A 459,908-nucleotide genomic window follows, 5' to 3' on the forward strand; every position below is an offset into this window, starting at 1 on the left:
GAGCGTGTCGTCCTAATAGACGCTGTGACATTGGCGATGACAGAAAAAAGTAGCAGACCAATGCGCAGTCAGAATGAATGTTGCTGTCGCTGGCTGACGACGTCTGTATCGGGAGAGGTATCGCTCCCTCGGCTCTGCTAGACTATGGCGCTTCCCGATTGTTCCCTAGTCGCGGCGATTTCTTTGCTGCGGCACCGTCGTTTCTTCGAGGAGTTGCCGATGTCATCCACCTCCCCAGCGCCCCGGGTCGGCGTGATCATGGGTTCCAAGTCTGACTGGCCTGTCATGGAGCACGCCGTCACCATGCTGGAGCGCTTGGGCGTGAGCTATGAAACCCAGGTCGTCTCCGCGCATCGGACGCCGGACCTGTTGTTCGACTACGCCAAGAGTGCTGCCGAGCGTGGCATCCAGGTCATCATCGCTGGTGCAGGAGGCGCGGCCCACCTGCCGGGCATGGTGGCGTCGCAGACGGCATTGCCGGTGCTGGGTGTTCCGGTTGAATCCAAGGCGTTGAAAGGGCTGGACTCGTTGCTGTCGATCGCCCAGATGCCAGGTGGCGTAGCGGTGGGTACGCTGGCGATCGGCAAGGCTGGCGCGACCAACGCGGGGCTGCTGGCGGCTCAGATCGTCGGGCTTGCCGATAGCGCGGTGCGTGATGCGGTAGAAGCCTTCCGCGCCGAGCAGACGCAGACGGTGCTGGATAACCCTGATCCCCGTCCGCCGGAAGCGCGCCAGGGCTGAGCGTGTTAGGCGCCCCAACCCTTGCACGACCGTCGTAAGAGCATAGGAGCAAGTCATGAAGATTGGTGTTCTCGGGGCCGGACAGCTTGGCCGCATGCTGGCGCTCGCCGGCTACCCGTTGGCCAACCGGTTCCGCTTTCTCGATACCACCGGGAATCCCAGTGCCGGCATCGGTGAGGTGATGATCGACACCGACCAGAAACATATTCAGAGCTTTCTCGAAGATGTCGACCTGGTCACCTATGAGTTCGAGCATCTGCCAGTCTCGCTGGTTCAGGCGATCGAGGCAGAGCGGCCGGTCTATCCGGGCAGCGAAGCGATTCGCGTGTGTCAGAACCGGGCCGAGGAAAAGGCACTGTTTGATCGCCTGGGCATTCCCACTCCCGCCTATCGGTTGGTAGACAGCGCAGAGGCGCTGGAGGCCGCCGCCAAGGAACTGGGGACTCCGGTGGTGGCCAAGTCTATCACCGAGGGCTACGACGGCAAGGGGCAGGCGGTGCTCAAGCAGCCAAGCGACGCTGCAGACGCCTGGTCGCGCATCAACCACCCGCGGCTGATCGTCGAGTCCTTTGTCGACTTTGTTCGCGAGGTATCGATCATTGCCGTGCGCGGCCGTGATGGACAGGTCGTGTTCTATCCCATGGCCGAGAACGTGCACGTCGACGGCATCCTGCGTTACTCGCTGGCGCCCATGCCCAACCTGGATGACAGTGTTCAGCATACTGCCGATGAGTACATTCGTGCGCTGCTGGACGAGCTGGACTATGTCGGCGTGCTGACGCTGGAGCTGTTTCAGTGTGCCGACGGTAGCCTGTTGGCCAACGAGATGGCGCCACGGGTCCATAACTCCGGTCATTGGACCATGGACGGTGCGGTCACCAGCCAGTTCGAGAACCATTTGCGCGCCATCCAGGGCTTGCCGCTGGGCGATACCAGCGCGCGTGCTCCCACCTGCATGGTCAACGTGATCGGTCGTGAGCCGGACCCGAGCCAGGTGCTGGCCATGCCCGATGCCCATCTGCATCGCTACGACAAGAGCGAACGAGCAGGCCGCAAGCTGGGCCACATCAATCTGGTGGCCGCCGATCATGCGACCTTGCTGGATCGTGTTCGCCAGTGCGCAGCGCTGGTACCCGATGCCCCTGAGGTGCGCTTCAGCTTCGAAGACTGAGCGTAGGTTGCGTGGCAACAAGCACAGCGGGCCCCTTCTGGGGGCCCGCTGTCGTTTGTGCTGCTTGTACTGTTTGTACTGTTGGTACTTAGCCGCTGGCGGTCAGGCGCTTGGCCGCTACCCAGGATGATGGGGCCGCTCACCCCATCAACACGGCGCTGGCCAGGCCACCGCCGACCACCAGCAGCACGAACAGGATCAATGCCAGCAGGAAGGGCTTGATGCCCAGCGCCTTGAGGCGCGATATCCGGGTATTGATGCCCAGCGCCGCCATGGCCATGGTCAGCGCGATCTGACCGCCAAGCACCAGCGCAGCATGCAGCGGAGCCGGCAGGCTGATGACACTGTTGACCCCGACCATGACGATAAAACCCAGAGCAAACCACGGAATGACCAGCTTGGCTTTCTCGACCTGACCGCCTGCCTGTCCATCCAGCGTGGCGGCGTCTGCTTCACTGGGCTGGCGTAGCCACCACTGGCCGACGATCAGCAGGAAGGGGACCAGCAGCATGACCCTGACCAGCTTGACAATGACCGCATTGGCCAGCGCATCCGGGCCGACCGCATCGCCCGCGGCGACGACCTGAGCGACTTCATGAATGGTGGCGCCGATATAGACGCCGAACAACCCTTCCTCCATGCCCAACCACGGGTACAGCAGGGGATAGGTCAGCATCGCCAGAGAACCGAACAGGACCACGGTGGCCACCGCCATCGACGCAGCGGCAGGCCTGGAGCGGATGGTAGACTCGGTGGCGAGAACTGCCGCCGCCCCGCAGATGGCACTGCCTGCGCTGGTCAGCAGGGTAGTTTCTCGGTCCATGCCGAGGACCCGGGTGCCGATCTGATAGCCGCTCACCAGTACGGCAGTAATCACCAGTGCATCGAGTAACAACACCTTGGGACCGAGTCCTACCACCTGAGCAAAGGTCAACGATAGCCCGAACAGCACGATGCCACCGCGCAGCAGCCAGCGGGTAGCAAAGGCCAGTCCCTTGTGGGAAGACTCCAGGGTACGCCCCAACGGCAGGTTGCCCACGATGATACCCAGCAGCAGGGCGAACACCAGCGGACTGATCCCCGTGTCACTGATGCCTGGCAGGCGGCTGATCACCTGGCCGGCCAGTGTGAGTAGGGCGCACAGTACCAATCCTTGCCACATGATCCTGACCTCCTTTCATTATTGTGCTGGCATCGATACTTCTGCGAGCGGCACGGGAAGGCGTGCCTCATCTGGCTACCGACGTCAGCTTTGCTCTGATGGGGCCATTCTAGGCTTGGATATATCTTTTGATTATCGTGTAATAACGAAACCGGTTATAAGTAAAACCGATATAAGAGCAGGCGGCGTTTGCGAGGCTCCTGATCACGCAGCGAGAGGTCATCATGTCCCACCCTACCCATCAGCGATCACGCTCGCGCATCACCTTGCGCCAGCTGGAAGTCTTTGTAACCGTCGCCAGACTGGGGACTGTCAGCGCCGCTGCTCGACAGCTAAGCCTTTCTCAATCGGCCACGAGCCAGGCGCTGGCCGACCTGGAGCGGCAGCTTGGCGTGGTGGTATTCGAGCGTCCCGGGCGTAGACTCAGCCTCAACGATATGGGGCATCGTCTGTTGCCCAGAGCCGAGCAGTTGCTGGATGAGCTTGATGACCTGGTCGCCGCAGCGGTAGAGCCAGGGGATGTGCTGCACGGTAGCCTGGCGATCTCTGCCAGTGCCACCATCGGGACCTACCTGCTGCCGCCCCTGGCCGGTGAGTTCGGTGAATGGCATCCCGGTGTCGATCTGCGACTGCGCCTGCGCAATACCGGCGAGGTCATTGCCGAGGTGCAGCGTTTCGATGCGGACCTGGGATTGATCGAGGGGCGTTGCCATGAACCGGGCCTGGCCAGTGAGGTGTGGTGCGAAGATCACATGGTGGTGGTCTGCGCGCCTGGGCATCCACTGGTGGAAAAGGGCCGCATCTCGGACGTGGATCTGGCCGAGCAGCCCTGGATACTGCGTGAACTGGGCTCTGGCTCCCGGGAGGTGCTCGAGGCTGCGGTGCTTCCTCGAGTGGCCAGGCTGAAAGTGCGGATGGAGCTGGGGCAGCACGAAGCCATCAAGCAGGCCGTCGCGGCCGGCTTGGGCCTTGGCTGTCTATCACGCTTGAGCGTGCGTGGGGAGCTGGAGCGGGGCGACCTGGTCGAGCTGGCCCATGACCTGCCATTGACGCGCCACTTCTCGCTGGTGTGGCATCCGGACCGCTACCGTAGCCCGGCATGGCAGGCCTTCAAGGTGTTTCTGGTGGAGCACAAGGATCGCGTCATTCACCGTCGCTGAGCCATCCCACAGCAGGATGGCACGAAGTGAGCTGAAGGTATTAAGCGCAGGCTAGCCACCACGTGGCGGTCTACAGGATCTGCGCATTGCCATTCCACAGCAGGATGGCAGCGATCACCGCGAAGTGGGCGGGATACCACGCCAGCCACATCTTTCTCGGCATGGTCACAGAGGGGGCTCGGACCAGGCGGCTGGCACCGGCAGCCAGCAGCAGGACCAGCAGCACGGTGGCTACCGTTACCGACTTCGCCATGTCAGAGGAATTCATCAGGCCGGCCACTGCCAGCAGCGGCAGGCAGCCTGCCACGGCCAGCAGCCGCGATGGGATATCGTCGTCGGCGCGATGCAACTGACCGATCGCCAGCATGAAGAAGGGAACCAGCAACAGCCCCTGGTGGCCGTACTCCACCCAGAAGCCGGCGAAGTACCATGCCAGCGCGATGCCCAGGGTCTCCAGGGCGAGACGTGGATAGCCCAGTTCGCCGCCGTCCTGGCGCCGGGTCAGTTGCTCGAGCCAGTGACCCGCCATCAGGCCAAGGGCCAGGGTAAAGCAGATGTTGAGCTGGAAGATCGCTTCACGTGGCATCAGCTGGTAGGGAAGCTGGGCGAGCAGACCGATGACCATGACTCTGCGGGCGTAGCGCAGGGGATCTCGGGTGTTGAACAGACCATGCCAGGCCACCATGCCGGCGAACAAGGGAAAGGCGATGCGACCGACACTCGAATCGATCCAGCCCATATGCCAGGCATCAGTGGCCAGGTAGCGGGCGACATGATCCAGCGTCATGGTGATCAGTGCAATCCACTGTCCCCAACCGGTCCAGGCGGAAGACGGTCGCGCCGCGAAGCCGGCGTTGGTGGCGAGGTTCATCGGACATCCCTGTTGTTCGCAATGTCAGGATAGACTGATGGACGTCCCACAAGTTCCAATACGGCACATTTTAGCCGTTGGGAGCTGCACGGCTCAGGCATCCTAGCGGCGCGCCTCGCAGCGGCTCGTCGGGGCAGGCCTTCATGCAGTGGCACCTTGGGACGTCACCGCCGGTGAAGAGCAGGATAAGATGGGGTGCGTGACGGCAGGCGCTGCGTCACAGGGACAATAACAAGACAACCCTTCAGGAGTTGCCATGAAGAATGGCTTCGGTTTCGATCTGCGCAGTATGGAAATCTTCGTCGAGACGCTGGAACGGGGCAGCCAGAGCGCCGCCGCGGAAGCGCTGGGGTTGACCCAATCCTCGGTATCCCACTGTCTGGCGACCCTGGAAGAGAGCCTTGGACTGACGCTGTTCGAGCGTCGCTCACGTCCTTTGGAGCCGACCAGCGCTGGGCGGTTTTTCTATGACCGGGCGAGACGGCTGCTGAGTGAAGCCAGGGATACGCGCCGCGAGCTGATTTCCGGCGCCTTTGGCCAACTGCATCAAATGCGGCTGGCACTGGTCGACTCGTTGGCCACCGCCGTGGGCAAGCCCTTGATCGACCTTATCCGGCGACACACCCGGGACTATACCCTTACCACGGGGCTCTCCCACATGCATGGTCACTCACTGCTGACCCGACATGTGGACGTGATCATTTCGGATGATCGCCTCGAGAATTATGACGGCCTGGAGCGCCACAGCGTGCTGGTGGAGCCTTTCGTGCTGGTCCTTCCGGCCGACTGGTCTGGCCCTGCCGACAATTTGCGCTGGCTATCGCGGCAGCTCGATCTGGTGCGCTATGTCCCGCAGTCATTGATCGGGCAGAGCATCGAGCGTCATCTGCGGCTGTCTGGCGTCGAGCTGCCGGCGCGTCTTCATCTGGACAATACCTGTGCCTTGCTCAAGGCGGTCAGCGATGGTGTCGGCTTTACCGTGACGACGCCGTTGTGCCTGTACCAGGCGGGTCTTGAGCAGCTCAGGGTGCGGATCGAGCCGCTGCCCCTATCGCCGCTTAGCCGCACGCTGACGCTGGTCGCGCGACGGGATGAGCTGGGAGGTCTGCCTGGGCAGCTGGCCCGTGACGCACGGCGTTTACTGGACGCTGGCTTTCGCCGCACCCTGTCAGCCGAGCTGCCCTGGGTAGACGCACAGATCACGACGACGTCGTGACGTTCCCCGCGGGGTGATCCATCCTGGTGCGTCGAGGTCCTCACGATGCGCCAAGCGGTGGCAATATCGAAAGCTTCGATAGTGCGGGTGTCGTTGAAGTCGATGCAACTGGCGAGGTTGGTCTGGCTGAACCAAGACTCATGAGATTCCTCTTGAGTCCGGGAGACCCCATGCCGGCAGCCATTCGTCTCTACGTTCGTTACGTCGACCGCTTCAACCGGCGCATCGGGCGTATCGTCATGTACCTCATCTTCGTGATGATAGGTGTACTGCTGTATGCCTCGCTCTCGCGCACGCTGTTTGACCGGCCGCTGCTGTGGGGCGTCGAGGTCTCGCAGTTTTTGATGGTGGCCTACTTTCTGCTGGGCGGCGCCTATTCCATGCAGCTCGATGACCACGTGCGCATGGATCTGTTCTATACCCGGCTGTCCCCTCGTGCCAAGGCCATGAGTGACGTGCTGACGATGCTGTTGCTGCTGGTGTTCCTGGGCACACTGCTGGCTGGCGGCATCTCCAGTACCAGCTATGCGATCAAGTACGGCGAGACCAATTACAGCTCCTGGGCGCCGCCACTGGCACCCATCAAGACAATCATGACCGTCGGCGTGGCCTTGATGCTGGCCCAGTGTCTTTCCACCCTGTTCAAGGATGTCGCCGTGTTGCTCGGGCGACCGCTGGAGGAGAGCGAAGGGGAGAAGGATGCCAGGGAAGGGAAGGACCGCAAGGACGGGGAGGGCGACCGATGAGCTACGAAATGATCGCCCTGACCATGTTCTCTTCCATGATGCTGCTGTTGCTGACAGGACAGCGGGTGTTCGGCGTGATTGGCTTTGTCGGCGCGGCAGCCGCCTTGGTGCTGTGGGGCGACGGCGGTATGGAGATGCCCTTCAGTGCCGCCATTCAGCTGATGAACTGGTACCCGCTGTTGACCTTGCCGCTGTTCATCTTCATGGGATACATGCTGTCGGAGTCCGGTATCGCCTCCGAGCTCTACGAGATGTTCCACGTGTGGATGGGGGGGCTGAGAGGGGGCCTGGCGGTGGGCACCATCGGTCTGATGGTGGTGGTCTCGGCGATGAATGGGCTGAGTGTGGCCGGTATGGCCATCGGCGCCACCATTGCCCTGCCGGAACTGCTGCGACGGGGCTACGACAAGGTCATGGTCACCGGCGTGATCCAGGCTGGCAGCTCGCTGGGCATATTGGTACCGCCCAGCGTGGTGCTGGTGCTCTACGGCATGATTGCGCGCCAGCCGGTCAGCCAGCTATGGCTGGCCGGGGCGATACCTGGCTTGATCCTGGCGGCCATGTTCGTGGCCTATATCGTCATCCGCTGTCGCTTGCAGCCGAGCCTGGGGCCGACCCTGCCGCCGGAAGAACGCAACCTCTCCACCGCTGACAAGTTGAAGCTGTTGCGCGCCGGCATCATGCCATTGGCCATCTTCTTTTTCATGACCGGCCTGTTCGTGATGGGAGTGACCAGCCTGGTGGAAAGCGCTGCGGTGGGGGCGCTGTCGGCCACTCTGGCTGCCCTGATCAAGGGACGCTTGAATCGCGCAGTCATCGAGACCACGGTGCGCCGCTCGCTGGGCATCACCTGCATGTTCATGTGGATCATCCTGGCGGCCTTGTGTTTTGGCGCGGTGTTCGATGGTCTCGGCGCGGTGCGTGCCATCGAGTCTGTATTCCTCGAGGCCTTTGGCCTGACCCCCTGGCAGATCCTGGTGATGATGCAGCTGTCCTACATCCTGCTTGGCATGTTTCTCGATGACACTGCCATGCTGGTGATCGTGGCGCCGCTTTACGTGCCGCTGGTCATCAGTCTTGGCTTCGACCCGATCTGGTATGGCGTGCTCTACACGATCACGGTGCAGATCGCCTACATGACCCCGCCCTTCGGCTACAACCTGTTCCTGATGCGGGCCATGGCACCGCCGGAGATCAGCCTGGGGGATATCTACAAGAGCGTGTGGCCGTTTGTCGCCATCATGTTGGCGGGCCTGGCGCTCATTACCGCCTTTCCCCAGCTCGCACTGTGGCTCCCCGAGCTGTTCCGGGATTACTGAGCCTGGGCGAAAGCAGCGACCGGACCTGCATTGCCAGGGAGTATCGCGCTCCGGCCAGCGGCGACGAAGGTGCGCCACAAGGCATGTTAGGCCGGATGCCGGATGCCGGAGCGAGCGAGCTATAGATAGCGCAACATCGACAACAAGACAGGAAACGAAAAACGGCAGGAGGCCGGGCAACACACCGACAGCTGCAATGAGTCACAGCAGTACCCGATGGCATCACCCCTGACCACAACAATCGACAGAGTAGGGAGAGATCCAATGACCAACCGTCGCGACTTCTTGAAAAAGGCCGGTGTCGCTACCGCCGCTACCGTGGGCGCAGGCACTCTGGCCGCGCCCTATGTGCATGCCCAGTCGAAGACGCCGATACGCTGGCGTCTGCAGACCTATGCGGGGCCAGCGCTGGCGGAGCATGTCATCAAGCCTTCCATTGATGCCTTCAACAAGGCCGCCAATGGCGAGATGGAAATCGAGCTGTATTTTTCCGATCAGCTGGTCCCCACCGGGGAGCTGTTCCGGGCCATGCAGAGAGGCACCATCGACGCCGTGCAGAGCGATGATGACTCGATCAATGCACCGGTGGACGTGTCGGTGTTCGGCGGCTATTTCCCGTTTGCCTCGCGTTACAGCCTGGATGTACCGACCCTGTTCAACCACTACGGTCTGAAGGAAATCTGGGAAGAGGCCTACGGCGAGATCGAGGGCGTGACCTGGCTCGGCTCGGGCAGCTGGGATCCCTGCAACTTCGTCACCCGAGAGCCCATTCGCAGCATCAAGGACCTCGAGGGCAAGCGGGTGTTTACCTTCCCCACTGCCGGGCGCTTCCTGACTCGCTTCGGGGTGGTGCCGGTGACCCTGCCCTGGGAAGACATCGAGGTCGCCATGCAGACCCGCGAGCTTGATGGCATCGCCTGGGCGGGCATCACCGAGGCTTACACCGTGGGCTGGGCGGATGTCTCCAGCTACTACCTGACCAACAACATCTCGGGCGCCTGGGCGGGGTCCTACTTTGCCAACAGCGAACGCTGGAACGAGCTCCCGGATCACCTGAAGACGCTGTTCAGGATGTGCATGGACAGCTCTCATTACTATCGTCAGCACTGGTACTGGTGGGGTGAAGCCCACTACCGCACCAAGGGTGGCAAGCTCGAACTGACCTCCATCCCGGAAGAAGAGTGGCAGACCATCGAGGATGAAGCGCTGGGGTTCTGGGATGAGATTGCGGCCCAGAGCGAGCGCAATGCCAAGGTGGTGCAGATCCTCAAGGACTACCGCCAGACCATGCAGCAGGCGGGCCCTCCCTATCGCTACAGCTGATACGGGGCAGTGCAGGCCGGTCTGCGGGCCGGCCCTTCATTCCTTCGCCCATGAGGAGGGTGATCGATGTCAGGACTCAACCCGAGGGATGTGCGCACGGCAGAGGATGCTCGGCGCGTGGTCGAAGCGCGCAACCTCAGCCACGTCAAAGTCGGCTTTCTCGACCTGGACGGGGTCATGGTCGGCAAGTACATGCAGCGTGACAAGTTCTTCGCCGCGCTGGAGGGGGGCTTCGCCTTCTGTGATGTCGTGCTGGGCTGGGACAGCAAGGACGAGCTGTACGACAACACGCGCTTTACCGGCTGGCATACCGGTTACCCCGACGCCCAGTTGAGGCTATTGCCGGAGACCTGCCGCGAGGTGCCCTTTGAGGGCGACATGCTGCTGTTCATGGCGGAATTCACCGAGCGGGCCGAGGCGATCTGTCCCCGCGGGCTGCTGCGTCGAGTGCTGGCCCGGGCCGCCGACATGGGATTCAAGGTGCATGGATCGCTCGAATATGAGTTTTTCATGTTTCAGGAGACGCCTGAGTCGGTGCGCGAGAAGGGCTTTCGTCAGCTGCGTCCCCTGACGCCCGACATGATGGGCTACTCGATGCTCAGAAGTTCGGTCCACGCCGAGCTGTATCACGAGTTGTTGGCCCTGTCGGAACGCATGGACTTCCCCATCGAGGGGCTGCACACCGAGACCGGGCCAGGAGTGCTGGAGGCGGCCATTGGCGTCGACGAAGCGCTGGCTGCCGGTGACAAGGCGGCGTTGTTCAAGACCTTCACCAAGGTCTGGGCTCAGCGGCGTGGCCTGATGGCCACCTTCATGGCCAAGTGGTCGCCGGACTATCCCGGGCAGAGTGGGCACATCCACCTGTCGATGACCCACCTGAATGACGGCCAGTCGGCCTTCTATGACGGTGAGGCCGAGTACGGCATGAGTGCCATCCAGCGTCATTTCGTCGCCGGACAGCAGCGCCTGATGCCGGAGTTTCTGGCCATGTTCGCGCCTACCGTCAATAGCTACACCCGCCTGATACCTGGTTTCTGGGCGCCGACTGACGCCACCTGGGGGGTGGAAAACCGCACGACGGCGCTGAGGGTCATTCCCGGCAGCGCCAAGTCTCAGCGGGTCGAGTATCGCCTGGGTAGCGCTGATGCCAATCCCTATCTGGCGCTTGCCGCGGCAATCGGTGCCGGCCTCTATGGGATCGAGCAGCAGCTTGAACCCGACACGGCGGTCACTGGCAACGCCTACACACTGGATCACCCGGAGCATCAGGCGCTGCCTCGAACACTGTGGGACGCAGCGCAGCGGCTCAAGGGATCTGCCCCGGCGCGGGCGCTGTTCGGTGACGACTTCGTCGAGCATTTCGCAGCCACCCGAGAATGGGAAGAGCGCGAGTTCCGACGTCACATCACCGATTGGGAGCTGGATCGCTATTTCGAAATCATTTGACGCGGATGCCCGGCATCCCGCCCATCGACTGACGAGAGAACCGCATGGCCATTCAACAGACCCTATCGCCGGTGGACGGCTCGGTGTACGTAGAACGAGAGCAGGCCGATGCCGAGCAGATCGAGCGTACCCTTGCCCTGGCGACCGATGCCCAGAAGCGCTGGCGTGACGTCAGTGTGGAACAACGCTGCCGTCTGGCCAGCGCCATGGTGGATGCCTTTATCTCCCGGCGCGATCAACACGTGGAAGAGCTTTGCTGGCAGATGGGGCGGCCCATCGCTCAAGCGGGAGGCGAAATCGGCGGTTTCGAGGAACGTGCCAGGGCCATGATCGAGATGGCGCCTGGGGCGCTGTCTCCCCTCAGGCTAGGCGACAAACCGGGGTTTACTCGCTACATCCGCCGCGAACCTCTCGGCGTGTCACTGATCGTGGCGCCCTGGAACTTTCCCTACATGACGGCCGTGAATGCGGTGATCCCGGCGCTGCTTGCCGGAAACGCGGTGATCCTCAAGCACTCGGCCCAGACCCCGCTGTGCGCAGAGCGCATGGTGGAGGCCGCCCGGGAGGCGGGCATCGAGGAGGGCGTCTTTCAGTTCCTGCACATGAGTCACGCCGACGCCGAGCAGGTGATGGGAGATCCACGCATTGCCCACGTCTCGTTTACCGGGTCGGTCGCTGGTGGGCGCACCGTGGAGCAGGCAACGGCGGGGCGTTTCATTGCGACAGCGCTGGAACTGGGGGGTAAGGATGCGGCTTACGTGCGTGGCGATGTCGATCTGGACAGCGCAGTGGATGGTGTCATGGATGGCGCCTTCTTCAACTCAGGCCAGAGCTGCTGTGGCATTGAACGCATTTATGTCGAGCGAGCCATCTTCGATGATTTCGTCGCGCGCGCCGTGGCCTGGCTGAAGCAGCTCAAGCTCGGTAATCCCACCGACCCCGTCACGACCCTGGGGCCCGTGGTCAAACCTGCTGCCGCGGATTTTGTACGTGGCCAGGTAGAAGCGGCGGTCGCTGCCGGCGCACGTGCCTGGATCGACCCTGGCGAGTACCCGCTGTCCCGGCCAGGTAGTGCCTATCTGGCGCCGCAGCTGCTGACGGACGTCGATCACTCCATGGCGGTGATGCAGGAGGAGAGTTTTGGCCCGGTGGTCGCCGTCATGCCCGTCGATAGTGACGACGAGGCCATTGCTCTGATGAACGACTCTGCCTTTGGCCTGACCGGCGCGATCTTTACCCGCGACCTGGAGGCCGGTGAGGCACTGGCGGCCCGCCTCGACGTCGGTACGGCCTTCGTCAACCGCTGCGACTATCTGGATCCCGAGCTCGCCTGGACGGGGGTCAAGCTATCAGGACGCGGTTGCTCGCTATCGCGCCTGGGCTTTGACAGCCTGACCCGGCCCAAATCCTTCCATCTCAAGCATCCCTGAGGTCACCATGAGCGATATCAGCCGCTTTACCACCAGCTGGAATTATCCGTCCTCGATCCTGACCGGCGTGGGGCGTATTCGAGACCTGCCGCAACAGTGCCATGAGCTTGGCATGCATGCGCCGCTGCTGGTGACCGACCCTGGCCTGGCGGCGCTGCCGATGGTGGCGGATGCCCTTGAACACTGTCGATCGGAAGGACTCCGGGTCGGGCTGTTCAGCGAGATCAAGGGCAATCCGACCGGTGCCAATGTCATCGCTGGCGTGGATGCCTTTCGCGAGGGGGAGCATGACGGCGTGATCGCCTTCGGCGGCGGTTCCGGGCTTGATGCCGCCAAGGCGGTGGCCCTGATGGCCAATCAACGTGACGGCCTTTCGCTGTGGTCGCTGGAGGACATCGGCGACAACTGGAAGAATGCCGATGCCAAGGCCATCGTGCCGGTGGTAGCGGTACCTACCACCGCGGGCACCGGGTCCGAAGTGGGACGTGCCTCCGTGATTACCGACGAGGCAGAGCACGTCAAACGCATCATTTTCCACCCTGGCATGGTACCGGCGCGGGTGATCCTTGATCCGACCCTGACCGTCGGACTGCCTCCTGCGGTGACCGCGGCGACCGGCATGGATGCCCTGTCCCACTGCCTGGAGGCCTGGTGCGCGCCAGGCTACCACCCCATGGCGGAAGGCATCGCGGTGGAGGGCATGCGGCGGGTACGAGACTTCTTGCCGAGGGCCTATGCCCATGGCGATGACCTGGAGGCGCGCCTTAACATGCTGGTCGCCTCCAGCATGGGGGCGACGGCCTTTCAACGAGGGCTGGGGGCAATGCACGCCTTGGCGCATCCTCTGGGAGCCCTCTATGACGCCCATCACGGCACCCTTAATGCCATCCTGATGCCCTATGTGCTCAAGGCCAACGAGCGCGCCATCGGCGAGCCCATGGTCCGCCTGTGTCGCTACCTGGATCTGCGCCAGCCCAGCACCGCCAGCGCCATCGATTGGGTGCTGGAGCTGCGCGAACGATTGGCGATTCCTCATGATCTGGCGGCTATCGGTATCGACGATTCACAGGCCGACAAGGTCGCCGAAATGGCGGTGGTGGACCCGTCTGCGGGATCCAACCCCATCGCCTTCACGGCCGAGGACTATCGTCGGGTCTTTCTGGCGGCCCTTGAGGGCAGACTCTAGCGGCCGGCCTCGCCCGATGACACAGCCCTGGCGGCTCTCTGGCAAGGTGGCCGGCCAGCGTCAAGGGAGTACTGGTGATGGAGAACATCATGCGAATCGGTCTACTGCAGTGCGATGACGTGGCACCTGAACTGATCGCCGCCCATGGCAACTATCCCGCCATGTTCGAGGCGTTGCTGGCGCCGGCGGCATACGATCTTGGCGTGACGCTAGAGTGGCAGGTCTATCGCTGCCTGGATGGCGAGATTCCAACGGATATCGAAGCGGTGGACGCCTGGCTGACCACCGGTTCCAAGTTTGGGGTCAACGACGGCCATGACTGGATCGACCGTCTTGAGGGATTCGTACGCGATCTCTATCGTGCCGAGAAGCCGCTGGTGGGCATCTGCTTTGGCCACCAGTTGATCGTCAAGGCGCTAGGCGGCGAGGTCATCAAGAGCCCCAAGGGGTGGGGGGTTGGCCTGTCCAACAATCGGGTAGTCGAACGAGAACCCTGGATGACGCCATGGCAGGAAGCGCTTGACCTGCTGGTCAGTCACCAGGACCAGGTGGAGGTGCTGCCCGAGGGCGCCTGTACGCTTGGGGGGAGTGGCTTCTGTCCCCACTACCTGATCCGAGTGGGCCGCTGCTTTCTCGGGGTCCAGGGTCACCCGGAATTTCGCCCGGACTACTCCCGTGACTTGATGAACCTGCGCCAGGGCCTGGTGGGAGACGCCCGGGTGCGCCAGGGACAGGCATCATTGTCCGGGCGCATCGACGACGCCGTGATGGCCGAGTGGATACTGCGCTTTATGCGCGAGGCGATCGCGGTCAGGTAGGAGGGCAGAGCAAGGCGAAGCGATGCGCTAGCGGGGTATAGGTAGCAGTGAGCTAGCGAGGTAGAGATAGACCCGCGGCACCAGGGCTTGTCTGAAAAGTGCCTGCGCTCGGTAATACGGCGTTAAAAAAGCGGATCAGGCGGCTCGCTTCTACCCTGTAGACTGCGTTTCCTCACCGATTTTTGCCTTGGCTAGCCATCACTTGCCGATTTTTCGGACTTCTTTGGACAAAGCCTAGCGGGACGTGACTGAATGCGAAGTGAGGGAGCGAATCGATCAACGTCTACGATACTGTTGGGGGCCGCCGATGACGCCGGTAATGCGCGATGCTCAGACGCTCTGGGCGTTTCTTCAAGGCCAGCCGGCTTGTCTGGTGCCTTCGGATATCATCATCGTCTGCGGTTCCTATGATCTGCGCGTGTGCGATCATGCCTGTGCATTGATGAGAGCGGGTACCGCTCCTCGTATGTTGATAACCGGCGCTACTGGCAACTGGACACGTCATCTGTGGGAGCGAAGCGAGGCCGATGTGTTCCTTGATCGAGCACGCTCGCTGGGGGTTGACGCGGGGCAGATCACGCTGGAAAGACGTGCAACCAATTTCGCGGAGAACATCCGCTTTTCCCGTGATCTCCTCCCCGGGGTGCGTCGTGCAACGTTTGTGACCAAGCGGAATTCTGTTTTACGCGTGAAGCATACCCTCGCTGTGCAGTGGCCAGAGTTGACAGCTGCCATCGATGCCCCTGCTACGGCCTTTCCCGATGACGTATCCAACCAGATCGGGGTGCTTGGGCTGATCGATGAGATGGTGGGTGACCTTCATCGGATGCTGCACTATCCCGAACTCGGATATCAGTCACCCTTTTTCATCCCTGAAGAAGTACTGCAGGCTTGGCACACGCTGATAGATCTAGGATTCGACCGTCATCTTTTGGATGTACCAACTTCTGCTGGGACGCCGAATTCCACAGCCTCGCTCAAGCCTGACTCCTTGGATGCTCTCAAATAGACCTGACATAAGCTCCTGTTGATATCTTCAAGGTGTGAAACGCGCCTTGAGAATCCTCAGCCCATTGCCTACCACCAGAAGGCTCGATCCCAGGTCGGCGAAGACGGCCATCCACAGGGTGGCGTTGCCGGTCAGGGCGAGGACCAGAAACACGGCCTTGATCCCCAGCGCCAGCGCAATGTTCTGCACCAGCAGTCGCCGAGTGGTGCGGGCCAGGTCGATCAGCCTCGGCAGGCTGGCCGGGTCATCGTTCATCAGTGCAATGTCGGCGGTCTCGATGGCCACGTCGCTGCCCGCTGCGCCCATGGCGATGCCTACATCGGCTCGGGCCAGCGCCGGTGCATCGTTGATGCCATCGCCGACCATGCCGGTGGTGCCGCGCTTGGCCAGGGCATCGAGGTGCTCGAGCTTGTCTTCCGGCAGCAACTCGCCGAAGGCCTCGTCGATGCCGGCTTCCAGGGCGATGGCATCGACCCGGGACTGGCTGTCGCCGCTGAGCACGCTGACCTTGACGCCTTGGCGATGCAGGCGCTTGATCGCCGCCTTGCTGCTCGGACGCAGGGCATCCCGTACCTTGAAGCTACCCAGCACGGTCGCGTCGCGGCCAAGCCAGACGACGCCGGCAGCATCATCCGTTGGTCCATGACTCAGCAATACCGTGTCGTCGACGCCCATGTCGCGGGCCAGACGGTCATTGCCGAGCCATACCCGAGCAGTCATATCGGTGTCGCTTGTCGCCTCCCTGGCCACTAGACCACGACCACTGCGCTCCTCGACCTGCTCGAGAGTGACATCGGGCTGCGCGCCCAACCCCACCACCAGAGCGCGGGACACCGGATGGTTGGAGCGCTCGGCCAAGGCCACGGCCAGGCGGTGGCAGTCCTTATCGGACGTGTCGCCGATGGCACGGGCGCTGACCAGGTGCGGCTTGCCCTCGGTCAGGGTACCGGTCTTGTCCATGGCCAGGTGGGTCAGGCGGGTGGCCTGCTCCAGAAAGGCGCCTCCCTTGATCAGAATCCCCTGGCGAGCGGCGGCGCCGAGCCCGCTGACCACGGTGACCGGGGTCGAGATGACCAGGGCGCAGGGGCAGGCAATGACCAGCAGGACCAGGGCACGATAGACGCCGTCGAGCCACGGACCGAGGCCCAGCAAAGGCCAGCCGACAGCCACGACCAGCGCCAGGACAAAGACCACCGGCGTGTAGACGGCGGCGAAGCGATCGATGGTGCGCTGGGTCGGCGCACGCCGTGACTGGGCGTCCTCTACGGCGTGAATGATGCGGGCCAGGGTGGTGTCACTGGCGTCGCGTGTCACGCGATAGTCGAGATCGCCGGATAGATTGATCGAGCCTGCGTAAACAGTGTCGCCTGGACCGCGTTCGCGAGGCAGGCTTTCGCCCGTGATAGGGGCTTCATCCAGGCTCGCTTCACCGCGCACGATCTCACCATCCAGCGCCAGGCGTTCACCGGCGAACACCCTGACCAAAGTCCCAGGCCTGACCTCTTCTGCCTTGATCTCGCGCCAACGATTTGCCTCGGCTGCGCTCTCGTCGCGCACTCTTGCCATGGGCGGCGCCAGGTCAAGCAAGCCTGAGATGGCCCGGCGGGCGCGCTCCAGCGAGCGCGCTTCCAGATGTTCCGCCAGGGTGAACAGCACAATCACCATGGCCGCCTCGGACCAGTGCCCAATCAGCATCGCGCCGGTGACGGCAACGCTCATCAGGGCATTGATATTGAGGGTGCCCTGGCGTAGCGCCAGCAAGCCTTTCTTCCAGGTGGGCAGCCCCACCATGGCGATGGCGATAATGGCCAGCAGCGCCGCCAACCAGGGCACGCCCAGGCCAAGCCAGCCGGTGACCTCTGCCCCCAGAGCCAGTGCGCCGGCGACTGCCAGGCGAGCCCAGGGCAGAGAAGCGCTATCGCGGGGGGGCTCCTGCTTGGCCTGGTCAAGGAAGCGAGCCGTCATTCCCGCCTCCTGAATACGCGACGCGACCGCCCGGCGGTCCACATTTCGGTGATGGATGGTGAGCCGACGCTGCATGGTGTCAAAGGTCAGCTGCTCGACGCCTGGCAGGCTGTTCAGTGCCTTGCGCAGGACGCGCTCTTCAGTCGGACAGCACATTTCGTCAACGATCACGTCCAGGCGCTGAGTGCCCTCCGGCGTAGCCGCAGAGGTACTGTCGGTCGGTGCATTCTCGGTCGACGCACTCTGGGTCGACGCACTCTGGGTCGACGAACAGTGCGCACTCGACGTTCCGCTCGGGTCGTTGCCGCAGGACGCTTTCGTGTGCCCGACACTGCAGCAGGATGAGGGGTCGTCTGACGGTGTCTGGCGCTCAAGATCAGCCATGCCTGGAACTCCAAAGAGGATTCTGGTATCCAAGTTGACACCCTGTAGTGACTACAGAGTCAAGCATCCGAGTGAGCCACAAGATCACCTGCCGCGAGAAGACGTCCAGCATGGGCGGCGAAGGCATGGCGCAAGCTTCGATGACATGCCAAGAGCGTCGGGGTGACATGCCAAGAACGTCGAGAGAATGGGGAGGCCGTAGATGAAGATAGGAGAACTGGCCCGTCGTAGTGGGGTGAAGGTAGAAACGCTGCGCTACTACGAGCGCGAAGGGTTGCTGCCCGAGCCCGAGCGCAGTGACGGCAACTATCGCGTGTATCGTGATGCCCACGCCGAGCGGCTGGATTTCATTCGCCACTGCCGCGCGCTGGACATGACCCTGGACGAAATCCGCGCGCTGCTGGTCTGCCAGGATCACCCCGAGCATCCCTGTGAAGATGCCGATGCGTTGATCGAGGCACACCTGGGCCATGTGGAGCAGAGAATTGCCCAGCTGTCCCGATTGAAGGCGGAGCTCGAGCGGCTCAGGCAGCGCTGCGCGGGGCATGGCACGGCGGGAGAGTGCGGCATTCTCAACGAGCTGGCGCAGCCGTTAGGGGACGTGAGTGGTGGAGGAAACGCCGGGGTTCATGTGGGCGGTGCGCATCCCCGGCGTTGAACCCCGTGAGAAACGACGACACCGCCCAGAAGGGCGGTGTCGCAGTTCGCATACCAACGGCAGGATATCGCGTGCTTAGCGTGCGATTGCCGCCTGCCTGGAGGCAACCTCAGGCCTCTTCCGTGCGCTTGGGCAGGACCCAATCCGGGCGCGGGAAGTGGCAGGTATAGCCGTTGGGAAGACGTTCCAGGTAATCCTGGTGCTCCGGCTCGGCTTCCCAGAAGTCGCCTACAGGCTCTACTTCGGTCACCACCTTGCCCGGCCACAGCCCCGAGGCATCGACATCGGCAATGGTGTTCAGCGCCTCTGCCTTCTGGTCTTCGTCCACGTAGTATATGGCTGACCGGTAGGACATGCCACGATCGTTACCCTGACGGTTGACCGTCGTCGGATCATGAATCTGGAAGAAGTACTCCAGCAGTCGACGATAGCTGATCACCGCCGGGTCAAACATGATCTCGATGCCCTCGGCATGGGTGCCATGGTGGCGATAGGTGGCGTTTTCCACGTCGCCACCGGTGTAGCCGACACGTGTACTTTCGACGCCTGGCAGCTTACGGATCAGATCCTGCATGCCCCAGAAGCAACCTCCTGCCAAAACTGCGCGTTGTAGTGCCATGTTCAGATCTCCTCCACTTGATCCAGGTACTCGCCGTAGCCTTCGGCTTCCATGTCATCGCGGTGGATGAACCTGAGCGACGCCGAGTTGATGCAATAACGCATGCCACCCTTGTCTCTAGGGCCGTCTGGAAAGACATGACCCAGGTGGCTGTCGCCATGGCTGGAGCGCACCTCGGTACGGATCATGCCATGGGACGAGTCCACCAGTTCATTGACGTAGGCAGGCGCAATGGGCTTGGTGAAACTTGGCCATCCGCAGCCGGACTCATACTTGTCCGACGACGCGAACAGGGGTTCGCCGGAGACAATGTCCACGTAGATGCCCGGTTCATGATGATGCAGATACTCGCCGGTGCCAGGGCGCTCGGTACCGCTCTCCTGGGTGACCCGGTACTGTTCACGATTGAGACGGGCAATGGCCTCGGGTGACTTGTCGTAGGTTTTCATAGGCTCTCCTCGTGGATGGGGGAGACACGGGCTTGGCACATCGATTTGTCAGCCATCGCACGCTCACTCAACGTTCGTTGCGCTGGCCGTCCAAGCTCGTGGGACAGCCTTCAGTCTGTGATCCGCCAATAATCCTTACACGACTAACGATCTGTGTCACGTCGATGCACGCATCGTCCCAGCGCCCAGACCTCGTCAATTGCCCAGGCGTCGTCAGCAAGGATCAGCAGGTCCGCATCCTGCCCTACCGCGAGGCGTCCCTTGCGAGCAAGGCCCAGGGCGTCTGCACTGTGGCTGCTGGCGAAGCCTAGTGCGTTCTCCAGCGCGATGCCGTGGTCGTTGACACATTCGCCCACTACCTCGAACAGGCTGTCGAGGCGTCCCGCCTTGAGGCCAATGAAGCGGCCATGGTCATCGAAGCGCGGCAAAGAAGCGTTGGCGTCTGACGAGAGCGTCACGCGCGAGGGCTCGACACGCGCCTTGAGCGCCCGCGCGACCGCTTCCGAGGCGGGGACTTCGCCCTCGGCGAGCAGCTCCGGGGTGGTACTGGTCGTGAGGTCGATGCGGCCGCCGTCACGGGCGAAACGCAGCCCGTCTTCGAACAGGGTCGCGGTGCGGTTGATATGGGTGGGCATGAACTGAGCGATAGGCAGTGCCGTGGTGCGTGCCACCTCGCGCAGGATCTCGAGTCCCCCTGCGGCGTCGCCGGTGTGGATGAACACAATGCCGGACTTGCCCGCCAGCATGCCCGCAGTGCGGCTATCCGATGCCAGCCGGGCCAGCTCCTGAACGGACGGTTGGGAACCGCGGTGGTCGCTGATGGCGACCTCTCCCACCCCGATGTATTCAGGAATATACAGAATGTCCTGAGCGACGGAGCCGGTCAGGGTGACCGGGGGCAGCTGGTAGGACCCGGTATAGGCGTAGCAACTCAGTCCCCCGGCGGCGAGCTCGCGCACCTTGCCGAGCAGGTTGGCCGGGGTGCGGGTCAGGGCGTCGGTCCCCAGGGCGCCGATCAGGGTGGTGACGCCGGAGCTCACGGCGTCCTCGAGACGCAGCTCCGGGGTGCGGGTGCCAAAGCCGCCCTCGCCGCCGCCGCCGGTCATATGGACCAGCGGATCCACCAGGCCAGGAATCACTCGCCGCCCCTCCAGGTCCTGGACCGAGAGACCGGGCAAGTGAATGTCCGGGCTATCCTGCGGGTCGAGTATGGCGGCGATGCGTTGGTCGGCGATCAGCAGATGCTTGAGGCCAAGCGGAGCTGGGGCATACAGCCGCGCATTCTTGAGAAGGGTCAGCATGGCGGTTCCTGCGGGTCGGTCGAGGCTGGGATGTGGCTGGCGCAACGCCAGCCAGCGTTCGGCACTCCAGGCCGGGCGGCGTTCACCGCCCGGATCTGGTAGGAGCATGGCTACAGTTTAATGTCGTAGCTGAAGTACTCGCTCATGATCTCGTCGTAGGTCCCATTGGCCTTGAGCTCTGCCAGCGCTTGATTGAAGCGCTCGGCGAGGTCGCGATCACGCTTGCGGAAGGCAACGCCGACGCCTTGTCCGAAGTAGGTGTCGGGCTCCTTGATGAAGTCGCTGATGCGCACAAAATCGCTTGCCTCGGCATCGATCTCGATCATCGCCTCGGCGATCGGGTAGTCCATGAAGGTCAGGTCAAGACGGCCGGCACGCAGGTCGGCGACCACATCGTCGGCGCTGGCATAGCGGCGTACCTCGAGCACATCGCCGTAAAGGTCGGTCACGTAGCGATCCTGCAGGGTAGCGCGCTGGACGCCAGCCGTGAGCCCTTCAAGGCTTGCCTTGTCGGAGATGTCGATGTCCCGGCCACGTGGCGTGATCCAGGCGCTCGGCGTGGTGTAGTAGGGCTCGGAGAACAGTACCTGGCGGCTGCGTTCCTCGGTGATCGCCATGGACGACATGATGGCGTCGAACTTGCGCGCCATCAGCGCCGGAATCATGCCGTCCCAGGGTTGCTCCACCCAGGTGCACTGGATCTCAAGGTGCGCGCAGACGGCATTGCCCAGGTCCACTTCAAAGCCGGTCAGAGTGCCATCTGCGGTCTTGTACTCGAACGGTTCGTAGGGCACGTCAACGGCCAGGCGCAGGGGGTCGTCGGCCAGGACGGGAGGGGTGGCAAGCATCAGAGCTGCCAGGGTGGAGGCAAACAGCATGGGAGAGCGTGGCATGGGGAAATCCTCAAATAACGGAAAAGTGTTGTGTGGTCGAGACACAAGCTCACCGCCCACAATAATAAGGCGGAAAGACACCGGGGGGATGTCGTACGGGAGATAGCCAGGCGCCGATGACGCCAGCGATTATTCGTCGAACCACTCGCTCAGGGCAAAGCCATCCAGCCAGGGCGACTGGGGCAGGCATAGTGGGCGAGACAGGGGGCGAGATAGGGGCATCGCGCCGTGGAGGAGCAAGGGCGAAGGCACGTCAGGTCAGCTCAGGTCCAGATCGGTGGTGGTTGACGCCGACCCCAGGGGGTCGACGTCATGCAGTGCCAGGGTGAGGTGACTCAGCAACGCACTGTGTATCCAGTAAAGTACAATTTATTCAGCAAAGTACGATTTATTCAGCAAAGTACGATTTATTCAGCAAAGTACTTGGCATGGATCTCGTCATAGGTGCCATTGCCCTTGAGGGTGGCCAGGGCGTCATTGAAGGCCTTGGCCAGGTCTTCGTCGCGCTGGCGGAAGGCAATGCCGAAGCCGTCACCGAAGTATTCCTTCGGTTCGGTGATCTGCTCGCCGACCACCTTGTAGTCACCGGCATCGCTGTCCAGCAGCGTGGACTTGCCCACCGGATAGTCGAGGAAGCCGATATCCACGCGACCAGAGTCCATGTCCAGGACCAGGTCGTCGGCGGTGGCGTAGCGGCTGACATCAGCGACATCGCCGTACAGGTCTGTGACGTAGTTGTCCTGCAGGGTGCCGCGCTGCACACCGATGGTCATGCCCTCGAGGGCCTCGGCATCGGGGTTGCCCATCTCCAGGTCGGCTGGGGCAAACCAGGCTGACGGCGGAGTGAAGTAGGGGTCAGAGAACAGCACCTGCTCGCGACGCTCGTCGTTGATCGTCATGGACGACATGATGGCGTCGTATTTGCGTGCCATCAGGCCAGGAATGATGCCGTCCCATCCCTGCACCACCCACTCGCACTGGATACCGACCTCGGCACACAGGGCATTGCCCAGGTCGATGTCAAAGCCGGTCAGCTCGCCGTCAGGGGTGCGGTACTCCATGGGCTCGTAGGGAACGTCGACGCCGATGCGAATATCACGAACCTCAGCCTGGGCGGTGGAGGCAAGAACCGCCGTGCCGATGAGACTCGCGGTAAAAAGGTTGCGCAGTGTCATGTGGAGTGACCCTTATTGTTGATGAGAGATGGTTGATAGGAGGGTAATGGCAGGCGTCTCGTGGACGCATGATGCCACCTTAGCGAATCACGCCCCCGTCAGGAAGGAAAAAAAGGGGGCAGTGAAACGGTAGTTCCCAACGCTCGTTTGACGATCGTCAAGGTACGCCGGAGGGACTGGCCTCCGGCGTTGGTCTCTAGCCTGAAGCCGGCTTAAGGTGCGCCAGCAAGCGCTTCTCGAGATAGCGGAACAGGTAGAGGATAGCGAAGGTCAGGCACAGGTAGATGGCCGCGACGAACAGGAAGGCATCGAAGGGCGCATAGAAACGTGCGTAGACGAAGCGAGCGGCGCCGGTCAGGTCCATGATGGTCACCACGCTGGCAATGGCGCTGGCGTGGAGCATGAAGATGACCTCGTTGCCGTAGGCCGGTAGCGCCCGACGAAAGGCGCTGGGCAGCACGATCCGACGCATCATCAGGGAGTAGCGCATGCCGTAGGCCCTGGCCGCTTCGATCTCTCCACGGGGAGTTGCCTTGATCGCGCCATGGAAGATCTCGGTGGTGTAGGCCGCCGTATTGAGGGAGAACGCCACCAGCGCCGGGAAGAACGGCTTCTCCAGCAGCACCCAGAGCCAGGTGTCCTGGATGCCCTCGACGAAGACGACGCCATAGTAGATAAGATACAGCTGCACCAGCAGCGGCGTGCCGCGGAAGACGTAGGTGTAGAAGAAGATGGGCATCTTGATCCACCGGCGCTTGGAACCGCGGCCAATGGACAGGGGGACCGCAGCAACCAGGCCAACGATCAGCGACAGGAAGACCAGTTGGACCGTTGTTGTCAGTCCTTCACCGTAGTAGGAGAGGGTGTCCAGGGTGAAGATGCTGTTGTCGGCCAGCATTGCCTCCAGTGAGGCGAGCACAGATTCCATCAGTCATGGCCTCCAAAACCGACGTCATAGCGCTTTTGCAGCTTGGCGAAGAACCACTCCGAGACGCTGGCGATCAGCAGGTAGATGATCGCGACGATAATCATGAACAGGAAGGGTTCCCGGGTGGCCTTGGACGCTTCGGCGGCCACCCGAACCATGTCCGACAGGCCGATCACCGAGACCAGTGCGGTGGTCTTGAGCAATACCATCCAGTTGTTGGAAAGGCCGGGCAGGGCGTGGCGCATCATCTGGGGAAAGCGGATGCGCCTGAACACCAGCGCATGGCTCATGCCGTAGGCGCGTCCGGCCTCGATCTGGCCGCTGTCGACGGCCAGAAAGGCGCCGCGGAAGGTTTCTCCCATATAGGCGCCGAAGATCAGACCGATGGTCAGGACGCCTGCCACGAACTCGTTGACGTTGATGAAGATATCGATGTCGAAGCGGTCATACAGCCAGTCGGTGACCATATTGATGCCAATCTGGCCGCCAAAGAACAGCAGCATCATCAGCACCAGGTCGGGGACACCGCGGATGATGGTGGTATAGAGGGTTCCCAGGCGATGGGCGACCCAGTTGCGTGACATCTTGGCGCTGGCGGTAATCAGTCCCAGCACAATCGCCAGGATCAATGACAGTACTGCCAGCTCGATGGTGACCAGCGCTCCCTCGAGAAGGCGCGGCCCGTAACCGTGAAGGTCAATCATGGGTCTCTCCTGGCCGTCTCAGCGCTTGGGTGCAAGAAACTGCTTGAGTCGCTCGGAACGGGGATTGCCCAGCACCTCATCGGGAGGACCGGCTTCTTCTACCTGCCCCTGGTGCAGGTAGATCACCTGGCTGGACACGTCCCGGGCGAAGGCCATCTCGTGGGTGACCACGATCATGGTGCGGCCCTCTTCGGCCAGGTCGCGCATGACCTTGAGCACGTCGCCGACCAGCTCCGGGTCAAGCGCTGACGTCGGCTCGTCGAACAGCATCACCTCCGGGTCCATGGCCAGGGCGCGGGCGATGGCGCCGCGCTGCTGTTGGCCTCCGGAAAGCTGGGCGGGATAGTAGTCGGCGCGCTCCGCCAGGCCAACGCGCTCAAGCAGCGCCCTGGCATGCTGGATGGCTTCCTTCCTGGGCTTCTTCAGCACATGCACGGGCGCTTCGATGACGTTTTCCAGCAGGGTCATGTGGGCCCACAGGTTGAAGCTCTGGAACACCATCGACAGTTTGGCGCGCATCTGCACCACCTGGTTCCAGTCGGCGGGTTCCCGCCCGTGCTTGGTTTCCTTGAAACGGATCTGCTCGCCATGAACGATCAGTTCGCCTTCATTGGGCTGCTCGAGCAGGTTCATGCAACGCAGGAAGGTACTCTTGCCGGAGCCGGAAGCTCCGATCAGGGTAATGACGTCACCCTTGCGGGCCTCCAGGGACAGCCCCTTGAGCACTTCGGTGTTGCCGAAGCGCTTCTTGATGTTGCGCACTTCCAGCGGAATCGGTGTATCAGCCATGGATCGGGCTCCAGAGAAAAACGGCCGTGCCTGGTAAGCCGGCCGAATGGCGCGGGCTGGCGCGAAAAAACGGGGGATTCTAACAGGCTTGGGTCGGCGCAGCAGACGAAGCGAAATACAGAAGCATTATACCTTCGTCTAATCTGGAGGGGCGGGTCATCATAATGTTATCTCCAAGTTGTTGTTATCTCGAGAATATCGGGGAGATCGCAGCGTGCAGGGTCAGTCCATGTCGAGAGCAACAGGGGCGACCAGAAGCGCTGCACGGGCGCCGAGTTCCACCTTGGCGTTGGGAAATACCACGCTTAGTGGTGTTGCGCCGATGCGCGTTTCACCGGCCTTGGCGTCGCGGGCGACGACCTCGCCCGGCGCGAACTCGGTGAAGTTCGGGGTGTTGTCGGCAAAGCACAGCGCAAAGTCCTCGCTTTCGCGAAAGACCTCCATTTCCACCGCGAAGCCCTGCAAATCCGCGATCTGCCCCTCTCGCGGAGACAGTCCGCTCAGCAAGGCCAACAGCAAATCACCCATGGCAGCAAGGGGCGCAAGATCATTGTGACCGAACGGCAGTGCCTTGCCGAGTTCCAGCGTAAACGCCTGGGCCTGATGGTAGTGCTTGCTGTAGTGGGAAAAGGTCCAGCTATGCTGATGCTGCTTCAGCGCCGCCTGAATGCCAGCACCGGCCATCCATCGCCACTGCTGTGGTTCGGTAAGCGTGTCAGCGAAGGGGGCCACCACGAAGCGCGGATAATGGCTGTCGCGAATGGCGGTATGCAGGTCGTAGTGCAAGCGTGGCAGCTGGGGGTGGTCAGCAAAGAAGGTATCTACCGCTGCCATCAGTTCACGCGCACGGTCGGCCTCATCACCGGGTTGGTCCAGGCCTTGGCGGAACAGCCGATTGAGGTTGGTCTCGACGAAGCGCGTGTTGCGTCGAATGGCTTCCAGGTTGCCCAGGATCACCAGCACAGGAGCCCCCAGCTCGATGAAGCCGGCCTCAAGGCGTGCCAGGCAGTCTCCGAGCAGCTCAATGGGGGCCGTCTCATTGCCGTGGATACCGGCTGACAGCACGCAGGCGCGTGCGTGGGGAGATACGTGGTCTGGGGTAAGGCGCAACACCCCTGGCGCTTCGATGCGGTAGTGTCCGCCGTGAATCCTGCCGTCTGACGGGAGCGAGGCGGAAGCAGCGTCGAGGCTTTTCGACAGCCAATCAGAAAGCATGTCGAGCTTCCTCTGTGGTGCTACACAACATACGGGTATGGCGAGGTAGAGCAAGCAACATGGGTAGCGTTCTTTGTTGTCGTATGCGGTGGTGGTGTGTGACGCCTACCGCTGGGCGTCGCCAACTCGGCACGCTGACGCGACGCCAGTCCGGCGAACCGGCGCCGAGGAGCGCACTGCCCTCACGGTGATCACGCCATCATGTGGATCCAGTGGCGCTGGCCCGGAGCACATTCTGACGCCAGTTCCGGTGCAGGTTCCGATGAGAGCTGAGCCAGCTTCGGCACGCTTCACGCTAGCTGCAAGGGCGGGCGTCGATCTGGTGTAAACCCGGGGTGCGAAGATGAAAGGTCGTGTAGCGTCGCCGGTGAGCACCGGTAAAGGGTGGCTGCAAGGACGTCACGGCGTAGTGATGGCGTCTCACGGCCTTGCCGCTACATTCGCCCAGGCTCGCCGCTACATTCGCCCAGGCTCGCCGATGCCTTCGCCCAGGCTCGCCGATGCCTTCGCCCAGGCTCGCCGATGCCTTCGCCCCGGCTCGCCGATTCGCTTCGGCGAGCCGGGGCTAGGCTCAGGAGGTCTAGGGTTTGTACGAAACGTCGACGAGCGAAGGTTGGACAAGGCAAAAATCGGTGAGAACGCGCAGTCTACATGGTGTAAATGAGCATTTTGACCGGGCTGGCGTACCAGCCGATTTTAACGCCGTATTACCGAGCGCAGGCACTTTTCAGGCAAGCCCTAGATTCCCCGTGCACCGGTGTACAGGGTGTAGATCGACTGACTGGCAGCCATCAGCAGGCGGTTGCGTTTCTCACCCACAAAGCAGACGTTGGCGCACACCTCTGGTAGCAGAATACGGCCGATGAGGGTGCCGTCACTGGCGAAGACGCTGACACCATCGATGCCCTCTCCTCCAGACGTACCTACCCACAGGTTGCCGTCCTCGTCGCAGCACATGCCGTCGTAGCCCTCGGTCTTGCTCTCGACCAGCCGCGTTGCTTCGCCTAGCGTTTTCTGGTCGGTGTCCAGGGTGAAGCGGGTAATGGTCGCAGGTTGGTCGGGATGGTGAGAGGGGGCCGTGTCAGTGACGTATAGGGACGTGCCGTCCGGGCCCAGAGCGATGCCGTTGGGCTTGAACAGCTCGGTAGTCAGCCGTCGAGGCTCGTCCAGGCCTTCTTCCCAATAGTAGATCGCAGTGTCCAGCTCCAGCTCACGCTTTTGCCCTTCGTAGTCGGAGTGAGCACCGTAACCCGGATCGGTAAAGATGATCGCGCCCCCCGGAAGCGTTACCAGATCATTCGGGGCATTCAGGGGTTTGCCTTCGTAGGTGCTCGCCAGCACGCTGAGGCTGCCGTCCCACTCATAGCGTACTACCCGTGCAGGGGAGTGTTCGCAGGCCACCAGCCGACCGCGATCATCGAACGCGTTGCCGTTGGAGTGCCCCACGTGGTCACGCAGCACACTGACCTGACCACTGGCCTCGTCCCAGCGCATCTGTCGCGCTCTTGGGATATCGCTGAACACCGCGTAGCGGCCGACGGCGTTCCAGGCAGGCCCTTCCAGCCACAGCCCGCCTGTCCATTCGCGCTCCAGCGGAGCGTTGAACAGCTTGTACGATGCGAATCGGTCGTCTACCACCTGCCATGCATCGACCGGGTAACGTTGGGGGGCGGGGGCCTGAGCGAACAGCGACGGTGCAAAGCTGCTGGCGCCGATGGCTGCCGTGGCAGCAAGAAATTCTCGTCTTCCAAGTGACATTGGGGAAACCTCCATGCAGTGAAAAGGCAGCCACCATGGCCGCCCCTTCAGCGTATGAGGTAATCATGCATCTGTATGTTATACATTCTGACGAGGGCTGGTGGACCTGATCGGCGGCTCACGCCCCTTGTCGATACGCGGTGCAGGCTTCGCCCTGGTCGACGTTGATCAACTCGTCAACCGGGTAGTCGAGGCGTTCGGCGCGCTCGACCAGCGATTGGTAGGTCGCCTGGTCCAGCTGAGGACTCCGCGCCAGAACCCAGAGATAGTCGCGGTCTGGTCCGGTGACCAACGACCATTGTCCTGCGTCGTCCAGCGCCAGAATGTTGTAGCTTGAGTAGAAGGGGCCGAAGAAACTCACTTTCAGGCGGCCCACATTGTCTTCCTCGAGCAGGTAGGCCTTGCCTTCTGCCACATCCACGTTGCCCTCGGCGAGGTTGACGCCGCGGTTGATCACTCGCACGCCACCGTCGTCGCGCAGCGAGTAGTCTGCGGTCACGCAGTCCAGCCCCTCTTCAAAGCTGTGATCGAAGCGAGCGATCTCGTACCAGCGCCCCAGGTAGTCATCAAGGGCAAAGTCATTGATGGGTTGGGTACCCGAAGGCAGCCCGGTGCAGCCGGCCAGCGCCAGCATGCTGAGGGGAAACAGGGGTTTCAGAGAGCGAAGACGGCGTCCGTGCGAAGACATGGTGACTCCAGAGAAACGTTCATGATGTAAAGCTAGTGTATGTCTCTGGTATCAATGTTGTCCAAGGATGGGGCGGCTTCTGCCAATCGCCACTCCGGTGCTGATACCGGCGTGGTCAGATGACCAGTGGGGAACGGAGAATCAGGGCATGGCCGTGAAGGACAGTACGACAGGGCATCAGAAAACAATAGGGAGCCTGGGGATGAAGGACACGAGGTCACGTAGTGAGGCGGTATTGGCAAGAGTTGATGAGCACTATGCTGGCAAACCCGCTGGCAAACCTGCTGGCCGCCTTGATGCCCGTTTGACCGACCGGCTGAGAGATGCCTTTCAGGCGGCAGGCTGCGATGTGGAGCGGCTGAGCCTGGACGAGATAGCGGGTATCGACCAGCTTCATCTTGGCGGCCGCGCGGCGAGTCGACGGCTGAGTCGATTGGCTCAACTGCCCGCAGGCAGCCGCGTGCTGGATATTGGCTGTGGCACCGGGGGTGCCAGTCGCCTGCTTGCCGCTGAAGGCGACTGCCAGGTGGTGGGGATTGACGTCACGTCGGAGTTTATCGATGTGGCCAGATGGCTCAGTCGTGCCACCGGGCTGTCGTCCAGGACCCGGTTCATCTGTGCCGATGCCGCCGAACTGCCGCTGCCCAGCGCAAGTGTTGACGCGGTCTGGTGTCAGCATGCGCTGCTTAACATGCCGACCCCCGATGCGGTGATCGGCGAATGGTGTCGAGTCCTTGCCGGTCAGGGCAAGCTGCTGCTGCATGAAGTGGTCAGCGGTGACAACCCCTCACCGCTGGTGCTGCCGGTGCCCTGGGCAAGTCGCCGAGAGCATAGCCAGCTCGAGTCACTGGCTCAGCTTGAGCGGCGCCTGAAAAGCGCTGGCTTTGAATGCCTGACGCTTGAGGACGTGACGGCCGATGCCCTGGCATGGCGGGGCAAGCATGCACGCCACGAACAACCGCCACAGGCTGACACGACGCAGGGGACGCCCGCCAAGACGGAGGGCAGCCGTCACAAGCTGCCCGGCGCGGCGGCCATCTTCGGCGAATCGTTTGTCGACATGGGGCGTAACCTGCTCGACAACCTTCAGCACGATCGGGTGAGGGTGGTACAGGGCGTGTGGCAGCGGGGCTGACCTGTTCGATCAGGCCTGCCCCGCCGGCCTCAGCCTTGAGCAATCCGCTCGCTGATGGCAACACCCAGTCGCTCGGTGGTGCCAGTGCCACCAAGATCCGGCGTCAGGACTGCCTTGTCGCCGTCTTCCAGTACGGCTTCGATCGCCGCGAGGATGGCGTCGCCGGCGTCCTTGTGTCCCAGGTGTTCGAGCATCATGGCTCCGGACCAGATCTGGCCGATGGGATTGGCGATGCCCTTGCCAGCGATATCCGGTGCGCTGCCGTGTACTGGCTCGAACAGGCTGGGGAAGGTGCCCTCAGGGTTGATGTTGGCAGAGGGCGCGACGCCAATGGTGCCGGTGCAGGCAGGCCCCAGGTCAGACAGGATGTCGCCGAACAGATTCGAGGCGACCACCACATCGAACCAGTCCGGGTGCATCACGAAGTTGGCGGTCAGGATGTCGATATGAAACTTGTCGACCTCGACATCGCTGTAGTGCTTGGCCATCTCGGCCACGCGACTGTCCCACCAGGGCATGGTGATGGCGATGCCGTTGGACTTGGTGGCGGACGTCAGTTTCTTGCGAGGCCGGCTCTGGGCCAGGTCAAAGGCGTACTTGAGGACTCGGTCGACGCCGTGGCGGGTCATCACGGTTTCCTGAATGACGACTTCCCGATCAGTGCCCTCGAACATGGTGCCGCCAACGCTAGAATACTCGCCCTCGGTGTTCTCGCGAACCACATAGAAGTCGATGTCCCCGGGCACGCGTCCTGCCAGAGGACTCTTGATCCCCGGTAGCAGGCGGCAGGGGCGCAGGTTGACGTACTGATCGAACTCGCGTCGAAACTTGAGCAGCGATCCCCACAGCGAGATGTGATCGGGCACTTTGTCGGGCCAGCCGATGGCACCATAGAAGATGGCATCAAAGCCGATCAGCGTCTCACGCCAGTCGTCCGGCAGCATCTTGCCGTGCTCGAGGTAATAGTCACAGCAGGCGAAGTCAAAGGTCTGGGTGTCGAGCGCAATATCGAAACGCTTGGCTGCGGCCTCCAGGGCGCGTACGCCCTCTGGCATGACTTCGGTACCGATGCCGTCTCCGGCGATGATCGCAATGCGATGGGACATGGGGCGAGCTCCTGTCAGCGTTGATGTTGATGTGTTGTTAGTGGAGAGACTGCCAGCCGAGTGGTTGTGGGTTGAACGGCCGTCTGTCGTCAGGTCGGCGGTCCTGACGTTGACCAGGTCGCCGTCGCTGAAGCCAGTGTAGCCCTTTACGTGAATGGGATAATGGGGCTTTATGGCAATTCATTGTTGAATCTTGGTGGAGAGTGGCGTGGCGTCACTGGATGATCTTGCGTTCTTTCGCCAGCTGGCGCTGGCAGGCAACTTGACGGCTACGGCGCGGGAGCTTGGGCTGTCGCTGTCGGCGGTGAGCAAACGGCTCAAGCAGATCGAGGCGCGGCTGGGGGTTGAGCTGGCCACGCGTACCACCCGCCGGTGGACCCTGACCGCCGAGGGAGAGCGGTATCTGGCCCGTGGCATGGCCCTGCTGGAAGAGTTGGCAGAGCTGGAAGAGAGCCTGGGGGAGGACCGCCGCGCACTGGCGGGGCCGATTCGCATCAATGCCACCTTTGGCTTCGGTCGCCGCCACGTGGCTCCACTGCTATCCGATTTCTGTGCCCAGCATCCCGGGATCGAGGCATCGCTTGAACTGTCGAACTTTCCTGCGCCGCTGGTGGAGGGGGTCGATCTGGGGATCCGTATCGGCGAGCCACCGGACTCGCGCCTGATCGCGCGTCGGCTGGTCATCAACCGTCGAGTGCCCTGTGCCTCACCTGACTACCTGGCCCAGCACGGACGGCCCGTCGCCGTCTCCGACCTTCAACGCCATGCCTGTCTGGTGCTTCGCGAGAACGATAGTGACTTTGCTCAGTGGCGCTTTGAAGATGCCCAGGGCAAGGAGGCATCGGTGAAGGTCGGTGGCCGCCTTGCCAGCAATGACGGGGAAGTCATCAAGCGGCTGGCGCTAGACGGCCACGGGATCATGCTGCGCTCCTGGTGGGATGTCTGTGATGACCTGGCGGCGGGAAGGCTGATCCAGCTGCTGCCGGGGTGGCAGGGAGTCAGGGCCGACTTCTTCGCGGTCTATGCCCAGCGCCGTCACGTGCCGGCTCGACTGCGGGCGCTGGTCGACTTTCTCGCGAAGGGACTGGAAGACCGCATTGCTGTCCCGGCTTGAGCGGCGGGCTGGCGCAATAGGGCGCTGGCTCAGCCCTGTCTGGCCAGCACGCGCAAGCGTGACTCCAGCATGTCGCGGTCCAGGTAGGTGCCCTGCAGGTGGCGCTCGCCGGTGCTGGGGTCGAACGCTTCGCGACCGTGGAGAACCCGGCGATTGTCAAAGGCGACCATCTGCCCTGGCTTGAGCTCAAGGGAGATTCGGTGCTCCGGGGCGTTCAGCAACGCCCAGAAATGGGCGTAGGCCTCGTACCAGGGGGCGATCAACGCCTCCGGCAGGTGGAGGGTGTCACGAATCCAGTTATTGAAGCGAATCTCGCGAATGCGCCCATCCGGCGCCACGTCTATGACCGGTTCGCGCACGCCAATATCCTGCTCGTCATCCTGAAAGCGAAAGTCGATGGGCGTTGTCGCCAGCAGGGTGAAGTGGGCGGGATGTTCGGCCCGCAATGCCTCAGCGACCTGAACGCCGTCGGCAAAGATCGAGCCGCCTCCTTCGGCATCGTTCTTGAGGCAGTAAAGCAGCTGTATGTCCGGCGGCTGGCGCCAGTTGGGCAGGTCCGTATGCAGCGCCAGGCCGATGGCCGTATAGGCTGCGTTGTTGGGGTTGGGCTTTGAGACCACGTCGAAACGTGCACCGAAGTTGGTCGCTCTGAGCGGTCCAATACGCTGCGCCAGTCGGCTGACTTCGTCCAGGGCCAGCGGGCCGTCATCCAGCAGCACCAGGCCATCGCGCAGCAGTGCGGTGAGCCACCGTTGTTCGCCCTCACCGCCGGCGACGAGGTCTGAGTGGCGTACACGCTCGGCAGCGAAACCATGGGGCCACGCCACCGTGTTGGGCAGCGGCGACGGGCTTGAATACCCTGGCCGGCGCTGATGCAGCCAGCCGCTGGCGAACCGGCTGATATGCTCATCCTGCCAGGACAGCTGCAGCTGCCCTTGTACGACCCGTGCACCAGACAGCCGTGGCGTTTCCTCAAGGGGCATCACCAGCCGCTCCCGGGTCTGCGGGTGTCGGCATCGCTCGCAGGCACAATGATCACGAAGCCAGATCAGCGGGTAGCTGCCCTCGTCACCGTTTTCCCAGGTCAGCCTGACGTGGGATTCGCTGGTGCTGACGGTGGCAAGCCATGGCCGCTCGGGGTAGGGGGCGAGTTCATGCATGTCGATCAGCGCGTCAGCGCGTAGGGAGACGTCAGTCGCTTGAGGCGGCACGGCATCGCTTTGCATGGAAGCTCTCCTGAAGCGGCATGTTGAAGGTGAGGGAGGGGAAACATGGTGGCGGCTCGAGCCCGTGTCGACAAACGACTAATATGGGGTCTTAGGCCAAGCTCTGCTTATGGCACCTTTTTGCTTGGTGCCAAGTAAACCAACCACTACGCGGATGGATACGAGATGAGCGCTCTTCCTCCTCTCCACTGGCTGCAGGCCTTCGAGGCCTCGGCGCGCACGCTGAGCTTCACCGCAGCAGGACAGGAACTGTCGGTGACTCAGGCGGCCATCAGTCAGCGCATCAGGTTGCTGGAGGACCGTCTGGGGCAAGCCCTGTTCGTACGACACCCTCGCAGCCTGTCGTTGACCCCGGCAGGCCAAGCCTGGCTGCCGAGCGTGCAGGAAGCCTTCGCGCGCCTGGAAGAGGGGACGCTTGAGGTGTTCGGTACCACCTCGGAAGGCCAGGTCACCCTGCGCACCACGCCGGCCCTGCAGCATTATTGGTTGGCGCCTCGGCTGGCGCGTTTTCACGCCACTCATCGCGATATCTCGGTCAGGGTGGTCAGTGCCATCTGGAGCGCCGACTTTGGCGCCCAGGGGGCGGATATGGAAATCCGCTACGGCCGAGGGGACTGGGGGAATGTGGAGAGCATCAGCCTGGGCAAGGAGTCGCTGATCCCCGTATGTTCATCATCGCTGGCCGAGCGTCTGGCCTCACCGGGGGATCTGGCTGGACAGACGCTGTTGCACGCTGCAGGATTCGCCTCAGGCTGGCCGGCGTGGCTGTCTCTGGTGGACCAGGCAGCGCTGTCGCGCCAATGCCATAGCCTGGTATGTGACAACCTCAGCATGGTCATCAGCCTTGCCGAGCAGGGCGTCGGAGTGGCATTGGTGCATCAGCGCCTGCTGACTGGCAGGCGCTCCCTGGTGGCCCCTTTCGCGACGGCATTGCCCGTGGATGAAGGGTTCTGGCTGTGTCGGCCAAAACGGCAGCAGGGTCAGGCCGCACACGGTCTGTGGACGTGGCTGCTGGCCGATCGGGAGGATGCCGAACGTTCTGTCATCACCCCGGCCTCCACCTGAGTCACCTGAGTGCTCGTATCCATGATGGCCAGGCGGGGCGAACCATACACGCGTAAACTTGTCCTCATAGGGTTTGTTGCCAGCGCCGTTGCCGTCGTCCACGCCACTCGAGTGACGACCGTTTCACGCAGGCGTTATACGCTTTTTTTACCTGCTTTCGGGAGCGAATAGCCACCGTGAATGTGCTGATGTTCACCAACACCTATGCACCCATTGTGGGCGGGGTGAGCGAATCCGTGCAGCGTCTCAAGTCCCAGCTCCAGGACGCCGGCCATGCTGTGCTGGTGGTGGCACCTCGGCTTGAGGGACAGCCGGACAACGAGCCAGATGTGGTCAGGGTGGCGGCGGTCCAGCAGTTCAATGGCAGTGACTTTTCCCTCCCCGTACCGATTCCCGGGCAATTGTTCGATGCTATCGAGTCCTTCGAGCCAGACATCGTGCATTCCCATCATCCTTTCCTGCTGGGGGATACCGCGGCTCGAGCAGCGGAAACGTACGGACTGCCTTTGGTGTTCACCCACCACACACTGTATGAACACTACACCCACTATGTGCCCGGGCATTCGCCCCGGATGCAGCGCTTCGCCATCGCCCTGGCGACCCAGTACACCTGGCTGTGTGACGAGGTCATCGCGCCGAGCGAGAGCATCAAGGCGCTGTTGGCGGAACGTGCCGGCAATCCGCAGACCACGGTGGTACCAAGCGGTGTCGATACCCGTCGGTTTGCCGGTGGCCAGCGTGACCGTTGGCGTAAGCACTTCGGTATCGGTGACGATGCGCTGGTGTTGGGACATCTTGGTCGCCTTGCCAAGGAGAAGAATCTGGCCTTCCTGGCCCGTGCTGTGTGCCTGGCTTTGACGGCCCGAACGGACGCCTGGTGGCTGGTGGTGGGTGACGGCAATGCGCGGCAGGTGGTCGAGAGCATCGCCCAGGAACAGGGGGTGTTGGATCGCGTCTGCTTTACCGGGTGCCTGCATGGTCAGGAGCTGATCGATGCCTACCATGGGATGGATGTGTTTGCCTTTGCTTCGTTTAGCGAGACGCAAGGCATGGTCGTCGCCGAGGCGATGGCGGCGGGCTTGCCGGTGGTGGCCCTGGACGCGCCAGGCGTGCGCGAGGTGGTGCGTGACGGTGCCAACGGCCGCCTGCTGCAGAGCGAGGACGAGAGTGCCTTTGCCGAGGCGCTGCTGGAGTGCGGTGAGCCCGAGTGCTGGCAGGACCGGCATCAGGCCGCGCTGACAACCGCAAAAGACTACGATGAGTCGCGCTGTGCCGAGCGTTGCCTGCGCGTCTATCGCCTGGCCATCGCCCATGGCGGCCCCTTTACACACGCAGACGACGGCGGCTGGGAGCGGGTGCGCAGCCGTCTTGGCGCTGAATGGCAGATGCTGTGCTACCGAGGACGAGTCCTGCGTCACGTGGTGCAAGACGAATGGCGGGAAGAGCGTCCTTCCTGGTGGCCTGGGCACCACCATGGTGAACCGAAGACACCGGCTCGCCGAGAAGAGTCGTAGGCGTACCCTGGCCTAAGACATGTCGAAGGCTTGCTGTCGTCAGTATGCCGTTGCGGTGCGTCGCTTGGCGGTTGTTCCCTCTCCCTGGCTGGTGCACGATAGTGTCATGACAATGCAGCAGGATGGCATGAATGCCTGGCGTGGAGGTGGCAGGGTGTCCAAGGCAAGCGAACCAGGGGAAATGACGTCTCTCGACGTCGACTTGACCATCGAATTGCCGGTGCGCTTCGTGCACGAGCTGTCTGCTGCCGAGTCTTTGCAGGACGTGCTGGACACGGTGGCCAGGTGGTCGCATACCGTGTTTGGCGCCAATCGGGCGTCCATCACCCTGGCCAAGTCCGAGACCGAACTGGCATTGATTGCCATGCAGGGTAACAACGCCATTCCCGTAGACGCTCCCATGCCCATCGAAGGGACGATGGTGGGGCGGGTCTATCGCACCCGTCAGGCGGAGTACGCCGCCAGCTTCGAAGGTAGCAGCGATCTGGATTGCCAGATGCTGCGTAGCAAGGGACTAAGGTGTTGTCTCGATGTGCCGATGATCAGCAGCGGTCGCTGCATGGGCACCATGAATATTGCCCATGAGACGCCTGACGCCTTCAGCGACCTCGATCGGCAGCGCCTGCAGGCCATGGCGCACTGGGTGGCGGCCAGCATTCGTATTCATCACCAGATGGAAGAAATGGCGCTGCTGTCCGGTACCGACCCCCTGACCGGGGTATGCAACAGACGGGCCTTCGCCACCCGCTTTGGTGCACTGACCAAGCGCTGGCAGTGCCATAGCGCGGCTCTGGGAATCGCGCTCATCGATCTCGATCACTTCAAGTCCATCAACGACACTTACGGCCATGACGTGGGTGACCAGGTTCTGGTCGCCGTGGCGAAAGCGCTCACGTCCAGCTTTCGCAAGTCTGACCTGATCGCGCGAATGGGAGGCGAGGAATTTTGCGTGGTCATGGCCGATGTGGACAAGCCGGCGCTGATGGTGGCGCTGGAGCGTTTCAACCAGGCGCTGGCCAGTCTCGATGTGTCGGCCGCAGGAGCGCCGATTGCGGTCACGGCCAGTATTGGCGCCCTGTTGATCGATCAGGGGCACGAGGACCTGAGCCAGCTGGTCAGCCATGCCGACAAGGCCATGTACCGTGCCAAGACCGGCGGGCGTAATCGTATTGAGTTTGTTCACCTTAAGGAAAGTGCCACCTAGGGCTTGTACGAAAAGTGCCTGCGCTTGGTGATACGGCGTTAAAAATCGGGTCAAAATGCTCATTTACACCTCGTAAACTGCGCTTTCTCACCGATTTTTGCCTTGTCTAACCTTCGCTCGTCGACTTTTCGGACAAAGCCTCGCCCGCACCTGGGGGGCGCTCACTTCACGCCCCGCACTTCAAGCCCCGCTCTCGAGACGCGCTGTTCAAGAGAGGGCTTACCGCGTTATCTCGCTCCGGGAGCGTTTGCGCCGGTCCGCCCAGCGCTTGAGCGCCATCAGCACGGCAACGCCGATGGCCAGTCCCATCACGGAGTAGATCACCTCGCTGCGGCTGTCTGCCGTTACCAGCTCACCCAGCTGGCTGCCCAGCAGGGTAACGCCGGCAAGCCCAGGGGCGATCCCGATGACGGAGCCGATCAGGTAATCCCTGAAACGCAGGTGAAAGGCACCGGCCAGCATATTGGTCAGGGTGAAGGGGGCCAATGGCAGCAGATTGACGATGGTCATGGTGCGTATGCCGCGGCCGGAAAGGTAGCGCGATACGCCGTGGAGTCGCTTGCCGCCATAGCGCAGCAGTGCGTCCCGACCGAGTTGCCGGCCGACCCACCAGGTCAGGCATGACGCGGCCAAGGTGCCAATCAGGGCATAACCAAACCCCCACCAGGGCCCGAACAGCAGGCCCGTGGCCGCTACCAGCAGGCTGAGCGGGAACATCACCAACGACAGGCCGGCGTAGACGCTGGCCACCACCACCATCGCCCATGGGCTATCGCGCCATGCCGCGGCGCCCTGGGCCAGCGTCAACAAGGTGTCGACCGTCAGCAGGTCATGCATCGCCAGCCATTGCCAGGTCAGACCGCAGGCGAGGACAAGCGTCAGCGCCAGAGTAGGGAGAAGCCAGCGACGGGTCATGACGAGCGAGCCTGTGAGTCGGATGGCGGAGCGTCAAGGGCAGCGGTGGGTAGGTGCCATTGATGCGGCTGCTGCTTGAAGTAGCGACTGAGCAGTTCGTACAGGCCGGGATAGGCCTGCGATAGGAGGTCGGGTGCGCTGAAGAAGGTCTCGCAGCAGACCGCGAAACACTCTCCAGGGTGAGTGGCCGCGTAGTCATCGATAGGCGTCGGCTCGCCGCTGGCAACACGTTCCTGAAGATCGCTCCAGACCGCGGAGAATTCGCGATGCCACTGCGCCGAGGCAATGGTCACAGGAAGCGGGGGGAAGCCGTCGACGTCCTGAGAGTTGCCCATGTCGAGCTTATGGGCGAACTCGTGGATGACCACGTTGAAGCCCTCCAGACCACCGCTCTCCAGCAGGTCGGGCAGGGCAATGACCACAGGCCCCTGATAGAACGTCTCGCCGGCACGCTCGTCCTCGTAGACGTGCATCACGCCGGCCTCGTCCATCTCTTCGACCTGGCGACGAAAGGCGTCGGGCAACACCAGTACTTCGTGCACGTTGGCGAAGGCGTCCTGGTGCTCGTGCTCGCTCCAGCCGAGCGTCAGCAGGCAGGCCTGGGCCGCCAGGGCCAGGCGTTCCTCGCTATCCAGTGCCGCAGGGTCCAGGTCCGGGTGCAGGCTCAGACGCTTGTCGTGAAGAAACCGCCAGGCGCGCTGCCCCAGGCGCTGGGCCGACGCCTCGGGCACCCGGGCCAGCAAGGGCAGCCGCGCTCGCGCGGCTGCCCAGGTGTCGGCGGGAAAGGGATGACGGGCATCGAAACGCGCCGCTCGCCATCGCCTGAGGCGGGACAACATCAGCTGTCGTCCTGATCCCTGGCGCCGGACTTCCAGGACCAGTCGCGCAGACGCAGGTCAAACAGGTCCTTGCGGCGGTCCTTGAGGTTGGTCACCGAGCCCTCGGCGCGGACCACGGTCAAACGCGACAGGTCGAGATCCGAGAACATGATCATTTCCGTGTTGGGGGTGGTCTCTGCCATGACCGCATCGTGGGGAAAGGCAAAGTCTGACGGTGAAAACACCGATGACTGGGCGTACTGGATATCCAGGTTCTCGATGGACGGCACGTTACCCACGCTGCCACAGAGAACGACATAGCACTCGTTCTCGATGGCGCGAGCCTGGGCACAATGGCGCACCCGCAGGTAGCCATTCTTGGTATCGGTCCAGAACGGTACGAACAGCATGTCCATGTCTTGATCCGCGAGCAGTCGGCCCAGCTCCGGGAATTCCACGTCGTAGCAGATCAGGATGCCGATGCGCCCGGCATCGGTCTGGAACACGCAGAGGTCGTCGCCGCCCTCAATGACCCAATCACGCCGCTCTTGCGGGGTGATGTGCAGTTTTGCCTGGCGCTCTACGCTGCCGTCACGATGGCACAGGTACGCCACATTGTAGAGGCGACCCTCGGGGCCTTCCTCGATCATCGACCCTGCGATGATGTTGATGTTGTAGGCGACCGCCATGCGCGACATTTCGGTCTTGAAGCGCTCGGTGAATCCGGCCAGGAAGCGAATGGCCGCCATCTGGTCCTGCTGTGCGGCGCGATCCTGCAGCCCCATCAGCGGGGCGTTGAACAATTCGGGAAAGACGGCAAAGTCGCTCTGGTAGTCTGACAGCGCATCGACAAAGTACTCGACCTGCTGCAGTACCGCCTCGACCGATGCAAATTCGCGCATCTGCCACTGCACCGCGCCAACCCGAACCTGGGTGGGACGACTTTCCAGCATGCGCTCGGCCGGCTCGAAGAGGATGTTGTTCCACTCGAGCAGGGTCGCATATCCCTGGGACTTCTCGTCCTCGGGCAAGTACTTGCGCAGCAGTCGCTTGACCTGGAAATCGTTGGACAGCTGAAACGACAAAATGGGGTCGTGCAGCTCCTTGCGCGATACCTTGTCGATGTACTCACTGGGAGACATCTGCTCGGCAACCCGGTGATACTCTGGGATGCGGCCCCCGGCCAGGATGGCCTTGAGGTTGAGCTGGCGACAGACTTCCTTGCGCGCTTCGTACAGGCGTCGGCCCAGGCGATAGCCGCGGTAGGCGGGGTCGATCAGTACATCGATGCCGTACATGGCATCGCCATCCTTGTCGTTCTGGATGGTCTCGCGCTTACCGATGAGATCGTCGTAGCGATGAGGGTTGGAGAACTCTTCGTAGTCCACCAGGGCGGTCAATGCAACGCCCACCAGGCGGCCATCGTCCTCGATGACGATCTGGCCGTCAGGAAATTCTGCCACCAGCTTGTCGATGGTGTTCCTGGGCCAGGCTCCGCCAATATCGTGATAGACCTTGTCCATCAGCCCCTTGAGCTGGGGATAGTCGTCGCAGGTCAGGTTGCGGAGATTCAGCTGTAGATCATCGAGGGACATGCAACGTTCCTCCGGAAATGAGTCGCTAAGGCTAACATGCCGCTTGCGGCAGGTGGAAAAGCCGGGAATAGGTGGGGATCAGCGTTGGTTGACAGGAAAACGCGGTAAAAAGGTGCTGTACAAGATCACTCACATAAGACCGTCGGGCTAGCAGCAGCGGCACAAGAGCATCGCTGGAAAAGCATCTGTACAGCAGCCACGAGCCCTGTATCAACGACCCATGTAAGCTGTTCCGCTACACAGTGGCGGTAGTGTCAGGACTTCGAAAAACAGGTGGTAACGAGTATACCTTAGGCACGTCTGTGACGTGAGCCAGCGCCTGTCCCATCGTCAGGGTGGCAGGAGACACCATACACGCAAGACAACTAAGGCAACCGATAGCCCCAGGACATAAAAAGGCCCCGCCCAATGAGGGGCGGAGCCTGACGAGTCACTTTGCGGGCAGGTGCAGCGGCGCGTGCCGCAGTGCTAGAGGTCTCAGACCTCGTTTTCCGGCTTGTTGGCTGAGTCGACGCCGCTATCCTCAACCAGCTTGCCCTCGTCGAGAGCGGACGGGTTATCGCTGTCAGAGGCCTTGTCAGAAGGCATGTGGCTGGAATCGACTCCACCATCCTTGACGATTTCGCCACCGGGGATGGCGCCATCGGCATGGTCGGCCATGGACGGGTCGTTGGCCGAATCGACTCCGCTGTTGTCCGGCGTGACCTCCTCCTGCTGCATATCACCCTGGGCGTGCGCATGGTCGTCGCCGTGGTGGTCTGCCAGTGCGGCGCCGGAGGCGAGTCCAAGCAGTCCAGCAAGGGCCAGGCGCTTGAGCAACGTGGTTGAGAAAGTGTTCATTGCAGTACCTCCAGATGTTCACTGGTCATGGTCTGTACAGGGTCAGTCGATGCCTGTGCGCTGGCTCATCAGTGAGAGCGCATACGTCTCAGTTCAGGGCAAAGAAGGTCGCTGTGGGTGGGGGCTAACAACCAAGAAACGTTAGCCGGACGAGGGCGTGGGAGGCGTGAACCCTTCCTTGGGCTCGGGTGGCATCCTTTTCACTGTCCGGCGCGAGCCGATCCTTGTGCTCAATGTGGGCATCCAAGCCCATCAGTTCCGTCCTGGAACTGTCGGCAGCCTTCCTGGCAGCCGTGGTGATCTAGCCTGGGCCCTTCCATGGGCCCGTCAATCTTCCGTGTCGCTGTCGGGCGTGAGCGAATCCGTCTGCTCGTCGTGGAGCTTCCTGCTCCTGCGGTTCCATCCTGGAACCACTGGCGGCCTTCCTGGCGCCGCGGTGATCTAGCCTGGGCCCTTCCTTGGGCCCGTCAATCTTCCGTGTCGCTGTCGGGCGTGAGCGAATCCGTCTGCTCGTCGCAGAGCTTCCTGCTCCTGCGGTTCCGTCCTGGAACCACTGGCGGCCTTCCTGGCCGCCGACCCGCGGCATATCCGTGCCGCTAGTGCCGTCCTTTGGCAGGGCGCGTTTATTCGGTTTCGTTGGCAGAGTCGACGCCGCTGTCTTCTGCCAGGTCTCCGGTCGGTTGGGTCTGATTCATGCCGTCGTCAGCACCTTCGGTGCTATTGGCAGAGTCGACGCCACCGTCCTCGACAATCGGCTCATCAGTGTTCATGGCATCGCTGCCATGCTGGCCGCTTGTATCGTGCTGCTCCGTGACGTTGTTGGAAGAGTCGACGCCACTTTCCTGTGCATCGCTTTCCTCGTGATGGTTTGCCAGGGCCATGCTGGAAAACAACGCCATGGCGCTCATCAGTGCTGCTGCCTTGACGATATGTTTCATGGTGAACCTCTCGTCGCTGGTGGGTGCAGTGGACCGCCGGCGTCCTGTGCTCAGCGGTTGTACTAAAGCTATACAACCTGATCTAAAAATGCAAATAAGCCTGATAACTAAGTCTAAGTATTGTTCACTGTTATGGCGACAACGGCGGGCATGTCCCCTAGGCAACAGGGCTTTTGAGGCCGATGGGGCGACGCAAGGTCTGCGCCAGGAGAACCCCGGAAAGCACTAGCGAGCCACCGCTAAGGTGGTGCCACGAAAGAGTTTCACTAAGGAAGGACATGGCGATAAGGGCGCTGAATAGCGGCATCAGGTTGATGAATATGCTGGCTCTGCTGGCGCCAATTTGTCGAATGGCCAGCATCCACAGGTAGGTGGTGACGATGGACGCAGGGATGCCTGCGTACAGGATCAGTCCTATATTTTTTGAATCAATGGGGGTCATGGGTCCCATCAGATAAAAAGGCAACAGCGCGATCACCGCGAACAGCGCCTGGCCGTAGAGCATGACCCAGGGGGAGATGGGGAGCGGCCAACGCTTGAGCATGACGCCATACAGCGCGTAGCAGATAGCGGCCACCACCATCAGGGCATCGCCTGGAGCGACCTCCAGCGCTGCCAGGGTAGCGAGTCGGCCTTGGCTCAAGAGCCAGAGCACCCCGATCAATGCCAGCAGGCCGCCGATGCATCCACCCCAGGTAGGCGCCTCTCGCAGCACCAGCGCACTGAGCAGAATGGTCAGCAGCGGCACCATGGCGGCTAGAATGCCCATGTTGGTGGCACTGGTGGTGGCCGCTGCCACGTAGGCAAGGCCCTGCCAGAGTGCCATGCCAAGCAGACCGAGCAGCGCGAGCCTTGGCCAATGCTGGATGACCTGCCGTCGCTCTGACCACAGACGTGGCCAGACAAAGGGGGTCATCACGAGTACGGCCAGCACCCAGCGTAGAAAGGCGATGCTGCTGGGAGAGATGGTGCCTACAGTCAGCTGGTTGATGGTCATGTTGCCGGACCAGATCAGCACGGCACCCAGCGGCGCGAGAAAGGGCAGAAGTGGCATGGGACCTTCCGTGTCAGCACTTCGGTGAGTCACAAGCACCACCGCCGCCAGAAGCGGCGGCGGTGGTGGATCCAGCTGTCGGGGACGGCGTGTTACGCGATGGCAGCGGCGCCAGCCTTGGCCACCTGGATGTCCTGATCGGGCTTGACCCCGGAGATGCCCACGGCGCCTGCCACCTGGCCATCGATCATGACGGGGACACCGCCTGACATCAGGCCCTGCATGGGCGCCGACAGGAAGGCATTGCGGCCACCGTTGATCATGTCCTCGAAAATCTGGGTGTCCTTGCGGCCGATGGCGGCGGAGCGTGCCTTGGCCATGGCAACGTCAGCGCTGAAGGGCGCTGCGCCATCGAGGCGGCGTAGGCCCAGCGGATAACCGCCGTCGTCGCTGACCACGATGGTGACGGCGAAGCCGTTGGCGTCGGCTTCCTGTTGAGCGGCATCAAGAATGGCATTGACCTGAGACTGGTCGAGGTAAGACTTGGTCGGCATGGTGGCTCCTGTTGTTACAGTTAGTTCAAAATGTGGAAAATATTTTCGTTTTCAGTCTAGGCGCTCTGGGACTGTCTGACCAGCGCCTTGTCGACGATCTCGATCCAGTGGCTCTCGCGCTAGCCCAGCGCCTCATCGACGATCTCGACCCAGTGGCGCACCGGGGTGCGGTTGGTGGAGGCAAGATGGGTCTGGCACCCAATGTTCGCCGTGACGACCACATCCGGCTTGCCTTCCTCCAGCGCGTCCATCTTGTTGTCGCGCAACTGGCGCGACAGTTCGGGCTGGGTGATCGAGTAGGTCCCGGCGGAGCCGCAGCAAAGGTGGCCATCTCGCACCGGTGTCAGGGTGAAGCCCATCCTGGTCAGTACCGTTTCCACCGCGCCGTTGAGCTTCTGGGCATGCTGCAGGGTGCAGGGGCAATGGAAGGCCAGGCGCTGGTCGGCGCGCACGTCGAGAGTGGTCAGGTCTTCCTGTCCCAGCACCTCGACCAGGTCCTTGGCGGCCTCGCTGACCCGACGTGCCTTCTCGGCATAGTCAGGGTCGTCGGCGAGCACTTCGACATATTCCTTGACGAAGGCGCCGCAGCCGCTGGCGGTCTGGATGATGGCCTCGCAACCGGCGTCAAGGTGAGGCAGCCAGGCGTCGATATTGCGTCTGGCTCGCTCGCGTCCGGCTTCCTGGGCGTTCAGGTGAAAGTCGATGGCGCCGCAGCAGCCTGCCTCCGGTGCCGGGGTCAGCGCGATGCCTAGCCGGTCCAGCACGCGGGCAGTTGCGGCATTGGTATTGGGGGACAGGCCCGGCTGAACGCAGCCTTCCAGGATCAGCATCTGCCGCTCATGTCGCCGGATGGGGCGGACGCCTGCATCGACCGGACGAGGCGGCATCTTGCTCTTGAGCGCGCCCGGGACCAGTGGCTTGAAGGTCTGGCCCAGCGACAGCAGCGCCTTGAAGCGAGCAGGCTCGACCAATGCCTTGCGCAGACCGAAGCGCAACGCCTTGTCGGCGGTGGAGCGCGGCACCCGGCGTTCGATCTCGGCGCGGCCGATATCCAGAAGCTTGTGGTACTCGACGCCTGACGGACAGGTCGTCTCGCAGTTGCGGCAGGTCAGGCAACGGTCCAGGTGAAGCCGCGTCTCTTCGGTGATGCGCTGGTCGTCAGCTGGGCTCTCGAGCATCTCCTTCATCAGGTAGATACGCCCGCGAGGGCCATCGCGCTCATCGCCGAGCAATTGGTAGGTGGGGCAGGTCGCGTTGCAGAAGCCGCAGTGTACGCAGCTTCTCAGTACCCTGTCCGCCTCACGCAGGTGAGGCTTCTCGAGATCTTGTTCGGTGAAATGCGTCTGCATGTTGTTATCCGCTAGTCGTGGTCAAGGCTTGCAGCGTCACTGCAGTCTTGCGGTGAAACGGGCCGCCTGTGGCAATCGCTTGGCGCGCCAGGGGCGCATTACCAGTCCGGATACAGCCGACGCGGATTGAAGATGGCGTCGGGATCGAGTTGGCGCTTTACCTGCTCGTGGTACTTGGCGACCACTGGGGAGAGCGGGGTAAAGGGCTCGGCAGCGCCCGGCGTGAAACAGCTGGCATGCCCTCCGGCGCGCTGGACAACGGCGCGTAGTTCATGGGCATCGACCGCGCCTTTCAGCCAGCGTTGGTTGCCGCCCCAGTCGAGCAGCAGGGTATCCGGGGCAACCCCGTCGAGCGTGAGCATGGCGCTGTTGGTCGGCAGACTGATCCGCCATAGCGGCGCGTCCGAGGCCGTAAAAAAGGGCAGTGACAGCTCCTTGAGTTCGCTCCAGAAGCCTGGCTCCAGCGTGTCGCCACCGATCATGCTGGCGGTCGCCTTCACCGAACTCTCACCGCCCTCCAGGCGCACGTGCAGGGCACCAGCGTGCCAGGCGGCTGCACTCAGCGGCAGTGGCTTGCGGCCCCACTCTGCCAGGCGCTGCAGCGCATCTTGCTGGCTCATCTCAAGACGCAGGCTGGCGCTGGCGGTGGCCTTCGGCAGCACCTTGAGCGTCACTTCGGTAATCAGCCCCAACGTGCCCTGGGCGCCGACCATCAGGCGTGACAGGTCGTAGCCGGCCACGTTCTTCATGACTTCACCGCCGAAGCGCTGCTCACGCCCCTGGTGGTCGAGCACCCGCAGGCCCAGCACAAAATCGCGCACCGAGCCTGCCCAGGGACGGCGTGGGCCGGACAGCCCGGTGGCGATGGTGCCACCCACGGTGGCGTTGCTGCCGAAGTGAGGTGGCTCGAAGGGCAGCATCTGGCCCTGGTCGGCAAGTGCATCTTCCAGTTCGGCGATCGGGGTGCCGGCGCGCACCGAGACAATCAGTTCGACCGGATCGTAGCTGGTGATGCCACGGTGTTCGCGGGTGGATACCGGCGTACCTTCCACGGGGCGGCCATAGAAGGACTTGGTGCCGCCACCTTCGATACGGATGGGGTGAGCGCTGCTGGCCGCTGCAACGGCCTCGGACAGGGCGGGAAGGCCGTCGGCAGCAGAACAGAAAACATCGTTGTTGGACATGCGGGTACCTGCATTCCGGCAAAAGAAAAACAAACATCCGTGCAGTCGCGCTATACGGCGATGACCGGTTCACGAGAACCGAGGCAACTCTGGATGCGGCAGCATGGCTAGAACCGAGGCAGCTCTGGATGCGGTAGCATGGCTAGAACCTGGGCAGCTGTGGATGCGGTAGCTCGTTGTTGTGCACGTGCATCGCTCTGAACCTTGATCGGGCACAGCGGGCCAGCGCCGTGACGGTCGTGTAGCTGTCATGGCTAGAACCTGGGCAGCTCTGGATGCGGCAGCTCGTTATTGTGCACGTGCATCGCTCCGAACTCGGCACAACGCGCCAGGGTCGGGATGTTCTTGCCAGGGTTGAGCAGACCGTCGGGGTCGAAGGCTGCCTTGACCGCATGGAAGGTAGAGATTTCCAGGCTGTCGAACTGGGCGCACATCTGGTTGATCTTCTCGCGGCCTACCCCATGCTCGCCGGTGATCGATCCGCCCGCTTCCACGCATAGCTCAAGAATCTTGCCGCCCAGTGCCTCGGCGGTGGCCAGCTCTCCTTCACGATTGGCGTCGAACAGAATCAGCGGATGCATATTGCCGTCGCCGGCATGAAACACGTTGGCCACCTTCAGGCCATATTGCTGCGACAGGTCGCTGATGCCCTTGAGCACTCGCGGAAGCTCACGCCTGGGGATGGTGCCATCCATGCAGTAGTAGTCCGGCGACATGCGCCCGACGGCGGGAAACGCGTTCTTGCGACCTGCCCAGAACTTGGCTCGCTCGGTTTCGTCGCGGGCCAGCTGGACATCACTGGCACCCGCCTTGGCGAGAACACCGCGCACGGTCTCGATATCGTCGTCGACGTCGGCCTCGACGCCGTCGAGCTCGCATAGCAGGATCGCCTCGGCATCCACCGGGTAGCCGGCTCGGATGAAGTCCTCGGCGGCGCGTATGGCCAGGTTGTCCATCATCTCTAGGCCGCCAGGAATGATGCCGGCAGCGATGATATCGCCCACGGCGGCACCCGCCTTTTCGACGTCGTCGAAACTCGCCATCAGCACCTTGGCGGTTTCGGGTTTTGGCAGCAGCTTGACCGTGATTTCGGTGACCACGCCGAGCATGCCCTCGGAGCCCATCATCAGCGCCAGCAGGTCGAAGCCTGGGCTGTCGAGCGCCTCGGAACCGATCGTCATGCGCTCGCCTTCGATGGTCATCACCTCGAGCTTCAGCACATTGTGTACCGTGAGGCCGTACTTGAGGCAGTGCACGCCGCCCGCGTTCTCGGCGACATTGCCGCCAATGGAGCAGGCAATCTGGGAGGAGGGGTCCGGCGCGTAGTAAAGCCCAAAGGGCGAGGCCGCTTCCGAGATGGCCAGGTTGCGCACCCCCGGTTGCACACGCGCGACGCGAGCGTCGGCATCGATGTCGAGGATGCGGTTGAAGCGTGACATGACCAGCAGCACCCCTTGCTCCAGCGGCAGGGCGCCGCCGGACAGGCCTGTGCCTGCTCCCCGGGTCACCACCGGTACGCCGAGCGCGCGGCATTGCTTGAGCAGGGCCTCGACCTGGTCCAGGCGCTCGGGCAGGGCCACCAGCATGGGCAGGACGCGGTAAGCCGAAAGGCCGTCACATTCGAAGGGGCGCAGGTCTTCCTCACGGTGCAACAGGGTAAGATCAGGGGCAACGCGAGAAAGCTCCGCCAGGACTTCCTGCCTGTCGCGGCGCGGCAGGGCGCCGTCCAGGCGTTCGTCGTAGAGGATGTTCATGATGCTTGTTCGCCTCAGCTAGCACGGTCGTGCGTACTTGATGGTTATTGTCTGCACTACAATCTGCGTGCTATCGGTCCTGCTGTCCACCAGTTGGTTTGCTGGTCTGACCAGTTGTTGTAGCGCTGGCGCTTCTCTTCCGTCCATGATCAGATCGGCAAATGACTGACCGGCGGACGACACATGTGACAGAGGTGAGGGGCTACGCGGATATGTGGGACCGGGACGAGCGACTCGCGCCGAGCAACACCTCAGCGGCGATCGCCGCAAAACTTGAGACGCTGATTCTGGATGGTGTCTTTCGGCCAGGGCAGTTGTTGCCCTCTGAACGCCGCCTGTGCGAGCGGCTGGGGGTTGGGCGCTCGTCGTTGCGCGAGGCGCTGGGCACGCTGCGCAGCAAGGGCGTGATCGTGACCCGGCAGGGAAGGGGGTCCGAGGTCGCCCCGCTGGTGGAAGCCCCCCATGCCAGCCCCTTGATGCACCTGTTTCGCGAGCACCCCAGAACCCTGTATGACCTGCTTGAAGTGCGCGCCTTGCTGGAAGGGGAGTCGGCCAGTCTGGCCGCAAGTCGCGGGACCGCCTCGGACAGGGTGTTGATCACCCGGCGCTACCGGGAGATGGCGGACTACGTGAGCGGGACACAGGACATTGAAGTCGAGCGTCTGGCGCGCCTCGATCACGCCTTCCATCTGGCGATCTGTCAGGCGTCGCACAACCCAGTGCTGGCGCACACGCTGCAAAGCCTGACCGACCTGCTGCTGAGTTCAGTGTTTGCCTCGGTGAAGCACCTCTATCATCGGCCGGATGCACGAGACATGATCAATCGCCAGCACGCCCGTCTGCACCGGGCGGTGGTGGAAGGCAAGCCGCAGCTGGCGCGCCGAGTGGCGCTGGAGCATCTGTCTACCATCGGTGACATGCTGCGGGAGATCGAGGCAGAGGATCAGCGCCTGGAGCGCTCGGCCATGCGGCTGGAAGAGTGGTAAGGGAAACGCTGCATAAACTACTGCGCTCGACATCTCGGCTGCTGGCGGTGCTCAAGATCCTCATTTAACCGCATGCAAAGGAAACACTGCATAAATGCCTACGCCGCCGATTCGCTGCGTTACGCGCTGCTCGAACTCCTCACCTATACCCCATAGGCTCCGGGTTCTGCGCTGCGGGCGCCTGGCGCCTCATGCCGCTCGGCTGATTTATTCAGCGCTTCCTAAACTCCGGTCTTTGCGCTCCGGCAGCTACCGACCTGTCATCGCTCGAAACATTTATTCAGCGTTTCCTAAGTGCCGAGACGACGGCAGACACCTTTCCACGCCGTCCCGGAACCCCTATTCTTCGTCGATGATGCCGCTGACGGTTGCCACTTCCAGCTTGTGGCCCAGGTGGGCCCTGAGGATGTCGCCCAGGCGCTTGCCATCCCGTGCATCGATGGCTTCCAGCATGGCCTCGTGGTCGGCGACTGCCTTGGCCCAGTTGGCTTGTCCCATTTCGACGCTATAACGAATGCGTTTTACCCGCTGGCTCAAGTTGTTGTACATCTCGATAAGCACATCATTGTTCGATGCGGCCAGGATGCGCTCATGAATCTGCTGGTTGACCTCGAAGTAGGGGGCTAGCTCCCCGTTGCGGTAGTGATTCAACATGCGTTGATGCAGCGCGCGAATCTGCTCGACATCCTCATCACTGAGATGTTGGCAGGCCAGTTCGCCGGACAGTCCTTCAAGGGCACCCATGACGTCGTAGGTGTTCTTGACCCCCTGGCGAGTCAGCCTGACGACTCGTGAACCGCGATTGGGCAGGTTCTCGACCAACCCCTCCGACGTCAACACCTTGAGCGCTTCGCGCAGCGGGGTGCGTGATACGCCAAAACTCTCGCACAGCTCCTTTTCGGCAATCTTCTCGCCGGGAAGCAGACTGCCTTGCTCGATCAGGTCGCGTACCCGGTCGGCGACTTCCAGGTAGAGGCTGCGCGGCTGAATCTTTTCCATGTCTCGAGTCCCTGGATCAAAAGGTCGGTGAAGGGTGTCAGCAGGCGATAGCCGGTGGCGTGTGCTGGATGTCATGCAGGATACCGCAGTTGACGGCCACCGTTTTCGGTATTATGAATTCATTATTCAAAGAAAGCGAGTGCGACAGGTGCTGGCAGAGGTTCCATACAACACATGATGTGATGGAGGGATGATGGCTGGGAACGTATTTCTTGCACAGGTTCAGATTCCACGGCAGTTGGCGCGAGGCATTCTTGATGCAGCATTCGAACATGCCCGACAACAGCAAATGCCTCCGCTGACGGCGGTGGTGCTGGATGGCGGCGGCCAGCTGGTGGTCGGTGAGCGTGAAGACGGCTGTAGTCCGCTACGCTGGGCGGTGGCCAATGGCAAGGCCTATGCCGCCCTCGGGGTCGGCGTAGCCAGCGGTGTCACCGGAGAGCGTAACGCTCAACGGCCTGCCTTTCTCGCGTCCGTGGCGGATGCGGCACAGGGGCGCTTCGTGCCCGTGGCTGGCGGCGTACTGATACTCGATGAAGATCAGCGCATTGTCGGTGCCGTGGGCGTCAGCGGTGCATCGTCCGCTGAGGATCAGGCGGCGGCGATAGCGGGGATTCGCGCGCAAGGCTGGCTGGCAGGCCTGCAACCAGGAGACGACTCGGCATCCTGAGCGGGCTCGTCCCGGACAACCTGTCACAGTGGAATCACGGTGAAAGAGCCGCCTTCTGTGGAAGAAGCGCGCCCCTTTCCCGTGTTCCCGTCGATTCTTGGGTTCATCTTCCTTTTCTCTCTGTATCTGTCTTTTTTCCTGTTCCCCACTCTGCTTTTTGCTTCCCGTCTTATCCGCTTGTCTTTTTATCCGCTTGTCTTTTTCTCCACTTGTCTGCCGGCCTCTTCGGCTTGTCTCTTCGGCATCTTCCGCTTGGCGGCCGGCGCCATGGCACCCTTGGTCTAGCCTAAGAAATCTTTAAGTAATTGATATTAATTCTATTTTTCTTGATAAAGCCGAGTTAGGCAAAGACAAAAGTATAATACCTAATTTTGAATTATGTATCCATTCTTCCAGTGGTCCATCGAGAGTTTGCCCCGACTACGCCGGTTGAAGCAGGCGTGACAGGAGCACGCCAGCTCCCGATGCGCCATCCTCCAGGGCGTTATCCCGCGCCCTCCGCCAGACCATGCAGGACAACAACAATTCGGAGTGAGGGTTATGAAACTGCTGAAGACCGTACTGGCCGCTTCCGTGCTGGCGCTAGGCGTCGGCACCGCTCAGGCCGACGAAGTGCAGATCAAGTTTGGCCATGTGGGTGGGCCAGGTTCGCTGTTCGAGAAGACCGCCAACGAATTTGCCCGCCTGGCCAACGAGCGGCTGGAAGGCGAGGCCGAGGTGGTCACCTACGGCTCCAGCCAGCTGGGTTCCGACGAGCAGATGCTCAACAAGTTGAAGCTCGGCACCATCGATCTGTCGCTGCCGTCCTCGATCATGAGCAGCGTGGCGCCGGAATTCTCGCTGTTCGAGATGCCCTACCTGATCGAGGATCGGGAGCACCTCGCCCGCGTCCGCGACGAGGTGCTGCGTGATGTGCTCTACCCCGTGGCCGAAGACAAGCGCTACCGCATCATCGGCATCTGGGAGAACGGCTTCCGTCAGATCACCAACAACGTCCGCCCGATCGTGGTCCCCGAGGATCTCGATGGCATCAAGCTGCGTACCCCTAACGGTGTGTGGCGGGTCGAGATGTTCAAGAGCTACGGCGCATCGCCGGCGCCCATGGCGCTGTCCGAGGCCTTCGTTGCGCTGCAGACCGGCGCCATGGATGGTCAGGAAAACCCGCTGGTACAGATCTATTCCCAGCGCTTCCAAGAGGTTCAGGACTACCTGTCGCTGTCCAATCACGTCTATTCCCCGGCCTATGTGCTGGCCGGTGCCAGCTGGACCCGCCTGCCCGAGCATGTCCGTGAAGTGCTGATCGAGACCGCCGAAGAGGTCGAGGCCTTCGCACTGGAGCAGGGCGCCGCGCTGGACGAAAGCCTGGTCAGCACCATGGAAGAAGAAGGGATGGAGGTGAACGAGGTCGACACCGACGCCTTCGTCGAGGGCTCTCGTGGTATCTACGAGAAGTTCGCCGCCGAGGTGGAAGGGGGTGAGGAACTGTTGTCGCGGGTGGAAGCACTGCGCGAATAACGCCTGTCCACTGCGGCCTTGCCACCCTAGGTGAGGCCGCATCCACCTTCGGAGGGATGCTCTGTGCTTACCACCATTTCCGCGGCCTACCAGAAGCTTCTGGAGGTCATCGTCTTTCTCAATGTGCTGGCGCTGACCCTGGTGGTGACCATCGGGTTCGCGTCACGTCTGTTGGGCTCTCCTTTCAGCTGGTACGACGAGGTCGCCTCCATCGGACTGGCCTGGCTGACCTACTACGGCGCCGCCCTGGCCGCCCTCAAGGGCGCCCACATCGCCTGTCCCAGTGTGATCAACATGGTATCGCCATCCATTCGCCTGCCTATCGCGCTGCTCGCCGAGGCGATCACCATTGGCTTCTTCGTGCTGCTCGGCGTCACCGGTTTTCAGGTGGTACAGATCCTCGAGGGGTCCACGCTGGTGAGCCTGCCCAGCATCTCGGTGCAGTTTACCCAGTCGGTGATCCCGATCGGTGCCGCCATGTTCATTCTCGCCCAGCTGCTCAGGCTCCCCGACGTTATCCGGGCGGCCAAGGGAGCTGGCTTCGTCGATCACGAGCTCGAAGAGGCCGGTGTGCTGGCCGATGACGTGCGCAGCGATGATCCACCCGCCATGTCTGAAGGTCAGATGCCGAGGAGAACCCCATGATCATCGCGTCCATGTTCTTCGGCCTGATCGGGCTGATACTGATCAACGTGCCGGTGGCCATCGCCCTCGGTCTTGTCGGCGCCCTGGCCACCGTGGCCAGCTATGGCACCCTGGCCTTGCCCAACGTCGGCATGGTGATGTTCGACGGTGCCACCAAATTTCCGCTGATCGCGATTCCGCTGTTCATCCTGGCCGGCGCCATCATGAACGCCTCCAGCATCTCGCGCCGGTTGATCGATCTGGCGTCTGCCATGGTCGGCTTCATCAAGGGCGGTCTCGCCATGGTGACCATCGGCGCCTCGATCTTCTTTGCCGAGATCTCGGGCTCTGCCGTCGCCGGGGTCTCGGCGATCGGCTCGATCCTGATTCCGGCCATGCGCAAGAAGGGCTACTCCAAGGAGTTCGCCGCGGCCATCTCGTCCTCGGCGGCGAGTCTGGCGATCATCCTGCCGCCCTCGATCCCGATGATTCTCTACGCGGTCATGTCCGGCGAGTCGGTGGTCAAGATGTTTGTCGCCGGTATCTTCCCGGGCCTGCTCGGCGCCCTGGGGCTGGCGGCCATGTGCTACTACCTGGCGCGTCGTCACAACCTGCCGGCGGAGCAGAACTTCCAGGCATCGCGGCTGTGGAAGGCCTTCAAGGGCGCCATCTGGGCGCTGCTGATTCCGGTGATCATCCTCGGCGGAATCTTCGGCGGCATCGTCACCGCGACAGAAGGTGCCGCGCTGGCGGTGGTGGTGGCGATCTTCATCAGTGCGGTGATCTATCGCGAGTTCAGCCTCAAGATCTTCTACAAAGCCTGCCTCGACGCCGGTGTCCAGACGGCGGTGGTGATGCTGCTGGTGGCATCCTCGGCGGTGGTCGGTCTGTATCTCACCGAGACCCAGATTCCTCAGCAGCTGGCCAATTCCATCGCCGAGATGACCGACAACAAGTACGTGGTACTGGCGCTGCTGAACGTCATCTTCCTGGTGCTGGGGATCTTCCTGCACTCGGCGGCGGCGATCATCCTGGTGGTGCCCATCGTGCTGCCGCTGGTCACCGCGGTGGGCATCGACCCGCTGCACTTCGGCCTGATCGTGACGCTGAACCTGGCCATCGGCCAGCAGACGCCTCCGGTAGCCAGCGTGCTGATCGCTTCCTGCTCCATCGCCAAGGCCGATATCTGGGCGACTACCCGCACCAACCTGTGGTTCCTGGCGGTGCTGTTCGTGATCCTGCTGATCAACACCTACGTGCCCGCCGTGGCCCTGGCGCTGGTCAACCTGATCTACGGCGTGTGATCGCGACCACCTAAAGGAGAACAATGACATGAGCGACAACGATCAAGGCCAGGTGCACTACCACAGTGAAGACGGCGTCGCCTGGCTGACCTTCGATCGCACCGCCAGTCGCAACGCCATGACCTGGCAGATGTACGACCAGCTCGAGGCTCACTGCGAGACCATCGAGAACGACCCGGAGCTGGTCGCGGTGGTGATGCGCGGCGCCGGCGGCGAAGCCTTTGTCGCCGGCACCGATATCAAGCAGTTCGCCACCTTCGACAAGGGTGAGGATGCCATCGCCTACGAGCGTCGCATCGACCGAGTGGTCGGGCGGGTGGAGCACCTGCCGCTGCCGACGCTGGCGCTGCTGGAAGGCTTCTGTGTCGGCGGTGGCGCCGCCATCGCCCTGGCCTGTGATTTCCGCCTGGCCACGCCAACGCTCAAGTTCGGCATTCCCATCGCCAGGACCCTGGGCAACTGCCTGTCGATCACCAACGTCTCGCGGCTGGTCGAGCACGCCGGTATCGCCCGGGCCAAGCAGGTCCTGATGGCGGGTGAGCTGGTACGCGCCGAGGAGGCTCTGGCCCTGGGACTGGTAGGCGAGGTCGTCGACGCCGAGGCCATCGAGACGACGGTGGTCGAGCGCGCGCAGGCGTTCAAGGAGCGCGCTCCCTTGACCGTGCGGGCGGCCAAGGAGGTGATCCAGCGGGTGATCGAGGCGCGCCGCCCGGCCTTCGACGCCAGCGACGACTGGATCGCTACCTGCTACACCAGCCGCGACTTCAAGGCCGCGGTCGACAAGTTCGTCAACAAGACACCCTTCCGCTGGCAGGGTCACTAAGGCCCTGAGGCAAGGAGACTCACTATGCTGCCACTCGATGGGATCAAGGTACTCGACGTCTCGCAGATCATGGCCGGCCCCTACTGCACCATGGTGCTGGGTGACATGGGCGCCGAGGTGATCAAGGTCGAGAAGGCCAACGGCGGCGACGACAGCCGCCAGATGGGCCCCTACGTCGAGGACGAATCGACCTGTTTCGCTCAGATCAACCGCAACAAGAAGAGCATTTCGCTCAACCTGAAAGAAGAAAAGGGCCGCGAGGTGTTCTATCGCCTCGCCAAGGAAGCCGACGTGGTGGTCGAGAACTACCGACCCGGCGTCACCCAGTCCCTGAAGATCGACTACGACAGCCTCAAGGCGATCAACCCGGGACTGATCTACTGCTCGATCTCGGGCTATGGCCAGACCGGCCCGTCGCGTCACAAGGGCGGCTTCGACCTGGTGGCCCAGGGCATGAGCGGGCTGATGTCGATGACCGGGGAGCCAGGTCGACGTCCGCTCAAGACCGGGGTCGCCGTCTACGATATCGGCGCCGGGTTGACCGCCATCTACTCGATCCTGGCGGCCTATATCCACCGTCAGCGCAGTGGTGAAGGCCAGCACCTGGACATCGCCATTGCCGAGTGTGGCCTGCCCTGGTTCACCTGGGAGGCGGGCGCCTACTTCTCCGAGGGCCGAGTGCCGCAGGCAACCGGCTGGCGGCACCGGGTGTCGGCGCCTTATCAAGCCATGCGCGTTCGCGATGGTTACATGATGCTCGGCTGCGCCAACCAGCGGACCTGGGAGCGTTTCTGCGAAGACGTCATCGGGCGCCCCGAGCTGATGGTCGACGAGCGCTTCGCGACCAACCTCGATCGCGGCGCCAACGTCGAGACACTGGAAGCCATCCTCGAGGACATTCTCGGGCAACAGGATCGCGCCTACTGGCTCGAACGCTGTGACGCCGCCGGGGTGCCGGCCGGGCCGATCAACGACTTCGACCAGGCCATGCACGACGAACACTACCTGGCCCGCGAGATGGTGCTGGAAGTCGATCATCCCACCATGGGGCGAATGAAGACCCTGGGCTTTCCCAGCAAGTTCTCGGCGACCCCGTTGGCGATTCGCCAGCCGGCGCCGCTGTTTGCCCAGCACACCGATGAGGTGCTGGGGGAGATCGGGCTGGCAGCAGACGAGATCGACGCGCTGCGCCAGCAAGGCGCCGTGCGCTGACACCGACACCTCCGCGATCGGCCGCTAGTGTCTGGCATGTCGCCGAATCGGTGGGGCGGTGTCGCCATAAAAATTGCATTCATTATTACAAGTTATTCCAAGAGGGGCGCGCTTGCTCTTGGTGCCCTCACAGCTATCCAGGTGTCGCCCAGTGCGACGCCTGGCCAGGAGGCCTTACATGCTGAATCTCGACTTTCATCCCAGCGGACGTCACTTCCTCCAGATTCCCGGCCCCTCGCCGGTACCGGATCGCATCCTGCGTGCCATGAGTCTGCCGACCATCGACCATCGTGGTCCCGAATTTGGTGCGCTGGGGCGCGAATTGCTGGGCAAGGTCGGCAAGATCTTCAAGACCGATGGCCCGGTAGTGATCTACCCGGCGTCAGGCACCGGGGCCTGGGAGGCGGCTCTGGCCAACACGCTGTCTCCAGGAGACCCGGTGCTGATGTTCGAGACCGGGCACTTTGCCTCGCTGTGGCAGCGCCTGGCGCGTCGCCTGGGGCTGGAGCCTGAGTTTATCGGTATGCCTGGCGCTGAAGGCTGGCGCCATGGTGTCGATGCCAACATGATCGAGGCACGCCTCAAAGAGGACACCGAGCACCGGCTCAAGGCGGTCTGTGTGGTACACAACGAGACCTCTACCGGTGTGACCAGTGATATCGCCGCGGTGCGCCGGGCGATCGATGCCGCCGGCCACCCGGCGCTATTGCTGGTCGATACCATCTCGGGGCTTGCCAGCGCCGACTATCGCCACGATGAGTGGGGGGTCGACGTCACGATCTCCGGCTCCCAGAAGGGACTGATGCTGCCGCCGGGCATCAGCTTCAACGCCATCTCCGACAAGGCCCTGGCCGCCAGTCGCGAATCGCGGCTGCCCAAGAGCTTCTGGGCCTGGGACGAGATCCTTGAAGCCAACCAGGGCGGCTACTGGCCCTATACCCCCAATACCAATCTGCTCTACGGCCTCAACGAGGCCATCGACATGCTGCTGGACGAGGGGCTGGATAACGTTCTGGCCCGTCATCAGCGCTGGGCAGCGGGGGTGCGTGCGGCGGTGAACGCCTGGGGACTCGAGATTCAGTGCCAGGACCCCGAGGTCTACTCGCCGGTGCTGACCGGCGTGGTGATGCCGGAGGGCGTCGACGCCGATGCCGTGCGCAAGCTGATCTATGAGCGCTTCGATCTGTCGCTCGGCACCGGGCTTGGCAAGGCCAAGGGACGCATGTTCCGAATCGGCCATCTGGGTGACTGCAATGACCTGACGCTGATGGCGACCCTGGCCGGCTGCGAGATGGGGCTGAAGCTCTCCGGGGTGAGCCTCGCCGGCAGCGGCGTCGAGGCCGCCATGGCGTACTTCTCCGAGAACCCGGCGCCACACGTGGCCCGCCTGGCTCGCGATTGAACCACCATCCGCCCGCCGGCGTGCGTTGACGCCGGCGGTCCAGCCAGGTTGCTGAGGAGAGGGTAATGAATTCGTTGACGTCTACTGTCACGCCCCGAAACGCTCGCATCCAGCCTCTGCCGAGCTTTGCCGAGCGCCTTGCGCGTGAGTTGAAGGGGGAGGTGCTGTTCGACGCCGCCAGTCGCGGTCGTTATTCCACTGACGCCTCGATCTATCAGATCACCCCGGTAGGCGTGGTCATCCCGCGTCATCAGGATGATCTCGCGCTGACCCTCGACATTGCGCGGGATGAGGGGATTCCGGTGCTGGCCCGGGGCGGGGGGACCAGTCAGTGTGGCCAGACCGTGGGCGAGGCGCTGGTGGTCGACGTCAGCCGTCACCTCAACGGTGTGGTGTCCTTCGACAAGGAGGCCCGCACCGTCGTGGTGGAGCCGGGAATGGTGCTTGATCATCTCAACGCCTGGCTCAAGCCCCATGGCCTGTGGTTTCCGGTCGATGTATCGACCAGCGCCCAGTGCACGCTGGGCGGCATGGCGGGCAACAACTCTTGCGGCTCGCGCTCGATTCATTACGGCAACATGGTGCACAACGTGCAGGCGATGGATGTGCTGCTGGCCGATGGCGAAGAAGCACACTTCGGGCGAGTTGACGAGCTTGTCGCCGGCTCTCGGGCGGCGATGCTGGCAGAGCGCGTCGAGATGATTGCGCGGCGTGAGCGTGAGCGTATTCGCGAGCATTTCCCCAAGGTGCTCAGGCGGGTGGCGGGCTACAACCTGGACCTGTTCGACTGCCAGAACCCGCTGCCGTACGAGGCTGATGGACACGCCAATCTGGCGCACCTGCTGGTGGGCTCCGAGGGCACCCTGGGGGTGACGCGACGGCTGACCCTGAAGCTGTCACCATTGCCCCAGCACAAGGTGCTGGGCGTGGTGAACTTCCCCACCTTCTATCAGGCCATGGACCTGACCCAGCACATCGTGACCCTGTCACCGACGGCGGTGGAGCTGGTGGACCACACCATGATCTCGCTGTCGCTGGAAAACCCGGCATTTCGCCCTGTCATTGAAAAAGCCCTGATCGGCAAGCCAGAAGCCGTGTTGCTGGTGGAGTTTGCCGGTGAGGACCGGGAGCAACTGCTGAAGAACCTGGCCCGGCTGAATGAGCTGATGGCCGACCTGGGACTGCCGGACTGTGTGGTCGACATGCCGGAGCCCAGCGCCCAGAAGGCACTGTGGGACGTGCGCAAGGCCGGGCTGAACATCATGATGAGCATGAAGGGCGACGGCAAGCCGGTGTCCTTTATCGAGGACTGCGCGGTGCCACTTGAGCATCTGGCGGAGTACACCGACAAGCTCACCGAGGTGTTCCATCGCCATGGCACCGAGGGCACCTGGTATGCCCATGCCAGTGTCGGTGCGCTGCATGTCCGTCCCATTCTCGACATGCGTCGTGACGGGGCCGAGAAGATGCGGGCCATCGCCGAGGAGGCATCGGCCCTGGTCAAGGCCTACAAGGGGGCCTACTCCGGGGAACACGGCGACGGCATCTGTCGCGGCGAATGGGTGGCCTGGCAGTTTGGCGAGACACTCAACGACGCCTTTCGTGAGGTCAAGGGACTGTTCGATCCGTCGAACCTGCTTAACCCCGGCAAGATCGTCGATACCCCGAAGATGGACGACTCTCGTCTGTTCCGGTTTCCCCCGGACTACCAGCGCATCGAGGTGACGCCGGTACTCGACTGGTCTCCGTGGAACGTTGAACGGGACCCCATGAACGGCGAGCAGACGGCACCCGGCACTGGAAGCGACCGCACGGGAGGGCTCGCCAGTGCGGTAGAGATGTGCAACAACAACGGCCATTGCCGCAAGTTTGACGCTGGCACCATGTGTCCCAGCTATCGCATCACTCGAGATGAAAAACACCTGACCCGCGGGCGTGCCAATACCCTGCGCCTGGTGCTGTCCGGCCAGCTCGGTCGCGACGGCCTGGCCAGCGATGAGGTCAAGGAAGCGCTCGACCTGTGTGTCTCGTGCAAGGGCTGCAAGCGCGACTGTCCTACCGGTGTCGACATGGCCAGGATCAAGATAGAGGCACGTGCCGCCCGGGTGGCGCAGCACGGGATCGGCCTACGCGAGCGGTTGATCGGTGACCTGCCCAGACGAGCGCCCATGCTGAAGCGCCTGGCTCCACTGGTGGCAGCCATCGAGCAGGTGTCGTGGGTTGCCAACCCGCTCAAGCGTGCTCTTGGCCTGGCGCAGGAGCGTGCCCTGCCCAGAGTGACGTCGAACTACCTGGACGACATGGTCGGACACACGGCGGACATGGCGGCGGGTGAGGGTGCCACGAGCGGCGAAGTGGTGCTGTTTGTGGATACCTTCAACAACTACATGGAAGCCGACAATGCGGTGGCGGCTCATCGGGTGCTGCAAGCGGCGGGCTATCAGGTGACGCTGGCCAGGGGGCCTGATCGCCGACCGCTGTGCTGTGGTCGGACCTATCTCGCCAGTGGCCAGGTGGAGCGCGCCAAGCAGGAAGCCCGGCGAACCCTGGAGGCGCTGGCGCCTTACGTCGAACAAGGCGTCGCCATCGTCGGGCTCGAGCCATCGTGTCTGCTCACGCTACGGGACGAGTTCCTGGGATTTGGCTTTGGTGAAGCGGCCAAGCGTCTGGCAGCCTCCAGCTATCTATTCGAGGAGTTTCTGGTGCGGGAGCAGGATGCCGGGCGCCTGAATCTGGCACTGGGGCCGTTGGCCACGCCGCGTGCGCTGCTGCATGGACACTGTCATCAGAAAGCCTTTGGTGCACTGACGCCGGTGCAGACGGTGCTGTCATGGATTCCCGGCCTTGAGGTCAACACCATCCAGTCGTCGTGCTGTGGCATGGCCGGCAGCTTTGGCTACGAACGCGAGCATTTCGACGCCTCCATGCAGATGGCGGAGCTATCGCTGCTGCCCGCCGTGCGAGAGGACGAGGAGGCGTTGATCGTGGCTGACGGTACCAGCTGTCGCCACCAGATTCGCGATGGCGCCGCACGGGAGGCTTGCCACGTGGCCGTGGTGCTGGCCGAGGCACTGAGATGACGCAGCGCGTGGCGGTGATGACAGTGCTCACAGCGCAGCCGGGCTGGCATACTCGAGCACACGAGCAGCCAATGCGGGGATAACGCCATGATCGATCTACGTAGTGATACCGTGACGCAGCCCACCGATGCCATGCGCGATGCCATGGCGATTGCGCCGGTGGGTGATGATGTGTGGGGGGATGACCCTAGCGTCACTGCCTTCGAGTCGGAGGTGGCCGATCGCGCCGGCTTTGCGGCTGCGGCGTTCTTCCCCTCTGGCACCCAGAGCAACCTCACCGCGATGTTGGTGCACTGCGGGCGAGGAGACGAAGTCATCGCCGGGCAGGCTTCGCACATTTACCGCGATGAGGGGGGCGGTGCCGCCGTCCTGGGAGGCATTCAGCCGCAGCCGCTGGCCCAGCAGCCTGATGGTCGTATCGCTCTGGATGACATTGCGGCGGCCATCAAGGGCGATGATATCCATCACGCGCGCACGCGCTTGATTGCCCTGGAAAATACCTTTCAAGGCCGAGTCTTGCCCCAGGACTATGTGGCGGCCGTCACCGGGCTTGCGGCGGACAGAGGTCTTGCTTGTCACCTCGATGGTGCTCGGCTGTTCAATGCCAGCGTTGCCACCGGGAAGTCGTTGGCGGAGCTGTGTTCAGGTTTTGACTCGGTATCCCTGTGCTTTTCGAAGGGCCTTGGCGCTCCGGTAGGGTCACTGCTGCTGGGAGGCGAGCGCTTCATTGACTCGGCTCGGCGTTGGCGCAAGACGCTTGGCGGCGGCATGCGTCAGTCGGGCCTGCTCGCCGCCGCCTGTCGCCATGCCCTGCATCACCATGTGGAGCGGCTGGCTGACGACCATCGCCACGCGCGCCAACTGGCGGAGTGGTTGGCGGCGGTCCCCGGTATCGGCGTTTTCGGACAAGCGACCAACATGGTGTTCATGGATGTGCCGGCCCCCCATTGCGCGGCGCTGGAAGGATATCTGGCCGAGCGAGGCATTCTTGTCGCCGTCAGGCCCCGCACGCGTCTGGTCACGCACCTCGGGATCTCTGAGTCGGACGTGCGCCGTGTGGCGACAGAAATCTCCGGCTACTTTGCCTCGCTCGCCCAGGAGTCGACAACGGAGTAGGCAGAGTTTGGAAACAGCGTCCACTATATAGTCAGGGTGGACGCTCATCGCCACCCATCCACAAGGACAACGACGTCAGGAGCGGGCCATGGCCATCTATCGTCTGGGTAACCATTCCCCTCATATCCATCGCAGCGTGTTCGTCGCCGAAAGTGCCGAGGTCATCGGCCAGGTCAAGCTGCACGAAGACGCCAGCGTGTGGTATCAGGCCGTATTGAGGGGCGATACCGAATCACTCGAGATTCAACAGGGCAGCAATATTCAGGATGGTGCCGTGCTGCATGCGGATCCCGGCTATCCGCTGGTCGTGGGACCAGGCGTGACGGTGGGGCATCAGGCCATGTTGCATGGCTGCACCGTGGGAGAGGGGACGCTGATCGGCATCCAGGCGGTGGTGCTCAATGGCGCGGTGATCGGCAAGAATTGCCTGATCGGTGCGGGTGCCCTGGTCAAGGAAGGCGCCGAAATTCCCGACAACAGTCTGGTTGTAGGTGCACCGGCGAGAGTCATCCGTGAGCTCAATGACAAGGTGATTGCTGCACTGAAGGACAATGCCCAGGGCTATGTCGAGAAAGCCAGGCTGCATCGCACGCGGCTAGCCAGGATTGGCTAGCGCTTGCAGCCAGCGCCTGGACGGCGCCTCCTCAGGCCAGGTTGGCCGAGGAGGCGCCCCTTGGAGACAAACTGTCTGGCCGTGTACCTCCAGGGCAAGTGCCTGCTGCTTTCAGCACGGGCGAAAGCGTGCTGGCCAGCTTCCCGCTGTTTCGCTCAGGAGCGTCGCCTGGCGGGCCGATGGGAGCGCCGGGCCCTTGGTGGTACGGGGATCTTGGTGCGGACCAGCGCGGCATCGGTAGGGCGTGCTGCCTGGGTGATAATGATGGCAGCAATCACGGTGATCAGGGCGAACAGAAAGTAGGACATGATAAGTCTCCTTGTCAGCGTGGTGGACTCGCTGGACGGTTTCGCCCCATCGGCGAGAGTGTCCTGAGTCGTCCCTTGATGCGAGGCTGCGGCGCGGTCTCGCCTTTCTTTATTGGTCGTCATTCCCGGCGACCTTAGTGAAAGCCTTCCTCTATTATCTGTGCGGTGCTATAGAACTGGCACGGCGCTAACTACCTGCCTTGATGTCACTCTAGGTGGCCCTGAGCCTGATCGCCATATCAGCACAGTAGTATTCAAATTGTGCTGAGAGGGGCGCCTGGCTTGGCGCTATGGAGGCATCGCCTCGGGCGATAGGTAGGCAGTGGCGAGCCACCTTGCAGGCCTTCGAGGGTTCGCGGTAGCCCTTGAACGCCTGTGTAACGTCTGTTTTGACCCTTGAGATGAGTCGCCTGGCAGGGCAACCAAAAAGGGCGCCACCGGTGGTGACGCCCTCGTTGCGCGACGTGTAGAGCGTGACGGGATTACCCGGCAAGTCCCATCAATGGGTCACTGATCCCGACCACTTGCATGGCCACGAGTCCGATCAGACCTGCCGCGAGTACATAGTAGATCGTCGGCAGAATGGTCTTGCGAATCGTGATGCCTTCACGGCCCAGCAAGCCCACCGTTGCAGAGGCTGCGACCACGTTGTGGATGGCGATCATGTTACCGGCAGCGGCACCCACAGCCTGCAGCGCGACCATAAGCGCAGTGGAGACACCGAGCTGTTGGGCCACGTTGAACTGGAAGTCGGCCAGCATCAGGTTGGAGACGGTATTGGAGCCGGCAATAAAGGCGCCAAGGGCACCGACGGCCGGTGCGAACAGCGGATAGATGCCGCCCACACCATCAGCCACGGCGGTGGCCATGGCGACGGGCATGGAGGCCAGGTCCGCGCCGTTGACGCCTGAGTTGATAAGAATACGCACCATCGGAATGGTGAATACCAGCACGAAACCTGCTCCCAGCAAGGTGCGGGTGGATTCCCCGAAGGCCGCCTTGAGCTGGCTGCCGTTCATACGATGCAGCAGGGCGGTCAACAGGACCACCATCAACAGGATGCCCCCCGGCAGGTACAGCGGCTGCAGGCTGCCGGAGATGCCAGCTTCGCCCAGAATATCGCTGAAGCCGACGCTGATGGAGGTCAGGGCCTGCTTGAACGGATCTACCGTGCGCGACAGTACCAGCAGCACTGCCAGCAGTACGTAAGGTAGCCAGCCCATGAAGGTGCTCATCGGCGCGCGGCCCACGACATCATCGGCCTTGATGCTGAGCTTGCCGATCCAGTGCTTGGGCCAGCTGTCCGCGTCGGGAAAGTCCCAGCTCTCCTTGGGCATCAGGAAGCCGCGACGGGCGGCAGGCACGACGATGGCCAGGCCTACCATGGCGCCGATCATCGAAGGAAACTCAGGTCCCAGGAAGACACCCGCCAGCGCGTAGGGCACGACGAAGGCAATGCCGGCGAAGATGGCAAAAGGCGCAATGGCCAGGCCCTCCTTCCACGAACGGTTGGCACCGAAGAAGCGCACCATCACGCTGACCATGAACAGTGGCATCACAATGCCCACTACCGCGTGGACCAGCGCCACTTCACCGGCGATCAAACGGAAGTACTCCAGCCAGGTGGCACCGCCATCCTCGAGTGTGGAAGTGATGCCTGCCTTGTCCAGGCCACCGGCCACGCCCACCACGATCGGGGTGCCGACAGCACCGAAGGACACCGGTGTGGACTGGATCATCATGCCGACGACGACCGCGGCAAGTGCCGGGAAGCCCAGGGCGACCATCAGTGGGGCGGCGACCGCTGCTGGAGTGCCAAAACCCGAGGCACCTTCGATAAAGCAGCCAAACAGCCAGGCCACGATGATGGCCTGGACCCTGCGGTCAGGGCTGATGCCGGAAAAACCGTTGCGGATGGCAGCAATGCCACCCGAGTGCTTCAGCGTATTGAGCAACAAGATGGCGCCAAAGATGATCCACAGGATCGCTACGGTCAGGATCAACCCCTGCAGGGTGGAAGCCATGACCCGGGTAAAGGTCATGTCCCAGGCCAGCAGAGCGATCAATGCGGTGACCACAAAGACGATAGGCATGGCGATCTTGGCAGCCATGCGCAGTCCAATCAGCAGAATGCCTGCCAGGACGAGCGGTATGAAGGCGATCAACGCTAGGGAGGTATCGGTCATGGTGTTGGGGTCTCTTGTCGTGTCCTTGTTTGTAATTGCCGTTGTATGACGTGCCGGTCGCATCTCGACCTAAGGTTCGGACAAGGCGGCACGATAAGCTGACTCACGACGTTGATCTAGCTCTGGGATATTGGTCAGACCAAAATGAGAATGCTGAGTTGTTTTTGGATTTACCGAGTTAAGCATTTATTTACAGTAGTTTAGGGGCTTCAGCTCAGCCTGTTCCCGCTGTCGAACGGGCAAGATTGTTAGACTAATGGACAGCAAAATGTCGATATTCCTGCATCGCAAGCGTTGGCGACGGTGGTGGGGGATGGCACTATCAGCGGACACTTTGTTGAAATGGGGTATTTGGCATGGCACTGGTGATGTATGACCTGTGTGGCATCGATGAGGCGCTGCGCTTCTCTCCGTTTTGCTGGCGGGCCAAGCTTGCGGTAGCGCATAAGGGCCTTGAGCTGGAGACGCGCCCCTGGTGTTTCACCGAGAAGGAGGCGCTTGAGTTCTCCCATCACGACAAGGTGCCTGTGATGGTGGACGGCGATAACGTCATCACCGACAGCTTCGAGATCATGCAGTACCTTGATCGTGCCTACCCTGAGGCACCTTCCTTGTTGGGCGACTCGATGGGCCAGGCGCGAGCACGCTTTTTCAAGCATTACAGCGAACGGTCCCTGCAGCTGCCGATTCTGCGCACCATCGTGATGGATCTGATAAATGCGATTCACCCCAAGGATCGCGACTATTTTCGCAGTACCCGGGAAAAGCGCCTGGGCATGACGCTTGAGCAGTTCCATTCGCCGGCGAAGGGCTTGAGCCAGCTGGATTCCGCCCTGGAACCACTGCGGGGCCAGCTCTCTGGCAGCGATTTTGTGGATGGCGATGCTCCGGCTGGCGCCGACTACCTGCTCTTTGCGAATTTCATGTGGGCCCGCACTGTCTCGACTGCGGACCTGGTCTCCAATGCGGATCCGGTTTATGCCTGGCTGGAACGCATGCTAGACGTCAACGATGGCATGGGACGCAAGGCCGTGCGTATCACTGATATCGAGGGCGCATATCGGCCCTGAGCTCTGATGTGAAGAGCTCTGATGTGAAGAGCTCTGATGTAAAACGCGGCGGACGTAGACCTTGATACGTCTGCTGTTCGCCGCCTATCCCTAGGACCTCACGGTTTCGTTTGTACCGGTTCAGGCTCTTTTTCCCTGCCGTTTTCCCTTCCACTGTGCAAGCCTGTCTTACTCTTCTGTTTTCTTGTGTCTTTTGTTCTGTCTCGGGTGTTTCTCCACCCCCGTAGCTTCACCGCTTTTCATCGCGATAGTAACGGAGCACGCGATGTCGTCTTTTCTTACAAAGTGTACGAATACGAGCCGCCAGCCCTCGGATAACGGATTGTCACCGGTGCGTCACTTTCCTCTTGCTATGGTCAGATGAGGCTGGCACTCGATGTGATGGTGAGTGCCGCTGCCATAGCTGACCGCCTCGGCCCCGAAGGGGGGCGGCTCCCGCGTATATGTCTTATATGATGTTGCGGCGCAGCATGGGGCGTTCTAGTCTTCATGTGGCGAGACTAAATTGTGCTCGTTTGAAGACGCGATATATCACAGGCAGCACTTGTCTGGCTGGGCGGACGCAAGCGTGAGTCATGAGTCGCCCTGACCGATGTTCTGGCGTGCTGGCTGACTTCCTAGGGAGACACCGAAATGAGCAACAACAAGGCCATGCCGTCCATTGACAAGATGATTCCCTCCATGGACACGCTATTCACCCCCTGGCGCGAAAGCAGCCTGCTGACACTGGAGTATTCACAGAAAATGCTCGATGTGCGCTTCAAGGCCATCGACTCGGCGGTCAAGGCCGGCATCGCTCAGGCGCGTACCTGGTGTGAGGTCAATGATGCAGAGAGTCTTCGCAACGCCAGTCAGGCACAGCAGGAAACGCTGTCAGCCATTGGTGAGACCTTGAGAGTGGAAGGCGAAGAGCTGTTTACGCTGAGCAAGGAATATCAGGAAAAGTGCCAGACGGTCGCCCGCCAGGCTCTGGATGTACCCAAGGACGAGTCTTGAATAGTCGTGACAAGGCATCGGATACCGCCAGCTGCGCAGCGCTGATCGCCCCATCGGATCCGATCAAGCCCGGAGCGCTGATCAGAATGAGCGGCGTGAAGATGGCCTGGTCGGCAATGCGCTGACGACGCAGTCGCCTCCCGAGACAGCGTGCTGCCGCTTGACAGGGCACAGGACGACAGACGGCCCGTCGTAAGGACGACGGGCCGTTTTCTGTCTTGCTCCCCTGGCTGCAGACAGAGCGAATCTGCCCAGCTATGTTGCGGGCTATGTTGCGGGCCATTTTTCCGGGCCGAGCCATGTGCTGTACGCAGGCCTGAATCGCAGGTCTGAATCGCAGGTCTGAATCAATAGAGGGCCGTATCGCCAGGCGGTGCCGGTACGGCCGCTTTTACGCCTATTGAGCTCGTGCCTCCAACCGAAAGCGAGCGATACGGTTGATTTGAATGACGGCCTCGTGGCGCTCCTGCTCGGCGCTGTTGTCCAGTCGCTGCTCAAAGGCTGCCAGGATGGTATGACGATTGCCGCCCTTGACCGCCATGATGAAGGGAAAGCCAAAGCGTGCCTTGTAGGCATCATTGAGGCGGGTAAATCGGGCGAGTTCTTCTGGGGTGCACTGGTCCAGGCCTGCTCCCGCTTGTTCGCGGGTGGAATCGTCTGTCAGCTCGCCCGCGGCGGCAGCCTTGCCCGCCAGGTCGGGGTGAGCGCGAATGACCTGCAATTGTTCCTCGGGTGATGCCTCCAGCAGCACCTCGCCCATGAGGTGGGCTAGCTGCGCCGGGTCATCGTGCTTGGTGGCGAGCCCCCGAGCAAAGGCGCGTTCCGCCACCCAAGGTGAGTGCTCGAAGACGTCTCCGTAAGTATCGACAAAACGCTGTTGGTCCATCTGGCTGGGACGTTCGCTGAGGGTGGGCATTCGCTGGCTCCTGTGATCTGAGGATAGCGGGGTGGTTCGTCGGCTCGGCTACCGGTGATGGGCGGCTGAAGACGAGGCGGCGATCTCGCTGCGACTTCGCTCTTTCAAACTGTATACAAAAAATTGTTTGAAATGTACTCTACATTCGATCAATGATGTTTACCATGATATCGGTCTCTTCGTCTTGCCGGTTGATGTCCTGGCCTGCGCTTGCTTGATCGGTGCGACCAATGTGACTGACCACCTGATGACGGTTCACCTAAAGACTGACCACCATAAGTGAGGATCATGATGGGACGCCTGACGACGCATGTACTGGACACAGCGCTTGGCCGCCCTGGCCAAGGAATTCGTATCGAGCTCTTCCGCCTTGAAGGAGACCGTCGCGTACATTTGGGCGATGTGATCACCAACGACGACGGACGTTGTGATCATCCGATTCTAGAGGGCAGTGACCTCATCGAAGGGGAATACGAGCTGGTATTCCACGCAGGCGACTATCTGCGCGCTCAAGGCATCGAGGCTCGCGAGCCTCGTTTCCTCGATCGTATTCCGTTGCGTTTCGGGATTGCCGATGCCGCTGAGCACTACCATGTACCGTTGCTGCTCTCGCCCTACAGCTACTCCACCTATCGGGGCAGCTGAGAACGCACTGCAGACATGCTCGCCGGGGCGAATGGCTGCGTTGCGCGCCGCTTGAACACCTCATTGGAATAGAGGTTTCGGGGGCCGAGCTGCTGGCGCCGAGCGCATTGTTTTGCTCGGTTGATGTATGCAGCGCTTCGCCCAGGGGCCGCGACGTGTCTGCACTCGGGCAGCCCTCTGCTTTCCAATAATAAACAGCCGGGATTAGGACTATGTCATCTTATCTGTTGGACGTGAGCAACTTCATGCTGCGCTGGCTCCATGTCATTGCCGCCGTTGCCTGGATCGGTGAGTCCATCTATTTCGTTATGCTCGACAACTCGTTGAAGACCCCCAAGGCGGAGGAAGATCGCAGCAAGGGCGTGTTTGGCGAGATGTGGGCCGTCCACGGTGGCGGTTTCTACCACAACCAGAAGTATGCGACGGCTCCGGCGAAATTGCCGGATGATCTCCACTGGTCATTCTGGAAGGCGTACACGACGTGGCTGTCAGGCTTTGCCCTGTTTGTCATCCTGTATATGGCGAATCCCGGCTTCTATCTGGTCAACCCCAATAGCCCATGGCAGTGGGCGGCCAACATGACGGGGTGGCAGGCCAATATCGTGGCACTGCTGTTCCTGCTGGGTGGCTGGGTGGTCTACAACGAGATGTGCAAGCGTGTCAGCCCCAATATGGAGCGGGATGGTCTCTTGAGTGTGGGGGTGGCCATCATGATGGTGGTCGTGGCCTACCTTAGCGTGCATATCTTTGCGGGGCGCGCGGCATTTCTGCTGACCGGTGCCGTCATGGCGACGGCCATGTCTGCCAACGTCTTCTTCTGGATCATCCCTGGCCAGCGCCGCATGGTCAAAGCGATGAAGGCCGGTGAGGCACCGAACCCGCTGGACGGCAAGCGCGGCAAGCAGCGCTCGGTCCACAACACCTACTTTACGTTGCCGGTGGTGCTGTTGATGATCAGCAACCACTATTCCTTTGCCTACAGCAACGACTGGGCCTGGGTGATCATGGCTCTGCTGATCTTTGGCGGGGCATTGATTCGTCAGTATTTTGTGTTGATGCATAGTGGTCAGCACAAGCCTGGCTATCCGATCCTTGGCGTGGCGCTGATCCTGCTGGCCTTCGCAGTGGGAAGTCCGTGGCTGGCAAGTGGCTCGGTAGCCTCCTCTTCCTCCTCCGACAGCTCAGTGGTGGCGTCAAGCGACGGAGGGGCGACGCCTCTGGCACGAGTCCATGCGGTCATGGAGGAGCGCTGCGCCAGTTGTCACGCGGCCCAACCTTCTCATCCCGGGTTCTCCGCTCCTCCCTTGGGTGTCGCACTGGACACTGAGACTCAGACCCAACAACACAAGGCACAGATTCAACAAGTGGTCGCCAGTGGCTACATGCCACTCGGGAATCTGACGCAAATGACCGACGACGAACGTACCTTGATCGCCAACTGGGGAGAGTGACACCGTGCGGGGCAAGCGTGGAGAGCAAGCGGGTGGTGATGGTTCTTGTTGATGGCGTATGTCGTATACAATAACGACATACTGACTCTGAGGGCTATGCTGATGAATCAGCGCGTAAAAGCGTCGCCATCTGCCACGTCGGCGCCGCGCCAGGGCAAGAACGGTGATGGCGCCGAGCGACATGAAGCGATTCATCGGTCCATCAGTGATGCCATCATCGAGCACCGGCTGAAGCCGGGAGCCCGCCTGCGCGAGGATGCCCTGTCGGACGTGTTCGGTGTCAGCCGAACCGGCATCCGCAAGATCCTCCAACGTCTTGCGCTGGAGGAGCTGGTGACCCTGACGCCACGTCGCGGCGCCAGCGTGACGCGTCCTACCGCTGACGAGGCCAAGGACGTGTTCGATGCGCGCCAGATGGTGGAGTGCGGGCTGATGCCCGACATTGCCAGAAGGATCACCAGCGCTGATATCGACACGCTGCGTGAGATGGCGCGACGTGAACGCGATGCACTGCGCACTGGGCAGCAAAGCGTGGCCATCAGGCTGTCGGCGGATTTTCATACCTATCTGGCCAGGCTGTCCGGCAATCGGACACTGGCCGACTTCGTTGAGCGTCTGTGTTCTCGCAGTTCCCTGATTCTGGCGGTGTACGGTAACACCGGTCACCTGGGCTGTGAGTCCCATGACCACCAGGACCTCATCAATTTCCTGGCCGAGGGCAAGGCTGAGCGCGCCGCAGCATTTATGGGCCGGCACCTGAAGGCCATCGAAGCGTCCCTGTCCATCGTCGAGGAAGAGAACGAAGCGCCCAACCTGTTCGAGATCTTCTCCCGCTGACACCGCCAAGCGACGCCCCAACATAGCGCCACAACGCCCCAAAAAAGCCCCGAATCATCAGCAGATGGTTCGGGGCTTTTCGTTGGTAGTGCGGGATCGAACTCTGTAGCGCGCCAACGCATCGCCTCGCGCTGGGCCTGCAACCTATTGTGTCCTGCAGCCTATCGTGGCCCGCTGGGAAAGGCCGACAGGTTTAGCCGAACAGGGTACGCAGCGTCACGAAGGCGATGGCGCTGATCAGGCCTGCTGCCGGTAGCGTGATGACCCAGGCCAGGCCGATGGGTTTCATCAGTTGCCAGTTGGTCTGATGGTTGACCAGGCCAATGCCCAGCACCGCGCCGATCAGGATGTGTGTACTGGACACCGGCAGGCCCATGATGGAAGCCAGCATCACGACGCCTGCCGCCGCCAGCTCTGCCGCAAACCCGGATGCCGGATGCATGGCGGTCAGATTGTGTCCGACGGTCTGGATCACCTCCTTGCCGATAAACCAGAGACCGACGATAAGGGCGACCCCGAAGGTGATCATGGCGATCGGAGGGATGGTCGCTTCGGCGCCAATGGCGCCAGTACGCAGTACGTCAAGGATGGCGGCGAAGGGGCCGATGGCATTGGCGATATCGTTGGAGCCATGGCTGAAGGCAAACCCCGCCGCGGTAAAGACCTGCATCCAGCTGAACATCAGGAAGGTCGAGCGGGACAGCGAGGTGCCCTTGAGCGTCTTGGCAAAGATAAACGTGGCCATCCATACCACGGCACCGATCATGCCCATGATCAGGTAGTTGTTAAGCGTCGTCAGTCCCAGGTCGAGATGCTTGAAGCCCTTGAACAGCAGCATGGCCGAGATGATCATGGCTCCGCCGGCGGCGACCAGGGGCACCCAGTTCTGCAGGGCACGATGGGCATCGATATCCTCGCGCTGGCGCTCGATCCGCTTGAGCTCCTTGAAGTAGTCTGACTCGAATTCGGCACGCTCATCATCCTGGTAGTCCTGGTCATGGTAGACCTGAACGTCCCGGGTCATGGCATGGGTATAGGAAATCTTCTGGATCTCTGACAGGCGCTCGAAGGCCTCCTTATGGCGACGATCATTCTCGTATTTCTCGCGCTTGATCGCCTTCAGACGCTGCTCCGCCTCATCGTTGTAGTTGAGGATGTGTTTCCTGATCATGCTGAACAGCGCATATGACATCAGTCCCCCCAGCACCGGTGACAGCACCCAGGAGATAGCGATCTGCCAGATCTTGCCCCACTGCACCAGGCCAAGGCTGTCGACCCCTGGGGTCATGGTTCCGAGCACGATGGACGAGCCCACAATGGCACCGATGATCGAATGGGTGGTGGAGACCGGATAGCCTTTCTTGCTGGCAAACAGTAGCCACAGGGCGGCGGCTACCAGTGCCGACATCATGATGAAGACGAAGTCCATCGGCGCGACCGTCATGCCCGACAGATCGACGATGCCCTTGCGGATCGTATCGGTGACCTCTCCGCCTGCGATGACCGCACCGCTGACCTCGAACACCGCCGCCACCAGCAAGGCCTGCTTGATCGACAAGGTTCCTGCGCCGACGCTGGTGCCGAAGGAATTGGCCACATCATTGCCGCCGATATTGAAGGCCATGAACACCCCGAACAGGGTGGCCAGGGTGAATACCAGCGGAAAGTGGCCCTGGGTGTAGCCGAAGCCCCAGAACAGAAAGTATCCGACGGTAGCGAAGAGAAGTACCGCAAAGGCCAGGCTCAGCCCTGATGGGCGAAGCACCATAGGAACCGATAGCGAGGGGGAAGGGGTGGTCATTGTGCATCCTCTGAGGTGGGCATGCCTTGCTCGTGGGACGGCAGGGCGTGAGGATGACAATGGGCAGAGGCGATGACAGCGAGATGTCATCTTGGCTGCGTTGTGTGCTTTGTCGTGCAGGCTGGGGAAGGGGTTGGTCGTGCGGGTAGAGATAGTAGGCAAGAGCTTACGTCTTTGGGGAGGAGGAAGTACGTGCACAGCAGGCCCTCCCCGGGCCAGGCCGGGAAGGGCATGGTGTCATCGTCTTGGTCGCCTAGTGAGCCGGTTGCGGGACCCGGTACTGGTGCATCAGGGCAAAATACAGCACGCCCCCGAGGGCGGCGCCCATCATCCAGCCAAAACCTGCAAGTCCTTGCAGGGCAGGAACGATCACCGTCGCCAGAGAAAACACCGCGGCTAAGGCGAAGGCGGCCACGGCCCGCAGGTTCCAGCCGTTGGTGTAGGTATAGGCATCGCCCTGCTTGGCGGAAAACAGTGCCTGCACATCGAGCTTGCCGCCTTTGATCAGATAGAAGTCGACAACGATGATGCCGTAGAAGGGCGCGACGATGGCGCCTAGCGCGTTGACGAAGCCCGGCACGCCAATTTGGCTGATGACCGAGACCCACAGTGCGCCGACAAAAAAGGCGACGCAGGCAGTGATCAGGCCGCCGACCTTGAAGCTGATATGCCGCGGGAATAGGTTCGCCAGGTCATAGGCAGGGGGGATGAAATTGGCCACCAGGTTGATGCCGACGGTAGCGGCGAAAAACGTGACGGCGGCCAGCAGTGTCAGGGGCAAGGCATCGACACGATCGACGATATCGGTGGGGTTGGTCAGCGCCTCGCCGAACAGTACCAGGGTGCCGGCGGTGATGATCAGCGCGATGAAGGAAAAGAAGGCCACGTTCAAGGGCAGGCCCAGCAGGTTGCCCAGCTTCATCTGGCGCTCGCTTTGTACGAAGCGGGTGAAATCCCCGAAGTTGATCACGACGGCGGCAAAGTAGGCGACCATGGTCCCGACCACGGCAGCAAAGGCAGATAGGCCTCCGCTATCCTCGCCGCTGGTCGAGAAGATGCTCCCGACGGCAGGCAGCAGCTCGCTGCCGGCTTGCCACCAGACAATCAGCATCAGCACGACCATGACCACGTAGACCAGCGGGCCTGCCCAGTTCAGGAAGTGCTTGATGCGCTCGATGCCGGACCAGAAGATGGCGATCTGGAACAGCCACACCAGCACAAACGACAGCCAGGCGACGGGTGACAGGCCAAGCACGCCTTCCCCTCCATCCGTGCCGATAAGGGCGGTAATCATCAGCGTGACGGCGGTGGAGGCAAAGTAGGTCTGCACGCCATACCAGAAAATACCGACGATGGCGCGCAGCAGAGCCGGCAGGTTGGAACCTCTAACCCCGAGGCTGGCGCGGACCATGACCGGGAAGGGGATGCCGTAGCGAACGCTCGGGGCACCGGTCAGGTTGACCAGAAACATCACGATCAAGCCGGCCAGCATGATCGCTGCCATCACCGCCCAGCCGCTGAGGTTGTAGGACAGAAACAACGAGGCTGCCAGGGTGTAGCCAAACAGGCTTTGAATATCGTTGGACCAGACATTGAAGATTTCGAAGGCTCCCCAGCTGCGCCGTGAGTGGGGGAGCGGGGCCAGGTCGTGGTTGTAGAGGCTCGGGTCGACCCTCGTGGTATCGAGGGTCAGGTCGGAATCGGCCATGGGGATCACTCTTGTTGTTGGATAGCGTCAGGCGGATGTCATGATGCGTTGCTGTCAGCCGGAAAAGGCAAGGCGAGGTCAGTCACCTCGCCGTTGCAGTACGCTTACTGGTTGAAGCGCTGGCAACCTTGCCAGTAGCGCATCAACAGCAGATAGGTGAGGCCCGCGGGAATCAGACTGGCGTACCAGGAAATGGTGGAGAAGCTGAAGGCCGCCACGACGCCTACGGCGGTGGCAATGAAGGCCGCCAGATTGACGCCACGGTAGGGGCCATTCGGATCGTAGAGCTTGTCCAGGTCCAGGGTACGCCGGCGAATCAGGTAGTAGTCCACCACCAGTACGGCAAAGATGGGGCCGAGAAAGGCGGAATAGGTCTGCACAAACACCTGCAGGCCAGCAGCTGACTCATCCTTGACCAACTCCCAGGGAAAGGTGGCGAACGCCAATAGACCAACGACGACCGAGGCCTTGCGGTAACTCAGCTTGAAAGTGTCCATCAGCACGTAGGTTGGCGGTACCACATTGTTGAGGACATTGGTGGTCACCTGAGCGAAGGCGATGAACAGCAGGGTGGTCATCAGCAGAGGGGTGTTGTCGACGGCGTTGGCAAACACGCGTATCGGATCGGCTACGCCGGTCGCCTCGGACACCATGAAGCCAATCAGACCCATGAACAGCGTGCAGGGCAGTATCGACATGGCGTAGAGGGTGGTCAGCAGGCCGGGACCCGAGCCTTCGACGTGCTCTCGTGAGTAGTCACTGACGTTGAGCATCATGGTCGAGTAGATGCCCAGAAACAGCATGGTAGCCCCCCAGAAGGGCAGGCCCCATGAGCCCTCCATGGTGACCAGGTTGGCTGACAGCGTGTCACCGTAACGGGCCACGGTGCTGTAGAACATGTACACCAGCGACGCCAGGATGAAGGCGCTGCCCACGTTCTCAAGCCACTTGATGCCCTGAAAGCCCAGCACCGAGAGGCCAATCTGCACAAACTGGAAAGCAATGAAGAACACGATCAGGTTGTCATAGCCGAACAGGGTGGCAGACACCAGATTCAGTGCGCCGGCCCCAATCCAGCTCTGGAAGCCGTACCAGACAATCGCCGGAACGGCTCGCACCAAGCCGGGTAAGCGGGTGCCCTGAAAGCCGAAGGCGCTGCGCGCCTGGACCATGAAGGGAATGCCGTACTTGTATCCAGCGGCACCGTTCAGGGCAAGGGCGATACCGATGATAAAGCAGCCGATGGCAATCGCTACCGTGGCCTGGATCAGGTTGAGCGTGCCGACGACACTGGAACCCATGGTAAAGGTACCAATGGAGACACAGCCTCCGAACCAGGCCAGCAGGTAGGAGGTGCGCCCCATGATGCGGGTTTTCTGAGGCGCAAGAGACTCATCGCCGAGGCTTTTGGTGGCGGCCGGGGCGATGCCCTGGGGGGCGTCCGGCCGAGAGGTGGAAGTGGTCATCGAGGACCTCGCTTATTGTGGATTATTATTGACCGCAGGCAGGGCCCGGAGCGGTAAGGACCTGGCGGGAAGCAGGTGGCTGGTGCCTATGCTATTCCTGAGCAAATGTGAGATGTGACAGGTGCTGATAATGGCCGACGAAGGGCTTGGGACGGGGGAACGCCAGGTCTCCGGTCTTGCTGGTAGCAAGCCCCAGCCCGACCAATGCCTCGGCCAGCTTGACCGCTGACGTCACCCCTTCAACCACCGGCAGGCCGACCTCTCGGCTGATGGTGTCGGTTAGATCTGCCATGCCGCCGCAGCCGAGAACGATGGCGCCGATGCCATCCTCCTGCTTGGCGCGGCGCCCTTCTTCGATAATCTTGGCCAGGGCGCGATCGCCGTCCTGTTCAAGATCCAGCACCGGGATATCGGCCGCACGGACACGCCGACACTGGTGGCGGAAGCCGTACTGGTCCAGCAGATGTTCGGCGATGATCACCGTGCGTGGCAGGGTGGTGACCACCGAGAAGCGAGTGCTGATCAGGCTTGCCATATGAAAGGCCGCTTCTGCGATGCCGATGACTGGCGCCCGAGTCGCTTCGCGAGCGGCCAGCAGCCCAGGATCTCCGAAGCACGCCACCACGTAGGCATCGACCTGGGTCTCACGATCCATTCTCAGGACCTCTTCGACAACCCCGACAGCGCTGATGGCCTCGTCAAAGTGACCTTCAATGGACACAGGCCCACTGGCGGGCTGCGAGGCGGTCACGCGAGTCGCGGGGCCGGCGATGTCCGTTGCGGCGAGACGGATGGTCTCTGTCATCGCATCAGTCGTATTGGGGTTGATCAGGTGTACGTGCATGCTCGCTACCTTCTTGAACGAATCGATATCTCTTTGTACACAAAATAGTGCTACATCGAATACGTATCAAGTCGAAAGATGCCAGGCAATGCTTGGTTTTAAATTGCGTTAAAAAACAATGGTTAAGAGATTTTTTATTGTACAGTCACCGATTGCTTCCCGTCGTTTCAGCATATTGACGACGATCTTTGTTAGTATGTGAGGACGATGCCGTTAGTAAAGTGTATACAATTGATAGCGCCGCCTGGTCGAGGGCCGCTGGACGCAGCGTTCACACGGGGCGGCAATCTCAGGTCGCGTCGGCTGGCCCGTCGGTTCAAGCACTTAGGACAATGCCTGAGAGCGGTGCTGGAGGGCGGCTTGAAGTATGGGTCTGAAGACCGGGATGGAAGACCCGACTGGAGCCGCGTTGTTGACGAAGCGCGAGTCCGATCTTCGACGATAGAGTGGTTGCTCGTGGCTTGAGTACAGTCTATCTTTCTTTTGTATACATAATGAGGCGTGGCCGGGAGTGCCGGGCGGCAGTGCGCCATATCGGTGACATGACGCCCCCGTGTGTTAAGCGCTAGGTCTAAGCGCTAGGTCTAAGCGTCAGGTCTGCGCGCCAGGTCGAAACACTGTGTCGAAGCGCCTTGCCCCTGGCCCTATGTCCGCTGGACCGATCAGCCCGAGCAAGCGCTGGATGCGCCCACTGGCTTTCAGGAGAAGACATCATGACAACAACCGCCTATCCCAGGGATCTTGTCGGCTATGGCCGCACGCCGCCCCATGCCAACTGGCCAGGCAGGGCGAAGATTGCCGTCCAGTTTGTGCTCAATTACGAAGAGGGTGGGGAGAACTGCGTACTGCACGGTGATGCGGGATCCGAGCAGTTCCTGTCTGAGATCATTGGTGCCGACAGCTACCCAGACCGTCACTTGAGCATGGAGTCGATCTACGAATATGGCTCCCGGGCAGGTGTGTGGCGGGTTCTGAGAGAGTTCGAGCGCCGCGGCATGCCGCTGACGGTGTTCGGGGTCGCCATGGCGCTTGAGCGTCATCCTGAGCTGGCGTTGGCCTTCAAGGAACTGGGCCATGAGATTGCCTGTCACGGCTACCGCTGGATTCATTATCAGCAGGTGTCCGAGAAGGTGGAGCGGGAGCATATGCGCAAGGCCATCGAGATCTTCGAGCGGCTTTACGGCGAACGCCCGCTAGGCTGGTACACCGGGCGTGATAGCCCCAACACTCGTCGCTTGGTGCTGGACGAAGGTGGCTTTCTGTACGACAGCGACTATTACGGTGATGATCTGCCTTTCTGGACCTGTGAAGCGGACAGCCAGGGCCAGCAGCACCCCCATCTCGTGGTGCCCTATACTCTGGACAGCAATGATATGCGCTTTGCGGCGCCGCAAGGCTTCAACACCGCTGACCACTTTTTCACCTACCTGCGTGACGCCTTTGATGTCCTCTATGCCGAGGGTGATGAGTCACCCAAGATGCTGTCGGTCGGTCTGCACTGCCGCTTGATCGGTCGCCCCGGGCGGTTCCGCGCGTTGCAGCGCTTCCTTGACCATATCGAGGCGCATGATCGGGTGTGGGTGACGCGCCGAGTGGACATCGCCCGCCACTGGGCTGAGCATTTTCCGGCGCCTTCCCCCGCGCCGATTGGCTGAAGACGTCGGATAGCGTCATGCTGCACGGGCGTTGAAGCCCGCCACGAGACCCAGGAATTCCCATGCTAGAACTGATTGCGCGGCCGCTGACGGCCGAGGCCTTTGCCCCCTTTGGCGATGTCATCGATGCACGCACGTCATCGTCTTTTCCGATCAATGCCGGGCGCACCCAGCGTCATCATGACCTGGTCGCGATCGAGACGCTGGGTGATAACGCCCGGCCCATGATCAGCCTGTTTGTCAGCCAGCCGATCGAGCTGCCGCTGACGCTGAGCTTTCTCGAGCGTCATCCGCTGGGCAGCCAGGCCTTCATGCCGCTGCACGAAGAGCGTTTCATCATTGTCGTTGCTCCCCCAGGGGATGCCATTGAACCTGACCAGGTGCGCGCTTTCGTGACCGACGGTCGCCAGGGTGTGAACTATCGTGCAGGTACCTGGCATGCCATCCAGTCGGTGCTGGACCGGGAAGGGGAGTTTCTGGTCGTGGATCGCGGCGGGGACGGCGACAACTGCGACGAGTTCCCCCTCGACCTGCGCGTGACACTGGACTGACAAGGAAACCAAGATGAGTGACTCTCGTCCCACACGACACTACTACGCGCCTCATGGCGGCCATCCCGGGCAGAAGGTCATGACCACTGACCGAGCGATGTTTACCGAGGCCTTTGCGGTCATCCCCAAGGGGGTGTATCGCGACATCGTGACCAGCAAGCTGCCGCACTGGAACAACACTCGCCTGTGGGTGCTCTCACGCCCCTTGTCTGGCTTTGCTGAGACGTTTTCTCAGTACATCATGGAGGTCGGGCCAGGCGGGGGCAGTGAGCGCCCCGAGTCCAATCCCCAGGCCGAAGGCGTGCTGTTCGTGGTGGAAGGCCAGCTTGAATTGACCCTCGCTGGCCAGCGGCACGTGATGACGCCTGGAGGCTATGCGTTTATCCCCCCCGGTAGTGATTGGCAGCTGCACAACTCCAGCACGGAAGCGGTGCGGTTTCACTGGATTCGAAAGGCCTATGAGGCGGTTGACGGTATCGATCTGCCGGAGCCGATCGTGACCAACGAGAACGATATCGCGCCGACGGTCATGCCTGACTGCAACGAGGTCTGGGCGACCACGCGCTTCGTTGATCCCGAGGACATGCGCCACGATATGCATGTGACGGTGGTGACCTTCCAGCCCGGAGGCGTGATCCCCTTCGATGAGACCCACGTCATGGAACACGGTCTCTACGTGCTGGAGGGCAAGGCGGTCTACCATCTCAATCAGCAGTGGGTCGAAGTGGAAGCCGGTGACTACATGTGGCTGAGGGCGTTCTGCCCACAGGCCTGTTATGCCGGCGGGCCTGGTCCCTTCCGCTATCTGCTGTACAAGGACGTCAATCGCCACATGAAGCTGCCTGTGCTGTCCTGAGGTCTGGTCCACGGATCTTCGTTGTCGGGTCCTGGTGTTGCCGCGAAGGCTAGCTTGTCGGACCTTCGCGGTGACGCTCCTCCCGCAGTAATGCCTCCATGGCGGCGGCTTCCATCGGTCGGTACAGCAGAAACCCCTGCACCAGCGGGACACCTAATGTCGCCAGAAAGGCCTGCTTGCGCTGATCGTCCACGCCTTCGCAGATGACCTGGAGGCGGAGGGTCTGGCACAGCTGGTAAATGGACGCCACGATGCTGGCCTGGCGCGGATGATGGATGTGCTCGATCAGGGTCTTGTCCAGTTTGACGAAATCGACCGTCAGTTGACTCAGATAGTTGAACGATGAGTAACCGCTGCCGAAGTCGTCCAGGGCGAACTGCACGTCCATGGATTGAAACAGGTGGATATCGGACAGTGTCTGCGGCAGGTCCGTCAGTAGCGACTGCTCCGTGATTTCGATACCCAGGGCATTGACGGGGACCTCGTTGAGCGCCGTATAGAAGCAGCGCCGGACGTTGTCGCTGGTAAAGAACAGCGGCGTCACATTGATGAACAGCCGCTTGTTGACCCCTTGTTCGTGCCATCGCAGCGCATGCTGGCAGGCTTCGCGAATCACCCAGCACTCTATGCCCTCCATCACGCCGGGATGATGGCGTAGCACGTCGAGAAACAGCGGGGCGTGGAGTCTTCCCTGGGCATCACGGTAACGCAATAGCGCCTCGACATGACGGATGCGGGACGTTGAGGCGTCAACGACAGGTTGAAAGACCAGCTCCAGTTCTCCCTCGCTCAGCCACTTCAAGGTGCGGTCGGCCTGCTTGACGCGGCTCCAACGGCTGACATTTTCTTCCATCAGCACGATATCCAGCGCGTCGTCGCCGAAGGCAGAGTCACTGGCCTTGCGCGAGGGAAAGACGGGATAGTCATCCTGACTTGAGTGCTCTCGATACACGTAGCGTCGCCATGCCACCGTATAGATGGCGACGCCACAGCCGATGCAGGTCAGTTGCAAGAGAATGGACGGCAGGTACAAGCCATCGAAGGCCAGGTAGCTGGAGATCAGGTAAGGCACCGCCCAGTGGACGCTATTGGGGTGTGGCTCCACCCAGCCTGTTGCCATGGCGGTGTAAGCGATGACGGCATTGACAGTGGGCACGGCGATGAACGCCCACGCCATGCGCAGGTTGAACACCAGGGGGATGCCGAACACCAGCGTCTCGCTGATGTTGAACAGGGTCAGCGGCGCCGATATTCGCGCCAGCGCCTTGTACTCCCGGCGTGAACTGACCACCAGCATGACCAGCATGAGGCAGAACACCGAGCCTGCCCCGCCCGGGGTGGCGTACAAGGTGAAGAACTCTGGAGACGGCAGGCCGAGCAGCGCGCTCTTGTGATGCAGGTACTCATAGACGCCGAGCATGGTGGCATAGCCATGGATCGCAAACAGCGATAGCACCTGCAGGAACATCACGAACAGGATGACCTCGACCCCATAGGGAATGCGGTCGACGAGTGCAGCATGAATGCCAGGGGCGAAGCGGTCGGAGAGGGTGACGAAGGCAAGGCGTAGAAGGATCGCCAGTAGTACGCACAGCACACCTGGCAACACATAGCGCAGGTTGAAGGTGATCAGTTGACTCATGACGACCTTGCCTGCGCTCGAGTCACTGCCGTCCCGGCCAAATAGCTTGAACATTACGTGCGTCAACAGCAGGGTCGGATAGATGGCGATGGTCGCGCCCAGACTGCGGCTTTGTGGACCGGCCTCGGTACCCAGTTGGTCCCAACCGCAAAGGATCCAGAACACCGGCAGGGAGACCAGCATGACGGCTGGGGCGCGTACCCGATGATGACTGTTGAGCGACCAGCTCAGGGACAGCAGGATGACCTCGGGAAACAGCTCTCCCAGATAGCGCGCCAGATGGCTGATGTAATAGGCCATCCCGGAATCGATACCGGCAAAATGGAAGAGGTTGGCCGCGACGGTCAGCGCGGCCATGACAATCACATAAGGCAGTATCGACAGGTAGGCATTGCGAATCGCCAGCAGCGTCCGGTGGGCTGCCAGGCTGGAAAAACGCTCATCAAGGTCGCGGAGGTCGGGCATCGTCCGGGCAACTGCCTCCGTGGGTCATGCCGCGATGCATTGGCCCAGACCGCCAGCGACGGTGAGCAGCGCGTCTGGTCTGGACCGCAGCGGCGTGATGGCTCGGGCAGGCCAGCGTCTGTCCCAGAGGGTCCCTGATGTTCCGTCAGCGGCCGGAGTAGCCTGCATAGTTTCTGTCAGTATAGCGACGTCAGCTCTACACATATGTGCCGTTGCGAGCAGGCTCCGGTTGCAATTGCACACTGCTCTATGCGTTCCGTGTTCTCCCTCTTCTCCTTCTCCTTCTCCTTCTTCTTCTTCTCCCTCCGTGAGGGTCATGAATGCCGTGATAACGTGATGTTTCTGTCCCGTCTCGCCACTCCCCTCTACGGTTTTGTGCGTTCCTGCACGATTTATGGAAAATAATTCCAAATACATTTGCAGCGATGGAGTCGGCCTGCTAAACATAATGGAAAGAAATTCCATAATAATAGAATTGTCCTTTATTGCGTCGCAACAATGTATACAATTTGATGCCTGGAGGTGTTCCATGACTCGCATGACCGCTGCGGATGCTGCTGTTCACGTATTGCTCAAGGAAGGAATTGACGTCGCTTTTGGTCTTCCTGGTGCGGCCATCAACCCGTTTTACGCCGCGATGCGGCGGGTGGGCGGCATCGATCATGTGCTGGCACGGCATGTGGAAGGTGCCTCGCATATGGCAGAGGGCTACACGCGGGCCCAGCCAGGCAATATCGGCGTCTGCATCGGCACGTCGGGCCCTGCGGGCACGGACATGATCACCGGGTTGTATTCGGCGTCTGCCGACTCGATCCCCATTCTTTGCATCACGGGACAGGCACCTGTCGCCAAGCTGCATAAAGAGGATTTTCAGGCGGTAGATATCCAGGCCATTGCCGGTCCCGTCACCAAGTGGGCTGTCACGGTTCGGGAAGCGGCCCAGGTACCGCGGGCGTTCCAGCAGGCATTCCAGTTGATGCGTTCGTCACGCCCAGGGCCGGTCCTGATCGATCTGCCGATCGATGTGCAGCTCACCGAGATCGAATTTGATCCTGACACCTATGAACCCCTGCCGGCCTACAAGCCGACGGCCAGTCGTGTCCAGTGTGAAAAGGCGCTGGAGATGCTCAATGCTGCCGAGCGCCCCCTGTTGGTGGCCGGGGGAGGTGTCATCAATTCTGATGCCGCTAGCGAGCTGCAGACCTTGGCCGAATTGCTGGGTATTCCGGTCATTCCGACCCTGATGGGGTGGGGAGTGCTGCCAGACGATCATCCCTTGATGGCGGGCATGGTGGGGCTGCAAACCTCCCACCGTTATGGCAATGCGACCCTGCTCGAGTCGGACTTTGTCATGGGGGTCGGCAATCGCTGGGCCAACCGGCATACCGGTAATCTCGAGACCTACACCGAGGGACGAACCTTCGTCCATATCGACATCGAGCCCACTCAGATTGGCCGTATCTTTGGCCCTGACTACGGCATCGTGTCCGACGCCAAGGCGGCCCTCGTGACCATGATCGAGATTGCCCGGGACTGGGCCAAGGAAGGCCGTCTGAAGGAACGCAGCAGCTGGGTGGCGGCCTGTCAGCAGCGCAAGCAGACCATGCTGCGCAAGACCCATTTCGATGATGTGCCGGTCAAGCCCCAGCGGGTCTACGAGGAAATGAACAAGGTGTTCGGGCGTGACACGCGGTACGTCACTACCATCGGACTGTCGCAGATTGCTGGCGCCCAATTCTTGCACGTCTACAAGCCTCGTCACTGGATCAACTGCGGTCAGGCAGGTCCGTTGGGCTGGACGATCCCAGCAGCCTTGGGCGTATGCCGGGCAGATCCTGACGCCGAGGTGGTCGCGCTGTCCGGTGACTATGACTTCCAGTTCATGATCGAGGAGTTGGCAGTAGGTGCCCAGTTCCACCTGCCCTATGTGCATGTTCTGGTGAACAACGCCTATCTCGGATTGATTCGCCAGGCTCAGCGCGGCTTTGACATGGACTACTGCGTCCAGCTGTCGTTCGAGAACATCAACTGCGAAGAGATCAACGGCTACGGCGTCGACCACGTGACCGTGGTGGAAGGGCTGGGCTGCAAGGCGCTGCGGGTCACCACGCCTGACGAGATCGGGCCAGCCCTGGAGCGCGCCCGCCAACTGGCCCGAGAGCACCGCGTGCCGGTCGTTGTCGAGATCATCCTTGAGCGCGTCACGAATATCGCGATGGGCACAGATATTGCCGGCATCAATGAGTTCGAAGCCTTGGCCGAGAACCTCGAGGATGCGCCAAGCTCGATCGCTGCCTTGACGTGACACGCCTTCACTTGACCGGAAACCACGTGTCGACGCCGCGTCACGCCAGTTGTTGGCTGGGCGCGGGTCACAAAAGAACATCTTGACGTCCAAGAGGAGCACCACATGGCCAAGTTTGCCGCCAACCTGAGCATGCTGTTTACCGAGTTGCCTTTCCTCGATCGATTTGAGGCAGCCGCGAAGGCGGGTTTTCAAGGGGTCGAGTACCTCTTCCCCTATGACTACTCCGCCGCGGAGATCAAGCAGCGACTGCAGGCCCATGGCCTGGTCCAGGTGCTGCATAACCTACCGGCCGGCGACTGGGAGGCGGGGGAGCGCGGGATTGCCTGTCATCCGGAGCGCATCGAGGAGTTTCGCGCCGGCGTCGACACCGCGATTGAGTACGCGACGGCCCTGGGCTGCCGCCAGGTCAACTGCCTGGCGGGCATCGTGCCAGAGGGCGTCAGTCAGGCGCAGGCACAGCGGACTCTGGTCGACAATCTGCGTTATGCCGCGGGCAGGCTCGAGACAGCCGGCATTCTGCTGCTGGCCGAGCCTATCAATACTCGCGATATTCCAGGCTTCTTCCTGCATCACACGGAGCAGGCGCTGGCGCTGTTCGACGAAGTCGCCAGCGACAACCTGAAGCTGCAGTACGACATCTACCACATGCAAATCATGGAAGGGGACCTGGCACCGACCATGGAGCGTCACCTGTCGCGTATTGCCCACGTGCAGCTGGCGGACAATCCGGGGCGCCACGAGCCGGGCACAGGAGAAATCCACTATCCCTTCCTGTTCCAGCACCTTGATCGCATCGGCTATCGCGGCTGGATCGGATGCGAGTACAAGCCAGCCACGACGACCCAGGAGGGGCTTGGCTGGCTCGATAGCGTCAGAGCCCAGTAGGGCGTCGCGTGAGTCAGCACAGCATTGCGACATGCAGCATCGACGTTGCCGGATGTCGCGATCGCCACAGAGTTACAAGGCACCATGAGGAGCATAACAATGAGCAAGATCGGTTTTATCGGGTTGGGGATCATGGGACGCCCCATGGCAGGGCACCTGCTGGACGCGGGACACGAACTGACCACGGTCAAGCGGAGCACGCTTGATGCCGCCTTGGCCGAGAAGGGCATGCAGGAGCTCGACAGTCCTGACGCCGTGGCCCAGGTCAGTGACGTCATCATCACCATGGTGCCCGATACCCCGGACGTCGAGGAGGTGCTGTTCGGGGAGCAGGGCGTGGTACACGGGCTCAAGCCAGGCACGCTGGTCATCGACATGAGTTCGATTGCCCCTCTGGCCACCCAGGAATTTGCCCGCAGGATTCATGAGGCCGGCGGCGAGTACGTCGATGCCCCGGTGTCCGGGGGCGAGGGAGGTGCCATCAATGCCGCCCTGACCATCATGGTGGGGGCGACCCAGGAAGGCTTCGAGAGAGCCCTGCCGCTACTTGAGATTATGGGCAAGACCATTACGCGGATTGGCGGCCACGGAGCTGGGCAGACCTGCAAGGTCGCCAACCAGATCGTGGTGGCACTGACGATCGAGGCGGTGTCCGAAGGGCTGTTGTTCGCCTCCAAGGCAGGTGCCGACGTCAGCAAGGTGCGGGAAGCACTGCTGGGCGGATTGGCGCAATCGAAGATTCTCGACGTGCATGGGCAGCGGATGATCGACCGGACATTTGACCCCGGTTTCCGCATCCGCTTGCATCAGAAAGATCTGAACCTGGCCTTGGAAGGAGCCAGAGGCCTCAACCTGGCCCTGCCAGGAACCGCCAATGCCGCCCAGCTGTTTCAATCCTGTGCTGCGCTGGGCGGATCGGAGTGGGACCATGCTGGCATCGTGCGTGCCCTGGAGGCATTGGCGAGTCACGACATTGGCCAATAGCGTCAGCCGAGGCCGTGGTATCACGGCTGACGCTTGGAAATGACAGGGGCGTGACTGCTCCCTGCCAAGCAGGTGATGGCGTTGTCGATACGTCCTGGGGCAGCGCCACGCTGACTCAAGACGTTGCCGGGGAAGCACCTGGACATCTCTACAGCATCCATGGACCTCCTGGAGAGTTCTACCGCATTCCTGGCAAGTCGTGCACCGCTATTGCCTGCTGGGTCGCGTCTGCGACCCTTGCTCGCCGACGGGGTCCCCCTCCATTGTGTGCCTGTCGGTGGGCCTTTTTGGTGCTCCTGAGTGCCTATTCAGAGGGGCTTGCCGGATCGCTTCACTCCAGGCAGCCTGAGGATGCCAGAGCTGAACGTGTGAGGCCTGGCTGTATAGAGGAGCCACCGGTGCCTGGCTGTATAGAGGAGCCACCGATGCCTGGCTGTATAGAGGAGCCACCGAGGCCTGGCTATACAGAGGAGCCACCGAGGCCTGGCGGTATAGAATCGCCCTACAGAAGAGCCCTCGGTGAATGGCTGGGCCCCCTTCGTGATTTGAGACTCTCGCGCAGAGCTAGTTAGACTGTCGTGAACACACCTTCTGACCGGGCATGCACATGGATTGTCTGCCGGTGGTCGGTTGTTTATCTGTAGTTAAATTACAGGATGGTGCCTTTGCCAGAGGGAATAGCCCAGACGCGGAGCCGTTGCACTACCCTTTCGATCTAGCCGTCGTCAGTATTTGTTGATTTTCAACAAAGGGTTGGCGAGATGGAGTGGCCTATCAGCGGCGGTAGTCGCTTTGACATATTCCTTGTAGTAAAATTACAGAACTCGGTCGCGCGTCACGTTCTGTGATGATCCGCCCGACCTGCTTGCGTCATTTTCGAACCCGTCGAGGACAGCATGAGCCAATTCCCGCATACCCCCGTACGTCGTACCAAGATCGTTGCCACCCTCGGGCCCGCCAGTGATCGTGAGGGGGTCCTGGAAGAGATGCTGCGAGCGGGGGTCGACGTGGTTCGCCTCAACTTTTCCCATGGCAGCGCCGACGATCACCGCCGTCGACTGACGGAAGTCAGAGCGATTGCCGACAAGCTTGGGCGCAGTGTCGCGGCACTGGGCGATCTGCAGGGGCCCAAGATTCGCATCGCCCGTTTCGCCGATGGTGCCGTCACCCTGGAAGAGGGTGCGAGCTTCGTGATCGATGTGGCGCTGGATGCTCAGTCCGGCGACGCTGCCCGGGTTGGCTGCGATTACAAGGAGCTGGCTGAGGACGTTGCTTCGGGTGATCGCCTGCTACTGGACGATGGCCGCGTCGTGCTGGATGTTCAGCGTGTCGAGGGTAGCCAGATCCACACCCAGGTTGTCGTGGGCGGCAAGTTGTCCAACAACAAGGGAATCAACAAGCAGGGCGGCGGGCTGTCGGCGCCGGCGCTTACTGACAAGGACAAGCAGGACCTCAAGACGGCCATCGATATCGGCGTGGATTACCTGGCCGTGTCGTTCCCACGGACCGCAGAGGACATGCTCGAGGCGCGTCGCCTGTTGGGTGACGCCGGCGCCGAGATCGGGCTGGTCGCCAAGCTTGAGCGTGCCGAGGCGGTGGCGAATGACGAGACCCTGGACGGCATTATCGAGGCCAGCGAGGCGGTCATGGTGGCCCGTGGTGACCTTGGAGTGGAAATCGGTGACGAAAAGCTGATCGGCACCCAGAAGCGCATCATCAAGCATGCGCGTAGCCATAACCGCGCCGTGATCACTGCGACACAGATGATGGAGTCGATGATCGAGTCGCCGTTGCCGACGCGCGCAGAGGTCTTCGACGTGGCCAACGCGGTGCTGGATGCCACCGATGCGGTCATGCTCTCCGCCGAAACGGCGGCAGGGGACTATCCGGTCGAGACGATCGAGGCCATGCACCGTGTCTGTCTTGGTGCTGAACGTGAGCGCATCGCTCAGGAATCCGGCCACCGCATCCATGAAGGCTTCGAGCGGATCGATGAAACCATCGCCCTGTCTGCCATGTATGCGGCCAACCACTTGTCCGGTGTGGCGGCGATTGCCTGCATGACGTCCACCGGCTACACGCCGTTGATCGCCTCGCGCATTCGTTCAGGTCTGCCCATCGTCGGTCTGGCGCACAACCCGATCGCCCAGCGTCGTATGGCGCTGTATCGCGGCGTCATTTCACTGCCCTTCGATACCAGTGACATGACCGCAGCGGAGCTCAATGATCGAGCCCTCGAGCGGCTGGTCAAGCATGGCGTGGCGGCTCCTGGCGACCACGTCATCCTGACCCGCGGCGACCACATGAATGCTCATGGTGGCACCAACACCCTCAAGATTCTCGACGTCAACGAGGGGCATGTCAGCAGCTGATGGCCGCTTGCTAGGTAATACTCGAGATCATTGTCGAGTCAGGATGGCGCCCGGTCCGTATGGACCGGGCGCTGTCGTCTGATCTGCCTCTTCCGGTGTATACATGACATGCCTCTTCTGTGGTGCAATAGGGGAAAACATGAGAAGGTCAAGCTTTCCGCGATAATGGGTAGGCAGCAATGAGCAACGCCTGGCAGCAAGAGGTGATGGCCGAGATCAAGTCCGGTGGACGGATCAGTGATGGCGATATCGTGCGCCAGGTGCGCCGAGCGGTGTTGACCCAACGGCTGCCTCCGGGGACCCGCCTGCCTGAGGTGACATTGGGCGACGTATTTGGTGTCAGTCGTTCGGTGGTGCGCAAGGCGTTGACGCGGTTGGCCTCAGAACACGTGGTAGATCAGCGCCCCAACCAAGTGGCCCGAGTCAGAGCGCCGGATGTGGATGAAACGCGTCAGACCTTTGCGGCGCGCCGATTGGTCGAGGGTGAGGTGGCTGCGCTGACCGCCGGCACACTGGAGGCTCCGGCGCTGGTCCAGCTTGAGGACCGTATCGACCGGGAGCGGGAGGCGTTTCTTGCCAGTGACGAACCGACGCGGATCGAACATTCCTTGGCGATTCATCACCTGCTGGCGGAGCATTCTCCCAATCGGGTGCTGGGGGCGATGCTGACAGATCTGATCCTACGGACATCGATCGTCATTGCCCTGTACAAGCGGCAGGGCGTCGGCAGCTGCTACCTGGAGGGCGATCACACGCGGCTGCTGAGCCATCTGCGTGAGGGCGATGGCGAGGCCTGCCGCCGCGATGTCGAGCTCCACCTGGATAGCCTTCAGTCGTTGCTGGATCTTGGCCCGAGAGACAGCCGCATCGATCTCAGGTCGATACTTGCCGGGGATGCCTGAGTCATCGCTTGACCCTACTGCCACGTGAGTCTTCTGCACCATGCGCGCTATCCTGACCGCCTTGTCCTTGCTGCTCTGCGCCTTCGCCCCTCCTGCGCTGGCGGAGCGGGTCAATGTCGCTGCGGCGTCATCTCTGCAATTCGTCATGCCGCGACTGGTGGAGAGATTTGCCGAGAGGGCGGATGCCGATCCCGCAGAGTCTGTGCAGGTCGTGGTGACCTACGGCGCCTCCGGGAATCTCAAGCGCCAGATCGAGCAGGGGGCTCCCTTCTCACTATTTCTTTCGGCTGACGAACGCCGGGCGCTGGAGCTGGAGCAGTCTGGGTTCGCCGAGCAGCCAGGCCAGGTGTATGCCCATGGGCGTCTGGTCTGGCTGCAGCGCGCCGATCACCCGCTGCCGTCTGAACAGGCGCCGTTGGCGGGGGTGCGCCAGGCCATCGAGGCGCGCCAACGCGGTGACGCTGTACGGCGTATTGCGATGGCCAATCCGCGCCATGCTCCCTACGGCATGGCTGCACAGCAGGTACTCACTCGCGAGGGGTTGTGGGACGCCAGCGAGCCGCTGCGACTGATGGGAGAAAACGTCGCCCAGGCCGCCCAGTTCGCGCTCTCGGCGGAGGCTCAAGGAGGCTTCGCCGCCTACTCTCTGGTCAAGGCGCCGGCACTGGCCAAGCGTGCCAGTTGGCGCTTGATACCCGCCTCCTGGCACGCTCCCATCGTGCAGCGCATGGTGCTGCTCAAGGAGGCGGGGCCGGGTGCTACCGCGTTCTATCAGTTCCTGCAAAGTGCTGAGGCCATCTCCGTGCTTGAAGCCGAGGGGTTCGGCTCTCCGGCTGATGGCAGGTGATGGCCCATGGATGCACCGGCGCTGATCGTTTCCCTCAAGTTGGCCGTGCTGACCAGTGCGGGGCTGTTGCTTCCAGCGCTCTGGCTGGGGCGGCGCCTGGCGCAGAGCCGCACTCGCTGGAAAGTACTGCCAGAGTCACTGGTCGCGTTGCCGCTGGTCATGCCTCCCACCGTGATGGGGTTCTATCTCATGCTGGCCTTCAGTGCTGATGCTCCCCTGGGCGGCGTTTGGCAGAGATTGACCGGGACCAGCTTGAACTTCTCCTTCAGCGGTATTCTGCTAGCCTCGCTGATCGTCAATATTCCGTTTGCCGTGCAGCCCATCCAGCGCGCCTTCGAAGCGTTACCGGATCATCTGAGAGAGGCCGCCTGGTGCAGCGGTCTATCGCCATGGCGTACCTTCCTGTCTATCGAGCTGCCGCTGGTGATGCCGGGGGTGGTGTCGGCCCTGGCGCTGACCTTTGCACATACTCTCGGTGAATTCGGGGTCATCCTGATGGTGGGAGGGGCGATCGACGGGGAAACGCGTACCTTGGCTATTTCTATCTACGACCATGTGCAGGCCTTCGATGAGTCCGCCGCAGGCTGGATGTCCGCGCTGCTGTTGGCGATCTCGTTCATTACCATCGCAGTGGTCTATGGGCTGTCTGCGCGTCATCGCTGGCAGGCTGAGCGATGACGTTGGCTGAGCGTCCGGCGGGCCAGCAAGGGGAAGGGCTGGTGGTCAAGCTGTCCCAGCCCGGACCGATTCCGCTGGATGCCGAATTCCACTGCCGGCCGGGCGAGCTACTGGCCCTGGTAGGTCCCTCGGGCAGCGGCAAATCGACCCTGCTCAGAGCCATCGCCGGACTCTACGCTCCCGCCCGTGGCTGGGTCAGCTGCGGGCTGGAGACATGGTACGACGCTGATCAAGGCCATGACTGGTCGCCCCAGCAACGGCGAGTGGGGATGGTGTTTCAGGACTATGCCCTGTTTCCTCACCTTGATGCAGCGGACAACATTGCCACCGCCATGGGGCACCTGCCACGCAGCGAGCGCCGACGTCGAGCCGCTGACTGGCTGGAAAGGGTCAATCTCGAGGGGTTGGAGCGGCGTTTGCCGCGGCAGCTGTCCGGCGGCCAACGCCAGCGTGTGGCGCTGGCCAGGGCCTTGGCTCGGGAGCCCAAGGTGCTGCTGCTCGATGAGCCGTTTTCGGCGGTCGATCAGGTCACTCGTCGGCGCTTGCAGCGCGAGCTGGTGCAACTGCGCGAGCGGCTCAGCATTCCTATCGTGCTGGTCACCCATGATCTCAATGAAGCCAGCGCGCTGGCGGATCGCCTGTGTGTCCTCCACGCGGGACGCTCCTTGCAGCAGGGGGCGCCTGAAGCACTGTTTCGGCGGCCAGCCAGCCCAGCCGTAGCCAGGCTGCTCGATCGCCCCAATGTGTTTTCGGGGCGCGTGGTGGCGACCTCCCAAGGGCTCAGGCTCAGCTGGGGTGAGTGGTGTCTTGAAGTGGCTCAGGGGCTGGACGCCTATCCGGTGGGCAGTCACCTGACCTGGTATCTGCCGGCGTCTGATATTGTGCTGCAACGAAGTGATCGGCCCTCCCGTGGCATTCGCGAAAACCTGGTGACAGCCCGGGTCGACGAGCTGCTGGTGTTGGGAGGGCAGAGCTCGGTCACCCTCAGGGTCCCTCATGAACCGCAGCCATTGCGCTTCGACATCGCGACCCATGCGGCGCGCCGCAATGGTCTGGTGAAGGGCGGCTGGGTCAGGGTGTCGCTGCTTGCCGCTGGTATCCATGTCATGCAAGCAGATATGCTGCCATCCTCACGTGATGACGATAGCCCTTGATTGGAGGCCTGCATGACTCTTTCCCGCCGTCGTTTCCTGGCGTCGCTGGCGTTGACGCCGGTGGCCCTGTCCTCCACTGGGTTGCTGTCACAGGCTCTTGCCAATGCGCCAGGTCTGGAGACGGTGACCCTGGTGATCCATGGGGCCCAGGGCCCGACCCGATTCACGGTAGAAGTGGCTGACGACGCAAAGGAGCGCAATCAGGGCTTGATGGGCAGGGAGCAGCTGGCAGACGATGCCGGCATGCTGTTCCTCTACCAGAGCCCCCAGGGCGTGCACAACGGCTTCTGGATGTATCAAACCTTGCTGCCGTTGGATATTGCCTTCATTGGTGCCGATGGCCGAATTCAGGAAGTGCGTCGCATGGACCCCTGCGAGGGAAGCGCCTCTGGTTGCCCGACCACGCGTCCCGCCGAGCGATATCATGCGGCGCTGGAAGTTCGGGCCGGCACCTTTGACGCCTTGGGCGTTGGCCCCGGCGACTGCGTCAGCTGGCCGGGGAGTGAGGGAACCTGCCAGGGCTAGGTGGTTGACGTGCTGCTGTCCGCCCGGCGGCGCGGTGTGAAGCGGATGACGATCAGGGCGACCCCGGCCACGACCATACCGCCGCCGCCGAGCTTGAAGGGGTCGACGCTGTCGTCCAGCAGCAGGATGCCCAGCACCACCGCCAGCACCGGTACCAGCAAGGTCAGTGGCACCACGCGGTTGACGGCGTGACGTCTGACCAGCCCAAACCAGATGCCGTATGCCAGGATGGATGACATCAACGCGGTGTAGAGCACCGCCCCCCATCCCTTGACCCCGGCGTCCAGCATCGCCTGCAGGTGATGGTCCTCGAACCACCAGGAGGCCAAGGCCAGCTGGGGAGTGGCAAACAGGGCAATCCAGCCAGCCATCGCCATGGGCGACACCGAAGGCCCCAGCTTGATCAGCAGCTGCGAGACGGCCCAGCCCAGTGCGCTGAGTAACAGCAACGCTGTTGGCAGCGGCGCGGGCAGGCTGGGGCCGCCCGCCAATACCGCAATCCCGCCGAAGGACAGCAGCAGACCCACCAGACGTTTGATGCCCAGGCGTTCTTTCAGGAAGATCACGGCCAGTAGCGTGGCGAAGGGCGTGCCCATCTGTACCAGCAGGGCGCCGGTACCGGCTTCCGCTTGGGACAGGCCAATGATCAGCAGGGCAAAGTTCATTACCCCGAAGGTGACGGACAGTAGTAGCAGGAAGGGCAATTGGTGTCGTGACACCGGATGAAAGGGCACCAGCAGGGCGGCGACCAGTGCCAGTCTCAGGGTGGTCAGCAGCAGAGGAGGCATGTCCGTGACTCCAAGCTTGATGACGATGATGTTCAACGCCCAGATGACGATGACGCAGAGCCCGAGAAGAAGGTCACGTAGAGGCACTGGAAATCCTTGTTGGCAAAGCCAGCAGGATAGCAGAGCCCCCCGTCCGGCCGAAGGGGGCGATGACGGGGGAAGCCCAGCAGATGCCTAGAAGGTCCAGCGTACCAGTGCCTGCGGCAGGGATTCGTCGGTGTCCTTCAGGCCGAACTTGTTGTGCCAGTATTGGTATTCGAGACCCAGGCCGACATGCTCGGTGGCGTGCCAGACCAGCTGGGGCTGTGCCAGCACCTGGGACTCCAGGTCGCCTTCCTTGGAGGTGACGTCCATGAACCCTTCGAAGCTGAAGTTCTCGTGCCACAGCTGAAATGGTCGGTTCCAGGCTAGCGTCAGCTGCTCCGAGCTGCCGTCGGCCTTGTCGCTGTCATCGTCGCGGTACATGGCCTGTACCTTGAAGAAGCGAAAGCCCGGCACGTCGAGATCCACGCCAAGCCCCACCATATGAGTGGTCTTGCGGGTGGCGGAGTTGCGATCCAGGTCGATCTGGCCGTTCAGGTAAACGTTGCTCACGGGGCCGAAGGACAGATCCTGTCCGAGCACCTTGCCGATGTTTCCCCTCACGTTGAATTCCGCATGGGTGCTGCCGTAGTCCTGTTCTTCCTCGGTGCCCCGGTCGTAGTTGGTGAAGTCGGCGAAGAAGAAGCTGTCGGCATAGGTCCAGCCGCTCGCATTGGCGATCGTCAGGATACCGTGGCGGCGGTTGTCGATACCGAAGCCGGCATCGGCCTGGTCCTCATAGTCCCAGCCATAGAGGGCTTCGACCTTGGTCGTGCTATAGAGAGCGGCCTGGGCCGGAAGGCTCAGCGCGGTTGCCGTCAAGGCGGCAAGGCAATAGGGCAGCTGTCGCATGAGAGTCCTCGTTGTCATTGTGGTTGTCGTCATGCATCTAATGGAAAATATTTCCGTAAACACCTAGATCAGCTTTTCCGATGGCCAGCGACAGGTCAATGAGTTTGTATACATTTTTGGCAGGAAGATGTGTGCATGTTCGAGGTGGGTGAAGGAGGTGGCTGCCTCTCCGTTTCCGCTCATGCCGGTGCGAGACCGAAGGCTTTCCTCTTGTGGTGGATTATGGTTTGCAGGCATATTGAACAGCGGTCAGGACCCATGTTGTTCGCCTATCTCCATAATCGACTCCCAGTCGGCCGAGCTGTCGCGTCTCCGCGCTTGCCGCGTGCCGCCAAGGGAGCATCAACGCAAGGACACGTCATGTCTTCTCTGTTTGGCCTTCGAGCGCCCGCTCGTTGTTCCCTCACCTTGGTTGGCGCCGCTCTGGTGCTTGGTAGTCTGGGTGTCTCGGCGGATGCCGAGGCGCGTGAGCTCAAGGTCTCCACGGTGCTATCCGATGCCTTTCCCTGGGGCCAGGCGGCGCAGAAATGGGCCGACCTGGTGGAGGAACGATCCGATGGCGAGCTGACGCTGCGGGTCTTCCCCAACTCCCAGCTGGTCAGCGGTGACCAGACCCGTGAGTTTTCTGCCATGCGCTCCGGCCTGATCGATCTGGCCGTTGGCTCGACCATCAACTGGTCGCCCCAGGTGCCTGAACTCAACCTGTTCTCGTTGCCGTTTCTGATGCCGGATGAGCAAGCGGTCGATGCCGTGACCACCGGAGAGGCAGGCGAGCTGGTGTTTCAGGCGATCGAGTCCCGTGGTGTGGTGCCCCTGGCATGGGGGGAGAATGGCTTTCGTCAGCTGTCCAACTCTCGCGGTGTCATTGACGAACCGGGTGATCTCGAAGGCTTGAAGATCCGCGTGGTCGGATCGCCGCTGTTCCAGGACACCTTTACTGCCCTGGGCGCCAACCCGACGCAGATGAGCTGGGCGGACGCCAAGCCTGCCCTGACCACGGGGGCGGTAGACGGTCAGGAGAACCCGCTGTCGGTGTTTGATGTGGCGCGTATCGACCAGGTGGGGCAAGAGCATGTGACGCTGTGGAATTACATGAATGATCCGCTGATCTTTGCTGCCAACCAGCAAGTCTGGGGCACCCTGTCGGATGACGAAAAAGCGCTGCTGAGGGACACCGCGGTGGAGGCTGGAGCCTGGGAAGTGGCGATGACCCGGGAGCAGGAGAGCGAGCGTCTGGCGGCCATTCAGGAGCGTGGTGTCACCGTCACCGACCTGACCGACGACCAGCATCAGGCCTTCGTCACCGCGACGGAAAGCGTCTACGACAAGTGGGTGCCGAGGATTGGGGAGGACCTGGTGGACGCTGCCCGCAGCGCCATCGAGTCTCGCTGAAGCCTCCTCCGCTGTCCCTTGTTGCGCCGCTGGTGTGACAGGTGGACTGCCATGCCGGCCTATCCTGCGGGAGGGCCGGCGTTGTCCTCACCCCCGACCGACGTACCGTTCCAATGAAACGTCCTGATGCTCGACTCGAGCGTATCCTCGCTACCCTGGCGATCCTGATCATTGGCGTGATCAGCCTGGTCAACGTGGTAGTGCGCTACATCACGGGAGGCTCCTTTGCGTTTACCGAGGAGTTTTCTGTCTTCTTGCTGGTGATTCTGACCTTTGCCGGCGCATCCGTGGCGTTGCGACGCCATCGCCATATTCGTATCGGGCTGCTGGAGCGCAAGCTGCCAGCAGCAGGTCAACGCGTGCTGATCCTGTTCCAGGGATGCTGCGGAGTGGTCGTGCTCGGCATGATCACCTGGTTCAGCGGAGTGATGACCTGGCAGGAGTACCAGTGGCAGTCCCTGTCTCCTGGGCTTGGTTTGCCGCAGTGGTGGTACCTGATATGGCTGCCGCTATTGTCTGCCCTGATGCTGCTGCGCCAGGTTCAAGCCTGCGTCGAGCGCCTGCGAGGGGAGAGCCGCGATGACACCTGATCTTTGGATGCTGGCGGCCTTTCTGCTGCTGCTGGTGGCCGGGGTGCCGGTGGCGTTCTCGCTGGGCCTGTCTGGCGCCGTAGGCATTATCACGGGGCTATCCCCGGCGATGCTGGCGACCCTGGGCACCAATACCTACAACAGCGTGGCAAAGTATCCGCTGATTGCGATTCCGCTGTTTATCCTGACCGGCCTCATCTTCGAGCGCGCCGGTGTCGCGGCTCGGCTGGTGCGCTTCGCGCAGGCCCTGGTGGGTCCACGACACGGTGGGCTGGCGGTGGTTGCGGTGGTGGTGTGCATGATCATGGGAGGCATGAGCGGCTCCGGTCCGGCGGATGCTGCCGCTGTGGCCATGGTGATGCTGCCCAGCATGACCCGAGCAGGCTATCCACGACCGTTTTCGGCGACCTTGATTGCGTCATCCGCCTCCACCGCCATTCTGATTCCACCTTCGGTGGCCTTGATTCTCTACTCCATTGTGGTGCCTGGGGTGGACCTTCGAGCGCTGTTTGCGGCGGGACTGTTTCCTGGCGTGCTGGCTGGCGCCTCGTTGCTGATACCGGCGCTGTGGCTGTCGCGCCACTATGGCTGGGAAGACCCCCGCGACGTCGAGCGCCCGCCGATCGGCAAGAGCTTTCGGGAGGCGCTGCCCGCGCTGTTCGCGCCGGTCATCATTCTAGGAGGGCTGCGCAGTGGGCTGTTTACCCCCACCGAGGCTGCGGTGGTCGCCGTCGCCTATGGTGTCATCGTCGGCCTGGTGGTGACCCGCGAGCTGTCCCTGAAGGACCTCTGGGGGCTGATGGGTGAGGCTGCCATCGTGTCCGGCGTGGTCATGCTGATCATCGCGCTGGCGGGTATCTTCGCCTGGTCAGGCACCATGCTGGGAACCTTCCGCCACCTTGCCGAATGGGTCATCGGTCTGTCTGACAACGGTGCCTTGCTGCTGGTACTGATCATGCTTGCTGTGCTGGCGGCGGGCATGTTGCTGGATGCCATTTCGATCTATCTGATCATGATGCCGATCCTGATTCCGGTGATGCAGCACTTTGGCTGGAACCCTGTCTGGTTCGGCATTCTGCTGGCCATGAATATTGCCATCGGCCAGTTCACGCCACCCGTGGCGGTCAATTTGATGGTGACCACTGAGGTCGCCAAGGTACGACTCGAACAGACCGTCGGCTGGGCGCTGATCTTTGTCGCGGCCATGGCATCGGCATTGGCGTTGGTGGCGATTTTCCCTGAGATCGCCCTGTGGTTGCCCAGGATCCTGGGGTACAACGTCTAGCACAACGTCTAGCGCAGGGGGAGCGGCAGCCAGCAGCGCCCGAGGACGGTACCGGCTGTCGTTGCCGCTCAAGGGTGATCGGTCAGAGTCTCGAGCCAACGCTGGTGGAGGTCGCGGGTGGTGTCGTCGAACAGCACGAAGCGCACCAGTTCGATGCTGTCGTAGCGGGCCAGTTCGCTGAGCACGGTAGTGATGGCAATCTCTGCGGCTTCCTCGACCGGATAGCCAAAGATGCCGGTGGACAGGGCGGGAAACGCCAGGCGGCGGATACCCTGCTCACTGGCCAGCGCAAGTGACTGTCGATAGCAGCTGGCCAGCAGTTCGGCACTCGGTTCGTCGTGGCCGTAGACGGGGCCCAGGCAATGAATGACCCAGGGCGCAGGCAGGTTGAAGCCGGGGGTTATCACAGCCTGGCCCGGGGCGATGGGGGCCAAGGGCCTGCCTGCCTTGGCCAGTTCCGGTCCCGCCGCTCGGTGCAGCGCTCCTGCGACGCCGCCGCCGCTCTCCAGTTGAGCATTGGCGGCGTTCACGACTGCGTCGACGTCTGACTGCTGTGATATATCGCCGGTCACGCATTCCATCAACGGGTGAGACATGGGGCCTCCTTGGCGTGGCTAGGGGGTGAGAGGGGGGGGGGGAAGGGTGGCGAAGGGATTGAGAAAGGCCTCACGCAAGAGTGGCGGCTAGGGCCTTCTAGGGCAAGGGGTGGACGGGCAGGCGGTCGATATCGTCGCGGCGGTCGCGGGCCAGCGGTAGGCGCGTACGTGCCTCCATCAGCTGTTGGCGATCCAGCTCCCAGCAGACGATGCCTTCCTGGTGGCTCAGTGGTCGGGCTGGGATATCGGTCGTCAATAGGGGCGGACACAGAGTGGAGTGCCCCCAGTCGTCCCCCGCACGATTGAGGCTCAGCCAATAGCATTGATGCTCCATGGCACGGGTCGTGATGAAGCTATGCCAGCTGGCGAAGGAAAAGTCGCGAGTAAAGGCCACTGGATGGAGCATCAGATCCACCCCCTGCTGGCGGTAACGGGCCGCCAGCTCGCCGAAGCGCAGGTCGTAGCAGATCATGATACCGACCCTCCATCCCGCTACATCGAACGTGACCAGGCGGTCTCCTGGTGCAAAATGGCCCGCCTCGGCACTCGCGCCGAATTGCGCGCAATGTAACTTGTCATAGACAGCGCTGATCTCGCCGTCTGGTCCTACCACCACCTGGCTGATGTGTCGTCTCAAGCCTGCGGGAGTATCCGCTGCGCGGCGGGCGAGACCAAAGGCGATGACGCAGCCGAGCTCGGAGGCCAGGTCTCGATGCAGCTGCACCACCGGCCCCTTGAGATCGTCGTCCAGTTGGTCGAGGTGATCAAAGGCGGCATCGCTGTATTCCTGCGACGACAGTTCCGGCAGTACGATGAGATCTGGTTGATGGTGACGGGCCGCCTGGCGCAGGTCTTGCGCGAGCCGTGTCAGGTAGCCGAGCTGTTCGCTGCGGGTCCGGGTGATGGGGATCGCGGTCTGACAGGCCAGTAGTCGCATCGGATTCTCGTGTCAGGAAATGTCCAAGAGTACCTGCCGTACAGGCGTGACGACAGTCATGGGTGTGGCACCTTTGTCCGCAGCGACTATGCTCACGATGAGTGCTGGTGTCTGCAAGGACGCTGATGCAAGGTGGCAGGGCAGCCGCGGCGGCTTTGCTGGATGGCCTGTCACAGGCTGATGGTCGGGTAAGGAGGAAAGGTCGTCGTAAAATTAACGCCCACTAAACGTTAGCGGTAGCTAAACTCTCGTTTTACAATGGATATGCCTGGACCCTTCAGGTGAATTTCCCGCTAAAGTAGTGACGATTGGACGCTTTGCCGGCCCAGGAGGGGCAGGGTAGAGTTCCATGCTGTCAACGTCGACAATACCAAAAGAGGTGTGACCATGAAGCGCCATGCTTTCTCCGCCGCTGCTCTGTCCAGCGCCATTCTGGGAACTGCCATGTTCGCGTCCCCGGCCATGGCCCAGGATCAGGAACAGTTCATCACCATCGGCACCGGTGGTCAGACCGGCGTGTATTACGTCGTTGGGCAGTCCGTCTGCCGCTTCGTCAACCGTAATAGCGACGAGACGAACATTCGCTGTAACGCGCCCTCTACTGGGGGTTCTGTGGCCAACGTCAATGGCATTCGCAGCGGCGAGTTGACCATGGGTGTGGCGCAGTCTGATGTGCAGTATCAGGCCTACAACGGCACTGGCAACTTCGAAGGTGACGCCTACGAAGATCTGCGCGCCGTCTTCAAGGTGCATGGTGAGCCGCTGACGATCCTGGCCCGTGCTGATTCCGGCATCGAGAGCCTGGATGACCTGGCTGGCAAGCGCGTCAACATCGGTAATCCGGGTTCCGGTCAGCGCAACACCATGGAAGTGGTGATGGACGCCAAGGGCTGGACCGAAGACACCTTCTCCCTGGCTTCCCAGCTGGACGCGGCCGAAATGGCCTCTGCCCTGGCGGACAACAACATCGATGCCATGGCCTATGTGGTCGGCCACCCCAATGGCTCCATCCAGGAAGCCACCACCACGGTCGACGCGCGCCTGGTGCCCCTTAACGATGACGCCATCAAGGGACTGGTCGAGGAATATCCCTACTATTCCATGTCCACCATCCCGGGCGGCCTGTACAAGGGCAACGACGAGGACGTCGAAACCTTCGGTGTCGCGGCCACCTTCGTGACCAGCGCTGAAGCCGACGACGAACTGGTCTACCAGACCGTCAAGGCAGTGTTCGACAACTTCGACCGCTTCAAGCGCCTGCACCCGGCCTTCGAAACGCTGGATCCGAAGGACATGGTCTCCAATGGCCTGTCTGCCCCGCTGCACGAAGGTGCCGCTCGCTACTATCGTGAGCAGGGCTGGATCGAGTAACGGATTACCGTTACACGGATATCCGATGCATTTCTGCGCGGTCAGCCAGTGGGCGGCCGCGCAGTGCGTTGTGGACCGGCGACGAGATGAGCCAGTCACTGTCTCGTCAGCATCTGCAACGCGCCCGTTCATTCGGGCCTCAGGGGATGGTGGCCGCGGCCAACCATCATCACGATTCCTCTCCCAAGGCAGGGCACGCTTATGACTGAGGACAACAAAAGATCCACGGCGGCAGAAGTGGATCTTGAGGACATGGTCGCCTCCAGCGACTCAGGCTCGCGCAATCCGGCGGGTGGACCAGGCAAACTGCTGGTGGGGGTTGCCGCAGCGTGGTCGCTGTTTCAGCTATGGATAGCCTCGCCGCTGCCGTTCATGGCGGGCATTGGCGTCTTCAATGCCACCGAAGCGCGCTCCATACACCTGGCCTTTGCGCTGTTCCTGGCATTCATGGCGTATCCCGCCACCAAGCGCTCGCCGCGCGATCGTATTCCTTTGCAGGATTGGGTGCTGGGCATTCTTGCCGCCTGTGCCGGCGCGTACATGTTTGTGTTCTACGAGCAGCTTGCCCAGCGTCCTGGTGCACCGATTCTGCAGGACGTCATCGTCGGTGTGGCCGGTCTGGTGCTGTTGCTGGAGGCGACTCGGCGCGCGCTCGGGCCGCCACTAATGATCATTGCCTCGATCTTTATCATTTATTCACTGGCAGGCCCGTGGATGCCCGGCATTCTGGCGCATCGCGGTGTCAGTCTGTATGGCTTGGTCAATCATCAGTGGCTAACCACCCAAGGCGTGTTTGGTATCGCCCTGGGGGTGTCGACCAGCTTCGTCTTCCTATTTGTGCTCTTTGGCGCCTTGCTGGACAAGGCTGGCGCGGGTAACTATTTCATCAAGGTCGCCTTTTCTCTGCTGGGCCACTACAAGGGCGGGCCGGCCAAGGCTGCCGTGGTGGCTTCGGGCATGACGGGGCTGATTTCCGGCTCTTCCATTGCCAACACGGTGACTACCGGCACGTTCACCATTCCGATGATGAAGCGTGTGGGCTTTTCCTCCGAGAAGGCGGGCGCGGTGGAGGTCTCCTCCTCGGTCAACGGCCAGATCATGCCGCCGGTCATGGGGGCGGCCGCCTTTCTGATGGTGGAATACGTCGGTATTTCCTACGTGGAGGTGATCAAGCACGCCTTCCTGCCGGCGCTGATTTCCTATATTGCCTTGATCTACATCGTTCACCTCGAGGCGCTCAAGGCCAATATGCAGGGCCTGGAAAGCTCCAACCCGCCGAAGCCTCTGGTGCGCAAGGTGATCGGGTTCCTCGGTGGCCTGCTGCTGATGATGGTGGTGGCGCTGGGCGTCTACTACGGTCTTGGCTGGCTGAAACCGGTGCTGGGCGATGCCACTCCCTGGGTCGTTGCGGTGGCGCTGGCCGTGGTCTATGTGGCCCTGCTCAAGCTCGCAGCGGGATATCCTGAGCTGGAGCTGGATGACCCCAACGAGCCTATCTACACCTTGCCGCAGACGCGCCCGACGGTCATGGTGGGTCTGCAGTATCTGCTGCCGGTCATCGTCCTGATCTGGTGCTTGATGGTGGAGCGTCTTTCGCCTGGGCTGTCGGCTTTCTGGGCCACGGTCTTCATGGTCTTCATCATGCTGACCCAGCGTCCGATCATGCACGCCTTCCGTGGCCGCGGCGATTTTGCCAAGGACCTGCGTGAAGGCGGCATGGACCTGTGGAACGGCCTGGTCACCGGCGCCCGCAACATGATCGGTATCGGTATTGCCACGGCGACGGCCGGCATCATTGTCGGTGCCGTGTCTCAGACCGGGGTGGGGCTGGTGCTCGCGGACGTGGTGGAAATCCTTTCCATGGGCAACCTGATGCTGATCCTGTTCTTCACTGCCGTGCTCAGCTTGATTCTGGGGATGGGGCTGCCGACGACCGCCAACTACATCGTGGTGTCGGCGCTGCTGGCACCGGTGATCGTGCAGCTAGGGGAACAGAACGGGTTGCTGGTGCCGTTGATCGCCGTGCACCTGTTTGTGTTCTATTTCGGCATCATGGCGGACGTCACTCCGCCGGTGGGGCTGGCTTCCTTCGCTGCCGCGGCGGTCTCGGGAGGCGACCCCATTCGTACCGGGTTCCAGGCGTTCTACTACAGCCTGAGAACGGCCGCACTGCCGTTCTTGTTCATCTTCAACACGGATCTGCTGTTGATTGATGTAGCGCCCTTGCAGGGGGTATTGGTGTTTGTGGTGGCGACGATCGCCATGTTGATCTTTGCCGCGGCCACCCAAGGCTACATGCTGACAAGAAACCGCTGGTACGAGAGCATCCTGTTGCTGCTGGTGGCATTCAGCCTGTTCCGCCCGGGCTTCTGGATGGACATGATCCATGACCCGTACCGCAGTATTGCTCCGTCTGAATTTGTCGAGACTTACGGCAAGGTGGACGAAAACAGTACCCTGCGTATCCAGGTCAAGGGCGAAGATGCCTTCGGTGATCCTCTGACCACCTACATGACTCTGCCCGTTGTCGAGGGTGAGAGCGGAGAAGAGCGGCTGCTCAACCTCGGCCTTGAGCTATACATCGACGATGGGCGTGCCATGGTCGACATGGTGACCTACGGCAGTCAGGCATCGGATCTCGGCTTCGACTTCGATCAGGAGATCGTCGATATTCAGGCGCCGGTGGATCGCTGGCCGAAGGAGTTGATCTGGTTCCCGGCGCTGCTGCTGTTCGCCTTTGTGGTATTGGCGCAGCGCCGTCGTCGCTCGCATGATTCCACCGAGGCTACGGTCTGAGGAGGCCTGACATGTATCAGAAACTGTTGTTGCCGGTCGATCTCAACGAGCCCTCTTCCTGGGAGCGCGCCTTGCCGGTGGCGCTGTCCTTGTGTCGGAACTTTGAGGCCAGCCTGCACCTGGTGACGGTCCTGCCGGACTATCGCATGCCGCTGGTGGGCTCCTATTTTCCCAAGGATTTTGCCAAGAAGGCGCGGGAAGCGTTGCAGAAGGCTCAGAAGGAGTTCATCGACCAGCACGTGCCTGATGACGTCCAGTCTCAGGCCATCATCGTCGATGGGTCCCCATGGGAGGCCATCATCAAGGTCGGCAAGAAGATCGATGCCGACCTGATCGTGATGGCGTCCCATACCAAGCGCAAGTTCTCTGACTACGTGATAGGCCCCAATGCGGAGCATGTGGTGCACCACAGCAAGTGTTCGGTGATGATCGTTCGCTGAGACGCCGGCAGGTCCAGGTGATAGACCGCTATCCGCAGCCCCCTCCTTGTGAGGGGGCTTTTTATTGCACTCTTCCTTGATGTGAGCTCTGCGGTTCGGCCTCGAAGACGAGCGAGTGAGTGCCGTCGCAGGCACGTGGCTTTTTCGTAAGCTTGCGTAGGTTCAAGGCGAAGCCCCGGCCCATCAACTACAGTCAAGTGAGAGTCGACCGGCGCCTAGGAGCGCGAAATACCCCTTTGTCAGGCGCTAAGACTCCCATGACGGTTGTGCAACAACCGATGGAATCACTGGTGGCATAACGGGCAGATAGTACAAGCCCTTAGCCGTTGGTAGAGGGGGTGAAGATGATGAGTGCAGCAGCTTCACGGCGGGACAAGCTGGCAAGCGGCGCCAGGGTCAAGATCTCCATCAAGAATGTCGGTATGGGACGGCCAAGAGCATGGCTGGCTTCCGGCTTCGAGGACTTCAGGGCGGCAACGGCCGTCAGCCTGTCTTACGGCATGTTCTGGGTAGGGCTCAGTATCGCCGTCACGGCGGGCGCGTTGACCATGGGCCTGTGGCACTGGCTGTTGCCACTGGTGGCCGGATTCATGTTTATCGGCCCGCTGGTGGCGGTGGGGTCCTACGGGACCAGTCGCGCCCTGGAAGAGGGCCGATCACCGACGTTGGGGGATGCATTTGGCGCCTGGCGCGGTCATGGCGGCCAGCTGGCGATGATGGGCGTGATGATGATGATCTTCTTCCTCGCCTGGATTCGCCTGGCCACCTTGCTGTTCGCGCTGTTCTTCGGTCTGCAGTCTCCTGATCCGGCAACCGTCTATGCCTCCTTGCTGACTACTCCTGAAGGGTTCGGCATGCTGGCCGTGGGGTTGGCGGTGGGTTGTGTACTGGCTTTTGGAGCCTTCTCGATCAGTGTGGTTGCGATTCCGACGCTGATGGATCAGGGCCTGACGTTCATGGAAGGCATCGAGGCCAGCATCCGCTCGGTGGCCAGAAATTTCCGCCCGATGCTGCTGTGGGCGGCTATCCTGACCGGCTGTGTGTTGATCGGGATGGCGACCTTCTATATCGGGCTGGCCTTGATCTTGCCGGTGCTGGGGCACGCCAGCTGGCACGCCTACGAGGATCTCGTGGTGTGCGAAATGGTAGACGAGTCCGACGCCTGAGCCTGACGGCAGGCGCCGGCGCAGGGATCAGCGCCCGCATCTGGCGCCTGGGTCTGGTGCCTGGGTCTGGTGCCTGGGTCTGGCGTCTGAGAGTGATTCGCAGCGGCGAAGGGGCTTGTTTCCTGTTCAGGGCCCAGTTTTCTTGAATCAGCAAAGGCGGGGGCCGCTTGCTGGACTGACCTTTTGTACGCGATGACGTACTCTACACCTGCGTAACGTGTCAGGAGAGGTCATGCGGGTGCCAGGGTGTTTTCGCCAAGTGGTCGTGCTGTTGGGAATGTTGCTGGTAGCGGGTGTGGGGCACGCCCACTCCTTGCCTGCTCCAGAGGGGCCAGTACTGCTGAAGATGTCAGGCGACATCGATAATGCCAATGTGGGAAATCAGCTGTGGCTGGATCGTCAGATGCTCGAGCAACTTGAAGGGCGGGAGCTTACGACCGATACCCCCTGGCACCGTCAGGCGAGTCGTTTCAAGGGCCCGCTTCTGCGCAGTGTCCTCGAATTGGCGGGCGTCAGGGCTGGGCACATTCGGGTGCATGCCTTGAACGGGTTTGTGGCGGATATTCCGGTGTCCGATGCCCAGCGCTACGACGTGATACTGGCGATGTCCCAGGACGATAACGTCATGTCGGTGCGAAATTTTGGCCCGTTGTTTGTGCTCTATCCCTTCGATGACCACCCTGAGTTGCACAACGAAACCATCCAATTTCGCTCGGTGTGGCAAGTGGATGCGATCGAGGTGCCTTAAGGCCCATGCGCTGTGGTGACAAGCCTCGGGCGGGTACGTCGAACGCCAGGCAATGAGGAGTCGGTGGTGCAAAGTGTGGTGGGAGGTGGTTTGCAGACCTGCAAGGAGGCAGTGCCGCGCGTGCACGTCGTTGAGGTAACCGCAGTCAGAGCAGCAGCCAGCAGAGGCATCGTCGGCTCGTGTCGTCATTCGCTGCGGCGTAGGCGTGTGCGCCCGTGGCGGGAGGAGGGCGTCTTGGGCGTCCGCGTTGCATGAGGCGTTATCCGCTTCGGCTTGTCTTCAGCGCCGTGGCCGCGCTGGCCTTTTTTGCCGCCGCCATGGTGGTGATCGGGCTGGTTGCGTGGCGCCAGGACAATCTGGCCCACCGGGTGATGGAAGACGTGACCTGGCACAGTTACAGGCTGGACCGGGACACCGTACAGCTTCGCAACCTTCTGCTGTTTGGCGAACATGGAGCGCATGGGGTCGCCGATTTCAGGCTGGAGTTTGATCTGCTCTACAGCCGTTTAAACCTGTTTCAGCATAGCGATATCAGTGAGTTGTTGGAGCAAGCGCCAGCGGCACGCCGTCAGTTGTCCTTGATCACTGACCTGATGAAAGACCTGGACGCAGAAGTGAGTGTGCTGTCAGCACTGGACAGCGATACCGTGGCCCTCCTCGATCAGCGACTGGTCCGCCTGAGTACGGAGACCGAGCGCTTGATCATGGCCGTCAACGGCTACCTGGCCGAGGTCAATACCGGGGAGCGTCAGCGGCTCCAGTGGTTGTATGTGCTGTTGCTGGTGATGATTCTGGGCATGACCCTGGCAGGGGGCGTCATGCTTACTGTGCTGCTCAAGGAAGCGCGGGACAACGAGGCGTCTCGCAAGGCCTTGGAGACCTTGAGCGGTGAGCTGGAGATCAGTGCACGGCGGGCCCAGTCTGCCAGCCAGGCCAAGTCGGATTTTCTGGCCACCGTCAGTCATGAGATACGCACCCCGCTCAACGGCGTCATCGGCATGAGTGAGCTGTTAAGCGACCTTGATCTGCCTGAACGCGCCGATCACTACTCTCGCACGATCCATTCCAGTGCCCGTCAGTTGATGGGCATGATCGATGACATTCTGGACTTTTCCAAGATCGAAGCCGGCCGCATGGAAGTGGACGTGCAGCCGGTGCAGCTGGACCGGCTGGTGGAAGAAACCCTCGATCTTTTCCGTCCCAAGGCCCTGACCAAACGGCTGAAATTACTGAGCCACATGGATGACACCTTGCCGCCGTGGATTGAAGGCGATCCCGGGCGGCTGCGCCAAGTGGTGCTGAATCTGCTGGCCAATGCGATCAAGTTTACCGAACGCGGCATGGTGCGTCTTTCCGTGACGCGGCTGGACGATGAGCGGATCCAGTTTGATGTGGTCGATACCGGTCAGGGTGTGGATGCCTCGCTGCTGCCCCAGCTGTTCGAGCCGTTCAGGCAAGGTGACGCGTCGGTGGCACGGCGTTACGGGGGGACAGGGCTGGGGCTTGCCATCTCCAAACGGCTGGTGGAGTCGATGGGCGGAGAGATCGGCGTCGATAGTCGCTGGGGCAAGGGCAGCCGATTCTGGTTCAGCTTACCTCTGGTGGCCTGTGAGCAGGACGAGCGTGCCATGCCGGCGGCCCCCACCGGGCGCCCGCGGGTGGCCCCGAAGCAGCTGGCCGAAGCGGATCTGCTGGTGGTCGAAGATAACCTGGTCAACCAGGAGGTGGCCATGGCGATGCTCGAACGCCTGGGTTGCGCCGCGACCCTGGCGGCCAGTGGCAAGGAAGCGCTGGCACTGTGCGGCGAGCGTCGCTTCGATCTGATTCTGATGGATATTCAGATGCCGGACCTTGATGGTCGAGAAGTGACGCGGCGCTTGCGTAGCTTTGCCGACTGGCGGCGGGACGTACCGGTCGTGGCCATGACCGCAGGTGGAGCCAGCCATGATGAGGCAGACTGCCTGGCTGCCGGTATGAATGACTACCTTAACAAGCCGCTGCTGATGGGCACCTTGCTCAGCGTTCTCAAGCGCTATCTGCAAGGAGAGGGGCATGCTGTCGAGGGAGCGAGCGCGGCGACCTCGCTGATCAACGTCAAGACACTGGATGCGTTGGACGAGGGCCTGGGCGGCGAGCGCAGAAACGCCTTGGTCAAGCTGTTCGGGCGTCAGGCGCGAGCCCGGCTGCCGGATATCGAGCGGGCCTATCGCGAGGGCGAAGATGAACCCTTGGCGCGACTTGCCCACCAGCTTCGCGGCGAAGCCGCGGGAGTCGGAGCCCAGGCCGTGGCGGAAGCCGCCCAAGCCCTGGAATTCTGGGTCAGGGAAGGGCGACCCACGGAAGCGCGGGGTGTGATCGACAGCTTGCCCGATCTGCTGGAGCGAACCCTGGAGGCCTACGCTCGGAGCCAGTACCGCTTCCCGTTGGCATGACATTGGCTCCGGCATGGCCCTGGCTCTGACATGGCATTGGCTAGGGCGCGAGCGACAGTGGCGTTACGCCCCAAGGGCAAGTCATCCTTGAGGAGTGATCCGCGTATCGCGCAATGACCTGGACGCTGTCAAGAGCGGTAACTGGTGGGCAACGGCCGCCGCCAGCGCGGATGGCGCGGTACGACGGTGCGCTGGGGATTATAGCGTCCATTGACCGCTTCCAACGCCAGATCCAGGGCCTTGTGGGCGATGGTCTGGTGATCCTGGACGGCGGAGTTGACCGCCAGCGGCAAAAAGTCCAGCAGCCGGTTGTCACCGAAGCTGGCCATGGCCAGGCGAGAGGGAAGCCCTCCGCGGGCGATCAACTCGTCCAGCGCACCCTCCAGCAGAATGTATGAGGCGGTAACCAGCGCATCCGGCAGCCCGTTGGCATCCATGTACTCGCCAAGCATTCTGGCGCCTTCCTCCCGGGCATACTGATGGCCGCTGGCCAGCGTGCACTCCAGCTCGCGCCCTTCGATGCCGCGATGGAAGCCGGCGCGACGCTCGGCGGTGATCGACAGGTGGGGCACCGCGTCCAACCACAGAATGCGTTTTACCGAGGACGTCATCAACGACCGCGTCAGCTGTTCCGCTGCATTGGCGTCATCACTGACGACGCTGGCGAACTGGTCAGCCGACAGTCCTCGGTCAATGGCGATGACGGGTAGGCCCTCTGCCATCATGTCGGCGTAGAAGATTTCCGGCTGCTCCAGACAGCTTGCGACGATAAGTGCCTCGCAGCGCTGAGCCCGAAGCGCCAGGGCCAGGTCCTTCTCACTGTCCGGCTGGTCGTCGGAGCCCACAATCAGCAGCTGGTAGCCCGCGGCCCTGGCACCTCGTTCCAGATGCTTGGCGAGCCTGGCATAGCTGGAGTTCTCCAGGTCAGGAATGATCAAGCCAAGAATGCGGCTGGTCCCTCTGCGCAAGGCGGCGGCCTGGGCGTCAACACGATAGCCATGCTCGCGGACCACGGCCATGACGCGATCCACCGTGTCCTGACGAATGCGACGCTCCTTGGCCTTGCCATTCACGATGTAGCTGGCGGTGGTGCGAGAGACGCCTGCCAAGCGAGCGATTTCGGCCAGGGTCATGCGGTTTACTCCCTCTTGTGGATGCCACGGTATCGGCGTAGGTGTTGCCGGGAAGACGGCGGCGCCGGTTCATGCCTGCGCTGTCACGTACCTGCGCGAGATGCGCGCAGGGGTAGTCTACCTGTTGGCGGTCGCGGTGCCCCCTGCCAAAGTCTTAACAAACCCGACTTGCCTTATGCGCTGAATCGTACCAGCATTGTGCCATGGTGAGGTGACACGATTCAGCTTTGGGTTCGGCTAAGGAATCAGCTACAGGGTCAGCCACAGGTTCAGCTTTGTGGCAGATCAAACGCCAGACCTGGTCGAGCAGGGGCAAGGCTCGCTGGCCCAGCAACGCCATGGTCCCGGCGATCCCGCTTGTCTCGTATCACCCTAGTGACTGTTCATTACCGGTGGGGCCCGCAGGTGCCTCGCCCAGGAGAACTTCAGATGCTGACGCTGAATGCCGACGACGTCTTGCTGGACTGTCGTGCCGAGAGCTGGCGCCACGCCCTGGATACGGCCTTCGACGCGCTGAAGGCGGCCGATCTGGTAGAAGATGGCTATCGCCAGGGACTGCACGACAGGGAAGCCCAGTCGTCTACCTGGTTAGGCAACGGGATTGCGATTCCCCATGGAACTCCCGCCAGTCGCGAGGCTGTGCGGCAGACAGGGGTACAGGTATTGCAGTTTCCCGAGGGGGTCGAGTGGCACGATGGCCAGCGGGTGCACGTGCTGGTGACGATCGCTGCCCAGAGCGACGAGCACCTCGATATTCTGCGTAGCCTGACCCATGTGCTGGACCAAGAGGGAGTGTCGCAGCAGCTGGCGGCGGCGACCACCGCCGCTGAGGTGGTGGCACTGCTTGGACGCAAGGTGGTGGGCGCCCGGCTCGACGCAAAGACATTGGTGCTCAACCAGGCCGGGCAGGACATGTTTGACCTGCTGCTGGCGGGTGCGCAGCGACTCAGGCATCTCGGCCTGGTCGATGGCCGCTTTGTCGGGGACGTGCTTGAGCAAGCGCCTGCTGCCCTCGGCCATGGTCTGTGGCTGTATGCCAGCGACACCGGGGTGGCGGAGCCAGGCATGGCTGTGGTTACCCCTGCCGCGGCCATCGAGCATCAGGGTGGCCGGATCAAGGCCGTGCTGTGCCTTGCGGCCCAGGGGGAGGCGGGTCGGCCACTGGCAGACGCGGTCCTGTCCTTGGTCGACGCCCTGGCGTCGACCCCGGCACCTGAGTTGGACGAGGGTGATGCCGATGCCTGGCTGAGCCTGCTGGCTGGCGAAGGCGGTGGCGTGGCTAGCCGGCGGGTGCAGCTGCTCAACGCTCATGGGCTGCATGCGCGCCCCGCCAAGGTGCTGGTGCAGAAGGCCCGTGAAGCGGGGGTGGCAGTGCAAATACGCCTGGCCGACGGAGGTGGCCAGCCGGTCTCGGCGGCGTCCTTGACCAAGGTGATTGGCCTGGGTGCGCGTCGCGGCCAGGAACTCGTGCTGTCATCGCGAGGCGATGGCGCTGAAATGGCCCTGGAGCAGCTGGCCGAGGCCATCACGGACGGTCTTGGCGAGCACGTTACGCCGCTGACTGCCACCGCGACAGCGACACCCGCGGCGACGGCGGCAGACACGTTGGACAGCGAAGTCCCGACAGTGCCCCAGGAGGATGAACCTGTCACCGCGGTTGCCGCCTCTCCGGGGCTGGCAGTGGCGCCGCTGTACGTGCTGAAGACACCGCGCTTCGACTATCCCGAGCATGCCTCCGACCCTGCCGCGGAAAAGGCCCGTCTGGCCGATGCCATTCAGCAGGGTGCCGATCAGCTCGAGGCATTGATTCGCAGTACCGCAGGCGGCGAGGTCGCGGCAATCCTCTCGATGCACCAGGAAATGCTGGATGATCCCGAACTGGCCGAGGCCTCGCGTGAGGGAATCGATGAAGGGTTATCCGCTGAGGCGGCCTGGTGGCAAGCGATCGACGTGGCCGCGCGGGCCCAGGAGCAGCTGGCAGATCGGTTGCTGGCCGAACGTGCCGCGGATCTGCGCGATGTTGGGCGGCGCGTGCTGGGCATTCTGTGTCAGATCGAATTACCGCAACCGCCGGATGAACCTTACCTGCTGGTCACCGATGATATCGGCCCGTCAGATGTGGCTCGCCTGGACACCCAGCGGGTGAGGGGCATCGTCACGGCACGTGGTGGTGCGACGGCGCATAGCGCCATCCTGGCAAGAGCGCTGGGGATACCCGCCGTGGTGGGGGCTGGCGCTGGCGTGCTGCAGCTGACCAGCGGCACCGACATGCTGTTGGATGGCGACGAGGGCTGGGTCGTGGCGGCCCCGACGGCCGAGCGCCGCGAGCGCTTCGCGTCGCGCATGGAAGAGCTCGAGGCGCTCAAGGAAAAGGCGTGGGAGGCCCGTTTCAGTGAGGCGCGCACAGGCGATGGCCAGCGTATCGAGGTGATGGCCAATCTGGGTAATACCGCCCACGCACATGACGCCGTCTCCCGCGGCGCGGAAGGCGTCGGGCTGCTGCGTACCGAGTTTCTGTTCATGGCCCACGCCTCGCTGCCCGATGTGGCCACCCAGGAGCGCGAGTATCGTGAAGCGATGGACGCCCTGGACGGTCGTCCGCTGGTCGCGCGCACGCTGGACGTGGGCGGTGACAAACCCCTGTCCTATTGGCCGCTGCCCCAGGAAGATAATCCCTTCCTGGGACTTCGCGGCATTCGTCTGGCCCTCAAGCGTCCCCAGGTCTTGCGCGATCAATTTACCGCGTTGATCAAGGCCGCCGCAGGCCGTCCGCTGCGCATCATGCTGCCGATGGTCAAGGATGTGGCGGAGTTTCGCGCTGCCCGCGCCATCTTTGATGAGGTGCTGGAGACGCTGGGGGTGAGTCATGACGGGGAATCGCTCCAGCTGGGCGTCATGATCGAGGTTCCCTCATGCGCCTTGCTGGCGCCGAGCCTGGCCCCAGAGGTCGATTTCTTTTCGATCGGGACCAATGACCTGACCCAGTACACCCTGGCGATCGACCGGGGCCACCCGGAGCTGTCTGCTGACTCCGATGGCCTGCACCCGTCGGTATTGAGGCTGATTCGAATGACCGTGCAAGCCGCTCATGACCATGGCAAGTGGGTCGGTGTATGCGGCGAGCTGGCCAGTGACCGCCAGGCGATCCCGGTGCTCGCAGGCCTGGGCATTGACGAGCTGTCGGTCAGCGCGCGCCAGGTACCCATGGTCAAGGCCAGACTGGCGAGTGTGACGATGGACAAGGCGCGCGAGCTCGCCGCCCTGTCTCTGGCACAGCCCACCGCCAGTGACGTGCGCCGCGCGCTGGAGGCCCAGCAATGAGCCGGAACCAGGACGAGGCCCACAAGGCCCCGGTGCTGACGATCTCGGCCAATCCCGCGCTGGATCTATCGGTAGGGCTGGCGCAGCTGGTGCCGGGCGCCCTGCATCGCGCTGAATCGGTGGAACTGACCGCGGCGGGCAAGGGCGTCAACATGGCGCGAGTGCTGGCCGCGCTGGGCCATCCGGTGTGTGTGACCGGCTTCCTTGGCAAGGACAACGACGCCGCCTTTGTCGACGCCTTTGCCGACATGGGGGTCGAAGACGCCTTCGTGCGGCTGCCAGGGGCTACCCGTATCAATACCAAGCTGACCGAGCAGGATGGTCGCGTCAGTGACATCAATGCGCCGGGGCTGGCGCTCGAGGAAGAGCATTGGCAACGCTTGCTCGACACCCTGGATCAGCGCCTGAGCCAGCCTCAGCTGCGGCCTGCGGCGGTCATGATTGGAGGGAGTCTGCCTCCGGGAATTGCCCCCCAGGCCCTGGGTGAGTTGATCTCTCGGGTCAAGGCCGCCGGGATCCCGGTGTGGGCAGATACCAGCGGTGAAGCTCTGCGAGTCGCGGTCAAGGCCGGCGCCGATGCGGTCAAGCCGAATGTGGAAGAGCTGGCTGATTGGGCCGGGCGTGCGCTGCCCGGTGATGACGCCATCCACCAGGCGACCTTGGAGTTGTTCGCTGCCGGCGTCGGCGATGTGGTGGTCTCGGCCGGGGCTTCTGGAGTGACCTGGTTGGGTCAGCAGGGGCTGTGGCAGTCGCTTCCCCCTGCCGTCAAGGTCAGCAACACCGTATGTGCCGGAGACACCCTGTTCGCCGGACTGCTCCATGGGGTGCTGTGCGAGTGGTCTGCCGAGCAGGCGTTGAGATTCGCCACGGCGCTATCCGCCGAAGCGGTGCGCCATACCGGTGTCGGATGTAGCGACGCCGGCGACTTTTCCGATCTTCTTTCCGACACCAGGGTGCGACGCCGCAATGACGTCGAAGCCCGGGGAGTAATGGCATGAATGTGATTGTGCTGACGAACTGCCCGAGTGGCAGCGTCACGAGCTATCTGGCGGCTCAGCGCCTGGAGCCTGCAGCCAAGGCTAAGGGCTGGCAGGTATCCGTAGAGATGCATTCGAACCTGGCCAAGGTCGAGGCGCTGTCCAACGACACCCTGGCCGCGGCTGAACTGGTCATCGCCGTCGGCGAGCCGCTGGCAGGGGCGCATCGTTTCAGCGGCAAGCGGCTGTATCGCGGCCAGCTGGCCGACGCGCTGGGCGATCCTGATGCCTTTCTCGACAAGGCGGCGCGTGATGCGCAGGTTTTTACACCGCTCAATGACGGCGCCGAGGGGCAGTCAGCGGGCGCTGTCGCGGAGCCGGGAATCAGTGCGCGTATTGTGGCGGTGACCGCTTGTCCCACTGGGGTGGCGCACACCTTCATGGCGGCCGAGGCACTGGCGGAGGCGGGGCGTGCCTCGGGTCATCAGATTCGCGTCGAGACTCAAGGGTCGGTGGGTGCTCAGGACCAGCTGACGTCTGAGGAGATCGCTAGCGCCGATGTGGTCATTCTGGCCTGTGATATCGAAGTGGACCCCAGCCGTTTTGCTGGCAAGCGGATCTATCGCACCTCCACCGGCAACGCCCTGAAGAAGTCTCGTCAGACGATCGAGGCTGCCTTGCAGGAGGCGAGCCTTGAAAGTGGTGGCGAGCAGGCCAAGGCCGAGTCCGCCAAGAGTTTCAAGGAAAAGGGGGTCTACAAGCACCTGTTGACCGGTGTGTCCTTCATGCTGCCCATGGTAGTGGCCGGCGGTCTGCTGATTGCATTGTCCTTTGTCTTCGGGATCGAGGCGTTCAAGGAAGAGGGCACACTACCGGCTGCGCTGATGGAGATAGGTGGTGGCACCGCCTTTGCCCTGATGGTGCCGGTGCTGGCCGGCTACATCGCCTATTCCATCGCCGATCGACCCGGCATTGCACCCGGCATGATTGGCGGCATGTTGGCCTCGAACATTGGCGCGGGGTTTATTGGCGGCATCCTTGCCGGCTTTCTGGCCGGCTACGTGGCCAAGGCGGTGACGCGCTACGTCAGGCTGCCCTCCAGCGTCGAGTCGCTCAAGCCGATCCTGATTATCCCGCTGGTCGCGAGCCTGGTAACGGGGCTGGTGATGATCTACGTGGTCGGCGAGCCGGTGGCACAGCTGCTGACAGCCCTGACCTCGTTTTTGGAAAGCATGGGATCCACCAACGCGGTGCTGCTGGGAATCCTGCTCGGCGCGATGATGTGCTTTGACCTTGGCGGACCGGTCAACAAGGCGGCGTATACCTTCGGCGTGGGTCTACTGGCCTCGGAAACCTATGCCCCCATGGCGGCCATCATGGCGGCTGGCATGGTGCCTGCGATTGGCATGGGGATTGCCACTTTTGTGGCCGGGCGAAAGTTCGCAGATGCGGAACGTGAAGCGGGCAAGGCATCCTTTGTGCTGGGCATGTGCTTTATCAGTGAAGGCGCCATTCCCTTTGCGGCCAAGGATCCGCTGCGAGTGATTCCGGTCAGCATGCTGGGTGGAGCCATCACCGGGGCCATCTCCATGCTGGTGGGGGCCAAGTTGATGGCACCTCATGGCGGCGTCTTCGTGCTGCTGATCCCTAACGCCATCACGCCGGTGCTGTGGTACCTGCTGGCCATCGTCGCCGGATCGCTGGTGACAGGCCTTGGTTATGCGGCGATCAAACGCAGTGAGGTGTCTGCCATGCCCGTCGGCGAAAGCAGCTGATGGAAAGGTGACACGCTGCACAGGTGTGGTGCATTGATGTGACCCGAAGGGTCCTGTCGGTGCGATGGTCAGGCTCGGCCCCTTAGTGGGTCGGGCCTTTTTTCTGTAAAAGTGATTTTTTTCGAGAAGATAAACTGTCATTTGACGAAGGTGCCAAGAGAAAGATGACGCCCACCGGCGCTGTGTCATAATGGCTTGGATTTTGCTTGATAAAGCATGTACCGACGTTGCCGCTGCCGCTGACTACCCTAGCCGCCGCGGCGTGGGCCTTACCGGGCCCGTAGTAACCCCTACCCTGGGTATCTGGAGGCGTTCGGCGCTGATCGCGCGGCGACTCCGGTTGATGAGGAGATCCCATGTCAAGCAAACCTGTCACATTGATGGTGGCACGCCGCGTCGCACGAGGCCGCTACCACGACTTTACCGTCTGGCTCGACGAAGGCCGTGAACTTGCCGCGGATTTTCCCGGTTACCTTGGTTCCGGCATCCTGGCACCGCCTCCCGGGGACGACGAGTACCAGATCATCTTTCGCTTTCAGGACTCCGACACCCTGGCCCGCTGGGAGCATTCGGCCTCTCGCCGCGCTTGGCTTGAGCGTGGTGCCGGGCTGTTTGATGCTCCGCTAGAACGCCGCGCGGTGGGACTGGACAGCTGGTTTTCGTCGCCTGGACCGAGAGTCCCCCCGCGCTGGAAGCAGGCCATCGCCATCTGGCTGGCGTTTTTTCCCGTGTCGCTGATGTTCCAGTGGGGGTTGGGGGATGCGCTGGCGACACTGCCGATGGTGCCTCGTGTGCTGGCCAGCACATTGATGCTGACGCCGGTCATGGTGTTCCTCTTCATCCCCCTTTCCACGCGCCTGTTGGCGCCTTGGCTGCAGGCCCCCACGCGGCGCCTGGCGCGGTTCAAGCTACGTCGAAGCTGAGCCAGCCGAGTTCACACCAGAGCATTGAGTCGTGACCCTGGCGGCACCTACACTCAAGGGAGCGCGGCGTGACACGCCGTGCGCCCCTGTGGGCAGGAGCCGAGGACCTTCAATGGCGGATAGGGATAGTGGTCTGGATAGCGGTCTGAACAGCGGTCTGGACAGTGAGACGGATCGTGGGACGGATAGCGGGATATCCGCCCCGGTCGCGCGCGACCACGAGGCGCTTGGCCTGAGCGTCGCATGTAGTCGCGATCCCCGGCCTGGGGTTGCGGCGCAGGAGTTGAAGCAAGGACTCGATCACCCCGATCTTGGGTTCGTGCTGTTCTTCGTCAGTGCCGAATACCCGCTGGACGAGCTGGCCGAGGCGATCGACGCCAGGTTTGGTGAACTGCCGGTGGCCGGGTGTACCAGCGCAGGGGAGATTACGCCAACAGGCTATGCCCGCGGCTCCATCGTGGCCATCGGCTTTGATCGTCGGCACTATGGCGTCGCCACGACCCTGATCGAGGAGCTGGACGACGTCACATTGCCGGACGCGCAGCGTCGGGTCGAGGCGCTCTTGAGCAGCGCGCGACGACGCCTGCCGGGAGAGGCGTTTGCGCTGACACTGCTCGATGGTCTGTCGGCCAGTGAAGAGCAGGTGCTGGCGACGCTCGACGCCGCACTTGGCGGTATTCCGAGCTTTGGCGGTTCAGCGGGCGATGACAATCACCTGGCCCATACCCATGTGTTTACGGCAGGGCGCTTTCACAGTGGTGCTGCGGTGGTCGTGCTGATCACCACCCACCACCCCTTCGAGGTGTTTTCGTCCCACCATCTCAAGGCCCGCAGGGAGAAGCTGGTGGTGACCCGTGCCGACGCCGAGGGGCGGCGCGTGCTGGAGCTCAATGCGCTGCCCGCTGTCGATGAGTACGCGCGGTGGGTGGGAGTGCCAGCCAGCCAGCTCGATGAAGGGGTGTTCGCCCGCTTCCCGCTGGCGGTCAAGCTGGGGGATGCCTACTACGTGCGCTCCATCCAGCGTGCCAATGCCGACGGCAGTCTCAGCTTCTACTGTGCGGTGGAAACCGGCATCGTGCTGACCGCGATGGCTGCCGAGCCCATTCTCACCGCGCTGGAGCACACCCTGGGCGGACTGCGGCAGCGGCTAGGCAGCCCGCAGTTGATCATCGGCTGCGACTGCTTTCTACGCCGCCTCGAGATAGAAGCCCTCGATCAGGTGGCAGAGGCCTCCCGCCAGCTGTCCGGGGCATCGGTGCTCGGCTTCAACACCTATGGCGAACAGCACCATGGCATGCACGTCAATCAGACCTTCACGGGGGTGGCGATTGGATCTGGCCGGTGAGCGACAGCCGAGTACCTTGACGACGGCGCTGGAACACGAGCTGGAGGAAGAGAACCGGCGACTGCGCAAGATCTGTCAGGCGTTGATGGAACGCGTCGAGTCGGCGGGCATGGGGTCGGCGCCCTATGGCGCCTTCGAACACGCCGTATTGCTGGCGGAGCAGGTGCGCGAACGTACCGAGACGCTGCACCGCACCCTCGATGAGCTGGCAGAGGCCAATGCGCGGCTGGAGGAGGCGCGGCGCGAGGCGGAAGCGGCCAATGCCTCCAAGACACGTTTTCTCGCGGCGGTCAGCCACGATCTGCTGCAACCCTTGAACGCAGCAAGACTGTTTGCCAGCGCTCTGGAAGAGCAGCAGCTAGGCCATGAGCCCGGTCGCCTGGTCCACCGCATCGATCGCTCCCTGGCGGATGTGGAGTTGCTGCTGGGGACGCTGGTGGATATCTCGCGGCTCGATGCGGGCGTGCTGACGCCGGATATCGCTCCCTTTTCAGTGGCGCAGCTGCTGGACGTGCTGGCGGAAGAATGCCGCCAGATGGCGGGGGCGCGGGGGCTGGCGTTGCGCTACGTCGCCAGCAGCGCCTGGATCGCCTCGGACCTGGCCCTGCTGGCCCGCGTCATCCGTAACCTGATGTCCAATGCGGTGCGCTATACCGAGTCCGGACGCGTGTTGCTGGGCTGTCGGCGTCGGCAGATCGGTGGAGCGGCCTGTCTCGAGATTGTGGTCGGCGATACCGGACCAGGCATCGATGCAGCACGCCAGCAGGACATCTTCCTCGAGTTTCGGCGTGGTGATGCCGACGCCAAGGCGCAGGAGCGCGGCCTCGGTCTTGGACTTGCGATCGTCGAGCGCATCGCGCGCTTGCTGGATCATCCCATTCGGCTGGTCAGCCGGCCCGGGCATGGCGCCTTGTTCTCGGTCACGGTTCCCCTTGTCGAGTCGGTGCCGACGCCGCTGGAGACGCCCGACAGACAGCGCCTGCCCGGGGAAGAGGTGCTGGCGGGCAGCCTGGTCTGGGTACTGGACAACGACCGCGCCATTCTCGACGGGATGCGGGCGCTGCTGGGCGGATGGGGCTGCGAGTCGCGGCTGGCGCTTGAAGTCAGCGAACTTGAGCAAAGCCTGGACAGTGCAGAGGCTGCGCCTGATACCCCTGCGGGACCCAGGGTGGTGATGATCGATTATCACCTGGCCGATGACGAGGAAGATGGGCTCTCCCTGGCCCAGCGTCTTGCCGCCAGCGGGCGCGGTATCGTCCCGATTCTGATCACGGCCAACCACGACGCCGCCATCAAGCGCCGCTGTCGCGAGCAGGGCATCACCTGCCTGTTGAAGCCGGTGAAACCGCTACGGCTACGCCAGGCATTGGTGCATCTCTTGAGTTGAGGCGAGCGTGGGAGCCACTGGAAGGTTCGTGTCGCGACGGTAGGGAGGGGGTGTGTCGGTAGCACTTTATTTGGTTGAGTGAAGTGACGCAGCTGACTTGGCGCACGGTGTGCTGCCCTTCCCTACGTCTTCTTCCGGACCCTGGTCACGGCTGTCTGAAAACCTGGCTGCGTCGTAGTCGGCGCCTTAGCGGGTCCTTCGGTTTGCCAGGCAGGTCAAGAGGGTAGACTCGTCGGCGGCCAGGATGGCCTGCACTCGACTACTGACCCCGAGCTTCTTGAGAATGGCTGAAACGTGGGTCTTGACGGTGGTCTCGGCGATCTCGAGCTCCCGTGCGATGACCTTGTTGGAGGCTCCGCGAATGACCAGTGAGAGCACCTCTAGCTGCTTTATCGTCAGCTGGTTCAACACGTCCACGGGAGTGGCCGTGCTCTGCGCGGGGGCGGGAGAGGGCCTGACGGCAGACAGCTCAGCTGGCCGACGCATGATATCCGCAGGCAGATAGATCTGCCCGTCAAGAATCTGCTTGATCGCCGCCAGCAGGTCCGGGCGAGGCGTGGATTTGGGCAGGTATCCAACCGCGCCTAGATCCAGCGCCCCCAGTACCGTGGCTCGGTCACTCTCGGCCGATAGCACGGCCACTGCCACGCCAGGGAACGCACGCCTGAGGGTATCGAGGCCATCGAGCCCCGAGGCATCGGGCAGGTTCAGGTCCAACAGCACCAGGTCGACATTGTCATCGGCATCCAACCCCTGGGCCAGAGCGGCGAAACAGTCCGCCTCGCGCAGCGAGGCACCGGGTAGTCCTGCCTGGATCACCGCGGTGATGGCGTCGCGAAACAGAGGGTGATCGTCAGCCACCATCAGGCTGTACATGTCGGGCTCTCCGCGTTCTTCACGATGAGCCTCCTACCGAAGGAGGAGGCACTCTCCTGCCAGGGCAGTATGTCGCATGCCGGGTCCGTGACCAAGACTGGAATGGCGTACAACGACAACATCCTGACAAAGGAGACACGCCATGATCTATCAAAACCCCGGACAGCCCGGCGCCGTCGTCAGCTTCGACGAGCAATACGGCAACTACATCGGCGGTGAATTCGTCGCTCCGGTGAAGGGGCAGTACTTCGACAATGTCAGTCCGGTCAACGGCCAGGTGTTCTGCCAGATCCCACGCTCAACGGCGGAGGACATCGACAAGGCGCTGGATGCCGCCCATGCCGCAGCGCCGGCCTGGGGGCGCACCTCTGCTACGGAGCGCTCGAACATCCTGCTCAAGATAGCGGATCGCATCGAGGCCAACCTGGAAGCCTTGGCGGTGGCAGAGTGCTGGGACAACGGCAAGGCGGTTCGCGAAACCCTGAACGCCGACATCCCCCTGGCAGTCGACCATTTTCGTTACTTCGCCGGCTGCATTCGCGCTCAGGAAGGCACTGCTGCCGATATCGACGCACACACCGTGGCCTACCACTTCCATGAGCCGCTAGGGGTGGTCGGCCAGATCATCCCCTGGAACTTTCCACTACTGATGGCCACCTGGAAACTGGCCCCGGCGCTGGCGGCAGGCAACTGCGTAGTGCTCAAGCCGGCAGAGCAGACCCCCGCTTCCATTCTGAAGCTGATGGAAATCATTGGGGATCTGTTGCCTGCCGGGGTGGTCAATGTGGTCAATGGCTTTGGTGCCGAAGCCGGTGAGGCCCTGGCGACCAGCAAGCGGATCGCCAAGATTGCCTTTACCGGGTCGACACCGGTGGGGTCGCATATTCTCAAGTGCGCCGCCGACAACATCATCCCCTCGACGGTGGAACTGGGTGGCAAGTCGCCCAACATCTATTTTGCCGACATCATGAATGCCGAGCCGGAATTCATCGACAAGGCGGCCGAGGGCCTGGTGCTGGCGTTCTTCAACCAGGGTGAGGTGTGTACCTGTCCGTCGCGGGCGCTGATTCAGGAAAGCATGTATGAACCCTTCATGGCCAAGGTGATGGAGCGGGTCGCCACGATCAAACGTGGCAACCCGCTGGACACCGATGTTCAGGTGGGTGCCCAGGCCTCCAAGGAGCAGTTCGACAAGATCATGTCGTATATGGACATCGCCCGTGAGGAGGGAGCCGAGTTTCTGACCGGGGGCAACCAGGCCAAGGTCGATCCGGCCCTGGATACCGGGTACTACATCGAGCCGACGCTGCTCAAGGGCAACAACCAGATGAGGGTGTTCCAGGAAGAGATCTTCGGCCCGGTGGTGGCTGTGACCACCTTCAAGGACGAGGAAGAAGCCCTGGCCATCGCCAACGATACCGAGTTTGGCCTTGGTGCTGGCGTGTGGAGCCGTGACATCAACGTGGCCTTCCGCATGGGTCGCGGGATTCAGGCCGGCCGTGTGTGGACCAACTGCTATCACCAATATCCCGCCCACGCCGCCTTCGGCGGCTACAAGAAATCCGGTGTCGGTCGCGAGACCCACAAGATGGTGCTCGAGCATTACCAGCAGACCAAGAACCTGCTGGTGAGCTACGACACGAATCCGCTGGGTTTTTTCTGATCCAATGACACTTGGCCAGTGGCAGCGCCGCTGGCCAAGTGGAGAGTCCGAGTGATCGCGCCGAACCTGGCGCATGTTACCGGCGCCTGTTGGGCGCCCATTGCCTGGTCGTCAATGTCGTGTGCGTGGTGATGAGTGTGGTGTATCGCGGGTCCTCGACATGGGCGTACCAAGGTCTTCTCATGCCTGAAACAAGGCAAGGAGTCATGCCATGCAACGCACTATGGAAGCCGCCGTCGTTCGTCAGTTTGGTCAACCCCTGAGCATCGAGGAAGTCGAGGTACCGCGTCCTGCCAGAGGCGAGGTGCTGGTCAAGATTGCGGCATCGGGTGTGTGTCACACCGACTTGCACGCGGCTCACGGCGACTGGCCGGTCAAGCCCAATCCTCCCTTCATTCCTGGCCATGAAGGTGTCGGCCAGGTGGCGGCGGTCGGCGAAGGGGTCACCCATATCAAGGAGGGTGATCGCGTCGGTATTCCCTGGCTGTACACCGCTTGTGGGCACTGCGAACACTGCCTGGGGGGATGGGAAACGCTGTGCGAGTCGCAGCAGAACACCGGGTATTCGGTAAACGGCGGGTTCGCCGAGTACGCGATCGCCGATGCTGGCTTCGTCGGTCATCTGCCGGACAGTGTGGGCTTTGTCGAGATCGCTCCCGTGCTGTGTGCCGGGGTGACGGTGTACAAGGGGCTGAAGATGACCGATACCCGCCCGGGGCAATGGGTGGTGGTGTCAGGGATTGGCGGACTGGGCCATATGGCGGTGCAGTATGCCAAGGCCATGGGGCTGAATGTGGCAGCCGTTGATGTCGCGGATGACAAGTTGGAGCTGGCCAAGAAGCTGGGTGCCACGGTGACCGTCAACGCCCTCAAGGAAGACCCTGTGGCAGCGCTCAAGCGCGATATCGGCGGTGCCCACGGAGCCTTGGTCACGGCGGTGTCGCCTAAGGCCTTCGAACAGGCCCAGGGCATGGTTCGGCGCGGCGGTACCATTGCCTTGAACGGCCTGCCGCCAGGGGACTTCCCGCTGCCGATCTTCGATACCGTGCTTAACGGCATCACCGTGCGTGGTTCCATCGTCGGCACCCGTCAGGACCTGCAGGAAGCACTGGATTTCGCCGGCGAAGGCAAGGTCAAGGCCACCGTTTCCACCGATCGCCTGGCCAATATCAACGACATCTTCGGGCGTATGCTGGATGGCAAGATCGAGGGGAGGGTGGTGCTCGATATGCAGGGCTGACGATCCCTTCCTTTACAGAAGGGTGGTCCCGTAAGGGAAAGCGGTGGAGCCCAGGTATCCAAGGCCCAGGTGCTTGCGTTCTGCCGCTCAGTCGCGGTGAAACACGTCGAGGTTCAACGTTTGGCTCTGGCCCAGCCAGATGACCCCCTGAGTGTGGTCAAACAGGTCATCGCCGGTACCCAGGTGCACAAAAATGTCCATGTCGCCCCGGTGGATGGCGAGCCAGGGCACAATGGCACCGAAGTCTTCAGCGGCGAAGGAGAGCTGGCAGCTCCAGCGTGGGTGTGGGCCCACCGGTTGTTGATGAAAGCGCCCGACCTGCACGGCAAAGCGTGCCTGGCAGGCGTCTGCCAACGTCTGCGCCTGGGCAAGCCCGGAAGCATCGTCGTAGTAGAGGTGGGCATGGTAGTAGCGAATCTGATCGACATCGGGCATCGGTAAGCTCCTTGGTAGTCCTTGTAGCATCGCGCCAATGGAGGGATGGAGCAACGGTGGTGGGCTGGCTTGCAGCTTCACGACCGGGCCAGCACCACTTTTCGCCAGTCTCAGTCCTGGCCAGCCCCACAGCACTCTCACTGCACCACTTTTATCAACGCACAAGAAAGCGGCGGCCCCTGGGGCCGCCGCAGTTGATGCTGATGTTGCAGGGTTATCTGAACGCCAAGGTGTTCAGGGATCTTGAGTCGCCCCTTCCGGTGGCTCGCCGATGAAGCCCGGCATGGCCGGTGTCGGCGTGCCCTGGCGGGCAATGGCCAGGAACTGCAGATGACGCTCGTATTCGCCGAGCACGTCGTCGATGACCTGGCCGCGGGTGTAGCCGTTGAGGTTCTGCCCCAGGCCGCCTTCCGCCAGATGGACGTCCAGACGCAGGTAGTAGTCGTCATCGGCGGGCAGGAAGCTCGGCGTACGCATGCGGTGTGGTCTGACCTGATAGACGAAGCTCTGCATCTCATCGAAGTCCACCTGCAGGGTCAGGCGCGGCAACGGCTCGCCGTCGATCTGCTCCTCACTCAGGGTGGCGGTCTGGCCACGGCGCTCGAGCTCTTCCACAAACTGGGCGAGGCCGGGACGCAAGGCGTGCTTGATGGTGGACTCCGCGCCGGCGCGATTGGAGGTGTCCAGCGCGCGATCCAGGCGCTCCTTCCAGTTGCCTCCTTCACCGCTGGCCGCTACCAGCTTGCGCGCGTCGGCCTTTTCCTTCTCCGTGCGCAGCGCACGAGTCAGCCCGACCATGATCGCAAACATCACCAGCGAGAAGGGTAGGGCTGTGATCACTACCGCACTTTGCAGAGCGTCCAGACCACCGGCCATCAGCAGGGCAATGGTAATCAGACCAATGATGGCAGACCAGAAGATGCGCAGGCGAATCGGTGCATCATGGTTCACGTCACGCAGGATCGAGGTGAAGTTGGCCAGGACCAGAGCCCCGGAGTCAGCGGAGGTCACGAAGAACACCACACCCAGCAGCGTCACCACCGAGGCGGTAATGCTGATATAGGGATACTGCTCCAGGAAGGTATAGATGGTGGTCTGCGGCGTGGCCAGAGCCTGCTCGCCCAGCACCGTCAGACCGTCATTGGCGACCATGTCGATCCCGGAGTTACCGAAGATGGACATCCACGCCATCATGAAGCCCAGTGGAATCAGCAGGGCACCCATGGCGAACTGGCGAATGGTGCGCCCACGCGAGATACGAGCGAGGAACAGGCCAACAAAGGGCGTCCAGGCAATCCACCAGCCCCAGAAGAAGATGGTCCACCAGCCCTTCCACTGCTGTGCGTCGCTGCCGGCGAACGCATAGGTGTCGAAACTCTTGCCGACAAAGCCACCCAGATAGTCCCCGACGTTAAGCACCAGGGCATTCAGCAGATGAAGCGTATCGCCCTGGAACAACACGAACAGCAGCAGGGCAGCAGCCAGCAGCATGTTGAACTCGGACAGGCGACGGATGCCTTTCTCTACACCGGTCACCACGGAGATGGTCGCCAGTATGACCACCAGTACGATCAGCACGACTTGCGTCGAAAGGCTCTCAGGCACGCCGAACATGAACGTCAGGCCGTAATTGAGCTGGATGACGCCGATGCCCAGGCTGGTGGCGATACCGAACACCGTGGAAATGACCGCGGTGATGTCCACGGCATTGCCGATCGGGCCGTAGATGCGCTTGCCCAGCAGCGGATAGAGCGCGCTCCGGATGGCCAGCGGTAGGCGGTGACGATAGCTGAAGTAGGCCAGAGCCATGCCCATCAGGACGTACATGCCCCACCCGGTCAGGCCCCAGTGCAGGAAGGTCTGGGGGACGGCCTGGCGCAGCGCAGCGGCACTTTCCGGTGCCATGTCCGGAGGGGTCAGGTAGTGCGACAGCGGCTCTGCCACGCAGAAGAACAGCAGGTCGATGCCAATGCCTGCAGCGAACAGCATGGACGCCCAGGAGAGTAGCGAGAACTCTGGGCGGGAGTGATCCGGGCCTAGCCGAATGTTGCCGACGCGGGACAGGCTGATCACCAGCACGAATACCAGATAGGCCACGGCGGCCAGCATGTAGTACCAGCCAAAGGTATCGTTGACCCAGGCGAGCCCTGCATCGAACAAGGCGCCTGCCTGCTCGGTCAAGGTCATGGTGAAGATGAGAAAGACCACGATGCCTGCCACGGCGCCATGAAAGACGACGGGGTTGAGACGATCGCGGGAGGCGTTTTCATGTTGTGACATGCACGTGCTCCCTAGAGGATGAAATGAGACTGAGCCGATCCGGCAACTTGCTGACCGAGGCCCTGCTGTGCCGGTCTCCGTAGCGCCGTCCTGGCATCTCCCAGCGGGCATTCCTTGCTGCTACGCCATTTCGTTAATTGGATGAGCAATTAACGAAATGGTGGTGACGGAGTGTCGCGATCAATGCCGTCTGGCCGAAGGCTCATTGTGCTGCTGCCGATAGGGCAGGTCGCCAGCACAGCGAGTGTTCGCGAGACAGCAAGCGCGACCCCAGCGGCGGCTCTTGGATGGGGTCGCTGACGATCCTATCCAGCCGTTGGAGGCTTACATTTTATTGATTGAACGTTCAATAAAATACAGAGTCCCGATGCATCTTTCAAGGTCGTCACCAAAAGACCGTGGAGAAAGCGTTGGGCATGGTGCGCAGGAACCGGGTCAGAGAACGGGGACGAAGGGTGGGGCCAAGGAGCGGGGCCGACGAACGGGGCCAGAGAACGGGACTAAGTAGCGGGGCCAAGGAATGGGAAAGAAAAACGAAGACGAGAAGCGCGGCCGAGAAATCCACGCCACGAGGGGGCGATACCCATGAAAAAGCCCCATACCGGGCGGCATGGGGCTTACGACGGGCTGCCGGAAAGCGATTCCGGCGCCTAGGGAAACACGGCATCGATGATGACGCTCAAGAGGCTACGGTGACTGCAGCGATACGATCCTGGTGACCGTCAGTCATTCCGAGGCCGCCTGCTGCGGTAGCGTCATCAGCTGCAACAGGCTGCCAGTGTTTCCTTGTGGGCGGGGATCAGGCCTCGGGAGCGTGGCGCTTGCCATGCTCGTGAGGATGACGCTCGCCGTGGCCGCGAGGACCTTGATCATGGCCCGGCATCAGGGCGTGCTTGAGCTCTCGCATCTGCTGCTCGTCGAGGATGTTGGCCATCTGGTCCCTGGAGGACGTCATCAGCTCGCGCCATGCATCGTGTCGCTGTTCGTCACTCTCGAAGTCCTGGGCCTTGAGAGCCTCGGCACCTTCCTTGAAGGACTCACGGGCAGCATTAAAGGCCTCGCGGTCTTCAGCGGACAGCTCCCACTTGTCGACCAGCGCATTGACGCGCTCTTCGCGCAGTTCATGACGGGCGCGCTCCAGCGCGGCCATGCCATCTTCCCCGAGGATCTCCTGGCGCTGTTCGCGGAAATCGGCGTTCAGTTCCTCGATGGCCTCGTGATGCTCGATACCTGCCTGCTTGAGTGCTTCGCGGGTGTCGGCGTCGATGCCGGCACGCTCATACAGCTCCGCGCGCATATCAGGGCCAGCGTGACGCGGTCCTTCGTGGCGATCCGGAGCCGCGCTAGCGCTCATCGCGATCGGCAGCAGGGCAGCGGAGATGGCGGCAGACAGCAGGGCCTTGCGAGCAAACGTGGTTTTCATGTGTGACTCCTTCAGCGTTGATGACCCTTTACCAAGGGTGATGTTGTCCGGGCGATGCCCTTGTTGACGTGATTCATCTTGGCGGGGTGTCGTGCAACTGACATGCAGCCAATGTGCAGAGAAGCGGCAAGCGCAGCCGACGTTATGCAACACGCTGTTCCAGTCAGAGCCTCCGTGGCAGGCGGAAGGCTCCAAGGCGGTGGACGTGGCTGGTGGTGAGAAGAGGCGGGTGGCGAGACAGGGAACAAGACTGGGTCAGGAGGCTGGCGGGACAGTGGGTGAAATTTTCTTCAATACCCGCACCAGCAGAAGCCTCAGGCTGAGGCTTTCCCCTGGGTGTGGAGTACGACATGACGTTTTCTGCTGATGAACTGTTGGCGATATTGGGATTTGCCTTGGTGGCGTCGCTTTCGCCGGGTCCCGTGAACCTGCTGATACTGACCGCCGGGATCGGCCACGGTGGCGCCCGAGCGATGCGCCTTGCGGTAGGCTCATGTGCTGGCTTCACGCTCTTGCTAGGCGTATTGGCGGCCGGACTTGGCAGCGTCTGGCAGGCGCTGCCGGTATTGCAGTGTGTGTTGAAGGCGGCGGGTGGAGGGTTCGTGGCGTGGCTGTCCTGGAAACTGCTGCAGGACCGCGGCGACTGGGGAGCAGAGGCCCATGGCACAGCGCCAGGGTTGATGACGGCGGCACTGATGCAGTGGCTCAATCCCAAGGCGTGGATCGCCTCCATGGCGGGGCTCGGGATCTTTACTGCGGGGCGAGGAGGGCTAGATATGGCCGTGTTTACCCTGACGTGGGGGACGGTCTGCTTTGCCAGTGCCTGCGTATGGGCATGGTGCGGGTCGCATGCGGGGCAGTGGCTGGCCGATGCGGGACGTCGCCAGCTGCTGCAGCGCGGCTTGGCGGTGACGCTGATGTGCAGTGGCGTATTGATGCTTCTGCCTTGAACGGGGTGGCCCCTCTATCATCCGCGGACGTTGCTCGCCCTTGGCCATCAACACGCCCAGAGCCGCCCCGAGGGCGGCAACAATCCGGCGGGAGATAAGCCGACTATGCGTGGCGGGGGAGGGAACCCTCGGCGTAGTGCCCCGGTGTGGTCGCCAGCAGTTTCTTGAAGGTTCGCTGCAGATGCGCCTGGTCGGCGAAGCCGCAATCGCTGGCGACTTGCGCAATCGGCTGGCCCTGGCGCAGCCGATCGCGAGCTTCGCGCACTCGCAGATCGATCAGGGCCGCATGGGGCGTGGTGGCATAGTGGCGCCGAAAGCCTGCGATCAGGCTGGTGGTGCGACAGCCCGCCTCCTGGCACAGGTCGGCGAGGCTCAGGTCATGTTGCCAGTCATCGTTCAGACGCTGCCAGGCACGGGCCAGGGCGTCGGGCGGAGCATTGCGCAGAGGCTCGGCTCGTGCCATCTGCTTGGCCAGCTCAGCCACCAGCAAGGCCAAGGCGGCGTCCCGCTCCAACCGGTCGGCATCGGCGGAGGCAAGGGTGTCAGTCAGGACCATGATGGAGCGGTGCAGCACGGGATCGCGACTGATCTGCCGAATCAGAGGCGGCAGGTCGTCCGTCGTTACATCCAACTGGACGGCCAGCCAGGCGCTGTCGAGATAGACCATATCGTAGCCCCAGTCAGCGTCGCTCAGGGCATTGCAGGCATGCATGGCGCCGGGCTCTATCATCACCACGTCGCCTTGGGTGACTTCAAGGGAGCGGTGGCGATGGCGGAACTGGGAGTGTCCTTGAACGATGGCACCCAGTGACAGGGTGTCATGGCTGTGGGCGGCGTGACTGAGGCGATGCCCCCCTCTCACCCGCCTGGCCTCGAGCTGTGGCAGGTCAGGGGCGCGCAGATAGCGGGACAGGGTGGCCGGAATAGTGCGCATGACGGATCTCGCTGACGGGCTCTCTATCAATAAGGGCTCTGTAGTTAACAAGGACGTCTCGTTGATGAGCCGCAAGGGAGAGCAACGATAGCTACTGTTATCCATCTTCCCGCGGCAGGCAAGTGCCGTGGAGCCTGAGCTGGGTCAAGGGATGCACCCTGAGCACAGCTTGGCCGCCAGGGGCGGGGAAAAGGCTGACGGCGATCAACGAGCATCGCCACTCAGATGGATAAGGTGACTTACCTTTTTTGCTGAAACGATCCATTGGCTGACAAGGCCGTCGGACACGACGCTGCGTGGCAAGAGCAGTGGGTCGATTTCCTCTGACAAGTGAGATCACCATGACGGACACTGCCACGTCCCGGGCGCAATCGCCCGAGGCGCTCAGCTATCGTGAGCTGCATCGGGATGCCAGCGAGTTTGCCAGCCGCTCCGACTATCTGGAGCACGAACTCAAGATCATGCGTCCCAGGCGCTTCAGCCTTAACTTGATCGGACGTGACTTCAATTTCGAGATCGAGGATCTGGTGCCGGCGATCGCAGGCACCATCGGTATCATCGCGATGTACTCGGCGGTGATGATGTCCTGGGCGGATGGGCTGTCGGCCGCCTGGCCAGGTGTCCAGCTGGGCAAGGATTTCGCCATCGCCGTGTCACGGCTCGAGATGCTGCTCCCGGTGCTGCTGTTCTGCGTGCTGGGTTCGGGGATCTTCAATCCCCGTGCCAACCTGGCCGGCAACCATGGACCGATGATTCCGCTGATCGGCAGCATGGCGTTGGCCGGGGCGCATCCCCTGGCGCTGGCGCTTTGGATCGGCGCCTTTGGTCTGGGGCTGTCGTGGATCAAGGGCGGGTCGCGGCTGGTCAACCTGACGTCTCAAGGGACCGCTGGGGGGCTGCTGATCTTCCTCGGATTTTCCGGGGCCATCGGCCAGATCAGCAATCTTAAATCTTGGGGCCTGGGCCTCTCCGGCGACATGGGGTACGTCGCTCTGATCGTGCTGGCGGTGAACATTGTGCTGTATGCGGTGCTGGCTCGCCTGGGCAAGCGCTGGCTGGCCATTCCTGCCTGTGCGGTCACTGGACTGCTGGTGGCGCTCGCCCTGGGCGCAGGTGGTGACCTTGAGTTGACCACCGAAGTAGGCCTTCCGCCCTTGAGCCCAAGCTACTGGTGGGGCAGCACCGAACAAGGCTGGATGATGGGGCTGCCCAATGTGCAGCACTTTATCGCCTCACTGCCGTTTGCCATTCTGGCGGTGGCCATGTGGTCCCCCGACTTTCTCGGCCATCGCATCTTTCAGGAGATGAACTATCCCAAGGGGGCCGACAGGGTGCTGATGGACGTCGATGACACCATGACCATGTGCTCCATCCGCCAGGTGGTCGGCACTGCCCTTGGAGGAGGCAATATCACCTCTTCCTGGGGCACTTACATGATCCCGGCAGCGATTGCCAAACGACCGATTCCGGCGGGGGCGATCCTGCTGGGCCTGCTGACCATCACCATTGCCATTCTAGGGTTCCCCATGGACATCGCGGTGTGGCCACCGGTCATGTGCGTGGCGCTGTTGGTGGGGGTGTTCCTGCCGATGCTCGAGGCCGGCGTACAGATGATCAAGGAAGGGAAGGACGCCCAGGCGGCCGGGGTATGCCTGTTTGCCGCTGCGGTGACCAACCCTGTTCTTGCCTGGGCTGCGACCATGCTGCTCGACAATAATGGCTGGATCGGTGACCGCGAGCGTTCCGGGCGGCTGTCGCTGGCGGATCGGCTGGTCATTCCCGCCGCGGTGCTCGGTATCTGTCTGTTCGCCATGCTGGCGGTGGGCATGTTCGAGGGACAGTACGGGATTCCCGCGCTGTTCTAGATCGAGCGCACGTGCCAGACGCAAGAGGCCGCCCTTGGGCGGCCTCTTGCGTTGTCGGCGGGTGATCGCTGTCACTCTTCCGGCTGGTACTTGTAGCCGACGCCGTAGACCGAGCGGATGATTTCTCGTTCTGGCCAGATGTCCGCGATCTTCTTGCGTAGCTTCTTGATGTGGCTGTCCACCGTGCGCTCCGAGACGATGCGATGGTCGCGGTACATGTGATCCATCAGCTGCTCGCGGGCAAAGATGCGGCCCGGCGAATGCATCATGACCTTGAGCAGCTGGAACTCCACCGCGGTGAGGCCGAGATCCTGGCCGTTGGCCAGGGCGCGCCAGCCGCTCTCATCCAGGATAAGGTCGTGATTGGCCTGGCTGTCAGTGTGCCGGGCTTGGCTGCGACGCAGCACGGCCTTGACCCTGGCCACCACCTCTCGTGGGCTGAAGGGCTTGCAGATATAGTCATCGGCACCCAGCTCCAGCCCCAGCAGTCGGTCGACTTCCTCGACGCGGGCGGTGAGCATGACCACGGCAATATCGGGCCAGCGCTGGCGGATCTCGCGACACAGGGTCAGGCCATCGGTGCCCGGCAGCATCAGGTCCAGCAGTACCAGGCTGGGGCGTGACTCGACCTCGCTCAGGTAGCCCACGACCTGATCGCCGTGGTCAATGTGGTGGGTGGCATAGCCACTGCCCTGCAGATAGTCCGCCACCAGGCGTGCAATCTTGGGCTCGTCCTCGACGATCAGGATCGTGTCGGTGGCGGCGTCGTTATCAGTCATTCGGTGTCCTCGTGCTGCTGCAGGTGGTCGGGCAGGGCCGGAAAACGCAAGGTCCAGCATAACCCTCCGAGAGCGGAAGGAGAGGGAGTCATCTCGGCGTCGTGGGCCCGTGCCAGGGCGGTGGCGATGGACAGGCCAAGGCCACTGCCTCCGCTGGCGCGGTTGCGGGAGCCTTCAACGCGGTATAGCCGCTCGGTCAGGCGGGGCAGCTCGCTGGCCGGGACGCCAGGGGCGCTATCTTCCCAGCGCAGCAGCCAGTCGTCGGCGTCGCGTTCGAGTCGGACCCTGAGCTGCCCAGGAGCCTGAGTATAGGCGCAAGTGTTGTCGATCAGGTTATTCCAAAGCTGGCGCAGGCGCTGGATGTCACCACGAATCCAGGCCGGCTGCTGGATATCATGCTCCAGGCTGATGCCGTGGTCACTCAGCCAGCCCTCCGCCTCATCCAGGCGAGAGGACAGCTGCTCGCCCAGATCCAGCGGGGCTAGCTGCACTTCGAGCGCACCAGCGTCACTCTGTGACAGCAGGCGCAGGTCGGCGACCAGTCGTTCCAGCTGGCCCACTTCCTGGGACAGTGAGTGCAGATTGTCCTGATCGAGGGCGCGAATGCCGTCCTGCATCGCCTCGATCTCCCCACGCAGCACCGCCAGGGGCGTGCGCAGCTCGTGGGCAATGTCCGATACCCAGCGGCTTCTTGCCTCACGACTGGCCTCCAGGGTTTCTGCCAGCACGTTGAAGTCATGTGACAGGCTCGACAGCTCATCGCGGCCCCGCTCGGGCAGGCGAATGCTGTAGTCGCCTTCGGTCAGGCGCCGGGTGGCCAGCGCCATGCCACGGGCGCGGCGTCCCATCCACCACGACAGCGCGGCTGCCAGCAGCAGCGACGTCAGCGCCAGTGCGATCACGATGATCGTCAGGTTGCGCTGCTGCTGGGCCAGAAACAGTCGATCCATGCGGGCCATCAGCTGTTCTGGAGGCCGATACCCCAGGGTCCCGACCTGGCGCCCGGCACTCATGACCGGCAGCCAGCGAAGCTCTGCCGCCATGTCATCCTTGTCCGGTGGCAGGCCGATGACCGGCAGTCCGTTCTCGTCGTGCAGTACGAAATCCCGTGGATCCCCCAGGTCTCCTTCAATCGACAGCGGTGGCAGGTTGTCGCCGGGCCATAGCTGTCGCCGCACCAGATGATGCCAGGCCCGCGGTGACTGGCGTAGCCATTGCCAGTTCTGTCGCCGCGCCCAGGCTTCGCCCAGCCCCTCCGCCAGGGTTTCGGCACGCCGGGTCTGGGAACGATCCAGGTATTCGATGAAGCCCTGATCGAGACTACGAGAAATGGCCACGAAGACCAGGCCAGCAATGGCCACGTTGACGACCAGAATAATGGCGAAAAGCTTCAGTCCCAGGCGTGAGAAGGCTGGGCGAAACAGACGTTTCGCGGACATGCGCGAGTTCCTTGACCGTGATGACAGTGGTTCCTGCACAGCATGCCATTGCTCGGCATGAAAAGGCGTCATTAACGGTGAAACCTTTGTGCAGCTTGCCGCCGGCGGTGGTTCAGGGGCAGGTATCGCCCAGCACCAACTGGGTGGAAAGGCGCTGGTGCTGAGCGGGCTCCAGGCCGAGTACCATGCGTGCTGCGACGCGTCCTTTCTCGATGCTGTTCTGACGTACTGTAGTCAGCCGAGGTGCGCGGTACTGTCCCTCTTCGATGCCGTCAAAGCCCGTCAGGCGCAGGTCCTGCGGCACCCGGATGCCGCGTTGCTCGGCCAGGGTTAGCGCGGTCAGGGCAATTCGGTCTGACATGCACAAGAGCAGATCGGGACGCTGTTCGGCGGGAAGGTCAAGAATCTCCGCGATCACGGGGGCACATACAGCGTGAACGTTTTCATCGATGTTCCACACCGGCACGTCGTCAGGGGCTATGCCTTGCTCGGACAGCGCGCGCTGGAAGCCATCCAGTCTGGCCCGGGTGATGGTGTGGTCGGCGCTTAAATAGTCCTGTTCCTGGCTGACCCGACCAGTATGGGGCTCCACGGTCAGACGCAGACTCACAATGGCCGCGCGTTGGGGCGCGTGGGTCAGAGCGTGGCGCGCAATGGCGTAGCACGCCTGTTCATTGTCGACGTGCACGGTAGGTCGAGCGTCGATATGGAAATCGACGCCAACCAGAGGTCGTTGGGCGGGAAGTTCGTTGATCAGGCGGTCACCGGGCATCAATCCGTAGACGATAAAGCCGTCGGCCATGCTGGCGGAACCCGGGTGGCACAGCGCGTCGGCCTGGCGCGGTGAGCCCGCCTGACGCCCCGACAGCAGCAACAAGGTGTGGCCGTGGGCGTCGAGGACCTCGGTGACACCGCTGAGCAGCTCGCTGGAGACGGCGTCATTGAGGCTATAGGTAAGGGTTTCTGCCAGTACCACCGCGACGATGCGTGACTGCCCGGTGCGCAAGCTGCGCGCCCGGGCATCCGGGCCGGGGTATCCCAGGCGGCGTGCCTCGGCCAGGATATGTTCGCGCAGCGCGCGCGACAGCTGATCGGGACGGTTGAAGGCATTGGACACCGTGGCCGTCGAGACCTTGAGGCGCTGGGCCAGATCCTTCAGCGTGATAGGGCGATCGGACGTGCTCACGGTGGGATGTCCTCCGATGCAGTCGCCAGCAGGGCTGCGATGGATGATGTCGTGCCGACAGTAAGCCTGGTCCGCTGCCAGGCGCTGACGCTTGAAGCTACAGTGACACCAGAAAGAGAATCAGCGGTGGTGACAGTAGCGACAGCAGAAAGCCACTGACCACCGCAATGGGCACGCAGCGAACGCCACCGTGCTGCTGAATGACCGGCAGGGTGAAGTCCATCGAGGTGGCGCCGCCGTAGCCGATGGCCAATGGCGCATAGCGGCGCATGACCAGAGGAATCAGTACGAAGGCCAGCAGCTCTCGCGTCAAGTCGTTGAAGAAGGCGACGCCCCCGAGCGCGGGGCCTAGGTGCTCACCGATCAGAATGCCCGACAGCGAGTACCAGCCAAATCCCGAGGCCATGGCCAGCCCCTCGTTCCACTCAAGGTCGAGCAGCGGGGCCGCCGCCAGCCCACCCAGCAGCGAGCTCGTTGCCAGCGTCAAGGCGATGTAGAGACCATGTCGGTTCAACAGGATCTGCTTGAGTGGCATGCCGGAATTGCGCAGCTGGCAGCCGATCAACGCCAGCAGCAGGTACAGCACCCACTCGGCGAGGTGCTCCGCCAGCTGGAAAGGGGTCGACCCCCAGCGGCCGACCAGCAGCAGGCCGAGGACCAGGCCTGCAACGACCACCCCGACCAGCGCCAGTGAGCCAGCCATGGCGGCCAGTTTGCTGGTGGGTGCACCTTCAACGACCTGCCTTTCCCCCAGATCCAGGCGCAGTCGCCGCGACAGCCACCATAGGGCTGCCAGATTGAACAGCGAAATCACGCTGAACAGCGTCAGCGCTTGGCCGCCCATGCGCGACAGCTGGTTGCCGAGATCTGGCAAACCCGCAAGGCTGATGCCCATCAGCAGCAGGATGAGATAGATGGAGGCGCTGACGCCTCGATTGATCCAGCCAAGCACCGCAGCGCTGCGAACGGGGATCAGGTAGCCCAGTACCAGGGGCAGCAGAACGATCAACAGACCGCTAAACATGAAAGTGCATCCTTGCTTGATAGAGTGCTCGTCGGCGCTTCCCAGAGCGCAGGGAGAAAAGGAGATGGTCGGCCGGTATAAGGGGTGGCTGGATCGCTCCCATGGGTGATCCACTCGCAGCACGAAGCGCCCGGGTGATAGCCGCGGGCGCAGGTAGAGCGCTGGGACATGTCCCTCGCTACCCGCAGTGCCAACATAAAGCGCACTACTCTATGCAAATTTGGTCGGCCGGGAAAGGCGACCAAAGCGGCAGAGCGTCGTCGGTGCAAGAGAGGGGGAAGCGCCGCTGAGCGGTGGTCCGCGACCTCGGTTGGGATGGGGGGTGGGTCACGGGAGGGTGAGTGAGGTGAGTGCCAGCTCGCTGACCTGCTCGCCCCGCTTGGTATAGGTCACGCCGAGCAACAGGCCAGCAAGCTCAGGATGAAAGGTCACCACCATGTGTCGGTCGTCTTTGTCAGGGTCTGCCAGTCGAACCCTGGGCGCGTCGATAGAGCGTCCCTGCACTTCCATCCTGCGTGACGCCATGGGGGTGGCAATCAGTCGTTCCTGTTCGCCCTTGTGGTCGAGGTAGCGAAGCTCACAGGAGGGCGAGCAGCCATGCTGCTGTACCTGGCGAGACAGCTGAATCAACGCTGTCTGCCGATCAGGGGTCTGCCGCAGCTGCGGTGCATTGAGCTGGTAGCGCTTGCCGATACCTAGCAGCTTGTAGCCGCTGGCGTAACCAATGGCTTGAAGCTGTGCCCCCTGGCTCAGGAATCTCGCGCTTTCCTGACCTTCTGCAACGGCGACGCGAGCGCGCATATCACTGAGCCAATGTTCGCCCTCTGGCTGCAGACGGTGATGGACGGTGGCATCCGGCCAGCCGTCCACCGACAGGTGATAGCGAGCGTCGAAGGCCGATAGCGTCGCGGCCTGTGCCGTGACAGGCATGATCAGCAGCCACAGCAGACTGGCGCCGAGCGCCTGGCGGCAGTGGGTGACAAGTCGGCGATAGTGGAGAATAGAGGCCATGGTGTTATCCGTGCTGGCAAGTCGGGTCGCTTACTGTGGGAGGCCGATTCCGCGACAAGGTTCCGCGACGCTGGCGATGACGCGGATCAGTGGTTACGCTGCATGACAGCATGGTCAGCGTGAGGCGGGTCTGAAAAGTGCCTGCGCTCGTCGACTTTTCGGTCAATGCCTCGACCCTGCGCCGTTTCCAACGACCAAGGAGTCTGCCTTATGGCACGTTTGTTGCTGCTCGCGGGAGATTTTGTCGAAGATTATGAAATCATGGTGCCGTTCCAGGCCTTGCAGGCCATGGGGCACCGTGTCGATGCGGTCTGTCCTGACAAGAAGGAAGGCGATACGGTCAAGACGGCCATCCATGACTTCGAAGGTGACCAGACCTATACCGAAAAGCCGGGGCATCTGTTCGCGCTGAACGAGACCTTTGCCGACATCACTGTAGCAGACTACAACGGTTTGGTGATCCCAGGCGGCAGGGCGCCGGAGTATCTGCGCCTGGACGAGCGGGTACTGGAGGTAGTGCGCCACTTCGTCGACAGTGAAAAACCGGTTGCAGCCGTCTGCCATGGTGCCCAACTGTTGGCCGCCGCGGTGTCATTGTCGGGTCACCGCATCTCCGCGTACCCGGCCTGTGCGCCGGAAGTGCGCCTGGCCGGAGGAGAATTTGTCGACCTCGAGGTGACCGATGCGATCACCTGTGGCAAGTTCGTGACCGCGCCAGCCTGGCCGGCGCATCCGGAGTGGTTGCGCCAGTTCAACGCGCTGCTGTAGAACGCGCTGCTGTAGACAGCAGCGGGCGGTGGCGAGCCCCATGCTGGGGAGGAGACTCACGTGCGGGTGTCGTCGCCAATCGATTGCCGCAGGGCAAACGCCGCAAGTAAGCGTCGCAGTGAAACCCTGAAGGGTAACGATGAGGTACATCGAGGAAGCGTATCCCTATAGTGGTCGGTTCGGTGCCTCATTGTGCTGCTGGCGAGGCCATGAAGTGGGTGTTTGCTCGACGCCAAGGCCCCGTTATTCGGGCCTTGGTGGTCAGTCTGTCGGTTATCGACGGAGTCACAAGTGATGGGGTTGACGTGAGTAGACGACTGGTCTAGTGTGCGATGTATGACGACTAAAGCTCCCACCAGAGACCTGTTGATTCAGGTCGGCATGACCACCTTTGCCGAGCACGGCTATACGGCCACGGGCATCAATGCGGTGCTCAAGGCGGCAGGCGTGCCGAAGGGGTCCTTCTATCACTACTTCGCCAGCAAGGAGGCGTTCGGCCTTGCGGTCGTTGAGTCTTTCGCGGAAGAGTACGACAAGCGCTTCCAGGACTTGCTGGTGCATTCTTCTGACGAGCCCTTTGCGCGGCTGCACCGTTATTTCGCTGAAGCGCGTCAAGGCATGGCGGAATGCGGTCACTTGCGCGGCTGTCTGATTGGCACCCTGGGACAGGAGATGTCGTCCCAAAGTGACTGCTTGCGAGACGCCCTTGACGGCATTTTCAAGCGCTGGGAAAGCTACTTTGCCAGCTGCCTGAAAGAAGGGCAGCAAGCAGGCACGATTCGCAGCGATATCTCCGCAGAGGCGATGGCATCGTTCATCCTGGCGGGCTGGCAGGGTGCCATGCTCAGGGCCAAGATGATGAGGACCTGCTCGCCCATGTCGGAGTTTGAGGACACGTTGCTGGCGTGTATCAAGGCCTGAGCCGCAAGAGTAGGACCGCGTGAACCGCTTCGGCAGCATCGCGGCGACACTGCGGCAAGACGGAACAAGCGCCTGCACGAATGAGCCGCTGCATTGGGCACAGCCCTGACGCCTCGCAGATAGCGCTTAGGCCTCGGGTTTCGCGCTCTTCGGGCTTCGCGACAAGTGCGTCCGGCGACTCATTCCGCTCGTTGGACGTGTGCAGCGCTCCTGGTGCTTTTTTTTGAACGCAATCACTAATAGACTGGTCTAAAAATTTGTACAGCATGGTTGAAAATCTATTCAATAGTTGTACATTAAGTGTATTGATAGAGAGCGTCACTGGTGAGTCCCTTCCGGGATAGGCGTCAGGTTTCGACGTCAGGGCTAGTTTCCATTGCCAGCAACCAGGACGGGTCTCCAGTGCTGGCGGCCAGCGCTACTCACCTAGGCTGTCTAGCGGTGGCGTGATGGCATTGGCAGGACAGCCAACGGAATCTCTCGTCATGTGAAAACGTTGCACCAGCAACAACGGCGACCTTTTTCATTTTCTTGCCAGATCGTCACGCCAAGACGATGACCACTGATCAGGAGGCTTTGTATGAGCGCTGAACAGGATCCGCTTTTTACCCCCCAGGCACTGGGTGATATTGAACTGCCGCATCGTGTCTTGATGTCTCCGCTCACGCGCTCGCGTTCCGCGCAGCCAGGGGATATCCCTCAGCAGATGAATGTGGACTACTACCGTCAGCGCGCGGGTGCCGCTCTGATCCTGAGTGAGGCGACGCAGATTTCACCCCAGGGAAAGGGCTATGCGTTCACCCCTGGCATTCACAGCCAGGAGCAGATCGCAGGCTGGCGCAAGGTCACCGATGCGGTGCATGAGGCCGGCGGCCGTATCCATGCCCAACTGTGGCATGTCGGACGGATTTCCCATCCCGAGCTACAGCCCGGCAAGGCTGACCCGGTCGCCCCGTCGGCGATCAAGCCGGAGGGGGCCAAGACGTTTATCAGCGCTGAATCAGGCATGGTCGACGTGCCGACCCCCCGTGCGCTGGACGTTGACGAGCTGCCCGGTATCGTCGAGCAGTATCGCCAGGCCGCCATCAATGCGCGTGAGGCGGGCTTCGACGGTGTTCAGGTCCACGCTGCCAACGGTTATTTGCTCGATCAGTTTCTCAAGTCGGACAGCAACGCACGCACTGACGCCTATGGTGGCAGTGTCGAGAACCGCCTGCGCCTGCCGCTGGAAGTCGTGCGCGCCGTGGTCGACGTATGGGGCAAGGGGCGTGTCGGCGTGCGCATCAGCCCGACGGGCAGCTTCAATGACGTGCACGACCAGAAGCCTGAAGAGACCTTTCCTGCCTTCGCTGCGGCACTGGATGACGTCGGCATTGCCTACCTGGAGGTGGTCGAGGATTCCTTCCAGGGCAATCATGAGAACGGCCGTCCCGAAGCCATCATCAGCGCCATCCGTGACAGCTTCAGCGGCGTGTACATTGCCAACGGTGCCTACACCGCCAGCGAAGCGCGCGAGCGTATTGCCGCCGGCAAGACGGACCTGGTGACCTTCGGCCGCCCGTTCATCGCGAACCCGGACTTGCCTGAACGCTTCCGCCGCCATGCGCCCCTCAATGAGCCGGACTACGACACCTTCTACGGTGGCGATGAAACGGGCTACACCGACTATCCGTTTCTCGACGAACAGTGATGAAGACGGCCCCCCCGGAGAGCCGAGTCCCGCACCCCGCGGGGGTGCGGTGGCGCTTAGACACGACACCGTTAATGACACTCTTAACGGCACGCTAGATGACATTCTCAACGACAGTCTCAATGACGCATTCGGTGACGCTCTGAGGCCTTCGCGGAGCGACCCCAGACGGGCGTGCTTCGTGCATGACATGGGGCGACGGGTGTTGTTACCGAGCGTCGATGTCTTCACGGATCGATAATGGAGATCAGCATGGATATCAAGAACGTAAGTACCGACGGCATCCAGGACAAGGTTGTCATTATCACCGGTGCCAGCAGCGGTCTGGGCGAGGCGACAGCCAAGCGTCTGGCCAAGGGTGGCGCCAGGCTCGTGCTGGGGGCTCGCCGCGACGACCGCCTCAAGCGCCTGTGCGAGGAGATCAAGGCCGAAGGTGGGCAAGCCGTCTACCGGGTGACCGACGTGACCGATCGTGAGCAGGTAGAGGCCCTGGCACAGCTGGCGCGTGACGAGTTCGGGCGGATCGATGTGCTGGTCAACAATGCTGGCCTGATGCCGCTGTCGCCGCTGGACAAGCTCAAGGTAGACGAGTGGGACCAGATGGTGGACGTCAACATCAAGGGCGTGCTCTACGGCATTGCCGCCGTTCTACCCACCATGCGTGAACAGCACGAGGGCCACGTCATCAACCTGTCCTCCGTGGCGGGCCATGTGGTATTCCCGGCCGCTGCGGTCTACTGCGCGACCAAGTTCGCGGTCAAGGCGTTGACCGAAGGGCTGCGTCAGGAGTCCGGTGGCGAGATCCGGGCCACCAACATCTCCCCTGGGGCCATTGACACTGAATTGACCCAATCGATCAGCGATGATGATACGGCCAAGGGGGTCAATGAGCTTTACACCCTGGCCATCGACGCTGACGCGGTGGCTCGCGCGATTGCCTTTGCGGTGGAGCAGCCGGCCGACGTGGACGTCAATGAGCTGGTGCTGCGCCCGACCCGTCAGGAGCTGTAAGCTAGGCGGGAACATCGGCACTGAGTCAGCTGTCGGGTCATGTTGCGGCGAGGAGGGTGGCGCCGTTGCCACCCGACTCGATTTGCCGACGAACATGACGACAGCGGATCCCGGTCTGAGCGGGATGATGCCCACATCACGTGAAGGAACATCATGAGCAACGACACACAGTACCAGCCGCCGAAAGTATGGAAGTGGGAAGGCGAAAGTGGCGGTCAATTTGCCAGCATCAACCGGCCGATCGCCGGACCGACCCACGACAAGGAGCTACCGGTCGGAAAACACCCGCTGCAGCTCTACTCCCTGGCGACGCCCAATGGCGTGAAGGTCAATATCATGCTGGAGGAGTTGTTGGCGCTGGGCCATGACCAGGCGGAATACGATGCCTGGTTGATCCGCATCGGCGATGGCGACCAGTTCTCCAGCGGTTTCGTGGAGATCAACCCGAACTCGAAGATCCCGGCATTGGTGGACCACAGCACTCAGCCAGCGACGCGGGTGTTTGAGTCGGGGTCAATCCTGGTGTATCTGGCGGAGAAATTTGGCGCCTTTCTGCCCACTGACCACAAGTCCCGGACCGAGGCCATGAACTGGCTGTTCTGGCAGATGGGGTCCGCGCCATATCTGGGCGGAGGCTTCGGGCATTTCTACGCCTACGCGCCTGAGAAGTACGAGTATCCGATCAATCGCTTCACCATGGAAACCAAGCGCCAGCTGGATGTGCTGGATCGCCACCTGGCCGACCATGAATTCCTGGCGGGTGACAGCTACAGCATCGCCGACATGGCGACGTTTGCCTGGTACGGCCAGCTGGTCCTGGGCCGGCTGTACGATGCCGCCGAGTTTCTGTCGGTGCACGAGTACACCCACGTGCTGCGCTGGGCCAAGGCCATCGATGCCCGCCCCGCCGTCAAGCGTGGGCGCATGGTCAATCGCACCTTCGGCGAGCCTGCCGAGCAGCTGCACGAACGGCACGATGCCAGTGACTTCGACACGCGCACCCAGGACAAGATCGGCGGTGACAGCTGAGCAGGGACGTGATGCAAGATCGTTGATCAACGACAGCAGAAGGGCACCTCCATGAGGTGCCCTTTTTTTGCTGGTTCGCAAGGGTGTGTCAGCGATTCCAGGCCACGATGAGCGCTGCTATCAATAGCCTGCTTCGGGGTCCACGGTCTCGATCTCCTTGCCCTGGCTAAGCGCCTCGATGCTTGCGGCGACCTGGTCGAGGGCCTCGTTGAGCGGGGTAGGGCCAGCCATGTGAGGCGTCACCAGAACCCTCGGGTGGTGCCACAGCGGGCTGGAGGACGGCAAGGGTTCCACCGGGAAGGCGTCGAGCAGCGCCCCGCGCAGACGACCCTCCTGATCGTCATCGGCCGGGCCCAATGCCTGCAGTAGCGCTGCCTCGTCAATCAAGGTGCCGCGACCGGGGTTGATCAGGCTGGCACCCTGGGGCAGTAGCGCCAGGCTGCGCTGGTTGATGATGTGGTGAGTCGCAGGGGTATCTGGCAGAAGCAGCACCAGGGTGCGTGAGCGTTGCAGCGCCTGCTCCAGTCCAGCGTCTCCGTGCAGGCACTCGATATCTTCCAGCGACTTGGGCGATCGACTCCAGCCAAGCACCGGGTAGCCGTCGGCGGCGATGGTGGCGGCGACCTTGGCGCCGATGGCCCCCAATCCCAGTACGCCGACCGTCCACTCCTGCTTGTCGATGACGGCGTGTTCTCGCCACTGGGCCTGCTGCTGCTGGCGCTGATAGCGATCGAAATCCCGTTGGAAATGCAGCAGGCCATAGCGGGTGTAGTCGGCAATCAACTCGCCCATGCCCGCATCGCGCAGCTTGACGATCGGGACATCTCGGGGCAGGGCCGGGTTATTCAGCAAGGCATCGACCCCAGCCCCCAGGTTGATGATGCCCTTGAGGCCGGAGCACTCCCGCATCAGCGTCTCATCCGGTTTCCAGGCGGCCAGGTAGTCGGCCTCGGCGCGCTGCTGTCGATCCGTGTCTTGGCTCTTCCAGATGGTCGCGCCGGGTAGCCGTTCGCTCAATGCGCGCTGCCACTGGTCTGCCTGGTCGGTATGTACGATAACTTTCATGGACAGTCCTCTGCGGGCGGTAGGTCGGGTCTAGTAGACAATCTGCATCATGGGTGGCGGGGCGTCATCCAGCAGCTGCGCCAGGCGCCTGAGGCCTTCCTCCAGGCGCTCGATATCCGGCTCGGCGCCAAGGCTCAGACGCACCCGTCGCGGGGCCGGAGTCTGCTCTACCATGAAGGGCGTGGCCGTGGTGATCGCCACGCCTTCCTGTTCGGCCAGTTGCTGCAGTTCCTCCGCGCGCCAGCTTCCCGGTAGCGATAGCCACACATGCAGGCTGGTGGGGCGAGAGGCGCGGCCATGCTCCGCCAGCAGGCGGGCGGCCAAGCGCTGGCGTTCGGCCAGCAGATCCCGTTGATGAGCCGCCATCTGATCCACGCTGCCGTCCTCCAGCCAAGCATTGGCCACTTCAAAGCACAGTGGCGTGGCCATCCAGGAGGTCGCGCGCAGGCGTGGCAGCGTATGGTGAAGCTGGCTGCGCGGTACGGTCAGATATCCTGCGCGCAGTCCCGGCATGGTGGCCTTGGTCAGGCTGGTGACATGAAACCCTTGGGTGGGGATGCGCGCGCTGACCGGGGCCAGGGGTTGGGGCTCAAGCAACGCGTGAACGTCATCTTCGATCAGCCAGACCCCATGCCGCTCGAGGATCGCGGCAATGTCGTCCCGACGGGCCTCGCCCTGAGTCGCTCCGGTAGGGTTGAGCTGGCTTGATGTCAGGCACACGGCGCGAGGCTTGAAGCGGCGACAGGCGGCATCCAGTGCCTCCGGCACCATGCCCTGACCATCGATGGCGACGCCTCTCAGCTGGAAGCCAAGTGTTCGCGACAGGGCGATCAGTCCATGGTCGGTGAGGGCTTCGGTCAGCACCAGATCACCGTGTTGCACCACGCTGGAAATGGCCAGCATGATGCCGTGAGCGCCACCGTTGGTGAGGATGCGGTCGTCCGGCTCGCCAGGCATCCCCAGCCGCTCGTTCAGCCACCAGCTGGCCAGCTCGCGTTGATGAGGGAGTCCAGCAATCGGGCGGCACGCGGCAAACACGTCAGGATGCGCCGTGTCAGCCAGTTCCCGCAGGCTGTCACGAAAGCGCTGATGATGGGCGGGAGGACACACCGGATGAGCAATCGACAGGTCAATCAATGCCTGTTCCGAGCGGGGCTCACCTGCGCGCAGATAGGCGGACTCGCGATTGTCGTCCAGCGCATTGATCCAGGTGCCGCTGCCGACCCTGGCCTGGACCAGGCCCATTTTTTCGGCCTGTGCATAGGCGCGAGATACCGTTTGTACGCTGACGCCAATGTGCTCTGCCAATCTTCGGTGGGGCGGCAAGCGAGTGCCCGGCATAAGCTCACCAGAGCGTATGCCTCGGGACAGCGCCCGAGCAATGGCCAGGTACTTTGGCTGGCCGTCGTCGGGAAGCCCATCGATCAGGGCAGCGAGTTGGCCGAGTAGATCAATTGTCATGATGCAATAAAGCCTTTGACCGGGAGCTTATACGTAGTGCTAGTATCAGCAAGACGGCATTGATCAGTCATTGTCATGACGCTTCATGACGATTGTCATGACAATTCTTTCCTCCGCACGCTACAGGGGAAGCAATGCCGCATCAAGCAGACATTGAACGAAAGCGGCGAGGCCCCAGGCCCATCTTCGGCAGCGGTTGACGCCGGTTCGTTCAAGGCATCTGCAAGGGCGCGCCGGGCCTCTAGTTGCCCGGTTTTCGGTGATGACATTGTTTGGCGAGTGGTTTCATGATTCAGGTATCCCTGCCGTTCACTCGTGAGGAATACGCTCAGCGCCTGCAGAAGGTGCGTGCCGAGATGGCGATGCGAGGCATCGATGTGCTGATCGTCAGCGACCCGTCCAACATGGCCTGGCTGACGGGCTACGATGGCTGGTCCTTTTACGTACATCAGTGCGTCTTGCTGGGGCTCGAGGGCGAGCCCGTGTGGTACGGCCGGCGTCAGGACAGCAACGGTGCGCTGCGCACCTGCTGGATGGATCCGGACAACATCACCTATTACCCCGACTATTACGTCCAGAACCCCGACATGCACCCCATGGAGTATCTGGCGCAGTCGATCATGCCTGACCGGGCATGGTGTGAAGGGGTGGTCGGCATGGAGATGGACAATTACTACTTCTCCGCCAAGGCCTATCAGAGTCTGGTCAAGGAACTGCCCCACGCGCGTTTTCAGGATGCCAATGCACTGGTCAACTGGTGCCGAGCGATCAAGTCTCCGCGTGAGATCGAGTACATGCGGGTGGCGGCGCGTATCGTCGAGGGCATGCACTCGCGCATCCTCGAGATGATCGAGCCGGGGCTGGCCAAGTCCAAGCTGGTGTCGGAAATCTATCGTGTCGGCATTGAAGGCTGGACCGACAGCACCGGTCAGGTCTATGGCGGTGACTATCCGGCCATCGTCCCGCTGCTGCCGACGGGCAGTGATGCCGCGGCACCGCACCTGACCTGGGACGACACTCCCTTCCGCGAGGGGGAAGGCACCTTTTTCGAGATTGCCGGCTGCTACAAGCGCTACCACTGCCCGCTGTCGCGCACGGTGTTTCTGGGCAAGCCGCCCAAGGAGTTCGTGCGCGGTGAGTCGGCCTTGCTGGAAGGTATCGAAAACGGTCTTGCGGTGGCCAAGCCGGGCAATCGTACCGCCGATATTGCTCTGGCGCTCGGCGCGGCGATGGACAAGTACGGCTTTGACCGGGGGGGCGCCCGCTGCGGATACCCCATCGGTATCAGCTATCCCCCGGACTGGGGCGAGCGTACCATGAGCCTGCGCCCGTCTGACGACACCATCCTCGAACCGGGCATGACCTTCCACTTCATGCCGGGCATGTGGATGGATGACTGGGGGCTTGAGATTACCGAAAGCATCCTGATCACCGAAAACGGGGCCGAGCCCCTGGCCGACTTCCCGCGTCAGCTATTCGTCAAGTAGGCGTTTCCCCTGGCCGCTGCGGCGCTGCTGTCCCGTTGCCATGACAGGACCACAGCGCCGGATGCGATCTCACCATAATCCGGTGCCCATGACGGCATCGACATGCTTTCCGCAGATTCTGTTCTGGAGTTCCCATGAGCAAGCGCAAGAGCCCGATTTCCGCGACCGTCGATTTCGACGCCCAGGGCGTTCAGCACGGTTTTCTCAAACTGCCGATTTCCAACGACGAGTCGGCCTGGGGAGCGGTGATGATTCCGGTGACGGTGGTGGCCAATGGCGAGGGTCCCACGGCGCTGTTGACCGGTGGCAACCATGGTGATGAGTACGAGGGCATTACGGCGCTGCAGAAACTCTCGGTATCGCTCAAGCCGGAAGAGGTGCAGGGGAGGGTGATCATCGTACCGATGATGAACACGCCAGCAGCCCAGGTAGGACGACGCACCTCACCGATGGATGGCGGGAACCTCAATCGCAGCTTTCCGGGAGACCCCGACGGCAGCGTCACGGAAAAGATCGCCGACTATTTCACTCGCGAAATGGTGCCGATGGCCGATATCGTGCTGGACCTGCATTCTGGCGGCCGCACCCTCGATATCATTCCGTTTGGTGCATCCCATGTGCTCGACAACCCCGAGCAGCAGCGTCAGGCGCTGGAAGGCGCCAAGGCCTTTGGCGCTCCTTACGCCATGATGATGTTCGAACTCGATGCAGCGGCCCTGTTCGATACGGTGGTGGAAAGTCAGGGCAAGGTCTTCATCGCGACCGAGCTGGGTGGCGGTGGCACCTCGACCCCCGAGAGCCTCGCCATCACCGAGCGCGGCATCGACAATATCTTGATTCACTTCGGCTTGAAGCAGGGTGAGGTAGCGATGCCCGAGACCCAGGTCTATCTCGATATGCCGGATGCCAGCTGCTACGTGCAGAGTGAACACACCGGGCTACTCGAACTGACCCACGCCCTCGGCGACAGCGTTCAACGCGGTGATGTGATTGCAAGGGTGTATGACATGACGCGCAGCGGTGCCAAGCCCATCGAGTATCGGGCCGAACGCGATGGCATCCTGGCGGCCCGTCGCTTTCCGGCACAGGTCAACATGGGGGACACCATTGCGGTGATCGCGGAAGTGGTGGAATCCCTGGGCGAGTCATGAAACTTGACCGTTACGATCTCAAGATACTGTCCATCCTGTCCCAGGACGGGCGCATCACCAAGTCGCGGCTGGCCGAAGCCATCAACCTCTCGGTCAGCCCCTGCTGGGAGCGGGTGAGGCGTCTGGAGAAGGCCGGCGTCATCGAAGGCTATTGCGCCAGAATCAATGCCGCCGCATTGGTTCGGCGCACCCCCGTATGGGTGCAGATCGAGCTCAAGGCCCATAACGCCGAGAGCTTCCAGCGGTTCGAGGCCTTGGTTCATGCGACCGACGAGGTGACGGAATGTGTGGCCGTCGGTGGAGGGGTCGACTACTTGATCAAGGTCGAGACCGAGACCATCGACGCCTATCAGCGATTGATCGATGACTGGCTGACGTCGGACATCGGGATCGAGCGCTATTTCACCTACATCGTGACCAAGCAGGTCAAGGCGCCGCGCCAGGGGGTCGATATCGATGCCCTGAACAGCAGCGCTACTTGAGGCTCGAGCCGGGCCTCGTCAGGGGCCTGCCTGGGTCATCGGTTTGCACAAACCTGCATGGCAGAAAAAACCTCGATGTAGCGAGTCGGGACAAAAAAAATGCCATCTTCCAGCGGCGGCTTCAAAAAGTCCGTCCCTGGTATCTCCCTTACCATGACGTCATTGCGTGGCGCCTGCCATGGCATTGATACAGGTGTTCCGTCCCCCTGATGAGACGACGGAACCGACTAGGGAGGTAGCGTCATGAAGCTCAGCGATCCGCGTCTGTTTCGTCAGTATGCCTACATCGGTGGCAAGTGGACCCACGGTGATGAAGGCCGCGAAGAAGCGGTGATCAACCCCGCCAATGGTGAGGTGATCGGTCATATCCCGCTGCTCGAGCCGGCCCAGATCCGTCGTAGTGTGGACGTGGCCGACGAGGCCTTCGCCCAGTGGCGAGCCCTGCGCGCCGACGAGCGCTGTGAACGTCTGCTGGCGTGGTACGACTTGCTGCAGCAGCATCGCGAAGATCTGGCGACGATCATGACGCTCGAGCAGGGCAAGCCGCTGCCCGATGCGCGTGGAGAAGTGGAGTACGGGGCAAGCTTCGTGCGCTGGTTCGCCGAGGAGGGCAAGCGAACCTACGGCGAGACGATTCCCAGCCACATTCCCAACGCGGCGCTGGGGACGATCAAGGAGCCGGTCGGCATTGCGCTGCTGATCACGCCATGGAATTTTCCGCTGGCGATGATCACCCGCAAGGCAGCAGCAGCCATGGCGGCGGGGTGCCCGGTGATCGTCAAGCCGGCCAACGAGACGCCGTTCTCTGCGTTGGCCCTGGCGGAGCTGGCCGAGCGTGCCGGAATCCCGGCGGGCATCTTCAATGTGGTGCTGGGGGATGCCGCCCAGGTGTCATCGCTGCTGTGCGCCGAGGACCGGGTCAAGGCGGTGTCCTTCACCGGCTCCACCCGTGTGGGGCGGCTGTTGCTGGAGCAATCCGCGCCGACGGTCAAGCGGGTGTCGATGGAGCTCGGCGGTAACGCGCCCTTCATCGTGGGCCCGGACATGGACCCCAAGGAAGCGGCCCTGGCCGCCGTGGCGGCCAAGTTCCAGACCGCGGGGCAGGACTGCCTGGCGGCCAACCGGATCCTGGTTCACGAGTCGATCCACGACGCCTTCGTGGCGCACTTTAGCGAGCGTATGGCCGCCTTGACCGTGGGCGACGGGATGCTCAGCGAAGTGGACCTGGGGCCGCTGATTCACCGCCGGGCGGTGGAAAACGCCCGTGCCACCGTGGACGACGCCGTCTCCCGCGGTGCCACCCTGGTCGCCGGGGATCAGACGGATGCTCCGGGAGAGAACTTCTTCATGCCGGTGCTGCTCACAGGCGTGACCCAGGACATGAAAGTATGGCGTCAGGAGTGTTTTGCTCCGGTGGCGGGCGTGACGGCTTACCGCGATGACGATGAGGTGATCGCTCTGGCCAATGACACCGAGTACGGCCTGGCCGCCTATGTCTACACCCATGACATCAGGCGGATCTGGAAACTGCTGCGCGCCCTGGAGTTCGGCATGGTGTCGGTGAACTCGGTCAAGATGACCGGTCCTCCCGTGCCGTTTGGGGGCGTCAAGCAGTCGGGCCTGGGACGCGAAGGTGGCGCCACCGGTATCGATGAATATCTGGAAACCAAGTACTACTGCCTCGGCGCACTGGGCTCGGTCTCTGGCAGCTAGATGACAGCCTGCGGTGATGGACGACATGACCGCGGCAGGACGGTCGGCCCTTAGCAGGTACGGGCCGACATTGATGACGAAACCGCTGATCCGTTCTCTCGGCGAGAGCGTGAAGCGCTACGGGCAAGAAACAAGGAAACCACATGAGCACCCATCAGGACCTGATCGATCGCGACCGCAAGGTCACCTTTCACGCCTCGACGCACCTGCGTGACTTCGCCCATGGCGACGCGCCTGGCCGCGTCATCACCGGCGGCAAGGGCATTCACATCGTCGACAAGGACGGCCGCGAATTCATCGACGGTTTTGCCGGGCTCTACTGCGTCAACATCGGCTATGGCCGCACCGAAGTCGCCGAGGCCATTTACCAGCAGGCGCTGGAGATGTCCTACTATCACACCTACGTTGGTCACTCCAATGAGCCTCAGATCGCCCTGTCCGAGCAGATTCTGAAGCTGGCGGGTCCCGGCATGTCCAAGGTCTACTATGGCCTGGGCGGCAGCGATGCCAACGAGACCCAGCTGAAGCTGGTGCGCTACTACAACAACGTTCTGGGCCGCCCGCAGAAGAAGAAGGTCATCTCGCGCCAGCGTGGCTATCACGGCTCCGGCCTGGCCACCGGCTCGCTGACCGGTCTGAAGGCGTTCCATGATCAGTTCGACCTGCCCATGGCCGGAGTGCTGCACACCGAGGCACCCCATTACTACCAGCGCAGTGCCGAGCAGGCCGGCATGAGCGAGCGCGAGTTCTCCGCCTATTGTGCCGAGAAGCTCGAGGAGATGATTCTGGCGGAAGGTCCCGACACCGTGGCGGCCTTCATTGGTGAGCCGGTGCTCGGCACCGGCGGCATCGTGCCTCCGCCCGAAGGATACTGGGACGCCATCCAGGCGGTGCTGGCGAAGTACGACATCCTGCTGATCGCCGATGAAGTGGTCTGTGGCTTTGGCCGTATCGGCGCCGATTTCGGCAGCCACGCCTATGGCATCAAGCCCGACCTGATCACCATCGCCAAGGGCCTGACCAGTGCCTATCAGCCCTTGTCCGGAGTGATCGTGGGGGATCGCGTGTGGCAAGTGCTTGAGCAAGGTACCAGCGAGCTGGGCCCGATCGGTCACGGTTGGACCTATTCCGGCCACGCTCTGGGGTGTGCTGCAGCTCTGGCCAACCTGGCGATCATCGAGCGTGAGAACCTGACCGGCAACGCGCGTGATACCGGCGCCTACCTGCAGAGCCGCATGCAGGCGGTGTTCGGCGATCATCCCATCGTCGGTGAGGCCCGTGGGGTGGGCATGCTGGCGGCACTGGAATTTGCCGTGGATCCTGAATCCCGCCAGGCCTTCGACGCGAGCCACAAGGTGGGCCCACGGATCGCCGCCGCGGCGCTCGAGGAGAACCTGATTGCTCGTGCCATGCCGCAGGGTGACATCCTCGGGTTTGCGCCGCCGCTGACCACTACCCGCGCCGAGGTCGATGAAATTGTCGCCCGTGCCGAGCGTGCCGTGAACAAGGTCACCGATCAGCTGGTCAAGGAAGGCGTTCTGCAGACCGCCTGACGTCAGCGCTGATCTGCGGTGTGTGACATGGGGTCGTCTCCTTGAGGGAGGCGGCCCCTGTCGGTTTTTACGCGGCGGCGGGGGCGCTGGAGGACGGTCGCCTTCGTCGCGCGCCATAAAAGGAGACAGCCATGCAAGCCTCCACGTGCTCTGCCCATGGCGTGAGCCTGGACGAGATCTTCAAGGCCCGACACCGGATTGCCGGCCAGGTGACACGTACACCGCTGGTGTTGTCGCGACCGCTGTCCGAACGCTTTGACGCTGAGGTGTATCTCAAGCTCGAAACCTTGCAGCCCACCGGCGCGTTCAAGCTGCGCGGTGCCACCAACATGATCGCCGCGCTGCTGGAGCGAGATGGACGCGATGCCCTGGCACGTGGCGTGACCACTGCCTCCACCGGCAACCATGGGCGTGCGGTCGCCTATGCGGCGTCGCGTCTCGGGGTACCCGCCGTGATCTGCCTGTCGCGATTGGTGCCGGCTAACAAGGTCGCCGCTATCGAGGCCCTGGGCGCCCAGGTTCGACAGGTGGGAGCCAGCCAGGATGAGGCCTTCATGGAGGTGGCGCGCTTGGTGGAGCAAGAGGGCATGACGCTGATCCCTCCCTTTGATGCCCCCCTTATCGCGGCGGGTCAGGGCACCATCGGGATCGAGCTGCTGGAAGACCTGCCCGAGCTTGACCGAGTGATCGTGGGGCTGTCCGGTGGAGGACTGCTGGGAGGCATTGGGGCCGCTATCAAGGGCGTGCGTCCTGCTGCCAGCGTCAGCGGTGTCAGCCTGGCCGAGGGGGCCGCCATGCATGCCAGCCTCACGGCGGGCTATCCGGTAGAGGTGGACGAGGTCGAGAGCCTGGGAGACTCCCTGGGTGGCGGTATCGGCTTGGACAATCGCTGCACCTTCGAGCTGGTCAAACAGGTGATGGACGACCATTGCCAAGTGTCGGAGCGCGCTATCGCCCAGGCCATGGTGGACCTGCTCGAGCACGACAAGATCCTGGTCGAAGGGGCCGCCGCTGTCGGTTTGGCGGCCATGGCGCAGGGCCATCTGGACGTTCGCGGAGAGCGCGTTGTGCTGGTACTTTCCGGCAATGGCGTTTCGCTGGATACCCTTGACCAGGCGCGCCGGTGTGCGGCCGATGGCCCTCGCGGCTGAGGCGCGCACTTGAGGCGCGCACTTGAGGCGCGCACTTGAGGCCCGCACTTGAGACCAAGGCTGGATCCAGCGTCCGCCTCAGGACTTTCTTCACAGGGCACCGACAGGTGACAGGTGTCCTATCCATGACAAGGAGCCATGCATGCAGCTCTTCAACCGCGAACAGATTCGTCAGGCTGTCGCTATCGACCATCACGCCCTGACAGCCGTCGAAGAGGGCTTCGCCGCGCTGGGGCGAGGCGAGGTGGTGCAGCCGCCGATCCTGTCCATGGCCATTGAGGAGGCCAATGGCGAGGTGGACGTCAAGACCGCCCATATTCGTGGTCACGACCGCTTTGCGATCAAGGTCAGCCCGGGGTTCTTCGACAACCCCAAGATAGGCCTGCCGAGCCTGAATGGTCTGATGATGGTGTTCTCGGCCCGCACCGGTCTGGTCGATGCGGTGCTGTTCGATGAGGGCTATCTGACGATGGTGCGCACCGCCTTGGCGGGCGCCATCGCTGCCAAGTACCTGTCCCGTGACTCCAGTCGCCGGGTCACCGTGTTGGGAGCCGGGGAGCAGGCCATCCGGCAGGTCGAGGCACTGCGGCTGGTACGTGACATCGAGATCGTCGATGTATGGTCTCGGCGTGGGTCGGCTGCCGAGGAGTACGCCGAGACCATGCGTGGGGCGGGGCTTACCGTGAACGTCCATGGCAGTGTGCGTGAGGCCTGCGCGATGGCCGACATCATCGTCACTACCACGCCTTCCCAGGCACCGATTCTGGAGGCCGCCGACCTGCCCGAAGGGGTGCATGTGACCGCCATGGGGTCGGACAGTTCGGATAAGCGGGAGTTGGCCGAAAGCGTACTGACGCGTGCCGACGCCTTTGTCTGTGACACCCGCGCCCAGAGCGAGTCCAACGGCGAGCTGAAGGCGTTTCATGGACGTGAGGTGCCGTTCAAGGTGCATGAACTGGGCCAGGTCATTGCGCGTGGGGATCGTCTGCGCCTGTCCGATGCCACCATTACCGTGTGTGACCTCACCGGGACGGGCGTGCAGGATACGGCCATTGCCGCCCATGCCCTGAATCGGCTGGGCTAGCGGCTCATCGCCAGAACGTCAGGGCGGTGATGGCCAAGTTTGCCAATAACAGGCCGAATCAGGACGATTCCAGACGCTGGGGGAGGCTGCGCTGCCAATCGTTTTTGCTGAAACGAGATTTTTTGCGGAGGATAGAGGGGTCTTGAGTGTCTGGAGCTGTCATGCCCTCTCTACCTGCGCCTCTACGTCATCGGCGTAGATGGATCGTCATCCTGGCGCGACTTGGCTATACCGCCAAGGGCGTTGTCTATCTGCTGATCGGAATCCTGGCCGCGCTGGGGGCGGTGGGACTGGGCGGTGACAATGTCGGCACCAAGGAAGCCCTGGCTCATCTGGCGCGGCAACCGTTTGGCTCGCTGATGCTGGCGGCACTGGTGGCGGGTCTCTATGCCTATGCCGCCTGGCGTGGCTTGCAGGGACTGTTCGATGTGGAGAATCGTGGCCGTAGTCTGAAGGCCCTGGGCACACGGGCGGCGCTGGTGATCAGCGGACTCATCTACGCCAGTCTAGGCTGGTACGGGCTTGAGCTGCTGGATGATCCTCACGAGACCACGGGAGGGGCCGAGGAGCGAACAGCGATGCTGATGTCCCACCCTGGCGGTCTCTGGCTGGTAGCCGCACTGGGCCTGATCTTTATCGGTGTTGGCGTGCGCCAGTCTTGGCGTGCGTTGACCGCCAGCTACCTGGAGCGCTGGCGACGACAGGACATGAGCAAGCGCCAGAAAGACCTCGCGTCAGGGCTCAGCCGCTGGGGCCTGGCCGCTCGCGGCGTGGTTTTCGCACTGATCGGAGGCTTTCTGCTGGCTGCTGCCTGGCAGGCCGACCCAGGCCAGGCCGAGGGGCTGGGTGGGGCCTTGGATGCTCTGGCCGCCCAGCCCTTTGGCCCATGGTGGTTGGCCGCGGTGGCAGGAGGACTGCTCAATTACGGCACCTACTGTGTGATCAATGCTCGCTTCCGACAGGTGAAGGTGGACTGATGCGCCCGGTGCCGGCGCATCACCTGCCGCGCTTGGCACGGATCGTCAGCGCCACCCCGGCGATGGCGATGACCATGCCGGCCAGGGATAGCGCCGGCAGGCCTTCATCGAAGAGCCACCAGGCCTCGACCGCGGTCACCGGCGGAACCAGGTAGAACAGGCTGGCGACCCGGGAAGCTTCTCCGCGCTTGATCAGCAGCATCAACAGCAGAATGGCCGCGATCGACAGCACCAGCACCAGCCAGCCAAGGGTCAGGACAAAGGTCAGTGTCCACTCGACCTCGCGGCTTTCCAGCAGCAGGCAACCCCCACCGAGCAGCGCCAGCGCGCCCAGATATTGCACCACGCTGCCCCCGAGCAGAGGCATGCCGGTGCAAAAGCGCTTCTGGTACAGCGTTCCCAGCGCGATACCCAGCAGCGCGACCAGCGTACAGGCCAGCGCAGGCCAGCCGAACCCGTCGAAGGACAGGGCCGACAGGTCCATCTTGCCGCCCAGCACCAGGCTGACGCCTGCCAGCCCCATCACGAGCCCCAGCCATTGCACCGGTGTGAGCCTCTCGCCAAGCAATGGGCCCGCCAGTGCCGCCGTCAGCAGCGGCTGCAGGCCCACCAGTAAAGAGGCTAGCCCCGCCGGCATACCCAGACTGATGGCATAGAACACGCCGCCTAGATAGGCCCCATGGACGAGGCACCCCGATACGGCGACGTGCCCCCACAGACGCAGCCCCCGTGGCCATGCCGATCGAGTGAGCAACACAATCGGCACCAGCAGCGCCAGGGTGGCGATGAAGCGGATGGTTAGAAAGGTGAAGGGCTCGGCGTAGGGCAGGCCGAATTTGGCACCGATGAAGCCGGTACTCCACAGCAGTACGAAGACCAACGGCATGGCTGCTGTCAGTCCGCCAGGCAGCGTCTTCGTGCTGCTCATGGGTGCGTCTCGGAGCACACGTCAGGCGCTGTGGTGGCGGCGACGGTGGCCGCGACGGTGGCGAATTCAGTGGCGCATGAAGTGGTGGATGCAGTGGTCAGTAAGGGCAGCAATACCGGCGACTGCCGAGAAGACAGGATCCGTTCCATGGAGAGGCTCCTTTGCGATAAGCCAGGGCCCAGAGGTGCGAGCCGTGAAAGCAGAGCCCATGATGCCTGAAAAGACGGCCGGGCTGGAGCTGCCGATGTCCCGTCGCTGTCGTGCTTTGGTCGTAGGTCGAGACGTCGCCAGATGATTGGTCAGACCATGATTTGGGTTGTTTTTACGGGTTTTTTTGCCTCTATGGGCACTGGTCAGACCAATCGGAGAAGGCACTTGCGTTGAAACACTGCGTTGGCCGTATTAGTGCTTTTCGCTAGCTTTTTTTCGACGACAGCCGTCCCGCGACAGGTGTGTGCTCTAGTGAATCAGGGCTCCGTTCCATCAGGGCTTTAGGAGCAAAGCGGTGAGCCGGCATATGGCTGCGCAGCAGCTCGAGCCGCACATCACCCAAGCTCTGATGCCGCATCGCTGGGGAAATACCTGCAGTCAGGTGGCGGATGTCTGCGCATGGACGCGTGCAGGGCCTGGGTCCCATCCGGGAACGCCTGCGGTAGTCAATGCTGACGCCATGGATCGACAACAACAACGCACCTGGCACCGCCGACCCTCGGCGTGCCGATCCACCTGGAGTTTTGCCATGTCTCCGATCGACAAGTCCCGGCAAGATCAGCCTGGCATGTCTACGACACCTCTCGATACCCATGCGGCCGCTGCCAGTCCTGTGACGCCGGATCGCCGCCGCTTCCTCAAGGCTGCGGCGGTGGGCTCTGCCGCTGCGGTGGCGGCTCCCTGGGTCGGCAATGTGCAGGCTCAGCAGGGCATTCGCATCCGCATGCAATCGTCCTGGCAGCCAGGGACGACCGGCTATCGCATCTTCGAACAATGGGCTAACGGTGTGGCCGAGGCCACCAGTGGTGAAGTGACGATCGAGCCCTTTCCTGCCGGCGCCGTCGCCGGCGCCTTCGAGGTAGCCGATGCGGTTCGCAATGGGGTGCTCGATGGACAGAACTGGTTCACCGTCTACTGGCCAGGAAAGATGCCGGCTGGGGTGTTTCTGACGGCCTACCCCATGGGCCTGTCCGTGCCTCACCAGTGGGACATGATGTTCGGCGCCTACGGCGGCTTCGGTATTGCCAAGGATCTTTACCGCAAACAGGGTCAGGAACTGCTGGGCTACGTGCACCACGACCTCAACCTGATTCACTCCAAGGTGCCGTTGAGAAGCTTCGACGACTTCGCTGGGGTCAAGATCCGCATGCCCGGTGGCATCGTCGCCGAAACCTTCGCCAAGATCGGCGCCCGTACCACGCTGCTGCCTGGCTCAGAGGTCTATCCTGCCCTCGAGAAGGGGACGATTGATGCGGCGGATTACACCGGTGCGGCGGTCAACTTCGAGCTGGGCTTCTGGCAGGTGACCGACTACATCATCATGGGCCCGCCTTCGACGCCCTGTCTGCACCAGGCGGTCGACCTCATGGACATCGCGGTCAACCGCCGCGTCTACGAGCGCATGTCCGATCAGACCAAGGACCTGATGCACGACCTGGTCGCTGCCTACTCCCGCGAGCACTACGCCGCCATCCAGAAGGCCAACGCCGAGGCCTGGCCGAAGTATCGCGAGAAGGGTGTCGAGATCATCCACCTGTCAGAAGAGGATGCCGACCGCTTCCGCGATGCCGCGATCCCGCTGTGGTTCGAATGGGCCAACAAGGATCCGGATGCGGCGAAGCTGTTCCGCGCCCACCTCAACACCATGCTCGACCCGGCGGTGGCCCTGATCACCGAAGAAGACATCAAGGATTTCGAGCTCAACGCTTGAGGACAATCGCGACGCTGGGGCGCCAGCGTCGCGAGTACCTTTGAATGACTGACGTGCCGCCCGGGACTGCCCGATCGGCTTCGATGAATGGTCCGTGGTCGCCTGCAGTAAGCCGGCGGCCTGCGGAGGAGCGTCAATGAATCTTCAGATCGATTTCGTTCTGCCTCACTGGCTGTACTGGTCGGTGTTGGCGGGGTTGCCGCTGGTCGTGATGCTGTTGGTGGACAGAAGTTTTCGCCGCGGCGGTCAGGTCAGCGGCAGTGATACGGCCGAGACGCCTGTGTCGTCGGAGCAGGCTGACTATGTGCCGCCGGGAAATGCGCTGACGGCGGGTATCGACCGCATCTCGGGGTTCGCCGGTCGCTATGTGGCTTACTGGTCGCTGATCGCCCCCTTTGTCTTCACCTACGAAGTGCTGATGCGCTATGCCTTCAACTCGCCGACCAACTGGGCGCATGAGTCGATGACCCTGATGTTCGGCATGCAATACCTGCTGGCGGGCGCCTTCGCCCTGCGTGAAGGTGGGCATGTACGAGTCGATATCCTCTACCAGCGGGCGGCGCCGCTCAACAAGGCAGCGCTGGACCTGGTCACCTCGATTTTCTTCTTTATCTTCACCCTGGCGCTACTGACCACCGGGTGGCGCTTCTTCTCACAGTCGGTCAGTGATGTCTGGTGGTTTGGAGACAGTTACGCCAATGAGGTGTCCTTCACCGAATGGGCCGTACAGTATTATCCGGTCAAGTTCATGCTGTTCCTGGGGGCATTGCTGTTGCTGCTGCAGGGCATCGCGCAGCTGATTCGCGATATGCAGTCCTACGCCCATCACCGCCAGAGCCACGCCGGTAGCCGGACCTTTGCTGCCGTACTGGTGGGGCTGGCTCTGCTGCTGGGTGCCTACACGCTGTATGAAGTGGTCAACATCGCTCTGACCGACTATGAAAGCCTGGCGATGAGCCTGGAGAATGCCCTGGCCACCGTCGGCATCGGCGAGCTGACGTTACTGATGTTCGGCACCTTGATGGTGGTCCTGGTGGCCGGGTTGCCGCTGGCCTTCGTCACCGGTGGGCTCGGTGTCGTCTTCCTGTATCTGGTGGGCGATCAGCACATGCTGAACCTGATGCCATCGCGGATCTTCCCGATGATGACCAATTACCAGCTGTCGGCCATCCCGCTGTTTATCTTCATGGCGGCGGTACTGGAGAAAGCGGGCATCATCGAAGAGCTGTTCGATGTGGTCTACAAGTGGATGGGGGGCCTCAAGGCCGGGCTGGCCATCGCCACCATCATTGCCTCCACCTTGCTGGCCGCCATGGTCGGTGTGATAGGCGCCGCCGTTGTGACGATGGGGCTGATCGCCTTGCCGGCGATGCTCAAGCGCAACTATCAGCCCGAGATAGCGCTGGGCTCGATCATGGCCGGCGGCACCCTGGGCATTCTGATCCCTCCCTCGATCCTGGCGATCATCTACGGCGTCATCGCCCAGCAGTCCGTAGGCGAGCTCTATCTCGGCTCGCTGATTCCTGGTCTCCTGCTGGCGGGCATGTACGCCTTCTATTGCTGGATGCGGGGTACCTTGAACATCAAGGTGGCACCGCCGATGCCGGTGGAAGATCGCGTGTCCAGCGCCGAGAAGCTGAGGCTGTTGCGCAATATGCTGGCGCCCATCGCGCTGGTGATGTTGGTACTCGGGATCATCTTCACCGGCGTCGCCACGCCGGTGGAAGCGGCCGGTATCGGAACCTTCGGTGCCTTGCTGGTGGCGGCACTGCATAAGCGCCTGACCTGGCCCAATCTGCACGCCGCCTGCATGACGACTTTGGTGGCCACGGCGATGGTGATGTGGATCATCTTCGGCGCCAGCATCTTTGTTGGCTTCTACATCCTGCAGGGGGGCCAGACCTTCGTGCAGGACCTGATCGCCGGCGCTGGGCTCGGTCCTTACGCGGTACTGGCGTTGATGATGGTGTTGCTGGTGGCGCTGGGCATGTTCCTGGATTGGGTCGGTATCCTGCTGTTGGCGGTGCCAATCTTCGTGCCGCTGATCAAGGGGCTCGACTTTACCGGGGTGCTGGGGCTGCCTGGCGTAGATCCCGCCGATGTGTCGCTGTGGTTCGGGGTCATCTATCTGGTCAACATGCAGATGTCATTTCTGAGTCCTCCCTTTGGCTATGCGCTGTTCTACATCAAGGGCGTGTGTCCTCCCCATATCACCATGGGGCAGATTTTCCGCTCATCCTTCCCGTTCCTGGCTCTGCAGGCCTTGGGGCTGTTGCTGGTCATCCTGTTCCCGGCGCTGGTGACCTGGCTACCCAACCTGGCTTACGGATAGCGCCGGCTAGGCCAACGCTTCTCCCCTGTCGCCGGAGCATCCGGTGGCAGGGGAGACAGTGCTTGGCTTGCTAGCCGCAGGCGCGAGTGTCGGCACATCCGCGCCGGCACGGCTGAGTCGCTGCCCCCACCACGTAGTGACAGAAACCGCGAGAAGTGTCCGCTATTCTGCACTTCACCTGACGCACCGTTGGCGTACCATGGGGTCAGCTCTTCACGCTGATGTCGCTCGCTGGAGACAGCTGGCTTGCATTCCGTAACACGATCGTGGGGAACCGATGCGAACGTGTGTCGTCACAATGGGCGAGCGATTGACGAATTCTCAATGACCTCCTGGAGGACTTCATGCAACGATTCACTGCCCTGATTACTGCCGCACTGCTCTCCGCCGGTCTGATGAGCGCCACGGCCCACGCTCAAGACGCCAGCGCACAGGCATCGTCCAGCGCCGACGTGGAAGCAGCAGTACAGGCACAGAACTTCTCTGACGCCGAACTGCAGAAGTTTGCCGATGCGTCCAAGGAGATCGCCACGATTTCTCAGGATTACACCCAGCGCCTGCAAGAGGCCGAGGACCAGCAGGCCCAGCAGGATGTGCGCACCGAGGCCAACCAGAAGATGGTCGAGGCCGTACAGCAAAGCGGGCTCGAGGTGGAGAAGTTCAATGCCATCGGCCAGGCCATTCAGCAGAATCCTGACATGATGAAGCGCGTTCAGGAGATGGCGCAGTCCTGATAGGTGACTGTCCATAGAGACGCCCCCTCCGGCTTTCCGCCGGAGGGGGCGTCTTCGTTTTGGGGGCAGCCTTACGTCAGTGGCTGACCTGGAGGGCCAGCTTTCTTGCTCTGGCGCTGATGGTGAATGACGCAATCATTCCCAGGACGCTGACCAAGGCCAGGGTGAGGAAGATATTGTGGTAGCCAAGCGCCTTGTCCAGATCTAGCCAGTGGCCGAAAAGCGTCGCTGAGAACAGGTCGGGAGAGAACCCAATCACCGAAGCAATGCCTGCAGCGGTAGCCATCAGAGATGCCGGGATCTTGGTTTCACTGGCGATGGAGAACACGATGCCGTAGAGCGACAAGCTGAAGATGCCTGGCAGCAGGGAATAGAGGCTGACCATGGTCGAACTGGCATTTTCTGGCATGTAGATCACGCCGGTGTAGAGCAGGGCAAGGATCGCGAAAAGTACCACGAACCAGCGGCTGGTCGACTTGAACACCTTGTCGGCGATAAGACCACTGACGGGAGCGAGTATATAGAATACGTAGGTTCTGAAGATGGTAAGAATGCCAGACTGCTCAGGAGAGACCCCATAGATGTCGGTCAGATAAGGCGTAAAGTAGACGTTGCTGGAGAAAATCATGAAGGCGGCAAAGATAATGACCGAGAAGATCCAGAGCACTGGGCTCTTGAGCAGGACCACGATCTGCGAGCTATCAAAGTTATTGGTAACAAGGTTGCGGGACGCCTCGCGATCCTCCTTGATGAGGAACCAGACGACGGCTGCTGCAATCGTGGTACTGATGCCGTAAATCATGACAACGTAGAAGAATTGCTGCGACATGTCGTCCGAGAAGCCTAGTACCCACACAGCAATGCCATTGATGGCCGCGCCGAAGAGTCCGTTGCCCATGTAGTAAAGTCCATACATGAACCCTTGTTCTTTTTCTCCCCCGATCAGGCGAATCGTTTTCATGAGGGCACCCCAGAAAACAAACACGGTAGAGAACGATAGCAGGAACCAGATGGCCAGACTGATGCCATAGCCCATGTTGAAGGCGTAGATGAAGGTCAGTATTGACGTCGAGAGTAGCGATAAAATAATACAGCGCTTGGTGGAGCTCTTATCTGCCAGAATACCCCCAGGGATCATCAGCAGGGTGGTGCCCACCGTATAGATAGTGGTCAGTAGGCCAATTTGCTGATTGCTGATATCCATCGCCGCAATCTGGTAATCGTAGAATACATACCTGATGTAGGGAATGAGATAGATGGTCGCCCCGGCCGATGATAGCGCCAGTATCTGTAGATACTTAAATAGCCTTGAGTTCATGGGTATTCTCTGCAGATGGATTTACTTGAGGAGAGAAGAAGCATAATCGACAAGAAACGCCACGCCGTTGATCAGGCCGGCTTCTTGCATATCGAATTTCGAATGGTGTAGCGGATACTGTCCCTCACCTTTTCCGATGCCGATGAAGCCAAAGCACCCCGGAACTTTCTGGAGATATTCCGAGAAGTCTTCACCCGCCATGGAGGGCGCGACTGAGACAAGTGCGGACGCTCCAAGTGTATTGATGACGGACTGCTGTGCCAGCGATGAAAAGTGTTCGTCATTCTCGACGAATGGTGCTCCATAGAGGTATTCAATCTCGTAGGTTGCGCCGAACGATGAGGTAACACCCTGCACGATGGTTTCAATACGCTGCTTTATGGTGTCTCTCGTGTCATTGGAGAAGTAGCGACATGTGCCCTTGAGGTGGACGGTATCGGGAATAGCGTTGTGAGCGACTCCGCCATTGACCGCGCACACGCTGACCACGGTGGGAAGGAAGGGATCAACCTGTCTGCTGCAGATACTCTGAAGGCTGGTAATGACATGCGCTGAAATCAATACAGGGTCGATGGTCTGGTGAGGCATGGATCCATGGCCGCTGCTTCCTACGATTGTGATATCGAAGAAGTCGGCTTCTGCCATGCGCGGACCGCTATCGACAGAGATGGTGCCGACGGGAATATCTGGCCACACATGTAGTCCAGCAATGGCAGTCATATCTTCAAAAAAATCGCTTCTTTCGGCCACGATCTTCTGAGCGGCGCCCTCAAGCTCTTCATCAGGCTGGAAGATAAGTTTGGCTGTTCCTTTGAACGTGTCTCTGTTCTCCGACAGGAACTTGGCAGCAGTCAGTAGCATGGCGATATGGCCGTCGTGGCCGCATGCATGCATCACCCCTTGGTTTTTTGAGGAAAATGAGACGCCAGAGGCTTCCGTGACTGGCAGTGCATCAATGTCTGCACGAAGGCCAAGAACGACATCCCCAGGTTGACCTTCAATGGTTGCCAGTATTCCAGTACCACACACCTCCTTTTCATAGGAGATGTTTAATTTGTCGAGCTCATGACAAATACGCTCTGCCGTTTTAAATTCCTGCTGGCTCAGTTCTGGGTTTTCGTGGAAATGCTGACGTAGATCAATGGTGTATCTGGCGTTCTCTTTCGCAAACTCTAAAGGTGTCATGCTGATGCCTTCTGGATAGGAATTTAACTTCCGCTTATACGCGATGCGTTTTTTCGCGGAGCTGCTAGAGGTGTTGTCGATTAATATTTTTTAATAGCGCGTTCTTGTTTGCAATAAAAATGCATGGCGGTTTCGGATGAAAAATTGACATTCCTCTATGGAAAAGGCATTTGCTTCTGTTTCTACACGAACTGCTTGTATATGAGATGATTCACCATAATGACCTTTTTACGTATTTCGGCTTTTCACTTGTTTTTTTAAGGACTGCCTGAGGAAAGCGCTCGCTGTACCAGACGAGGTAACGCTTTAGACTTACGAATTGTCCTGGGTAGATAAAAGCGGTGTTAGGAGCTGCAGTAAGAGCTGTGCTGGGAACTATGTCAGGTTCTTGATGTCGAGCCGCTTGCATGTGCTGCAAGTGAGAACTCTGCTCGTGTCACGCCCTGAGTTATTCATGTCAGTGCGGTGAAGAAAACACGCTGTGATCGAAACACTTGATAGGCATCCGTCATGCTTCACGCTGCCTGCGCTATATCCGCCATACTCGCCATACTCTGGCCAGTGTGCAGCGCACGCTGGTATTGCGGTGGGCTCGGGGTAGAGACGTTCCATGACAGGGGTCTGGCCATTCCGTGAAGTCCTGACATGATGAAGCGCGTTCAGGAGATGGCACCGACCTGGTCGGTTGCCCATGGGGATCACGCCAGGCGAACTGGGTGAACGCTCCCCGCTGACTATCCGGGTCAGCGGGTCTTTTGTGTGAGATGCTGTTGTGACCAGCCTCTTAGCACCCAGTGAGAGGACTGCACGCCTCTCCGGTCCAGTCGCACTATCGTGATGAATCCGCTGACGGGGCAGGAGGGCGTCGAGATCGTCGTGATCGAGCCCTTCGCCCTGGACCCACGGCTGCATCCTCCCGCCGAGTGAGCAAACGCTTTACAGCCATTGCCATGGCCCGCATCCTTTCTGCATGAGAGCGCCGAGCATGTAGCGCGCCTGTACCGGCACCGCGCGGAGGACACCATGGAAGCGGAACTGTTGGAAATCAGCCAGCACATGGGGCGCTTCCCGCCCTTTGATGGCCTCACGGATGAGCTGCTGGATGAGGTGGCGAGCCAGGTACAGGTCAGCTATTTCAAGGCGGGCTCGACGATTCTCGAGCTCGATGCGGTGCACGAGGAGTTCTGCTACATCCGCAGTGGCGCGGTGGAGGTCTCGCGCCGCAACGGTGAGCTTTACAACCTGCTTGGCGAGGGCGATATCTTTGGCCATTTCAGCCTGTTGCGCCACAGCAGAGTTCGCTTTCCCGCCAAGGCGCTGGAAGACAGTCTGATCTACTTCATTCCCGAGGCCATGTTCCATCGGCTGTGCGAGGCCGATGAAGCCTTCTCTGACTTTGTCGAGGTGGATCGCCCCCGGCTCGAGACGGCGGTCGAAAGCCAGCGCAAGAACAACGACATGATGGTGACGCGGATCCGCAAGCTGCTGACCCGCTATCCCGTGATGGTGGAGGCCCGTGCAACGGTGCAACACGCGGCCCGCCAGATCAGCGATTTCCAGGCGTCCGCCGTGCTGGTGCTGGACAAGCCCGGGGACAATCCCCGCTATACCTTCAAGGACAGCGAGGGCACCTACTGGCAAGTGACCGGGATCCTCACCGACAGCGATTTTCGTACCAAGGTGGTCGCCGAGGGGCTGTCACCGGATACCCCGGTAGGGGAGGTGGCGGGTCGTCGGCTGATCGCGATACAGTCCGATGAGTCGGTGCAGGAAGCGATGCTGTGCATGTTGCGTAACAACATCCATCATCTGCCGGTCATGCATCGGCGCTCACCGGTGGGCATCGTGCATCTGTCCGATATCATTCGCTACGAGACCCAGAGCAGCCTATATCTGGTGAGCAATATCTTTCACCAGCCATCGGTGGAGAGTCTGGCCAAGCTGGCCCCCGACGTGCAGGCAGCGTTCGTGCGGATGGTGCATGATGGCGCCGACTCGCAGATGGTGGGCAAGGCGCTGTCGACCATCGGTCGCAGCTTTACCCGGCGCCTTTTGGAAATGGCGGAAGAGGAGTTGGGGCCGCCACCGGTTCCTTACTGCTTCATGGCGCTGGGTTCCATGGCGCGCAACGAGCAGAGCATTGTCACCGACCAGGATAACGCCCTGGTTCTCTCCGACGACTTCGACCCGGCGCTACATGACGAGTACTTCGCCACCATGGCCAAACGCGTCAGTGATGGCCTTGCCGCCTGCGGGTACACCTACTGCAAGGGCGACGTGATGGCCACCAATCCCAAGTGGCGTCAGCCCTTGGCGGTATGGAAGCGCTATTTCACGCAGTGGATCGAGCAGCCCTCGCCGGAGGGGCTGTTGCACAGCTCCATCTTCTTCGACCTGGATACCGTGCATGGCGACAACCCGCTGGTGGAAGCCTTGCAGGACCTGGTGGCTACCAAGGCATCACAGCACAAGCGCTTCCTGGCCGCCATGGCGCGCAATGCCCTCAACCGTACGCCGCCACTTGGCTTCTTTCGGACGTTTGTGATGGAGAAGGACGGCAAGCACAACAACTCGATCAACTTGAAGCGCCGGGGCACCGCTCCCATGGTCGATCTGATTCGTATCCATGCCCTGGCCTGTGGGTCCCGTGCCCAGAACAGCTTCGATCGACTCGATGACATCGACCGCACTCAGCTGCTGGCGCCTGGCGTCAGTGACCGGCTGCGCTACGCGCTGGAGTTTCTGTCGATGTCGCGGATTCGCCATCAGGTCATCGATCTCGAGCATGAGCAGCAGCCGGATAACAACATCGAGCCCGAAAACGTGTCCAGCGAAGAGCGCCATCACCTGAAGGATGCCTTCCAGGCGCTCAGCAATGCCCAGAAGTTTCTCAAGTTTCGCTACCCGATGACGCACAGGTAGGCGGCCATGCCACTCCTTCGACCCAAGACACGCTCGGCCCCTGACTGGCACGACTACCTGGTGGCCCGGCGCCAGCAGAGTCGTCAGCGTGCCCTGGTGGACTTCTTTGCTGGTGCGGATCTGTCCCCGATCCTGCCCGTGCAGGAGGCCCCGCTGATGGCCCTGGATCTGGAAACCACTGGGCTGGACCCCAAGCGAGACGAGATCGTGTCGATTGGCCTGGTACCGTTCTCACTGTCACGGATTCGTCTGTCGGAGCGACGCTACTGGGTGGTCAGGCCGCACCGCACGCTCAAGGCCGAATCGGTCACCTTCCATCACATCACCCACGCCGATATCCAGGGAGCACCGCGCATCGAAGAGGTGCTCGAGGAGGTCTTCGAGGCGATGGCCGGGCACCTGCTGGTGGTGCACTATCGCCACATCGAAAGGGCCTTTCTGCAGGCTGCCGTGCAGGCTAAGTGGCAGGAGACTCTGAGTTTTCCGGTCATCGACACCATGTCCCTGGAGGCGAGAATCCATCGGCAATCACTGATGGCGCGCTTTCGACGCTGGATGGGGCGGCCGCCGGCCTCCATCCGCCTGCATGACAGCCGGGTGCGCTATGGCCTGCCTCACTACCACGGACATCATGCCTTGACCGATGCCATCGCCACGGCCGAGCTGCTGCAGGCCCAGGTCGCCGGCAACTACGCTCCGGAAACGCCCATCGGAATGCTCTGGAGCTGAGCCTTGCTCCTCCTGCCAGATAGCAGCGGAGGGTTAGCCTCAGTCTCGCTGGCTGAGCGTTCGTCCGGTGCCAGCTTCAGCAGGCGATAGGTTTTTCCTCGATAGGGTTGATAGAGGACGGCGGTGGCATTCTCGGGTAGCGGCAGTTGGTCATCACTGGTGACGACGAGACCGTCTGGATGGGCTGCCCACCAGCGATCCACCTCGTCATCGGCCAGTTCGATCAATGGCCGTTCCAGCCGGCCAAGATACTGGAACTGGTCCGCGTAGCGCCCGGCATAGGCAAGGGGGGCATCGCTGGTCTCGAGCTGATGGAGCCGCAGGGCCAGCGGCGAAAGATCATATCGCTGCGTCAGCAGTGGACTGGTGCTGACCAGCAGGCAGGTCAGGGTGACCGGCCACACCAGCAGGGCCAGGCGCGAAGAGCGTTGAGGAGCAGCGATCATGGCCAGCAGCAGGGGAACCAGCGCTAGCGCGCGATAGCCATTGTGAACAGGCGCAACGCCTCCCAGTGTCTGCAAAAGCTCCGGCATGACCAGCAGCAGCGGGACTGCCAGCCATGGCATCTGTCGTAGCCATCTGCCGTGGCTTGCCAGCAGTGGCTGACCCTTGTTAGGCAAGCCCAGGCTGATCCACAGCGCAGCGAAGGGCAGTGTCGGGATCAGGTAGTGCGCCTGCTTGCCGCTGATCAGGCTCAGTACAAGGACCGCTGGCAGCACGCCGAGCAGAGCCAGGCGGGCCAGTCGGGACGTCAGTCGGGGACGCCACCACAACGATGTCATCGACCAGGGAAACAGCGCCAGCGGGATTAGCGGCAGGTACCAGTACCAGGGGCGGGCGTGGGCAAAGGAATGACTGACCCTGCCGGCAAACTGGCCCCACAGGATGTCATGGGCATAGTCGGCTCCACCGGCCTGTGCCGCGGGCAAGGCCCAGGCCAGGCCCATGGCCAGGCCGATTGTCCCAGCGCCACAGAGTGCCATCGCGCTGGCGCCAAGTGAGCGCGGCGACCACCAGCCCATTCCCAGCGCCAGCGGCAGCCAATACAGCAGTATCACCGGCCCCTTGGCCAGCAATCCGAGTCCCAGCCCCACGCCGCTCATCACTACCCAACCTGTCCCCCCGTATCGCGCTAGGCCGACCAGGCCGAGCACTGCCAGCAGCAGGCAGGTAGTCAGCAGAATGTCGAACATCGATAGCGGCAAAAAGACCGACCAGAGCGTCATGCCCAGCAGTAGCCCGGGAGCCCAGCGCGCCTGTGCGACGCTTTGCGGGAATCCGACGCGAACAATGGCCGCCAGCAGGGGATAGCTCAGCAGACCTACCAAGGGCACCGCAAGGCGCCCGACCGGGTCGTCGGTGCCGAAGATCGCCCAGGCCAGATGAATGACCCAGAACAGCAGGGGCGGCTTGTGGGCATAGGGCTCGCCATTGAGCTGGGGTACCAGCCAAAGGTGGCGCTGCCACATTTCCCAGGCAACACCCAGATAGCGGGTCTCGTCGATGGGCATCAACGGGGTAGACGCCACGCGCACGATGATCAGCAACGCTGCCGCCAGCATCACCGTGGTCAATGGTGTCAAATGGGGCAGGGGTAGCTTGGACAGGGAGTGCTTAGACAGGGATCGCTTAAGCAACGTCAGCTTGGACATGACAGGGCTCCATCAACGGATGCCCGTCACCCTAGACGACAAACCTTAGCAGAGGCTTATCCGGCAGGAGGGTGCTGCTTTTCAGGCGGCCATAACGACCATCGGCGGCCACAAGGCCGCCGACGGTAGATGATGCGAAGCTGTCAGGCCGAATCAGACGGCCTTGGGCTCGCTCATCAGGCCCTTGATGATGGCGTAACTGGCCACCAGCAGCACCAGCGTGAACGGCAGACCGGTCGACACGGCTGCCGCCTGCAGCGCTGTCAGGCCACCACCCAGCAGCAGGGCAATGGCAATGGCGCCTTCGATCAGTGCCCAGAACACGCGCTGCGGCTTGGGGGCATCGACCTTGCCACCTGCGGTGATCGAGTCAATGACCAGAGAGCCGGAGTCGGACGAGGTCACGAAGAACACGATGACCAGCACGATGCCGATGAACGACGTGATCGACGCCAGCGGCAGCTCGCCCAACATGGCGAACAGCTTCAGCTCCAGTGCGGCATCCTGCACACCCTGGAAGCCATCGGTGATGTACTGCTCGATGGCGGTGCCGCCGAACGACGTCATCCACAGCACCGAGACCAGGGTCGGTACCAGCAGCACGGCCGTCAGGAACTCGCGCACGGTGCGGCCACGGCTGACACGGGCGATGAACATGCCGACGAACGGTGACCAGGAGATCCACCAGGCCCAGTAGAAGGCAGTCCAGCCCTGCACGAAGTTGGCGTCTTCACGGCCGAAGGGGTTGGACAGTGCTGGCAGTTCAGCCAGGTAGTGCCCCAGGTTGGAGAAGAAGCCGGTGGCAATCGCCAGGGTCGGGCCAACGATGATCACGAAGGCCAGCAGCAGGAACGCCAGCACCATGTTGACCTGGGACAGACGCTGTACGCCCTTGTCGACGCCCAGCATGATGGAGCAGAGCGCCACGCCAGTGATCGCGACAATCAGCAGCACCATGGTGGTGTCGGTGTTCGGTGTGCCAAACAGCTCGTTGAGGCCGGCGGCTGCCTGGGAGGCACCGAGACCCAGCGAGGTCGCCAGACCGAACAAGGTGGCGAACACCGCCAGGATGTCGATCAGGTGTCCAGGCCAGCCCCACACGCGTTCACCCAGAATCGGGTAGAACACGGAGCGCATGGTCAGCGGCAGGCCCTTGTTGAACGAAAAGATGGCCAGGGACAGGCCGACAATGGCGTAGGCTGCCCAGGGGTGGAGCCCCCAGTGGAAGATGGTAGCGGCCATGCCCAGGTTGACGGCGGCCTGTTCATCGCCAGCGGCGCCGCCAAGAGGCGCCCAGTCAGTGCGAATACCGTTGTCACCGACGGTCGTGCCACCCAGCGCCGTCGAGAAGTGCGACATCGGCTCGGACACGCCGTAGAACATCAGGCCGATGCCCATGCCGGCGGCGAACAGCATGGCGAACCAGCCCATGTAACTGTAGTCAGGTGTCGCGTGAGCACCACCGATACGGACCTTGCCCAGAGGGGTGAAGATCAGCCCCAGCGACAGCAGCACGAAGACGTTGCCGCCCAGCAGGAAGACCCACGACAGGTTGCTGGTCAGCCAACCGCGGATGCCGTTGAAGAACGGCTCGGCGCTGGTCTGGAAGGCCAGGGTCAGGATAACGAACACCAGAATCAGCAGCGATGAGACGGAGAAGACCTTGCCGTGCAGGTCGACGTCCACGCCGAAGGATTTGGTGACGATATTGTCCTGACCGATGACGTAATCGGTATCGATCAGATTGGCGGGCCCGTCCGGGGCCGGTACCCCCTCGCTGCCGGTATCGGCGCTCGAGGGCTTGTGGTTAGGGTCTGTTTCCACGTGCGATCTCCCTTGCGTTTGAAGATGAGGTGCAAAGTGTTGCTGCCGTCAAGCCATGCTGCTGTCACTCGTTGCTCGTTTGTTGTGCCAGTCTGTTGGCCGTGCCTGCCTGAAGTGTGGCCTGTCTGAAGGCGCTTGCCAGCGGCATCTTCAACGGCAGGGGCCGAGGACGCGCTGCCAATGCTGCCACAAGCATGTCACATTCCGCGGCTGTAGAGCGTTCCCGCGACGACAGCGTGGAGGACATCAACGACAGCAGGGGCGCCCTGGGGCACCCCTGAAAACGGCCGCGTCGGAGTGACGCAACACGGTAAAGTGGGCTCAGGCTTCGCCCAGCCACTCCTTGACGACGTCCGGATGGTTCTCGACCCACTGCTTGGCATTTTCATAGGGGTCGGCGTCGTCTTCCTGATTCATCAGCATGACTTCGCCCATCATTTCCGGGGTCCACTCGAAGTTTTCGAGAATCGAGTAGGCCTCCGGCATGTCGTCCTCGAGCCCCTGGCGAACGATGGTGTGAATCTGCTCGGCACCGCCGTAGACGCCCTGCGGGTCGTCGAGATACTTGAGATCCCAGCGAGCGAACATCCAGTGCGGTGTCCAGGAGGTCACCACGATGGGCTCGCCGCGGTCGATGGCACTGCCCAGTGCCGCCGTCATCGTGGCGCCGCTGCCAGTGCGCAGGTCCAGATCGAGATCATAGGCATCGACCACTTCCTCGGTCAGGCGCATCAGGCCCGCGCCGGGATCGATACCAATGATCTCGCCATTGAATTCGTCAGCGTGGTCGTTCAGCTCGTCAATGGAGCTGATATCCGCGTCCGCCGGGACCACCAGGCCGAGCTTGGTGCCGTCGAGGTTGACCCCAGCATCGACCAGTTGGTCCTTGAGGCGAGCGTAGTAGTCCTCATGGGTGGTCGGCAGCCAGCCGGCCAGCAGTGCATCAGCGTCGCCGCTGGCGACGGACTGCCACATGGCGGCGGCGGACAGGGCGGACGTTTCGACCTCGTAGCCGGCCTGTTCCAGTACGGCACGAACCACGTTGGTAGAGGCGACAGTGGAGGACCACTCCACGTAGGCCAGGTGCACGGAGCCCTTGTCCTGAGCGTTCACGCCAGTGGCGACGGCGCTGACGGCTAGCGCCAGGCCGAGGGTACGGGTTGCCTTCAGTGACATGCTGTGACTCTCCTTGCGATGAGTGAAACAGGTTCCATCAGCCGTGTTTCCAAGCTGTTAAAGCCTGAAGCAGGCGGTGGCATCTTGCAAATGGATGGGGCGCGCGGGCGTCAACGGCCGTGCCCCATCCGTCGCTGCCAGCCCTTACTGCTTGCGTTCCTTGCGCAGTGACTGGGTCAGACGGTCGAGCAACATCGCCAGAATGACCACGGCGATGCCAGCCTCGAAGCCGTCACCCGGGCGCAGGCGCTGGATCGCGCGCCAGACTTCGCTACCCAGACCGTCGGCGCCGATCATGGCCGCAATGACGACCATGGACAGGGCCAGCATGATGGTCTGGTTGATGCCGGCCATCACGGTCGGCAGGGACAGCGGCAGCTGAACCTTGAACAGCTTCTGGCCTCGGGTGGCGCCATAGGCGTCCGCGGCTTCGATCAGCTCCACCGGCACCTGGCGGATACCCAGAGTGGTGAAACGGATCGCCGGGGGCATCGAGAAGATGACAGTGGCAAAGATCGCGGACACCGAGCCGATGCCGAAGAAGGGGATAGCCGGAATCAGGTAGACGAAGGCCGGCATCGTCTGCATGAAGTCCAGAATCGGCATGATCGCTCGGTACAGCCTGTCCGATAGCGCTGCGGCGATGCCCACGGGTAGTGCGATGATCACGGCGACCAGGGTGGCGATCACCACCAGCGTCAGGGTCTCGATCATCGGATCCCAGAGGCCCAGGTCCCAGATGAGTCCCAGGCCAATCACCGCACCGATGGCAAGTCGCGGGCTGGCCAGTTTCCAGCACAGGCCGGCGATGATCACCAGCAGAGCCCAGTCGGGAAGCCACATCAGTGCATCGTTGAGACCATCAATACCGGTCTGGGTGAATCGCGAGATGCCGCGGGTGACACCAGAATACTCTGTAGTCAGCCAGTTCAGCCCAGTCTCGATCCAGTCTCCGAGGGGAATGCGAGGAATCTCGATCGCCATTATTGATCTCCTGCCTGTGCCAGTTCATCCAGTACCGCGCCCTTGACGACGACGCCCAGCAGGCGTCGTTCGTCGTCGATCACGGCGATCGGGAAGCTCTTCTCGTTGAACAGGGCGAAGAGATTATGCAACGGCTCGTCGGGGCCCACCGTGCGGAAGTCCTGCGTGAGTACACCATCGAGACGATCCTGACCGGCTTGAATGGCCGTATTGGCAGCGTCTGCCTCGACCAGCCCCATCAGCTTGCGGTCTCGGCTGGTGACGTAGATCGAGTCCATGGCATTTTCTTTCATCTTGCGCAGCGCCGTACGCGGACCGTCATCTTCTCGCGCGGTGGCACGCACCGGACGCATGGCGCTGGATGCCGTCAATACCCGCGACATGTCGACGCCTTCAATAAAGCGTTCCACGTAGTCGTCGGCGGGCTTGGTCAGGATTTCCTCGGGCGTGCCGATCTGCACCACTTCACCGTCCTTGAGCAGCACGATGCGATCACCGATGTTCAGCGCCTCATCCAGGTCATGGGTGATGAACACGGTGGTCTTCTTCATGCGGTGCTGAAGCTCCAGCAACTCCTGCTGCATGTCCTTGCGAATCAACGGATCCAGCGCCGAGAAGGCCTCGTCCATCAGCAGCACGCTGGCGTCGTTGGCCAGTGCCCTGGCCAGGCCCACCCGCTGCTGCATACCCCCGGACAGCTGATTGGGATAGGCATCCTCCCAGCCCTTGAGGCCAACCTGGGAGAGGGCGTCGCGGGCCGTCTTGGCTCGGGTATCCGCGTCGATGCCGCGAATCTCGAGGCCGAATTCGGCGTTTTGCTGCACCGTGCGATGGGGAAACAGAGCAAAGTTCTGAAACACCATTGAAAAGTGCCTGCGACGGCATTCCAGCAGCGCCTTGTCGGACAGCTGGGGAATATCTTCGCCATCGATGACGATCTCGCCTTCGGTCGGCTCGATCAGCCGGTTCAGACAGCGAATCAAGGTGGACTTGCCGGACCCGGACAGGCCCATGATGACCAGCAGCTCACCTTCATGGACGTCGAAGTCGATGTTCGACAGGCCCAGCGTCTGGCCGGTTTTCTCGAGGATGTCGGGACGCTTGAGTCCCTCGTCGCGAAGCTTGAGCGCCTTCTTTGGCTGGTCGCCGAAGACCTTGCTCAGCCCGCGAACCTTGATCTTGACGGATCGGTTATCGCTCATGGGTACGGGATGCCTTTTCAGGTGACGTGTTGGCTCCCAGGCGCTCGAACGATGAAGGTCGACGTCATGCGGTCGTTGGCGTCGGCGTTCGTCGTCCAATGCTGGAAGCTAGGCCTCGGGGCTGCGGCTTTCCCTGCCGCAGCCACGCTGGGTGAAAGCATGCCATCTTTCACCGTTGAGGCGCAGAAAAGTGCAATACCCTAAAGGTCTTTGAAAGATCATTCAAATTAAGCATGGGGGCGAGGAGTGCTTGAAAGCAATCTCGCGCAGGGCAAGGGGTTGTGCATGAGAGCCATCGCCACCCATGCCGTTTAGGCATGGGAGCGAGGAAGTTTTGTGGCTTTTCGCGACGGGCTGTGGGCCTTGTGGCAGGGGGCCTCAGCGAGCCCGTGAGAGTCGGATCAGGCGCCCCGGGTTGGCGTCGGTCAACAGGTAGACGGCCCCTTCGGGACCCACCCTGACGTCGCGTATTCGTCCCACTTCGCCGTCGAGAATGACCTCTCTTTCGATCAACTGATCGGCGTCGAAACGCAGTCTCACCAGGCGTTCGCTGCGAAGGCCTCCGGCCAGCAGGTCACCTTGCCAGTCCGCAAACTCATTGCCGCTCACCACGGCCAGGCCCGAAGGCGCGAAGCGCCCTTCGAACACGTGCAGCGGGTCGCGCTTGCCCGGTGCGCTGTCCACGCCCAGTGGCAGGTTGGTGGCGTAGTCGCGGCCACGGGTGACGTCCGGCCAGCCATAGTTCTCGCCAGGCTGGATGAGGTTGAGCTCATCACCGCCACGAGGACCATGTTCGGTGGCCCACAGGCGACCATCGGCGGCCAGGGCCAGCCCCTGGGGGTTGCGATGACCGAGAGAGTAGAGTTCCGCTGCCGCGCCCTCGATAGCAGGGTTGTCAGTGGCTGGTGCGCCCTCCGCCGTCATGCGCAACAGGCTGCCGGCATGGTCTCGCGCATCTTGTGCCCGCTCGCCATCGCCACGGTCGCCGATGCTCAGCCATAGCAGACCCTGGTGATCGAACAGCAGCCTGCCCCCGTAGTGACGTCCAGGTCGAGAAAATCGGTTCTGCACGAATACCGGCTCGACGCGGCCGAGCCTTTCACCGTCCCACCACACGCGAGACACAGCGGTGGCATCGCCCTCGGCGTCTTGATCCTGGGAGTCGCCACTCAGGGCGGGACGCGCCCAGGCAAAGTAGAGCCAGTCGTGGACGCCGTCGCCATAGTCCGGGTGCAGGGCCAGGTCGAAGAGTCCGCCTTGTCCCTGGGTCGACACCTCGGGAAGCCCGGTCAACGTGTCGACCTGGCCGTCGTCGATCAGGGCGAGCGAGCCGTGCTGCTCGCCGACCAGCAGGCGTCCATCCGGCAGGAACGTCAGCGACCAGGGGGTATCCAGCGCGTCCGTGATCACTTCCAGTGCCACCGGATGGTAGAGCCCGGGCACTTCGGTCGGCGGCGGTTCCGCCCAGACGGATGGGGCCGTTGCGGTCAATGACAGAGTCAGGATAAGGCGGCGGATCATGCAGTCTCCCGTTGATCAAGATGCCTGGCTCCGACAGCACCGCTGCCTCGACAGACGCTACAACAGCAATGCCAGCAGTGCCGGCAGATAGATCAAGGATAGCAGGGTGGAGCAGAACACCAGGCTGGCCACGTAGGCGGGTTCGCGTTGGGACTTCTGGGCAAACAGGTAGTTGAACACTGCTACCGGCATGCTCATCTGCACGACCAGAATGGCAAGGGCGGTGGGGGGCAGCGATAGCCAGGTACCCACACCCCAGGCCACCCCGGCCGCCATCGGAATCCGCAGCAGGCTGAACCAGACCCCTGAACGCAGGCTTCTGACCTGAATACTGGCCAGGGATACCCCCAGGGTGATCAGCATCAATGGCACGGTGAAGCCAGAGATAAGGTCAACGCTGTTCTGCAGCCACAGCGGCAGCTGGGTGTCCGTGAACAGCAAGGCCATCGAGATCAGGATGGCGTAGACGGTTGGGGTCTTGATCAATGACTTGAAGGGATTGCCACGGCTGGCCAGCATCGTGCCCAGGGTGAATTGGAACAGCGAGACCGTGACCATCACGGTGATGCCGAAGGCAAAGCCTGCCTGGCCAAAGGCGTAGAGCACGACCGGCAACCCCATGTTGCCGGTATTTGGGTACATGGTGGGCGCCAGCAGCACGCGCCAGTCCCGACGCAGGATGACGGCCAGCAGGAAGGTCAGGGCGGCCATGGCGCACAGCACCAGCGCGGCCGCCAGCATCGTTCGGCCAAAGCTCGACGCATCGATGTCGGCGCCGGCCAGAGAGGCGATGACCAGCGACGGGGTGCCGATGTTGAACACCAGCTTGGTCACGAAGGCCACCGGGTAGTCGAAGCCGCGTCGAATCCAGAAGAACCCGAGGCCTGCTCCGGTGATGACCGGGGCCATTACCGCAAAGAGTTCGGCAAACATGGAAGCGCAATCTCCTGGAGGTTGGGGAGGTCAGCGCTCACGCGCCAGGCGCGAGCGCTCGGCCTGGCGTTCAAGCGACATGGTCAGTCTTTCGATCAAGCCCGCGGTCAGGCGTTGTTCCACGGGATCATTGCCGTGCTGTTCCAGTGCCTCGAGCAGCTGCTCGCCGGTAGCACGCATATGTTCGGGTGGCTCGCCCCGGGCACTGGCGCCGTAGTCGTCTGCCAAGGCTGCGGCAAAGCGGTCGAGCGCCTGTCGTATCGGGGTTGCCTGTTCGCCGAGGCGGCGCCTCAGGTGCAGGCTGGCGTAGCCCAGGTCCAGGCCGACCAGCCCCAGCGATAGCAGATAGCGCCGCTGTTCCGGGAGCGCATCATCATGCCGGGCGAGACTCAGCAGGCGGTCGGCCATGGTACCACCAAAGCGCGTTTCTGCCTGGTGAGGCGGTCTTTGCCACAGGCGATGCAGGTCGCTGACCGTTGCTTTCACCAGGCGGCGCTTGCGCACCGCCACGGGGAGGCCCGGCAACAGGCGAAACGCCGTGACCACGGTGGAGAGGCCGATCACCAGTGCAATGGCGCGGTTGAGAAAGCCATCGAAGGTGAGATCCATGCCATTGCCGGGCATCGTCAACAGGATGTTGCCGATGGTGAAGGCCAGGCAGTACCCCATCAGCCGCGGATTGGCGGCACCGAGCAGCCCGACGAACAGCGGAGGCATGAAGACCAGCGCCAGGGTCACGATGTCGTTGGCCTGGGCCAGCAGCACGTGTCCGAACAGGAAGGCACTCGGTATGGCCGCCAGCATGCCCTTGAGGAAGGTCGCGGCGACCATGGCAGGGTTGTCGCGAGTGGCGAAGAACGCTGAGAACAGGGTGCCGACCAGCATCGCGACCTGGCCATTGTCCCAGGCGGTGTAGCGCCAGAAGGTCGCCAGCAGGGCGAACACCAGTCCTGCCCGCAGGCCATTCAGGGCTGCTGCCAGGTGGTCCCTGTGCCACGCCAGGGCGGGTGCCTTCAGTCGGCGTTTGCCAGGGGTATGAATGGCCTCACGCGCATCGAGGATGACCAGCGCATGGCCCAGGGCTTCGCGCATGCCCATGTTGAGACGTAGCTGTAGCAGGTCCTCGGCGCCGTCACGGCCCCCGATCGTAGCCGGATCGAGATGCTCACCAGCAGGTCCGGAAGGGGGGCTGGAAGTGACGCCAGACGTGCTGTCAGACGTGTTGAGAGACGTGCCATCAACAGCGCCGCGACAAGGACCGCCTTTGTCGATGCCGCGCTCGACGCACTTGAGGGCGCGGTGGCGAAGTTGCAGCAGGCGCTCACGGGCCTGGCTCACCCCTTGCCCCTCGGCGCTAAGACGCAGGCCTTCCGCCATGTCCCGGGCCAGCTGGCGGGTCTCGGTGGGCAGGCGATCGCCGTGGTAGCGCAGCAGCTGCTGCAGGGCATGCAGGATGGCCAGCAGGCGTGAGGTGCGACGTGTCAGCACATGGCTGGCGCGAATACGACCACTGCCCTCCGGGCCTTCATAACGTGCCGCCTGACTGTCGGTCTCAAGCTGGGTCAGCGGGGTCAGGGTGGCGGTCAGGGTGGACTGCAAGGCGCCGATGTCATCGCTGTTGTTGAGGCGCAGGGCACCATGGAGAAAAGCATGATTGACCACCTGGTCAGCCAGGTCGGCCAGATGGTCGCGTACCTGGATCGGCCACAACAGGGCACTGACCAGGGTGGCGCAAATGGCGCCCAGGGCCAGTTCCGACAGGCGTGCAACGGCAATCGCGAACAGCCCCCCGGGGGCACTGGCGGTGATGATCACGATCAACATGGCGGTGACTGCCGCCATGATGCAGCCGTAGGACGCGTTGTTGCGGGTCAACGAGGCGGCGTAGGCACACACGGAAATCCACAGCGTCAGACACACCAGGGCTGGTGTGGGGGCCTGAACAAAGGCAGCCATGATGGCGATGCCGACGACACAGCCGATGAGGGTGCCGCTGAGCTGACTGATACCTTTTTCAAGGACCATGCCGCTCATGGGGCGAATCTGCAGAAAGGCGGCGGAGATCAGTGCCCAGTAGGGGCGGTCGAGGTCGCACCAGAGCGCGATATATAGAGCCAGCAACATGGCCAGCGTCGCCTTGATGGCAAACTTGACCGCGCTGGCCGGCGGCGTCAGATAGGCGTGCCACCACACAGAGAAGGGCATTAGCGCGACTCTTGCTGGACGCGTACCGTAGCGGTCATGCCTGCGCTCAGTTCAAGCCCTTCGGGTAGCTCATCCAGGGCAATACGCACGGGAATGCGTTGTGCCAGGCGTACCCAGCTGAAGGTCGGCTCGACCTGGGGCAGCAGCTGGTTGTTGGGCGCCGTGTTGTCGTCGGCAATCCCGCGACCGATGCTCTCGACGTGGCCAGCCAGCTCGATATCTCCGCTCATCAGAATCACCGTGGCGGGATCCCCGACCGCAAACGCTGGGCGTTTGGTCTCTTCGAAGTAGGCGGTCACGTAGTAGGACCCTTCTACCACCAGGGCCATGACAGCGGTTCCACGGGTGACGTAGTTGCCTTGGGCAAGCTGCAGGTTCAGCACATGCCCTGCCGCCGGGGCGGTGACGTCGGTGCGCTCCAGATCGAGACGCGCGCTTGCCAGGTCGCTGCGGGCCTGGTCCAGGGTGGCGGCGGCCACATCCCGGTTGCGATTGGCGCTCTCCTGGTTTTCGGCACTGATGGCCTGGCGGCTCAGTTGCGCACGACGAGATGCTTCATGCTCACGCAGCGCCAGTTCCGCCTCGCGCTGGGCGACGATGGCAGAGGCCTTGTCGAAGGCCGCTTGATAGCGCGCCTGGTCGATACGAAAGAGGGTCTGTCCGGCGTCCACGCGAACGTTGTCGTCCACGGCCAGCTCGGTGACACGGCCGGAGACATCGGGGGCAATGGTGATGATCTCGGCGCCGATACGGGCGTCCCGTGTCCAGGGCGTATAAAGGTAGTAATGCCAGAGCCATAGTCCGCAGGCGATGGCGACGGCGACCACGATCAAGGTGATCAGCGCACGTAGCGACTTGCGCATTCAGGTGGCTCCAGGGGTAAGGGCACCGAGCCAGGCGAAGGCAGCGGTGCAGATGACGAACAATGAGGTATCCAGCCACGCCTCGTGCCAGTAGCGGGAGCTGCCCAGCCAGCTATGCAGCAGCCAGCGCAGTGTCGCGGCCATGAGCAGGCCGAGGATCGCGTAGACCAGCAGGGGACTGAAGTAGATGCCGCCCAGGGCGACTTCCTTGAGCGCCATGGAATGTCTCCTGGGCAAACCAAGTGCCGGATGCGTTACGTGAATCGAGTAAGCCAGAGCGAGTAAGCCAGAGAAAGGTTAGCAAACAACGGACGTTGACGGCAGCCCTGCCGTCCCATGTCGCGTCTTTGCGCCTGACGTTGGTAGTGAGGTACAGGCTGTTGATGTGGAGGAGGAGCTGACCTGCGGGAGGTGGCCTATGGGGAGCAAGCTCGCAACGGCAGAGGCCTTGGATCAGCCAGCGGCTTGACGCCGCGCAAGTGGCTCCTGGCGCTGGCCGACCCAGTCGGTAGGCACCGCATCACGCAGGTGATCCAGCAGGGCAGTGACCTTGCGCGGCTGATGACCGAAGCCATATAGCAGTGTCACCGGCAGGGGTGTCAGCGACCAGTGATCAAGGCAGCGCACCAGTTCCCCAGGGTGGTGACGCTCCCGGGCTTCAACCATCCACACCGGCAACACGCCAATGCCCCGGCCGCGCGCAATGGCATCTACATGCAGCATGGACTGATCGACCCGAAAACGAGAGGCCGGAGGCTGAAAATGCACCTGACCGCCCTGGCGGTGAGTCAGGGTGATGCCGTTCTGGCTTTCCCCCATCAGGTCAATCCAGGCGTGGTGGGCCAGGGCGTCCGGGGATTCAGGCTCGCCGTGGTGGGCGAGGTAGTCGGGATGGGCATAGATGCCACGCTCCAGAGCGCCAAGGCGCTCCTGGCGCAGGTTGCCGTCCTCTACCTGGCCAAGCCAGACGCATACACCCTGGAAGTCGGGGTCCCTGGCAGCCACTTCCCCCGTGCTCAGGGTCAGACGCACGGCGGGATGTTTCTCGAGAAAGGTCTCCATCACACCACCCAGCCAGCTACGGGTAAGGGTGCGGTGTGCCTCGACATGGAGCTCGCCACTGACGTCTTCGCGCAGGCTGTCGAGGGTGCGCTGTCCCTGATCGGCCAGCTTCAGTATCTCGCGACTGATGACGTAGTAGCGCTGTCCTGCTTCTGTGGGCAACAGCTGATTGGCCTGTCGCTTGAGCAATGGCTGGCCTAGACGTGCCTCCAGCTGACTGATCCGCCGGCTCAGGGTCGACTTGGCCAGGCCCAGCTGAATCGCACTCTGGGTCAGGCTTCCGGTCTCCATGACACGGTTGAAGGCTAGCAGTTCGTCGAGGTCAGGCATCACATCACGCAGGCGTGCTGAAGAAGAGGAAGAGGCCTTGCAGTATGCCATGCGCTGACGCGGATGAAAATCATTCTCTAGGGCTGCGGCGCAGCGTCGCCGAGGCAAGAACGGGGCCCTCGCGTGTCTCTCTCGACGTTCGAGCCACAGATCCCGATTGCGGGTGGCCTGTTGCGAAGGGTGCAACGCGGTGTTTTGCAGCAATTATGAAACTTTGATGGAAGAATCTAAATGATAAATATTCACATTCATAAAGGCTTCGTCTTTAGACCCACGACCCAGCGGGCCGAAGCCAGAGCAAGAGCCACCAGGTGGATTGCCACCTCACTCGGAGCAAAAAACGATGTTGTCTCACCCCCTGCCGCGTCATCCTCTGTCGATCAGCATTCGCCGCCTTGCCGTCGGGCTGGCGGGAGCCTCTGTGTGCACGGCCTTGCCGGTGTTGGCCGCTGATGATGTTGCCCTGGATGACGTGGTGGTGACAGCCGCCGGCTTCGATCAAAGCGTGGCCGATGCGCCGGCCTCGATCAGCGTGGTGACCCGGGAAGACCTGGAAAAACGCTATTACCAGGACGTGACCGATGCGCTGCGCGACGTTCCGGGGGTCATCGTGACCGGCGGTGGCGGTGGCGATAATGGCTATGACATCAGCATGCGCGGCATGCCCGCCAAGTACACCCTGTTGCTGATCGACGGCCGTCGTGTCAGCACCCGCGAGACCCGTCCCAATGGCAGCGCCGGCTTCGAGCAGGATTGGCTGCCGCCGCTGCAGGCGATCGAGCGTATCGAGGTGGTGCGTGGTCCGATGGCGACCCTTTACGGTTCCGACGCCATCGGCGGTGTCATCAACGTGATCACCCGCAAGGTGGCCGATGAATGGCACGGCAACCTGCAGCTGGACACCATCCTGCAGCAGGACAGCGATTCTGGCGACAGCCGGCAAGCCAACTTCTATGCCTCTGGGCCGCTGTCCGAGGGACTGCTCGGGCTGACGGTTTACGGGCGCGCCACCCAGCGGGATGAAGACAACATCATCAATGGCTACGAAGACAAGCAGGTCCAGAGCTTGACCGCGAGGCTGTCGCTGACGCCCTCCGACAATCATGATCTGGCGCTCGAGGCCAGCCGTACCGAGCAGGATCGCGAAGCCTTGCTCGGTAACAGCGTCGACCCGGACGGCTGCCGTGGTGGCTGTGAAGACAGCTTTGACGAGTTCACCCAGGAATACGTGGCCTTGACCCATACCGGTCGCTTCTCCTTCGGTACCACAGAGACCTACGTCCAGCGCGAAGAAGCCCGCAACAAGACTCGCGAGATGGAGATCACCAACACCAACGCCAAGTCGAGCCTGGTCATGCCGCTGGGCGCGCATATTGTCACCGTCGGCGCCAGCTTCGAAGAGGAAGAGCTGGACGACCAGACCTCGAATCAGATTTCCGATCTGACCAACGTGCGCAACAGTCAGTGGGCCCTGTTTGCCGAAGACGAGTGGATGCTCCTCGACGACTGGTCGCTGACCGGCGGGGTGCGTATGGATCACGACGAGAACTACGGCTCTGAAGTCAGCCCCCGCTTGTACAGCGTCTGGCACATGACCTCCGACTGGACGCTGAAGGGCGGTGTCTCCACCGGCTACCGGGCACCGGATCTGCGCGAGATCACCCCTGGCTGGGGGCAGGTCAGCCGCGGCGGCAACATCTACGGCAACCCGGATCTCGAGCCGGAAACGTCGGTCAACAAGGAACTGGGGCTTCTGTACAACAATGCCAGCGGTCTGTCTGCCAGCGCCACCGTGTTCCACAACGACTTTGACGACAAGATCACTCGGATCGCCTGTCCGGTAGATATCTGTACGGATGGCCCCAACCAGTTCGGCAGCAACCCGACCTACCGAGTCAATGTCGATGAAGCCGAAACGCAGGGCGTCGAGCTGTCGCTGTCGACCCCCATCGGCCAGTCGTTGGAGCTGTCCGCCAGCTACACCTACACCGACTCTGAACAGAAGAGCGGCGAGTACGAAGGCGAGCCTCTGACCCAGCTGCCCGAGCATGAATTCTCCGCCAACCTCGACTGGGAGGTGAGCGACCGTCTGTCCCAGTGGACACGCGTGACCTATCGCGGCGACGAAAGTCAGCCCACCACCGGACCGTCGCAGAGTGCCATCGTGGCGCCGGACTACACCTTCGTCGACACCGGCATCGGCTATCAGCTGACCGACGCCGCTCGCGTCAACGTCGGCATCTACAACCTCTTTGATGAAGACATCGACTACGACGAGTACGGCTACGTCGAAGATGGGCGCCGCGTCTGGCTCGGCTTGAACGTCGACTTCTAAGGAAGAGCGTCAGCGTCCCGCTCTGTCGAACGCACCGTTCCGATATGAGCGAGGAGGTTGGGCAAGCAACTGCAACTGAGATTGATTACTATATCGTTCCACATCGCCCCTCCTCGGCATGTCACCGAGGAGAGGCGTGCGACAAGGAATAGAGAAGATGCGAGCAATGTCCCGTAAAACATCCGCAGGGGTGGTGGCAGCGATCGGCCTGGCCGCTCTTGCCCTGTTGGCGCCTGTCAGTGCCAGTGCCCAGCAAGATAGTCGTGTGCTCGAGACCGCCAACGGCAAGGTCACGGTCAACGGGCAGCCGACGCGTGTCGTCACGCTATACGAAGGGGCGTTGGACGCTTCTCTGGCTGCCGGGGTAACGCCGCTGGGCGCGGTGGCGACGCGTGCTGCCGAGGATGTGGCGGACTATCTGCGCGATGACGTTCCCGATATTCAGATCGTCGGTACCTCCGGTGAGGTCAATGTCGAGGCGGTGGTCGGGCTCAAGCCTGACCTGATTCTGGCCTCCTCGCGTCTGTCTGACGAGACTTACGCGCTGCTATCCCAGCTGGCGCCGACGATCGTGCCCACTACCCAGGGCTTCGATGCCAATGCCTGGAAGGATGAGGCCCGCCTGTTTGGCGCCGCACTGGGGCATCAGGACCAGGTGGACGCAGCCATTGATGCAGTGGAAACCCGCGCCGCCTCATTGGCTGATCAGGTCGCCGAGCGCAGCGCGGGTGACAGCGCTTTCCTGATCCGCTGGATGCCCCAGGGGCCGCTGGTGATGTCGACTCGGCTGTTTTCCACCGGCTTGCTCGAGGCCGCTGGCCTGGACGTTCAGGACGATGGACTGGTGCCTGACAACCGTCCGCATAGCGACCCGCTGAGCCTCGAGTCGCTGTCGCGTGTCGACGGTGACTGGCTGTTCCTTGCCACGCTCGACGAGAAGGGACAGGAAGCGCTGGCCCAGGCGCGCCAGAGCGATGCGTTTGCCCGGCTGTCGGTGGTCGAGAACGATCGCGTCGTGGCGGTGAACGGTCAGCTGTGGACCAGTGCCAATGGTCCCATCGCCGCCCAGGCTGTGCTCGATGACATCGAGCGGGCACTGGAGGTCACTGCCGCACCGTGACGTCACTTCGACATGTTCCAGGAGGGCCATTGGTGGCCCTCTTTGTGTTGCTTGGGCTCGCCGTCATGGCGAGCCTTGCCGTGGGTGCGGGTGAGCTCGGTGTGGTCGACTCTCTGCAAGTGCTGATGGGGCAGGGGGGGGAAGAGGCGTCCTTCGTTGTCTGGCAGCTGCGACTGCCGCGCACCCTGGTGGGCCTGGTAGTGGGCATTGCCCTCGGCGTGTCTGGCACCCTGCTGCAGTCCATGACCCGCAATCCGCTGGCTGAACCTGGCCTGCTCGGCGTCAGCGCGGGGGCCGCCTTTGCCGTGGCGCTGATGTTGCTGGCGGGAGGCAGCCTGCTTCAGCTGCGCATCGGTGTGGCGCAACTGGGGGCGCTGGCCGGTTGCCTGTGCGTGCTGGGCGTCAGTCGCATCCGTGGCTTGGGCAGTGATCCGATTCGTCTGGTGCTGGCGGGGGCGGCATTCTCGGGCCTGCTGGGGGCCCTGACGTCGCTTATTCTGCTGACCGACCGCCGCGCCGCTGACGAGATTCGCTTCTGGGTGGTCGGCAGCCTGTCAGGACGTCAGCTGGAGGACTTGCTGGCGGTGCTTCCGAGCATGGCGATCGCGGGACTGGCACTGATCGTGGTAGTGCGACCGATGGCCAGTCTGGCCCTGGGCGAGCGCGCCAGCGCTGGGCTTGGGCATCACCCCGGCAGGCTGCGTCTGATGGCGGTGCTGATCGTCGCGGTACTGGTGGGCGGAGCCACCGCCGTGGCCGGCCCCATAGCGTTCGTGGGGCTGGTGGTTCCCTTTGTCGCCCGCGCCATCGCCGGGCCTGAGCTGCGTCGCACGCTATGGCTGTGCCTGCCGCTGGGACCGCTGCTGGTGTTGACCGCCGATGTCGTCTCCAGACGGCTGGTGGCACCCTCTGAAATGCCGCTGGGAGTACTGACCGCCCTGTGCGGGGCACCGGTACTGATCAGCGTTGTGCGCGCCCGTCGCCTGCCGAGTCTGTAATGATGTCGATGCCTTCTTGTTCCTCACATAGCCCTTCGCATAGCCCCTCGCATAGCCCTTCGCATAGCCCCTCACATAGCCCCTCAAATAGCCCCGCCACGCTCCCGGAGAGCGCCGAACATCGCGGCCCGCTGCCACAGGGCATGTGGCTATGGCGTTATCGCGGGATCAGCCTGCTGCTCGACCGGCGCCATTGGTCAGGGGTGCTGTTACTGTTGGCTGCGCTAGGACTGGCGAGCCTTGCCTACCTGTGTCTCGGCGAGCAGCACCTGCCTCCACAGACCCTGTGGGACGTCATGCTCAACCAGGCCGGGCCCCTTGATACCTTCGTGGTCGAGCAGCTTCGCCTTCCTCGCCTGCTGGCGGCGCTGTCCACTGGCCTGGCCTTTGGGCTTGCCGGCTGCCTGATGCAGACCTTGGCGCGCAATCGGCTGGCGACGCCGGGCATCATTGGCATCGATAACGGCGCCACCGCCTTTGCGGTGGCCTCGGTACTGGGCATGGGGCTCAGCCTGGCGCCTTCCGCCATGGCGCTGGCCGGGGCGGCGACTGCCGCTGTGCTGACCTTCGGCCTGGCCGCGGGAGGGGGCGCCCGTGGCTATCGCTTTATCGTGGCTGGGATAGGGGTCGGTGCCATCTTTGGGGCAGTGACCCAATTGATGCTGTCGCGGGCGGCCATCGATGTGGCCAATGCGGCCTACCCCTGGACCGTAGGCACGCTGAACGCGCGACCTGCCGGCGCCGTGCAGGTGTTGGGTGTTGGGCTGCTCGTGCTGGTGCCGCTGGCGCTGTGGCTGTCGCGGTCACTGGCATTGATGCGCTTTTCCGATGCCGTGGCCACCGGCCTGGGGGCACCGCTCAAGCGACGTCGGGCCCAGGTGCTGGTGGTCTCGGTGGCGCTGACTGCCTTGGCCGTATCAGTGGCAGGGCCGGTGGGCATGGTGGGGCTGCTGGGCCCTGAAGTCGCGCGCCATCTCTGCGGCAACCGTCAGGTACCGCTGCTCGGGGCGGGGCTCGCCGGGGCCATGGTCATGGTGGTGGCCGATCTGGTGGGACGGCTGTTGCTGTCTCCGCTTGAGCTGCCCGTGGGTATCGTCACCGCGGTGGTCGGTGGCCCCTGGCTGATCTGGATTCTGGTGCGCCGCTGATGGAGCTTCGGTTGAGCGGTTGCCCATGGTTGGGCGCACGTCTAGAGCCTATTTAGAAAATTTAGATAGTTGAGAGAGTCTTGATGTCACTCCCATCATCGTCATCGCAACAGCCTAGGCCGATGGCCCCTGAGCCCGCCCCCTACGTGGTGGAAGATCTGGTGCTCAGCCATGGCCGCCTGCGCGTCATCGACGGCTTGAACCTGACCATTCCTCAAGGCCAGCTCACGGCCATCGTGGGGCCCAATGGCTGCGGCAAGTCGACGCTGCTGGCGGGACTTTCACGGCTGCACACGCCGACACAGGGCAAGGTCTGGCTGCAAGGCCAGGAGCTCAAGCGCCTGAGTGCAAGAGACCTGGCGCGCCGCATTGCCTTGCTGCCCCAGGAGGCCTCCGCCCCCGAGGGGCTTAGCGTCAATGATCTGATCCGCTTCGGTCGCCAGCCTCACCAGTCCTGGTATCGCCAGTGGAGTGAGGAAGATCAGGCCGTGGTCGCCCAGGCCATCGCCAGCGCGGGACTACAGACGCTTGCCGAGCGTGGTCTGGAGACGCTCTCCGGAGGACAGCGCCAACGAGCGTGGATTGCCATGACCATCGCCCAGCAGACGCCCATTATTCTGCTGGACGAGCCGACGTCGGCGCTGGATCTTGGCCACCAGCTGGAGGTCTTCGAGCTATTGCATCGGCTGGTGCTCAAGGGTCGCACCATTATCATGGTGGTGCACGACCTGACCAGCGCATGCCGTTATGCCGACCACCTGGTGGCGATGCGGGACGGTAAGCTGGTCGCGGAGGGAAAGCCGCAGGAGGTGGTGACACCGGCCCTGGTCAGGCAGCTCTATGACGTTGACTGTTCACTGGTGGAAGATCCGCTGACGGGCAAGCCGCTGCTGGCAGGCTTGAGGCGGTCCGAGCAGGGCTGACGCGATGCTGAGCCCAGGGGCGTTAGACCTATCCAGGGATGTTAGACCTATCTAGGGACGTTAGACATATAGTGCGGGCCTAAAACGCAACACACCCGGTCGATGACCGGGTGTGTGATGGCGTCAGAGGATATTAGCCTGTGACGTTCAAGCTACCCCATTAATTGGCGGCATCTTGTGCAGCGTCTTCGGCATTGTCGCCAGCGTTTTCGATGGCATTACCGGCGCTGGTCAAGGCGTTGGCAGTGGCGGACTTGGTGGTCTGCCAGGCACTCTGAGCGCCTTCCTTGGTGTCCATCCAAGCCTGTTGCACGTTGGTCTTGGTCTGATTCCACCAGGTGTTGGTGTACTCAGGCTGTGCGGAGATTTCATCCTGAGTGATGTTCAGGTGAACGGAGTATTCGATGTTGTCCAGGCTGTCGCCGTTGGTGGTCTGAACGGTAAAGTCGCCGGTCTCGACCACGTACTGGTTTTCGCCCAGGTCGAGCAGGTCGCCTGCTTCCACCACGATGGCGCGGATTTTCATGTCATTGTCGAGCAGGATGTCCTCGACTTCGCCCACCTCGTCCTGGCTTGAGCCTTTGGCAAAGACATCGGCATCGAGCAGCTCTTCAGCGGAGTAGAGGCCTTGCGGCTCGCTGTGTGCGGCCTGATTCGCGCCCTCGTTGTGATGATCGGCAAGGGCGGTGGTGCCCACGGCCATGGAGCCGGCGAAGACAGTGCTTGCGATAGCGGTAGTCAGCAGATTCTTGCGGATCATTCCTTTTCTCCTTCTGGCGAGTGGTTCTTGCGATCCTCTCGGTTGCGGCGTGTTCCAGTGCAGCAACCTGTCTTGCTTGCAGCGACGCAAGGATGCTCATCGCGACGCTGTGATATCTATTGTGGAGGTTATGTACAAGATTTCAAGGGCGCGTTGTGAAAGAAATATGTAAGCCCGTGTTGCTGCTTCATGACAGGTTCAGGGAAGCGTATAGCCCGACACCATGGGGAAAAGGCACGGCGGTTGAGCCGCGCGTAACGCTGCGAATCGGCGGCGCAGGCATTTGTGCAGTGTTTCCCTTGCGTCGACGGTTCGCTCTGGGACAATGCACGCCCTGGTGTGGCAAGCCAGCCATGACAAGCCTGTCGTCACAAGCCAACCGTGACACGCCGACAACCATGGATCTGGTCACACGTTGCCAAAGATGCTGCGCCCAGTGGTGGTCTGTGAGCGTGGAGAAGTCCTGCGGCGTAGAGCAGCATTCAGCGAGCTAAATTCCCCCTGAGAGGCGTGAGTCATTGGAACTATTAAGTGTCGTCTACCGCTACTATCGTTGGCCCTTTGTCGGGGTGATGCTGCTGAGCCTCGTCAGCGCGGCCCTGGGGATTGGAGCGATCGCCTTCATCAACCGCCGCCTGATCGAAGTGTCGGGAGACGTCGGCAGTATTCTGCCCCAGTTCCTGGGCATTGTGGTGGCGCTGCTGGCCGTGACGCTGGCTTCACAACTGGCGCTGACCACGCTGGGACATCACTTCGTCTATGGGCTTCGCTCGCGTCTGGTCAAGCAGATTCTGGACACCGATATCGAGCGCCTGGAACGTCTAGGCAGTGCCGAATTGTTGGCCAGCCTGTCCAGCGATGTGCGCAATATCACGATCGCTTTCGTGCGTCTTCCCGAGCTGGTTCAAGGCATTGTATTGACGCTAGGCTCAGCGCTTTATCTCGGCTGGTTGTCGCCAGGGCTGTTGATCGTGACCAGCCTTTGGGTCGGGGCGACCATGGCAGCCGGAGCCTGGTTGGTCAGGCGCGTGTATCGCCACCTGTCCCAGGTGCGCGAGACCGAGGACGCGCTGTACCGCGACTATCAGGCGGTGATCGATGGTCGCAAGGAGCTGGCGCTCAATCGTGACCGAGCCCAGGCACTCTTTGAAGACACCTACGACCGCGATGCCCGGCGCTATCGCCATCACATCATCCGCGCCGATACCTATCACCTGAGCGCTGTCAATGTGTCCAACATCATGATGTTGGGCGCCATCGGTGTGGTGTTCTATCTGGCCAACGGGCTGGGCTGGGCGTCTACCGAAGTCGCGGCCACCTTTTCGCTGACCCTGTTGTTCCTGCGCACTCCCCTGATCTCTGCGGTGGGCGCCTTGCCCACGCTGCTGAGCGCTCAGGTTGCCTTCGATAAGATTCGTGGGCTGGATCTGGCTGAGCCCCGTCAGGAATTTGGCAGTCGAGCGGCGGTGAGCGGAGCATGGCAAGAGCTACGGCTGGAGGGCGTCAGCTTCCGCTATTCATCGTCGCATACCTCTGCAGGGGACTCTGGTGGATTCGTGGTCGGCCCCCTCGATCTATCGCTTAAGCGAGGTGAGCTGGTGTTTTTGATCGGTGGCAACGGCAGCGGCAAATCCACGCTGGCAAAGCTGTTGACCGGACTGTATCGCCCTCACGAGGGCAGCATGACGCTCGATGGCAAGGTGTTGAATGACAGCGATCGAGAAGGGTTTCGCCAGCGCTTTTCCGCGGTGTATACCGACTTTCATCAGTTCGACACCCTGGTCGGACCCGACGGGGCCTCGCCTGACCCGGTACTGATGGAACGCTGGCTCGATGTGCTCAAGATGCGGGACAAACTGCACTTCGATGGGCAAAGGGTGACCAATCCAGAACTGTCTCAGGGACAGCGCAAACGCCTTGCACTGCTGATGGCGGTGGCGGAGGAGCGCGACATTCTGCTACTCGACGAGTGGGCGGCGGATCAGGATCCGCAGTTCCGGCGTGTGTTCTATCAAGAGTTGCTACCCAAGCTGCGGAGCATGGGCAAGACGGTTTTCGCCATCAGCCATGACGATCACTATTTTCAGCACGCTGATCGACTGCTGGAAATGCGCGCCGGACAGTTGATCGAACTCACCGGGGAAAATCGCGAGGCCGCCAGTCGGGATGCCGTGGGACGGCTTGAACGCCAGTGATGTATCGTTGATTCCTCGTGTACGCAAAATTGCGAGACGTAATGAAAACAATTAACATGTAGATGTTGTTTTCTTAGGCAGGAGTCCCATTGGCGTTCCTGCCTGGTCGTTCGCTCTGACGCTGCCTCCGAGGTTCTCCATGCTCCCCCAGCACCAGTCACTATCCCGTCACCCGCTTGCACGGGCGGTTCACTATGCCACCGTGCCCCTGATCGTCGGGTGGGTTCCGATGGCCTCGCTGGCGATGGCGCAGGAGGAAGCGGTCACCGAGGTCTCCAGTGACACCATGGTCGTGACGACGTCTACCCTGAAGGTCGATACGCCGGTGCTGGAGACACCTAGGTCAACCTCCCAGGTCTCCCGAGAAGAGCTCGATAACCGCCAGGTCAACAAGTACGACGAAGTGCTGCGTTACCGCAGCGGCGTGGTATCGCAGCCGTTCGGCCAGGACAACAAGGCAGATTGGTTCTATATTCGCGGCTTCAACGGTGAAGATTCGCTCTATCAGGATGGCCTGCGTCAGTTCCGCGAGGGTGGCTACTTCTGGTGGAGCACCGAGACCTTTGGTCTGGAAAGCGTTGAGTTGCTCAAGGGGCCTGCCTCTATCCTTTACGGAGAGGCGCCTCCCGGAGGGGTCATCAATGCCATCAGCAAACGCCCGACGGAAGACCCGCAGGGGCTTATCGAGCTGCAGTACGGTAGCGATAACCACGAGCAGGTCGGCGTCGACGTCTCCGGCCCTGTGGCCGGCCGCGACGATGTTCGCTATCGCATGGTGGGACTGTTCCGCGAGAACGATGCGCAGATCGACCACGCGGACAACCAGCGCGTCTATCTGGCGCCGAGTCTGGCGGTGGATTTGTCCGACGATACCAGCATTACCTTCCTGGCAAGCTACCTGAAGGACCACGGGACGCCCACCAACGGCTTCAAGCTGCCTTACGGCACCGTCGACAGCACGCCTTTCGGTCGGCTCGATCCCGAAGACAACCTCGGGGAGCCGGGCTACGAGCGTCAGGAGCATGAGCAGTGGGCGCTGGGCTACGAGCTGTCCCATCGTCTGAATGACACCTGGGACATCGAGCAGAACTTCCGTTACAGCCATCTGGACCTGCTGGAGCGCGACGTCTATGTGTCTTATCTGCTGGATGATCGCAATGCCCAACGTGGCCTGACCTATCGCGATGGTGACTTCGATGCGGTCACGGTAGACACCCGTGCTATCGGCCGCTGGTACAGCGATCGTACCGAGAACACCCTGTTGCTTGGCGTCGACTATCAAGACCTGGATATCGACTACGACAACTACGATGACTTCGCCTTCGGATTGCCCTTCGATATCTTTGATCCCGAGTACGGTAACTTCACACCGTCATCGCGGACAGGTAGCGACCATGATGAGGGCAAGGAGCAGCTTGGCTTCTACGCTCAGAACCAGCTGCGTCTGGACGACCGCTGGATATTCCTTGCCGGCCTGCGCCATGACAGCGTGGATGTGACCAATCGCATCAACGGTGAAGATAATGGCGGTGGTACCGAGGATGAGACGAGCTTCTCCGGCGGTATCATGTACCTCGGCGACTACGGTATCTCGCCATATCTGAGCTACAGCGAGTCCTTCTCACCGCAGATCGGCACCGATCCGGACGGCCGCGCCTACCGACCCAGCGATGGCGAACAGTGGGAGCTGGGGGTGAAGTATGCACCTGACTGGCTGGATGGTTATGTCACCGCGGCAGTATTCGACCTCAAGGAAAGCGATACCCTCTACACCAGCGGTGAGTCGGCCAATCGCCAGGGGGGAGAGCGGGAGTCCCAGGGCTTCGAGATCGAGGGGGTGGGCTACGTGACCGATGACCTCAAGGTCACCGCCGCGTACACCTATACCGATGTACGGGTAGACTTGAGTCGCGAAGAGCAAGATCTGCGCGCGGGTCTGATTCCGCGCAATCAGGCGTCGCTGTGGCTGGACTATGCAGTGCCAGGAGCCCTGCATGGACTTAACCTGGGCGGTGGCGTGCGCTATGTGGGCGAGACCAAGGACAATCCTCGTTACTCGGATACTCAGGTGGACTCCTACACCTTGTGGGACGCCAAGGTCAGCTATGACATCACTCCGCAGTGGACCGCCCAGGTCAACGTCAACAACCTGACCGACGAAGAGTACGTGTCCGGTTGTGACTACTGGTGCTACTACGGTGAAGAGCGCAGCGTGGTAGGCAGCATCAAGTACCGTTTCTGACCACGGCACGTAGTCTAAGTGAGAACGCCCGACCAGGCTCTGCCGGTCGGGCGTTTGTGTGTCTGCCGGGAGGACGTCATGGCTAAGCTGCCTTGGCGTCTCAAGAACAACGCTGTGAAGGTATCGGCGCCTTGTTGACCCCTGCCTGGGCCAGTCGCTCGCCGTCTGCGACCTCGCTAAAGCGGTCCAGCAAGAGCTTCAGCTTGGGGGTAATCCAGCGCTCGCAGAAGGGCCGTGACGGATCGCTGTAGAAGTAGTCGTGATAGGCCAGCTTGGAATCGCGAAAGGCGGCCAGAGGCAGCACCTGGGTCACCAGGGGGGAATCGAAGTCATCCTGCAGCTGGGTCAGCACCTGGCGGGCCAGCTGGGCGTGAACCTGGTTCTGGACATAGACCGCTGAGCGGTAGCGCTGGCGCAGGGCATGGCCAGAGGTGGCGTGGTGGGTGTGCAGGTGAATCTCGATCAGCACGTCCATGGGTAGCCGCGAGGGGTCGTAGTCCACCACCACCGCTTCATGAAAGTCACTGTCAGGGGGCTCGGCGGCGACCCAGCCCTGGTGAACGGCGTCGACGCCCTTGAGCGACTGATAGACCGCTTCCAGGCACCAATAGCAACTGCCTCCCAGGGCCAAGCGTGCTTTGCAGGGCGCAAGCAGGGGCAAGCTGTTGCAGGGCTGGTCTGGCATGTCGGGCACCCCGAGAGGAAGTGTCGGCTTGGTCGACCATCATGCCCGAGCCTTACAGTCTCTTCAGCCCCCACATGAAGTAGCTGCCGCCAAGAATCGAGGCCACCAGACCGGCAGGTATCTCCTGGGGGAACAGCAGCTGTCGCCCGACCCAGTCGGCCAGCACCATCAACAGGGCGCCGATCAGCGCCGCACCGGCCAGATGCAGGCGAGCGCGAGAGAACCCCATCAGCCGCGCCATATGAGGAGCCAGCAGGCCGACGAAGGACAGTGGCCCGACGATCAGCGTGGCCGCGGCAGTCAGCACCGCCACAGTTGCCAACAATCCCAGGCGAGCATTCTCCACATGGATGCCAAGGGCCTTGGAGGTGGCGCTTCCCAGCGGCAGGATATCCAGCCAGCGGGCCAGTAGCTGGGCAGCCAGGGCGACGGCCGCACCGGCCATCAGCACCACCAGCGCCGAGGTCGGGTCGACATAGTAGGTCGAGCCAGACAGCCAGGCCATGACCTGTTGCCCGCGGGGGTCGCCTCCCACCATGATGATGGAGCGCACCGCGTCGAACAGCGCCGTGATGGCCACGCCGCTGAGCAGCAGGCGCTCGGGCTGGAAGCCGCTGGCGCGGTTGAGTGCAACCAGCAGCGCCAGTGTCACCAGCGCCCCCAGGGTGCCGGTTCCCAGCAGCAGCAAGTGGCTGGGTCCGGGCACCACAAAGATGGTGATAATCAGCGCGATGGCTGTGCCACCACTGATGCCCAGCAGTTCGGGGCTTGCCATCGGGTTGGCGGTGACGCGCTGGATCAGGGTACCGGCGATGGCCAGCAGGGCGCCGCTGCCAGCGGCCGCCATGATCCGTGGCCAGCGCCAGTCGAGTACCTGGACCTCTGTGCTCAGTGACCAGCCCGTGCTGGTTTGCCCGGCGAGTATGCCGACCAGCATGGCGATCACCAGTGCCGCTGCGAGTCCTGCCAGCAGCGGGACAGGCGTCGAGGTTCGCAGCACCAGGGGAGCCGATGCCGGTGGTGGCCGACGGGGCGTCAGCTTGAGCCGGGGGATCAGCCACAACAGCAGAGGAGCACCCAGCATCGCCGTGGTAGCCCCTGTGGGAAGCAGTGTCGGCAGTGCGTCGATGCCGCCTTGCAGCACCAGGTCGGTGACGGTCAGCAGCAGCGCGCCAAACAGCATCGACCAGCCCACCCGCGCCGGCAGCCGTCGGGCACCGGCCATACGTGCGATGTTGGGGGCCGCCAGACCGATAAAACCGATGATGCCGACAGTAGCCACCACGCAGCCTGTCAGGAAGACCGCCAGGCCGAGGCCGCCCAGGCGCAGCCACTTGAGTGACACGCCGAGGCTCTTGGCGCTGGCATCATCGAGTTCGAGCAGTGCCAGCGGGCGAATCAGCCAGATGGCCAGGGCGCCAGCGACCAGCACGCGAGGCAGCAGGTAGAACACCCCGTCCCAGCCATTCTGGGCCAATGATCCTGCACCCCATACCAGCACCCCCTTGAGCGCCTCCTGGTTAAACAGCAGTAGCACGATGGCCAGGGCGCCGAAGTACAGATTCACTACCAGACCACCGAGCACCACCACGCCAGGCGACAGGCCGCGCCGCCAGCCCAGCGCAAATACCAGGCCCATGGCCAGGGCACCGCCGGACAGGGCGACCCACTCCCGTCCAAGGGCGAGCAGGCCCGGCGCGACCAGGGTGGCGATCATCAGGGCCAGGTTGGCCCCGCTGGCGACGCCCAGGGTGGTGGGTGCTGCCAGGGGGTTGCGTAGCACCTGCTGCATCAACACCCCAGCCAAGCCCAGGGCTGCGCCGGCGGTCAAGGCAATGGTCAGTCGCGGCCACCAGCTGTAGTGCAGTACCAGTGACGAGGGGGTGGTCACGTCAAGCGAGGACAGTGCGGCCAGGGCAGAGCTTGCGCCACCCAGGCCTTCAAGGGACTGCCACGCCGCCAGCAGGCAAAGGACGACTAGCACCGCGGCGGTTGCACTCAGTCGGTGTGATCGCCAGCAGCGGGTGTCAACGGCCTGCATGAAGGGTCTCGCTATCACGGGAGGAGGGGAGGAGCATCGTCGTTTCGCGCTGGGCGGAGCGCGTCGTTGGCGTGGTGGCTGCGGGGCTGTCTGCACCCAGAGCCTCACCCAGCTTGCTGGCGAAGCGGTTGGCAGAAGGCAAGGCACCAAAGCTCCACACCGGTGGCAAGGTCACGACGTCGTTTCGTTTGACGCTGCCCAGATGGCGCCATAGCCCGCTGTCGGCCAGCGCCTCGCGTACTCCCGCAACATAAGGTTCGACCACCACGATCCGCGCCTGGGGGTAGTTGGCCAGCTGTTCGATGCCGATCAAGCTGAAGCCCCAGACATTGGTGGTGCCGGTCCAGGCGTTGGTCAGGCCCATCCGCTCGATCACGGCCTGATACAGGCTGTGGTCACCAAACAGGCGCACGTGACGCTCATCCATGAACTGGATCAGCAGCAGCGGGCGCGTGTCCTCGGGCAGGCGATCGGCAATCTGCGCGATATGCGCCTCGCTGCTGGCAATAAGGCGCTCCGCCTCCACCTGGCGGCCGACCAGTTCGCCCAGTTCGCGGGTCAGGGTCAGTGCTTCGTTCCAGAAGTCACCGTCCCCGCTGTACATCGAGAATTGCTTCACCTCGGCAATGGCCGACAGTCGCGGTGCCAGATTCGCAAACATGGGAGAGATGACGATCGCGTCCGGGTTCAGGTCGGCCAGCAATTCCAGGTTGGGCTGGGTGCGCAGGCCAATATCGACACTCTGCGCGGGTGCCTCGAGCCCCACCCAGCTTTCATAGTCATCGGTCTGGGCCAGTGCCATGGGCGGTGCCTCTAGGGCGACCAGCGTTTCTGCCAGGGTCCAGTCGAGGCTCGCGATGCGTGGTGAGGCCAGGCAACTGGCGGACAGTGACAACACGCCCAGCGCCAGTGCTGTCAGCCAGCATGAACGCAAGGGTCGCGGCAATCGTCGAAAAAGCGGGCGGGCTGGCAGTGGAAGCCGACGGAGCATCATTGCACCAGGGCCACGGCGTGCTCGCCACTGGGGTGGGGCATGACCTGCATCGGGATGCCGTAGATATCCTCAAGGACGTCTCCGGTCATCAGTGTCTCCGGGCTTCCCTCGGCGATGACCTGGCCGCTGTGCAGGGCCACCAGGCGGTCACAGAAGCGTGAGGCCATATTGATGTCGTGAAGCACGATTACCACGCCCAGGTCGAGCTCACGGCTGAGCTTCTTCACCAGGGTCATCACCTCCACCTGGTGAGCGATATCCAGGGCTGCCAATGGCTCATCGAGCAGCAGCAGACGGCTGCCCTGGGCCAGCAGCATGGCGAGCCACACGCGAGTACGCTCGCCCCCGGACAGGGTGTCCACCAGGCGCTCGGCAAAGGCCTCGGTGTGGGTCAGTGCCATGGCCCTGCTGACGTGTTCCTGGTCGTCTCGGCGCGAACGCCCAAGCAGTCCCTTCCAGGGGTAGCGGCCAAAGGCGATAAGCTCGCGGCAGGTCAGGTTTTCGGCCCCAGGCAGGTGCTGGGGGAGGTAGGCCACCTCCCTGGCGAAGGCACGGCGCCCCCAGCTTTCAAGGGGCTGGCCGTTGAACAGGATGCGTCCTGCGCTGACCGGTTGCTGCTGCGCCATCAGCTTGAGCAGGGTGGACTTGCCCGAGCCATTGTGGCCGATCAAGCCATGCACGCGGCCCGCGTCGAAGGTTAGGCTGGTGGGGGCCAGCAGCGTCTTGCCCGGAATCGTGAAAGAGGCGGACTGAAGGTCGAACATGAACAAGGGCTCCGCTGGGTCGTCCGGGCGATCGGAAATACACTCTTAATGGATAGGAATGGTTATCAATTTGTTTGCTGTTGTCAATCCGATGTGTCATCAGGGAACATCGGGCAGTCGCCGTTGGCTAACCCTTGTAGAAGAGGCGTAAAAGATGCCACCCTGTGGCCTACGGCATCGGGCCTTGCCGAGGTGAGCCAAGGTCGCTGAAGCGACGCCGCTGGACGAGAACTTTTCCAGCGCTGCAGGCGCTAGCGAGACCGTCGCGACTTGCCTATAGTATGAGGCCCACGATGACGCAAGCTGGTGAGTGGGATAGGATTATCCCCCTGAATCAGCCCAACTTTACAAGGAAGGAGGTATCACCATGGCACATACTCTGCCGGAACTGCCCTACGCCTACGACGCACTGGAACCCTCCATCGATGCGCAGACCATGGAGATCCACCATTCTCGTCACCACAACACCTACGTCACCAACCTGAATGGTGCGCTGGAAGGTACTGGTCTTGAAGACCTGCCGGTGGACGAGCTGGTTGCCAACCTTGAGCGTCTGCCCGAAGACAAGCGCCAGCCGGTCATCAACAACGGCGGTGGTCATGCCAACCACTCCCTGTTCTGGACGGTGATGTCCCCGAACGGCGGTGGCAACCCGAAAGGCAAGGTGGCTGACGCCATCGAAAAGGAACTTGGCGGCTTTGATGCCTTCAAGGATGCCTTTACCAAGGCCGCTCTGGGCCGTTTCGGTTCTGGTTGGGCGTGGCTGTCCGTGACTCCGGACGGTGCCCTGGTGGTGGAAAACACCCTCAACCAGGACAGCCCGCTGATGCACGGCAACACCCCGGTACTGGGTCTGGACGTGTGGGAGCACGCCTACTACCTGAAGTATCAGAACAAGCGTCCTGACTACATCGCCGCCTTCTTCAACGTGGTGGATTGGGACGAAGTCGAGCGTCGTTACCAGGCAGCCACTGCCTGATCGACACCGGCATGACGTCATCACGACGTCGTCCGACCTGTTAGCAGGTCACGCGCCGCGGCCCCAGGGCCGCGGCGTTTTGCTGTGCAGTTGCTGTGTAGTTGCCGCGTATTGCTGGTGTCGGCGGCCGGGTCTCGCCCTGCGCCAGCGTGTTCATGTTGCACGTCATCAACGGCTTCGCATTCTCAGCACCCGTGTCTTCGCCCCGTGCCGAGGACGCGAAGCGCTGGCGCCGATGTAAGCCGCAAGGAGCCACCACTGTGTCCACTTCCTCCAGCCTGCAGGCCTTGGGTCGCCTGTTGCGCTATGCCCGAGGCTATCGTCGGCGAATCGTCGCCGCGACCCTGTGCTCGATTATCAACAAGTTGTTTGATATCGCGCCCGAGATTCTGATCGGTGTCGCCATCGACGTCGTGGTCAATCAGGAGCAGAGCTTCGTCGCCCGGTTGGGCTTCGTCTCGGCGTCGTCCCAGATCATTGTGCTGGGGGTGCTGACCTTCTTTATCTGGGCGGGAGAATCGCTGTTCGAGTATCTGTTTCAGATCCTCTGGCGCAATCTCGCCCAGCGCCTGCAGGCGGACCTGCGACAGGACGCCTACGAACACGTGCAGCGCCTGGACATGGGCTTCTTCGAATCGCGTTCATCCGGCGAGCTGGTGGCCACCATGAACGATGATGTCAACCAGCTCGAACGCTTCCTGGATGGCGGAGCCAACTCGCTGATCCAGGTTGGGGTGACCGTCGTAGCGGTGGGGGCCGTGTTCTTCGTGCTGTCCCCGTTGATTGCGCTGCTGGCGTTTACCCCGGTGCCATTGATCCTGTGGGGGGCCTTCGTGTTTCAGCGCAAGGCGGGCCCCTTGTATGCCGACGTGCGCGAAAAGGTGAGCGTGCTCTCCAGTCGGCTGTCGAACAATATTCAGGGCATGGCCACCATCAAGAGCTTTACCGCCGAGGCCCGCGAGGCCGAGCGGCTGAAGGCCGACAGTGAAGCCTATGTGGACGCCAACAGTCGTGCCATTCGCATCAGCTCGGCCTTTATTCCGGTGATTCGCATGGCGATCCTGACCGGCTTCCTGGCGACCTTCATCGTCGGCGGCATGCAGGCGCTTTCCGGCGAACTGAACGTGGGAGCCTACGGTGTATTGGTGTTCCTGACCCAGCGCCTGTTGTGGCCGCTGACAGGGTTGGCCCAGGTCATCGACCTGTTCGAGCGGGCCATGGCCAGCACGCGTCGTATCCTTGATCTGATTGCTACACCCATTCGTGTGCGCGATGACGGTCAGACCACGTTGCCGACCCCGGTCAGGGGGGAGGTGCGGTTCGACAAAGTAAGCTTTCACTACGCCGAGAGCCACGCGGGTATCGATGATGTGGATCTGATGGTGCCCGCCGGACGCACCCTGGCGCTGGTTGGCCCCACGGGTTCCGGCAAGTCCACCCTGATCAAGCTGCTGCTGCGCTTTCACGATCCAGACCAGGGGCAGGTCGTCCTGGATGGCATCCCGGTAACGGAGCTTCGCCAGAATGCACTGCGCGATGCCATCGGACTCGTCAGTCAGGACGTCTACCTGTTCGAGGGCAGCGTGCGAGACAACATCGCCTACGCACGACCCGAGGCAAGTCTCGACGAGGTCGTCCGTGCTGCACGCACTGCCGAGGCCTGGGAGTTTATCGAACGCCTGCCCGACGGCCTCGATACCCGCGTCGGTGAACGCGGCGTACGGCTGTCAGGTGGCCAGCGTCAGCGCCTGTCCCTGGCCAGGGCGCTGCTCAAGGACCCGCCAGTGCTGGTGCTGGATGAAGCCACCAGTGCAGTGGACAACGAGACCGAGGCCGCCATCCAGCGCTCGCTGGCGCGGATTGGCAGCGAGCGCACCGTGATCATGATCGCCCACCGCCTGTCCACCATCGTTCACGCCGACGACATCGTGGTGATGGAGCTTGGGCGAGTGGTCGAGCGCGGGACCCACCAGCAGCTGATCGAACGCGGCGGACGCTACTCCGCCCAGTGGCAGGTACAGACCGGTGAGGCCGCCCAGTCGGCTCAGGTCATCTAGGCTGTCCGCTGGCGCCATCAGCTCCACGCCAGCGCCAGCCTCAGTGTCAGCGGCAGTAGCCGTGCCTGTAGCAGAAGCCGTGCCTGCGGCAGAGAAAAGGCCCATCGCGCTTGGCGGCAAAAGTCGCCAAGCGGGCCCGGGGCGTCTAGGGTGAGTAAGTCACTACACACTTTGCTGCGCCGGGACGGCAGGGTGTAGTGACGGAGCCTGATGACCAGGCCAGCTCCCGGTACAGCAGCGAGCACATCGCGCTCGCGGGAGGAACTGCCATGGGCATATCGGCCAAGCAGCGTCCTAAGGCCGCTCAATCAGAGCCGCTCGAGACACAATGCCCTGAGACGGAATGCCCTGAGACGGAATGCCCTGAGACAGGCAGACAGGATACGGCCAGCCATGATACGGGCGCGCTCGATACGGGTCGCCACGACAGCAAGCGCTGCGATGCGAATCGCCTCAATGCTGGCGGCCTCGACGTATCGGAACACCGGGTGTCAGAGGGTGTGGCGCGAGAACGCTCGAGTGCATCGGCCTTGGCGGATGAGCAAGGACCTACTCAGCCAAGCCGAGAGCCGTCGAGGTCCGACGACAGTCGCGGCGTCGATCCTTGCGGTGACCGGGTGGATCAGTTGCTGGATGACATGGCGGCGTTGCTGGACTTTGCGCTGGAAGCGGAAGGCGTGCCGCTGGATGTGGATCTTTCCGCGTATTATCGGGCGCGCCAGCAGCAGAGGCAGAACGTGCCGTTAAGTGGCGCCGACATCGACGGTCTGGTCGCCTGTTACCGTGAGCTGTCGCGCCGCTACCCGGGCATCTCCCCACGCACCTTGGCGGCGACACGTCCCAGCCGGGAAAGCGGCAGACTTCGCGATAGCCGCACCGGGCGCTACCTGATGCGGCTGTGGCAGTGCACCGCGGCGGTGGTGATGCTGGCCATCATCTCCAATGTGATGATGTCAGCGATCGGCGCGGAGGCAGGCATGACGGTTGGCGCTGGTGCGCAGGCCACTCTCCTCGGATTTCTCTACGAAGGTCTGCGTCACACCGAGGCGTTTCTGTATGGAGCGCTCGGGGCCTTTGCCTTTGTGCTGCGGGTCACCGCCAGCCGACTCTACAGCCGTACCTTCGACCCGGCGCGTATTGGCGAGCACGTCAATCGCATCGTGCTCGGCACCCTGTCGGGAGGGGCGATCGTGCTGTTCGTTTCTCAGATTCCCAGCGACAAGGACGCAGAGGTCGCGCTCAGCGGCGCCGCCCTCGGATTTCTCGCCGGCTACAGTATCGACTTTCTGTTCGGCACGCTGGACCGAATGATTCGCGCCTTGCTGTCCGATGGCAGCACCGACAGTGCCAATCGTGCTGCAAGGGCAAGGCGTGACGCCGATGTGGTGGAAACCCTGGATGAGTTGATGAGCCAGCAGACCGACGCCGAGACCCGGCGCCGGCTTGAAGGCATCATCGAGACGCTGAGACAGCGCCAGCGAGTCTGAAAACGGCGGCTATCCGCTCATCGCCTGGGGCAGGTAGGTAGCGATGCCGGGGAACAGGCTCATGATCACGATGGCCACGATCATCAGCAGGAAGAACGGCACCGTGGCACGGGTGATCGACATGATGTCGCGGCCGGTGAGTCCCTGGATCACAAACAGGTTGAACCCTACCGGCGGGGTGATCTGTGACATCTCGACGACGATAACCAGGTAGATGCCGAACCAGATCAGGTCGAAGCCGGCCACCTCGATCACCGGCATGATGATCGAGGTCACCAGCAGGATCAGCGAGATACCGTCGAGGAAGCAACCCAGCACCAGCAGGAACAGGGTCAGGACCACCAGTAACCAGGCCGGTGACAGGCCCATGGCGCCGATCTTCTCGGCCAGGTCCATCGGCAGCTGGGTAAAGCTCATGGCGGATGCCAGGAAGGAGGCCCCGGCAATGATGAAGGCGATCATGCAGGAGGTCCGCACCGCGGCAAACAGCGCCTCCTTGAAGATGGCGGCGTTGAAGTGGCCGTTGGCCCTGGCGATCAGCATGGACAGTACGACGCCGGACGCAGCGGCCTCGGTGGGTGAGGCAAGCCCGCCGTAGATGCTGCCAAGAATACCGCCGATCAGTGCCAGCAACGGTAGCAGCTGCAGGCTGCCGGCGAGCTTCTGGCGCAGCGGTATTGCGCTGTCACGACGACCCACCGCGCCCCGCCGATTGCCTACCAGCAGTGACCAGCCGATGACATAGGCCATGAACAGCCCCAGCAACAGTAGACCGGGTCCGACGCCTGCGATGAACAGTCGCGAGATCGACTGCTCGGTGACGACGCCATAGACGATCATCATGATCGATGGCGGAATCAACAGGCCCAGGGTCGAGGCGCTGGCCAGTGTGCCGATGGCCAGATCGTCGTCATATCCTCGGCTCTTGAGCTCAGGCAGGGTCATCTTGCCGACGGTGGCGCAGGTCGCCGCAGAAGAACCGCACACTGCCGCGAATAGCCCACTGCCGATGATGTTGGAGTGCAGCAGGCGTCCAGGAAGTCGGCCGAGCCAGGGCGACAGCGCCTGGAACATGTTATTGGCAAGCCCCGAACGGAACAGGATTTCGCCCATCCACACGAACATCGGCAGGGCGGTCAGGTCCCAACCGTAGCTCGCGCCCCAGAAGTCGGACGCCAGGATAGGTCCGGGCGCCAGGGGAAAGAACAGCGTCAGCACGATAAAACCGGTGCCAAGCAGGGCGTAGGCGATCCATACGCCGCTGCCCAGCAGCAGTGCCAGGGCCAGCAGGGTAACCAGACTGATGATCAGCATAGCGACGGGCTCTCCACGCAGGGGTAGCAAGGGGGCCGTGCGACAGGGCAGGGGATGTCAGTCATGGCCAGCCTCATCATCCGGGGCCTGGAAGCGTTGTGGTGCCTGCAGCGCCTGGCGTGCGGTATCGATCAAGGCCTCGGCCAGAGCGAGGCTCATCATGACCATGCCGATCAATAGCACCAGCTGTGGAATCCACAGGGGGATGGCCAGCAGCCCCGACGAGACGTCGTCGTATTCCAGGCTCTCCTGCATCAGCTGCCACAGCGACACGCACAACAGCGCATTGAGCGCCGAGGCGATCAGCAGACAGGCAAGTTCGGTAAAGGCCCGCACCGCCGCAGGAAGACGCTGAATCACCAGCGACATGCGGATATGGGCATGATGGGTGAAGGTGTAGGCCATGCCGAGGAAGGTCGCGCCCACCAGCAGGAAGGAGGCCAGCTCCGATACCCCGGTGATTTCGAGGCCCAGGCGCGAGCTGCCGGCCATGACCAGTACGGCGTCCAATAGACGAAACAGTACCTGCAGGGTGATCAGCGTGCAGATGGCGACCATCGAGGCGGCCGCTCCCCATCCGCCCAGGCGGTAGATGGGCATCAGGCGAAATGTCATGAGTATGCTCCCACCGGAGGGCGGACAGGATCAATCAGCGCGGATGGCCTCCAGCGATCGGCAATCCGCGCTGCCTTGGCTCACTCGATGTTGCTGCGGTATTCCTCGATCAGCGCCTTGGCGCGATCATCCGCGCGGCTCTCCCAGTCCTTAAAGAGGGCGTCACCGGCCTCGGCGAGCGCGGCAGCGATCGCCTCATTGGGCTCGGAAATCGTGATGCCATTCTCCTCAAGGGCCTGGGCGCTGCCTTCCATGTCGGCCTTGCTGGCTTCCCAGCCACGCTGTTCGGCCTGGGCGGCGGCCTCCAGCAGTGCGTCCTGAGAGGCCTGGTCGAGACGGTCGAAGGCCTTCTGATTGACGAAGATGATGTTCTTCGGGATCCACAGGTTGGCATCGGTGAAGTGGGACACGTAGTCCCACGCGGCCATGGACTCACCGGTCGACACCGAGGTGATCATGGCGTCGACGCGTCCCGTGGAGAAGGCCGTCGGAATATCCGACTCCTCGGTTTCGGTGGGTAGGCCGCCGAGATTCTCGGTCAGGCGCTGGGTATTGATGTTGGGAGCACGCACCCTGAGCCCTTCAAACTGGGCTGGATCGTCGAGCGCGATGTCGGTGTAGATGCCTTGGGAGGGCCAGGGCACCGCGTACAGCGGTTTCATGCCCTGTTCAGCGAACAATTCTTCAATGACGGGCTTGCTTGCCTGCCACAGCGCCCATGCCTCGTCGTAGCTGCCGGCGAGGCCCGGCAGGGTGTCGAGTTCAAAGACGGGGGATTCGTTGGACAGGATCGACAAGAAGATCTCGCCGGCCTGGACGGTGCCACGCCTGACCGATGGCTTGATCTCGCCATGGCTGATCAGCGAGCCACCCGAGTGCACGGTGATATCCAGCTCACCATCGGTGGCCTCGCGGACATCGTCAGCGAACTGTTTGGTGTTGACGGTGTGAAAGCTGGCGTCGCCATAGGGCGTGGCCAGGTTCCAATCGGCGGCCTGGGCGGCGGATGCCAGGCCCGTCAGTGAGGCAACGGCAACCGCCAGACGAAGAGAGCGGAGACAGGGCATGATGGCGAACCTTGTTGTTGTTGAGTGTGTTGTTGAGTGTGTTGTTGAGTGTGTTGTTGAGTGTGTTGTTGAGTTTGTCGTCGAGTGAGTCGTTGAGTCTGTTGTCGAACCTACCGATGAGGCGATGCTTGCGTCAGCGTCAGTGAAGGCGGCGTTGAAGATCAACCGACACCACTGACGCAGCCCGGCCCGGTGGTCAGGCCTTCTTGAACAGCTGGCTGTCGCGATCCTTGAATGCCTTGAATTCTAGCGCGTTGCCGGAAGGGTCCTTGAAGAACATGGTCGCCTGCTCGCCCGGCTCGCCCTTGAAGCGAATATAGGGTTCGATCTCGAACTCCACGCCGTGGGACTTGAGCTTGTCGGCCAGGGCTTCCCAGGCTGGCATCTCGAGGACCACGCCGAAGTGCGGTACCGGCACCCCATGACCATCCACCGGATTCTTGTGGGCAGCGCTGGCGGCATCCTTGAGCGCTGGATTCAGATGGCAGACGAACTGATGGCCGTAGAGGTCGAAGTCGACCCAGGACTCGGAGCTGCGGCCTTCGGGGCAGCCGAGAAAATTACCGTAGAATTCGCGGGCTTCGTCGATATCGCGGACCTGGATGGCCAGATGGAAAGGATCACTGACAGCCATGGGGAGTCTCCGGTTGGATGGGGCGTTATTGACAGGGTAGTGTCAGTGATTCTTGGCCGGGTGAGCTGCTGTCGTCAATCTTGACGCTGAATTTGTTGCTGCGCAGTGATGACGCGAGTCTCGGGGCGATGCCGGTACGCTGCCCGGCGGCTTGATCGAGAATTCAGACAGCGACATCATTCAATGACACTTCATCGACAACAATAAGGTGGCCCTATGCCGATCCCCCTCCTCAACTGCGATGTCGGCGAGAGTTTCGGCGCCTGGAAGATAGGCCGCGATACCGACGTGATGGCGTATATCGACTGCGCCAATATTGCCTGCGGCTTCCATGCGGGCGATCCCGACGTGATGCGTCGCACCGTCGGCCTGGCGGTGGCCAACAACGTGGCCATCGGTGCGCACCCCGGCTACCCGGACCTGGTAGGGTTTGGACGGCGCAGCCTGGCGGTATCGCCGTCCGAAGCGGAGAACCTGTTGCTGTATCAGATCGGCGCGCTGGATGGTGTGTGTCGAGCGGAAGGCTCTCGAGTCCGCTATATCAAGCCCCATGGTGCCCTGTACAACGATATGGCGGTGAACAGCCCGGCGGGCCAGGACCTGCTGCGCGCGACCATGCGCGCCGTGCGTGCCTACGATGCCAGCCTGCCGCTGCTGGTGATGTCCACCGCCGATACCGATGACGTCCGGGCGTTGGCGGCGGAGGAGGGCGTTTCCCTGTGGTTCGAAGTGTTCGCCGATCGAGCCTACGACCAGCAGGGGCGGCTGGTGTCTCGGCGTGAACCGGGAGCGGTGCATCATGATGAGTCGACCATCGTCGCCCAGGCGGTCACGCTGGCCAAGGGGGAGCCTCTGGCGGCCCGAGACGGGACCCCGCTGCAACTGCCTGCGGATACGCTGTGCGTGCACGGTGACAACGAAAGCTCCGTGGCCGCCGTCCGGGCCATTCGTGAGGCCTTCGACCGACTGGAGGAGGCATGACGCCACGCCCACGACTGGAGACAGTCGCCTTCGATAGCCTGATCGTCAGGCTGTTTGATGCCATCGACGAAGCGCATATGCCCTGGGTGCTGGCGGCCACCAACGCGATTCGCCAGCGCCTTGGCGACGCTGCCCTGGAGGTGGTGCCGTCCTACACCACGGTACTGGTCCAGATCGATATCCAGCGACTGTCGTTGGCGGAGGCCCGGACACGCCTCATGGCGGCACTTGATGGACTGTCACCCCAGGCGGCGGAACAAGGCACCCTGCATGAGATTCCTGTCTGGTACGACCCCTCCGTCGGTCCTGAGCTAACGCTGATGGCGCGCCGCTCCGGGATGACGGTCGAGGAGGTCGTCCGCCGTCACTGTGCGCGTGACTACAGCGTGTTCGCGCTGGGCTTTGCGCCTGGCTACGGCTTTATGGGGCTGGTCGAGGACGCTCTGGCGACGCCGCGGTTGAAGACCCCGCGCCAGAAGGTGGCCGCGGGCAGCGTGGGTATCGCGGATCGCCAGACGGCGGTTTACCCGGCTCCTTCTCCCGGTGGCTGGAACCTGATCGGGCGAACCGCGGTGAAGCTGTTTGATCGCGAGCGCGAGGGCTACACCCTGTTCAAGCCCGGTGATCGCGTGCGCTTTGTGGCCATCGACCGCGCTACCTTCGAGGCGCAGGGCGGCGACACCACCCCCCAACCCCCGGCCGAGGAGAGCGGCGCATGAGTCTCAAGGTGGAACGTGCGGGACCCATGGCACTGGTGGTCGATGGTGGACGTGGTGGGGTGCGTCATCTTGGCGTGACCCAGGGCGGCGCCATGGACTGGGTGGCGCTGGGATGGGCCAACTGGCTGCTCGGCAATGCTCCGGACGCCGCTGGTCTCGAAGTCATGGTGGGGGGGCTTGAGCTGGTCGCCGAGGCCGATATCTGCGTGGCGCTGGCGGGGGCGGATCTCGCTGCGCGACGTGACGGCGAGGCCATCGCTCCCGGTCAGGCACTGACGCTGAAGCAAGGACAGCGACTGGTCTTCGAGCGTCCCAGCAAGGGCCTGCGCGCCTATCTGGCTCTCCCGGGGGGCGTGGCCGGAGAAGCGGTGATGGGGAGTCTTTCGAGCACCGTGCGGGAGGGCCTGGGCGGTCTGGATGGCCTGGGACGTCCCCTGGTGGCGGGTGACCGCGTGGAGGCGAAAGCGCCACACCAGCGTGTGAACTCGCGAGAGCTGGCCCCAAGCGCGGCAACGCTGACTGCCTCATCGGAGCCGCTCGAGCTGGCGCTGGTAACGGGCGCTCAGCTCGCAAGCTTCGACGGACACAGCCTTTACCGTGCCTTCAACCAGGACTGGACCATCGATCAGCGTGCCGACCGCATGGGCATTCGCCTGACCGGGGCGCGCCTTGAAGGCCGCATGAAGGGCATGGTGTCGGAGGGTATTCCGCTGGGTGCAGTGCAGGTGCCCCCCGACGGCCAGCCGATCATCCTGATGAACGATCGTCAGACCATCGGCGGCTACCCGCGTCTGGGTGCGCTGACGCCGCTTGCCTGTGCACGCCTGGCCCAGTGCCTGCCCGGGACACGGGTCCGCTTCAAGCCGGTGTCTCCCGAACAGGCACAGCGGGACCATCTGCAGTGCCTGCATGCATGGCGTACTGAGTGATCGCCGTCAGACTCAGAACTGATAGCTCACGGTAGCACTGACGCTGCGTTCGGCACCGAAGTAGCAGAACTCGAGGGAGTTGCAGGAGGCGACGTAGTCTTCGTCCAGCAGGTTGTTGACGTTGAGTCGAGCGCTCACGCCCTCAAGTCCGACGCGGCTGAAGTCGTAGCCAAGGGTGGCATCGACCAGGGTGTAGTCCGGAACCGACTTGGTGTTGGCGCGATCTGCCTGGATATCGGCGTGGTAACGCACCCCCAGGCCGGTGTTCAGGCCGGCCAAAGGTCCGCGGGCGACATCGTAGTAGCCCCACACCGAAGCGATATGCTTGGGTGAGTAGATGGCGTCGTTGCCCTCTTCACCGGGGACATCGCTCTCCTCGTAGGTAATGTCGGTGTAGGCGTAGCTCGCCTGCATGCTCAACTCGTCGGTGAATTGGGTGCGGGCTTCAAGCTCAATGCCTTGGGACTCGATCTCACCAATGGCGCGGTAAGGATCCGTGGGCTGCTCCTTGGTCGCCACGTTGTCTTGAGTGATGTGGAACAGGGCGATGGAGTATTGGTCCTGGGTGCCCAGCGGCTGATATTTCAGGCCGGTTTCCACCTGCTCGCCTTCCATGGGCTCAAGCAGATCTCCTGATGCATCGACGAAGCTGGTCGGAGTGAACGCCGTGGAGTAGCTGACGTAGGGCGAGACTCCGTTATCGAAGGCGTAAAGAAGGCCGGCCCGTCCACTGAACTGAGTTTCATCCAGTTCGGAGCTGTCACCGCTATCGCGATTGGTATTCTCGATGTCGACCCAGTCGTAACGGCCACCCAGGGTCAGATGCCAGCGGTCCCAGCTGATCTGGTCCTGCAGATAGACGCCGGTCTGCTCGAGCTCGTGGGTCTCGCGGGTGGTCACCGCGATGTCGCCGACGGGGCCTGCACCGTAGCTGGGGTTGAAGGCATTGATCTGCGGGAAGGCGCCACTGGACCAGGTCACCTCGTTTTCCCGTGTCTGATAGTCGACCCCCGTCAGCACGCGGTGGTTGAGCCCGCCGGTGGTGAAGCTGGCCTCGAGCTGGTTGTCTACCGTCCAGGCTTCCAGGTCCTCATCGGCGCCTGAATAGTAGCGATAGAGCTCAGTGTCGTTGGCCCAGCCATAGGCATAGACCTGGTCCATGGTGACATCCGACTCCAGGTACCTGAGCTTCTGGCGAGCGATAAGCCCGTTGCCGAAGCGATGCTCCAGCTCATAGCCGAAGAGGTTCTGGTCACGCTCGAAGTTGTCGTAGTCGTCTTCGCCTTCGAAGAAGGTGTTGTCGATGTGCTGGCCGGCGTGGCTGGTAACGGTGCCCTCGTAGGGCAAGCCCGCGTGATAGCCGCCTTCGGGTTCACGAGACAGGTAGGCGTTGAGGTTCAGGGTGGTCGCGTCGGTGATGTCCCAGGTCAGTGACGGTGCGATGGCATAGCTTTCTTCCTCCACCGGGTCGAACTGGGTATCGGCGGCGCGGGCGACGCCGGTCAGGCGGAAGGCGGCGCGCTGTCCTTCGTCGACGCTACCGGTGATATCGAAGGCCGCACGGCGCTGGTCGTTGTTGCCAAAGCCGACCTGGACCTCTCCGGTGGGGGTATCGGTGAAGGTCGGCCGCTTGCTGGTCAAGGCCACCAGGCCACCGGGGGAGGCTCGACCGTAGAGCACCGAGGCCGGGCCCTTGACCACCTCGACACTTTCCAGCATCCACGGGTCAATCTTCAGTGAGCTGTAGCTGTTGCTGTCGCCCATCAGTTTCAGGCCGTCGAGGAAGGTATTGCTCACGCTGCCGTCAGAGAAGCCGCGCAGAACGATGTAGTCGTAGCGGTTGGATGCACCGATCTGATTGGTATAGACCCCTGGGGTGTAATCCAGAGCCCGCTGCACGGACTGGGCACCGCGTCGCTCGATGTCCTCGGCGCTGACGCTGGAGGTGGCCTGCGGGGTCTCCAGAAACGGCGTGTCGGTCTTGGTGGCGGCTTCACCGGTGACCGTCATGGTGCTGAGTTCTGCGCTGTCGGCCGCGCTGTTGTCGGCGGCTTGTGCCAGGGCGTTAGCAGAGAGCATCAGCGACGACAGGCCAAGCATCGCCAGCGATGCACGAGAGATGGCGGTCGCAAGTGGCGTCGACGCCCATTGGCGGCGCAGGCGCGGGGAGGTCAGTGTGTTCATGGAAGGGCTTACCGTATGAGTCGAGCCAGGAGATGGCGTTGGAAGCGTGTTTTTCGGTAATGCGAATTATTCCATTTTAATGGCGCCATCTTCCTATGCGTATCGCCAAGATCCTTATGCGCGGTGACAGGCTGTTGAACGATTGCCGTGCCAAGCTGGTGGGAGTGCTGCGGCTATGCGTGAGCCACCGCCTAGCCGATATCCCTGGGAGATACCCCGAAGCGACGGCGGAAGGCGGTGGAAAAATTGGAAGCATGGCCGTAGCCGCTGTCGAAGGCGGCCTGCTGTACGCTGGCGCCACGAGACAGCAGCTCATAGGCCAGCATCAGGCGGCGTTCGCGCAGGTAGTCGAAGACCGAGACACCGAACAGGCGCTGGAACTTTGCGCGTAGACCGGATTGGCTCATGGAGGCGAGCTCGGCGAGTTGCTCGAGGCTGTAAGGGTGAGCAGGGGCATCGTGCAGGGTCTGGCGTACCCGCTCCAGGCGCTGGCGTTCTGCTAGCTGCAGACCGCTTTGGTGCGCTCCGGGATGACGCAGGCCATGGGCCAGCAGCTGCAGTCCGATCGCCTCCAGCAGCAGCTGTCGCTGTCCTGCCGAGGGTTGCGGCGTGACCGCCTGCTCAAGCATCGGTGCCAGATAGCCGGGCAGCGGCCAGACATGCAGGTGAGGGCGCGGCGAGTCGAGAAGCTCGGTGATCTCAGGACGTTGGCTGAGTGCGTGGATGGCCGCTTCGTCGAGGGACAGGTTCAGCGTGCGCAGGCGCTGGCCGGCGTCCTGGTGCACACGCAGGGCCACCTGGTCGGCGAGCCTGGCGCTGAGCGCGCTGCCGGCGGAGAGGCGCTGGCGACGCCCGCCCTGATCTACCTGAATGGCGCCCTCCAGGACGACGCAGACGAACAGGGGGGAGGCCATGGTGGAGCAAGAGTCATACGGCGTCAGCACCTCGACGTCGGAAAACGTCAGATGCCAGCCAGGGCGTACCTGCTCCTCGATCACACGCCCCCTGAGCACGGCCAGGTCGCGGGCCACCTGGGGCGAGCGCATGCCGGCGAAGCGATAGTCGATGCCGTGGCGTTGTGCAAAGCCAAGAAAGTCACCGGCGCGAATGAGGCGTGGCTGGATGCCTTCGGCAGGCGCGCCGACGAGAGGGCGGGATCGGGCTGGGGGCATGGTCAGCCGGCGGCAACGCGAGACGTGGCTTTGCGCAAGGAGGGCCGACGCGCCTGGCGCTCGCCTTCGTCCTTGGCCGCAGGGAAGGACTGCACCACGCTGGAGGTGTCGCCAGATTGGCGCTGGTTCTGGTTCTGGTTCTGGCACTTGGCCGCGGCTCGGGCTGCCAGGGCATTGTCATCCAGCGGGCAGGTGCCGCAGTAGGCCAGGTCATCCAGGCGGTAGCGTAGACAGCATACGCGGCGAATGCGCTGCGTCTCGCCTTGATCGTCCTGGAGGTAGCGAACCGGCATGAACAGAGGGTTGCGCCGGCCATCGGGATACACCCGGTGATCGAGCAGCCGCAGCGCTTGCTCGGCGGCGTCGGGTGAGCCCATGGGGTGTGTGTGAGCCCCACGGGCAAAGTAGTCGAAGTAGCCGCCGAAGTTGCTCCAGAACACCTTGGGCGAGGCGCCGGAAACGCAACCCAGCATGTCGATCAAAGGAGCAATATGGCCTTGCAGCAAGCGCTCGAAGCGCTCGAAAGCATCCAGTGATGGCAGCGGGGTGCCCTCATGCCGTAAGGCAATACCGTGGGTGCAGCCTGATGCGTTGAGATAGATCCCCATTTCGTCCAGTGCCACCGGCAGGTCCCGCTCCAGCAGCAGGTTGGACGCCAGCGTGTGGGCGGCAAGCTGGCTGAAGTGCCATTTCGACCACAGTGAGGCAACGGCCTTGAGATCCTCTCCCTTGAACTGCGTGGTGTAGCGCTCGATCAGCTCGTCCAGCACGCCAGGCTCGAGCAGTGTCTCTGCTGGCATGGCGTCGTCGGGCAAGGTCGCTGCCACAGTAGGCACCGTGAGGTGTTCCAGGGGACCGCAATACAGACGGGAAAGCGCTGATGTCATGGGGCGTCCTGCAGGCCGGAGGCTTGAGGTCGAAAAGACCAACGGCGACTACAGTAGATTAAATGCGAATTGTTATCAAGGGCAGTGATTCTCGTTAGGCTTTGTCCGAAACGTCGACGAGCGAAGGTTAGACAAGGCAAAAATCGGTGAGAAAGCGCAGTTTACGTGGTGTAAATGAGCATTTTGAGGCGATTTTTAACGCCGTATCACCGAGCGCAGGCACTTTTCGTAAAAGCCCTAGCTGGCATCACCTTGATGGCTCGCCACACCTGGCTTGCGCTCGGCCCTTCTGCCAGATCCGAGCACATGTCCACACGATCAAGGGTCATCGAGCGACATAGCACTTGCGCATGGCCCTCATGGACGACGCCTTCATGGTCAGTCGATCTCCAATGCCAGTGAATGCTGACGCTATCGGCATCGGCGGTGGTTCCAGCGTCGGCGCCAGCCACGTCCTCGACCAGTGTCAGCTGCACGCCACCGGCGGCGCTGGTGGCGTCGTGCTCATCGAGCCAGCCGAGCAGGGCGACCTCGGCACACTGCTGTACCGGTGTCAGCGCGGACGCGCCACGGTAGCCGGGTAGATAGCGCCTGCCCTGAGCTTCGGCCTGCAGCATGGGTAGCGCGTGCTCGGGATCGATACGGCCGTACTTGCGCACCGGAGACAGCACGATGATGCTGGCGGCGAAGCGGCAGCCACCCAGGTGGCTGCTTTCCCACACGTCAAACGGCAAGCGCTGCTGCTCGACCGCGTGCGCCAGGGCCTTGTAACTGCGAAAGCCATAGCGTGCGCAGCACTTGTCCTTCTTGCCATGGGTACAGCACAGCACCACATCGTCGCGTTGTGGGAGCGATGGCCAGGCGGACAGGTCGGAACCCGAGGCCAGTGCGTCGGCGAACGCCAGCAGGGCATCGAGATCCAGACGCAGGCGCTGGCGCTCTGGCATCAGCATGACCTCGTGGAGGCCGTCTGGCTGGTCGCGCCGGTGAATCAGATTGACCCGGCGACCGCTTGCGGCCAACCCATCCAGGCTGTCTTTCAGGCGCTGTGGCATGTCGCTGGCGTGGCGCAGGTTGCGCTGCCATTTGGCCCGGGGCCAGCTGATCAGCAGGTTGCGCTCGGCGTGGGCGCCGCTACCGGGCAAGGGATCGTCCAGCTGGCGGCTGAGGTCGGTGCAGAAGGTCTTGTTGATCACGGCGGTATTGATGGTGGTGTGGCTGGCGCTGTTCATATCGGCACGGGAATTGCTGTCACGATACTGGTTTTCACGAGGCGGGATTTCACGGTGCGTGGGGCACCGGCCGCGTGCAGGCGGCGGCTTGGTCGCGGTCTTCCAGCAGTGGGCTGCCGGCCCTGTCCGAGCGTCGCTTGAGCGGCACGCACAGCGGCCTGCCGCTGGCCGGGTCGTGAATCACCTGGGCGTCCAGGTCGAAGACCTGCTTGAGGTTGGCGCGGGTAAACACCTCAGCCGGCGTGCCGCTGGTGATGATGCGGCCGTCCCGCAACATTACCAGTTCGTCGGCGTAGGCGGCCGCCAGGTTCAAGTCGTGGAGCACCAGCAGCAGGGTGCGACCCTGGTCGTGGGCAAGGCCGGTCAAGAGCTCGAGCAGATCGACCTGAACCTTGAGGTCGAGAAACGTCGTGGGCTCATCGAGCAGAATCAAATCGGTCTGCTGGGCCAGGACCATGGCGATCCAGCAGCGCTGGCGCTGACCTCCGGAGAGGGCGTCCACGTGACGATCGGCGAACTCGGTCACGTGGGTGTAGGCCATGGCTTCGGCGATGACCTCGGCGTCACGACGAGCGTCACGCTGCCACAGTCTCTGGTGCGGGAAGCGCCCCATGGCCACCAGTTGGCGCACGCTGAGGCCTTCCGGGGCGGTCGGTCCCTGGGGCAGCAACCCCAGCCGTTTGGCCACCTCACGGGTCGACTGATGGTGGATCGCCTGGCCATCCAGCAGCACTTGTCCCGACTGCGGGCTAAGCGTTCTCGCCAATGTCTTGAGCAGCGTCGACTTGCCACTGCCGTTGGGCCCAAGCAATACCGTCAACTTGCCCGGTGCGATGGTGATGTCGACGCCATCCAGCACCACCCGGTCTTCGTATCCCACTGTCAGGGCTGTCCCCTGAAGTCGATGTGACGCTGCCTGGCGAGGGGCCGGGCGCGAAGGCTTTGGCGGAAAAGAGGGGGACGACGACATGGGGCGCGTCTCTGCTGAGGGCGAAATGGCTGTCGACGGTATGACAAAACATTCTCATTTTCAATCTGGAGAAACAGCTTGCAGCACTGTTCGTGCGCTTTTGACTAGTCGTTTAAGCACAAAATCTTGTGAGGTTATGACGAACGGTTCGTTCGAACATCATGGACAGCGCAAATTTGATTAATTAGGATAATCGTTCTCATTTAGAGATGCGGTAGTAACAACGACGCAGCACGATATCAGATGAGAGGCGTGCAGCAGGACCTCCGCTTGCGGAGACCCATTGGGAACAGGGAAGGCTTGACCGTCATGTCGGCCGATGTCGTCTCTCGCGCTGGAGTCACCGCCTCCGCCACGGGCGAAGGGGGCGACAGGCCTGAATCAGTCGCTGCGCAGATCATTCGAACGATAGCTCCACAAGGAATAACGCACGACATGAATCGTCATGCTCTATGGCCCACCGTCTCACTACTGAGCCTCGCCATTGCTCAGCACGCCGCGGCGCAGACCAGCGCTTCCTCGTCTTCCTCCGATGCAGCCCGTGCAGATCAAGGGCCGACCATGGTGGTGACCGCCTCGCGGACCAATACCACCAAGGAAGACTCGCCCCAGACGGTGCGCATCATCACCGAGGAAGAGATCGCTCAGCAGCTCGATGTGACCACGGACTCGTCGCAGATCCTGAGCAACCTGCTGCCGTCCTACTCCCCCAACCGCCAGAAAATGACCGGCAGTGGCGAGACCCTGAGGGGCCGCACGCCGCTGTTTCTGATCGACGGTATTCCCCAGTCGAACCCGCTGCGTCCCACCGGCCGTGAATCGCACACCATCGACTTTTCCCAGGTCGAGCAGATCGAGGTCATTCAAGGGGCCAACGCGACCAACGGTGTGGGGGCTGCTGGCGGGGTGATCAACATCATCACCAAGCGACCGGAGCCGGGTAGCTTCAACCAGCACTTCAGCGCGCAGCTGACCACGCCCACCAGTGAACTGGACGGCGACACTCTGAGCTACAAGACCGACTACGGCTTCAGCGGCAATGAGGGTGCCGTGGACTATGTGTTTGGCCTCAGCTATGAGGACCAGGGGCTCTATCTGGATGGCAAGGGCGATCCTGTCGGGGTCGATAACACCCAGGGCGATCTGATGGATTCGCGCAGCTATGACCTGCTGGGCAAGCTGGCCTACTGGATCGACGACAACCAGCGCGTGCAGTTCACCCTGAACCACTACGACATCGAAGGCCACAACGACTACGTCAGCGTGACCGGCGACCGCGATGCGGGCATCCCGACCACCTCCGAGCGTGGCACGCCCGAGGGCGATGCGCCCTACAACGAGGTGTGGACGACGGGCCTGAGCTATGACAACTACGACCTGGCTGGCATGCAGCTGAGCGCCCAGGCGTACTATCAGGATTACGAGGCACTGTTCGGAGCCACCGATTCCGGTACCTTCCAGGACCCGTCGCTGGCGCCGGTGGGCACCTACTACGACCAGAGCTCTGCCAAGACCGAGAAGTTCGGTACCAAGGTCTCGCTGACCAAGGACGACCTGTGGGATGACCGACTGAAGCTGACCGGTGGCTTCGATACCCTGTTCGACGAGACCGAACAGTACCTGTACGGCAGCGGCCGCACCTACGTGCCGCCCACCGACTACACCGACCTGTCACCGTTCCTCCAGGCCGAGTTCGCCCCTGTCGACTCCCTGCTGCTGTCCGCCGGCGTGCGCTACGAGTACGCTGAGCTGGATATCGATGACTACCAGACGGTATGGGCCAACAACGGTGTGGACGTGGAAGGCGGCAACCCCGACTTCGATGAAACGCTCTACAACGTGGGCGCCGTATGGAAGCCGGTACAGGGTGTAAGCCTGTTCACCAACTACTCAGAAGGCTTCTCCATTCCCGATGTGGGACGAGCGCTGCGAGGGATCGATACGCCGGGACAATCGGTCGACAGCATCGACAACCTGCGCCCCATCGTCACTGAAAACATCGAGACCGGTGTGCGCTACGAGAACGATCGGCTGGCGGCTGAGTTGAGCTACTACGAGTCGACGTCCGACTTCGGCAGTCGTCTGACCGAGCAGGACGGTGTCTTCATCATGAACCGTCAGGAAACCCAGATCACCGGCATCGAGGCCTCGGTGGACTATGCCTTTACCGAGCGCCACTCCGGTCGCCTGGCCTACTCCCATATGACGGGGCTGTACGACAGCGACAACGATGGTGATCTCGACGCCGAGCTGTCCGGCCTGGATGTGTCGCCGGACCGTCTGGTCGGCAGCTGGTCCGCCAACTGGACCGACAAGCTGTCCACCTTCCTTCAGGCCAACTACGCCTTCGACGAGTCCTACGATGAAGAAGAGCGTGAGTTCGATGGCTACCTGCTGGTCGATGCCGCGGTGGGCTATCGCCTGCCGACCGGCAAGATCAACGTCGGTGTTTCCAACCTGCTCGACGAGGACTACATCACCTACTACTCCCAGAGTGCGCTGGTCAACGACGACCGCTACTTTGCTGGCCGTGGTCGCACCCTGACCCTGGGCTATAGCGTGGAGTTCTAGGCGCGAACGTTCTGGAGCGCTTGATCAAGGCCCGCCGTCAGGACGGCGGCGGGCCACTTGAGCGGCCCTGGCCAATAGCTCGCTGACGCAGCACAGCACACCTTCACCACGGTCATCACGACCATCTTCCGATCAATCGTCATAACAACCGCTACAGCAACACCATCACAACAACGCAACAACAACACCCCTTCGCCTAGTGACTAGCCAGGAAAGCGCGACTTTCTCAGGCCTGCGGTCGTGCGCCGTAGCCAGAGAGGGCAACAAAGGATGGAATCCTTGCGGAGGTTGCATATGCAATTCCCCTTACAGACTCGCACCCCTGGCGAGATTGCTCGGCATGCCTCGCAGCATGCCCTGCTCAACGGCATCATCAAGGAAGTGGGTATTCCCCAGGACTTGCTGAGCCACCACTGGCCTGCCCATCGGCAGGGCCTGCCCCACACCGATAAAGGATGGCCGCTGCAGATTGCGTGGTCACCGACGCTGAGCTTGTTTGTGCTGGTCGACCGGCATTCGGCGTTGGGCGTTCATGCCTATGTATCGGAGCTGTACCTGCGGCGTCCTACGGACCCGCGTTGGCGCCCGGCGCAGACGGCTGAGCTGGTAGCGGCATTGCTGGAGGACGGGCCCTGGCGTGACGCCTTCCCCAATCCGGAATTCCGCGACCAGGTTCTGCTGAGTCAGCGCGTGATGGAAGATATCCTGTCACGCGCCGACCAATCTGATCGTCGCAGCGAGCGTCCTGAGCGGCACCCCCTTGGCGACTATGCGTCCAGCGAACAGGGGCTATGGTTCGGACATCCCAACCACCCGACCCCCAAGGCGCGGCAATGGCCTGAGGATCTTCCCGATGCCGGCGTTGCCTGTTCGCCGGAGTCGGGTATCGCAACACGTTTGCACCAGTTCTCGTTCCCGGCAGAGGGCCTGCGCATCAACAGCAATGGCCCGTCGCCGCAGGAGCTGCTGCAGCAGGCCGCGGATCAGGCAGCCGACAGCGCCGACGACCGCGTGGTACTGGCCATGCACCCGATCCAGGCCGAGCTGTTCCGCCGCTCGCCCCAGGTCGCCCCCTATCTGGCCGACGGGCGGATTCGCGATCTTGGCGCCAGCGGCTTCGAGGCGGTGCCCACGGCGTCCATGCGCACCTGGTACCTGGAGGATCACCCCTGGTTCATCAAGGGCTCGTTGAACGTGCGCATCACCAACTGCGTGCGCAAGAACGCCTGGTACGAACTGGCCAGCACGCTGGTGATCGACCGCATCATGGCGCAACTGGTTGAGGCGGGGGATCCGGCGCTTAAGCGACTGGAGGTCGCCCGCGAGCCCGCCACGCTGCACTGGACGCCGAGCGACGGTGACGCCGATGGCCAGGATCCCGAGGTGCGGCGCTGGTTCTGTGAACAGACCGGCATCATCCTGCGCGACAACTTCTGCCGTCGCTTTGGTGCCGAGCGCTGCCTGTTGTCCGCCACGGTGTTTGCCCGGGATACCCAACTGACGCCGATGGTGCTCGATCTGGTCGGGCGCAGCTATGGCGTCGGTCCCGCGGACAGCAGCGACGACCAGCGACTCGACTGGTTCCGTGCCTACTTGAAGACCCTGGTGGAGCCGGTGCTCGCGCTGTACTTCCGGCACGGCATCGTGGTCGAGCCCCATCTGCAGAATTGTGTGCTGGTGCATCAGCAAGGACGCCCGCAGCGGATGCTGCTGCGCGACTTCGAAGGCACCAAGTTGACCGCTGACCTGGGCGTGGACTGGCTGGCCGGCGAGACGCTGGATCCCCGTGTCCGCCAGTCGATGGTCTACAGCCGCGAGAAAGGCTGGAATCGCATCGCCTACTGCCTGCTGCTGAATCATCTGGCGGAGGCCATCCTGGCATTGAGCTGGCAGCGTCCTGCCCTTGCCGATGACCTGTGGGACGCCACCGCCGACGAGCTGGCGCGAGTAAGGGACCGCTTGAGCGAGATGTCACAGGCATCTCCCGGGAGGGCTACCCCTGAGCTTGATGCGCTGCTTGCCGGTGACGCGCTGCCATGCAAGACCAACCTCAAGCTCAGGCTGATGGCCCAGGCGGATCGGCATGCAGAATACGTGCGCTTGCCGAGCCCCTGGCGCGCGGTGTCGAGCCCGCGCCGGGAGGTGGCCCATGGTTGATGTCACCCTGAACCGCCCGTTGGCTGACGCTGTGCCGAGGGGCGACGCCCCTGATACGCCAGTGGTGGCGGAGCGTTCTGCAGCAGTAGCCGCTGGTTCCGCTCACGCCATCCCCGAGGCGGTGCGCCAGGCCATATTGGCCCATCAGGCAGACGCCCAGGACCCGGTCGCGGCCTTCTTCTACGACCTGGAGGCACTGGCAGAGCGGGCGCGCTGGATGATGTCGACGTTGCCCAAGGGCGTCGAGCTGTTCTATGCCATCAAGGCCAACAGCGAGGCTCCGATGCTCAAGACCCTGGCGCCGCTGGTCGATGGTTTCGAGCTGTCCTCCGGCGGTGAGATAGCGCGGATGCGCCAGGCGACCCAGGCGTTGCCCTGGGTGCTGTCTGGCCCCGGCAAGCTGGATAGCGAGATGCAGCGCGCCATGGACGAGGGTATCGAGGCCTTCCATGTGGAAAGTCTCGGTGAAATTGCGCGTCTTGAGCGCCTGGCGGCAGCGCGAGGTGAGCCGCAGTGCGTGCTGCTGCGTATCAATCCGAGTCTGCCCGAGTCGCTGTCCAGTCGCTTGCGTATGGCGGGCACCGCCACACCGTTCGGCATCGACGAGGCGGAACTCGGCGCGGCGGTCGCGGCGGTGGAGGCAGCGTCCCACCTCAGGCTGGTAGGCTTTCACGTGCACGCCATGTCCCACCAGCGCAGCGTGCACAAGCACAGGACACTGCTCGATAGCTATCTGGATCGCTGGCCGCGTTGGCGAGCACTGGCCGAACATCCGGCGTCGGTCACCCAGCTCAATGTGGGGGGCGGCATCGGCGTTGACTACCAAGCGCCATCTGCCCCGGGCGAGCAGTTCGACTGGCCGGCGCTGTGCGCTCATCTGGGACAGCGCCTTGAGCACATGGACGATGCGCCACGCCTGCGCTTCGAGATCGGACGCTTCGTCTCAGCCTTCTGCGGCTATTACGTCATGGAAGTGATCGACACCAAGTCGAGCCACGGCGAGAACTTCGTGATCTGCCGTGGCGGCACCCACCAATTTCGCCTTCCCGCCGCCCAGGGCCATGACCACCCGGTGGTTGCGCTGTGCCGATCACCGGCCGAGGGCCGCTCTGGCGCGCAGGCAGATGCCAAGCTCGCTGCCACAAAGCGCTGGAGCGTGGTCGGCCAGCTGTGCACGCCCAAGGATGTACTGACACGCGCCGCCTGGCTCAACGACCCGGCGCCAGGGGATCTGCTGGTGCTGCCCCTGGCCGGGGCCTATGGCTACAACATTTCCCACGCCGACTTTCTGTGTCATCCAAGGCCCGAGCAGTGCTTTATCAGCGCGCCCGGCCGCGTGGCTATCTATTGACGTCGAGGAATCCCATGACATCACTTTCCCCCGCGGCAGCCGCCACGCGGCCCTTTGCCGTGGCTGCCGACTGGCAGCATCGCCAACGCATCGAACGCCGCGTCATTGGCCAGCTGCTGCAGACATTGCTGTACGAGGACGTGCTCGAACCCATCAGCGAAACCCGCCTGGAGGCTTCGTCGGCGTCCCCCGACGCCGCCGACAGATCGCTGTTCCGGTTGAGGGTGGGGCCGGGTCGCTACCGGGTCGAAGGGTTTCGCTGCCACAGCTTTGCGCTGGTGCGCCTGGATCATTCGAGCCTGGTGAAGGAAGCCGCAGATGGCGATGTATCGCCGACCCTGTTCGAGGTGCTGGATGACCTCGACCATGCCCTTGGTGGCGATGGAAAACTCGGTGCGGGCTTTATTCGTGAGCTGACCGAAACCCTGATCAAGGACCTGCAGTCGTCCACCGTCGCAAGCCCGGGTAACGGGGTTGACCCGCGCCAGCTGGATGCCGATGCCCTGGAGCAGGCCTTCACCGATGCCCACAGCTATCACCCCAGCTACAAGTCACGCCTGGGGTTCAGCCTCGACGACAACCGCCGCTATGGCCCGGAGTTCGGCCAGGACCTTCGCGTGCTGTGGCTTGGCGTACCGCGGCGGCTGGCCCATCAAGGGGCTTCCTGCGGCTATCGGGTAGCGGCCATGGTCGAGGCCGAGGCGGGCGCCGAGGTCGAATCGGCGCTGTCTCGCTGGCTGCAGCAGCAGGGGTTGACGCGCGATAAGGTGGTACTGATGCCGGTCCATCCCTGGCAGTGGGACAACGTGCTGGTCGCGGCGCTGTACCCGGAACTTGCCCGCGGCGAGATCGCTCTGCTGGGGGAAGGCCAGCTAAGCTACCGGCCCCAGCAGTCGATCCGCACCTTGTCGCCGGTGGGGAACGCCGAGCGCGATGCGCCGCGCCCCTACCTCAAGCTGGCGCTGGGTATCACCAATACGTCCAGCACCCGCATCCTGGCCCGTCACACCATCACCAATGGGCCCATCATCACCGCTTGGCTCAAGACCCTGGTGGACAGCCATCCGACGGCCAAGGCATCGGGCATGGTCATCCTTGGTGAGGTGGCGGGCGTTGCCCTGGACGAGCGCGCCTTCCCCGGACTGCGCCATGACCAGGTATATGGCCAGGTAGGCGCGCTGTGGCGAGAGCACATCGACGAGTTCCTGGCGCCCGGAGAGCAGGCGGTGCCCTTCAATGGGCTCAGTCAGTTCACTCGCCAGCCCGACGGCGAACCCGATGCACCGTTCATCGCCGACTGGATCGAGCGCCACGGCCGCGACGCCTGGACGCGTCAGCTGGTGATGGTGGCGACCTTGCCGATCATCCACCTGCTGTTTGCCGAAGGTGTCGGGCTTGAGTCCCACGGGCAGAACATCGTGGTGATTCACCGCGATGGCTGGCCGGTGAGAATCGCGCTCAAGGACTTCCACGATGGCGTGCGCTACAGCGAGGCCGCCCTGGCCCGCCCGGAGCTGGCCCCCAGGCTGGAGCCACTGCCCGTGGCTCATGCCGCTCGCAACCGCAACTCCTTCATCGTCACCGATGACCTGGATGCGGTGCGGGATTACTCCTGTGACGCCTTCTTCTTCATTGCCCTGGCCGAGATGGCGATCTTCCTGAAGCGTCACTTTGGCCTGGAGGAGAAGACCTTCTGGGCGATGGTCGCCGACGTCATCGTGGCCTATCAAGAAGCCCACCCGGAGCATGCCGAGCGCTACCGCAGCTTCGACGTCTTCGTCCCCGAATGGGAAGTGGAAGCGCTTACCCGCCGGCGGCTGTTTGGCGATGACATTCCCCAGGTCAAGCGCGTGCCCAATCCCCTGGCTGAGCACGCACCGGGCGGTGCAACGCCGCGCCAGCACCTGGGCGGGGAGCCGATGCCATGCTGAGAACCAATCAACTCAAGCTCGCCCTGGCGCAAAGGCGCGAGGTGTTTGGCGTGCTGGCGTCGCTGCCTACGGCGGCGTCGATCGAGCTGATCGCCGAGGCTGGCTTTGACTTCGTGGTGATCGACTGCGAACACGTGCTGATCAACCCGGAAACCATCGAGCACATGATTCGCACCGCAGAAAGCTACGCGCTGACGCCGCTGGTGCGGGTCGCCGATGACGATCCCAAGACCCTGCTGCGCCTGCTGGATGGCGGCGCCCAGGGCATCGTGTTGCCCAGTGTCGAAGATCCCGAGCGCCTGGGAATGGCGGCCCAGGCGTGCCGCTATGCCCCCCAGGGCACCCGCAGCCTTAATGCAGGGCGTCCCGGCGCCTTCGGCAAGCACTCCCTGGCCGAATACGTGCACAAGGCCAACGACGAGATTCTGGTGGTGGCGATGATCGAGAGTCGCACCGGCGTGGAGAGCATCGACGCGCTGTGTGCGGTCCCTGGGGTGGACCTGATCCTCGAGGGCGCCGCCGACCTGTCGCAATCTCTGGGTGTCACCTGGCAGACCGCTCATCCCGAGGTGACCGATGCCCTGGCCAGGGTGCAGCGCAGCGCCGCCGAGCACGGCATCCCTTACGCCGCCTTCCTGCGTCATGCCGGTGCCAAGGCCGAGTGGCGCGAACGCGGCGTGCATACCTTCATGCTGGGCGATGAACGCGGTATTGCCTTTCGCGCCCTCAGCCAGGCATTGCAGGAGGCCGCGTCATGACCCGGCCATCCCCAGACGCTGAAGGCCTGGCGTCATCACCCACCCCCGATCGCCCAACTATCCAACAGGAGGCCCCAAGTATGGCGTCCATTGACGGTTCCTCATCCTTTCGCGGCACTGATGTGCCTGTCACTGATTCGGCTGGCGCGGGTTCGTTTGTCGAAACATATGGCGCCGGCGAGCAGATTCTGGCGTTTCTCGTAGACGGCCTGCTGGTCGAGGAGCTGCTGGACAGCGCCAAGCTGCGTGAAGACGACGATGCTGCGCGGCGTCAGGCCACCGCCTGGTTTGGCGCGGCAGCGGTGCAGGGCCAGACCCGTCTGTGGGACTGGCAGATACCCCAGGGCGAGCGCCTGGTCATGCTGCTGGAGCCAGGCATTGTCCAGGCCTGGCAGAAGGTGCCGGCGACCCCTGTGCTGGTCGTGCCGGACGCTGATGCCAGCGCCATCGAGCTGGATGCACCAGCGCTGATGCGCCTTTTATGCCAGGCGAAGGGGGAGCCGGAGCAAGCGCCAGAGACAGGCCCAGCCGAGGCCGACCAGCCCCACAGCGGCTTGACCAAGGGCCAGCAGGTGTTTCTGCGTGCGCTGGAGGACAGCCTGTGGCAAGCCGAGGCGTCGATGCATCACGGCGTGCGCACCGATGACCTTGAGGCGCTGGATACCCACGCCCACTTTGTGCGGATGGAGCAATGGGCATCGCTGCTGGATCGCCCCTACCATCCGACGGCCAAGGCCAAGCAGGGCATGAGTGCCGATGAGTACCAGGCCTACATGGCGGAGTTCGCTCGTCCGGTGGGGCTCGTCTGGGTCGCCGTGGCGCGCCATCGGCTATGCACCGGCGCCGGTCTTGAGGCGGCAGACGGCGGTGACGTGGACAGCGTGCCCGCCGACTGGGTGCTGGCCCATGATGAGCGCCAGGCGCTTCAGGATGAGCTTAGAAGCAAGGGTATCGACCAGACCCACGTGGCCTTGCCGGTGCATCCATGGCAGCACGAGCATGCGCTGCCGACGTGGCTAGCCACGGACCTTCAGGAGGGGCATTGCGTGACCCTCAAGACGGTTACCGGGGGCTGGTGGCCGACGTCATCACTGCGCTCGCTGCTGTCCACCCGCTGCTCCGAGCACAGCCTGAAGCTGCCTATGGCCATTCATTCCCTGGGCGCATCGCGCTACCTGCCCGCCGTGAAGATGATCAATGGTGATCTCAGCGCCAGGCTGCTGGCCCAGGCCAGGCAGCGTGACCCGGTGCTGGCGAGTGCCCTGCACCTGTGTGACGAGGGCAAGTGGTGGGCCTACATGCCCGAAGATGCCAGCCTGTTTGACGAAGCCCCGCGTCATCTCAGCGCCATGGTGCGCAGCTATCCGCGGGAGCTGCTGACCCAGCGTGATGTGCAGCTGGTGCCCATGGCGACCCTGGGGACGCCACTGCCGAGCGAGAACATGGCAAGCGCCCACCACCTGTTCAGCGACTGGATGGACCAGCGAGGCATGGAACATGGGGCCGAAAGCGCCAGAGCTCTGTTTGGCGAGCTGTGTTCGCGCTTTTTCGAGATCAACCTGCGTATGCTGAGGCTCGGGATGCTGGCGGAGGTCCATGGTCAGAATGCCGTGCTGGTATTGCGTGATGGCCAGGTCGAAGGGCTGCTGCTCAGGGACCATGACTCGCTGCGCATCCACGTCGGTCAGCTCGAGTGTCACGGCATGCAGGACCCGTGCTACCGGATCAAGAAGGGACACGCCAATACTCTCTACCACGATAGTCAGGAGGCCCTGGTGTTCTGGCTTCAGACCCTGGCCATCCAGGTGAACCTGCGCGCCATCATCGACACCGTGGCGGGGCATTTCGGCCTGTCGAGTCGGGCCCTGTGGCAGGATCTCTGCGCGGTGCTGGACGGCGTGCTCGACGTCGTTCCCTTCGAAGACGGTGAGCGTCGTCGATTGAAGGCGGTGCTGTTCGAGCGCGAAAGCTGGCCCTACAAGCGCCTGATCGCACCGATCATCGAGCGCGCCGGCGGCCCCGGCAGCATGCCCTTCGGTGTCAGCGAGACCGTCAACCCGCTACGGGCCTACCAGGGGGAGCCGACGCATCAGACAGCCGAGGCCAACGCCAGTGTCGAACAGGGTGTCAGTACCGCTGCCAACGCCGACCGCCAGAGGACGCTGCAGCAAGCCTGATCTAGCGTAAGAAAGTACGCGGCGGCATCGGTGAATACCGATGCCGCCGTTTTTTGTGCGCAAGACAGGGACTATGGCAGGGGCTATGACAGGGACAGGGGCTGTGACAGGGGATATTCAGCGCAGCCAGTCGGGGTGCTCGCGCAACATCGCCTCGCGGCGGCTGGCTTCTTCGGCTTGCTTGGCCAGGGCGCGCTCCGCCAGTGCGTCGGCGCGATGGGGCGGCAGCACGAACAGGCCGTCGTCATCGCCGAGAATCAGGTCGCCGGGTTCGATGGTGACGCCGTCAATGGCGACGGTGGTGTTGATCTCACCCTCCAACGACAGCGAGCGGGTGGTCAGCGGGCTGGTCCCCCTGGCGTAGACCGGCAGCGATAGGCGGGAGAGGGCGTCCCAGTCGGTAATGGCGCCATTGGTGACGACCCCGGCAAGTCCCTTCTTGAGCGCCGCATAGGCGCGAAACTCCCCCCAGCAGGCGCGCTGGTGGTCGCTGCCCACGTCGATCACCAGCACGTCGCCGGGCTCTGCCTGGATCAATGCTTCGCGGATGATGCTGCCATCGATATGCGGGATCTTGACCGTCAGCGCCGTGCCTAACAGGCGAATGGGACGTTGAATCGGCTGCAGCGACGCGATAGCGCCGAGGTCGCTGAAGTGGCCCAGGGTGGAGGTCGACAGGCTGCCCAGGCGTTCGATCTGTTCGTCACTGAAGCGCTGCTGTCGCGGCGCGATGTAAAACATGCTGGTATCCTTATTGAAAGACGAGGCTGTTTGAACAAGACGGTATCAGCAAGACACCAGTGCTGACGTGATTACGCCTCGACCCGGCAGTCCCGCTGGGCTTGATCAGCACTTCAAGCAGCACCTCAGGCTACTGCCGGTGGCGATAGAGCAGATAGACGAAGAACGGGGCGCCGACGGCAGAAACGAAGATACCGGCCGGCAGGTCCTTGGGCAGAAAGGCCACCCGTCCCAGCAGGTCGGCATGCAGCACGATCAGGGCGCCACACAGCGCGGCCGTTGGTACCAGGCGCGCCAGGCTGCGTCCTACCAGGCGAGCCGCCAGGTGTGGGGCGACCAGCCCGACAAAGCTGAGTCCGCCGACGAAGGCGACCGCGGCACCGGCCAGGGCCACGCTCAGCGCCAGCAGGATCAGGCGGCTCTGTTGCACGTTGACCCCAAGCCCCAGGGCGACGCTGTCACCCAGCGCCAGGGCATCCATATGTCGAGCCAACGCGAGACTGGCCGGTAGGGCGATCAACAGCCACGGCAGCAGCGACAGCACGTCCTGCCATTGGGCGGCGTACAGGCTGCCGGTCAGCCAGACGTAGGCGTGCAGCGCCGAGGCATCGTCGCTGATCACAATCAACAGCGTAGTGGCAGCGCCCATGGCCGCTGAAAGGCCAATGCCCACTAAGACGACGCGAGAAGGTTCAAGCCCCGCTCGCCAGGCCAGGGACACCACCAGCAGGGTGGCCAACACGGCCCCTGCGAGTGCCGCCAGCGGCAGCAGGTTGATGCTCAGCGAACCGAGAAGGCCTGCCAGGAAGATCACGGCCGCCAGCGCTGCGCCGCTGGTTATGCCGATCACGTCCGGTGAGGCCAAGGGGTTTCTGACGATGCCTTGGAGGATCGCGCCGGCGCAGGCCAGCGCGGCGCCCGCCAGCACCGCCAGCAGGATGCGTGGCAGCCGAAGCTCCCAGATGATAAAGCCGACGTCGCTGTCTGCCGGTGCCACCAGGGCGCCGAGCACCTTGGGCGGCGACGTGGGGAAACTGCCCAGGGACAACGACAGCCCCATGCTGGCGAGCAGCGCCAGCCCGAGCAGGGTGACCACCCACAGGAAGCGATATCGCGCTGTGCGCTCCCGCGGCGAAGAGCAGCCCGGTGAGGTCAGGGAGCTGCTGCTGTTGACGCTGGCGTTCGCGCGATGATTGGCGGCGGGTGTCGACAAGGTGTTGCGTCCCTGGGTCATGTCGCCACCTGCCGTCTGCGCGCCAGATAGATGAAGAAGGGCGTGCCGAGCAGTGCCGTCATCACCCCGACCGGCACCTCCTGGGGCGGCATCAGAAACCGCGAGGCGATATCGGCGGCCAGCAGCAGGGTCGCACCCAGCACGCCACAGGCGGGCAACAGCCAGCGATGGTCGATGCCAATCAGACCGCGAGCCATGTGCGGCACGATCAGTCCGACGAAGCCGATCATGCCGGCCAGGGCAACGGAGCTTCCCGCCAGCAGGATCACGCAGAGGCCGAGCAGCAGTTTTAGCGTACCTACGCGCATGCCGAGGCCGGTGACCATCTCGTCGCCCAGCAACAGCGCATTGGCATGACGTGATAGCGTCGCGGTGATGGCCAGCGCCAAAATAAACAGGGGCAACAGGGGCACCACCAGATCGAGCTCGCGACCCGAAACGGATCCCGCCAACCAGTACAGCACGCTCTCGAAGCTCTGCTGGTCGAGGATTAGCAGGCCCTGGCTGAAGGACAGAAACATGGCGCTGACGGCCACCCCAGCCAGCACCACCCGCAGCGGAGACAGTTCACCGCGACGTCCTCGGCTGAGCGCCAGCACCAGCAAGGCGGCTACCAGCGCCCCCAGCAGCGCCGCCCAGACATACTGACCGGGGGCATGCAGCGGCAGCAGCGATACCGCCACGACCACGAAGAACATGGCGCCGGCATTGATGCCGAGGATGCCAGGCGAGGCCAACGGGTTGCGGGTCATGGTCTGCATCAGCACCCCGGCGATGGCCAGGCTTGAACCGGTCAGGGTCGCAATGACGGCCCGTGGCAGACGCTCGGAGACGATGATGATGTGGTCGATTCGGCCTCCGTCGTAAGCGCTCAGCGCCTGCCAGACATCGCTCAGGGTGATGTCGGTGGTGCCCAGCGTCACGCTCGCGGCGAAGGCCGCAAGCCACAACAGGATGCCGAGCACGAGTCCTGCCGAACGGGTGGTGGTGCGGTCAAGCATCAAGAATCCTGCTGGTCGTCAGTAGCGCGAGTGGAGCTGTGGGTTTTGGCAGCGGTTCTGGCGTCGGACGCGAAGGCCAGCTGGCAGTCTGCGGTGCCGACGGGCGCCTGTTGGGGCATGCGAGCCGCCAGCGGCGTCGAGTCAGCGGCCAGCGGCAGTGAGCGGGATGCGGAAGCGGCGGACTCAGATGATGCAAGCTGGGGAAAATAGTGACGGTACAGGTCATCGAGCATGGCGTTGGCCGCCAGAATACCGCCACCCATGATCCAGTTGACCGTATTGACCTCATACACCCGTCCCGCCTGTGCTGCCTTCAGGCGCTGCCACAGGGGATGCGCGGTCCAGTGACGGTAGGTGGCCAGGATGGCCGGGTCGTCTTCCAGCAGCACGAAGATGACATCGGCATCCAGCGTCGGGATGTTCTCTTCGCTGGTCAGCTTGATGCCCCAGCCCTGGTCGCTGGCCGCATCGGGCTGCTCGAAGCCGATCTTGCCGAGAATGCTGCCGGCAAAGCCGGTGGAGTACAGGCGCAGGTGATCACTCTTGAAGCGGACCACGGCCGCCTTCTGCGGCCAATCATCGCCCAGGTGGTGCGCCAGCCGCTGACGCAGGTCGGCGATGCGGGCATTCCAGCAGGTCATCAGCTCGCGGGCCTGGGCCTCGCGGCCGGTGGCTTGTGCTACCTCGTCAAGGGATGACCTGAAGTCATAGACGTTGGCCGCGAAGCGGGTTGGGGCGATACGTTCCAGCAGCGGGCGAACCCGCTCGTGGCGAAAACGCGTGCCAATAATGACGTCAGGGTCGAGCCAGGCGATCTTCTCGAGATTGGGCTGGGTTTCCAGGCCCACATGCTCCACCCCATTCAGCGCCGATCGCAGATAGCGGTAGGTGGGCTTCTCCATCCAGGCGTCGACCACTCCAATCGGCGTCAGGCCCAGTGCCACGGCACTGTCGGTGGCGCCCTGGTAGAGCGTGACCAGACGCGGAGAGGTGGCTGGAGGTGGCGCCGTGTCCCCGCGCGCCGTTTCAGCAAACAGCAGCATGCCGGCCAGCAGTGCGATGGCGGCAAACAGCAGAGCGCCCGACAGCAACGCCAGCAGCTTTAGCAGCTCGCGCAGCGCCGAAGGCGCTGAGCGGGGGCGCAAGGGCCTTGGGGGCGATGGCGCTGGCGGGTGCGATGATGGGCGTAACGTGGGAGAGGGCATCATGGGGCGGATCCGTCACGTAAGCATGTGGGCAGTGTGATGGCGTGTTGCCCGGCCCAGTCGCCAGGCCAGCGGCAGGCACAGCAGGGCGATCAGGGCGAGCGCGGTGAAGGCTTCACTCAGGGCCTGGGCACTGGCGCCAACACTGGCGTCACTGCCGGCGAGCTGGTCGACTCGGGCATCGTAGTAAAGCGACAGCGCCACCAGCCCCAACGATGCGACCAGGCGTCGGGCCATATTGTTCATGGCGGAGGCTTGGGGCATCTCGGCGTCAGGTAGCGCGCGTACGCCGACAGTCGTGGCAGGCAGGTAGCCGCAGGCAAGGCCGATTCCGCGAAGTCCCATCCAGGCCCCGACCAGCCACACCGACGCAGCCGGTGACATCAGGGCGAGTCCCATCAGGCTGATCGCGGTCACGCCGAGCCCCACCAGCAGACACCATTGGGGCGGGTAGCGGTCGATCATGCGGCCGGCCTGGGGCGAGCACAGTGAGGCGGTAAGGGCGGTGGCCAGAAACACCAGTCCGGTGACGAAAGGACTGGCACCTAGCACCTGCTGCATCCACAGTGGCGTCAGCAGGACGCAGCCAAACAGAATGATCGATTGCAGGCAGGCCAGCACCACGCTCAAGCGGTAGGCCGAGTGGCGAAATAACGACAGTGCCAGCAAAGGTGCCGTGGTACGTTGCTCCACCAGGACAAAGGCCACCAGGCAGGCGATTCCCGCGGTCAGCGGCACCGCCACACCAATGGACAGCAGGTTTTCAAGGGTCTCGACCCGTCCTAGTGCAGCAAGCACCGCGCCCATGCCCAAGGTGATCAGCATGAAGCCCGGCAAGTCGAAGCGGCGCTGACGATTGGGCGCTTCACGCCGCAGGCAGCGCCAGCCCAAAGCCAGGCCGAGCAGTGCAAAGGGAAGGTTCATCAGAAACAACGCACGCCAGTGGGTCAGCTCCAGCAAGAGACCGCCCACCGTGGGACCGATGGCAGGCGCAATCATGACGGCAAAGCCCCATATACCGCTGATTCGGCCTCGCTGCTCCGGCGGGTAGGCGGCAAAGATCAACGCCAGGGACAGCGGGATCATCAGGCCGGCAGCGGTGCCCTGAAGGGCGCGCGCCATGATGATGCCCGACAGGCTGTCGGCCATGGCACCGAGCAGGGACCCCGCCAGAAATCCCGACAGCCCTAGCAAGTAGATCGTGCGGCGGCCGAAGCGGTCGGCCAGGTAGCCGGTGAGGGGCATGCTCATGGCCATGCTGATCATGAACAGCGTGATGACCCAGTTCACCTGGCTGGCGCTGGCCTCGAAGGTCACCATCAGCTCTGCCACCGCGAGGTTGAGCGCACTGTTGTTGAGGCTCACGGTAAAGGTGCCCAGCAGCACGCTGGCCAGTACCCAGGTGCCTCCTGGCGTGACCTCGGCGGTATCGTCGTCAGTGGCCCGCGGCGGTGACGCGTCATTACCCAGGGCATCCTGGTTCTCGTCAGCTGTGCCAGCGCGAGAGGACAGCGCGGTGGGCGAGCGAGAAGAAGACGGTGCCGAGGGGCGAAGCGTGGACATGAAGCGTCTCACCGTAGTGATAAAGCGTGAGCATCGAGGGGCGATGATCATGCCATGTCGCAAAGGCAAATGCAATTCATTATCAAATAAGGCGTTGCCGTCAGCAACCGGGGGCGCCGCACGCTGTTGGGCAAACAAAGGCGCCAGACCCAAAGGCCTGGCGCAGCTGACAGCAGCGGATCTGGATGGGTGTCAGGACACAGCCCGATGGTAGGTCTTAGAAATCCATCGTCCAACCCAGGGTAAAGGTGCGTCCCCGACCCTGGTAGTCATACAGGTACTCTGGACCATAGTAGGGAGAGTAGAACATCGCGGCGCGCTGACCCCAGACCGTGGAGTATTCTTCGTCGAGAAGGTTTTCGATGCCAAGGGTCAGGCGGCCGATGTCGATGTCCTGAGCCAGGGCCAGGTCCACCGTGGTATAGCCGTCGATTTGACGGTCGTTGTCATCTTCGAGGTTGTGGGCATGGTTGGCCTGCAGGCGCGCGCTGCGACCCGCGGCCATATCGTTCCATCCAACGAAGGCCGTCGCTGATGACAGCGAGGCGTAGCGGGCGTCACGCTTGTTCCACTGTCCGTCGTCGTCTTCCTGTTCCGAGCGGACCAGGTGCAGGGTGCCGCCGACTTCGAAGCCCCCGTCCAGGTAGCGAGTGACAGCAGCCTCAAGACCGTAGTCACGCTTGTTTTCCTCAACCACGCTGACGGACAGGTCTTCGGCGTTTTCCACCGCCTTGTCAGACCACGCATAGTAAAGCGCTGCCTGGGTGCTCCAGTCGGCGTTGTTGAAGCGCCATCCCAGCTCTACCTGATCCGTCTTGATGGCATCCAGCGGGTTGTCGTCGACGCTGACGTCGGCGCTCTTGCCGTAATACTTGGCAGGATCGGGCAGCTCGAAGCCTTGACTGAACTGAATCCAGTTCTGGTGACCATTGCCATAGTCGTACAGCGCGCTGGCATTGAGTAGCGTCGCGTCGTAGTCATTCTCGCCGCCGGGGATGCCATTGAAGTCGTCGACCTCGACATCCATGTGCTGCTGACGAATCCCCGCAGACAGGGTCAGCCCCTCGGTTACCCGCCAATCCCCCTGGGCGAAGCCTGCATAGCCATCCACTTCATAGCTGGGGTAGCGGGGGACCACGTCACTGCGCTGCTGAGTCAGCCCGCCACTGGCGTTGGACGCAGCGATATCAAAGAGCATCTGGTTGGCGTCGAAGGACTCCCGGTCCATGTCGACCCCATAGGTCAGTGACACGCTGTCGCTCAGGTCGGCGTCAAATAACGCCTTGATGCCGCCAAGGTCGGTGTTCTGCTTGGAGGTACGAAACTCGATGCCCTCAGATGTCGCGTAGGGGAAGGCGTTGAAGCTGGCTTCCTCCTCCCGATAGAAGGCCTGCAGGTAGAAGTCCTGGCCCAGCAGGTCAGCGTGATGATACTGCAGGTTGACCATGCGACGGTCGGTCGCCGGGTCCCGGTCCGATGAGTAGCCGTCACGGATCTCGGCACCGTCCAGGTTGCCCAGGGTCAGGTTGGGGAAATACAGGCCGCGATCCCCTTCATAGGCGGAGCGGTAGAGCTGAGCCCCTAGCGTCAGTGTCTGTTGTGGCGCCAGCCTGACATCGACGCTGCCCATGATGTCGATGGAGCGGTTGTCCTGCAGGTCGGTCTGGGCGATATCCGGGAAGATCTCGTCACCGCGACCGTCGTAGAAACGGCCGTTGTCCTGATACGCCACCGCCAGACGACCTTGAATCTGCTCGTTGCCGCCGCTGATGTCCTGGGCGAGACGAAAATCGGCATCGTCGCTGTCATTGAAGCCGCTGGTCACGCTGGTGGCGGTGGAAAAGTGGCGCCCGGGACCTTCCCCCTTCTTGGTGACGATGTTGATGATGCCGCCGGTGGCACCTCCGCCATACAGGCTGCTGGCGCCGGACAGCACCTCCACGCGCTCTATGTTGAAGGGGTCAATCGCATCGAACTGGCGCGAGAGACCACGAGAGCTGTTCAGCGAGACCCCGTCGATCAGCACCTGAACGCTACGGCCACGCATGTTTTGGCCGTAGTTGGTGCGCCCCTGAGGGGCCAGGTCCAGACCGGGCACCAGACGACCAAGGGCCGTTTTCAGATCCGCGCCAGTGGCGATCTGGGTGTTCAGCTGTTGCTGGTCAACGACCCAGACGGCACCGGGAATCTCACTGATCGATTTGGGCGTCCGCGAGCCGACCACCACCATGGTGTCGGCGGTAACCTCTGCTTGCGTAGTGGTCGCGGCAACGGAAGTGTCGTTTTGTGCCAGGGCCGTAGCAGGTGTTGCCAGGGTCAGCAGCAGCGCTGCGTAGCCGGAGCGGCAGGGCGTTCGCGGTGATGCTGAGTCGCAGGCGAGGGGGAAGCGAATGGCGTGGGAAAGAGGATGTCTGGGGTGCATGAAAGGATCGCTGAATAAGAAACACCGCCGCCATTAGGCGTGTCGGCGAAACAACGCGTGAAAGCCTCTTCGGGCTTCATCGCAACCGGCCAGCAGGCATCGAAGGGGCAGCTGTCGCTGCTGGCGCAAGCAATATAACGAATTGTGGAAATAATGCGAAGCGTTCGTATTAAAGCTTGTGGTTTGTGCAAGCCAAACTCCCCCCCCTCGCCGACCAGAGGCACAAGGCGTAGGCTGGATGCCTCTACTACACGACGATCAGGAGGCTTGATGACACGGGTAAAGATCCTCAAGCAGGGCACGATCCACTGCTTTCCTCCCGGGCTGCGTGACGACCAGGGCGAGCTGGTCAACGCCGAGATTTCTGCGGTGGCCTAAGATGGCGAGCGACTGCTGATGGCCAGCGACAAGCCGATCCCCGGTCACGAGCGTTCCGCCGCCTTCAGCCTGCCGTTGACCGCCGATGGTCCCGACGACAACCGCATCGACTACCTGACCCAGCAGACCATCAAGGAAGCGGTGAAATATGAAGACTTCGCCCTGACCACCGATGGGCGCCACATGATCGCCACCACCGGCTTCGATCGCATCGACGACGAGACTCACGATCTCAACGCCTATAACCACCTGCTGATCTGGCCCCTTCACGAGCCTGACCGGGTCCAGGTGGTGGACCCCGACCCCCGCGACGGCGTGGAAGGCTCGCTCGAGTTTCGGCGCAAGATGGACGCAGCCGTAGGCGAGCCCTACTACAAGATCGAGGGTCTGGCCGCGATCCCCGGCGAGCGTGGCGATGGCCTGCTGTTGTTCGGCATCCGCGAGCAGGGCAAGGCCCACGATGACTTCGACTACGTGCGCCGGGTCATCGGTGCCCATTACATCATCAACGACGACGACAACCTGGAGTTCGTCGATGCCCTGCATGACGTCTTCAGCTTCGACCCCGGCGAGTACGACGGCGTGGACCACGTTTGTGGCCTGTCTAGCCTTGAGTACGATCCCTACCACGGCCAGCTCTACCTGCTGACCAGCTTCGAGACCGAAGAGGGCGACGACGAGGTCATCGGCGGCTATCTGTGGGTGATGTCGCTGCACGACTTCCGCCAGGGCAGGACACCCACCCTGGTGCGCGACGAGAACGACAGGGTGCTCGAGTTCGAACACAAGGCCGAAGGCCTCGCCGTACTTGACCGCGAACGTCTGTTCGTCGCCTACGACAACGACCGCAACTACGACCTGCACAGTGTCAGCGAACGCGACGAACGCCGCTGCTGCGAAGCTCCCTACACCATCCTCGGGCTGGTGCAGTAGATGCGAAGCCATCCAGGCACCGCACAGCGCCAAATCGCACAGAAGCAGAGCGGGACATTGAGGCGACGGCCGGAGAGCCCTGGAGAGCGTCACTCAGCGATAGAGGGCGAAGAGCAATACCGCGTGAGTAGAGGTGTGGGAAAAAGGCGCGGGAAGAAAGGGCGCGGGGAATCGGTGAAAGGAGAAGGGCGCCGCGGGTACCCCAGCGGTACATCCAGTCGCCAAACCGGTTCTTGAGGCGCCCGATCGATGATGCGACCAGGGCTGTGATGTGAGGAAGGGCACAGCCGAAACGCCTCGAAGACCGCCATACTGACCAGTGGCAAGCGTCCACCTGAAACCCGCTGGCCTACGGCCGCCGCATTCGCTATCATACGTCCGCGCTGATAAGGGCCTATAGCTCAGTTGGTTAGAGCAGGGGACTCATAATCCCTTGGTCGTAGGTTCAAGTCCTACTGGGCCCACCATTAAAATCAGCGACTTACGATTTCTCTCTGGTGAGTCCCATGGTCCAAGGGTACAGTTTCGGTACAGTGCCGATCCTTCAGCCCCCTGGAGACTTTCATGGCCACCATCGTCAAGACTCCCGCTGGTAGTTGGAAAGCCGTCATCCGCAAGACCGGCTGGCCCACCACCGCCAAGACCTTCCGCACCAAGCGTGACGCCCAAGATTGGGCACGCCGTACAGAAGACGAAATGGTGCGTGGCGTCTTTATTCAGCGCAGCGCATCTGAGCGCATGACCCTCGAGGCGGCACTCAAGCGCTACCTCGCTGACGTTACCCCTACGAAGAAGCCCAGCACCCAAAAGAGCGAACGCCACAAGGCCAACACGCTGATTGAGCATCTGGGCAAGTATTCCCTTGCGGCCCTGACGCCGGAGCTGATTGCCAACTTCCGTGATACCCGCCTGAACAGCATTGGTCATCGGGGCCAGCCCATCAGCGCCAATACCGTGCGCCTGGAGCTTGCCCTGCTCGGCCATCTCTACACCGTAGCCATCCAGGAATGGGGCCTGGGCTTGACCTACAACCCCGTCCAGAACATCCGCAAGCCTAGCCCTGGAGAAGGGCGCGACCGGCGCTTGAGCGCAGACGAGGAGAAGCGCCTGTTTGCCGTGCTACGGCAGCACAGCAACCCCATGCTGGCCTGGATCGCCAGAATCGCCCTGGAGACGGGCATGCGCTCGTCGGAGATCCTGACCCTCACTCGCTTTCAGGTCGACGTGAAGCGCCGCGTGGTGCGCCTCACCGACACCAAGAACAACGAAGCCCGCCTGGTGCCGCTGACCCAGGCCGCCACCGAGGTATTCAAGCAAGCGCTGAACAACCCAGTGCGCCCGCTTGAATGTGACCTGGTGTTCTTCGGTGAACCTGGTCGAGACGGCAAGCGCGGCCCCTACGCCTACACCAAGCTCTGGAACCAGGCGAAGAAGCAGGCGGGGCTCGATAACTTCCGCTTTCATGACCTACGCCATGAGGCCGTCAGTCGATTGGTAGAGGCCGGACTATCCGACCAGGAGGTCGCCGCGATCAGCGGCCATAAATCCATGCAGATGCTGAGACGGTATACGCATTTGCGGGCAGAAGATCTTGTCTCGAAGCTGGACCGAATACAAAACTACTAGCTAAACTATCTTGGGTGTAAAGCTGAGGTAGTAATAGTAAAGTTATTACTATTACTACCGCTGAATAGCCAATCTCCCTTCAACTCCTGCCCAAAGCTAGTCCATGTTATGCCAGCGATGTGTGGCGGGTATGCTTTATATCATATTCTGTATAATATTTCGTATCGTATTTTGTATTGTATTAAGTGCTCGATACGAAATAAGCGCCTGGGCATGCCGTAAGGGAAAGCCGGGGGCGCCTGAAAGAGTTAGCCTGTGACGCTGGTCTGAGTCTTTAGGCGAAGGTGATAAAAAATATTGTGTGTTTTTGTTAATCTGCATGATGTTGAAATAATTTATCTTTTTTATTATCTGTGTAAGTCAGATGGTCAAAGTTATATATACTGATGATCAAAGTATATTATATTGATTTCCCTAGAAAGCCGGCATGGTTGAGCTTTGTCTTAAATTGGCTAGCATAGGTTTCGTCAACGTTCGATTGATGGGTGCTAACCATGACTGTAGATGACTATCTTGTCGGGCGATTCGGCCTTCTAATGAGCATAACTGACCTGGCGGACCTGCTTGGTCGTTCGCCCGATGGTGTGCGGGTTTCTCTTTATTCAGATACTGAGGTCTCTCGAAAGCTGAAGCCAACGATGGTGAAGGTGGGGCGCCGTGTCTATTTCCGGACGCTCCAAGTAAAAGACGCCCTGAATTTGGAGCCTTCTGAATATGGCGCGTATTAATCCTTCGGTAGTGCAGGAGATTCTGGGGAGGGTGATTGGCTATTATACTGCCTTCACACTCCTTCCTGGTGTTTCTGTCCCTGGTGCAGTTTTTCTCAGTCAAGCCTTTTACTGGAGCCGTAATTCAACGACGAAAGCACGTAATGGATGGTTCTATAAAAATCAGCGAGGCGAAGATAGCTGGGAATCAGAAACGGGATTGACACCGAAACAGCAGGCCAATGCTAGAAAATCATTAGTAGAAATTGGCGTTCTTGAGGAAGAGAGAAGAGACGTTCCTGCAAAGATTTGGTATCGAGTGAACTGTGAGCGCCTGCTTGAGCTCTTGACGGACCAACTCGACGATGGATCTTCTGGAAGTGGTTGTAATTCCAAGTTTTTCCCTTTGGTCGATTCTACTATCCCTTCTGGCCAATCTGGCGATCAGGATGGTCAAACCTTGATTCGACCAAAGGGCAAATCTATTACAGAGAATACAACACAGAGTACATCAAGAAATAAAAGCGAGGCGGCCAAGGCCAAGGGTTATCTTGGGTCCGAATCAAAATTAACGCGGGCCGAGATGGCTGAGTTGCTAGGCCAGCAAAGAGCAGACCTCATAGCGAGAAATTACGGCAGCAATAAGGTAGGAGCCCCAGCAGTAGAAGAAATGCGCAGAACCCTTCGCACGTAGGATTCGAGCGGCGCGGAACGGGGGTGATGGCCCCGACCACGCCTAACCACGACTGCCTGCATAGGAGGCATCCATGGCTAACAAGCAGGGTATCACACCCGCCTTAACCGACAGTGGCCTGTCGCGGCTGTACCGGTCACACGCGGTCGAACAGCATGCCATCCAGAGCGAGATTCGAGCTCTGGTGATCATCGCCGGCTACGCAAGCGATTTTCTGACCGAGGAGTTGGAAATCCTTCCCGAAGACTTCTTCACCTGCGTCGAGGAGATGAAAGAGGTGATGGAGTCAATCGACCTGAAAAGCCTGGATTTTGAACAACGGTCGCTCACGCTCCAGAGAACAAAGCGGCGTCTGGAGGCTAAGGCGACCCGCCAGAATCGTCAAAAGGAGGTTTGATCATGAGCAACAAAATTTCGTGCGCACGAAAAATGGCCGGTGTCGCCCTCGCGGCCACCATCGGACTATCGCAGCCAGCCATGGCAGGCGGGATTCCCGTTATCGACGTGTCGAGCCTGACCCAGCAGATTTTGCAGGTTCAGCACATGCTTAACCAACTCGAGCAACTGAAAAGCCAGCTCGAAACGGCCAACAAGGAGTTGGACAGCATGAGCGGTGTTCGTGGCCTGGGCAGCGTCATCGACTCGGCCTATGACACTGCCGTGAACGTCGATCCTAACCAGGTGCTGAGTGACGCCGGTATCAGGGGTGCGAGCGAACACGGCCTGTCCGGTGACGTGGCGGACCTGTACGACAGCGGCAACCTGAACACGGCGACCTGGCTTGGCCAGTCCCAAAAGTCCCTGGAACAGGCCCAGGAGCGTTTTAGCGAGCTGACCGGCTTGGTGGCTGAGGTCAACAACAGCCCGGACCAGAAAGACATTCTGGACCTCCAGGCCCGTATCGGTGCCGAACAAGTCATGCTGCAAAACGAGATGGCCAAGCTGTCCATGCTCCGTTCGCAGGCCGAGGCCAACCAGGCGCTTCACGCTCAGCAGGTTCAGCAGATGCGTGTCGCTTCATCCGGGGAACCGTTCGAACTTGATTGGTAAGGAGGCCTTATGGATGTCAGGAAAATTTCGTGCGCACGAAATATTGTCATTGTGGTTCTGGTCAGCGTTGCGCAGTCCGGGTGCTTTGATGACACCCCTGATACTGGCCCGGTGCAGACCGTGGACTGGTACAAAGCGCATGACAATGAGCGCAAGGTGACCCTGGAGACATGCGGCAACAACCCTGGCGAACTCCAGGAGACGCCGAATTGCATCAATGCACTCCAGGCAGAACGGGCACTGTCTAGCGGTGAGCCCTTCGAACTTGACCTGTCTAGCCTTAAGAGCGAGGAGGACTCATGAACCTGTTTGAAGGCATGTTCTCCGTCGTTGATCAGGCATTGGACCAGTACATCATCAATACGGCTACTGACCTCATCGCTTACATCACTCCGATGTTTACCAGCATGTTGATCGTCTGGATTGCCATTTGGGGCTATTTGATGATGTTTGGCAAGGTCAGTGAGCCCTTGCAGGAGGGCGTTTTTCGCATCCTTCGCATCGGCTTCATCATGACGCTGGGGCTGACGGTCGGTACCTATATGGACGTCGTGGTGAACGTACTGGCTCACGGCCTGGAAAAGGTAGCAGCAGTCATCACGGGGTCCAATGGAGGCGCAGCGGCCATTTTGGATAGCCTGTTCTCCCGCGTTCTCGCCGTAGCTGATCAGGCCTGGGATAAAGCGGGAGTCATGAGTGGTGATTTCGGCATGTATTTAGTGGCAATTCTGATCATGGTGTTTGGTGGTGGTGTTGCCATCGTAGTGGCGTTCCTCTTACTAGCCAGCAAGGTCGCTACCACAGTGCTGCTGGCAATTGGTCCGCTCTTCATCATCGGCCTGCTTTTTAACGCTACCCAACGCTTTTTCGAGAGCTGGCTGGGCATGGTGATCAATTTCGGCATGCTGCTGCTTTTGGGCTCAGCCATTGGACGAATGGTCATCGATGTCAGCGAAGCGTTCATGAACATCGTGGAATCCTCGGCAGGCAGCATGGCCAGTATGACCACAAGTGCCTATCTGATTGCTTTTTTTGCCCTTGGCATCCTCGTGCTGAAGCAGGTGCCGGCCATTGCTTCTGCACTGGGCGGTGGTGTGGCATTGGCAACTCAGGGCGCTCTGGGCTCTGCTATGTCCGCGATGCGTCCCTCAGCAATCCGCCGTCAGTATCGCGGCGTTCAACGTGATGCACGCTTAGCAGGCAGTGCGGCAACCTCTCCTTACCGTGGCGCCAAGTCTGCCTATCGTGCCTACCAGAAGCGTTTCGGTGCTGGCAACACGATGACAGGAGGCTAAGTCATAAATACCAATATCAAGTGGTTAGATACCTGGCGCGCCCGTGTGGCGCGGGTAAAGCGTGGGGTGGGGCTGGTCATCTCGGGCCTGTTACTGGTGGTGGGTATCCTGTTGTCTGTTGCGTTGCTTCCTGAACTGCCTGGTTTGGTCAGCGTCGCTCTTGCTGGCGATGGCGAGGCTGCTCGTACCCTGTTTGTCTGTGTGGCCGGTATTTCCGTGTGTGTTCTCCAGTGGCTATGGCGCGCAACGATATATCCCGAGCTTCGGCGTGATCCACCTCAGAAGGAGACCTCATGAGCTACCGACGCTTGACACCCGAAGAGATCGAGGACCTGCGAGCTGAGATGCGCGCCTCTGGGCAGTGGATTAAAGCTGAGCTGGCCAAGCGTCGCCGGGAGCATGGAGAGACGGATGCGGTTGAGACAAGTGCCTCCCCTATTACTAATGGCGAAGCCTCCCGATCAGCCCCTGGCGACGAGCAGGTTTGAGACAGGTCCATGCGTATTACTAATGGCGAAGCCTAACGCATATCCCTGTGGTTGCTAGCCTCGCCCGAGGAGCCACCATTTTTCTTACGTACGAAAAGAAAGTCTGGGTTTAGGGCTAGGGCAGGATTCGCGGGTTGGTACCACAACGTACCACTGGCTGTGGGAGCCATAGTGGGAAGTCGGCAAAATTTCGTGCGTACGAAAAATCCACGTGACTGTGGCCTAGGGCATGATTCGCGAAGTGCCGGCACATGGTACCGCCGTCCTGAGTTGATCGCGCCGCAGAGGGTTTTCCCGGAATCAAACTTTCTTACGTACGAAAAGTGTGGGTGGTTTTGAGGCTAGAGCAGGATTCGCGAAGTGCTAGCAAAACGTACCAAGGGCCAGTAGTAGCCATCGTGGCAAGTTGGAGAAATTTCTTACGTACGAAAAGTGAGGGTGATTTTGGGGCTAGGGCAGGATTCGCGAAGTGTCAGCCGTTGCCGGCAGCGTGCTGGCATTTGGTACCACACTCGATGGGAAGTACATGATGAAAGAGGACGAGATGACAGAAGCAGCAGTGGTCAAAACCAGGCTGACATCAGCCGAGAAGGAAGCTTGGCAACGCCTTTGTGAGGCATCTGGCCGTTCGGAGTCAGATGTGCTGCGGGAGATGATTCAACGCGTTTGTGGCGAGAGCATCGCCGAAGAGGGGCGAGATATGATGCGAGGCCCCAAGTCCTGCAAGTTATCGGTTCGGCTGACTCGGCAGGAGCAGGAGTTGATCACAGAGCGTGCCGCCTATGAGGGGTTCCCGAATCGCACTCGTTGGGCTTCGGCTCTGATTCGGGCGACGCTGCTACGTCAGCCGGTCATGAACGAAGAAGAGCGCTCGGCCTTGATCCAAGCATCTTTCGCACTGACCGACGTCATTGAAAACGCTGGCGGTACCCAGCTGGGTTTGCCTCGCATGCGGATTAAGGATCAGGGCCAGGGAGAAATCAGCATCAAGGAGCTACAAGACAGAGTGCGGGAGGTTAATGAGCGCGTAATGGCACTGGTCTCCAGTGGGCGCAAGCGTTGGAACCTGGTGTGAGCATAGGAGAATGGAAATGCCGAGATATAGCTTCAAGGTCGATCGGTGCCCTCCGGAGGAAGGCTATGGCTGGGTCCTGAGGTACTTTGAGGATGATTGGGAGATTCCAGGATACGAGGTGTTTTCTGCACCTCACGATGTTGGATGGATGAAGAGGGTCGAGTACGAGAACGCCAAGTTTGCCGGAGAGCTATGGGTCGAAGAGATGATCGCGGCATATGGCGGGGATTCAGGAGGTCGTCCAGAAAGCGAGTCGGATAGTACGCAGTTGAGTTTCAAACTCGATGAATGGTAAGTGCCGCGCCAGGACCGCAGCCTGCCTCGACCAGGATAGCTCCCCATGTCCGCCGTGGCTGGCACATGAGCTTCAGGTGATGTTATAGCAGTCAGTAGCGTGCATAATTATACGGTGCATGCATATTGAAATATCTATAACTAATTGTTTATAAAAAGGAAATGTGTGGGGAATGCTGGTCTACAACGCCACCAAGCAGCAGTTCATCGACGATGTACGAGCCAACGTCATCACCGACGCCATCGAGAACGAGGTGGCACGCAGACTGAACCGCAACTCGCCGCGCAGTGAGGTGACGTCGTGGGAGAACTCCCTGCGTTTCATGATGAGCGTTCTGCTCGACGAGGGCATTCCGGCATCGGCGGGAGTGGCCATCGAGTACAACATTCCGCTGACCAATCGCCGTGTGGACTTCATCCTGACCGGCAAGAACCACCAGCGGGACGATGCAGCGGTCATCGTGGAACTGAAGCAGTGGCAGTCCGTCGAGGTGACGAAGAAGGATGCCATCGTGCGCACCCAGCTGGGCGGCGGTGTACGCGAGACTAACCATCCGTCGTATCAGGCGTGGTCCTATGGCGCGCTGATCGAGGACTACAACGAGACGGTACGCTCCGAGTCGATCCGCCTGGTGCCTTGTGCCTACCTGCACAACATGAAGCAGGGGAACGCCATCAATGATCCCTTCTACGAGCACCACACGCGCCGTGCCCCGGTCTTCATCTCGCAGGATGCCTTGAAGCTCTCGGAATTTCTCAGCCAGCACATCAAGTACGGCGACAGCAACGACATCATGTATCGCATCGAGCACGGTGTGATCAAGCCGAGCAAGAACCTGGCGGATGCGCTGGCGTCGATGATGCAGGGCAACGCCGAGTTCCTGATGATCGACGAGCAGAAGCTGGTCTATGAAACCGCCATCGATCTTGCGCATCGCGCGGCCAGCGGCAACAAGCAGTGCCTGATCGTCAAGGGCGGGCCGGGCACCGGCAAGTCGGTGGTGGCCATCAACCTGCTGGTGGAGCTGACGAAGCGCGAGATGATGACGCAGTACGTCTCACGCAACTCGGCCCCGCGTGAGGTCTTCAAGAAGAAGCTGACCGGCACGCGAAAGAAGACCCACATCGACAACCTGTTCAAGGGCTCGGGCAGCTACGTCAGCGCCGAGCCGGATACCTTTCATGCGTTGATCGTCGATGAGGCGCACCGCCTGAACGAGAAGTCCGGCATGTACCAGAACCTGGGCGAGAGCCAGATCAAGGAGGTGATCGCCGCGTCACGCTTCTCGATCTTCTTCATCGATGAAGCGCAGCGCGTGACGCTGAAGGACGTCGGTACGGTCGAGGAGATCCGGCGGCGGGCAGCCGAGGGCGGCGCCGATGTCCACGAACTTGAGCTGGCGTCGCAGTTTCGCTGCAACGGCTCGGATGGCTATCTGGCATGGCTCGATCATGCCCTTCAGATTCGCACCACGGCCAACACTGACCTGGAAGATATCGACTACGACTTTCAGGTGTTCGATGACCCGAGTGCCCTGCGTCAGGCGATTCTTGAGAAGAACCGCAAGGCTAACAAGGCACGGATGGTGGCGGGCTACTGCTGGCCCTGGGCGAGCAAGAAGGACAAGCACGCCATGGACATCGTGTTTCCCGAAAATGGCTTCGCCGCCCAGTGGAACCTCGATGACGACGGCATGCTGTGGGCGATCGCCGATGGATCAGCAGAGCAGGTCGGCTGCATCCACACCTGCCAGGGGCTCGAGTTCGACTATGTCGGCGTCATCATCGGCGACGACTTCGTGATTCGTGACGGCCGCGTGGTGACAGACGCGGCCAAGCGGGCAGGGCAGGACCGCTCGGTGCATGGCTACAAGAAACTGCTCAAGGAGCAGCCCGAGCATGCCCGTGCCCTGGCGGACCAGATCATCAAGAACACCTATCGCACCTTGATGACGCGGGGGCAGAAGGGCTGTTACGTCTATGCCACGGACTCCGAGACCCGCGAGTACTTCGCGGTCTTTGCTCGTTCACAGGCAGCCACCGAGCATACCGATCTGGCTGAAGAGGCCGAGACGCTGGATGGCTTGCACCTTCCCATCGTGACGCGTGATGAGGCCGCACCGTTCGAGCGCCATGTGCCCGTGTACGACCTGCGCATCGCCGCCGGCGAGTTCAGCGAGATGCAGATCGCCGACGCCGAGCACTGGGTCGAGCTACCGGACTTCATGCGCGCGAGCCCCGACCTGTTCGTCAGCCGGGTGGTGGGGGAGTCGATGAATCGGCGCATCCCCAACGGCGCCTGGTGCCTGTTCCGTGCCAACCCCGGTGGCACACGGCAAGGCAAGGTCGTCGTGGTGCAGCATCGCGCCATCGAGGACCCCGACCACGGCGGCAGCTTCACGATCAAGCTGTACCAGAGCGAGAAGGTCGAGGAGTACGGCGAGTTCGTGAACCAGCGCATCGTGCTCAAGCCCCAGACCAACGCCTTCGGCTACAAGGACATCGTGCTCGAGGACGAGCTCGAGGACCTGAAGGTCATCGGCGAATTCCTCTCCGTGCTGTGAGCGAGTGGGCGGCCGGATCGCCGCCTATGCTAATGCTGGCTGGATAGCGAGCGGCAGAGCAGGCATGCTCACCGCTATCCGATACCGCAGAACCAGGTGAGCCCTAGATGTCAGACCCGTTCAAGCAGCTCCGCGACGCCATGGACCAGTTCGCCACCGAGCGCGACTGGGACCAGTTCCATTCGCCCAAGAACCTGGCCATGGCGCTGACGGTGGAGGCAGCTGAACTACAGGAGTGCTTCCAGTGGCTGACCGAGGCGCAGTCCAGGGAGCTGGATGAGCAGCAACTGGCCGCCGTGCGCGATGAAATTGCCGATGTTCAGCTCTACCTGATCCGGCTGGCGGGTAAGCTGGACGTGGATATTGAAGCGGCATGCCGGGCGAAGATAGAGAAGAATGCGGAGAAATATCCCGCCGACCAAGTGAAGGGAAGTGCGAAAAAATACACGCACTATCAGGATTGACGTGATGCGTGGCCGCTTTGTCCCCAGCAGCGGCCTTCTCAGCCTGGCTTCAGCCCTCACGCTTCCTCCCACTAAATTTGGGCTCAAACAGGGCTGGAGACCCAGCTTAGGTTTAAATTCTGTGCTAAAAGCGGCCTTTAATGGCGATTTTGGGCTTGAAGATAAACCAGTGTGGTTTATTCTTCACTCTGAAGACGGAATTTAAGGCCGCTTTTTTACGTGAAAATAAACCAGCTGCTGCACAAGATCCCGTATGGCGCCGTGGTGACGACCGCCTGGCTGGCGTCACACGGCGTCACCTCGGATCAGGCGCGTAAGCTGGCCAGCAGTGGCTGGCTGCAACGCGTGGGGCACGGCGCCTACTGCCAAGCGGGGGAGCCTCTTACCTGGGAGAGCGCTGTTTTCGCCCTGCAGACGAGCGACGGCTCGGGGATGCCACCATTTTGGCCGGGTGGCCAGACGGCCCTGGCACTGCATGGCTTTGCCCACTATCTGCCCATGGGGGAGAGCACGACGCACCTGTATGGCAAGGAGGCCGCTCGGCTGCCCCGGTGGTTGAATGATGCCGAGTGGGCAGGGCGGATGGTGCTCCACTCTGAAAAGGGCCTGCCAGCGCAGCTTCCCGGCAGCTTTACGGACTACGCGCCGGATGGCAGAGCCTTCAGCTTGCAGGTATCGACCCCAGAGCGAGCCGTCCTGGAGTGGATCGCCGTTACGTCAAATGAGTTGCTGTTCAGCAGTGAGCTGGTCGACACCTTCGGCGGGCTTAACACGCTGCGTCCGCGACGGTTGCAGGCATTGCTGGAGGGATGCCGTTCGGTGAGAACCAAGCGTGCCTTCCTGGTGCTGGCTCGCCACGCCGGGCATGCCTGGTACGCTCGCCTGGAACCACGTCGACTGGACCTCGGCAAAGGCAAGCGGCAGCTCTGCCAGGGCGGCAAGCTGGATAGGGAATACCACGTGACGGTGCCGGAGACGTTCCTGCATGCCGATTGAAGCTCGCTACCACGAACAGGTCAGGCTGTTGGTCTCGCTGCTGCCTTTCCTCAATGACGAGCCGTGCTTCGCCCTGAAGGGCGGTACGGCCATCAACCTCTTCGTGCAGCCATTACCCCGCCTATCGGTCGATATCGACCTAGCCTACTTGCCGCTGGAGCCCCGTGACGAGGCACTGCGACGCTGTCGCGAGGCGCTGCAGCGATTGGCTGAGACCTTCAGTGCCCGACTGCCAGGCGTGCGGGCCGAGCTTCAGGATAATCGCCGAGATGAGCTGAGGATTCTGGTGCGCCGAGGGCGTAGCCAGGTAAAGGTAGAGGTATCGCCGGTACTGCGCGGCACCCTGCACCCGCCTCAGGAGCGCGATATCGTTGATGCCGTGGAGGACGAGTACGGCTTTGCTGCGGTGCAGGTGGTGTCGCTGCCGGACCTGTATGGCGGCAAGATCTGCGCCGCGCTGGACCGCCAGCACCCCCGGGACCTTTTCGATGTAAAGCTGCTGCTGAACCAGGGCGGCCTGGATCGAAGCGTATTCGAAGGCTTCCTGGTCTATCTGCTGGGGCATCCCAGGCCCTTGAACGAGGTGATCAACCCACGGCTGAAACCGTTGGACGACGTCTACCGACAGGAGTTTGTCGGGATGGCCAGGATTGATCTTCCTTTGCAGGAGCTGGAGAGCGTCCGTGATGAGCTGCTGTCGCGGCTGGGGCAGCTGATGACGGATGAAGATGTTCGTTTTCTGCTGGCCTTCAAGCAGGGGGCTCCTGACTGGGCGCTGCTTCCGCTGCCGGGCGTTGATCGGCTGCCTGCCGTGCGCTGGAAGCTCTCCAATATCCAGAAGATGAAGCCCGACAAGCACCGTCAGTCTCTGGCGCTCTTAGAGCAGGCCTTGGGCAGGCTTCGCGAATAATGAATGATACTCCAGAGCTGCTCCGTCCTAAGTAGGCTTCTCCTCCTAACCCTAAAGCGCTAGGCTGTTACGAATAATTACGCCAGGCGCAGGGGATGACATGGCGAACAGCAGGGAAGCTCCGTTTCAGTGGGACACCACCAAGGCCATGCCTGTCGGAGGCTGGGGGTACGTCAGCTGGCTGGAATTGCCCCACTATCGCCTCATCAAGCGTGAGGAGAAACGCCTGCTCCTGGATGTGGCTGGGGAGGACTACGGCCTTATCCCGGTCAGCTATGTCCGCTATGGAAAGCTCCAAGATCTCGAGAAGCAGCGCCTAGCCGAGATCATCGACCGGCTCAACGACCTCTACGGCGCCGAGGTCAGCGACGACAAGCTGCACTTCGCCAGTGGCATCGTCGACCGCATTGAGCGTGACGCAGCGGTGATGGCCCAGGTGCGCAACCATAGCGGAGACCAAGTAATGCACGGCCTTTTCCCGAAGAAGGTCACCGACGCCATGCTTGACGCCCTCAGCGACCACGAGAAGATAAGGATGCCGCTGCTGGAGGATGAAGAGACTGGCAGGCAGTTTGCTTTGGTGATACGGAAGCTGCTGGCGGGGAGGTCGAGCAATGACTCGCGTGCTGTGTAGCAAGCTACGGAAGAGGCCTATTATGGCTGATAACGACCTAGAACGAATAGTCCGAAGAAGGCCGCATGTGCGTTCAAGAGTGTTATGTAGCAAGCGCGGTTATTGGTGTTATGTTGCCGAGCTATACTTAATGACGAGTAATTTCAATAGGTTAATGGCCTATCACCATGCTCAATAACATTATTGAACGCGCGTGCGCGTTCAAGCCAATAAACGAGCGCGCTGTCTAATACCTGTTAGCTTTGAGAATACGAGAGGAAAAGGATGGCTTATAATGATCGAAGACTTTCAAGCTGATTTAAAAGTTTTAAATAGCCTCCAAGTCTATAGGAAATATGTTCTTGGCGGCGAATGTCACTTACTAGACAATCATGATTTATTTGAGTTGCGAGAGGTAATCTGTGAGCAGTTTCAAATAGAGTTTAATGATGTGCTAATGGTTGGCTCGGGTAAGTTAGGATTTAGCATAAAGCCTTCAAGAAGATTTGGTTTTTTCAATGATGACTCTGACATTGATATCGCTATTGTCTCAACCTCATTGTTTGAGCGTATATGGCAAGAAGCCTACCTCTACAAAAAGAGTGGTGCAGATTGGCCGTCATCGGGAAGGTTTTTCAAGTATCTTGCTGATGGCTGGATAAGACCTGATAAGCTACCGCCAAGTAATTACTTTAATTTTTCTGACGAATGGTGGACCTTTTTCAATGAGTTGACTAGCAGCAATCGATTTGGCCCCTATAAAATCCGCGGCGGCCTCTATCATTCTCATTTTTTCTTGCAAGAATACCAAACTATTTGTATTGATCAGTGCATTCAGGAGGCTTTTTAATGGACACCTCAGCATCAAATAGGCGCCTTCGAGTGCTGTTGACAGCAATCGGAAACAAGACTCTTATTCCACAACCTGATTTTCAGAGACGCTTAGTTTGGACAAATAAAGATAAGATTGAATTCATAAAAACAGTACTTGAAGGTTACCCATTTCCAGAAATATATATCGCTGCTGGAAAAGTGGACCCAAAAACCGGGGACGGCGCAGAAGTTCTAGTTGATGGGCAGCAAAGAATAACAACTCTCTACCAGTACTTTAAAGGTTCTCCCGACATAAAGCTTGGTAAAAATTTGCCCGCGTATGTTGACCTTGACGAAGACAAGCAAATAGATTTTTTGGAGTATAAAGTAGTTGTTCGAGACATGGGGAACATGCCCATGGACGATATTAAAGAGGTCTTTAAGAGAATTAACTCAACGAGCTATGGCCTCAATGCTATGGAGTTACACAACTCGCGCTACGGTGGTGAGTTCAAGAAATTCGCTGAAGAGGTTTCTCAAAGTAAGATATTTGAAGATAACCGCGTATTTACATCTACCGATATAAAGCGAATGAATGATGTAAGATACTGTCTAGGTCTTATAGTAACGATTATGAGCACGTATTTTAACAGAGATAAAGAGCTAGAAAATTACCTAGAAAAATACAACGAAGAGTTTCCCGAGCGGGACAAGCTAGATAGAGAAATATCTGAGGTTTTCTCGTTTATCGACAGGTTAAATTTCAATAGCAGCTCTAGAGCCTTCAAGAAGGCTGATTTCTTTACGCTTTTTGTTGAGCTTCATAGGGCATTGATCAAAAACTCACTTGCTGTTGACGCTGGAACATTGAGAGGAATGTTAGATGGCTTTTATGCACGTGTAGATCGGGTTCCATCCGGCGACTCTGGGGATGACAGGGAAGCTCAGGAATATTACAGCGCAGCCTTACAGGCAAGTAACGATAGGAGTAGCAGAATCACACGTGGTGAGTCTATCTACGCTTTGGTTCAGAATTCAGCAAGCTAACCAATGAATTAAGCCGACCGTTTTGCGCTGGCGCTCAAAACGGCGGCTTATTCAGGGCGTTAGGCGTCATGAAACTTAGGAGTATGCGATAGTGAATACCTGTATGGCGGTTACTTGCGAGACTTGTGAACACGACATTGACTGTCGCATCGGGTACTCGAACAGGCGCATACAGCCTTTAGCGTTTTCGTGCCCGCATTGCGATTCTCAGCTTGGAATCACTCTCGATATCTCGCACGCGCCGCAGTCCGAGTTTGAATTTGATGGCTGTAAGCCTGCCGAGACTCAACCCGCTGGGCCATTCGAGGGATGCAATCCGTTTTTGGACCTACATCTTGATTTTCCAGTACGTTCAGGCGAGTACGAGATAGGTAAAACGCCATTTTTCATGGCAATGGATGATTTGAGAGTGGCTACAGGTGTAGATGGTGGAAAAGCACACGCAATGCTACAGTTTCACAACTTTCACCTCAATGCACTCAATGAAATGGCGGAGAAATCAGGCGAAATAAAGAGGTTAATCAATCTTTACCATGGCAAGAACAAGCAGCTGTTTCAGAAACGAGCGGCGGCCTTTCTAGAAAGGCCTGTGGAAAAATCGCTGCTCCCTCAGGACGTCAATGCGAGGCTTTATTGTGTTATTGCAAAGGTATTTTCTCCGTTCACTGTGTTTGCCCACAGTAGGGAGATCTCAGAGGAGATGCCAAAGCTGATGCAGGCCATGGATCAAGAAAAACTGAGCGAATTTATAGCTGATCTCGACTCATCCAGATTTCTGAGCGAACTCCAGCGGGACTGTCTCAAAATTTACCCCAGGATTTTTGACGCTGAGTTGCCGTTGAGGCCAGCACTATTTCTTGACCTTACTGGCAACACCGAAGCCGAAAAGACAGCAACCCGTGTTTCATCTCAGGATTTTTCGGGTCTTAAAGACTTGTACAAGGATGTGGTTGAAATACTGAGCCGACAACTTGTGCTGGTGGCCGGCATCAACAATCTACTGCACAGAGCTGATGCAAATAGCTTTAAATCAATAGATGGGGGCACACTCAGTAATCTGAAGAAATACTCCGCAAAGGCGCTATCAGAAAAATTTAAGTACCTAGATGACTGCTGGTTCAAGGTAGATATGGATGCCTACAACCTAGATATGCGAAATGCGATTGCCCACAACAATGTCAATTACAGCGGGGTGGATCAGGTCATCACCTACACCCCAAGCGGAGGACACCTTGAGCCAGGCTCGGATAAAACCATGACATTTCTCGAGTTCATGCGCCTGCTGCTTGTCGCTTTTCGTGAGATGCATAGCCTCCATCATGTGATAAAAAGTTTCTTTTATTACAAATACTTGATACATGATAGAAGAGCTTCGAAATGACGCCTAACAAATCGCTGCAGGTGACGTTTGACCCGCTGCGCATTTTTGCTATCGCAAAACAGGCATCGCCTCAAGCGCACCTGAGCTCGGGCGTTAGGAGGGTATATGGATCGATTGAGAGAGCAATACCAAGAAAGGATTAACAGTGTCCTTCTTGATGGCTTTGAGAAAGAGTTATTGGACTCTGCCTTTGTTAACCTCTTGGCACCAAACCCACTTAGATTAAACAACTTTGCCTATGCTCTGCGCGAACTGACAAGGCATGTTTTGCACCGATTAGCGCCAGATAATGAGCTTCAGCAATGCCAGTGGTTTGCGCCGGATAGAACATCATCTACCGGGATTACTCGAAAACATCGCATTAAATTTGCGATTCAAGGTGGTCTTTCTGATTTCTATGTATCGAAAAAACTTTACATTGATGATATAGATAAGGTTTCAAGCGAATTGATAGCTATCATCAATCGTCTAAGTGGATTTACACACATAGAAGAAGCAACATTTAAAAGCTCAATGGAAGAGACAGAAAGAACCGCAGTTGAATGCCTTTCAGCAACTCTTGACTTTGTTAACAAGATTGATGAGCTGAGAACAGAAGTTGCGGATAAGCTCTTCGATGATATCGATGGCGTTCTGATTGACAGAATAAACAGCGAATCGGTTGTTGAGTTAATGGAAATATCGACTCACCAGTACATTGAGGAAATAACAGCGGAAAAAATTTATGTTTTTAAAATAGGCGTAAACTCTCTGGAAATGCGTGTCGAGGGGAGTATTGGCGCGACCTTAATGTATGGGTCAGCATCCGATCGGCGTAAAGGAGATGGGGCTGAAATTCCAGCTTCGTTTCCCGTATGCAGTGAAATGGAGGTTTTATTCACACAACCATTGGGCAGTTCTATTAACCTTAATAGATTCAGCGTAGATATTTCAAGTTGGTATGAGTAAGTCTCCTAACAAGGCCAGGCACGGCGACGGCTTTTTCGTTGCGACTTCGCCTCCATTACAAAGCCGCGCATGTTGGCGGCGTTAGGGCATGAAGCTACTATGATCTACGAATCGTCTTATTGGAAGGAACCATTGCTTAAAACTGCCACATGGCCGCGAAGGGTTCGTCTTGGCAAAAATGTACGCGAATCAACACTTATAAAGGTGGAGAAAGAGCTTTTCAAAGGGTTCTATTCAGTCCGGAAGCTACTCGAAACGGTAAAAGTCTCAGATAGCACGAAGAAGGAAAAATTCGAACTCATTTGGCATCCGAATAAAAAGCCAGTTGATTGGCTTAATCACCACGTTGTTGAAGATCACTACGACTTAGAAAAGTCCAGCCAAGAATCCAAGGGTATTGGTTTTGTATGCAATCTTTTCATCCATAGCTATGTATTCACACTAGTTGGAGAAAACAAGATTGAAGGGGGGGTTGTGGCATCGGATAAAACGAAAAATCAAAAGGTTTACTACGTGCCCATCGAGGTGATTTCGTCTGTATTTCGTCTCGTAGGCAGAGATTACCCATCCAGAGTAGAGTTCACTCGGAACGCAGAAACTGGGGAGTTTGAGGCCAAAGCATGGTGAATGCCCTAACAATTTGTTCCGTCGGTCCCCATACTCCGCTGAACGTGGGTGTCACATGAGGCCTCTCCGAAAGTCCGCTTCTGGCCGAAAGCAGTCAGCATTCCTTTGAGAGAAGAAGACTTGCGCCCTCATCGGCATTCTATTCGAGATAGGGGAGGTCCCCCAACGGTACACAACCGGTACGCACATCAGCTTCCTGTGCTATCCTTAAACTTCGCTAAGCTACTGATTCCAAAGAACTGTACCTTTCGCCAGATTTCGGTCACTTTCCTTTGTTTGTCAGTAACTTGTTGTTTTAAAAGCGAACTCATAATCCCTTGGTCGTAGGTTCAAGTCCTACTGGGCCCACCATTCAAATCAGCGTCCTAGCCGAATCGGCTAAGTCCTTCCGAGAAGTTGGTGTCCGTAACGGCGTCCGTTGTGTCATCCCTGGCACCCCGCCTAAAGCCGACACGCTATCTTCAGCCAGGTAGATCCTCTGGCAGTAGTTGGAAAGCCGTCATCCGCAAGACTGGGTGGCCTACCACTGCCCGCACTTTGCATTCGTTTTCGCGCCCGACGAGACGCTCAGGACTGGGCACCCGCACCGAAGACGAAATGGTGCGTGATATCTTTGCGTCGCACATCCAGCACAGCGCCTCTGAGAGTATAACGCTCGAAGCAGGCCTCAAGAGCTACCTCCAAACGTTAGCCCCCACAAGAAGCCTTTAGCTCTAGTGAAAAGCCCAGAAGTGCATCGCCCGGTCTACTCGACTTATTTTAGAGAAGGTGGCCACTGGCGAGCTGTGTGTACCACACTCAGTACACGCACCTGCATCCTCACAATGTCGTAGACCAATAGGTAGCTGGGGTGAACAACCAGCTCTCGGGATCCCGGAACACGGCCAGGTCATCCACTGTCAGGCTGGTCCACCAGCTGTGCCGCCTTCCCTGAAATAGTTCATCCAACGTCAAGGCTGCCAGCGGGTTCTGAGGTTCTATGTAGTCGTAAATGTCGTCACGATCCTGGATCGCCTCTGGCGTCCAGACCAGCTCCATCATTTAGACTTCGCCAGACGAGCACGGGTAGCTGCACGGCGGGCAGCAAACTTGGCTTCAACATCGGAGGCAGGTATCAGGTTGCCAGCGTCTGCCGATGCCCGTGATTGCTCCACCTTGGCAATCAGCCAGGCATCATAATCCTGCGCTTCCTGCTGCTGCGCTACATAGTTGCGCATAAAGTCGCGTAGAAGCTGTGCCCCGGTACGATCGTGAGCCTTGGCCGCATTGGCAAACTCTGCTTTCAGGTTTTCGTCGACCCGAAAGGTGAAGGTAGCATCGCTCATGACACCATTCTCATGTGTTACGCGGTAACTACAGGGTAGCACAAGTAGTATGCTATCCATCCACGCGCATCCGCCATGAGCAGAGAGTCTGGCATGACTTCGATCACGATCCGCAACTTGGATGAGCAGTTGAAGGTTTAGCTTCGCATACAGGCGGCGAGGCATGGCCATTCCATGGAAGAGGAGATCCGCATCATTCTACGTAGTGCCTTGAACCAGCCTCAGGCAAAGGGGCTGGGGACTCGCATACGTGAGCGATTCGCAGACGCGGGAGGCATCGAACTGGAAGTGCCGCCTGGGTCTGAGCCGCGTGATCCGGGCTTCAGCGCATGATTTTTCTCGATATCAACGTGCTATTCGAGCTGATGCGGCCTGTGCCAAACGCACGGGTTGTCGAATGGCTTGACAGGCAGGATGCTATTTCCGTGACAATTTCCGCTATTACAGTCGCCGAAATTCTCTATGGCATCGAGCGCCTGCCCGACGGTAGGCGAAAACGTGATGATGGGGCACGCTCGGCGGTATATCGTAGCGCAGGATCTTTATGTTTCCGCGTCGTAGTCTTCACCATAATTAAGGTGACCGCTCTGTTTTGGATGGAAAGAATAACTGTAATATTGTGTGTCGCTTGCAAGTTAAGCATCTGATATTGTTGCATTAAAGTTCGAATCGCCTGGTTCTTATCCTTACATTCCTCTCCATGAACTGGCTGGTCTAGGACAAGATCAGAACTCTCGACTACGCTGTTTTAGCAATCGCTATTCATAAGCTTTTCGTGCCTATAGGTTCGGAGTGCCACTAGTCTTGCTAAAGCAGCGAAGGGAAAAATGTCTTGGACGTTGAAGCTACTGCTCGGTTCTACTCTCATGACGATGGCTATTTCACCCGCCACCGCTCAAGAAATGGGGCAAGTACCAGCGCCCCAAACTTCTGCAGATGTCCCAATACCAGTGAATGGAGCGCCGCTTAGCCCTGAGTACGCCGCAGCAATAGGGCGGACCGCTTATCTATGGGCCTGGCCTCTTGTCAACATGCATAACCGGCAGGCGTTGTTCGCAACGGCTCCTCATCCTGGACTTTTAGGAGGCGTGTTACCGGTCGCCCCTTTGAACCAGGTGAGCATGCTGTCCGACTACCTTCGTCCGGAACAACGCTTTGTCACCTCGCCAAATCAGGATGTGGTGTATGGAGCGGGCTTCCTTGCTCTCGATGAGGATGCCGTGGTCGTGCAAGTACCGGACTTTGGAGACCGGTTCTGGGTCTATCAGGTTGTGGACCAGCGATCTGACTCGTTTGCAGAGTTGGGTCTCCAGTATGGCACCGAGGCGGGGCACTATCTGCTGGTGGGGCCAGAGTGGGATGGGGAGATACCTGAGGGGATCAACGCGGTCTATCGGTCACAAACCAACCTAGGCGCTGTCTTCCCTCGTATCTTCATGGATGATACTGAGGAAGACCGTCAAGCCATCCAGCCCCTGATTGATCAAGTGATGGCCTATCCGTTGTCTCAATATACCGGTGAGCAGCAGACGACGGACTGGTCTGAGTCTCCCACGATCCCGAACCCGAATGAGGGCGGTGACGGAGAGACACAATGGGTAGACCCAACATCGTTTTTCGAGGTCTTGCCAGAAGTGCTGGCCGAGACACCACCCCTACCTGGTGAAGAGGCTATCTACGCAGCAGTGAATCAATTGCTCGATGCTGCGGCAAGAGACCAAGACGTAATGCTGGCGTTGACTCAGGCCGCTGAAGAGACCGAGGCGAGTCTCATCGACCATCTTTTTGAATTTCGAAATAATGGTGTTGACGCTGGTAATGGATGGCGAACCCAGTTGAATGCGGCCCGTTTTGGTTACGACTACTTCCAGCGTACTGCCACCGCCAAAGGCAACATGTTCTCTAATGTACCGAGTGAGACGATGTACTTCGGGGCGGATTTCGACAGTTCCGGCGAGCGACTTGATGGCACCCATGAATATACCGTTACGTTTCAGGGCGACGAACTGCCTCCCGTTGACGGTTTTTGGTCGTTGACGCTCTATAATGAGCAACATTTTTTCTATCCAAATGAGCTGAATCGTTATTCACTAGGGACAAAAAACCAATCGCTGGTGATGGGAGATGACGGCAGTCTGACGATTTATGTGCAGTCCGAGAACCCAGGACCACAGCGTGAGGCAAATTGGCTGCCTTCTCCAGATAAGGAATTTTCATTGTATATACGCGCCTATTGGCCCGAGGACGCTATCGTAAATGGTGACTGGGTTCCGCCTTCAATAGAAAGAAACGATTAGGGAAGATATAAAAGGGAGTTTTCTGAACATGAAGAATTGCTGCTTGATACTGTTGTCATCCTCGGTGCTCGTGCTAAGTTCTTCTGCCGTGGCTGATATTGCCGAGGGATTTGACGTTACGACACCGTCGAACTTTGGTGTTTCTGACTATGTTTATAAAATTTCAGAGAGTGACTTTAACTTTAAGCGAAGCCTAGCAAAAGCACCGATAAACGAATGGGCCTATCAAAGTGATCTTAGTCGAGTAGATACCCAGCAAGTGATTCGTGAAAACCAGGACGGTATCTACGCCAGCGCTGTAGTGGATATCAGTGAAGGCGCGACGTTTAGCGTCCCGGACGGGAGTCACTACCAAATTATTCAAGTGATCGACATGCAAAATTATGTCGCTGGAGTGGCGTATGCAGGAGATAGCATCACGATCACGCCAGACGATGTCACTTATGGCGAGCACGTGTATCTGAATATGCGCGTTCCCATTCTGAGTGATGAAGAAGGGGGGATAGAAGAAACTTTGCGCTTACAGAAACTGGCTACTATCGAAGCCAACTCCGCGCAAGCATATGAGTCGCCTGAGTTTGTTCTTCCTCTGGAAAAAACTGAGGAAATACGAGCAGCGTTGATCCAAGATGTAAAAGATGGTGCGCTAACTCATACTAAGTCCGTTAATGGCACGCCGTACACCTCACGCCCACAAGACCACTTGTATGGAACCGCCTATGGATGGGGCGGGTTAGGTTTACCTGACGCAGCATACTGGCCCTTCACGAACAAGAGCGAGATTATCGATGGAGAAATACAGCCATCGAAAGCCACTTTCACTCCTCCAGACATCCAGGAAGAACGTGGTGGCTTCTGGTCTGTGACGATATACGATGAGGAGGGCTGGCTGGCGAAAGACATCTCTGCGATATCCAACACCCAGGCTGAGCCGAATGAAGACGGAACCTACACGATTAACTTCAATCGTCCTGGCGCGAAGAACAACCTGGAGACATCGACTCCCTTTTCGGCCTTGTTTCGCTTCTACCTTCCAGACTCAAGAGCGTCTGCTGTTGAATATATCGACGAACATGCAGGTGAGCTAGTCATAGAGTAAGGGGTGGCTATCAGTTGACAGCACTTTTTTAAAGCGTTGAGGTGTCTGTAGGGATGCCTCTCGTTTTCCACCGATGTTGACGAGAGGATATGTATGTATAAGGTTGCGAGTGTTATCACAATGGTCTGTCTGTTGATTTCGTCCGAAGCATACTCCCAAACCGGCGAACAAGACCTCTCGCAAGCGGCTAGTGATCCTACCGCATCGCTTTCTGCCTATCTTTTACAGAATTTTTATACAGCTAGTTACCATGGGGCAGGAGGTGTTGATGGAAATAAGGTTCAGTTCCGAATAGCCAAGCCATACACATTGGGCGATACGTCTAATATCTTTAGGCTGACGTTGCCTTATGTCACTGATAATCCTGCAAATGAGACGGGTCTTCTAGACGCTACCGTTTTTAATTTAACGACGTTCAATCGGCATTGGGGGCGCTTTGGTGTAGGAGCTGTCGCTCTTCTGCCTACCGGAAGTGATGAACTCACGACAGACCGTTGGGCACTGGGGCCTGCAGTCGGTTTTGTCGCCCAATCTCACTGGGGCATATGGGGTCTGTTTAATCAGAACTTGGTAGATATAGATGGTGATGCCTCTCGTGACTCGATAAATTTATCAGTCGTCCAGCCCATAGTGAATGTCTCACTTGTCGATAACTGGTCGGTGGGTACTTCCGATATGTCGGTGACCTACGATTGGGATAGCGGTAAGTTTGTTAGCCTTCCGCTTGGCGTTCAAGTGAACAAGCTAATACATGTGGGGGGAGCCCCCGTTCAGCTTGGGCTTAGCTACGAATACAATTTTTATGATGAAGGCATCAGCCCAGAATCGGTTATAGGATTGACAGGTAAATTACTGGTTCCATGATGTCGTCATCTCGCCTGTCTGGCTGGGTTTGGTCATTGAGACCCCCACAACTCACGCTTGCTCGCTGGATAGTCGTCCAGAGGGCATAGTCCTGTGGATGCGGTATCCTGATTTTTGATTTTTTTAGAGTGCCTGAAACGAAACAACGTGTACCACCTCCACCGCTGTGTCTCTATTGTTAGCTTTGCTCAATGATTGTCCATACATAATTGGCGGAACTAAACGCTACGTCCGCTGGGGATGCTGGCTATACACGGAGTCATCGTGGCATCTTGATGGATAGGCGAATAATGAATGCCTTTGTCCTCGTTCAAGTCCTTCTGGCCTCGCCACTCAGATCAGCAACTTGTGATTTTTCCTTAATGTGCGCCAGCGTTCAATCGGGTCGCTTGGGTTCCCCCCATGCAGTGGATGCGTCGACGCTATGAATGGATCCATCAACCAGGTCAAGCTCTCGGTAGGTAGAGCCAGTCGCTGTCTTCTCGCTCCGCGCTGTCGTCGCTGGGAAGGGGGCTCGCAGAGGGAGCGCCGTGGCGTTCCTGGCCAGCGCTGCTCTGAAGGTGCCGAAGTGCGGCAGCACCACTTTTCTTTGACGTAGGCTAAACGAGAGCACATGACTAATGTCCGTGCAGCCATGTGCGCAAAATGCCGTTAACATGATTGTTAGTGCACAGGATGTGAGATTGGTAGCTCGTGGCAGTATCGCCGTACTGCGGTAGGGGAGAAGATCATGCACTTCGGGGAAGCCGGTAGAGCCGACGATATGCTGTGTCGAGTGACACACCAGCCTCTGCTGCTGCTTGATGGTAAAGGGCGGGTCTGTCGTGGCAGTGAGGGCGCGTGGAGGCTATTCGGCGTCTGCGAGTCGGACGTTATCGGACGGCAGTTCAGTGAAATCCTGCCGCGTAGCGAGCCCGTTTCCCAGCCTGACGGCGATGCATTGCTGGAAGAGGCCAGGCTCAGCCTCAAGGCCGTGAGCGATTACCGCTCTCGACGCCACAGTGATGGCCGGTTGCTTTGGCTGGACATGCACATCGAATTCCTGTCCGCAGAAGATGGTGTCTCCACTGGTTTCGTGGTCACCATGACGGATGTCAGTGAGCATCACCTCGCCGAGGAGCAGCTTCACGACAGCTTGCGTATGCTCCACGATGCCGAGCAGGCGGCAGGATTGGGTCATTGGCGACTGGACCTCTTGTCCGAGGCGATTACTTGGTCTCCGGGGGTCTACCATATTCACGGTTTTGATCCAGATCAGCAGGTCGAGCTGGAGGAGGCGCTCGATTCCTATATTGCCGAGGACAGGCCTCATATCGAGCAGCTGATCGCAGATGCCATCGCGAGACGCCAAGGGTTTGCCTTTCGCGCTACCCTGCGCCGACCAGATAACACCCTGCGTATGGTCGACGTGAAGGGCAGCGTCGAAGCTGACGACGAGGGGCGCGCCCTTGCTCTATTCGGGGTTATCCATGATCGTACCGCCGAAAATCTGGCCACTCGTCGGCTGATCGATGCGCGTGATGAAGCGGCCAGGGCGGCGGAGGCCAATATGATGCTGCTGGCCACCATGAGTCATGAGATCCGTACTCCTCTGAGTGGCATCATCGGCATGATTGACGCCCAGCTGTCGGATGATGGCAATGAGGACCGGGAAGTGTCGCTGCGTGCCATGCAAGCTGCTTCGCGCAGCCTGATGGTCTCACTCAACGATGTGCTCGATCACGCTAGGATGACGAGTGGTCGATTCGAACTCGATAGCACGGTGTTCGATATGGCCGAGGTGCTGCACGCCACAGCCGATCTGTTCCAGGCCAGCGCCAAAGATAAGCAGCTGTTGCTGGAGCGTGAGGTTCACGGCGCTCTGGGTGTCATCGGTGATCCCGCAAGGCTGCAGCAGATCGTCTCGAACTTTCTCAGTAATGCGATCAAGTTCACCTCAAGTGGTTCAGTCCGGCTGTCGCTCAAGGAGGAGGCCGATGACCGATTGCTGATTGAGGTGAGTGACACAGGGATAGGCATTGCTCCCTCGGTTCAAGAGACTCTGTTTACTCCGTTTCAGCAGGCCGATCGTTCCATCTCGGGTCGCTTTGGGGGTACTGGATTAGGCTTGTCTATCTGCCGCCTGCTGGCTGAAGCCATGGGCGGTACGGTGGGAGTGGAGAGCCAGGTAGGGGTTGGCAGTCGCTTCTGGTTGCGCGTAACACTGGAAAGGACAGATCTGCCCCTGGTCGCACAACCCGATCTGTCACGTGCGGAGGTGCTGCCACGCGTCGCGGGACGATCCCCGCATGTGCTGGTGGTGGATGACACTCAGACCAACCGTCTGGTGGCTGAAGGGTGCTTGAGGGCCATCGGCGCAACCACTGAGGAGGCGAGCAATGGTCTCGAGGCTCTTCAGAAGTTGTGTGCGACGACCTTCGATGCGGTGTTGATGGATAGCGCCATGCCGCTCGTTGACGGTGGCACCTGTCTTCGGCTGATGCGCCGACTGCCACATCCCTTCGCGCATGTACCGGTGTTGGGGTATAGCGCCGGATGTGAAGAAGGAGAGGTTGGTGTTCTCCCGGCAGTCGACGGGGTACTGGGCAAGCCACTCGAGCGCGAGCGCCTGCTGAATCTGCTGGCTCCGTTGCTCGAGTGTTGGGCGGGGGATCACGGCGTTGCTGATGTAAGGCTTACGTTTGATGCGGCGGCGGCCTTCAGCCGGTGTCTGGACGCGCTGGGCCAAGCGTTGGTCGAGGAAGACAGAGAACAGTCGCAGCAAGCCCTCGCAGAGCTGGCTCAGCTGTCGCAGTCGTCTCAACAAGTGGCGCTGCAGCAGTGGGTAGCGTTCATTGAACACTGCCTGCAAGAGCTCGATGCTCCTCTGGTGCAGGTGTTGATGCCTTCCATCGAGCAGCTTCTGGTGCGCCTTCAAGAGGCAAATCGCGGCTTGAGTGGAGAGGTTAGCGCATGACCGGTTGCCCTTCAGACGCTGAGACAATCAGACGACTTGAGCGCCGTTTGCGGCGCTCTGAGGCGGCGCGGGAAGAGGCCGAGGCAATACTCGAACGTCGCAGCCGCGAGCTTCTCCAGGCCAACGAGCAGCTGATGCTGCGCGAAAGCGAGCTGCAGCGTCGCCTGGATCGAGATAGCCAGTTCCTGCTGCGCGCACAGCGTACGGCTCGCATTGCCAGCTTTCACCGAGATCGTGGCCGTCGCCTCGCGACCTCGCCAGAATTTCACCACCTGCTGGGGCTAGCTCCCGGGATCAAGCCCGACGAGCAGACGCTTATCAGCCATATTCATCCTCTGGATCGCGACCGGGTTAGACGTCAGGAAGCCGAATTTCATGGGTCGGCCGAACCTGGCATTGAGCATGGATATGAATTTCGCATCCTGCGCCATGGAGAGACGCGCTGGATGCGTTGGAACATCATTCGTGAAGATGATGAACATGGGCGCTTCAAGTCACTGCTTGGCACGGTGCAGGACATTACCGAGCAGCGCGCATCGGATCGACGGGCTCGCGCCTTGGCGCTGATTGCTGACCGTCGGGTTCGTCAGCTGGTGCGCCTGAGCAAAGAGCTTCAGGCAAGTCGGCAGGCCGTGGAGGAGGCGTTCTACGCCAAGGCCGACTTCCTGGCGGCTATGAGTCACGATATCCGTACGCCGCTCAACGGGCTTTTAGGCATGATCGATCTGCTGTCGTTGGGCGAGCTGAACGAGGCTCAGGCCGAGCGCCTTGGCATGGCCCGAGAGGCCGCTCATCAGCTGCAACGTCATATCGAGCAGATCGTCGACATGGCTCACGCGGATGACGGTGGGCCCGTGGCATCGGCCCAGCCGGTCGAGCTGCGGCGTTATTTCGACACGCTCCTCCAGTTCTGGCGCTACGGTCATGAGCGTATTGGTCGGCGCCTGCGGCTTGAGCTTGATGGGTCGGTTCCGGAAGTGCTGACGACCGACCCGACCCGCCTGCGCCAACTGATGGACGCTTTTATCGAGCGACTCGGTGAGGGTGAGGCACCAATCAGCCTGCGCGTCACGGTCCAAGGCGACTGCCTCTGCATCGACATCGTCAGCACCGCTACAGGGCAGGTGCTACGCGAACGCAGGGATCGCCGCCGAGCGCTGCTCCAGCGCTGGGCTGCCGCTATCGAGGCAGACATCACGCCCTGCCAGGCTGAGGGTGTGTCAGGGTTCACGCTGCGTCTTCCTCTACGCCAGGAGGTATCTGACGCCCACTACTGTGTGCCAGCGGCTGAGCAGCAACTTCCTGACAGGGTGTTCAATGAGGAGAACAGACCGCGCTTACTGGTAGTGGATGACATCGAGACAAACCGGGTCGTGCTGTGCCAGATGTTGGAGGTGATTGGCTGTGACAGTGATATCGCGTGTGATGGCCGCGAAGCCGTTGACAAGGCGCTCAGCGAGCGCTTCGATGGCGTGCTGATGGATATCCTGATGCCGCGGATGTCGGGTCTCGAGGCTGTTGCCGAACTGAGGCGGCAGCCGGCAGTTGCCGCCTTGCCCGTCGTCGCGATCACCGCACACACCAATCGAGAAGAGCTCGGCGAACTGACGCGCCAGGGATTTTCCGCGGCCCTGGCCAAGCCGGTGAATCGCCAGCAGCTGGCCGCGATTCTGCTGGAGTTGCTGGACGGCGAGCGCAGGCGAGCCGAAGAACACTCCCCGGCTGTCACTGGCTCCTCAGTGACCAGCCTATCGCCGCCTGGCGTCGAAGCCATGCCATCCTCAGCCCCGGCCGTGAACGAGGAACATTTTCGGGCGATCTTCGCGTCACTTTCCCCGGCGCGGCGGCAGATGTTACTTCAGGCGGCGGTCGACGATATTGAGCGCCTCGTGGCGGAGGTGGTGTCGGCTCATCGTCGTGGCGAGCGAGAGCCGCTTCAGCGCGCGGCCCATAGCCTCAAGGGGGTCGCTGGAAATTTCGGCGCTTTCCCTTTGATGGCAACGGTCAACGCGCTTCGCCATGCTGAGGATGAGCGGACCGACGACTTGTTGAAGACCCTCCAGCAGCAGAGCACGGACGCTGTCACCAGCGCCCGCGAACTGTTTCAGTCCCTGTCGACGTAAGCGTCAGTAGGCGCCGCGACTCGTCAATACCGCCGGAATCGTGCGCAGCATCAGCGCCAGATCGTGAAAGAGAGATTTTCGGCCCAGATACTCGATGTCCATGGTCACTTGGCGTTCGAAGGGGATGTCGGCGCGTCCCGATACCTGCCACGTGCAAGTGATGCCCGGCTTGCCCGCCAGACGCTGCCAGCTACTGCCAGCATACGTCACTACCTCGTCGGGCAGTGCGGGGCGGGGGCCGACGAGAGACATGTCGCCGCGCAGTACGTTGACCAGTTGCGGCAGTTCATCCAGCGACGTCTTGCGCAGCCATGCGCCGATTCGCGTGATACGTGGGTCGCGTTTCATCTTGAAACATACGCCATCTCGCTCGCTCTTGGTCAGTAACTCAGCACGGCGGGCCTCGGCGTCCAGCACCATGGACCGGAATTTTAGCATCGTGAACGGTTTGCCTTGGGCGCCGATGCGCTGTTGCGTAAACAGAGCCGGGCCACCATCTTCGCCACGGATAGCCATAGCGATCAGGGCCAATAGGGGCGAGAGCAGTAGCAGGGCGCTGCCGGAGATAGCGATGTCCAGCACGCGCTTGCCGGCAGCATGGGCGACGTGGGTAGGACGGTGCGCCGCGAGTCCTTGGCTGATGGCGTGGGCTATGAAGGCGACGTTGCCGAGGAGGTAGCGCCTTGCGAGTCGTCGCGGCTCTTGTGCCAGCCGCCAGGTCCACTCGCAGCCCAGGCGGCGAAACAGGGCGGGAGCGCGAGAGACGTTGCCCGCGAAGTAGTCGAACAGACCACCGACGCCTAGCGCCACGGGAACAGCGAGGGTCGCGCGATGCTTGGCGATCCACTGCTCTTGAAGAGGCACACCGAAGCCGACGAACAGCAAGGCGGGTCGGGCTGAGTTGATCTGGTCTAGGACGCGCGAGGTCTCTGAGGCGCCGAAGTACCCGTGCTGGGTGCCTGCGATGATCAACCCGGGATGGCGCCGCTGCATTTCCTCGGCAGCGCGGCGGGCGGTTCCGGGACGGCCTCCCAGGAGGTAGATGGGAAGCCCGTGTTTTGCAGCCTGTTCGCACAGCAGCGGGAAGAGGTCCGTGCCATTGAGATTATCGCCGAGGGTGGCACCTGTCAGCCGGGAAGCCATGCGTATACCCGCCCCATCGGGGAGCAACAGATCGGACTGCTGCAGGTGAGCGCGGTACTGGGCGTCGGCTCGGGCGACGTTGACACAGTGGGCGTTGACGAAGTTGACGATGGCGCGACTCGGTTGGGTGGCGAGCGCGATGATGCGAGACACCACCTGAGCGCGAGTAGCGTTCACCAATGGCAGCCCGAAGAGAGTAGTAGTGGCAAGGGCCTCCGGTGTGGGGCAGGCAAAGTCATCAACTCCAGTGTGAGCCGTACGGATATCGAGATGGCGGATGGTGTCGGTCAGAAGGCTCATGATGGGCTCCAGCGCGTCGTGGTGTGGAATGCCTAATCCATGTCAAGAACCGTGCCAATTTTTTTATCCCCTTATTATCAGATATTTATAATTTTTCTTGTGTTCTCGATTGAAGGGTTTTTGCAATTTGCAACAAAGAATGCGATGTCACGTCGCAATACGCGACCTTCGCAGAGATGCCATCCGGCAAGTTGCTGTGGTTTTTTATTAACGTATTGATTAAAGAGAAAAAGGAGAGGTTGGCCCGAAAATTGATAGGTAGGTTAGGCCCCTGACTCCCTGGAGAGAACCATGAACCTTGCTCACCTGATATCTCGCTGGCGCCGTGCCGATGTAGGGCAGCTGTTGAGAGGACTCGCCGCTTTCGGCGGCGCCGAGGTGGCAACGCGGCTTATCCGTATCCTCAGCGTTGTGGTCATCGCGCGGCAGGTATCGCCAACCATCATGGGCGTAGCGGCTTTGGCGCTTAGTCTGTTCGAGGTGGTGCGGGTGCTGGCCAACGCCGGTATTGGTCAGCGCATCATCGCTGAGTCCGAAGACCAACTGGCGGCGACCTGTAACACCGCCCATCGCCTCTTCTGGTTCTGGTGTTGTGGGGTGAGCCTTATTCAGCTGGCATTGGCGGCCTTACTACACTTCCTCGGTATGGGAGAGATTGCCGCGATGCTGGCCGTGCTCTCCGGGGTCTATCTTTTCATGCCAGCCGGACTGGTCCAGGTGTTCCTGCTGATGCGGGGCGGCTGCTTTGGCATCATCGCGCGGATCACCGCCACTCAAGCCATCGCCGATCAGCTGCTGACGCTAATCTTTGTGCTGCTGTGGCCCAGCGCCTGGGCCATTGTCCTGCCGAAGCTCGTCACTGCTCCACTGTGGCTGCTGCTGGTGCGCAGGGCCAAGGCCTGGCGACCTGCGCCGGTGGCGGGGTTGACGCCGTGGCAATCGTTTCTCGGTTTCGCCGCTGGCGTGCTCATTTCCGAGCTAGTGAATGTTGCTCGCACGCAGCTGGACAAGCTGCTGGTCGGAGCCCTGTTCGGTGTGCAGGCGCTGGGTATCTACTACTTTGCATTTAACGCTGGGCTTGGCATAACCACATCCTTTATCACGGCCCTGGGGCAAGTGCTGTTCCCCTACATCAGCGCGGCAACGTCCGCCTCGAGCCGCGCCTGCCGATGCCGCCAGGGACTTTGGCTTGGGCTGGGGGCTTTCCTTCCCGTGCTGGTGCTACAGGTAGGCCTTGCGCCCTGGTATGTGCCGCTGGTCTTTGGGGAACAGTGGCGAGGAGCAGCCCCCCTGGTGTCAGTGCTGGCGCTGGGGGCGGTGCCGATGATCTTCGCCGCTGTGGCCAGCGCCTGGCTCCGTGCTCACAACCGTCCCGCTGTCGAGGCGCTGCTTAACAGCATCGCGACGGCTGCGGCGCTGGGAGGGTTGACGCTGTTTGCGGGACTCGGGCTCATGGCTGCGGCGTGGGCCTACGTTGCCGGCTTGGCGCTGGCGCTGATACCCGCATCGATCCATCTCCTTTCGGGTCGTGAGGGCATCGCGACCCTGGCTGATTTCCAGAGGGTATCCGCATGAAAACGCCAAGGTTTTCCGTGATCATTCCTGTTTTTAATGGGGGGGAGGCAATAGAGGCCACCTTGGTCAGCGTAGTGAATCAGAGCGAGACAGACTTTGAGGTGTGGCTAGTCAACGACGGCTCGACAGATGACACCCTCGAAAGACTCACTCGCTGGCAGCGGAGCGACGCGCGGATACAGGTTATCCATCAGCCCAACGGCGGTGTGGCCCGCGCCCGCAATGTCGGTGCCGCGCACGCCCGTGGCGAGTTGATCGCCTTTCTTGATGCGGATGATCTGTGGGCGCCCGATAAGCTTGAGGCGCACGCAGCCTTCCATCAAACGCATAGCGGAGCTGATATCAGCTATGCCCGAATCGCTTTCCTGCATCCGGATGACCACTGCCTGGACGCCGCCCAGACCCATTCGACGATTCCGGCCGGAGCGCTAGCGCTTGAGCAGGCGTTGGGAGAAAACCCGGTCTGCACCACGTCCAATCTGGTCGTCACCCGCGCCTTCTGGAATACGTGCGGGGGCTTTCGCGAGGGCATGCAGCACGCCGAGGATCAGGAATGGATCGCGCGCGCAGTGGCCGGTGGTGCGCGCGCATCGGGACTGGAGCGTGTGCTGGTGGGGTATCGGCTTTCCATAGATGGGCTATCGGCAGATCTTCCTGCCATGTATGCCGGCTGGCAGCAATTGAGCCGCGAGTACGCAGAGAGCTTTGACGTAGCGGGGGCTCGGGCGCTTTACTGCCGCTATCTTGCGCGCCGCGCACTGCGCGCAGGAGGCTCCTCCGCCCAGGCTTTACACTTCGCGCTTGAGGGGCTCAAGAGTTCTCCTGGAGCTTTCCTGAAAGATCGACGGCGGGGCGCTTTGACCGTAATGGGAGCGCTGGTCAGCCCAGTGCTTCCCAGGGCGGCGCGCATGCGTTTGTTCGCCTAGCTCGTGACCTCTTCAGGTCTGGACGCGGACGACCGTTGCACTTTGCAAAGACGTGACTCGGCTGATTGCAGTTTGCATTGCATTGTGCTGAAAACCCAGGCAATTAGCGGTCATGGTCAATCTTAAGATATTGATTTTAATATTAAAGTAAAGTTGGCACAGTTTTTGGAATAAAGAAGGAGAATCTCCCAGTTTTTCCCTTTTCAGGAGCCTTCCCATGAGCCATCCCATCTTCTCCGTAGTGATGCCGGTCTATCAGGTTGAAGCCTTCGTCGGTGAGGCCATCTCTTCCGTACTGGAACAAACCTTTGGTGATTTTGAGCTCATCATTGTCGACGACGGAGGAAGCGATGGCAGCATGGATATCTGCCGCGGTTTCAGCGATGAGCGGATCCGTATCGTCACCCAGAAGAACCGTGGGCTTGCGGGTGCACGCAACACGGGCATCGCTGCCTCCCGTGGTGACTTCATCGCCCTGCTGGACTCAGACGATCGCTGGCATCCCGCCAAGCTCGCGTTGCACTTTATCCATCTCAGAGCCAGTAGCGATGTCGACGTCAGTTACGCTGGCTCGCGATTGATCGATGCGGCGGGATGCTTCCTGGGAGTTGAGCAAAAGCCGCGCCTGACCGCGGTCAAGCCTCACCATGTGTTGATGAGAAATCCTGTGGGCAACGGCTCGGCGGCGGTGATTCGGCGCTCAGCGCTGGAGCGCGTTGCGTTCCCGCATCCCAGCGAGCCTGAGCGTACCTGCTGGTTCGACGAGAGTTTCCGGCAGTCCGAGGATATCGAACTATGGCTGCGGATGAGCGCTGGCGCAGGGTGCACATTCGAGGGTATCGAGGGATGTCTGACCGACTACCGCATTCTTGGTGGAGGTCTGTCGGCCAACATGGTGCGCCAGTTCGAAAGCTGGGAGCGGGCCATCGACAAGGCGCGCGTCTATGCGCCAGCCCTGTTGTCACGTTACGGCCGTCGCGCCAGAGCCTACCAGCTGCGTTATCTGGCACGCCGCGCCGTGCAGCTGGGCGATGGCGGCTTCGCCGTATCGTTGATCGGCCAGGCCTTCGCCGCCAGTCCCTCGATTTTGCTGCGGGAGCCGCGCAAGACGCTGGAAACCACTCTTGGGTCTTTGGCAGCGCGCTGGCTGCCGCGCCGCGCCTTCAAGGCGCTGGCGGCGCGGCGCCTGGGTGCGGGAGCGGTCGCATGAAGCCGCTCAGGGTGATACACCTGCTGGATGATGTCGCCCCAGGTGGGGTCATGCAGGCGCTGGCGATCTACGATCATCCGGGACTCACCGATCTACAGACATCGCGAGTTGTTCAGGTCATGCCTGACCGGCCCTGGGCACCGCGACTTGAGGCTGACGTCATTCTGACCCACTTTCCGCCGCGCTGGCGCGCTCTGCCGTTTCTCGCTGTGCTGCGAGCCCGCAACCCCCAAGCGCGTTTGATCCACGTCGAACACAGCTATACAGGGGCCTGGGAGGCACATTGTGTGCCACATCGTCGGCGCTTTCGAACCATGTTGCGACAGGCCTATCGGCTGTTCGACGATGTGGTAGCGGTCTCCCACGGACAGCGAGAGTGGCTGGAGCAGGCGGTGGGCATCTCGCGTCATCGTCTCAGGGTGATCTCCCCCTGGAGCGATGTACCTGACCTGGCGACCATCGCACCGTCGGATGGGGCTTGTCGTCGGCCTCTGGTGGTAGGAGCTTACGGGCGTTTTGCCGAGCAAAAAGGCTTCGATCGGTTGATCGAAGCCTTTCGCGAGCTTGATCCACAGCGCTACACGCTGCGGTTGGGTGGCTTTGGTCCCCAGGAAGCTGCGCTGAGGGCTGCAGCGGCGGATTTGCCCCACGTTTGCTTTGTCGGCGCAGTATCAGATCGTGCGGCCTTCCTCGCCCAGTGCGACGTCATCGCAGTGCCGTCGCGGTGGGAGGCCTTCGGGCTGGTGGCTACCGAAGCACGCCAGGCCGCGCGGGCCCTGCTGGTGGCTAATGTGGATGGCCTCCCCGAACAGCTTGGCGAGGCGGGAGTGCGGGTAGACTTTTCCTCTCCATACGGGCTAAGGGATAGCCTGGCTGCATTGGATGAAGGGTCCTTGACGGAGCTGGGCAAGAAGGCTCGCGCCTCGGTTGTCGGGCTAACCGAGGCACGTCTAGAGGCATGGCGCCACCTGTTGAGCGGTGATGCTCGATGACACGACGTCAGGACACCGGTGTTGAATCTGCCTGGGCGGTAGCGGCGAGTTGGCGTTTGCGGGAGGCGGCGCGGGCGGCAGTGCCGACCAGCAGCAAGGCCGGCCAGTAGAGGTAACTCAGGATTTCGAGGTTTTCGCCGAAGCTGTAGAGCGTCAACAGTAGTAGCATCGATAGGGCGACACGACCAATGGGGTGAGTCAGCGAGAGTCGCGCCGCCATCCAAAGGCTTGCCAGCAAGGGAAGGAGGAGAGTGAACAGGCCGGTGATGCCCTTGACAAAAAGCAGGCCGAACCAACTGTGGTGGCTGCCAATAGGCATGTACTCGACGAGATGTGGGCCATTTTCCACTACGCCGTGACCGAACCAGGGCGCCTCGTTGCGCCAACGGTCAACCGCGATTCTTCCCAATGCAGCGCGCACCCGACTCGAGTCGGCCCGCGCACCCACGAAACGGGCAATTGCCTGATCCAGCAACATTTGCAGCTGCGGTGCGAACAGCCCCAGGCCAAGCACTGCAGGGGCGGCGGTAAACCAGGTCCAAGGCCTGCGCAGCTGGCTGATGCCGAAGGCCAGCGGCCAGACAATGGCAAGCGCGACCAATGCCAGCCGAGACTGACAGAGCAGCGCCATCATCAACCCTGCTCCGACCCCTGTCATTTTCCATCCCAGATGCTTGTCTTCCATGGCACAGAGAATGTGTACCACCGCGACCATGCCTGCAGCCGGGGCCCAGGGGGCGAAGAACTGCCAGCGCGGCACACCGGTGCCAGGCTCCAGAGTGTAGAGGATCACGGCGAAGTACTCAGGGCCCGAGCCGCCCACGATCTTCAGCGGCGACACGTACAGCAGGCCCGGCAGACCGATGAATGGCGCCACGAAAAATAGCGGGAGCAGAATGAGGGTCTGTAGTCCTAGCCGACACACTGCTCGGTAGATGATCTCTGGGCGGATGGCGAGTACCGCGCCGGCAAAGGGAAACAGGGCGATCAATGCCCAGCCCTTGGCCCAGCCGATGGAAGACTTGATCGTCTTGCCAAGCCCCAGCCCGTTGAGCACATGGCCGATGACCAGGATCAGCAGCATGGCGAGCATGCCAATCAGCCACAGGACGATGGCAGGATGCAACGGCGGGGGACGTTGGTGCTGGGGTAAGGCGGGCCCGAGATAGAGGGTGATAGCGGCCATCAACCCCAGGATCCAGGCCAGAGCGGGCCCGGCGATGTAAAGACCGCCGAGTGCCCAGAGCAACCAGGTGCTCTGGATGGCTACCGAGATCAGCTTTTCGGCAGCATTAGCTGGATAAGGGGTTGGCGAAGCCATAGCAGGAGGAAGCCCATGATGACAAGGATCGAGGCTACCACCGCGCCGGCCACGGCCAGCAGGGTGGATGGCGAGGAGGGAGACCGCGGCAGTGAGGGATACTCGAAGGTTTGCACCAGAGGATAGGAGGCGAAGGGATCTGCCTTGTTGGTGTCCAGGCGCGCCAATGCGGATGAGAAGACGGCCTCGGCAACACGCAGTTCGCGCAGCAGGTCCGTCAGATCTGCGGCCTGTTCGACCAGAGTATCGGTTTCGTTGCTCTGTTGAGAGATCTGCTCCCGGACCTCTGCAAGAGCTGCCTGGGCGCCTGCACCGTTGCCCGCTGTGCGCATTAGCTCGTCGAGCAGCCGCTCGCGGCCGTCGCTCACCGAGAGGTCGGCGAAGCCGAGCAGGATCTCCGCCGACAGCGGAGTCAGGGCCGTTCCACGCTGCACCAGCGACTGGCGCAAGGTTTGGCGCTGGGCACTCAGTTCGGTCAGCGTCAGGTGCTGCTCGCCCAGGGTGGCGCGAGCTTGGGTCCAGTCGGCCAGCACGCTGGCATAGCGTTGCAGCAATGACTGGAACAGCGGATCAGCGCGCAGCAGCTGGGCGCTGCGGGCGTCGTCAAGAGTAATATCGAGCATCTCGCCGAGCCTGTAGGCCTGGGCCTCACTGCGCCTTACTGCTTGGCGAAACTCGCGCTCACTGCCCTGCAGATCGTCGACCACGCTCAGGCGCTGATGGAACTGGTCCAGAGTCGCAAGCCCGGTCGTGCCCTGAAACTCGAGGACCCGGCGTTGAGCCTGCTTGAGTTTCTGCTCCAGCTCATCCAGTCGCGCCAGATCGGCGGCCTCTCGCTTTTCGGCCTCGTCTTGACGCAAGCGCTCTAGTCCGGACAGAAAGGCGAGCCTGAGGGCTTCCAGGCGAGCCTGTGCCTGCTCTGGACTGGCCCCGCGCATTGACACCATGATCAGGTTGGTCTGATCGACCAGCTTCACGGTCGGATCGGGCAGAATCTCATCATCCAGACCGGCCGCACCCTGGCGCAGGATCAGGTCTGCGCCTAACAGACGCTTATAGTTCTGTGTCGGGCTCAGAGAGGGGCTCGAGAAGGCCGAGGTGGTCTGCGACGTTGCCTGGCCGATGGATTCGAGATTGATGGAACCACCCGCACCGGAGCCAGGCAGAACCAGCGTCATGGAGCTTTTGTAGCTGACGGGCGCGAGTATGAGGTAAAGCGCTACCAGACCCCAGATGACCACCAAGCAGGGTAGCAGAGAGCAGGTATAGCGCCGATATCGGCCAGCGGAGGGCAGACCATCCCGCACCAGGTACCAGAAGCGCTGCAGCCGACGAGGCTGTGTCGAGGTATCTACGCTCATTGTGCTAGATCATCAATGAGGATGGCCGTCGCAGCGGAGCCAAGTGCTTCGCCGAACAAGGTGATGGCGTCGCGAGCGTTCATGGCTCGACTGTCGTAGCAGGCAACGGCGTCATTGGGCATAAGGTAAGGGTTGATTCTGTCGCGCTGGGCATTTTCCAGCATCGCCTCGATATCGCGTTGAATCACGACGCTGCGACCGTTCAAGGGGTTCTCGGAAATCAGCACGGCCTGACGATGCGCGTTCATCGCTGAGCCTCCCACACAGTTGGCAGAAGCGAGCCCCTGCAGCAGTCGCGTCCCGTAAGGTAGGCTGCTGGCCTCTTTGCCGATAGCGGAACTGGCATTATTGGCAGCGGGTCGAGATAGGTTTGACAGGTAGACACGTATGCCGGGGGGCGTAAGGGGGCTCGGGCGCACCAGTCGCTCATCGAAGCACTTCGTACTTGGCACGATAACGTTGTCGCCCTGAGAGAGCCGAAAGTCTCCCTGCCGCGTTCCGTCGAGCAGTCCACTGAGGTCAAGTTCGGTCCAGCGCTGGCCTCGCACCACTTGGATACGCGTCAGGTCGGCATCGGGCCGCACGCCACCGGCGGCGCGAATGGCAGCTGCTAAGCTTCGCTCTCTGTTGGCATCGCCGCTGGCGGGGCCTTCACGCTGGCCGACCAGCGTTTCCCTCTCGCGCTCGCCAATGCGCACCGTACCAGCCTGGAAGACAGCGCCGCTGACCGGTACCGAGATGCCGGCGCTTTCTAACAGCGACACGTCGACGACCCTGGGCAGCGGGCGAACCAGTCCCGCCGTTACCAGCCTGTCTCCCAGTGCCGTCTCGACCTGGCGGAGGGCCTTACCTTGGGTGTCCAGTGGTGCGAGGCCTGGAAGCGTAAGCTGGAAGTAGTCATCAATCACGTAAACCTGTGACAGGTGACCGTCATCGCCCACCACTTGAATACGCAGTCTATCCCCGGGACCAAGCTGGTCCCGTTCCTGGCGAAGTTCAGCGGCCGAAACGTAGTTAATTGCCGGCTCTGCCAGGGTAGCGCTGTCGGGCACGCACTGTTGCTGTGACGCCTCAAGCTCCGCCTGCTGAGGCATCCAGCGAGCCTCTGCTTGGTTGTCAGGGGTCGGCGCCGAGGTACAGCCGGTGAGGACAAGACCGAGGATGATCGTGCCGAGGATCGCTCTAGCTTGGCAGACGCTATTGTCCATGAGCTTTCTCCCTCCATTAGAAGAATACTGTAGTAGATTGAATACAAGATTCGGGCCAAGAGTGAAGAAGTTTCTCCTCTTGTGTAGTTATCGACGCAGTGAAAGCGCGGTGGATGGAGAGGGGCGGTGGCATGGTCTGCAGAGTGACAGGAACATGAAGCGCCAAGTGGGTCTGTTCGCTGTGCCATTGCATTTTGCAATAAAGCTCGTTGCAGAATGCATTCTTTTCGTTGCAGTTTGCGATAACTGAAGGCGATATTCCGGCATGGAGGGGTAATATGGCCTGGCATCTTTCTTGCTTAGTTAATGACATGTATCACGTCACCGGAGACAAGCGGGGCGTCGAGTGCCGCAGAGGCGCGGTGTGTACTCCAGTTTTTCCCGGTCGGTTTACCTGTTAAGCGAGCGACTGCCATGAAAGGAATGATCTTTGTCGAGCTGATGAACTTTATGGATGAGAGCTTCGGTCCAGACTTCACCGAGCGCGTCGTAGAGCAGGCCGACTTGCCCAATGAAGCTGCCTTCACAACAGTGGGCAACTATCCAAGCGAATACGCAGGAGCCCTCGTTGGCGCAGCCTCCACCCTCGCTGATGCAGACGCCGCCGGCATCTGTGAGGCGTTTGGACGTTACCTGTTCCAACGCTTCGAGGTGCGCTTCCCGCACCTGCTTAATCGTTACGCCTCTGCTCGGGAATTGCTTGATCACGTTCAAAGCCATATCCATGAGGAGGTAAAGGTCATTTATCCAGGCGCGACGCCTCCATCGGTCACAACCCATGAGTGCGAGGATGGATTTATCGTGGCGTATCGCTCCCACCGCGCCTTCGCACACATCGCCTTCGGCCTGGTTCAGCAGTGTATTGTTTTCTATAGTGAGAACAGTCGCGTGGAGTGGTGTGCTGACAACGTGTTGAATCAGGCTCGCTTCATCATTCGTCCAGGGACAGGCAGCGATGCGATATGAGTGAAGGTACGTATGTGCTGATCATCGAGGATACTGTGTCGCTGGCGCTGACGTTTGCGGGGCAGCTTGAAGCAGCAGGATGCACGGTGGAAATGGCCGACTCAGGGGCCGAGGCACGTCAGCAGCTGACGCGATCGCATCGGCCTTTCGACGTTATTCTGTTGGATCTTAACTTGCCAGATGGGGATGGATTGGAGCTGCTGGAATCGACGCCGCAGATGGCGCGAGACTCCAGTGTTGTTGTAATCACTGCTGATGGTTCCATCAGTCGCGCGATTCAGGCCATGCGCTCAGGCGCCTATGATTTCCTGGTGAAACCGGTGGCACCGGAGCGTCTTACCACAACGGTGGTTCGCGCAGGCCAGCACCGAATGCTTGAGCGTGAAGTTCAGGTGGCTCGGCGGATCAAGAAGCGTGATCGCTTCCAGGGCTTTGTTGGCGGCTCCGATGCCATGCAGGTGGTGTATCGCGCCATTGAAAACGTGGCGAACTCCAAGGCCACGGTATTCGTCACCGGGGAAAGTGGCACCGGCAAGGAAGTAACGGCGGAGGCGATCCATGCCATCAGCCAGCGCAGCAAAGGCCACTTTGTGGCGATCAATTGCGGTGCCATTCCTGAAAACTTGCTTGAGTCAGAGCTCTTCGGCCATGTGAAGGGAGCCTTTACCGGAGCCCTGGACAACCGCGTAGGGGCGGCCAAGGAAGCTGATGGCGGCACGCTGTTTCTCGACGAAATTTGCGAAATGGAGCTGAAGCTTCAGGTCAAGCTATTGCGCTTCCTGCAGACGGGCATGATCCAGCGGGTTGGGAGTAGCCGTCCCGAGGCAGTCAACGTGCGAGTCATTTGTGCCACCAACCGCGACCCCATCGCTGAGGTGCAGGCCGGCCGCTTTCGTGAAGATCTGTTCTATCGGTTATCCGTGTTGCCGATCGAGCTGCCACCCCTGCGCGAGCGTGGCGATGACGTCGTGCTGTTGGCACAGGTGTTTCTTGATCGTTTTGCCGCCGAGGAGGGCAAGACGTTTGATCCTCTGGAGGCTGCCGCCATTCGACGACTCCAGCGCTACGGCTGGCCTGGCAACGTGCGGGAGCTGCAGAACATGATGCGGCGTGCAGTGGTCATGAGTTCTGGGCCGGACCTCTCGCTGGCACCACTGTTGCCTCAGGAAGTCAGCTCTGCTCCTCAGGCCTCCCCCCCTAGTTCGGTTGGGTATGGCGCCGCGCAGGCTGCCGAACCTCCTTCCCCAGGCGCGAAGCCCGTTGACGTCGAGGCCTCCTTCGATGGCATGACTCTGGCCCAGATCGAACGGCTGGTGATCGAGCGGGCGATTTCGCTAAACCACGGTAGCGTGCCCGGCGCTGCACGCGCCTTGGCTGTCAGTCCTTCCACCCTGTATCGCAAGCTTGAACGCTGGTCGAGCGAGGCGACCGTGGATGGTTGAGTGGCGCGGGCAGTAAACCTTCGGCGCAGACGGGGGGAGTGATGCATGACGACGGAGCATAGCAGCAAGGCCAGAGTGCTGGTGGTGGGAGGAGCCGGCTACATCGGCTCGCACATGGTCAAACGGCTGAGGCGTTCGGGGTACGCTGTCACCGTGCTCGACAATCTCTCCAGAGGCCATCGCGATGCCGTGATGGACGCCGAACTGATGGTTGGAGACCTCGGCGACAGTGCGCTCCTCGACCGTCTTCTTGCATCGCAGGCCTTTGATGTTGTGATGCACTTTGCAGCGTTGATCGAGGTTGGTGAGTCTGTGCGCGATCCCGCCGCCTTCTACCACAACAACGTTATGAAGAGCCTAGTACTATTGGATGCCATGGTCAGGCACGACATTTCGCGCCTCGTCTTTTCCTCGACCGCCGCAGTCTATGGTGTGCCCGGAGAGGGAGATCTCGACGAGAGTCGTGACTGCAACCCGATCAACCCCTATGGCAATACCAAGCACCTCGTCGAAAGGGCACTCGAGGATTATCGGCTTGCCTATGGCATGCAGTCCATCTGTCTGCGCTACTTCAATGCTGCCGGCGCGGATCCCGAGGGTGTGTTGGGGGAGAGGCACGATCCGGAGACTCACCTGATTCCTCTGGTACTCCAGGCAGCCTCGGGGAGACGCTCGCAGATCCAGGTATTCGGCGACGACTATCCGACCGCTGACGGGTCCTGCATACGCGATTTTGTGCACGTAGAAGACCTCTGTCGTGCCCATGAGTTGGCCCTGGAGCGTCTGCTTGCGGGAGGGAGCAGTGAGACCTTCAATCTTGGCTGTGGTGTTGGCTACAGCGTATTCGAGCTGATTCGGACCGCAGAGGAGGTCAGTGGTCGCAAGATCGAGACATCGATCTGCCCCAGGCGCCCTGGCGATCCAGCCCGGCTGGTGGCCAGTATCTGCAAGGCCCAGGAAGTGCTCGGCTGGGCACCGACCTATGACTTGCGTGACATCCTGACCCACGCGTGGCGGTTCGAGAACCGCCACTTTCTGGGGCACCCGCCATAATCCCGCTGGACGGAAGAAGAGGAAATAGACACCAGGATGATGCACTAAAGGCCTGGTCGGCAGCGCGATCGTAAGACGTCGTTTTCGATGACGTGGCTTTCTTTTGCCATCCGCCCCGGTGAAAAAGGGGAAGCTCATACCCTTACCGGTGAGCCTTGACGAAGGTGTCACAGCCATAGCCCTGAACACGAACGGTCACCTCGGTCTTGAAACCGGGTGGCCGTTCGCGTTTTCTGCAGCGCTTTATGGTTGCTGGTTCAGCGCTCGGAGATCATTGCTCAACGATGTCGAAATCGCCATTGGTACGCACGTAGAGCAGTGTCTCGCCGTCGGCACTGGTGGCGATGTCATGGGTGATCTCGCCCTGTGAACCGAAGTAGCTGCCGGTCGTCAGGTGCTGGCTGTCGTTCTTGCCTTCGGTCTCGTGGGTCAGGCCGCCCTTGATGACCACGGCGCGGAATTCGTCGGCGTGGCTTGTGATCTCAACCGAGACATCGGCTGGCAGTTTCACCAGACGGCCACTCATCTGTCCGGCGTCCGGGTTGCCCCACAGGAAAGCGGTCTTCGGGCCTTGTATGGCGTCGTCGCTGCCCGGAAGGCTGATCCAGCGAATGTCATTGGCATCCAACCATACCAGGTTGTTTTCGGCGACATTCAGCGGCTCTTCATCGTTGGGGAAGGCCTCGGACTCTGGCTGTACCAGATAGGGCCCTTCATCGATCTCGATGTAGGCCATGTTGACCTCGTCACGGGCCGCGGTGATATGAGACTCCCCCGCCGGCTGGATCCAGAACGAGCCTGCGGGCAGCCACTGCTCGTCGGCGTTCTTGTCATCGTTGTGAACCTCGCCCTGGATGACCACACCACGATAGGTGATGTTGTGGATGTGAGGCGGTGAGGAGAAACCTTCATTGAACTTCACCAGGAAGCCGGAAGCGCCATCCTTGGTGCGGTCACCCCACAGGTCACCTGCGGCCGGGCTCTGGTCACCGCGCAGCGGATTGAGATAGCCCCAGTCGATATCGGATTGCTGGACGACTTCGCTGGTTGGCGTGAGCGAGGACTGGCCATCGGCGTGGGCGGTGATGCTGGTAACGGCGATCGAGAGGCCAAGTAGAGCAAGGGAGAAAGGACGTTTCATGATGGCTGCCTGTCTGTCTGAGCGTTGAAAGGAAAGGCGCATCGCCGATGCGCTGGCAATCGACGCGGTGAATTTTGGAAGGCACAGGCGGCGTGATAAAGCGGCAAAGGGGGGAAACACTATTCGTCAGAACAGGACAATCTGGCGCTGATGCTGGGCGTGGTGCTGTGGATCGACGCTAGGGTGAAGCCACGACATGCGTCGTTTCTTCTACCTAGAGTCGATGAGAATTCCTCGATAGGCCACGGCGGTGCGCCATCAACACCGTCTGGCATTGCGGGTGAAAGCTGGCCTGGGGCAGTTCCCCTACCTGTGGCTATTGGCTATTAGCGATGTGGCGAGATGGGGGAAGCCTTCGTCTCGACTATTGAATTTCCAGCGGATTAAGCGTCAGCGCGTGCTTTCTCACGACTTCCAGCATGGCGGTGGCAGCGGCGGACTGTAACGAGCGCGCCGGTGTGATGATTCCCAGCGTGCGTGGAACGGTGGGGTGGGTCAGTGGGCGCCACTCGAGCCCCTCAGACGAGATTTGTTTAAAGCTGAGGGAGGGTAGGGCGGCGACGCCTTGTCCGGCTGCGACCATGCGTCCTGCTGTGCCGATCTGACTGACTTCGCACATGACGTCCATCTCCGCATCGAGGTGTTGCAACACCTCGTCGATGGCCTGCCGGGTGCTCGAAAGCCGGCTAAGGGCGATGACCGGATAGGCGATCAACTCCTCCCACTTCACCTCGTCCTGGTTCAGCAGGGGATGTCCATGGGGGCAGACCGCAACGAAGTGGTCGTCCACCAGCGATTCGAAATGTATGGCCTCCGCCCCGCTGGGCTTCACCGAAAAGCCGATATCCGCTCGCTGGTCCCTGACGAGTTCATCCACCTGGTTGGCCAGGACATCATGGACGTTGATGGCGATGTTTGGGTACTGCCGCCGGTAGTCCGCCAAGACGGCAGGGAGGAAGCCGGCCGCGAGGGTCGGAAGGGCGGCTAGCGTCACCTTGCCGCGTTCCTTGTTGAAGAGTTCGCCGATATCTCCCAGGGCTTCGTCCCAGTCACTGATCAGGCGCCTTGCGGTAGGCAGAAAATAGCGACCTTCCGGGGTCAGCTGGATCCCCCTGGGCGAGCGGTTGAAGAGCATGCCCCCGACCGACTCCTCAAGCTTGCGGATGGCAATGCTCAAGGCCGGTTGAGAGAGGTGCAGGCGTTCGGAGGCCTCTATGAAACTGCCGTGTTCTGCGACGGCCACAAATGCCTTCAACTGACGGATGGATGGTTGCATAAAAAAAGTAAAAGTCTCGTTCGGTTAAATATATTAGACAAATACCGGCATTCTTTCCAAGGTGTGGAGGTCGCAAGACACTCGTCTACTGGACGCCAATAATAGATAACACCAGAGAGAGCTACGCCATGTCCTCATACAAGACGCCGCTGCTGGCTGCCATCCTCAGTGCCGGCCTGATGTCCGCTGCTGCCCAGGCAGAAGATCAGCTGCTTATCGGCTCCACCTCTACCTCCTCCAGCCAGTACGGCTATTTCGTGGCCGTCGGCCAGATCATCAACCAGAAAGTCGAAGGGGTTCGCGCATCGGTCGTCGAAACGGGAGCCACCGTCGACAATCTCCGCCGGATTCTTCGCGGCCAGCTCGATATGGGGCTTGTCACCACCAATGTGGGCTATCACGCCTACTCGGGCGAAGGTGAGTTTGCTGATCGGCCGGTAGATAACCGTCTGCTGTGGGTGTATTCAGCAGCCCCGCAGAATGTGGTCATGCGCGAGGACGCCGGGGTGTCGTCGTTGACCGACCTGAACGGGGTGGGGCTCAACCCAGGCATTACCGGGTCGGCTACCGAGGCGACAACACTGGCCGTCATGGAGACCTTGGGCATCTCACCCGACTACGTGCGAGGCTCCACCACCGACGTCGTGGCCGGTGTGAAGGACAACCGCATTGCCGGTTACGTCAAGTCCGGGGTTGGCAACAAGCTCGACGGATCCTCCATGGACGTCGCCACCTTTACGCCGATTCAGGTGTTGTCACTGGACGAGGATCAGGCGAACACCCTGCGGGAGCAGATGCCTGACATCTCCGTGGTAGATATTCCAGAGGGCGCGGCCGAAGGTATGCCTGCCTACACCACCTGGAGCTTCGGCCTCGCCATGCATTCGTCGCCGGACCTGGATGAGCAGATGGCGTATGACATCGTCAAGGCGGTCATGGAGAACCCAGATCCGCAGGTGAGCGCATTGGCCAACCTGGCGAATGTGGACATCGCCGAACTCACGTTGGAAAGCGGCACGGTTCCCTTCCATCCAGGCGCCGCTCGCTATTTCGAAGAGCAGGGCTACGAGATTCCTGACCACCTGCAGCCGGTGGAATAATCTCAGGAGCCCGGTCCCATGCGTAATAAAAGCTTGATGTTGGTCGCCCTGGTTCTCGGTGGCTTCATTTTCTACACCTCGGCAACAGGGCCATTCGATAGCCTGGTACATCGAAGCGTTTTTCTTGCGCTGGTGATTGGACTGGGCCTTCTCAGCTTCCCTCTGGGCGCAGGCAAGTCATGGCGTCCAGTAGGGATCATCGTTGATGTCATGCTTGCCATTGGTGCCATCACTTCCTGTCTCTACGTCACGGTAAAGGCAGACGAGATCCTGTCGACGCTGCCCTGGGCGACCACCCAGGACAAGCTCATGGCAGCGACGCTGGTGCTCACCATCCTGGAAGTCGCACGGCGTGCCATCGGCTGGATTTTTCCCATGCTGGTAGCGCTTGGCATTGCCTATGCGCTGTTCGGCAATCTGCTGTCTGGCCCATTGAGTCATCGAGGTTTCGACACCGCTTTTGTGACCGAAACGCTTTTCCTTGGTGACTTGGGAGTCTGGGGCATGCTGCTTGGTGTCGCGGCGACCACGATCGCTGCGTTCGTCTTGTTCGGATCATTGCTGCTGCATACGGGAGGGGGCCAGACCTTCATTGATCTGTCGATGCGCATCGGAGGCCGAAGCCAAGGCGGAGCAGCCAAGATTGCCACGGTCGCGTCGAGCCTGTTTGCCATGGTGAGTGGTAGTGCAGTGGCCAATGTCGCGACCACAGGCAACTTCACGATTCCGATGATGAAGCGCTTGAAGTATCCCGCCGCTTTCGCCGGAGGCGTCGAGTCGGTGGCCTCGACGGGTGGTCAAATTGCACCGCCCATTCTGGGAGCCGCCGCATTCATCATGGCCGAGATCCTGGGCGTAAGCTACGTCACTATCGCTCTGGCGGCGCTGCTGCCTGCCGCTCTCTTCTATGTGGCAGTGTTTTTTACCATTCACGTGGTGGCGGTGCGGCGTGCGCTGCCGTTGGTGCCCGAGGCCGACTTGCCACGCTGGCCGGATGTACTGCAGTTCAGACGAATTGTGCCCATTCTGGCGGCCTTGGGCGGCCTGTTTGGTGGCGTACTGACGGGCTACTCCATCCAGTACTCCGCATTTCTGGGCATAGCGTCGCTACTGCTGTGCTATGTGACCTTCGGCATGCTGGACCGCACACCCCCCGCGCAGATGATGCGGATGCTCATGACTGGGCTCGAAGACGCTGGCAAGGGCATGGTCATCATCGGTGTCCTGCTGGCAGGGGCTCAGATCCTCGTCGCCATGCTCAACATGACCGGTATCGGAGTGACGCTATCCACCCTGGTGGTGAGCGTGGCCGGCGAGCAGCTTTTCCTCGTGGCGCTGATCGTTGCCGTTATCTGTCTCATCATGGGGATGGGTATTCCCACCACCGCGGCGTATGTCCTGGTGGCCGCTGTTCTGGCGCCGGCCTTGACGCGTATGGGCGTTGAGCCGCTGGTCGCCCATCTCTTTGTCTTCTATTTTGCGACGATCTCGGTGATTACCCCGCCGGTGTGTATCGCGGTTTTCGTCGCGGCAGGCATCGCTCAGGCGGGATGGTTGAATGTGGCCGGTCATGCCGTACGCCTTGGCGCCGCCACCTACATTATTCCCTTCCTGATTCTGGCCTACCCCGCATTGATTGGCATGGGCGGTGCGTGGGAAATCACCACCGCAGCCCTGCGAGCCCTGGCGTTTGTCCTGGCCTTCGCCGGAGCCTTGGGTGGAGCCCGATTGACAGGGCGTCGCTGGCTGGATGCCGCCATTCTCCTCATCGTCGGCATTCTAGCGGTCTTGCCGGGCCTGGCTCCGGGCTTGGTTGGCGTCATCGGGCTGTTTGCCCTGTATGGCTGGGCTTGGAATGTGGCACGTCGTAACCAGCTGCAGGGAGCATCATGATGAACGATTCCGAGTCTGTGATAACGCGCATTGCGATAGTGGGATGCGGCACGATTGGCATCTGTTGGGCCGCCTATTTCCTTTCGCGTGGGTTAGAGGTCAGTGCGTATGACCCGGACGCTTCTGCAAGAGCCGCTTTTGCAGATCTTGTGGCTGCCGACATGGAAATACTGGGGTGCGCTCCACGTGAGCCCAAGGTATGTGGCGTTATAGCTGAGGCCGTCGAGCAAGCGGACCTGGTGGTGGAGAATGCGCCGGAGTCGGCAGAGATGAAGCGTAGGCTGCTGGCGGACATTCAACGGCTGGCCCCCCCGTCGGCGTTGATCGTCAGCAGCACGTCGTCGATGCAGCACTCCGATATTGCCTTGGATGCACCGGAACCGTCGCGAATCGCGATTGCTCATCCCTTCAACCCTCCCCATCTGGTGCCGCTTGTCGAGCTCTACGGGACGGATGCAGAGGTTGTCGACAGGCTCGCCACCTTTTACCGAGGCATCGGCAAGCAGCCCGTGGTGATGAAGAAGGAAATGGTGGGGCACATCGCTAACCGTCTGACGTCTGCGGTGTGGCGCGAGGCGCTATACCTGCTGCAGGAAGGGGTCGCCAGTGTCGAAGACATCGACCGGGCGGTGACCGCGGGCCCGGGAATGCGCTGGGCGATACAGGGCCCTTTTCTGACATATCACCTGGGGGGGGGAAAGGGTGGGATCAAGCACTACTTAGAGCACCTGGGCCCGAGTCAGCAATATCGCTGGGCCAGTCTTGGCTCCCCGACGGTGGATGAGGCGCTCAAGAGTCGTGTCGTCGCTGGTGTCGAACAGGCGGCTTGCGGTCAGTCACTGAGCGAACTTTCTGCTCAGCGTGATGCCCAGTTGGTGGCGCTGCAGCAAGCCATCGAGGCTGCACCTCAGTCTGCACAACCGCCCGCACACCAGCCCGCAGATCAGCCCGCGGAGGTGAAGTCATGACATCACCTTGCTTGTTGATGGTCGCCCCCAACGGCGCTCGACGTACCCGGGTCGATCACCCGCAAATCCCGCTGACGCCAGAGGCGCTGGCCGCCGATGCGCTTGCCTGCCGTGATGCGGGGGCGGCCATGGTGCACTTGCACGTGCGTGAACCTGATGGCCGTCATCTATTGGATGTGGCTGCCTATCGAGACGCGCTGGGCATGATCCGTGCAGCTGTCGGCGATGACATGGTGCTGCAAGTCACCAGCGAGGCGGGTGGGCGTTATGAACCACAGGCCCAGAGGAAACTGCTGGAAGAGCTTCGTCCTGAATCCGTCTCGGTAGCCGTACGCGAGCTGTTTGGCGACCCTCAGGAGGTCGCAGCGAGTGGCGCCGTTTGCCGTAACCTTCAGGCCGAGGGGGGCAGTGTGCAATACATCCTCTACTCCGTTGAGGACCTGCTCCACTTCAACCAGCTTCGCGATACTGGGGTCTTGCCATCCGGCAAGAGCTTTCTGCTATTTGTCCTGGGACGTTATGAGACACCGCCGGTGGCGGATCCGGCTCGCCTGCCCGAATTCCTGAAAGCCCTGACACCGGGTGATAGGTGGGCCGTCTGCGCCTTTGGGCCGACGGAAGCCGAGTGCATGGGGTTGGCAGCAGCGCACGGTGGGCATGCCCGTGTGGGTTTCGAGAACAACCTCTGGCGCCCCGATGGCACGCTGGTGAAAGACAATGCGGAGTTGGTGCGCTTGACGCGCGAGCGGATTGAAGCCAGCGGCCGCAGCATCATGAAGCCTCGTCAGGTGAGAGAATTCCTTGGTTTGCCCTTGGTGAGATACGGGAGGCTCGCATGACCGTTGTCGTAGGCTGTGGGGCGGGTTTCTCGGGTGACCGTACCGACGCGGCGGGGCCACTGGTGGAAGCTCTGCTGCACTATGATGCGCCGCGTGCCCTGATGTTCGAAACGCTGGGAGAGCGAACCCTGGCGGCCGCTCAGTTGGCGCGTCTGCAAGACCCCAGCAGAGGGGTAGAGCCTTTGCTGGAGGCATTTCTTGCCCCCGTGCTGGGTGATTGTTTGCGCAATGCCATCACCGTGCTGGGAAACTTCGGTGCGGCAAACCCGGAAGCCGCAGGTGACCAAGTGGCAGCGATGGCGCAACGGGCTGGCGTCAAGGATGCCCGCATCGCGGTGATTCAGGGGGATGACGTTCGCCAGCAGATTCACTCGCTTGACTGGCAGCCGTGGGAGGGCGAGCACCGCGAGCTGCCAGACAGCAACGACGTGGTGGCGGCCAATGTGTACCTGGGGGCGGATGCTTTGGTCGAGGCACTGGCGCAGGAGGCACAGGTGGTGGTCACTGGACGTGTTGCCGATCCCGCCTTGGCCCTGGCCCCTCTGCGCTACCACCACGGATGGGCGCGTGATGACTGGGACCGGATCGCCGCCGGGACCTTGGCGGGCCACCTGATTGAGTGTGGTGCACAGGTGACAGGAGGGTACTTTGCCGATCCCGGGGTCAAGGATGTTCAAGGCATGCACTGCCTGGGATATCCCATCGTCGAGGTAGAACGTGATGGCAGTCTGATAGTGACGAAACCTCCAGGTACCGGAGGCTTAGTGACGGAGCAGACGGTCAAGGAGCAGCTTCTTTACGAAATTCATGATCCCGCCGGCTATGTGACACCGGATGTGGTGGTGGACTTGACGGGCGTTGAGGTGCGGCAAGTGGGCCGTGATCGGGTATCGGTCAAAGGGGTGCGAGGGCATCCAGCCCCGGATAGGCTCAAGACGACCGTCAGCTTTCTGGATGGTTATCAAGGGGAAGCGGAAATTTCCTATGCCGGGCCTAACGCAATGGCTCGAGCAAAGCTCGCCCAGGATACGTTGCAGCGGCGGTTGGCAACGCGCTGCCCCGCTGACATGAGGACTCGCTTCGATGTCATTGGTATTTCCAGCGTGTTCGACGGTGATGCGGCAGTGTGGCGAGACAGTCCAGGAAGCTCCTCCGAGGATATTCGGCTGCGTCTGGCGGTGGAGCATAAACAACGTGCGGCGGTTGAGCTCGCGACACAGGAGTTGCTGGCGCTGTATTGCTGCGGCCCCGCTGCAGGTGGCGGTGTGCGTCGACACCTGAACCGCCGGCTCAAGACGGCCTCGTACCTGGTTCGCCGCCAAGATGTCACACCCAGCGTCAGCATCCGCAATGGGAGTTGAGGATATGTCTAGTGAACGACGGTCTCTTTATCACTTTGCCCATGCTCGCGCTGGCGATAAGGGCGACCGACTGAACCTGGCCGTTTTCGTCTACAAGGACGAGCACTACCGCTGGCTACTGGATCAGGTAACGGAGGAGGGGGTGTATCAGCTCTTCGCTCATCGTGGTGTCACCGGGGTGAAACGCTATCCCATGCCAAACCTTGCCGGGATCAATCTTGTCCTGGAAGACGTCCTTCAAGGCGGCGTAAATGGCTCGCTCAACCTGGATGGCCACGGTAAGACACTCTCTTCCCTGCTGCTTTCGATGACGGTCGAGAGCCCCGTTTCGCGATAGATGGGACGGTTTGGCGACAAGGTTGTTACGGCCACCTTCAGAGGGTACGTAGAGGACGTGCCCGAGATCCGCTGAGTGGGCAGCCAGGTGCAGGCGACGGTGCGGCTTGCGAAGGGAGGGCGGGGCGAAAGGTGTTGCTCCCTGTCGCATCGTCTAGTGCTGCTGTGCTTTACAGCGGAGAAGACGTCAGGCGGATGATCACTCCGCCTGACGTGATTCGAATAGCTCCGTCAGTGCTTGATCATGACATGTCTGACACAGGTGTAGTCTTCAAGACCGTACATCGACATATCCTTGCCATATCCAGATAGCTTCTGGCCGCCGTGCGGCATTTCGCTGACCAGCATGAAGTGCGTATTCACCCAAGTGCAGCCGTATTGCAGCCGGCTCGAGAGGCGATGGGCGCGCCCGATGTCCTGGGTCCATACAGAAGAGGCGAGGCCATAGTCGGAATCATTGGCCCAGGCTAGCACCTGCTCTTCTTCTTCGAACGGGGTCACGGAGACCACTGGGCCGAATACTTCGCGCTGTACAATTTCGTCGTCTTGGCGTGCACCCGCGATAATGGTTGGGGCGAAGAAATTGCCAGATCGGTCGAGGGCCGTCCCGCCGCTGACCACTTCAATATGCGGCACGGCTGCAGCTCGCTCTACAAAACCTTGTACGCGCTTCAGGTGGTCTGCAGTGATCAGGGGGCCCATTTCGACGTCTTCTTCATCCTGGGAACCGACCTTGATCTGGCCCACCGCGTCTTTCAAGCGGGACACAAAGTCTTCATAGACGTTTCGTTGGACATATAGGCGGCAGGCGGCGGTACAGTCCTGGCCAGCATTATAGAAGGCGAAGTTGCGGATGCCTTCCACTGCATCATCAAGGTCAGCGTCGTCAAAGATCAGTACCGGCGCTTTGCCCCCTAGCTCCATATGCATGCGCTTCACGCTGTCTGCAGTAGACGAAACGATAGCACTGCCCGTACCTACTGAGCCGGTCAGAGATACCATGCGTACCTTAGGATGACCTGTCAGGGGTTCGCCGACCGTGTTGCCTCGTCCATGGACCACATTGACGACCCCTGGTGGAAAGATGTCGGCCATGGCACTGGCGAGTGCCAGGCTCGTCAAAGGAGTGTGCTCGGACGGCTTGAGTACTACGGTATTACCCGCAGCAAGGGCCGGAGCAAGCTTCCATGACGCCATCATCAGCGGATAGTTCCAAGGTGCGATGGATGCCACTACTCCCAGTGGGTCTCTGCGGATCATGGAGGTATGCCCCTCCATGTACTCACCTGCAGCAGACGCACTCATGCACCTTACCGCGCCGGCGAAGAAACGAAAGACATCAGAGGCACCTGGAATCTCGTCTTCAAGAGCCTGCCGATAAGGCTTTCCGCAGTTGTCTGACTCCAATCGGGCTAGCATTTCTTGGTGAGAATCAATCCAGTCAGCCAGTGCCAGCAGCTTGGTAGCGCGAAATGCTGGTGTCGTCAGCGACCAGCTGGTGAATGCTGCATCAGCAGCTGTTACGGCTTCCTCAACCTGCTCAGCAGTTGCCTCATTAAGCGTGCACAGGACTTCATGATTGGTAGGATCAAGAACGTCCAGAGGAGCGCCTTTACCTTGACATAAAGTGCCGTTGATCAATAGCGAGTAATCCATGGAATATCCTTACGCGAGAGTGGTATCAAGGCGTTGACCAAGCAAGCGGCTAAGCCCTTCGATCTCTTTGCCATTGAGTTTAACGAAGTAGTGCATGGGCGGGACGAGCGTCCAAATAAAGCAACCTGGTAGTGTGACTAAATGCACGGTTGCACTGGAGTCAGAGACTCCCCGCCGGTAAGTTGCCATTTCAATATCAATCAGCGATGACAGCGTTGACAGCTGGGGATGCTGAGCAAGCCAGTCACTGGCAGCCTGCTCACCAGACCATTGCGTTCCCTTTCTCCAGTACGCTTCACCGAGAGGCGCCTCAAGGTTGTCAATCTTCAGGGTGATGCCTAGCTTGTAGATTCTAGAAAAGAAACGGCGCTTCTCGACGTAGCGCAAGATCATATCGCCACCATCGAAGCTTCCCGATCGGCTCATAGGGCCGATACGTTCGCTGCAACCTAGTTGCTTGGCCATGAGTTCGAACGCCATGTTTGCGCGCGTTTCGATGTTGGAGAAGAGTCTCATCGAGCGGAAGCCTCAGTCACTGGAGCGCTGTCTTCGGGACTGGTGGTATTGTGTTGGGCGTATAGTGATCCCAAAGGCGTCGGTGTGAACAATGGAATCTTCTTGAACTTTAACCAAGCCACTGCGTAGACAATGATAATGGTCATGAAGCCCCCTGCGATCGCGTAGATCTGGGCTTTCATCGCTCCTTCGGGATGAATGGTAACGATCATGTAGATACAGGCCGCGATACCCACTATTTGGGGAATCGGAAAGAAGGGGGTCGAGAAGGGCCGATGTACATTGGGATACCGCTTACGCAGGATCATGACGTTGATCTGGGCAATAACGTAGGAGAGCAGCCATGTCACGCAGGACGCCAAAATCATGGTAGCGATAAGGTCCATGCTGATGCTCAGCATGAAGGGGATGCACAGTAGAAGAAATACGCTAAAAATGCCTACCCAAGGAGTACGGAAGCGGGGGTGGACATAGGTGAAAGCTCGAGGCAGTAAGCCCTCTCTGGCAAGGCCGTAGAGCATGCGAGGTACAGCAGCCATGTGCGAGTTGATGGAGCTGGCACTGGCGAGCACCGTAATCATGACCATAAAGATCTTTCCAGCCTGCCCGAACAGCGCCCCGGCCCCATCTACCTGAGGAGCAGTAGAAGATTCGAGCACGTCGAGGGGAACGTAACGTGCGATAGCTTGGCCGAACAACATATCAGCGACAAAGATGGTCAGAAGGCCAAACAACATGGCCTTGGGAATCGTCTTTTCCGGCTCTTTGACTTCTTCCGCCATGGGAGCGACGTACTCGATGCCAACGAATAGCCAGATACCGAGTGCTAATGACTGAAGTACGACTTCCCACCCTTTAGGGTTGAACGGAACCTGAGTGGGATCTGTGTGAGTACCCCATTCCATCAAACCCAGTACACCCATGACTGATGTACCTATGATCATGGAGCCGGTTGTGAATACCTGGACGGAGCCGAATACCCCGACTCCCACCAGGTTCACGGCAAGGAAGAGCACCAGGAGAACGACCGCGACGAACGTAGCACTGATGCCAGGGACCAAGCTTTGTGCCGCGAGCCCTGCAGTGATCGACTCCATGGCTCCGGCAGCCGACACCAGTACAATGTAGCCGCCAAGAACGCTGACAATTGCCATGAAAGGGCCCATGGCTACCATCGTATAGTCGCCGATCATCCCCGCTCCGGGCATGAAAGATGAAAGCTCAGAGTAGGAAAAAGATACAAGGATACTCACGATCATCGCGATAAAGGCACTGACGATAAACGCTGGGCCCACCAGGCCCATGCTATAACCAAGTGTCACCATGGTGGTGCCAGCCACGACCAGCCCCGTACAGGTGGAGAAAGCTCTCCAGAAGCCGAGAGTTCTTACAAGTTCGTTGCTCATTTTTGTCGTTCCACTGTGATGGATATTATAAGGAAGGGCTCGTTGTTTTATTGAAACACTGCATTCAGGAGCTCAAGATGTGACGCCCGCGTCAAATAGTGATGTTGGAATCTTGGTGGTCAATATCTGAGCGGACGCCAACGATTTTTCGTAGCGGTAGACGAGAGATAGCGTGTTTTCGTGTACGTTTAATTGATCAGTAGTAAAGCGTCCTAGTAGTTATATGCCTGGCGGATGATGTCTAAGTAACTGTCGACCGTCATTTCTTTGGCATTACTAGCGTCTGAGATATTCTGTTTTGATTTTTCAGCAATGCTATGAAAGTCCGCTTCCTGGACGCCGGCTACTTCAGAGAATTTCGGGATGCCGAGCCGTTGGCTCATGTTGAAAAGCACGTCGACGGCAGCCCTGGCGGCATCTGCTTCGCCGAGTTGCGGGTCTACCCCCAGGGCAAAGGCTACTTGAGAATGCCGTTCCAGATCCGCGTCACAGTTATGTCTGAAGACAAAGGGCAGGAAAATGGAGTTCGCAACTCCGTGAGGAGTGTCGTACATGCCTCCGATGGCTTCTGAAATGCAGTGCACGCTGGCGATGTCTGCATTGCCAAAAGCCATACCTGCGATCAGGCTGGCGACCATCATTTGCTCGCGCGCGCCATGGTTATCGCGTTCTTCTACCGCAGGGAGAAGGTTTGAACTGATCAGGCGAATGGCGTGCAGCGCTAGAGCGTCACTGATGGGGTTAGCCATCTTTCCGGTGTAGGCTTCTATCGCATGTGTTAACGCGTCCATTCCCGTAGCTGCCGCGATTGCCGGAGGTAGTTGGGCAGTGACCTCCGTATCGAGTAGTGCTAACTCAGGAGCTAGCCTGACGTCTAGCAGGCTCATTTTATACTGTCGTGCAGAATCGGTGATCACCGAGAAAAAGGTGACTTCGCTCCCCGTACCCGCTGTAGTCGGAATAGCCACTAGAGGAAGAGGGTCGGTGACAAGGGTATTCTCGCCTTCATAGTCCTCGATAACTCCTTCATGAGTCATCAAGACCGCGATGGCCTTGGCGGCGTCAATAGCGCTGCCACCCCCTACCGCCACAAGGCCTTCGATATCTGCACCCCGATACTCGTTTGCTATGCGATTACAATCATCGCTGCGAGGATTGGGCTTAACCTCAGTCGTTACCTTAAAGCTGATTCCCGCATGTTCAAGGCTTGCATAAATAGGAGAGAGAAGCCCTGCGGCTTCGATGCCCGGATCAGTGACAATCAGGATGCGTGTCAACTGAATTTCCTGAAGGTGTTGACCTACCTGTGAGCGCAGGCCCGGTTCCATCACGATTTTAGTGGGTAGCACAAAGGGAAAGTTCATGGTGTCTCCAGAGCTGTTATTATACGAGGGGCATGGACGGGCATTTGCATGCCATGAAGTTGTCAGTCAAGTGGGGAATGTCTAGCCATGATGTGCCTTACCACGCTGTAGTCTTGGAGCGAATCACTCGAAAGCTCCTTTCCATAGCCGGATCGCTTCAGTCCGCCGTGAGGCATTTCGGTAGCTAGCATGAAATGGGTATTGATCCACGTGCAGCCGTATTCGAGTCGGCTGGCAAGATGCATTGCCTTATCCATGTTTGTGGTCCAGACGGAGGAGGCAAGTCCATATTCGGTATCGTTCGACCAATCCAGGGCCTGAGATATTTCATCAAAGCGTGTGACTGTTACGACCGGGCCAAAGACTTCACGCTGTACAATTTCATCCGACTGAAGACAGCCAGCAAGCAATGTTGGCTGGTAAAAGAAACCGCTCCCGGAAGGAATTGCCGCGCCCGTAATGCGTTCCACGTGGGGTTCTGTCAATGCCCGTTCGACGAAGCTGGCGACGCGATCACGCTGGCGTAGGCTGATCAAGGGGCCCATATCGTTGTCTTGATCGTTGCGCTGGGCAAATCGGAGCCGTGAGACGGCGTCGCCCAGCCGCTCTACCAGGCGGTCATGAATACCTGATTGGACGTAGATGCGGCACGCTGCAGTGCAGTCCTGCCCGGCATTGTAGTAGCCGTGTCGGGTGATGCCTTCGACCACGAGGTCCAGGTCAGCATCATCGCAGACGATGACGGGAGCTTTGCCACCAAGCTCAAGGTGGGTGCGCTTGAGTGAATTGACCGCCTCTTTCAACACCTTTTGGCCCGTGACGATGTCTCCGGTGAGGGAAATCATCCGAATATCGGAGTGTCGGGCTAGCAGGCTGCCTACGTTTTCACCACCACCACAGACGATATTGAGACACCCCGCGGGGAGTATGCCTTCTAGATGGGTGGCCAGTTCAAGAATCGAGAGTGGCGTGTGCTCAGATGGCTTGAACACTAGGGTATTACCCGCTGCAAGCGCAGGAGCGATCTTCCACGCCGCCATCATCAGTGGATAGTTCCATGGGGCGATGGATGCGACGACACCAAGTGGTGCTCGCTGAACCATGCTGGTATAGCCGGGAACGTACTCAGCACTGAGTTGCCCATATTGACAGCGGACGGCCCCTGCGAAGAAACGAAAGACGTCGATGGCTGCGTTCAGGTCGTCGTTCAGTGCCTGATGCAGAGGCTTGCCGCAGTTCAGTGATTCTATTTGGGCCAGGGAAGAGGCCCTTTCCTGAATCAAGCTGGCAATATCGAGTAGAGCTGTCGAGCGCTGCTGTGGCGTCGTGCGTGACCAAGTTGCCTGGGCGCGACCTGCAGCGGCGATGGCCTGCTCGACTTGTTCCATGCTGGCTTCCCGGACCTCAGCGATCACCTTCCCAGACGTGGGATCATGGATGCTTTCAGCTCGGCCCTCACCTTCGACGAGACAGCCATCGATAAGGAGCTTTGTAGTGAACGAAGGGCATGGGACTGAGGTCATGAGATTCTCGCTTGCAAGGATGGGAGCCGAGTCCAGCGACGCGCTCTTTTGCGCAGTTCGGCAAGACTAAGCGGGAAGCAAAGTATCGACAATTTCTTATTTTCGAGGGTAGGTATCGATTTTTCTGTGGGCTCGAGGATCAAGAAGGACTTGAGGAAGTTACCGGTGCACTCAGCGTCTGGTGTCACCGTGACCGCCGCGAACGACGGACAGGAAGGCATCAACGAGGGCTGGACGCTGTGATCCCCTGCGCCAGGTAAGGCCAACGTCCAGGGTGTCGTTCAAGTCATGCAGTGAACGTGCCTCGATGATGTCGCCCTCAAGCGACCAGGGACGGTATGTCATATCGGGCTGTATCGATAGTCCAAGGCCGGCAGCGACCAGGCTACGTACTGCCTCGGTAGAGCTGGTTCGCATGGTGATGTTCGGGGGCGTGCTAAGGCGTTGCCAGAAGGCACGGGCGCTATGCTCCATTTCATCCACGTTCAATTGAATTAGCGCCTCTGCCGCGACGTCAGCGAGAGAGATGCTGTCATGCTCTAGAAGAGGGTGTCTTGCGGGTAGCCAGAGACGGTAAGGAGAATGCACCAGTACTTCGGTTTGCAGTGCCTGGCGATTGGACAGGTTGGAGAGTATCAGCACACCGACGTCAATTTCCCCGCTGACAAGCAGGTGTTCAACGTAATGCCGCTCGTCTTCGACCACGGTGATCTCGACGCGCGGGTAGGCCAGCTGAAAGCGCGTTAACAGGTCGGCCAGGAAGTACCCGGCGACGAGACTCGTCACGCCGATGACCAGTTGGCCGGACTCTTGATGCGTCGCTTCCTGTAGATTCCTCTTGGCATTTTCTACAGTGCTCTGAATCAGATGCGACTGGCGCAGGAACTGATGACCTTGATGGGTTAGCGTCATGCCCTTCGCGCTGCGGGAAAATAGCGACACTTCGAGCTCTTCCTCGAGCTGCTGGATGGCCAGCGTCAGAGTCGATTGAGAGACGAATACTGCCTGGGCTGCCGCTGAGATGGATCCCAGTTCAGCGATGGCGATGAAGTAGCGTATTTGCTTTAGGGTCATGGTCTAGTATTTAAAAAAACGATGGCGTGCTTAGGGTATAGGGTTTTTCTGCTTGGTGTCAGATCACGGACCGCTGAAACGTTGCAGAGCATGACGTCCTGGACCCAACAAGCTGTCTCGTTCATGGAGGAGGAGAGCCCACAGCAGGAAGGCGAGTGGGCTGGTAGTCAGGATTTTGGTCCAGATGCCGTTCGCCGTTTGGCTGCGCGAGCGATCTTGGCTAATAGAGCTCAACCTCCATCAGGAGATGCGAATGGGTCCTTTGGGTAGCGAGGCCAGCGCTTCGTTGAGACGGTACCCACCGAGTCGATCCGTTTGGTGCCCTGTGCCTATCTGTAACGATGTAAGGGGCTGGAGAGCAACTTAGAGGCCGAACGTTCTCTCGAGGGGTCAAGCTCGGGCTTGCCGACGCTACCCCGGTTTACAAGCGCATCCCTCTGTAGCGGACGATTTTCCTTGACAGTTAGGTAGCCATTCTTCGAGCCATGTCCCATGTCCTAGGACGCGGGACAGTGGAGGGTGGTGGCACTATGAAAAGTCAAGATATTGGTCTGCTTTTGAAGCTGGTGGCCTTGAGACGTAAGGATGGCCGCGGCCCCGATACTCACGCTGGCAAGGGAGAGAAGGCGCTTCCAGACGACTGGAGGGACTGGGCACTCGATGACTTTGTCGGAGTACGCGAGAGCTTGCCTGGACTCGAGGACGACCTGTTGCAGGCACGCTACAGCGTGCGGGCCTTAGCCGAGGAAACCGGCATCAGCAAAAGTCAGGTTAGCCTTGCCCTTCATAGGTGTCTGGAGGTAGGTCTGATTCGCAAGGATCACCGAACCGGCGTGCCGCGCGCTAACGTCCGGGCTCTGTTCAACTTCATCATGCATGGTGTGCGCTACGTATTCCCGGCTAAGCCAGGTGAAATTACCCGTGGGATTGCGACGACCTTTGCCGCGCTAGTGCTGGAAGGCCAGTTATATAGCTCAGGTGAGCTGCCGATGGTATGGCCAGACGCCCGAGGCAAAAGCAAAGGTCAGGCCGTGGACCCGCTGTTCAAGAGCGCGCCCTACGCTGTGCGTTGCGATCGCGAGTTGTATGCCATGTTGGCTCTGGTCGATGCCACTCGACTTGGTCATCCCCGTGAGAGCAAGGTCGCTGTGAAACGGCTGGCAGAGTATCTTGAGTAAGCGATGAGCTTGTTCGACGATCTGTGAGCCATGCTGCGCCACGTTTCGCCAGATAGCCAAGGCCCTTAGGGATGAACCACGCGATCAGGTAGCTTTCGTAGGGGGCTGTACGACCGGACTACTAGTTACCGATGCCTTAACTCGAGAGCAGGCCTGCGCACCGCTATCCGATACCGCAGAACCAGGTGAGCCCTAGATGTCAGAGCCGTTCAAGCAGCTCCGTGAAGCCATGGACCAGTTCGCCACCGAGCGCGACTGGGACCAGTTCCACTCGCCCAAGAACCTGGCCATGGCGCTGACGGTAGAGGCGGCTGAGCTACAGGAGTGCTTCCAGTGGCTGACCGAGGCGCAGTCCCGGGAGCTGGACGAGCAGCAACTGGCCGCAGTGCGTGACGAAATTGCCGATGTGCAGCTCTATCTGATCCGGCTGGCGGGCAAGTTGAACGTGGATATCGAAACGGCATGCCGGGCGAAGATGGAGAAGAATGCGGAGAAATACCCCGCTGACCAGGTGAAGGGAAGTGCGAAAAAGTACACGCACTATCAGGATTGACGTGATGTGTCTTCGCCTGTTGGTGCTGTTTGACCGCTGAGCACGACGCTGGCCCGAATTCCCCGCCACCTGGCCGTCAGGTGGCGGGGCTTTTGCATCATGCCTTTCGTCATGAGCGGGCTGGTGTTACCTGTGATAGCTCAGGCGCTGCGATTGTCGCGCTTGAGAAGATTGTCGGCTAGGTAGAGCACCGTGAAGACTAGCCCTAGAGCGGCCGCGGTTCCGAAGACATTGCGGCCATCGCCCGGAACAAGTTCCAGGAAGGACGTCAGGAACTGTCCCAGGAAGATCGCCATCGTCAGGTAGGAGAGATTGCGACCGCGAACCGAGGGATGGCTGCGTTCCACCGTCATATGATTGAGCAGCGGGATGGAGAAACCGAAGCCCAAGCCGGCTAGCAAGGCCCCGACATTCATCAGGGGCATGCTCTCGGCCTGCTGGAAGATGAACAGGCTGGCGGTATAAAGCAGAAAGGCCAGCACCAGAGTCGGCATTTCGCCCAGCGCACGCGACACCTTCGGCATCAGCATTGCGGCCACCACCGCGACCAGTGAGATTGCCGCCAGGAAGATACCGGTGGCTGCCTCATCCAGCCCGAGAAGATTCAAGCGCATGGGCAGCATGACGATGGCCGTGAAGAATAGCGTCATCGAGATGGCTGCTGCCAGGTAGGTGCCATGAAGCGAGGATGATGGCGCGGCGGCCTGATTCTGCCCGGGCTCTGCCTCAGGGGCGGATGGGGACTGTCTCGGCACCATTATCCACAGCATGGCCAGTAGCCCCCAGGCCAGCAGGTAGAGTAGGAATGGCATCTGCCAGGCGATACCCGCCAGTACGCCACTGACGAGCAAGAAGATCACCCCACCAAGCTCGATGGACATGCCCTGCTGGGCGATCATCGCCAGACGGGCATGACCGTGATACCACTCTGAGATCAGGGTGGTGCCGCCTGCCATCACCACCGCCGTCACGCCACCCAACAGGATGCGATCGGCAAACACGGCGACGGTGCCCTCCAGCAGCGCCCCGCCCGCTCCCAGCAGCCCATACAGCAGCAGACCACCCACAAGCGAGGGATAGGCACCGATGCGATCTATCATGCGCCCGGCAATCGGCGCGAACATCACGGCACCCAACGATGGCAAGGTGATCAGCCAGCTGGCATGACTTTCCACCTGCAGGGCAGAGGCGATGTTCAGAAGCCCGGGGGCTACTACGGTTCCGACCATGATGGTCAGGCAGGCAATGGCCAGCAGTGTGAAACGGCCACCGGCAGAGAGAGTTGGCGAGGACTCGCGTCCACCCTGCGCGACGAGTCCAGTGGTTGATGTCGTCATATAGGCTCCACTCGTGTTCAGGGCTTCCGTATCAGCGGATGCGCGGCATCGGCCTACCCAAGTAAGAGGCAATGAGGGACGCGAAAGGCAACAGCTGATGGAGGAAGGCTTAGCAGGCCCTCAGATTAACGAGTACAGACTTATAGTAGAAATGACGATAGTCGATATGACTTATACTATCTGAGCATCAGTAATCCTCGAGGGCAGTCATGGAACTCCGCGCTCTGAAAACCTTCGTCTCGGTGGCGACGCACAGAAGCTTCTCGGCCGCTGCACGTGAGCTGCATACCGTGCAGCCCGCTATCAGCCGCCAGATAGCCGACCTCGAAGCCGAGTTGAACGTGAGTCTGCTGTGGCGCAATACCCGGGAAGTGCGTGTCACGGCGCCGGGAGAGGCATTGCTGGAGGAGGCGCAGCGCATGCTGGCATTGGAGGCGCAGGCACGCAAGCGCGTGGCGATGGCAGCCAGCGGCCAGACCGGCACGCTGCGTATCGGCTATATGAGCTCGGCCTGCGCGAGCTTCGTGCCCGGGTTGATGCGCGATTTCGCCGCCACCCACCCAGAGGTGAGTCTGACCTTGAATGAGAAGAGCGCTCAGCAGCAGCTGGATGCATTCGGACGTGACGAGATTGACATCGGACTGTCGCGTCCGCTCCCCGTCGAGCACCGAAACGCCTTGGCTGCCCTGCCTGTCTACGAGGATCGTCTGATGGTGGTTGTTCCGGAGGGGCATCGTCTGGCGCACCGCAAGAGGCTCGCCCTCAGCGAGCTGGAGCAGGAAGACTTCGTGCTATTTCAGCGCAAGCATGCGACCGGGTTGTTCGACCAGATCATCAGTGCCTGCGGCGATGCAGGCTTCTCGCCGCGTATCCAGCGCCAGCCAGCCTTGATGCAGACACTGCTCAGTGAGGTCGCGGCTGGGGTGGGAATCGCCATCGCGCCCGGCTGCATTCGACGATTGCAATGTGATGGCTGCCGGTTTATCCCATTGCGCCCGGCACTCGGGGCAGTGCCGCTGGAGTTGCACTATCCGACGACACCGGGACGACCGGTGATCGACGCCTTCGTCGCACTGGTCGAAGAGCGCCTCCCCGCCATCCGGCAGCAGATGGCGTGAGGCTCAAGCGGGGGCAAGGACGGGCTGGCCGTTGGTATAAACCTCAGGCCACGGAGGCCCATGGCTACTGAAAGTGGCAGCCGCTTAGCTCGCCGTTAGTGTCTCGGACTAGGCGCCGCATGGCAGGGCCTTCCTGATGCCGCTTGAAGCTCTTTACATGTTTAAGAGGCTTCCTGCCAAGTACCACAATCACATAAGGTGAACGAACAGGCTTGTCGACGCCTGCCAGCAGCGAGTAGACGCTTGTATCTTGAAGCACTTTTCTGAAGTGTTTAAGCGCTAGCCTATGACGCATCATTACTCCAAGCGCAGGGTATAACGCGACGACCAGCAGGGGAGCTCAGTTCCAGTGTGACATCATCAAGGCCTTGTTTACCGGCGACTGGGAGTACCTCAGTTGGCTGGATAGCTTCGCTATCGTCTCAACAGGCTTCAGGAGGAGTGCCTGCTTTCCGCATGCCGAATACGCTTAATCGGGTGATTACCTGCTATCAGGGGTAACGGGGCCGAAATCTCACTTTTCCGGTGGTCCGGGTCCTTGGAGAAAGATTACCTTTGCCTGAGACTCGCAAAGCCCCCTCTTGCGAACTCCATCGTTCAAGTGGCCGGTCCCAAGCTACAAGGGATGAGAAGGTAGGCGCCGGGCTGTGCCTCGCAAGCCCAACCAGGCATTGATGAAGAGGGTCAACAGAATCAATGAGCCGCCGAGCAGGGTCGCCTGTGGTGGCTGCTCATCCAGCCAGTACCAGACCCACAGCGTGCCAAAGACTGCTTCAATCAAATAGAACAGTGCCACTTCCGCCGATGGCAGGTGGCGGGTTGCGTTGTTGATCAGTGCGGTGGCCAATGGCATCTGCAATAACCCCATCAGCGCCAATACGCCGTAGCTTTGAGTTGTCAGGGCAAATGGGGTTGCCATCGGCCAGGCAGTCAGTGCCGATAGGCCGCCGCCTATGGCGATAAGGGGGAGTCTGTCGAGCTTCGGGTGACGGCGCAGCAGGGTGAGGTTGCCCCCGACAGCCGCCGCCGCGATCACCGCATACATATCTCCCAGCAGTCCTTCGCTGGAAAGCGACCCCGCGAAAACGATCAGCATGCCGGCCATGGCCGCCAAAATCGCTAACCAGGTCCGCATGGCAACCGCCTCACGCAGAAAGTAACGCGTGAAGATGGCAGCAAACAGCGGGGCGGCACTCAGTATGACGACAACATTGGCGACCTTGGTGTTCATGACGGCGAGGACAAACAGACTGGACGTGATCGCCAGCGTGATGGCGGAGCACAGGGCCGCGGCGGGATTCTCTTTCAGTGTTGCCAGCCGTCGGCCGCTTAGGCACAGCAAGCCGAGCGAGAGTGCCATCAAGGCGCCTCTCCAGAAAATGATGTTCCATCCATCCGTCGCCGCCAGGCGGACCAGCAGACTGTCGAAGCTTAGAACGGTGACGCCTGCCGCAGCCATGGCAAGGCCGCGTCCGTGGCCATGTATAGGGAAGAACATTCAGTGGGCTCCTGCTGGGGTGTGCGTTGGTCCTGGGGTCAGTCTGGGGTGATGGCGACGATGTCACAACGTCCCAGGCAGGATACGAGCCCTGCGCCTGGCGAGCTGTTCTCTTTACGACAGCATGGTTGTTGTCTTTTCCCCAAGGGCAGCCGCGATCAGCCAGTCCCTGAACAGGGGCGGGGCGCTAGCAAGCGGGCGACTGCGGTCGCGCACGATGTACTCAGCAAGGCTGGTGTTGTCGCTATACTTGCCATCACGCACAAGCTGGCCGCTGGCAATGGCGTTAGCGGCCATGAAATGCCGCGCCCCTCCCGTCGAGCTGAGCGGGCTATAGGGCAGGCCATGCGGCGGGCGTCCGCGTAGCCACCCGGAGAACACAATGAGCGAACAACGCCCCAAGCCCGAGGCCGGTGGCACTGCGCTGGAAGGCCATGCCGTTGAGCAGATTCCCGCTAAGACACTCCGCCCCCGCGAGCCTGCGGTGCGCTGGCTAACGCCTGATGAGCTAGCCGACTTACGTCGTGATATGGCCGAGTCGTCGGCCTGGATGCGCGCTGAACTCAAGCGTCGTAGGGCGCGTAGGCAAGACCAGTAGCACGTTACGGGGTTGGAGCTTGCTCCTGTCGTTCCGGCTGACGAGTGGTTGTGATTCAGATGAGACCACGGTGGAGGCGCTGTCGTGGTCTAGTGGGTGCCGTGGTGTGGTCGGTTGCTGAAGTGGTCCAGGGGCAGGCAGTGACAGGTGCTCTTCGTCTTTTCCCCAGTTGCCTTCTAGGGCTTGTCTGAAAGGTGCCTGCGCTCGGTAATACGGCGTTAAAAATCGTCTGGTACGCCAGCCCGGTCAAAATGCTCATTTACACCACGTAAACTGCGCTTTCTCACCGATTTTTTCCTTGTCTAACCTTCGCTCGTCGACTTTTCGGACAGAGCCGAGTCACCCGCGTTCTTTCATCGCCAGTGGCGAGTAGATCTGCTGCTGCTTTTCATCATTGTCTACGTCGTTTCCTCCAGTAACCACCGGGCGAACAGCTGCGTTGGGCGATGGGTCAGGCGCTGCCGGCGGATGGCAACGTAGTAGGCGCCACACACCATCGCTGTGCGGGAGGCCTGTACCAATTGGCCCTTGGATAGCTCGGCTTCGACAAAGTAGGCGGGAAGTACTGTCGCGCCGAGGCCATGTTCGGCGGCATCGAGCAAGAACCGGAAGTGCTCGAAGTGCTGGCCTGGAATCGACTTTATGGCCTCGCCATCGAGCCCGGCGCCTTGTAGCCAAAGGTATGTGGAAGATAGCTGAGGGGTGGGAGCATAGCTGCCGTGGTGCAACACCGGGTAGCGCAGCAGGTCTCTGGGGTCGTCTATCGGGCCATACCGCTCGAACAGGGCCGGGGTGCATACGACCACCAGCTCGCCTTGAATCAGGAAGTGGCTCTCGAACTCTGGCCATTGTCCGTCCCCGTAGAGAATACCCACGTCAAAGTCTTCGCTACCGTCGTAGAGGTGGCGAAGATCATTCATGATGTCGGTAGTCACCTCAGGGTGCTTAAGCTTGAAGTCCCCGAGTCTGGGCAGTAGCCAGCGAGAGGTAAAGGAAGGCTCCGCGCCGACGGTGACCAGGTCAGACGTTCCACTGCTGAGCGAGCGTGTCACGCCGTCGATCTGGTGCAATGCTTTCGATACCACGCTCAGGTACTGCTGGCCACTGTCTGTCAGGCTCAAGCGCTGCTTCTCCCGGTGAAACAGCGCGCAGCCAAGCTCGCGTTCCAACTTCTTGATCTGCTTGCTGACAGCGCTCAGGGTCAGGTTGAGCTCTTCCGCCGCCTTGGTGATGCTGAGATGACGGGCCGTCGTCTCGAAGCAACTGAGCGAGATCATGGTGGGCAGCTGACGACTCATCGGCGCGGTCCTGAAGGGTCATTCCGTTTTGGAATGATCTATGGAAAATAGATCGATATCACGTATCTGACAAGTTCCTTACTCTACCCGAGTCGGCCCGAATTGGGGCTCGTCCAACGGTAGAACAGGAACAAGACATGGGACATCAGGACACGCGCGCGGCGCTGCGAACCGATCTGGCGGCGGCCTATCGACTTTTGGATTACTACGGCTGGAGTGATCAGATCTTTACCCATCTGTCAGTTCGGGTTCCAGGTGACGAGCCGACATTTCTGATCAATGCCTATGGTCTGTTACCTGAAGAGGTAAGCGCATCCAACCTGGTGGAGATCGATGCTTACGGTAATAAAGTTGGAGAGGTGGATAGTGAGGTCAATCCCGCCGGGTTCACCATACATAGCGCTATCCATCTCCACCGGCATGATGCAGCATGCGTGATGCATACCCATACCATGGCCGGAATGGCCGTGTCGGCGTTGGAAGAGGGCCTGCTGCCGATCAATCAGACGAATATGGCCTTTTATCAGCGCTTGGGATACTACGACTACGAAGGCATTCCGTTGGACCTGTCCGTTCGGCAGCGCATCGTCGAAGCGCTTGGCAGTCACCAGGCGATGATCTTGCGAAATCATGGCCTTCTTACCGTGGGTCGCAGTATTCCCGAGGCCTTTTTCTACATGTATTACCTGAACCAGGCCTGCGAAATCCAGCTCGAGGCGATGAAAAGCGGTCGTCCGCTGGTCCTGCCCTCGCATGATGCCTGTGAGTTTACCGCCCGACAGTTCGAGCACCCCGACTATCATCAGGAAGGTGTTGACCTGGTCTGGAAGGCGCTGCGGCGCAAGCTGGACCGCATGGATCCGAGCTACCGGCAATAGTCCCTGGCGAACCGCGGCACGTCGTTCCGGACGACAGTGCCAGACAGGCCGTACCGGGACGTTGGCCTGATACCACAATGGAATCCTGAAGCTGGATAACTATAACAAGGTGGCACCCATGCAACATAAATCCGAATCATCGGCCGTGACCGATGAGACAACGCATCGCTCCCATCGCTATAGCGCTGCGCAACTTGCCAAGTTCCTGCTGCCCACTCTTCTTGGCGTGCTGTTGTTCCTTACTCCCATCAGCGTCGATGGCCGCCTGACGGTATTGATTGCTTTCGTTATCGACTATATCAATGACGTGATAAAGCCATTGATGGTGCCGGTAACCGTTGCCGTTGCGGTCATTCCCAGCGCACTGACGGTGCTGGTCACGTTCAGCTCGCTAAAGGAGCATCCCAATCGCTTCGTGCAGCTGCTGAATCCTGGAGTCGGATGGACGCTTATCAGGGTGGTAGGAGCCACACTGATGCTGATGACCTACTTCCAGTGGGGGCCAGAGTGGGTATGGCATCGCAACACCGGGGGCGTACTGCTTTACGACGTCGGGCCCGTGGTACTGGCCATCTATTTCCTGTCGGCCTTGCTGCTGCCGCTGCTGACCGATTATGGGCTGATGGAGTTCGTCGGTAGCCTTCTGTCTAGGGTTTTCGTCAAGCTGTTCGGGCTGCCGGGGCGTGCCGCTATCGATAGTCTTGCCTCCTGGCTGTCAGCGTCCGCTGTGGGCATTATCCTGACCACGCAGCAGTACCGACAGGGCTTCTATACCAGTCGAGAAGCCTGTGTCATCTCGACCAATTTTTCGATCGTATCGATCGCTTACTCATACCTGTTGCTGAGTTTGATCGGAATGCAGCATGTATTTCTACCGTGGTATGCCGCCGTCGCTTTCACCGGCATTGTGTGCGCCATCATCGTGCCAAAGTTACCGCCGTTGCGGGGTAAGCCCGATGCGTACCATCCCGTTGTGGGTCAGCAACTGGTGATGGACAAGCAGGCAGGGGAAGGGCTGTTTGCGATGGGGCTGCGTCGAGCAGTAGAACGTGCGGACTCGGCTGCGCCACCGTTGGAACTGTTCAAGCGCAGTGTGCATGTCAGTCTCGATGTGGCGATCTCCGTATATCCCACGATGATGATCATTGGCTGTACCGGATTGGCGTTGATCGAGTTCACCCAGTTCTTCCACGTGCTGTCACTGCCTCTGGTGCCATTTCTCGAACTGCTGCAGCTGCCAGAAGCTGACAAGGCCGCTCCTGCGCTGCTTGCCGGCATTGTGGATAGCATCATGCCGCCGTTGCTCGGCGCCGGTATTGAAAGTGAGGTTACCCGGTTCGTGCTGGCAGGTGTCGCGGTCAACCAGATCATCTTCTTCACCGAGGCCGCGATCGTCCTGATTCGAGCAGGGATTGGTTTGAAGCTGAGGGATCTCATCGTGATTTATCTGCTCCGCGTACTGATCTCCTTGCCGATACTGTCTCTCCTGGGCCACCTGATCCTGGGATAAATCTGCCAACGCCTGCGGCTAGCCTGTGTCATGTCACTGCGCTAGTCGCTGGAGGCATCTTCCGGTTTGAAAGGGCTACATCATGGACGTTTCTCGTCATTATCTGTCTTCCAATACCCGTCCTTCTGCAGCAACTGCCGAGCTGGTCTTGACCAATGGCCGGTTCTACACGGTGGATGACGCGACGCCCTGGGCTGATGCTGTAGCGATCTCCCAGGGGCGCTTCATCGCCGTCGGCAGTGCCGACCAGGTTGCCGCCCATATCGGTGAGCATACTCGTGTGGTGGATCTAGGTGGTCGCTTTGTCATGCCTGGCCTGTACGACATGCACACCCATCCTGACCTGGCGCTGGCACCTGGCTACGCAGGATACCTGGATGTCGGACTCGAGGACCCGACGCCAGAGCAGGTTAGCCAGGCGATCTTGAGTTACGCCGACCAACATCCGGGGGATGGCTGGATCTATGGCGCCTATTTTGTGCGGTATACCTTCAAGCAGGCGGGCATCGTTCCGGATCGAGCCTGGCTCGACAGTATCGTGTCGGATCGCCCGGTGGCCATTCTCGACCGCTCCTGGGGATGTATGTTGGTCAACTCGATGGCGCTGGAACTAGCCGCTATCGATGTCAACACTCCGGACCCTCGCCATGGTTACATCGAACGTGACGGTATCACTGGGGAGCCCACGGGCATCCTGGTCGATGGTGCCTACGCGATGATTCATGCCGCCATGCCGCCCACTCCGGCGCATGCCCTGCAGCGAGCCTATCGTGAGGGCGTGCAGTTCCAAAGCGGACGTGGGGTGGTCGGCACCAAGTTTGTTCATGTGTGCGAACACCGTCTCGATGCGTTGCGCACCATCGACCAGCAAGGACAGCTGACAGTGAGGGTCGAGGCGGCGATCAGCTGGCAGGATGACATCTTCCCCGTGAAGCGCCGCTGGGAGCTGATAGCAGGGGAGCGGCACTTCTATCGCAGTGCTCGGCTTAATGCCAACGCTGTCAAATTTCACTTTGACGGGACGCATGAGTCGCGGTCGTCGTACTTGTCGACCCCCTGGGCCGAGGGCAGCGCCTGGCGCGGTCACCTCAACCTGACGCCTGAGCATATCAACGACATGGTCGCGGATATGGATCGCAAGGGCATTCGCGTGATTGCGCATTGCACCGGCGATGGCGCTTCTGATCTGTTTCTTGATGCGGTGGCCGAGGCTCGGCGTCGGAACGGTGGCCAGGGCATGCGCCATCAGTGTGCCCACAGCACCACCTTGCTGGATGCCAACTTGCAGCGCTTCAGCGAACTGGATGTCATTGCCGAGTTTTCCCCGGTGGGGTGGTTCCCCTCTTCGTTTGCCTATGCTCGTGCTGTGTTTGGCGAGGAGCGCATGCAGCGTGCCTACAACTTCAAGGGCGTGTTGGATGCCGGCGGCGTGGCGGTCATGGGCACCGACTGGCCGGTATCGAGTCTGGACCCCTGGATCGGCTTCGAGGCAATGGTGACCCGAGAGAATCCCTGGGAGGAGACGGACGCGAGCTTCTATGGCGAGCCGATCAGCCTGGAGCAGGCTATTCGCGTAATGACCATCAATGGCGCCTGGGCGATGGGGATCGAGCACCAAGCCGGCTCGATCTCGGTCGGCAAGTCGGCTGACTTGATCGTGCTGGACCGCAACCTCTTCGAGGTTGCCCCACGAGGCAATATTCACGCTACCCAGGTAGACCTCACCATGCTGGAAGGTGAGTTTGTCTGGGACGCACAGGGAGAGTTTTCCGGCACGGTGCGCGAAGCCGTATGGCAGCGCGATATTCCTGAATTTTGAACCGCCCAGTCTGAAGGGATGAGTCCGCATGAAGCATCAGCATTTCCCCCCTGTTCCGGTCACCATCGTGTCGGGCTTTCTGGGCGCCGGCAAGACGACCTTGCTCAACAAGATTCTCAACAGTGACATTGGGTTGAGGATGGCGGTGATGGTCAACGACTTCGGTGAGATCAATATCGACCGTGACTTGATCGTCAGTGAGACGCAGACCATGGTCAGCCTTGCCAATGGCTGTATCTGCTGCACCGTAGAGAGCGACTTGATGGAGCAGGTGTCCCGCTTGCTGGCTCTCAGGGAGCAGCGTCCGGAGTACATCCTTATTGAGGCCAGCGGCGTCTCCAACCCTAGCAAGATAGCCGGGACATTGCGTTATCCACAGTTTCAGGACCAACTGGTGATCGACAGTGTCCTCACGGTGATAGACGCAGAGCAGTTTGATCAGCTCGAGGGCGAGCTGGCGGCCCTGGCGATGGAGCAGCTCGATATTGCCGACATCGTGGTACTCAACAAGTGTGACCTGGCGAGCCCTGCGCAGGTGAGGGCGATGAAGCAGCGCTGGCTATATCCCGGAGTGCGACTGCTGGAAGCGCGCTTTGGTGAAGTGCCGCTGGAGCTGGTGCTGGGCGTTGGGGCCTTCGATCCTGTGCGCCTGGAGTCCTCGCATGAGTGCGGTGCGCACTGCACGCACGCAGATCACGCTCACCAGTTTGAAAGCTGGAGCTGGAGCAGTGATCGGCCGCTGTCATTGGCGGCGCTGCGGAGGGTGCTCGAATCGCTGCCGTCGAGTGTCTATCGCGCCAAGGGTATCTGTTGCCTGGCAGAGCTGCCGGATCGCCGTGCAGTGCTGCATCTGGTGGGCAGTCGCAGTGAGCTTGAGCCCGGTGCTCCCTGGGCGGAAGACCAGCCCATGTCGCGCGTTGTGGTCATCGGTGAGCGCGGACAGCTGAGCCTTCCTCAGCTGGAAGCGGCCTTCGAGGGATGCGTGGCGTAAGCGCCTGTTAGGCCAGCTCGCTGGCTGATAGTTGAAGCGCCTCCCCCGGCAGCAACAGGTCGTCGCCAGGGGAGGCCTCCGGTGGGTCAGCTATCAGATCTTATGCCTTCAGGCTGTCGAGCAACAGCTCGGCGACGCCCTCAGAGGACATCGGGTTCTGGCCGGTGATGATCAACCCGTCCTGAATCGCGAAGGCGGTGAAGTCGGCCTTCTTTTCGTACAGACCACCTTGCTGCTGCAGGCTGTCTTCCACCAGAAACGGCACGATCTCGGTGAGGCCTACGGCGGCTTCTTCGCCATTGGTGAAGCCGGTGACGCGCACGCCATCGACGAAGGGGGTGCCGTCTGACTTCTTCGCCTTCAGCAGCACCGCAGGGGCGTGGCAGACCGCACTGACGGGCTTGCCAGCGGCGTGGAACTGCTCGATCAGGCGAATGGAGTCTGCATCATTGGTCAGGTCCCACAGCGGGCCATGGCCGCCCGGGTAGAAGATGGCATCGAAATCATCGACCTTCATCTCGGCCAGCACCGCGGTGTTGGCCAGGTCACGCTGGGCTTGCGCGTCCTGGTCGAAGCGGCGAGTGGCGTCTGTCTGGAAGTCTTCGCCTTCACTGGCCGGGTCGAGCGGTGGCTGACCACCCTTGGGAGACGCCAGCGTGACCTCGACACCGGCGTCTTTCAGCACGTAGTAGGGGGCGGCCAGCTCTTCGAGCCAGAAGCCTGTCTTCTTGCCAGTGTCTCCAAGGGTATCGTGGGATGTGACAACAACCAGTACTTTGCTCATGGGGCTCTCCTTGATCGTGCGGAATCATCCGCAGGACGTGATGATGGGGTTGACGCCTAGACGTCGTTTAGCGCGTTGGCATCAGGTGCACTTCACGGATATTGGCTCGCGGCGCTGCATGGATGGCGTACAGCACGGCGTCGGCAACATCCTGCGGGTACAGCTTGTCCGGCTTGGGCTGGTCAAAGAAGGGCGTGTTGACCATGCCTGGGGTAATCGTGGTGCAACGGCCCTGCCACTCGGCCATTTCCAGCGCAAGGTTCTGGCCAAAGCCGTAGGCGAACCACTTGCTTGAGCTGTAGATCGACCCCGCATGGGTGTCACGCCCCGCCACCGAGCTGGTGAGGATGAAATGCCCCTGACGCGCTCTCAGGTGAGGCAGAGTGGTGTGGGCGGTCCACAGCAGTGCGTTGATGTTGATATCGATGACGCGCTTCCACTCTTCCGGGTCTCCCTGCTCCGTACCCGCTTGGCTGATGCCGGTGCCAGCGTTGGCAAAGGCAACGTCCAGGTGGCCGTAGTGGGCCACCGCACGCGCCACGACGTCAGCCATCTGATCGTAGTCGGTGGCATCGGCGGCAATCGCCAGCACCTTGTCGTGACCCAGTTCCTCGGCCAGGGCAGCAAGTCGCTCTTCGCGGCGCGCCGTGACGACCACCTTGTGGCCAGCTTCCACCAGCGTGCGCGCCGTGGCCTCGCCAATGCCGCTGGATGCACCGGTAATCAGTACGATCTTTTCGCTGGCGGTGTCTGTCATCTGTCCACCTGTCATGATGGGCTCCTGTGAGTCGAGTGCTGAGTTCACGTGTGGTGTCACGGTAACGTCTGCTCGGCCATCGTCATAATCGATAGTGCGGATAGCTGCTATTATCGAGACAAATAGTTGGTGGAACGCCGCCACGTCAGACGCTGCTGTGGGTGCCCTGGATGAAACTCAACTACGACCTCAACCTGCTGCGGACCTTCCATGCGTTGTACCTGGAGCAGAACGTCACCCGTGCGGGAGAACGTCTACATCTCAGCCAGCCGTCGGTAAGCGCTGCCTTGGGACGCCTGCGGGAGCTGTTCAATGATCCGCTGTTCATACGTGATCGCCAGCGCATGCGTCCGACAGAGAAGGCGGACCACCTCTTTCCCGTCATCGAGGCAGCGTTGACCGATCTGGATGGCCTGATTACCAGCGAGCGGGACTTTTCTCCCGCCACCGAGCAGCGCCATTTCGAGATCGCGGCCAACGACTATTTCGAGGTGTTGATTCTGCCCGCGCTGGCCGGGGTCCTGCGCGAACAGGCGCCAGGCATCACCTTGCAGGTGCGTCGCCTGTCACAGGACATGAGCGAGGCTGGGGTCATGAGCGGCACGACCGATCTGGCGTTTGGGCGCCAGGTCGATCCTCCCGATAACCTGGTCGTGCGCGAGGTCATCCGCGAAGGGATCGAGTGTCTGGTCGGAAATGGGCACCCGCTGCTGGAGCGGCTGGAAGGAAGTGGGCAGATGGCCAAGGACGATTTCGAGCGCTATGCCCATGTCCTGGTGCAGCCCCATACGCGTTTGAAAAGCGGTATCTTCAAGCAGCTCGAAGGCCAGGGCTTGAGGCGTGAGGTGGCGTTGGCCGTGACCTACTTCATGGCGGTGCCTGCGCTATTGGAGCGGTCTTCGCTGATCGCCAGCCTGCCCACGGGGCTTTGCCAGCATTTCCAGCGACAGTTTGCGGTGACCCCGGTGGCGCCGCCGGTGGCCTTTGACGCCTTTCCCTTTCATCTCAGCTGGCATCGCCGCTATCAGAAGGACCCGGCACACCGCTGGCTGCGCGAACAGATCATCGCGTGCTGTCGCAGGCTGCCTGATCAGGGCGAGCTGACGTAAATGCGTATGCATCAGCCCGGCTTTCCATCCTTCGCGCTAGCGCCTCACGCCAGCTGGCGATACTGGCCCTTGAAGTACAGCAGGGGGCCGCTTGGGGAAGCCTCGCCCTGGTTGAGTCGGAGCGCCTTTACCTCGCCAATCACGATAAGGTGATCCCCGGCGACGTGCTCTGCGTGAATGTCGCAATCGAGCCAGTGCAGGGTATCCGGAATCAACGGGTTGCCTAGCGGTGATGCTTGCCACTCGATACCTTGCCACTTGTCGGCCCCCTGGCGGGCAAACTGATTCGAGATCGGCGCCTGTTCAGCGGACAGCATGTTGACCGCGAAGCGGCCGGCCTGGCGGATCTTGGGATAGCTGTAAGAGGTCGATTTGACGCTGAAGGAGACCAGCGGCGGATCCATCGATACGCTGTAAAAGGACTGGCAGGTGAAACCGATTGGCTCACCCTCAGCAAGAGAAGAGATCACGGTGATTCCGGACGCATAGTGCCCAAGGGCCTCGCGGAAGCGGGCCGGCTCGATCACAGCCCTCGGCATATGAACTTGGCCGGTCCTTGCCATAGCGGGTGAGCCAGAAACAGCGGGTGAGCCAGAAACAGCGGATGAGCCAGCGACGGCGGGTGTAGCGGGGTCTGAAACAACGCCTGAAACAACGTCAGAAGATGGGGCAGGGAACGACATGGTGACTCCGGAAACGTCAGACGGCATGGACGCCGCGAGGCGATCACGGCGGCCATGGGAAAGAACGGAGGGTGCGCGCCTGGTTTAGCGTGTCAGCTCCTGGCGGACAATCGCTGCCCCCTGACTGAGGGCATCCATCTTGGCCCTGGCGACCTGGCGGGACAGCGGCGCCATGCCGCAGTTGGTGCAGGGGTAGAGCTTGTCGGCGTCGACGAACTGAAGTGCCTTGCGCAGGGTGTTGGCCACCTCTTCCGGGGTCTCGATGGTATTGGTCGCAACGTCGATGGCACCGACCATGACCTTCTTGCCACGAATCAGCTCGATCAGCTCCATCGGAACCCGCGAGTTGTGGCATTCCAGAGAGACAATATCGATGTTGGACTGCCTGAGCTTGGGGAAGACCTCTTCGTACTGGCGCCACTCGGAGCCCAGACTGCTCTTCCAGTCAGTGTTGGCCTTGATGCCGTAGCCGTAGCAGATGTGAACGGCCGTCTCGCACTTCAGGCCCTCGATCGCTCTTTCCAGTGTGGCGATGCCCCAGTCATTCACTTCATCGAAGAAGACATTGAAGGCCGGTTCATCGAACTGAATGATATCGACCCCGGCAGCCTCCAGTTCCTTGGCTTCCTGATTCAGAATCTTGGCAAATTCCCAGGCCAGTTTTTCCCGGCTCTTGTAGTGACCATCGTAGAGGGTATCGATCATGGTCATGGGGCCGGGCAGTGCCCACTTGATGGGTTGATCGGTCTGGGCCCGCAGGAAGGCGGCATCGTCCACGAAGACGGGCTTCTGGCGGGAGACGTCTCCGATGACAGAGGGCACGCTGGCGTCGTAGCGATCGCGGATGCGCACGGTCTCGCGCTGTTCGAAGTCGACGCCATTGAGGTGTTCAATGAAGGTCGTGACGAAATGCTGGCGAGACTGTTCACCATCGCTGACGATATCGATGCCGGCATGGCGCTGTTCGTGCAGGGCCAGGCGCAGCGCGTCCTGCTTGCCTTCCACCAGCTCGGCTTCCTGAAGTTTCCAGGGGGACCACAGCACTTCAGGTTGTGCGAGCCAGGAGGGTTTTGGAAGGCTGCCGGCCGTCGATGTCGGGAGCAGTGTTGTCATGATGGATAGCCTTGTCAGAAGTGAATCAGTGAGCGTAATTGGCGGACCATTGTTCAAGAATCGCGCGGTAGGGTTTGATGAAGCACTCTTCAACAAACTTCCCTTGCTCGGTCGCGAGCTGGCTGCGTTCTTCTCTGTCGTAGACGATCTGGGTCAATGAATAGTCCTGCTGCTGCAGGCTCGGCTGGTAGGACTTCCCAGCAGCTGAGTTGGCGTTGTAGATCTCCGGGCGATAGATCTTCTGGAACGTATCCATGGTGCTGATCGTGCTGATGAGCTCCAGGTTGGTGTAGTCGCCCAGCAGGTCGCCCATGAAGTAGAACGCCAACGGTGCGACGCTGCCCGGGGGCATGAAGTAGCGAACCTTCATGCCCATCTTGTTGAAGTACGCATCCGTCAGCGAATGCTCCTCCTGCAGATACTCGACACCCAGCACGGGATGATGATTTTCCGTGCGGTGATAGGTCTTGGTGCTCGACACGCTGATGCAGATGACGGGGGGCTTGTTGAAATGCTCCCTGTAGGTGTCCGAGTTCACGAAGGCCTTGAACAGGTTGCCGTGCAAGACACCGAAGTCATCGGGAACGCTGAAGGTGTCCTGCCCCTTGTTGTGTTCCTTCAGCACCAGGCTGAAGTCGTAGTCCCGGACATAGGACGAGAAGTTGTTGCCCGCGATCCCTTCGATGCGCTCGTTGGTGTGCGTATCGATGATGCGGGTCTTGAGGATTTCAATCAGCGGCAGGGCACCGTCACGGGTGGACGCATCCACGGCCATTTCTACCGAAATGATCTCCAGTTCCAGCCTGTAACGGTCACCCTTGGGGTTGTCCCAGTCAGCCAAGGCATTAAAGCGGTTGTCGATCATGCGCAGGGTGTTGCGCAGGTTGTCCTCGCGCTTTTCCCCTCTGGCCAGGTTGGCAAAGTTGGTGGTGATACGAGTGCTGTCCGACGGTTGGTAGTGTTCGTCGAAACGAAGGCTCTTAACGGTGAATGCAAAGTCGTTGTTCATCGTGGGTGCCATCCTGGTTCCTGAGAGGTGAATCCAAGGCGTCTGGAGATCCAGTCGTCCTTCGACGGTGCCTTTCGGGTCAAACGGTTGATCTCGTCAAGGTGTGCTAGCTCACCGGTAGCTTGCGCGCTGGTCGTGACGAGCTGGTCGTGACGAGCTGACCGTGACGAAATAGTGATGACGATTATCAAGACACTTCTAAGATGAGGCAAACTGAAGTTTCTCATTGTTAACTTCAAATTTATTCATGCAGGGGGGGGCGATACAGCAGCGTGCAGGAACGTCTTTGCATTCGATAAAACCGAATGGTCTATCAGATTTATGTCGCTTTTTTTCGATATTATTGTTGGTTTAATCTTTCTTCAACGCGACAGAGACGCTGATCGCGACACCCACTACACGGTCATGAAGAGAGACACACCATGAAACTCAAGCCCGCACTGTTCACTCTGCTTTTCGCCACTGCCCCTGTCACAGCAGCCCTCACTGCTCCTGCAATCGCTCAGGCAGGTCAGGCTTCTGCCCTCACCGCGAGATTGCATGAGCCGCTCTCCTCTCAGGCGCAGCCGCTTAGCGGTACTGCCATCGAGGCGAATGCCACTAAGGTCAGCATGGAAGGTAGCACTGCCATGGCGCAGGCCCGAGCTAACCTGCAGGCACGCCACCTGCGCCACACCTCGGCGACTGCAGACAGCAATGGGCTGCAGCTGAGCCTTGACGCGACCAAGTAATCCGGAAAGGCGTCGGCCTGGAGGCTTGCGCAAGATCGACCGAGTGCTTCCCTCGGTCGTGACAATACGAACACCGTCAGTGCCACATCCATCCGCTGACTCACCGAGAGTGGAATCGCCGGGATCGCGTTCGACTCTCTATGGCAACCGCCCGGACCCCCGTGCTGTGGCAACCGCACGAACACTCTTGGAGATATCATGAACACATCAGTCGTTAGCCGCGTCATTAGCAGTTCAGACAGCCTGGCCCCCCTGGCCCTGCGTGTGCCCGCCGGCATCATTTTCATGGCACATGGTGCCCAGAAGCTCTTTGGTTGGTTTGGCGGCTATGGTCTGGAAGGCACAGGACAGTGGATGGCCTCCATCGGACTTGAGCCGGGGTACTTGATGGCGCTGGCGGCTGGCAGCGCAGAGTTCTTTGGCGGTCTGGCGCTGTTGATAGGGCTGCTGGTGCGCCCGGCAGCGGTGGTGCTCGCGTTCACCATGCTGATGGCGATCTTCAGCGTCCACGCTGCAAACGGACTGTTCATGAGCAATAACGGCTATGAATTCGCCCTGTCGTTGTTGGCGATTGCTACCTCTCTCGCGATCAGCGGCGGTGGACGAGCCTCACTGGATGCGGTCATGGCTCGTAAGGTGTCCTGATTACCGTTGTCCGACTTTTCGACGCCCCATACCCGACCTATCCACGACTTGATCATGACCTTGATGCGTCGCCACGCGTGATCCTTTTGCGGCGGCTGCGCTTCACCAGGTGCTGCCTGTAGGAGGCAATATGAGACTTCGACATGCCCATGAACGCGGACGTGCTAACCACGGCTGGTTACGCTCTCACCATACTTTTTCGTTTGCCAGCTACGTGGATCCACGACACATGGGGTTCAGATCGCTGCGAGTCATCAACGAAGATCGTGTGACCGGTGGTGCAGGGTTTGGCACCCATCCCCACGAGGACATGGAAATTATTTCATACGTGCTGTCGGGGACGATGGCGCACCAGGACAGCATGGATAATGGCTCTACCATGCGGCCTGGAGACGTGCAGCGGATGTCGGCAGGCACGGGAGTGTTGCATAGCGAATTCAACGCTTCACCCAGTGAAGAGCTGCACTTCCTGCAGATCTGGATAGAACCTCGAGAGCGAGGCATCGCTCCCAGCTATGAGCAGCGCTCGTTCCCGCCGGAGGATAGACAGGGCCGCTGGCGCCTGGTGGTCTCACCGCAGGGGCTGGACGATTCCGTCAGCGTGAATCAGGACGTCAACCTGTATGCGGGGCTGTTCGATGCGGGCGAAAGCGCCGAGACGCCGGCAACACGCCACGCATGGCTGCATGTGGCCAAGGGCGAGGTTGCGGTCAACGGGCAGCTTATGTCCGCAGGCGATGCGGCGGCGTTTGAACCGGGAGAAGAGGTCAGGGTCGTCGGCATCGCGGCGGCTGAGGTGCTGCTGTTTGACCTTGCCTGACCTGACCTGACCTGACCTGACCTGGCCAGACCTGGCCTTGGACGGCCACCACCCTGCATGCCGTGGCTAGAGACCCAGGCCGACGTCGTCGCTCGCGACGTCAGCCTGGGGCGCGCCGACATCACCGTGCGGCTCAAGACCGCTTCAGACAAGCTGCGAGGAATGGTGGCCAGTGATCTTCCATTCTCCTGCGATTTCTTCAAAGGTGAACAGGAAGCGCGCGGGAATGGTGGCCATATCACCCTTTATGAGATAGCTGAAGACGTAGTGGCCACCGATGACGACGGTGCCCAACTTGCGACTGACACGGCGAGAGAATTCGCCGAGCTCGCAGCTAAGGTCTTCGTTGGCGAGAAAGGCATCGAAGTAGGCCTGCCTGGCAAGTCGGTCTTCTCTCACGTCGTTGGCGACAGTCGGCACAAGAATGGCGTCTTCGGCGTAAAGCGCCAGCAGGGTCTCCTTCTCTCCACGACTGACGGCAATCGCCCATCGCTCCAGCGTTCGGGTGGCAGCGTCAAGGCAGAACTGCGCGTCCCGTTCAGTCAATGGCGGGGAGGTCGGGTGGGGCATGGTGAATGGCTCTCCATAACAGTGTGGGAATGAACAGACGCCGCCGACAGGGCGGGTGTCGGCGACGTCAGGGCAGGGGAGTGGCTCGTTTGACGCTCACTCCTCGAGCCCTAGCCCTAGCCCTTGGTGCAGCCGGTCATGCCGTCTGCCAGTCGCTGCAGCAGCTGTGAATAGAGACCGGGCCCCAGGTCCAGGTCGACACCGAGGGGGTCCATCACGATGGAGGTGTTGACCTCTGTTCCCTCGAACACGCTGTCAATCAGGGCAGGGTTGAACTGGGGTTCGCGGAAGACGCATTGGATGTTGTCGTCGCTGACACGGGTCTGGATCTCGCGAATTCGCGCCGGGCTCGGGTCTGATGCATCGCCAAGGGCGATGGCCCCGGAGGCAGGGACAGCGAAGCGGTTCTCGAAGTACTGGTAGGCGTCGTGGAACACGATGAAGCGAACCCCTCGTGCGTCATCCAGTTGGTTATCCAGCCGCTGAATCAGCTCGTCCAGGTCAGCCTGGCCGTTCGCTGCGTTCTGGCGATACGTAGCGGCGTGCTCTGGGTCCAGTTCTGCCAGGGTGGTCGCAATCGTATCGAGCCATGCCTTGGCATTGACAGGATCAAGCCAGCCATGGGGGTCCATGCCGTCGTGTGCATGGCCATGTTCGTGATCATGATCGGTATGCTGGTCGTGATCGTGATCGGCATGGTCATGATCGTGGTCGGCATGGTCGTGATCGTGGTCGTGGTCGGCATGGTCGTGATCGTGATCGCCATGTTCGTCGTGCTCGCCATGGTCATGATCGCCATGTTCGTGACCATCGTGATCGTGATCTTCGTGATCTTCGTGATCTTCGTGATCTTCGTGATCTTCGTGATCTTCGTGATCTTCGTGATCGCCATGATCATGGGCTTCAAAGGTAGCGCCTTGGCGATATGCCAGTGTCACCGTGCCGGGAGCTTCCATCAGCTCCACTTCGCGAGCGCCATCCGCCAGGGAAGTCCTGGCTCGCTCAAGCCACGGCGTCAGGCTGTCACTGACCCAGAACACGGCGTCGGCGCTGGCCAGTGCCTGCGCTTCGGAAGGGCGCATGGAATAGCCGTGGGGCGACGCACCGGGCTGGATGACCAGCTCTGGCGATCCCAACTCTCCCATGACCTGGGCCACCAGCGCATGCACCGGTGGGATATCCACCGCCACGTTGGGCACGTCAGCGACGGCAATGGCCGGTGTCAGCAGCCATGGCAAGCAGAGCGGACGCAGTAGCGGTTTTTTCATCGTGTTCTCCCGGAAGGTATCGACGTGGACAGCTGACGTGGTGACGCCACGCTTGTGGAATAAAACGTTATATTATAACATTAACTGCCTGGTCAATGAGAGCCCCGTAAACCTGAGCCTCGTCAATAGCGCCCGCCCTGGTTCGGGGTCGCGTGTACGGGGCCAGCGACAGCTCATCCTTCTCCCACGACGGCGCGTCCCAGTCTCGTGACAGCACGTCCGTGCGAGTGGCCAGAAGAGCCGTCATGCCGCGCGCCGCGCACGGTGGCTGTGAATATCATGTCTCTGCGCGTGAGCGGCGCAGCAATAGCCAGTTGGAGAGCCTCCATGCCCTTGCTGTCCATCGACAATTTGTCTGTCGCCCTAGGGGGCCATAGCGTGTTGGAGGGCATCGACCTGAGTGTCGATCGCGGCGAAATCGTGACCCTGGTGGGCCCTAATGGCTCCGGAAAGTCGACTCTGTTGCGCGCCATCATCGGTGCAGTAAGGCCATCGCGGGGGCGTGTGACCCGGGAAGCTGGGCTGGTCATCGGTTATGTACCACAGCGGTTGGCCATCGACCCGACGCTGCCGTTGACCGTGTTTCGCTTTCTTAATCTGCCGCGCCGGCATTCGCGTCAGGCGCTGGCTCAGGCGCTGGTGCAGGCGGGAGTGCCGGAGCTCGGGCAACAGCAGGTCGCGGACCTGTCAGGAGGCCAGTTTCAGCGAATCTTGCTGGCGCGAGCCCTGCTGGAAAAGCCTGACCTGCTGTTGCTTGATGAAGCGACTCGAGGCCTCGACCACCGCGGCACCGCGGACTTTTATCGGCAGATCGCCAAGGTTCGCAGCGAGCTTGGATGTGCGGTAATGATGGTCAGCCATGAACTGCATGTGGTCATGCGGGCGTCGGACAGAGTGGTGTGTCTCAATGGCCACGTGTGCTGCCAGGGCACCCCTGAACGCGTGCTCGCATCACCGGTTTACCGCCAGCTGTTTGGCCCTGACACCAGTGATGCGCTGGCGTTTTATCGGCATTCGCATCCACAGCCGTCGTCTTCCCAGTGCCTGGCCCCAGAGGACGCGGGGGCCGAGGCGCCGCCGACCACTCCAGCGAAGGCGGCAAACGACAGGCTGATGGAGGCGTCTCGCTGATGTTTGACGATTTTCTTGTGCGAGCTGTGTTGGCCGGTCTGGGAGTCGCCCTGGCGGCTGCACCGCTCGGGTGCTTTGTTGTCTGGCGACGGATGGCGTATTTCGGCGACGCGACGGCGCATGCTGCGATTCTTGGGGTGGCTCTGTCGTTGCTGCTGTCCACCTCCATGTTGGCGGGCGTACTGGCCGTTTCGCTGCTGATGGCGGTGGTGGTCTCTCAGCTGAGTGGACGGGGCTATGCCATGGACACTCTGCTCGGCGTCATGGCGCATTCGGCGTTGGCCTTTGGGCTGGTCGCGGTGTCCTTTGTGTCGGGTGTACGCATCGACCTGATGGCGTATCTGTTCGGCGATATCCTTGCGGTGGGCAAGAGCGACCTGATGATCATCGCCGCTGGCGCGATTCTGGTGGTTAGCCTGGTGGGATGGCGCTGGTCGGCGCTGTTGACCGCCACGCTGGATGAAGACCTCGCCAGGGCCAGTGGTATCGACCCGCGGCGGGAGCAGCTGGTGCTGACGCTGTCGCTGGCGGTGGTGGTCGCGGTGGCACTGAAGGTGGTGGGAGTGCTGCTGATTGCGGCGCTGCTGATCATTCCGGCTGCGGCCGCGCGCCCGCTGTGTCGTACCCCGGAAGCCATGGCGCTGGTGGCGGCGAGCATTGGCGCCTGTTCGACCACTGGCGGGCTCCAGGCCGCCTATTGGCTGGATACGCCGACAGGGCCCACCATTGTCAGTCTTGCTGCGCTTATATTCGTTGTGACCAGCGTGGTGGGGCGTGTTTGCTATTCCCGGTCTAGGGCCGTGGGTCCCGAGTGACGACGGCTTTCAGACGACGGCTCTCACACTGCAGCGCACGCTTGGTGGTTGACCAAGCGTGCGCTGCTGCATGTGCGCTGGGTGCTTAAACGTCGTTGCCCAGGGTCTTGAGTTGCTCGGGGCTCAAGGCCAGGTCGTCATTGCGGTTGACGCCGATGCCCTGGTCGATGATGGTGCGCGCGATCTCCTGAGCTTCTTCGAGGGAATGCATCAGGTAGGTGCCGCACTGGTGCTCGTTGAGCTCAGGAATATCTTCCATGCGCTTCACGTTGAGCACGTCGTTCATGGCCGCCTGCCAGGCGTCGGCGACGGCTTGCTCGCTGGGGCTGCCCAGCAGGCTCATGTAGAAACCGGTGCGGCAGCCCATCGGCGAAATATCGATGATCTCGACGCTGTCGCCGTTCAGGTGCTGGCGCATGAAGCCGGCAAACAGGTGCTCCAGGGTATGAATGCCCTTTTCCCCCATCATGCTCTCGTTCGGCCGGTTGAAGCGCAGGTCGAACACCGTGATGGTGTCACCCGAAGGCGAGCGCATGGTCTTGGCCACGCGTACTGCCGGGGCATTCATGATGGTGTGGTCAACGGTAAAGCTGTCGAGAAGTGGCATGTTGGCTCCTGCAGATATAACGCAAGGGCACGACGTCGCGCGTCGCGCCCATTGCAAGCATGATGCTCAGGCCTCCTGGGGGAGCGTGGCGCAAGCCAGGCGCTCGAGGCGCAGTGCCTGTTCGCGGCGCTGAGCGTTGTGGTCGGGAGCCTGACATTGTTCTTCGAGCAGGGCAATGGCTTCTTGCACCGGCATGCTGCCAAGGTCGCTGCCGTCACGCAGGCGCACCGTGACCTTGCCCTCGGCGGCTTCGCGATTGCCGACAATCAGCAGGTACGGGATCCGGCTCAAGGTCTGCTCCCGGATCTTGTAGCCGATCTTCTCGTTGCGCACGTCGGCATTCGCCCGTATCCCTGCTCCCTTCAAGGCATCTGCCAGCAGCTCAGCGTAGTCCCGCTGGGCCTCGGTAATCGACATGACCACGGCCTGCTGTGGCATCAGCCAGGCGGGAAGCTTGCCCGCGTGATGTTCGATCAGGATGCCGATGAAGCGCTCGAGCGAGCCAAACAGGGCTCGATGGAGCATGACGGGCCGCTGTCGTTGGCCCTGCTCATCCACGTAGTCGATGCCAAATCGCTCGGGCAGGTTCATGTCGACCTGCAGGGTTCCGCACTGCCAGTCGCGGCCGATGGCATCGCGCAGCACGAACTCCAGCTTGGGTCCGTAGAAGGCTCCTTCGCCCGGGTTGAGGGTGTAGTCCAGCGCCATGGCGTCGAGGGCTGTCGTCAATGCTTGTTCAAGGCGATCCCAGACAGCATCGCTGCCCATGCGGTTGTCGGGGCGGGTCGACAGCTTGATGTGGACGTCATCGAAGCCGAACTCCCGATAGATATCCAGCACCAGCGCGACCACCTGCTGACACTCCTCGTTTATCTGCTCCGGCGTGCAGTAAATGTGGGCGTCGTCCTGGGTGAAGTGGCGCACCCGCAGCAGGCCATGCAAGGCACCGGATGGCTCGTACCGGTGTACCTTGCCGAATTCACCCATGCGAATGGGCAGGTCACGGTAGCTCTTCAGTCCGTGGCGATAGAGCAGCACGCTGCCGGGGCAGTTCATCGGCTTCAGCGCAAGATCCCGTCCGTCCTCGGTCTGGGTGGTGAACATGTGGTCCTGATAGTTCTGCCAGTGCCCGGAGGTTTCCCACAGACTGCGGTCCATCATGTCGGGTGTGTTGACCTCGACATAGCCGCTACTGGCCTGGCGGCGACGCATGTAGGCGATCAATGTCTGCAGCACCTGCCATCCGCCTGGGTGCCAGAACACCGCACCGGGCGCTTCTTCCTGGAAGTGGAAAAGCCCGAGCTGGCGTCCCAGGCGCCGATGATCACGACGCTCGGCTTCCTCAAGACGCTGGACATAGGCCTTGAGTGCCTTGCGGTCCGCCCAGGCGGTGCCGTAAATCCGCTGTAGTTGGGCGTTGCGAGCGTCACCGCGCCAGTAGGCACCCGACAGCTTGGTCAGCGCGAAGTGCTTGAGAAACCGGGTATTGGGAACATGGGGGCCACGGCACATGTCCACGTATTCCTGGTGGAAGTAGAGGCCCAGGGTGGCTTCCTGCGGCATCTCCTCGATTAGGTGAAGCTTGTAGCTTTCGCCGCGCTCGCGAAAGATCTCTATGGCCTGGTCGCGGGGCAGGCGGCGCTTGATGACGTCGTAGTTCTGCGCGATCAGTGACGTCATGCGTTCAGCGATGGCTTGCAGGTCATCAGGGGTGAAGGGCCGTTCGTGGGCGATGTCATAGTAGAAGCCGTCTTCGATGACTGGCCCGATCACCATCTGGGCGTCTGGGTAGAGCTGTTTGACCGCGTGCCCCAGCAGGTGCGCGCAGGAGTGGCGCAGGATATCGAGCCCTTCGGGATCGCTGGGGGTGATCACCTGGACCCGGGCATCCCGGTCGATGGGGTCGCAGGCATCCACCAGCACGTCGTTGACGCGCCCGGCCAGGGTTTGCCGAGCAAGCCCCGGACCGATAGCGGCGGCGATATCTGCGACTGTAGTAGGCGAAGGCAGTGTGAGCTCGCGCTCATCCGGCAGTGTGATGGTGACGTGCGGGGCGGCCGCGGGGGCGCTGTCATTCATGTCGGTTCTCACGATGAAACGTCGTGGCGGTAGAGAAACCCGGGTTCAGATCGCGCCAGCGCGGTGACCCAGGAGGAGGCTGAGAAGGCATGGGGGCGGCCTGTGGGTGGCCTGTGGGTGGCATAGGACTGGCCCCAGAGGACATCACGCTTGCTCTCGCCAATTCCACTGGCTACGAGCCACGGCGTCATGGGCATGCAGGCTTTCTGCGTGCACCACCTTCAGGTAAAAACCGTCGATACCGGGCTGGTCCCGCAGGACCTGGTGCACGCGACGAGCGGCGTCTTCGCAGAACATCAGGTTCTGTCCGTTAGCGAGGGCAAAGGCCTGCTCGTCAACCCGTTTGACGGCGGTCTGCAGGGCAGTGCCGAGGGCCTTTTCCACCCGATCGACGATGGTCTCCAGCGGCAGTTCCGTAAGCTCTGTCGACAGGCGCAGCGACAGGTGCGCCTGACTGCGCTGGCTATGGGGGGTGGCCAGGATGCCTTGCTCACTGCCGAGCCAGGCGTGTACCGCCTCTCGGGTGACGGGGGTATCGGTGAAGTCTTCATCGAACGCCTGCTGAATCAACTGGCGTGCCAGCGCCGCCGAGCAGGGACAGGTCGATGAATAGCCGATGCTGACGTCGAGCACGGCGCTGACCTGGCCACTTGCGCTACGTCGCATGCGCAGCGCGAAGGGATAGGTCTTCCACCCTGACAGCGGGCTGATCAAGGCGGGGCGTCGCAGCAAGGCCTCGCCCTCCAGGTCCAGATAGGCCTGCTGCGAGAGCTGTTGGTGGCTGTCCAGAAAGTTGTTGAGGACGTCGTTGACGCGGGGCAACGTCAGCGGCACGTCCTCAAGCTCAGCCAGTGCAAGGTACAGGCGTGACATGTGGATGCCGCGAACCGCGGGATCATCAAGGCTGACACCGGCCGATGCGCGGCCCGCAATGGTCTTGCCGGCGACCTGCAGTGGCAGGGCGATGCCCTCCATGCCGACCCAGTCCAGGGGAACTGAGTGAGTTGCAGGGGCGGCGGCGATATCTTCCAGAGGGTGCGATGTCATAGAAAACTCAATGTGTGACTAGGTGGCGTGGGCCATGGCCTCGTGCATCTGCGGGTGGTGCAGCTGGGCTAGCTATCGAAGTAGGTGAACAGCTGCGTCACCGTATCGGCGGCCACACCACTGGTGATGAATACAAAGCGAGAAACGCCGTCTGGACAGGCGTCTGGCGGCAACGGGACGGGAGGGTGAAAGATATGCTGGACGCCATGCAGCGCCAGCGGCTGGTCTCGGTTGGCCACGTTAACGATGGCCTTGATCCGCAGCATTCTGTCGCCCAGCAGGCTCAGTAGAAGGTCCAGCCAGTCCTCTAGTACTTCGGCGGCAATCGGCGTCTCGACAGTGAAGCAGAACGAGCGAATCTGCTCGCCGTGGCGGCTCACGGGAGCGTCGTTGGAGACGCTGAGCATGGGCGTCGGCGCGCCGCAGGCGCCAGTCCCGATAGAGACGCTGGCGCCAGTCCCGACAGAGACGCTGGAGAACGAGCTGACCTGTAGATAGGCGCCGGCCCCGAGCCAGCCCTGAACCTGCGGCGCATCCTTGGCCGACGCTGGCAGGCGCCGGGCGGTGAGGCGTGCAGCATCGATTTCGCCATTCAGGACCTCGATCTGCTCGGCGGCAGGGTTGATCTCGGCCAGCTGCCTCGAGAGATCGTTCAGGCGTATCCCACCCACCAGATCGGTCTTGGTCAGCAGCAGGCAGTCAGCGACCGCAGCCTGGCGCTGTGACTCGCCATGGGCATGAAGGGTAGAGAGACCATTGGCCGCATCGACCAGGCAAACAACGCCGTCTAGACGGAAGCGCTGGGCCAGCCAGTGATCGGTCATCAAGGTCTGGAGAATCGGCGCAGGATCGGCAAGCCCGGTAGTCTCGATGATCATTCGGGACACCGGGCGCGCCTCGCTTTGGTTCAGCTGCTCCACGGCTTGCTGCACGCTGCGACTGAGGTCGCCGCGAATCGTGCAACACAGACAGCCACTGCTCATTTCGACGACGGTGTGCTCATCGCCCTCTGCCACCAGCCGGTGATCCAGGCCTATGTCACCGAACTCGTTGATCACCACCAGCGCATCGCTCATGGCCGGCTGGCGCACCAGATGATTGAGCAGTGTCGTCTTGCCGCTGCCAAGAAAGCCGGTCAGCACGGTCACCGGGATAGGTTCGGCATTCTGCATGGTTTACTTCCAGGCGGGGAAGGGGTCGGGCAGCGTTGCCCAGGCGTCCTTGCCCTCCAGCAGCAATGACTCGCTGATCAGGCAGTCATCCAGCGCTTGGCGGATACGCGCTTCGTCGAGGTTCTGGCCGATGAAGACCAGCTCCTGTCGCATGTCGCCGAAGGGCTCTTCCCAGCGTTCCATGATGGAGGCGCGATAGTCGGGGTCTTCGGGCCAGTTGATCTCAGGGATCGCCTTCCAGAACATGCCGGCAAAGCCGTAGTGGGCGATACCCCCAGCCTGGCTCCACTGGCCGGCAAAGGTCGGCCGCGTGGCCAGCCAGAAGAACCCCTTGGAGCGCAATAGCTTGCCGCCAAACCAGTTGCTGTGCAGCAGCTCGAAGAAGCGCTGTGGATGGAAAGGACGTCGTGCGTGGTAGGCAAAGCTGGAGATGCCGTATTCCTCGGTCTCTGGCACGTGCTCACCGCGCAGTTCCTTGAGCCATCCCGGCGCTTGCTGGGCCCGCTCGAAGCTGAAGCGCCCGGTATCCAGCACCTTGTCCAGGGATACCTTGCCATGGGCGATGGGCAGCAATTCGGCCTCGGGGTTGAGGGCGCGCAGCACGCTCGTCAGCTCTTCAAGTTCGGCCTGGCTAAGAAGGTCAGTCTTGCTGATCAGCAGCACATCGCAGAATTCGATCTGGTCGACCAGCAGGTCGGCCACATTGCGCTCGTCGTCTTCTCCCAGGCTTTCCCCGGCCTCTGCCAGGGATTGGGCCTCGCGATACTGGCTGAGGAAGTTGGCGCCATCGACCACGGTCACCAGAGTATCCAGGCGGGCGACGTCGGACAGGCTACGACCTTGCTCGTCGGCGAAGGTGAACGTTTCAGCGACGGGAAGTGGTTCGGAAATGCCGGTGGACTCGATCACCAGCGTGTCGAAGCGCCCTTCCTCGGCCAGTCGTCGTACTTCGATCAGCAGATCCTCGCGCAGCGTGCAGCAGATGCAGCCGTTGCTCATCTCGACCAGCTGTTCTTCGGCCCGGTTGAGAGTGACCTCGCCTGCCTGGTCTGGTGCACCCCTGACCAGGGCCGCGTCGATGTTGACCTCACTCATGTCATTGACGATGACCGCCACTCGGCGTCCTTCGCGATTGGCCAGGATATGGTTGAGCAGGGTGGTCTTGCCGGCGCCGAGAAAGCCGGACAGAACGGTCACCGGAAGGGGGGCGGCTGAGGGGGTCATGCGCTTTCTCCTCGCATCTTGCGATAGTGGTGTTCCCGTTGCTCCTGGCGTTCCTTGGCCTCAAGGGTCAGCTTGGCGGTAGGGCGCAGCAGCAGCCTGGGAATGCCGATGGGTTCGCCGGTTTCGATGCAGTAGCCGTAGTCTCCGGCATCGATCCGACGAATGGCTGAGTCGATATTGGCGATCAGGCGGGTTTCGCGATCGGCCTGACGCAGCTGCAGCCTCAGCTCCTCTTCAAAGGCGGCTTGGTCAAGTTCGTCGCTATCCCGCTCGTGGGACGCCATATTGGTCCGTATTTCCCTCAGGTGGGTCTCGATCTGGGCCCTCTCCGACAGCAGCCGCTGGCGGAAAAATGCGAGCTGCTCTTCATTCATGTAGTCGTCGTCCGACATGGCCAGAAGACGGGTCTCTTCAGGAGACGACATCGCGGTGTTCTCCAGCGATAGGGGTGAATCACGGTGTGTTGGCAGCACGCGTTGGCTTGGCTTGCGTCGTGATCACTGGCTGATCATCCGTACCGACCGCCAGGCGTTGGCGCCACGGTGTGGATTCGAGCTACCACAGCTCGTCGCGCCCAAGCTGTGGGTGCAAAGTTATAACATAACAAAAAGAGGTTGCGAAGCAGGGCCGAGACGGTCGAAGTACACATGGGGGGACAAAGTCGAATAGCGCGATGCTTAGTGTGGTGTTTAGCGCGAGATAGAGGAGAGGGGGAGGCGAGAGGGAAGCGAGAGGGAAGCGAGAGGGAGGCGAGCCCCCGCTACACCAGGCACCCTGGGAGGTTAAAAGGACTCGCTATGGAGGCGAGCGGCGGGGACGCCGTAGCTGATGAAATCATCGGTCAAGTTCGCTACGAAAGCAGAGGGGCCGCACACAAGATAGTGTATTTCGGGATGACCAGCGGTCTCGAGCACGGCAGCGGCGCTGAGGCGTCCAGCAACGTGGAAGTCATGTCCGAGGCGATCTTCCGGGGCCGGCTGACTGTAGAAGATGCGCTGGTGTAAGTGGGCATGACGAGCCACCAGTTCGTTGACTTCCTGGCGCAGGGGATGTTGATCGCCTCGGCGAGCTCCGTGAAGGTACCAGGCGGGGCGTCCTTGTCTGGCCGCCGCGTGAAGCATGGCGACCATAGGGGTGAGACCAATACCCGCACTGATCAATGCCACCGGTGTCTCTTTGCCAGGCAACACGAAGTCTCCGGAGGGCCTGCCTGCCTTGATGATTGCTCCTTCGCCAAGAACGTCGTGCAGGTAGCGTGATACCAGGCCGTAGGCCTCGCGCTTGATACTGAGACGGTAGTGTTGGCTATCGGCAGGATCACCTGACAGCGAGTAGCTACGCGAGGTGGTGCCAAGCTGTCCTGGAATCTGCATGTCCACGTTGAGGTGCTGGCCTGCGGTGGCCGGTTCTAGGGGATGTGCGTCGACAGGTGCGAGGTAGAAGGAGGTGACGTCCTTGCTCTCGCGTACCTTGCGCTTGATCGTGAGGTCTCGTCTGTATTGAAGATCTCGCTGCCAGCGAAGTGACAGCACATGGCGGCGTTCCAGTATGCGTTCGATAGTGACGTGTATAAATCGCCTGGCTTGTGGGTCGGAGGACGCCCCCGGGCTCCAGTCGATTCGTGCGGTGCCACTGATGTGCAGCAGGCTGCCTTGGTTGAAGTCCACGAAGACCAGACCCACCCGTGGATCCTTGAGCAGATTGCCGATGGTGTTGAAGAAGTTGTTACCCGCATAGTCCGGAATGACCAGCTCTTGCTCGCTCTCTACCTTGACGAAGCCCGGCGCGCCCCCACGATGCGAAGCGTCGAAGCCGTTGTGACGTGCTTCGGAGTGATCGTGATGGCCAGACCCCATAAACATCGTGTCGGCGCGTTCAATCCAGTGAATGTGGTCGCGTGTCAGCTGGCTGAAGCGCTTGAGCGTGCCCGGCGCGTCGGCTTGGGTACGCGATAGTGTGCGCTGTTGAATGTACTGGGGGCAGTTGCCAAAGGACTGCTGAACGTCGATGACGTAGCCATCGGAGGACCGTGAAATTCGCCCGTTGAAGCGATTCCTGCGTCGGCTGGCGAGATCGATGCCCAGCACTCCCACGTCACCGCCTGAGAATAAGCGCTCGGCTAGCGGATCACTCGGCTCTGGCTCGGTACGGAGGCTCAGCTGATAGGGCGTGGGAGAGTGCAGAAATCCGTCGGCCCCCTCCAGCACAGTGACCCAGGTACGACCGTTCAGGTCGCTACCTGCCATGACCAGAAAGGGCAGAGCAGTGTGGAAATCTCGATGCTGGTCGGGCAGAAAGTCTCGAATAAAACCGCCTGCCCAACTGGCAACGTCGCCGACACCCGCACGATGCTGGGCCTCGCGTTCGCCCTGATGGAAGGGAGTGGTGGGCACTTGCGTCATGGATATCCTCGCAGGATCTTGGAGGGGAACTGATTGATGGAACTGTATTTAGGGTCGTCGATGAGCTCTGAAATATGACGGTTAGGCCGGGCGCAGCTCTGGGGCCACAACCGGTGACGATGCCATGGCCACGAAGCCAGGAAGTGCGCGCACGCGCTGCAGCCACGTATGCACGCTCGGATAAGGCCTCAAGTCGACGCCGCCTTCTGGGGCATGGGCGATATAGCTGAAGAGCGCTACGTCTGCGAGCGTCGGTCGCCCAGTGGCGAGCCATGCTCGAGTGGATAGGTGAGTGTCCAGGATACCTAGCAGGTCGTGAGCCTTTTCTACTGCTGCCGAGTGATCCAGCGGGACATCGAATACCTTGACGAGGCGAGCGGCGCAGGGGCCTGCAAACAGGTTGTCGGCAGCAATGGTCAGCCAACGCTGCACTTCGGCCGCGTCCTTGGGTGAGGCGGGAAGCCAGTCGCTGTCCGCTGCATAGTTCTTGACCAGATAAACGAGAATGGCGTTGCTGTCCGAGAGTGTATAGCCGTTGTCGTCGATGGCCGGGACGAGACCGAAGGGGCTGATCGCCAGGAATTCGGGTGCTTTGTGCGCGCGATTGGCCATATCAAGATCGACTGTCCGATAGGGCAACCCGAGCAAAGAGAGCATTAGCTCTACCCGGTGGCAGTGACCAGACTTTGGCGTGCGGTATAGGGTGATGGGGTGCGACATGATGGGTGCCTGCTGTGGAAGTGTGAGCTTAAGCCTCGGTAATGACGAGCATTGGACGGCCACTGTGGCGGGCCTCACTGCTTGATGAGCTTATCTCTCTTCGTTTAATGAATTAATATGGAAAAAAAGAAAGGCATTGTTTTATGAAATGGAGGTAGTCTGCGAATGGATCGGCTGCAAAGCCTAAAGGTCTTCATTGCGGTGGCAGAAGCCGAGAGCTTCGCGGAAGCCGCTCGCCGACTTGGCATGAGTGCGCCCTCGGTGACGCGAGGGGTGAATGCCCTTGAGGCTCGTCTAGGTACGCGGTTACTGATCCGCACCACCCGTCGAGTGCGATTGACAGAAGTAGGTCGCGCCTATCTGGAGGATGCCCGTCACGTGCTGGCGCAGCTGCAGGCCGCTGACGATGCCGCTTCCGGCGCGGCCATTCGTCCGCTCGGCGAGTTGCGACTCACCTGTCCCAATGAGTTCGGCCGGCGATATATGACGCCCATGCTGGTGGACTTTCTCGACGCCTATCCGGATGTGTCAGTGGATGTCGTGATGCTCGACCGAGTGGTCAACATGGTGGAAGAGGGCTTTGATGTGGCACTACGTATCGGTCCTCTTCCGTCATCAGAACTGGTCGCAGTCAGGGTGGGGGACGTGCGACGAGTGATCTGTGCAGCACCTGATTATCTAGAGCGCTGGGGCGAGCCTCAAAAGCCTCAAGAGCTAAAGGATCATCGCATTGCCGCGGTCTCTGCCTTGAGTCCAATCGTCGAATGGCGCTTTGGACGTGACGAAAAGGACACCGTGAGGATAAGTCCTCGGCTACGTCTGAGTAGCGTGGCTGCGGGGATCGAGGCAGCGTGTCACGGCTGGGGGCTGACGCGTGTGCTGTCGTATCAGATCGCGGATGAGCTGGCTTCGGGCCGTCTGCGCGTGGTGCTGCAGGATCACGAGCCCGCTCCTTGGCCGATTCATCTGGTGCATGTCGAGGGCCGGCGTGCGCCAGCGAAGGTGCGTAGCTTTGTGGATTTTGCCCGCGATCGCCTGCGTGCTCGTTTGGCAGACATGCTGGAGTGAGCGGGGCCGCAGCCGCCCTGCGGATAGTCTGACGATTGCAGCCCATTGCAATGAGACTGGCATGCGGGCTTCTGGTGTCGTCACCGATGAGTTACCGGGCCAGCCAAAGCCCAATGATCACTGCGATGGCGACGGTGAGGAAGAAAATGCGGTTGCGCTGACGCGTATCACGACGGGGCTTGGAGGACACGTGAAATACCTGGCTGATGAAAGCGAATGACGAGGCGTCAGAAGCGCCGGTGGTTGCCATGAGACAGGTGCAAAGAGGACGAGACTCCACGGAGGCGACCGAAGGCCTACGTCCCACTGCCGGCAAGCCACTTGAGCACGGCGCTGACTCGCCATAGGGTAAACTCGTTAGCCTGCTGACGCTACCGGCGGCCGGATTGCCGCTGCCCCTATGATGATGAGCGAAGGACAATGACCGAGTCACACCGCCCGACCTTGCTGTTTGCCCACGCCAACGGGTTTCCCGGGGGCAGCTATCGCAGTCTGTTGGCTCCACTGAAGGAGCGTTTTGACATCCAGCCACTGGACCGGCTGGGGCATCATCCTGACTTTCCTGTCGGTCACAACTGGCTGGCCTTGCGCGACGAATATCTGGACAGTACGCGTGATCTGCCGGGCCCCTTTATCGGCGTGGGGCATTCCATGGGCGGCGTCATCACCGCCATGGCAGCGCGCCAGGCTCCTGAGCGGTTCCAGGCAGTGGTGATGCTCGACCCGCCGCTGATGCTGGGGTTGGACGCAATGGCCATGCGCCTCAGCAAATGGCTGGGCATGGTGGATCGGGTGACCCCGGCGGGCAAGAGCAAAGGGCGGCGCGCGCGCTGGGAAAGCCGCGATGCCATGCGTGCCCAACTGCGGCGCAAGGGGCTGTTTCGGGCCTTTACGCCGGAAGCCCTGGACGACTATATCGAGGCAGGCACGACGGTATTGGAAGACGGTAGTGCCGTACTGAGCTATGACCCGGATATCGAGGTCGAGATATTTCGTCACCTTCCTCACCACCTGGATCGTCTGCCCCGCGAGGTGTCGGTGCCTATCGGAGTGTTGGCGGGAGCGTCGTCGGATCTGCTGACGCCGTCGCGCTGCAGGCGGCTGAGCCGCCGCGGTATCGTGCTGGAGACGGTGCCGGGGACGCATATGTTCCCCATGGAGCAGCCGGATGCGACGCGAGAGGCCTTGCTGTCCATGATCGATCGCCTGCTGGCACCAGAGGGGGCGCGTAAATGACCCGGATTCCGACGACGGCAACCGCCATGACCCCGACAGGCGCTGCTCTGGGCTTGGCTGAAAGGCGCCTGGCTGAAGGGCGTTTGGCTGCGCTGGTCTGGGGGGAAGAGGGGGCGCCTACCTGGCTGGCGCTGCACGGGTGGCTCGACAACGCGGCCAGCTTCAGTCGTCTCGCGCCGCTGCTGGCACGTCGCCTTGGCATACGCATCGTGGCCATCGATATGGCGGGCCACGGGTTGTCACGGCCACTGGCCGGGAATCTCGATTACGCCATCTGGGACTACTGCCATGACCTGCTGGACGCCATGGACGATCTGGGGCTGGAGCGCGCACCGCTGCTGGCGCATTCGCTGGGGGCTGGGGTCGCCTGTCTGCTGGCCGCTGCGTTGCCCGAGCGGGTCGAACGCCTGGTATTGATCGACGGCCTGGGAGCTCTCACGACCGCACCGCAAGAGACGGCCCAGCAACTCGGACGGTCGCTCAAGGCGCACCGTCGCCGGCGGTCCCGCTCCCCCCGCTATGCGGATCTCGACAGCGCGGTGGAGGCACGCGTCGTTGGTGGTGCGACGCCCGTGGATGCCGAGACGGTTCGTGACATTGTGGCACGCAATCTGGCACCAGGGGACGATGGGCAGCTGCAGCTGCGCACTGATCCACGCTTGCTGCGACCCTCTCCCGTCAGGCTGACCGACGAGCAGGTCGCCCACCTGCTCGATGCTATCGCCTGCGAGGTACTGCTGATCGAGGGACGCGACGGTATCCTCGGCGACAGCCCCCGCGGCATTGCGGCGCGGGCACGGGTTCGCCAGCTGACACGGCACGTGCTTGAGGGCGGGCATCATCTGCATGCTTCGCCCAGCCATGTGCAGGCGGTGGCAGACACCATCGTCAACGCCTTGACTGGCGGCCCGGGGGCGCCTGCCGCTTCAGCCTAGCTGGCCCAGTAGCCCTGCAGCCCAACAAGCTCCGGCATGGGCATGGCGTGGGACGTCAGGCGCTCGTACCAGATGCCGGCCTCGAAGCGGCTACGCCGTGATCAGCGGTGTAAGTGTTTCCACGCAGGGGTGGACTAACCTGATAGACAGGTTCGAGGCAGCCGTATTCGCCAGAGCCTGTCAGATCATCGTGCGTCGGCAGGACGGTCATTGCCCAGCCCTCGACCTTGCCGTGGACTCGGGGACGACCCGCCGACATCAAGCGGCAGGAGGGCCACGCCATGACGACCTATCGCCACGACTGTCCGCCGGGCTTGCCCGGCAAGCGCATCGCTCTGACCTTGGGCAGCGGCGGAGCCAGAGGCTACGCCCACATCGGTGTTCTGCAGGAGCTGGCCGCGCGCGAGTACGAGATCGTCGCTATCTCGGGATGTTCCATGGGCGCTCTGATCGGCGGCATCTATGCCGCGGGCAAGCTGGAGGACTATCGGCAGTGGGTGGAGGAGCTGGGCTCGTTCGGGGTGCTGCGACTGCTCGACATGTCGTTCACTTCCATGGGCGCCATGCAGGGCAAGAAGGTCATGAGCAAGATCGAGTCCTTCATCGGTGATGTGGCCATTGAAGATCTGCCGATACCGTTCACTGCGGTGGCCACCGACCTGGTGCGCCAGCGCGAGGTATGGTTTCAGCGCGGTTCGTTGCTGAAGGCTATCCGCGCCTCCATTGCCATCCCGGGGGTGTTTACCCCGGTGGAGGACGGGCCACGCCTGCTGGTGGATGGCGGTCTGCTGAATCCCTTGCCGATCATTTCCAATGTCTCGGTACACGCGGACCTGGTCATGGCCGTCAACGTCACGGCCAACAGTCCCCAGCTGGTCACCCTGGAAGAACTGTTGCCGACCCATTGTCCCAGCTGTGACGAGTCACGCGGTGGGTCGGCGTCCCCTGCGTCTTCCCCCTCGAAGGACGAACGACGCAAGGGGGATCGAAGACACGAGGCGAAAGGGACGCCGCTGGTACGTCGGCTGCTGGACAGCGCCAATACCGAGGCCGAGGCGGATCGCGCCGAGCGGGGCACGGCGGCGCTGGGTCCCAAGGACTGGGGACGCCTGGCCACCATCCTCACCTCATTCGATATCACCCAGGCGGCCCTGGCGCGCTACAAGGAAGCGGGATACCCGCCCGATATTCTGGTGGAGGTGCCCAAGACGGTGTGTGGGTCGTTTGAGTTCCACCGGGCCAGAGACCTGATTCGGCTGGGACGTCACCTGACCTGCCAGGCGCTGGATCGTATCGAGACCTGTGGCCTGGTGGAGCATGCCGAGGTGCGTCGCTAAGCGCATCACTGGCGATTACGTTGCGGCGGATCGCCAGCGCAGGCAGTGATGCGGTGTGCCCCTAAGGAAGCGCTGCAGAAATGTAGCGAGCGATGGCAGGTCGGCTACTGCCGGAACGGAAAGTCCGGAGTTTACGAGCGGTTAAATGAGGATCTTGAGTACCGCCAGCCGTCGAGATGTCGAGCGCAGCAATTTATGCGGCGTTTTCCTACGGCGTGTGGCCACGTCTTCGCAGGAGCACGTACACCGCGCCGGTGCCGCCCTCGGCATCGGTGGCGGAGCAGAACGCCAGCACGCTTGGCCACTCCCTGAGCCAGGCATTGACGTGGCTCTTGATCACCGGGTAATCCGCGGTGGCGCCCCAGGCCTTGCCATGGACGACAATCACGCAGCGATGGCCGCTGGCGACGGAATCGCGCAGAAAGCTCTCAAGTTCAGCCCGGGCTTCTTCCAGGCTGTAGCCGTGCAGGTCGAGCCCACCCTCCCACTGGATCAATCCGCGCTTCAGCTGGCTGCGCGTCCGGTAGGGCAGGTCAGGCAATGCGAAATCGAGATACTCGGAAGGACGTACCGGCTCTACCCGACCGTCGGAGGTGCGCCCCGTCGCCACGTCATCCCCGGCACTGACCGCGGCCGCGCGTCTCGCGGCCGCGGCCTGGTCCCGCTGTGGATGCGATGTGGTGCGCGGCTTGCCGGTATCAGCGCGATTGTACCGGATGCGACGGACTCCCGCCTGTTCCAGGGCCTGGCGAAACGCGTTGATGTCGTCGTCGGGCGGTGGCTGGCGGTGGCTCATCGGGGCCTCGAGTGCGTGAATGGGGCGGTCAGTATACCGCGCTCGTCGTGGCAGTGAACCGCTGGCGCGGATACAATGCCGGACAGTCCATTTCGCTACGCCGATTGCCTGTTGCAGCGCGTGCTGCAAGGCCGGATAGCCCCATCGCGAACCCGCTCGACAGGATTCCCCCTTGGCTGATTCTTCTTCTGCCCCCTCATCCACGCGCCTTCCTGCCCAAGGGCGCGACGCTTCCTCCACGCTGGTGCTCGCCGACGGCGAACTTGCCGATGGTCTGATCACCCTGCGCGACTGCCTGCGCTGGGCCACCAGCGAGTTTCATCTGGCCGGATTGACCTACAGCCACGGTACCGATAGCGCCTGGGATGAGGCGGTAGCGCTGGTGCTGGGCGCGCTGCATCTACCCTGGGACGTTGATCCCAGCGTGCAGGAGGCCCGCTTGCTGCCGATGGAGCGCGAGCGCATCGTCGCATTGGTCCGCGCGCGTATTACCGATCGCCGGCCGCTGCCCTATCTGCTGGGCGAGGCATTTTTCGCCGGGCTGACCTTTGCCGTGGATGAACGCGTGCTGATTCCGCGCTCGCCCATCGCTGAACTGATCGAGAGCGGCTACCAGGCGTGGTTCCCGGAAGAGCCGCCGCGACGCATTCTGGACCTGTGTACCGGCTCTGGCTGCATCGGTATCGCCAGTGCCGAATATCTGCCCACTGCAGAGGTCGATCTGTCGGATATCAGCCAGGATGCCTTGGCCGTGGCGCGGGCGAACATCAATCGCCATGATGTAGGGCGTCGGGTGCGCGCGGTGCAAAGCGATGTCTTCGATGGCCTGGAGGGGCAGCGCTACGACCTGATCGTATCGAATCCGCCCTATGTGGATCTGCGGGACCTGACCACCATGCCTGAAGAGTTTCGCCATGAACCTGCGCTGGCACTGGGTGCCGGCAGCGACGGCCTGGATATCGTCCGGCGCATCCTGCGCGAGGCGAGAGCACACCTGACGGACCAGGGCGTGCTGATTGTCGAGGTGGGCAATTCTGACCATCACCTTGAAGCGGCCTTCCCCGAGGTGCCGTTCCTGTGGCTCGACTTCGAGCGCGGCGGTCAGGGCGTGTTTGCCTTGACGGCCGATGAACTCGACGCCCATGCGGCGTCCTTTGCCTGAGTTCGCCTAACACTTTCGCGATACACACAGAGGAGCGCCCATGTCCGGCAATACCTTCGGCAAACTGTTTACCGTCACCACCTTCGGCGAGAGCCACGGGATCGCGCTGGGCGCCATCGTCGATGGTTGTCCTCCTGGCATCGAGCTGAGTGAAGCCGACCTGCAGGCGGACCTCGACCGCCGGCGTCCCGGCACGTCCCGTCATACCACCCAGCGGCGCGAGCCGGACCAGGTCAAGATCCTGTCCGGCGTGTTCGAGGGAAAGACCACCGGCACATCGATCGGTCTGTTGATCGAGAATACCGATCAGCGCTCGAAGGACTACTCCAAGATCAAGGACCAGTTCCGGCCCGCCCACGCGGACTACACCTATCACCACAAGTACGGCGTGCGCGACTATCGCGGTGGCGGTCGCTCCAGCGCCCGCGAGACCGCGATGCGCGTCGCTGCTGGCGCGATTGCCAAGAAGTACCTGGCCAGTCAGGGCATTGTGGTGAGGGGCTACATGAGTCAGCTGGGTGAGCTGGCCATCGAATTTCGCGACTGGGCCTCGGTAAACGACAATCCGTTCTTCTGCCCTGACCCGGAGCGCGTGCCGGAGCTCGAGGCCTACATGGACCAGCTGCGTCGTGATCAGGACTCGGTCGGTGCCAAGATCACCGTGACCGCGGAAGGCCTGCCGCCTGGCTTGGGCGAGCCGGTGTTCGACCGTCTCGACGCTGACCTGGCCCACGGCTTGATGAGCATCAATGCGGTGAAGGGCGTAGAAATCGGTGATGGCTTTGCCAGCGTGTCACAGCGTGGCAGTGAGCATCGCGACGAGATGACCCCCGAAGGCTTCCTGTCCAATCATGCGGGCGGTGTGCTGGGGGGGATTTCCAGTGGTCAGACCTTGATCGCTCATCTCGCGCTCAAGCCGACCTCGAGCATCACCATTCCAGGACGCTCCATCGATGTGGACGGCAATCCGGTAGAGGTGGTGACCAAGGGACGTCATGACCCCTGCGTCGGCATTCGTGCGACGCCGATTGCCGAAGCGATGATGGCGTTGACGCTGGTGGACCACCTGTTGCGCCATCGCGCACAGAATAGCGAGGTTTCCGTCAGCACCCCACGGTTACGCTGAATCGCGGAGCGTGACAGGACTGCTACACTCAAGATGGCGTGAAAGGAAGATGACGAAGCAAGGCATCTTTTGCTTATTGCGTCTTGTGCTTGCTGCGCAGGGTGGCGCTGGTCAGGACAGTCGCCGTCGATATCGCTGATGTGATATTCCCCTAGCGCTGACGCAACGTCGACATATCGACCAGGGAGTAAGAGGCCAGCATGAAAATCAACGTCGAGTTCGATCTGACGCCAGAAGAATTCCGTCAGGCACTGGGGCTTCCCAATATCGAGGCCTTCCAGCAGGACCTGCTTGATCGCATTCAGCGGCAGATGGAATCCGGTGTCGAGGGCTATGACCCCATGAGTCTGATGCAGCCCTTTCTGCAGCAGCCTGCTCTGCAACAGGGCTTGTCCCAGGGTCTGGCGAGCTTTGGCAACTATCAGAAAATGATGATGGATATGCTGACTCAGGCGGCTCAGAGTGCGCGCAGTACATCGAGCTCCTCGGGCGAGTCGGAGCAGGAGTCGGGATCGGCGTCGCGGTCCAGCAGCACCGCTCGGTCGAGCAGTGCGTCTCGTCGGACAGGCAGTGCCAGCGCCAGGTCCGGCAGCAAGGACAAGGGCTGACGGCTTGGCCATGGCAACAGGCGCGGCGATGCCGGTGACGAGTGTCCCATGCATATTCGCGCAGCTCGAGGGGATGTCATGGCGCTGTCATCCTGTGTGTGCCAGACTGACCTTTGTTGCGTTGCAACAATGATGCTGATGGCGCACGCCAGGAGCAACGTCAGGCTGGTCCGCAGTTGCCGTGCAGAGCCATGGCGGTCGCCTGGAACGACAGGCGTCATGTGACTCCAAAGGGGCGCAATGCCCCCATGAGGAGTCCGCATGAAGAGCCTGCATGAAGAACATCCGGTGCGCTGACGCGACGGCGTCATTGCCATGAAATGCTGAATGAACAGGCTGTTTGGACAGGGTTCATCGACAGGACTTCCAGGAGGTTTGGTCATGCAAGACAAGATGTTCGACAACTTCAGCGAGCAGACTCGTCAGTTCTTCGAGCCGATGCGCAAGCTCAATTCCCTGATGCTGGACAACATGGAAAAGATGTCCCAGTACCAGATGGAATCGATGAAGCGCTATAGCCAGATGGGCACCGAGCGCATGCGTGATGCCACCGAGATCAACGATGCCGAGGGGCTGCGCGACTTCTCCACCCGTCAGGCCGAGATGCTCAACGAGCTGTCGGCGCAGATGCTGGAAGATGCCCGCGCCATGAGCCAGCTCAGCCTTGAGTTCAAGACAGAACTGGAGACGTTGTTCGCCGAGTCCGGCCAGCAGCTTGCCGAACAGGCCACCCAGGCACGGGACCAGGCGACGGCTGCCGTGGAAAAGGCCACCCAGCAGGTGACCGAAGCGGCTGAAAAGACCGCCCAGCAAGCGTCGCAGGCAGCCTCCAGTGCTACTGCATCTACCAAGTCGACAGGCACCGCCAGGGCGACCTCGAGTCGCAAGCGCACGTCCTGACCGCGGTGTCACCCTGGCGGTCGGTCAAGCGACAGCCAGCAAAGGGCAGGGGTCCTGTGGGCCCTTGCCCTTACGCATCAAACAACCATGACAAGATGAGGGTGGATACCGCGATGCCGGCCGGCGAACGGTGAGCCATCCTGTGTGCGGGGCAGTGGAGAGGAGGTCGCCATGGTGGCAGGTGAGCAGGTAATGGACAACCCTGAAGAGTGGGGCAGCCAGTTGTCAGTGCTGAGCGCAGAGTACCAGGCACTGATGGAGGACTTTCTTTCACGCATGGTACCGAGTGATGCAGCCGACTCGGTGATGGAAGATATTCGCAACAGCTTCCAGGCAGGTGCGGAATCGCTGATGCGTAACCCCACCTTGCTGTGGGAGACCCAGACGAAGTTGATGCAGGATCAGCTGGCGCTGTGGCAGCAAGCCATGTCTGCCGCCAGCGGCGGCGCCCTGGAGCCCTTGGTGTCTCCCTCGCGGGGGGATCGCCGGTTCAAGGATGAGGCCTGGACCAGCGACCCGGCCTACAACGCCATCATGCAGCAGTATCTGCTGTTCTCCAGCACCGTGGAGAACCTGGTGGATCGGCTGGACGACCTGACCCCTGGCGAGAAGCGCAATCTGTCGTTCTACGCTCGCCAGATGGTCAATGCCATGTCACCGACCAACTTCGTCTCGACCAACCCGGAGGTCATGCGCAAGACCCTGGAAACCCGCGGTCAGAATCTGGTGGATGGTCTGGCGCGACTGCGCGAAGACCTGGCCAACTCTGCCGAAGGTCTGAACGTGACCATGACCGATCGCAGTGCCTTTGAGGTCGGCCGCAACATCGCGGTGTCCGAAGGCGCCGTGGTCATGGAAAACGAGCTGATCCAGCTGATTCAGTATGCGCCCACCACGGAAAAGGTGTTCAAGACACCGCTGCTGATCGTTCCTCCCTGGATCAACAAGTATTACGTGCTGGACCTGCGCCCGGAAAACTCGCTGGTCAAGTGGCTGGTGGACCAAGGGCATACCGTCTTCCTGATTTCCTGGCGCAACCCAGGCCCCGAGCAGCGCGACCTGACCTGGGCGGACTACATGCAGCTGGGGCCCATCGCGGCGCTGGATGGCATCGAGCAGGCTACCGGAGAGAAGTCGGCCAATTTCCTCTCCTACTGCATTGGCGGCACCCTGACCGCGTCGACCATGGCGTACCTGACCAGCACCCGGCGCGGGCGCAAGGCCAAGTCGGTCACCTACATGGCGACGCTGCAGGACTTTCGTGATCCTGGGGAAATCGGCGTGTTCCTCAGCGAGCCGGTGCTGCAAGGGATTGAAGCCAAGCTCGAGCAGGACGGTTATCTTGATGGCCGGGTGATGGCGTATTCCTTCAACCTGCTGCGCGAGAATGACCTGTTCTGGTCGTTCTACGTCAACAACTACCTCAAGGGCGAGGACCCTGCCGCCTTTGATCTGCTGTACTGGAACACGGACGGTACCAATCTTCCGGCGGGCACTCACGGCTGGTATCTGCGCCACCTGTACCAGGAAAACCTGCTGGTTGAGCCGGGCGGGATCGAGCTGGACGACGTCAAGATTGATCTGCGCAAGGTATCGACCCCCAGCTACTTCGTCGCCACCCGTGAAGACCACATCGCCAAGTGGAACAGCAGCTACTACGGGGCCTTGCTGCCCAAGGGGCCCGTCACCTTCGTACTTGGTGGCTCCGGGCATATTGCCGGGATCGTCAACCCGCCCCACAAGAACAAGTACGGTTACTGGACCAATAGCGAACTGCCCGACAACCATGACGACTGGCTGGCTGGCGCCGAGGCCCACGAAGGATCCTGGTGGCCGCATTGGCAGCAGTGGATGTTGGACGGTGGCTATGTGGATGCAGACAAGATGGTCGAGGCCCGTCAGCCCGGAGGGGGAGAGCTGGCCTTGCTGGAGCCTGCGCCAGGACGTTTCGTGAAGATCTCGATTCCGGAGGTACTGGGCGAGTCTCCTGAAGACGATCCGTCCTCCTGAGACGCGCTCTGACGAGGGCTGTCACGACAACGCCGCAAGGGCCTTGGCCCTTGCGGCGTTTTGCTTGCGGGTGCTCTGTCTGCCGGTCTGTGGTAGCGATTGGCGCTTGCTGGGGCGATAGGCCTTTAGCGGCTGATGCCAGGTCAGCTGCGCATTACCCTTTCGTCAGGCGGTGCGGCGGCGCCAGCCGAACCCGATCAGCAGCAGCAGGGCGGCCAGGGCCCAGGTGGGCCAGCTGCCGGTGCGCGTGAAAGGCGTCAGGCCTTGCATCGGTTGCACCTCGCCATCCAGCCTGGCGGTGGTGAATTGGGGCAGCTGGTCGAGGATCTCGCCCTGGTCGTCGATGATCGCCGTAATCCCGTTGCTGGTGGCGCGGATCACGTAGCGGCCATTCTCCAGGGCTCGCAGGCGGGCCATCTCCAGATGCTGGTGCGGGCCGATGGAGTTGCCAAACCAGCTATCGTTGGACACGGTCAGCAGCAGTTCGGCGTGGCGAGCTCGCTGGGCCACCAGGTCGGCATAGATGATTTCGTAGCAGATCGCGTTGCCGATGGTATGCCCCGCGGCCACCATCGGGTCCTGCTGATCGGGACCCGGTGTCATGGCCGGCATCGGCAGGTCGAAGAAGGCGATGGCGCCGCGCAGCACGCTTTCCAACGGCAGATATTCACCGAAGGGCACAAGATGCGCCTTGCGATAGCCGCCGCTGGCGTTGCCGTAGGCGGATACGGCGTTGTAGAAGCGGCCGTCTTCATCCCGCTGCAGGATGCCCGTCAGCAGTGCCGTTTCGGGTGCCAGGGCAGCCTGTGCGCGGGCCATGATGGGTTCTGCCTGGTCTTCGAACATCGGCAGGGCAGCCTCCGGCCAGATGACGATATCCGGCTCGGCGGGACGGCTGGCCTCCAGTTCTCCCGTCATGCCGAGATAGGTGTTGACGGCTTGACGCTGACCTTCAGGCAGCCACTTGATCTCCTGGGGCAGGTTACCCTGCAACAGGCTGACCTTGAGCGGCTCGCCAGCAGGTGTCGTCCAGTGGCTTGGCAGGACGACGGCCACGGCCCAGATCAGGACCAGTGGCAGTGCTGCCAGATAACGCCTTTGCAGCAGCTCTACCAACAGGGCACCACTGGCGGCAACGGCTAACGACAGCAGATAGACGCCGCCCAGGGGAGCCAGCGTCGACAGCGGCGAGTCGACCTGGGTGCTGCCCAGCAGCAGCCAGGGAAAGCCGGTGAATAGCCAGGTGCGAATCCACTCCATCAGCACCCAGAAGCCGATAAAGCCCGCAAGCCCCGCGACGACGGTAGGGCGTGCTGGCATCAGGCGCCGGAACAGGCCCAGAGGTATGGCGACGAACAGGGCCATGCTGGCAACGAACAGCGCGGTCAGAAAGAAGGCCAGTGGAGCGCTGGTGTAGCCATAGTCGTGGATGGACACATAGACCCAGGAGGCGCCGCTGCCAAATAGCCCCAGGCCATAGCTCCAGCCGCGCAGCAGCGCCTGACGCGGCGACATGAGGTAAAGGCCGGCGTAGACCAGCGCGGGGGAAAGGAGGGCCAGCCACCACCAACCAAAGGGGGCAGCCGCCAGGGTGGTCAGGCCACCGGCAAGCAGGGCAGCAAGGTAACCGAGTCGGCCACCGAACAGTCGCTCGAGCATGGAACGTCCATCCTTGGGTCACGAGAGATAGGGGAGGGGCGATGCCCCTTGCGGGGCATCGGGGATCATTCGCTTTCGGCGTTGGCGGGCTCGACTTCCAGCAAGCGAATGCGTCGGTTATCGGCGTTGAGCACGGTGAAGCGCCAACCGCCGATCTGGGTATGTTCACCGCGAGCCGGAAGGTGGCCGAAGCGTTGCATGACCAGGCCGCCAAGGGTGTCGAATTCATCATCGGAAAAGCGGGTATCGAAGCGCTCGTTGAAGTCTTCGATGGGGGTCAGGGCTCTGACGGCGTAGCGATCTTCACCCAGCTGACGAATGTCCTCTTCCTCGTCGGTATCGTGTTCGTCTTCGATGTCGCCGACGATTTCCTCGAGGATGTCCTCGATGGTGACGATACCCGCGGTGCCGCCGTATTCATCCACCACGATGGCCATGTGATTGTGGGTATCGCGGAATTCCTTGAGCAGGCTGTTGAGGCGCTTCGACTCCGGGACGAACATGGCCGGACGCAGCACTTCTTCAAGCTGAAAGGGGCGTTCCTCGCTGTTGTTCTGCAGCAGGGGCAGCAGATCCTTGACCAGCAGGATGCCCTTGACCTCATCGAGGTTCTCGCCGATGACCGGATAGCGCGAGTGGCCGGTTTCCAGAATGATGGGCAGGTAGTCTTCCAGCGGTTGTTCGAGCTCAAGCGCAGTGACCTGAGAGCGCGGAATCAGCACCTCCCTGACCTGCTGATCGCTGATGTTCAGGGCGCCCTCGATGATCGTCATGGCGTCCTGTTCCAGCCGTAGACGGCTGCCTGCCTGGCGCAGGAATTCACGGAGTTCTTCCCGCGAACTGGGCTCGTCGCTGTCGTTGGACAGCGCGCTGAAGAGTTTGTCGAACCAGGACTTGTTGGCCTGGCTACTCGATCGGTCTTCGCTCATGCGTCGGCTCTCTCGTCCTCGCTATCGGGATCTGGAGATGGGGCCGGCGGGGCGTAGGGATCAGAAATACCCAGGCCGGCAAGGATACTGCGCTCGAGGTTTTCCATGACCTCGGCTTCATCGTCCTCGATATGGTCGTGGCCGAGCAAATGCAAGGTGCCATGGACGACCATATGAGCGTAGTGATCGATCAGCCGCTTGTCCTGCTCCATCGCTTCGCGCTCGACCACCGGGTGACAGACCACCAGGTCTCCCAGTAGCGGCAGGTCGAGGCCGGGTGGGGCCTCGAAAGGAAAGGACAGAACGTTGGTCGGGGCATCCTTGCCACGATAGTCACGATTGAGGGCCTGGCTTTCGTCGCTATCGACCAGGCGTATCGTCAGTTCGGCATCTTCACGGCCGGGAAAGTGTTCCAGCACGGCATCGACCCAGCGTTGAAGCTGGGCCGAGTCGGGCAGCGCTTCGGCGTGGCTGGCGATCTGACGATCGACGCAGGCGCTCATCAGTGGGCGTCTCCGTTGCTGCCATTGCTGAACTGGAGGCGATCGGCACGTTCCTGGCGGCGTTCTTCGGCGCGGGCCTCGCGGCGTGCGCGTTCCTCGGCTTCCTGGTTGGCCTCGAACAGGTCATAGGCCTCGATGATGCGCTGGACCATCGGGTGGCGGACCACATCCTTGGCGGCGAAGTGTGTCACGCCAATGCCGGCGGTGTCCTTCAGCACGTCGAGCACCTGAATCAGGCCTGAGCTCTGCCCGCGCGGCAGGTCGACCTGGGTCACGTCACCGGTGATCACCGCGGTCGAGCCAAAGCCGATACGGGTGAGGAACATCTTCATCTGTTCGCGAGTGGTGTTCTGGCTCTCGTCGAGGATGATGAAGGCGTTGTTGAGGGTTCGTCCACGCATGTAGGCCAGCGGGGCGATCTCGATCACCTGGCGCTCGATCAGCTTGGCAACCTGCTCAAAGCCGATCATTTCATACAGGGCGTCGTACAGCGGACGCAGGTAAGGATCGATCTTCTGGGCCAGGTCGCCAGGCAGGAAGCCGAGTTTCTCGCCGGCTTCCACGGCTGGGCGTACCAGCAGGATGCGGCGCACCTGCTGCTGATTGAGGGCCTCTACCGCGGCCGCCACGGCAAGATACGTCTTGCCGGTGCCCGCCGGGCCGATGCCGAAGTTGATGTCGTGCTGGCGGATGCTGGTGACGTAGCCCTGCTGGTTCAAGCCGCGAGGCTTGATCAGCGTACGCGGCGTACGGATCAGCACTTCGCCGTCGCCGATATCTTCTTCGGTCTCTTCCTCAAGGGCTTCGATACCGGATTCCTGCAGGAACAGGTGAACGCTGTCAGGGGTCAGTTCGGTAGACGCGGTCTCGCGATAGAGATGCTCCACCAGGTTGGAGGCTGCCTTGACCCGGGGGCCGGGACCCGCCAGCTGGAACATGTTGCCGCGGTTGCGCAGGGTGACGCCGAGCCGGCTTTCGATCAGCTTCAGGTGCTCGTCGCGCTGGCCGCACAGATTGGCGAGACGGCGCGGCTCGTTGGGTTCAAGGTTGAGCGTGATGATGCGATTGGCCTGGGTCGATGGCTGGCTCAAGGCGAGAAAAATCCGTGGTTGATGACTAGAGGGTGTAAACAGTTCCGTCAGCTTACTGCCCCGGCGTAGGCCAGGGCAATGATCCGAGGCGGTGTCGATGCGTGTTGGACAGCCACCTCGGGTCGGCTGTGTATCAGTAGCGCTCGCCAGAGGCGAGTTCGCCGCGCAGTGAATTGGGCAGCGCTTCGGTGATTTCCACGTCGACAAAGTAGCCAATCAACTCGGTCGGATTGGCCGCGCGGAAGTTGACGACACGGTTGTTCTCGGTGCGGCCGGACAGCTGTCCCGGGTCACGCGGCGAGAAACCGGATACCAGCACGCGCTGGGTAGTGCCTACCATGCGACGACTGATCTGCATGGCCTGCTGGTTGATACGCTCCTGCAGGATGGCCAGGCGCTGCTTCTTGACCTCTTCAGGTGTGTCGTCCTCCAGCGCCGCTGCCGGGGTACCCGGACGTGCGGAATAGACAAAGCTGAATGAGACGTCGAAGCCGATCCGGTGAATCAGGTCCATGGTGGCTTCGAAGTCTTCTTCGGTTTCACCGGGGAAGCCGATGATGAAGTCGGAGGAGAAGCTGATGTCGGGACGCAGCGCGCGAATGCGCTCCATCTTGTCGACGTACTCCTCGACCGTGTGACCGCGCTTCATGGCCGCCAACACACGGTCGGAGCCTGCTTGCACCGGCAGGTGCAGGTGGCTGACCAGTTCCGGGATGTCGGCGTATGCCTCGATCAGGCTGTCACTGAATTCCACCGGGTGGGAGGTGGTGAAGCGGATGCGGTCGATGCCATCCACTGCCGCCACGCAGGCAATCAGCTCGGCCAGGTCAATCTCGTCGCCATCGTCGTTGATACCACGGTAGGCATTGACGTTCTGCCCCAGCAGGTTGATTTCGCGAACGCCCTGGTCGGCCAGGTGGAAGACCTCATCCATGACGGCCTCGAAGGGCCGCGAGACCTCTTCGCCGCGGGTGTAGGGCACCACGCAGAAGGTGCAGTACTTGGAGCATCCCTCCATCACCGAGACGAAGGCACTGGCACCATCGGAGCTTGGCTTGGGCAGGTGATCGAACTTCTCGATCTCGGGGAAGGTGACGTCCACCACCGAGATCTGGTTGGAGCGGCTGGCATCCAGCATGCCCGGCACGCGGTGCAGGGTCTGTGGACCAAACACCATATCCACGTGGGGAGCACGCTTGCGGATGGCATCGCCTTCCTGGCTCGCCACACAGCCGCCGACGCCGATGACCAGGTCGGGGTTCGACTGCTTGAGCTTTTTCCAGCGGCCGAGCTGGTGGAAGACCTTTTCCTGGGCCTTCTCGCGAATCGAGCAGGTGTTGAGCAGGATCACGTCTGCGTCTTGCTCGTTGTCGGTCAGCTCCATCTGATGAGATTCGCCGAGCAGGTCCGCCATGCGGGCGGAGTCATACTCGTTCATCTGGCAGCCGTGGGTCTTGATGAAGAGCTTCTTCGTCATAACGGTGGTCGGGCTCCCGGCCCGAAGTGCATCAGGCAGGCCTGGTTACGTGAATGTGGGTAATCGGGCGCGAGACTGGCGGCCGAACGGCCGTGGCGCATGGGGGCATATTATACGCACCGACCGGGGATGGGGCCAGTGGGCCCCTGTCTGCCGGCACGGCTTGGGCCGCGCTGTGGCAGGGGCTGCTCACGGGAGGCGAGAGCCCTGCGATGTGGTAGTCTTGCCTGCGAGCCAGACAGGCGGGTGATTATTTTGTGACCGTTTTGAGTCAAACCCAGGCGACGCGCCCCGGGCGCGGCGATGTCCAGCGGTTTTCCCGACAGTTGTCCACAGCTGTTGTGGAACGTTTTTCACCTCGTCGCGGTCCTGTGTCGAGTTGCCAAGAAAGCCCTTGAGAGCCTCCTTGGCAAGCATGGCACGCGCCGGCACGCCGGCCGCGCCGCACAGCGAGCGACCCTATTCTCATTGCGCGCTGTTGAGCTGGCAGGATGCCAGTGCAGCGCCACAAGCGTCGTAACCGAGCCCAGATTAGTCAGGAAAGACGGCATGAAAACGCAATTTCTCAAGACAGTGACCCTTGGCCTTGCGCTCGCCAGCAGTGCCTTGCCGGTGATGGCCCAGGACGATGGCAATGCCAGGTGGGTCACGGATGAACTGACCACCTATGTGCGCAGCGGCCCTACCGATGGCTACCGCATCGTTGGCACGCTGACGGCGGGCCAACCAGTCAGTCTGCTCGACACCTCCGGTGACTATTCACAGGTGCGCAGCTCCAGTGGCGATGTGGTGTGGGTGCCCAGCAGCGAGCTGCAGGAAACGCCCAGTGCCAGCGACCAGCTGCCTCAACTCGAATCGCGAGTGGAAGAGCTGACAGCGGAGCTCGACGGCATCAATGAAAGCTGGGAAGAGCGCACCAGTACCATGACAGAGACGCTTAAGGTGCGTGAGCAGCGCATAACCGAGCTTGAGACGCGCAATCACGAGCTGGAGAGCTCCTTTGACGAGATCAGCGAGGTCAATCGGGATCTGGAAGCGCGTCTGGAGACCCGCAAGGAAGACCTGCTGATGCGCTACTTCATGTACGGTGGCGGTGTCGCCGGTGCTGGCCTGATCGTCGGTTTGATCGTTCCGCACCTGCCCCGTCGTCGCCGCAAGCGCGATCGTTGGTTCTAAGCGAGACCGCCTATGCAACAACACTGGCTGAAGCGCTGGGAGGAAGGCCGGATCGGCTTTCATCGCGATAGCGTGCACCCGGCGCTGGTACGGCACTGGCCGCTTCTCGGCGCGACACCGGGTACCAAGGTACTGGTGCCGCTGTGCGGAAAGAGCCTCGACATGCGCTGGTTAGCCGAGCATCAGCACCCGGTGCTGGGCATCGAGCTGGCCGAAGCCGCCCTGGCCCAGTTTGTGGAGGAAGGACCGGGTGAGGTGTCGCGCTATCAGCAGGACGGATTTTCCATCCAGCGCCAGGGCAGCATCGAGCTCTGGTGCGGCGATTTCTTCCACTTTCACATCGCCCAGGCGGCGGAGATTGGTGCCTTCTACGACCGGGCCGCCCTGATCGCCTTACCCGAGGCGACGCGTCAGCGCTACGCCTTCCACCTGGCGCAGTTGATTCCGCCTGGAGCACGAGGGTTGCTGGTCAGCCTGCGACGAGATGGCGAGGACGGGCCGCCCTACAACGTCAGCGATGAGGAGATTCGTCGCCTGTTCGACCCGAATTTCATCGTCACCCACCTGGAAGATGGTGAGCGTGAGGATAACGGGTTTCAGGAGTCGGTGTGGGCGCTGGTGCGGCGGGGGCCTGTCACCGACGAGCCAGCGCAGCATCGGTAGGTCGTTACGCTAGCGCACAACGAAGGCGCTTGCCGGCCACTGGACCGGCAAGCCTGGACCGGTAACCGGCAATGACAGGAGGGCTTAGCGAGCCAGCAGCTGGCCCAGTTGGGGGTCGGCGAAGGCGCGATTGAGTCCGTCGGACAGCAGGTCCGTGACCATGCGCTGATTAGTCGCCTTGTCAGGTTTTACCGCGTAGCTCTGCACGCGTCGTGAGGTGTAGGTGCCGGTGTAGGTTTGACCATCGTTGGTGGCCACCGCTTCGATCACGCTCTCCAGGCGAGCTTCGTCTACCAGTGGCTGGCTCTGGCCGCGCTGGTAGCTGAGCTGCTTCAGCGTCAGGGTCAGGGTGGGACGTCCCGGGGCCGGTTCAGCGGTAGGGGCGAAGCCCATGTCGCGCACGGCGCGCTCCGCCTCGGCTTGCAGCCGCGGCACGATCTCATGGGGGCTGACGGTGATGGTCGCCGTCGAGCTGGCGCTGCCGGTTCGCGTGCCGAGCACGTCGGAAGGACGGTCATCGGCGGCAATTACGGTGACTGCCTGGCCAGAGCCGGACGCGGGAACGGCCACGCTGCGCTGGGGATCAGGCTGAAGCTGGTGGGGGCTGGAGCAGGCGGCGAGGGCAAGCAGCATGGCCATGCCAGCTGCGCCCTTCAACAGGCGACGAAGCATAGGGGTGAACTCCTTGTCATGGTATCTGAAAGTCGCAAAAACGCGTCGGCCGGTCACGCCGCTGCAGCAGCAGCGTGTGTCCGGGCTGCGCGATGATACGCCTATCAGAAGGGCAAGCGCAGGGAAAAGTTCCTTTAAGGCGCCTGATGGCGTCAGGCGCTAACCTGCTGCGGGCGCACCTGGGTGCCAGGGGCCTCCTGGGCGTCGGGATAGTGATGCCAGCGTCTGGGCAGGGCGTGCACGCGCATGCCGCGCTTGAGGGACAGGCGCTCGGCGTCCTGGTGGCTTAGTGTGGCCATCCACGGCTCGCTCATCCAATCGGCACTGAGCTCTACACGGACTTCTGCACCCACCGGCACTATCGACATCACGCTGGCAGGCAGGTGGGCATCCGCCTGTGCCTGCAGGGCCACCTGAACCTCGTGGGGGCGCAGCAGCAATTCCTGGCGTCCGTCCTCGAGGTCGACCGCCAGGCGGGCATCACCGCAGGTCAGCACGCCGTCCTGGACGACTCCCTCCAGATGATTGACGTCGCCGAGGAATTCGAACACGAAACGATTGCGGGGCGCCCGATAGAGCGTATCCGGCGTGTCGACCTGCTCGATACGCCCATTGCTCATCACCACCACGCGGTCGGACAACTCCAGCGCTTCTTCCTGGTCATGGGTCACGAAGACGCTGGTAAAGCCGAGCTCATCGTGCAGGTGCCTCAGCCAGCGGCGCAACTCCTGACGAACTTTGGCATCCAGCGCACCGAAGGGTTCGTCCAGCAGCAGGACTTCCGGCTTGAGCGCCAGGGCGCGAGCCAGAGAGACACGCTGCTGCTGGCCACCGGACAGCTGCGCGGGAAACCGCTCTGCCAGGTGCGACAGCTGGACCATCTCCAGCAGCTGCATCACCCGGGAGCGAATCTCGGCACTGGAGGGGCGCTCGGCGCGGGGCAGAACGGTCAGGCCGAAGGCGACGTTGTCGAAAACGCTCATGTGGCGGAACAGCGCGTAGTGCTGGAACACGAAGCCGATGCGGCGATCGCGCACATGGACCTGGGTGACATCGCGCTCGCCGAACAGGATGCGGCAGTCTCGATGGTCATCGGGGGTCTCGAGGCCGGCAATGATCCGAAGCAACGTGGTCTTGCCGGAGCCAGACGGGCCGAGCAGGCCGATCAGCTCACCGCTGCGGATCTCCAGGTCGATAGGAGACAGCGCCTGGGAGCGTCCAAAGTGCTTCTGGATGTGGCGCAGATGAATGCTCATGTCAGGGCCTCCCGGCGCGTGGCGCGCCATTCAAGCATGGCCTTGGCGGCCAGGGTGAGAAGGGCAATCAGGGCTAGCAGGGCGGCGCTGGCGAAGGCGCCTACCGTGTTGTAATCCTGGTACAACAGCTCTACGTGAAGCGGCAGGGTGTTGGTTTCACCGCGGATGGCGCCAGACACCACCGATACCGCACCGAATTCACCGACCGCCCTGGCATTGGTCAGAATCACGCCGTAGAGCAACGCCCAGCGAATGTTGGGCAGGGTCACCCGGCGGAACAGGGTGAAGCCTCTCGCGCCCAGTGTGACGGCGGCTTCTTCCTCACGGGAACCCTGTGCCTGCATCAGCGGAATCAGCTCCCTCGCGACGAAGGGGCAGGTGACAAAGATGGTGACCATCAGGATGCCAGGCCAGGCAAACATCAGCTGAATGTCGTGGGCATCCAGCCACCCGCCGATCCAGCCGTTGCGACCGTACAGTAGCAAGTAGACCAGGCCAGCCACCACGGGGGAAATGGCAAAGGGAATGTCGATCAGTGTCTGCAGCAGGCGGCGTCCCGGGAAGGCAAACCGGGTGACCAGCCACGCCAGCATCACCCCGAAGACGAGGTTGATCGGAATCGTCAGCAGGGTGACGAACAGCGTCAGGCCGATCGCTGCCAGGGTGTACTGGTCTGTCAGGTTGGCGATGAAGGGACCGACCCCCTCGGCCAGTGCCTGGGCAAAGATGGCGACCAGGGGCAGCAGCAGGAACAGTGCCGACAGGCCCACGGCCACCGCAATGAGGCTACGTCTGAGCCATGGCGCATCACCGATACGTTGCATCAGCCACGTCCTCCATGCAGGCGGCGGATAAAGCGGCCTTGCCACAGGTTGATCGCCAGCAGCAGCAGCAGCGAGGTCAGCAGCACCACGGAGGCAATCGCGGAGGCACCGACGTAGTCATATTCCTGCAGCTTGACGAAGATCATCAGTGAGGTGATTTCCGTCTCGTAAGGCATGTTGCCGGCGATAAAGATAACGGCGCCGAATTCGCCGAGCGAGCGCACAAAGGCAAGGCCGGTACCGGTCACCAGGGCGGGCCACAGGTGCGGCAGGATCACCCGACGAAAGGCGACGCCATCTCTTGCTCCCAGGCTCATGGCGGCCTCGTCGATTTCGCTGGGCAGATCCTCGAGCACTGGCTGCACGGTCCGCACCACGAAGGGGATACTGGTAAACGCCATGGCCAGGGCGATGCCGACCCAGGTGTAGGACACCTGCCAGCCCAGCAGCTCCAGCAGCTGGCCCATCCAGCCCTTGGAGGAGTAGAGCGTCGCCAGGGTGATGCCGGCCACTGCGGTGGGCAGGGCAAAGGGCAGGTCCATCAGCGCGTCCAACAGACGCTTGCCGGGGAAGTCATAGCGCACCAGCACCCAGGCCATGAGCAGGCCAAAGACGGCATTGATCAGTGCCGCGACGAGGGCGCCGCCGATGGTGGTGACGTAGCTGGCCACGACCCGTGGTTCGGTGATGATGAACCAGTATTCGGAAAGGGACAGCCCCTTCAACTGGCCCACCAGGCCGGTCAAAGGCAGCAGCAGCACCAGTGAGACAAAGGTCAGGCTGATGCCCAATGACAGGCCGAAGCCCGGCAGCACATGGCGCCGGGCTTTGCGGGCTAAGGGCAGGGAAATGGCCTTCAGCATGGGGGCAATGGTTAACCTTGACGTTTAACGGCGCTGCAGCTGGTCCAGCTCGCCGCCGCTCTTGAAGTGGGTGTCCATGGCACTGTCCCAGCCGCCAAACACGTCCTTGACCTCGAACAGCTCGGTGGCAGGGAAACGGTCTGCGAACTCTTCCTTCACCGCCTCGTCATGCACGCGGTAGTTGAAGCCAGCCAGCTGGCGCTGGGCCTCCTCGGTGTAGAGGTATTCCAGGTAGGCACGGGCCAGATCCAGGTTGCCGTTGCGCTCGGCGTTCTCCTCGACCACGGCCACCGGGAATTCTGCCAGGATGCTGACAGGCGGGACGATCACGTCGTATTCGTCGCTGCCGTATTCGTCACGGATATTGTTGACCTCAGACTCGAAGCTGATCAGCACGTCACCAATGCCGCGCTCGATAAAGCTGGTGGTCGCGCCGCGGCCGCCGGTATCAAAGACCTTGACGTTGCCGAGGAAGTCGCTCATGAACTGGCGAACCTGCTCTTCGTCACCGTCGAAGTTACGTTCGGCCGAACCCCAGGCAGCCAGATAGGTGTAGCGGCCGTTGCCGGAGGTTTTGGGGTTGGGGAACACCAGCTCGACGCCCTCGGCTGCCAGATCTTCCCAGGTCTCGATGCCCTTGGGGTTGCCCTTGCGGACCAGGAAGGCGGTGGTCGAGTAGTAGGGGGATGCGTTGTTGGGCAGCTGGCTCTGCCAGTCTTCCGCGACCAGGCCTGCATCCGCCAGGACCTGAACGTCGGTGACCTGGTTGTAGGTCACGACATCGGCCTTGAGACCCTGCAGGATGGCACGTGCCTGAGCGGATGAGCCGCCGTGGGACTGCTTGATCGTCAGGGTGTCGTCGTGCTCGGCCTGCCAGTGTTCCTGGAAGGCTGGGTTGATGGCGGCAAACAGCTCGCGCGCGATGTCATAGGAAGAGTTGAGCAGCTCCTTGTCCTCGGCCATTACCGGCGAGGCCATGGTGCCACCAAGGCCTGTAGCCAGGGCGAGGGACAGGGCGGTACGGCGAAGGATCGGGGACAGCTTCATGTCAGGCTTCCTTGACGTCAGAGAATGTCGCGAGTCCTTCGAGAGCCGTTCGATAATGCTTGGCGAGGACTGCGAGAGGATGCGCGAGGGTTGCGCCAGTGCCGTGCCCGGGGATGCAAGAGCGTTGCAGGAACTCCGGGAACGATACGCAGGCTAAACCTAAATTTTGGTAATGACAATCCTTCTGCTTAAAACGTTTGGCTATATAAGGCGATAAGATGTGAATAGGTTGCAAGCCATGACGGCGCTGTTGCGGCGAAGGATGTCATTGGTTAACGCTGCCCTGCCACGGCCCAGCTGCTAGAATGCGATTTTCGTCAGGTGGCGGCACCCTTGACCGCTGTGCGGCGCCGCTCGCTTTTTGTCTCTTGCCAGCAGGGATGTCATGAACGATTTTCTGATTGCGCCTTCCATTCTGTCCGCCGATTTCGCCCGGCTGGGGGAGGAGGTGGACAATGTGCTTGCCTCCGGCGCCGATATTGTCCATTTCGATGTCATGGACAATCACTATGTGCCCAATCTGACCATTGGCCCCATGGTCTGTGAGGCCCTGCGCAAGCATGGCGTCACTGCCCCGATCGATGCACACCTGATGGTCAAGCCGGTGGATCGCCTGATTGGCGACTTTATCGACGCCGGTGCCACCTACATCACCTTCCACCCGGAAGCCTCGGAGCACATCGATCGGTCGCTGCAGCTGATACGTGACGGTGGTTGCAAGGCTGGCCTGGTGTTCAACCCGGCGACGCCGTTGTCCTACCTCGACTATGTGATGGACAAGGTCGACATGGTGCTGTTGATGAGCGTCAACCCCGGCTTCGGCGGTCAGTCCTTCATTCCCGCGACACTCGACAAGCTGCGCCAGGCGCGTCAGCGGATTGATGCCAGTGGTCGTAACATTCGCCTGGAGGTCGATGGCGGCGTCAAGGTCGACAATATTGCCGAGATCGCCCGCGCCGGTGCCGATACCTTTGTGGCTGGCTCGGCGATCTTTGGTGCCCAGCGTAGCGACGACCCGCACGGCTACGACAGTGTCCTCGCCGATTTCCGGGCACAGCTGGCCGGTGCGCGTTGAGCGCTGAAGCGGACTATTCTGGCTCAGGGTGGGCTGGCTCTGACGGGGCTGACCCTGACGGGACTGACCCAGCCCAGCTCGACCCGACGCAGCGTGACTCGAGCGGGGACGAAGCAGGCAACCAGGCCGGCCTGCCGCAGACGTCCGCACGCTGGTACCTGTACGTGGTGGAGACGGCCGCTGGTGCCCTTTACACCGGCATCACCACGGATGTCCCCAGGCGACTGGAGCAACATCGCAGCGGCAAGGGAGCCAAGGCGCTGCGAGGCAAGGGCCCCCTGACCCTTCGCCATCACGAGGTGGTGGGTTCGCGCAGTGAGGCGAGCCGCCTGGAAGCTGCTGTAAAGCGCATGACGGTGCGCAGCAAACGACAGTGGCTGACGGCCCGGCGGGACAGCGGTTTGCCCGTCCTGCCGGCGGAACAGGCCCAGCAGCCACCCCCATAACGAAGAAAATGCCAAGCAAGGAGAGGGATATGGACGTTCTGGATAAGCTCAATGTGGATGCTCTGGTGGCATTTGCCTCCACCACAGGGCTGCAATTTCTGATCAACCTGGTCGCCGCTGCGGCGATCTTTATCATTGGCCGTTGGGTGGCCAAGGCGGTACACCGCGTTGTTATCAAGGGTATGGAGCGGGCGAACGTCGAGCCGCTGCTGATCAAGTTCCTTGGCAACATCCTGTACGCCTTGCTGCTGATCTTTGTGGTGCTGGCAGCGATCAGCCGCATTGGTATTCAGACGGCGTCACTGATTGCGGTCATCGGTGCAGCAGGCCTGGCGGTCGGCCTGGCATTGCAGGGGTCATTGGCCAACTTCGCCGCGGGTGTGATGGTGATCATCTTCCGTCCCTACCGCATCGGTGACTATGTGGAGGCAGGCGGCGTCAGCGGCACGGTGGAAGATGTGCAGATCATCAGCACCGAGCTCAGCACCCCTGACAATCGCAAGATCATCGTCCCCAATGGCCAGATGATGAGTGGTGCCGTGGTCAACTACTCGGCCCATGCCACACGTCGTGTAGACCTGGCGGTGGGTGTCGGCTACGACGACAATATCGATACCGTTCGCCGTGTGCTGGAAAGCGTGGTGGCCGACGATCCTCGCGTGTTGAGTGAGCCCAAGCCCAATATCCGCATGAATGCGATGGGGGACTCCTCCATTACCTGGATTGTGCGTCCCTGGGTCCAGGCTTCCGATTACTGGAGCGTCTACTGGGAAATGACCGAGGAGATCAAGCGCCGCTTTGATCGCGAGGGCATCAGTATTCCGTTCCCCCAGCGCGATGTGCATCTCTATCATCACGCCAAGGAAGAGAGCCAGGCCAACGGCTAAACTCGCCGCTTATTGACCTGTTGCCACGAAAAAGGCTGCCTTCCCAGGCAGCCTTTTTTTTGGAGTGCGCCAGGCATGGTGCCTGGCGCACCAAGGCCCAGGATCAGTGCAGCTTGAGGCGTGGTTTCAAGAACCGGTTGAGGCCATCGACTACCACCATCATGGCGGTTTTGATGGAGCCATGAATGGTGCGCTGGTGCATCCGGTACAGCGACGCATAGAAGAAACGTGCCAGGTTGCCTTCGATAAACAGGCTGCGAGCGGAAGCGGCCCGCATGAGGCTGCCGATGGCATCGAAGTGTGCCAGGGAGATCAGCGACCCTCTGTCACGGAACACGAATTCCTTCAGTGGCTTGTCGTCGATCACGGCGCACAGGTTCTTGTACAGGACGCTGGCTTGCTGGTGGGCGGCCTGAGCCCGTGGCGGTACCACCTTGCCGTCTGGCTGGGGACAGCTGGCACAGTCACCGAAGGCGAAGATGTGCGGGTCATCAATGCTCTGCATGGTCGCGGCCACCTTGATGCGATGGTTGCGCTCTGTCTGCAGGCCCAGTTCCGAAAGAAAGGCGGGTGCCTTGATGCCGGCGGCCCATACGCCGAGGTCGATGTCGATGCGCTCATCATCCGAGGTGGTGATCGCATGTTCCTCGACCTTGGTCACGCGGGTATCCACATGGACCTTGACGCCCAGTTTTTCCAGCTCCTTGTGCACGGCCTGACTGATGCGGTCCGGCAGGGCCGGCAGGATCTTGGGTGCCGCCTCGATCACATGTACCCGCAGATGCTCACGGCCGAGCTCGGTGAATCCGTAGCTCTTGAGCATGCGTGATGCATCATGCAGCTCAGCGGCGAGCTCGACCCCGGTGGCCCCGGCACCGATGATACCGACGGTGATACAGGGCGGTTCATCGTTGGTCATCCGGGTGCTGTAACGCATGAAGGTATTGAGCAGTGCCTGACGGAAGCCTTCTGCCTGGGCCGGGCTGTCGAGAAAATGGCAATGGTCGGCGACGCCCTCGGTACCGAAGTCATTGCTGACGCTGCCAACGGCCATGACCATGTAGTCATAGGACAGGCGCCTGGCAGGCAGGATCTCGTGTCCATCGTCGTCAATGATGGCTGCCAGGGTCAGGGTTCTGGTGTCTCGGTCGAGATCGCACAATGTACCGCGCTGGAAACGGTAGCCGTTGCTGGCGGAATGGGCCTGGTAGGAAATCTCGTCCTGGCCGGAGTCGAGCACGCCGGTGGCGACCTCGTGCAGCAGAGGCTTCCAGATGTGCGTGGAATTGCGGTCCACCAGCACCACGTCCGCCTTGCCTTTCTTGCCCAGGCGTCTGCCCAGGCGGGTGACGAGTTCCAGGCCGCCGGCGCCACCGCCGACAACAACAATGGTGGGTTTGCTCATTGCAGAGCTCCATAAAGGGGAGGGGAGCGCCATCATAGGCAGATAAGTGCTTGGCTGACCACGGTGGTTGCGCCAGAATGTGCGCCTCGCATGTACATTCCGTTTTCTGCATAGTGAAGGGGATCGTGCAGGGGACGGTGCAGGGTATAGAGCAGGGGATAGTGCAGGGACATGGTGAACGACGGTTGGAAAATGCCTGTGGGCGAGGCCCTGGATGGGTCACAGTTGGTGGCCTTTGACCTGGATGGCACTCTTATCGACTCAGTGCCTGACCTGGCCGCGGCGGTCGATGCCGCGTTGCTCGACGTGGACCTGCCCGTGGCGGGTGAGGCGCGCGTGAGAGACTGGGTGGGCAATGGGTCATGGTCGCTGCTGGAGCGTGCGCTGACAGATGCCTTGGGCGAGGCCCCCAGTGAGGTGTTGTGCAAGACCGCCCACGAGCGCTTCCTCGAGCACTATCACCGGCACCCCTGCGTGCATACCCGCCTCTATCCGGGGGTCGAGACCGCCTTGTCTCAGCTGTTTCGCCGAGGCTTGATCCTGTGCCTCGTCACCAACAAGCCCGAAGCGTTCATTGGTCCCATTCTCGAGCACCTGTCGATCGACGGCTACTTCACGGTGTGCCTGGGAGGCGACACTCTCCCTCGTAAGAAGCCGGACCCCATGCCGCTCAGGCACCTGTGCCAGCAATTCGACGTCAGTCCTTCGCAGTGTGTGATGGTGGGCGATTCACGCCATGACATTCAGGCCGGCAAGGCCGCTGGGTATCGCACCATTGCGGTGCCCTATGGCTATAATCACGGCGAACCTGTCAGCCTCAGCGAGCCCGATCTGATAGTTGAATCGCTTGACCAACTCGTTTAGGGTTTTTCGGCATGACGCTATGTCATGGCGTTATGCCGATAGGCTCTGGCTATAGCCAGGACGACCTTGCCGAGGCAGAGTCGTGTTGCCTTTTCACCCCCTGACTTGCTGCGATGGATTGCCCATGGCCCAGCCTTTTTCTTCCTTGATGACCCACCCGCACTGCTCGATGTCGGCGACACCGGCGCGTTGCGGTTGGCGATGGTGACGCTGGACCCTCTGTCACCCACTTTTTCATTGAGGACCTGGGCATGATGACCCCCGAGCGTTTTGCTGAGCTGGCCGACGCTGGCTACAACCGTATTCCCGTTACCCGTGAGCTGATGGCCGATCTGGACACGCCGTTGTCCACCTACCTGAAACTGGCCGATCAGCCTTGGACCTTCCTGCTCGAATCCGTCACTGGCGGCGAAAAGTGGGGGCGTTACTCGATCATTGGCCTGCCCTGTCGTGAGCGCATCGAAGTGCGCGGTCATCTGGTCAAGCACATCGTCGATGGTGAAGCGTCCGGGCTCACCGAGGCCGAAGATCCGCTAGCCTGGATCGAAGAGTTCCAGAGCCGCTTCAAGGTGCCGGTGCTGGATGACCAGCCGATCTTTGACGGTGGTCTGGTGGGCTATTTCGGCTACGACACCATCCGTTACATCGAACCCCGCCTCGCCGGCGTCGAGAAGGATGATCCCATCGGGGTGCCGGATATTCTGCTGATGGTGTGCGATGAGCTGGTCGTGTTCGACAACCTTTATGGGCGCTTGACCCTGTGGACCCACGCTGACCCGGCGACGCCTTCCGCCTATAGCGCCGCGCTGTCACGACTGGAAGCGCTAGAGGAGTCACTGCGCAGCCCGCTGGCGCTGCCTTCCCGGCTTCCCGGCCAGGCTCGACCGCAGGTCGAGGAGGGGCACTTTACCTCTGGGTTCACGGAAGAAGGGTTCAAGGCCGCCGTGGAGAAGATCAAGGACTATGTGCTGGCCGGAGACGTGATGCAGTGCGTGCCGTCCCAGCGTATGTCCATCGACTTCGAGGCAGAGCCGCTGGATCTGTATCGTGCCCTCAGAAGCCTGAATCCGTCGCCCTACATGTTCTTCTTCAATCTTGATGATCACCATGTGGTGGGCGCCTCGCCGGAGATCCTGACGCGGCTGGAAGATGGCATGGTGACCGTGCGCCCGATCGCCGGGACCCGTGTGCGCGGCAAGACCGAGGCCGAGGACAAGGCGCTGGAAGAGGACCTGCTGGCAGACCCCAAGGAAGTCGCCGAGCATCTGATGCTGATCGACCTGGGGCGCAATGACGTGGGCCGCATCTCCGAGACCGGTAGCGTCGAAGTGACCGACCAGATGGCCATCGAGCGTTACTCGCACGTCATGCACATCGTCTCCAACGTGACCGGCAAGTTGAAGCCTGGCTACAGTGCCATGGATGTCCTGCGTGCCACCTTCCCAGCGGGTACCTTGTCCGGCGCGCCGAAGATTCGTGCCATGGAGATCATCGACGAGGTCGAGCCGGTGAAGCGCGGCGTCTACTCCGGAGCTGTGGGCTACCTGTCCTGGCACGGCAACATGGATACCGCCATCGCCATTCGCACGGCCGTGATCAAGGATGGCCAGCTGCACGTGCAGTGCGGCGCAGGCGTGGTGGCGGACTCGGTCCCCCAGTCGGAGTGGGACGAGACGCTGAACAAGGGCCGTGCCCTGTTCCGCGCCGTCGCCATGGCCGAGCAGGGTCTCGACAAGCCGGGTGGGCGCAGCCGCTGAAGGCAGGCGGCAGACGCGCCAGGCTTGACAGTCCTGAGGTCGACACACACTATAAGCCCATGATGAATATGAATCCGACAACATCCCGTGATCGCCAGCAGTGGTGGCGCCCCTTCAACTGAAGAGGGCGGAAGACCCCGTGCCAGCCAACGGGATGTCGTGACAGCAGAAGTGCCGCCCATGAGGCGGCATTTTTGTGTGGTTCGTCTCGATGGGTGAAGCCAAATTTTGATTCTGGAGCCAACATGATCTTGATGCTCGATAACTACGATAGCTTCACCTACAACATCGTACAGTACCTGGGGGAGCTGGGAGCCGAGGTGGTGACGCGGCGTAATGACACCATCAGCCTGGATGAGATCGAGGCCATGGCACCGAGTCATATTGTGGTGTCGCCGGGACCCTGTACCCCCAACGAGGCGGGTATCTCGCTGGACCTGATTCGCCACTTCGCCGGCAAGCTTCCGCTGCTGGGTGTCTGCCTGGGACATCAGGCCATTGGCCAGGTGTTCGGTGGCAAGGTGGTGCGAGCGCCCCAGGTCATGCATGGCAAGACCTCTGACATTCGCCACTCTGGCCAGGGCGTGTTCAAGGGACTGGATGACCCCCTGTCGGTCACGCGCTATCACTCCCTGGTGGTCGAGAGAGAAAGCTTGCCCGAGTGCCTGGAAGTGACCGCCTGGACCGATGCGGACGACGTGACGCCAGGCTTGATCATGGGCTTGCGTCACAAGGAGCTGCCCATCGAAGGCGTCCAGTTCCACCCGGAGTCGATTCTGTCCCGACAAGGCCACGAAATGCTGGCCAACTTCCTTGAGCGCCACTGAACCGATCAGGAGACTAGCATGCAGATGACCAATGCCATCGCGGCGGTGATGCGCCGGGAAAATCTTGGCCGCGAGCAGGCTTACGCAGTGATGAATACCATCATGACCGGCGAAGCGACCGACGCTCAGGTCGCCGCCTTTCTGATGGGCATGGCCATGAAAGGGGAGACCGCTGAAGAGATCACTGGCTGCGCCCAGGTGATGCGCGATCTGATGACCCCGGTCCGGTTGTCCTGCGAAAACGTGGTTGACATCGTCGGTACCGGCGGGGATGGGGCAAACCTGTTCAACGTCTCCACCGCGTCCAGTTTTGTGGCGGCCGCTGCCGGGGCCCATGTGGCCAAACACGGCAATCGCGGCGTGTCCTCGTCCTCCGGCAGCGCAGACCTGTTTCAGGTGGCGGGCATTGGCCTTGATCTGGATGCTGAGCAAGTGGGCCGCTGTATCGAGGAAGTGGGTGTTGGCTTCATGTTCGCGCCGAACCACCACCCGGCCATGCGTCATGCGATCGGCCCGCGTCGTGAGATGGGGGTGCGCACGCTGTTCAACATCCTGGGTCCGCTGACCAATCCGGCGGGGGCGCCCAATCAGTTGTTGGGGGTGTACCATCCGGATCTGCTCGAGCTGATGGTCGAAGTACTGAGGAAGCTGGGCAGCCACCACGTTCTGGTGGCCCATGCCGAGGATGGACTGGATGAAATCTCTCTGGCCGCGCCGACCCGGATTGCCGAGCTCAAGGATGGTGAGATTCATCGCTACACCCTGACTCCAGAAGACGTGGGCATCGAACGACAGTCCCTCGATTCGCTGAAGGTCAGTAGCGCCGAGGACAGCCTGCGCCTGGTGGAAAAGGCGCTGACCGGTGAAGGGCCCGCTGCCGATATTGTCGCGCTCAATGCCGGTGCTGCCTTGTACGCCGCCGACGTGGCGGACTCCCTAAAGGAAGGGGTGCTGATGGCCCAGGATGCCCAAGGGACGCGGCTGGCGCTGGAAAAAATGAAGGAGCTGGCGCACTTCACGCGAGTCTTCGCGCAGTGACCGCGACGGCTTGGACGTCAGTGACGACTGTTTTGACGCCGTAATGGCATGCCCGCAGGGGCCGCAAGGAGAATCACAACATGGCCAATGCCACCCCGACGATCCTCGAGAAGATTCTCGAGCGCAAGGATGAAGAAGTTGCCAGCAGGCGCCAACAGGTGAGTGAGCAGGCGCTGCTCGAGCGGGCTCGCGAGCAGGATGCGCCGCGGGGCTTCGTGCGCGCGCTGGCGGAGCGCATCCGTGAAGGCGATCCCGCGGTGATTGCCGAGATCAAGAAGGCATCGCCATCGAAGGGACTGATCCGCGAGGACTTTCGTCCCGCCGAGATTGCCGAGCAGTACGCTCGTGGAGGCGCTGCATGTCTCTCCGTGCTGACCGATGCAGACTTCTTCCAGGGACACGAGGACTACCTGGTGGCGGCCAGGGCTGCTTGCGACCTGCCGGTGATCCGCAAGGATTTCATTGTGCATGGCTATCAGGTCAGCGAGGCCAGGGCCATCGGAGCCGACTGTATCCTGCTGATCGTTGCTGCGCTGGACGACGTGAAGATGCAGGACCTTCACCAGCAGGCCGGTGAGCTGGGCATGGACGTGCTGGTGGAAGTCCATGATGCCCATGAACTCGAGCGGGCACTGGCACTTAACCTGGCGTTAGTGGGGATCAACAACCGCGACCTGCACACCTTCAACACGCGGCTCGAGACGACCCTGGACCTGCTGCCGCGGATTCCGCCGAATGTCACCGTCATCACCGAGTCGGGGATTCACGATCGCCATGACGTGCTGCGCATGCGTGAGCATGACGTCAACGGCTTCCTCGTGGGCGAGGCCTTCATGCGTGAGGAGGAGCCTGGGGAGGCACTGAGGCGGCTATTCTTCTGACGCTCGTCCGAGCGCACTAGACTTTGTCCGCTGGGGTGTTTGCCCCACCAACAGGTGTCCCGCATGTCTTCCCATATGACTTGGGCCGGTCGTTTGACCGGCCCAAGACGTTTTCAGGCGAGAGACGGCTTAGGGCGGAAGGTGGCCTCATGCAAGAGGCGGCTGGCTCAGGTGATGTCGCCACCGGGCATGACCAGCCGGATGACATGATCGCCCTTGCGCGGGCTGAGCGGTGCATCCGCACTGGCAATCCTCGGTCGCCCCGACGAGCCGATGCAGATGAGAGGCGCTGTACGGGTGCCGGGTGCGCCGATGGGGGGCGCCGCCTTCTCGCCCGAAGGCCTCAGCACCTGGCGATGGCGTGGGGTTTCCGTCAGTTTCTCGACCTCGAAGCGGGCGCCTCGCTCGACCAGGCTGGATAGCTGGGCAAAGGTCATCTCCCTGCCGAACAGGTAGGGCACGTGTTCAATGGCAGTGGCATGCTGCCGTCTGGCCTGGCGGCCCAGGTTGACCGCCAGGCGAAACACCTGGCCCTGGCCGAGCAGGTGCTCGAAGTGCAGTGCCGCCAGGTCGTTGAGCTCGCGGTAGGGAGACAGCGGCACGAGGTAGCCGATGCCGGTCAGCTCCATGTGCTGGGAGGCGTGTTCCGACAGCGGGTCACCGTAATAGGCGGACAGCTTTTCGGCGCGCGCCGCTTGCACGGCATCCCAGCTTGAATCGGTCAGCAGTACCCCAAGGCCTGCCTGGCGCAGGCAGTGTGCCATCTGGCGGGCCACCGGGTTGGCGCCAATGATCAGTACGCCATGGGCGGAAGGGCGGCGCACCTTGAGCCAGTCTCCCACCGGTCGAGCGAGCAGGCTCTGTGACACCACTGTTGCGATGATGACCAGAAAGGTCACCGGCACCAGCCGATCGGCGCCGGGCACTCCGATCTCTTCGAGACGCAGGGCGAATAGCGATGCCACGGCGGCGGCGACGATACCGCGAGGAGCAATGAACGCCAGCAAGCCTTTCTCGCGCCAGTCCAGGCCACTGCCAATAGTGCATAACCATACCGCCAACGGACGGACCAGCAGCAGCAACACCGCCAGGAAGGCCCAGGCAGGCCATCCCAGCAATGCCAGCTGCTCCACGGTCAGGCGCGCTGCCAACAGGATGAACAGGCCAGAGATCAGCAGTACTGACAGCGTTTCCTTGAACTCGATGATCGGCCGTGTCGGCACCCCGCGCATGTTGGCAAGCCAGGCCCCCATCACGGTAACGGTCAGCAGCCCCGATTCATGGAACAGGGCGTTGGATACCGTGAAGAGCCCCAGCATGGTCATCAGAGTGCCAAAGCTGTGCAGGCGCTGTGGCAGCAAGTGCTGGCGCAGCACCTGGCCCCACAGGTAGCCGCCGGCCACACCGAGCCCGAAACCGACCAGCGCCGTCTGGGCGAACAGCGCCAAGGTATGCGGTAGCGCCTGGGTGCCGGAACCCAGTGCCACGAATTCATACACCAGTACGGCACCGATGGCGCCCACCGGGTCGATCAGAATACCTTCCCAGCGCAGGATCTGGGTCAGGTGTTCACGGGCCCGCAGCGTCTGCAGTAGCGGCAGGATGACCGTCGGTCCCGTCACGACCAGCAGCGCACCAAGCAGACTCGCCATCTCCCAGCTCAGCTGCAACAGCCAGTGTGCCGCCAATGCACCGCACACCGCAGTGATCAGGGCGCCCCAGGTCACCAGTCGTCGCACCGTGCGGCCATGGCCGCCGAGCTCGCGAAAGTTCAGGGTCAGGCTGCCTTCGAACAGGATCACCGCCACCGCCAGCGACACCAGCGGAAACAGCAGGTCGCCGAACAGCGCGTCGGGGTCCAGCAGGCCCGTGACAGGGCCGGCGGCGATGCCTGCAATCAACAGGGTCAGGATGGCGGGAACCTTGAGACGCCAGGCCAGCCACTGTGACCCCAGTGCCAGCAGGCCCACGCTGGCCAAGGTGAGTCCGGCATGCTCCATGATCGGTTGACTCCGAAAAGAGAAAAGCCGCGCAGACTAGCGGCGCGGCGTCCATCATGCAATGCATTCGCCTTATAGACGTCAACGATGGTCTGACTGTTGCTCGATGGGAGCCACCGCATCTCGCTGCCGCGGGTTCTCTCTGCTCCCGGGGCAGCGCCTCAGCTGGCGCGGCGCAGGGCCTCCAGCAGAGCCTGCAGCGGGTGGGGCAACTGCAGGTCCGAGAAACGCTTGGTCTGGCTGCGGCAGGAATAGCCGGTGGCCAGCAGTCGCCCCTGGGCGCCATGTTGCTGCACGACGGGCTCCCACGACTGAGCATAGATGGTGCGTGACGTCGCCAGGTTGCGGGCTTCATGCCCGTAGGTGCCGGACATGCCACAGCAGCCGGATGCCAGCGGTGCCAGGTCCAGCCCGAAGCGCTCGAACAGCTGTTGCCAGGCCTTGGGGCTGCCGGGCGCCTGGGTCTTCTCGGTGCAGTGCGACAGCAGCTGGAAGGGCGCCTCCTGGCTCAGGTCCAGTCCGCTGGGGACCAGGCCATTGCCTAGGCTGAGCAACCATTCCTGCAGCATCAGCACCTCCGGAACCGCGTCCGCCCCCAGTGTCTTCACGTACTCCTGTCGGTAAGTCAGGGTCATGGCGGGGTCGATGCCGACCAGGGCGACGCCACTGCTGGCCAGCGCCCTGAGTTCCCGAGCACGGCGTCGGGCGGTGCGCTCGAAGGCCCCCAGGAAACCCTGCACATTGAGCGGCTTGCCGTTGGGCTTGAAGGGCGCCACGAAGACGCGGATATCCAGTCGTGACAGTAGCTCCACCACATCGGCGACCAGCCTGGCTTCGAAGTGGCTGGTAAAGGCGTCCTGTACCAGGATCACACTGCGTGCCTTCTGGCGCTCGCTCAGCCGGCCAAGGGTCAACGGCGTAGCCTGTGGCACGCCCCAGGCCTTGAGCTGCTTGCCAAGGCGTGCTTGCGACAGGCGCGGACTGTCGACCATGCCCAAGCCATCACGCAGCAGCCGATCCACCAATCGATGGTTCAGCGCGGCGTTATAGGCGGGCGCCAAGGGAGCCAGTGCCGGCAGCATGAACTCCAGTCCGCCGATCAGGTAGTCCCGTAGCGGACGCAGATAGCGACCGTGATAGACCTCGAGAAACTGCGAACGGAAGGCGGGGACATTGACCTTGACCGGACATTGGCCAGCGCAGGACTTGCAGGCCAGGCAGCCGGCCATGGCGTCGTAGACCTGGTGGGAGAAATCGTCCTTGCCGCGCAGACTGTTGCGCGCCCGTCCGGGCAGGTGCTTGAGCCATCCCAGCAGCGTTTCTTCTCTCTTGCGTTGCGCTTCCTCGACCACATCGATGCCGGCCTGGCCCTGCAGGCGCAGCCACTCGCGCATCAGGCTGGCTCGCCCCTTGGGGGAGTGCACCCGGTCCCGCGTGGCTTTCCAGGACGGGCACATGGCGTCATTAGGGTCATAGTTGTAGCAGGCGCCGTTGCCGTTGCAGTAGACCGCATCTGCGTGGGCCTGCCAGACCCGCTCATCGATCTGGCGATCGAAGTCCCCACGCATGGGCACCTTGTCAATCGCCAGCAGGCCCGGATCGGTGGCCGTCACCGTGGTGTCGCTGCTGGAGTCGTCGACGCGGTCAGCCCCGAGGGGCGTGGCAATCTTGCCGGGGTTGAGCTGGTTGTGGGGATCGAAGGCACCCTTCAGTCGGCGCAGGCTGGGGTACAGCTCACCGAAAAAGGCCGGCGCATACTCCGAGCGAACCCCCTTGCCGTGCTCGCCCCACAGCAGGCCATGATAGCGCTGGGTGAGGGCGGCCACCTCGTCGGAGATCTCCCGGATCATGGCCTGCTGCTGCGGGTCTTTCATGTCCAGGGCCGGACGCACATGCAGCACGCCGGCATCGACATGGCCAAACATGCCGTAGTCGAGACCCCGGGCGTCGAGCAAGGCACGGAATTCGGCAATGTAGTCGGCCAGGTGCTCTGGCGGAACGGCGGTATCCTCGACAAAGGGCAGGGGCCGTTTCTCGCCCTGCACGTTGCCCAGCAGACCCACGGAGCGCTTGCGCATGGCATAGACGCGACCAATCGCCTCGCGCCCCTCTGCACGGGTGTAGCCCAGCCTTGTGACGCTGGTATCGCTGTCCAGAGCCTGGCAGAACTCGGCGACCCTGGCGCTCAGGCGATCCGGGTCGTCGTCGTTGAACTCCACCAGATTGATGCCTTCGATGGTCATGCCCGCTTCCACCGGGAAGAACTCGGCAACCGCGTCCCAGACGAAGTCTTCCATGGCCAGGCTCAGTACCTTGTCGTCCACCGTCTCGATCGACGTGGGACGCAGCGCCTGCTGCGAGTCCGGTGAAGCGCCACCGGCCATCAGCGCCTTGGCATCGGCCAAGGCATCCATGAAGCTTGGGTAGCGGATGTTCACCAGCACCGCATGGCGAGGAATCGGCAGCACGTTGAGCACCGCTTCATTGGTCAGCGCCAAGGAGCCTTCTGCGCCGCACAGCACGCTATTCAGGTTCAGTCGACCGTCGTCGCTGCGCAGGTGAGCCAGGTCATAGCCCGTCAGGCAACGGTTGAGCGGTGGAAAGATGGCGTCAATCTGAGCGCGCTGGTGATCGATGATCTCCCGAGCCACCCGGTAAGCACGCCCCCTGGCGGTCTGTTCCTGGCACAGTGCGGCCAGTTCGCTCTCGTCCACGGGTCCCGTGACCAGCCGCTCCCCACCGATCAGGATGCTGTCCAGTTCGAGTACGTGATCGCGGGTCTTGCCGTAGGTGCAGCTGCCCTGGCCACTGGCATCGGTGGCGATCATGCCGCCGATGGTCGCCCGATTGGAGGTGGATAGCTCAGGGGCAAAGAACAGACCGTGGGGCCTCAGGGCAGCATTCAGCTGATCCTTGACCACACCTGCCTGAACCCGCACGCGGCGGTTTTCCACGTCGATCTCGAGAATCTGGTTCATGTGGCGGGAGACATCCACCACCAGGCCGTCGCTCAAGGATTGTCCATTGGTGCCGGTACCGCCCCCACGCGGCGTCAGCGTCACCTGGCGGAATTCATCGCGCCCGGCCAGTCGGCCCAGCAGCACCAGATCGTCGGCGTGGCGTGGAAAGACCGCGGCCTGGGGCAGGCGCTGGTAAAGGGAATTGTCAGTGGCCAGCACCGTCCGACTGGCATAGTCGGGAGCCATCTCGCCCTCAAAGCCTTCGTTCTTCAATGTCGTGAGGAAGGTGACATAGTGCTGGTCAAGGTCGGTCGCGGTGTCAACAAGAGGCAGGGAAGCGATCATGGTCTCGGTCGAAGCTGGCCCCGCATTGGCGAGTTGTAGCGCTCGCGACAGGGCGGAAGAATGAGGTGTGCCTACTTTACCGCGACTTTGGCTGCGATACATCCTGAACCCGGCTGTCCCTCGTGTCCGGTAACGCCAGCATCTGCCAGGCCGGTGGTGTCAGCCCGGGCCAATGGCGTCGCCTGCGGGATTTGCCTACAATGACTGGCCTGCGCGGAGGGCGCCCGAGCCGAATGCCTCGACCTGTGGTGAGTCATGGCTCGTTGGCGATGCAGTATGTCGGCCCACGGCGCCTCCGCACCAGACTGATACGTCATCTCCATTTCCTACATAGCCGACGGACCCGATTCCATGCTCGATCCGAAACTGCTGCGCGGCGACCTCGACACGGTCGCGACACGACTGGCCACCCGCGGATATACCCTCGACAGTTCAGCGCTGTCATCGCTGGAGGCCCGGCGCCGTGAGCTGCAGGCCGAGACCGAGCGCCTGCAGAACGAGCGTAATACACGCTCGAAGGCTATCGGCAAGGCCAAGGCGGCGGGAGAAGATATTCAACCGCTGCTTGATGAGGTGAGTGATCTGGGCGAGCGCCTGGACGCGGCAAAACATGCTCTGGGCGGCGTCCAGGGGGAGTGGGACGATATCGTGGCGGGCATCCCCAATCTGCCCCACGACAGCGTGCCCGCGGGCAAGGACGAAAGTGACAATGTCGAGGTGTCCCGCTGGGGAACCCCGGCTGAGTACGCCTTCGAGGTGCAGGATCACGTCGACCTGGGCGCCAAGAAGGGCGACCTGGACTTCGAGGTGGCCGCCAAGCTCACGGGCGCTCGCTTTGCCGTCATGCGAGGCCCCATCGCTCGGCTGCACCGTGCCCTGACCCAGTTCATGCTCGACAAGCAGACGCTGGAGCACGGCTATGAAGAGTGCTACGTGCCCTATATGGTCAACCGCGATTCGCTGTACGGTACCGGCCAGTTGCCGAAATTCGGCGAGGACCTGTTCAAGCTCGATGACGAGCGTGAGTTCCACCTTATCCCCACCGCCGAAGTGCCGCTGACCAATCTGCTGCGCAATGAAATCGTCGATGCCAAGTCGCTGCCGCTGAAGCTGACGGCGCATACACCGTGCTTCCGCAGCGAGGCGGGCTCTCATGGTCGCGATACTCGCGGCATGATTCGTCAGCACCAGTTCGACAAGGTCGAAATGGTTCAGCTAGTGGATCCTGCGACCAGTTATGACGCCCTGGAAGAGATGCGCGGCCACGCCGAGGCCATCCTGCAAGCGCTGGAATTGCCGTACCGTGTGGTGACTCTGTGCACCGGCGATATGGGCTTCTCCGCGGCCAAGACCTACGACCTTGAAGTCTGGCTGCCCAGCCAGGCCACCTATCGTGAAATTTCCTCGGTATCCAACTGTGAGGATTTCCAGGCACGACGCCTGCAGGCTCGTTTCCGTGCCCAGGGGGAAAAGAAGCCCCAGCTTTTGCATACCCTGAACGGCTCAGGCCTGGCCGTGGGCCGCTGCCTGATTGCCGTGATGGAAAATCATCAGAATGAAGACGGCTCGATCACCGTGCCCGAGGTGCTCAGGCCGTATATGGGTGGCGTCGAGCGCATCAACATCTAGAAAGCCCGGCAGCAGCGGTGATTCCAGCGCGGCAACAAAGCCCCCGGTAGGGACCCTACCGGGGGCTTTGTCGTGTTGAGCGCAGGTGGTCCAGCCGCCGCTTGCCGTCAAGCCATGTGGCTGGCGGCCTGGTCGCTGTCCTCAGGGACTGGACGCGGTTGCCGCCTGACCGTCCGGGTGATCGGCCGACGGGCTTTCCTGTCCTGCCAAGGCCCAGCGCACCTGGACGCCAGCGTCGATGGTAATGTTGCCGGGGCTGTAGTCTGCCGCACCGCCGCTTTCCGCCATGTCGGCGCGCATGGCCATCATGCGTGGCTGGAACACCGGGGCGTTGGTCTCGCTGACCTGAACCACGTCACCCAAGGTAACGCCCAGGGTATCGGCCATCAGTTCGGCCTTGGCACGAGCACGCTCCAGCGCCTGAGTTAGTGCCTGATCGCTGGCAGCATCGCGATCGGCGAGGTCGTAGCTGACCCCATCCAGAGCGTTGACGCCTGCAGACGTCAGCGCGTCAAGCAGGGTGGGCAGGCTGTCCAGGTCGCTGATGGAAAGACGGATCGGTCGTTCGAGGCGGGTGCGTACCATGGGGGTCGGGTTGTCGCCATTCTGGCTCGCGCGATGCAGCATTTCCTGCTGCACACGCAGCGATCCGGCGTTGATGGCATCACGCTCAAGCCCGGCGTCCTCCAGCGCGGCGATCAGCTCAGCGGCCCTGGACTCCAGCTTGGAGCGGGCCTGACCGAGGGCCTCTGCGTGATCGCCACTGTCTTTCTCCTGGGCAATAGCGGGGGTCAGCTCCCATAGCCGTGCGCTCAAGGTCGCCTTGTCGGGAGCCACCTGGAGCTCTGACTGCGCCTGAATATCCAGGTAGCGCTGCGGCGCCGGTTCGCTGGCCAGCAGGGGACCGCTGGCAAGTGCCAGGCCAAGCCCGAGCCCCAGCAGGGCGGCAGGGGAAAAGCGGCGGCGGGGATGGGTCAGTGCCATGATGTGCTCCTTGGGTGTTCCCTTTCCTATGGTCTTGTGTGCCGGGTGGCAGCTATCCGAGAGACAGCCTTGGTGCGACGGTTGTGGCTCGACCCGCACGGTGAGACTGGCCTTCCGCCGGCCCCGGCGATTCAGTCCTTCGACGTCGCCAATGGCGATGCGTTCCTGGCCTGGCAAGAACGTCCATGATAGTTGCATGGTTGCAGTCGCGTTCAATGACGGCATGGCCGAGGGCGATGGACATGGGCCTCCCGCTCAGAGCCCAAGGCCTTGAGTTTACGTACCTGGGCCCAAGGGCCCGGGCCTGCAACGTATTGTGGTAGCGGTCATGTTACTTTGTGCTGAAATGATTGGCAGGGCAGTATGTCGTGCGAGCCGGATGCGGCCTGGACGGGAGTGTGGCCGAGGACGTCATTGTCTCGGTGGCGTGTAGGCCCGTCAGCAAGCCCACGGCATGCGTTGAGTCGCTGCCACCCCAGTCAAGGACGACCTGACCTACCTGACAGAGGAGTACAGGTGCATGGAAGACGATGTCAATGCGCAGGAAGAGCGCAGACTTCCCCTCAACTTGACCCTGGCGCTGGCGGCGCTGGTGGTCATTGTCGCGGGGATGCGGGCCGGCTCCGATCTGCTGGTGCCGGTGTTGCTGTCGCTGTTCATTGCCGTGGTGTGTACCGCTCCGGTGCAATGGCTGCACGAGCGTGGCCTGGGACTGCGCTCCTCGGTGTGGCTGACGCTGGTGGTCATCGGGGGCATGCTCAGTCTGCTGGCGCTGTTGCTGGTCAATACGGTCAGCACCTTCTCCGAAGCGCTGCCCGGCATTGAAGAGAAGCTCTACGAATATTATCTGCGCCTGCTGGATGGTCTGGCGAGCATGGGGCTGGCCATCGATACCCAGCGTCTGGCGGGTTTTCTTGATACCGAGCAGCTGGGCGAGTGGATCCCTGCGCTGCTCAGCCAGTTGGGCAACCTGATGATGCAGAGCATGGTGGTAGCCTTGCTCGTGGTATTCATGCTGTTCGAAACCCTGAATTTCCGGGACAAGGTGTCGCGGGCGCTGGCGAATCCCGCGCCTAGTCTCGAGCGGTTCAACGAGTTCAGCCACACGCTCAAGCGATATCTGGCCGTCAAGACGGTGATCAGCCTGATTACCGGTGCTCTGGTGTGGATCGCCTGCCAGATCGTGGGAGTAGACTTCCCGCTGCTGTGGGCGGTGCTGGCCTTTGCGCTCAATTACATCCCTAACATTGGCTCCGCTATCGCTGCGATCCCCCCTGTGTTGCTGGTACTGGTCTCCCCGGAGGGTGGCCTGGGAGATGCCTTGCTGCTGAGCCTGGCCTACCTGTCGATCAACTTCGTGATGGGCAACCTGATCGAGCCGCGGGTCATGGGGCGCGCCCTGGGCTTGTCTACCTTCGTCGCGTTTCTGTCGCTGGTCGTGTGGGGCTGGATCTTCGGCGTCACCGGCATGTTGCTGTCGGTGGTGCTGACCATGACGCTGAAGATTGCCCTGGACAGTCATCCCCAGACGCGCTGGATCGCACACTTGCTCGGCCCGGCCAAGGGTGGGCCGGTGGAAGACGCCAGCCGACCGCTGGCAGAGCGCGTGCGGATGGCCAAGCTGCACCGCCAGGCCATGCGCAAGGGAGTGCGAGGACTGATGTCCCGGGAGCCGTCCTCGAAGGACCAGGCTCGCTCCAACGATCGCTGAGCCGTCAGGCAGGACCTGCGAGCGCCGAGACGCCTGGGTCCTGCCTGCGCGGGCAGGTCACGGCGCCTTGTCGGGCGGGGGAAAGGTGACCTCCATTCCACGGGCATCGAGCTGGCGAATGTCGTCCGGGCTTCCGTCCTCGGCCAGCGTGATCAGGCCGATGCCTGGCCCATTCCATAGCCGCTCGCCTGCCTTGGCGTGGTCAGGGTCGCGCGGTTCGACGGCCATTGGACGGCGCTGGGTAAACCAGTTGAGGGGCGAGCGTGGGGAATACAGCCAGCGGTTGAGCCGATCGAAGGTATCCAGCAGGGTGTCGGGAAAGCAGTTCTTGATCCCGCTGGAGGTCACCTGCCAGATCTTGGGCCCCTGGCGACGATGGCGAATCCGAATGTCATAGACAAAGGAGTAGTGCACGTCGCCGGAGAGAATGACGTAGTGCCCCGGGGTTCGGGAGTGGCGAAAGATGTTGAGCATGACGCTGGCGGCGCCGCGATGGGCCATCCAGTTTTCCGCGTCCACCATCAGGGGTTTACCCGCCAGGGTGAAGAGCTTCTGGATCGCTTCGATCAGCTTGACGCCGAACATCGGGGCCGGTGACACAATGACCACCGAGGGGGCATCGATCAGTTCCTGTTGAAACTCTGACAGTGCCTCCCAGTCCATCAAGCCCGACGGACGGTGGGGCTTGCGCCCATTGCGCCAGCGGCGCGTGCGGGTATCCAGGACCACCAGGCGGGGCGTCCCCTCGACCTGAAACTCCCAGCCCTCGAAGCGGAAGAGTCGCTCAAGGCAGGCATCCTGATCGGCAGCCGACAGCCAGCCCTGGCGCTGGCGCGCGTCCTCGAGCAAGGCCTGGGCGTCGTCCAGGGGAGTCTTGAGGCGATCCGGATCGTTGCCCCAGCCCTGGCACAGCAGGTAGGCCATCAAGGCATTGCCGATGATTCGCTTGGAGAAAGGATGCCCATAGGCCGTTTGCTCCCACTGGGCGGTCAGATTCCAGTCATCGGTGACGTCGTGATCGTCGAAGATCATCAGGCTGGGCAGATGCGCCATGACCCTGGCCGCGGCGGGCAGCGTCTCGACAAAGTCATCAATGACACGGGCCTGTTCCTGGTAGCGTTCGCGATGCTCGTCATCGAGTTCGGGGCAGGTCAGCTCGATGATGCGCCAGGGAGTCGGGGACCACACCAGCAGGTACATGGCCATCATTTCGGCGAAGGTCATCAAGTGATTGGCGGCGCTGGCCGAGGTGAACACCGGCTTGCGCACGCCGCCGAAGAAGCGATCCTTGAGGTCATCGGTGCTCTTGACGTTCGGCAACAGCTCTTCCCTGCGGTAGTAGCTGGCAGCGCTTGCGTAGAGCGCCGGGCTATCGTCGATCACCGCGCCTTCGAGCACTTCATCGAATAACCCCAGGCGCTTGATGAGTGCGTGGATGGCCACCAGCATCGGGCCAGCGACGTCATCCGCGTAGACCTGATCCCCGGTCATCAGTAGCCAGGCGGGCATCGCCTCGGGGTGGTCAAGCTGCCCGGCCAGCCAGCTGTCCAGGTGCGCCAGACCATCGGGGCCATCGTAGTGGGGGCGGCGACAGGAGCCATGCAGCAGCCGTCGATGACTGGAGGCCAGGACGAAGCGGGGGGCGGACTGGCCGTCGTGGCAGAGGTGAGGGGCCCATCTTGCAGCACCTTGTCCAAGGCTGTCCGGGGCATTCTGCTCCACGACCTGAAGGTCATAGGCGATCAGAGTGTCCTGCGGAAGCGGGGCATCCACGGCGGCGTCGATGAGATACAGCCAGGCATGGCGCCCCAGGGGAATCTTGCGGTAGTCGTCGTCGCCGAGCACTCGGCGGTGAGGCGCTTCATCCTGCGGCGTAAGCTCCAGCTTCAGCGTCAGCTCGCGACTGGTGACCAGCCATGCTCGGAATCTCTCGCGCGTCAGGCGTCGCAGGATGGGCCCGGCAAGGATAGCGGGCAGGTCATGGTCTGACGTTCCAGTGTCGTTCATGGCGATCCTGTCGATGTCGTCGTGCTGGCAACAGCATGATGAGGTTCAGATACTGCAAAGAATATCATCGCTGCTCGGCACTGAAACCCGGCTCACGCCTCCTGTGGCTGCGGTGGTCGTGGTGGTGGTGGTGGCAGCAATAATGATCGTCGGTGCTAGTGACCACCGGACGGGTGCAGGCCGAGGCCTAAGAGTGGACATGATGTGCTGAAAGGGGGTCCGCCACCGGGTGAACAAGGCATCAATGCCGGCGCGAATGCCGGCGCGGACGAGTCGCTGCCCTTTAGCGCCTAGCCATGCTCGGGGGATGTGTCGGCACTTGCCTGCGCTGTGAAGCCTCTCTGCTGCCATGCATCATCAGCGTCGCGAGCAGGCTCAACAGCGTGAGTGCTGCGACAGTAGATAAAGGAAGGGCCGCCGCGGTATCCGTGTGAGGGAGTGGGCCTGGTGCGACGAGCGGCGGGGAGCCTACAGGCCTTTCGCGTCATGAAAGGCCCGTAGGGCATCAAAGCAGCTTGGTTTGCCTGAGACTTTGCAGCGCGTCAGGTGCATCGAAGCTACTGGCGTTCGCCAGGTCCCAGAACTCACGGTACAGCGGGTGGTCCTTGGCGCCCCCACGCAGCAGCTCGCCTGGCGCCAGGCTATCTATCAGGCTGATGTAAGGCAGAGCCTTGCCGTTATCCAGGCGGCGGATGATATGTTCCGGGCCCAGCTCGTCGGGGTGGTACAGGCCTGCGGCTTCCAGCATTTCACACAGAGCGAACTTGGTGTTGGCATGGAAGTTCTTGACTCGCACGGCCTTATCATCCACATCCAGGCGGCTGCCACGGGCCTTGTCCTGGGTAGCGATACCGCTGGGGCACTGGTCGTTGTGACAGCTCTGGGCCTGGATACAGCCGAGCGAGAACATGAAGCCCCGGGCCATGTTGACCCAGTCTGCGCCTAGCGCGAGGGTGCGTGCGATGTCGAAGGCGCTGATCAGCTTGCCGCTGGCGGCGATACGGATGTCGTCGCGCAGGCCTGCGCCCACCAGGGTATTGTGAACCAGGATCAGGGCGTCGTTGAGGGGCATACCCAGGCGATTGATGAACTCCAGCGGGGCCGCGCCGGTACCTCCCTGTCCTCCGTCGACGACGATGTAGTCGGGATGATCGCCACATTCCAGCATGGCCTTGACGATGGCAAACCATTCCCAGGGATGTCCCAGCGCCAGTTTGATGCCCACCGGTTTGTCACCGGACAGCTCCCGCAGCTGCTGAATGAAATGAATCATCTCGCAAGGGGTAGAGAACGCCGAGTGGCGAGAGGGGGAGAGGACGTCCTGGCCTTCCGGGACACCGCGGGTGGAGGCGATTTCGGCGGTGACCTTGGCGCCGGGAAGAATGCCGCCGTGGCCGGGCTTGGCCCCTTGGGACAGCTTGATCTCGATCATCTTCACTTCGTCGCGGCGAGCGTTGTGGCGAAACTTCTCGGGATCGAACCCGCCATCTTCCCTGCGGCAGCCGAAATAGCCGGAACCGATCTGCCAGACCAGATCGCCACCACGCAAGTGATAGGGCGAGATGGCTCCTTCGCCGGTGGTGTGATAGAAGCCGCCTTCTTTCGCGCCCTCATTGAGGGCGCTGATGGCGTTGGGTGACAGAGCGCCAAAGCTCATGGCGGAAATGTTGATCACGCTGGCCCGGTAGGGGTGGGCGCGCTGCTCTCCGACCACAATGCGAAAGTCGTGATCGGTGATGTCCACGGGTGACAGTGACGGGCCCATCCATTCATATCCCGGGGCACTCATGTCTCTCAGTGAACCGAAGGGTTTCTTGTCGCTGGTGCTCTTGGCACGGCGATAGACCAGCGAGCGCTGTTCCCGCGAGAAGGGCGCCTCGTCGGTGTCGGACTCAATGAAGTACTGGCGAAACTCAGGACCGATGGACTCCAGAAAGTAGCGGATGTGGGCAAGAATAGGGTAGTTGCGGCTGACGGTGCGACGTCGCTGCACGATATCGTAGATGCCCAGTGCGGTGAGGGCACCGAACGCCAGCACGCCGGCCAGCCACCAGGCCGAGGACGTTCCGACGCCGATCACGCTGACGATGAGGCCTGCAATGGCGAGGTAGAACGCGCCGAAGCGAGTCGGAGCGTGGCGTGACAGTAAAGAGGCCATGAAGAGCTCCCTGCAGCTCAGGTCGAAGGAAAACGCTGCCAACCATGCAAGCATATAACCCTGCTTGGGCATAGTATGCCGGGCCCGCCGTGACGACTTGGCACACTGCATGACGCAGCGGGAGCGGGAAGGGCTGGACGGGTTAGGTAAATTGAGCCGGCACCGTCATCTTCTCGTCATCCAGGGCAAATAGTGTTTGACCTTGGCGCCAAGACGGCGCATGCTGCTGGCAGTTGGTTAGCAAGTTGAACGTCTCAGAGGTCATCGAAGCATCCTAGCGTCGATTGCCCGGGGAAAGGTTTCTTGTTTTACCCACTGCAACTCGGGTATCTCCCGGTCAATAAACACGCTAGTCGAGGATTCGATCATGGCAACTGGTACAGTCAAGTGGTTCAACGACACTAAGGGCTACGGCTTCATTTCTCCGGACGACAACGGTGACGACCTGTTCGCTCACTTCTCCGAGATTCAGGCTGACGGCTTCAAGTCCCTGCAGGACGGCCAGAAGGTCTCCTTCGAGGTGACTCAGGGCAAGAAAGGCCTCCAGGCCTCCAACATCAAGGTCATCGACTAAGTCGATCCCTTGATGGCCGCGTAAGCGGCAGCGTCCTTCGAGGGCGCGACGATAAAGGCTCGCTTCGGCGGGCCTTTTGCGTTTTTGTGCCTTTAAAAGCCTTCTGGTTGTCAGCCTCTTCTCAGAGTGATGATATTGCCGGCGAGCTATTCTGCTGCTGCGGCTGATAGACACGAAAGTGTGTAGGGATGGGGAGCTGTCCTGGAGAGATGTGCACAAGAAGTCTATATATGCCTGAAAGTGATAAAAAAATAATACATTGTAACTATTTAGCATAAGTTAAAGCAGGCACAATGAGCGCTGTCTCACCAGCAAGGCCACCCCATGTCTCTGGATGCCTGGATCGCTCTCTCTGTTGCTTGCGCTGTCTTTCCGTTGATGGCGCTCACCCGCGCCGGGCCAGACATGGTCATGATGGGCGCGTTGGTGGTGCTGCTCAGCCTCGGTGTCATCGATGCCCAGCAGGCGCTGAGCGGATTTTCCAGCAGCGGCCTGTTTACCGTGGCTTTCATGTACGTGCTGGTGGCCAGCTTGCGCGATACCGGGGGTATCGACCTGATCATTCGGCATGTGCTGGGGCGGCCGAAGGGCGTGCGTCATGCCATGGCGCGGCTGATCTGGCCGGTCACGGCGGTCAGCGGTGTGCTCAACAATACCCCGGTGGTGGCCACCTTCATTCCTGCCGTGATCAGCTGGAGCCGTCGTTTCTCCATCGCTCCTCAGTATCTGCTGATGCCCTTGAGCTTCGCGTCCATCCTCGGCGGCACCGTGACCTTGATGGGGACCAGTACCAATCTGGTGGTGCATTCGCTGATGCTGGAGCGCTTTCCGAACCTGCACCTGGGACTGTTCGAGATCGCCCTGGTGGGCGTGCCGATGGCGCTGGCCGGTGTGGGCTATCTGCTGTGGGCGGGGCCGCGCATGCTGTCTGGCCATCCCGGTAGCGAAGCCGCTTTTGCCAACCTGCGTGAGTTCACCATCGAGATGGAGGTAGACCCGCAGGGGCCGTTGGTTGACCGCACGGTAGAAGACGCCGGGCTGCGCCACCTGGCCGGTCTCTTTCTGGTCGAGATCGAGCGCGGTGGCAACGTGGTCAGCGTGGTGGGGCCTGGGGAGACCCTGAAAGGCGGCGACCACCTGGTCTTCGCCGGGACCACCGATGGTGCGGTGGAATTGCAGCAGATTCGTGGCCTGCGCCCCTCTCGGCTGGGTGAGTCCCACCTCGAGAAGGAATTTCGAGAGCGTCGCCTGGTCGAGGCGGTGGTCTCCGATCAGTGTCAGTTCATCGGCCAGAAAATTCGGGACGGACACTTCAGGACGCTGTACGGCGCTGCCGTGCTGGCGGTCTGCCGCAATGGGCGCCGGGTGGTGGGAAGCCTCGGCCAGATTCGCTTGCAGCCCTCGGATGTGCTGCTGCTTGAGGCTCGTCCTGCCTTCGTGGAGCGTCATCGCCAGTCCCAGGACTTTCTGTTGATCAGTCAGGTCAATGGTCAGGCGCGCCCCGCCTTCGACCGCGCTCTGCGCGCCTGGGGCATATTGGCGGCGGTGGTGCTGGTGGCCACCACGGGCCTGATGAGCATGATGAATGCGGCCATGCTGGGGGCTGCCGCGGCACTCTTGAGCGGCTGCGTCAGTGTGCGCAGCGCCCGCCGAGGCATGGACACCCAGGTACTGTTGACCATCGCTGCCTCGTTTGGCCTGGGGGCTGCACTGCACACCTCCGGCGCCGCCGATGCGGTGGCGGCCGGGCTACTGGAGCTGGTGGGCAATAGTCCCTGGGCCCTGTTAGTAGGCACCTACGTGGTGGTGGCCTTGTTGACCTCGCTGGTGACCAACAATGCCGCCGCCGTGATCACTTTCCCCATCGCCATGGCCGGTGCAGACAGCCTTGGCGTCAGCCCGTTGCCGTATGTAGTGGTGGTCATGTTTGCGGCCTCAGCGAGCTTCCTGACCCCTATTGGCTACCAGACCAACCTGATGGTCATGGGGCCTGGCGGCTACCGCTTGCGGGACTATCTGCGCCTGGGGGGGCCTCTCAACCTGCTGACCGCTGCCGTGGTGCTAGGACTTACCCCGCTGTTCTGGCCGTTCTAGCTGCCCAGAGCTGTCCGGTTTAGTAGCCCAGAGCTGTCCGGTTTAGTAGCCCAGAGCTGTCCGGTTTAGTAGCCCAGTGCTGTCCGGTTTAGTGGCCCAGTGCTGTCCGTTCTAGCCGCCGTTGTCGCAGGAAGGGGCGGCAGTGGTGGCAGTGGCAGCAGTGGCGGCAGAGGAAGAAACAGGCCCTTGGGCGGTGCGCCCTGCGACCCACGTCTCGTTATGCTCGCTGCTGTTGCCAAGCTTGAGGCTCGTTCCTGAGCGTATAGTGCGCTAGGGTAGCGACGTATTCCCTGAAAGCTGCGTGCGTTGCCACCTACCTGCGCTGCACTTAGAGCTGAAACACAGATAGAGACCCGCCCATGAGCAATAACGACCAGTTGGTCATCGAACCGCGTGGCGATGCACCCGCTGACGCCTGCATGATCATTCTCCATGGCCTTGGCGCCGACGGTCGGGATTTCGAGCCCGTCGTGCCGATGCTGCCCAGGCCTGACTATGCCCAGGTCCGCTTCATCCTGCCCCACGCGCCCCGTCTACCGGTGACCATCAATGGTGGCATGGTCATGCCTGCCTGGTACGACATTCTCGAGATGAGCCTGGATCGCCGCGTCGATGAGATGCAGCTGCGTCTTTCGGCCGAGCGTATCAAGGGCGTGATTCAATCCCAGATTGATGCCGGCATCGATAGTCGACGTATCCTGTTGGCTGGCTTCTCCCAGGGTGGGGCAGTGGCCTATGAAGCAGCGCTAAGCTTTGATCAGCCGCTGGGAGGGCTGCTGGCCATGTCGACCTACTTTGCCACGGCGAACTCGATCGAGCTGAATGACGCCAACCGCGACCTGCGTGTCGAGGTGCATCACGGCAGTATGGATCCTGTGGTACCTGAATCATTGGGCCGGGCAGCCTTCGCACGGTTGGAAGAGCTGGGCTATCACACGGTGTATCGGCAGTACCCCATGGCCCATGCGGTGTGTCCCCAGCAGATCGGCCATATCGGCGAGTGGATGAGTGAGCTGCTCAGCCGCTGAGGCCCGTTCCTGCGGCGGCCCATCGACGGGTAATGAGATTTTTCATCCAGCACAGGTAAGACGGTTCTTCTAAGCTTTTTCTTACAAAATTTTAAGAAATTGACTATGGGAACATGGGTATGTCATTGCTGGCATTCTTCCGACGTCGATGGTCCGCCGGAGTGCTTGAGCCGCCAACGGGCGCGGCTTTCAGCACTGAGCTCGACGCCTTGCTGGGGCAGGCACCGTCGATGGCGCTAAGCCTAGGCGCTGATGGTCTGGTCGTCTGGGCTAATAGCAGCCAGTGTCAGCAATTGGGCCTGTCGCTGGAGGCGCTGGTCGGGCAATCGCTGTCCCAGGTGTTTTGTCCCGAGGCTGCGAAAATACTGGAAACGGCCCTGGACCACTGCCGCGCCAGCGGATCGGGCTGGCAGGGAGTCGTTATCTGCAGCAAGGGGCCGCAACTGCGTCACCTCAGTAGCACCTTGCATCCCGTTCGCCGGGAGCCAGCCTGCTGGCTGTTGATGTCCCAGGATATCACCTTGCTGCAGCGCCAGGCCGCCTCGGCAGAACGCCTGAGTGAATCCATCGAGAGCAGCGTAGCACGGCTTCCGGGGGTCGTCTTTCGCCTGCATCAATCGCCCGCAGGCCAGCTATCGTTCGGTTATCTAGGACCCGGTTTCGAGGCGCAGACCGGCCTGTCACGGGCCCAGGCGCTGGAAGACGCCGAGGTGGTGCTGTCGCGCCTGGCCGAGGAAACGCGGGAGCAGCTGACGTTGGTACTGGCCCAGTCGCTGGTCAGCCTGACGCCGTGGCATCTGGATGTGAGGCTTGCGCGGCAGGGCGATGACAGTGGCGAAAGCGAGCGCTGGTTCGAGGCAAGAGGCACTCCACAGCGGTTCGAGGATGGTGCGGTGGTCTGGGATGGGCTGCTGCTGGATGTCACCAAACGCAAGCAAGCGGAAAGGCGCATTGCCAAGCTGGTGAGTACCGACGTGCTGACCGGGGTGATGAACCGCAGGGCGTTCTTTGAAGCGGGTGCGGGGGCCTTGGCCCGGCTTCGGCGACGCCAGGAGCCCGCCGTGCTGGCCATGCTCGACCTGGATCATTTCAAGGCACTCAATGACGCCTTTGGCCACTCCGCGGGGGATATGGTGCTCAAGGCATTTGCTGATACCTGTCGCCTGAGCCTGCGCCCCTATGACGTGCTGGCGCGGATTGGCGGTGAAGAATTCGTGGTGCTGCTGGCCGATGTAGTGGCCGAGGATGCCTGGGATATTCTAGAGCGTCTGCGGCGTAACGTTGAGACCACCACCTTGAAGGTGGACCATCGTGCCCTCAAGGTAACAGTGAGCATGGGGGCCATCAGTGTCGGCAAGGAAGAAAGTCTCGACATGGCGATGCGCCGAGTGGACGCAGCGCTCTACGAGGCGAAGCGAGCTGGGCGCAATCGTCTCAGTGGCCTCCTGCAACGTTTCGATGAAGTCAACGGTGGGTCGCAGCAGGCCCGTGAGTATTCCAGCATTCACAAGGAGTTGAAGATGGCGTTGAGCGAAGATCTGCGAATCCCGAAGGCCTGTCCTAACTGTGGCAGTCATAACATGCGCGTGCCCGCTACCAAGAACCCTGATGAGAAGGTGCACTGTGCCTCCTGCCAGAGCTACGTGTGCCTGTACTCTGAAGCGGCGGAAATGATCGAGAAGACGCCCAAGAGTGAAGAGGAAGCCTTGATCGAGAAGGCGATGAACCGCGACAAGTAAGCCGGGCGTGGGGCGGGTCGCCGCTTCGCTGCCGTTCAGCATGTAGACAGCGCCCCCGCCTTTGCAGGCGGGGGCGCTGGTGGTTCAGGGTGCCGCTAGGGGCGGGTCACTGTCGCACGACAGTGTTCGACAGAGCACGACAGAGCACGACAGAGCACTACAGCAGCTCCTCGCCGGCGAGGGCCAGGCGGGAGCGTTCCACGCTCTTCAAGGTCACGTGTCCAGCGTGGGGCCAGTTCTTGAAGTTCTGAACGACGGCAGCCATGCCGCAGGTGTTGGCGGTCAGGTAGGGGGTGTCGATCTGACCGACGTTACCCAGGCAGACGATCTTGGTGTTGCGCCCGGCACGGGTGATCAAGCTCTTGAGCTGTTTTGGGGTGAAGTTCTGCGCCTCGTCGATGATCAGGAAGGTGTCGTTGAGCGTACGACCGCGCATGAAGCCCGGCGCACGAATCTGCACCCGAGACGCCAGCAGCTGGCGCGTGGCATCCTGGTTCCAGGTTGAACTGCCGTCGTGCTCGTCTCGCAGCAGGTTGTCCATGTTGTCGTGGAAGGCGCCCATCCAGGGTGACATCTTCTCCTCTTCTGTCCCTGGCAAAAAACCGATGTCCTCGCTCATGGAAATGGGGGCACGGGTAAACACCACGCGCTCGAAGCGTTTGCTGTCCAGGGTCTGTTGAAAGGCTGCCGCCAGGGTCATGAAGGTCTTGCCGGTGCCCGCGCTGCCGGCCACCGTGACCAGATCGATGGCATCGTCCATCAACAGGTTAAGGGTAAAGTTCTGACGGCTGTCGTGGGCATGGACGCCCCAGACGCTGGCGCCGTGACGGTAGTTGGTCAATAGCTCCAGGGTGGCCTGGTGCGGGGCCAGTTCGCGCACGATGGCTTCGAAGCTGGCTTCGCTGTCAGCGTCGGAGACCAACATGCCAAGGTGCCAGTGGGCGGGGATCTCTCCGCTCAGGCGATAGATCACCTTGTCCTGTTCACGCTCCACCTTGACGTCCAGAGCCATGGCGTCCCACAGGTCATGACCGGCATCCGGGTAGACAGACACGCCATCGGTCATGGCGTCGGAGTCGTCAAAGGCACGGTCGGTCAGGTAGTCCTCGACGGGCACGCCCAGGGCGGCAGCCTTCACCCGCAGGTTGATGTCCTTGGTGACGAGAACGACCGATGCATCGGGTCGCTCCTGACGTAGTCGGCAGGTTTCTCCCAGCAGCCGGTTGTCAGGACTGTCCTCCAGGTTGTCAGGCAGGGTCAGGTCGGAGTAGCACAGCAGCCGGAGTCGGCCTTCAGGGCCGCTGACGCGGGTAATCGGAATGCCCTGGCGAATCTGGTCGATATCGACATTGGCGGTGAGGTCAGAGAGGGTCCGGCTGACTTGCCGGGCGGTGCGAGCAATTTCTCGGATGCCGTTCTTGTGCTTGTCGAGCTCCTCGAGCACGGTCATGGGGATAACCACTTCGTGCTCTTCGAACTGGTAGAGGGCGCTGGGGTCGTGGATCAGTACGTTGGTGTCCAGCACGTACAGTCGGGTGGCCTTCTTGTCGATGCGTACCATCGGCGCAGCTCTCCTGATGATCACCTTGGGCGTCAACATGACGCCTCGATGTCGACACTCTCAGCGCAACGTGTCAGAGATGTGACAGAGGCCGAGGTGTCGGCTTGCTCGCGTGGGGGTCCTCCTGTGGTGGCTGGGGCGACAGCCGCTCGCTGACGGCGTCGCTGTAAGGTCGTTGAGAAGGGCGGCAAAGACGGTCCTGCTCATTCTTTTGACCGTGATGTTCTCAACTGGTGCCTTCGACCTAAGCATGGACGATGACAGAAATGCTGCAAGGGCGAACAGTTTCAACGCTTGATGACGTTTTGCTGGCGGCGGCCCCGGCGATCCTTGCCGGAGCCCGCCAGACAGCCTGGCCAGCCCAGAGGCTCAAGACTCAGGTGGCGATCATGACCCTGTCCTGGTCGAAGGCCACCGGCCAGGTGCGCAGTTGGATACCGGGATCTTCCAGGCATTGGCCGTCGGCCAGTCGGTAGTGCTGCTTGTAAAGCGGGGAGGCCACCATCGGCTCCCCCTGATGGTCGCCCAGCAGACCGCGAGCGATCACATTGGCTTGGGCGACAGGGTCGTGGTGGTCGATGGCAAAGAGCTCCGTAGGTTGGCCCGGCAAATAGAACAGCGCGACCTGGTGGGCGCCGTCACTGCCGTCGCACCAGGCAGCAACGCCGGAGTACGCCACCAGATCGCTGCGCTGGCACAGCACGGTCCAGTGAGCCCCGTGCGCGGAGGGAGAGAGTGAAGCGTTCGGACAAGAAAGCGTCATGGTGGGTCCTCGGTATCCTGGATGGCGGGGTGGATCATGCCGGGCGCAGCTGACCGCGCTCCTGGGTGACAATGATGTCGGGGTCGGCGCGCTGATCGTTGACATAGCTGCGAAAGCGCTTGAGCTTGTCCGGGTCGGAGAGGGCGCCAGCCCATTCGCACTGATAGCTGTCGATGACCTGTTGCATCTGGCGCTCCAGCTCTGCACCGAGGCCGAGGCTGTCGTCCAGGATCACTGCCTTGAGATAATCGAGCCCGCCTTCCAGCTGCTCCCGCCATACCGAGGTGCGCTGCAGTCGATCGGCGGTCCGCACGTAGAACATCAACAAGCGGTCGATGGTCTGGATCAAGGTCTGGTCGTCCAGGTCAGTGGCGAACAGCTCTGCGTGGCGTGGACGCATGCCGCCATTGCCGCAGACATACAGGTTCCAGCCGTGCTCGGTGGCGATGACGCCGATATCCTTGCTCTGTGCTTCGGCGCATTCCCGTGTGCAGCCCGACACCGCGAACTTGAGCTTGTGCGGGGAGCGCAGGCCCTTGTAGCGGTGCTCGAGCCGCAGTGCCATGCCGACGCTGTCCTGAACCCCATAGCGACACCAGGTGCTGCCGACGCAGGATTTCACGGTACGCAGCGACTTGCCGTAGGCGTGTCCGGTCTCGAAACCGGCCGCGATCAGCTCGCTCCAGATGGCGGGAAGGTCCTCCAGGCGAGCCCCGAACAGGTCGATGCGCTGACCGCCGGTGATCTTGGTGTAGAGACCGTATGTCTTGCCCACCTGGCCCAGCACGATCAGCTTGTCGGGAGTGATCTCGCCCCCGGCAATCCGCGGGACCACGGAGAAGGTGCCGTTCTTCTGCATGTTGGCCATGAAGGTATCATTGGTATCCTGCAGGGGGATGTGCGCTGCGTCGGTAATCGGCTCGTTGAAACAGGAGGCCAGGATCGAGGCTACCGCCGGCTTGCAGATGTCGCACCCCAGACCCGGCGATCCATCCGGGCGCGGCGTACCATGCCGTGACATCAACTCACTGAAGGTCTTGATGCCTTCCACCCGGACGATGTCGAAGAGCTGCTGGCGGGTGTGGGCAAAGTGCTCGCACAGCGAGGTATCGACGTCCATGCCGCGAGCTGACAGCTCATGATCAAAGACGCTTTTCAGCAGGGCAGCGCAGCCTCCGCAGCCGGTGCTGGCCTTGGTGGCATCCTTGACCGCTGACAGGTCCTCGCACCCCGCATCCACGGCTGCACTGATCGCTCCCTTGGTGACGTTGTGGCAGGAGCAGATGGTCGCCTCCTGGGGCAATGCATCGGGCCCCAGTGCCGGCGCAGCCTCGTTGGATGGCAGGATAAGTGCGGCCGGGTCCACGGGCAGGTCAAGGCCGTTGGCGTAGTACTGCATCAGGGTGTCATAGGGGCCGTTGTCACCGACCAGCATGGCCCCCAGCAAGCGCTTGCCATCGGCGGACACGACCAGCTTGCGATAGATCTGCTGCAGCTGGTCAAAATAGCGGTACTGCTTGGCGCTGGGGTGACGGTTGCCATGGGCGTCGCCGATGGCGCCCACATCGACGCCCATCAGCTTCAGCTTGGTGCTCATGTCGGCGCCAGTGAAGGTCAGTTCGCCGCCGCTCAAGGTGTCTGCAGCCGCCTTGGCCATCTGATAGCCCGGAGCGACCAGGCCGAAGATGCTGTTGTGGTACAGGGCCACCTCACCCACTGCGAGAATCGCTGCATCGCTGGTGACGCAGTGATCGTCGATGACCACTCCGCCCCTCTCGCCGATCTCAAGTCCACACTCCCGGGCCAGTTCATCCCGGGGACGAATGCCCGCGGAGAACACGATCAGGTCGGTCTCCAGCACCTTGTCATCCTGGAACACCATGCGCAGGCGGCTGGCCTCGCCAGGCACGATCTCGCGGGTGGCGCGTTCGGTCAGCACCTGAACCCCGAGACCCTCGATCTTTTCTCGCAACAGCTCGCCGCCCTGATCATCGACCTGCATGGGCATCAGGCGGGGGGCGAATTCCACCACCGCCGTATCCAGGTCGAGTCCATGCAGAGCGTTGGCCGCTTCCAGCCCGAGCAAGCCCCCTCCGACCACCACGCCAGTGGTCGCGGTGCTGGCGGCATGGCGTATCGCGTCCAGGTCGTCCAGGGTGCGATAGACCAGACAGCCATCCCGGTCATTGCCCGCAATGGGCGGCACGAAAGGGGTCGAGCCCGTTGCCAGCACGAGCCGGTCATAGGCGTGTGTACCCTGCGGGGTGCGGACCTGCCGAGAGTCGCGATCGATAGCGGTGATGGCTTCGTCGAGGCGCAGCTCGATGCCGTGTTCGTGGTAGTAGTCCGCGGTCGACAAGGCCAGCGAGTCGGCGTCTTGACCGGTGAAGTAGTCGGACAGATGGACACGGTCATAGGCCAGGTGGCGCTCTTCGCCGAATACCGTGATGCGGTAGTGATGGTGCTGGCCGCGTTCGACCAGCTGTTCGATGAGGTGATGGCCGACCATGCCGTTGCCCACCACGATCAGGGTGGGGCGGGTGTCACGGGTGGCGGAGTCTGAACGTGTGGTCATCAGGCGGCATCCTGGTGGTGTGAAGAGTCGGAGTGAGGCGCTGCGTGGGCGCTGAGCAGAGCGTCGGTGTCGGCCTGGCCGAGCAGCAGGGAATGACGCACGCGGTCCAGACACGTACCTTGTTCGGCCAGTGAAAATAGCCATGGGCCCATGCGCGTGTCGCCGTACAGCACGGCGCCCTCGAGCTTTCCATCGCGCAGCAGCAGGCGACGATATTCGCCGGTATCGTGATAGCTCAGCACTTCGTGGCCGCTGTCTGGCTCGGTAGGACCGAAGGCATACAGGTCGACGCCCGACACCTTCAGCTTGGTGGCGCAGGGCTTGTCGCTGTAGGCATTTGCGGCCTCGCCGCTGAGACGGGCGGCGAGTATCTCGACCTGGCGCCAGATGGGCTCTACCAGGCCGTAGGTGCTGTCACCGAACTGGCAGCATTCACCCACCGCCGAAATGCGTGGATCGGATGTGGCCAGGCCGTCATCCACATGGATGGCCCGATCGCAGTGAAGGCCCGCCGCTTGGCCGAGGTCGATGTTTGGCGTAATGCCTGCCGCAATCACGACGCAATCGGCCTCCAGTGCCGTTGGCTGTCCGCTGAGGCGCACGCCACTGACTTTGCCCCCGTGATCGCCGATGATGGCGTCGAGACGAGCCTCAGTGTGCAGCGTGATGCCGCGCTGACCGAGTTCGGTGGCCAGCATGCTGGCGGCGACAGCGTCCAGCTGGCGGTTCATGACCCGCGATGAGCGCTGCACAACGCTAACCTGCATGCCTCGCCCGGCAAGCCCTGCCGCTGCCTCAAGGCCAAGCAGACCGCCGCCCACGACCACGGCGGTGCCGCCGGCTTCAGCGATGGCCGCCAGCCGGGCAGCATCGTCCAGGTCACGGAAGCCATGCACGCCTTCAAGGTCGATGCCGGGAATCTCGGGCATGGCACTGCGCGAGCCCGTGGCCAGCACCAGCTGGTCATAGCACAGTACTTCACCATCATCGCACTCGACGCGCTGGCGTCGACGGTCGATGTTTACCACCCGGGTGCCAAGGCGCTGGCCGACGATCGGAAAAGGGTGGTCATCAAGCGACAGGGCCATGCTTTCGCGCTCGATGTCTCCGGCAAGCCAGCTGGACAGCAGTATGCGGTTGTAGGCGGGGTGGGGCTCGGCGCCGATGAGGGTGATATGGCTCGGTGCCCCGGAACGTCCCTTGAGGCGTGATACCAGCCGATGCGCGGCCATGCCGTTGCCGATGATCACGAGGTGACCTGTCGTGGGGCTTGCCTCAGTCGAAGGTGATACGGTGCTCGGGTGTGCGGTATCCGCTTGCGTCTCGCTGGACATGGTAAAGGCTCCAAAAACGCCAAAGACGTCTCTCACTCCCCCAGCATTGGGGGGTGAAGAGACGTCTTTGTCTGAGTCGATGCGATCGCCGTTGATCGCGGCCGGCCAGGGCCGGTGTCATGTCAGTGAGTATCCAAGTTTCGTGCCGGGATACGCGGTTCTTCTTTTTTTACAACGTCTTGCTAAAAGATGAGGGTGCGTGGTGCAACACCACGACGGAGAGTACTACGGGGTGATGGCACTTGGTTGGTGCAACGCCTCGTCGTGATGCACGCTGCTGTAGCAGGTCTCCAGCGTGACGTCATCCAGCTCCCTCCCTCTGGCCATGAGCAGCGGTTGGAGCCGCTCGGCCATGCCGTAAAAGTCGCTGGGCTGAGGGCGCAGGCCTTCACTCAGCAGAGGATAGCCGGGAGCGCAGCCCACGGGCAGTTCGTCGAGATGAGCGACCGCCTCATCCAGGTAGGGGGGCAGTGAAAGCCATTCCAGCGCCTGGCGGCGGGCGCCTGCCGCGCTGTCCAGCCAACTGGCGGCGGCCCGCAGCGCACGGATGAGGGCGGCCAGCGTGTGGGGGTAGCGACGCGCCCAGGACGCGGTGACGCCCAGCACCTTCTCGGGATGGCCCGGCATCATGTCCGCGCCGCTGGCGATGACCTTGCCGACCTGTCGAAATTCAGCCTGGCTTCCCCAGGGCTCGCCCACACAGAACCCATCGATTTCGCCCTCGCGCAAGGCGTCCACCATTCGGGGAGGCGGCAGCGCGACCAGCTCCACCTCGCTGTCGCTGTCGATAGCGCCGAGGGAGAGCCATTCACGGAGCAACAGGTGCTGGCAGGAGTAGGGGTAGACCATGGCCAGCCGAGGCTTGGCCAGACCCCGGGTCAGGCAGTCGCGCAGGGCCAAGGCGGAGCCTTGCGGGCGGGGCAGGTCGCTGCGCACATCCAGCGCATTGGCCAGCCGCTGGGACAGCACCAGGGTATTGCCCTGGCGGCCCAGTACCATCGCGGCCAGCGTTTCGCAGGGCGCCCGTGACAGACCCAGGCTCATGGCCAGTGGCATGGGCGCCAGCATGTGGGCACCATCGAGGAGTCCGGCAGCGACCTTGTCGCGCAGTGTCGACCAGGCGTTCTCTCGTGACAGGCTGACATCGAGGCCCTGCGCGCTGAAAAAGCCGCCTTCCCTGGCGATGATCAGCAGTGCCGCGTCCAGCAGCGGGACGAAGCCAAGGGTCAATCCTGCGAGCTCTGGTGCGCTGGTCGATGCCTGAGTGGCCTTCCCTATGCTCATGATCCCTGCTCCAGTGGTTTGAGAATATCGATGACGTTCTGGGCGACCTGGGCGATGCGCTGGCCGCGGTCCATGGCCAGCTTGCGCAGCATCCGGTAGGCCTGTTCTTCATCGCAGCTCTGGTGCTTCATCAACAGGCCCTTGGCCTGTTCGATGCGCTTGCGGTCGGCCAGCTGATTGCGAGCCTTGTCGAGGTCTCTGCGCATGCCCTGAAAGGCCTCGAAGCGGGCGATGGCAACCTCGATCACGGCCTTGACCCGGTTGGCGGCCAGGCCGTCGACGACGTAGGCGCTGACCCCCGCCTTGACCGCTGCCTTGAGGGATTGCGGATCATGCTGATCGGCAAAGAAGACCACGGGCCTGGGATTTTCCCGTTGCAGCAGGGCCATGCTCTCCAGGGTGTCCCGGTCGGGGGATTCCATGTCGATAATGACCACATCGGGCTGATGCTGGCGCACCATGTCATTCAGGCTTGCCGGGCTGCTAAGCCGGCAGACGACCCGATGGCCATCGTTGGCCAGGGCCTCTTCGACCATGGCCGCGCGCACGATCTCATCGTCGACCAGCAGCACACTCAAGGTGTCAGGTTCAGGCATCGGCATAGAAGGCATGGCTCTTGTCGGGCGCTTGGTAAAGGTAACGGTGTGGGTGGATGCACTGTGTGGTGGCAACTTGCCTCTGGTGTCAGCTGACAGCTCAGGGCGGCGTCTAGGCTTCGCTGGCGGCAATATGTGTTCCACCTGGCTAACTATCTTTTTTAATCAGAGTGATAGCGATGCACGGCTACGGTGCACCGAGGGTTGAAGGGATGGGCGGGCAGGCAAGGGGCGCGAATTGCACCGGATGGGTGCGAAACAACGCTTCGCGGTGAACGTCGTGGTGCATGACCGCCTCGTTCAGCCGCAGGCAATGCCCTGGCGGGCCCAGAGCGTGAGCCTTCACGCAACAGCCAGGCGGTCGCCCTCGGGCGGAGCGGAAAGCCGGTGTCACCGGGCGCACCTGCCCTGGCTGCCGGCAACCTGGAAGGGGGTTCCTGCCAAGATGGCACGAGGTTTGCTTCTGTAGTGGAAAGCGCAGACATCGGACAGCGGCAGGTCTGCGCGCAACGGAAATCCAATGTGGGGTTTCCTCGGCAAAGACGCCCATTCAGCTCCTGGCCATGCCAGACGCTGAGTGGGCGTTTTGCGTGATGGCTCACAGGAGAAGGGGATGACCCAGACAGATCATGACGGCGTGCCAGCCCAGCCAATCCTCGACCATGGCGATGGCAAACAGGCAGGCACGCTGACCACCTGTCCCTACTGCGGTGTTGGCTGCGGTGTCGCGCTGAGTGCCAAAGGGGGGAGCGCCGTGGTCGAAGGCGATACCTCTCACCCCGCCAACTTCGGGCGTCTGTGCGTCAAGGGAACCGCGCTGGCAGAGACATTGGGCCATCACGGCCGCCTGATGATGCCGCGGGTCGATGGTCACGAGACCCGTTGGGAGCAGGCGTTGGATACGCTCGCCGAGCGCCTGCTCAAGATACGCGAAGCCGCGGGGCCAGGTGCCATCGCTGGCTATCTGTCGGGACAGCTGTTGACCGAGGACTATTACGTCGCCAACAAGTTGTTCAAGGGGTTCATCGGTACCCCGCACCTGGATACCAACTCGCGTCTGTGCATGGCCTCTGCTGTCGCCTCCTACAAGCGGACCTTTGGTGCCGATGCGGTGCCCTGCAATTACGAGGATCTCGAGGAGGCGGAGTTGGTCGTGCTGGTGGGATCCAACCTGGCCTGGAACCACCCGGTGCTCTACCAGCGGCTGCGGCTGGCCAAGTCGCGTAATCCCCTGTTGAGGGTGGTGGTCATCGACCCACGCGTCACTGACAGCTGCGAGATCGCCGATCTTTACCTGGGACTTCGCCCAGGCTCGGATGCGGCGCTGTTCAACGGGCTGCTTGCGTGGATGGCGCGCCATCAGCGACTGGACAGGGTGTACCTGCAGCGTCATACGGATGGCAGTGACGAGGCGCTGGAAGCGGCCTTGGTCGATGCTCCCGATATCGATGCGGTCGCGGCGGCGTGCGACCTGGACCCTGAGCGCCTGGAAACCTTCTACTACTGGTTTGCCACTCAGCTGCATGTGGTGACCCTCTACTCCCAGGGGGTCAACCAGTCGACCAGCGGTACCGACAAGTGCCAGGCCATCCTCAACTGCCACCTGGCCGGCGGCAAGATTGGGCTGCCCGGGGCGGGACCGTTCTCGATCACTGGGCAGCCCAACGCCATGGGCGGGCGTGAGGTCGGTGGCCTGGCCAACCAATTGGCGGCACACATGGATTACCACGCGCCGGGCGCGAGGGAGAGGGTGGCACGCTTCTGGTCGACTCAGACGGTGACCGCCACGCTGCCCGAAGGTCCAGGCTACAAGGCGATCGAGCTGTTCGAGGCGCTGGAGCGGGGAGAGATTCAAGCGCTATGGATTATCGCCACCAATCCTCTGGTCAGCCTTCCCAATAGTGATCGTGTTCGCGCCGCCATCGCCCGCTGTCCGCTGGTGATCGTGTCCGAGTGCATGGAGGATACCGAGCTGGTGGCGCTGGCGGACATCGTTCTTCCGGCCAGCGGCTGGTCCGAGAAGGACGGCACCGTGACCAACTCCGAGCGGCGCATTTCACGTCAGCGTGGTCTTCTTCCGCCGCCCGGAGAGGCGCGCCATGACTGGTGGATCCTGTGTCAGGTGGCCGCCCGCCTGGGTCTGGGGGAGGCCTTCGCCTACACCCATCCGGCCGAGATATTTGACGAACATGCGCGACTGTCAGGTCTCGACAACGACGGTCAGCGCGCTTTCGATATCTCGGGCCTGGCGGGACTTACCCGGCAGCAGTACGACGCCTTGGCACCCATTCAATGGCCGGTCACCCGCTCCGCTCCGCGGGGCACACCGCGGCTGTTCGAGGATGGTCGCTTCTTCACCGAGACCGGCCGAGCGCGGCTCTGGCCGGTCTATGCCAAGGCGCCACAGCAGACCACCAGCCCGCAGTTCCCGCTGCGCTTGAACAGCGGCCGAGTGCGTGATCAGTGGCACACCATGACTCGCACCGCCCGAGCCAGCCGGCTGATGAACCATCGTGCCGAGCCCTTCGTCGAGGTGCATCGTGACGACGCTGCAGCACTGGGCCTGGTCGATCAGGCACTGGCGTCGATCCGTTCACCCACTGGGGAAATGCGGGCTCGTGTGCGGGTCGCTCCTGGCCAACGCCGTGGTGAGGTGTTCGTGCCGATTCACTGGACCCGGCGCTTCAGCCACTCGCCGCAGGCTGGCGCGCTGTTCGGCGGGGTTACCGATCCGCTCTCCGGGCAGCCGGAAACCAAGCATGGTGCGGTGATGGTTTCTCCTCTGGTGCATAGCTGGGAAGCCACGCTAGTGCTCGGTGACGATGCCTTGAGCACTATGAGCGATTCACCGCGAGACGCGATGGCCAGCCTGGTCAAGGGCACCGAGTACTGGACGCGAGTACCGATGGCGGCTGGCGAGCGCTGGCAGTTGGCGGGGGATCTGCAGAGTGCCAGCCGCGACTGGCTGGCCTGGGCCCGCCAGCACCTTCCCGGTGAGGTGGGCCCGGTGCTGCAGGATCCGTCAGGCTGCCGCTGGCGCCTGGCCGGCTTCGATCAGGGGCGGTTGTGCTGGTGGCTGATGGTGGGACCGATGACCGAGCTGCCCGGGTTGGGCTGGTTGTCGCAGCGCCTGACGGAAGCGGCGAAGGGCGAGGTGATGGCCCAGCAGGATCGTCGCCGCGTGCTGGCGGGTTGCGATGATGGTGCCGCCGATCAGGGACCTATTGTGTGCAGCTGTCACCAGGTGGGCCGCACCCCGATTCAACGCGCGATACGTGCCGGAGACGATTCGGTGGAGGCGCTGGGGGCGAGGTTGGCGTGTGGCACCCAGTGTGGCAGTTGTCTGCCGGAATTGAAGAGCCTTGTAGAAGAGGAGAAGAGCCGTGGCGCCATCAAGCCCCCGCAGCCAGTATCTGCATGCTGAGAACCCGTCCCCTGGGGCATCGAGCGTCAAGGCGTCCGCCGCTGGTACGTGGCGCAACAGCCCTGTCTGGTCGCGATGGATGGGGCTAGCCGTGCCACTGTTGAAACGCCTCGGTGGAAGCCGTCGCAGGCTTCGGCGCAGCGGTCGATCTGCGATGTTCGATACACTGGCACGAGCGCTGTCGCTGCTGTTGGCGCGGCTGGCGACGCTCTGTCAGCGTGGCGCCGATCGCCTCGACAGGTCCGTGCCCATAGCGGCCACTGGCCCACGTCAGGGGCAGGTGTCGCTGGTGGGGGCGGGCAGTGGAGCTGGCGAGTTACTGACGCTGCTGGCGCTGGAGCGACTCAAGCACGCTGATGCCGTCGTCTACGACCGGCTGGTGGGGCCTGGCGTTCTGGCGATGATTCCGGCCGGAGTGGAGCGGCACTATGTCGGCAAGGCCCGCGGGCATCATAGCCTCGACCAGGCCAGCATCGGGCAGATGCTGGTCATGCTCGCGCGCCAGGGCAAGCGTGTAGTGCGACTGAAGGGAGGCGATCCCGGTATCTTCGGGCGTCTGGGAGAAGAGCTGGATGCGCTGGAGGCAGCAGGGGTGCCCTGGGATATTGTCCCTGGCATTTCGGCGGCGGCCAGTGCCGCTGCCGCCATGGGAATTCCCCTGACTGAGCGGGGCCATGCCCAGAGTCTTCGTCTGGTGACCGCCCAGCAGTGTCGCGAGGGCGGCGAGCCGGACTGGAGATCACTGGCGCGCCAGGATGAGACGCTGGTGTTCTACATGGGCCTGAACAAGCTCACTGCGATCTGTCGAGGCCTCATCACAGCAGGGCTCCCACGAGACTGGCCGGTGATGCTGGTGGCCAACGCCAGCCTGCCCGAGATGGCGTCAGTGGTGGGTACGTTGGCGGATATCGACAGCCGTCTGGCAGCCAGCCCGCTGCCGTCTCCGTGTCTGATCATCGTCGGCAGTGTGGTCAGCCGGGCCAAGCTGAAAGAGGCGCTGGTGGCAGAGCCTGCTATCACTGAGTCCGCCATCTCGGATCACCTGTAGCCGCCGCCGGACGCCGTCCTCTTTGCACAATCCTGGGGGATGGCGCCGCTTACTGTCAGCTGCGCCAGGTCGTTTCTGCGTGAGAGCCATGTGGGATGAGATGTCGGCATCACTTTGGTGCCAGGACGACCGTGGCGTGGCCGTTGGCGGTACCTGGCTCGACGTCACCGGTTTTCACATAGCGTGCCAGAAAATCGAGCATCAGAACCTCACCGCTGACCGCCTTCAGGTTGGTGTCGATCCAGCGGTAGGCGCTGTAGGCACTGCCCTCCGGCGTGATCGGCAGAGGCGCAAGGCTGCCGCTGTGCAGCAGTTGTATACCGACGCCCTTGGCATTCTGTGCACCGCTGTCCAAAGCGAGAATGCCCGCATCTCCGCTCGGATCGTACTCATGAATGTCGCCCAGCACCGCCCATTCGATATCACTGTCAGTGTGGCACCAGGCTGAGACGTGTACTGGTGTGTCAGGCACGTTTTGCGGGGGCTGCCCGAGTTCAGTGAAGCGGTTGGTACCGACCTTGCCGAGCGAGACAGTCACATTGCTGAATCCGTGGCAGGGATTCATGCGCACCTTGAGGGGTTGGGCGAAGGTCAGGCCAGTGAGACTGAACAGGTCAGCATTGTGGGCAGGCGGGGTGCTGAGGTCATTCATCAGGGAAAGCAGACTGTATCCCTCCCAGGCCGCATGGGTGAGGGTGACACCATTGACGCCAGGGTCGCCCGCCAGCTTGTAGAGGGTGACCTTGACGTAGAACGGCGGCATTTGACGCCAGTTGACCGCAAACTCGGCGTCTGGACACACGCTGGTCATCGGGGGATATCCCGCTGCGAGCCCAGTGCCGGCCTTGGCGTCTGTGCAGGGAATGCCATGCACGGGCTCGTCGAAGGGAAACAGGTTGAAGGCTGGATTGGTGTTGGTCCACTTGAAGGGCAGTGCCTTGCCTTCCACCATCAACTCTGTGGTGTAACCGACGCTGCCGCTTCCGCCCCCGCCGTAGGGATTGCCGGTGCCGCTATCGGTCATGACGTACATGCCTTCATCTGCTGCATCCGAGGTGATGCCAGGAATCGGCCAGTACCCCGTCGTCGCGGAGTAGTGCTGCCACAACAGCCAATACTTCACGGTATCTGGTGCGTACAGACAGCGAGCGACCCAGCCGCCGTTGATGGCATACAGTTGAGACGCGGGCAGTATGCCCACCCCGATGGGGGTGCCAATGGCCGTCGTGCTGTCCACCACGATCTCCGACCCGAAGTCGATCGGCAGGGGCCGGTTGTCCCATGGAGGGATGATTTCGAAGCAGTGCGCGCTTGCCCCGGGTGAAAAGAGGGCGGACGAGAGAGCCAGCAGCAGGCAGAGTCCTGGAAGCCAGCGACGGCAGAAAGGCAGGTAGCGGTGTTGAGGTGCCATCATCTCACGAGTTCCTGAGTCGGGTTGGGTGGGTGGGGCATACACTCCACTTCGACGATAGGGATGTCCGCGCTGCCCTTCGCAGGCATCACCCAGTCGGGCTTGGCCCAGCAGCGCTGGCCCTGGCCAAGCTCGACGGCCAGCACGCTTAGCGGAGCAAGGTCGCGTACCAGCAGCATGCCGCCAGCGCCGACTTGTCCAAGAGCTCGCCCGCCTGCCGTACTGACCTGGGCTCCGAGTGGTACGCCACGCCCTTGCTGCTGCAATACCACGACCACCGGCTGCCCGGACTGGGTGGCAAACTCGATAGGCACCATGGCGCCCGCATAGGGGGCAACACGAACGTTGGTACGCTGAAACTCCACCGCGGTAGAAGCACCGCGAGGGTCGAGTTGAACGTCGTTGATGCGATAGGGCGACAGGAACGGCACCAAGGCCTCTCCGTCGCTATCCAGCGTAAGATTGGCGGCGTTGGTCACCCGTGCTCCGGCTCCGCCCTCGGCTCGCACCAGGCCCACGGTGTCGCCGGTGCTTTGGCCAAAGGTGATGCCATGGCGGTGCATCAGTACTGCGCCGTTGGCCCCAAACGACATCTGTTCGTAGTCATCACTGTGGGAGCCCGACAAGGTGTATTGTCCCACCGACGTGTTGGTGGACAGGTTGGCGCCGTAGGAGCGCTGATCGTAGCCGTTCCCCGTGGACTGGCTAGCGTGTATTCCGTAGGCCACGGATCTCTCGGCGCCCAGATTGCCGGATACATTCAGGTGGTGAGTATCGTTGCTTGCCGAGTCATGGCTGGACGACACCGTCATGCGAGGGGCAAAGGCGTTGTTGGATAGCGGCAGAGAAACGGAGACCAGCGCCCTGTTCTCGCTGTCGCGATCGTCGTTTTCGGTGCGCGATAGGCTCAAATTGACGCTTAGCCTGCCAAAGGTGCGTGTCAGGCCGAGTTGATAGGTCGACTCCGATCCGTCTCGATGCCAGTAGTCCGCCACGGACCCCGTAAATGACAGGCGGGAGCGCTCACCCAGTGGCTGGCTGATATTGAACTGCAGTCGGTTTCGCTGGCTGGCGTCGCTGTGGTAAACGCGCTCGTCGTACTGGTCATGTCCGTAGGTGGTCGGGGCGTCTTTCAGATAGGCGGCGTCGCTCAAGGACAGGTAGCCGGAGCTGGAGTAGCGATAGGCAGCCAGGTTGATATCGGTATCGCTGGTGATCAGGTGCCGACTGTAGGAGGCCTGCAGGCTCCAGCCATGGCGATCCTCATCGCGCAGGCGGGCATCCGAGTACTGGGCATCGACCCCCACGGCGCCGAAGCGGGTATTGAAGGCCGCGCCAATCAGCGGCGACCAGTAGTCCTCGCTGGCTTGCAGTCCGGTGTAGCCGGTCAGGGCATTGTTCAACCCACGTCGATAGCCAACCTCTGCCAGCAGTGGAGCATCATCGATACCGTCGCTATTGAGCTGCCCTGCGGCCAGATAGAGCCTGGAGTGTCCGGGCCGCAGCAGTCCCGGCAGTGCTGCGTAGGGCACGCTGTAGCGCTCTATGCTGCCGTCTGCCTCGGTCACTTGAACGTCGAGGTCGCCTCCGTACCCGGTCGGGTAGAGGTCGTCGATGACGAAAGGACCAGGGGGAACGCTGGTTTCGAGCAGGCGCTTGCCTTGTTGAGTGATGGTGACCTTGGCCTGAGTGCGCGCTGTTCCTGTGACCACAGGCGCGTAACCGCGCTGGCTATCGGGCAGCATACGGGGCTCACTGGTCAGGGTGACGCCCAGTACCGGGACAGAATCGAATAGCTCGCCCCGGGTGTTGACCTCGCCAAGACGCAGCAGGCGTTGCTGGTCGGCCAGCGGACGCTGCACATAGTGGTGCAGACTGTCCCAGTCGACATGGCCCTGGTCATCCCGGGTGGCATTGAAGTCGCTGCGGTACTGCCATAGCCCTAGATTGGCAGCAATCGAGGCGCCCAGAAAGGTACTGTCGAAGTGCTCCCCATCAATGCTGGATCGATAGCTGTTGAAATGGTAGTTGGTCAACACAGCGGCCTCGCCGACGGCCCAGTGCTCTGCATCTACCTGGCCCCGAGGTCGTTGCTGGATCAAGGCCTGGGGCACGCTGAGTCGAGCGCTGAGGGAGCCGCGATCCAGCGTCAGGGTGATGCCAGACGCGACGGAGGCGGCGTCGATGTAGCAATCATCCAATGGCGTCGATAGGCAGCGCTGCTCGAGGGCTCGGCCAATCTCTCTATTCAGCGGGACTTGTTGCCAGCTCGACAAAGGCAGGCTAAGCGGTTGTTGCCCGTCTTGACTTTCCTCTATGCGCAACAGGTGGCGACCCAGCGATTGCTGGTTAACGCTCAGCTCAACCGAGTAGTCTCCCGGTACCATATAGTTGGCCTGGGAAAAGCGGCTGATGTCCAGGCTGGCATCTTCCAGAAATACCGGGTTGAACTGCACCTGGTCGGCGAAGGCGAGGCAGGGCAAGACCCACAATCCCAGTGCCACGCAGGTAAGAGGTCGTGCCCGCCGTTGCCGGTGAGGACCGCGGCAGTGTGCTGCCTTGATGGGCATCCGCTGAATCAGATGTGACCAAGGCGGCAGGAGTCGTGTTGTCATGGAACACACGCCTGATCAGTGTTATTCGAGCTCCGCCTGACGAATCACCACGGCGCCATAGTCATTGACAGCCTGGTACCACAGCGATGTGTGGTGAGCGTCAGCAGCGGTCATTGGCCAGCTGGCCTGGCTGTGAGGGGCGATCATGTCCAGCGATATATCCGTCGTCGCTGGATCCTGTTGCCAGGATGCCGATAGCAGAGAGACGTGCACGTCGCTGGGATTGGTGCATTCCAGCAAGGTCTGGCCGTCACGTTTCAGGATCCGCCACTGGAGTCCTGCAATCGCTGCTGTCGCACTGACCTCCAGGTCGGCGGGACGATAGAACAGCTTCAGGCGCGTCAGGATGCCGAGCTGCAGCAGATTGCTGGGTTGCTCGGACATTGGCGGAACTTCCTTGATGTTGAGCCAGTAGAGCGATTCCTCCTGGGTCTGGGTCACCGGACGAATGCGCAGAATGCGCAGTGTCTGGCTTTGGCCAGGATCGAGGCGAAAGACGGAGGGGGTGACCAGGAAGGGCGAATCGGCGTCTCTGGCGGGGCGCGACCCAGCCACCTCGTCCGTCCATGCCTGGACCAGCACCGGCACGCTGTCCTTGTTGTCCAGGCGAATGGTCTGCTCGTGCAGGTCTTCGCTGTAGACCACGCGGGTACCGTTGATGGAGACGCTGGCCAGGGCCTGCGTAGCGGTCGACAGTGCCACCAGGCAAAGTACGGCCAGGCAGAGTAGACCGCTTGGTGCAGATCGCCAGGACCTCAACACGCCCATGGCGTTCATTGATAGATGATCTCGATAGCACCAGTGGCCTTCACCGTGCCTGCGGTAACGGCAGCAGCCGTGGATTGGTACCAGGCGGTGAGCGGAATGACTGTCGTGCCTGTGCCTGCGACGATATCGACAGGTGGCGTGCTGTCATTGTTGGCGGCTTTGACCCAGGCATCGTTGGCGTCATAGACGGCAATCCCCACGTTCTTGGCCGTGCTGGTGGCATCCAGCAGGAACAGGCCGGTGGTGGGATCAACCTGGCTGTCATCTCCGGTAAAGCGTACGGAGACTTTTTGTGCGCCGGTCGTGCCTGCCGTGCAGGTCAGCGCCAGTTGAAACGCCTTCTGGCCCGCCCGTGTGCCGGCGGCGCCAAAGGCTCCGGTAGAAATCTTTGGCAGGGTGACCGAGGTATCGGCGGTAGGAATGGTGCAATTGGCAGCGACGATTTCGCCATTGAAGGTAATGGTGCCATCGGCTGCCTGGGCGTTGAGCCCCGTGACCAGCAGGGCGGCCAGGCTGATGGGAGCGACGAGCGACAGGCGGGTAGACATGAGAGATCTCCTGAGAGGGAAGGAGCGCATGATGTACCTCGTTAGAGAGGGATCAGTGCGTTCAGAAGTCGTACATGTCAAAGAATATTAACTACAGGTAAATTAGTGTTGAGCTAAGTCAATTTTTGGTATTTTCTTTATCTTTGGTTTCTCAAATGTGTGAATTTGTTAAGTTTGTCCTAAGACCTTAAGTAACTTTCAATGATGTAGGTGTGGATTGGAGCTAGAGAGAGGGATATAGAGGCGTTCTTTTAGGACTTTCGCTATTCTGTGCCGATCAACACAGGACACACGGATTCCATCATGCGCGCGTGGCTTCACTCGTTCAGGGCAGGTCTGATCTTGGCTTCGGCCATCACATTGACGGCGTGCAGTGGCCTTCCGCCATTGGAGGGGCGAAGCGAGACACGCTATCTGCCCACTGATGACGCACGACATACGGCACTAGGGGAAATGGTGTCCCCGTATGTTGACGCTCATCCCGGCAAGAGTGGCATCCATCCGTTGCGCAATGCGCACGACGCCTTCGCCGCTCGCCTGTTGCTGGCGGAGTCGGCGGAGCGGACGCTGGACGTGCAGTACTACATCTGGCACGACGACATCACCGGCTCCATGCTGTATCAGGCATTGCTGGATGCGGCGAATCGCGGTGTGCGTGTCCGACTACTGCTGGATGACACCAATACGGCGGGCCTGGACGACAAGCTGGCGGCTCTGGACGCCCACCCCAGCATCGAAGTGCGGCTGTTCAATCCCTTTGTGGTGCGCTCGCCACGCCTGGTTGGCTACGTGACCGACTTTTCACGGGCCAACCGCCGCATGCACAACAAGTCGCTGACCGTAGACAACCAGGCCACAATCATCGGTGGGCGCAATATCGGTGACGAGTATTTTGGCGCGGGTGACAACGTGATGTTCGCCGATCTCGATGTGGTCGCTATTGGCCCGGTGGTAGAGCAGGTGTCTGCTGACTTCGATCGCTACTGGGCCAGCCAGTCATCCTATCCGGCGAGTCGTGTCATCGATTCGGTGGGGCGTGAAGGGCTGGCGCAGCTCGAGCAGTCGCTGGCCGTCGCCATGGGCTCAGACGATTCCAAGGAGTACCGGGAGCTGCTGGATGACAGCCAGTTCATGTCGTCGATTCGGGAGGGCAGCCTTGAGCTTGTGTGGGCCAATGCCTTGATGGTCAGCGATGACCCGGCCAAAGGGCTTGGGCTGGCAGATGACGAGGACCTGCTGACAGGGCGCATTCGCGGGTTGCTCGGGCCACCTCGCGACACCGTGCACCTGGTGTCACCTTATTTCGTGCCGGTAGAGAAAGGCACTCAGATGTTCGCCGACCTTGAAGCCCGTGGGGTAGAGGTCACCATCCTGACCAATGCGCTGGAGGCCACTGATGTGGCAGCAGTGCACGCGGGATACGCCAAGCGTCGTCGTGAACTGCTGGAAGCCGGCGTCAGCTTGTTTGAGCTGAAGCGTGCTCCCGATGCGCCAGGGCGCAGCGACGCGGCAGGCCCCTTTGGCAGCTCCGGCGCTAGCCTGCACGCCAAGACCTTCGCGGTAGATGGGAATCGTCTTTTCGTCGGTTCCTTCAATTTCGATCCGCGATCCGCCAGGCTCAACACCGAGCTGGGCTTTATCATCGAGAGTCCCGAGCTCGCCCAGGAGATGGAGCGCGTGTTCAACACTGACGTGCTGGACAACGCCTATGAAGTGAAGCTGGACGAGGACGGCAGCATGTACTGGCTCGAGCGCACCCCGGAAGGGGTGGTGCGTTACGAGGGCGAGCCGAATGTCGGGGTGTTGCGGCGTGCGGCAGTGTCGCTGATCTCGATCTTGCCGGTGGAGTGGATGTTGTAACGGCACTGTGGGTGGATGGCGTTTGACCGGCAACAACGGCCAGCACCCTGCTGGCCGTTTGCGTGAAGGGACCCCGCGGTGGGGGTGTCCTTCAGTCATCGCCGCCGAAGGCGTCAAATACCTCCTGGCCGGTCATGTCCTGAGTCTGGTTGCCAAAGTGGTACCAGGCTGGCTTCTGGTCGATGAAGATCTGGTGGTCGAAGTGCCAGTCCTGTCCCTGATCGATCAGCCCTGCCGGAATTTCGTAGTGCTGACCGTCTTTCAAACGGTAGAAGAGGTGGGTGCCGCAATGCCGACAGAAGGCGCGCTCGGCCCACTCCGAGGAGGCAAAGACGGTGATGGCGTCTTCTCCCTCCAGCTCGATGGGGCCGGCTGGCTCCACGGCGAACAACGGACCACCGCCCCAGACTCTGCACATCCGGCAGTGGCAGGCAGCCACCTGGTAGGAGGCCAGTGGCACCGTGAGCGTCACGGTACCGCACAGGCAGCTGCCACTGACGCGGTGGGATGGCGTTGATGCGGTATTCATGTCACGTGCTCCTGCAGGCGGGATGCCTCAAGCCTAGCAGAAGCACGTGGTGGGGCACGTCTGGACCGACGTCGGAATGCGGACGCCTACCGGCCATGAGAGCTGGCCTGCAAGCGCAGGCACTTTTCGTACAAGCCCTAGAGTGAGGCCAGCACGGTATCGGCGCTCGACGCCTCAATCACGCCGCGCTCGGTATCCACGCCCAAATACTGCACCACGCCGTCGTCGACGATCATGGCGTAGCGCAGGCTGCGCACGCCCATTCCGGCGCCGCTGGCGTCCTTGTCCATGCCGATGGCTCGGGTGAAGTCCGCATTGCCGTCGGCAAGCATCGTCAGCGCCTGGGCATTTTGATCCTGCTGCCAGGCGCCCATGACGAAGGCGTCGTTCACCGACAGGCAGGCAACGGCGTCCACCTTCTCCAGCAGCTTGTCGGCATTGACCACGAAGCCAGGCATATGGGTGTTGGAGCACCCGGGCGTGAAGGCCCCAGGAACGGCGAACAGAACCACCTTGCGTCCGTCAAACACGTCGCGGGTAGAGATGGCTTCCGGCCCCTTGGCGCCGTTGGTGTAGAGCGTCACATCTGGCAGGCGATCGCCGATGGCAATGGTCATGAAAGTACCTCAGGTCAGGGAAGTAAAAGGGGGATGCAGGGACCGTCAATCAGCGTCCGTGATGTCGTCCTGCAAAGGTGGGGTGGGACGCACGAGAATCTCGTTGACGTCCACGTGGCGCGGCTGGGAGATCGCGTACATCACGGCGTTGGCCACATCGCGGTCTTCCAGCGCGTACTCCGGCGGTTCGTCGAAAAATGGGGTGTCGACCATGCCGGGTTCTATCAGCGTCACGCGTATACCGCTGCCGCGAAGCTCCTCGCGCAGGTTGTAACCGATGCCTGAAACGGCCCACTTGGTCGCCCCGTACATGGAGCCAGGAAGTGTGGTTCTGCCTGCCGCAGAGCCGGTAAGGAGCAGGTGGCCCCGGCTGCGCCGCAGGGCAGGGAGGCAAGACTGTATGGTCAGCCCAAGCCCGTACACGTTAGTCATCAGCATGGCCTTCCACGTTTCCGGGTCTGCCGAGCTGAAGCCGCCAGGTGAGCCACCTCGGCCCGCGTTGGCAAATACCGCATCGATGCGGCCAAAGCGCTCAAGCGCTTCCTCGACCATCATCTTCTGGGCCTCGGGATCGGTCACGTCCATGCCAACGGTCAATACATTTTCGGGGCCCAGCTCCTGAGCAAGGGCCGTCAGGCTTTCCTGGGAGCGGGCTGCAAGGACCAGATGGTAGCCTTCCCTCGATGCCGCTCGTGCGGTGGCAGCGCCGATGCCGCTGGACGCTCCGGTGATCAGCAACACTCCTTCTCGCATCGCATCCTCCTGGTGGCTCGGCTCCAATCGCGTCGGTGCTCGTTTCAGCATGCGTGGCTCCGGCGCATGTTGCAAACCTCTGGGCACAGGGGACGTCTTTCAAGGGCAAGCGCAAGGACCAGGAGACACAGTAAAAGCCCGGCGCAAGGCCGGGCGGTCATGCAGTGACGTTGGCCGCGCCTCCAGGCAGGCGGGCCGGGACGACTCAGCGTAACGACAATGCGCTACCACGCTCGCCCTGGGCAGCGTCCTCGTAGGCTGCCGCTTCCTCGGCCTCCACTTCAGGGCTGAACCTGACCAGCAGGGCGCACAGGGCGGCCAGGATCACTGCGGCGCCCAGGTAAAACAGGCCCTGCTGATAGCTGATCGTCTCGGAGCGAAACAGGAATCCCGCGGCCACGGCGCCCGCATTACCACCGGCACCGACGATCCCCGCCACTGCGCCAAGAGCACGCCGATTGATGAAAGGCACCACGCCGAAGGTGGCACCCTCGGCCATCTGCACGAACAGGCTGAACACCAGCATCATGCCGATGGCCAGTGCCAGCACGTGCATCTGGGAGAAGAACATCAGCGCCACACCCTCGCACAGCAGCGCGATGAAAAGCCAGCGAACGCGGCCCTTGAGGCCAGCGTTACGCGCAAACAGATCCGAGAAGATACCGCCCATGGTACGTGCGAACAGGTTCATCAAGCCGAACAGACCGGCGATCATGCCGGCGGTGGCCAGCGTCAGGTCGAAGTTATCGAAGAAGTAGATGGCGGCGATGTTGTTGATGGTCAGCTCCACGCCGAAGCAGGCCGCGTAGACGACGAACAGTGCCCATACGCGAATGTCTCGAGCGGCGGCGCCGAAGGTGCTGGCCATGCTGCCTTCTCCCGACGCTTCCTCCAGTTCACCGCGGGCACGCAGCTCCTTGAAATTGCCGTCGGGGGCATCCTGGGTAAAGCGGTAGTAGCAGAGTCCAGCGATAAACATCACTACCCCGGGAACGACCATGGCCAATCGCCAGCCCAGGGTCTCGCTGACCCCCAGCATCAACAGCCCAGAGAAGATCAGCGGCATCAGGATCTGGGTGGTGCCGCCCCCCAGGTTGCCCCATCCGGCAGAGGTGGCATTGGCGGTGCCGACCACGTTGGGAGCGAACATCACCGACGTGTGGTACTGGGTGATGACAAAGGAGGCGCCGATGGCGCCAATGGCCAGTCGTGCCAGCAGAAAGGATTCAAAGCTGTCGGCGAAACCAATGCTCATCACTGGCAGGGCGCCAAGGCATAGCAGCCAGGTGTAGGCCAGCCTAGGGCCAATGCGATCACACAGAACGCCAATGGCCAGCCGGACAATGACCGTGATGGCGACCGAGGCAATGATCGTATTGCCTATCTGGGTCTTGGTCAGGCCGAGGTCGTCTCTGACCACCGCCATCAGCGGGGCGATACCAAACCAGCCGAAAAAGCAGAGGTGGAACGCGAACCAGGAAAAGTGGAAGGCTCGCATTTGCGGAGTCGAGAAGGAAAACAGGCGGATCCTGTTGGCCTTGTGGCGCAGATTCATGGAACAGTCCTCCAGGGTGGACGAACACGCGAACTTGTTTGGCCTTCGCCATTGAAGGTCGGGTCCGACGCACTCGTACCCCGAGGGGTCTGGTCCACGTCCGGCACACACTGGTTGATGCGAAGCAAGTGAAATGCCGGTGAAGGATAAGCGCAGCCTAATCAGTCGTTTGTGATTTTTTGCGCTGCTGGCGTGCAGGGGGTGGCGACCCGCGGTGCATCGATGCGGTGCATCATTAGCCGCCATGCATGGTCGGAGTGCGCCTTGCAGGTGCCCCCAGCGGGATGCTGTGCGCCTTGAACCGAGCCTTTACCGCACTCGCCATGACGTAGATGTTGCTCGGCGAGATGCCATGGTCGCTGTTGGCTGCAGTCGAGTAGAGGAGGTAGAGGAAGTAGATCAGGGGGAAGAAGGAAAAGGGGAAAAGGAGTCTAGGGAATGGAGAGCTGAAGAGGCATAGCGCTTCAGATCGAGGTGGATGTCACGTGGGATACGTGGGTCTGTGCGCCATCAAGAGCTACGGCACGGAGGCTCCGTGCCGTTAGCATCCTCGGCAGGCGTCATCAGCGCGACAGCGCAGCGACTTGCTGATCTTGACGTGGGCAGCGCAGGTAGGCGGAGCTGTTCAGCCAACGCTGGTCCGGATAGTAGGTGAACAGATACTGGTTGTCGCGAATACTGTTGATCAACGGCACGGCGACCTCGTTGCGGACTGCCGGGCAGCCGTGGCTGCGACCGATTCGACCGGTTCGTTCAATGAATTCCTGGCTGACGTAGTCGGCACCGTGCATGACGATTGCGCGGTCGTAGGCGTTGTCGTTGACCCCCGGCTCCAGTCCTTCCAGGCGCAGCGAATAGCCATTGCTGCCGACATAGCTGTTCATGGTGCGAAACAGTCCGATGCTCGACTGATAGCTTTCGGGAATGTTCGAAAACATGCTGGCCACGGCGTCGCCAGAGTTCTTGCCGTGGCTCACCCATTCGCGAAAGATCAGGCGGGGCTGCTTCAGGTCGAAGACCCATAGCCGGCGTTCGGTGGACGGCAGCGAGAAATCGATCACGGCCAGGCGCTCTGCATCAGGATCAGCGCAGTTGATGGCGCGAGCGGCGAGACTTAGAACCCCCGGGTTGGCCTTGGGTGCCAGGCGCGCCAGGGTCTGCTCGAGGGAGTTGTGGTTCCAGTGGTCCTCCCGGGTGGCGTCGCGAATAAAATCCTGAGCGCTGGCAGGAGCCGCAAAAATGGCGCACAGGGTCAATACTAGAGCATGGGTGAGACGTGTCTTCATGCGATGGTAGGGGGCTGAACAATGGGTCGACATGCTCATCAAGGCTCCGAGGACATACAGTGGCGTCGGTGGTGATCGTAGCTCGCTGTTCTGCTGCAGGCGTCGTGACAGGAGCCAAGAGACAAAGGCTGCGGTGGCCGGCCATGGCCTCGGTGCATTGCGCTATCTCAAGGCGACACGCCATCGCTGTCGCAGCGTCGCAAGGTGTCATGACGTAAGGTCGTGTAAGCGGTACGCTTAACTTTATGACGATACGCTGTCGTCGTGACACATGCTGTAAAACAGGTCGGGTCGGTGGAATACCGTACCGACGACTCTATTATGACAATACCGCCCGGGATGGCCAGTATTGACGTCAAGTTGCAGGGAGTTCAGGTCATGTTTAACCCGAATGTGGTACGGCGGCTAATGCCAGGGAAGGGCATTGCCGCAGCACTTTGTTACGCCATGCTGGTGTCTCCGGCGTGGGCGGCAGTAGACGGTGATGATGGCACCGGCGAGACGGGTCCTGCCGCGACGGGACTTTCGTCGGCATCCTCCACGGCGGAAGGGGGAAGCGTCGAGGAAGCGTTGCAAGATGTCGGCGGCGTAGTGCCTGGCCCACTTGCGGGCCGCCTGATCGGCGCATCCGAGATGGCCCAGCGCTTCTATGGACTGCGTGGCCAGCGCGCTGTGTGGACGGATATGGAGCGGGTAGATGCCCTGGTCGCGGCGCTGGAAGACCTGGATGACGATGGCCTGACGCCGCAGGATTATGCGCCGGCGGCATTGTTGAGCCAGGCTCAGTCCAGTGATCTGTCGACTCCGGGGGCTTTTGAGGTCAAGGCAACCGAGACGCTGCTGGCAGCCATGGCGCACCTGCAGCGAGGCAAGGTCGATCCGCTGAGGATCGATAACGACTGGGAAGTGGACGTCGATCCCCCTGCCTTTGACCTGGTGAGGCTTTCCCGTGAGCTGGACCGTGGCGATGTTGCTGCCGCCCTCGAGATGGCACGCCCTCCGTTCGAGCCCTATCGCCAGCTGCGCTCGGCTCTGGCGCGCTACCGCAACATCGAGCGCTTGGGAGGCTGGCCGCTCTTGCCTGTACGGGAAACGCCGCTGCGTCCGGGAGACCGGGACGCCGATGTGGCGCTGTTGAGGCAGCGCCTGGCGATGATCGGTGAACTGGAAGTGATGGCGGCAGATACTGCCCACTACCCGCAGCTTGATCTGCAAGCGCCCGAGGCGGAAGTCTACGACGAGCCCCTGGCCGCAGCGGTGCGTCGCTTCCAGCGGCGTCATCTGTTGACCGATGACGGGGTGGTCGGACCGAATACCCAGGCCGCGCTCAACATGACCGTGGGCACCCGCATTGACCAGATTCGCGCCAACCTGGAACGGGCACGCTGGCTGCTGCATGGCTTGCCTGAGTCCTTCGTGCTGGTGGATATCGCTGGGTATCGGCTGAGTTACTTTCGTCCCGATGGCAACGTCTGGCGATCTCGCATCGTCGTGGGTCAGCCCTACCGTCGGACGCCGACCCTGCGCTCCGAGATCACTCACCTGACCCTCAATCCGACCTGGACAGTGCCTCCCACCATCTATCGTGAGGATATCCTGCCCAAGGTGCGGCGCGACCCAGGTTATCTGGCGAGCCGGGACATGGTGGCCCTGTCTTCCTCCGGCCAGCGTCTTGATCCCTATTCCGTGAACTGGTCGAGCCCCGGTGGAGTGATGCTGCGCCAGGGAGCTGGACCACGCAATCCGTTGGGTCGGGTGGTGATTCGCTTCCCCAATGACCATCTGGTCTACCTTCACGACACCCCTTCACGGGGGCTGTTCAACCGTACCCAGCGGGCCTTGAGCTCCGGCTGTATTCGGGTGGAAGGGGTGGCTGAGCTCGCCCAGCTGTTGTTTGATGACTCCAATACGTCGGCTAGCGTCAGCCGCCTGATCGGCGATGGCAAGACCCGCAATGTGTCGTTACAGCGACGTATTCCCGTGGTGCTCAATTACTGGACCGTGCAGCCGGAGGCCGATGGCCACCTGGCCTTCAGGCCCGATATCTATAACCGTGATCGTGCAGTGGTCACGGCACTCGATGCTCCGGTGGTGCTGTAGCGGCCCTGCGCACACATCGTCTGTTGCCGGCCCCTTGGGCGTGTTTCCACGTTTCTCGGGGCTCGGCAAAAGGTGTATTGCAGTGACTTGTTAGACGGGTAATGATCTGGGTTCACCCGTCGACGAGTCCTGTTTCATGTCTTTCCCACGTCTGCCCGCCTCCAGCCTGTGGTTGATTGTCAGCGGCTGTGTCTTGCTGATGATGTCCTTTGGGCTGCGCTCGAGTTTTGGACTCTTCGTCTCGCCGATCACCGAGGCCAACGGTTGGGGCCGAGATACCCTGGGGTTGGCCCTGGCGATTCAGAATCTTGCCTGGGGTGTCATCGCGGTGCTGGCCGGCGGGCTGGCCGACCGTTTTGGCAACGTCAAGGTGCTGATCGGCGGCAGTGTGTTGTATGCCGCGGGCATGTGGATGACCGCAGGCGTATCCGAGGTGTGGGCGCTGCACACGGGGACCGGGCTGCTGGTAGGCGCAGGAGTGGCAGGCACTGCCTTCGGTATCGTGCTGCCTGCCTTGGCAAGAGCGGTGGCTCCCCATCAGCGTCAGCTGGTGCTGGGCGTCGGTACCGCAGCAGGGTCCATGGGACAGTTCTTGCTGGTACCGGTGGCCCAGCAGTTGATCGGTGCCTTTGGCTGGGCTGGGGCGCTGCATGTCATGGCGCTGATGGCCCTGGCCATGGCGGTGCTGGCCATGCCTCTGGCCTCGTCCCGGGCCACGTCCGCCGCCGCCCAGGTCAGCCCAGAGCTTGCCGAGCGTGACTTCCGCGCCACCCTGGGGCTGGCGCGGGGCCATCTTTCCTACTGGTTGCTGACCATCGGCTTCTTTGTCTGCGGCTACCATGTTGCCTTTATTACGGTACACATGCCGGCGTTCCTGACCGATGCAGGCTTCGCACCTGAGGTGGCTGCCTGGTCCATTGGCCTGATTGGCCTTTGCAATGTGGTGGGATCGCTGGCCTCGGGCATGTTGTCGGGCAGGTTCACCATGCGCGGCGTGCTGATCGCCATCTACGCAGGTCGAGCGGTGGCAATCACGGCGTTTATGCTGCTGCCGCTCAGCTTGGGGTCGGTGTGGGTGTTCAGCTGCGTCATGGGACTGTTGTGGCTGGCCACGGTGCCTCCCACCACGGGCCTGGTGGCGACCATGTTCGGTACCCGATATATGGCTACCTTGTATGGAGTGGTCTTTCTCGGTCATCAGGTCGGCAGCTTCTCGGGAGTATGGCTGGGCGGGTGGCTGTACGAGACGACCGGAAGCTATGCAGGCTTGTGGTGGAGTGGTGTGGCCATGAGCCTTGTCGCCATGGCGTTGCACTGGCCCATTCGCGAGAGCGCCGCCCAGCCGCGTGCGGCAACCGCCATCTGAGTGTAGCTGCTGAATGTAGCTGCGTAGCAGGGGCCGAATCCGGCCGGGCAAGGAGAGGGAAGGAGAGGCCAGTGCCCGAGTGCCGTTGTCGTTATCAGAGAATTCGTGAAGACTGATATACCGCAGGGGGTCGGCGGTGCAGTATAACGTTGACGATGCAGTGGAGATGAGGCGACGTCCTCGATCTTCGACGCTGCCATCTGCCACACCTTGATCTGTACACCTCACCTTGAATAACAACGAGGCAATATCATGCAGCGATGGATAGCACTGGCGGCCTTGGGCCTGGCAAGTACTGGAGTGATGGCGCAGGACAATGACAAGCTGTACCTGTTCAACTGGACGGAGTACATGGATCCGGCCCTGATCGAGGCCTTTGAGCAGGAGTTCGAGGTCGAGGTCGTGCAGAACTACTTCACCTCCAATGCCGAGATGTTCTCCAAGCTGGCCGCCGGCGGTGACGCCCAGTATGACGTGGTGGTGCCGACCGACTATTACGTGACGCGACTGATCGATGCGGGACTGGTGCGGGAGTTGGATGACGAGCGCATCCAGGGACGTGAGCACTTGATGGAGGCCTTCCGTCACCCCTCCTATGACCCCGACGAGCGCTACAGTGTGCCCTACCTGTGGGGCGTCACAGGGATCGTCTATGACACTCGAGTGTTCGAGGAGCTGCCGACGTCCTGGAGCGTGCTGTTCGACCCGGCGGTCAACCCGGATCAGCCTTTCGCCCTGCTGGGCGGCGATCCTCAGGTGTCGTTGGGCATGGTCTGTGCCTACCAGGGTGCCGGTTTTGACTGTACCGGCAAGGAGGCCTGGATCGACGCCGCCAAGCTCGCCGGTCAGACCCTTGAGCGTGACAACTTCACGGGCTTTGTCGATAGCACGGCGGCAGTGGAGCAGGTCGCTCGCGGCGTCAGCGCCATTGCGGTGACCTACAGTGGGGATGTGGATTACCGCAAGGCGGACTCCCCCGAGATCTACGGCGACCTGGCCTTCTTCGCACCGGAAGAAGGCGCCCAGCTTGGCGTGGATACCTTCGTGGTACCCGCACGAGCCCCACATCCCGAGCTTGCCGAGGACTTCATCAGTTTTATGATGCGTCCGGAAAACGCCGCCAAGGCAGCCAACTACGCGTACTACAGGACGCCAAATGAAGCCGCGCTGCCGATGGTGGATGAAGCGCTGCGCGAGGTGTCCCAGTTGGATGCGACGGCCAGCGACCACCTCGTGACCACTCCCTTGATCGAAGGCGAGGCACTGACGATGCTGCAACAGCTATGGACCGAGGTGCGCTCGCGCTGAGGTATTTCTGAGGAGCTGCCTGCAAGCGCCTGTGCTCGTCGATTGCTCGGTTCGGACATGGAGGAGGCTAGCGCCCAGGACGTCTGGGGGGCCGCCTCCTGTACAGCCATCTTGCTACTGCCTGGCCTTGATGCCCTCGTGGCAGCCCTGGCACACAGTTCCGGCAAAAGTCGCGAGGGCGACGGCAGCTGCCTCTCCGTTATCTTTCCACCAGAGCCAGCTTGGCACTCAAGGCAACGAAGGTCCCCGCGAACAACCGCCTAAAGGCGGTCATTACTCCAGGACGCTGCTCGACATGGTGTCTGATCCAGGCGGCCCCCAGCCCGTAGGCTGAAAAGACCATGAGGGTCATCAGCATGAAGATGCCTCCGAGGCCGAGCATCTGTTCGAACACCCTCTCTCCAGCGGTGATGAACTGCGGCAGAAAGGCCAGTAAGAAGACCGACAGTTTGGGGTTGAGGACATTGATCACGGCACCGATGATACCGATTCTGACAAGCGATAGCTGGCGCGGGGACTGGCCGGAGAGTTCCAGGGCACCCCCCTGTTTCAACAGGCAAAGGGCCATGTAGAGCAGGTAGATCACCCCGAGGATCTTGAGCACGGAAAAGGCCAGGGCGCTGGTATGCAGGATGGCGGCAACGCCGGTGATAGCAGCAACCAGGGATGGCACAATGCCGAGTGTGCAGCCAAGCGCTGCGGCCAGGCTAGCCTTCTCACCCCGCTCGAGACCGGTCGCCAGGGTATAGATGACCCCTGTGCCGGGGACAAGCACTACGACAAGACTGGTAAGCAGGAAGTCGATCGACATCCAGACGCTCCTTCATCCGGTGGGCGTTGACGGCAAGCAGGCGGCCAGGCGACCCTTTCAAGGTAGTCTGGCCGCTCGCTTTTTTCTGGAAGTTTCCGCGCAAGGGGCTCGCTCCAGGTTGCTGTCAGCCCTTCAACTGGTTGCCCACGGGCAGGGTCCTGATGCGCTTGCCGCTGGCGGCGAAGATGGCGTTGGTCAACGCCGGAGCCACCGGGGGGAGGCCTGGCTCGCCCACTCCGCCCATGGGCGCATCGGGGTTGTCCACCAGATGTACTCGAACGTCCCGCGGCGCGTTGGACTGGCGCGGCAGCAGATACTGGTGGAAGTTGTCCTGCTCGATGCGCCCGTCCCTGGCGCTGATCTCGTTGAGCAGGCCAATGCCTATCCCCATGACCACCGAACCCTCCATCTGGGCGCGGATACGCTCCGGGTTGACCCTGGGGCCACAGTCGAAGGCCACGTCGGCCTGATGAATGATGACGCTGCCCTGTTCGCTGACCTCCACCTCCAGCACGATGGCCGTGTAGGAGCAGAAACTGTGGTGCACCGCTAGGCCCTGGCCGCGTCCCTCGGGCAGTGACTTGCCCCAATCGGCTTCCTCTGTCACTCGTTCAATGACCCCACGCAGGCGTCCCACGTCGATGGTGTAGCGTTCCGGGTCCTCTCCATAGTTCCAGCTGGCGCCGACCGACATGGGATCGATCTGGCGTGCCGGGCCCAGCAACTCCAGCAGGTAGTCGCGATGGTCACGACCCGCACTGGCGGCCAGTTCAGCGACGAAACTCTGGATGGCGAAGGCGTGGGGCAGATTGACCACCGAGCGGAACCAGCCGATGCGCTTGTGGGCCGGCGCTTCACCGTTTTCCAGTGACAGGTGGGGGATGTCGAAGGGCAGCGGGGTCAAGCCCATGCCGAGCTCGTAGGTCGCCTTGTACTTGGGGTCTTCCTTGAAGATCGACATGATGGTTGGCGCCAGCGTGCGATGGCGCCAGCCCTGAACCTTGCCGTCGGCGTCCAATCCGGCCTCAAGCCGGTCGATGGACAGGGCGTGGAAGTAGGTATGGTGCAGATCGTCCTCGCGGGTCCACTGGAGCTGCACCGGGCGGCCGTCGAGGGCGCGGCTCAGGTGGGCGGCCTCGACCACGAAGTCTGGCTTTGCCTTGCGTCCAAAACCGCCGCCCAGAAGCGTCTGATGCACACTGACGTTGGCGCCGTCGATGCCGAGCTGCCTGGCCACTTCGTCCCTGGCGCTCTGGGGATCCTGTACCGGAGCCCAGGTGTCGACCGCTCCATCGACGACCCGGGCGATGGCCACCGGTGGCTCCATGGTGGCGTGGGCCAGGTGTGGCATGAAGTAGGTGGCAGTGTGGCTCGACTCGGCGTCGGTCAGCGCCGTCTCGATATCACCGCTGGCCCTGAGCACCTTGCCGGGGGAGTCGGCTCGTTCCTCGAGCATCTCGCGATAGCGATCGGTACCGTAGCCGGCGTTAGCCTCGACGCCGTCGGTGTCCCACTCGATCTTGAGCGCCTTGCGTCCTTCGATGGCGGCCCAGGTGTTGCTGGCAATGACGCCGACCCCGCCCAGGGGATGGAAGGCCGATGGCTGTGACGTACCGTCGAGGGTGACGGTCTTGATCACACCCGGGATCTCCAGGGTGGCGCTGTCGTCGACGCTGGCGACCCTGGCGCCCAGCACGGCGGGCCGGGCGATCACCGCATAGGCCATGTCGGGCAGCCGGACATCGCCGCCGTAGATGGCCTTGCCGGTCACGATGTCTTCTCCGTCAACAGCGGGGGCGCGCTCGAGCTGGTCAGGGTCGCCATCGTGGCTCGGCCCCATCGACTTGCCTATCCATCGCCACTCGCTGGCAGGCTTGAGGGTGAGGCTATCCCGCGCGGGAATGTCCAGCTCGCGGGCGGCGGCGGCCAGCTCGCCGAAGCCAAGTTCGCGACCGCTGGGCCTGTGGATCACGACATGGACGCCTGCTCGGCACTCGTCCGGGGGAACGTCCCAGCGTGCTGCCGCGGCCTGTTCGAGCATGGTGCGTGCCGCTGCTGCAGCCCGGCGCATGGGGTCGAACCAATGGCGCATGCTCCGCGAGCCGTCGGTGTCCTGGTTGCCAAATCGCTCGGAGTCCCCCGGGGCCTGCAAGGCCTTGACCCGGCGCCAGTCGGCGCCCAGCTCGTCGGCGGCCACCATCACCAGGCTGGTGCGGATGCCCTGTCCCATTTCGGCGCGGTGGTTGGTCACGCTGACACTGCCATCGTCATCGATCTGGATAAACACATTGGGGTTGTCGACCCAGCCGTAGGGCATCGCGGCGGCGCCGTACTGCTGCTCGTCGGCGGACAGGGCAAGGTCCCAGCGAGCCGCCAGTACCAGGGCGGTGCCTGCCGACAGCCCTTGCAGAAAGCGGCGGCGCGAGACGTTGGCCAGTAGCAGGGTCGCGGTGGTCTGGTTCATGCCTGCCCCCTCTCGTTGCGAGACGCCTTGGCTGCTTGTTGAGGGGAGCCGCTGTCGGCGGCCCGGTGAATGGCCGTGCGAATGCGGTTATAGGTACCGCAACGACAGATATTGCCGCCCATGGCGCTGATGATCTCGTCGTCTGAGGGGCTGGCGTTGTCCTTGAGCAGCGCGGTGGCGCTCATGATCTGGCCTGCCTGACAATAGCCGCACTGGGCGACGCCTGCGTCCAGCCATGCCTTCTGTACCTCGCGACCGACCGGATCGGTGGCCATGGCTTCGATGGTGGTGACCTGCTTGTCCACCGCAGCAGACAACGGGGTGACGCAGGAGCGCACCGCCACCCCATCCAGGTGTACGGTGCAGGCGCCGCACAGGCCCATGCCGCAGCCGAACCTGGTGCCGGTCAGTGCGACCACATCGCGCAGCGCCCACAGCAAAGGCATCTGTTCAGGAAGATCCAGCGAGTGTTGCTCGTCATTGATGGTCAGGGTAATCACGGTCTTCTCCTCGGCGTCTTGTTATGGCGTCTTGTAATGGCGCCTCTTTAAGGCGTCACGGAGGGGATCAGACAACGCCTCCAGAGGAACAGGATAGGCAAGATTCCGCTGATGTTTTGTGCCACTTTCGCTCAAAAGAAGGGCGCAATGACCGCCGTGTTCAGGAAAGTTCGACGAGCCTGGGCGCGGAGGGGCCATGAAGATGGCAAGGCGAGCGCGCGACGGGGTCAGAGCAAGGCGGGGAAAAGCATGCGCTCAGCGGCGGACGTAGCGGGACGGGGTGATCGAGCGGGGAAGGTGGCCCGGCACATCACCCTGACACCAGAGTGATGTGCCGTGTCGATCGATTGGCCCCATAGATCGGGGCGGGCAATCAGTTCTGGTCGACGCGGTCCTTGGCGGCGCTGAAGCCCATCAGCGACACGTTCAGATCCTGGCGCTGTCCACGCGGGTTGACGATGCTGACGGTCGCCGAGTTACCGGCCTTGAGCTGGTTAAGCAGCTGCGGCTGGAGAGGAATATCGGCGCGGCAGCCCTGCGGCACGCAGACCTGATACGGCATGCCAACGGGCTGGTTGGAGTCGACCTGGAGCTGCAGACCGGGGGCCAGACGCACGCCCAGGGGCACCAGGAAGGTCATGGCGGAGCTATCCAGCTGCGCAGGGTTACCCACAACAACGCGCAGGACGGGCTCCCCGTCGGCGCCATCGACCAGCTGGGTCATGGAGCAGGCGCCGTCAGCACGGTTGACCGGGCAATTGACTTCCCAGGACTGAAACGTCTCGGTGTTGACGGCGGGTCCGGCGTTACCGGTGCTCTGGGCCGCGGCCAGGGGAGACAGGGCCATCAGGCTGAGGGCACCGGCGGTACGCAGTCCGGACGCGAGGCGATTGAACATAGAAGGCAGGCTCCTTTCCAAATCCATTGGCAAACAAAGGGTCGGGGCATAGTTCAACACGGAATGCCCCCCGTTGGCGACTGCTGCGAGGGGGCAGCGTGATGAAAAACAGGGAGGTGCGCCGAATAAAGGACAATGTGTTGGAAACGACAGCGAGGTTTGGCCGGGTGCCACCGCACCTGCTGGACATGGGCAGCGTCGGTTCAGGGCTGTAACGGTGCCAAGGCCTCGTATTCAGCGTCCAGCTCGATACCAAAGTGTTGGCTCAAGGCGGACAGGTAGTCCTCGCCAGCCGCCACGGTGGATTCGTGAAGGATGCCGTGTCGATGTTCTCGCAGGTTGAAGTTCGACAGGGTGACCAAGCCCTCCTGGGTGACAAGGGACGCCATCCGTGAGGTGGTGAAATGCAGTCCCGGCCAGGTCGAGGTGAAGTGATTGGCGATCTGAATATCGCCGGCGCAGACGGTCGACAGGTCGCTACTGTAGAGGTCCACCCACTGGCCATCGAGCTGTGACTGCAGCATCACTCCAAACTGGGGGTCCTCAAGCAGGCGCAGAGACTGGTCACCGTGCTGTTGGGTCAGGCCAGGCTCCAGGCGGATGGGCGCTCTGGGGGTGTTGGCGCCAAAGCCGGTATCCACCAGCCATTGCTGCTTGCCCAGCGAGACCAGGGCCAACTGGTGGCTGCGCCCTGTCGGAGTCCCTGACAGGTGGACTCGCGCCAGTATCGCTCGGGCGCGGAAACCGCAGGCGTGAAGTGCCATCAGCAGCAGGCCGTTGAGCTCGAAGCAGTAACCTCCCCGTGGCTGATGCACCAGCTTGCGGACGATGGCGTCCGCGCTGACGTCGACGCCACGGCCCAGGCAGATATCGAAGTTTTCAAAGGGCAGGTGGGTCACCTGGGCACGCTGGATGTCGGCCAGGAAGTCTTCCGTGGGGGAAGCGCTGGCTGCCAGTCCCACTCGGTCGAGGTACTGATCCAGTGGAAACTGGCCGGGGTTCATGTGCTATCCGTCATGGTTGAGGGTAGTGCCTCAGCCTAGCGCTCCCCGAGACGCCTTGCTATGTGATGTCTTGTGCTGCTTCGGGCGTTCGCCAGGGGGCGTCTGCTGCGTTGGACGCTATGTACCCGTGGACAAATGTCACCGTGGCCTTCTGTCAATCCTCTTGATGTTATAACATCGCGAAAATTTTTGGCCTGCAAACACGAAGAGGACGCATTCATGCTGCGGAGTTCACGATCGAAGGAGGGGCGAATGCCTGTTCTCAAGATGCTGGCTGGTGCCGGAAAGGCCTCAGGCTTGCTCGCTGCCAGCCTGTCTGCGGCTGCGCTGAGCACGGCGCAAGCGGCCGATGGCCGGGTGGATGTAGTAGCCCCCTGGGAAGTGGGCAGCATCGAGCCGACCCAGTCGGGCCACATCTTTGGCCGCATGGAGGTGGGCGAGACGCTGGTTGATGTTGCCCTTGACGGTGAGTTGATCGCTGGCCTTGCCACCGACTGGCAGGTCGATGACAGCGGCCTCGAGTGGCGCTTCCGTCTGCGCCAGGGGGTGGAGTTTCATGATGGCAGTCCCATGACGCCGGAGACCGTGGCCCAGTCCCTTGAGCGCACTCTCGGTGAGCCGGGGGTGCTGTCTCAGGCGAGCATCAGCCAGGTGGCTGTCGACGAAGACGAGCTGGTATTGACGTTGGATGCCCCTTACGGCGCGCTACCTGCCCTGCTGAGTCATTACTCCACCCAGATTCTTGCGCCATCTGCCTATGACCAGGACGGGCGGGTGGTGGCCTACGTGGCCACTGGCCCCTACCAGGTAGCGACCGTCGAGACACCACAGCGCCTGACCACGACTCGCTTTGACGCGTACTGGGGAGAACCACCGAGCATCGCCGAAGCCAGCTATCTGGCGGCGCCACGAGGTGAAACACGCTCGCTGATGGCACAGTCGGGCGACGCGGATATCGTGCTGACCCTGGATGCTGCCAGTCAGGCGAGGCTGAGCCGTGCGCCCAACGTCGAGGTCATGGCGGTGCCGATTCCTCGCACCGTTTTGTTGAAGCTCAACGCTGCGCGTCCTGGCCTGGATTCCCCGCAGGTGCGGCGGGCCGTCAGCATGGCGATCCAGCGTGAGGGCATTGCTCGGGGCATTCTGCGCAGTGACGATGCCATGGCCAATCAGATGATGCCGCCGGGCGTGGCGGGCTGGCATCTGGACGGACTTGCCCCCTTGACGCAGGACCTGGACGAGGCGCGACGGCTGCTGGCGGAGGATGGCTGGACACCAGGTCAGGATGGCGTTCTGACCCGAGACGGCGAGAGGCTGGCGCTGACGCTGACGACCTTCTCCGATCGCCCGGAGCTGCCCTTGATCGCTACGGCGCTGCAGGCTCAGCTCGCAGAGGTGGGGATCGAGGTGACCGTGGATGTCGCCAATTCCAGCGAGATTCCTTCCCGCCACCATGACGGCAGTCTCGACATGGGGCTGATGGCACGCAACTTCGGTCTGGTGCCCGATCCCTTGCCCATCATGCTCCAGGACTACAGTTCAGGCCAAGTCGGTGGAGACTGGGGGGCGATGAATTGGTCCAGTCGTACCCTCGACGAGCTGCTCGGCGAGATGCAGGCGGCCACCGATGGCGCTACCCGGGAAGCGCTTGCCGGTCAGGCGGCTGAGGTACTGCATCGGGAGCTGCCAGTGATTCCGATCGCCTGGTACGTGCAGACCGCCGCCGTCAACGCAGCTCTTGAAGGGTTCGAGCTGGATCCGTTTGATCGTAGCTATCGCATCAGCGAGTTGGAGTGGGCGCAGTGATAGTGAGTAAACCGCTTGACCTGCCTGCCGTGTCGCTGGGCCCGGTCTCGATCTTCGCCGAACCGACACGCTTCGCCGATCCAATACGCTTCGCTGGGCCACTGCGGGGAGGTGCTTGATGGGCAGAGCGATTCTCTCGCTGCTGGGACAGCGACTGGTACAAGCAGGGCTGGTGGCCTGGGTCGTAGGGAGCCTGACGTACCTGTTGACGCGGGCCCTGCCTGGCGACATGAGTTTTCGGATTGCCGCAGGGCGCTACGGCTATGAGCAGGTCAACGCCGAGGCCGCGGCGGCCGTTCAGCAGGAGCTGGGGCTTGATCAGTCACCGCTGGCGGCCTATCTCCAGTGGCTCATGGATCTTGCCTCCTTCGATCTTGGCCGCTCTCTGGTCAGCGGTGAAACGGTTGTGCAGGAGCTGTCTCACCAGCTTGGCCACTCCCTGTCCCTAGCCCTGACGGCGGTGGTCATGGCGTTGGTGCTGGGCCTGCCGCTGGGGCTGGCCAGCGGGTTGCGCCCCGGGCGCTGGCTCGATCGAGTCAGCCTGGCGCTGGCGCTTGGCCTGCGCTCGCTGCCACCCTTTGTCGTCGGCATTGCACTGGTGGTGCTGTTCTCGTTGACCCTGCACTGGTTGCCCGCTGCTGGCCACGGCAGCCTTAGCCACCTGTGGCTGCCGTCGTTGGCGCTGGGGCTTGGTCTCGCCGCGGTCTCGAGTCGGGTGGCGCGCAACGCGATGGCCGATGTCGCTGGCTCCGACTACTACGCGTTTTCACGACTGAAGGGACTCACCGGGTGGCAGACCCTGCGCCGGCATGGCCTGCGCAATCTGAGTGTCCCTGTGGTGGCGTTTCTCGGCGTGCAACTGGTGTATTTGATCGAAGGCGTGGTGGTGATCGAGTCACTGTTTGCCTGGCCTGGCATCGGTCATGCGCTGGTCCATGCTGTGGTCGCTCGCGATGTGCCGATGATTCAAGGTACCGCTCTGGTGCTGGGCCTGGGCTTTGTGCTGCTCAACACGCTGGTGGATATCGCCACCTTGTTGCTGGACCCGAGGAGGCGGCTGGCATGAAGACATTGACGAGACAAGGTCCCATGACTCCGTTGCTGGCGCTCCGCCGTCGTTTGCCGGCGTCGCGGATGCTGGGGTTGTGCCTGCTGGTCGGGCTGATGCTGTTCGGTTGGGGCGTCCCGCTGCTGGGTGGTGCTGATCCCTATGCTCAGGATTTGATGCACACTCTCGACGCCCCGGGAGCTCTGCATCCGCTGGGTACGGATCACCTTGGGCGAAGTTTGCTGGCACGCACGGCCGAGGCGGTTCGCCTGTCGCTGGGCCTGGCGTTTCTGAGCGTGGCCAGCGCGGTCACGATCGGGCTGGTGCTTGGCGTGGCCGCCGGCTGGCGCCAAGGGTGGAGCGATCGTCTGCTCGGCGCCCTGGCCGACTGTGTGCTGGCCTTGCCTGGCCTGCTGCTGGTGCTGATGCTGGCGGCCATTGCTCCTGGCAGCTTCTGGACCCTTTACCTGGGGATCTCACTGGTGCTGTGGGTCGAGGTGTTTCGCCTGGTGCGCAGCGTGACCCAGGGCCTGATGGCCTCGCCGCAGGTGCAGGCCTCACGGCTGCTCGGGTTCGGCCGGGTGTATCTGTTCCGCCGTCACCTGTGGCCTGCACTGCGGCCTCAGGTCATGACTCTGGCTGCCTTTGGTGCGGCCACCGCGATCCTGGCGGTGTCGTCTCTGGGGTTTGTCAGCATCGGGCTGCGGCCACCCACGGCGGAGCTGGGGCTGATGATGACCGAGCTCTTTCCGTACTACCAGGAAGCGCCCTGGGCCCTGGCTCAGCCGGTACTGGCGCTGTTCCTGATGGTGCTGGGATTCATTCTGCTGGCAGGGGAGGAGCCGAAATGAGCACCATGATGACGGTCAAGGAGCTGTGCGTCACCACCGCTGGGGATGCCCCGGAAGTGTTGCTCGAGCCGATCTCGTTTGCGCTGAAGGCCGGCGAGCCATTGACCTTGATCGGCCAGACCGGTTCAGGCAAGAGCCTGCTGGCCCAGGCTGTGATGGGTAACCTGCCGGGCAGTCTCGAGGTGTCGGGAGAGGTGTGGGTGGATCAGCAGGATGTCCTGAGCCTGCCACTGTCCGAGCGGCGTCGCTGGTGGGGGCGTCGGCTGGCCATGCTGCCCCAGGAGCCCTGGAGTGCGCTGGATCCGATCATGGCGATTGGCGAGCAGATCGGTGAAGGCCATCGGCTCGTCGGCGGACTTACGACCGTCGAGGCCGAGCAGGCCACGCGTCGAGATCTTGCCCATCTGGGGCTTGAGGACAGCTACGCGCGGCTGCCGATGCAGATGTCGGGAGGCATGGCCCAGCGTGCCGCCTTCGCTGCGGCGAGAACCGGTAACGCCCCGATCGTGATCGCCGATGAGCCGACTAAGGGCCTGGATCGCGGCCGTCGTGACGAGGTGGTGGCGTTGTTGCGGGAGGCGTTGGGCAGCCATGGGGCGCTGCTGACCATTACCCACGATTTCGAGGTGGCGCGTCAGCTCGGGGGCAAGGTCATGATCCTGCGCAAGGGGCGCTGCCTGGAGCAAGGAGATGCCGATAGCGTGCTGAGCCAACCCACCAGCGGCTATGGCCGCGAGTTGATGGAGGCGCAGCCGGAACGCTGGCCGGAAGCGACAGCCGCGCCAACCGACCCGCAGCGCAAGCAGGCTGCCATCGAGCGCTCAGCTCCAACGCTCTCGTGCACGCCGCCGCAGGGGGCCGTCCTCAGTGCCAGTGCCCTGGGCAAGTCGAGAGGGGGGCGCGTGCTGTTCAAGGACCTGAATCTGGCGTTTCGCCGAGGCGACATCGTCGGAGTGAGCGGCCCCAGCGGCAGCGGCAAGAGCAGCCTGGGGGATGTGCTGCTGGGGCTGGTGGCACCGGATGAGGGCGAGCTTTGGCGTGATCCCTCGGTGCAACCGAGCCGTTTTCTCAAGCTGTACCAGGATCCTCCTGCAGCCTTTGCACCGTTCTGGACAATGGGCACGCTGATCGACGACGTGTGCCGATTGCACCGCCTCGACAGCGCAAGAATTGCTCCGATGCTTGAACGACTGGGGCTGGCGCCGGCGTTGCTCGATCGCCGGCCAGGGGAAATGTCGGGAGGAGAGCTCCAGCGTTTTTCCATCCTGCGTGCCCTGTTGCTGGATCCCGTCTTCCTGTTTGCCGACGAGCCGACGTCGCGTCTTGACCCGGTGACCCAGCGCGAGACGGTGGCGCTGTTGGTCGAGCTGGCCAAGGAGCGTGATTGCGCCCTGCTGCTGGTCAGCCACGACGAGGCCCTGGTGACCAAGAGCTGTGACCGTATCGTCAGTCTTGAGCCGGCTGTCACGTCCAGGGCGGTCTGACTGTCACACCCGGCCGCACGCCCGAAGGCCTTCCGGATGGAGGCTTTCGGGCAGCCTGGCTCATGCTTGTCCCGCACCTTTTTCCCTCGGCCTTCTTGGCTCTCAGACCTCTCGGTCCTCTCGGTCCTCTCGGTGCCTTGATCTCCACACTCCTATCCCCAGCGTGAAAGCGCCACCGTCATATCGACGGTACGCACAACGTTCATGGGATTGACATCTTTGTCTCGTATATATGAAATTTCATATATGAGGAGGCGCCTCCATGTCATTGTCATCTACGTCAGGTAAGCAGCGTGTGCTGTTTCTTTGCCACCAGAATTCTGCTCGGTCGTTAATGGGTGAGGCATTGCTGCGGCATCTTGCCGGTGAACATTTCGAGGCGTTCAGCGCCGGAACCGAGCCTGACGAGCCACACCGCAAGGCAATGGAAGCGTTGAGAGAGCAAGGCATTGCGACCGAGGGGTTGGCGAGCCAGTCGCTCAGCAGTTTTGCAGGTCAGCACTTCGATACTGTCATCGTATTGTGCGACAAGGCACAGGAAAGCTGTCGAGACTGGCAGGGCAGCCGGGATGAGCACCTGTATTGGGATATCCGTGATCCCAGGGCTATCGAGCGTGACAATGCCTACGCGCAGGCGCTGCAGGAGATACGAGTGCGCTTGATGCTCTGGCTGCAGCTCAAGGAGCGTGATCGTTCTGGCCAAGCAGCCCACCGCTGAGGCTAGCAGGAAGCCTTGGAATACGCAGGCGCCGGAAATGACGGACCGCCGTCAGGTCTGTCGAGTCTTCCAAAATCCGCTCTGTAGCAACGTTTAGCAGCGGTACTTTTTAACGCTTCACAAGATAGCGAGTCTCTTATGACTTTACGTATTGGTATCAATGGCTTCGGCCGTATTGGCCGGCTGGTAGTGCGCAGCCTGTGGCCGCGAATTGTCAGCGGCGAGGTGACCCTGGTGAGGGTCAATGACCCGGGTGGGGATGCGGAGACCTTTGCCCATCTACTGGAATTTGACTCGGTACATGGACATTTCTCGCCGGGCACGGGGGTCCTGGGGCAGGAAGACGAATTGCGCCTCGATGGACGCCCGGTGGCCTTCAGCCGCGCGCCGACACCCCAGCAAGCCGACTGGTCCGGTTGCGAGGTGGTGGTAGAGTGCTCGGGCAAACACAAGACGCGGGATACGCTCGACGCCTATCTCGCCCAGGGCGTCGCGCGGGTGGTCGTCAGTGCGCCGGTCAAGGAGCAGGGCGTTCTCAACGTTGTCATGGGCGTCAATGATCACCTGTACCAGGCGGACAGTCATCGCATTGTGACGGCGGCAAGCTGCACCACCAATTGCCTGGCGCCAGTAGTCAAGGTGGTGCTCGAGCGATTTGGCATTCGCCATGGCAGCATGACCACCGTGCATGACATTACCAATACCCAGACGATTCTGGACGCTCCTCATAAGGATCTGCGCCGAGCGCGTGCCTGCGGCATGAGCCTGATCCCCACCACGACGGGCTCGGCCAAGGCCATCACCGCGATCTTTCCCGAGCTGGAAGGAAAGCTCAATGGGCACGCCATTCGCGTGCCGCTGGCCAATGCCTCGCTGACGGACATGGTGTTTGAGCTGGAGCGAGAGGTGACCGTCGAGGAGGTCAACGGCGCACTCAGGGAAGCGGCCGAGGGGCAGCTGAAAGGCATCCTGGGGTATGAAGAGAAGCCTCTGGTGTCCATCGACTATCGCACCGACCCGCGCAGCTCGATCATTGATGCGCTGTCGACCATGGTGGTCAACGGCACCCAGCTGAAGCTCTACGCCTGGTACGACAACGAGTGGGGATACGCCAACCGCACCGCGGAGCTTGCCTTGAAGGTGGGACGTGGCTGATTCGCTGCTGTCTCGGCTGAGAGCGCTGCCGTTCGAGGTTCGCCAGTATCTGCTGATCACCGGCAACTACTGGGCCTTTACCGTGACCGACGGCGCCTTGCGCATGCTGGTGGTGCTGCACTTTCACCAGCTCGGATATTCGCCCCTGGAAGTCGCCCTGCTGTTCTTGTTTTACGAGGCCTTCGGCGTGGTGACCAATCTGGTGGGGGGCTGGCTGGGCGCTCGCCTTGGGCTCAATCGCACCATGAATATTGGTCTGGGGCTCCAGATCGTGGCGTTGGCCATGTTGATGGTGCCTTCAAGCGCCTTGACCGTTGCCTGGGTGATGGCGGCTCAGGCTCTGTCAGGCATCGCCAAGGACCTCAACAAGATGAGTGCCAAGAGTGCGGTCAAGGTGCTGGTGCCGGCAGGCCAGGGGGGCAGCGACTCCGCCCTGTATCGCTGGGTGGCGCTGCTGACCGGGTCCAAGAACGCGTTGAAGGGGGCAGGCTTCTTCCTGGGTGGAGTGCTGTTGACGCTCATCGGTTTTCGCGGCGCGGTGATCACCATGGCAGTGATGCTGCTTGCCGTGCTGGGGCTGTCGCTGCTCAGGCTAAAGGCCGACCTGGGGCGCTCGACGCGCAAGCCAAAGTTCACCGAGATGTTCTCTGCTTCCCGCGCCATCAACGTGCTGTCGGCGGCGCGTCTCTGTCTGTTTGCCGCTCGTGATGTGTGGTTCGTGGTCGCCTTGCCAGTGTTTTTGTACGATCAGCATGGCTGGAGTCACTGGACCGTAGGGGGCTTGCTGGCCATCTGGGTGATGGGTTATGGCGGGGTGCAGACCCAGGCACCCCGGTTGACGAGGATGGTGGCCCTTGGGCAGCGCTGGACAACGGTGCTGTGGGCCCTGGTGCTGGCAGCTTTGACGGTTGTGCTGGCGCTGCTGCCGCTGGCCCAGGTGGGTTGGCTGGTCGCTGGATTGCTGCTGTTCGGTGTGTTGTTCGCCATCAACTCAAGTTGGCACAGTTATCTCATCGTGCATTACGCCCGGGCCGACGGCGCCTCCTTGGACGTGGGCTTCTACTACATGGCTAACGCCATGGGCCGTCTGTTGGGTACGCTGTTGTCGGGCTGGCTGTACCAGGTGCAGGGGCTTTCGGCCTGCCTGTGGGTAGCGGCGGCACTGGTACTGGCCAGCGCCTTGATGGCCTTGGCGCTGCCTGACAGAGGCAACACGGCAGGCGTGGCCGCGGCATGATCGGGCGTGGTCGGGCGCGCTTCAGGGGCAAAGCGTAGCTCCTGGAGTAAGCGTAGCTCCTGGAGCGAGCGTAGCGCTTGAATCAAACTGCGCTCTCGGAGCAAGCGTAGCCCCATGGCAGCGATGGGCACGGCACATCGCTGACCGTCATGCACTTATCACCCACATCAGCGCCTGAAAGGAGCGTGTTCTGGACCGCATTAGCCATCAGGAGAAAGGATGACGCCGCTTGACCCCCTTAGCCTCTACAAATGTCTGGCGGAGGAAACCCGTCTGTCGGTGATGTTGCTGCTGCTTGCTGAGGGCGAGCTGTGTGTCTGCGAAATGACCACCGTCCTTCAGCTCTCCCAGCCCAAGGTGTCCCGGCACCTGGCCGAATTGCGTCGCTGTGGGTTGCTGGCCGATCGTCGCGAAGGGCAGTGGGTTTACTATCGGTTGATCGATGACCTGCCCAAGTGGGCCATGACCTGCCTGAGGGCCGGGTATGAAGGGCGGCAGCCAGCGATGAACGCCCTCGGGGCGAGGCTGGCGTCCATGGGAGACAGGCCCCAGCGGCGCGACAGCTGGTGTTGATGGGGGGTGGTGAGAGGTGATGACGGTGGATGACAGCGGATGTCAATGCAGGATGACGGGGCCATGTGGACGACCGGAGATGCGAGCTAGCCGTCAGGTATGACAGAAAAGACGTCATTGACTGACTCCTTTGTCAGCGTCCGTGCCTACACTGTGTAGTGGACCTGGCATGTTAATTTTCACGCTAATCAATTAACATGCCGCCCACTTACACGATTCAGCGCAAGGACCTTGGATCATGATCATTGTTTCCCTCATCTTCGCCTTGGTGGGGCTATCGCTCCTGGGGGGCGGCGCCTGGCTGATCACCCTGGGCGGAAGCTGGTATTACGCTCTCTCAGGTGCCGTCCTGCTGGCGGTTGGCGTCATGCTGCGTCGCCGTAGAGTACAGGCTCAGCTGTTGTTTGCCGGTCTGCTGGTGGCGACTGCCGTGTGGGCGCTGTGGGAGTCGGGCTATGACTGGTGGCCCCTCGCGACGCGCATGGGCCTGCTGATGCTGCTGGCCATTCCGCTGCTGTGGCCCTCTCGTGCCGGCAAGCGTGTTGGTACGGCGGTGCTGCTGCCGGTATGGGCCATTCTGGGTGTCGGCCTTCTGGGCAGCATCGCGGTGGATGCTCACCGCATCGACGGCCGTCTCAATGAAGACGAGGTCGTGCAGTCTCCTGACCTGGGCGACTCTCCCGAGGCCAGCTGGCATGCCTACGGGCGTAACAATCTTGGTCAGCGTTATTCGCCGCTGAACCAGATCACTCCCGAGAACGTGGGAGATCTGGAGCTGGCCTGGCAATATCAGACGGGAGACCTCAAGGGCCCTGACGATGTTGGAGAGACCACCTACGAAGCCACGCCGCTGAAGATTGGCAATGGCCTTTTCCTGTGCACGCCTCATAACTGGCTGGTAGCACTCGATGCCGATAGCGGTGAGAAGCTGTGGCAGTACGACGCCAAGGTTCCGGCGGAAAGTTCGCGTCAACACCAGACCTGTCGTGGCGTTTCCTATCTGCCGCCAGCCAGCGGAGATGAAGACGCTCTGGATGTGGCGGTGATGGACGCTCCTTCCGAGTCCCTTGAGCCAATTCAGTGCGACGCTCAACTGTTCATGCCGACCTCTGATGCTCGCCTGCTGGCGGTGGATCCGGCGACCGGTGCACTGTGCGAGAACTTCGCCGATAACGGTGAGCTGGACCTGATGCACAATATGCCGTTCAAGCAGTCTGGCTTCTATTACTCCACCTCGCCCCCCGTAGTGGCCAATGGCTTGGTGGTGGTCGCCGGCGCGGTCAACGACAACTATGCGGTTAACTCACCTTCCGGTGTCATCCGTGCCTACGATGCCAGGACCGGTGAACTGCGTTGGAACTGGGATTCCGGTAATCCACAGGAGACCGCGCCGATCGCCGAAGATGAGACCTACGCCACCAGCTCGCCCAACAGCTGGTCGGTGGCCAGTGCCGATGAAGAGCTGGGCCTGATCTACTTCCCTATGGGTAACCGCACGCCCGATCAGCTGGGCCAGTTCCGCAGCGAGGCGGAAGAGACCTACGCCACCTCCGTGGTGGCACTGCGTCTCGACAGCGGTGAGGTCGAGTGGGTGCAGCAGTTCGTCCACCACGATCTGTGGGATATGGACACGCCGGCTCAGCCGAGCCTGGTCGATCTGGACACCGACGAGGGCATGCAACCGGCCCTGGTGGTACCGACCAAGCAAGGTGATGTGTATGTATTGAACCGTGCTACGGGCGAACCGATCTTCCCGATCACCGAAGAGCCGGCCCCTCAGGGCACCATCGAGGGTGACTTTGCGGCCCCGACCCAGCCCAAGTCGGCGCTCAACTTCCGTCCGCCGACGCTGCGCGAGGCAGACATGTGGGGCGGTACACTGGTCGACCAGATGATCTGTCGCATCCAGTTCCGTTCGCTGCGCTATGAAGGGCAGTACACGCCTCCGTCAGAGCAGGGCACCATCGTGTTCCCCGGTAACTTCGGTGTCTTCAACTGGGGCAGCGTCGCGGTGGATCCGAAGCGTCAGGTCATGTTCGGCATGCCGCTGTATCTCGCCTTCACCAGCACCCTGGTGCCGAAGGAAGGTGCCGACCTTGGCGAGACCAACCAGGGCGAGCAAGGCCTTAATGAAAACGCCGGAGCGGACTACGCGGTAGAAATGAAGCCGTTCCTGTCGCCGCTGGGTGTACCTTGTCAGCAGCCTCCCTGGGGCTATGTGGCGGGCACCGACCTGCGCACCGGCGAGGTGGCCTGGCAGCACAAGAATGGCACCATCGAGGATATGACCGCGTTGCCGCTGCCCTTCAAGATGGGGGTTCCTGGCATCGGTGGCCCGGTGATCACCGATGGCGGCGTGGCGTTTCTGGCGGCGGCCGTGGATGACTACTTCCGCGCTTACGATCTGACGACGGGAGAGCAGCTGTGGGAGTCGCGTCTGCCGGCCGGTGGCCAGGCCACGCCGATGACCTATCTCAATAGCAAGGGTGAGCAGATGGTCGTGTTGGTCGCAGGTGGCCACGGCTCCATCGGTACTACCATCGGTGACTATGTGATGGCCTACAAGCTGCCCGAGTGAAGAGAGCCTGGGCGAGCGCTGTAGCGCGCTCGTATCGCTCGCAGTGTCGCGAAAGCCCCCGTCGGTCTGCCGGCGGGGGCTTTCGCGTAAAGGGTGCCGTGCCGCTCTCTGGTGGGATGTCGAACGAGCGGTCGCAGGGTGCGAGGTGCTTGGTCTAGGTGCCAGGTGTCAGGTGCTAGGTCTAGGTCTAGGTCTAGGTCTAGGTGCGGCAAAATAGCCAATTCCGCCTGGCTGGATTGATTCTCATAATGTGAATCTTTGGGCCATCACGGCCCATCGCGAGGCTGTCTTGGCCGGGTCTGCCATTCACTGAGGAATCCCGATGTCTTCCATTGCCCTGTACGTAGCGATCTATCTCGCCGTTCTGCTGTCGATCTATCAGGTGTATTACATCTACTATGAACAGCACTTCGCCGACTTCGAGAAGCGTCCGGGGTTGGATGAGGAGGGGCTGGCGGAGTTATCGGGGCTGGCTCGTCAGGTAAGGGAAGGCGGGGACCGCACGGCATTCGAGGCGGCGGTGCGCTCGCGCCTGGGTGATCGACTCGACCCCCGGGTCGTGCTCGCTGCCTTTGCTCGGGAAGGAGAACCGGTCAATGCGGCGCAGTTGCTGCGGCGGCGTCGGCAGATTGTGACCAATGGCAGTATCATGGTGCGCCACCTTGCCCGCTGGAAGACAACGCCCCCTGCGCGGGATATTCGCGGGCTGATGATCCTGGTGATTACCGTGCTGTGCCTGTCAGTGCTGGCACTTGGGGGACTGGCGATCTACACCGTGGGTTACCAGCTGGCATCACCCACTCTGGCCTGGGCCAACGAGCCGGCGGTGCTGCTGGCGCTGATCGTCGGGCTGATCGTCGCGACTCACCTGGTCTACAAGCTCGATGTCTACCTGCACGATCTCTACCAGATCGGTCGCTTGAACTTGCACTTCCAGTAAGCGACATGCGCTGGCTGGCCCCCGCGGGCCAGCAGCGTCAGACTCACGGATCACCCGTCTTCCAGTACCACCAAGCCGTAAGTACCGAGGGTCGGCAGTCCGCCTGAGCTTTCACGCAGGGACAGGCTGCCATTTTCGGCAACGTCGAAAGCCAGCACCTCTCCGGTATTGCCCACCAGTTGGTAGAGTGAGTCTCCGGCAGGATTCAATGCCATGTCGGAGAAGAACAGGAGCTCGCCATCCTCCTTCTCGGTTCGCCCCAGCGCTTTCTCAGCCCTCTCTCAAAACCTCTCAACAACCTCTCAGTTCTCCTTCAGCTCCAGGTCCGGCACGTCGTGCTTGAACATGCGGGTCAGGTAAAGCAGGTAGGCAAAGCCCACCGCCACCCAGGTCAAGCCCACCTGGAAGGTATGCCCTGAAAGGCTCGACCATAGCCAGATGGTCAACAGGAAGCCGACGCTGGGCATCACGCCATAGCGCAGCAGGTTCCTGGGCTGCAGCAGATGTTCGTCCACCAGGTAGTGCTTGATCACCGACAGGTTGACGAAGGAGAACGCCACCAGCGCACCGAAGCTGATCATGGTGGCGGCGAGTTCAAGGCTGATGACCAGCGCCATCATCGAGATTCCACCCACGATCAGGGTAGAGCCCAGCGGCGTACCGTAGCGCTGGCTGACCTTGCCAAATACCTTGGGCAGCACCTTGTCTCGTCCCATGGCGAACAGGATGCGCGAGACGCTGGCCTGGGCCGCCATGGCCGAGGCAAAGCAGCCAGCGACATAGGCGGCGGTGAAGAAGGTCACCAGGAAGCTGCCGCCGGCGCGGCGCATCACGTCGACGGCGGCCGAGTCGACACTGCCGAAGCTCTGGTAGTCCGGGAAAACCAGGTGGCCCACATAGGAGGCGAGGATGAACAGGCCGCCACCGATCAGCGTGCACAGCATGATGGCGCGCGGAATATCGCGCTTGGGCTCACGAGTTTCTTCACACAGTGTCGATACCGCATCGAAGCCGAGGAAGGACAGGCACAGGATGGCAGCGCCGCCAATCACGCTGGCCCACTGGAGGCTTTCGCTGTGGAAGGGGGCCAGCAGCGAGGGGGGCTCGCCGCTGCCGATCACCTTCAGCGATATGGCGATGAAGGTCGCCAGAAACACGAACTGGAAGGCGATGATGATCAGGTTCATCTTGGCCACCAGCTTGATGCCGAGGATATTCAGTGCTGTGACAGCCACGATGGCGCCCAGCACCCAGACATGCTGGTCGACCGCCGGGAAGTATTCCTTCATGTAGATGCCGATGACCAGGTAATTGATCATCGGCAGGAAGATGTAGTCGAGCAGCAGTGCCCAGCCGACCATGAAGCCGACGCGTCCGCCGAAGGAGCGGCGCGTGTAGGTATAGGCAGAGCCAGCGGTAGGATAGTGCTCGACCATCTTGCCGTAGCTATAGGCGGTGAAGAACATGGCTGCCAGGGTGACGATATAGGCCATGGGGACATGGCCCGCGGTCATGTCGGTGACCACGCCGTAGGTCGTAAAGACCGTCAGCGGGACCATGTAGGCCAGGCCGAAGAAGACCAGGGCGGGCAGGCCAAGAATGCGCTTGAGCCCACTGTCCTGGCCGTCATGGGCTTCGGGAAGGCTGGAGGAGCGTTGCTGTGTCATAAGCCGGATCCTGTTGTCATTGCTGTTGTGGGGGCTTGGGCTTCTACGTGTGTTGTTGCTTGGGAGTGTGATCGTGACGGTGTCGATGTTCCGGAGTAGTGGCGCAGCAGGCCGAGTCGCCGGTCCTGGCCGCACACTCGCAGTGCCGTTGGCCGGGGTCATTTGGGACTAGAGCGCATAGAACCAGAGCGATTGAGGTCGGCGCGGTTTGGCGCGTAGGTGAGGGCATCCTTGGGTGTTCTGGCGACACCGGTCCGTGTGGAGGCTGGCGTTGTCAGTGGCAACCGACTGACGGTGCATGTCACTGTTTTGTCATCATTCACATAGTATGCAGAATGCTTTGTGAGGCGCCGCCGGAGGCGCGCGAAAGTCGTTAGCGTTGCGCCCCGGCGTACAGGACAGGGTTGAATGTCCTCCGCGTCCTCTTTCCCGAAGGCTTCCTTACGTCTCTGCCTTGGGCTGTCGCGCTATGCGGCATCGAAGCCTTTCAGCACGTTCACCGCGTTGATGCCAATTTCCTCCACGGCATAGCCGCCTTCCATGACGAACAGGGTCGGCAGGCCCAGGCGCTTGATTCGCGCGCCGATCTCCAGGTAATCCTCGCTTTTGAGGGTGAAGGAGCTGATCGGGTCGTTTTCGAAGGTGTCCACGCCAAGGGCGATGATCAAAAGCTCCGGGGAAAAGTGGCGTACCTTGCCGGTGGCATCCTCCAGCGCCTGCAGCCAGCTGGGGAAGTCGGTGCCGCTAGGCAGCGGGTAATTGACGTTGAAGCCGCTGCCTTCGCCGCGCCCCGTTTCGTTGGCAAAGCCGAGGAAATAGGGGAACTCGTCCATGGGATCCCCATGCAGCGACAGCGTCAGCACGTCGCTGCGCTCATAGAAGATGTCCTGCGTGCCGTTGCCATGGTGAAAGTCGATATCGAGAATGGCCACGCGCTCACATCCGCGATGGCGAGCCTGCTGCGCGGCAACCGCCACGTTATTGATAAAGCAGTAGCCACCGTACTGGTCGCGGGCGGCATGGTGACCGGGAGGACGACACAGCGCGAAGGCTGGCTCGCCGTGGGCAAGCACATGGTCCAGTGCGGTCAGGGCAATGTCCTTGCTCAGCAGTGCCGCTTCGAAGGTCTCCGCGGTCAACGAGGTCTCGCCGGCCAGCGCATAGTAGCCCAGGCGCCCTTCGATATGGCGAGGAATGGGGCCGCCTGGCATTCGCCGAGTGGGCCATATGTTGGGGATGGCTTCTCCTTCGTAGCCGGCCGCCTGCCAATCGCGCCAGGCGACTTCCAGGAAGTCGATGTATCCCTTGTCATGAATGGCCAGTACCGGCTCGAGCCCATGGCTGTCTGGCGGCCTGATCTCGCCCAGCTGTTCGGCCCTGGCCCGGTCGATGATGTAGTCCACTCGTTCAGGACACTCAAAGGGGGCAACGAGCTGCCCGGCAAACAGCTCCGTCCTGGTACGACGGTGGCGAGTAGCGTCACTGTGGATGATCAGCATGGGGTTCTCCTGTCGGAACTACTCGATCAACGAGGCAAAGGTATCGTTGAGTCGAGCGAGAGCGGGGCTTACCAAGGGGAGATGGCGCTGTCTGGCCAGCAGTGCCTCCTCGGCGGCGTAGGTCAGAGTCATGCCTTTGGCGCCGAGCCAGCGCAGCGGCTCTGGCTCCCAGCGCTTGAGCAGCGAGGTTAATGCGCCGTCACAGACCCAAGGTGCCCTGGTACGTGGCGTATCCAGCTTGAGTATCCGCTCCGCCAGCGAGCGGGCCATCAGGTGGCTGGCGGCCACGCCTTCACCGGCATAGCCCCCCAGGGTGGCGATGCCCTCGCGACGATCCATGATGGCGTGGGGGCGAAAACTGCGCGAGAGGCCGAGGGTTCCCCCCCAGCCGTGGCTGATGGTCACCTCGCCAAGATCAGGAAACAGCGACTGCAGCAGTGCCTTGCGCATGGCAATGTCAGCGCTGCTGATGGCGGTCTGATGGCGTGGCAGTGCCTTGTAGGGATAGTGCCCCCGGGCGCCGAAGATCAGTCGGCCGTCGCGGCTGCGGTGACCGTAGTTGATCAGGCGGCTGGCGTCGGCGAAGGTGGGGCGATCATGCAGTCCGATGGCCTCCCACTGGGGCGCGCTGAGCGGCTCGGTGGCGATCACCAGGCTGGACACCGGCACCAGGTGGGGACGCAGCTGTGGCAGCGTGTTGTAGCCTTCGGTGGCCACTACCGTCATCGCCGCGGTCACGCTGCCGCGGGATGTGGTCACACGGCCACCGTCAATCTGGTCCACCAGGCTGTGCTCGTGCAGCGCCACGCCCATGTCGGTCAGGCGTTGTGCCAGCCCACGCAGCAGCTTGCCGGGGTGAAGACTGGCGACCTGGCGGTGAAAGAGGGCGCCAAAGGGCCGCTGGAAGCGCGCCTTGGTCTCGAGTTCCTCCGCCGTCAGCCACTGACAGTCCTCGGCCCGATGGCCGAGTGCCAGCATGTGCTCGCGGTAGTCCCGTTGCAGCGCCTCCTGAGCGGGGTAACGGGCAGCCACATAGAGCGCGCCGCCCTTGTGGAAGTCGGCATCTATACCTTCCTGGGTGAGGGTCGCGCCGATGGCATCGACATTGTCGGCCAGCAGGTCGCACAGCGCCTGTCTCTGCTCGGTGGAGTGTCCCGTCAGATGGCGTCCCAGTCCGGCCAGGCTGCCGATGGCCCAGCCGCCATTGCGGCCCGAGGCTCCGTGCCCCACATGGCGCGCTTCCAGCACGCGAATATCCATGTCCGGGGACAGCGTCTTGAGGTAGTAAGCCGTCCATAGCCCGCTGAAGCCTCCCCCGATGATCACCACGTCGGCCTTGGCATGGGTCTCGAGCGGTGGGTGATGTGGCGCCCCCTCAAGAGCGCCGGACCAGAAGCTGGTGGGAGATGATGTCGTCACATGAACCCCAGTGCCAGATAGAGAAGGCCGGCCAGCATGCCCGCCAGTGCGGCGTAGGGCAACTGGGTGAAGGCATGCTGAAAGGGCGTGCAGCCACTCGCCTGAGCGGTCAGTACCGTGGCATCCGAGTAGAAGCAGGCGTGGCTGCCGAAGGTACTGGCTGACAGGGTGGCCCCGATCACCAGCGTCATGTCAGCGCCGAGGTTATGCCCGAGCGTCGTGACGATGGGCAGGATGATGACGAACACCCCCCAGTTGGAGCCCGTGGCAAACGACACGAAACCCATCAGCGCAAAGATGACAAAGGGCAGAATCTGGGCATTGATCAGTGGCTCGACCGTGGTGATGATGTATTCATTCAAGCCAAGCGTGGTGTTGACGTCATTGAACATGAAGGCGGCCACCAGCACCGCCAGGGCATCCAGCATCGACTTGAAGCCCTCCAGGATATTGTCGAAGGTTTCTCCCGGTGACAGCTTCTTGAGGCCGATGAAGGCGACAATCATGCCGGCCAGGGTGACGAAGATGCCCATCAGGAAGTCGAGGTCGAAGTACCAGGTAAAGAATGCCAGGGAAGCCATCGGCAGCAGGAACATCCAGATGCTGCTGCGAGTCTGGTGCTTGGCCTCCAGGTGCCCGATCTCGTCATCGATATGCTCAGCCCCAGGCGGCACGCACAGGCCCTCATTCTGGGCGCGCAGCTCGGCTTTCTTCATCGGGCCAAACAGGGGAATCTTGCCATAGGCGACCAGCGGCACCATGGCCACGGCGATCCATGGGTAGAACATGAAGGGAATCGCTTGGATGTACTCCCACACGCCCTGTCCGTCCGGGGCCAGGCCGTTCTTCTCGATCAACGCACCAAAGAATACCGCCCAGGTCGAGATGGGGATCAGCACGCTGACCGGGGCGGCGGTGGAGTCGATGACATAGGCCAGCATTTCGCGAGATGTCTTGAAGCGGTCCGTCACCTGACGCATTGAGGTACCGACGGCCAGGGAGTTGAGGTAGTCGTCAACGAACAGCACGATACCCATGAACCAGCAGCCCAGCAGCGCCCTCGGCTTGTTGGTGATGAAACGCAGCAGGCTATGGGCGAAGGAGCGGGAGGCCCCGGACTTCAGCAGCAGCGCGATGATCGACCCCATCAGGCCGCACACCGCGATGACCCAGGCCACGTCCTCGTCGGTAAGTACCGTCAACAGGCTGTCTGCCAGGGTGGATAGTGCACCGGTCGGCTGAATCAGCAGAGCGCCGACGAAGGCGCCTGCCACCAGCGGTTCCAGGGCCCGCCGACTCCATAGCGCGAGCAGCAGAACAACGACGGTGGGCAGCAGGACTAGCCAGCCGTCAGCGGGAAACAGATCTTGCATGGGGAGCCTCCTGGGCATTCATTGTTGTTGGTTCAGGAGCGTGGCGTCATGGCATCGTTGTTTTGTGGGGTAGGTCTTAGGTCTTAGCGAAGTCTCTCGCGGAGCTGGTAGTACCACATGCCGGCCGCCAGCAGGCCATTGCCGATACGCTCGCTGACCGGAATACGCCAGTGGCGCATATTGGCAAACAGATCGAATTCTTCGAGCTGGCCGCTGACCGCTGCTGCCATGATGTTGCCGACGATGTGCGAGGTGGCGATGCCGTGGCCAGAGTAGCCTTGGGCATAGAACACATTGGGAGACAGTCTTCCCAGCTGGGGAATGCGGTTGATGACGATGCCGGCCTGGCCTTGCCACTGGTAGTCGAGTGCTACCCCGGCGAGCTGCGGGAAGGTGTGTTCGAGGCGCGGCCGTAACTCTGCCCCGATGTCCTGGCTTGCCTTGCCGGAATAGTTGGCACCGCCGCCGAACAGTAGACGGCCGTCGGCGGTCAGGCGGTAATAGTCGAGCACAAAGCGGGTGTCATAGACGGCCAGGTCCTGAGGATTGATGGCCTGGCGCTGTTCGGCGCTAAGCGGCGCCGTTGTGACGATGCCCAGCGACGCGGGAAACAGCTTGCCCTTGAGCGCTTTGCGCTCGAGGCGGTGGTAGGCATTGCCGGCGAGCACCACGCTGGCGGCATGGACACGTCCGCGATCGGTGATCACGCAAGGGGTATCGCCGTGCACAATGTCGGTCACCTGGGAGCCCTCGAACAGCAGCCCACCCAGGGATTCGATGGCCCGCGCCTCGCCCAGGCACAGGTTGAGAGGATGCAGGTGCATGTTGTAGTCGTTGCGCACGGCGCCGTGATAGAGCGTCGTACCAACGAGCTGACGTGTCTGCTGTGCATCCAGCAGCGACAGGTGCTGGGCAATGTCGTGGCCCTGTGAAGCGTCCACGTCACGCTTCAGCTCGTCCAGATGGCTTGGCTGATAGGCCGCATGCAGGTGGCCGAATTTAAGGTCGCAATCAATGCTATAGCGTTCGACGCGTTGGCGCAGGATGCGATGACCGCGCCAGCGTAGATCCCACACGAAGTTTTCGGCCTGCTCACGCCCAAGGGGGCCGCTGAGTTGCTTGAGCATGGCGTCCTGGCCGGAGAGACTGCCAGTGACCTGGCCGCCGTTGCGACCGGTGGCGCCCCAGCCGATCTTGTTGGCTTCGATCACTGCCACCCGGTAGCCGCGCTCCGCCAGTTCCAATGCCGTGTTGATGCCGGTAAAGCCGCCGCCGATGATCGCTACATCAACGCTATGCTCCCCCTCCACGACAGGGTAGTGGGTTTCCTGATGGAGGGTTGCCGAGTAGTAGGATGCGCAGCGCGGTTGTGCCATGGGGCCTCCGGGGACGTCACGGTGTCATTGTTAGTGTGATCACATGGTGTGATCACACTAGCAGCAAGCTCCACAGCGCACAAGCAAGAGGCGTGTGCATCACGCCTTCCTTCTCCTCTGTTGCTACTGGCTAATGACGCTTCGCCAGATCTCTGCGCGGCCTAACGTTGGTGGTGGCTCGTCCTCCTGGGCCAAGCGGTGGTAGGCGGGCGCGCTCGGTTAGGCTAGGCTGGACGACGATAGCTGTGCGGCCGCCACTTCGCCGCCATCACGACCGAGGAGCGCCATGAATCAGGCTCGGCCTGCAACACCGACAACGGCAGACATCGTTACTGGGCCCAGCCCTGTGGGCGCGTCGGCGCCTGCATTTCAGCCGGACACGGCCTCGATGCGCATCCATCAGGATTTGCGTCGTCGACTGTGCGAGGGGGAGTTCGGTCCCGGCGATGTCCTGTCGATACGTGGGGTTGCGGCCTGCTATGACACCAGTGCCATGCCCGCCCGTGAGGCCGTGCGCTGGTTGGTCAGCGAAGGTGCGCTGCAATTCGTCGACAGTCGCAAGATCATCGTTCCCTACCTCAGTCGTGAGCGCTTTGTTGAAGTGCTGTTCGCTCGCCGCAGTCTTGAGAGCGAGCTTGCCCGCCAGGCGTTTCCGTCTATCGAGAGCTGCCACATGGAGGCGCTGGAAGCGCTGGATGACAGCATCAATCGCGCCATTGAGGCGGGTGATCTGCGGCGCTACATGCGGGGTAACCACGCCTTTCACTTCTTGATCTATCGGCTCAGTGGATCTGCGGTGCTGCTGCCGTTGGTCGAGCAGCTATGGCAGCAGTACGGACCGAGCATGGGCTTCATCTGTACCCGCTGGGGCGGCTCGGGTATCGCCGATGACCACCATCGCGAGATGACGCAGGCCCTGCGCGAGGGTGATAGCGAGGCATTCTGCCAGGCGCTGACGGCGGATATCGAGCAAGGCATGCAGCTGCTGGATGATGATGCGTTCAGCCAGCCCCCACCGTCCGTGGGCTTGAGCGGATAGAACGACACGGGACGCTGGCGCCAGGCAGGACGCCATGTGCCCGTCCCGCGCCGGCGGCGCGGCAACTCCCAATGACCCGCAGCAGGGGAGCAAGACCATGTTCAGTGATGTTCAGGGGCCCTACGTCAGTGAGCCCCAGATGTTGCCAGGCTTTGGCGAGAAGAGCGGCATTTTCAAGGTATTGGCGGCCAGTCCCCAGTGGCTTGGACGGTCTGGTCTGACAGACGATAGCCAGGCCAACCAGGTGGATCATGGTGGAGAGGATCGCGCGCTTTGCCACTACGCCGCCGATCACCACCAGCACTGGTGCGAGCGATTTCCCGCGGCCCGTGAGATGTTCCGGCCAGGGGTGCTTGGTGAAAACATCTCAAGCCAAGGCGCCGACGAGAGACAGGTCAGAATTGGCGATGTCTATCGCATCGGGGAAGCCCTGGTTCAGGTGTCACAGCCGCGCCAACCATGTGCCAAGGTGGATGCTCGCACCGGTCAGCCTGGCTTGGCACGAGCGTTCATGCGGGATGCCCGTATGGGATGGCTGTATCGAGTGCTGGAAGAAGGCTGGGTGCCGGCCCAGCCAAAGATCCATGTGGTCGAGCGGGGACCGCAGGCGTGGACAGTGGCGTCCTGCTGGCGCGTGCTGGAAGACCGTCGAGCGGCGCTGGAGGTGATGGCTGAACTACGTCAGGTAGAGGCGCTGGCACAGCACTGGAAAGATCAGCTGACGCGGCGAATGGATTACTGGCGCGGGCGTGGCTAGGGCCATTGCGGCTAGGGTCATTGCTGTCGTGACGAGCGATGCCTGTTGATGCATGGCACGTCGCTAGGGTTGGTGCGGCGATGTTCGATACGTCCCAACGACAAGGCCCTGCCTAGGAGGCAGGGCCTTGTCGTATTCAGAGCATTTCCTTAACTGTCGTTGTCGCTCAGCTCTTCTGCCAGGGCGACCTCCGAGCCTGGCTTGGCGGTCTCGAGGGCTGCCAGGGTGGGGCCGGTTTCCTGCTGGAAGGCGGCCAGGGCCTGCCCGGACAGGCTCTGGTTCTCCGGCAGCGCCACGCGCATGGCGTCAACCTGGTTGTTGCTGACCATCACTTCATAGTGCAGGTGAGGGCCGGTGCTGCGTCCGGTGTTGCCGGACAGCGCAATGCGCTCGCCCATGGTGACGCGCTGGCCGGTGCTGACCAGCGGGCGCGACAGGTGCAGGTAGCGCGTCTTGTAGCCATTGTCGTGACGAATCACGATGTAGCGACCAGCGGCGGGGTGGTTACCGACCTTTTCGACGCGACCATTGGCGGGAGCTTCGACGCTGGTGCCGATCGGCATCGCGAAGTCGGTGCCCTTGTGCGGGCTGATGCGCCCTGTCACCGGGTGGTGGCGACGCAGGTTGAAGTTGGAGCTGATGCGATAGCTGCCCGAGAAGGGGTAGCGATTGAAGGCCGGATCGAGGCTCTGGCCCTCAGGCGTATAGAAATTGTTGTCTTCGGGGTTGCGCACCAGGGTCAGATCCATGCGCTCGCCGGAGTAGGAAACCGCCAGGACGCGGGGGTCGAGGCGCTGCCCATCGATGATGTCGGATTCCACCAGCACCCTGAAGCCATCCCCACGACGCGTGTCGCGGCGAAAGTCGAGCTTCTTCTCGAGTACCCGTGCCATTTCGGCGACTTCGGCGCGGCTGAGGCCGGCGGCTTCGGCAGAGCGTGCAAAGCTGCCGCTGACGGTGCCCGCGTAGAGGCGCTGGGAGGACTCTCCCGCGCGCTCGATCGTGGCAACGTCAAACCCTTCAGCCTCGCGCTCAATCAGGTAGCCGTCGCGCACGTTCTTCATGATGCGCAGAGCCTGCAGGCGACCATCTTCATCGAGCTGGTATTCAAAGGTATTGCCAACCCGCCAGCGGGTCAGGACATTCTGGTCGGGCAGGTCTTCCAGCAGCGCCATGACCTCGCTGTAGCCCAGGCCCAGCGTCTTTTCAGCCATTTCTGCAAAGGTATCGCCCTGGCGCACGCGGTAGGTCTGCCAGGTCGGCACGAAGGGTTCGTTGGCCGCGATTTCCTCTTCCAGCACGATCGGGCCTTCATCGAACAGCTCCAGCTCGTCTTCGCTCACGTCTTCGTAAGAGGTGGCGTCGCTGGCGACATCGAGTGACTGCTGTTCCAGCATCCCGCTGGCGACGGTGCCCAGCACCACCGCGATATGCAGTGAGCCTTCGTCGAGCTTGAAGGCCGGTGCCTGCTCGGGGCCTTCCAAAGCAACTGGCGCCGCGGTTGATGAAGCTGCGGCGCCAGAGAGCGAGCGGGTGGACTGTAAGGACAGCGGCGGTAGCCCCGACGATGAACGCATGGCGTTTTCAAACTTGACGTCAGCGTGGGCAGTATCGACGAAGTCGATGTCGACGATTTCTGTCGCCTTGAGCTGTGAAATCGGGATGTGCTGGCTGGTGGCGTCGAGTGCGAGGTCGATGGCTTCGGCGACAGGTGTTCGCTCGAAGTCCAGAGACGGCAGCCCTGGGGTGGCGCTGCTGTCGAGGGGAACCAGGACAGACTCCAGCGACTGGTTGTCGCGCTGGACATCTTCGTAGGTGGTGACGATCTTGTGGGCGCCCAGCACTGTGACCATGGTGGCAACGGGTAAAAGCAGCAGCTTGTGCGTGCGGGGCAGCGAATGAAGGATTCGCATCATGGGTAAAAGGCCATAAAAAAAGTGATGAAGGTAAATATATATAGGCTATCGCACCATACCCCATGGAAGGCGGTATCGCTAGACTGTATGGCCATACAGGAAGGGCGCTTAGGCTGGGACTTACTGTGCCCAGAAGCGCTTATAGGAGGAAAAGCAGCGGCCGCATTTTTCTCGAACGCTGTTTATTAACTGCTGTCTATTGGACCCTTGCTACAGAAACTTTGCAACCCCCCGTAAAGTCGTAGTTCTTTATGCCGTGCCGGGCGTGATGGTCTTCTTCATACCTCAAGCCATCAAAACGGCGGAGAAGAGCGCTTGATGGTACCAGCCGTTGCCATACTGGCGGCCAATGTCGGGTGTCCAAAGTTGACTGAGTTGCAGGAGGGTTTCGCTGGCGACCGAGAAAGCGAATGTTGGTGATCCATGTCAAAAAGTCATGGCGGCTGGCATGCTTTGTACCAACGACGAAACATAAGGTGCCAGGATGTCCCGTGTGACGCTTGCTCAATGGCAGATGCTCGCCGCCGTTGTTGACCACGGCGGTTTTGCGCGCGCAGCTGACGCCATTCACAAGAGCCCATCAACGCTGAACCACGCCGTACACAAACTGGAAGAACAGCTCGGTGTGAAGGTGCTCGAACCGGTGGGGAGGCAAGTCAGACTGACCGAGGAGGGCGCGCTGCTGCTACGCCGCGCCCGGCAGCTGCTGGAGGGATCGGATGCCTTGGCCGACATAGCAGCGCGACTGCGGGAGGGACTCGAAGCGGAAGTGGTCCTGAGCATCGATCAGATCTATCCCCCAGAGGCACTGGCGCGCGCCATGGAGGCGTTTTCCGACGCCTTTCCTCAGGTCAGGCTGCAGTTGCATGAGTCGGTGCTCAACGGCGGCGTCGAGATGTTGCAGGATGGACGTGCCGATCTGCTGGTCTCTGGCCTGCCTGCACCCGGCTACCTGGGGGAGCCGCTGGTCAGCGTGCCGTTCATCGCGGTGGCCCACCCCGACCATCCCTTGCATGGGCTGGACAGGTTGCTGGACCTGCGCGATCTGGAACATCACCGTCAGGTGGTCGTGCGGGACTCCTCCCAGCGGGCCGCGCGAGATTCGGGCTGGCTCAAGGCCGAGCAGCGGTGGACCGTGAGTCACATCGCCACGTCTCTGGAGATGCTCGAACACGGCCTGGGCTTCGCCTGGTTGCCCGAGACTCGTATTCGCCGGCAGTTGGATAGCGGCAGGCTAAAGGCCCTGCCGCTGCAGGCGGGGGGCGTGCGAGATGTTCCCATTCAGCTGTTCCATCGAGATGCGGATCGTGCAGGACCTGCCACCAGAGCCATGGCAGAGCATCTACGGCGGGCGGTTCGCCGCTGTGATGGGGCCTCCGATACGCACGGTCATTCGAAAAAATCGGACGATTCGCCGTAAAAGCTGCGCTTGTCGTCGACGCAGTGCGTCGTAAGCTGCTGCCATGTGACACCATATCGAGGAGAGATGGCGATGGGCTTGCTGGTCAATGGCGTGTGGCGGGATCAGTGGTATGACACCGACAGCACCGGGGGCGAGTTTGTGCGGGAGTCGGCCAAGTTGCGGGACTGGGTGACCGCCGATGGTAGCCAGGGTCCACAGGGCGTCACGGGGGTACCGGCTGAGTCGGATCGATACCACCTGTACGTTTCGCTGGCCTGTCCTTGGGCGCACCGTACCTTGATCATGCGACAACTCAAGGGGTTGAGGTCACTCATTGGTGTGTCGTTCACCAGCCCGCTGATGCTCGAGAATGGCTGGAGCTACAACGAGGCGGAGGGATCCAGCGGTGACTCGGTCAATGGCGTGAGCTTTCACCATCAGCTTTACACCCTGACCGACCCACACTACACCGGTCGAGTGACCGTGCCTGCATTGTGGGACAAGCAGCAGGGCAGAATCATCAACAATGAGTCGGCAGAGCTGGTGCGGATGTTCAACGGCGCCTTTGATGCGCTGACCGGCAACCGCAACGATCTCTATCCCGAGTTCTTGCGCGACACCATCGACGAGATCAACGCCGACGTCTATGAAAACGTCAACAATGGCGTCTACAAGGCGGGATTTGCCACCGATCAAGCGGTCTACGAACGCCAGGTCTCGGCACTGTTTGCCTGCCTGGACCGGCTGGAATCACGCTTGGCCAATCATCGCTACCTGGCGGGCGCCTGGTTGACCGAGGCCGATATTCGCCTGTTTACCACCCTGGTTCGGTTTGACGCGGTCTACCATGGCCACTTCAAATGCAATCTCTATCGCATCGAGGACTATCCGAACCTGAGTCACTACCTGCGTGAGCTCTACCAGTGGCCGGGCATCGCCGACACGGTCAACATGGAGCACATTCAGCGCCACTACTATATGAGCCACGTCACCATCAATCCCAATCGCATCGTGCCGAAGGGACCGGCCCTGACGCTGGATCGCCAGCATGACAGGGCACGGCTAAAGGGCGAAGGTATCTACCAGCGCGGATAGTCCTGCTCAAGCGCCGCCTGCTAGGGCCTGGCGTGACGTGCCAGCCAGCGGTCCAGCGCGTTGGCGAATTCGCGCCGGTCGGTGTCCGAGTAACCTTTGGGGCCTCCGGTGTGCTCGCCACTGGCGCGCAGGGTTTCCATGAAGTCCCGCATCTGGACCCTTGCCTTGATGTTATTGCGATCCAGCGTCTCACCACGGTTGGTCATGACCATGGCGCCCTTGTCGAGCGCCTCCAGGGCCAGGGGAAGATCCGCCGTGATCAACAGATCGCCTGGCGCAATGCGGCTGACAATTTCGTTGTCGGCCGCATCGAAGCCGTGGCTGACCGCCATGGCCTTGACCCACTTGGAGGGCGGTAGCGGGATCTGGTGGTTGGCCACGAACCAGGCCTGGGTAGCCGTGCGTTCGGCCGCGCGCACGATGATGTCGCGAGCGACTCTGGGGCAGGCGTCGGCGTCGACCCATAGGTGGGGCATCGATGTCTCCGAAACGGGGAATTGGGTGAATGGCTCACAAAAGATGTGGCAAGAACCATTCGCCGATGGTAGCATGCGCGCTCCTCGCATGTGTTGACCCCACCATCATGACGCAGCGACCTCCGATATCCACGGATATCGCGAGCACACAGATGCTGCAACGCGCCAAGCGCGTTCGAATTGTGAAGATGGAGCACTCGACGTCGATTCCGACGGCCGCGGTGCAAACGGTCGCCACGATGGTTCTTGAACGGACGACGTGTCCGTTGCTTGAGCCGATGCCAGGTGCGACCGGCGTCCCAGACTCCGAATGCTGACAACTGACATGTTGACCTTGCTCTGCGTTGCGTAGAGCGACGTCGTTCTGTTCGCCCCGAAATTGGGCGTGTCAGGGACGCCAACCACGTTTTTTTGCCGGTAACCCCGGCCTACCAAGGTGTGATTCATGACCTCGACGACTGTCGCTTCACCGTCTTTCGGTGATCTGGCCCTGCTGCCTGCCGTTCTCTCCGCCATCGAGACCCTGGGCTATGAGACTCCCTCGCCCATTCAGGCGCAGACCATTCCAGCCCTGCTGGAAGGCCGCGACATGCTGGGCCAGGCCCAGACCGGCACCGGCAAGACCGCTGCCTTCGCTCTTCCCTTGCTCTCGCGCCTCGAGATGGATCGTCGTGAGCCTCAGGTACTGGTACTGGCGCCAACCCGCGAGCTGGCCCAGCAGGTAGCGGTATCGTTCAGCAAGTACGGCCAGAACCTGAAGGGACTGGAAGTGGCAACGCTGTGTGGCGGTCAGGAATATCGCGAGCAGCTCAGCGCATTGCGCCGTGGTGCTCAGGTCGTCGTCGGCACGCCTGGCCGTGTGATTGACCACCTGGACCGTGGCAGCCTCAAGCTGTCTGGTCTCAGCGCCCTGGTGCTGGACGAAGCCGACGAAATGCTGCGCATGGGCTTCATCGACGACGTCAAGCGTGTCGTTGCCGACACCCCTGAAGATGCCCAGCGCGTGTTCTTCTCGGCGACCCTGCCCAACGAGATCGAGCGCATCGTCAACCGCTACCTGGTGGATCCGGTCAAGGTCACCATCGAAGCGCGTACCACCACCGCGGAAAGCATCGAGCAGCGCCTGGTGCGTGTCGATGGCGGCGCCAAGCTGGAAGCACTGTCGCGTATCCTCGAGGTCGAGCCGGTCGACGCCGCTATTGTGTTTGTGCGTACCCGTGCCGCCTGTACCACTCTGATGGAGCAGCTGTCTGCCCGTGGCGTCAACGTGGCCAGCCTGTCCGGCGACCTCGATCAGAGCCTGCGCGAGCGCACCATCACGCGCCTCAAGCGTGCCAAGGTCGACGTGCTGATCGCCACCGACGTGGCCGCGCGTGGTCTCGACGTGCCGCGTATCACCCACGTCATCAACTACGATCTGCCCCAGGATGCCGAAGCCTACACGCACCGTATCGGTCGTACTGGCCGTGCGGGTCGTGACGGTGTCGCCATCACCTTTGCCGGCTTCCGTGAAGGCCGCAAGGTGGGCTGGCTGGAGCAGGCCACCGGCCAGAAGATGCTGGCCATGGAGCTGCCCGACGAGGCCGCTATCCGCGCCCATCGTGACAACGTCTTCCACCAGCGCGTGATTGCCGCCGTCACCAAGGGTGCCGAAGAGCAGCGTGCGCTGGTCGAGCGTCTGGTCGAGGAAGGCTATGACCCGATCGATCTGGCTTGTGCCTTCTCGGCTCTGGCCCGTGCTGATGAGGCTCCGATCGGTCGCCTGCAGGCTCCGCGCAAGGAGCGCAATGATCGCGCCCCACGCGATGGCAAGCCGCCGCGTCGCCGCGAGAGCCGCGGACCCAGCGAAGGCATGACCCGCTACCGCGTGTCCGTCGGTCACAAGGACGGCGTCAAGCCGGGTCAGCTGGTCGGAGCCCTGGCCAACGAAGGCGGTATCGAAGGTGCCCGCATCGGTCGCATCGATATTCGCAACGGCTTCTCCACGGTTGAGCTGCCCAACGGCCTGCCGGCCAGCATCCTGGCCAAGATGGCGCGTGCTCGCGTCGCCGGTCGCCCGCTGGAAATCAGTGAAGATCGCGGTGGTGATCGTGGTGGAGACCGTAATGGAGACCGTACTGGAGAGCGCAGCGGTGACCGCGCCCCGCGTCGTCGTCGCGATGACGATGCGCCGGTACGCCGTCAGTCCCGCGCCTGAGCACCTGCGGCCACCGCCAGGTGGCCGCAGGTAGCGGTCGCAACGTCAGTGCTCGGCTGATGCCGCAGCGACAGCCATCTGACGCGATCTAGACAGAAGTCATGTCGACAACGCAAGAAGGCCGGTGGATATCCACCGGCCTTCTTGCGTTCGCAGACGATGTTGTCGCAGTGCATTCGGCTCGCGACCCTGGCAGGGCCCACGGGGCGACGGCTGGGGGTCACATCGGCGGCTAGTCGCTGATCACCATCTTCAGCGCAAAGGCGTCCAGCAGGCTGCTGGCCTCTGGTGTATCGCGCAGCCCCTGGTGCAAGGCGTCAGGATCTTCCCCCTGGTCGGCGAGCACCTCTCGTTGGTGGGCCAGGTAAGCGGCGGTCACGGCGGGGGTGAACTCCGGGTGAAATTGCACGCTGTACTGGCGCGGACCATGACGCAGGGCTTGATAGGGGTCGTGGTCGTTGGCGGCCAGTATCATGGACTGCGGCGGCCGCGTCAGGGCGCTCTGAGCATGGGTCAGCTGGGCGTTGAAACGCTCGGGCAGGCTGGCGAACAGCGGATCCTTGCGTCCCTCGTCGGTCAGCGTCAGCAGCCGGGTGCCGCATTCACGACCAGACGGGTGATAGCCGGCCACGCCGCCAAAGGCATCTGCCATCAGCTGATGGCCGTAGCAGACCCCGAACAGCGGCAGGTTCGCCTGCCAAGCACTACGTAGCCAGGGTTTGAGCGCCTCGCTCCAAGGTGCCTGGTCGGAGACCATGGCGTGGGACCCGGTCACGATGACGCCGTCCTGGTCAGAGACCGCCGGCAGCGAGGCGTGGCGCACGTCGATGACCTCGATGATGCCGCCCTGTTGGCGAAAGCCTTGCAGGCGAGCGATGAACAGATCCTCGAAATCACCGTGGTGCTGAACCACGTCACTAAAGCTGTCCCCGGTCTTGAAGATGGCAAGACGAGCCGGCCCAAGGCGCGTTGTCTGGCTCATGGCTGGCGCTTCCTCAGGCGTTGGCCGAGAGCGCTCATGAAGTCGCTGCCGGCATCCAGCTGGGGGCGTTCAATGTACTCGTCCGGCTGATGGGCCTGGCTGATGCTGCCGGGGCCGCAAATGACGGTGGGCAGTCCGGCCAGCTGAAATTGACCGGCCTCGGTGGCGTAGGCCACGGCGGCGCCGTCAGGGCTGTCGCCCAGTAGTTCGCGGCATAGGGTCAGGGCCTCGCGATTGTCGCGGTCGGCCAGGGCAGGCACGGTGGTATTGAGGCGCTCGGTGGTGATGGACGCCTCGGGAGCGCGTGCCTGCATGGCGCTCTCCAGGGTGCGGGCGGTGGCCTCGACACGGGCCAGCAGTTCCTCCGCGTCGTCGGTGGGCAGGTGGCGTATTTCCCACTCGAAGGTGCAGCGGCGGGCCATGATGTTGATGGCGGTACCACCCTCAATCTTGCCGACGTGCAGGCTGGAGTGGATCACGCTGAACGCTTCATCCACACGTCCTTCTTCCTTCAGCTCTGCCATCACGTCTTCGATGCGCGTGACCAGACGAGCGGCCACGTGAATGGCCGAGACGCCTTGATACACCTGGCTGGAGTGAGCCTCGCGGCCGATCACGGTCGTGCGGAAGTTGGTGGCTCCCTTGTGTGCCACCACCGGTGACATCAGCGTCGGCTCACCCACCACGACCGCAGCGGGGCGGGGGTGTTCGGCCATCAGTCTTTCGATCATGCGCGGGGCGCCAACGCAGCCGACTTCTTCGTCGTAGGACAGGGCCAGCCAGATCGGCACCTCAAGTTCGAGCTGGCTCCAGCGCGGTACTTCGGCCAATGCGCAGGCAATGAAGGCCTTCATGTCGCAGGTGCCGCGACCATACAGGCGCTCGCTGTTGGCGCCTTCACCCGCGGTCAGGGTGAAGGGGTCGGTAGACCAGGGCTGGCCGGTGACCGGCACCACGTCGGTATGGCCCGACAGCACGACCCCACCTGGGACGGCTGGACCGATGCGTGCCAGCAGGTTGGCGCGGGAGCCGTCGTCGCTTGAGACCCGCCAGTGCTCCACCCCGTGCTGGTCGAGCCATTGCTCGACGAAGGTGATCAGTTCGAGGTTGGACTGTCGAGACACGGTGGCAAAGCCGACCAGGGTCTTGAGCAGGTCGTAAGCGGTCATGGGGGCTCCAAGGGCGGGTGTGGTGAAGGCGCCAATGTATCATGGGCGGTGTGCTGGCCCCAGCATGCGGACGCCTTCCTGTCGTGGTGGATGTCTCGGCTCCCGGCAGCATAGGGAGCTAGTCAGTGAGCACAACGCGACTTTCCCCATTGCCGCCAGGCATCACCTGGATCTGCACGGGAATGCGTTCATGCATCTCCTGGACGTGGGAGATGACACCCACTCGACGGCCCTGAGCCTGCAGCCCATCGAGGGCGTCCATGGCCAGGGCCAGGGACTGTGGGTCGAGGCTGCCGAAGCCTTCATCGATGAACAGTGACTCGATGGCAAGCTCCCCCGAGGCCAGGGAAGCCAGCCCAAGAGCCATGGCCAGCGAGACCAGGAAGGTTTCCCCACCGGACAGCGAGTGCACCGAGCGTCGCTCGTCCGCCACGTCGCGATCGATGACCAGCAGCCCCAGCGGGCTGCCTCCTCGCACCAGTCGGTAGCGACGGCTGAGGCCGGCCAGGTGTGCGTTGGCCTCGTCGATCAGACGCTCCAGGTTCCAGGCCTGGGCGATGCGGCGAAAGGTCTTGCCGTCGGCGGCGCCGATCAGCTCGCTGATCCGGCCCCAGCGGTGGAGTTCGGTGCGGGCGGCCTCGAGCGCTTCCAGTCCATCGCGCTGACGCTGGCGGCGGCGATCATCGTCATGCAGGCGGTGCAGGGCGGCGTCCCGGGTCTGCTGGGCGTTGGCGACTCGCGGCTGGCATTCGTGTTGACGGGACGCCAGATCCTCGCGGCGTTGCGCCAGGCGGTGCTCGGTGTCGGTGTCGAGCAGGGTGTCCGGATCCTGGTCAGGCAGATGACGCTGGCGCCAGCCGCGCCAAGCTCGGCGTCGCTCCTCAAGGCTGGTGCGGGCGGTCTGCAGCGCATCGCGCGCGCTGTCGATCCGGCGGCGCAGCCCTTCGATGTCGGCGTCGCTGCGCTCGAGGAGTTGCGCCAGCCGCTCGTCGTTCAGCTCCGGCTGCTGGCTACGCCAGCTGGCGAGGTGCTGATCCAGTGCCGCCTTGTCATCCTCGATCTGGCGAAGGGTGTGGCGCTGATGGGTGAGCTGCTGATTGAGGCTGATGACCTTGCGTTGCCGCTCCTCCACCGCCTGGCGAGCCTGCTCGTAGTGTTCGCGGCTTCGCTGGACGTGTGCCTCGAGGCGTTGCTGCCAGGCGTCGACGCTGGTGTCATCGCCCAATAGGGTCGACAGCTCCGCCTGATGGCGCTCAACCGCCTGACTGAGTGTTGGGCGACGTTCATCGAGTCGCTGGATCTCTTCGGCAACGTCGGCCATCCGCGCTGCCACTGTCCTGAGGTCGGTTTCTGTTCTGGCGATGGTCTCCGCCAGGGGGGCCAGCGTGCGCTCGGCCTGTTCAACAGCCGCAAGACGTGTCTTGGCTGCTTGATGACGCTGCTGCTGGCGCTGGGTTTGCTGCGTCAGCCAGTCCTCCACGTCCTTGGCGGAGTGCTGCAGTGCGTGCAGGCTCGCGTCGAACAGCGGGTGGGCCTCAAGCTGGGTCGATGCCTGGTCGCCATGCGGGGCCAGCTCCGCCAGTTGGGTCTCCAGTTGTGACACCCGCTCGTCGAGGGTCCGGTAGCTTCCGAGCAGCGTATCGCGTCGCTGGCGACAGTCGCTCAGCTGCTCTTCCGATGCCGCCAGCTGGCGATTCTCCTCGGCGATGGTGGCTTCGAGCTGGGCGCCCTCGGCACTGGCCGGGGGGGAGTCACGCCATGGATGTTGAAGACTGCCACAGACCGGGCAGGGATGATCCGGCGCCAGGGTGGCGCGCAGTGCATCCACTCTGTCGCTGCGTACGGCACGCAGCCTTTCGATGCTGCGGCTGAGCGACTCGTGAGCCTGGGTGGCGGCATCCAGGTCTTGCCGTGCGGCCTTGCCCTCTTCCAGCAATTGGTCGCGCTGTCGTCTGGCCTGCTCATGTTCGGCAGTCACTTGGCGCTGCTGATCATCGAGTTGCTTGGCCCTTTGCCAGCGTTGGCGCAGCTCTCCGAGATCCAGCAGGCGTTGCCCCGCATCCTCAAGGCTCTGCTGGGCCTCGGTTCTGGCGTCGGCCACCCGTTGGTCGGGGCCCAGGTAGTGCGCCAGGGTTTCGGTGGCGCTGTCCCGTTGCTGGCGCTGCTGCTGCAGCGCGCTGTCGGCTGCCTCACGTTGCTGACGAAGCTCGGCGTGCTGTTGACGACGACGCCTCAGCTCCTGCTCGAGGGCCTCATGCTCTCGCTGGTGGCCGTGAAGTTCGCTGGCAATCTGGTGCGCCTGCTGGATGCGAGGACGCGCTGCGTCGCGCTCCCGTTCGGCAGTGGACAGCGAAGTCTGGGCGGCCGTCTGCTGTTGTTCGTGCTGCTGCTGATCGTCGAGGGTGGTCGCCAGGCTGTGCTCGAGCTGTTCGAGGGTGTGGCGGGCATCGGGCAGCTGCCGAGCCAGCTGGTGTTGACGCTGGAACTGGCTGCGCTGCGGGGCCAGACGCTCGAGCCACTCAAGCTCGCGGCGCTGTGCATCCAGCTCAGCCCAGGACTGCTCTGCCTGGTCCAGGGCCTGGCGGGCTTCAGCGTGGCGTTCTCGATACTGGACGTCTTCGGTCAACCAGCTGGCTTCCTGCTCGAGCTGGCGCAGTGCCTGCAGCTGCTCGGCGAGCGCGGCTTCGGCCGAGCTCAACTCGGCCTCCATGGCCTGGCGCTGATCGCTGTCGCTGGGAGTGTCCTCATCCAGCAGCGCTTGCTGCCGCGCCACGGCGTCCCGCGCTTCCTTGGCACGCTGGTAGGCCGCCATCGAGATCAGCGAGTATTCAGCGGTGTCGGTCAGCTTTTCCAGCAGGTCCGAGCGGGCGTTGTCATCGGCCTTGAGGAAGGCCGCAAACTCGCTCTGGGCCAGCAGCACCGCACGAGTGAACTGATCAAAGTTCAGCCCGAGCCGGTCTGGCAGCAACTCTGCAAACTCGCGCTTCTGGGCGGTCAAAAGACGCTCGTCCTCCAGGTCCTGCAGCGACTGCTCGACGGCCTGGAGCTTGCCGGTGGCCTTGTCCCGGGCGCGGCGGACGGCCCAGCGAGCCCGGTAGCGGCGACCGTCGCGGCCAATGAAATCGACTTCGGCGTAGCCGCTGGCGGCACCGCGGCGCAGCAGGCTGCGAGGGTCCGAGGTCAGAATGCGTGAGCCGTCCTGGTCATCCAGGTGGGAGTCTCGGCTCGGCGCACCGCGCAGGCGTGGCGTATTGCCGAACAAGGCCAGGCACAGTGCATCCAGCAGGGTGCTCTTGCCGGAGCCGGTCGGGCCGGTGATGGCGAACAGGCCGGCCTCGGCCAGCGGGGGCTGGCTGAAATCCAGCTCTAGCGGGCCCGGCAGTGAGGCCAGCTGGGCGAGTCGCAGGGCAAGAATCTTCACGTTGATGCTCCTTGGCGGCTGGCGCTTTCGGACGCATCGTCATCCTGAACCTGCTGACATAGTCCGTCGAAGTCCGCCAGGACGTCCTGCTCCGGCTCTTCTCCCCAGGCCTCGCGCCAGGTGCGCGTGAACAGCTCCCGTGGCCCGATGTCCTCCAGTCGCTCGCCGCGTTGGGGGGCTTGCTCGGCGCTGCTGGGCAGCTCGCGCTTGAGACGCAGCAGGCGCACGGCCTTGGTCGCCAGTGCCTGCTCGACGCGCGAGCGTAGCTCCGGCATCGGCGCCTCGAGACGCACAGTGATCTCCAGCCAGTCCCAGCGCTCGGTGGGACCGGACCCTTGGCGCTCGGGCAGATCGTCGATGGTCTGCAACAGCTCATCCAGGGGCGCCGGTCCAAGCCGTCGCATGGTCACGGCGCGTGGCACGGCCAGGGGCTCGACCTTGGCAAGCGTGCCGTTGTCCAGGCTCAGCAAGAGCACCTGGTGGGGGTAGTCGACCTCACTGAAGTCCAGTGGCAGCGGGCTGCCGCTGTAGCGTATGCGCTCCTCGCTCACACGCTGGGCGCGGTGAAGATGGCCGAGAGCAACGTAGTCGATATCATCGGGAAACAGCGATGCAGACAAGGACTCCTCTCCGCCGATCACGATAGGCCTCTCGCTAGCCTCCGAGACGGCGGCGCCGCGCAGGTGGGCGTGACTCATGGCGATCAGCGCCTGACCGTCGGTGCGCTTGCGGCGGGCCGCCTCGATCAGCTCACGGTGAACCCGCTCGACGCTGCTGACGTAGTCATCGTGGCGATCGCTGTGGTGGTCGCTGGTGCGTCGGCGACCGGTGATTTCCGCCGGCCTGAGGAAGGGCAGGGCGAGGCACCAGGCGCCCACCTCGCCACGGGCATCGGTCAACGGCACCAGCAAGCGCTCGCTATCAATGTGGCCGTCGTCGATGAACTCGACCCGTCCCAGCGCGTAGGTCCGCAGGTGGCGCATCAACGGCGCTGGCAGCTCGATACGGCTACCGCTGTCATGATTGCCGGCGATCAGCACCAGGGTGAGCGCTGGGCAACGCTGATGAAGTTCGACGATGAAGTCGTACAGCATCTCCTGGGCACGCAATGAGGGGTTGACGACATCGAAGACATCGCCGGCCACCAGCAGGGCATCGGCAGCGTGATCCTCGGCGACCTGAATCAGCCAGTCGAGGAAGGCCTTGTGTTCTTCGTGGCGCTCCTGGCCGTGGAAGCTCTGGCCTAGATGCCAGTCCGCAGTGTGGATGATGCGCATCCGTCCTCCCTGATGGATCGTTGGGCCGACCAGTCCCGCGGCTTGTCGTTGCCCGTGGCGGAGGCATAGTCTACCGCGAGCAGGTGGCGACATCAGCCACCCATGGTCATCGACAAGGAGGCGCTATGACCAAGCTGCATTGCGCGCCCCGCCCGGCGCTGCACGACTGGGCACTGGCACCGAGGGAAGCCATCGCGCTGCAACGTTCGTTGGCCCAGCGGCTCGAGCATGAGGACCGGATCGCTGACGTCGAGCATATTGCCGGCGTCGACATTGGCTTCGAAGAGGGGCAAACGACGACCCGCGCCGCGGTGGTCGTGCTGGCCTGGCCATCGCTTGAGGTGGTCGAGCAGGTCGTCGCCAGGGAGCCGACGCGCATGCCTTACATTCCGGGGCTATTGTCCTTCCGCGAGATTCCGGCAGCGCTGGCGGCCTTCGACAAGGTACAGCATCGTGTCGACCTGGTGATGGTGGATGGACACGGTATCGCCCATCCGAGGCGCTTGGGCGTTGCCGCTCACCTCGGTCTGTGGCTGGACCTGCCGACACTGGGGGTGGCGAAGAAGCGCCTGACAGGACGTCATGGTGATGTGCCCGAGGCTCGAGGTGAGTCCTGTGACCTGCTTGACGGGGACGAGCGCATCGGTGTCGTGCTACGCTCTCGCGCCGGCGTCAAGCCGGTGTTCGTATCCCCTGGGCATCGGCTGACGGTAGATACCGCCGCTGCCTGGGCGGTGGCCTGCCTTGGCCGCTACAAGCTTCCTGAGCCGACCCGGCTAGCCGACAGGCTAGCGTCAAGGCGCTGAACCGGCCTTGCTACTGAACCTGCGAGAACCGCCCATGTCCGACACTGCTCTGTCACCAAGCCTTGCCGCTACCGCGACCTGGGTCGAGGAATTCGTGGTCCGACTGAACGTCTGCCCGTTCGCCGGTCGCGAGCTCGCGCGGGACACCATTCGCTATGTCGAGGTGGACGGGCGCGCCCTCGAGCCGGCGCTGATGGCCCTGATGGACGCCTGCCACCAGCTGGAGGTGGCGCCAGAGGTGGAGACCAGCCTGCTGGTGTTCAGCCACGGGCTTGCCGACTTCGATGACTACCTGGACGCCCTGGCCATGGCCGAGGCGCTGCTGGTCGATCAGGGCTACGAAGGGGTCTTCCAGCTGGCGAGCTTTCACCCGGACTACGTGTTTGACGGGGTCGAGGACGATGACCCGGCCAACTTCACCAATCGCTCGCCGTGGCCGGTGTGGCACCTGCTGCGAGAAGAGGGGCTGGAGCGGGCGCTGGCCCACTATCCCGACCCCGAGGCGATTCCTGAGCGCAATATCGAAAAGCTCAGGGAGGTCGGCAGCGCGGCGCTGGCGCGTCAGCTTGAGGAGCTGCGCCAGCGCTTCTGCTGAGCCATATACATTAGGAAAGTGCTGAGTAAATGTAGCGAGCGATGGCAGGTCGGCTACTGCCGGAACGGAGAGACCGGAGTTTACGTGTGGGTAAATGAGGATCTTGAGTACCGCCAGCAAGCCGAAATGTCGAGCGCAGCCATTTATGCAGTGCTTTCCTAGACGATATCCAGGGGTACGCGTGTGCTCGGCGCCGGATACAGCTCGTCCAGGCGCGCAAGCGTCGCCTCATCCAGCGTTACCTCCAGTGCCTTCGCATTGTCATCGACGTGGTCAGGAGTGGCGGCCTTGGGAATGGCGATGACGTCGCGACTGCCGTCGATGGGGCGAATGGCCCAGGCCAGCAGCAACTGAGCGGGACTCAGTTGATGCTCTGCCGCCAGGGCCTGGAGCTCGGGGTCCCGCAGTGGATCTGGCCCGACGCCACCGGCCTGCGCCAGAGGACAGTAGGCCATCAGCGGGATGCGATGCTGTCGCTGCCATGGCCGCAAGGCCACCTCGATGCCGCGGGAAGCCAGGTGGTAGAGCACCTGATTGACCGCGCAATGGCTGCTACCGGGGACGCTCGACAGCGCCTGCATGTCCTCCACATCAAAGTTCGAGACGCCAAAGTGGCGGATCTTGCCGGCGTTTGTCAGGCGCTCGAAGGCCTCCAGGGTCTCTTCCAGTGGAACGTTGCCGGGCCAGTGCAGCAGGTACAGGTCCAGGTAGTCTGTGTTCAAACGCTTGAGGCTTGCTTCGCAGGCAGCGATGGCGCCGCTGCTGCTGGCATTCCATGGATACACCTTGGACACCACATAGGCCTGGTCGCGCCGCCCTGCCAGGGCCTCGCCCACGACGCTTTCGGCCTCACCGTCGGCATACATCTCGGCGGTGTCGATCAGTCTCAGACCGCGTTCGAGCCCTCGCTGCAGGGCGGCGATTTCACGTGATCGCGGTGCGCGCCCTTCACCCATGAACCAGGTTCCTTGGCCAATCGCGGGGAGGGTGTCGGCATCATGGGGGCCGAGGGAAACGGTAGCGAGACTCATGAGAAAGCGGACTCCTTGTGGCTTTCGTGGACACTCAACAGGACTATCGTAGCCGAGTCCGCCGTCGCCAACGCAACAGGGGGCACAAGGCTGGACACTGCTTGATGGAAGATGCACTGTGGTGACATCAGTCTTGGTGGCGTGCCACGAAGACTGCCCGCTGACGCCGCCGCTGGTTCACATTGTTGCCAAGGGGTGTTCAGCGTGCGCCAAAGGGAAAGGCGCAGAGGTGATCGTCGAACTCGATCGAAGTCTCAGTCTGTCAATGGAAAGGAGTCGATATGAGCATTACCAATACCGCATCAGCGCAGTGGAAAGGCAATCTCAAGCAAGGCAAGGGCGTAGTATCGACCAACAGCGATGCGCTCAACGACGTGCCTTATGACTTCAAGCAGCGTTTTGAAGGTCAGGCCGGTACCAATCCAGAGGAATTGATCGGTGCCGCCCATGCCAGCTGCTACTCCATGGCCCTGTCGATGATTCTGGAGGGGTCCAGCCTGGAAGCTGACAGCATTGACACCAACGCTGATGTCACCCTGGAAGAAGTGGACGGCGGTTTTGCAGTGACCAAGGTGCATCTGACCGTGCGTGCCAGCATTCCTGGTGCCGAGGAAAGCGTGTTCAATGAGGCCGCCGAGAAAGCCAAGGCGGGCTGCCCGATCTCGAAGCTGCTGAACGCCGAGATCAGCCTCGATGCCAAACTGGTGTGATCGTCAGGGAGCGTCATCGCCTGGGCGATGACGCTCCCTGCCGGCTAGCTGGATAGAGCTTGCCGCATCAGTAAAAGCCTGCCGCTGGCAGGCTTTTTTGTGCACTGGCGTTGCCTCTAGTGTGACGTTCATGACGCAGGCCATGGCCAGACGCCATGAGTGACTACAGCGGATGTTCGGCCGCTGCCGCGCGTTGACCGGCATTCCGACTGGCCTTGGCGGGCGGGCGACGTTCGCAATGAGGCTTGCATGAGGCTTTCACCAAGGCCTTGATCAGCCGCTGCTGGGGGCGGTTGAACACCAGAAACTCCGGGTGCCATTGCACCCCAAGCAGGAAGTCATGGTCCCGCGATTCGATTCCCTGGACCAGGCCATCCCGGTCCCTGGCGACGATGTCGATGCCGCGCCCTGCCTGCTCGACGGCCTGGTGATGAAGGCTGTTGATGCGGCACCAGCTGACCCTCAGCAATTGGTGCAGGCGACTGCCCTCGACGATGTCCACGGTCTTGCGCGGCAGCACGGTGCGACGGCGCTTCAACCCTTCGTGGGTGGTGTAGATATCGCTGTCCAGGGTCCCGCCGAGGTGAACGTTGATCAACTGGGAGCCACGGCAGATGCCCAGTACTGGCGTGTTCCGCGGAATTTCCCGGGCCAGCAGTTCCAGTTCGAGCTCGTCTCGCTGGGGATCGACGCGCACGTCGAGCTGCATCTCTCCTCCGTAGAGATGTGCCTGGATGTCATCACCACCGCCCACGATCAGCCCATCCAGATGCTCTGGCCTGGGCCGTGACGGAGACAGTCGCAGTGGCCGGCCGCCATGCCGCCAGACCGCGAACCAGTCGAACCACCAGGCCAGCAGGCTCTTGTGGTCGGAGGTGGATATGCCGATCAGTGGACGCTCAGCCATCCTTGGCATCTCCTGTCAGCGTGTTCTTTACCTTTTGCCATAACGAGCGGTCGAGGTGACGGGCCCGGTACTCCGCCATACGCTCACTCAAGGTGTCCGGTGCGCAGGCGAGACGCTCGACTTCCAGCCATCGATTCCACTCGGTGACGGCTCCCCAGTCTGGCTCGGAGAGTTGTGCGTTGGGCAGGCGGTAGTGAAAGGTCGGGCGCGGCTGGACGAGCTCCTTGCGAAACAGCTCGTGGGGGTGTTCTGGCCGCAGGTGCGCAAACAGCGGCAGCATGTCCAGATCACGATTGCGGGTCGGGTTGTCGGCCAGGTAGTCATCGATCAAGGTGTCGATGTCGGGAGCGTAGTCCGGGTCGAACAGTTTGAGGCAGTAGCGCTTGTGAAAGGGATTGGCGTGGGGCAGCACCTCGCGGGTGATGTCGACCCGAATCTGTTCCCTGAGCCAGTTGGCCGAGAGCAGATAGGCACGCAGATAGCGCAGGATATCTGCCGCCTCGAGACTCGGCAGTTCAGGGTTGAGGTGCAGTCCGAAGCCGTAGAGCAAGCTGGCCTCGGTGCCCTTTGCGCCATGTTGACGCAGGGCGTCGAACAGGGCGTCGAGGGTGTCCAGCTCGTCCCATGGCACCGGGGGGCAGACGATTTCCGTCGGCACCACACCGGTCACCATATCGCCCAGCAGCTCCCGCGACCGGCGATCGATATCACGGCGCATGCGCTCCCAGTCATCCTGCTGGGCGGACTCCTGGGCGGCGTCAGGATGCACGTAGTGTGAATCAAGCTCGATCTTGAAGTCGCCCCAGCGGGTGTCGCAGACCTTCATGCGATGTGCACTCTGGACGTCGATGCGTCCTTCGAACAGCGACTGGACCAGCTTCGTCGTGGCCATGGCGTCCAGGCCAGCGAATTCGATTTCGACCCCCACCTTGCGGGTTGCTCCGTCCGAGGTGGTGGGCTCGGGTGGCGCTTGGGCTTTCATGTCGGCATCCTATTGAGGCATCAACGGTGCATTTCTTCGCAGACTACCACAGGCGGTCAAGGTTCATCCGCGAAGGCATCGATTCGTACGTGGCGAGGAGCACGAATGGTTCGGTTCAGGCAAAAGAGGTGGTACGTGTTTCAAGGGGTTAGCTTCCTCGCGCTTCTATTACTCTGTTTTGTGCCTATTCAGGCGTCGGCGCAAGGTGTCGGACTGACGGCCTTGGCCGGCAATAGCGGTAATGGTGGTGCCGCCCAGGAAGCCTCTCCCGAGGAGCTGCAGCGCTCTCTCGATACCTTGATCCAGACGCTGGAGAGCGATCAGAGCCGCCAGCAGCTGGTCGACAGCCTGCGCTCCTTGCGGCAGGCAGGTCAGGCAGAGGTAGAGGCGCAGGGCAACTCGCAGGGGCTGTTGGGAGCGCTGGCCGATACCTTCAATGAGCTGGGGGAAGAGGCCGAAAGCGCCAGGTCGCCCATGGTCCAGTGGCGCGCCAAGTTCTTCGAGGGCTGGCAGGATATCGACGGCCTGGTCAGTGGCACCGAGCACAGTGACCTGGCGCGCTTTGCGGTCGAGTTCAGTGTGTTGATGGCCACCTGGGGGGGCATCGTCATCATCCTGGTGGCGTTGGGTCGGTTGGTCGGTCGTCGTCGCGGGTGGCCCATGGACCTCCCACGAGACCCCAAGGCGTGGCTGCTGGCAGCGCACTTTCTGCGACGCATGTTGCCCTGGGCGCTGGGGTTCCTGTCGATTCTGGGGGTGCTGCAGCTCGTCCCGGAAAGTGCGGCAGCCACGGGCGTATCGGTGGTGGCCTATGCGGCCCTGTGTGGGCGCATTCTATCGGTGGTGGTAGAAATTGTGGTGTCGGTGTTTACCAGCGGCCATCGCTATCCTGCGGTGCGCCTGCTGCAGCAGCACGCGCTGCGTCCGCTGTTTGTGATTGGCGCCCTGATCGCCCTGGGTGATGCCTTCAAGTCTGAACGCCTGGTGGAGTTGCTGGGCTTCGATCTGGCATCGTTGGCCTCGGTGCTGGCCAACATTCTGGCCACCGCATTGACCTTCCGCTTCATCGTGCGTTTCAAGCGCCCGATCAAGCACCTTATTCGCAACCGCAGTTACAGCATTCGCAAGGACTGCAACAGCCACACCGAGGTGACGCGGGTCATCGGTCGACTGTGGCATATCCCGGCCTTGCTGCTTGTCGGCGCGTCGCTGGTAGCGATTTTCGTGACCGTGGGAGACGTGGGAACGGCGCTGGCGCGATCGATCATCAACGCCGCCTTGCTGGTACTGACGCTGGTGGTGACGGCGCTGCTGCGACGGCAGAACGAACGACACGACCACTCCCGCGGACGCCACCGCCACCACAGTGAGTACCGGCGCCGGCTGGAACGTTTTGCCTATACCCTGGGACACGTGTTGGCCTGGCTGGTGTTTGCCGAGCTGTCGCTGCAGGTCTGGGGCGGCTCCCTGGTGGGCATCGGTCGCGAGGGGGTGGCCAGCGTGCGCATCGGTCAGGCCATCCTGGCGATTGCCTTCACCGTATTGCTGGCCTGGCTGGCGTGGATATTCGCCGATACTGCGATTCAGCGGTCGCTGATGTCATCGGCACGGTCGCGAGGACGTCGGGTCAACCAGGCGAGGGCTCAGACCATTACGCCGATGATTCGCAATGTCGTCTTCGCGACGATCGTGGTAATTGCCTCCATCGTTGGACTGGCCAACCTGGGGGTCAACGTCACACCGCTGCTGGCGGGTGCCGGGGTCATCGGCCTGGCGCTGGGTTTTGGTGCCCAGACCCTGGTCCAGGATCTGATTACCGGCATCTTCATTCTGGTGGAGGACTCCCTGGCGGTAGACGACTTTGTTCGCATCAATGGTCATATGGGCACGGTGGAGGGGCTGACCCTGCGCACCGTTCGTCTGCGCGATCTAGACGGTATTGTTCATATCCTCACCTTCTCGAAGATCGAGTCGATCCATAACATGTCACGCCAGTTTGGCGTGGCGTTGATGAAGATCCGCATTCCCTTCGACATGAAGATCGACGATGCCACTACCATGATGCAGGAAACGGCGCGGGACCTGCGTCAGGATCCGATCATGCGTCACCACATCTGGTCACCTCTGGAAATGCAGGGTATCGACCGCTTTGAGGATGGCTGTGCGATCCTGCGGATGCGTTTTCGGACCTCCCCGGAGATGCAGTGGGATGTGGCGCGTGCTTTCAACATGCTGCTGAAGCGTCGCATGGAGCAGGTAGGCATCGAGCTTGGTGCGCCACGCATCAGCGTCAGCATGGAAGGTCGCGGGGGCGGTCGTCTGGATGGTTCTACCCGAGAGGGCGAGGCGGACTATCAAGGCGCTACCTCAGGCACCCAGAGTGATGCCAGCGGTCGACGTCCGGGCCAAGCCGGAGTGGCCGATCCGCAGCATCAGACCAGTGCCACGGGAGCGTCGCCGGACCCCGCGTAAGACCTGGGCTAGACGACAAGGGGGGCGAAGGGCAATAGCCCTCGCCCCTTTTTGGTGTGTTGCACTCGACATGGCTGTGTTCACTTCTTGGGAAGCACTGCATGAATGCCTGCGCCGACGACTCGCTGGGTTTCCCAGTGTGCCGGGGCGTGCATCCCCATCCAGGGGCGTAAAGTGGCTGTCAGGATGCGTCAGTCGGTGACACTAAGGTAACAAGTCGGGCGGCGGCAAGGTCCAGCAACAGGGACGCGGCGTCGCCTGCACCACTTGATACTGATGGCTTCCTGACCGGTTGACGAGACGTCGCCACACGGGGAGGTCGTCCGGTGATAACAGTGTGCCTAGCGCACCACCAGAGGGATAAGACATGACGATTGCCAAGGATCTCGCGCTCTACCACTTTGCCCATTGCCCGTTTTGCGCCTTTGTACGGCGTGAACTCGACAAGCTTGGCGTCCAGGTTGATATCCGAGATGCGGGGGCGGATCCCGCTCATCGCAAGGCGCTGAAGGAAGGCGGCGGCAAGGTTCAGGTGCCGTGCCTGCTGATCACCGGTGATGATGGCAGCGAAACCTGGCTTTACGAGTCCATGGACATCGTGGCGTATCTGAAAAAGCGCTTCGGCAAGGAGAAGGTGGCGTAATTTAGGTGTGGTTTAGGTGTGGTTTAGGTGTGGTGTAGGTGTGGCTCAGGCGTAGCGTGGGTGGCGTGCAGGTCGACCGCCCAGTGCGCCCCTGGAAACTACGATGGTGTTACCGGATTGGGCAGAAAACTGCATTGCAGGAGAGATGAAGCTCAAGACAGGTGAAGTTCAAGAGACGTGAAGTGCAAGAGAGGTGAAGCTACTGCATCAAGCCTGACGTGACTTTCAGCAAGCTAGTGATTGGGGCCACCTGGAGTGGCCCTTTTTTTGGTCTGGATATCCGTTCGAGTGGCTGATGCAGAGCCCAATGGCGGCGGTTGTCAGCTCCCGTAAGCGGAGCCCTTGCCGAGATTTTCCGGGCCGAAGGAGTCGGGCAGCAGCTCATCCATGGTATAGCGCTTGAGCAGCTGACCATCGGCATCCACCACGCGAATGACAGTCTGGGGAGAAGCAAATTCCCGCAGCCGCTGGCGGCAGTCGCCGCAGGGCGTACACAGGTGTGACCCAGGTCCAATGACATAGACCTCTTGCAGTCGCGTTTCGCCTGCGGAAATCATGGCGGCAATAGCGGATGCTTCGGCGCAGAGTCCCTTGTAGTGGGCCACTTCGACGTTGGCGCCGACATAGCGGTTGCCGGCTTGAGTGATCAGCAGGGCACCCACCGGATGGTCGGAATACGGGACGTAGGCGCGTCCCCGCACTTCGATAAGTGCCGCGACAATGTCGGTGGGGACGGCGGCTTCTGGGGCGTGATCCGTCATGAGTGTGTCTCCTGAGGGGCGTGGCGGCGATCGTCCTCGAGCACGGCGTCCAGGGCAATGCGCATCATGTCATCGAAGCTGGTGGCCCGCTCGTCGCTGGACAGGCTGTCACCATTGACGATGTGATCGGAAACGGTGCAGATCGTCATGGCTCGGGCGCCGAATTCGGCGGCGACGCCGTAAAGACCGGCGGCTTCCATCTCGACACCGACGATGCCGAAGTTACGCAGGCAGTCGATCAGCGCCGGATCGGGGTGGTAGAACAGATCCGCTGAAAAGATGTTACCGACCTTCACTGGTACCCCGTGACGTGCGGCCGTGTCGACCGCAGCACGAGTCAGCTCGAAGTCCGCAATGGCGGCAAAGTCCAGCCCGCGAAAGCGCGAGCGGTTGACGCCGGAGTCGGTACTGCCGCCCAGGCCAATGATCAGGTCCCTGACCTTGACGTCATCGCGAACGGCTCCGCAGGAGCCGACCCTGATCAGGCGTTTGGCACCGAACTCGGTGATCAGCTCCTTGGCATAGATCGATACCGACGGGATGCCCATGCCGTGGCCCATGACAGAGATGTCGCGGCCCTGGTAGCGTCCGGTGTAGCCGTACATGTTGCGCACATCGTTGACCAGGCGGATGTCTTCCAGATAGGTCTCGGCGATGTAGCGTGCGCGCAGCGGGTCGCCAGGCATCAATACGGTGTCGGCGAAATCACCGGGTTCGGCCTTGATATGGGGAGTAGCCATCAGGATTCCTTGTACTGTCGAAGCGGCGTCGCCAGCGGGATGACGCCCGCTGGTGCGGAGTCGAGCTGGCGGCGCGGATCAGCTGGACCGCGGCGCTAGCGGTTTGGCAAAAAGCTGTCACCGTCGTCCATGGGAGCCAGACCAAAATGGTCGGCCAGGCTTTGACCAATGTCGGCAAAGCTGTGACGACGACCCAGCGAACCCGACCTCAGGCCCGCGCCGCGGCTCAGCACCGGGATGTACTCGCGAGTGTGATCCGTGCCATGCCAGCTCGGGTCGCAGCCATGGTCGGCAGTGATCACCAGCAGGTCATCCTCCGTCAGTCGGGAGAGCAGCTCCGGCAACTGACGGTCGAAGGCTTCCAGGGCAGCAGCATAGCCGGATACGTCGCGGCGGTGGCCATAGACCATGTCGAAGTCGACGAAGTTGGTCATGATCAGCCGTCGATCGTCGGCGCTGGTGGGCTCATCCATGGCCGCCAGGGTGGCGGCCATCAAGGCGTCATGTCCCGAGGCCTTGACCAGACGGCTGATGCCACAGTGGGCGTAGATGTCGGCGATCTTGCCGATGGCGACGACCTCCCCGCCGCTGTCGTGCAGCTTTGACAACACGGTGGGAGAGGGGGGCTCGACGCTGTAGTCGCGGCGATTGCCGGTGCGCTGGAAACTGGCTGCATCCTGGCCGACGAAAGGCCGCGCGATCACCCGGCCGATGTTGTACGGCTCGAGGAGACGCCTCGCCGTTTCACACAGCTCAAGCAAGCGCTCCAGGCCAAAGTGATGCTCGTGGGCGGCAATCTGAAACACGCTGTCGGCGGAGGTGTAGACGATGGGTTTGCCGCTCTCGCAGTGTTGCTCCCCCAGCCGGGCAATGATCTCGGTGCCTGACGCGTGACAGTTGCCGAGTATACCGGGAAGGCCGGCCTCGCTGATCAAGGCGTCAAGCAAGTCCTCGGGGAAGCTGTTGCTGTGGTCGGGAAAGTAACCCCAGTCGAAGCGCACCGGTACTCCCGCAATTTCCCAGTGGCCGGAGGGAGTGTCCTTGCCGGAGGAGACCTCTGCGGCGTGGGCGTAGGCACCATCGACGTCTCCCAACGTGATCTCCTCGGCAACCTCGCCGGTGGCTTCCTGATGCGCATGGAACAGCCCCAGACGAGCCAGGTGGGGAAGCATGAGCGGGCCAGTGCGCCCCCTGTCGTCGGCCTCGCCTCTGGCGCAAGCCCTGGCGATGTGGCCCAGGGTGTCGGCGCCTGCGTCGCCAAAACGATCGGCGTCGGGCGCCGCACCGATACCGAAGGAATCCATTACCAGCACGATAGCGCGTGTCATCGGATGTCTCCTGCCAGGGAAGGGTCGGGCAAGGTGTCATGGACCAGTGGCAACGCGGGGGCCTGGTCGGCGACGGTGAAGGCGTCACGCAGCTGCGCGGCCACCCGCTGTGCATCATCATCACTGGCGGCGTAGATTCTGGCCACCGGGCGATGATGATCGACGGCCTGGCCGATGCCGGCGATCTGGTCAATACCGACGCGATGGTCGATGGCATCGCCTGCTCGGCGACGGCCACCCCCCAGCGCAACGACGGCCATGCCAATCGCCTTGACGTCCTGGGCGCTGACCACGCCCGGTTGCTGGGCAAAGACGTCACGCACCACGGGGGCACCAACAAGATGCGCTGGCGCCTGCGAGAGCAGGTCTGATGGGCCGCCGAGGCCCGCCACCATGCGCTCGAAGCGCTCAGCCACCTGACCGTTGGCCAGACAGGCATCCAAGCGTGCCGCGGCCGTTTCCCGGTCCTTGGCGATGCCGCCCACCAACAGGGTTTCTACCGCCAGCCTGCGCGTCAGCTGAAGCAGGCGCGAGTCGCGACGTTCGCCACGCAGGATCGCCAGGCATTCGTGCACTTCGATGGCGTTGCCTGCGCTCTCGGCGAGGGTCTGATTCATGTCGGTCAGCAGCGCGGTGGTCGGCGTCCCTGCCTGGCGAGCGACGTCCGCGATGGTACTGGCGAGTTGCCGGGTGTGTGCATCGCTCTCCAGAAAGGCCCCGTTGCCGATCTTGACGTCCATGACCAGGCCGTCAAGGTTCTCGGCGAGCTTCTTGCCGAGGATCGAGGCGACGATCAGCGGCAGCGAAGAGACGGTGGCGGTCACGTCGCGCACGGCATACAGGCGCTTGTCGGCGGGCGCCAGGTCTCCACTCTGGCCGACGATGACGACCCCAACGTCCTTCAGCAGGCGCTCGAAGGTCGCTCGCTCAGGCGTGACGTTGTAGCCGCCAATGGCCTCCAGCTTGTCCAGGGTGCCGCCGGTGTGGCCCAGACCTCGGCCGGAGATCATCGGCACGTGGGCGCCACAGGCGGCCAGCCAGGGCCCGAGAATCAGCGACACGGGATCCCCGACGCCGCCAGTGGAGTGCTTGTCGAGTACCGGGCCCGGAAGGTCCAGGCTGCGGTAATCGAGACGACTCCCCGAGTCACGGGTCGCTTCGGTGAGGGCAACGGTTTCGTCCAGTGACATGCCGTTGAGGTAGGTCGCCATGGCGAAGGCGCCAATCTGCTCGTTGCCGGCGCTGTCGTCAGCGATCGCCGTCACGAAGTGCCGGATCGCCTCCCGCGACAGGGTCTGTCCATCTCGCTTGGCCGCGATGATGTCTTGTAGCAGCATCAGTAGCCCCCAGCCTGGCCTCCGTCATCGACGCCAACCCCGGCGGTCATCATCAGGTTGTCGAGCAGGCCTGATGCGCCGAAGCGGAAGGTCTGCGGGGTCGCCCAACCCGGGCCCATGATGTCCGCGGCGAGGTCCAGGTAGACGGCGGCGTCTTCTACGGTGCGCACACCGCCAGCGGCCTTGAAGCCTACCGGGCGGTCGGCGCTACGGATCGCCTCAAGCATGACCTTGGCAGCTTCAGGCGTAGCGTTCACGGTGAC

The 459,908-nt window shown here is 61.7% G+C and carries 387 protein-coding genes and 1 tRNA gene (1 of these 388 cut by a window edge); 211 read left to right on the top strand and 177 right to left on the bottom strand.

The genetic code is table 11. From position 1 onward, the window contains the following. The first annotated feature begins 219 nt into the window (after positions 1 to 219). Positions 220 to 741 (top strand): 5-(carboxyamino)imidazole ribonucleotide mutase, encoded by a 522-nt coding sequence (gene purE / locus KUV41_RS06640; protein ID WP_206939969.1) that lies wholly within the window; start codon positions 220 to 222, stop codon positions 739 to 741. A gap of 55 nt (positions 742 to 796) precedes the next feature. Beyond that, positions 797 to 1,912, top strand: coding sequence for a 5-(carboxyamino)imidazole ribonucleotide synthase (locus tag KUV41_RS06645; protein ID WP_206939967.1), 1,116 nt, complete (start codon positions 797 to 799; stop codon positions 1,910 to 1,912). Between the two features lie 139 nt (positions 1,913 to 2,051). On the opposite strand, the gene KUV41_RS06650 is transcribed toward KUV41_RS06645, so the two are convergent. Further along, positions 2,052 to 3,074, bottom strand: a complete 1,023-nt coding sequence (locus KUV41_RS06650; RefSeq protein WP_206939965.1) for a YeiH family protein — start codon at positions 3,072 to 3,074, stop codon at positions 2,052 to 2,054. Positions 3,075 to 3,298: 224 nt separating this feature from the next. On the opposite strand from KUV41_RS06650, the gene KUV41_RS06655 reads away from it, so the two are divergent. Continuing rightward, positions 3,299 to 4,234 carry a LysR substrate-binding domain-containing protein gene (locus tag KUV41_RS06655; protein ID WP_206939963.1) on the top strand — a complete coding sequence of 312 codons (936 nt, stop codon included), beginning with the start codon at positions 3,299 to 3,301 and terminating at the stop codon, positions 4,232 to 4,234. A 70-nt stretch (positions 4,235 to 4,304) separates the two neighbouring features. Here the strand turns inward: KUV41_RS06655 and KUV41_RS06660 are convergent, their stop codons facing one another. Further along, positions 4,305 to 5,105: a TraX family protein gene (locus tag KUV41_RS06660; protein WP_222485086.1), complete on the bottom strand. Its 801-nt coding sequence runs from the start codon at positions 5,103 to 5,105 to the stop codon at positions 4,305 to 4,307. A 256-nt stretch (positions 5,106 to 5,361) separates the two neighbouring features. On the opposite strand from KUV41_RS06660, the gene KUV41_RS06665 reads away from it, so the two are divergent. The 9 genes from KUV41_RS06665 to KUV41_RS06705 all read left to right on the top strand — a co-directional run bounded on the left by KUV41_RS06665 (position 5,362) and on the right by KUV41_RS06705 (position 15,598). Beyond that, positions 5,362 to 6,321: a LysR family transcriptional regulator gene (locus KUV41_RS06665; protein WP_222485101.1), complete on the top strand. Its 960-nt coding sequence runs from the start codon at positions 5,362 to 5,364 to the stop codon at positions 6,319 to 6,321. A gap of 170 nt (positions 6,322 to 6,491) precedes the next feature. Continuing rightward, positions 6,492 to 7,067 carry a TRAP transporter small permease subunit gene (locus tag KUV41_RS06670; RefSeq protein ID WP_222237156.1) on the top strand — a complete coding sequence of 192 codons (576 nt, stop codon included), beginning with the start codon at positions 6,492 to 6,494 and terminating at the stop codon, positions 7,065 to 7,067. Then, positions 7,064 to 8,386 carry a TRAP transporter large permease subunit gene (locus KUV41_RS06675; RefSeq protein WP_206939955.1) on the top strand — a complete coding sequence of 441 codons (1,323 nt, stop codon included), beginning with the start codon at positions 7,064 to 7,066 and terminating at the stop codon, positions 8,384 to 8,386. Before KUV41_RS06670 ends, KUV41_RS06675 begins: the two co-directional genes overlap by 4 nt. Before the next feature lie 264 nt (positions 8,387 to 8,650). Beyond that, positions 8,651 to 9,709, top strand: coding sequence for a twin-arginine translocation signal domain-containing protein (locus tag KUV41_RS06680; RefSeq protein WP_206939953.1), 1,059 nt, complete (start codon positions 8,651 to 8,653; stop codon positions 9,707 to 9,709). A gap of 66 nt (positions 9,710 to 9,775) precedes the next feature. After that, a complete protein-coding gene (locus tag KUV41_RS06685) occupies positions 9,776 to 11,155 on the top strand; it encodes a glutamine synthetase family protein (protein ID WP_222485103.1) in 1,380 nt (459 codons plus the stop codon). A gap of 44 nt (positions 11,156 to 11,199) precedes the next feature. Continuing rightward, positions 11,200 to 12,585, top strand: a complete 1,386-nt coding sequence (locus KUV41_RS06690; RefSeq protein ID WP_222485105.1) for an aldehyde dehydrogenase family protein — start codon at positions 11,200 to 11,202, stop codon at positions 12,583 to 12,585. A 7-nt stretch (positions 12,586 to 12,592) separates the two neighbouring features. Continuing rightward, positions 12,593 to 13,771, top strand: a complete 1,179-nt coding sequence (locus tag KUV41_RS06695; RefSeq protein WP_222485107.1) for an iron-containing alcohol dehydrogenase — start codon at positions 12,593 to 12,595, stop codon at positions 13,769 to 13,771. Positions 13,772 to 13,860: 89 nt separating this feature from the next. Then, a complete protein-coding gene (locus tag KUV41_RS06700; protein ID WP_222485109.1) occupies positions 13,861 to 14,589 on the top strand; it encodes a glutamine amidotransferase-related protein in 729 nt (242 codons plus the stop codon). 319 nt (positions 14,590 to 14,908) lie between these two features. Then, positions 14,909 to 15,598, top strand: coding sequence for a YdcF family protein (locus KUV41_RS06705; RefSeq protein ID WP_222485118.1), 690 nt, complete (start codon positions 14,909 to 14,911; stop codon positions 15,596 to 15,598). Between the two features lie 27 nt (positions 15,599 to 15,625). Here the strand turns inward: KUV41_RS06705 and KUV41_RS06710 are convergent, their stop codons facing one another. Continuing rightward, positions 15,626 to 17,947, bottom strand: coding sequence for a heavy metal translocating P-type ATPase (locus tag KUV41_RS06710; RefSeq protein ID WP_222485134.1), 2,322 nt, complete (start codon positions 17,945 to 17,947; stop codon positions 15,626 to 15,628). A gap of 202 nt (positions 17,948 to 18,149) precedes the next feature. Here KUV41_RS06710 and cadR point away from each other — a divergent pair, with 202 nt between their 5' ends. Beyond that, complete coding sequence (gene cadR / locus KUV41_RS06715; protein WP_222485149.1) at positions 18,150 to 18,605, top strand: Cd(II)/Pb(II)-responsive transcriptional regulator; 456 nt, start codon at positions 18,150 to 18,152, stop codon at positions 18,603 to 18,605. Between the two features lie 109 nt (positions 18,606 to 18,714). On the opposite strand, the gene msrA is transcribed toward cadR, so the two are convergent. From msrA to KUV41_RS06770, 11 genes are all read right to left on the bottom strand, one after another. Next, the gene (gene msrA, locus KUV41_RS06720; RefSeq protein WP_206939938.1) at positions 18,715 to 19,224 is read right to left on the bottom strand and encodes a peptide-methionine (S)-S-oxide reductase MsrA; all 510 of its coding nucleotides are present in this window, start codon (positions 19,222 to 19,224) and stop codon (positions 18,715 to 18,717) included. A 2-nt stretch (positions 19,225 to 19,226) separates the two neighbouring features. Continuing rightward, entirely contained in the window at positions 19,227 to 19,673 is a 447-nt protein-coding gene (msrB, locus tag KUV41_RS06725) for a peptide-methionine (R)-S-oxide reductase MsrB (protein ID WP_206939936.1), read from the bottom strand. Between the two features lie 143 nt (positions 19,674 to 19,816). Next, on the bottom strand, positions 19,817 to 20,974 hold the full coding sequence (gene iadA / locus KUV41_RS06730) for a beta-aspartyl-peptidase (RefSeq protein ID WP_222485158.1): 1,158 nt from the start codon (positions 20,972 to 20,974) through the stop codon (positions 19,817 to 19,819). A 110-nt stretch (positions 20,975 to 21,084) separates the two neighbouring features. Beyond that, positions 21,085 to 21,867 (bottom strand): transporter substrate-binding domain-containing protein, encoded by a 783-nt coding sequence (locus KUV41_RS06735; protein ID WP_409995786.1) that lies wholly within the window; start codon positions 21,865 to 21,867, stop codon positions 21,085 to 21,087. Positions 21,868 to 22,274: 407 nt separating this feature from the next. Further along, positions 22,275 to 23,042 carry a transporter substrate-binding domain-containing protein gene (locus KUV41_RS06740; protein ID WP_374107035.1) on the bottom strand — a complete coding sequence of 256 codons (768 nt, stop codon included), beginning with the start codon at positions 23,040 to 23,042 and terminating at the stop codon, positions 22,275 to 22,277. Between the two features lie 196 nt (positions 23,043 to 23,238). After that, positions 23,239 to 23,970, bottom strand: coding sequence for an ABC transporter permease (locus tag KUV41_RS06745; RefSeq protein WP_206939931.1), 732 nt, complete (start codon positions 23,968 to 23,970; stop codon positions 23,239 to 23,241). Further along, positions 23,970 to 24,674 (bottom strand): ABC transporter permease, encoded by a 705-nt coding sequence (locus tag KUV41_RS06750; RefSeq protein ID WP_206939930.1) that lies wholly within the window; start codon positions 24,672 to 24,674, stop codon positions 23,970 to 23,972. The genes KUV41_RS06745 and KUV41_RS06750 overlap by 1 nt, the downstream gene beginning before the upstream one ends. An 18-nt stretch (positions 24,675 to 24,692) precedes the next feature. Then, positions 24,693 to 25,463 (bottom strand): ABC transporter ATP-binding protein, encoded by a 771-nt coding sequence (locus KUV41_RS06755; RefSeq protein WP_206939928.1) that lies wholly within the window; start codon positions 25,461 to 25,463, stop codon positions 24,693 to 24,695. A gap of 222 nt (positions 25,464 to 25,685) precedes the next feature. Then, entirely contained in the window at positions 25,686 to 26,678 is a 993-nt protein-coding gene (locus tag KUV41_RS06760; RefSeq protein WP_222485160.1) for a succinylglutamate desuccinylase, read from the bottom strand. 738 nt (positions 26,679 to 27,416) lie between these two features. Beyond that, entirely contained in the window at positions 27,417 to 28,436 is a 1,020-nt protein-coding gene (locus KUV41_RS06765; RefSeq protein ID WP_222483488.1) for an SMP-30/gluconolactonase/LRE family protein, read from the bottom strand. Positions 28,437 to 28,554: 118 nt separating this feature from the next. After that, entirely contained in the window at positions 28,555 to 29,124 is a 570-nt protein-coding gene (locus tag KUV41_RS06770) for a lipocalin family protein (RefSeq protein ID WP_222485162.1), read from the bottom strand. Positions 29,125 to 29,326: 202 nt separating this feature from the next. Between KUV41_RS06770 and KUV41_RS06775 the strand changes: the two genes are divergently transcribed. Beyond that, positions 29,327 to 30,259 (top strand): class I SAM-dependent methyltransferase, encoded by a 933-nt coding sequence (locus tag KUV41_RS06775; RefSeq protein WP_222485164.1) that lies wholly within the window; start codon positions 29,327 to 29,329, stop codon positions 30,257 to 30,259. Positions 30,260 to 30,288: 29 nt separating this feature from the next. Here the strand turns inward: KUV41_RS06775 and KUV41_RS06780 are convergent, their stop codons facing one another. Next, on the bottom strand, positions 30,289 to 31,365 hold the full coding sequence (locus KUV41_RS06780) for a tartrate dehydrogenase (RefSeq protein ID WP_222485166.1): 1,077 nt from the start codon (positions 31,363 to 31,365) through the stop codon (positions 30,289 to 30,291). Positions 31,366 to 31,573: 208 nt separating this feature from the next. Here KUV41_RS06780 and KUV41_RS06785 point away from each other — a divergent pair, with 208 nt between their 5' ends. Next, positions 31,574 to 32,479, top strand: coding sequence for a LysR family transcriptional regulator (locus KUV41_RS06785; protein WP_222485168.1), 906 nt, complete (start codon positions 31,574 to 31,576; stop codon positions 32,477 to 32,479). Between the two features lie 29 nt (positions 32,480 to 32,508). On the opposite strand, the gene KUV41_RS06790 is transcribed toward KUV41_RS06785, so the two are convergent. Next, complete coding sequence (locus tag KUV41_RS06790; protein WP_222485171.1) at positions 32,509 to 33,705, bottom strand: TauD/TfdA family dioxygenase; 1,197 nt, start codon at positions 33,703 to 33,705, stop codon at positions 32,509 to 32,511. Between the two features lie 165 nt (positions 33,706 to 33,870). Here KUV41_RS06790 and KUV41_RS06795 point away from each other — a divergent pair, with 165 nt between their 5' ends. The 3 genes from KUV41_RS06795 (at position 33,871) to KUV41_RS06805 (ending at position 37,488) form a co-directional block, all read left to right on the top strand. Then, the gene (locus tag KUV41_RS06795) at positions 33,871 to 34,770 is read left to right on the top strand and encodes a LysR substrate-binding domain-containing protein (RefSeq protein WP_222485173.1); all 900 of its coding nucleotides are present in this window, start codon (positions 33,871 to 33,873) and stop codon (positions 34,768 to 34,770) included. A gap of 176 nt (positions 34,771 to 34,946) precedes the next feature. Next, the gene (locus KUV41_RS06800; protein ID WP_222237170.1) at positions 34,947 to 36,284 is read left to right on the top strand and encodes a glycosyltransferase; all 1,338 of its coding nucleotides are present in this window, start codon (positions 34,947 to 34,949) and stop codon (positions 36,282 to 36,284) included. A 106-nt stretch (positions 36,285 to 36,390) separates the two neighbouring features. Continuing rightward, entirely contained in the window at positions 36,391 to 37,488 is a 1,098-nt protein-coding gene (locus tag KUV41_RS06805; protein WP_206939910.1) for a sensor domain-containing diguanylate cyclase, read from the top strand. A gap of 219 nt (positions 37,489 to 37,707) precedes the next feature. On the opposite strand, the gene KUV41_RS06810 is transcribed toward KUV41_RS06805, so the two are convergent. From KUV41_RS06810 to glcD, 10 genes are all read right to left on the bottom strand, one after another. Beyond that, positions 37,708 to 38,403, bottom strand: a complete 696-nt coding sequence (locus KUV41_RS06810; protein ID WP_222485174.1) for a TVP38/TMEM64 family protein — start codon at positions 38,401 to 38,403, stop codon at positions 37,708 to 37,710. Continuing rightward, entirely contained in the window at positions 38,400 to 39,242 is an 843-nt protein-coding gene (locus KUV41_RS06815; protein ID WP_222485176.1) for a zinc-dependent peptidase, read from the bottom strand. Before KUV41_RS06815 ends, KUV41_RS06810 begins: the two co-directional genes overlap by 4 nt. After that, positions 39,242 to 40,816 (bottom strand): bifunctional GNAT family N-acetyltransferase/carbon-nitrogen hydrolase family protein, encoded by a 1,575-nt coding sequence (locus KUV41_RS06820; protein WP_206939905.1) that lies wholly within the window; start codon positions 40,814 to 40,816, stop codon positions 39,242 to 39,244. The genes KUV41_RS06815 and KUV41_RS06820 overlap by 1 nt, the downstream gene beginning before the upstream one ends. Before the next feature lie 477 nt (positions 40,817 to 41,293). Further along, positions 41,294 to 41,656, bottom strand: a complete 363-nt coding sequence (locus KUV41_RS06825) for a hypothetical protein (RefSeq protein WP_206939904.1) — start codon at positions 41,654 to 41,656, stop codon at positions 41,294 to 41,296. 623 nt (positions 41,657 to 42,279) lie between these two features. After that, entirely contained in the window at positions 42,280 to 42,594 is a 315-nt protein-coding gene (locus KUV41_RS06830) for a hypothetical protein (RefSeq protein ID WP_222485178.1), read from the bottom strand. A 157-nt stretch (positions 42,595 to 42,751) separates the two neighbouring features. After that, positions 42,752 to 43,648, bottom strand: a complete 897-nt coding sequence (locus KUV41_RS06835) for a DMT family transporter (protein WP_222485180.1) — start codon at positions 43,646 to 43,648, stop codon at positions 42,752 to 42,754. 92 nt (positions 43,649 to 43,740) lie between these two features. Continuing rightward, the gene (locus tag KUV41_RS06840; RefSeq protein WP_222485182.1) at positions 43,741 to 44,142 is read right to left on the bottom strand and encodes a heme-binding protein; all 402 of its coding nucleotides are present in this window, start codon (positions 44,140 to 44,142) and stop codon (positions 43,741 to 43,743) included. Positions 44,143 to 44,261: 119 nt separating this feature from the next. Continuing rightward, positions 44,262 to 45,491, bottom strand: a complete 1,230-nt coding sequence (glcF, locus tag KUV41_RS06845) for a glycolate oxidase subunit GlcF (protein ID WP_222485184.1) — start codon at positions 45,489 to 45,491, stop codon at positions 44,262 to 44,264. 98 nt (positions 45,492 to 45,589) lie between these two features. Continuing rightward, entirely contained in the window at positions 45,590 to 46,675 is a 1,086-nt protein-coding gene (glcE, locus tag KUV41_RS06850) for a glycolate oxidase subunit GlcE (RefSeq protein ID WP_222485186.1), read from the bottom strand. Between the two features lie 254 nt (positions 46,676 to 46,929). Further along, on the bottom strand, positions 46,930 to 48,429 hold the full coding sequence (glcD, locus tag KUV41_RS06855) for a glycolate oxidase subunit GlcD (protein ID WP_222161711.1): 1,500 nt from the start codon (positions 48,427 to 48,429) through the stop codon (positions 46,930 to 46,932). Between the two features lie 212 nt (positions 48,430 to 48,641). On the opposite strand from glcD, the gene glcC reads away from it, so the two are divergent. After that, complete coding sequence (glcC, locus tag KUV41_RS06860) at positions 48,642 to 49,415, top strand: transcriptional regulator GlcC (protein WP_206939891.1); 774 nt, start codon at positions 48,642 to 48,644, stop codon at positions 49,413 to 49,415. A gap of 339 nt (positions 49,416 to 49,754) precedes the next feature. On the opposite strand, the gene KUV41_RS06865 is transcribed toward glcC, so the two are convergent. Then, positions 49,755 to 50,414, bottom strand: coding sequence for a GntR family transcriptional regulator (locus KUV41_RS06865; protein WP_206939889.1), 660 nt, complete (start codon positions 50,412 to 50,414; stop codon positions 49,755 to 49,757). A gap of 193 nt (positions 50,415 to 50,607) precedes the next feature. On the opposite strand from KUV41_RS06865, the gene KUV41_RS06870 reads away from it, so the two are divergent. The 11 genes from KUV41_RS06870 to KUV41_RS06920 all read left to right on the top strand — a co-directional run bounded on the left by KUV41_RS06870 (position 50,608) and on the right by KUV41_RS06920 (position 62,773). Continuing rightward, on the top strand, positions 50,608 to 51,084 hold the full coding sequence (locus KUV41_RS06870) for a GlcG/HbpS family heme-binding protein (RefSeq protein WP_222485195.1): 477 nt from the start codon (positions 50,608 to 50,610) through the stop codon (positions 51,082 to 51,084). A 39-nt stretch (positions 51,085 to 51,123) separates the two neighbouring features. Further along, positions 51,124 to 51,369 carry a hypothetical protein gene (locus tag KUV41_RS06875; protein WP_222485197.1) on the top strand — a complete coding sequence of 82 codons (246 nt, stop codon included), beginning with the start codon at positions 51,124 to 51,126 and terminating at the stop codon, positions 51,367 to 51,369. Between the two features lie 255 nt (positions 51,370 to 51,624). Next, a complete protein-coding gene (locus KUV41_RS06880; protein ID WP_206939885.1) occupies positions 51,625 to 52,599 on the top strand; it encodes a TRAP transporter substrate-binding protein in 975 nt (324 codons plus the stop codon). A gap of 63 nt (positions 52,600 to 52,662) precedes the next feature. Continuing rightward, positions 52,663 to 53,244: a TRAP transporter small permease gene (locus tag KUV41_RS06885; RefSeq protein WP_222485203.1), complete on the top strand. Its 582-nt coding sequence runs from the start codon at positions 52,663 to 52,665 to the stop codon at positions 53,242 to 53,244. Further along, positions 53,241 to 54,527 (top strand): TRAP transporter large permease, encoded by a 1,287-nt coding sequence (locus KUV41_RS06890; protein ID WP_206939881.1) that lies wholly within the window; start codon positions 53,241 to 53,243, stop codon positions 54,525 to 54,527. The genes KUV41_RS06885 and KUV41_RS06890 overlap by 4 nt, the downstream gene beginning before the upstream one ends. Positions 54,528 to 54,555: 28 nt before the next feature. After that, positions 54,556 to 55,350 (top strand): enoyl-CoA hydratase/isomerase family protein, encoded by a 795-nt coding sequence (locus tag KUV41_RS06895; RefSeq protein ID WP_222485205.1) that lies wholly within the window; start codon positions 54,556 to 54,558, stop codon positions 55,348 to 55,350. A gap of 24 nt (positions 55,351 to 55,374) precedes the next feature. Then, positions 55,375 to 56,562 carry a CaiB/BaiF CoA transferase family protein gene (locus KUV41_RS06900; protein WP_222161715.1) on the top strand — a complete coding sequence of 396 codons (1,188 nt, stop codon included), beginning with the start codon at positions 55,375 to 55,377 and terminating at the stop codon, positions 56,560 to 56,562. A 178-nt stretch (positions 56,563 to 56,740) separates the two neighbouring features. Further along, the gene (locus tag KUV41_RS06905) at positions 56,741 to 57,964 is read left to right on the top strand and encodes a pyridoxal-phosphate-dependent aminotransferase family protein (RefSeq protein WP_222485207.1); all 1,224 of its coding nucleotides are present in this window, start codon (positions 56,741 to 56,743) and stop codon (positions 57,962 to 57,964) included. A gap of 65 nt (positions 57,965 to 58,029) precedes the next feature. Beyond that, on the top strand, positions 58,030 to 61,044 hold the full coding sequence (locus KUV41_RS06910; protein WP_222485223.1) for an FAD-binding and (Fe-S)-binding domain-containing protein: 3,015 nt from the start codon (positions 58,030 to 58,032) through the stop codon (positions 61,042 to 61,044). Positions 61,045 to 61,131: 87 nt separating this feature from the next. Further along, positions 61,132 to 62,160 carry a low-specificity L-threonine aldolase gene (ltaE, locus tag KUV41_RS06915; RefSeq protein ID WP_206939871.1) on the top strand — a complete coding sequence of 343 codons (1,029 nt, stop codon included), beginning with the start codon at positions 61,132 to 61,134 and terminating at the stop codon, positions 62,158 to 62,160. 88 nt (positions 62,161 to 62,248) lie between these two features. Next, positions 62,249 to 62,773 carry a gamma carbonic anhydrase family protein gene (locus KUV41_RS06920; protein ID WP_222485225.1) on the top strand — a complete coding sequence of 175 codons (525 nt, stop codon included), beginning with the start codon at positions 62,249 to 62,251 and terminating at the stop codon, positions 62,771 to 62,773. Positions 62,774 to 62,928: 155 nt separating this feature from the next. Here KUV41_RS06920 and KUV41_RS06925 read toward each other — a convergent pair whose 3' ends face one another. Together KUV41_RS06925 and KUV41_RS06930 are read right to left on the bottom strand one after the other, a co-directional pair. Then, a complete protein-coding gene (locus KUV41_RS06925) occupies positions 62,929 to 63,081 on the bottom strand; it encodes a hypothetical protein (RefSeq protein WP_206939867.1) in 153 nt (50 codons plus the stop codon). A 482-nt stretch (positions 63,082 to 63,563) separates the two neighbouring features. Beyond that, positions 63,564 to 65,267, bottom strand: coding sequence for an L-lactate permease (locus KUV41_RS06930; RefSeq protein WP_222485227.1), 1,704 nt, complete (start codon positions 65,265 to 65,267; stop codon positions 63,564 to 63,566). A gap of 356 nt (positions 65,268 to 65,623) precedes the next feature. Here KUV41_RS06930 and KUV41_RS06935 point away from each other — a divergent pair, with 356 nt between their 5' ends. The 3 genes from KUV41_RS06935 to KUV41_RS19505 all read left to right on the top strand — a co-directional run bounded on the left by KUV41_RS06935 (position 65,624) and on the right by KUV41_RS19505 (position 67,458). Continuing rightward, on the top strand, positions 65,624 to 66,337 hold the full coding sequence (locus KUV41_RS06935) for a glutathione S-transferase N-terminal domain-containing protein (RefSeq protein ID WP_222237181.1): 714 nt from the start codon (positions 65,624 to 65,626) through the stop codon (positions 66,335 to 66,337). Positions 66,338 to 66,970: 633 nt separating this feature from the next. Next, positions 66,971 to 67,333: a hypothetical protein gene (locus tag KUV41_RS06940; protein WP_222483503.1), complete on the top strand. Its 363-nt coding sequence runs from the start codon at positions 66,971 to 66,973 to the stop codon at positions 67,331 to 67,333. Further along, the gene (locus KUV41_RS19505) at positions 67,330 to 67,458 is read left to right on the top strand and encodes a hypothetical protein (protein WP_261315947.1); all 129 of its coding nucleotides are present in this window, start codon (positions 67,330 to 67,332) and stop codon (positions 67,456 to 67,458) included. The genes KUV41_RS06940 and KUV41_RS19505 overlap by 4 nt, the downstream gene beginning before the upstream one ends. Before the next feature lie 272 nt (positions 67,459 to 67,730). On the opposite strand, the gene uraD is transcribed toward KUV41_RS19505, so the two are convergent. Next, positions 67,731 to 68,249: a 2-oxo-4-hydroxy-4-carboxy-5-ureidoimidazoline decarboxylase gene (uraD, locus tag KUV41_RS06945; RefSeq protein WP_206939858.1), complete on the bottom strand. Its 519-nt coding sequence runs from the start codon at positions 68,247 to 68,249 to the stop codon at positions 67,731 to 67,733. Positions 68,250 to 68,540: 291 nt separating this feature from the next. Here uraD and uraH point away from each other — a divergent pair, with 291 nt between their 5' ends. The 3 genes from uraH to KUV41_RS06960 all read left to right on the top strand — a co-directional run bounded on the left by uraH (position 68,541) and on the right by KUV41_RS06960 (position 71,182). Next, positions 68,541 to 68,894 carry a hydroxyisourate hydrolase gene (gene uraH, locus KUV41_RS06950; RefSeq protein ID WP_222162089.1) on the top strand — a complete coding sequence of 118 codons (354 nt, stop codon included), beginning with the start codon at positions 68,541 to 68,543 and terminating at the stop codon, positions 68,892 to 68,894. Between the two features lie 212 nt (positions 68,895 to 69,106). Beyond that, on the top strand, positions 69,107 to 70,345 hold the full coding sequence (locus KUV41_RS06955; protein ID WP_222485229.1) for a urate hydroxylase PuuD: 1,239 nt from the start codon (positions 69,107 to 69,109) through the stop codon (positions 70,343 to 70,345). Positions 70,346 to 70,447: 102 nt separating this feature from the next. Beyond that, positions 70,448 to 71,182: a GntR family transcriptional regulator gene (locus KUV41_RS06960; RefSeq protein WP_222237184.1), complete on the top strand. Its 735-nt coding sequence runs from the start codon at positions 70,448 to 70,450 to the stop codon at positions 71,180 to 71,182. 193 nt (positions 71,183 to 71,375) lie between these two features. On the opposite strand, the gene KUV41_RS06965 is transcribed toward KUV41_RS06960, so the two are convergent. The 4 genes from KUV41_RS06965 to KUV41_RS06980 form a co-directional block, all read right to left on the bottom strand. Continuing rightward, positions 71,376 to 72,983, bottom strand: coding sequence for an inorganic phosphate transporter (locus KUV41_RS06965; protein ID WP_222485231.1), 1,608 nt, complete (start codon positions 72,981 to 72,983; stop codon positions 71,376 to 71,378). Between the two features lie 253 nt (positions 72,984 to 73,236). Continuing rightward, on the bottom strand, positions 73,237 to 74,691 hold the full coding sequence (locus KUV41_RS06970; protein WP_206939850.1) for an NCS1 family nucleobase:cation symporter-1: 1,455 nt from the start codon (positions 74,689 to 74,691) through the stop codon (positions 73,237 to 73,239). A 104-nt stretch (positions 74,692 to 74,795) separates the two neighbouring features. Further along, positions 74,796 to 76,157, bottom strand: a complete 1,362-nt coding sequence (locus KUV41_RS06975; RefSeq protein ID WP_206939848.1) for an NCS1 family transporter — start codon at positions 76,155 to 76,157, stop codon at positions 74,796 to 74,798. Between the two features lie 91 nt (positions 76,158 to 76,248). Then, positions 76,249 to 77,001, bottom strand: coding sequence for an aspartate/glutamate racemase family protein (locus tag KUV41_RS06980; protein WP_222237188.1), 753 nt, complete (start codon positions 76,999 to 77,001; stop codon positions 76,249 to 76,251). A 713-nt stretch (positions 77,002 to 77,714) separates the two neighbouring features. On the opposite strand from KUV41_RS06980, the gene puuE reads away from it, so the two are divergent. From puuE to KUV41_RS06995, 3 genes are all read left to right on the top strand, one after another. Then, positions 77,715 to 78,656 (top strand): allantoinase PuuE, encoded by a 942-nt coding sequence (gene puuE / locus KUV41_RS06985; RefSeq protein ID WP_206939844.1) that lies wholly within the window; start codon positions 77,715 to 77,717, stop codon positions 78,654 to 78,656. 62 nt (positions 78,657 to 78,718) lie between these two features. Beyond that, the gene (locus KUV41_RS06990) at positions 78,719 to 79,207 is read left to right on the top strand and encodes an ureidoglycolate lyase (protein WP_222485233.1); all 489 of its coding nucleotides are present in this window, start codon (positions 78,719 to 78,721) and stop codon (positions 79,205 to 79,207) included. Between the two features lie 13 nt (positions 79,208 to 79,220). After that, entirely contained in the window at positions 79,221 to 80,063 is an 843-nt protein-coding gene (locus KUV41_RS06995; protein WP_206939840.1) for a bifunctional allantoicase/(S)-ureidoglycine aminohydrolase, read from the top strand. 49 nt (positions 80,064 to 80,112) lie between these two features. Here KUV41_RS06995 and KUV41_RS07000 read toward each other — a convergent pair whose 3' ends face one another. Continuing rightward, positions 80,113 to 82,170, bottom strand: coding sequence for an EAL domain-containing protein (locus KUV41_RS07000; protein WP_222485235.1), 2,058 nt, complete (start codon positions 82,168 to 82,170; stop codon positions 80,113 to 80,115). Positions 82,171 to 82,699: 529 nt separating this feature from the next. On the opposite strand from KUV41_RS07000, the gene gcl reads away from it, so the two are divergent. From gcl to KUV41_RS07045, 9 genes are all read left to right on the top strand, one after another. Further along, positions 82,700 to 84,475, top strand: a complete 1,776-nt coding sequence (gene gcl, locus KUV41_RS07005) for a glyoxylate carboligase (RefSeq protein ID WP_222485237.1) — start codon at positions 82,700 to 82,702, stop codon at positions 84,473 to 84,475. 105 nt (positions 84,476 to 84,580) lie between these two features. Then, the gene (gene hyi, locus KUV41_RS07010; RefSeq protein WP_206939834.1) at positions 84,581 to 85,363 is read left to right on the top strand and encodes a hydroxypyruvate isomerase; all 783 of its coding nucleotides are present in this window, start codon (positions 84,581 to 84,583) and stop codon (positions 85,361 to 85,363) included. 84 nt (positions 85,364 to 85,447) lie between these two features. Next, positions 85,448 to 86,347, top strand: coding sequence for a 2-hydroxy-3-oxopropionate reductase (locus KUV41_RS07015; protein WP_222485239.1), 900 nt, complete (start codon positions 85,448 to 85,450; stop codon positions 86,345 to 86,347). 896 nt (positions 86,348 to 87,243) lie between these two features. Beyond that, entirely contained in the window at positions 87,244 to 88,719 is a 1,476-nt protein-coding gene (pyk, locus tag KUV41_RS07020; protein WP_206939830.1) for a pyruvate kinase, read from the top strand. 179 nt (positions 88,720 to 88,898) lie between these two features. Next, positions 88,899 to 89,621 carry a GntR family transcriptional regulator gene (locus KUV41_RS07025; RefSeq protein ID WP_206939828.1) on the top strand — a complete coding sequence of 241 codons (723 nt, stop codon included), beginning with the start codon at positions 88,899 to 88,901 and terminating at the stop codon, positions 89,619 to 89,621. 40 nt (positions 89,622 to 89,661) lie between these two features. Then, positions 89,662 to 90,468, top strand: coding sequence for a molybdate ABC transporter substrate-binding protein (modA, locus tag KUV41_RS07030; RefSeq protein WP_222485241.1), 807 nt, complete (start codon positions 89,662 to 89,664; stop codon positions 90,466 to 90,468). 6 nt (positions 90,469 to 90,474) lie between these two features. After that, complete coding sequence (gene modB, locus KUV41_RS07035; RefSeq protein WP_222237195.1) at positions 90,475 to 91,146, top strand: molybdate ABC transporter permease subunit; 672 nt, start codon at positions 90,475 to 90,477, stop codon at positions 91,144 to 91,146. Next, entirely contained in the window at positions 91,143 to 92,300 is a 1,158-nt protein-coding gene (locus KUV41_RS07040; protein ID WP_222485243.1) for an ABC transporter ATP-binding protein, read from the top strand. Before modB ends, KUV41_RS07040 begins: the two co-directional genes overlap by 4 nt. A gap of 12 nt (positions 92,301 to 92,312) precedes the next feature. Continuing rightward, positions 92,313 to 92,825 (top strand): DUF192 domain-containing protein, encoded by a 513-nt coding sequence (locus KUV41_RS07045; RefSeq protein ID WP_206939814.1) that lies wholly within the window; start codon positions 92,313 to 92,315, stop codon positions 92,823 to 92,825. Here KUV41_RS07045 and KUV41_RS07050 read toward each other — a convergent pair. Both KUV41_RS07050 and KUV41_RS07055 read right to left on the bottom strand, forming a co-directional pair. Next, the gene (locus KUV41_RS07050; RefSeq protein WP_222485245.1) at positions 92,822 to 93,700 is read right to left on the bottom strand and encodes a DMT family transporter; all 879 of its coding nucleotides are present in this window, start codon (positions 93,698 to 93,700) and stop codon (positions 92,822 to 92,824) included. The genes KUV41_RS07045 and KUV41_RS07050 overlap by 4 nt on opposite strands. An 87-nt stretch (positions 93,701 to 93,787) precedes the next feature. Further along, positions 93,788 to 94,546, bottom strand: coding sequence for an outer membrane protein OmpK (locus tag KUV41_RS07055; protein ID WP_222485247.1), 759 nt, complete (start codon positions 94,544 to 94,546; stop codon positions 93,788 to 93,790). Between the two features lie 360 nt (positions 94,547 to 94,906). Here KUV41_RS07055 and KUV41_RS07060 point away from each other — a divergent pair, with 360 nt between their 5' ends. From KUV41_RS07060 to KUV41_RS07070, 3 genes are all read left to right on the top strand, one after another. Then, positions 94,907 to 95,938, top strand: coding sequence for a DctP family TRAP transporter solute-binding subunit (locus KUV41_RS07060; RefSeq protein ID WP_374107036.1), 1,032 nt, complete (start codon positions 94,907 to 94,909; stop codon positions 95,936 to 95,938). Between the two features lie 113 nt (positions 95,939 to 96,051). Then, complete coding sequence (locus KUV41_RS07065; protein ID WP_206939811.1) at positions 96,052 to 96,528, top strand: TRAP transporter small permease; 477 nt, start codon at positions 96,052 to 96,054, stop codon at positions 96,526 to 96,528. Then, complete coding sequence (locus tag KUV41_RS07070) at positions 96,518 to 97,813, top strand: TRAP transporter large permease (RefSeq protein ID WP_222237201.1); 1,296 nt, start codon at positions 96,518 to 96,520, stop codon at positions 97,811 to 97,813. Before KUV41_RS07065 ends, KUV41_RS07070 begins: the two co-directional genes overlap by 11 nt. A 68-nt stretch (positions 97,814 to 97,881) precedes the next feature. On the opposite strand, the gene KUV41_RS07075 is transcribed toward KUV41_RS07070, so the two are convergent. Together KUV41_RS07075 and KUV41_RS07080 are read right to left on the bottom strand one after the other, a co-directional pair. Then, a complete protein-coding gene (locus KUV41_RS07075) occupies positions 97,882 to 98,409 on the bottom strand; it encodes a macro domain-containing protein (protein ID WP_222485249.1) in 528 nt (175 codons plus the stop codon). A 97-nt stretch (positions 98,410 to 98,506) separates the two neighbouring features. Continuing rightward, positions 98,507 to 99,346 (bottom strand): carbon-nitrogen hydrolase family protein, encoded by an 840-nt coding sequence (locus KUV41_RS07080; protein WP_222485251.1) that lies wholly within the window; start codon positions 99,344 to 99,346, stop codon positions 98,507 to 98,509. A gap of 387 nt (positions 99,347 to 99,733) precedes the next feature. Between KUV41_RS07080 and KUV41_RS07085 the strand changes: the two genes are divergently transcribed. The 6 genes from KUV41_RS07085 (at position 99,734) to KUV41_RS07110 (ending at position 108,299) form a co-directional block, all read left to right on the top strand. Then, a complete protein-coding gene (locus KUV41_RS07085; RefSeq protein ID WP_206939807.1) occupies positions 99,734 to 100,717 on the top strand; it encodes a TAXI family TRAP transporter solute-binding subunit in 984 nt (327 codons plus the stop codon). Positions 100,718 to 100,918: 201 nt separating this feature from the next. Beyond that, a complete protein-coding gene (locus KUV41_RS07090) occupies positions 100,919 to 103,513 on the top strand; it encodes a TRAP transporter permease (RefSeq protein ID WP_222485259.1) in 2,595 nt (864 codons plus the stop codon). Positions 103,514 to 103,524: 11 nt separating this feature from the next. Continuing rightward, positions 103,525 to 103,953, top strand: a complete 429-nt coding sequence (locus KUV41_RS07095) for a universal stress protein (protein ID WP_206939805.1) — start codon at positions 103,525 to 103,527, stop codon at positions 103,951 to 103,953. Positions 103,954 to 104,300: 347 nt separating this feature from the next. Beyond that, on the top strand, positions 104,301 to 105,119 hold the full coding sequence (locus KUV41_RS07100) for a DUF2189 domain-containing protein (protein WP_222485731.1): 819 nt from the start codon (positions 104,301 to 104,303) through the stop codon (positions 105,117 to 105,119). A gap of 232 nt (positions 105,120 to 105,351) precedes the next feature. Next, on the top strand, positions 105,352 to 105,867 hold the full coding sequence (locus tag KUV41_RS07105; protein WP_222161733.1) for a molybdopterin-dependent oxidoreductase: 516 nt from the start codon (positions 105,352 to 105,354) through the stop codon (positions 105,865 to 105,867). A 251-nt stretch (positions 105,868 to 106,118) separates the two neighbouring features. After that, positions 106,119 to 108,299 (top strand): ATP-binding protein, encoded by a 2,181-nt coding sequence (locus tag KUV41_RS07110; protein WP_222485261.1) that lies wholly within the window; start codon positions 106,119 to 106,121, stop codon positions 108,297 to 108,299. A gap of 128 nt (positions 108,300 to 108,427) precedes the next feature. Here KUV41_RS07110 and cra read toward each other — a convergent pair whose 3' ends face one another. Then, entirely contained in the window at positions 108,428 to 109,432 is a 1,005-nt protein-coding gene (gene cra / locus KUV41_RS07115; RefSeq protein WP_206939788.1) for a catabolite repressor/activator, read from the bottom strand. Positions 109,433 to 109,861: 429 nt separating this feature from the next. Between cra and ptsP the strand changes: the two genes are divergently transcribed. The 6 genes from ptsP to KUV41_RS07145 all read left to right on the top strand — a co-directional run bounded on the left by ptsP (position 109,862) and on the right by KUV41_RS07145 (position 119,160). Beyond that, positions 109,862 to 112,753 carry a phosphoenolpyruvate--protein phosphotransferase gene (gene ptsP, locus KUV41_RS07120; protein ID WP_222485263.1) on the top strand — a complete coding sequence of 964 codons (2,892 nt, stop codon included), beginning with the start codon at positions 109,862 to 109,864 and terminating at the stop codon, positions 112,751 to 112,753. Beyond that, the gene (locus tag KUV41_RS07125; protein ID WP_222483523.1) at positions 112,750 to 113,751 is read left to right on the top strand and encodes a 1-phosphofructokinase family hexose kinase; all 1,002 of its coding nucleotides are present in this window, start codon (positions 112,750 to 112,752) and stop codon (positions 113,749 to 113,751) included. Before ptsP ends, KUV41_RS07125 begins: the two co-directional genes overlap by 4 nt. Beyond that, positions 113,748 to 115,505, top strand: coding sequence for a PTS fructose-like transporter subunit IIB (locus KUV41_RS07130; protein WP_222485270.1), 1,758 nt, complete (start codon positions 113,748 to 113,750; stop codon positions 115,503 to 115,505). Before KUV41_RS07125 ends, KUV41_RS07130 begins: the two co-directional genes overlap by 4 nt. A 356-nt stretch (positions 115,506 to 115,861) precedes the next feature. Continuing rightward, positions 115,862 to 116,428 carry an antibiotic biosynthesis monooxygenase gene (locus tag KUV41_RS07135; RefSeq protein WP_222485272.1) on the top strand — a complete coding sequence of 189 codons (567 nt, stop codon included), beginning with the start codon at positions 115,862 to 115,864 and terminating at the stop codon, positions 116,426 to 116,428. Between the two features lie 112 nt (positions 116,429 to 116,540). Next, positions 116,541 to 117,773, top strand: coding sequence for a nitric oxide-sensing protein NosP (nosP, locus tag KUV41_RS07140; RefSeq protein WP_222485274.1), 1,233 nt, complete (start codon positions 116,541 to 116,543; stop codon positions 117,771 to 117,773). Further along, complete coding sequence (locus KUV41_RS07145) at positions 117,757 to 119,160, top strand: hybrid sensor histidine kinase/response regulator (protein ID WP_315900561.1); 1,404 nt, start codon at positions 117,757 to 117,759, stop codon at positions 119,158 to 119,160. The genes nosP and KUV41_RS07145 overlap by 17 nt, the downstream gene beginning before the upstream one ends. A 186-nt stretch (positions 119,161 to 119,346) precedes the next feature. Here the strand turns inward: KUV41_RS07145 and KUV41_RS07150 are convergent, their stop codons facing one another. Further along, complete coding sequence (locus tag KUV41_RS07150; RefSeq protein WP_222237212.1) at positions 119,347 to 120,036, bottom strand: response regulator; 690 nt, start codon at positions 120,034 to 120,036, stop codon at positions 119,347 to 119,349. 142 nt (positions 120,037 to 120,178) lie between these two features. Between KUV41_RS07150 and KUV41_RS07155 the strand changes: the two genes are divergently transcribed. Both KUV41_RS07155 and adhP read left to right on the top strand, forming a co-directional pair. Continuing rightward, positions 120,179 to 121,699 carry an aldehyde dehydrogenase family protein gene (locus KUV41_RS07155; protein ID WP_206939779.1) on the top strand — a complete coding sequence of 507 codons (1,521 nt, stop codon included), beginning with the start codon at positions 120,179 to 120,181 and terminating at the stop codon, positions 121,697 to 121,699. Positions 121,700 to 121,910: 211 nt separating this feature from the next. Then, positions 121,911 to 122,939, top strand: coding sequence for an alcohol dehydrogenase AdhP (gene adhP, locus KUV41_RS07160; protein WP_222161743.1), 1,029 nt, complete (start codon positions 121,911 to 121,913; stop codon positions 122,937 to 122,939). Between the two features lie 87 nt (positions 122,940 to 123,026). On the opposite strand, the gene KUV41_RS07165 is transcribed toward adhP, so the two are convergent. The 3 genes from KUV41_RS07165 to KUV41_RS07175 all read right to left on the bottom strand — a co-directional run bounded on the left by KUV41_RS07165 (position 123,027) and on the right by KUV41_RS07175 (position 127,077). Then, a complete protein-coding gene (locus tag KUV41_RS07165) occupies positions 123,027 to 123,374 on the bottom strand; it encodes a DOPA 4,5-dioxygenase family protein (RefSeq protein ID WP_261395937.1) in 348 nt (115 codons plus the stop codon). Positions 123,375 to 123,608: 234 nt separating this feature from the next. Continuing rightward, complete coding sequence (gene betT, locus KUV41_RS07170) at positions 123,609 to 125,654, bottom strand: choline BCCT transporter BetT (protein WP_206939767.1); 2,046 nt, start codon at positions 125,652 to 125,654, stop codon at positions 123,609 to 123,611. 799 nt (positions 125,655 to 126,453) lie between these two features. Continuing rightward, entirely contained in the window at positions 126,454 to 127,077 is a 624-nt protein-coding gene (locus KUV41_RS07175) for a hypothetical protein (RefSeq protein ID WP_206939765.1), read from the bottom strand. 350 nt (positions 127,078 to 127,427) lie between these two features. Between KUV41_RS07175 and KUV41_RS07180 the strand changes: the two genes are divergently transcribed. Then, entirely contained in the window at positions 127,428 to 128,027 is a 600-nt protein-coding gene (locus KUV41_RS07180) for a LysE family translocator (RefSeq protein WP_222485283.1), read from the top strand. Between the two features lie 103 nt (positions 128,028 to 128,130). Here KUV41_RS07180 and KUV41_RS07185 read toward each other — a convergent pair whose 3' ends face one another. Continuing rightward, the gene (locus KUV41_RS07185; protein ID WP_222483527.1) at positions 128,131 to 128,961 is read right to left on the bottom strand and encodes a helix-turn-helix transcriptional regulator; all 831 of its coding nucleotides are present in this window, start codon (positions 128,959 to 128,961) and stop codon (positions 128,131 to 128,133) included. Between the two features lie 341 nt (positions 128,962 to 129,302). Here KUV41_RS07185 and KUV41_RS07190 point away from each other — a divergent pair, with 341 nt between their 5' ends. Then, positions 129,303 to 130,826, top strand: a complete 1,524-nt coding sequence (locus KUV41_RS07190; protein ID WP_222483528.1) for a DUF3360 family protein — start codon at positions 129,303 to 129,305, stop codon at positions 130,824 to 130,826. A 71-nt stretch (positions 130,827 to 130,897) separates the two neighbouring features. On the opposite strand, the gene KUV41_RS07195 is transcribed toward KUV41_RS07190, so the two are convergent. From KUV41_RS07195 to KUV41_RS07215, 5 genes are all read right to left on the bottom strand, one after another. Continuing rightward, positions 130,898 to 131,605 (bottom strand): response regulator, encoded by a 708-nt coding sequence (locus KUV41_RS07195; RefSeq protein ID WP_206939757.1) that lies wholly within the window; start codon positions 131,603 to 131,605, stop codon positions 130,898 to 130,900. Next, on the bottom strand, positions 131,602 to 133,044 hold the full coding sequence (locus KUV41_RS07200) for an ATP-binding protein (protein WP_206939755.1): 1,443 nt from the start codon (positions 133,042 to 133,044) through the stop codon (positions 131,602 to 131,604). Before KUV41_RS07200 ends, KUV41_RS07195 begins: the two co-directional genes overlap by 4 nt. A 112-nt stretch (positions 133,045 to 133,156) precedes the next feature. Continuing rightward, positions 133,157 to 134,230: a LacI family DNA-binding transcriptional regulator gene (locus KUV41_RS07205; protein WP_315900562.1), complete on the bottom strand. Its 1,074-nt coding sequence runs from the start codon at positions 134,228 to 134,230 to the stop codon at positions 133,157 to 133,159. A gap of 97 nt (positions 134,231 to 134,327) precedes the next feature. After that, on the bottom strand, positions 134,328 to 135,254 hold the full coding sequence (locus tag KUV41_RS07210; RefSeq protein WP_222485285.1) for a lysine exporter LysO family protein: 927 nt from the start codon (positions 135,252 to 135,254) through the stop codon (positions 134,328 to 134,330). 327 nt (positions 135,255 to 135,581) lie between these two features. Continuing rightward, positions 135,582 to 136,265, bottom strand: a complete 684-nt coding sequence (locus KUV41_RS07215; RefSeq protein WP_206939751.1) for a hypothetical protein — start codon at positions 136,263 to 136,265, stop codon at positions 135,582 to 135,584. A 210-nt stretch (positions 136,266 to 136,475) separates the two neighbouring features. Here KUV41_RS07215 and KUV41_RS07220 point away from each other — a divergent pair, with 210 nt between their 5' ends. From KUV41_RS07220 to yghU, 5 genes are all read left to right on the top strand, one after another. Further along, positions 136,476 to 137,033 (top strand): DJ-1/PfpI family protein, encoded by a 558-nt coding sequence (locus KUV41_RS07220; RefSeq protein WP_206939749.1) that lies wholly within the window; start codon positions 136,476 to 136,478, stop codon positions 137,031 to 137,033. Between the two features lie 336 nt (positions 137,034 to 137,369). Continuing rightward, the gene (locus tag KUV41_RS07225) at positions 137,370 to 137,954 is read left to right on the top strand and encodes a TetR/AcrR family transcriptional regulator (RefSeq protein ID WP_222485288.1); all 585 of its coding nucleotides are present in this window, start codon (positions 137,370 to 137,372) and stop codon (positions 137,952 to 137,954) included. Between the two features lie 580 nt (positions 137,955 to 138,534). Continuing rightward, positions 138,535 to 139,644, top strand: a complete 1,110-nt coding sequence (locus KUV41_RS07230; protein WP_222485290.1) for an alkene reductase — start codon at positions 138,535 to 138,537, stop codon at positions 139,642 to 139,644. A 252-nt stretch (positions 139,645 to 139,896) separates the two neighbouring features. After that, positions 139,897 to 140,655 carry an SDR family oxidoreductase gene (locus KUV41_RS07235; RefSeq protein WP_206939743.1) on the top strand — a complete coding sequence of 253 codons (759 nt, stop codon included), beginning with the start codon at positions 139,897 to 139,899 and terminating at the stop codon, positions 140,653 to 140,655. Between the two features lie 153 nt (positions 140,656 to 140,808). Next, a complete protein-coding gene (gene yghU / locus KUV41_RS07240; protein WP_222485292.1) occupies positions 140,809 to 141,684 on the top strand; it encodes a glutathione-dependent disulfide-bond oxidoreductase in 876 nt (291 codons plus the stop codon). A 120-nt stretch (positions 141,685 to 141,804) separates the two neighbouring features. On the opposite strand, the gene KUV41_RS07245 is transcribed toward yghU, so the two are convergent. Continuing rightward, positions 141,805 to 142,749 (bottom strand): 2-hydroxyacid dehydrogenase, encoded by a 945-nt coding sequence (locus tag KUV41_RS07245; protein ID WP_222485294.1) that lies wholly within the window; start codon positions 142,747 to 142,749, stop codon positions 141,805 to 141,807. A gap of 30 nt (positions 142,750 to 142,779) precedes the next feature. Further along, on the bottom strand, positions 142,780 to 144,210 hold the full coding sequence (locus KUV41_RS07250) for a PLP-dependent aminotransferase family protein (RefSeq protein ID WP_206939737.1): 1,431 nt from the start codon (positions 144,208 to 144,210) through the stop codon (positions 142,780 to 142,782). A 287-nt stretch (positions 144,211 to 144,497) separates the two neighbouring features. Between KUV41_RS07250 and doeA the strand changes: the two genes are divergently transcribed. From doeA to KUV41_RS07290, 8 genes are all read left to right on the top strand, one after another. Beyond that, a complete protein-coding gene (gene doeA / locus KUV41_RS07255) occupies positions 144,498 to 145,697 on the top strand; it encodes an ectoine hydrolase DoeA (RefSeq protein ID WP_222161751.1) in 1,200 nt (399 codons plus the stop codon). A gap of 134 nt (positions 145,698 to 145,831) precedes the next feature. Then, a complete protein-coding gene (gene doeB, locus KUV41_RS07260; RefSeq protein ID WP_206939723.1) occupies positions 145,832 to 146,848 on the top strand; it encodes a N(2)-acetyl-L-2,4-diaminobutanoate deacetylase DoeB in 1,017 nt (338 codons plus the stop codon). Further along, positions 146,845 to 147,330: an Lrp/AsnC family transcriptional regulator gene (locus KUV41_RS07265; protein WP_222483530.1), complete on the top strand. Its 486-nt coding sequence runs from the start codon at positions 146,845 to 146,847 to the stop codon at positions 147,328 to 147,330. The genes doeB and KUV41_RS07265 overlap by 4 nt, the downstream gene beginning before the upstream one ends. A gap of 243 nt (positions 147,331 to 147,573) precedes the next feature. Further along, positions 147,574 to 149,043, top strand: a complete 1,470-nt coding sequence (locus tag KUV41_RS07270) for an NAD-dependent succinate-semialdehyde dehydrogenase (RefSeq protein ID WP_206939711.1) — start codon at positions 147,574 to 147,576, stop codon at positions 149,041 to 149,043. 143 nt (positions 149,044 to 149,186) lie between these two features. Then, a complete protein-coding gene (locus tag KUV41_RS07275; protein WP_206939709.1) occupies positions 149,187 to 150,596 on the top strand; it encodes an aminotransferase in 1,410 nt (469 codons plus the stop codon). A gap of 131 nt (positions 150,597 to 150,727) precedes the next feature. Beyond that, complete coding sequence (gene eutB / locus KUV41_RS07280) at positions 150,728 to 151,747, top strand: hydroxyectoine utilization dehydratase EutB (RefSeq protein WP_222485296.1); 1,020 nt, start codon at positions 150,728 to 150,730, stop codon at positions 151,745 to 151,747. Positions 151,748 to 151,889: 142 nt separating this feature from the next. Then, entirely contained in the window at positions 151,890 to 152,831 is a 942-nt protein-coding gene (locus KUV41_RS07285; RefSeq protein WP_222485298.1) for a cyclodeaminase, read from the top strand. A gap of 161 nt (positions 152,832 to 152,992) precedes the next feature. After that, a complete protein-coding gene (locus KUV41_RS07290; protein ID WP_206939705.1) occupies positions 152,993 to 153,808 on the top strand; it encodes a DUF1206 domain-containing protein in 816 nt (271 codons plus the stop codon). A 19-nt stretch (positions 153,809 to 153,827) separates the two neighbouring features. Here KUV41_RS07290 and KUV41_RS07295 read toward each other — a convergent pair whose 3' ends face one another. Next, positions 153,828 to 154,736, bottom strand: coding sequence for a DMT family transporter (locus KUV41_RS07295; RefSeq protein WP_206939703.1), 909 nt, complete (start codon positions 154,734 to 154,736; stop codon positions 153,828 to 153,830). Further along, positions 154,733 to 154,885 carry a hypothetical protein gene (locus tag KUV41_RS07300; protein ID WP_222485300.1) on the bottom strand — a complete coding sequence of 51 codons (153 nt, stop codon included), beginning with the start codon at positions 154,883 to 154,885 and terminating at the stop codon, positions 154,733 to 154,735. The genes KUV41_RS07295 and KUV41_RS07300 overlap by 4 nt, the downstream gene beginning before the upstream one ends. A 590-nt stretch (positions 154,886 to 155,475) precedes the next feature. Between KUV41_RS07300 and dctP the strand changes: the two genes are divergently transcribed. The 3 genes from dctP to KUV41_RS07315 all read left to right on the top strand — a co-directional run bounded on the left by dctP (position 155,476) and on the right by KUV41_RS07315 (position 159,723). Continuing rightward, positions 155,476 to 156,657 carry a TRAP transporter substrate-binding protein DctP gene (dctP, locus tag KUV41_RS07305; RefSeq protein ID WP_224908082.1) on the top strand — a complete coding sequence of 394 codons (1,182 nt, stop codon included), beginning with the start codon at positions 155,476 to 155,478 and terminating at the stop codon, positions 156,655 to 156,657. A gap of 136 nt (positions 156,658 to 156,793) precedes the next feature. After that, positions 156,794 to 158,989 (top strand): TRAP transporter large permease subunit, encoded by a 2,196-nt coding sequence (locus KUV41_RS07310; protein ID WP_206939699.1) that lies wholly within the window; start codon positions 156,794 to 156,796, stop codon positions 158,987 to 158,989. A gap of 344 nt (positions 158,990 to 159,333) precedes the next feature. Then, complete coding sequence (locus KUV41_RS07315) at positions 159,334 to 159,723, top strand: DUF4168 domain-containing protein (protein WP_206939697.1); 390 nt, start codon at positions 159,334 to 159,336, stop codon at positions 159,721 to 159,723. A gap of 76 nt (positions 159,724 to 159,799) precedes the next feature. Here the strand turns inward: KUV41_RS07315 and KUV41_RS07320 are convergent, their stop codons facing one another. Together KUV41_RS07320 and KUV41_RS07325 are read right to left on the bottom strand one after the other, a co-directional pair. Next, a complete protein-coding gene (locus KUV41_RS07320; RefSeq protein ID WP_206939695.1) occupies positions 159,800 to 161,041 on the bottom strand; it encodes an MFS transporter in 1,242 nt (413 codons plus the stop codon). Positions 161,042 to 161,062: 21 nt separating this feature from the next. Beyond that, on the bottom strand, positions 161,063 to 162,226 hold the full coding sequence (locus KUV41_RS07325) for a M20 family metallopeptidase (RefSeq protein WP_206939693.1): 1,164 nt from the start codon (positions 162,224 to 162,226) through the stop codon (positions 161,063 to 161,065). 1,023 nt (positions 162,227 to 163,249) lie between these two features. On the opposite strand from KUV41_RS07325, the gene KUV41_RS07330 reads away from it, so the two are divergent. Further along, on the top strand, positions 163,250 to 165,148 hold the full coding sequence (locus tag KUV41_RS07330) for a DUF294 nucleotidyltransferase-like domain-containing protein (protein WP_206939691.1): 1,899 nt from the start codon (positions 163,250 to 163,252) through the stop codon (positions 165,146 to 165,148). A gap of 6 nt (positions 165,149 to 165,154) precedes the next feature. Continuing rightward, entirely contained in the window at positions 165,155 to 165,877 is a 723-nt protein-coding gene (locus KUV41_RS07335) for a 3'-5' exonuclease (protein ID WP_206939689.1), read from the top strand. Here KUV41_RS07335 and KUV41_RS07340 read toward each other — a convergent pair. From KUV41_RS07340 to KUV41_RS07390, 11 genes are all read right to left on the bottom strand, one after another. Then, positions 165,838 to 167,529, bottom strand: coding sequence for an ArnT family glycosyltransferase (locus tag KUV41_RS07340; protein WP_222483536.1), 1,692 nt, complete (start codon positions 167,527 to 167,529; stop codon positions 165,838 to 165,840). The genes KUV41_RS07335 and KUV41_RS07340 overlap by 40 nt on opposite strands. A 153-nt stretch (positions 167,530 to 167,682) precedes the next feature. Then, positions 167,683 to 169,353 carry a BCCT family transporter gene (locus KUV41_RS07345; protein WP_206939685.1) on the bottom strand — a complete coding sequence of 557 codons (1,671 nt, stop codon included), beginning with the start codon at positions 169,351 to 169,353 and terminating at the stop codon, positions 167,683 to 167,685. Positions 169,354 to 169,674: 321 nt separating this feature from the next. Next, positions 169,675 to 170,529, bottom strand: coding sequence for a glycine betaine ABC transporter substrate-binding protein (locus KUV41_RS07350; RefSeq protein WP_206939683.1), 855 nt, complete (start codon positions 170,527 to 170,529; stop codon positions 169,675 to 169,677). A gap of 144 nt (positions 170,530 to 170,673) precedes the next feature. Continuing rightward, positions 170,674 to 171,507, bottom strand: a complete 834-nt coding sequence (locus KUV41_RS07355; protein ID WP_308126719.1) for a proline/glycine betaine ABC transporter permease — start codon at positions 171,505 to 171,507, stop codon at positions 170,674 to 170,676. A 5-nt stretch (positions 171,508 to 171,512) separates the two neighbouring features. Then, a complete protein-coding gene (locus KUV41_RS07360; RefSeq protein WP_206939680.1) occupies positions 171,513 to 172,715 on the bottom strand; it encodes a glycine betaine/L-proline ABC transporter ATP-binding protein in 1,203 nt (400 codons plus the stop codon). Between the two features lie 378 nt (positions 172,716 to 173,093). Further along, positions 173,094 to 174,236 (bottom strand): PQQ-dependent sugar dehydrogenase, encoded by a 1,143-nt coding sequence (locus KUV41_RS07365; protein WP_222485302.1) that lies wholly within the window; start codon positions 174,234 to 174,236, stop codon positions 173,094 to 173,096. A gap of 57 nt (positions 174,237 to 174,293) precedes the next feature. Next, complete coding sequence (locus tag KUV41_RS07370) at positions 174,294 to 175,169, bottom strand: AEC family transporter (RefSeq protein ID WP_206939676.1); 876 nt, start codon at positions 175,167 to 175,169, stop codon at positions 174,294 to 174,296. A 30-nt stretch (positions 175,170 to 175,199) separates the two neighbouring features. Beyond that, positions 175,200 to 177,374: an FUSC family protein gene (locus tag KUV41_RS07375; protein ID WP_222485304.1), complete on the bottom strand. Its 2,175-nt coding sequence runs from the start codon at positions 177,372 to 177,374 to the stop codon at positions 175,200 to 175,202. After that, positions 177,374 to 178,237, bottom strand: a complete 864-nt coding sequence (locus tag KUV41_RS07380) for an efflux RND transporter periplasmic adaptor subunit (RefSeq protein ID WP_206939672.1) — start codon at positions 178,235 to 178,237, stop codon at positions 177,374 to 177,376. The genes KUV41_RS07375 and KUV41_RS07380 overlap by 1 nt, the downstream gene beginning before the upstream one ends. After that, positions 178,238 to 178,456 (bottom strand): DUF1656 domain-containing protein, encoded by a 219-nt coding sequence (locus tag KUV41_RS07385; RefSeq protein WP_222237230.1) that lies wholly within the window; start codon positions 178,454 to 178,456, stop codon positions 178,238 to 178,240. It lies immediately after the preceding gene. A 234-nt stretch (positions 178,457 to 178,690) separates the two neighbouring features. Next, positions 178,691 to 179,680 (bottom strand): LysR family transcriptional regulator, encoded by a 990-nt coding sequence (locus KUV41_RS07390; protein WP_261395944.1) that lies wholly within the window; start codon positions 179,678 to 179,680, stop codon positions 178,691 to 178,693. A 292-nt stretch (positions 179,681 to 179,972) separates the two neighbouring features. Here KUV41_RS07390 and KUV41_RS07395 point away from each other — a divergent pair, with 292 nt between their 5' ends. The 5 genes from KUV41_RS07395 to KUV41_RS07415 all read left to right on the top strand — a co-directional run bounded on the left by KUV41_RS07395 (position 179,973) and on the right by KUV41_RS07415 (position 186,153). Beyond that, the gene (locus KUV41_RS07395; RefSeq protein ID WP_222485306.1) at positions 179,973 to 181,964 is read left to right on the top strand and encodes a ligand-gated channel protein; all 1,992 of its coding nucleotides are present in this window, start codon (positions 179,973 to 179,975) and stop codon (positions 181,962 to 181,964) included. Positions 181,965 to 182,130: 166 nt separating this feature from the next. Continuing rightward, a complete protein-coding gene (locus KUV41_RS07400) occupies positions 182,131 to 183,084 on the top strand; it encodes an iron-siderophore ABC transporter substrate-binding protein (protein WP_222485309.1) in 954 nt (317 codons plus the stop codon). Positions 183,085 to 183,113: 29 nt separating this feature from the next. Then, positions 183,114 to 184,082: a FecCD family ABC transporter permease gene (locus tag KUV41_RS07405; RefSeq protein ID WP_261395945.1), complete on the top strand. Its 969-nt coding sequence runs from the start codon at positions 183,114 to 183,116 to the stop codon at positions 184,080 to 184,082. Between the two features lie 143 nt (positions 184,083 to 184,225). Next, entirely contained in the window at positions 184,226 to 185,230 is a 1,005-nt protein-coding gene (locus KUV41_RS07410; protein ID WP_222483542.1) for a FecCD family ABC transporter permease, read from the top strand. Between the two features lie 122 nt (positions 185,231 to 185,352). Beyond that, positions 185,353 to 186,153, top strand: a complete 801-nt coding sequence (locus tag KUV41_RS07415) for an ABC transporter ATP-binding protein (RefSeq protein ID WP_206939657.1) — start codon at positions 185,353 to 185,355, stop codon at positions 186,151 to 186,153. Between the two features lie 160 nt (positions 186,154 to 186,313). On the opposite strand, the gene KUV41_RS07420 is transcribed toward KUV41_RS07415, so the two are convergent. After that, entirely contained in the window at positions 186,314 to 186,913 is a 600-nt protein-coding gene (locus KUV41_RS07420) for a PRC-barrel domain containing protein (protein ID WP_206939655.1), read from the bottom strand. 518 nt (positions 186,914 to 187,431) lie between these two features. Between KUV41_RS07420 and KUV41_RS07425 the strand changes: the two genes are divergently transcribed. Both KUV41_RS07425 and KUV41_RS07430 read left to right on the top strand, forming a co-directional pair. Beyond that, positions 187,432 to 189,108 carry a multidrug ABC transporter permease/ATP-binding protein gene (locus tag KUV41_RS07425; RefSeq protein ID WP_222485311.1) on the top strand — a complete coding sequence of 559 codons (1,677 nt, stop codon included), beginning with the start codon at positions 187,432 to 187,434 and terminating at the stop codon, positions 189,106 to 189,108. A 139-nt stretch (positions 189,109 to 189,247) separates the two neighbouring features. Then, positions 189,248 to 191,350 carry a TonB-dependent siderophore receptor gene (locus KUV41_RS07430; RefSeq protein ID WP_222485313.1) on the top strand — a complete coding sequence of 701 codons (2,103 nt, stop codon included), beginning with the start codon at positions 189,248 to 189,250 and terminating at the stop codon, positions 191,348 to 191,350. Between the two features lie 100 nt (positions 191,351 to 191,450). Here KUV41_RS07430 and KUV41_RS07435 read toward each other — a convergent pair whose 3' ends face one another. The 4 genes from KUV41_RS07435 to KUV41_RS07450 are packed head-to-tail and all read right to left on the bottom strand — an operon-like array spanning position 191,451 to position 195,834. After that, positions 191,451 to 192,035: a peptide-methionine (S)-S-oxide reductase gene (locus KUV41_RS07435; RefSeq protein ID WP_222485315.1), complete on the bottom strand. Its 585-nt coding sequence runs from the start codon at positions 192,033 to 192,035 to the stop codon at positions 191,451 to 191,453. 52 nt (positions 192,036 to 192,087) lie between these two features. After that, positions 192,088 to 194,076 carry a Fe(3+)-hydroxamate ABC transporter permease FhuB gene (fhuB, locus tag KUV41_RS07440; RefSeq protein WP_206939632.1) on the bottom strand — a complete coding sequence of 663 codons (1,989 nt, stop codon included), beginning with the start codon at positions 194,074 to 194,076 and terminating at the stop codon, positions 192,088 to 192,090. Continuing rightward, complete coding sequence (locus KUV41_RS07445; protein WP_261395946.1) at positions 194,063 to 195,010, bottom strand: iron-siderophore ABC transporter substrate-binding protein; 948 nt, start codon at positions 195,008 to 195,010, stop codon at positions 194,063 to 194,065. The genes fhuB and KUV41_RS07445 overlap by 14 nt, the downstream gene beginning before the upstream one ends. Positions 195,011 to 195,066: 56 nt before the next feature. Beyond that, a complete protein-coding gene (locus tag KUV41_RS07450) occupies positions 195,067 to 195,834 on the bottom strand; it encodes an ATP-binding cassette domain-containing protein (RefSeq protein ID WP_206939628.1) in 768 nt (255 codons plus the stop codon). 367 nt (positions 195,835 to 196,201) lie between these two features. Here KUV41_RS07450 and KUV41_RS07455 point away from each other — a divergent pair, with 367 nt between their 5' ends. The 3 genes from KUV41_RS07455 (at position 196,202) to KUV41_RS07465 (ending at position 200,357) form a co-directional block, all read left to right on the top strand. Continuing rightward, a complete protein-coding gene (locus KUV41_RS07455; RefSeq protein ID WP_206939619.1) occupies positions 196,202 to 196,813 on the top strand; it encodes a superoxide dismutase in 612 nt (203 codons plus the stop codon). A gap of 260 nt (positions 196,814 to 197,073) precedes the next feature. After that, positions 197,074 to 198,870, top strand: a complete 1,797-nt coding sequence (locus KUV41_RS07460; protein ID WP_315900563.1) for an ABC transporter ATP-binding protein — start codon at positions 197,074 to 197,076, stop codon at positions 198,868 to 198,870. Positions 198,871 to 199,358: 488 nt separating this feature from the next. Continuing rightward, positions 199,359 to 200,357 carry a hypothetical protein gene (locus tag KUV41_RS07465; RefSeq protein WP_222485319.1) on the top strand — a complete coding sequence of 333 codons (999 nt, stop codon included), beginning with the start codon at positions 199,359 to 199,361 and terminating at the stop codon, positions 200,355 to 200,357. A 9-nt stretch (positions 200,358 to 200,366) separates the two neighbouring features. Here the strand turns inward: KUV41_RS07465 and KUV41_RS07470 are convergent, their stop codons facing one another. From KUV41_RS07470 to KUV41_RS07485, 4 genes are all read right to left on the bottom strand, one after another. After that, positions 200,367 to 201,671 carry a TRAP transporter large permease gene (locus tag KUV41_RS07470; protein WP_222485321.1) on the bottom strand — a complete coding sequence of 435 codons (1,305 nt, stop codon included), beginning with the start codon at positions 201,669 to 201,671 and terminating at the stop codon, positions 200,367 to 200,369. Positions 201,672 to 201,728: 57 nt separating this feature from the next. Then, the gene (locus KUV41_RS07475) at positions 201,729 to 202,286 is read right to left on the bottom strand and encodes a TRAP transporter small permease (protein WP_206939612.1); all 558 of its coding nucleotides are present in this window, start codon (positions 202,284 to 202,286) and stop codon (positions 201,729 to 201,731) included. An 80-nt stretch (positions 202,287 to 202,366) separates the two neighbouring features. Continuing rightward, complete coding sequence (locus KUV41_RS07480; protein WP_222237241.1) at positions 202,367 to 203,353, bottom strand: TRAP transporter substrate-binding protein; 987 nt, start codon at positions 203,351 to 203,353, stop codon at positions 202,367 to 202,369. 196 nt (positions 203,354 to 203,549) lie between these two features. Further along, a complete protein-coding gene (locus KUV41_RS07485) occupies positions 203,550 to 203,987 on the bottom strand; it encodes a VOC family protein (protein ID WP_206939600.1) in 438 nt (145 codons plus the stop codon). Between the two features lie 216 nt (positions 203,988 to 204,203). Between KUV41_RS07485 and KUV41_RS07490 the strand changes: the two genes are divergently transcribed. From KUV41_RS07490 to KUV41_RS07500, 3 genes are read left to right on the top strand one after another with little or no spacing between them, the layout of a single operon-like run. Further along, a complete protein-coding gene (locus KUV41_RS07490) occupies positions 204,204 to 204,968 on the top strand; it encodes a 5-oxoprolinase subunit PxpA (RefSeq protein WP_206939598.1) in 765 nt (254 codons plus the stop codon). Continuing rightward, positions 204,965 to 205,687 carry a 5-oxoprolinase subunit PxpB gene (gene pxpB / locus KUV41_RS07495; RefSeq protein WP_222485323.1) on the top strand — a complete coding sequence of 241 codons (723 nt, stop codon included), beginning with the start codon at positions 204,965 to 204,967 and terminating at the stop codon, positions 205,685 to 205,687. Before KUV41_RS07490 ends, pxpB begins: the two co-directional genes overlap by 4 nt. After that, the gene (locus tag KUV41_RS07500; RefSeq protein ID WP_222485325.1) at positions 205,684 to 206,616 is read left to right on the top strand and encodes a biotin-dependent carboxyltransferase family protein; all 933 of its coding nucleotides are present in this window, start codon (positions 205,684 to 205,686) and stop codon (positions 206,614 to 206,616) included. The genes pxpB and KUV41_RS07500 overlap by 4 nt, the downstream gene beginning before the upstream one ends. A gap of 12 nt (positions 206,617 to 206,628) precedes the next feature. On the opposite strand, the gene KUV41_RS07505 is transcribed toward KUV41_RS07500, so the two are convergent. From KUV41_RS07505 to KUV41_RS07525, 5 genes are all read right to left on the bottom strand, one after another. Next, on the bottom strand, positions 206,629 to 208,716 hold the full coding sequence (locus KUV41_RS07505) for a TonB-dependent siderophore receptor (protein ID WP_222162098.1): 2,088 nt from the start codon (positions 208,714 to 208,716) through the stop codon (positions 206,629 to 206,631). Between the two features lie 275 nt (positions 208,717 to 208,991). Further along, a complete protein-coding gene (locus KUV41_RS07510; protein WP_222161779.1) occupies positions 208,992 to 209,972 on the bottom strand; it encodes a helix-turn-helix transcriptional regulator in 981 nt (326 codons plus the stop codon). 2 nt (positions 209,973 to 209,974) lie between these two features. Beyond that, complete coding sequence (gene fhuF, locus KUV41_RS07515; RefSeq protein WP_222485333.1) at positions 209,975 to 210,859, bottom strand: siderophore-iron reductase FhuF; 885 nt, start codon at positions 210,857 to 210,859, stop codon at positions 209,975 to 209,977. Positions 210,860 to 211,065: 206 nt separating this feature from the next. Further along, positions 211,066 to 212,091 (bottom strand): sucrase ferredoxin, encoded by a 1,026-nt coding sequence (locus tag KUV41_RS07520; protein WP_261395948.1) that lies wholly within the window; start codon positions 212,089 to 212,091, stop codon positions 211,066 to 211,068. Positions 212,092 to 212,140: 49 nt separating this feature from the next. Continuing rightward, the gene (locus KUV41_RS07525; protein ID WP_315900564.1) at positions 212,141 to 212,971 is read right to left on the bottom strand and encodes an ABC transporter ATP-binding protein; all 831 of its coding nucleotides are present in this window, start codon (positions 212,969 to 212,971) and stop codon (positions 212,141 to 212,143) included. A 525-nt stretch (positions 212,972 to 213,496) separates the two neighbouring features. Between KUV41_RS07525 and KUV41_RS07530 the strand changes: the two genes are divergently transcribed. The 6 genes from KUV41_RS07530 (at position 213,497) to KUV41_RS07555 (ending at position 224,006) form a co-directional block, all read left to right on the top strand. Continuing rightward, positions 213,497 to 215,632, top strand: a complete 2,136-nt coding sequence (locus KUV41_RS07530; protein ID WP_222485345.1) for a TonB-dependent receptor — start codon at positions 213,497 to 213,499, stop codon at positions 215,630 to 215,632. Positions 215,633 to 215,926: 294 nt separating this feature from the next. Then, a complete protein-coding gene (locus KUV41_RS07535; RefSeq protein WP_222485347.1) occupies positions 215,927 to 217,789 on the top strand; it encodes an IucA/IucC family protein in 1,863 nt (620 codons plus the stop codon). After that, a complete protein-coding gene (locus KUV41_RS07540) occupies positions 217,782 to 219,140 on the top strand; it encodes a type III PLP-dependent enzyme (RefSeq protein WP_222485349.1) in 1,359 nt (452 codons plus the stop codon). The genes KUV41_RS07535 and KUV41_RS07540 overlap by 8 nt, the downstream gene beginning before the upstream one ends. A gap of 14 nt (positions 219,141 to 219,154) precedes the next feature. Continuing rightward, the gene (locus KUV41_RS07545; protein ID WP_222485351.1) at positions 219,155 to 221,071 is read left to right on the top strand and encodes an IucA/IucC family protein; all 1,917 of its coding nucleotides are present in this window, start codon (positions 219,155 to 219,157) and stop codon (positions 221,069 to 221,071) included. Next, entirely contained in the window at positions 221,065 to 221,829 is a 765-nt protein-coding gene (locus KUV41_RS07550) for an HpcH/HpaI aldolase family protein (RefSeq protein ID WP_222485353.1), read from the top strand. Before KUV41_RS07545 ends, KUV41_RS07550 begins: the two co-directional genes overlap by 7 nt. A gap of 80 nt (positions 221,830 to 221,909) precedes the next feature. Continuing rightward, entirely contained in the window at positions 221,910 to 224,006 is a 2,097-nt protein-coding gene (locus tag KUV41_RS07555) for an IucA/IucC family protein (protein WP_222485355.1), read from the top strand. A gap of 117 nt (positions 224,007 to 224,123) precedes the next feature. Here KUV41_RS07555 and KUV41_RS07560 read toward each other — a convergent pair whose 3' ends face one another. The 6 genes from KUV41_RS07560 to KUV41_RS07585 form a co-directional block, all read right to left on the bottom strand. Continuing rightward, positions 224,124 to 224,747, bottom strand: coding sequence for an RraA family protein (locus tag KUV41_RS07560; protein WP_206939558.1), 624 nt, complete (start codon positions 224,745 to 224,747; stop codon positions 224,124 to 224,126). A 130-nt stretch (positions 224,748 to 224,877) separates the two neighbouring features. Continuing rightward, a complete protein-coding gene (locus KUV41_RS07565) occupies positions 224,878 to 225,981 on the bottom strand; it encodes an iron ABC transporter permease (RefSeq protein WP_222485357.1) in 1,104 nt (367 codons plus the stop codon). Continuing rightward, positions 225,978 to 226,982: a FecCD family ABC transporter permease gene (locus tag KUV41_RS07570; protein WP_222161789.1), complete on the bottom strand. Its 1,005-nt coding sequence runs from the start codon at positions 226,980 to 226,982 to the stop codon at positions 225,978 to 225,980. The genes KUV41_RS07565 and KUV41_RS07570 overlap by 4 nt, the downstream gene beginning before the upstream one ends. Further along, positions 226,982 to 228,190 (bottom strand): ABC transporter substrate-binding protein, encoded by a 1,209-nt coding sequence (locus tag KUV41_RS07575; protein WP_261395949.1) that lies wholly within the window; start codon positions 228,188 to 228,190, stop codon positions 226,982 to 226,984. Before KUV41_RS07575 ends, KUV41_RS07570 begins: the two co-directional genes overlap by 1 nt. 12 nt (positions 228,191 to 228,202) lie before the next feature. After that, positions 228,203 to 229,750 carry a DHA2 family efflux MFS transporter permease subunit gene (locus KUV41_RS07580; RefSeq protein WP_222485359.1) on the bottom strand — a complete coding sequence of 516 codons (1,548 nt, stop codon included), beginning with the start codon at positions 229,748 to 229,750 and terminating at the stop codon, positions 228,203 to 228,205. 217 nt (positions 229,751 to 229,967) lie between these two features. Then, a complete protein-coding gene (locus KUV41_RS07585) occupies positions 229,968 to 232,172 on the bottom strand; it encodes a TonB-dependent receptor (RefSeq protein WP_222485361.1) in 2,205 nt (734 codons plus the stop codon). Between the two features lie 396 nt (positions 232,173 to 232,568). On the opposite strand from KUV41_RS07585, the gene KUV41_RS07590 reads away from it, so the two are divergent. The 21 genes from KUV41_RS07590 to KUV41_RS07690 all read left to right on the top strand — a co-directional run bounded on the left by KUV41_RS07590 (position 232,569) and on the right by KUV41_RS07690 (position 251,075). Beyond that, on the top strand, positions 232,569 to 233,483 hold the full coding sequence (locus KUV41_RS07590) for a hypothetical protein (protein ID WP_261395950.1): 915 nt from the start codon (positions 232,569 to 232,571) through the stop codon (positions 233,481 to 233,483). Positions 233,484 to 233,873: 390 nt separating this feature from the next. Continuing rightward, positions 233,874 to 233,950: transfer RNA gene (locus KUV41_RS07595), tRNA-Ile, on the top strand. A 97-nt stretch (positions 233,951 to 234,047) separates the two neighbouring features. After that, positions 234,048 to 235,109: a tyrosine-type recombinase/integrase gene (locus tag KUV41_RS07600; RefSeq protein ID WP_222485363.1), complete on the top strand. Its 1,062-nt coding sequence runs from the start codon at positions 234,048 to 234,050 to the stop codon at positions 235,107 to 235,109. 494 nt (positions 235,110 to 235,603) lie between these two features. Continuing rightward, positions 235,604 to 235,837 carry a plasmid-related protein gene (locus tag KUV41_RS07605; RefSeq protein ID WP_222485365.1) on the top strand — a complete coding sequence of 78 codons (234 nt, stop codon included), beginning with the start codon at positions 235,604 to 235,606 and terminating at the stop codon, positions 235,835 to 235,837. Next, entirely contained in the window at positions 235,824 to 236,510 is a 687-nt protein-coding gene (locus KUV41_RS07610; RefSeq protein ID WP_222485367.1) for a hypothetical protein, read from the top strand. The genes KUV41_RS07605 and KUV41_RS07610 overlap by 14 nt, the downstream gene beginning before the upstream one ends. A gap of 73 nt (positions 236,511 to 236,583) precedes the next feature. Then, positions 236,584 to 236,907 carry a hypothetical protein gene (locus KUV41_RS07615; protein ID WP_222485369.1) on the top strand — a complete coding sequence of 108 codons (324 nt, stop codon included), beginning with the start codon at positions 236,584 to 236,586 and terminating at the stop codon, positions 236,905 to 236,907. A gap of 2 nt (positions 236,908 to 236,909) precedes the next feature. Further along, complete coding sequence (locus KUV41_RS07620; protein WP_222485371.1) at positions 236,910 to 237,560, top strand: type IV secretion system protein; 651 nt, start codon at positions 236,910 to 236,912, stop codon at positions 237,558 to 237,560. Between the two features lie 9 nt (positions 237,561 to 237,569). Then, on the top strand, positions 237,570 to 237,863 hold the full coding sequence (locus KUV41_RS07625; protein ID WP_222485373.1) for an EexN family lipoprotein: 294 nt from the start codon (positions 237,570 to 237,572) through the stop codon (positions 237,861 to 237,863). After that, complete coding sequence (locus tag KUV41_RS07630) at positions 237,860 to 238,855, top strand: type IV secretion system protein (protein ID WP_222485375.1); 996 nt, start codon at positions 237,860 to 237,862, stop codon at positions 238,853 to 238,855. Before KUV41_RS07625 ends, KUV41_RS07630 begins: the two co-directional genes overlap by 4 nt. A 957-nt stretch (positions 238,856 to 239,812) precedes the next feature. Further along, on the top strand, positions 239,813 to 240,418 hold the full coding sequence (locus tag KUV41_RS07635) for a hypothetical protein (RefSeq protein WP_222485377.1): 606 nt from the start codon (positions 239,813 to 239,815) through the stop codon (positions 240,416 to 240,418). A gap of 16 nt (positions 240,419 to 240,434) precedes the next feature. Continuing rightward, positions 240,435 to 240,713, top strand: a complete 279-nt coding sequence (locus KUV41_RS07640) for a hypothetical protein (protein ID WP_222485379.1) — start codon at positions 240,435 to 240,437, stop codon at positions 240,711 to 240,713. A 172-nt stretch (positions 240,714 to 240,885) separates the two neighbouring features. After that, on the top strand, positions 240,886 to 243,276 hold the full coding sequence (locus tag KUV41_RS07645; protein ID WP_222485381.1) for a DNA/RNA helicase domain-containing protein: 2,391 nt from the start codon (positions 240,886 to 240,888) through the stop codon (positions 243,274 to 243,276). 107 nt (positions 243,277 to 243,383) lie between these two features. Further along, the gene (locus KUV41_RS07650; protein WP_175069023.1) at positions 243,384 to 243,740 is read left to right on the top strand and encodes a nucleotide pyrophosphohydrolase; all 357 of its coding nucleotides are present in this window, start codon (positions 243,384 to 243,386) and stop codon (positions 243,738 to 243,740) included. Between the two features lie 219 nt (positions 243,741 to 243,959). Continuing rightward, the gene (locus KUV41_RS07655) at positions 243,960 to 244,736 is read left to right on the top strand and encodes a type IV toxin-antitoxin system AbiEi family antitoxin domain-containing protein (RefSeq protein ID WP_222485383.1); all 777 of its coding nucleotides are present in this window, start codon (positions 243,960 to 243,962) and stop codon (positions 244,734 to 244,736) included. Continuing rightward, positions 244,726 to 245,646: a nucleotidyl transferase AbiEii/AbiGii toxin family protein gene (locus KUV41_RS07660; RefSeq protein ID WP_222485385.1), complete on the top strand. Its 921-nt coding sequence runs from the start codon at positions 244,726 to 244,728 to the stop codon at positions 245,644 to 245,646. Before KUV41_RS07655 ends, KUV41_RS07660 begins: the two co-directional genes overlap by 11 nt. A 100-nt stretch (positions 245,647 to 245,746) precedes the next feature. Then, a complete protein-coding gene (locus KUV41_RS07665; RefSeq protein ID WP_222485387.1) occupies positions 245,747 to 246,280 on the top strand; it encodes a hypothetical protein in 534 nt (177 codons plus the stop codon). Positions 246,281 to 246,554: 274 nt separating this feature from the next. Further along, complete coding sequence (locus KUV41_RS07670) at positions 246,555 to 247,109, top strand: hypothetical protein (protein WP_222485389.1); 555 nt, start codon at positions 246,555 to 246,557, stop codon at positions 247,107 to 247,109. Next, on the top strand, positions 247,109 to 248,119 hold the full coding sequence (locus KUV41_RS07675) for a DUF262 domain-containing protein (protein WP_222485391.1): 1,011 nt from the start codon (positions 247,109 to 247,111) through the stop codon (positions 248,117 to 248,119). Before KUV41_RS07670 ends, KUV41_RS07675 begins: the two co-directional genes overlap by 1 nt. A gap of 322 nt (positions 248,120 to 248,441) precedes the next feature. Continuing rightward, entirely contained in the window at positions 248,442 to 249,500 is a 1,059-nt protein-coding gene (locus KUV41_RS07680; RefSeq protein WP_222485393.1) for a hypothetical protein, read from the top strand. Between the two features lie 105 nt (positions 249,501 to 249,605). Further along, positions 249,606 to 250,448: a hypothetical protein gene (locus tag KUV41_RS07685; protein ID WP_222485395.1), complete on the top strand. Its 843-nt coding sequence runs from the start codon at positions 249,606 to 249,608 to the stop codon at positions 250,446 to 250,448. Positions 250,449 to 250,547: 99 nt separating this feature from the next. After that, a complete protein-coding gene (locus KUV41_RS07690; protein WP_222485397.1) occupies positions 250,548 to 251,075 on the top strand; it encodes a hypothetical protein in 528 nt (175 codons plus the stop codon). Between the two features lie 819 nt (positions 251,076 to 251,894). On the opposite strand, the gene KUV41_RS07695 is transcribed toward KUV41_RS07690, so the two are convergent. Next, positions 251,895 to 252,116 carry a type II toxin-antitoxin system RelE/ParE family toxin gene (locus tag KUV41_RS07695; RefSeq protein ID WP_261395951.1) on the bottom strand — a complete coding sequence of 74 codons (222 nt, stop codon included), beginning with the start codon at positions 252,114 to 252,116 and terminating at the stop codon, positions 251,895 to 251,897. Beyond that, the gene (locus KUV41_RS07700; RefSeq protein ID WP_222485399.1) at positions 252,113 to 252,400 is read right to left on the bottom strand and encodes a CopG family ribbon-helix-helix protein; all 288 of its coding nucleotides are present in this window, start codon (positions 252,398 to 252,400) and stop codon (positions 252,113 to 252,115) included. The genes KUV41_RS07695 and KUV41_RS07700 overlap by 4 nt, the downstream gene beginning before the upstream one ends. 147 nt (positions 252,401 to 252,547) lie before the next feature. On the opposite strand from KUV41_RS07700, the gene KUV41_RS19700 reads away from it, so the two are divergent. The 7 genes from KUV41_RS19700 (at position 252,548) to KUV41_RS07730 (ending at position 261,739) form a co-directional block, all read left to right on the top strand. Further along, positions 252,548 to 252,733 carry a FitA-like ribbon-helix-helix domain-containing protein gene (locus tag KUV41_RS19700; RefSeq protein WP_409995791.1) on the top strand — a complete coding sequence of 62 codons (186 nt, stop codon included), beginning with the start codon at positions 252,548 to 252,550 and terminating at the stop codon, positions 252,731 to 252,733. Next, positions 252,730 to 253,047, top strand: coding sequence for a PIN domain-containing protein (locus KUV41_RS07705; protein WP_222485401.1), 318 nt, complete (start codon positions 252,730 to 252,732; stop codon positions 253,045 to 253,047). The genes KUV41_RS19700 and KUV41_RS07705 overlap by 4 nt, the downstream gene beginning before the upstream one ends. Before the next feature lie 180 nt (positions 253,048 to 253,227). Next, positions 253,228 to 254,697 (top strand): DUF1254 domain-containing protein, encoded by a 1,470-nt coding sequence (locus KUV41_RS07710; RefSeq protein WP_222485403.1) that lies wholly within the window; start codon positions 253,228 to 253,230, stop codon positions 254,695 to 254,697. Positions 254,698 to 254,725: 28 nt separating this feature from the next. Further along, complete coding sequence (locus KUV41_RS07715; protein WP_222485405.1) at positions 254,726 to 255,796, top strand: DUF1214 domain-containing protein; 1,071 nt, start codon at positions 254,726 to 254,728, stop codon at positions 255,794 to 255,796. 93 nt (positions 255,797 to 255,889) lie between these two features. Beyond that, on the top strand, positions 255,890 to 256,660 hold the full coding sequence (locus tag KUV41_RS07720) for a hypothetical protein (RefSeq protein ID WP_222485407.1): 771 nt from the start codon (positions 255,890 to 255,892) through the stop codon (positions 256,658 to 256,660). A gap of 730 nt (positions 256,661 to 257,390) precedes the next feature. Beyond that, on the top strand, positions 257,391 to 259,616 hold the full coding sequence (locus tag KUV41_RS07725) for a PAS domain-containing hybrid sensor histidine kinase/response regulator (RefSeq protein ID WP_222485409.1): 2,226 nt from the start codon (positions 257,391 to 257,393) through the stop codon (positions 259,614 to 259,616). 47 nt (positions 259,617 to 259,663) lie between these two features. Continuing rightward, a complete protein-coding gene (locus KUV41_RS07730; protein ID WP_222485411.1) occupies positions 259,664 to 261,739 on the top strand; it encodes a PAS domain-containing hybrid sensor histidine kinase/response regulator in 2,076 nt (691 codons plus the stop codon). 3 nt (positions 261,740 to 261,742) lie between these two features. Here KUV41_RS07730 and KUV41_RS07735 read toward each other — a convergent pair whose 3' ends face one another. Next, on the bottom strand, positions 261,743 to 263,182 hold the full coding sequence (locus KUV41_RS07735) for a WecB/TagA/CpsF family glycosyltransferase (RefSeq protein ID WP_222485413.1): 1,440 nt from the start codon (positions 263,180 to 263,182) through the stop codon (positions 261,743 to 261,745). A gap of 291 nt (positions 263,183 to 263,473) precedes the next feature. Here KUV41_RS07735 and KUV41_RS07740 point away from each other — a divergent pair, with 291 nt between their 5' ends. From KUV41_RS07740 to KUV41_RS07755, 4 genes are all read left to right on the top strand, one after another. Next, the gene (locus KUV41_RS07740) at positions 263,474 to 264,757 is read left to right on the top strand and encodes an oligosaccharide flippase family protein (protein ID WP_222485415.1); all 1,284 of its coding nucleotides are present in this window, start codon (positions 263,474 to 263,476) and stop codon (positions 264,755 to 264,757) included. Positions 264,758 to 264,774: 17 nt separating this feature from the next. After that, complete coding sequence (locus KUV41_RS07745; protein ID WP_222485417.1) at positions 264,775 to 265,683, top strand: glycosyltransferase family 2 protein; 909 nt, start codon at positions 264,775 to 264,777, stop codon at positions 265,681 to 265,683. A 217-nt stretch (positions 265,684 to 265,900) separates the two neighbouring features. Then, positions 265,901 to 266,893 (top strand): glycosyltransferase, encoded by a 993-nt coding sequence (locus tag KUV41_RS07750; RefSeq protein ID WP_222485419.1) that lies wholly within the window; start codon positions 265,901 to 265,903, stop codon positions 266,891 to 266,893. After that, positions 266,890 to 267,885, top strand: coding sequence for a glycosyltransferase family 4 protein (locus KUV41_RS07755; protein ID WP_222485421.1), 996 nt, complete (start codon positions 266,890 to 266,892; stop codon positions 267,883 to 267,885). Before KUV41_RS07750 ends, KUV41_RS07755 begins: the two co-directional genes overlap by 4 nt. Positions 267,886 to 267,892: 7 nt before the next feature. Here the strand turns inward: KUV41_RS07755 and KUV41_RS07760 are convergent, their stop codons facing one another. From KUV41_RS07760 to KUV41_RS07770, 3 genes are read right to left on the bottom strand one after another with little or no spacing between them, the layout of a single operon-like run. Further along, positions 267,893 to 269,134, bottom strand: a complete 1,242-nt coding sequence (locus KUV41_RS07760; protein ID WP_261395953.1) for an O-antigen ligase domain-containing protein — start codon at positions 269,132 to 269,134, stop codon at positions 267,893 to 267,895. 26 nt (positions 269,135 to 269,160) lie between these two features. Continuing rightward, the gene (locus KUV41_RS07765) at positions 269,161 to 270,567 is read right to left on the bottom strand and encodes a hypothetical protein (protein ID WP_222485425.1); all 1,407 of its coding nucleotides are present in this window, start codon (positions 270,565 to 270,567) and stop codon (positions 269,161 to 269,163) included. Beyond that, on the bottom strand, positions 270,564 to 271,775 hold the full coding sequence (locus KUV41_RS07770; RefSeq protein ID WP_222483603.1) for a polysaccharide biosynthesis/export family protein: 1,212 nt from the start codon (positions 271,773 to 271,775) through the stop codon (positions 270,564 to 270,566). The genes KUV41_RS07765 and KUV41_RS07770 overlap by 4 nt, the downstream gene beginning before the upstream one ends. Positions 271,776 to 272,189: 414 nt before the next feature. Here KUV41_RS07770 and KUV41_RS07775 point away from each other — a divergent pair, with 414 nt between their 5' ends. From KUV41_RS07775 to galE, 3 genes are read left to right on the top strand one after another with little or no spacing between them, the layout of a single operon-like run. Next, positions 272,190 to 272,741 carry a heme NO-binding domain-containing protein gene (locus tag KUV41_RS07775; RefSeq protein ID WP_222483604.1) on the top strand — a complete coding sequence of 184 codons (552 nt, stop codon included), beginning with the start codon at positions 272,190 to 272,192 and terminating at the stop codon, positions 272,739 to 272,741. Then, entirely contained in the window at positions 272,738 to 274,183 is a 1,446-nt protein-coding gene (locus KUV41_RS07780; RefSeq protein ID WP_222485427.1) for a sigma-54-dependent transcriptional regulator, read from the top strand. Before KUV41_RS07775 ends, KUV41_RS07780 begins: the two co-directional genes overlap by 4 nt. 45 nt (positions 274,184 to 274,228) lie before the next feature. Beyond that, positions 274,229 to 275,236, top strand: a complete 1,008-nt coding sequence (gene galE, locus KUV41_RS07785; protein WP_222483605.1) for a UDP-glucose 4-epimerase GalE — start codon at positions 274,229 to 274,231, stop codon at positions 275,234 to 275,236. A 271-nt stretch (positions 275,237 to 275,507) separates the two neighbouring features. On the opposite strand, the gene KUV41_RS07790 is transcribed toward galE, so the two are convergent. Then, positions 275,508 to 276,377, bottom strand: coding sequence for a DUF4437 domain-containing protein (locus KUV41_RS07790; protein WP_222485429.1), 870 nt, complete (start codon positions 276,375 to 276,377; stop codon positions 275,508 to 275,510). Between the two features lie 364 nt (positions 276,378 to 276,741). Then, the gene (locus KUV41_RS07795) at positions 276,742 to 277,653 is read right to left on the bottom strand and encodes a LysR family transcriptional regulator (RefSeq protein WP_222485432.1); all 912 of its coding nucleotides are present in this window, start codon (positions 277,651 to 277,653) and stop codon (positions 276,742 to 276,744) included. Between the two features lie 128 nt (positions 277,654 to 277,781). Here KUV41_RS07795 and KUV41_RS07800 point away from each other — a divergent pair, with 128 nt between their 5' ends. From KUV41_RS07800 to KUV41_RS07825, 6 genes are read left to right on the top strand one after another with little or no spacing between them, the layout of a single operon-like run. Further along, on the top strand, positions 277,782 to 278,753 hold the full coding sequence (locus tag KUV41_RS07800; RefSeq protein ID WP_206943105.1) for a TAXI family TRAP transporter solute-binding subunit: 972 nt from the start codon (positions 277,782 to 277,784) through the stop codon (positions 278,751 to 278,753). Between the two features lie 18 nt (positions 278,754 to 278,771). Next, positions 278,772 to 280,646: a TRAP transporter permease gene (locus tag KUV41_RS07805; RefSeq protein ID WP_222485434.1), complete on the top strand. Its 1,875-nt coding sequence runs from the start codon at positions 278,772 to 278,774 to the stop codon at positions 280,644 to 280,646. Then, positions 280,646 to 281,614 carry a 3-hydroxyacyl-CoA dehydrogenase NAD-binding domain-containing protein gene (locus tag KUV41_RS07810; RefSeq protein ID WP_261395985.1) on the top strand — a complete coding sequence of 323 codons (969 nt, stop codon included), beginning with the start codon at positions 280,646 to 280,648 and terminating at the stop codon, positions 281,612 to 281,614. Before KUV41_RS07805 ends, KUV41_RS07810 begins: the two co-directional genes overlap by 1 nt. Next, positions 281,611 to 282,453 carry a 3-keto-5-aminohexanoate cleavage protein gene (locus tag KUV41_RS07815; RefSeq protein WP_222485438.1) on the top strand — a complete coding sequence of 281 codons (843 nt, stop codon included), beginning with the start codon at positions 281,611 to 281,613 and terminating at the stop codon, positions 282,451 to 282,453. The genes KUV41_RS07810 and KUV41_RS07815 overlap by 4 nt, the downstream gene beginning before the upstream one ends. Then, positions 282,450 to 283,814, top strand: a complete 1,365-nt coding sequence (locus KUV41_RS07820) for an acyclic terpene utilization AtuA family protein (RefSeq protein WP_222485440.1) — start codon at positions 282,450 to 282,452, stop codon at positions 283,812 to 283,814. Before KUV41_RS07815 ends, KUV41_RS07820 begins: the two co-directional genes overlap by 4 nt. A 4-nt stretch (positions 283,815 to 283,818) precedes the next feature. After that, on the top strand, positions 283,819 to 284,151 hold the full coding sequence (locus KUV41_RS07825) for a hypothetical protein (RefSeq protein WP_261395954.1): 333 nt from the start codon (positions 283,819 to 283,821) through the stop codon (positions 284,149 to 284,151). Between the two features lie 230 nt (positions 284,152 to 284,381). Here the strand turns inward: KUV41_RS07825 and KUV41_RS07830 are convergent, their stop codons facing one another. From KUV41_RS07830 to KUV41_RS07855, 6 genes are all read right to left on the bottom strand, one after another. Further along, complete coding sequence (locus KUV41_RS07830; RefSeq protein ID WP_222485444.1) at positions 284,382 to 285,806, bottom strand: gamma-aminobutyraldehyde dehydrogenase; 1,425 nt, start codon at positions 285,804 to 285,806, stop codon at positions 284,382 to 284,384. A gap of 9 nt (positions 285,807 to 285,815) precedes the next feature. Next, positions 285,816 to 286,286, bottom strand: coding sequence for a hypothetical protein (locus tag KUV41_RS07835; protein WP_222485446.1), 471 nt, complete (start codon positions 286,284 to 286,286; stop codon positions 285,816 to 285,818). A gap of 32 nt (positions 286,287 to 286,318) precedes the next feature. Beyond that, complete coding sequence (locus KUV41_RS07840) at positions 286,319 to 287,728, bottom strand: APC family permease (protein ID WP_222161813.1); 1,410 nt, start codon at positions 287,726 to 287,728, stop codon at positions 286,319 to 286,321. 212 nt (positions 287,729 to 287,940) lie between these two features. After that, the gene (locus tag KUV41_RS07845; RefSeq protein ID WP_222485448.1) at positions 287,941 to 289,092 is read right to left on the bottom strand and encodes an iron-containing alcohol dehydrogenase; all 1,152 of its coding nucleotides are present in this window, start codon (positions 289,090 to 289,092) and stop codon (positions 287,941 to 287,943) included. A gap of 62 nt (positions 289,093 to 289,154) precedes the next feature. Next, positions 289,155 to 290,615, bottom strand: coding sequence for a gamma-aminobutyraldehyde dehydrogenase (locus KUV41_RS07850; RefSeq protein WP_222485450.1), 1,461 nt, complete (start codon positions 290,613 to 290,615; stop codon positions 289,155 to 289,157). Positions 290,616 to 290,786: 171 nt separating this feature from the next. Beyond that, the gene (locus KUV41_RS07855) at positions 290,787 to 291,689 is read right to left on the bottom strand and encodes a LysR family transcriptional regulator (protein WP_206943087.1); all 903 of its coding nucleotides are present in this window, start codon (positions 291,687 to 291,689) and stop codon (positions 290,787 to 290,789) included. 530 nt (positions 291,690 to 292,219) lie between these two features. Here KUV41_RS07855 and KUV41_RS07860 point away from each other — a divergent pair. Together KUV41_RS07860 and KUV41_RS07865 are read left to right on the top strand one after the other, a co-directional pair. Continuing rightward, positions 292,220 to 292,867, top strand: a complete 648-nt coding sequence (locus tag KUV41_RS07860) for a MarR family transcriptional regulator (RefSeq protein ID WP_222485452.1) — start codon at positions 292,220 to 292,222, stop codon at positions 292,865 to 292,867. A gap of 196 nt (positions 292,868 to 293,063) precedes the next feature. Further along, the gene (locus KUV41_RS07865) at positions 293,064 to 293,420 is read left to right on the top strand and encodes a nucleotide pyrophosphohydrolase (protein ID WP_222485454.1); all 357 of its coding nucleotides are present in this window, start codon (positions 293,064 to 293,066) and stop codon (positions 293,418 to 293,420) included. A gap of 140 nt (positions 293,421 to 293,560) precedes the next feature. Here the strand turns inward: KUV41_RS07865 and KUV41_RS07870 are convergent, their stop codons facing one another. Continuing rightward, positions 293,561 to 294,757, bottom strand: a complete 1,197-nt coding sequence (locus KUV41_RS07870; RefSeq protein ID WP_222485456.1) for an MFS transporter — start codon at positions 294,755 to 294,757, stop codon at positions 293,561 to 293,563. A gap of 209 nt (positions 294,758 to 294,966) precedes the next feature. Here KUV41_RS07870 and KUV41_RS07875 point away from each other — a divergent pair, with 209 nt between their 5' ends. After that, the gene (locus tag KUV41_RS07875) at positions 294,967 to 295,875 is read left to right on the top strand and encodes a LysR family transcriptional regulator (protein ID WP_222485458.1); all 909 of its coding nucleotides are present in this window, start codon (positions 294,967 to 294,969) and stop codon (positions 295,873 to 295,875) included. Positions 295,876 to 296,491: 616 nt separating this feature from the next. On the opposite strand, the gene KUV41_RS07880 is transcribed toward KUV41_RS07875, so the two are convergent. Then, positions 296,492 to 297,373, bottom strand: a complete 882-nt coding sequence (locus tag KUV41_RS07880) for a DMT family transporter (protein WP_222485460.1) — start codon at positions 297,371 to 297,373, stop codon at positions 296,492 to 296,494. Between the two features lie 114 nt (positions 297,374 to 297,487). Further along, positions 297,488 to 297,670 (bottom strand): hypothetical protein, encoded by a 183-nt coding sequence (locus KUV41_RS07885; RefSeq protein WP_222485462.1) that lies wholly within the window; start codon positions 297,668 to 297,670, stop codon positions 297,488 to 297,490. Positions 297,671 to 297,755: 85 nt separating this feature from the next. Here KUV41_RS07885 and KUV41_RS07890 point away from each other — a divergent pair, with 85 nt between their 5' ends. Next, positions 297,756 to 297,971 (top strand): hypothetical protein, encoded by a 216-nt coding sequence (locus KUV41_RS07890; protein WP_222485464.1) that lies wholly within the window; start codon positions 297,756 to 297,758, stop codon positions 297,969 to 297,971. Between the two features lie 398 nt (positions 297,972 to 298,369). On the opposite strand, the gene KUV41_RS07895 is transcribed toward KUV41_RS07890, so the two are convergent. Next, positions 298,370 to 299,269, bottom strand: a complete 900-nt coding sequence (locus KUV41_RS07895) for a LysR substrate-binding domain-containing protein (protein ID WP_222237279.1) — start codon at positions 299,267 to 299,269, stop codon at positions 298,370 to 298,372. Between the two features lie 137 nt (positions 299,270 to 299,406). On the opposite strand from KUV41_RS07895, the gene KUV41_RS07900 reads away from it, so the two are divergent. The 4 genes from KUV41_RS07900 (at position 299,407) to KUV41_RS07915 (ending at position 304,467) form a co-directional block, all read left to right on the top strand. Further along, on the top strand, positions 299,407 to 300,147 hold the full coding sequence (locus KUV41_RS07900) for a class II aldolase/adducin family protein (RefSeq protein WP_222161823.1): 741 nt from the start codon (positions 299,407 to 299,409) through the stop codon (positions 300,145 to 300,147). Positions 300,148 to 300,265: 118 nt separating this feature from the next. Next, positions 300,266 to 301,657: a YjiH family protein gene (locus KUV41_RS07905; protein ID WP_222485466.1), complete on the top strand. Its 1,392-nt coding sequence runs from the start codon at positions 300,266 to 300,268 to the stop codon at positions 301,655 to 301,657. 82 nt (positions 301,658 to 301,739) lie between these two features. Continuing rightward, complete coding sequence (locus KUV41_RS07910) at positions 301,740 to 303,476, top strand: amidohydrolase (RefSeq protein ID WP_206943073.1); 1,737 nt, start codon at positions 301,740 to 301,742, stop codon at positions 303,474 to 303,476. 28 nt (positions 303,477 to 303,504) lie between these two features. Further along, the gene (locus KUV41_RS07915) at positions 303,505 to 304,467 is read left to right on the top strand and encodes a CobW family GTP-binding protein (protein WP_222485468.1); all 963 of its coding nucleotides are present in this window, start codon (positions 303,505 to 303,507) and stop codon (positions 304,465 to 304,467) included. A gap of 100 nt (positions 304,468 to 304,567) precedes the next feature. Here KUV41_RS07915 and KUV41_RS07920 read toward each other — a convergent pair whose 3' ends face one another. Beyond that, positions 304,568 to 305,251, bottom strand: a complete 684-nt coding sequence (locus KUV41_RS07920; protein ID WP_222485470.1) for a type 1 glutamine amidotransferase domain-containing protein — start codon at positions 305,249 to 305,251, stop codon at positions 304,568 to 304,570. Between the two features lie 67 nt (positions 305,252 to 305,318). Beyond that, positions 305,319 to 306,023: an SDR family oxidoreductase gene (locus KUV41_RS07925; RefSeq protein ID WP_261389544.1), complete on the bottom strand. Its 705-nt coding sequence runs from the start codon at positions 306,021 to 306,023 to the stop codon at positions 305,319 to 305,321. 155 nt (positions 306,024 to 306,178) lie between these two features. On the opposite strand from KUV41_RS07925, the gene KUV41_RS07930 reads away from it, so the two are divergent. After that, positions 306,179 to 307,117, top strand: coding sequence for a LysR substrate-binding domain-containing protein (locus KUV41_RS07930; RefSeq protein ID WP_222485472.1), 939 nt, complete (start codon positions 306,179 to 306,181; stop codon positions 307,115 to 307,117). Between the two features lie 44 nt (positions 307,118 to 307,161). On the opposite strand, the gene KUV41_RS07935 is transcribed toward KUV41_RS07930, so the two are convergent. The 3 genes from KUV41_RS07935 to KUV41_RS07945 form a co-directional block, all read right to left on the bottom strand. Continuing rightward, positions 307,162 to 307,656: a flavin reductase family protein gene (locus KUV41_RS07935; RefSeq protein ID WP_222485474.1), complete on the bottom strand. Its 495-nt coding sequence runs from the start codon at positions 307,654 to 307,656 to the stop codon at positions 307,162 to 307,164. Between the two features lie 228 nt (positions 307,657 to 307,884). Further along, a complete protein-coding gene (locus KUV41_RS07940) occupies positions 307,885 to 308,913 on the bottom strand; it encodes a methionine synthase (protein ID WP_206943064.1) in 1,029 nt (342 codons plus the stop codon). 25 nt (positions 308,914 to 308,938) lie between these two features. After that, positions 308,939 to 309,922, bottom strand: coding sequence for a DUF1852 domain-containing protein (locus KUV41_RS07945; protein WP_222237468.1), 984 nt, complete (start codon positions 309,920 to 309,922; stop codon positions 308,939 to 308,941). Positions 309,923 to 310,344: 422 nt separating this feature from the next. On the opposite strand from KUV41_RS07945, the gene KUV41_RS07950 reads away from it, so the two are divergent. The 3 genes from KUV41_RS07950 to KUV41_RS07960 all read left to right on the top strand — a co-directional run bounded on the left by KUV41_RS07950 (position 310,345) and on the right by KUV41_RS07960 (position 312,118). After that, positions 310,345 to 310,653, top strand: a complete 309-nt coding sequence (locus tag KUV41_RS07950; RefSeq protein WP_222483635.1) for a hypothetical protein — start codon at positions 310,345 to 310,347, stop codon at positions 310,651 to 310,653. A gap of 198 nt (positions 310,654 to 310,851) precedes the next feature. Then, on the top strand, positions 310,852 to 311,298 hold the full coding sequence (locus KUV41_RS07955; RefSeq protein WP_206943061.1) for a DoxX family protein: 447 nt from the start codon (positions 310,852 to 310,854) through the stop codon (positions 311,296 to 311,298). A 130-nt stretch (positions 311,299 to 311,428) separates the two neighbouring features. Further along, positions 311,429 to 312,118, top strand: a complete 690-nt coding sequence (locus KUV41_RS07960; protein WP_206943060.1) for a pirin family protein — start codon at positions 311,429 to 311,431, stop codon at positions 312,116 to 312,118. Positions 312,119 to 312,262: 144 nt separating this feature from the next. Here KUV41_RS07960 and KUV41_RS07965 read toward each other — a convergent pair whose 3' ends face one another. Then, positions 312,263 to 312,688 (bottom strand): nuclear transport factor 2 family protein, encoded by a 426-nt coding sequence (locus KUV41_RS07965; protein ID WP_206943059.1) that lies wholly within the window; start codon positions 312,686 to 312,688, stop codon positions 312,263 to 312,265. A 116-nt stretch (positions 312,689 to 312,804) separates the two neighbouring features. Beyond that, complete coding sequence (locus KUV41_RS07970; protein ID WP_222485477.1) at positions 312,805 to 313,956, bottom strand: zinc ABC transporter substrate-binding protein; 1,152 nt, start codon at positions 313,954 to 313,956, stop codon at positions 312,805 to 312,807. A gap of 327 nt (positions 313,957 to 314,283) precedes the next feature. Here KUV41_RS07970 and KUV41_RS07975 point away from each other — a divergent pair, with 327 nt between their 5' ends. Continuing rightward, positions 314,284 to 315,087, top strand: coding sequence for a metal ABC transporter ATP-binding protein (locus KUV41_RS07975; RefSeq protein WP_222485479.1), 804 nt, complete (start codon positions 314,284 to 314,286; stop codon positions 315,085 to 315,087). Beyond that, the gene (locus KUV41_RS07980; protein WP_222485481.1) at positions 315,087 to 315,902 is read left to right on the top strand and encodes a metal ABC transporter permease; all 816 of its coding nucleotides are present in this window, start codon (positions 315,087 to 315,089) and stop codon (positions 315,900 to 315,902) included. The genes KUV41_RS07975 and KUV41_RS07980 overlap by 1 nt, the downstream gene beginning before the upstream one ends. Positions 315,903 to 315,987: 85 nt before the next feature. Here KUV41_RS07980 and luxS read toward each other — a convergent pair whose 3' ends face one another. The 8 genes from luxS to KUV41_RS08020 form a co-directional block, all read right to left on the bottom strand. Continuing rightward, entirely contained in the window at positions 315,988 to 316,509 is a 522-nt protein-coding gene (luxS, locus tag KUV41_RS07985; protein WP_222161836.1) for an S-ribosylhomocysteine lyase, read from the bottom strand. A 66-nt stretch (positions 316,510 to 316,575) separates the two neighbouring features. Continuing rightward, positions 316,576 to 318,588 (bottom strand): threonine--tRNA ligase, encoded by a 2,013-nt coding sequence (gene thrS, locus KUV41_RS07990; RefSeq protein ID WP_222485483.1) that lies wholly within the window; start codon positions 318,586 to 318,588, stop codon positions 316,576 to 316,578. A 144-nt stretch (positions 318,589 to 318,732) separates the two neighbouring features. Beyond that, a complete protein-coding gene (gene folE2, locus KUV41_RS07995) occupies positions 318,733 to 319,635 on the bottom strand; it encodes a GTP cyclohydrolase FolE2 (protein WP_222485486.1) in 903 nt (300 codons plus the stop codon). A 68-nt stretch (positions 319,636 to 319,703) separates the two neighbouring features. Beyond that, positions 319,704 to 320,807, bottom strand: coding sequence for a CobW family GTP-binding protein (locus KUV41_RS08000; RefSeq protein ID WP_222485488.1), 1,104 nt, complete (start codon positions 320,805 to 320,807; stop codon positions 319,704 to 319,706). Between the two features lie 3 nt (positions 320,808 to 320,810). Beyond that, complete coding sequence (gene zigA, locus KUV41_RS08005; RefSeq protein ID WP_222485490.1) at positions 320,811 to 322,031, bottom strand: zinc metallochaperone GTPase ZigA; 1,221 nt, start codon at positions 322,029 to 322,031, stop codon at positions 320,811 to 320,813. Next, a complete protein-coding gene (locus KUV41_RS08010) occupies positions 322,028 to 322,456 on the bottom strand; it encodes a TraR/DksA family transcriptional regulator (RefSeq protein ID WP_222485492.1) in 429 nt (142 codons plus the stop codon). The genes zigA and KUV41_RS08010 overlap by 4 nt, the downstream gene beginning before the upstream one ends. Positions 322,457 to 322,813: 357 nt before the next feature. Next, entirely contained in the window at positions 322,814 to 324,433 is a 1,620-nt protein-coding gene (locus KUV41_RS08015; protein WP_222485494.1) for a pyridoxamine 5'-phosphate oxidase family protein, read from the bottom strand. An 81-nt stretch (positions 324,434 to 324,514) separates the two neighbouring features. Next, a complete protein-coding gene (locus KUV41_RS08020; protein ID WP_206943041.1) occupies positions 324,515 to 325,153 on the bottom strand; it encodes a glutathione S-transferase family protein in 639 nt (212 codons plus the stop codon). 165 nt (positions 325,154 to 325,318) lie between these two features. Here KUV41_RS08020 and KUV41_RS08025 point away from each other — a divergent pair, with 165 nt between their 5' ends. From KUV41_RS08025 to KUV41_RS08045, 5 genes are all read left to right on the top strand, one after another. Further along, positions 325,319 to 326,221: a LysR family transcriptional regulator gene (locus KUV41_RS08025; protein WP_222483653.1), complete on the top strand. Its 903-nt coding sequence runs from the start codon at positions 325,319 to 325,321 to the stop codon at positions 326,219 to 326,221. Between the two features lie 61 nt (positions 326,222 to 326,282). After that, positions 326,283 to 326,441 carry a hypothetical protein gene (locus KUV41_RS08030; RefSeq protein WP_206943038.1) on the top strand — a complete coding sequence of 53 codons (159 nt, stop codon included), beginning with the start codon at positions 326,283 to 326,285 and terminating at the stop codon, positions 326,439 to 326,441. 200 nt (positions 326,442 to 326,641) lie between these two features. After that, positions 326,642 to 327,457: an alpha/beta fold hydrolase gene (locus KUV41_RS08035; RefSeq protein WP_222161844.1), complete on the top strand. Its 816-nt coding sequence runs from the start codon at positions 326,642 to 326,644 to the stop codon at positions 327,455 to 327,457. 26 nt (positions 327,458 to 327,483) lie between these two features. Beyond that, the gene (locus KUV41_RS08040; protein WP_222485744.1) at positions 327,484 to 328,392 is read left to right on the top strand and encodes an alpha/beta fold hydrolase; all 909 of its coding nucleotides are present in this window, start codon (positions 327,484 to 327,486) and stop codon (positions 328,390 to 328,392) included. A gap of 281 nt (positions 328,393 to 328,673) precedes the next feature. Further along, positions 328,674 to 329,729, top strand: a complete 1,056-nt coding sequence (locus KUV41_RS08045) for a patatin-like phospholipase family protein (RefSeq protein ID WP_222485496.1) — start codon at positions 328,674 to 328,676, stop codon at positions 329,727 to 329,729. Positions 329,730 to 329,937: 208 nt separating this feature from the next. Here KUV41_RS08045 and KUV41_RS08050 read toward each other — a convergent pair whose 3' ends face one another. Further along, the gene (locus KUV41_RS08050) at positions 329,938 to 330,525 is read right to left on the bottom strand and encodes a Smr/MutS family protein (protein ID WP_222485498.1); all 588 of its coding nucleotides are present in this window, start codon (positions 330,523 to 330,525) and stop codon (positions 329,938 to 329,940) included. Positions 330,526 to 330,697: 172 nt separating this feature from the next. Between KUV41_RS08050 and prmB the strand changes: the two genes are divergently transcribed. The 5 genes from prmB (at position 330,698) to phaC (ending at position 336,331) form a co-directional block, all read left to right on the top strand. Then, positions 330,698 to 331,687: a 50S ribosomal protein L3 N(5)-glutamine methyltransferase gene (gene prmB, locus KUV41_RS08055; RefSeq protein WP_206943034.1), complete on the top strand. Its 990-nt coding sequence runs from the start codon at positions 330,698 to 330,700 to the stop codon at positions 331,685 to 331,687. Between the two features lie 40 nt (positions 331,688 to 331,727). Then, positions 331,728 to 332,813 (top strand): chorismate synthase, encoded by a 1,086-nt coding sequence (gene aroC, locus KUV41_RS08060; protein WP_206943033.1) that lies wholly within the window; start codon positions 331,728 to 331,730, stop codon positions 332,811 to 332,813. 200 nt (positions 332,814 to 333,013) lie between these two features. Beyond that, a complete protein-coding gene (locus KUV41_RS08065; protein WP_222161846.1) occupies positions 333,014 to 333,421 on the top strand; it encodes a hypothetical protein in 408 nt (135 codons plus the stop codon). Positions 333,422 to 333,802: 381 nt separating this feature from the next. Then, positions 333,803 to 334,321 carry a phasin family protein gene (locus tag KUV41_RS08070; protein ID WP_222161847.1) on the top strand — a complete coding sequence of 173 codons (519 nt, stop codon included), beginning with the start codon at positions 333,803 to 333,805 and terminating at the stop codon, positions 334,319 to 334,321. Positions 334,322 to 334,492: 171 nt separating this feature from the next. Continuing rightward, positions 334,493 to 336,331, top strand: coding sequence for a class I poly(R)-hydroxyalkanoic acid synthase (phaC, locus tag KUV41_RS08075; protein WP_222485500.1), 1,839 nt, complete (start codon positions 334,493 to 334,495; stop codon positions 336,329 to 336,331). A 165-nt stretch (positions 336,332 to 336,496) separates the two neighbouring features. Here the strand turns inward: phaC and lnt are convergent, their stop codons facing one another. The 5 genes from lnt to miaB all read right to left on the bottom strand — a co-directional run bounded on the left by lnt (position 336,497) and on the right by miaB (position 341,990). Then, the gene (lnt, locus tag KUV41_RS08080; protein ID WP_222485502.1) at positions 336,497 to 337,990 is read right to left on the bottom strand and encodes an apolipoprotein N-acyltransferase; all 1,494 of its coding nucleotides are present in this window, start codon (positions 337,988 to 337,990) and stop codon (positions 336,497 to 336,499) included. A gap of 65 nt (positions 337,991 to 338,055) precedes the next feature. Further along, the gene (locus KUV41_RS08085; protein ID WP_206943026.1) at positions 338,056 to 338,919 is read right to left on the bottom strand and encodes an HlyC/CorC family transporter; all 864 of its coding nucleotides are present in this window, start codon (positions 338,917 to 338,919) and stop codon (positions 338,056 to 338,058) included. After that, a complete protein-coding gene (ybeY, locus tag KUV41_RS08090) occupies positions 338,916 to 339,422 on the bottom strand; it encodes an rRNA maturation RNase YbeY (RefSeq protein ID WP_206943023.1) in 507 nt (168 codons plus the stop codon). The genes KUV41_RS08085 and ybeY overlap by 4 nt, the downstream gene beginning before the upstream one ends. Next, complete coding sequence (locus tag KUV41_RS08095; protein WP_222485504.1) at positions 339,422 to 340,513, bottom strand: PhoH family protein; 1,092 nt, start codon at positions 340,511 to 340,513, stop codon at positions 339,422 to 339,424. The genes ybeY and KUV41_RS08095 overlap by 1 nt, the downstream gene beginning before the upstream one ends. Positions 340,514 to 340,646: 133 nt before the next feature. After that, positions 340,647 to 341,990 carry a tRNA (N6-isopentenyl adenosine(37)-C2)-methylthiotransferase MiaB gene (gene miaB / locus KUV41_RS08100; RefSeq protein WP_222161851.1) on the bottom strand — a complete coding sequence of 448 codons (1,344 nt, stop codon included), beginning with the start codon at positions 341,988 to 341,990 and terminating at the stop codon, positions 340,647 to 340,649. Positions 341,991 to 342,539: 549 nt separating this feature from the next. Between miaB and KUV41_RS08105 the strand changes: the two genes are divergently transcribed. Then, positions 342,540 to 343,166, top strand: a complete 627-nt coding sequence (locus tag KUV41_RS08105) for a TIGR04211 family SH3 domain-containing protein (protein WP_222161852.1) — start codon at positions 342,540 to 342,542, stop codon at positions 343,164 to 343,166. Positions 343,167 to 343,178: 12 nt separating this feature from the next. After that, on the top strand, positions 343,179 to 343,829 hold the full coding sequence (locus KUV41_RS08110) for a thiopurine S-methyltransferase (RefSeq protein ID WP_206943017.1): 651 nt from the start codon (positions 343,179 to 343,181) through the stop codon (positions 343,827 to 343,829). 84 nt (positions 343,830 to 343,913) lie between these two features. Here the strand turns inward: KUV41_RS08110 and KUV41_RS08115 are convergent, their stop codons facing one another. The 5 genes from KUV41_RS08115 to cysP all read right to left on the bottom strand — a co-directional run bounded on the left by KUV41_RS08115 (position 343,914) and on the right by cysP (position 348,491). After that, the gene (locus KUV41_RS08115; protein WP_206943016.1) at positions 343,914 to 344,501 is read right to left on the bottom strand and encodes a YajG family lipoprotein; all 588 of its coding nucleotides are present in this window, start codon (positions 344,499 to 344,501) and stop codon (positions 343,914 to 343,916) included. Positions 344,502 to 344,653: 152 nt separating this feature from the next. Further along, positions 344,654 to 345,757 carry a sulfate/molybdate ABC transporter ATP-binding protein gene (locus KUV41_RS08120; protein ID WP_206943015.1) on the bottom strand — a complete coding sequence of 368 codons (1,104 nt, stop codon included), beginning with the start codon at positions 345,755 to 345,757 and terminating at the stop codon, positions 344,654 to 344,656. Beyond that, positions 345,754 to 346,581 (bottom strand): sulfate ABC transporter permease subunit CysW, encoded by an 828-nt coding sequence (gene cysW / locus KUV41_RS08125; RefSeq protein ID WP_206943014.1) that lies wholly within the window; start codon positions 346,579 to 346,581, stop codon positions 345,754 to 345,756. The genes KUV41_RS08120 and cysW overlap by 4 nt, the downstream gene beginning before the upstream one ends. Further along, entirely contained in the window at positions 346,581 to 347,444 is an 864-nt protein-coding gene (gene cysT, locus KUV41_RS08130) for a sulfate ABC transporter permease subunit CysT (RefSeq protein WP_222485506.1), read from the bottom strand. Before cysT ends, cysW begins: the two co-directional genes overlap by 1 nt. Positions 347,445 to 347,468: 24 nt before the next feature. Beyond that, a complete protein-coding gene (cysP, locus tag KUV41_RS08135) occupies positions 347,469 to 348,491 on the bottom strand; it encodes a thiosulfate ABC transporter substrate-binding protein CysP (protein ID WP_222485508.1) in 1,023 nt (340 codons plus the stop codon). A 385-nt stretch (positions 348,492 to 348,876) separates the two neighbouring features. On the opposite strand from cysP, the gene rpe reads away from it, so the two are divergent. The 3 genes from rpe to KUV41_RS08150 are packed head-to-tail and all read left to right on the top strand — an operon-like array spanning position 348,877 to position 350,899. Further along, entirely contained in the window at positions 348,877 to 349,566 is a 690-nt protein-coding gene (gene rpe, locus KUV41_RS08140) for a ribulose-phosphate 3-epimerase (protein WP_206943009.1), read from the top strand. Beyond that, the gene (locus KUV41_RS19705; protein ID WP_409995788.1) at positions 349,563 to 350,012 is read left to right on the top strand and encodes a GIY-YIG nuclease family protein; all 450 of its coding nucleotides are present in this window, start codon (positions 349,563 to 349,565) and stop codon (positions 350,010 to 350,012) included. Before rpe ends, KUV41_RS19705 begins: the two co-directional genes overlap by 4 nt. A 29-nt stretch (positions 350,013 to 350,041) precedes the next feature. Beyond that, the gene (locus KUV41_RS08150) at positions 350,042 to 350,899 is read left to right on the top strand and encodes a mechanosensitive ion channel family protein (protein WP_206943008.1); all 858 of its coding nucleotides are present in this window, start codon (positions 350,042 to 350,044) and stop codon (positions 350,897 to 350,899) included. Positions 350,900 to 351,002: 103 nt separating this feature from the next. On the opposite strand, the gene KUV41_RS08155 is transcribed toward KUV41_RS08150, so the two are convergent. Beyond that, positions 351,003 to 352,304, bottom strand: a complete 1,302-nt coding sequence (locus KUV41_RS08155; protein ID WP_222161855.1) for an NAD(P)/FAD-dependent oxidoreductase — start codon at positions 352,302 to 352,304, stop codon at positions 351,003 to 351,005. A 171-nt stretch (positions 352,305 to 352,475) separates the two neighbouring features. Here KUV41_RS08155 and KUV41_RS08160 point away from each other — a divergent pair, with 171 nt between their 5' ends. From KUV41_RS08160 to trpC, 5 genes are all read left to right on the top strand, one after another. Then, the gene (locus tag KUV41_RS08160) at positions 352,476 to 353,168 is read left to right on the top strand and encodes a phosphoglycolate phosphatase (RefSeq protein ID WP_224908189.1); all 693 of its coding nucleotides are present in this window, start codon (positions 352,476 to 352,478) and stop codon (positions 353,166 to 353,168) included. A gap of 254 nt (positions 353,169 to 353,422) precedes the next feature. Next, positions 353,423 to 354,925 (top strand): anthranilate synthase component I, encoded by a 1,503-nt coding sequence (gene trpE / locus KUV41_RS08165; protein ID WP_206943185.1) that lies wholly within the window; start codon positions 353,423 to 353,425, stop codon positions 354,923 to 354,925. Between the two features lie 245 nt (positions 354,926 to 355,170). Continuing rightward, positions 355,171 to 355,752, top strand: a complete 582-nt coding sequence (locus KUV41_RS08170) for an anthranilate synthase component II (protein ID WP_222483682.1) — start codon at positions 355,171 to 355,173, stop codon at positions 355,750 to 355,752. Between the two features lie 18 nt (positions 355,753 to 355,770). Continuing rightward, entirely contained in the window at positions 355,771 to 356,790 is a 1,020-nt protein-coding gene (gene trpD, locus KUV41_RS08175; protein ID WP_222161922.1) for an anthranilate phosphoribosyltransferase, read from the top strand. 80 nt (positions 356,791 to 356,870) lie between these two features. Beyond that, complete coding sequence (gene trpC / locus KUV41_RS08180) at positions 356,871 to 357,671, top strand: indole-3-glycerol phosphate synthase TrpC (RefSeq protein ID WP_206943000.1); 801 nt, start codon at positions 356,871 to 356,873, stop codon at positions 357,669 to 357,671. A 167-nt stretch (positions 357,672 to 357,838) separates the two neighbouring features. Here the strand turns inward: trpC and KUV41_RS08185 are convergent, their stop codons facing one another. Continuing rightward, complete coding sequence (locus KUV41_RS08185) at positions 357,839 to 359,671, bottom strand: cation:proton antiporter (protein WP_222161924.1); 1,833 nt, start codon at positions 359,669 to 359,671, stop codon at positions 357,839 to 357,841. 161 nt (positions 359,672 to 359,832) lie between these two features. Next, a complete protein-coding gene (locus tag KUV41_RS08190) occupies positions 359,833 to 362,976 on the bottom strand; it encodes an FAD-binding and (Fe-S)-binding domain-containing protein (protein WP_222485510.1) in 3,144 nt (1,047 codons plus the stop codon). 351 nt (positions 362,977 to 363,327) lie between these two features. On the opposite strand from KUV41_RS08190, the gene serS reads away from it, so the two are divergent. Then, positions 363,328 to 364,605 (top strand): serine--tRNA ligase, encoded by a 1,278-nt coding sequence (gene serS, locus KUV41_RS08195; protein ID WP_206942994.1) that lies wholly within the window; start codon positions 363,328 to 363,330, stop codon positions 364,603 to 364,605. A gap of 141 nt (positions 364,606 to 364,746) precedes the next feature. Here serS and KUV41_RS08200 read toward each other — a convergent pair whose 3' ends face one another. Further along, on the bottom strand, positions 364,747 to 365,589 hold the full coding sequence (locus tag KUV41_RS08200) for an SIMPL domain-containing protein (RefSeq protein WP_222485512.1): 843 nt from the start codon (positions 365,587 to 365,589) through the stop codon (positions 364,747 to 364,749). Positions 365,590 to 366,109: 520 nt separating this feature from the next. Here KUV41_RS08200 and KUV41_RS08205 point away from each other — a divergent pair. Next, complete coding sequence (locus KUV41_RS08205; RefSeq protein WP_222161928.1) at positions 366,110 to 367,300, top strand: AI-2E family transporter; 1,191 nt, start codon at positions 366,110 to 366,112, stop codon at positions 367,298 to 367,300. A gap of 57 nt (positions 367,301 to 367,357) precedes the next feature. Here the strand turns inward: KUV41_RS08205 and KUV41_RS08210 are convergent, their stop codons facing one another. Then, complete coding sequence (locus KUV41_RS08210; RefSeq protein ID WP_206942988.1) at positions 367,358 to 369,307, bottom strand: alkaline phosphatase D family protein; 1,950 nt, start codon at positions 369,305 to 369,307, stop codon at positions 367,358 to 367,360. Between the two features lie 505 nt (positions 369,308 to 369,812). Then, on the bottom strand, positions 369,813 to 371,465 hold the full coding sequence (locus KUV41_RS08215; protein ID WP_222485514.1) for an FMN-binding glutamate synthase family protein: 1,653 nt from the start codon (positions 371,463 to 371,465) through the stop codon (positions 369,813 to 369,815). Positions 371,466 to 371,832: 367 nt separating this feature from the next. Between KUV41_RS08215 and KUV41_RS08220 the strand changes: the two genes are divergently transcribed. The 4 genes from KUV41_RS08220 to KUV41_RS08235 all read left to right on the top strand — a co-directional run bounded on the left by KUV41_RS08220 (position 371,833) and on the right by KUV41_RS08235 (position 376,900). Further along, positions 371,833 to 372,039 carry a cold-shock protein gene (locus tag KUV41_RS08220; RefSeq protein ID WP_045994373.1) on the top strand — a complete coding sequence of 69 codons (207 nt, stop codon included), beginning with the start codon at positions 371,833 to 371,835 and terminating at the stop codon, positions 372,037 to 372,039. Between the two features lie 324 nt (positions 372,040 to 372,363). Then, positions 372,364 to 374,133: an SLC13 family permease gene (locus tag KUV41_RS08225; protein WP_206942984.1), complete on the top strand. Its 1,770-nt coding sequence runs from the start codon at positions 372,364 to 372,366 to the stop codon at positions 374,131 to 374,133. 359 nt (positions 374,134 to 374,492) lie between these two features. After that, positions 374,493 to 375,161, top strand: a complete 669-nt coding sequence (locus KUV41_RS08230; RefSeq protein ID WP_206942982.1) for an alpha/beta hydrolase — start codon at positions 374,493 to 374,495, stop codon at positions 375,159 to 375,161. A 119-nt stretch (positions 375,162 to 375,280) separates the two neighbouring features. Next, positions 375,281 to 376,900: a sensor domain-containing diguanylate cyclase gene (locus tag KUV41_RS08235; RefSeq protein WP_222485516.1), complete on the top strand. Its 1,620-nt coding sequence runs from the start codon at positions 375,281 to 375,283 to the stop codon at positions 376,898 to 376,900. 157 nt (positions 376,901 to 377,057) lie between these two features. Here KUV41_RS08235 and KUV41_RS08240 read toward each other — a convergent pair whose 3' ends face one another. The 6 genes from KUV41_RS08240 to KUV41_RS08265 form a co-directional block, all read right to left on the bottom strand. Then, positions 377,058 to 378,461: a PhoH family protein gene (locus tag KUV41_RS08240; protein WP_206943184.1), complete on the bottom strand. Its 1,404-nt coding sequence runs from the start codon at positions 378,459 to 378,461 to the stop codon at positions 377,058 to 377,060. 376 nt (positions 378,462 to 378,837) lie between these two features. Continuing rightward, entirely contained in the window at positions 378,838 to 379,224 is a 387-nt protein-coding gene (gene nirD / locus KUV41_RS08245; protein WP_222485518.1) for a nitrite reductase small subunit NirD, read from the bottom strand. Between the two features lie 34 nt (positions 379,225 to 379,258). Next, the gene (nirB, locus tag KUV41_RS08250; protein ID WP_222485520.1) at positions 379,259 to 381,799 is read right to left on the bottom strand and encodes a nitrite reductase large subunit NirB; all 2,541 of its coding nucleotides are present in this window, start codon (positions 381,797 to 381,799) and stop codon (positions 379,259 to 379,261) included. Continuing rightward, complete coding sequence (locus KUV41_RS08255) at positions 381,799 to 383,133, bottom strand: NAD(P)/FAD-dependent oxidoreductase (RefSeq protein WP_222485522.1); 1,335 nt, start codon at positions 383,131 to 383,133, stop codon at positions 381,799 to 381,801. Before KUV41_RS08255 ends, nirB begins: the two co-directional genes overlap by 1 nt. A gap of 225 nt (positions 383,134 to 383,358) precedes the next feature. Beyond that, entirely contained in the window at positions 383,359 to 384,417 is a 1,059-nt protein-coding gene (locus KUV41_RS08260) for a CmpA/NrtA family ABC transporter substrate-binding protein (RefSeq protein WP_222485524.1), read from the bottom strand. Beyond that, on the bottom strand, positions 384,414 to 385,019 hold the full coding sequence (locus tag KUV41_RS08265; RefSeq protein ID WP_315900247.1) for an ANTAR domain-containing response regulator: 606 nt from the start codon (positions 385,017 to 385,019) through the stop codon (positions 384,414 to 384,416). The genes KUV41_RS08260 and KUV41_RS08265 overlap by 4 nt, the downstream gene beginning before the upstream one ends. Before the next feature lie 607 nt (positions 385,020 to 385,626). Here KUV41_RS08265 and KUV41_RS08270 point away from each other — a divergent pair. Then, the gene (locus KUV41_RS08270; RefSeq protein ID WP_222485526.1) at positions 385,627 to 388,437 is read left to right on the top strand and encodes a nitrate reductase; all 2,811 of its coding nucleotides are present in this window, start codon (positions 385,627 to 385,629) and stop codon (positions 388,435 to 388,437) included. 154 nt (positions 388,438 to 388,591) lie between these two features. After that, complete coding sequence (gene cobA / locus KUV41_RS08275) at positions 388,592 to 389,485, top strand: uroporphyrinogen-III C-methyltransferase (RefSeq protein ID WP_222485528.1); 894 nt, start codon at positions 388,592 to 388,594, stop codon at positions 389,483 to 389,485. Between the two features lie 109 nt (positions 389,486 to 389,594). Here cobA and KUV41_RS08280 read toward each other — a convergent pair whose 3' ends face one another. The 4 genes from KUV41_RS08280 to KUV41_RS08295 are packed head-to-tail and all read right to left on the bottom strand — an operon-like array spanning position 389,595 to position 394,827. Further along, the gene (locus tag KUV41_RS08280) at positions 389,595 to 390,899 is read right to left on the bottom strand and encodes a fimbrial protein (protein ID WP_206942958.1); all 1,305 of its coding nucleotides are present in this window, start codon (positions 390,897 to 390,899) and stop codon (positions 389,595 to 389,597) included. Then, positions 390,896 to 393,511 (bottom strand): fimbria/pilus outer membrane usher protein, encoded by a 2,616-nt coding sequence (locus KUV41_RS08285; protein WP_222485530.1) that lies wholly within the window; start codon positions 393,509 to 393,511, stop codon positions 390,896 to 390,898. The genes KUV41_RS08280 and KUV41_RS08285 overlap by 4 nt, the downstream gene beginning before the upstream one ends. A gap of 21 nt (positions 393,512 to 393,532) precedes the next feature. Further along, positions 393,533 to 394,288 carry a molecular chaperone gene (locus KUV41_RS08290; RefSeq protein ID WP_206942946.1) on the bottom strand — a complete coding sequence of 252 codons (756 nt, stop codon included), beginning with the start codon at positions 394,286 to 394,288 and terminating at the stop codon, positions 393,533 to 393,535. Next, positions 394,285 to 394,827 (bottom strand): fimbrial protein, encoded by a 543-nt coding sequence (locus KUV41_RS08295; RefSeq protein WP_206942944.1) that lies wholly within the window; start codon positions 394,825 to 394,827, stop codon positions 394,285 to 394,287. Before KUV41_RS08295 ends, KUV41_RS08290 begins: the two co-directional genes overlap by 4 nt. Before the next feature lie 453 nt (positions 394,828 to 395,280). Between KUV41_RS08295 and KUV41_RS08300 the strand changes: the two genes are divergently transcribed. Continuing rightward, a complete protein-coding gene (locus tag KUV41_RS08300) occupies positions 395,281 to 396,687 on the top strand; it encodes a phospholipase D family protein (RefSeq protein WP_224908199.1) in 1,407 nt (468 codons plus the stop codon). A 91-nt stretch (positions 396,688 to 396,778) separates the two neighbouring features. Here the strand turns inward: KUV41_RS08300 and KUV41_RS08305 are convergent, their stop codons facing one another. The 5 genes from KUV41_RS08305 to KUV41_RS08325 form a co-directional block, all read right to left on the bottom strand. Next, on the bottom strand, positions 396,779 to 397,216 hold the full coding sequence (locus tag KUV41_RS08305; RefSeq protein WP_222485532.1) for a GFA family protein: 438 nt from the start codon (positions 397,214 to 397,216) through the stop codon (positions 396,779 to 396,781). A 137-nt stretch (positions 397,217 to 397,353) separates the two neighbouring features. Beyond that, on the bottom strand, positions 397,354 to 397,833 hold the full coding sequence (locus KUV41_RS08310) for a peroxiredoxin (RefSeq protein ID WP_222161942.1): 480 nt from the start codon (positions 397,831 to 397,833) through the stop codon (positions 397,354 to 397,356). A 45-nt stretch (positions 397,834 to 397,878) separates the two neighbouring features. After that, positions 397,879 to 398,586: an SDR family oxidoreductase gene (locus tag KUV41_RS08315; protein WP_206942935.1), complete on the bottom strand. Its 708-nt coding sequence runs from the start codon at positions 398,584 to 398,586 to the stop codon at positions 397,879 to 397,881. Between the two features lie 205 nt (positions 398,587 to 398,791). After that, positions 398,792 to 400,141 (bottom strand): MFS transporter, encoded by a 1,350-nt coding sequence (locus KUV41_RS08320; RefSeq protein ID WP_206942933.1) that lies wholly within the window; start codon positions 400,139 to 400,141, stop codon positions 398,792 to 398,794. Positions 400,142 to 400,704: 563 nt separating this feature from the next. Continuing rightward, positions 400,705 to 401,460: a murein L,D-transpeptidase catalytic domain family protein gene (locus KUV41_RS08325; protein ID WP_374107041.1), complete on the bottom strand. Its 756-nt coding sequence runs from the start codon at positions 401,458 to 401,460 to the stop codon at positions 400,705 to 400,707. A 345-nt stretch (positions 401,461 to 401,805) separates the two neighbouring features. Here KUV41_RS08325 and KUV41_RS08330 point away from each other — a divergent pair, with 345 nt between their 5' ends. From KUV41_RS08330 to KUV41_RS08340, 3 genes are all read left to right on the top strand, one after another. Continuing rightward, on the top strand, positions 401,806 to 403,527 hold the full coding sequence (locus KUV41_RS08330) for a murein L,D-transpeptidase (RefSeq protein ID WP_261395955.1): 1,722 nt from the start codon (positions 401,806 to 401,808) through the stop codon (positions 403,525 to 403,527). A 136-nt stretch (positions 403,528 to 403,663) separates the two neighbouring features. After that, complete coding sequence (locus KUV41_RS08335; RefSeq protein ID WP_206942931.1) at positions 403,664 to 404,893, top strand: MFS transporter; 1,230 nt, start codon at positions 403,664 to 403,666, stop codon at positions 404,891 to 404,893. A gap of 252 nt (positions 404,894 to 405,145) precedes the next feature. Next, positions 405,146 to 406,201, top strand: coding sequence for a spermidine/putrescine ABC transporter substrate-binding protein (locus KUV41_RS08340; protein ID WP_206942929.1), 1,056 nt, complete (start codon positions 405,146 to 405,148; stop codon positions 406,199 to 406,201). Positions 406,202 to 406,400: 199 nt separating this feature from the next. Here the strand turns inward: KUV41_RS08340 and KUV41_RS08345 are convergent, their stop codons facing one another. The 5 genes from KUV41_RS08345 to KUV41_RS08365 all read right to left on the bottom strand — a co-directional run bounded on the left by KUV41_RS08345 (position 406,401) and on the right by KUV41_RS08365 (position 411,878). Continuing rightward, positions 406,401 to 407,012: a LysE family translocator gene (locus KUV41_RS08345; protein ID WP_222485534.1), complete on the bottom strand. Its 612-nt coding sequence runs from the start codon at positions 407,010 to 407,012 to the stop codon at positions 406,401 to 406,403. Between the two features lie 124 nt (positions 407,013 to 407,136). Then, positions 407,137 to 409,476, bottom strand: a complete 2,340-nt coding sequence (locus KUV41_RS08350) for a xanthine dehydrogenase family protein molybdopterin-binding subunit (RefSeq protein ID WP_222485536.1) — start codon at positions 409,474 to 409,476, stop codon at positions 407,137 to 407,139. Next, positions 409,473 to 409,976 (bottom strand): (2Fe-2S)-binding protein, encoded by a 504-nt coding sequence (locus KUV41_RS08355; protein WP_206942923.1) that lies wholly within the window; start codon positions 409,974 to 409,976, stop codon positions 409,473 to 409,475. Before KUV41_RS08355 ends, KUV41_RS08350 begins: the two co-directional genes overlap by 4 nt. Before the next feature lie 373 nt (positions 409,977 to 410,349). After that, a complete protein-coding gene (locus tag KUV41_RS08360) occupies positions 410,350 to 410,874 on the bottom strand; it encodes an invasion associated locus B family protein (RefSeq protein WP_206942921.1) in 525 nt (174 codons plus the stop codon). A 203-nt stretch (positions 410,875 to 411,077) separates the two neighbouring features. Continuing rightward, positions 411,078 to 411,878 carry an arylamine N-acetyltransferase family protein gene (locus tag KUV41_RS08365; protein ID WP_206942919.1) on the bottom strand — a complete coding sequence of 267 codons (801 nt, stop codon included), beginning with the start codon at positions 411,876 to 411,878 and terminating at the stop codon, positions 411,078 to 411,080. Between the two features lie 252 nt (positions 411,879 to 412,130). Between KUV41_RS08365 and KUV41_RS08370 the strand changes: the two genes are divergently transcribed. The 10 genes from KUV41_RS08370 to KUV41_RS08415 all read left to right on the top strand — a co-directional run bounded on the left by KUV41_RS08370 (position 412,131) and on the right by KUV41_RS08415 (position 424,268). After that, complete coding sequence (locus KUV41_RS08370) at positions 412,131 to 413,684, top strand: ABC transporter substrate-binding protein (protein ID WP_261395956.1); 1,554 nt, start codon at positions 412,131 to 412,133, stop codon at positions 413,682 to 413,684. A gap of 118 nt (positions 413,685 to 413,802) precedes the next feature. Further along, entirely contained in the window at positions 413,803 to 414,750 is a 948-nt protein-coding gene (locus KUV41_RS08375; RefSeq protein ID WP_206942917.1) for an ABC transporter permease, read from the top strand. After that, on the top strand, positions 414,747 to 415,583 hold the full coding sequence (locus KUV41_RS08380; protein ID WP_261395957.1) for an ABC transporter permease: 837 nt from the start codon (positions 414,747 to 414,749) through the stop codon (positions 415,581 to 415,583). Before KUV41_RS08375 ends, KUV41_RS08380 begins: the two co-directional genes overlap by 4 nt. Beyond that, entirely contained in the window at positions 415,580 to 417,067 is a 1,488-nt protein-coding gene (locus KUV41_RS08385) for an ABC transporter ATP-binding protein (protein WP_222485538.1), read from the top strand. Before KUV41_RS08380 ends, KUV41_RS08385 begins: the two co-directional genes overlap by 4 nt. 262 nt (positions 417,068 to 417,329) lie before the next feature. Next, entirely contained in the window at positions 417,330 to 417,785 is a 456-nt protein-coding gene (locus tag KUV41_RS08390; protein ID WP_222485540.1) for an arsenate reductase ArsC, read from the top strand. A 138-nt stretch (positions 417,786 to 417,923) separates the two neighbouring features. Next, complete coding sequence (locus KUV41_RS08395; protein ID WP_206942911.1) at positions 417,924 to 418,940, top strand: ArsJ-associated glyceraldehyde-3-phosphate dehydrogenase; 1,017 nt, start codon at positions 417,924 to 417,926, stop codon at positions 418,938 to 418,940. Then, positions 418,933 to 420,177, top strand: coding sequence for an organoarsenical effux MFS transporter ArsJ (gene arsJ, locus KUV41_RS08400; protein ID WP_222485542.1), 1,245 nt, complete (start codon positions 418,933 to 418,935; stop codon positions 420,175 to 420,177). The genes KUV41_RS08395 and arsJ overlap by 8 nt, the downstream gene beginning before the upstream one ends. 219 nt (positions 420,178 to 420,396) lie before the next feature. Further along, complete coding sequence (locus tag KUV41_RS08405) at positions 420,397 to 420,750, top strand: metalloregulator ArsR/SmtB family transcription factor (RefSeq protein ID WP_222485544.1); 354 nt, start codon at positions 420,397 to 420,399, stop codon at positions 420,748 to 420,750. 238 nt (positions 420,751 to 420,988) lie between these two features. Next, complete coding sequence (locus tag KUV41_RS08410; RefSeq protein WP_206942905.1) at positions 420,989 to 423,328, top strand: glucose/quinate/shikimate family membrane-bound PQQ-dependent dehydrogenase; 2,340 nt, start codon at positions 420,989 to 420,991, stop codon at positions 423,326 to 423,328. Positions 423,329 to 423,650: 322 nt separating this feature from the next. Beyond that, complete coding sequence (locus KUV41_RS08415; protein WP_222485546.1) at positions 423,651 to 424,268, top strand: hypothetical protein; 618 nt, start codon at positions 423,651 to 423,653, stop codon at positions 424,266 to 424,268. A gap of 50 nt (positions 424,269 to 424,318) precedes the next feature. Here the strand turns inward: KUV41_RS08415 and KUV41_RS08420 are convergent, their stop codons facing one another. The 6 genes from KUV41_RS08420 to KUV41_RS08445 all read right to left on the bottom strand — a co-directional run bounded on the left by KUV41_RS08420 (position 424,319) and on the right by KUV41_RS08445 (position 431,602). Continuing rightward, positions 424,319 to 424,483: a hypothetical protein gene (locus KUV41_RS08420; RefSeq protein ID WP_222485548.1), complete on the bottom strand. Its 165-nt coding sequence runs from the start codon at positions 424,481 to 424,483 to the stop codon at positions 424,319 to 424,321. A gap of 87 nt (positions 424,484 to 424,570) precedes the next feature. Next, a complete protein-coding gene (locus tag KUV41_RS08425; protein WP_222485550.1) occupies positions 424,571 to 425,935 on the bottom strand; it encodes an APC family permease in 1,365 nt (454 codons plus the stop codon). A 467-nt stretch (positions 425,936 to 426,402) separates the two neighbouring features. After that, positions 426,403 to 427,434, bottom strand: coding sequence for a histone deacetylase family protein (locus KUV41_RS08430; RefSeq protein ID WP_222485552.1), 1,032 nt, complete (start codon positions 427,432 to 427,434; stop codon positions 426,403 to 426,405). Between the two features lie 18 nt (positions 427,435 to 427,452). Continuing rightward, the gene (locus KUV41_RS08435; protein WP_222485554.1) at positions 427,453 to 428,853 is read right to left on the bottom strand and encodes an NAD(P)/FAD-dependent oxidoreductase; all 1,401 of its coding nucleotides are present in this window, start codon (positions 428,851 to 428,853) and stop codon (positions 427,453 to 427,455) included. Continuing rightward, the gene (locus KUV41_RS08440; protein ID WP_206942894.1) at positions 428,850 to 430,226 is read right to left on the bottom strand and encodes a Na+/H+ antiporter NhaC family protein; all 1,377 of its coding nucleotides are present in this window, start codon (positions 430,224 to 430,226) and stop codon (positions 428,850 to 428,852) included. Before KUV41_RS08440 ends, KUV41_RS08435 begins: the two co-directional genes overlap by 4 nt. 83 nt (positions 430,227 to 430,309) lie before the next feature. After that, positions 430,310 to 431,602, bottom strand: coding sequence for an NAD(P)/FAD-dependent oxidoreductase (locus tag KUV41_RS08445; RefSeq protein ID WP_222485556.1), 1,293 nt, complete (start codon positions 431,600 to 431,602; stop codon positions 430,310 to 430,312). A gap of 388 nt (positions 431,603 to 431,990) precedes the next feature. Between KUV41_RS08445 and KUV41_RS08450 the strand changes: the two genes are divergently transcribed. Continuing rightward, positions 431,991 to 432,641, top strand: a complete 651-nt coding sequence (locus KUV41_RS08450; protein ID WP_222485558.1) for a GntR family transcriptional regulator — start codon at positions 431,991 to 431,993, stop codon at positions 432,639 to 432,641. 97 nt (positions 432,642 to 432,738) lie between these two features. Then, positions 432,739 to 433,398 (top strand): MOSC domain-containing protein, encoded by a 660-nt coding sequence (locus tag KUV41_RS08455; RefSeq protein ID WP_222485560.1) that lies wholly within the window; start codon positions 432,739 to 432,741, stop codon positions 433,396 to 433,398. A gap of 149 nt (positions 433,399 to 433,547) precedes the next feature. Here KUV41_RS08455 and KUV41_RS08460 read toward each other — a convergent pair whose 3' ends face one another. Beyond that, positions 433,548 to 435,314 (bottom strand): peptidoglycan DD-metalloendopeptidase family protein, encoded by a 1,767-nt coding sequence (locus KUV41_RS08460; protein WP_206942886.1) that lies wholly within the window; start codon positions 435,312 to 435,314, stop codon positions 433,548 to 433,550. A gap of 484 nt (positions 435,315 to 435,798) precedes the next feature. Here KUV41_RS08460 and KUV41_RS08465 point away from each other — a divergent pair, with 484 nt between their 5' ends. Together KUV41_RS08465 and KUV41_RS08470 are read left to right on the top strand one after the other, a co-directional pair. Then, on the top strand, positions 435,799 to 436,734 hold the full coding sequence (locus tag KUV41_RS08465) for a LysR family transcriptional regulator (RefSeq protein ID WP_206942884.1): 936 nt from the start codon (positions 435,799 to 435,801) through the stop codon (positions 436,732 to 436,734). A gap of 72 nt (positions 436,735 to 436,806) precedes the next feature. Further along, positions 436,807 to 437,811, top strand: coding sequence for a glutathione S-transferase family protein (locus KUV41_RS08470; RefSeq protein ID WP_206943177.1), 1,005 nt, complete (start codon positions 436,807 to 436,809; stop codon positions 437,809 to 437,811). A gap of 20 nt (positions 437,812 to 437,831) precedes the next feature. Here the strand turns inward: KUV41_RS08470 and KUV41_RS08475 are convergent, their stop codons facing one another. Then, positions 437,832 to 438,287, bottom strand: a complete 456-nt coding sequence (locus KUV41_RS08475) for a YaiI/YqxD family protein (protein WP_206942882.1) — start codon at positions 438,285 to 438,287, stop codon at positions 437,832 to 437,834. 445 nt (positions 438,288 to 438,732) lie between these two features. On the opposite strand from KUV41_RS08475, the gene KUV41_RS08480 reads away from it, so the two are divergent. Then, a complete protein-coding gene (locus KUV41_RS08480; RefSeq protein WP_206942880.1) occupies positions 438,733 to 440,484 on the top strand; it encodes a DEAD/DEAH box helicase in 1,752 nt (583 codons plus the stop codon). Between the two features lie 232 nt (positions 440,485 to 440,716). Here the strand turns inward: KUV41_RS08480 and KUV41_RS08485 are convergent, their stop codons facing one another. The 4 genes from KUV41_RS08485 to KUV41_RS08500 form a co-directional block, all read right to left on the bottom strand. Beyond that, a complete protein-coding gene (locus KUV41_RS08485) occupies positions 440,717 to 441,466 on the bottom strand; it encodes a glutamine amidotransferase (protein ID WP_222485562.1) in 750 nt (249 codons plus the stop codon). Beyond that, the gene (argE, locus tag KUV41_RS08490; RefSeq protein WP_222237350.1) at positions 441,463 to 442,635 is read right to left on the bottom strand and encodes an acetylornithine deacetylase; all 1,173 of its coding nucleotides are present in this window, start codon (positions 442,633 to 442,635) and stop codon (positions 441,463 to 441,465) included. Before argE ends, KUV41_RS08485 begins: the two co-directional genes overlap by 4 nt. A 118-nt stretch (positions 442,636 to 442,753) precedes the next feature. After that, positions 442,754 to 446,056 (bottom strand): AAA family ATPase, encoded by a 3,303-nt coding sequence (locus KUV41_RS08495; protein WP_222485564.1) that lies wholly within the window; start codon positions 446,054 to 446,056, stop codon positions 442,754 to 442,756. Then, the gene (locus KUV41_RS08500; RefSeq protein ID WP_222485566.1) at positions 446,053 to 447,333 is read right to left on the bottom strand and encodes an exonuclease SbcCD subunit D C-terminal domain-containing protein; all 1,281 of its coding nucleotides are present in this window, start codon (positions 447,331 to 447,333) and stop codon (positions 446,053 to 446,055) included. Before KUV41_RS08500 ends, KUV41_RS08495 begins: the two co-directional genes overlap by 4 nt. A 125-nt stretch (positions 447,334 to 447,458) precedes the next feature. Here KUV41_RS08500 and nfi point away from each other — a divergent pair, with 125 nt between their 5' ends. Both nfi and KUV41_RS08510 read left to right on the top strand, forming a co-directional pair. Beyond that, entirely contained in the window at positions 447,459 to 448,139 is a 681-nt protein-coding gene (gene nfi / locus KUV41_RS08505) for a deoxyribonuclease V (protein ID WP_222485568.1), read from the top strand. Between the two features lie 34 nt (positions 448,140 to 448,173). Continuing rightward, positions 448,174 to 448,734 (top strand): DUF1415 domain-containing protein, encoded by a 561-nt coding sequence (locus KUV41_RS08510; protein ID WP_222485570.1) that lies wholly within the window; start codon positions 448,174 to 448,176, stop codon positions 448,732 to 448,734. 158 nt (positions 448,735 to 448,892) lie between these two features. Here KUV41_RS08510 and KUV41_RS08515 read toward each other — a convergent pair whose 3' ends face one another. Beyond that, positions 448,893 to 449,765 (bottom strand): aldo/keto reductase, encoded by an 873-nt coding sequence (locus KUV41_RS08515; protein ID WP_222485572.1) that lies wholly within the window; start codon positions 449,763 to 449,765, stop codon positions 448,893 to 448,895. Positions 449,766 to 450,046: 281 nt separating this feature from the next. On the opposite strand from KUV41_RS08515, the gene KUV41_RS08520 reads away from it, so the two are divergent. Next, positions 450,047 to 450,475, top strand: coding sequence for an OsmC family protein (locus KUV41_RS08520; protein WP_222161973.1), 429 nt, complete (start codon positions 450,047 to 450,049; stop codon positions 450,473 to 450,475). Between the two features lie 163 nt (positions 450,476 to 450,638). Here the strand turns inward: KUV41_RS08520 and KUV41_RS08525 are convergent, their stop codons facing one another. Beyond that, on the bottom strand, positions 450,639 to 451,382 hold the full coding sequence (locus tag KUV41_RS08525; RefSeq protein WP_206942862.1) for a gamma-glutamyl-gamma-aminobutyrate hydrolase family protein: 744 nt from the start codon (positions 451,380 to 451,382) through the stop codon (positions 450,639 to 450,641). Beyond that, positions 451,375 to 452,364, bottom strand: coding sequence for an amidoligase family protein (locus tag KUV41_RS08530; protein WP_206942860.1), 990 nt, complete (start codon positions 452,362 to 452,364; stop codon positions 451,375 to 451,377). The genes KUV41_RS08525 and KUV41_RS08530 overlap by 8 nt, the downstream gene beginning before the upstream one ends. A gap of 105 nt (positions 452,365 to 452,469) precedes the next feature. On the opposite strand from KUV41_RS08530, the gene KUV41_RS08535 reads away from it, so the two are divergent. Together KUV41_RS08535 and KUV41_RS08540 are read left to right on the top strand one after the other, a co-directional pair. Further along, positions 452,470 to 454,836, top strand: a complete 2,367-nt coding sequence (locus KUV41_RS08535) for a mechanosensitive ion channel family protein (protein WP_206942858.1) — start codon at positions 452,470 to 452,472, stop codon at positions 454,834 to 454,836. Positions 454,837 to 455,203: 367 nt separating this feature from the next. Next, complete coding sequence (locus tag KUV41_RS08540; protein ID WP_222161975.1) at positions 455,204 to 455,479, top strand: glutaredoxin family protein; 276 nt, start codon at positions 455,204 to 455,206, stop codon at positions 455,477 to 455,479. 320 nt (positions 455,480 to 455,799) lie between these two features. On the opposite strand, the gene cdd is transcribed toward KUV41_RS08540, so the two are convergent. From cdd to deoC, 5 genes are all read right to left on the bottom strand, one after another. Further along, entirely contained in the window at positions 455,800 to 456,240 is a 441-nt protein-coding gene (gene cdd / locus KUV41_RS08545) for a cytidine deaminase (protein WP_222483753.1), read from the bottom strand. After that, the gene (gene deoD, locus KUV41_RS08550; protein WP_206942852.1) at positions 456,237 to 456,980 is read right to left on the bottom strand and encodes a purine-nucleoside phosphorylase; all 744 of its coding nucleotides are present in this window, start codon (positions 456,978 to 456,980) and stop codon (positions 456,237 to 456,239) included. The genes cdd and deoD overlap by 4 nt, the downstream gene beginning before the upstream one ends. A gap of 95 nt (positions 456,981 to 457,075) precedes the next feature. Beyond that, on the bottom strand, positions 457,076 to 458,308 hold the full coding sequence (locus KUV41_RS08555) for a phosphopentomutase (protein WP_222485574.1): 1,233 nt from the start codon (positions 458,306 to 458,308) through the stop codon (positions 457,076 to 457,078). Continuing rightward, positions 458,305 to 459,645 (bottom strand): thymidine phosphorylase, encoded by a 1,341-nt coding sequence (deoA, locus tag KUV41_RS08560; RefSeq protein WP_222485576.1) that lies wholly within the window; start codon positions 459,643 to 459,645, stop codon positions 458,305 to 458,307. The genes KUV41_RS08555 and deoA overlap by 4 nt, the downstream gene beginning before the upstream one ends. Beyond that, a protein-coding gene (gene deoC, locus KUV41_RS08565; protein ID WP_206942846.1) for a deoxyribose-phosphate aldolase crosses the window boundary here: on the bottom strand, positions 459,645 to 459,908 show its 3' portion. Its footprint extends 525 nt past the window's final position; the window shows 264 of its 789 coding nt (coding positions 526–789); its start codon lies off the right edge, out of view; it ends in the stop codon at positions 459,645 to 459,647. The genes deoA and deoC overlap by 1 nt, the downstream gene beginning before the upstream one ends.

Origin of the sequence: Halomonas sp. DP8Y7-1 (genome assembly GCF_019801685.1) — a bacterium.
Taxonomy (GTDB): Bacteria; Pseudomonadota; Gammaproteobacteria; order Pseudomonadales; family Halomonadaceae; genus Halomonas; species Halomonas litopenaei_A.

Excerpts from the sequence above, each read along its gene's own strand:
- purE (WP_206939969.1), top strand. The coding sequence starts at position 220 with ATGTCATCCACCTCCCCAGCGCCCCGGGTCGGCGTGATCATGGGTTCC.
- KUV41_RS06645 (WP_206939967.1), top strand. The coding sequence starts at position 797 with ATGAAGATTGGTGTTCTCGGGGCCGGACAGCTTGGCCGCATGCTGGCG.
- KUV41_RS06650 (WP_206939965.1), bottom strand. The coding sequence starts at position 3,074 with ATGTGGCAAGGATTGGTACTGTGCGCCCTACTCACACTGGCCGGCCAG.
- KUV41_RS06655 (WP_206939963.1), top strand. The coding sequence starts at position 3,299 with ATGTCCCACCCTACCCATCAGCGATCACGCTCGCGCATCACCTTGCGC.
- KUV41_RS06660 (WP_222485086.1), bottom strand. The coding sequence starts at position 5,105 with ATGAACCTCGCCACCAACGCCGGCTTCGCGGCGCGACCGTCTTCCGCC.
- KUV41_RS06665 (WP_222485101.1), top strand. The coding sequence starts at position 5,362 with ATGAAGAATGGCTTCGGTTTCGATCTGCGCAGTATGGAAATCTTCGTC.
- KUV41_RS06670 (WP_222237156.1), top strand. The coding sequence starts at position 6,492 with ATGCCGGCAGCCATTCGTCTCTACGTTCGTTACGTCGACCGCTTCAAC.
- KUV41_RS06675 (WP_206939955.1), top strand. The coding sequence starts at position 7,064 with ATGAGCTACGAAATGATCGCCCTGACCATGTTCTCTTCCATGATGCTG.
- KUV41_RS06680 (WP_206939953.1), top strand. The coding sequence starts at position 8,651 with ATGACCAACCGTCGCGACTTCTTGAAAAAGGCCGGTGTCGCTACCGCC.
- KUV41_RS06685 (WP_222485103.1), top strand. The coding sequence starts at position 9,776 with ATGTCAGGACTCAACCCGAGGGATGTGCGCACGGCAGAGGATGCTCGG.
- KUV41_RS06690 (WP_222485105.1), top strand. The coding sequence starts at position 11,200 with ATGGCCATTCAACAGACCCTATCGCCGGTGGACGGCTCGGTGTACGTA.
- KUV41_RS06695 (WP_222485107.1), top strand. The coding sequence starts at position 12,593 with ATGAGCGATATCAGCCGCTTTACCACCAGCTGGAATTATCCGTCCTCG.
- KUV41_RS06700 (WP_222485109.1), top strand. The coding sequence starts at position 13,861 with ATGCGAATCGGTCTACTGCAGTGCGATGACGTGGCACCTGAACTGATC.
- KUV41_RS06705 (WP_222485118.1), top strand. The coding sequence starts at position 14,909 with ATGCGCGATGCTCAGACGCTCTGGGCGTTTCTTCAAGGCCAGCCGGCT.
- KUV41_RS06710 (WP_222485134.1), bottom strand. The coding sequence starts at position 17,947 with ATGGCTGATCTTGAGCGCCAGACACCGTCAGACGACCCCTCATCCTGC.
- cadR (WP_222485149.1), top strand. The coding sequence starts at position 18,150 with ATGAAGATAGGAGAACTGGCCCGTCGTAGTGGGGTGAAGGTAGAAACG.
- msrA (WP_206939938.1), bottom strand. The coding sequence starts at position 19,224 with ATGGCACTACAACGCGCAGTTTTGGCAGGAGGTTGCTTCTGGGGCATG.
- msrB (WP_206939936.1), bottom strand. The coding sequence starts at position 19,673 with ATGAAAACCTACGACAAGTCACCCGAGGCCATTGCCCGTCTCAATCGT.
- iadA (WP_222485158.1), bottom strand. The coding sequence starts at position 20,974 with ATGCTGACCCTTCTCAAGAATGCGCGGCTGTATGCCCCAGCTCCGCTT.
- KUV41_RS06735 (WP_409995786.1), bottom strand. The coding sequence starts at position 21,867 with ATGCCACGCTCTCCCATGCTGTTTGCCTCCACCCTGGCAGCTCTGATG.
- KUV41_RS06740 (WP_374107035.1), bottom strand. The coding sequence starts at position 23,042 with ATGACACTGCGCAACCTTTTTACCGCGAGTCTCATCGGCACGGCGGTT.
- KUV41_RS06745 (WP_206939931.1), bottom strand. The coding sequence starts at position 23,970 with ATGGAATCTGTGCTCGCCTCACTGGAGGCAATGCTGGCCGACAACAGC.
- KUV41_RS06750 (WP_206939930.1), bottom strand. The coding sequence starts at position 24,674 with ATGATTGACCTTCACGGTTACGGGCCGCGCCTTCTCGAGGGAGCGCTG.
- KUV41_RS06755 (WP_206939928.1), bottom strand. The coding sequence starts at position 25,463 with ATGGCTGATACACCGATTCCGCTGGAAGTGCGCAACATCAAGAAGCGC.
- KUV41_RS06760 (WP_222485160.1), bottom strand. The coding sequence starts at position 26,678 with ATGCTTTCTGATTGGCTGTCGAAAAGCCTCGACGCTGCTTCCGCCTCG.
- KUV41_RS06765 (WP_222483488.1), bottom strand. The coding sequence starts at position 28,436 with ATGTCACTTGGAAGACGAGAATTTCTTGCTGCCACGGCAGCCATCGGC.
- KUV41_RS06770 (WP_222485162.1), bottom strand. The coding sequence starts at position 29,124 with ATGTCTTCGCACGGACGCCGTCTTCGCTCTCTGAAACCCCTGTTTCCC.
- KUV41_RS06775 (WP_222485164.1), top strand. The coding sequence starts at position 29,327 with ATGAAGGACACGAGGTCACGTAGTGAGGCGGTATTGGCAAGAGTTGAT.
- KUV41_RS06780 (WP_222485166.1), bottom strand. The coding sequence starts at position 31,365 with ATGTCCCATCGCATTGCGATCATCGCCGGAGACGGCATCGGTACCGAA.
- KUV41_RS06790 (WP_222485171.1), bottom strand. The coding sequence starts at position 33,705 with ATGCAAAGCGATGCCGTGCCGCCTCAAGCGACTGACGTCTCCCTACGC.
- KUV41_RS06795 (WP_222485173.1), top strand. The coding sequence starts at position 33,871 with ATGAGCGCTCTTCCTCCTCTCCACTGGCTGCAGGCCTTCGAGGCCTCG.
- KUV41_RS06805 (WP_206939910.1), top strand. The coding sequence starts at position 36,391 with ATGACAATGCAGCAGGATGGCATGAATGCCTGGCGTGGAGGTGGCAGG.
- KUV41_RS06810 (WP_222485174.1), bottom strand. The coding sequence starts at position 38,403 with ATGACCCGTCGCTGGCTTCTCCCTACTCTGGCGCTGACGCTTGTCCTC.
- KUV41_RS06815 (WP_222485176.1), bottom strand. The coding sequence starts at position 39,242 with ATGTTGTCCCGCCTCAGGCGATGGCGAGCGGCGCGTTTCGATGCCCGT.
- KUV41_RS06820 (WP_206939905.1), bottom strand. The coding sequence starts at position 40,816 with ATGTCCCTCGATGATCTACAGCTGAATCTCCGCAACCTGACCTGCGAC.
- KUV41_RS06825 (WP_206939904.1), bottom strand. The coding sequence starts at position 41,656 with ATGAACACTTTCTCAACCACGTTGCTCAAGCGCCTGGCCCTTGCTGGA.
- KUV41_RS06830 (WP_222485178.1), bottom strand. The coding sequence starts at position 42,594 with ATGAAACATATCGTCAAGGCAGCAGCACTGATGAGCGCCATGGCGTTG.
- KUV41_RS06835 (WP_222485180.1), bottom strand. The coding sequence starts at position 43,648 with ATGCCACTTCTGCCCTTTCTCGCGCCGCTGGGTGCCGTGCTGATCTGG.
- KUV41_RS06840 (WP_222485182.1), bottom strand. The coding sequence starts at position 44,142 with ATGCCGACCAAGTCTTACCTCGACCAGTCTCAGGTCAATGCCATTCTT.
- glcF (WP_222485184.1), bottom strand. The coding sequence starts at position 45,491 with ATGCAGACGCATTTCACCGAACAAGATCTCGAGAAGCCTCACCTGCGT.
- glcE (WP_222485186.1), bottom strand. The coding sequence starts at position 46,675 with ATGTCCAACAACGATGTTTTCTGTTCTGCTGCCGACGGCCTTCCCGCC.
- glcD (WP_222161711.1), bottom strand. The coding sequence starts at position 48,429 with ATGAACATCCTCTACGACGAACGCCTGGACGGCGCCCTGCCGCGCCGC.
- glcC (WP_206939891.1), top strand. The coding sequence starts at position 48,642 with ATGTGGGACCGGGACGAGCGACTCGCGCCGAGCAACACCTCAGCGGCG.
- KUV41_RS06865 (WP_206939889.1), bottom strand. The coding sequence starts at position 50,414 with ATGGAAAAGATTCAGCCGCGCAGCCTCTACCTGGAAGTCGCCGACCGG.
- KUV41_RS06870 (WP_222485195.1), top strand. The coding sequence starts at position 50,608 with ATGGCTGGGAACGTATTTCTTGCACAGGTTCAGATTCCACGGCAGTTG.
- KUV41_RS06880 (WP_206939885.1), top strand. The coding sequence starts at position 51,625 with ATGAAACTGCTGAAGACCGTACTGGCCGCTTCCGTGCTGGCGCTAGGC.
- KUV41_RS06890 (WP_206939881.1), top strand. The coding sequence starts at position 53,241 with ATGATCATCGCGTCCATGTTCTTCGGCCTGATCGGGCTGATACTGATC.
- KUV41_RS06895 (WP_222485205.1), top strand. The coding sequence starts at position 54,556 with ATGAGCGACAACGATCAAGGCCAGGTGCACTACCACAGTGAAGACGGC.
- KUV41_RS06900 (WP_222161715.1), top strand. The coding sequence starts at position 55,375 with ATGCTGCCACTCGATGGGATCAAGGTACTCGACGTCTCGCAGATCATG.
- KUV41_RS06905 (WP_222485207.1), top strand. The coding sequence starts at position 56,741 with ATGCTGAATCTCGACTTTCATCCCAGCGGACGTCACTTCCTCCAGATT.
- KUV41_RS06910 (WP_222485223.1), top strand. The coding sequence starts at position 58,030 with ATGAATTCGTTGACGTCTACTGTCACGCCCCGAAACGCTCGCATCCAG.
- ltaE (WP_206939871.1), top strand. The coding sequence starts at position 61,132 with ATGATCGATCTACGTAGTGATACCGTGACGCAGCCCACCGATGCCATG.
- KUV41_RS06920 (WP_222485225.1), top strand. The coding sequence starts at position 62,249 with ATGGCCATCTATCGTCTGGGTAACCATTCCCCTCATATCCATCGCAGC.
- KUV41_RS06925 (WP_206939867.1), bottom strand. The coding sequence starts at position 63,081 with ATGTCCTACTTTCTGTTCGCCCTGATCACCGTGATTGCTGCCATCATT.
- KUV41_RS06930 (WP_222485227.1), bottom strand. The coding sequence starts at position 65,267 with ATGACCGATACCTCCCTAGCGTTGATCGCCTTCATACCGCTCGTCCTG.
- KUV41_RS06935 (WP_222237181.1), top strand. The coding sequence starts at position 65,624 with ATGGCACTGGTGATGTATGACCTGTGTGGCATCGATGAGGCGCTGCGC.
- KUV41_RS06940 (WP_222483503.1), top strand. The coding sequence starts at position 66,971 with ATGAGCAACAACAAGGCCATGCCGTCCATTGACAAGATGATTCCCTCC.
- uraD (WP_206939858.1), bottom strand. The coding sequence starts at position 68,249 with ATGCCCACCCTCAGCGAACGTCCCAGCCAGATGGACCAACAGCGTTTT.
- uraH (WP_222162089.1), top strand. The coding sequence starts at position 68,541 with ATGGGACGCCTGACGACGCATGTACTGGACACAGCGCTTGGCCGCCCT.
- KUV41_RS06955 (WP_222485229.1), top strand. The coding sequence starts at position 69,107 with ATGTCATCTTATCTGTTGGACGTGAGCAACTTCATGCTGCGCTGGCTC.
- KUV41_RS06960 (WP_222237184.1), top strand. The coding sequence starts at position 70,448 with ATGAATCAGCGCGTAAAAGCGTCGCCATCTGCCACGTCGGCGCCGCGC.
- KUV41_RS06965 (WP_222485231.1), bottom strand. The coding sequence starts at position 72,983 with ATGACCACCCCTTCCCCCTCGCTATCGGTTCCTATGGTGCTTCGCCCA.
- KUV41_RS06970 (WP_206939850.1), bottom strand. The coding sequence starts at position 74,691 with ATGGCCGATTCCGACCTGACCCTCGATACCACGAGGGTCGACCCGAGC.
- KUV41_RS06975 (WP_206939848.1), bottom strand. The coding sequence starts at position 76,157 with ATGACCACTTCCACCTCTCGGCCGGACGCCCCCCAGGGCATCGCCCCG.
- KUV41_RS06980 (WP_222237188.1), bottom strand. The coding sequence starts at position 77,001 with ATGCACGTACACCTGATCAACCCCAATACGACTGATGCGATGACAGAG.
- puuE (WP_206939844.1), top strand. The coding sequence starts at position 77,715 with ATGACAACAACCGCCTATCCCAGGGATCTTGTCGGCTATGGCCGCACG.
- KUV41_RS06990 (WP_222485233.1), top strand. The coding sequence starts at position 78,719 with ATGCTAGAACTGATTGCGCGGCCGCTGACGGCCGAGGCCTTTGCCCCC.
- KUV41_RS06995 (WP_206939840.1), top strand. The coding sequence starts at position 79,221 with ATGAGTGACTCTCGTCCCACACGACACTACTACGCGCCTCATGGCGGC.
- KUV41_RS07000 (WP_222485235.1), bottom strand. The coding sequence starts at position 82,170 with ATGCCCGACCTCCGCGACCTTGATGAGCGTTTTTCCAGCCTGGCAGCC.
- gcl (WP_222485237.1), top strand. The coding sequence starts at position 82,700 with ATGACTCGCATGACCGCTGCGGATGCTGCTGTTCACGTATTGCTCAAG.
- hyi (WP_206939834.1), top strand. The coding sequence starts at position 84,581 with ATGGCCAAGTTTGCCGCCAACCTGAGCATGCTGTTTACCGAGTTGCCT.
- KUV41_RS07015 (WP_222485239.1), top strand. The coding sequence starts at position 85,448 with ATGAGGAGCATAACAATGAGCAAGATCGGTTTTATCGGGTTGGGGATC.
- pyk (WP_206939830.1), top strand. The coding sequence starts at position 87,244 with ATGAGCCAATTCCCGCATACCCCCGTACGTCGTACCAAGATCGTTGCC.
- KUV41_RS07025 (WP_206939828.1), top strand. The coding sequence starts at position 88,899 with ATGAGCAACGCCTGGCAGCAAGAGGTGATGGCCGAGATCAAGTCCGGT.
- modA (WP_222485241.1), top strand. The coding sequence starts at position 89,662 with ATGCGCGCTATCCTGACCGCCTTGTCCTTGCTGCTCTGCGCCTTCGCC.
- modB (WP_222237195.1), top strand. The coding sequence starts at position 90,475 with ATGGATGCACCGGCGCTGATCGTTTCCCTCAAGTTGGCCGTGCTGACC.
- KUV41_RS07040 (WP_222485243.1), top strand. The coding sequence starts at position 91,143 with ATGACGTTGGCTGAGCGTCCGGCGGGCCAGCAAGGGGAAGGGCTGGTG.
- KUV41_RS07045 (WP_206939814.1), top strand. The coding sequence starts at position 92,313 with ATGACTCTTTCCCGCCGTCGTTTCCTGGCGTCGCTGGCGTTGACGCCG.
- KUV41_RS07055 (WP_222485247.1), bottom strand. The coding sequence starts at position 94,546 with ATGCGACAGCTGCCCTATTGCCTTGCCGCCTTGACGGCAACCGCGCTG.
- KUV41_RS07060 (WP_374107036.1), top strand. The coding sequence starts at position 94,907 with ATGTCTTCTCTGTTTGGCCTTCGAGCGCCCGCTCGTTGTTCCCTCACC.
- KUV41_RS07065 (WP_206939811.1), top strand. The coding sequence starts at position 96,052 with ATGAAACGTCCTGATGCTCGACTCGAGCGTATCCTCGCTACCCTGGCG.
- KUV41_RS07070 (WP_222237201.1), top strand. The coding sequence starts at position 96,518 with ATGACACCTGATCTTTGGATGCTGGCGGCCTTTCTGCTGCTGCTGGTG.
- KUV41_RS07075 (WP_222485249.1), bottom strand. The coding sequence starts at position 98,409 with ATGTCTCACCCGTTGATGGAATGCGTGACCGGCGATATATCACAGCAG.
- KUV41_RS07080 (WP_222485251.1), bottom strand. The coding sequence starts at position 99,346 with ATGCGACTACTGGCCTGTCAGACCGCGATCCCCATCACCCGGACCCGC.
- KUV41_RS07085 (WP_206939807.1), top strand. The coding sequence starts at position 99,734 with ATGAAGCGCCATGCTTTCTCCGCCGCTGCTCTGTCCAGCGCCATTCTG.
- KUV41_RS07090 (WP_222485259.1), top strand. The coding sequence starts at position 100,919 with ATGACTGAGGACAACAAAAGATCCACGGCGGCAGAAGTGGATCTTGAG.
- KUV41_RS07095 (WP_206939805.1), top strand. The coding sequence starts at position 103,525 with ATGTATCAGAAACTGTTGTTGCCGGTCGATCTCAACGAGCCCTCTTCC.
- KUV41_RS07100 (WP_222485731.1), top strand. The coding sequence starts at position 104,301 with ATGAGTGCAGCAGCTTCACGGCGGGACAAGCTGGCAAGCGGCGCCAGG.
- KUV41_RS07105 (WP_222161733.1), top strand. The coding sequence starts at position 105,352 with ATGCGGGTGCCAGGGTGTTTTCGCCAAGTGGTCGTGCTGTTGGGAATG.
- KUV41_RS07110 (WP_222485261.1), top strand. The coding sequence starts at position 106,119 with ATGAGGCGTTATCCGCTTCGGCTTGTCTTCAGCGCCGTGGCCGCGCTG.
- cra (WP_206939788.1), bottom strand. The coding sequence starts at position 109,432 with ATGACCCTGGCCGAAATCGCTCGCTTGGCAGGCGTCTCTCGCACCACC.
- ptsP (WP_222485263.1), top strand. The coding sequence starts at position 109,862 with ATGCTGACGCTGAATGCCGACGACGTCTTGCTGGACTGTCGTGCCGAG.
- KUV41_RS07125 (WP_222483523.1), top strand. The coding sequence starts at position 112,750 with ATGAGCCGGAACCAGGACGAGGCCCACAAGGCCCCGGTGCTGACGATC.
- KUV41_RS07130 (WP_222485270.1), top strand. The coding sequence starts at position 113,748 with ATGAATGTGATTGTGCTGACGAACTGCCCGAGTGGCAGCGTCACGAGC.
- KUV41_RS07135 (WP_222485272.1), top strand. The coding sequence starts at position 115,862 with ATGTCAAGCAAACCTGTCACATTGATGGTGGCACGCCGCGTCGCACGA.
- nosP (WP_222485274.1), top strand. The coding sequence starts at position 116,541 with ATGGCGGATAGGGATAGTGGTCTGGATAGCGGTCTGAACAGCGGTCTG.
- KUV41_RS07150 (WP_222237212.1), bottom strand. The coding sequence starts at position 120,036 with ATGTACAGCCTGATGGTGGCTGACGATCACCCTCTGTTTCGCGACGCC.
- KUV41_RS07155 (WP_206939779.1), top strand. The coding sequence starts at position 120,179 with ATGATCTATCAAAACCCCGGACAGCCCGGCGCCGTCGTCAGCTTCGAC.
- adhP (WP_222161743.1), top strand. The coding sequence starts at position 121,911 with ATGCAACGCACTATGGAAGCCGCCGTCGTTCGTCAGTTTGGTCAACCC.
- KUV41_RS07165 (WP_261395937.1), bottom strand. The coding sequence starts at position 123,374 with ATGCCCGATGTCGATCAGATTCGCTACTACCATGCCCACCTCTACTAC.
- betT (WP_206939767.1), bottom strand. The coding sequence starts at position 125,654 with ATGTCACAACATGAAAACGCCTCCCGCGATCGTCTCAACCCCGTCGTC.
- KUV41_RS07175 (WP_206939765.1), bottom strand. The coding sequence starts at position 127,077 with ATGAAAACCACGTTTGCTCGCAAGGCCCTGCTGTCTGCCGCCATCTCC.
- KUV41_RS07180 (WP_222485283.1), top strand. The coding sequence starts at position 127,428 with ATGACGTTTTCTGCTGATGAACTGTTGGCGATATTGGGATTTGCCTTG.
- KUV41_RS07185 (WP_222483527.1), bottom strand. The coding sequence starts at position 128,961 with ATGCGCACTATTCCGGCCACCCTGTCCCGCTATCTGCGCGCCCCTGAC.
- KUV41_RS07190 (WP_222483528.1), top strand. The coding sequence starts at position 129,303 with ATGACGGACACTGCCACGTCCCGGGCGCAATCGCCCGAGGCGCTCAGC.
- KUV41_RS07195 (WP_206939757.1), bottom strand. The coding sequence starts at position 131,605 with ATGACTGATAACGACGCCGCCACCGACACGATCCTGATCGTCGAGGAC.
- KUV41_RS07200 (WP_206939755.1), bottom strand. The coding sequence starts at position 133,044 with ATGTCCGCGAAACGTCTGTTTCGCCCAGCCTTCTCACGCCTGGGACTG.
- KUV41_RS07210 (WP_222485285.1), bottom strand. The coding sequence starts at position 135,254 with ATGTTTAGCGGTCTGTTGATCGTTCTGCTGCCCCTGGTACTGGGCTAC.
- KUV41_RS07215 (WP_206939751.1), bottom strand. The coding sequence starts at position 136,265 with ATGGCCTCTATTCTCCACTATCGCCGACTTGTCACCCACTGCCGCCAG.
- KUV41_RS07220 (WP_206939749.1), top strand. The coding sequence starts at position 136,476 with ATGGCACGTTTGTTGCTGCTCGCGGGAGATTTTGTCGAAGATTATGAA.
- KUV41_RS07225 (WP_222485288.1), top strand. The coding sequence starts at position 137,370 with ATGACGACTAAAGCTCCCACCAGAGACCTGTTGATTCAGGTCGGCATG.
- KUV41_RS07230 (WP_222485290.1), top strand. The coding sequence starts at position 138,535 with ATGAGCGCTGAACAGGATCCGCTTTTTACCCCCCAGGCACTGGGTGAT.
- KUV41_RS07235 (WP_206939743.1), top strand. The coding sequence starts at position 139,897 with ATGGATATCAAGAACGTAAGTACCGACGGCATCCAGGACAAGGTTGTC.
- yghU (WP_222485292.1), top strand. The coding sequence starts at position 140,809 with ATGAGCAACGACACACAGTACCAGCCGCCGAAAGTATGGAAGTGGGAA.
- KUV41_RS07245 (WP_222485294.1), bottom strand. The coding sequence starts at position 142,749 with ATGAAAGTTATCGTACATACCGACCAGGCAGACCAGTGGCAGCGCGCA.
- KUV41_RS07250 (WP_206939737.1), bottom strand. The coding sequence starts at position 144,210 with ATGACAATTGATCTACTCGGCCAACTCGCTGCCCTGATCGATGGGCTT.
- doeA (WP_222161751.1), top strand. The coding sequence starts at position 144,498 with ATGATTCAGGTATCCCTGCCGTTCACTCGTGAGGAATACGCTCAGCGC.
- doeB (WP_206939723.1), top strand. The coding sequence starts at position 145,832 with ATGAGCAAGCGCAAGAGCCCGATTTCCGCGACCGTCGATTTCGACGCC.
- KUV41_RS07265 (WP_222483530.1), top strand. The coding sequence starts at position 146,845 with ATGAAACTTGACCGTTACGATCTCAAGATACTGTCCATCCTGTCCCAG.
- KUV41_RS07270 (WP_206939711.1), top strand. The coding sequence starts at position 147,574 with ATGAAGCTCAGCGATCCGCGTCTGTTTCGTCAGTATGCCTACATCGGT.
- KUV41_RS07275 (WP_206939709.1), top strand. The coding sequence starts at position 149,187 with ATGAGCACCCATCAGGACCTGATCGATCGCGACCGCAAGGTCACCTTT.
- eutB (WP_222485296.1), top strand. The coding sequence starts at position 150,728 with ATGCAAGCCTCCACGTGCTCTGCCCATGGCGTGAGCCTGGACGAGATC.
- KUV41_RS07285 (WP_222485298.1), top strand. The coding sequence starts at position 151,890 with ATGCAGCTCTTCAACCGCGAACAGATTCGTCAGGCTGTCGCTATCGAC.
- KUV41_RS07290 (WP_206939705.1), top strand. The coding sequence starts at position 152,993 with ATGCCCTCTCTACCTGCGCCTCTACGTCATCGGCGTAGATGGATCGTC.
- KUV41_RS07295 (WP_206939703.1), bottom strand. The coding sequence starts at position 154,736 with ATGAGCAGCACGAAGACGCTGCCTGGCGGACTGACAGCAGCCATGCCG.
- KUV41_RS07300 (WP_222485300.1), bottom strand. The coding sequence starts at position 154,885 with ATGGAACGGATCCTGTCTTCTCGGCAGTCGCCGGTATTGCTGCCCTTA.
- dctP (WP_224908082.1), top strand. The coding sequence starts at position 155,476 with ATGTCTCCGATCGACAAGTCCCGGCAAGATCAGCCTGGCATGTCTACG.
- KUV41_RS07310 (WP_206939699.1), top strand. The coding sequence starts at position 156,794 with ATGAATCTTCAGATCGATTTCGTTCTGCCTCACTGGCTGTACTGGTCG.
- KUV41_RS07315 (WP_206939697.1), top strand. The coding sequence starts at position 159,334 with ATGCAACGATTCACTGCCCTGATTACTGCCGCACTGCTCTCCGCCGGT.
- KUV41_RS07320 (WP_206939695.1), bottom strand. The coding sequence starts at position 161,041 with ATGAACTCAAGGCTATTTAAGTATCTACAGATACTGGCGCTATCATCG.
- KUV41_RS07325 (WP_206939693.1), bottom strand. The coding sequence starts at position 162,226 with ATGACACCTTTAGAGTTTGCGAAAGAGAACGCCAGATACACCATTGAT.
- KUV41_RS07330 (WP_206939691.1), top strand. The coding sequence starts at position 163,250 with ATGGAAGCGGAACTGTTGGAAATCAGCCAGCACATGGGGCGCTTCCCG.
- KUV41_RS07335 (WP_206939689.1), top strand. The coding sequence starts at position 165,155 with ATGCCACTCCTTCGACCCAAGACACGCTCGGCCCCTGACTGGCACGAC.
- KUV41_RS07340 (WP_222483536.1), bottom strand. The coding sequence starts at position 167,529 with ATGTCCAAGCTGACGTTGCTTAAGCGATCCCTGTCTAAGCACTCCCTG.
- KUV41_RS07350 (WP_206939683.1), bottom strand. The coding sequence starts at position 170,529 with ATGTCACTGAAGGCAACCCGTACCCTCGGCCTGGCGCTAGCCGTCAGC.
- KUV41_RS07360 (WP_206939680.1), bottom strand. The coding sequence starts at position 172,715 with ATGAGCGATAACCGATCCGTCAAGATCAAGGTTCGCGGGCTGAGCAAG.
- KUV41_RS07365 (WP_222485302.1), bottom strand. The coding sequence starts at position 174,236 with ATGATCCGCCGCCTTATCCTGACTCTGTCATTGACCGCAACGGCCCCA.
- KUV41_RS07370 (WP_206939676.1), bottom strand. The coding sequence starts at position 175,169 with ATGTTTGCCGAACTCTTTGCGGTAATGGCCCCGGTCATCACCGGAGCA.
- KUV41_RS07375 (WP_222485304.1), bottom strand. The coding sequence starts at position 177,374 with ATGCCCTTCTCTGTGTGGTGGCACGCCTATCTGACGCCGCCGGCCAGC.
- KUV41_RS07380 (WP_206939672.1), bottom strand. The coding sequence starts at position 178,237 with ATGCGCAAGTCGCTACGTGCGCTGATCACCTTGATCGTGGTCGCCGTC.
- KUV41_RS07385 (WP_222237230.1), bottom strand. The coding sequence starts at position 178,456 with ATGGCGCTCAAGGAAGTCGCCCTGGGCGGCATCTACTTCAGTCCCCTG.
- KUV41_RS07390 (WP_261395944.1), bottom strand. The coding sequence starts at position 179,680 with ATGGCATACTGCAAGGCCTCTTCCTCTTCTTCAGCACGCCTGCGTGAT.
- KUV41_RS07395 (WP_222485306.1), top strand. The coding sequence starts at position 179,973 with ATGTTGTCTCACCCCCTGCCGCGTCATCCTCTGTCGATCAGCATTCGC.
- KUV41_RS07400 (WP_222485309.1), top strand. The coding sequence starts at position 182,131 with ATGTCCCGTAAAACATCCGCAGGGGTGGTGGCAGCGATCGGCCTGGCC.
- KUV41_RS07410 (WP_222483542.1), top strand. The coding sequence starts at position 184,226 with ATGTGGCTATGGCGTTATCGCGGGATCAGCCTGCTGCTCGACCGGCGC.
- KUV41_RS07415 (WP_206939657.1), top strand. The coding sequence starts at position 185,353 with ATGGCCCCTGAGCCCGCCCCCTACGTGGTGGAAGATCTGGTGCTCAGC.
- KUV41_RS07420 (WP_206939655.1), bottom strand. The coding sequence starts at position 186,913 with ATGATCCGCAAGAATCTGCTGACTACCGCTATCGCAAGCACTGTCTTC.
- KUV41_RS07430 (WP_222485313.1), top strand. The coding sequence starts at position 189,248 with ATGCTCCCCCAGCACCAGTCACTATCCCGTCACCCGCTTGCACGGGCG.
- KUV41_RS07435 (WP_222485315.1), bottom strand. The coding sequence starts at position 192,035 with ATGCCAGACCAGCCCTGCAACAGCTTGCCCCTGCTTGCGCCCTGCAAA.
- fhuB (WP_206939632.1), bottom strand. The coding sequence starts at position 194,076 with ATGCAGGCCGTTGACACCCGCTGCTGGCGATCACACCGACTGAGTGCA.
- KUV41_RS07450 (WP_206939628.1), bottom strand. The coding sequence starts at position 195,834 with ATGTTCGACCTTCAGTCCGCCTCTTTCACGATTCCGGGCAAGACGCTG.
- KUV41_RS07455 (WP_206939619.1), top strand. The coding sequence starts at position 196,202 with ATGGCACATACTCTGCCGGAACTGCCCTACGCCTACGACGCACTGGAA.
- KUV41_RS07470 (WP_222485321.1), bottom strand. The coding sequence starts at position 201,671 with ATGCTGATCATCAGTCTGGTTACCCTGCTGGCCCTGGCACTGCTGCTG.
- KUV41_RS07475 (WP_206939612.1), bottom strand. The coding sequence starts at position 202,286 with ATGACATTTCGCCTGATGCCCATCTACCGCCTGGGCGGATGGGGAGCG.
- KUV41_RS07480 (WP_222237241.1), bottom strand. The coding sequence starts at position 203,353 with ATGCCCTGTCTCCGCTCTCTTCGTCTGGCGGTTGCCGTTGCCTCACTG.
- KUV41_RS07485 (WP_206939600.1), bottom strand. The coding sequence starts at position 203,987 with ATGGCTGTCAGTGATCCTTTCCATCTGGCCATCCAGGTCCGCGATATC.
- KUV41_RS07490 (WP_206939598.1), top strand. The coding sequence starts at position 204,204 with ATGCCGATCCCCCTCCTCAACTGCGATGTCGGCGAGAGTTTCGGCGCC.
- pxpB (WP_222485323.1), top strand. The coding sequence starts at position 204,965 with ATGACGCCACGCCCACGACTGGAGACAGTCGCCTTCGATAGCCTGATC.
- KUV41_RS07500 (WP_222485325.1), top strand. The coding sequence starts at position 205,684 with ATGAGTCTCAAGGTGGAACGTGCGGGACCCATGGCACTGGTGGTCGAT.
- KUV41_RS07505 (WP_222162098.1), bottom strand. The coding sequence starts at position 208,716 with ATGCTTGGCCTGTCGTCGCTGATGCTCTCTGCTAACGCCCTGGCACAA.
- KUV41_RS07510 (WP_222161779.1), bottom strand. The coding sequence starts at position 209,972 with ATGCCCCCAGCCCGATCCCGCCCTCTCGTCGGCGCGCCTGCCGAAGGC.
- fhuF (WP_222485333.1), bottom strand. The coding sequence starts at position 210,859 with ATGACATCAGCGCTTTCCCGTCTGTATTGCGGTCCCCTGGAACACCTC.
- KUV41_RS07520 (WP_261395948.1), bottom strand. The coding sequence starts at position 212,091 with ATGAACAGCGCCAGCCACACCACCATCAATACCGCCGTGATCAACAAG.
- KUV41_RS07530 (WP_222485345.1), top strand. The coding sequence starts at position 213,497 with ATGAATCGTCATGCTCTATGGCCCACCGTCTCACTACTGAGCCTCGCC.
- KUV41_RS07535 (WP_222485347.1), top strand. The coding sequence starts at position 215,927 with ATGCAATTCCCCTTACAGACTCGCACCCCTGGCGAGATTGCTCGGCAT.
- KUV41_RS07540 (WP_222485349.1), top strand. The coding sequence starts at position 217,782 with ATGGTTGATGTCACCCTGAACCGCCCGTTGGCTGACGCTGTGCCGAGG.
- KUV41_RS07545 (WP_222485351.1), top strand. The coding sequence starts at position 219,155 with ATGACATCACTTTCCCCCGCGGCAGCCGCCACGCGGCCCTTTGCCGTG.
- KUV41_RS07550 (WP_222485353.1), top strand. The coding sequence starts at position 221,065 with ATGCTGAGAACCAATCAACTCAAGCTCGCCCTGGCGCAAAGGCGCGAG.
- KUV41_RS07555 (WP_222485355.1), top strand. The coding sequence starts at position 221,910 with ATGGCGTCCATTGACGGTTCCTCATCCTTTCGCGGCACTGATGTGCCT.
- KUV41_RS07560 (WP_206939558.1), bottom strand. The coding sequence starts at position 224,747 with ATGTTTTACATCGCGCCGCGACAGCAGCGCTTCAGTGACGAACAGATC.
- KUV41_RS07565 (WP_222485357.1), bottom strand. The coding sequence starts at position 225,981 with ATGACCCAGGGACGCAACACCTTGTCGACACCCGCCGCCAATCATCGC.
- KUV41_RS07570 (WP_222161789.1), bottom strand. The coding sequence starts at position 226,982 with ATGCTTGACCGCACCACCACCCGTTCGGCAGGACTCGTGCTCGGCATC.
- KUV41_RS07575 (WP_261395949.1), bottom strand. The coding sequence starts at position 228,190 with ATGATGCCCTCTCCCACGTTACGCCCATCATCGCACCCGCCAGCGCCA.
- KUV41_RS07580 (WP_222485359.1), bottom strand. The coding sequence starts at position 229,750 with ATGTCCACGCTTCGCCCCTCGGCACCGTCTTCTTCTCGCTCGCCCACC.
- KUV41_RS07585 (WP_222485361.1), bottom strand. The coding sequence starts at position 232,172 with ATGCACCCCAGACATCCTCTTTCCCACGCCATTCGCTTCCCCCTCGCC.
- KUV41_RS07590 (WP_261395950.1), top strand. The coding sequence starts at position 232,569 with ATGGCCAGCGACAAGCCGATCCCCGGTCACGAGCGTTCCGCCGCCTTC.
- KUV41_RS07600 (WP_222485363.1), top strand. The coding sequence starts at position 234,048 with ATGGCCACCATCGTCAAGACTCCCGCTGGTAGTTGGAAAGCCGTCATC.
- KUV41_RS07605 (WP_222485365.1), top strand. The coding sequence starts at position 235,604 with ATGACTGTAGATGACTATCTTGTCGGGCGATTCGGCCTTCTAATGAGC.
- KUV41_RS07610 (WP_222485367.1), top strand. The coding sequence starts at position 235,824 with ATGGCGCGTATTAATCCTTCGGTAGTGCAGGAGATTCTGGGGAGGGTG.
- KUV41_RS07615 (WP_222485369.1), top strand. The coding sequence starts at position 236,584 with ATGGCTAACAAGCAGGGTATCACACCCGCCTTAACCGACAGTGGCCTG.
- KUV41_RS07620 (WP_222485371.1), top strand. The coding sequence starts at position 236,910 with ATGAGCAACAAAATTTCGTGCGCACGAAAAATGGCCGGTGTCGCCCTC.
- KUV41_RS07625 (WP_222485373.1), top strand. The coding sequence starts at position 237,570 with ATGGATGTCAGGAAAATTTCGTGCGCACGAAATATTGTCATTGTGGTT.
- KUV41_RS07630 (WP_222485375.1), top strand. The coding sequence starts at position 237,860 with ATGAACCTGTTTGAAGGCATGTTCTCCGTCGTTGATCAGGCATTGGAC.
- KUV41_RS07640 (WP_222485379.1), top strand. The coding sequence starts at position 240,435 with ATGCCGAGATATAGCTTCAAGGTCGATCGGTGCCCTCCGGAGGAAGGC.
- KUV41_RS07645 (WP_222485381.1), top strand. The coding sequence starts at position 240,886 with ATGCTGGTCTACAACGCCACCAAGCAGCAGTTCATCGACGATGTACGA.
- KUV41_RS07650 (WP_175069023.1), top strand. The coding sequence starts at position 243,384 with ATGTCAGACCCGTTCAAGCAGCTCCGCGACGCCATGGACCAGTTCGCC.
- KUV41_RS07660 (WP_222485385.1), top strand. The coding sequence starts at position 244,726 with ATGCCGATTGAAGCTCGCTACCACGAACAGGTCAGGCTGTTGGTCTCG.
- KUV41_RS07665 (WP_222485387.1), top strand. The coding sequence starts at position 245,747 with ATGGCGAACAGCAGGGAAGCTCCGTTTCAGTGGGACACCACCAAGGCC.
- KUV41_RS07670 (WP_222485389.1), top strand. The coding sequence starts at position 246,555 with ATGATCGAAGACTTTCAAGCTGATTTAAAAGTTTTAAATAGCCTCCAA.
- KUV41_RS07675 (WP_222485391.1), top strand. The coding sequence starts at position 247,109 with ATGGACACCTCAGCATCAAATAGGCGCCTTCGAGTGCTGTTGACAGCA.
- KUV41_RS07685 (WP_222485395.1), top strand. The coding sequence starts at position 249,606 with ATGGATCGATTGAGAGAGCAATACCAAGAAAGGATTAACAGTGTCCTT.
- KUV41_RS07690 (WP_222485397.1), top strand. The coding sequence starts at position 250,548 with ATGATCTACGAATCGTCTTATTGGAAGGAACCATTGCTTAAAACTGCC.
- KUV41_RS07695 (WP_261395951.1), bottom strand. The coding sequence starts at position 252,116 with ATGATGGAGCTGGTCTGGACGCCAGAGGCGATCCAGGATCGTGACGAC.
- KUV41_RS07700 (WP_222485399.1), bottom strand. The coding sequence starts at position 252,400 with ATGAGCGATGCTACCTTCACCTTTCGGGTCGACGAAAACCTGAAAGCA.
- KUV41_RS07705 (WP_222485401.1), top strand. The coding sequence starts at position 252,730 with ATGATTTTTCTCGATATCAACGTGCTATTCGAGCTGATGCGGCCTGTG.
- KUV41_RS07710 (WP_222485403.1), top strand. The coding sequence starts at position 253,228 with ATGTCTTGGACGTTGAAGCTACTGCTCGGTTCTACTCTCATGACGATG.
- KUV41_RS07715 (WP_222485405.1), top strand. The coding sequence starts at position 254,726 with ATGAAGAATTGCTGCTTGATACTGTTGTCATCCTCGGTGCTCGTGCTA.
- KUV41_RS07720 (WP_222485407.1), top strand. The coding sequence starts at position 255,890 with ATGTATAAGGTTGCGAGTGTTATCACAATGGTCTGTCTGTTGATTTCG.
- KUV41_RS07725 (WP_222485409.1), top strand. The coding sequence starts at position 257,391 with ATGCACTTCGGGGAAGCCGGTAGAGCCGACGATATGCTGTGTCGAGTG.
- KUV41_RS07735 (WP_222485413.1), bottom strand. The coding sequence starts at position 263,182 with ATGAGCCTTCTGACCGACACCATCCGCCATCTCGATATCCGTACGGCT.
- KUV41_RS07740 (WP_222485415.1), top strand. The coding sequence starts at position 263,474 with ATGAACCTTGCTCACCTGATATCTCGCTGGCGCCGTGCCGATGTAGGG.
- KUV41_RS07750 (WP_222485419.1), top strand. The coding sequence starts at position 265,901 with ATGAGCCATCCCATCTTCTCCGTAGTGATGCCGGTCTATCAGGTTGAA.
- KUV41_RS07755 (WP_222485421.1), top strand. The coding sequence starts at position 266,890 with ATGAAGCCGCTCAGGGTGATACACCTGCTGGATGATGTCGCCCCAGGT.
- KUV41_RS07765 (WP_222485425.1), bottom strand. The coding sequence starts at position 270,567 with ATGAGCGTAGATACCTCGACACAGCCTCGTCGGCTGCAGCGCTTCTGG.
- KUV41_RS07770 (WP_222483603.1), bottom strand. The coding sequence starts at position 271,775 with ATGGACAATAGCGTCTGCCAAGCTAGAGCGATCCTCGGCACGATCATC.
- KUV41_RS07775 (WP_222483604.1), top strand. The coding sequence starts at position 272,190 with ATGAAAGGAATGATCTTTGTCGAGCTGATGAACTTTATGGATGAGAGC.
- KUV41_RS07780 (WP_222485427.1), top strand. The coding sequence starts at position 272,738 with ATGAGTGAAGGTACGTATGTGCTGATCATCGAGGATACTGTGTCGCTG.
- galE (WP_222483605.1), top strand. The coding sequence starts at position 274,229 with ATGACGACGGAGCATAGCAGCAAGGCCAGAGTGCTGGTGGTGGGAGGA.
- KUV41_RS07790 (WP_222485429.1), bottom strand. The coding sequence starts at position 276,377 with ATGAAACGTCCTTTCTCCCTTGCTCTACTTGGCCTCTCGATCGCCGTT.
- KUV41_RS07795 (WP_222485432.1), bottom strand. The coding sequence starts at position 277,653 with ATGCAACCATCCATCCGTCAGTTGAAGGCATTTGTGGCCGTCGCAGAA.
- KUV41_RS07800 (WP_206943105.1), top strand. The coding sequence starts at position 277,782 with ATGTCCTCATACAAGACGCCGCTGCTGGCTGCCATCCTCAGTGCCGGC.
- KUV41_RS07805 (WP_222485434.1), top strand. The coding sequence starts at position 278,772 with ATGCGTAATAAAAGCTTGATGTTGGTCGCCCTGGTTCTCGGTGGCTTC.
- KUV41_RS07810 (WP_261395985.1), top strand. The coding sequence starts at position 280,646 with ATGAACGATTCCGAGTCTGTGATAACGCGCATTGCGATAGTGGGATGC.
- KUV41_RS07815 (WP_222485438.1), top strand. The coding sequence starts at position 281,611 with ATGACATCACCTTGCTTGTTGATGGTCGCCCCCAACGGCGCTCGACGT.
- KUV41_RS07820 (WP_222485440.1), top strand. The coding sequence starts at position 282,450 with ATGACCGTTGTCGTAGGCTGTGGGGCGGGTTTCTCGGGTGACCGTACC.
- KUV41_RS07825 (WP_261395954.1), top strand. The coding sequence starts at position 283,819 with ATGTCTAGTGAACGACGGTCTCTTTATCACTTTGCCCATGCTCGCGCT.
- KUV41_RS07830 (WP_222485444.1), bottom strand. The coding sequence starts at position 285,806 with ATGGATTACTCGCTATTGATCAACGGCACTTTATGTCAAGGTAAAGGC.
- KUV41_RS07835 (WP_222485446.1), bottom strand. The coding sequence starts at position 286,286 with ATGGCGTTCGAACTCATGGCCAAGCAACTAGGTTGCAGCGAACGTATC.
- KUV41_RS07840 (WP_222161813.1), bottom strand. The coding sequence starts at position 287,728 with ATGAGCAACGAACTTGTAAGAACTCTCGGCTTCTGGAGAGCTTTCTCC.
- KUV41_RS07845 (WP_222485448.1), bottom strand. The coding sequence starts at position 289,092 with ATGAACTTTCCCTTTGTGCTACCCACTAAAATCGTGATGGAACCGGGC.
- KUV41_RS07850 (WP_222485450.1), bottom strand. The coding sequence starts at position 290,615 with ATGACCTCAGTCCCATGCCCTTCGTTCACTACAAAGCTCCTTATCGAT.
- KUV41_RS07855 (WP_206943087.1), bottom strand. The coding sequence starts at position 291,689 with ATGACCCTAAAGCAAATACGCTACTTCATCGCCATCGCTGAACTGGGA.
- KUV41_RS07860 (WP_222485452.1), top strand. The coding sequence starts at position 292,220 with ATGAAAAGTCAAGATATTGGTCTGCTTTTGAAGCTGGTGGCCTTGAGA.
- KUV41_RS07865 (WP_222485454.1), top strand. The coding sequence starts at position 293,064 with ATGTCAGAGCCGTTCAAGCAGCTCCGTGAAGCCATGGACCAGTTCGCC.
- KUV41_RS07870 (WP_222485456.1), bottom strand. The coding sequence starts at position 294,757 with ATGACGACATCAACCACTGGACTCGTCGCGCAGGGTGGACGCGAGTCC.
- KUV41_RS07875 (WP_222485458.1), top strand. The coding sequence starts at position 294,967 with ATGGAACTCCGCGCTCTGAAAACCTTCGTCTCGGTGGCGACGCACAGA.
- KUV41_RS07880 (WP_222485460.1), bottom strand. The coding sequence starts at position 297,373 with ATGTTCTTCCCTATACATGGCCACGGACGCGGCCTTGCCATGGCTGCG.
- KUV41_RS07885 (WP_222485462.1), bottom strand. The coding sequence starts at position 297,670 with ATGGCCGCTAACGCCATTGCCAGCGGCCAGCTTGTGCGTGATGGCAAG.
- KUV41_RS07890 (WP_222485464.1), top strand. The coding sequence starts at position 297,756 with ATGAGCGAACAACGCCCCAAGCCCGAGGCCGGTGGCACTGCGCTGGAA.
- KUV41_RS07895 (WP_222237279.1), bottom strand. The coding sequence starts at position 299,269 with ATGAGTCGTCAGCTGCCCACCATGATCTCGCTCAGTTGCTTCGAGACG.
- KUV41_RS07900 (WP_222161823.1), top strand. The coding sequence starts at position 299,407 with ATGGGACATCAGGACACGCGCGCGGCGCTGCGAACCGATCTGGCGGCG.
- KUV41_RS07905 (WP_222485466.1), top strand. The coding sequence starts at position 300,266 with ATGCAACATAAATCCGAATCATCGGCCGTGACCGATGAGACAACGCAT.
- KUV41_RS07910 (WP_206943073.1), top strand. The coding sequence starts at position 301,740 with ATGGACGTTTCTCGTCATTATCTGTCTTCCAATACCCGTCCTTCTGCA.
- KUV41_RS07915 (WP_222485468.1), top strand. The coding sequence starts at position 303,505 with ATGAAGCATCAGCATTTCCCCCCTGTTCCGGTCACCATCGTGTCGGGC.
- KUV41_RS07920 (WP_222485470.1), bottom strand. The coding sequence starts at position 305,251 with ATGAGCAAAGTACTGGTTGTTGTCACATCCCACGATACCCTTGGAGAC.
- KUV41_RS07925 (WP_261389544.1), bottom strand. The coding sequence starts at position 306,023 with ATGACAGGTGGACAGATGACAGACACCGCCAGCGAAAAGATCGTACTG.
- KUV41_RS07930 (WP_222485472.1), top strand. The coding sequence starts at position 306,179 with ATGAAACTCAACTACGACCTCAACCTGCTGCGGACCTTCCATGCGTTG.
- KUV41_RS07935 (WP_222485474.1), bottom strand. The coding sequence starts at position 307,656 with ATGCCGAGGGCTGTGATCGAGCCGGCCCGCTTCCGCGAGGCCCTTGGG.
- KUV41_RS07940 (WP_206943064.1), bottom strand. The coding sequence starts at position 308,913 with ATGACAACACTGCTCCCGACATCGACGGCCGGCAGCCTTCCAAAACCC.
- KUV41_RS07945 (WP_222237468.1), bottom strand. The coding sequence starts at position 309,922 with ATGAACAACGACTTTGCATTCACCGTTAAGAGCCTTCGTTTCGACGAA.
- KUV41_RS07950 (WP_222483635.1), top strand. The coding sequence starts at position 310,345 with ATGAAACTCAAGCCCGCACTGTTCACTCTGCTTTTCGCCACTGCCCCT.
- KUV41_RS07955 (WP_206943061.1), top strand. The coding sequence starts at position 310,852 with ATGAACACATCAGTCGTTAGCCGCGTCATTAGCAGTTCAGACAGCCTG.
- KUV41_RS07960 (WP_206943060.1), top strand. The coding sequence starts at position 311,429 with ATGAGACTTCGACATGCCCATGAACGCGGACGTGCTAACCACGGCTGG.
- KUV41_RS07965 (WP_206943059.1), bottom strand. The coding sequence starts at position 312,688 with ATGCCCCACCCGACCTCCCCGCCATTGACTGAACGGGACGCGCAGTTC.
- KUV41_RS07970 (WP_222485477.1), bottom strand. The coding sequence starts at position 313,956 with ATGAAAAAACCGCTACTGCGTCCGCTCTGCTTGCCATGGCTGCTGACA.
- KUV41_RS07975 (WP_222485479.1), top strand. The coding sequence starts at position 314,284 with ATGCCCTTGCTGTCCATCGACAATTTGTCTGTCGCCCTAGGGGGCCAT.
- KUV41_RS07980 (WP_222485481.1), top strand. The coding sequence starts at position 315,087 with ATGTTTGACGATTTTCTTGTGCGAGCTGTGTTGGCCGGTCTGGGAGTC.
- luxS (WP_222161836.1), bottom strand. The coding sequence starts at position 316,509 with ATGCCACTTCTCGACAGCTTTACCGTTGACCACACCATCATGAATGCC.
- thrS (WP_222485483.1), bottom strand. The coding sequence starts at position 318,588 with ATGAATGACAGCGCCCCCGCGGCCGCCCCGCACGTCACCATCACACTG.
- folE2 (WP_222485486.1), bottom strand. The coding sequence starts at position 319,635 with ATGACATCGCACCCTCTGGAAGATATCGCCGCCGCCCCTGCAACTCAC.
- KUV41_RS08000 (WP_222485488.1), bottom strand. The coding sequence starts at position 320,807 with ATGCAGAATGCCGAACCTATCCCGGTGACCGTGCTGACCGGCTTTCTT.
- zigA (WP_222485490.1), bottom strand. The coding sequence starts at position 322,031 with ATGACCCCCTCAGCCGCCCCCCTTCCGGTGACCGTTCTGTCCGGCTTT.
- KUV41_RS08010 (WP_222485492.1), bottom strand. The coding sequence starts at position 322,456 with ATGTCGTCTCCTGAAGAGACCCGTCTTCTGGCCATGTCGGACGACGAC.
- KUV41_RS08015 (WP_222485494.1), bottom strand. The coding sequence starts at position 324,433 with ATGACGCAAGTGCCCACCACTCCCTTCCATCAGGGCGAACGCGAGGCC.
- KUV41_RS08020 (WP_206943041.1), bottom strand. The coding sequence starts at position 325,153 with ATGTCGCACCCCATCACCCTATACCGCACGCCAAAGTCTGGTCACTGC.
- KUV41_RS08025 (WP_222483653.1), top strand. The coding sequence starts at position 325,319 with ATGGATCGGCTGCAAAGCCTAAAGGTCTTCATTGCGGTGGCAGAAGCC.
- KUV41_RS08030 (WP_206943038.1), top strand. The coding sequence starts at position 326,283 with ATGCGGGCTTCTGGTGTCGTCACCGATGAGTTACCGGGCCAGCCAAAG.
- KUV41_RS08035 (WP_222161844.1), top strand. The coding sequence starts at position 326,642 with ATGACCGAGTCACACCGCCCGACCTTGCTGTTTGCCCACGCCAACGGG.
- KUV41_RS08040 (WP_222485744.1), top strand. The coding sequence starts at position 327,484 with ATGACCCCGACAGGCGCTGCTCTGGGCTTGGCTGAAAGGCGCCTGGCT.
- KUV41_RS08045 (WP_222485496.1), top strand. The coding sequence starts at position 328,674 with ATGACGACCTATCGCCACGACTGTCCGCCGGGCTTGCCCGGCAAGCGC.
- KUV41_RS08050 (WP_222485498.1), bottom strand. The coding sequence starts at position 330,525 with ATGAGCCACCGCCAGCCACCGCCCGACGACGACATCAACGCGTTTCGC.
- aroC (WP_206943033.1), top strand. The coding sequence starts at position 331,728 with ATGTCCGGCAATACCTTCGGCAAACTGTTTACCGTCACCACCTTCGGC.
- KUV41_RS08065 (WP_222161846.1), top strand. The coding sequence starts at position 333,014 with ATGAAAATCAACGTCGAGTTCGATCTGACGCCAGAAGAATTCCGTCAG.
- KUV41_RS08070 (WP_222161847.1), top strand. The coding sequence starts at position 333,803 with ATGCAAGACAAGATGTTCGACAACTTCAGCGAGCAGACTCGTCAGTTC.
- phaC (WP_222485500.1), top strand. The coding sequence starts at position 334,493 with ATGGTGGCAGGTGAGCAGGTAATGGACAACCCTGAAGAGTGGGGCAGC.
- lnt (WP_222485502.1), bottom strand. The coding sequence starts at position 337,990 with ATGCTCGAGCGACTGTTCGGTGGCCGACTCGGTTACCTTGCTGCCCTG.
- KUV41_RS08085 (WP_206943026.1), bottom strand. The coding sequence starts at position 338,919 with ATGAGCGAAGACCGATCGAGTAGCCAGGCCAACAAGTCCTGGTTCGAC.
- ybeY (WP_206943023.1), bottom strand. The coding sequence starts at position 339,422 with ATGAGCGCCTGCGTCGATCGTCAGATCGCCAGCCACGCCGAAGCGCTG.
- miaB (WP_222161851.1), bottom strand. The coding sequence starts at position 341,990 with ATGACGAAGAAGCTCTTCATCAAGACCCACGGCTGCCAGATGAACGAG.
- KUV41_RS08105 (WP_222161852.1), top strand. The coding sequence starts at position 342,540 with ATGAAAACGCAATTTCTCAAGACAGTGACCCTTGGCCTTGCGCTCGCC.
- KUV41_RS08110 (WP_206943017.1), top strand. The coding sequence starts at position 343,179 with ATGCAACAACACTGGCTGAAGCGCTGGGAGGAAGGCCGGATCGGCTTT.
- KUV41_RS08115 (WP_206943016.1), bottom strand. The coding sequence starts at position 344,501 with ATGCTTCGTCGCCTGTTGAAGGGCGCAGCTGGCATGGCCATGCTGCTT.
- KUV41_RS08120 (WP_206943015.1), bottom strand. The coding sequence starts at position 345,757 with ATGAGCATTCATCTGCGCCACATCCAGAAGCACTTTGGACGCTCCCAG.
- cysW (WP_206943014.1), bottom strand. The coding sequence starts at position 346,581 with ATGCAACGTATCGGTGATGCGCCATGGCTCAGACGTAGCCTCATTGCG.
- cysT (WP_222485506.1), bottom strand. The coding sequence starts at position 347,444 with ATGCTGAAGGCCATTTCCCTGCCCTTAGCCCGCAAAGCCCGGCGCCAT.
- cysP (WP_222485508.1), bottom strand. The coding sequence starts at position 348,491 with ATGAAGCTGTCCCCGATCCTTCGCCGTACCGCCCTGTCCCTCGCCCTG.
- rpe (WP_206943009.1), top strand. The coding sequence starts at position 348,877 with ATGAACGATTTTCTGATTGCGCCTTCCATTCTGTCCGCCGATTTCGCC.
- KUV41_RS08150 (WP_206943008.1), top strand. The coding sequence starts at position 350,042 with ATGGACGTTCTGGATAAGCTCAATGTGGATGCTCTGGTGGCATTTGCC.
- KUV41_RS08155 (WP_222161855.1), bottom strand. The coding sequence starts at position 352,304 with ATGAGCAAACCCACCATTGTTGTTGTCGGCGGTGGCGCCGGCGGCCTG.
- KUV41_RS08160 (WP_224908189.1), top strand. The coding sequence starts at position 352,476 with ATGGTGAACGACGGTTGGAAAATGCCTGTGGGCGAGGCCCTGGATGGG.
- trpE (WP_206943185.1), top strand. The coding sequence starts at position 353,423 with ATGACCCCCGAGCGTTTTGCTGAGCTGGCCGACGCTGGCTACAACCGT.
- KUV41_RS08170 (WP_222483682.1), top strand. The coding sequence starts at position 355,171 with ATGATCTTGATGCTCGATAACTACGATAGCTTCACCTACAACATCGTA.
- trpD (WP_222161922.1), top strand. The coding sequence starts at position 355,771 with ATGCAGATGACCAATGCCATCGCGGCGGTGATGCGCCGGGAAAATCTT.
- trpC (WP_206943000.1), top strand. The coding sequence starts at position 356,871 with ATGGCCAATGCCACCCCGACGATCCTCGAGAAGATTCTCGAGCGCAAG.
- KUV41_RS08185 (WP_222161924.1), bottom strand. The coding sequence starts at position 359,671 with ATGGAGCATGCCGGACTCACCTTGGCCAGCGTGGGCCTGCTGGCACTG.
- KUV41_RS08190 (WP_222485510.1), bottom strand. The coding sequence starts at position 362,976 with ATGATCGCTTCCCTGCCTCTTGTTGACACCGCGACCGACCTTGACCAG.
- serS (WP_206942994.1), top strand. The coding sequence starts at position 363,328 with ATGCTCGATCCGAAACTGCTGCGCGGCGACCTCGACACGGTCGCGACA.
- KUV41_RS08200 (WP_222485512.1), bottom strand. The coding sequence starts at position 365,589 with ATGGCACTGACCCATCCCCGCCGCCGCTTTTCCCCTGCCGCCCTGCTG.
- KUV41_RS08205 (WP_222161928.1), top strand. The coding sequence starts at position 366,110 with ATGGAAGACGATGTCAATGCGCAGGAAGAGCGCAGACTTCCCCTCAAC.
- KUV41_RS08210 (WP_206942988.1), bottom strand. The coding sequence starts at position 369,307 with ATGAACGACACTGGAACGTCAGACCATGACCTGCCCGCTATCCTTGCC.
- KUV41_RS08215 (WP_222485514.1), bottom strand. The coding sequence starts at position 371,465 with ATGGCCTCTTTACTGTCACGCCACGCTCCGACTCGCTTCGGCGCGTTC.
- KUV41_RS08220 (WP_045994373.1), top strand. The coding sequence starts at position 371,833 with ATGGCAACTGGTACAGTCAAGTGGTTCAACGACACTAAGGGCTACGGC.
- KUV41_RS08225 (WP_206942984.1), top strand. The coding sequence starts at position 372,364 with ATGTCTCTGGATGCCTGGATCGCTCTCTCTGTTGCTTGCGCTGTCTTT.
- KUV41_RS08230 (WP_206942982.1), top strand. The coding sequence starts at position 374,493 with ATGAGCAATAACGACCAGTTGGTCATCGAACCGCGTGGCGATGCACCC.
- KUV41_RS08235 (WP_222485516.1), top strand. The coding sequence starts at position 375,281 with ATGTCATTGCTGGCATTCTTCCGACGTCGATGGTCCGCCGGAGTGCTT.
- KUV41_RS08240 (WP_206943184.1), bottom strand. The coding sequence starts at position 378,461 with ATGGTACGCATCGACAAGAAGGCCACCCGACTGTACGTGCTGGACACC.
- nirD (WP_222485518.1), bottom strand. The coding sequence starts at position 379,224 with ATGACGCTTTCTTGTCCGAACGCTTCACTCTCTCCCTCCGCGCACGGG.
- nirB (WP_222485520.1), bottom strand. The coding sequence starts at position 381,799 with ATGACCACACGTTCAGACTCCGCCACCCGTGACACCCGCCCCACCCTG.
- KUV41_RS08255 (WP_222485522.1), bottom strand. The coding sequence starts at position 383,133 with ATGTCCAGCGAGACGCAAGCGGATACCGCACACCCGAGCACCGTATCA.
- KUV41_RS08260 (WP_222485524.1), bottom strand. The coding sequence starts at position 384,417 with ATGAGCATAGGGAAGGCCACTCAGGCATCGACCAGCGCACCAGAGCTC.
- KUV41_RS08265 (WP_315900247.1), bottom strand. The coding sequence starts at position 385,019 with ATGCCGATGCCTGAACCTGACACCTTGAGTGTGCTGCTGGTCGACGAT.
- KUV41_RS08270 (WP_222485526.1), top strand. The coding sequence starts at position 385,627 with ATGACCCAGACAGATCATGACGGCGTGCCAGCCCAGCCAATCCTCGAC.
- cobA (WP_222485528.1), top strand. The coding sequence starts at position 388,592 with ATGTTCGATACACTGGCACGAGCGCTGTCGCTGCTGTTGGCGCGGCTG.
- KUV41_RS08280 (WP_206942958.1), bottom strand. The coding sequence starts at position 390,899 with ATGATGGCACCTCAACACCGCTACCTGCCTTTCTGCCGTCGCTGGCTT.
- KUV41_RS08285 (WP_222485530.1), bottom strand. The coding sequence starts at position 393,511 with ATGACAACACGACTCCTGCCGCCTTGGTCACATCTGATTCAGCGGATG.
- KUV41_RS08290 (WP_206942946.1), bottom strand. The coding sequence starts at position 394,288 with ATGAACGCCATGGGCGTGTTGAGGTCCTGGCGATCTGCACCAAGCGGT.
- KUV41_RS08295 (WP_206942944.1), bottom strand. The coding sequence starts at position 394,827 with ATGTCTACCCGCCTGTCGCTCGTCGCTCCCATCAGCCTGGCCGCCCTG.
- KUV41_RS08300 (WP_224908199.1), top strand. The coding sequence starts at position 395,281 with ATGGTGTCCCCGTATGTTGACGCTCATCCCGGCAAGAGTGGCATCCAT.
- KUV41_RS08305 (WP_222485532.1), bottom strand. The coding sequence starts at position 397,216 with ATGAATACCGCATCAACGCCATCCCACCGCGTCAGTGGCAGCTGCCTG.
- KUV41_RS08310 (WP_222161942.1), bottom strand. The coding sequence starts at position 397,833 with ATGACCATTGCCATCGGCGATCGCCTGCCAGATGTGACGCTCTACACC.
- KUV41_RS08315 (WP_206942935.1), bottom strand. The coding sequence starts at position 398,586 with ATGCGAGAAGGAGTGTTGCTGATCACCGGAGCGTCCAGCGGCATCGGC.
- KUV41_RS08320 (WP_206942933.1), bottom strand. The coding sequence starts at position 400,141 with ATGAATCTGCGCCACAAGGCCAACAGGATCCGCCTGTTTTCCTTCTCG.
- KUV41_RS08325 (WP_374107041.1), bottom strand. The coding sequence starts at position 401,460 with ATGTCGACCCATTGTTCAGCCCCCTACCATCGCATGAAGACACGTCTC.
- KUV41_RS08330 (WP_261395955.1), top strand. The coding sequence starts at position 401,806 with ATGTTTAACCCGAATGTGGTACGGCGGCTAATGCCAGGGAAGGGCATT.
- KUV41_RS08335 (WP_206942931.1), top strand. The coding sequence starts at position 403,664 with ATGTCTTTCCCACGTCTGCCCGCCTCCAGCCTGTGGTTGATTGTCAGC.
- KUV41_RS08340 (WP_206942929.1), top strand. The coding sequence starts at position 405,146 with ATGCAGCGATGGATAGCACTGGCGGCCTTGGGCCTGGCAAGTACTGGA.
- KUV41_RS08345 (WP_222485534.1), bottom strand. The coding sequence starts at position 407,012 with ATGTCGATCGACTTCCTGCTTACCAGTCTTGTCGTAGTGCTTGTCCCC.
- KUV41_RS08350 (WP_222485536.1), bottom strand. The coding sequence starts at position 409,476 with ATGAACCAGACCACCGCGACCCTGCTACTGGCCAACGTCTCGCGCCGC.
- KUV41_RS08360 (WP_206942921.1), bottom strand. The coding sequence starts at position 410,874 with ATGTTCAATCGCCTCGCGTCCGGACTGCGTACCGCCGGTGCCCTCAGC.
- KUV41_RS08365 (WP_206942919.1), bottom strand. The coding sequence starts at position 411,878 with ATGAACCCCGGCCAGTTTCCACTGGATCAGTACCTCGACCGAGTGGGA.
- KUV41_RS08370 (WP_261395956.1), top strand. The coding sequence starts at position 412,131 with ATGCCTGTTCTCAAGATGCTGGCTGGTGCCGGAAAGGCCTCAGGCTTG.
- KUV41_RS08375 (WP_206942917.1), top strand. The coding sequence starts at position 413,803 with ATGGGCAGAGCGATTCTCTCGCTGCTGGGACAGCGACTGGTACAAGCA.
- KUV41_RS08380 (WP_261395957.1), top strand. The coding sequence starts at position 414,747 with ATGAAGACATTGACGAGACAAGGTCCCATGACTCCGTTGCTGGCGCTC.
- KUV41_RS08385 (WP_222485538.1), top strand. The coding sequence starts at position 415,580 with ATGAGCACCATGATGACGGTCAAGGAGCTGTGCGTCACCACCGCTGGG.
- KUV41_RS08390 (WP_222485540.1), top strand. The coding sequence starts at position 417,330 with ATGTCATTGTCATCTACGTCAGGTAAGCAGCGTGTGCTGTTTCTTTGC.
- KUV41_RS08395 (WP_206942911.1), top strand. The coding sequence starts at position 417,924 with ATGACTTTACGTATTGGTATCAATGGCTTCGGCCGTATTGGCCGGCTG.
- KUV41_RS08405 (WP_222485544.1), top strand. The coding sequence starts at position 420,397 with ATGACGCCGCTTGACCCCCTTAGCCTCTACAAATGTCTGGCGGAGGAA.
- KUV41_RS08410 (WP_206942905.1), top strand. The coding sequence starts at position 420,989 with ATGATCATTGTTTCCCTCATCTTCGCCTTGGTGGGGCTATCGCTCCTG.
- KUV41_RS08415 (WP_222485546.1), top strand. The coding sequence starts at position 423,651 with ATGTCTTCCATTGCCCTGTACGTAGCGATCTATCTCGCCGTTCTGCTG.
- KUV41_RS08420 (WP_222485548.1), bottom strand. The coding sequence starts at position 424,483 with ATGGCATTGAATCCTGCCGGAGACTCACTCTACCAACTGGTGGGCAAT.
- KUV41_RS08425 (WP_222485550.1), bottom strand. The coding sequence starts at position 425,935 with ATGACACAGCAACGCTCCTCCAGCCTTCCCGAAGCCCATGACGGCCAG.
- KUV41_RS08430 (WP_222485552.1), bottom strand. The coding sequence starts at position 427,434 with ATGCTGATCATCCACAGTGACGCTACTCGCCACCGTCGTACCAGGACG.
- KUV41_RS08440 (WP_206942894.1), bottom strand. The coding sequence starts at position 430,226 with ATGCAAGATCTGTTTCCCGCTGACGGCTGGCTAGTCCTGCTGCCCACC.
- KUV41_RS08445 (WP_222485556.1), bottom strand. The coding sequence starts at position 431,602 with ATGGCACAACCGCGCTGCGCATCCTACTACTCGGCAACCCTCCATCAG.
- KUV41_RS08450 (WP_222485558.1), top strand. The coding sequence starts at position 431,991 with ATGCGCATCCATCAGGATTTGCGTCGTCGACTGTGCGAGGGGGAGTTC.
- KUV41_RS08455 (WP_222485560.1), top strand. The coding sequence starts at position 432,739 with ATGTTCAGTGATGTTCAGGGGCCCTACGTCAGTGAGCCCCAGATGTTG.
- KUV41_RS08460 (WP_206942886.1), bottom strand. The coding sequence starts at position 435,314 with ATGATGCGAATCCTTCATTCGCTGCCCCGCACGCACAAGCTGCTGCTT.
- KUV41_RS08465 (WP_206942884.1), top strand. The coding sequence starts at position 435,799 with ATGTCCCGTGTGACGCTTGCTCAATGGCAGATGCTCGCCGCCGTTGTT.
- KUV41_RS08470 (WP_206943177.1), top strand. The coding sequence starts at position 436,807 with ATGGGCTTGCTGGTCAATGGCGTGTGGCGGGATCAGTGGTATGACACC.
- KUV41_RS08475 (WP_206942882.1), bottom strand. The coding sequence starts at position 438,287 with ATGCCCCACCTATGGGTCGACGCCGACGCCTGCCCCAGAGTCGCTCGC.
- KUV41_RS08480 (WP_206942880.1), top strand. The coding sequence starts at position 438,733 with ATGACCTCGACGACTGTCGCTTCACCGTCTTTCGGTGATCTGGCCCTG.
- KUV41_RS08485 (WP_222485562.1), bottom strand. The coding sequence starts at position 441,466 with ATGAGCCAGACAACGCGCCTTGGGCCGGCTCGTCTTGCCATCTTCAAG.
- argE (WP_222237350.1), bottom strand. The coding sequence starts at position 442,635 with ATGACCGCTTACGACCTGCTCAAGACCCTGGTCGGCTTTGCCACCGTG.
- KUV41_RS08500 (WP_222485566.1), bottom strand. The coding sequence starts at position 447,333 with ATGCGCATCATCCACACTGCGGACTGGCATCTAGGCCAGAGCTTCCAC.
- nfi (WP_222485568.1), top strand. The coding sequence starts at position 447,459 with ATGACCAAGCTGCATTGCGCGCCCCGCCCGGCGCTGCACGACTGGGCA.
- KUV41_RS08510 (WP_222485570.1), top strand. The coding sequence starts at position 448,174 with ATGTCCGACACTGCTCTGTCACCAAGCCTTGCCGCTACCGCGACCTGG.
- KUV41_RS08515 (WP_222485572.1), bottom strand. The coding sequence starts at position 449,765 with ATGAGTCTCGCTACCGTTTCCCTCGGCCCCCATGATGCCGACACCCTC.
- KUV41_RS08520 (WP_222161973.1), top strand. The coding sequence starts at position 450,047 with ATGAGCATTACCAATACCGCATCAGCGCAGTGGAAAGGCAATCTCAAG.
- KUV41_RS08525 (WP_206942862.1), bottom strand. The coding sequence starts at position 451,382 with ATGGCTGAGCGTCCACTGATCGGCATATCCACCTCCGACCACAAGAGC.
- KUV41_RS08530 (WP_206942860.1), bottom strand. The coding sequence starts at position 452,364 with ATGAAAGCCCAAGCGCCACCCGAGCCCACCACCTCGGACGGAGCAACC.
- KUV41_RS08535 (WP_206942858.1), top strand. The coding sequence starts at position 452,470 with ATGGTTCGGTTCAGGCAAAAGAGGTGGTACGTGTTTCAAGGGGTTAGC.
- KUV41_RS08540 (WP_222161975.1), top strand. The coding sequence starts at position 455,204 with ATGACGATTGCCAAGGATCTCGCGCTCTACCACTTTGCCCATTGCCCG.
- cdd (WP_222483753.1), bottom strand. The coding sequence starts at position 456,240 with ATGACGGATCACGCCCCAGAAGCCGCCGTCCCCACCGACATTGTCGCG.
- deoD (WP_206942852.1), bottom strand. The coding sequence starts at position 456,980 with ATGGCTACTCCCCATATCAAGGCCGAACCCGGTGATTTCGCCGACACC.
- KUV41_RS08555 (WP_222485574.1), bottom strand. The coding sequence starts at position 458,308 with ATGACACGCGCTATCGTGCTGGTAATGGATTCCTTCGGTATCGGTGCG.
- deoA (WP_222485576.1), bottom strand. The coding sequence starts at position 459,645 with ATGCTGCTACAAGACATCATCGCGGCCAAGCGAGATGGACAGACCCTG.